Below are 461373 nucleotides of genomic sequence, written 5' to 3' on the forward strand. Positions count from 1 at the left end.
TTACGACTATCCGGGGCGCTATAAGCAAGACCCGAGCGGCAAGGCGTTCAGCGGCTACCGGCTGGATGCGCTGCGCTCAGGGGCGGTGACGAGCGAAGGGGAATCCAACTGTGCGGGGCTGATGCCGGGCAACACCTTTACGCTGACGGAGCACCCGAATGCGGCACTGAATACGGTATGGCAGACGGTGAGCGTGACGCACGTCGGACAACAGCCGCAGGCGCTGGAAGAGGAAAGCGGCGGCGAACCGACGACCATGAGCAACAGTTTTGCCGTGGTGAAAGGCACGACGACGTGGCGTGCTGGCATGCCCTACAAACCGATGGTGGACGGCCCGCAAATCGCTACCGTCGTCGGCCCAACGGGGGAAGAGATTTACTGTGACCCGTATGGTCGGGTGAAACTGCAATTCCCGTGGGATCGCTACGGCCTGAGCAATGACCAGAGTTCCTGCTGGGTGCGCGTCAGCCAGGGCTGGGCGGGCGGCCAGTACGGCATGATTGCCATCCCGCGTATCGGCCATGAAGTGATCGTCAGTTTCCTTGAAGGCGATCCGGACCAGCCGATTGTCACCGGGCGTACTTTCCACGCCACCAATCCCTCGCCGTATCCGCTGCCTGCTAACAAAACGCGTACCACGCTTCGCTCCAAAACCCATAAAGGCAAAGGTTTTAACGAACTCAGCTTTGAGGATGCGACCGATAACGAAGAGATCTTCCTTCACGCCCAGAAGAATATGGCGGTGCGGGTGCTCAATGCTAAAGATGAGCGCGTGGACTATAACCGCACAACGAGTATCGGACATGATGAAGAACTGGTGGTCGCCAACAATCGTAAAGTCACGGTGGAAGGCAGTCAGGATCACAAAACCACAGGCCATCATTTATCGCTGACCGAAGGCGATCAGGGTATACAGGTTAAGGGCGATCTGACGCAGAAAATCAACGGCGTATTCAGCGTGGACAGCAATGGCGATCTGACGCTGCAAAGCGGCAGCAAACTGACACTCAGAGTCGGGGGCAGTTTTGTGGTCATCCACGCTGGCGGGGTGGACATCAAAGGACCGGCGATTAACCTGAATTCAGGTGGCAGCCCGGGCGATGTTACACTCCCTGCCGATCCGGCGATATTGAAAGCGGCCGCCGCCGCAGGGACGATGTTTGTAGCGCACTGTCCGGTAAAGGAGAAAGAAAACAGTGAGTGAAATCGTACAATATGCCGTTATCGACGGTTCCATTGAAGAGGGACTACTGGATTTTTTGGCTGAATACGATCCGCCGCATTGTTGCTTATATGCAGAGCCATTACAGCAGGAGTTAGTCCCGTTGGCTCCCTATTTAGTTGAAGTCACGCATGAGGTTTCATCCTGGTTGGTGAATAAAACTTCTCCGTGGGGAATATATTTATTTACGTCGGTGAGTATGAAGGATTTACGCCAACATTTGCGTAAATATTTACAGGTACTTCTTCCCTCAGAAGATAAACCCGTGTTTTTCCGCTTTTATGATCCACGAAATATTTGGGATTTATGCCATGTTCTGAGTGAATGGGAATTGCATTGTTTTATGGGCCCGATTGAAAAAATGATGACTGTCCATAATGAAATAATCCGGGAAGAGCATTTCCAGCCCATCCGTGCCCAGTTTCCGCCAACGGCTAAAAGCCGAATGAAGTTGCTCAGAATCAGCCAGCCACAACTTGATTTACTGAATCACTGTGCTGAAATGAAATACATCGGGGGGTTAACGACTAAAACGATTACTCAATACGCAGAAAAAATACAATATGTTGTACCGCATACTCCCGAATGGAAAATGAGCCAGACGGATGAGAGCTATCATGACTCACGAGATGAGCCAGAGCGCTTCACAGTCAAAGAGGCTGTGAGCGAGTGTTATCATTTTTGTAAGGCAAAAGGCATTGAAGACGATCGCGCTATTCGCGGATTACTGCATTTGTTAATAGAAAAAGAGATGTATTCAATAAAAAAACTCCCTGCGGTATGGCAGGACTTATTAAGTAATGAAAGCTTTCCCGGCCATTACCGGGTTGAACGTTTGCTTAAAGATACATTGGGATATATTCCCCGCTAAAGGAAAAGCGTATGTCTGAAGGAAAAGTCTCACTTGCGGCGGGCAGTGCCTGCGCAAATTGCAATAATCCCGATCCCTGTACTTATGAGATAACGCTCGATGCATTCGATGAGAAAACGCATGCCTGGCCTGTGGAGCAGAACATTCATCTCAAAGTTCTGGATGATGGAACCGGCAGTCAGGGAACGATAAAAATAGAAGGGAAGTGCGAGAAGCCAACTTGTCCGCAGGCCACGTTGGAAAGTGGAAATGAGAAAATTGCGTTAAAGAACGGAACGCCAAACCCCATCACGCTCTATTACAAGAAACCTGCTGATAGTGAGCAGGATGATCCGCCCGTCGATCCGATATGGTCCTATTTCAATCGTATTCATTTGCCCTCTGATGCCATTGCCGCTCCCCATCGTTATCAGTTGATTACGCAGGGCTGTACGGGGAAAGCGAGTTATGCACAAATAGATGTTTATCCTGAAGTGGAGCTACGGGCTATTATTGGTTTCAGCTATGAACTAATGGGAAAAGAACGCACCTGGAAAGAGCGGCGGGATGAACAGGCGGCGGCCAGAAAAAAGATGGAGAATACCCAGCCTAAAAACGGCAATAAACTGCGGAGTGGCTGGACATTGCAGACCGATCAGTTTCAAATCACGCAGGAGCAGAAGCTGAATATTGAGTACGGGCTGAAAATCGGTGGTACGGAATATTCGGCTAAGTTTGCTGAGATGACGCGTAATAAAGTCAAAACGGTCAAGACACTGGAACAGATTGGCAAAGTAGAGCGCTTTTTATCGAATATCAACAAATATCTCCTGCCTGAGCCCGACCCCGAAAAAAAGGGAACGCGCGAGTATCGCCTGTTTGATTTCTCCGTTGAGCCAATTAATCTGGGGGTATCCTACGCGTATCAGTGCAAAGACCGTGTTGATGATGCCACGCATTTTATGGGGCTTTACGCGGCACCCTTCCTTAGCATGAGTATGAAAATAGACCTGATACAGCTTCTGGCGGCCTACTGTAAAGTAGAACGTATTGCCGCGAAGTGCCGGGAATATATCGCGAAGGGCGGCAGTTCCCTCGAGTGTTATATAAAATTGACGGCAGAGCTGCATTTTTCTGTCGGCGCGGCCTATAAGCAAGCACAATGGACCTTCGCGCCAGAGGACGACAACAATAAGCTGGCTTTTGTTCTAGAAGGGGTTGTCAGCCAATCATTTGAAACAAAAGTGCTATTTTTAGAAATTGCGCTAAAGGCCCTAGGCGTACTCAAAACAGAAGCCGGAATGAAGCTTGATCCGCATGATGATGGTATCGATTTGGTGGGGTACCACGATGGTATTACGGCTGAAGTAGCATTAATGGCTGATTTTAAATCATCACCAGACCGTGGTATGAAAGGCAGTACGGACGATGAATATTCATACAAATCAACAACCGAACTGGCTGGGCCACTAAAAGCGGATGAGTCTGCGATGAGAATTAATTTGTTTGGTAAAGAGAGAGTCATTACTAAGCCGGAAGTGATACCTGCCCAGCCGTGGGCAATGGGATCGAATCCCAAATATAATGCAGTGCAAAAAACGAGTCAGGAACCCTGGGCCATGGGATCCAATCCAAAACGCTAGGAATACAAGGAAAGCGCATGATGGGGAAGTTTTTTCAATGGAAATGCCTAATACTGTCAGGAGTGATGATGTCTACCGCCAACGCAGCTAATGAACCGTTAAGAATCCGTAGTGTATTCGATATTAACTCGGCATTCTGCGCCATCAAGACTAACGGTGTGCTGGGGATGGATAACCGAGATTCAGCGGTGGCTGGGAGAGGGTTTGGTACATCCAGCACTAACGCATTGCTTGCGCTGGAAAATGGCGAAAATGAGATTACGGTTGAAATAGGAGCGCTGGGCTGGTTCTCACAGGAAAATATTAGTGATGATAATGGACGCAAGGCATTTAAGTCGGATGCAGGGTGTAAAGTGGCCCTCACTGCGTTTAAAGGTGAACAGTCGAAGATATTGAGCCAGCTCGCAATCGCTATCGGTAAAGACGGTATTCCTTATGCGCAATCAGGCGGGGAAGTGGACAGTGCTAAACCTGAAAAAGTGATGGTAAAGAAAATCACAGCACAGCAGGTTGAAATGGGACATCTCTCCTCGGATTATCTGATCGATAACTATTTCCCTGCTGGTATGGAGCTCTATCAGTTTACTAAAAAAGTCCATCTTAAGAATATCCCTGAGTGGAAATGGACAAAAGCAACCCCGTTCACGGGCAAGCCAGAACAGATTCAGGCGCTAAAGATTGCTTATCTCGATCTCTGGCACCTTTTAGCAGAAAAGAATGATATAAAAATAAAGAGATATCTTAATGAGTCTTTGAAAGCATGGGCAATGACTACTGGGGATAATATTGATGATGTTTACAAGAGTAATACATTTGTAGATGATTTAAAAAGTAATAATTTTAAAATGATTAACATCAACTGGAATGATTATGAAGTTGAGGTGATGAATAATCATAGAATGGTTCGTTTTATAAATAAATCTGATCCAAGTTTCTCTCCATTAAGTTATTTTATAGTAAATGAAAATGGCAGTAAGCGGCTTAGAGGATATTCACCAATTTTTTCCTTCATTGATGGTAAGTTTATTCCTGTTATCTAATTTTAGGGAAGGTTAAATTCGCTAATATCTGGAGTGAGTGAATAACTTACTCCAGTGATTCATGTTATTAATCTAAGTAATGGAAAAGTCAGTGATGAGTATCCTTAACGATTGGCAGAATAATTTTTATCAATATTTTACTTTATTACTAATGTGTGTGATAGCTTATAAAAATTCGGTAAATCAGGCTACCAATTCTGAACGCGGTATAGAGAAAAAGTCGGGAGAAATCATGAGGGGAAAATGGCGTAAATGTATGCACGTGGTTTTTGTGGGGCTAATCATGATGTCTACCGCTAATGCTACTGAGGAACCGTTACGAATTCGCAGCGTATTTGATATTAACTCGGCGTTTTGCGCCATCAAGACCAACGGTGTACTGGGGATGGATAACCGAGATTCAGCGGTGGCCGGGAGAGGGTTTGGCACTTCCAGCACCAATGCGTTGTTATTTCTGGAAAATGGCGAAAATGAGATTACGGTTGAAATAGGTGCGCTGGGCTGGTTCTCAAAAGAGGCTATCGATAATGAAACCCGCAAGGTGTTTAAACCGGATGCAAGATGTAAAGTGGCTTTAACCGCGTTTAAAGGCGAGCAGTCCAAGGTATTGAGTCAGTTTACTATCGCTATCGGTCAAGATGGTCTTCCTTACGTATCATCTGGAGGAGAAACGGACAGCGCTAAAACTGAAAAAGTTACCGTAAAAAAAGTCACTGCGCAGCAGGTTGAGATGGGGCATTTTCCTTCGAATTATCTGATCGATAACTATTTCCCTGCTGGTATGGAACTCTATCAGTTTACTAAAAAAGTCCATCTTAAGAATATCCCTGAGTGGAAATGGACAAAAGCCACACCTTTCACCGGAAAAAACCGAGCAGATTCAGGCGTTAAAAATTGCCTATCTCGATCTCTGGCATCTGTTGGCTGAAAAAAATGATGTGGAAATAAAAAAATATCTTAATGAATCTTTACAAACATGGGCAATGACAACGGGCAGTTCCATTGATGAAATATATAATGACCGAAATTTCATAGATGATTTTAAAAGTAAATCATTTAAAATGATCCCCATAAACTGGAACGATTATGAAATTGAAGTTATAAATAAAAATAGAATGGTTCTTTTTATTAATAAATCAGATCCCACTATATCCCCTCTTTCTTATTCAGTCAAAGATGAGGATGGGGATGATAGTTTGGGATACTACTCCCCAATATTTGCTTTTGTTGATGGAAAAGTAATTCCAGTCATATGAAATTAAATGCCAGAAAATGTTGAAGTAATAAATTGGTTTGCTCCAACATTTAAATTGACTGACTAAAAAGATCTTATTCAAGAACGACTCGCACACTCTATGAGAGATCGTTTTGGATAATGTTGCTGAAGCAAATAGCTTGCTGATGCCGATATTGTAACGGATGTATTAACAAGGGATAAAAATGGGTAACGCAGTTAAATTAGGCGATAGCGATACCGGTCACGGTAGTCATCCGCCGACGCCCGTCGCGGTGGGGTCATCGACGGTTAAGGTTGATGGTATGCCGTTGGCTCGACAAGGCGATCCTTTGGTTCCCCACGGTCATGCTCGGAGCATTAGCGGTGGTTCATCGAGTGTATTTATTGACGGTAAACCCGCGGCACGAACGGGGGATGGTGTGAGTTGTGGTGGCGTGGTGATTGGTGGGGGAACGGTCACCATTGGGTGATGACTTATTCACATTCACGCCTGACGTCTATCGAACTGAACTAAAAAAGCCAGCACAGGTTTCCCTGGCTGGCTTTTCCCCGGTGCGGTAATGGCGCACGTATTACAGTTGACGCACCGCAATAAAACGATCGGCGATCAGGCGGGCGACCCAGAACGAGGTCTGCGCCACGTCGCTGTGTAGCCCGTTTTTCGTATGGATGTCGGCCTGATGTAGAAAATCCTGCTCCAGCGAATCCACAAACGCATCGAACTCGAACTCACCCCGTCGCAGCGATCCTGACTGGCTGAGTACCGTGTTCAACTGTGTTCTCACCAGATGGATAGCCTGCGTGAACGATTCACGTTGTGCCGGCGTAATGTATCCACCTTGTCTGGCAAGATCCGCCCAGCGTGTCGGTGCGGGAGATGTCATTGTGGTTGGCATCTTACTTCACCTGTAAGTTGGCGGAATCTGGCACTTTGTAGTGATTATTGACGTTCGTCAGGTTGATGTTGCTGCCTTTGACGTTCAACCCTTCACTGTCGCTTTTCACGAACGAGAACTTGCCGTTTTCTGCATCAATGTTGCTCAGATTCAAGTTCCAGTTACCTTGTTGCCCACCGTTGGTGCGGACAAACGTACCGAAATCTTTCGCTTTGAAATTATCGATGGTCAGGTTGGCATCCGCGTTCAATTGGAAAATCTTATCGGAAGCGCCCTGAGCGCTACTGTCGGTGATTTCAACGTTGGCTGGCTTACCGTTATTCGATTTTACCGTCAGCGCATCTTCACCCACGTTGGTCCAGTGTACGTTATCAATTTTGGCATCGCCGCGAACGTGTACGCCATCCGCCGCATTATCACCAAACACCACGTTTTTCAGCGTTGCGCCTGGAGCCAGTTCAAAGACCGGTTTCTGGCCTTCAGCCTGACCACCGTCGCCTAACTTGCTACCGGCAGTGAAGGTTTTTCCACCGCCATCAAAGACTTCGCCGGGGCCGACTTTGATGGTGTCATTGACCACGGTGGCATCACCGCTGGCTTTCGGGAAGGCAACTGGACCAGCACCTGCTGTTGACGTTGTCGGCGATGCTGCCGAACCGCCATCAACACCGATTGGTGCGGCTGTTAGTGGAGCAGATGCGCCGCCGCCGTTACCACCAACGGGTGAAGACGACGCTGATGGTGCAGCAGGTGAACCACCACCACCGGCAGAAGGTGCAGACAGCGCGGCAGGCGATCCACCGCCACCGCCGGAGGAAGCCTGCGGCGCACCCACCGATGGCGATCCGCCACCTTGTGACTGTCCTTTTTCTTGCGGCTGACCGAATTCACCTTTCTGTGAATCCATCAGATTGCCGATCAATTCCATCAGCGCTTTCAACAGGGCGTTGCCACTCAGTTGGCCACCGCCGTCTGCGGTTGGGCTGATGGCGTTATCTAATGCGCTGCCTGCCGAATCTTGCAGGAGAGAACGGCTTAAATTTTCTGGATTTTGCGCACCGCCTGCGCCACCCATGCCGGATGGGCCCGCCATCGGTGAGGCACCGCCACTGCCGCCTGCCGCGCCTGACGAACCGGAAGAGAGTGGGTTCCCCGCTTCCTGCCCATTTTTGCCCGGAATCAGCGTTTCCAACAGTTTCATCAGCATATCGGCAGGGTTGCCATTTTGTCCTAATGGCGAGCTACCACCGTTGCCTGAGCCAGTCTGGCCCAGTGGACTGCCATCGGTTGATGACGGCGTATTGCCCTGCACATTAGGCAAGAGCGCGCTAAGTAAGGTGCCCAGCACCTCCATGAGCTGGCTATCTTGCTGTGCAGAGCGTGGCGATGCCCCGCCGTTGCTGCCTGACAGCGGGGAATTCAGACCTGTTGATGACAGGCCTGCGCCGGGTTGTATGCTGAGCGTGATCGTCATATCAGCCATAACATCTCCTTGAAAGTGAATAATGTAGGTCATTAACAGGCTTACGTCTGTTGCGTATTAAGTGAGGGAAGGTGTGATGCGGTTCCCGTTCAGGGAAGAGAAAGATGTCGGGAACCGGAAGGCGAAACTGACCACTTAACCGATACGATCACTTCATCACTCTTGGAACCTGTTATGCAGAAAATCCAGCATGTTCAGCCCGGTCTATCCGTGTCGGAAATTGCGCCCGCTACGCTAGCTAACACATCGCTATCGCAGGGCAGTAGCACCAGCGCGAGCCAAAAAGGCGCGCAATCCCTGATTCAGCAAGGTTTGCATGATAAAAACAAACCGCCCGAACTGGAGCAGGGAAGCGGCAGTTCAGTGAAGAGTCAGGATTCGCGCTCGACGACCTTGCGCGAACTATTTTCAGCGGAAGGCGTGAGTCAGAGCGTAGCGCGCGCGCCGCGTGATTCGCTGGCATCGGGTGGGCCGATCCAGAGCCTGCCGCGTTTTGCCTCCACCGAAGCGGCTGAGATCAAAATAAGTGGCAGTCATACCGCTACACCTGTCGCGAAACCCGATATCGCGCTGGACAGCCACGGTAAGCTTCAGTTTGGGAAAGGTTTGCCGGAGGCGCTGAGCACGCTGTTACAACAGACCATCGGGAAGAATAGCCAGCCGTTCGTGGCTCATCATGAAAATCAGGATGCACAGCAGCACGCGCTAGCCGACAAATCAGGGCGGCTGTTCGTGATTCAAAGCGATGACAATCAGCATATTGCGCTTCACAGCAGCGGCCGCAGCGCGATGCCAGCGGGCAAGCTGAGCGCGAGTAACGTACAGCTGGGCTCCACGCCGGAACGTATTTCTCTGAAAGCAACCTCGGGCGAATCTACGAGCGTGCCGCTCTCTGGACGCATGAACCACGAGCTGTTAACCGGTGTCCACCGACAGCCCGATTCAGCTTCAGGCGCGGGTGAGCAACTGCGCCTTCATGACGGCAAGCTCTTTGCACTGAATACCGAGTTTGGCGTCTGGCAGCAAAGCAGCGATGTCGCCCACAGCCAGTTATCCCGGCAGGGCGATGGTCAACTGTATGCGGTCAAAGATGACCACACGCTGAGCAATTTGTCGTCAGGCACGGAGTCATCAGCCTTCGGCGATAAAATTACGGCGTTTTCCGCCAATCAAAACGGGCAATCTGCCGTGCTGACCGAGCAGGATCACCTTACGCAGTTGCATCTGATGAGCACGTTGGATGCTGCGCCGCAGCCGGTGGATCTCAAGCTTGACAATGGCGAACCGGTGTATGCGAAAGCAGTGGGGTTAACCGCAGAACACCTGCTGATTGCCGACAATGACGGAAAACTTTACCACGCACCGCTGCCCGAGGCGGGGGCGTCGCACGCCACATTAACCCCGGTCAGCACGCCGGAACTGAATGCGGTGCTGGGTGACGACCATCGTATTACCGGATTTGCCCACGATGAACACGGCCAGACGCAGGCTCTCGCCACCGATCGTCAGGGACAAAAGCACGTCGCGCCTCTGGGGCAGAATGGGTTGTCCCCCACGCCGGGGTGGAACCTGAGCGACAGTCTGGTGGTGGATAATAAGCTGGGTCTGACCACGGCAGCACCCGAGGCGAAAGACACCTTAGATCTGGGACGATTGGGGCAAGTTGGTCTACAGGAAGGCAAAGTTCATTTTTACAACGGCAATACCAAAAGCTGGGAGGCATCCAGCGTTGAAGCTAGCCAGCTCAAGCGCGGGCTGGACAATCAGGCTTACACGCTAAAAGACGGTGAAATCAAGCCGCTGTCCATTAACCAGAAATCAGACTCGTTTACGCACGGTGACAATACCGTGTTTACGCTGCCGCAGGTGCGTATGACGCCGTCTGCGGGCACCGCACTCCCGGGAATTGCCAAGGACGATGACGTTTCGTCGATGGCGGTGATCAACCGTAATAAATTTATTGCCGTCGATAAGCAGGGCGATCTGCATTTCCACCAAATCAAGCCGGGCACAGATAAGCTCGCTGCGCCGCCGCTGGCGCTGCCTAAAAATGGCTTGTCCGGTGAGATACAGGACATCGCGCTGGATCACCAGCAGACGCTCTTTGCCCTGAATAAAGACGGGCAGCTTTTCCAACTGCCGAAAGCCGACTGGCAAAATTCGGCGAATCACGACAGCGCACACTGGCAGCCGGTGAAGACGCCGGCAGAGGGCAAAGTGAATTCACTGGGCACGAATGCGCAGCATCATGTGCAGGTGGCGCATGACGAGCATGAACTCCATACCCTGCAAGGGAGCGCGTGGAAAACGACGGTGCCAAAAGGGGAAGCGCCGTTACCCGCAGAGCCACGTGCCGCAGAAACGGTGTTTGGTCGGCTGGATGTGGCGACCAAAGGGGGAAAAATACCGTTAACCGGGGTTACATTTAAAGCCGATGTTCAGGTTCTCGGTAAAACGGGCGAAGAGTCGCAGCAGGTGAAAAGCAAACTGTCAGATCTGCTGCGAGCCCATCTGGTCTCATTCACCCTGGACGTGCCGCGGCCGTTAAAAACCTTTGCCGACCATGTGCAGCATCAGGTCAGCGGACGTGAAGGCCTGAAGCCTGTGTATGACATGCAAACCGAATTGCTGAAAAAGCTGGATGCCACAACGGGTCAACCGCAGGGTGCGGCGATGGATCTGGCAAGTAAGCTAGACAAGCTGGATCTGGGGGAAAAAGGGAAACCACTGGTGAACCTGCTAAAACAGTTCCATACCGAACTGGAAAGCAGCTCGGCCAAAGCGGCGCTGCTGATCGGCAGGCAGCAGGGCGTGGTGAACGATAACGGAGTCATGAACACGGAAGGCAAGCCCGCCAGCCTGCATGGCAGAGAAAAAGATCTGGCCCCGGTGCTGCTGGCTGCGATGGAAAGTCATCCGTCATCGAAAACGAGTACGGCTGGTACGTTGATCAAAGCCTTTGTCGACAGCAAAACGCCGATAGCCCAAAAGCCGAATAGCGAATCATTTGGGCAGCAGCGAGATACCAGCGATGCACTGTCACTGGCGAAAACGCGGCTGGTGCTGGATACCCTGGTGCTGGGAGACTTGCATAAGCTGACCGATCGCATCGATACGCTATCCGGCACGTCACCGGGTGAGGCGGAACTGGCCTCGATGATGAAGGAGCTTAACGCGCTGCGACAGGGAGATTACGGCGAAAACCCGGTGAAGAAGATGACTGATATGGGGTTCACCAATCATAAGTCGCTGGAGGCGGATTACGATTCGGTTAAAACCTTTATGAAGGCGTTCAGGAAAGAGGACAACGCCATCAGCGTCACCTCGAAAACCGTGATGCAGGCGGCCAGCCAGACGGACATGATCGATAAAATGAAGGCGACCGTCCTGTCATTGGACAGCAACGAAAGCATCGCGTTTAACCGGACCTATGGCGGCGGGGCATCTATGTCGTTTGTGGTCAGCGGCACGCCATTACCTTTCCCTCCGGTGCCGGGCGGCGGCGTCAGCGGCGAGCGCAATTACAATCTGAGCTTTTCTCGCGGTGAAAATGGCATCAACGTTGCCTTCGAGCGTTCAGGCGGAATTACTGGGAAAGTGAGTTACTCCGGCGGGTATGACGTCAGCCAGTATCTGACAGGAAAAACGTCGGCGCAGATGACGCAAAACATCAACAGCAAGCACAGCTTCACACCGGACGTTCGTGCCTCCTTCGGCGTATCCGCCAGCCTGCAAATGGCGCAGCAAAACGCCTTGAACTTTACCCTCAGCGAAGAAGAACTGCCCGGCTTTATTGACGGCCTGTCGAGCGGCACGATCAACCCACTTGCCCTGCTGGATAAAGGGGAACAGCACAGCGTGAAGGCGGGGAAAACGGTCAGTTTTAATCTGGATGGCAATGCAGCGCTGGAGCTGCGTGGCGGAATCAACCTGACGGAAAAAGGTGCGGCGCCAACCAGCGCGACGCTGCGCGGGTCGCTTGGCGTGACGGCGAGCGCTAATGTGTTGTCTGGCACCAGTTCATCCAGTGTTTCACAAGGGGAGAAATCCACCACCTATACGGAATCCGACAACCGTCTGCGCTTTATGAATCAGGCCACTGCGGGGCTCAATGCCACTATCAGTGCCGGGGCGGCCAGAACGACACCGGATGGTACTGTCCCGTTCTTCACTGCGGCCAGCGTTGGGGTGAATGTGGCGACCGATTCGCGTACTAACCAGTCAATTAGTCTGGGCATGAAAAAGGCTGAACCGCTGGAGAACAAAGACATTGAAGCGGTGACCAAGACGCTGGCTTCCGCCTTTAGCGATCCGGCCAGTCAGTTGTTGATCGACAGCGTGAAAGGCATGGCGGAACCGGGCGATCAACTGGCTATCCTGAATGCGCATTTTGCGGATAAACCGGCAAAAACCGACGATCAGCATCAGGGATTAATGAGTTTGAAAAAGCTGAACGTGCAGCAGGATGTTGCACAGCGCGACGGGGCAACGCTGGATAGCGTCAAGCACACGACGTCCTATACCAACCTCAGCAAATTGACGGAAAACGGGCTGTTTCAGGTGATCGGCAACCATTTGTTTTCTTCGCTGCCGCCGAGCAATGCCGATCGCATCAATCAACTGATCGCGGACAATCCGGCGCTGAAGGATATCGTGAGCCGCTTGCAGGATAACGACAGAGCGTCGGTGACGGTCTCGTTGGAACTGAAAGACGATGTGCGGGAAAAGATCGAGAAGGGCATTCAGAACAAGACGCACGGCAAGGATGACGTCATCGCGCTATTTAAAGACGGCAATAATTTGCGTCTCGCCAGCATTGAAGTCTCGAAGGCGGTGAAGAAGAGCGAAGGGTTCAATACCCCAGCGGTCATCATCAATGCGTCAAGCAGCGCGGGCGTTAGCATGAATAAACTGCTCGGCAACGTCAGCTTTAGCTACGGGCAGGATCAAACCGTACCGCAAAGTTACAAACTGAGCGGCGAGATTGCAAAAGCCAATCCCGCGACCGCCAATGCGTTGCAGCAGCTCCAGCAGGAAGGCTTGCAGCTAAACAGCTAATCGTAAATATCATGCGGTGATTACAGGAGAACAGAATGACACCCACACAACAGCATATTACTCGGTTATTACGTCATTACGGCGCGCTCAGCCGTACCCAACTGGGCTTGCAGGACGGTATCTGTGCACTACGCGAACCTGACGGTCAGGAGGCGGTGGTGTTGGAAGTCCCCGCCAGCAGCGGCGTACTGCTATTACACAGCGATGTGATGCGATTTCAGGGGGATGTTAGCACGGCGGTGTATCAGTTCATGCTGATGCTTAACTTTGAAATGGCGGCGATGAAAGGCTGCTGGCTGGCGCTGGATGAGAATACGACGCTGCGTTTGTGCACTCAGCACACCGTTGAATCGCTCGATGAACCCAGCTTTACCGCGCTGCTGCCCGCGTTTATCAGTCAGGCAAAAGAAACCCGACTGCTGATTCGAGGCTTGTTGCCACGACTCATGGCGGCGTAGCGCGGTTGAGCCACGTCATGCTATTGATCGATGGCAATAAAGGCCAGCATCGTTTCACTGCCGTCCAGAATATCGGATTGGATGGCCTGTCGAGCGGCGCTGGCATCGCGCTGCTGTAGTGCCGCGAAGACCTCTTCGTGATGTTCGATCGCCATTTGCACGGAAAAATGCGCATAGGCCTGCGCAATTAGCGGGCCGGTGCGCATCCACAGGCTACCGATAAACTGCGTCAGCAGCGGCATACGCGCCGCCTGCGCCAGAAACAGGTGAAATTCGCTATTTAACCGCAGCGCTTCGCGTAGATTTTTCTCGTCAATCGCCAGACGATTCTGGCGAATATTCTCTTCAATCTGCGCCAGCATCTTCGGCGTAATGTGCGCAGCAGCCTGCTCGGCTCCCGTGCCTTCCAGCGCCAGCCGCAATGTGCGGATCTCGATAAACTGGGCCTCGGTCAATTGAGGGACGCGGATATCGCGCGGCGTCTTGAGCACCAGCGCCTGTTCTTTCGCCAGTTGCAGGATCGCATCTCGCACCGGCGTGACGCTGGTACCAACCTGTGCGGCGAGTTCCCGTATTCTCAGGCGATCGTCCGGTTTGAGTTGGCCGGTAATTAATGCCTCACGCAGCATGGTATAAACGCTGGAACCCAGATAGCTGTGATTGATCTGCCCAATTGGATAATTCACTGTTCCCCCAGAGAGAAGCGCCACGCAACGTGATGAGATAAACATGAGTTCGCACCGCAACGGCTCGCGGCGATGAGGCGTTAATATACAATATGATGCATCAACGAGGCTATGGGGTGAGAGATCGCACGGGTGAAGAATCGACAAGAAAAGGTCATGAAATGCGCAGTAGGGTATGACGAGGTGTAACCAACCTAAAATTATTGGTTAAGGAAGTATTTTATCGCGACTTAACGCAAACCCATTGTCATAAAATTATATATTACCTGACATATTGAGCTTGGTAATTAACGGTTCTACTATGCCAAAAAAATTATTATCAGGGATGAAGCCATGCGTGGTTTTTTCAGGCTGATTTTTATCATGCCTGCGCTATTTTCTTATACCGTATTTTCCGCGTCGCTTAATCCGGCAGACCGAAATGACATTCAGCAGCGGCAGGCCGAAGTGATCGACCAGTCTCGGCAGCAGCGCGATGCCTTATTACAATTAAATCAACCTCAAACGACGATAAATCCCAATGACAGAAGCGATGCCGGGCACTGCTTTTTCATTAAGGATATTACTTATCACAATAGCTCCCTGCTGCGTGAAAAAGATAAAAATAGGTTAAATAAAGATTATATTAATCGTTGTCTCAATGTTAATGATATAAATCAGCTGATTCATGACGTCAGTAATTGGTATATCGAACGGGGTTATATCACCAGTCGCGCCTTTATTGCTGAGCAAGATCTTTCTGGCGGCGTATTACAGATCGATATTCTGGAAGGCCGTCTCGAATCTATTAATCTTAATAACCAATCAACGTGGGCATTAAAACAGGTTTTTCCGGGGCTGGAAGGCAAAATTCTCAATCTCCGGGATATCGAACAGGGCATGGAACAGCTCAACCGCATGCCGACGCAGCAGGTGAGCATCGAAATTCAGCCTGGCAGCCAGCCCGGCTATTCCATCGTCAACCTGACCAGTAAGAAACAGATTCCGCTGACGGCAAACATCGGTTTTGATAATAGCGGGCAGAAAAGCACCGGAGAGCGGCAGCTAAGCGGCGGTCTGTGGGCGGATAACGTGCTGGGGCTGGCCGACCAGTGGTTTGTCAACGGCGGGCACAGCAGCGAGTTTCGCGATAGCCGCAATGTCGAGAGCTTACAGGCGGGCGTGTCGTTGCCCTATGGTTACTGGACGCTCAGCTACGACTACTCGCAAAGCCGCTATCGCAATGACTTCATCAACCGGGATTTTCTCTGGCATTCAACCGGCGACAGTCAGACGCACCGCGCCACGCTGTCACGCGTGGTGTTTCGCAACGGCGACATGAAAACCAGCCTCTCGGCGGGCCTGTCGCACCGTATCGGAAAGAATTACCTGAACGATGTATTACTGCAAATCAGCAGCCGTAAACTCAGCAGTGCGATTATTGGCATCAATCATAGCCAGAAGCTGTGGGGCGGGCTGGCGACGCTGAATCCGGCTTATAGCCGGGGAACGCGCTGGTTCGGTGCAGAAAGCGATGAAGGGAAATCTGACGATGCGTTCCGCGCTGAGTTCAACAAGGTAACGCTGGCGGCCAGTTATTACTACCCGATCGCAGACAACCTCCATTACCTCACCAACCTCTATGGCCAGTACTCACCGCAGCGCCTGTATGGCAGCGAACAGGTCACGCTGGGCGGGGAAACCTCCGTACGGGGTTTCAAGGAACAGTATATCTCAGGCAATCGCGGTGGTTACTGGCGCAACGAACTCAACTGGCGGGCGGCGCAGCTGCCGCTGTTGGGCAGCGTCACCCTGACGGCGGCGGTGGACGGTGGGCATCTTTTCTCACATCAGGCCGAAAGCGAATCGGCGGGCACTCTGTGGGGCGCGGCGGTAGGGGCAGGTGTCGCGAATCAATATCTATCACAACAAATCACGGTTGGCTGGCCATTGGCACATCCTGACTGGCTAAAACCGGATAGTGCCGTGGTGTATTACCGCGTTGGGCTGTCTTTTTAACTATTTTTCATTTTTCGTTGTTAATTGTTGAGACCGGGGATCAGGGATGAAACCAATAAAAATCACACAGCGCCTGCTGGCGTATACGCTGATCCACCTGATTGCATTTCAGCCGCTGCTGCCAGCCATGGCGGCGGGGGTGCAGGTGGCGACGGGCAATACCGCGCTGGATCAGGCCGGCAACGGCGTCCCGGTCATCAATATCGCCACGCCAAACAGCGCGGGGATCTCCCACAACCAGTACCGCGATTTTAACGTCGACAAGCCCGGTCTGATCCTGAATAACGGCACAGAACAGCTCAATCCCACGCAGCTCGGCGGGCTGATCCAGAACAACCCTAACCTGAAGGGCAAGGCCGCCGACGCCATCATCAACGAAGTGGTGTCCACCAACCGCAGTACGCTGGCGGGCTATCTGGAAGTCGGTGGCAAGCAGGCCAGCGTGATTGTTGCCAACCCGAACGGCATTACCTGCGACGGCTGCGGCTTTATCAATGCCCCGCAGGTGACGCTGACCACCGGTAAACCGCAGCTGGACGCGCAGGGAAATCTGCAACATATCGACGTGAAGCGTGGCGATATCACGCTGACCGGGCAGGGGCTGGATGCGAGCAAGAGTGACTACCTCAGCCTGATTGCCCGTACCGCGCAGATTGATGCCGGGCTGAATGCCAACGATACCCGGATTGTGCTGGGGGCTAATCAGGTCGATGCCAATGGCACGGTCACCGCGCAGGCGGCGGACAGCGACGTGGCTGGTAGTAATGTAAAAGTCGCGCTGGATACGGGCGCGCTGGGCGGAATGTACACCAACCGCATCAAACTGGTTTCCAGCGATAAGGGTGTGGGCGTTAACGTCGGCAATCTGAGCGCGCGCAGCGGGGATATCACACTGTCGGCCAACGGCAAGCTCAGCCTCGGCGATGCGGTGGGGAAAGGGAATATTCAGGCGGATGCGGACGCGCTGGCATTGCGGGGCAAGCAGCAGGCGGGTGATGCGCTCACGCTGAACGCGAAGCAGGACATCACGGTGCAGGACGCCACGCTGCGAGCAGGGAAGGATATCGCTCTCCGGTCAGACGGGACGCTGAACGCACAAAACAGTCTCATCAGTGCCGGTGTGGATGCACAGGGCACGGTCAACTCTGCCAATCAACTCTCTCTCAAAGGTGACAATGTCACTCTTAACGCGACCCAGCTTGCCGCCGGCAAGGTGGCGGTCGAGGCGGGGCAATCGCTGCAGCAGGATGCGCAAAGCGGCATCAAGGCAGAATCGGCGCTTGAGATGCGCGGCGACACGGTGTCGCTGGCGGGCAGCGCGGGCGCGGAAAACGTGCGACTGGAAGCAAAGACCCTTAACGGTGCCGGCAGCGCCCAGCTTCAGGCGAAGAACAACGCCATGGTGCGCGTCACGCAGCAGGGCGACTGGCAGGGGAATGTAACTGCGGGCAATACGCTGAGTGTTGAGGGCGGACGTCTGGTACAGCGAGGTACGCTGGCGGGGAAAACCCTCACGCTGACGTTAGATACGCTGGATAATCAGGGCGATATCGCTGCGCGGCAGGCGCTGACGTTCAGCGGCGGTGACATAACGAACCGCGGCACATTAGCGGCGGCCGAGCGATTGACGGTTAACGCGCAGCGCCTGGACAACCGCGGATTGCTCAGCGCCCGGTACGAGGTAAAACTTGAACTGCAGGCGGTGCTGAACAATCAGGGCAACATTCTGACCGATAATCAGCTGTTTTTGCTGGCCGACAGCATCACCAATGGCGGCACGCTGCAGGCCGCCACGCTGACCGCACAGGCTGACAGCTTCACCAGTCAGGGCGAGGTGACCGCAAACGCACTTGACCTGACCAGCCAGACGAGCGAAAACCACGGCGTTATCAACGCCCGGCAGATGCTGGCGCTGCACGGCGGCAGTCTGGTGAACCGCGGCACGCTCAGCGCGGGTGAAAAACTGGCGCTGACGCTGGGTGACTCACTGGATAACCGCAGCCTGATACAGGCGGGCAACACCCTGCAGATAACCGCTGACCGTCTCAGCAATGATGGCACGCTCACCGCCCCTGACTTACAGCTGCACACCGACACGCTCGCCAATCAGGGCACGTTGCAGGCTGACAACGCACTGCAGCTGGACGCCACGCGTTCACTGACGCAGTCCGCCCGCGGTACGCTGCTGGCGGGCACCGACCTGACGATAAACGCGGGACAGGCGGAGACCGACGGTGCGATTCAGGCGCAGCAGTTCCTGCTGAATGCCGAACGCTGGCTCAATACGGGAAAAACCAGTCTTACCGGCGACGGACAGATTACCGCCGGGCAACTGGACAACCGCGGCAGCCTGTTGACGGCAGGCAACTGGACCATTCACAGCGATGTCGCCAGCAATGCGGGTGCGTTGCTGGGCAATGCCCTGACGATTCAGGCCAATACCCTCACGAATAGCGGACAGGCACAGGCGAAGGGGGCGGTGAACCTGACCGTCGCCGATACCTTTACCAATCGCGGCGACTGGCTCAGCGGGGAGACGCTGCGTCTTCAGGCGGCGAAGACCGAGAACCGGGGCACGCTGCAGGCGTTAACCGTGACGACAGAGGGCGCGTCTTTCGACAACCGCGGTACGGTCAGCGGTATCAATAGTCTGTCGCTCTTCCTGACCGGCCATCTGGATAACGCCGGTACGCTACAGGGTAATGCGCTTCATGTGGACGCGGCACAGCTCGATAATCAGGGCACGCTGCGGGGCACGGATGCGTTGACGCTGGCGATAACCGGCAACCTGTCCAGTCAGGGCGAGCTGCTGAGCGAGGGTGACAGCACCACGTCAGCGCAACGATTTATCAATCACGGTACCTTGCAGGCGAAAAACGTCACGCTGCAGGTGGATGAACTCGACAACGCGGGAAACATCCTCGGCGTGTCCTCGCTGACGCTGACGGCGGCCAACGGGCTCACCAACCGGCAGACGGGCAAGCTGCTGTCTCAGGGAACGGCGACGCTCACCGCAGCAGAGGTCGTCAATGCCGGAGACTGGCAGGCGAAAACGCTGACGCTGATGGCGAATAATCTCACCAATGACGGCCAGATCCAGGGCGATGACGCCTTATCCCTGACGCTGCCCGCGACAGATGGCAAAGGGACGTTAATCAACCGCGGCACGCTGACCTCGGGCGGGGATGCCACGCTGTTCGCACGCCTGATGGAGAATCAGGGCACGCTCTCCAGTCTAGGGCGTACTGAGCTGACCGGTGTGTCGTTGATGAACGACGGGCGAGTGGTGGCGGCGACGGGGCTGTCGCTGCGCGGCGACTATCAGGGCCGCGGCCTGCTGAACACGGCGGGCACACTGACGCTGCACGGCGACACGCTGGTTAACGGCGGGCACTGGGAAAGCCGGGCGCTGTCCCTGCAAGGGAAGCACTTGACCAATCAGGGCACGGTGCTGGGGAACACGGTCGCGCTGTCTCTGGAACAACTGACAAACCACGGCGACATCACCGGTGTCGACACGCTAACGCTGTCGCTCGGCGACAGCCTGAATAATATCGGCACGTTGCGCAGCGACAGCCTGTCGGTTGCGGCGGCAGAGGTGAATAACCGCGGCGACATGCAGGGCATCAATACTCTGCAACTGAACACCACCGGGCTGCTGGATAACGCGGGCGTCATCAGCGGCAGCCAGTCTGTGGCGGTGGCAGCCGGTGACGTCAAACAGCGCGGCACGCTGGAAGGAAAAACCGTCACGCTGGACGTCGCCTCGCTGGCCAATCAGGGCAAGATACTGGGCGTGGATGCGCTGACGCTCGCCATCGTGGGCACGGTCACAAACAGTGGGAATGTGCTGACGCAGGGCAACGGTTCTGTTGCCGCTCAGCAGGTGGACAATAGCGGGCTGATGCAGGCGGGGAGTCTGACGCTGCAGGCCGACGATATCGTGAATGCCGGGCAACTGCTGGGGATTGACGCGCTGTCCATCACCGCACAGCACGGGCTGACCAACCAGCAAACCGGCACACTGCTGACGCAGGGCGCGGCGGTGTTACAGGCTGCGCAGGCAGCGAACCACGGCGAGTGGCGGGCAGATAGCCTGTCGCTGCGGGCTGCTCGCTTCACCAACGCAGGACGGGTTCAGACCGAAGGTAATATGGACATCGCCATAGAACCCGTGGGTGCCCCTCATCAACGTTCATTCCTGCCAATGGCGCTGTCGCTGGCGGCGGATATCCAGCAACTCAACGCGCAGCCTTCCCCTCAGAATGCATTCCCCGCCGCCGGCAAACTGGACAACCGCGGCACGCTGGTCTCCGGGGGCGACATCCAGCTGCGCGCCACGCAACTGGCCAATCAGGGCTCCCTCGCCAGCAACGGCACGGCAACCCTTATCGGGGAGACGGTGGAGAATGACGGCGATATCGTGGCCGTCACCGGACTGTCACTTGCGGGCCATTATCAGGGCCGCGGGTCGCTGCAGACTGACGGCCTGCTGGACTGGTCCGGCACCACGCTCACCAACCGCGGGCGCTGGCAGGCGAATGCCATTCAGTTGCAGGGACACGCGCTGGACAATCAGGGCACGCTGCTGGGGCAGCGCACCGACATCACGGTCGATAGCCTGTTTAACGGCGGCGAAATCGCCGGGGTTGAGGCACTGCAACTGACTGTTGCCGATAGCCTGACCAATCAGGGGCAGATCTATGGGGCGACGCTGGGGCTGTCGGCGACAGACCTGTTCAATCAGGGGGAGCTCTCCGGTGATACGTTGCACCTGACGCTGCAGGAGACGGCTCGCAATAGCGGCCTGATTAGCGGCAGCCAGCGGGTACAACTGGAGGCGAGTCAGGTCGACCAGTTGGGTTCACTGGAAAGCCGCCAGTTGCAGGTGCAGGCGAACGCACTGGACAATCAGGGCACGATGCTGGGTGTCGATGCGCTGACGCTGGCGATTAACACCACGGCGCGCAACAGCGGAAAATGGCTGAGTCAGGGCGACAGTACGCTGACCGCCAGCCGACTGGAAAACCGTGGGCAATGGCAGGCGAAGACGCTGACGCTGACGGCCGATGAGGTCGGGAATGCCGGCCAGCTGTTGGGACTGTCGGCGCTGACGCTGACGGCGAAAAACCGTCTGGACAATGCGAAAACCGGCCAACTGCTCACTCAGGGGCTGGCAGTGCTGAACGCGGCCGAGGCGAGCAATGACGGTGAATGGCAGGCAGACAGCCTGACGCTCGACGCGCAGAACCTGATTAACCGCGGGCACCTTCAGGGCGACCAGTCACTGAAGCTGACGCTGGCAAACGGTGATGTAGACAATAAAGGTACGTTGTGGAGCAAGTACGCCGATATTGCCGCCCGCACGCTGACCAACGCGGGTGAGGTGACCGGCGTTAACGGTCTGCAACTGACACTGGATGACGCCTTAACCAATCAGGGTACGCTGAGCAGCTATCACCTGACCGCGCAGGCCAACAAACTGGACAACCGCGGGAAAATCAACGGCCTTGACCGGCTTGAACTGACCGTTGGCAATAGCCTTGATAATCAGGGCTCGCTGTACGGCGCGGCGCTGGCGCTGAACGCAAACGACCTGACCAACAGCGGTACGATGACGGGCGTGAACGGGCTGACGCTGGAGCTCGGCAATCAGCTGGATAATCAGGGGGCGCTGAACAGCCAGGCACTTGCCATTGCCGCCCGCGACGTGACCAACGGCGGACTGCTTAATGGCACGCGCGACCTGCAACTGACGCTGGACGGCACCCTGACGAACACCGGTGACCTCACCAGCCAGCGCATCGATATTACCGCGAAGGACGTGCTCAACCACGGGCAGGTGCTGGGCGCGGACAATCTGCAACTCGATCTGCGTAATACACTGGATAACCGCGGTTTAATCAGCGGCAGCACCACATTGGGTATCGTTGCGAACCATATCGACCAGCAGGGGACGCTGGAAGCCCGCGCGCTGACGGTGGACGCACAGACGCTGGATAACCACGGAAAAATGCTGGGCGTGGATGCGCTGACGCTGGCGATTACGGGGACGGCACGCAATCAGGGCAAATGGCTGAGTCAGGGTACCAGCACGCTGACGGCGGATCGGGTTGACAATCACGGTCAGTGGCAGGCGGGTGACCTCACGCTGCAGGCCAGCGAGCTGACCAACCGTGGACAGATTTTTGGTATTGATGCGTTGTCGCTGAGCGCCGACAACGGCCTGACGAATCAGCAAAACGGGAAACTCCTGTCGCAGGGCATCGCGGTACTGCGCGCGGCGAGCGTGACAAACGACGGCGACGCACAGGCAGACCGCCTGACGTTTGAGGCACAGCAGTTGACCAACCGCGGGCGAATGCAGGGGGACAACGGGTTAGCCGTTACGCTGGACCGCGCTAATCCGGCCAGCCGGTTAACCAATCAGGGCACGCTGCTCTCCGGCGGCGACAGCTGGCTGAGCGCCAGCCTGCTCGACAATCAGGGCAGCGTATCCGGCGTGGGTACGCTGACGCTCGACAGCGGTGCGATAAATAACGCGGGTAATGTTATCGCCGACGGGGCGCTGTCGCTCACTGGCGACTATCAGGGCGCTGGCCTGCTGCATACCGCCGACACGCTGACGCTGCGCGGCAATCAGTTCAACAACAGCGGACGCTGGGAAAGCCGGGCGCTGGCGCTGAACGGGGGGGCGTTCAACAACGCTGGCTCGGTTATCGGTGAGCGCGGTATCACGCTAGAACTGCGTGACGGCCTGACGGTCGGCAGCTCCGGCCAGTTGCTGACCAACGGGGCCCTGCAGGCGCAGGCGGGCACGGTCATGAACGACGGGCGCTGGCAGGGCAACACGCTGACGCTGACGGCCGATGACGTCGGGAATGTCGGCCAGCTGCTGGGGCTGTCGGCGCTGACGCTGACGGCGAAAAACCGTCTGGACAATGCGAAAACCGGCCAACTGCTCACTCAGGGGCTGGCTGTGCTGAACGCGGCCGAGGCAAGCAACGAGGGTGAATGGCAGGCGGACAGCCTGACGCTGGACGCGCAGCAACTGACCAACACCGGTCATATTCAGGGCGACCACTCACTGAAGCTGACGCTGGCAAACGGTGATGTCGCTAATCAGGGCACACTGTGGAGCACGCTCGCTACGATTGCTGCCCACACGCTGACCAACGCGGGCAACATCACCGGCGTTGACGGTCTGCAACTGACGCTGGATGACGCCTTAACCAATCAGGGGGCGTTGAGCAGTTATCACCTGACCGCGCAGGCCGACAGGCTGGACAACCGCGGGAAAATCAACGGCCTCGACCAGCTCGAACTGACCGTTGGCAATAACCTTGATAATCAGGGCTCGTTGTACGGGGCGGTCCTGGCGTTGAACGCGACCGACCTGACCAACAGCGGTACGATGACGGGCGTGGACAGCCTGGCTTTCAACCTAAACGGAACGCTGAATAACACGCGTGACATCAGCAGCAATGCGCTGACGCTCAAAGCCAATGACGTATTCAACCACGGTACTCTGACGGGCGTGAACGGGCTGACGCTAGAGCTTGGCAATCAGCTGGATAATCAGGGCGCGCTGAACAGCCAGGCGCTTGCCATTGCCGCCCGCGACGTGACCAACGGCGGACTGCTTAATGGCACGAGTAGTTTGCAACTGACGCTGGACGGCACCCTGACCAACACCGGTGACCTCTCCAGCCAGCGCATCGGTATCACCGCGAAGGACGTGCTCAACCACGGACAGGTGCTGGGCTCGGACGATCTGCAACTCGATCTGCGTAATACACTGGATAACCGCGGTTTAATCAGCGGCAGCACCACATTGGGTATCGTCGCGAATCATATCGACCAGCAGGGGACGCTGGAAGCGCGCACGCTGACGGTGGACGCGCAGACGCTGGATAACCACGGAAAGATGCTGGGTGTCGATGCGCTGACGCTGGCGATTGCGGGGACGGCACGCAATCAGGGCAACTGGCTGAGTCAGGGTACCAGCACGCTGACGGCGGATCGGGTCGATAATCACGGTCAGTGGCAGGCGGGCGACCTCACGCTGCAGGCCAGCGAGCTGACTAACAGCGGACAGATTTTTGGTATTGATGCGTTGTCGCTGAGCGCCGACAACGGCCTGACGAATCAGCAAAACGGGAAACTCCTGTCGCAGGGCATCGCGGTACTGCGCGCGGCGGCGGTGGCAAACGATGGCGACGCACAGGCAGACCGCCTGACGGTTGACGCCCAGCAACTGACCAACCGCGGGCGGATGCAGGGGGATAACGGGTTAGCCATCACGCTGGACCGTACCCATCCGACCAGCCGATTAACCAATCAGGGCACACTGCTCTCCGGCGGTGACGGCTGGCTGAGTGCCAGCCAGCTCGACAATCAGGGCACCGTGTCCGGCGTGGGTACGCTGACGCTTGACAGCGGTGCGATAAACAACACTGGCAGCGTGATTGCCGACGGGGCGCTGACGCTCACTGGCGACTATCAGGGCGCAGGCCTGCTGCATACCGCCGATACGCTGACGCTGCGCGGTAATCAGTTCAACAACAGCGGACGCTGGGAAAGCCGGGCACTGGCGCTGAACGGGGGGGCATTCAGCAACACCGGCACGGTTATCGGTGAGCGCGGTATCACGCTAGAGCTGCGTGACGGCCTGACGGTTGGCAGTACCGGTCAGTTGCTGACCAACGGGGCCCTGCAGGCGCAGGCGGGTGCGGTCATTAACGACGGGTTCTGGCAGGGCAAGACGCTGGAACTGTCCGCAAACGACCTGACAAACGGCGGCACGCTGCTCGGTCAGGACGGGCTGCGTCTTGATTTGCCGGGCACTTATCAGGGGAATGCACGATCTCGTTTGCTGAGCGACGGTGAGGCCGTTATCACGGCTGGCCGTCTGACGCAGAGCGGTGAGATAGCCGCGGGCACGCTGAATCTGAGCACGGGGACGCTGGATAACGGCGGACGCGTGCTGGGCAGCAGCGGCCTGACGGTCACCAACCGTGATGAACTGATTAACCACGCCGGTGGGGAATTGCTGACCAACGGCGCAGGCCGCCTCGACAGCGGTTCGCTGCGCAATGCCGGTACGCTGCAGGCGAACGACCTGCAACTGCGCGCGGGTGAAATCGACAATCAGGGTCGTATTCAGGGCACCGATGCGCTGCGTCTGCTCGACGTACTGCGCTATGTCGGCGATAAAAGCAGTCAGTTGCTCAGCAAGGGTGCGGCCACGCTCCAGGCTAAACAGGCGGACAACGCCGGGTTATGGCAGGCGGGCACGCTGACGCTGGACGGTGACACGTTCCGCAATAGCGGCACGGTGGCGGGGCTGAACGGTCTGTCGCTCAACGGCGACGCACTCAACAATCAGGGCGAACTGTTCTCGCAGGGGGCGGTGACGTTAACCGGCACGACGCTGGAGAACGGCGGCACGCTGACGGGCGTCGGCGGCTTTACGCTGCAGCTCACCGACCGCGTGGATAACCTGGCAACGGGACGATTGCTGAGCGGCGGTACCGGGGAACTGACGACGGATGTGCTGAACAATCAGGGGCTGTGGCAGTCGGACGCGTTACACCTGACCGCCCGTGACCTGGAACAGCAGGGCAATCTGCTGGGCGTACAGCGCGGGACGCTGCAGCTGAGCGGGACCTATCAGGGCGCGCAGGGCAGTCAGCTGGTCAGCGGCGGTGACCTGAGTCTGACGGCGCATGACATCCTCAATCGCGGGCAGATACAGGGCAGCACACTGACGCTAGGGGCGGAGACGCTCGACAATCACGGCTCCCTGCGCGGCGACCGTGCGCTTAATGCCACCGTTGTCGGCCAGTTCAGCAATGCGCCGCAGGCGCGTTTAAGCAGCGACGGCACGCTGAGCGTGCAGGCGGCGACGCTGGCTAATCAGGGCGACATCAAAGCCACCACCACCACGCTGACGGGGAATACCATCACCAACGGCGGCACGGTGCAGGGCATCGCGGCATTGCAACTGGACGCGACAGACCGCATCGTCAACCAGCAGGGCGGACAGCTGTTATCCGACGGCACCACGACGCTCAACGCGGCGGCGGTCGAGAACCTCGGCTGGCTGCAGGGGCGCGGGCTGGCGGTGAACACCGCGCAGTTGACCCAGCAGGGCAGCCTGATGGCGCAGGATAAACTGACGCTGAAAATTCCGCAGTGGGTGAATAACGGACTGGTGCAGGCGGGCGAACTGGAGATTATCGCCGATGAACTGGACAACCACGGCACGCTGCTGGGCCTGACACAGCTGGCGCTGCAGACGCAGCGGCTGATTAACCGGCAAGGGGCGAAGCTCTACAGCGCACAGGATTTGCGCCTGAAAACGCAAGAGCTGCAGCAGGACGGACAACTGGTGGCTCTGGGTAACCTGAGTGCCGACATTACCGGGCCGCTGACCTTTACCCAGAGCATGGCCGCCGGGAAACAGCTGACGCTGAACGTGGCGGGCGACCTCGACCAGCGCGGCACCCTGCAGGGGCAATCCGTCCAGCTGACCAGTACCGGTACGCTGACCCATCAGGGCAATATTCTGGCGGGTGGCGGGGAGTCGCGTATCAGCGCGAAAGACATCGTGCAACTGGAGGCGGGCAGCATTCAGGCGGGTGGTAATCTGACGCTGGTGAGCGACAATACGCTAAATAACAAGGGACTGATTGGCACCACGGGTGACCTGCTGGTGCAGGCCGGCGGCGTGTTACACAACAGCAGTATGCTGTATGCGGGCGGCAATATGCGTCTGCTGTCCGACTCGCTGACCAACGTGTTCGGCACTATTCTGGCGGGCAATAATCTGTGGGTGCAGCGCGATGCGCAGGGCAATGCCAGTACCTCGCTGCTCAACAGCTCCGGCACTATTGAAACGCAATCCGGGGATATCACTATTAACACCGGTACGCTGACCAATCAGCGTGAGGGACTGGTTGTGACGGAGAGTGAATCAAGACCCGTTGATTTACCTAGCGGTGTCGGTGGTTCTTCTATTTTTGAATATATTGATGTCTATAACATAGATGAAAATAAATTCGGATATTATTACACCCATGAATATTTCCCAGGTCATGCTGATGAGACATCTTGGGACGAATATACTTTGCATTATGCTCCTTATAATACATATTCTTTGAAAAAATTCATTGTTAACCAAAAGGAAGTGGCGATCGGTGGTGTTGTAAATACTCAGTCAGTTATCTCTTCGGGCAAAGCAGCGTATATAAAATCTGACTATTTTAATAATATATCATCCAATGTTATTTCAACCGATGACCTACTTCTGATAGGCAGTGTATTAAATAATAAATCTTATCAAACGGGAAAGGTAACTGAGTATTTAACCTATAGCTACAAAGGGCCTGCACCTGTCATCTCTATAAAAGGTGGGGATCAGGATAGAGAGCAATATGGGAATGTTTTTTACGCTACCAATTATCATATAGCATATACGCTAGACGGCACCCCAACCACTGAAAAAACCGTTGGTGAAAGCTATAACGCGTTAATTCAGGCGGGCGGCACCATTACCGCCGATTTCAAACAGGATATCAGTAATACCACGCTGCAGCCGGGCAGCGGCGGGTTTATGCCTGCGTCCACCAAACCGGTGCTGGATGCCATTACCACGTTGTCACCGTTGCAGAAACAGACCACGCGCCAGCTGGTCAGTCAGGATTCGTCGTTTAACGCGGGCGCGGTCGACGTCACCAAAGCAGGGAACGGACCGGCGACGCTGGCGGGCAATGCCGCAGGCGTGGCGGCGACGGGCAAAACCGTGACGCTGACGCAGCAGGCGGGTACCGCGCTGCAAGCGGGGGCACAGGCGGACAACATCACGGCGGCCATCGCGGCGCCGACTGCCGCAGGGCCGCTGACGCTGAACACCGGCGACGCGGTGGTGTTATCGCCTTCTGCTTCCGGTCATATCAGCAACCCCGATGCGGTCACGCTGACGCCACAGTCTGGTACTGCGCTGCAAACCGGCGCGCAGGCGGACAACATCACGGCGACTATTACGACACCGAATGCCGCTGGGCCGCTGACGCTGAACGCCGGCGACGCGGTGGTGTTACAGCCTTCAACCTCCGGCCATGTCAGCAACCCCGATGCCGTTGTGCTGACGTCAACAGGCCAGCGGCCTGATGCGGGCAAGAGCCTGACGCCGGTTAACGTGGACAATACCGAAACGGGTGTAACGATAGCAGGCACGGTAGGTACTCCCGCCACATTGACTACACCGGGCATGGCCGCGATTGATGCACCGAAGCCGACGGTCAGTGCAGACACCCCGCCGGGCGGAACTGCGCCTTCTGCGCCACCACTGCTTTCTGCCGCAGACTTGCTGAGCGCCATCGGCAACGGCCTGCAAAACCTGAGCACCAACCCGCTTGCCGAGTACCCGCTGCCGACCGGCAATAACGGGCTGCTGGTTGTCGACCCGAATGCCGACAGCCGCTACCTGATCCACACCAACCCGAAACTGGAACAGCTGGGACAGGTCGACAATGCGCTGTTCAGCGATCTGCAGACGCTGCTGGGGCAACAGCCGTCAACGGTGGTGCCGGTTGAGACGCGCTCGCAGTGGACGCAGGCTGACCGGGTGCTGGGCTCGTCCTATCTGCTCGATAAGCTGAATCTGGATGCGGATCACGATTACCGCTTCCTCGGGGATGCGGAGTTTGATACCCGCTACATCAGCCAGGCGGTATTGAAACAGAGCGGGCAGCGTTACCTGAACGGCACCGGCTCCGATCTGCAACAAATGCAGACGCTGCTGGATAACGCGGCGGCGGCGCAGAAAGGCATGAACCTGCAACTGGGCGTCAGTCTGACGCCGGATCAGGTCGCAAATCTCAGCCAGAGCCTGGTCTGGTGGGAAAATATCGAGGTCAACGGGCAGACCGTACTGGCACCGAAGCTGTATCTGGCGCAGGCGGATAAAAGCAACCTGCAGGGCAGCGTGATTGTCGCGAACAAGGTCGAACTGAACGCCGGCGGCAGCGTCACCAACAGCGGCACGCTCAGAGCGGTCGACGTGCTGGCGATCGCCAGCGGCGACAGGATTGATAACCACGAAGGCGGCCTGATCAAGTCAGACGGCGGCCTGAATCTGGTGGCGCTCAACAATATCACCAACAGCGGCAGCCGGATTGAGGGCAATACGCTGCAGCTCGCCAGCATCAACGGCGACATCATCAACCGCACCGAAAGCCGCAACTTCCAGACCGCGCAGCCGACCTCATCGCGCAGCGGCACCGGCTCGCTGGTCTTCACCGAACTGGGCAAAACCGCCGAAATCGTCGCGGGCAACAGCCTGACGCTCAGTGCGGGCAAGGATATCCGCAACGTGGCGGCCACGCTCAACGCCGGGCAGGACATGGCACTGAACGCCAAAGGCAATGTGGCGATGGAGGCGCTGACGCTGACTAATAATCGCGTCGATATCGGCTGGGGCAGCAGCAACACTGCGCTGAATACGGTCGTACAGGGCAGCACCGTCACGGCGGGCGGTACGCTGAAAGCCGTCGCGGGTCAGGATATTCAGATTGATGCCAGCGCGCTTTCCGGTGGCACGGCGCTGACGCTGGCAGCGGGTAATGATATTCGCCTGACGGCACAGGATACGCTGAAAGAGACGCTGTATCAGGGTGGCAGCACCGCACAGCGTCGCACGCAGGAGGTGGCAAACAGCCAGCTTCTGACCGGCGGCGATCTGAATCTGGTGGCGGGACGGGATGTGTTGTCCGAAGCCGCCAGCCTGAACGCCAAAGGCACTGCGACACTGGCCGCCGGACGCGATCTCAACCTGCTGTCTCAAGAGGAAGAGACCTACAGCGGCAACTGGTGGAACCGCCACGCCGACTGGCAGCAAAACATCACCCAGCAGAGTACTGAATTAACGACGGGCAAGGGCCTGAACCTGCAGGCGGGCAGAGATATCAACCTGCAGGCGGCACAGGGTGTGGCGAGCGGCGCGGTGACGGCACAGGCGGGCAACAACATCAACCTGCTGTCGGCCACCGAAACGCAGCACACCTTCTTTGAAGAAACGAAGGTCAAGAAAAAGGCCTTCTCGAAGACGGTGACGCATACGCTGCAGGAAACGTTGCAGACCAACGAGAAAGGCAGTCTGCTGTCGGGTGACAGTGTCACCATGGCGGCCAATCAGGATATCAACCTGCAAGGCTCCTCCGTGGTCGGTGACAAACAGGTCACGCTGCTGGCGAATAATGACGTCAACACCGCTGCCAGCATCGAGAACTACCAGAACTATGAAGAGTACAGCAAGAAAAAAAGCGGTCTGTTCAGCGGCGGCGGCATTGGTTTTACCATCGGTTCAACCTCGACGAGCCAGAAACTGCGCGATCAGGCCGCGACACAAAGCCAGAGCATCAGCACCCTCGGCAGTACGACCGACTCGGTGACGGTGAAGGCCGGGAACGATGTCACGATCAGCGGTACCGATATGGTGGCCGGAAAAGACATCTTCCTGCAAGGCAACAATGTCACAATCGATCCGGGCTATGACACGCGCAAACAGCAGCAGGAGTTTCAGCAGAAAACCGCGGGTCTGACCGTGGCGCTGTCCGGCGTGGTGGGCTCGGCGCTTAACAGCGCGGTGCAGAGCCTTCAGGCGGCGAAAAGTGAAAGCGATGGCCGGCTGGCGCTGCTTCAGGGCATGAAGGCCGGGCTGTCCGGGTATCAGGCCTATCAGGGTAGCCAGTCCGAGCTGAACAACAAAGGGGAAGCGGCTTTTGTCGGCGTCAGTATCTCTCTCGGGGCGCAAAACTCACGCTCCAGCCAGACCAGCGAGCAGAAGCAGAGCTTTGGCTCGACGCTCAATGCGGCGGGGGATATTGGCATTGAATCACGCACCGGGGATATCACGGTCGCGGGCAGCCAGCTTAAGGCGGGCGGTGATGTCCTGATGAACGCGGCGCAGGACATCCACCTGCTCTCGGCGCGTAACAGCGAGGACATCAGTGGTAAAAACAGCAGCAGCGGCGGAAATATCGGCATCAGCCTGGGCTTAAGCAACGGGAGCGCGGGGCTCAGTATTTTCGCCAACGTTAATGCGGCGAAAGGGCGCGAAACCGGGACGGGCAATAGCTGGTCAGAAACGACGGTGGATGCGGGTAACCACGTTACGCTGAAAAGCGAGCGCGACACGCGGCTGACTGGGGCGCAGGTGAACGGCGAGCGCATTGATGTTGATGCCGGGCGTCATCTGCTGCTGCAAAGTCAGCAGGACAGCGAACGTTATGATTCCAAACAGACCAGCGTGGCCGCCGGCGGCAGCTTCACCTGGGGATCGATGAGTGGCAGTGGTTACCTCAGTGCCAGCAAAGACAAGATCCACAGCAACTATGACAGCGTGCAGCAGCAGACCGGGTTCTTTGCCGGTAAAGACGGATTTGGTATAAAAACCGGTGAGCACACCCAGCTTGACGCCGCAGTGATTGGCTCCACCGCCAGCGCAGAGAAAAACCGGCTGGAAACGGGGACGCTCGGCTGGAGCGGGCTCAACAACAAAGCCGAGTTCAAGGTCGAGCACAGTGGCATCGGCCTCAGCGCCAGCCCCTCGATGAGTGGCAGTATGCTCTCGACGCTGGCGATGACGGTCCCGTCGGCGCTGATGTCGCTGGGTAACAGCGGCAGTGCCGCCAGCACCACCTATGCGGCGGTGAGCGATGGCACCTTGTTGTTGCGGGATACGGCGAAGCAGGTGCAGGATATCGCTACGCTGAGCCGTGACGTTGAGCACGCGAACAACGCGCTCAGCCCGATCTTTAACAAAGAGAAAGAGCAGAAACGCCTGAAACAGGCGCAGCTGATTGGTGAAATCGGCGCGCAGGTGATGGATATCGTGCGCACGGAAGGCGAACTGAAAGCGCAGAAAGCGGCGGAAGCCAAGGGCGACGCCAAAGTCAAACGTCCGCAAGACGGTGACTCGGCCAAGGAATGGGAGGTCTATAAAAAGGCGCTGACGGAATCGCCGACCTATAAAGCCGAGATGCAGAAATACGGTACAGGCAGTGATTTCCAGCGTGCGGCGCAGGCGGCCACGGCGGCGATCCAGGCACTGGCCGGCGGGGACATTCAGAAAGCGATTGCCAGCGGTGCATCACCGTATCTGGCGCAACTGGTGAAAGACGTCACGATACCGAAGGACGAAAGCAAAATCACGGCGTCGGATATCGCGGCCAACGCGATGGCGCACGCGGTGGTGGGTGCAGTAGTCGCGCAGCTGTCGGGACAGGATGCGGCCGCGGGGGCGATTGGTGCCTCCAGCGGCGAACTGGCCGCCCGTGCGATTATGACCGCGCAATACCCCGGCAAGACGGCGAACGACCTGACGGAAGAGGAAAAGCAGTCAGTCAGCGCGCTTTCCACGCTGGCCTCCGGGCTGGTATCCGGTCTGGCGAGCAACAGCACTGCTTCCGCCGCCAGCGGCGCGCAGTCTGGGCGCAATGCGGTTGAGAATAACTCGCTGGCGATAAGCTGTGCGCATGAGCCGATGGCTTGTGCGAAGAATCCGTGGCTGGAAGGGGGCGCAGGCCCCGGAGGTCTGGCAGGCGGAGTGTCAGCGGCGGGAGCCGGTGCGGTTATAGGTGAAGCCCTGAACGGTGACAAGGATAAATCCGAACAGGATAGTGACCAGCCGAATGTGGGTAAAAACCTGAGTGAAGGTGAGAAAGCTGAACTGGGTGGCACAGGCTCCGGTACGCCGGACGGCTGGGGGCCGGAGGACGAAGAGAATGCACGGAGGAATGATGATGTATCTTCAAATATTCCATCGAGAGATAAGCTTAACCAAGCAGCTTCAGCTTCTAATCGAAATGGCATGACGGATGCTGGTCGAGCATTACAGAAGCATGGTGGCAGAGAGGGGTCTGTATATTCATACTCCAGCCAAAAAGCTTCAGTTTTAAACCAAGAGGCTCAGACAGTAGTTAACGAAATCCTGAATAATACAAATACTAAGATTGAGTCCAGAGTTGTTTTTGAAAATAAGCAGAAAATTACTGTGGTTGAAGCAACAGCTCCTGATGGGCGTGCTTTGAGATTTAATGCAGATGGAACTCGATTGATTGGATTCCGTGAGCCACCCAGCAAATAAGTGAGAATGATATGTTGGAATATAGTGTAGGTAGCTCTTTTGAACGTGAAGATCTCTATGCTGAGTTATCTTTTAATCGAGTTCAATGGGGTGAAATATCGTTATCTGAGGATAAAAAATCAGTGAATATTATTATTTATCCTGATGAAAATAGTGTTCTTGAGTTTAAGTATGATGATTTTTTAGATGTGATAGAAAAAGCGAAGGTTCACCTTCTTAATCTGGAGCATTTGTCGAAATAAAGTTAATCCCGGCCCTAAACAGGCCGGGATTTTTTGTTGCCAGTCATTCAGCCACAATTCGTATCAGCAACTGGCCGTGCTCAACGGTGATAGTGACCGGTGTATCCGTCCCAGCCCCCGCGGCTTCCTGCCAGTTCCCCTAGAGGTGCAGGCTGGGGCTGCGGCGGTAATAGCGCGTCATATCGTTGCGGTCTGCATGGCGATGGCACCTTGTTGTTGCGGGATACGGCGAAGCAGGTGCAGGATATCGCTACGCTGAGCCGTGACGTTGAGCACGCGAACAACGCGCTCAGCCCGATCTTTAACAAAGAGAAAGAGCAGAAACGCCTGAAACAGGCGCAGCTGATTGGTGAAATCGGCGCGCAGGTGATGGATATCGTGCGCACGGAAGGCGAACTGAAAGCGCAGAAAGCGGCGGAAGCTAAGGGCGACGCCAAAGTCAAACGTCCGCAAGACGGTGATTCGGCGCAGGAATGGGAAGTCTATAAAAAGGCGCTGACGGAATCGCCGACCTACAAGGCCGAGATGCAGAAATACGGCACAGGCAGTGATTTCCAGCGTGCGGCACAGGCAGCCACGGCGGCGATCCAGGCACTGGCGGGCGGGGACATTCAGAAAGCGATTGCCAGCGGTGCATCACCGTATCTGGCGCAACTGGTGAAAGACGTCACGATACCGAAGGACGAAAGCAAAATCACGGCGTCGGATATCGCGGCCAACGCGATGGCGCACGCGGTGGTGGGTGCAGTAGTCGCGCAGCTGTCAGGTCAGGATGCGGCAGCGGGGGCGATTGGTGCCTCCAGCGGCGAACTGGCCGCCCGTGCGATTATGGCCGCACAATATCCCGGCAAGACGGCGAACGACCTGACGGAAGCGGAAAAGCAGTCAGTCAGCGCGCTTTCCACGCTGGCCTCCGGGCTGGTATCCGGTCTGGCCGGCGACAGCACCGCTTCCGCCGCCAGCGGCGCGCAGTCCGGGCGCAACGCGGTGGAGAATAACTATCTGAGTGATAAGGACATCACGACCTTCACTGAGAAATATGCGAATGCGAAGACAGATGAGGAAAGAGATCAACTTAAAGCTGAACTTAGCCAGTTAGATAAAGATAAACAGCATCAAGCCTTATCGACCGGTATCCCGTTGAAGGAACAAAAAGCAGAACTGGAAAAACTGAAGTTGCTTGCTGTTTCAGCGGATTGTGTCGGTCAATGTCAGGAGTTAGTAAGTTACTCGATTTCCCAGCTCGAACCAGTGGTTAACAACCCTCAATTGCATCAGGATAATATTAACAAAGGAATATTGGCTGCAGTTATATCTGGTCTGACGCTCGAAAGACCTATCGGCGGAAGCTCTAATGCATCGCCGCTGACAAGAGAGCAACAGGAATTAATCAGAAAGGCTGAGTCTATATCAACAGCAAAGGGGATACAGAATCCGTTCCCGAGGGATCTGAATGAGCAAGTATTATGGAATCAAATTAAGAAAAGTCCTTCGAGTGGCGAAATGCTTCAAGGTATGAATAAAGACCCTCGATTTCCTAAAACTGCTGGCTTTCAGAAAATGCAAGTTATCCAAAAACTTTCTGATGGCACAAGCATAACTGTTCACTACCAGTATAATTCATATACTGGTAAAGCATACGATATGAAAATTACAACACCGCAGAGATTTTCAACAGATCCATCCAAAGTCATTGATTCAATAAAGGATAAAGTAAAATGATAATAAAAGATCAATATGAAATAATTGAAGTTTTTGCTATTTATTGGATGGGCGATAAAACCTATTTTTACGGTTTTTCTAAGAGTTATAATGGGCTGGTTGCTTACGATTCTAAAAAAGTAAAGGTGATTGAATCAACGCTTTGTGGTGATTTTGTCTTTTTTGAAGATGGTGTTTTTTTCAAACCTCTAATAGAAGAAAAATTGCTTGATGATTTAGTTGAGGGTGATGAAAAGGCTTATAAACGTTTTCTTGAGATATTGAAAAGTGAAGAGCGAATAGATCCGGATTTTTATTAAAACTAAATCCTGGCCCTAAAAAGGCCGGGATTTTTATATCTGCCTGTCAGAACCGGAGTTCTGTCTCAATGAGTTGTTTACCGCGTTCGACGGTGACGACAACGGACTGTCCGGTGTTGAAGCCAAGGCCTTCCAGCCACTTGCTGCTGAGTTTAGGAATACTATCGGTCGTGGGCTACGCGATTAAATGGAGAAAAGGCTGATGGTAGTCGTAAGTATTGGAACCATATGAAGGAAATGAAAGACACTCTTAATGGTCTTAAAATCATTCTAATACACTAAAATGTTAATAATCCTGAGGCGCAGGCAGCTTACGGCGGAGCAACTGATGCTATTAATAAACTTGAATTAGCGGTAAAAGGACACGGAATATGACAACATTTAGAGAGTTATTACTGATTAGTAATAGCAATTATGAACCAAATGAAAATTCATCTTTGGATAAATGGTTTAGTAGTATTATAGATGTTTCTCTTGATGAATTAGATGTTGGTGATATTGCTCGCGCAATAAGGCAAGATCTGTTTTTAGTCGATGTCTTGCCAAAAGCTGAAACTATTTTAAAGCAAGACCCTCTGGCTGGAGAGGATTATGATGGGCAATTAATATCGTCTATATCCTCTTTAAATAGTGATGCGATAAAAGTTGCATTACCTTGTTTTCGGAGAATTGGTTTTTTCTTAAATCAACTGGATAAAAATGATATTGATAGTCAGATAATTATGGACATAGAGAAAATAGAAAAATTATCCAACTCTTAAATGATGTAATCCCGGCCCCTAAAACAAGTCGGGAGTTTTTTTCTGTCATTCAGACATATGCAGATCAGCAGTTGGCCGTGCTCAACGGTGATGACGACTGATATATCTGTGTCAAACTCGGCGACTTCCAACCAGTTACCTTAAAGGTGAGTAGTAATGGAAAAATATATTAATGAATACCTTAGTGTTTTCACCCAGAAATCAGAGTACATAAAAAATGAAGTAAATAAGGGTGTCAAATATTGGCTTCCAGATAACTCCCCGACTATTTTATTGTTCTCATTGGTGGGTAAGACATTAGTAAACCAATTGGATTTTTTAAGAGAATCAGATAAGTTAGAGTTTTTCCAGCATATCGAAACTGGAATGCTTTCAGAAAATGCTGATTTATCAACTGCGGTGGCAAGTGGACTTATTGAAGCATTAGTTACAGCTTCTGATGAAGACGAGTCTATGTGGAAAAAAATTGAAAGTTATCTCCATACTGAATCAAAAAAGCATGCATTATCGTGGAAATTTTTTGGGGATAAATAACATCATGATTTTATCACAAATAATTTCTTTTAAATATAACTAATGATGTTTTTGGTTTTATAAATTCATGTGATTTTTCTTTATTTTATAGGTAAATAAAATTAGGATGTAAAATGACAAGCTCACCTCATATAAATCATGTCATTGAATTATCGCTTGCTGAGGGTAACTCAGTAAAGGAGATATCAGATGGATGGTCTAACATGGATCAAGTGATATACCTTTCTAAGGAAATGTCACAAGAATTACAACTGAAAATAAAGAAAGAAGAGCCTAAATTGAGATATTTTTCAACGGATAGAACCCCTCACAATAAAGCAGATGAGGGATTTATCTGTGATGAATATAAGATCGCAATCTCATATCCAAAATAAATTCAACGATCACTGCTCCCTAAAAATGCCGGGATTTTTTTCGGTCATTCAGCCACGACACGGATCAGCAGTTGACCGTGCTCAACGGTAATGGTGACTTGTGTATCGGTATTAAACCCCGCAACTGCCAGTCCGTTGCCTTCATGTAATAGCGCTTCATATCATGACGATTGGCATGGCGGCGGCAGTCTGTTGTTGCGGGATACGGTGAAGCAGGGATCGACGCAAATCAATTTTGATTGCTTGGAGGACAGACATTTGATGGTATTTCTGAATCTGTAGTGGATTTCTCACATAAATCAAAGGTCCAGCTTATTGATTTAAATAAATATAATGATGGTAGTGAATTAACGATATGAGTAAATATTATACAGAGAAACTATTTTCATATCCCGACAACGCGCCACTGGGAGATGATGAATTCTCAACCGCTGATTGGTGGAGAGTCAAAAAATTAAATGAACATCAATATATTTTTTCCTGTTTGTCAGGAGCTCAGGGAGTTGGAGAACAGAAAGTGAAAATTATAGAGAGTGAATATAATCAGTTGGTTAATGGTGAGTTAACAGCAAATGACATCTGTATGAAATATAAAATTGGCTAAGCTAATGTGTGTGACAGTAAGAATCCTGTTTGTGGTTATTACATCTAAGTTCTAAATTTTCAAATTTTCCTGCTCAGTGGCCGGTAATGTGCAGGATATCACCACGCTGAGCCGTGAAGTTGAGCACGTGAAAAACGTGTTTTAACAAAGAGAAAGAGCAAAAACGCCTGAACAGGCACATCGGTGCGCAGGTGATGAATGTCGTGCGTACAGAAGGTTAACCTTGTCTCAGGCAGATAAGGCAAAGATTGTTATCTTGAGGTAAAAATGGCTGGATTTTTGTATTTTTCAAAAAATAACGGTGTGTCATTGGGGTCTTCAGCAATTGATGTTATTGCTGAATATTTACGCTCCTACATCAGCCAGATAAGCAAAGAGATTATGGAGGAAATCTATGAAACATATGATTTATACGATCAAACCTTAGATTTCTCTAAACTATCGAAACCTGACTATATGCAATGCTATAGGAATATAGAAAAAGCAATAGAAATCGATCTTAAGGCCAATCCTGTGATAAATAATCGTCCACAAGACTGGATTTTTAAGGCTTGGCATGAAGAAATCAAGCCCAAAATGCAGGCATCACCTTTGTATGATCCTGAAATATTGGATAAGTAATTCTATATATAAAAAGGTCATTCGCTAAAAATGGCTAAAATATCCTAATTGGCCATCATTTTTATAGTTTTCTATAGGTATGGTTCTCTTCAGTCGAAGGATGGAAATAATATGATCCCCATCGGATATTTAGCTAAAAGAGTCGCGTTAAAACCGGACTGGCTTAACGCCGATCAGGTAAAGGACATTTACTCGGTGAGCTGCTGTGTCTCTGATGCCTTTTGTGAATATATTCAGTTTTGGCGTCATAACGGCTACTGGCTGTTTGATTCGCCGGAGGTGATTTGTTCTCTGGCGAAAGAAGAAGGAATTGATCTGGCCGATACTACGATGTTTTATTATGAGGCATACGAGTATCAGTATGATGAAGATACAGTAGAATGGAGCCTGTTTGAGCCGGAAGCATCTTTTGATACCGATGTGAAGATACCACAGCAAAAAGTGTTGCAGGGTTTTGATATTGTCTCTTTCCACCTTGAGCAATCACCAGAGTGTTCCTATTTATCCTGCAACCATATGGCGCAAGAGTTGGATGTTAATGCGCATTGCCTGCTAGCGTCTTTTGATGAAGCGAAAAAACATCTGGAAAGTGGCGTTTTCCACGGCTGCGAGCCGGGGCCATGCAGAATATTTGCAGTGTATTCGGTGCCGTACGCGCAATAAGTTGATATAGAATATGTGGCGAAAATCAGACAGATTAGGGATGTGCATTATATGAATAGGGGATTGGTTCAGCAGGCATTTAACGCTTTTTTTAATCGAGCTGCCTGTGCCACCGTGGCTGATTTTGATCTGTTTCAGCATTATTTATCTGAGCTTCGAACCTATATCGCCGAGCTTGAACTGGCTTACGATCCCGTCGATCAATGGTCGTTAGCGGAACTGGAAAAAACGGCGGAGTTTTTACGGTATAATCAGCAGTGGATTGCCGGTGCAGAACAAATAAAAGCGCCGTTGCAGCAAGCGTTCGCAATTATTGCACAGCATCGGGTGTTTCTGGATGAATATGGTCTTCTCCCGGATTATCTTGACGTTATGCCAGAAAATGTATTCTCCGGTGATGTTTTTCCCTCTGTGTAAAAATAAATTTCAACCCTAATGTTTCCATATCGATATGGTATTAATTAATATCATTTAAATTGTAATTATTTTATTATATAAATAATTCAATTCTATATTTTTATATTGCATCTATCCCCACCTGAAAGTGTCATATCATTTTAGCTGTTCAATATTTTTAACTATATTGTTCGCTTTTTCTTCGTATGTGTTTTTATTTAATCCTGTAAACTCAAGGCTAAATACCCCAATGGAAACGGGGAGATGATCCTCGGATGGGAGATATATAAATGAAGGACTATGCGCTTTCTATTCTGATTTATTTTTGACGATCCTCTAACGTCGATCCAATCCTGCGCGTCGCTGACCCGCGATTCGCTGGCTACACCGTTGCCGTTTTAACGGCTGCTATCTGTCGTTTGTCGGTACGGGTTTTATTCATTAAGTGAAGGAAATCACAATGCAATACACTGGGAAGTACCTGAAGAAAACAGTGCTGATGCTAGCCATGATGGCCGGTCTCAGCGTCGGACAAAGTCAGGCGGGCGTCGAAATTGAGACGCGTTCGCTGGATCAAATCTATCAGAGTGCGTTGAGAGAAGGCGGTACGGTCACCGTATATGCCGGTGGCGATGTGCAGTCACAGCAGGCTGGCTTCAAGCGGGCATTTGAGACGCGTTTTCCTGGCATGAAACTGAATGTGATTGTCGATTACAGCAAATACCATGATGCCCGTATCGATAACCAACTGGCGACCGGCACACTGATTCCTGATGTGGTGCAACTGCAAACGGTGCAGAATTTCCCGCGCTGGAAAAAAGAAGGCGTGCTGCTGAACTACAAAGCGCGTGGCTGGGACAAAATCTACCCGGAATTTCGTGATGCAGATGGTGCCTGGACTGGTGCCTATGTCATCGCATTCAGTAATTTGGTCAACACCCAGCTTCTCGATGAAAAATCCTGGCCGCGTGAGGTTAATGATTACCTTCGTCCCAATCTGAGAGGTAATTTGATTCTGGCCTATCCGAACGACGACGATGCGGTGCTGTTCTGGTACAAGCTGGCCGTGGATAAATATGGCTGGGATTTTGTTAAAAAATTGCAGGAGCAGGATCCCGTCTACGTGCGCGGCACCAACGTACCCGGTGCTGAGATCGCGACAGGAAAATATAGCGCGACGTTTACCAGTTCCGGTGCGCTCGTTCCGGCAGCCGATGCTGTGACTCGCTTTGTTCTGCCGAAGTCCGATCCTTTTGTCTCCTGGGCGCAACGTGCCGCTATCTTCAAACAGGCTAAACACCCGGAAAGTGCCAAGCTGTACCTAAGCTGGGTGCTGGATCCACAAACGCAAACTCAGGTCTCACGTATGTGGTCGGTGCGTACTGACGTTGAGCCGCCAGTGGGCTACAAACATATCTGGGAATACCGTAATACCCGTCCTCAGGCGTTTGCTGATTTCATGTACGATCGTGGGGCAGTAGAACGTTTTCGCGCACAGCTGAGTTTGTATGTGGGGGAAGCGAAAGGCGAACCGACTCCGGGATGGCTCGGCGTGCACCCAGAAGTCCCTCTGGTTAACTAACGCTTAAAATTATTGCGTTACTTCATGCTGGTCACGTTCATCGTGGCCGGCATTACGTTCTGTAAGCTCCACATGTTAAGCAGCATATGATTAAAAAATCACACCTGATAATGACGATCTTGTTCGGTGAATAATTGAGCAGGATAACAAGAGGGGATTGCCAATGGCAGCGAACCACCATTGGCATGTTGAGGGTTAACGCTTACTTCTTGTTGTTGGGTTTCAAGGTTTCGCCAACGTTCAACAGGAAGATCTCGTTATCGCGAGTGGACACGCGGGTTGAGCCATCTTCCATGCGGTAGCCGCCTTCGGTGAAGCCCGCACCATTCAGGAACGGTGCAACGGACTGTGGCTTATTGCGTACCGCCGCTTCCAGCGCTAACAAAGCGTAAGGCTCGATGGTATCGACATCGGCATATTGTCGGTTGGGATCGGCCATGAAGAAACCGTTTTGATAACGCGTACTGATAATGTTATCGCCCACTTTTTCCGCCAGCGACAAATAGTCTTTCACTTTACTCGCCTGATACAGATCCAGCAGCGCGAACAGGGCGTAAGGATCGTTGTTCTTGGTAGCGAGATCCACTTTGACATCTTTACCCGGCGCTGAACCTAACTCACCCAGCCCCTGTGCGCGAGCGATGCCGCGTGCGACACGCCACAGCTCGGCGTCCGGTAAAACGGTATAGGCACGAGAATACGAAAGCAGGAATGAATTATCCGCAGGATAAGGCTTGATCACGGTGCCTTTTTTGCCGTAGTAGCCATCACGTGGCAGAACGTAATTGGAAAGATCTTTGCCGTTAGCGAGCATCGGGCGGAACGTGTTATCGGACTCGTTGTAGGCATACTTGGCAAAGGCTTTCAGGCCATCGGTTGTCCACGTCAGAAGTTCCTTGCCTTCCGCACCTAAATCTTTACCCAACTGGAGTTGCATGAGCGCATTTTCGGAATAGATCGTACTGGTGCGTCCTTTCAGCATCATATTGCCTTCCAGCGCGGTAGGACCGAATTCCGGGCCGAACTGACGCTGGGCGCGATCGCCATATTTGGAATGCGTATCAGCATCGTCGGTGGTTTCATCGCGCTTCAGCGCCTGCGTAAACTGATACACGCCGAGTCCAGTCGCTTTATCCCGCGGCAGCACATACTGCTGTGCCAGACGTTTTGCCCAGACCAGCGCGCCGTCTTCTTTATTGTATTTGTACAGCAGCGAGGCGGAATAGATCAGATCGTTACCCGCATTCAGGAAGCTGAGGCCTTTGGTGGCGAAGAAGGGCGGCTGTTGCTCAAACGGGCTTTGCCAGAGCGCACCCATTTTTTGTCCGTATTTACCGTGGCGACTGGTTTCCATGATCTTCCAGTCATAAACGTGCGCATTCCAGAAACCGCGAATAAAGCGTGCGGTTGCATCTTTATCGACGCTGAACATCAAATCGTAGTAGGGATAGGCATTTTTCAGTTCATGCACCATCTCTTTTTCGCTCGGACCTTCCGGCTGTAGCGTTTTTAGATCCACAAAACGGTGGCCGCCCCAAATCAGCAGGCCGCTCTCATCTTGATAGTGCTGAAAGTGATACTTCACTATCGCTTCGGCACGCTGCTTATAGCTAGGGTTGCCGCTCAGGTTGCTGAGCCCGACCAGTACGCGCATCAGGTTCTGTTGTGCGGAGAAGTTGGAGAGCACGGCCTGACGACCATCAGGGAAAATCCACTCCATCTGTTTGCCCGTACGCGGATCGACACCATCCGCAAGTAATGGCGTCGGCGACTGACCGTGATAGTGGTCGCCAGCTTTGGTCAGCACGTTATCAACATACTGATTGACGATGGTGAGACGGTCAGGCGTAGCGGCGCTGGCCTGTAAAGCGACCAGACCCGCAAGGAGCGACAGCGCAAATCTTTTCATGTTATCTACCTGTAACGATGATTCATCCAGAGCTGTAATAAAGGGATCCCACTTGATGAACAGGATCCCCGAGAAAGATGGCATAGCAGTAAGCTGTTGTTAGAAAGGTAAGCCGTGGTTAGAACGTATAGGTGAAGCCGACTTTTCCTTTCCCTTCACGCGATTTCACATCGCGTCCGCTGGCGACATCTTCAACGCCAACGTGTGCAGTCCAGTTGTCGTTGATGGTGTAAGACACGTCGAAATCCTGTTGATAGTCATGCTTTTTGTTGTTTTGCAGCACGTAATCCGCGTGATAGTAATAAGCGGTGTACGCCAGCGTGAAATTGTCGAAACCTTTGTAGGCCACGCCCGCTTCATAGCGGTGACGGTGAGTGTCATCATCCGTGCTGGTACGTTTGCTGCGGGTGATTTTTCTGAGGTCATAGCGATATTGCGCATGAAGATCCGTCTTATCAGTCACAGCCCAGGTCAATTTCAAACCTGGCGTATAGCGTGCGCCGGAACTCTGGCTAGCGCCGATATCACCCACGGTGCCTTCGCCGCTGGTGCCGCCAGAATAGAAGCGCGCTTCCAGATTCGGCGTCAGGGTTAACTCAGGCGTTAAGTTGTAGGCATAGCCAGTATAAAAAGCATAAGAATTTGAGACGACATCATCGATGGTCAGATCTTTATTCTTATTATAAAAATTCAGCTCAACGCCAACGTACAGGCCATTATCCATAAAATGCCGCATACCGATTTCATCACCGTGATAGCGATTCATTGTTCCCCAGCTATGTTCATAGCTGAGTTTGGTATCAGAGGCAGACGCGGAAATAGCATAAATTTGGGCAAAGAGAATACCGGCCACAAGGTAGCGTTTTTTCATTATGGGCACCATTAATATTGTTCGTTAATTATGAAAATTGTGCGCTGATAGACAAAATTCATTCATGAATTCATTTTCTTCATCAACACGGCACGAAATACGGTGTATTTCCTTTATAAAATTCTGTGTTTGTTAGAAAACGTAGTTGAAACCAACTTTGATTTTCCCCTGACGGCTTGATGATGTGCTGGATTGGCTAATATCATCATACTCAATGTAAGGAGTTAGCTGTTTGTTTAACTTATATTGAACTTTGAACTGATGTTCATAATCTGTTTTCCCATTATCGTAAACCGCGTATTCTCTTTCCGTGAATTCACCCTTGCTGTATTTATACGATTTTGTGGTGTTATCACCGATGTAGTAGTTAAAGACGTAAGTCAGATTAATTTTATCCAAACCTGAATACGTTACCCCCGCATCCAGGCGATGACGTCCGGTGTCCGATTTTGACAAATAAGATTCCCCTGCGTAACCATATTTGTCAGATGCGGAAATGGTCGAATAACGCGAACTGCGAGAGGGCTTTTTATATTCATAGCGGTAGCGGCCATAAGTGGACCAGTCGCTGTTAATTCGGTAGTTATATTTCAGCCCCGGCTGGTACATCATGGTTGAATTGCCGATGGAGAATTCGAAGCTCGGCGTTAAGGTGGCGGCCTTGCTTAACTTGAAGTCTTTGCCGATCACCATGCCGCCAGAGCCGCCCTGCATATCGTCATAGGCAACGTCGTAGTTGCTGTTCCCGCCCGCTGACGTACTGAATTTGACTTCGTACGACCAGCCGTTAGTTTTCTTATGAATCAGCTTGATAGAGTCTGAGTGGCGGCGGTCTTCCGTCTTCCAGTTGTGTTCATACTGGAAGGTGGTTTTGCCGTCGGTTTCTGCCTGGACGAGGAACGGCGTGAATCCGGCACAAACGATGAGTAGGTTACGTGTGTATATTTTCATTCTGTCTTTCTCTTTTTTGATGAATAAATAATATTATTGGCGAGCGCAGTCTCTATCTTTAAAACCAGACAGTTGATGTCATTTTTTGGGCGTAAAAATAGAATCACCAGGAATGATGATGACGCCATTTATAATGTCAGACAGGGCTTTCTCCCTGGTAAATCAGGTTGCTATCAATGCATTGATGACTCCTTATATACGACGTAGCTTATGCGTATTTCAATCAGCGAAATGGCTTATGCTGATGAGTGAATGTTGATAATTCCCACCGTTTACCGGTTAGTCTAATTATCAGCAGACTTGATAATTAGGGTGAGTGGCATTATGGTGAAAAGGAAACGTTGTTTCATTTATGTGGATCACACATTTAGTTACTCTTTGAAATTTTTTGTAATCATTTAGTCTGGTTATTGTAAGCGTCAGGAATAGACGTAACGGAGAAAATGGTTGTCAGAGAAGAAGAGGTGTCTCTTGAATGTTAATGATGATAGTGATATGTAATTGAACAACACTTAACCTGTGAACTGCCTTATTTCCCCGCCATCATTCCGAGAATATTCTGTGGAAAGCGATTTCCATAAAAATGAATAAGCGATCAATAGCCATCAAATGCTCCTAAATATCGTCAGGAACTTATCGTAGTTTTATGCCACTCAACGCTTAGTTATCTCCGTCATGCTGCGATCGGCACGTTTGCAGGCCTTTCTGTGTTTGCATGATGCGGGAGATCCGTTTGTTAATCCTGACGACAGCAGAATGGGGACGTGAATGATCAATCGTATTGAGGGTGGAAGCCGTTGGGAAAGTGCCGCGCCTTTGCCTGCGCAACATAATACAGAGGCTAGCAGTCTGGGTGGACAGCAGGCAGCATCGCCAGCTATGCGGTCGGGTTCACGTTCAATCGATTTTGGCGACGCGTCGCCGAACATACCGCGGGTTCCCTCTGATTTGAGAACGATGGCACCCACGCGCGCGCTGCCAACCATGCAGATTGCAGACAGTTCGCTGATTGCGGAGCCGAAACCGATCGTCGATCTTCAGGCGATAGATAGCTCGGAATACAGTAACGCGAAGGCATTGGAAAAGTGGTCGGCGCTTCTGAGCGATCTGCCAGAAAATGAACGCGAGAAGGCGGCAAAGGCGCTGAATCGCCCGTTGGCGGCGGCGAAAATGCTACAGGATGGCGGGACGAACGCGGAAAAAGCGCTTGTCTATCTGCGCGAAAATCCTGCGATCTATACGGCAATGGATACGGCAAAAGATGGCGGCAGGGCCGACGGACATATCTCGAATCGCGATACCAAATCCTTTATTAAAAATATGGAGCGGCGCGCCAACGATGCCAGCCACGCCGTGAAGGACTATAGGGAGAAAAATCCGGCAGCCGATGCACAGTCGCTGCGGTTAGTGCAATCATCCGCGCTGTTGCTGGCTAACGAGCCGCTGCTGAATGCCGCCGATGCCAAAAAATCCTATACGCATTCTCCGCCGCAAAAGAACGATCGCACCAGCACCCTGGCCGATCTAAACGCGATCGTCACCGATAACCCGACGCTAGCGCCCCAGCTAAAAGCGGCTGCGAGGATCTGGTCGCATCCTGGATTATTTGGGATTCTGGAACATGCGGATGTCAAAGGGGAGAAGCTGGCACGAGTCCCGCATGATGGCAAACTGATGATGAAAGATATGAAAAGTTGGATTCGCGAGCAGGCACCGGCGAACAGCCAGGACGCGGCGGATACGCTACATAACGCGGCGTCATTGGGGCTGGCGGCAAAAACCGATATCAGCAAGCTGAATGACGCGGTTTTTACTCAACCGCAGCAGTACAGCGGGGCGCAAAAATCGGCGGCGCTGGTCAAACTGCAACAGACGTTGGAGCAGGTGGTCGCGGGGCGTGAGTATCGGAATACCGAAGAAACGGAAAAGGTGCTGAATCAACGTATTGAAACGCTACAGAAAGACGGAGATGTGATTCAGCATTTTGAGCAGGCGGTACCGCGCGAGATCAACACCATTTTGCTGTCCGATCCGTCGCTGGCGCAGGCTGCGATGAGCCAACGTTTCTCTACGGCGTCACCGGCCACACCGCGGTCTGTTGGGCTGGATGCCTCGCCCTCGGCTGCAACACCTTCGGGAGTCGGAGCAAAAAGCGATGCACAAGCGGTGAAAGAGGCCGGACGCAGCGTAATGAATTTTGCTAAATCGTCGCTACACGCAGAGGATTTAACCAAGGCGGCGGGGAGCAAAACGGCCATTGGGCTGGCTGGCAAAGCGGGCGCAGCGATTGCCGGAAAGGTGGTGGGTGCCATTGCGGGTGAAGCCGCCGGTGCGGCTGCTGCCTCTGCCGTTGGTGCGGCCGCAGGTCCGGTGGGTTGGGCGGTCAGTGGGGCGCTCAGCATAGGTATGGGGATTGCGGAGCTGGTGAATTTCTTCAATGCCAAAAGCAAGCTCCAGAACCGACGGGAAGATTTTGCCAAAACGGTGAATCCCGCGCTGGAACAGTTCAACATTCCCAAGCCGCGCTAATACGCCTGCTTAAATTTTAAATCTCGAAGACTTAAATTTCGAAAGCTTAAATTTCAAAACCCGGGGCGACTTCTTTCACTGGTTTTTTACACTCTTCGGGCTTGGGTTGATTCGCCGGGAGGTTTTTACAGTCAGGTGCAAAAGGATTCAGCGCATCGCGATTTAGATAGAGTACAAACAGGATCAGAATGATGAGAGGGATCAGAATACGTTTTCTTTTCATGATTATCTTTAGTTGCGTTGCGGAAAATGTGGATATGTTAAAAAAACAGGAAAAATTCTAACGCGTTGCGCGGCTTTTGTCTTTAGCCCGCTCGGTTTCCGCCTTATTGTAGTGGCTCGGCATGACGATATCGGCAGAGGTGGAGATGAAAAAGATTCGATTTGCGGCGATTGGGTTAGCGCACAACCACATTTATGACATGTGTCGGCAACTGGTTGCTGCGGGCGCGGAACTGGTCGGCGTGTTCGAGTCCGATCTAAATAATCGGGAAAAATTCATCTCACTGTTCCCCGCCGTTCCTTTTGCTGATTCTGCGGAACAGCTGATTGCCGACGTATCTATCGATCTTATTGCCTGTGCGGTGGTTCCCTGTGACCGAGCCGAACTGGCGCTGCGCACGCTGGATGCCGGTAAAGATTTCTTCACCGCCAAACCGCCGCTGACCACGCTGGAGCAGTTGGATGCCGTCCAGCGTCGGGTGGCCGAAACCGGCCGCAAGTTTGCCGTGTACTTTAATGAGCGAATCAATGTGGATAGCGCACTGTTTGCCGGTGAACTTGTGCAACGGGGTGAGATCGGCCGAGTGATTCAGACGATCGGCGTTGGTCCCCATCGTGAACGCGGCGCGCGGCCCGACTGGTTTTATCAAAAGCGTCAGTACGGCGGGATCCTCTGCGATATCGGCATCCACCAGATCGAACAGTTTCTCTATTTTACCGGCAATACCAACGCGCGAGTGGTGACCAGCCAGACGGCGAATTATCACCACCCGCACCAGCCAGAGTTTGAGGATTTTGGCGATGCCATGCTGCTGGGCGACAATGGGGCAACCGGCTATTTCCGCTGTGACTGGTTTACGCCGGATGGGCTGAGCGTTTGGGGCGATGGTCGCCTGACGATACTGGGAACGGAAGGCTATATCGAAATCAGGAAATATGTCGATCTGACGCGCGGCGAAAGCAACGTTGTTTATCTGGTGAATGGCGAGGGCGAACAGCGCTTTACTCCCGCAGGCAGCGTCGAACGCATCTTTTTCCCGGATTTCCTTCGTGACTGTCGTGAACGCACCGAAAGCGCGATGTCGCAAGCGCATATCTTCAAAGCGACGGAATTGTCGATTCTGGTGCAGCAGGCTGCGAAGAAGATCGTTTAAGCGAACGCTTTCCCTGCGCATTAACCACAGCAACCGTGCTCCGCGATGGCGCACGGTTGTTCCTTTTTTGTGCATGGAAATTGATCGCCCCAATCTAATTTCATAAAAATCAATAGGGTAAAAGCTGGCATGGTTTTCGCTTTAGTGAATTCAATCTTGTATACCAGATGGGATTCACATCATGCCAAGAATGACAGGGCTCACGCTTCAGGAATGGAAACAGCATTATCAACAGCAGGCCGATCGCGTTGCTGAAACGCTAGGCGCGCTGCTCGCCAGCTTGTCGCCGGACGATCCGGCGTGGATCGCGTTAGCGACACCTGAACTGCTTCAGGCTCAGATTGCGGCGCTATTGCCTCGGTACCGTGACAATCCAGACGCACTGCCGCTGTTCGGCATTCCTTTTGCCGTAAAAGATAATATTGATGTTGCGGGCTTTCCAACAAGTGCGGCTTGTCCGGCATTTACCTATCTGGCTGATAAGGACGCGACTGCCGTTGCCAAACTGAAAGCGGCGGGGGCAATTGCCATTGGCAAAACCAACCTCGATCAGTTTGCGACCGGTCTGGTCGGCACGCGCTCACCGTTCGGTACGGTGCCAAACACCTTTAATGCGGAATACATCAGCGGCGGTTCCAGTTCAGGTTCGGCTTCGGTACTGGCGCGCGGGCTGGTTGCTTTCGCACTGGGAACCGATACCGCCGGGTCGGGGCGCGTTCCTGCCGGGTTTAACAATATTGTCGGCCTGAAGCCGACGAAAGGGTGGCTATCGGCAAGCGGTGTCGTACCGGCCTGTCGCCTGAATGATACGATTTCCGTGTTTGCGCTGACCGTCGACGATGCATTTACCGTTGCTGAACTAGCTGGCGGGTACGATGCAACGGATGCCTATTCGCGTAACCATCCCGCCAGTACACCTGCGGCGCTGCCAGCGAATCCGCGCTTTGCTATTCCCAGCGATCCCACTTTCTTTTCTGATGCTGTCGCGCAGGCGGCATGGCAGCACGCGCTGGTGGAATTGGAAGCAGCGGGCGCGACGCTGCACCCGATCGATTTCAGTATCTTCACGCAGCTAGCCGATCAACTTTATCAGGGCCCCTGGGTGGCGGAACGCACGGTCGCGGTGGGTGACATGCTGCAACAGCCAGAAAATATGGATCCGGTGGTTCACGGTATTGTGGCGAACGGTGAGCGCTTCAGCGCGGTAGAGGCCTTTAAAGCTGAGTACCTGCGTGCCGAACTGGCGCGTCAGATTCAGCAGACGCTGGCGTCGTTCGATGCATTAGTCGTACCGACCTCACCGACGATCCACACGCGTGAGGCGATGAAGCAAGAGCCGGTGCGCTACAACTCTCAGTTGGGCACTTACACCAACTTTACCAATCTGGCCGATCTCTCGGCGCTGGCGCTACCGGCACCTTTCCGCACCGATGGTTTACCGGCGGGTATCACGCTGATTGCGCCCGCCTGGCACGACCGTGCATTGGCGAGCTTCGGCCTGCGCTGGCAGGCACAGCTGGCGCTCACGCTGGGAGCAACAGGAAAAACGCTGCCTGTGGGACCGGCCACCTTGCCGCCTTCGGCATTGCACGTTCGCCTCGCCGTTGTTGGCGCACACCTGACGGGTATGCCGCTCAATCACCAACTGACCAGCCGCGATGCCGTGCGGGTAGAAGAGACGCGCACAGCGGAGAACTATCGCCTTTATGCGCTGGCGAACACGCAACCGGCCAAGCCCGGTTTAGCGAAAAGCACCGACGGCGCGGCGATTATCGTCGAGCTGTGGGACATCCCGCTGGCACGCTTTGGTGAGTTTGTCGCAGAAATTCCCGCGCCGTTAGGCATTGGTACGCTGACGTTAATCGACGGGCGACAGGTTAAAGGCTTTATCTGCGAACCGGCTGCGCTGAGCGATGCCGTGGATATCACCGAATTTGGCGGCTGGCGTCACTGGCTTGCCCGTCAGGAGGCGTCCCATGTTTAAGACGGTATTGATCGCTAACCGCGGTGAAATTGCCTGTCGCGCCATACGCACGCTGAAACGTCTGGGAATAACCAGCGTGGCGGTTTATTCCGATGCGGATAAAAACGCGCAGCATGTGAAAGACGCAGATATTGCCGTACCGATTGGCGGCGAGAAGGCCAGCGACAGCTATCTGTGTATCGATAAGGTACTGGCTGCCGCACAGCAGACAGGGGCCGAGGCTGTCTGGCCGGGCTACGGTTTTCTGTCAGAGAGCCTGCCGTTTGCCGCTGCGTGTGAAAAGGCCGGCATCGCGTTTGTCGGGCCAACCGCGCAGCAAATTGGCGAGTTTGGCCTGAAACACCGCGCCCGTGAATTGGCCGCTGCCGCTGGTGTGCCGATGACGCCGGGGACGCCGCTGCTGGCCTCGCTGGAGGACGCGCTGGTCGCCGCCGAAGACATCGGCTATCCGGTGATGCTGAAAAGTACCGCGGGGGGCGGCGGTATTGGCCTGACGCGCTGCGCGGATGCAGAAGCGCTACAGGCTGCGTGGGAAAGCGTGCGCCGGTTGGGCGAACAGTTCTTTAGCGATGCAGGCGTTTTTCTCGAACGCTGCATCGATCGGGCGCGTCACGTCGAAGTACAGATTTTTGGCGATGGCAAAGGCCGCGTAGTCGCGCTGGGCGAACGCGATTGTTCACTGCAACGCCGTAACCAGAAAGTCGTGGAAGAAACCCCAGCACCGCATTTGCCGGATGCCACGCGCGCGGCGCTGCTAGCCTCAGCGGTGAAACTGGGCGAGTTGGTTAACTACCGCAGTGCGGGAACGGTGGAGTTTATCTACGACGCCGAGCGCGATGCGTTTTTTTTCCTCGAAGTGAATACCCGTTTGCAGGTTGAACATCCGGTGACGGAGTGCGTCACCGGGCTGGATTTGGTCGAATGCATGCTGCACGTCGCGGCGGATGAACCATTGGACTGGGCGCAACTGATGCAGGCTCCGCGTGGCGCCGCGATTGAGGTGCGTATTTATGCGGAAGATCCGCTGAAAAACTTCCAGCCTAGCCCCGGCGTGCTGACCGAAGTAGCTTTTCCCGATGACGTGCGGGTTGACGGCTGGGTGAGCACTGGCACCGAGGTATCGGCGTATTACGATCCGATGATCGCCAAGCTGATCGTTCACGCGGAAACCCGTGAACTGGCGCTGGAGAAGATGCAACAGGCGCTGAATGCCACGCGTTTGCACGGTATTGCCACTAACCTCGATTACCTGCGTCAGATTGTCGCTACCGACGCATTCCGTAATGGAACCGTGTGGACGCGGATGCTCGACAGCTTTACACCATCTGCCTCGGTGATTGAAGTGATTCAACCCGGTACCTGGAGCAGCGTGCAGGACTATCCCGGACGCCTTGGCTATTGGGATATCGGCGTGCCGCCGTCTGGCCCGATGGACGACTTCGCGTTCCGGCTGGCGAACCGTATTGTCGGTAACGATGAAGCCGCGGCAGGGCTGGAGTTTACGCTGCAAGGCCCGACGCTGCGTTTTCACCGCGAGGCGGTGATTGCGCTGACGGGAGCAGACTGTCCGGCGACGCTGGATGGCGAAACGGTGCCGTATTGGCAACCGGTGACGGTAACGGCCGGGAAAACGCTGACGCTGGGGCGCGCGCAGTCCGGCTGTCGCACCTATCTGGCGGTACGCAACGGCATCGATGTGCCGCAATATCTCGGCAGCCGCTCGACGTTCGCGCTGGGGGAGTTTGGTGGTCACGCCGGAAGAACGCTGCGCGTGGCGGATATGCTGGCGATTTCTCAACCCGACTTGCCCGCCTGCACCACGCCCGCGCCGGTGAGCGCCCCGCAGGCTGTAGATGCTGCACTGATTCCGCAGTACGGCGATGAGTGGCGCATTGGCGTGCTCTATGGTCCGCACGGCGCACCGGATTTCTTTACCCACGCGGCGATTGATGAATTCTTCGCAGCGGAATGGCAGGTGCACTACAACTCGAACCGGCTGGGCGTGCGTCTGGTCGGGCCGAAACCCACCTGGACACGGGCTAACGGTGGCGAGGCTGGTCTGCATCCTTCCAACGTTCACGACTGTGAATACGCCATTGGCGCCGTAAATTTTACCGGCGATTTCCCGGTGATCCTCACGCGGGACGGGCCGAGTCTGGGCGGATTTGTCTGTCCGGTCACCATCGCCAAAGCGGAACTGTGGAAAGTCGGTCAGGTTAAGCCGGGCGACCGTATCCGTTTCCATCCCATTAGCGCGGACGAAGCGCTGGCGCTGGAACAGGCGCAGTCTACCTGCGTGTCCACGCTGGGTACGGCGCATTCGCCCACGTTCGATGTGCCTTCGTTGGCGACAACGGAATACGGCTCCGCCACGGTGCTGGCTGCGGTATCCGCTACGGCGACGACACCCGCTGCCGTGTATCGTCAGGCGGGGGATAACTACGTTCTGATCGAATACGGCGAGAACGTGCTCGATCTGGCACTGCGGCTGCGCGTTCACCTGCTAATGGTAGCGATCCGTGCCTCAGAAACGGCGGGGATCGAAGAACTGTCGCCCGGCGTGCGGTCGCTACAGGTGCGCTACGACAGCCGAATTATCCGTCAGCGTGCGCTGCTGGACGTGTTACTGCATCTGGAAAGTCAGCTTGGCGACGTGAGCCAGATGACAGTGCCGTCACGTATTGTCTATTTGCCGATGGCGTTTGAAGACAGCGCTACGCTCGGCGCGGTGGAACGCTACCGTGAAACCGTACGCGCCAGCGCACCCTGGCTGCCGAATAACGTCGATTTCATTCAGCGCATTAACGGCTTGCCGAGCCGTGATGATGTGCGCGACATCATTTTCGATGCCAGCTACCTGATTCTGGGGCTGGGTGACGTTTATCTCGGTGCCCCCTGTGCGGTGCCGGTCGATCCGCGCCACCGTTTGCTGAGTTCCAAATACAATCCGGCGCGTACTTTCACCGCCGAAGGCACCGTCGGTATCGGCGGGATGTACATGTGCATCTATGGCATGGATTCGCCGGGTGGCTATCAACTGGTGGGGCGCACGCTGCCTATCTGGAACAAATTCCTCAAAAACGATCAATTCATTGCGGGTGAACCGTGGCTGCTGCGTTTCTTCGATCAGGTGCGGTTTTATCCGGTCAGCGAAGCCGAACTCACGGCGCTGCGTGATGACTTCCGCGAAGGACGCGCGGCGATCCGCATCGAAGAAACCCAATTTGATTTTGCTGAACACTCGCGCTTCCTGACGACGCAGGCCGACGATATTGCCGCGTTCCGCCAGCGTCAGGCCACGGCGTTTGAAACGGAAGTGGCGCTGTGGCAGCAGGAGGATGACAGCACGCCGCAGGACGTGGTTTCGGCCGCTCCCGTGGAGAACGACGAGAGCGCGTTTCAGGTCAGCGCGGATATGAACGGCAACATCTGGAAAGTGTTGGTGAACGTGGGGGATGTCATCGAAGCCGGACAGCCGCTGATTATCGTCGAAGCGATGAAGATGGAGCTGACGATTAGCGCGCCGCAGTCTGGTCGGGTGAAACGCATTGGTTGCCAGCCGGGACGACCAGTCAGCCCCGGTGATGCCTTGCTGTGGCTGGAGTAAGAACCGATTGAAACGAAAGTGAAAGCCTGAATAAACGGACCAACGGTAATAAACGGCGAGGCGGAGAACACGATGCGAGCAGGCACACAAAAGAGCAGTAAAGATCGCCCGGAAGCGCTGGCGGAGCGGGTCTATCAAACGCTGAAAAACGACATTTTCGACTTTCGTCTGATGCCGGGTGACCGCTTTAGTGAAAATGAAATTGCCGAGCGGATGTCGGTCAGCCGCACGCCGGTGCGTCAGGCGCTGTTCTGGCTGGAGCGGGAAGGCTATGTCGAAGTCTATTTCCGCAGCGGCTGGCAGGTTCGCCCGTTTGATTTCGAATATTTCGAAGAACTGTATGACTTCCGCATTGTGCTGGAGCGCGAAGCCATTCGGCGGCTGTGCGGGATGCCGCCGGGGCGCTGCACCGAGCTATTGGCGGACCTGAAACGCTTCTGGATTGAGGATCCGCGTCTGGACGACGGCAAGATCGTCTCCCGCTACGACGAGGGGTTTCACCGTGGGCTGGTGACAGCGGCGGGCAACAGCGAAATGGCGCGGGTTCACGGCGAACTGACGGAGAAAATCCGCATTATTCGCCGTCTCGATTTCACCCGCGAGGATCGTATCGACGCGACCTATAAAGAACATGCCCGCATTCTGCTGGCGATATTGCAACAGCACACCGAGGAGGCGCAGCGCATTCTGACCGACCACATCGCCGTCAGTAAGGCCGAAGTCAGGAAGATCACCTTACACATGTTACAGCAGGCGCGGCCTCAATCTGTTTCAGCGCAATCCGTATCAACGGAAGTGGTTCCACCTGACGCCTCACACGATTCCATTCTCACTCAACACGACTTAAGGGCTAATAAATGAAAAGACGTTCATTGCTAAAAGTTTTTGCGCTTTCTGCGACAGTGGTTGGTATGGGGTTGACCTGGAGCGTGCAGGCGGCGGACACCATCAAGGTCGGCATTATGCATTCGCTGTCCGGCACGATGGCGATTTCGGAAACGCCGCTGAAGGATGTGGCGCTGATGACCATTGATGAAATCAACGCCAAAGGCGGCGTGTTGGGTAAAAAACTGGAGCCGGTGGTGGTCGATCCGGCGTCAAACTGGCCGCTGTTTGCTGAAAAAGCGCGTCAACTGCTGACGCAGGACAAAGCGGCGGTGGTGTTCGGCTGCTGGACATCGGTGTCGCGCAAGTCGGTCCTGCCGGTGTTTGAGGAACTGAACGGGCTGCTGTTCTACCCGGTACAGTATGAAGGCGAAGAGATGTCGCCGAACGTGTTCTACACCGGCGCGGCACCGAATCAACAGGCTATCCCAGCGGTGGAATACCTGATGAGTGAAGACGGCGGGGCGGCGAAGCGTTTCTTCCTGTTGGGTACGGACTATGTGTATCCGCGTACCACCAACAAGATCCTGCGTGCGTTCCTGCATTCCAAAGGCGTGCAGGATAAAGATATTGAGGAAGTGTATACGCCGTTTGGCCACAGCGATTATCAGACCATCGTTTCCAACATCAAGAAGTTCTCGACGGGCGGTAAGACCGCAGTGGTTTCCACCATCAACGGTGATTCCAACGTGCCGTTCTATAAAGAGCTGGCGAATCAGGGCATCAAAGCCACCGATGTGCCGGTTGTCGCGTTCTCTGTCGGTGAAGAAGAACTACGCGGGATCGACACCAAACCGCTGGTCGGCCACTTAGCCGCGTGGAACTACTTTGAGTCGGTCGATAACCCAACCAATGCTGACTTCGTGGAAGCCTATAAAGCCTATGCCAAAGCGAAAAACCTGCCGAACGCGGGCACGGTGGTGACTAACGATCCGATGGAAGCCACGTACGTCGGCATTCATATGTGGGCGCAGGCGGTAGAGAAAGCGGGTACTACGGACGTAGATAAAGTCCGTGCCGCGATGGCCGGACAGACCTTTGCTGCACCGGATGGTTTTACGCTGACGATGGACAAGACCAACCACCATCTGCACAAGCCGGTGATGATTGGTGAGATTGAGGAAAACGGTCAGTTCAACGTGGTCTGGCAAACCGATCAGCCGGTCCGTGCCCAGCCGTGGAGCCCGTACATCGCCGGCAATGATAAGAAACCCGATCATCCAATCAAAGCCGCACAGTAAGTATCGGTCCTATACGCCCCGTCCAGTATGTCGGACGGGGATATTCCCTCTCTTATATGGCGGACATTGCGATGATGAGTCATCGATTATCTACGTTTGTGCTGTCGCTGTGTCTGATGTTTCCCCTGTTCGCGCAGGCCGGACCTGCGGCCGATTTCGCCGCCGCCAGCCGCACGCAGCAGGCCGAACTGTTGCAACAATGGGCCGCTGCGCCGGAACCTGCACGCTTGCCGTTGTTACAGGCGTTGCGCGACGAGTCGGTCGTGCTTGATCGGAACCAGCAACCGTTTATGGACGTGCAGGGCACGTTAACCCCGCTGGAAGGGAGCGCGGAACCAGTGGGCGCGACCAAAAAATTGTTTATGAATAACCGCCTGCGCGGGCTGGTTGCTACCGCGCTGGCTTCGCATCAACTCGTCAGCGATGATGCCGCAACGCGCCTGAATGCCGTACGACAGCTACAGAGCGACAGCAGTGCGGAACAACTGCCGCTGTTGGTACAACGTCTTGGGGTAGAAAAAGATGCGCAGGTACATGACGCGCTGAATACCGCTATTGCGACTCGGCAATTAAGCGATCCCAATCCGTTGGTACGCCTTGAGGCGGTCAAACGCTTAGGGCAGACCGGCGACCCGCAGATGCAGGCGCGCTTACAGCCGTTGACGCAGGTGCAGAACGAGCCGGATACCGGCGTGCGGGCGGCGGCGCAGGAGAGTCTGGATCAGATTAAGCAAAGTTTGATCGTGGGCGATCTGCTGGGGCAGGCGTTTACCGGGCTATCGCTCGGCTCTATCCTGCTGCTGGCGGCGCTGGGACTGGCGATCACATACGGGCTACTGGGCGTTATCAACATGGCGCACGGCGAAATGCTGATGCTGGGCGCGTACGCGACCTGGCTGGTGCAGTCGCTGTGTCAGCAGTTTGCGCCGAGCTGGCTGGCGTATTACCCGCTGCTGGCGCTGCCTGTTGCCTTCTTTATCACCGCTGGCGTCGGTATGGTTCTGGAGCGTACGGTGATTCGTCATCTTTATGGTCGACCGCTGGAAACGCTGCTGGCGACCTGGGGGATTAGCCTAATGCTGATCCAACTGGTGCGGATGCTGTTTGGCACGCAAAATCTGGAAGTCGCGAATCCCGCGTGGCTGTCTGGCGGGCTGCGCCTGCTGCCGAATCTGGTGCTGCCGTATAACCGCATCGCGGTGATCTTGTTTGTCCTCGGCGTGCTGTTGCTTACCTGGCTATTACTCAATAAAACACGGCTCGGCATGAATGTGCGGGCGGTGACGCAAAACCGGGCGATGGCGGACTGCTGCGGCGTGCCGACCGGGCGTGTCGATATGCTGGCTTTTGGTCTCGGCTCGGGCATCGCAGGTCTTGGCGGTGTGGCGTTGTCGCAATTGGGCAACGTCGGGCCGGAATTGGGACAAGGTTACATCATCGATTCCTTCCTCGTCGTCGTGCTGGGCGGCGTTGGGCAACTGGCGGGGACGGTGGTCGCCGCCTTTAGCCTCGGCATTCTCAACAAAGTGCTCGAACCGCAGATTGGTGCCGTGCTGGGAAAAATCGTCATTCTGATATTGATCGTGCTGTTTATTCAGAAACGGCCACAGGGGCTGTTTGCATTCAAAGGACGGGTGATTGACTGATGACGCAACCTATTACGCAATCTATTAAACAGCCCATGACAATAACCCTGACGCAGCGCGCGCCGCGGCTCATGCTTGGGCTTGGTTCGATCGCTTTCCTGGCTTTGCTGGTCCTGCCGTTTCTCGCGCTATTGCCAGCAGAGAATCCGCTAGCGATCTCGACCTATACGCTGACGCTGATCGGCAAAATTCTGTGCTATGCGATTGTCGCCGTCGCGCTGGATCTGGTGTGGGGCTACGCCGGTCTGCTGTCGCTCGGTCACGGCCTGTTTTTCGCGTTGGGTGGCTACGCGATGGGCATGTACCTGATGCGGCAGGCGGCGGGTGAAGGAATGCCTGCGTTTATGTCATTTCTGTCGTGGACGGAACTACCGTGGTTCTGGGCCGGAACCCAGCATTTCGTCTGGGCGCTGTGCCTGATTGTGCTGGTGCCGGGCATACTGGCGTTTGTGTTCGGCTGGTTTGCGTTCCGCTCCAAAATCAAAGGCGTGTATTTCTCAATCATGACGCAGGCGCTGACCTACGCTGGCATGCTGCTGTTCTTCCGTAACGAAACCGGCTTTGGCGGTAATAACGGATTTACCGGTTTTACGACGCTGCTCGGTTTCCCCATTACGGCCACCGGCACGCGCATTGGGCTGTTTGTCGCTACCGTGCTGCTGTTGATTGCCAGCCTGCTGGTGGGATTTGCGCTGGCGCGCAGTAAATTTGGCCGCGTACTCACGGCGGTGCGTGATGCGGAAAATCGTCTGATGTTCTGCGGCTACGATCCGAAAGGCTTCAAGTTGTTTGTCTGGACACTTTCCGCCGTGCTGTGTGGGCTGGCGGGCGCACTCTATGTGCCGCAGGTCGGCATTATCAATCCTGGTGAAATGTCGCCGACCAACTCCATCGAAGCCGCCATTTGGGTGGCGCTGGGTGGGCGCGGCACGCTGATTGGGCCGCTGCTCGGCGCGGGCATCGTCAACGGGGCGAAAAGCTGGTTTACCGTCGCCTTTCCCGAATACTGGCTGTTCTTTTTGGGGCTGATGTTTATTCTCGTCACGCTGTTTTTGCCACGCGGCGTGATTGGATTGCTGACGAGGAAGAAACATGACTGAGTCTTTATCTGTGCCATCGGTTCCAGCACAAGCTATGTCTTCACAAACGGTTGCGGCTCAGCCCGCATTGATGGAGCCAAAGTTCGCGCAGCCGCATCCGTCGGATCGCCATCGGCATCAGACCGATCCGGTGCTGCAACTCGACAAGATTAACGTGAGTTTTGACGGCTTCCGTGCGCTTACCGATCTGTCGTTGAAGATTGGTGTAGGGGAACTGCGCTGCATCATCGGTCCAAACGGCGCGGGAAAAACGACGTTGATGGATGTCATCACCGGTAAAACGCGACCGGATAACGGCAAGGCATTTTACGATCAATACACCGATCTGACGACTCTGTCGCCGGTAGATATCGCCCGTGCGGGAATTGGCCGGAAATTCCAAAAACCGACGGTATTTGAAGCGCTGACGGTGTTTGAAAACCTCGATATCGCGCTGAAAACCGACAAATCGGTGTGGGCGAGTCTGCGTGCCAGACTGAACAGCGAGCAGCGTGACCGGATTGATGAAACGCTGGCGCTGCTGCGGCTCGGTCACGAACGTCAGCGACCTGCTGGGCTGTTGTCGCACGGGCAAAAGCAGTTTCTGGAGATTGGCATGCTGCTGGTACAAGAGCCGCATTTACTGCTGCTTGATGAACCTGCGGCGGGGATGACGGACGCCGAAACGGCCTATACCGCCGAGCTATTTCGCAGTCTGGCGGGCAAACACTCGCTGATGGTGGTGGAACACGATATGGGCTTTGTCGAGAGCATCGCTGACCGCGTGACCGTGCTGCATCAAGGGCAGGTGCTGGCGGAGGGATCGTTGCGCGAGGTGCAGGCGAATGAGCAGGTGATTGACGTTTATCTGGGGCGCTAACATGTTAGAGATTGCTGAACTGAATCAATATTACGGCGGCAGCCACATCCTGCGCGGCCTGTCGTTTGAGGTAAAACCCGGCGAAATTACCTGCCTGTTAGGGCGCAACGGCGTGGGGAAAACCACGTTGCTGAAATGCCTGATGGGGTTGATTCCGGCGAAGTCCGGCACAATTCGCTGGCAGGGTGAAGCAATTAACTCGCGTAAACCCTATCAGCGCGTGCAGTCTGGCATTGCCTATGTACCGCAGGGACGGGAGATTTTTCCTCGGCTAACGGTGGAAGAGAACCTGCTGATGGGGCTGTCACGCTTTCCGGGCAAACAGGCGCGGCAGGTGCCGGATGAAATCTATCAACTTTTTCCTGTGCTGGATGAAATGAAGCAGCGGCGCGGCGGCGATTTGTCCGGTGGACAACAGCAACAGCTGGCGATTGGACGTGCGCTGGCCTGTAAACCGCAGTTGTTGATTCTGGATGAGCCGACGGAAGGCATACAGCCATCGGTGATCAAAGAGATCGGCGCAGTCATCCGCCAACTGGCGCAGCGTGGTGACATGGCGATTCTGCTGGTCGAGCAATTTTACGACTTCGCCGCCGAACTGGCCGACAGCTATCTGGTGATGTCACGCGGGGAAATCATACAGCGCGGGCGAGGCGAAACGATGGAACAGGACGGCGTGCGGGGGCTGGTCGCAATTTAATACGCGTTGCTTATTATTTTGTATAGAATGAGGGATAGGCTGCGTCTATATATTCCAAATATTACGGAATGGAGAGAGACAGCCTAATTTTATTTAGTAGAGTGTTCGCTAACAGGCTAACTGTTTTCGTTATTCGAAACGTTAACGTATTGTCCATCATTTCGAATTATTTAGGATGTAAAGTTATCAATTTTTCTTGATGTTTAAAATTAAATCCAAATCCGAAAATCAAGTTAATTGGAAGCGAATTATTCTGCTTTTTGTATTAATAATGTTGCCTTGCCGATATTATCATAACAATTATCGTCACTGACATAGGCGATAAAAGGCGATCCTGTGGTATCCACAACCGTTGGCGTGCTGGTGACGACGCCTCCCCATCGAGTGGTTTTAAATCCACCTTGTAACAGAACACTATCGATAATGCATTTATTAGGAGTGGCATCACAATTCATGCTATTAGAAACGAGAGAAAAAACATACCGCCCTTGTTCTAACGTGAATTTGACTGGTGTGCCTGCCAGGGTATCCGTTATCGCTGCACTCACACAATTCTTCTGAGGATCGATAGCTATGCTCGTTGCTGCGTCTGCGGCGAAGGAAAAAAGAGCCAGCATGAACATGCTGATGGATGTATTGCGCATGAGTAAATCTCCTGAAAAAGTAATTTATTGGTAAATTAATACAATTTTGCAGTGCATGTAATAGTCAATAAATCGATCCATTAAAAACCGCTATTATCTTAAGGCATAACACTAAAGGAATAGTCAATGTTTTAACCTATTAATTAATTGTTTTTCTCCAATATAATTTGTCGACTATTGGTTGTTTATAATTTCCTAAAGTTTGCTTTTTTGCATTAATTATTCAACAGATTGAGACTGTATTACACTTAATGCCCGCGTTAAAAAGTTGCTGATTTGGGATGAACCAACAGAAGGAATATAGCCGTCAGTCATTAAAGAGTTCGGCTTGGCGATTCGCCAACAGGCGAAGGGTAGTGATATGGCGATTCTACTGCTTGAATAAATTGTGTAAAATACGACCTTAAGAGGATAGCTCATTGTTTATCTTCAGCTAAAAAGGAAAGGGAACTTAAGGATGAGTAAACCGCTGAAGATTTTTGCTGTTATCGGCATCATCGTTGCTGCTTCTGTGATCGGTACGATATGGCCTTATATCAAAATGGATTTTGCCAGCAGTGCACATTATACCGAACAGGATGAAAGGGAATATGCGTTCTATACCCCCGATATTCTGAAAAATATGCCGCGCATTACCGCTCGCTATGACTTCAATTTTTCGAACGTAACCGGCCCGGAAGCTAAAGTATGGACAGTGAACTTCTATGGCACTGAAGATACCAGCAAGGTTCACACTTATCTGACGTCGATGGGTTATAAGAAGCAGGATCGTTGCGATGTTGAGGCTGAATGTTGGCGAGCGGCGGGTACTCATGACGTTGTGACAGTTGCGACGTTTGATACGGACAAAAGCGTGATGGTTCAGGTTTACAGCAGTCCGTATGCTGAGCCATTGCCACTAAAAACGGTGTCCAGCTATTAAATAGTCCGCTGTACTTAATGAAACAACCGAATCCTCCCAATATTATCCTGAGTTGTGTGATTTTTATCATTTACCGTTCTTACTCAACGCCATCGATTCACGAGCGCTGTCGCGCTATGTATACCGCTAACATGATAGTTTTAAATTGAACACTGAAAATCAGTGGTGTATAAATCACGACGCAGCACGCTGTTGATTGCTTGGGGTGGGGTTGTATAGTAGTAAATAAAGTTAAAATTAGTATAAAATATTATTAGGAGTCTAATTATTATGTCTTCCATGGTGTTTTGCCGAGGATGCGGTAAGCAAATCCATAGCACAGCGAAAGCGTGCCCGCAGTGTGGTGCCACGCAAGCTAGCGGTAAAGGCGAGAAAAACAGAATCTCTGCCGCACTATTTGCTGCTTTCCTCGGCGGTTTTGGTGCCCATAAATTCTATTTAGGAAAAGTCGGACAAGGGATTTTATATTTACTTTTTTTCTGGACGTTTATCCCAACGCTTATTGCGCTTGTGGAATTTATTATTTACCTGTGCGATTCTGATGAAGAATTCGCCAGAAAATATGGTTGAAACGTAATCCATGCATCATCTAATCAGGCTCACTACGGTGGGCCTGATTAATATTCAATCGATAACTCACCTTCTCTTTTCCTCACAGCACCTTATTCAAAAAGTTGATTGTCCGCGGGTGGCGAGGGTGGTTCAGCACCTGCCAGGAATCGCCGCTTTCGACAATTTTCCCGTCTACCATGAACACCACACGGTCAGCGACTTCGCGCGCAAAGCCGATTTCATGTGTGACGACAACCAGCGTTACGCCGGATCGGGCGAGTGATTTGATGACATCCAACACTTCCCCAACCAGCTCGGGATCGAGCGCGGACGTCGGTTCATCAAACAGCATCACTTTCGGCTTAAGTGCCAGCGCGCGGGCGATAGCGACGCGCTGCTGCTGGCCGCCAGACAGGTGACGGGGATAAGACTGTGCTTTATGGCGCAGGCCGACGCTTTCCAGCAGGGTAAAGGCGATGTCTTCGGCTTCCTGACGCGAATACAGCTTATGCGCCAACGGGGCTTCAATGATGTTTTCCAATACGGAAAGGTGCGGGAACAGATTGAAATTCTGGAACACATACCCAACGTTGATGCGCTGGCGTAGTACTTCCTTTTCTTTCAATTCATAGAGCGTATTCCCTTTGCGCCGATAGCCGATGTAGTCGCCGTCGATGCGGATAAAACCTTCATCCACGCGTTCAAGGTGATTAATGGTACGCAGCAGCGTGGATTTTCCCGAACCGGACGGCCCTAGGATCACCGTGACAGAACCGGGTGCCAGCGTCAGATTGATATCCTCCAGCGCTTTGTGCTGACCAAAATGTTTCGCCACGTTGCGGATCTCAATCAGCCCACGAGCGCTTTCTGCCTGTGGCTCTGCGGTGGTGCGCGCGTGAGCAAAGTAGTCGATAGCTTCAGACATAGTGACTCTCCAGAATCGGGTAGATTAACGTGCGAGCTTGCGCGTGAGGAAACGGATGAGCCTCTGGCGCGGTGTTGGCGGCATTTCACGCACGGCACCGCGGGACACATAGCGTTCCACGTAGTATTGGACGACGGATAGCACCGTGGTGATCAGCAGATACCAGATGGTGGCGACCATAAGCAGCGGAATAACCTGCTGCGTACGGTTGTAGATAACCTGCACGGTGTAAAACAGCTCTGGCAGCGCCAGTACGTAAACGATCGACGTGCCTTTTGCCAGACTGATGATCTCATTGAAACCGGTCGGCAGAATCGAACGCAGTGCCTGTGGCAGAATGATGCGCACCGTACGGCGACTGCCGGGCAGACCAAGTGCTGCGGAGGCTTCAAACTGGCCAGCATCGACGCCAAGAATACCGCCGCGAATAATCTCTGCCGTATAGGCGGACTGCACCAGCGTCAGGCCGAGTACCGCGACGGAAAACTGATCCAGTAAATCGATTGTCGGATAGCGCAGGAAGACCACGGAGGTAAACGGAATTCCCAGCGCCAGCTCGTCATAGAGATACGAGAAATTGTAGAGAATGATCAGCACCAGAATCAGCGGCAGCGATCGGAATAGCCAGATATAGAGCCATGATAGCGTGGACAGCAGATAAGACGGCGAAAGCCGAGCCAGCGCCAAAGCGGTGCCGAAAATAATGCTGAATAATGTGCCAAGCGCAGTCAACAGCAGCGTTTGCCCCAGACCGGCGAGAATGACGGGATTGAAAAACCACTCGGCAAAGACCGCCCATTCCCAGCGCGGGTTCAGCGCGATTGACTGAATAACCCCGGCAAAAATAAACAGGGAGAATAGTGCCCCTACAACACGAAAGGGATAACGCGCGGGCACAACGTGCAACGGCGGTTCCTGCGTCTGACCTAGCGGCGCTTGCTGAGAAGACGAGTGTAGAGATTGCGTCATAATCGATACCCTTTGAAGGTGATTCTGAAAAACGTCCTTTTGCTTTTAATCACCGCACAGGGTGAGTCTCGGTGTGCTGGGGTCAACACACTTTCAAATGGCGAGCGATAAGCTCGACTTCCGTTTGGCGGGCAGCCTGAGGCGCAGCTACGTCAAACAGCGTTTTCTTAAACGGCAACCGTCCATCGTAAGGCGGAATACTGTAAGTTGCGGGATCGACGCGGATATCGAACTGAGGCGTATAGCCGTGGCTCAGATAGAGGTTCACCGCTTCTGGCTGGCGGAAACCGGTCGTCAGGAAAAAGTGCTGATAGCCTAACCGACGGGCGTGCTGCTCCAGCTCCAGCATCACTTTCCCCGCCAGCCCCTGACGACGCAGTGAGTTATCCGTCCATACCCGTTTAATTTCAGCGGTGGTGCTGTCGTAGCGTTTAAACGCGCCGGTGGCAATCGGTACGCCCCGACGCAGCAGCGCAATAAAAATGCCGTGTGGCTGCTGGTAGATTCCCGGTGGATCGCTTTCCCGCTCACCAAAAAAGTCGCCATAGCGCTGTTCATATTCCGCGAACAGGCCGTCGATAATGGGGGCCACGATAGGGTCCTCGGGCTGGGTCACAATGAAGATGTCGTCGGACATGGGATGCTCCTGATTCGTTAACATACTTGAGCTATCGGTAGCTATTGTGCGTCGAGCGTGGCGTCCCGATAGCCATTGGCGATATTAATCGCCCAGTCCTGGCGGATTGATTTCTGAACGGTCAATACGTTCGATGCTTTCTCCCCAGCGGTTCAGCACCTTGTCGTACTCACCGCTTTTAATTACGCCGTTCAGCGCGGTATTAATCGGCTGCACCAACCCGCTGCCTTTGCGCGTGGTGACCGCGATATGTGCGACGTTGGGGTAGCCACCGTTGACCGTACCGACATGTTTAACCTTGCCGGTCAGCTCCGCTTTGTAGGCACCGATCACGTTGGGGCCGAAATAGGCATCGGAACGACCGGATTGCAGACTCAGGTTGGCGGCCGCATCGTCCGTGACATAAATCGGCTGAAAAGCGGGCAGGCCGTTAGCGCGATTCTGCTTATCCCACGCCAGCAGCACCGCTTCCTGATTGGTGCCGGAGCCGACAATAATCTTCAGTCCAGCGATGTCCTTCGCTTCCTTAATGGACTGAATCTTACTGGTGGATTTCACATAGAAGCCGAGTGAGTCGATGCGGTAGGTGGCGAAATCGAACTTTTCCTTGCGCGCTTTGGTGACGGTGATGTTGATGATGGCGGCGTCATACTTACCGGAAGCGACGCCGAGTGGCCAGTCTTCCCATGAGGTGGGGACGATATTCAGTTCTAACCCGAGGCTATCGGCCACCAGTCGGGCGATATCTGGCTCGCTGCCTACTACGGTTTTGTTGTCGTCGGCCAGAAACGCCAGCGGCGGTGACGATCCCAGCGCGGCAATCGCGACAGTGAATTTACCCGGTGTGACGAAGGTAAAGTCAGCCGGAATCTGTGCGATAGCGTCTGCATTTTTCGGGGCATGGATCGGCTGCTGATTGGCTTTCAGGTCGATAGCCGCCTGTGCTGTCGTGACGGAAAATGTGCCGAGCAGCAGCGATCCCGTCAGTAACCTTGTCAACAGCCATGGGCGTACGCGATGCGTCTTGGATGAATAGGCGATCTCTTTTTGCATTTGTCTTTCCCTTGCAGGTGAGTTGTTATAATTGTGACAGTGTCACTTTGTGGCGTGCCATTTTACTTAATCGCCGATACCCGGCGGGTTCACGACGGACTGTGTAATTTTTTCATCGTCTTCGCCCCAGCGATCCAGCACTTGTGCATAGCTGCCGTTGTGGATTGCGCCATTGATGGCGGTGCTGATGGGCTGCGCCAGACCGTTACCTTTCTGCGTGGTGACCGCGACATAAGCAACCGTCGGGCCTTTGCCTACCATGCGTGTCTTGCCTGTCAGCGCCGCTTTATAGGCTCCGATAGAATGGGGACCGAAAAACGCATCGACGCGTCCGGACTGAATGCTCAGGTTGGCGGCAGCATCATCGGTGACGTAGACAGGCTGTACGGGAGGAAGGCCGTTGGCGCGGTTTTGACGATCCCAGCCCAGCAGAATGTTTTCCTGATTGGTGCCGGAACCGACAATCACTTTCAGACCCGCCACGTCCTCTGGTTTGTTAATCGACGTAATCTTGCTGGTCGATTTCACGTAGAAACCCAGCGTATCAATGCGATACGTGGCGAAGTCGAACTTCTCTTTGCGGAGCTTTGTCACCGCGATATTAAAAATGGCGGCGTCATATTTCCCCGCGGTGATGCCCAGCGGCCAATCTTCCCAAGAGGCGGGCACCAGTTTCAGCTCCAGCCCGAGGCCGTCGGCAACCAGTCGTGCGATATCGGCATCGCTGCCGATAAGCGTTTTGTTATCATCAGCCAGCAGCGACAGCGGCGGTGAACTGAGCGCCGAGACGGCAATCGTCAGCTTACCCGGCGTCACGAATTTGAAATGAGCCGGGATCTGCGCGATAGCCTCAGCGTTTTTCTCAGTACGAATAGGCGTTTGGTTGGCTTTCAGGTCGATACGGCTAACGAATCCCGCATCTTGCGCCTGCGCATGGGCTACCAGCGTGGCGCTCAATAATGTCGCCAGACCGGTCACGCTGATAAAAGAGGAACGCTTCACGGTGAATCTCCTGTTGCGCGAATTAACGCGTGAATTGATTCACCGGATAATCCAGCGCCAGATTTTCCCGCAGCGTGTAGCCGGGATACTCCTGACGGAACAGGCCGCGCTGTTGCAGCAGGGGAACGACCCGATCGACAAAGTGGTTGAGCGTATCCGGCGTGCCGCCCTGAATGATGAAACCGTCAGCGGCTCCGTTTTCAAACCAGAGTTGTAAGCCATCCGCCACCTGTTCGGGCGTACCGCTGAAGACGGGGCGCGGCGATGCGGCTTCCAGCGCGACCTGCCGCAGCGTTAAGCCTTTTTCCTGCGCGTTGCGTTTGATTTCATCGGTGGTGCTGCGGAAGCTGTTTTTCCCCAGATCGCCGATATCGGGGAACGGTTCATCCAGCGGATGCTGTGAGAAGTCGTAGTGCTCAAAGTAGCGTCCCAGATAATTGAGGGCATCCTCAATGGTGACCAGCTGTGCGGTTTCCTGATACTGACGCTCGACGTCATCCGCGTCGTTGCCAACAATCACGCTGACGCCCTGAAAAACATGCAGTTGATCGGCCCGGCGACCGTTTTCTTCCAGCTTCTGTTTTACCTCGCGGTAATAACGTTGCGATTCTTCCAGCGTGTGTTGATGGGTGAAGATGGCATCGGCGTGTTTGGCGGCTAATTTTTGGCCGTCTTCAGACGCACCGGCCTGAAACACAATAGGGCGACCCTGCGCGGATCGGCCAATATTCAGCGGCCCCTGTACCGAGAAGAATTCCCCTTTATGGTTCAGCGTGTGCAGCTTTTCGGGATCGAAAAACTGTCCGCTGGCTTTGTCACGAATAAAGGCATCGTCTTCCCAGGAATCCCACAGGCCTTTCGCTACCTGAAGGAATTCATCGGCAATGCGGTAGCGCAGCGCGTGTTCCGGATGCTGCGCACGGGAAAAGTTTTTCGCCGATCCTTCCAGCGGCGATGTCACCACGTTCCAGCCTGCGCGACCGTTGCTCAGGTGGTCAAGGCTGGCGAACTGCCGGGCGGTGGTGAAAGGCTCGGAATACGACGTCGAGAGCGTACCGACCAGACCAATATGGGTGGTGACGGTAGCCAGCGCAGACAGTAATGTCAGCGGTTCAAAGCGATTGAGAAAGTGGGGGATCGATTTTTCATTGATATACAGGCCGTCGGCCACGAAGACAAAATCAAATTTCCCTTGTTCGGCTTTTTTTACCGCATCCAGAACAAAACCAAAATTAATGCTGGCGTCGGGTACGACGTTTTTATGTCGCCACGCGGACATATTTCCTGCTGCACCTTGTAATATTAAACCCAGTCTTAATTGTCGGTTTGAAGATGTTTGTTGTTTACTCATTATCAGGAACCTTTTATTAATTTAATGTGCTTGTTATGAGTTGAATATGTTTATTCTTAATTGGTCGTACTTCCATGAAAGTGAAAACAGTCCGTCAATAAACCGGCTATCAATCAACAAGCCATCAATAGGCATTCACGTATTCAATGAAAGGTTAATAGGACGTTAATGGCGTGTTTTCACTATTGATGAGGCGCGACGTGATGTAAAACAACAAAAATGGATAATGAAATTCGAAAATTTCAGATGATGACGCGGCTTATTTTGTTAGTATAATGTTAATGATCGTGTCTCTCGCCGTATTTAAAGGAAGCATTTAATGTCTGATCTTGTTGCTGAACGACTCGTTACCGCGAATGACGCGGCTCTCTCTGCGGCGGTTGCCAGCGTTGACCAGCAGGCGTTTCGCGATGCGATGGCAAAGCTGAGCGCGGCGGTCAATGTCGTTACGACGGATGGCCCGGCAGGTAAGGCCGGATTTACGGCATCCGCCGTGTCCAGCGTCAGCGATTCGCCCGGTACGTTGCTGGTGTGTCTGAATCGCGGGTCGTCGGTATATCCCACGTTTCAGGCGAATACGCATTTGTGTATCAATACGCTGACCGCTCATCATGAAGCGCTGTCGTCGCTGTTTGGCAGTCGCTCGTCTACCGAAGAACGCTTTGCGGCGGCGGAGTGGGACGTGTTACATACGGGCTCGCCGGTGTTGCGGGATGCGTTAGTGGCGTTTGACTGCGTGGTTGAAGAGGTGGTGAGCGCGGCGACGCACGATATTTTCATTTGCCGGGTGTTAGCGATTAAGCAGGGCGAAAGCACCGATGGTCTGGTGTATTTCTCCCGCCGTTATCATGCGGTTCGGGGTTAATATTTATAACTTTCTCACCTAATGCCCTCATCGTAATTAATTGATTTATAAAAATTGCTGCCTCCGTCAGGTCAATCTGGCGGAGGTGATGAGTTGATTACGTCAGTCCGATATTAGGAGAGACACGGGGATGAGGTTCCCGCAGGGACGCCTCACCCCGTGGTTGCTCCGGGTATCTCGCTCGTCAAACGATCGGCATTACCGCCTGTGGTGGGGTAACTTTCGTGGTGCGCAGGCGATGCAGTGCGGCTTCCGCCAATTGAGCAAAATAGCGTGAGGCTTGCGCAATCGCGCTTTCATCCGGATTGAACTGAGGGTGATGCAAGCCAAATTCGCTGTTTGAGCCAATGCTGACGAACGTGCCCGGCACGTCCTGAAGATACAGGGCAAAATCCTCGCCGCTCATTTGCAGTTCGGCGTTTTCTACCTGATAGCCCGCGTCTCTGGCAATGTGCTTGCTGAAATCCGCCCATTCGCTGGTGTTCACAACCGCAGGCGGGCCGGGATACCATTTCAGCTCCGCTTTTGCGCCGAGCGCAAGGGCAATGCCGCCGATCAGTTGCTCTATTCGCTCTGGGATTTCCGCGCGAATTGCGGCATTGTAAGTGCGTACCGTGCCTTCCAATTCTACCGTTTGCGGCAGGACGTTCCAGGTGTTGCCGCCCTGAATGCGCGTGACGCTGATGACCAGCGACTCCAGCGAACTGAAGCTGCGGCTGGGCAGCGTTTGCAGCGCATTGACGATATTGCAGGCGGTGACGATGCTGTCGATGCCCTGTTCGGGTTTGGCCGCGTGTGCGCCTTTGCCCGTAATATGAATAGCGAAGCGATCCACGTTGGCATAAAACGGGCCGCTGCGTGTCGCGAAGGTGCCAGCGGGAAGCTCAGGGGCGTTGTGCAGGCCGAAAACGGCGGCGACATCGGCGAGTGCGCCGGCGCGGATGAGTTGTTTAGCGCCGGTAGAAACTTCTTCTGCGGGTTGGAAAAACAGCCTGATTTTACCCGGTAAGACAGATTCGCGTTTTTTCAGCAAACAGGCAGCACCCAACATCACGGCGGTGTGGAAATCGTGTCCGCAGGCATGCATGACGCCAGCGTGCTGAGAGCGAAATGGCACATCGACTAACTCTTCAATCGGTAGCGCATCAATATCGGCCCGCAGCGCAATCGTTGGACCGCTGCCGTGACCGATCTCGGCAACGACGCCCGTGGTTAAGGCAAGGGGCAACAGGCGGATGTCTTTCTCTTGTAGCCAGCGGGTAATGTGCGCGGTGGTTTGGTGTTCCTGATTGGACAGTTCTGGATACTGATGCAAGTGCCGTCGCCAGTTAATTAACTGCTGCTCGAATGACGTATCACAACAGGGGATAGATTCAGCCATATCAATACACCTCCTTAACAAAACTTAAACACGATAAAGGTAGCCGATAGCTACTCTACGGATAAATACCGTCTGGTTATATTTCATGCCTTTTTATCCCGTCATATTTCAAACGTCCCGTATTGTTACTTTTACGTTACTGGGTTAGCCGTGACGTCGCCAGCAGGGGACGCGAATGACGTAGTGATGTCATTTATTTTATCCCGTGATGTTAATTTCGTCTTTATTAAAATATCTGCTAATAAAATCCATTATTGATATTTATATTTCACACTATTATGCAACATTCTTCTTATTCTGCTTTTGCACTTGCTGATTTTTATTGCCCCGTTTATTTAAACGACGTTTTGAAATGACGGGTTTTTACATGCATAGCCTTGCAATAAATAGCGCTAACGGATAGTCGCTGAAAATAAGGAAACATCGTGGGATATACGCTCAGTTTATTAGATCAAAGTCCGATCGCCGAAGGAATGAATGCGGCACAGGCGTTGGCGCAAACCGTGGCGCTGGCGAAAGTGGCAGAAGCGCTTGGCTATTACCGCTTTTGGGTTTCCGAGCACCATAATTCCGATGAATTAGCGGGATCGTCTCCCGAGGTCTTGATCACCTGGTTGTTGGCACATACGACAACGCTGCGCATTGGCTCCGGCGGCGTGATGTTGCAGCACTACAGCCCGTATAAGGTCGCGGAGAATTTTCATGTGATCAGCGCTCTGGCGGGCGGGCGTGTGGATTTGGGGATCGGCAAAGCGCCAGGCGGATTGCCGCTGGCGACGCGGGCGCTACAGCAGGAGATCGGTGAGACGCAGCGGGTTGCCTTTACGGAGAAGCTACATCAGCTAAACCGCTTTCTCGACAGCCATGACGAGACGGTCGAGCGCCTGAATGCGACGCCATTACCTGAACATACGCCGCAGCGCTTTCTGTTGGGTGCCAGTCAGGAGAGTGCGCGGTTAGCTGCCTCGCTGGGCTGGAGTTTTGTCTTCGCCGGTTTCATCAATGCCAGTGAAACGCTGCTGACGGAATCTCTCTTGAGTTATCGGGAGTTGAAACCGGCCAACGCCCAGACGCTGCTGTCGCTGTCGGTGATTGCCGCCGAACGTCATGAGGATGCGGAGGCGCTGGCCAGCACGCAGCATAACTATAAAGTTTACATTGAGAACAAACCGCCGCTGACGGTAGGCAGTCAGGAACAGGCTGATAACTTCGTTCAGCAAGCGGGCGCGACGGATTTCCGTATTGTGCAGGAGCCGCGCAATGTGCTTTACGGTACGCCAGAGCACATTCATCAGCGTCTGGAAAGTTACCATCAGCGTTTTGGCGTGGATGAGTTCATCATCCATACGCCCGTGACATCTCCCCGCGAGCGTGAGGCGTCGATTCGGCTGCTGGCGCAGCGTTGAAAACGTGAGCGATGACAAAGCGGTATAGCCATTTGAGCAGTAACCTGATTTTGTCTATATCAACATAATCGGGGAAAATAATGGCAGTACCGGAAAGCAAGGAAGCCTTGATTAAGGCAATCAACAGTCAGTTTGCGCTGTTAATGAAGCGAATCGAGGCCGTTCCCGCCGATCGCGCATTCTCGCCGGAAATGGCAGGGCATGCGCAGGGAACGCAGATGAGCGCGGCAAATCTGGTGGCGTATTTGCTGGGCTGGGGCAATCTGGTGCTGAAATGGCATCAGCAGGAAGAGCAGGGTAAAGCCATCGATTTTCCAGAAACGGGCTATCAATGGAATCAGCTTGGTTTACTGGCGCAAAAATTCTATCAGGACTTCGCCCACATTACCGATTGGTCTGAACTGGTCGCTCGGCTTGTCGCGAATAAACTGGCGCTTATCGCGCTGGTGGAGCGCTATACCGATGCACAGCTCTATGCCGAATGCTGGTACGGTAAGTGGACGCGTGGTCGGATGATTCAGTTCAATACCGCCTCGCCTTATAAAAATGCAGCTGGGCGGCTACGTGCGTGGGAGAAGAACGCATAACCCACTGATAGAAAATAAAAAACAGTGCTGATTCTTTGTCTTCTCTTTCCCTTCGTCAGTGGCGCACTAGCGGTGTTTTTTCAGACAAAACCTTACATATTCCCCCTGCTTGATTGTTCTATACTCAGTAGTAAGCAAGATAAGTTTTACTGGCAGATGAGATAAATAGGGGGAAGAAAAATGCTTGGTCTTAACCTAGTTTCTCCAGTGTCATATAGCACCATGCCTGACAAACCTGATCATGTTCAGGGCATTTCCCGCTCGTCGCAGCTGTCTGGTTACCCTAATCAGGACGCGTCTACCCGAACCCGGACGACGTACGACAATAGCGCGTCGGTCTTTAAGCCACCGATAGCCGATGGGGTTAATCGCCCAACGGAAAATAACCAGCTTAACGTTTACGTTTAAGATGGTATCAGACGGATAAAATGGGCAATCACGTGCTGTAAATGATCGTTTTCAGTGCGTGGGTTGCCTTCTTTTTTTCATTAAAGCCTCTTCATCAGAGTATCCTCACCAAACCCGTCGCGTTTCCATTCTTTTTCTTCCCTGTTAGCCACTTACCGTCTCCCGATGTCATACATGCTTAACCCTATGATTAATCAGAAATACACACTCACAAGCACTTGCTTTCATATTGTTGCTTATTGACATATTTCATCACATTTTCTTCTATGCCATAGCATTGGAATGAATATTGCTGCTATTTTCCTTTCTTTAACAAAGACATGACCTGGATAAGGTTCCTCTGGTGCCGTTGTTAAGAATGATAAATGGCGAGAATGACCAATGTTAATAATGAGAAAAGGGAGTGGTGTGCATGTTTAAGCAAGTGGCAGTGGCGGTAGGGATGGCGTGTTTATGTGTGCCGGCCTGGGCTTATGATTACGGCGATTATGCGAAAGAGACCGTGGATACGCTCATTAATGATTATCCGGGCCGCTATCGCGGTACGGCAAATTTTGCTGGTGCGGCGGATTGGATGACACAGCGTATGGCACCCGGTTACACCACCGTCAGGCAGGATTTCTCCTGGACGGCAGGCGGTACGACGCGTTCGTCACAGAATGTGCTTGCCTCTAATGTCGGGCTGAGCAGCGAATACATTATCACTGGCGCGCACTTTGATACTTTCTTCGGGCGGCCAACGCTACAAGGACTGGATGACAACGCGTCCGGCGCCTCGATCCTGACGGAAGTCGCGCGTAATTTTAGCGGTATTCAGACCGAAAAAACGCTGGTCTTTGCAGCGTTTGGCGCAGAAGAAGAAGGATTGCGCGGTTCGCGTGCGATGGTGAACGAACTGATTGCACAGGGAACTGCGGGCGACCTTAAGGCCATGATTAATATGGACAGTATGATCACTGGCGACAAACTCTACGCTCACGCTGGCGATAACAGCGTGGCGAATCCTGAACTAGCAAGTCTGCGTGAACAGACGCTGCGTATTGCGAATGAACTGGGCATCGAACTGTTGACCAACCCGGGATTGAATGCGGGATATCCGGCGGGAACGGGCTGTTGCAGCGATGGTGATAGCTTCAATGCGGCGTTTGATATTCCCGTGCTCTATATGGAGGCGACCAACTGGGATATCGGCGATCAGGACGGCTATACGCAAACCACAAATCCTGCGGTGCCGGGTGGTGCGACATGGCATGACCCCACGGTTGATAACGAAGCCTTTCTGACCAGCGCACTGGGGCAGGAACGTGTCGAGCAGCGCCTGCGTGACGTTTCGCGAGTAGTGACACGACTGCTGCTGGAAATCTCCAATACCGATTTATTGCATTCGGCGTATTCCGCCGCCGCGATGCAACAGGCGATGGAAGAAAGCCTGAAGCGTCAGCGCCAGTCGCTGAGCGATTTGCACAATCAGCGCTGGCTGCTGCTGCAAAATACCACTCGCAGCGCGGGTACGTTGGATACCGCGATTGGGATTGAGGGCGATGTGATTCCGTCAAAGGGCTTTGACCGCGCGCCGTCGCAGCGTTCCCGTCAGGCGATGGCTTACGCATTGGTGGATTATCAATTACGTGACGGTGTCACTATTGGTGGCAGTCTGAGCCTGCTGCGCAGCAAAGATAAACGTGAACGCAATGGGCATATTGAAAGCGATACCTGGCAAGCTGGCATCTATGGTTTGTTGAATCAGGGCGGGCCAGCCTGGTTGGGCAGCGAAATGACGGTAGGGCGAGCGGCTATTGAATCCCGCCGTTCGGTGTATCTGCAATCTGCGGGCGGTCCGGTTCTGTTGGACAACACGCTGGATGGCAACACCGAAGCGCAGTTCATCGGTGCCCGCATCACGGGCGGTTATGACTTCCCGCTGGGCAGTCTGCGCACCGGGCCAGTTGTCGGGCTGGATTATGCACGTTATCGCATCAATGCGTTTGATGATAAAGGAAATCTGCGGACTGGCGTACGGTATGAAAAACAGGATGTCGACTCGCTGGAAGCCAGTCTGGGTTGGCGTGTGCGCGGCAACATGGTATTCAGCAATAAAATGTCGTTGCAGCCTTATGCCACGGTGGCGTGGGTGCGTGAATTGGCCGACGGGCTTGATTCCAGCTTTACGGTGAAAGATCGCGTCGATGGTGCAAATCGCCGCATTGCGGTAGGGAAACAGGATAAGAACTTTGGTCAGGCGACGGTCGGTGTACAGTGGCTTGCGGCAGAGAACCTGAATCTGTATTCCGAAATCGGTAGCCGTTTCGGTCATCGGGATGGCGATCAAACGCGCTATAGCGTGGGTGTACAGTGGCAATTCTAAGTTTGTTGCCGTGAAAAACGGGGTCTGAAATGACCCCGTAGCGGACTCAAACGGGCTGATTACTGTACGGCCCGTTCTGAATGGAATCTCTGACCTGTAGCTCCGACAAGAATAGATTGTCTTTTGATAAATAGCCGCCATCCAGCATCGCGATCAGGCGGTTAATCACTTCGTTGATCATATCGCTCACCGGATCTTTGACGCTGGAGAGTGACGGCTTCAAAAACGGGGCGGTGGGAATATCGTCGAACCCGACGACAGAAACGTCGTGCGGCACGGCAACGCCAGCGTCATCCAGCGCTTTTATTGCGCCAATCGCCATATCGTCATTGCTGGCGAGAACGGCGCTGAACGAGACCCGGTTATCGCGTAGGGCGTTAATGGCAAGCGACCCGCTGCGCGGCGTCCATTTTCCTTTCACAATCAATTCATCCCGTACCGCGATATTGGCCGCCGTCAGGGCGTCTTTATAGCCGGAAAGGCGTTCGATAGCGGTCGGCGAATCCAGCGAACCGGTGATAAACGCGATATCTCTATGGCCGCGCGCAATCAGATGCTGCGTGGCGTTATAGCTGGAACCCTTGTGATCGCAACAGATGCAGTGGCTCTGGTGTTTCCGCAGTTTACGGTTAACCACCATGATCGGCTGTTTGTGCTTCTCGATGATGTCGTCCATTTCATCCACGGTGAGAAAACGGGGATAGATGATGATCGCATCACAGCGTAACCCCAACAGGAATTGAATTGCGGCGCGCTCTTCATCGGCGCTGTGTTTGCCATCGACCAGAATTAGCTGGCGCCCGTTGTCTTCCAGTTTCTTGGCGGCCTGTGACAGCAGCTCGTTAAAATAGCTGCCGTTATAGAGCGTGTTGGTTACCACCAAACCAATACAGGCGGATTTGCTGGTCGCCAGATTCCGCGCCAGTAAATTTGGCCGATATCCCGTCTCCTCAATGGCCTGATAGACCAGCGTTTTGGTTTCTTCACTGGTATAGCCTTTGCCCGATAGCACGCGCGACACCGTCGCTTTCGATACGCCTGCTTTCTTCGCCACTTCCTGCATTGTCGACATGGGACATCCTGAGACGTTGAGTACTCCCGTCATTTTACACACTTTATATCCGTCATACTTCAAGTTGCATGTGCGTTGGCTGCGCTTAGTCACCCGAATCACTTACCTGAGTAAGCTCATCGGGATGCCTTCGCTTGCCGCCTGCCTGAAACTCGAATTATTTAGGATATGGATCGGTAGCAGGATGATGAGTGCAGAACCGAAGCGATCGAGGGGAGTAACACGCTATTCATGACGATCGCGATCACATAAGAAAAATATTCATAACAAAATTATTGAAATTTCATTCATATATAAACACTATCATGTGGAACCGGTTACCCATCGGCGTTTCATCACGTTGCATGGAGCAGGGATACCGGCATGAATACTTTCATAACTGTATGAAATTGAATAATAAATGTGCGTGCATCAAGTGATATTGCCGTTTTGGACGTGTTGAATTGGGTGTAGCGTGCGCGATTACGAGAGATTGTCTATCCATGTCAAAGAATTATGCGGCTGTATCCCGTTCGATCGTCGATGCCATCGGTGGTGCTGATAACATCGCTGCCGTGACGCACTGTATGACCCGTTTGCGCTTTGTGCTGAAAGATAATGATGCGGCGAATGTGGCCGAATTGAAGGCGATAAGCGGCGTGTTGGGCGTCGTGAAAAATGATAACCAGTGTCAGGTTATCATCGGCAACACCGTTTCTCAGGCGTACGCCGAGGTGGTGAAGCTGCTGCCAGAAGGTGCTGGGGCTGAAAAAACCGTACCGGTGAACAATAAAATTACGCTGCGACGCATCGGCGCGGGCATCCTGGATGCGCTGATTGGCACGATGTCACCGCTCATTCCAGCGATTATCGGCGGCTCGATGGTGAAACTGCTTGCCATGATCCTCGACATGACCGGGCTGTTTGAGAAGGGTGCATCGACGATAACAATTCTGAACGTGATTGGTGATGGCGCGTTCTTCTTCCTGCCAATCATGGTGGCGGCGTCTGCAGCGGTAAAATTCAAAACCAATATGTCGCTGGCGATTGCTATCGCCGGGGTACTGGTTCATCCGACGTTTATCGATCTGATGGCAAAAGCGGCGCAGGGTCAGCAGGTAGTGTTTATGGGGCTAACCGTCACGGCGGTGAAGTATACCTACACCGTGATTCCGGCGCTGTGTATGACCTGGATTCTGTCTTACATTGAAAAATGGGTAGACCGCATCACGCCAGCGGTGACCAAAAACTTCCTGAAACCGATGTTAATCGTGCTGATTGCCTCTCCGATTGCCATTATGCTGATCGGCCCGATTGGGATCTGGATCGGTAGCGGTATTTCTGCGGTAGTGTATACCGTGCATGACTATCTGGGCTGGCTGTCCGTTGCCATCATGGGCGCTATTTGGCCGCTGCTGGTAATGACCGGTATGCACCGCGTGTTTACCCCGACTATCATTCAAACCATCGCTGAAACGGGTAAAGAAGGCATGGTAATGCCGTCTGAAATCGGCGCAAACCTGTCGCTTGGCGGTTCTTCACTGGCGGTAGCCTGGCGCACCAAAAACCCGGAACTGCGCCAGACGGCGCTGGCGGCCGCCGCCTCGGCCATTGTTGCCGGGATCTCTGAACCGGCGCTGTACGGTGTGGCTTTGCGTCTGAAGCGTCCGTTGATCGCCTGTTTAATTACTGGTTTTATCTGTGGTGCCGTTGCGGGTATCGGCGGGCTGGCAAGCCATTCAATGGCGTCGCCGGGGCTGTTTACCAGCGTGCAATTCTTCGATCCGACCAACCCGATGAGCATTGCCTGGGTATTCGGTGTCATGCTTCTGTCCGTCGTGATTTCTTTCTTCGTCACCTTGCTGTTGGGCTTTGAAGACATCCCAGTCGAAGAAAAACCGGAAGAGAAACGCGTACAGGGCGATGAGGTTTCCGCGCCGCAGCACGCAGTGAACACGAATTAAATTAAGCACTAATTAGCTGAAGTACGAAGGAGAAGAGCGTATGTCTGCATCAACATTTCCCAATGGGTTCTTATGGGGGGGCGCGATTGCGGCCAATCAGGCAGAAGGCGCGTACCTTGAAGGCGGTAAAGGGCTGACGACGGTAGATATGATTCCCCACGGCGTGAATCGTCTGCCGGTGAAACTGGGGCAAGAGCCGCGTTTCGCGCTGCGCGAGGATGAGTTTTATCCCAGCCATCAGGCGATCGATTTCTATCATCGCTATAAAGAAGATATCGCGCTGATGGCGGAAATGGGGTTCACGGTGTTCCGTACCTCCATCGCCTGGAGTCGACTCTATCCGAACGGCGATGAGCTGACGCCCAACGCGGACGGCATCGCCTTTTATCGTGATGTGTTTGCCGAGTGCAAGAAGTACAACATCGAGCCGCTGGTGACGCTGTGCCATTTCGATGTGCCGATGCATCTGGTCACCGAGTACGGTTCATGGCGTAACCGGAAAATGGTGGAGTTCTTCGCCCGCTATGCTCGTACCTGTTTTGAAGCCTTTGACGGGCTGGTGAAATACTGGCTGACGTTCAATGAAATCAATATTTTGCTGCATAGCCCGTTTTCTGGCGCGGGGCTGGTCTTTGCCGAAGGGGAAAATCAGGAGCAGGTGAAATACCAGGCGGCGCACCATGAACTGGTGGCGAGCGCGCTGGCAACGAAGATTGCGCATGAAGTTAACCCAGAAAATCAGGTCGGCTGTATGCTGGCCGGTGGTAATTTCTATCCGTGGTCGTGCAAACCGGAAGATGTCTGGGCGGCGCTGAATAAAGATCGGGAAAACCTGTTCTTTATCGACGTGCAGGCACGCGGCACCTATCCGGCGTATACCGGCCGTCTGTTTAAAGAGAAGGGCATCACGATTGCCTCTGAGCCGGGCGATGATGAGATTCTCAAGAACACGGTAGACTTTGTGTCCTTCAGCTATTACGCCTCCCGCTGCGCCTCGGCGGATATGAACGAGCACAACAGCAGCGCGGCGAACATCGTGAAGTCGTTAAAGAACCCGCACATCAAGGCGAGTGAATGGGGCTGGGGAATCGACCCGCTGGGCCTGCGCATCACCATGAACATGATGTATGACCGCTATCAGAAGCCGCTGTTTTTGGTAGAGAACGGGCTGGGTGCGAAGGACGAGATTAACGCACAGGGCGAGATTGATGATGACTATCGCATCAGCTATCTGCGCGAGCACATCAGCGCGATGGCGGACGCCATCGGCGACGGTATTCCGGTCATCGGCTATACCTCATGGGGCTGTATCGATCTGGTCTCTGCCTCCACCGGCGAAATGAGCAAACGCTACGGCTTTATCTATGTCGATCGCGATGACCGAGGTGAAGGCACATTAGCCAGAAAGAAAAAGAAATCGTTCTACTGGTATAAGAAGGTGATTGCCAGCAACGGTGCTGACCTGAGCTAAAGGTAATAAGGTTACTCAGCGATTCCTGCTATAGCCCCCTGACGGAGACGTCTGGGGGCTATTTTTTTACAAAAATGCGAAGAACGTGAATTGTGGTGGTCTGCTTCTTTGTGCATAATCGAGCGAGTTAATTATGCAAAATAGCGCATAATCGAGCTATAGTGAGCATTGCGGTATATCACCGTCAGTACTCAACAACGCCGTTATGCCAACGCGATAGGAAGGTAAAACACCATGAGTCAGTCGCTTCCCGATATTACCTTTTTTCATGAACTCGCCACGCTGGCGAGTCAGGAAACGTTACCGCGTTTTCGTTCCCTTACCGCCAACCAAATCGATACGAAGCCAAAAGAGGGCTTTCGCTTTGATCCGGTCACGGAAGCCGACCGGGAGGCTGAGCGGGTCATCCGTGAGCACATCACGTGCTATTACCCCGATCACGCGATCATGGGCGAAGAATTTGGCCTGAGCGGGGAAGGTCCGGTGCGTTGGGTTTTAGATCCCGTCGATGGAACCCGGCCTTTCTTATGTGGACTACCCGTGTGGGGAACGCTGATTGGCCTGTTGCACCATGAACGCGCCGTGATGGGGATGATGAGCCAGCCGTTTAGCGGAGAGCGCTTCTGGGCCGATGGTTCACAGGCGTGGCGCAGCGATTGGCATGGGGAAATGCGTTTAAGCACGCGCAAAGGCGTGTCGCTCGAACAGGCGATTCTTCACACCACCGCGCCGGAAGCGCTGGCTATGCACCCCGCGGTTCGCTTCGCAGATCTGGCAGAGAGCACGCTCATGACGCGCTACGGCGGTGAGTGTTACGCGATGGCGATGCTGGCGGCAGGCCAGATTGATATCTGTGTGGAATTTGCATTGCAGCCCTACGACATTGTTGCGCTGATCCCGATTATTGAGCAGGCGGGCGGCATCATTACCGATCTCAACGGACAACGAGCGGAAGCGGGCGGCACGGTAGTCGCGACTGGTAACCCCGAGCTACACCAACAGGTGTTAGCCATTCTGAATAGAACGCGGTCATAACCGCTTGTTTGTAAAACCAGCAAAAGACAACGGCTAATAAGGAATCATGATGAAAGTAGCACACGTGGCGTTATGGACCGCCGATCTGGCCGCGCAGGCGGCATTTTGGCAAGAATTCTTCTCCGCTCAGGTGGGGGAAAAGTATGTGAGCCGGAATCGCCCCGGTTTTGAATCACATTTTGTTCAACTGAGTGAAGGTGCATCTATTGAGCTGATGACGCTGCCGGTGCTGGCAGAAGCGCTAACCAATAAAGAAGGCTGCGGCTGGGCGCACGTCGCGATTTCGGTCGGGAGCAAAGCGGATGTGGAAGCGTTAGCCAGCAAAGCGGCGGAACGCGGCATTCTGGTTGCCCAACCGCGAATGACGGGAGACGGATTTTACGAAGCGATCGTCAGCGACCCAGATGGTAATCTGATTGAGATAACCTCAGACTGATTCGGCACGTTTTCGTATGCTGCATAAACTGCCTTCATTCCTCTGGCGTTGGGTCAGAAGGCATAGCCTGAAACGGACCATTGCCTTCTGATAAGGGATTCAACGTCTGTTAATGATGCAGCAGCTCATCAACAACCTGATCGCTGGTGAGCTGATAGGGGTAATACGTTGGCCAGTTGTCCATTTCTTTGAGAATCTCTTCTTGCGACGTATTGCCCATAAAAATATGGAAATGGGCGGATTTACGCGGCGCAATGGTGTGATCGCTGAACTGAACGTATTTCGGTGCTTTTGACTGGGCATCTTTACATTCAAACAGATAGCGAACGCCTTTTTTACCCGATACATAGGTCAGGATCTTATGCCCAGAATAGTCGTAATGGCATGAGGTCACTTCGCCATCTTTGTAGAACGTCATTACGCCATTGTCGATTTTTATTTCTGAAACATTGGTGGCGTAACCTTTGCGGTAATAATCTTTAACCTGTTCAAATGTTTTGCTTTTATCATTTTCCGCTTTCTTTTTGAACACGGGATCCATCTCACCCGATAGCATAATCGGGTAGACCGATTGCCACATTCCTTCCCAGTCGGTAAGCGCTCTGTCTTTTACATCGCTGTCATTGAAAACGCCATTGGATGCTTTCTTTTCAATGTCGCTCATGGGCGCACCATGTGAATGAGCGTGAGTATGACCATGAGAATGGTTATGCGAATGATCGCCATGCGCGGCGACCTGACCGGTTACGAAGAGCGCCCCCAAGGCGAGTACAAGTTTCTTAATATTATTAGACAAAATCAAACCCTCAATGATTTTCCATGATTGAATTGTTATGTTATAACATATCAAATAACGCATAGAAAGATTATCGCAATGCGTGTTTAAAAGCGAAACATTCGTGGTGATGAATCATTCCGAAGCAGAAAAGTAACAATGCAAATCATTAGAGAGTGTGAAATATGGCTGACGTTGTAGCTCGACAGAAAGCAGATGCAAGACTACCTGTGACCGTACTATCCGGTTTTCTCGGCGCCGGAAAGACCACGTTACTTAACCATATTCTGAATAATCGTGCTGGCCGCCGCGTCGCGGTGATCGTCAACGACATGTCAGAAGTGAATATTGATGCTGCACTAGTGAGAGAGGGTGGCGCTGAGCTTTCACGGACGGACGAAAAGCTGGTTGAAATGAGTAACGGCTGTATCTGTTGCACGTTGCGTGAAGATCTCCTGATCGAAGTTAATCGGCTGGCGAAAGAAGGGCGTTTTGATCAGTTGGTCATTGAATCAACCGGTATTGCGGAACCACTTCCGGTCGCGGAGACATTCACGTTTGCGGGTGACGATGGGGAAAGCCTCTCTGAAGTGGCTCGGCTGGATACGATGGTGACCGTTGTCGACGGATATAACTTCTTAAAAGATTACACGTCGGTTGACAGCATCCATTCACGCGGAGAATCGCTAGGAGAAGGTGACGAGCGCAGCGTTGTGGATTTGCTGATCGACCAGATCGAGTTCTGCAATGTCATTATCCTCAACAAAACCGACCTGATTGATGCGGCGCAACAGCAGAAGCTGGTTGCGATTATCCGCTCACTGAATCCGGGAGCAAAAATACTTCATGCACAATTTGGCGCTGTGCCGCTGAACGAGGTGCTCGACACGGGATTGTTTGATTTCGACAAGGCGGCGCAGGCTCCCGGATGGTTGAAAGAGCTACGCGGCGAGCATACGCCTGAAACGGAGGAATATGGCATCACCAGTTTTGTTTTCCGCGCGCGTCGGCCGTTTCATCCTGCCCGTTTCGCGCAGGTTATGGAAAATTCGCTCACCGGGGTTGTCAGATCTAAAGGCTATTTTTGGTTGGCAAGCCGTCCGGAATATGCCGGATCGTGGTCTCAGGCTGGTGGCGTAGCGCGTCAAGGACTGGCTGGTTCATGGTGGGTCAGTGCGCCAAAAGAAAGGTGGCCAACAGATAGCGAGTCGCTGGATTACATTCGTTCCATTTGGGTGGATGGCGTGGGCGATGCGCGGCAGGAACTGGTGTTTATCGGTATCGATATGGATGAACAGGCGCTGCGAGCCCGCCTGGATGCTGCACTGCTGACGGACAAAGAAATGACCGAAGGTCTGGCGATGTGGGTATCTTATCCTGATCCGATAGAGCCATGGTTTGCGTCATAAACGTGTGGGGAAGGTAAAAAGGGCCTGATTCTTCAGGTGGTGGAAGATTTATCGTCCCCGTGTGTGTCGAGGACGATAAATTTTTCGATGAAAAAACCGCAGTTTGGTGCAGAAAAAACGATATCACAGAATACGAGATATCGTTTACCGCGCTGCGGCTGTGCCAGAGTAACCCTTCTTCACAACGAGTAAGGTGCATTCCAGATTGAATTCGGAAGAAAATAGTCGTTTTATTTTCTTAATAATGAAGTCACTTATTACATTTACCGCTGAATAATAAAAATCATTGTTTTTATTATTAGTTCAGTCTGTATAACGATTATTTAAAAATAAAACTATCGCCTTCGTGCACGGCGAACGATACGAGAACGCCACCTCATCATTGAAATACGGAAATGATTGCAGTGATTATTAGCCAATTGCCCAAGCCATATCCCATTTCTACCAAGGATAGTCATTACATACGCAAGCGGTAGCACGGTGAATGCCATAAAACACGATGCATTGGATAGCAATCTAATGAAATGCTTCTGCAACAATATGAAGAAATAGGGGATATCTATTTTTAGTGATGTTCGCCACATAATAATAAGTTATATCGCGAAATATTATGGCGCACTCTTGCCTCACGAATATACTGGTGAATGACCTCCAGTGAATCAGCATAATGGTTTTGGCAACGCGTTAATAGCGGTAGCCAGTGTGGTCATTGATGACAATACAATTAAAAAATGGAGAGAATATTACATGAAGTATCCTACTTTATTTGGAGCATTAGCCCTGAGTGTTTTCGTTAATGCCTACGCAGCAGGCGGTAATGGGGATTCCTCGACAGTGAGTTATTCCAATTCGCAATCTAGCGTGAGCGCCACTAAACCAAGCAATCAAAAAGCCGTCACGATCCATATGCTTGGTGACTCAACAATGACACACTATACGGATGCCCGTAGACCGCAGATGGGATGGGGTGAAGCGATGCCCCAATTCTTCAATTCAAACGTCACCGTTAAAAACTGGGCGCTTGGCGGGCGTAGTTCGCGCAGTTTCTTTTACGAAGCCACACGTTGGCCAGAGATCTTGCCTCAAATTAAGGCTGGCGATTATGTCATTATACAGTTTGGGCACAATGACCAAAAAACGGACGCTAGCTATGCAGCATACGGTACTTATGCATATTGTAGCGATGGAACAACCGATGGTGAGAAGTGTTCAGGCGCGCCGGATGCGATTGATCCGACAGTAGATAAATCGGAGCACTCGTACTATCAATTTTTGAAAAGGTATATCACTGCGGTTAAAGCGAAAGGCGCATACCCTATTCTGATGACGCCGATTGTACGCAAATACTTTGCAGGCACGACGATCAAGCCAGAAGGCCTCCACAATGTGGGTGTCAAGAATGGCGAGATCTATGAACGTGGCAATTACCCGGCAGCGATGAAAAAGGTTGCCGCTAAATACAATGTGCCGCTCGTCGACCTCACGACGGAAACCAAAACTATCGTAGAGGCTTACGGTGATGCTGCCGCCAAGGCAAATTTATATATTGCGGCGGATAGTACACACCCACAAATTCTGTTCGCCAATTTGATTGCCAAGCGCGCCGTCGAGGGAATGTCCAGGTTGGGCATTTTGAAGAATTACATGGTGTCTGTTACTTCGCTGATCGCCAGCCCGAACCCTCTTGCATGGGGTACGCGCTACACTGGGGTTGCGACGACTAAGGAGATGACGGTTTCCGCCTTCGATCTGAACCCGGATGTGGGCACGGTGACGGTTCAGTCTCCTTCTAAGAATTTTGAACTGTCGTTCGATCAAACGGCGTGGAAGTCGTCACTCAACCTTCCATACACGAATGGTTCTTTTACAAAAACCGTGTATGTCCGTTTCAAGCCGTCCGATGCCGTAGATTACAACAAGGTCATCTCGTTTACTCTTGGTTCGTCTACCATCGGTTCTCTAGCCGTATCGGGCAAGGGAGTACCGGCGGGAGCAGGTCTTGATTCTTACGCGTCCTGGCTTAGCTCGGGTTCATCGCTGGCACCTACCACAGATGGAATACTGACAGCAACGGATGCCACAGTAAGCAATCTAACGACCACAGCGGCCAAGGTGATGGCAGTCGATGGTCAGGATACGAGCGTAGTTCGCTATGTCGTGGATACTTGGACATCGCGTGACAATACAAAATATCTGCAATTCATGGCGACACCGACAGGTTCGTTGAACGCGAACAAAATATCAATGTATTACGCGACAAGCGGCGGTTCGACAGTGCAAGCCGATATGGAGTACTCGACCGATAACATCAAGTGGACGCGCCTCAATGGGAGCAAACCCTTGTCTTCAGCGAAAGATGTGATGACATACGTCGAGTATGACAACCTTGCCATCCAGGTGCCGTCAGGCAAATCCTTGTATATCCGGATCTATCCGTGGAACACTGCGGGCACAGCGGGTAAATCCCTCGCGTTGTATGGCGTGAAGGTGACAGGTAAAGTCTCTAAGTAAGAAAACGTGATGAAAAGGTCGTAGCCATGCGGCAACCTTTCAGAACGGTGACAACGTCTAAAGCCCGCATATTTCGCGGGCTTTCTTCATGGTGTCTAGAAACTCCCAGCTTAGCTGGGGGGCCGTCTAAGTCTTAATGCTGATGGGAATGGCCATGCTCATGGTCGTGGGAGTGACCGTGTTCATGCACTTTGCCTGAACCGCCAACGGCAACAATATTGAAAGGATGTCCCTGTACTGTAATCGCACGGGTTTCTTTCAAATCCACCGCGTTCAGCACGTGAATTTTGCTCTTCAGAGGGTCGGTAATATAGATATTGTCAGCCGCAACCGCGATACGTGGACGCGGGTCGTTCCAGTGACCGTCCATAGAGTATGGCTCCGTGACGCGCACTGATTTGGTAATTTCCCCCTTCAGCACATCAACCTGATTTAACTTGCCATCTTCCGTAAAGACGTAGGCGAATTTCGGACGTACCGGGTCGACGGCAAAATGTACGCGGCGGGTCGGTAGTTGCACCAGGCGGAAACTTTGGGCTTCGGTTGGGTCGATAAGCACAATGCGATCTGGACCATAGTTACCGATGAAATACTGCATACCTTTGCCACCGATAAGCGTGGAGACGCTGCCTTTCGGTAATGTGCTGGAGTAAGGCAGATGGCGTATTTCAGGCGTATCACCTTTCTGAGTGATCAGCAGCAGACCGGTTTCGCAGGACAGGGCGTAAGTGTCACCGGAACCGGCAGAACCATGCAGACCTGGGCAGGCCACATTGTCGCCGACAGTTTTACTATCCAGGCTAATCACTCGGGCACCAATCGGACGTTTGGACGCGTCTTCTGGATTCGGGACAGAGACAACGGCATGGTTGTCATATGGCACGGCAACACCATGATGCGGGGCGCTGACGAACACGCGTTTCGCATCATTGACGCCATCCAGCGCGGCGGCTTCGCTATAGACCATCGTGTAGCGTTCGCCGTCAAACCACTGAGCAACCTTACCCTGACGCTCAACGAAGTGACCCGGTTTGCCGCCAGTTAGCTGAGTTTTCAGTAGGTTGGGTTCATCGATGTCAATATCAGCGTGATCGCCGTGATCGTGAAACGAGATCCCAGAGCCGATCATCGATACGGAGCCTGCGCTGCCCTGAACGGCATATACCGTAGCCCCACTTTCACTGCGATAGAGCGCCGCGGGCCCTTTCAGATCGAAGGACGTCAGTTTGTCGCCATCAAGGGCGTCAATCACATTCACCACAGGCTTATCGTGATCGGCAACGAACAAACGCCAGGCGGTAACGTCCTCTTCTGCTGCCATTGCCGAGCCAACTGAGCCCAGCAAAAGCGCTGAAATGGACAGCGGTAATAAACGCTTTTTCATGTAGTTCTCCATTATAAAATAGTCCGAATTTGGATGAGGTTAGGGGACGTGTTTGCCGTCCGTCAGCGCAGACACGATGGTGTTGACGTTGTGCTGCATCATGTCGATATAGGTCGGGGCTGGGCCAGAAGGGCCGGAGAGTGCGTCGGAATAGAGCACACCCGCGACGGATAAACCGACTTCGGAGGCAATTTGCTCCACCAGACGTGGGTTTGAGATATTCTCCGCGAAGACCGCAGCGGCATGATTTTTCTTTATCTCGCGCAGAATACCGGCGACATCTGCGGCAGAGGCTTCAGACTCGGTCGATACTCCCTGAGGGGATAAAAAGTGAATGCCGTGCTCGTGTTCGAAATAGCGAAAGGCATTGTGACCGACCACGACGGTACGACGTGATTCCGGGATACGGGCTAGCGCGTTATTAATATTTACGCTAAGTTTGGTCAGTTTTTCCTCATAGGTTTTAGCATTCGCCTGATAAGTTTCGCAGCCGCTTTTATCCGCTGCGCAAAACGCGGCGGTAATGTTTTTCACGTAGATATGCGCATTGGGCAACGACTGCCAGGCGTGGGGATCGAAAGGTGCGGCGTGAAACACGGCTTTGCCATTGTAGAAATGGTAATGACCACCGGCAGGGTCGCGAATAATTTCCGCACCGTTTGTCGCTTCAATGACCGGCGCTTTACTCTCACTGGCCTGAATGAGCCGGTTGATAAAGCCCTCGAACTGTAATCCGTTGATTAAGATCACGTCAGCTTTGGCCATGGCAATCGCATCCGCTGGGGATGGCTCATAGACGTGCGCATCGCTGTCGGGGCCGACGAGGGTACGCAGTTCAATACGATCCTGACCGATATTCTTCGCCATATCGCCAAGGATGGAGAAGCTGGCGATGACGTTAAGCCTGGCGCTAGCCTGTAGCGGCAACGACAGCGAAAGCAGAACGGCGACGCCAAGCGTCGTGATAATTCTCATGATGATTTACTCCGTGCGGGAAGGGCGCGTGTTAGCTAAGGAAGCGTGAGGATGGCGTCGGGCGTTTTTCATCATCGCTACGCCGGTTGAGGCCAGATAGAAAACGCCGTTGGCGAGAATAATGGCTGGGCCTGATGGCAGCGAATAATGGTAGGAGAACAGCAGGCCGGAAATGCAGGCCACCATGCCAATCAACACCGAAACCAGACAAAGTGTGATGACGCGCCGAGTCCAGAAGCGAGCGGTGACGGCAGGGAGGATCATCAAACCTACCGACAGCAGCGTGCCCAGCGCCTGATAGCCTGCCACGAGGTTTATCACCACCAGCGTGAGAAATAGAAAATGAACCGGTGAGCCGAGTCGGGACACGGCGCGTAGGAACAGCGGGTCCAGGCACTCGGCAATGAGCGCACGCCACAGCAGCGTCAGTGCCAGCAAAGAAACAGCAGACACCGAGGCGATCAGAATCAACGCCTCCGCATTCAGCGCCAAAACGGAACCAAACAGAACATGCATCAAGTCAACGCTCGATCCACGTAGCGAGACGATAAGTACCCCGAGCGCCAGCGAAATAAGGTAAAACGCCGCCATAGAGGCATCTTCCTTTTGTACCGTCAGCCGCGATACCACTCCGGCACCTATTGCTACCACTAATCCGGCGACCATGCCGCCGAGTGTCATCGGAATGATTTCCAGTCCGTAGAGCAGAAAACCAATAGCGGCACCGGGCAGCACCGCGTGGGACATGGCATCCCCCACCAGGCTCATACGACGTAGGGTTAGGAATACGCCCACCGGACACGCGCTGAGCGACAGTAATAGCGCGCCCACTAACGCTCGGCGCATGAAGCCGAATTCAACAAACGGATTAATAAGCAGGTCGTAAAGCCAGAGCATTATCGACCTCCTGCCGCGTACCGTGCGGTATTATGCTGACAGAAGACGGGTGAGTGCAGGCTATGCTTCATCACCTCTTCGGTTTTTCCCCAGGCGACCACCGTGCCGTTGACCATCAATGTCTCAGGAAAATGGCGAAGTACCAGTTCAGGATCGTGGATCACCACGATGACCGTACGTTGTTGGGCGTGCCAGCTTTTAATCAGCGCCAGCATCTCTTGTGTGGTCGCGGTATCAATCGCATTAAAGGGCTCGTCGAGCAAAATGATACTGGCATTCTGGACGATCACCCGCGCAAACAGAGCACGCTGAAACTGCCCCCCGGACAGGGCGCTGAGTGGCTTATTATCAAAACCGGCCAGCCCGACGGCGGCAAGCGCTTGGGATATACGCACTCGATCGTCACGGCGATGCCAGCGTAGCAAACCTCGATCTTGCCAGAGTCCCAGCGATACCAGATCGCGGACGCTGGCAGGAAAGCTACGATCCAGTTCCGACAGCTGTGGCAGATAAGCGATGCGTGCACCCGAAGCGATACGGCAGAAGCCCGATAGGGGTTGTAGTATTCCGGCAATCCCTTTCAGGAGTGTTGATTTACCTGAACCGTTTGGTCCGACGACCGCCGTCAGGGAGCCAGTGTGTACCGAACCGCTGACAGCGCTCAATGCTGGATTTCCATCGTAACCGAGGGCTAGTTCTTCGAGCCGTACTGCAAAATCCGTCATCTCAGTAATGTTCCATTTCAGCGTCAACAATTGAAATGTTATAACGTTACATTAATGAATGTAAATATCTACGACGCCTTTTACTGCAAAAGCTGAGTACGGTATGAAAATCAACCCAATAAAAACCTACTGAGCGCAGGAAAAATCCCTGCCGATGTTTTTGATTACATCGAAATGTTTTATAACAGTAAATGTCGACATGGCTTGCGTCGCCAGATGCCACTGACTGAATATGAGCAACCGTATTATTAATGACTCGACGTTGCCTGAATTGGGATAGGGGAATGCATAGTATGCTGCACAAACTGCCTTCATTTGATCGGCAACATACCGCGATGCTGATTTACGCTGGTGAAATTCGGTTCGGTCCGCCTTATTTTTCGCTCTCCATCGACGGGAAAGCACTGGACGATCGTGTTTTCGGCAAGGACATGCTGTGGTCGCCGGATTCGCGTTATCTTGCGGTGCAAGAATGGCTCTCTACGGCGGAACGCGACGGCCCGCAAACGGCTTTACTCTGTGTTGATGTACTCGAAGAAAGGCAATGTCAGGTTTCTCAGGCTGCAGGGGGATTTATCGTCCCCATGCGCTTCGAGGACGATAAACTGATCTATGAAAAACAGTATTTTGGTGCAGAAATAAACGGTGCTACGGAATACGAGATCCCATTTACCGCGCTTTCGCGCTGGAGTACGTTGCGGCTGCGTTAGCTTTCATAGCTAACCGCATGCGCTTCTGTCGGTGCGGGAAGCTCCCATTTCGTCAGCATACCTTGCAGCGTTTTATTGCTCAATGTGGTGTCCCGTTTCCCGTTGCGGCGCAGTAATTCCTGACGCGGGCGCTCCAGATAGACAATCTCCACTTCTGCGCCGTAGGCGTAGCACAGATCCAACGTGCGGGTACGCATTTGCTGGCTCAGATGCGTGGCGTTCCACACGAACGATTCATGCGTTCGCAGCAGTGAGCGTGCTTTGTCGGTCGCCCAATGCACCGCTTTTCCTTCGTTTTCGCCGTGTTTCAATCCCAACTCGGTTCGCGCATCGTCGAAAGAAACTACGGGTAAATCGTGCCGATGCGTCCGCACCCAGGTGTCCTTTCCCGATGCGGGCAAACCGCACATCACGGTGACTTTCGAACCCGGCTCCTGAAACAGTGGATAATCTGGATGCACATCGGCTCCGCGAAAATAGCTCAGGCGCGTGTGAGCATCGACAAACGATCTCGGTTGGCCGTAACAGCCTTCTTCCCGCGCCAGCTCGCAAAACAGCTCGATACTGTCGAGCACGCGCGCTTGATCCTGACAGATGCGACCACGCATATCGGCTTCCGCCAGCGTTGCCAGCAGCGGAATGCTCAACTGCCAAGAGAGTTCGCGAATCGTAAAGATCGGCGACATCCGACGGCGTTCATCCTCAAGGCAGTAAAACGGCACCTGATGCACCGAAATTAATCGGCAAATCGTTTCCCGAATCGCAAACGGAACGCCTGCATCCCACAGCAGCACCCGGGCGTCGATAGCACCTTTGCGCGAGTGTCCCGGCTGACCTATCTGGCCCGTTATCGGGTCAATCACCGTCGTGCGGTATTTTGCAACGTCATGCAGCAACGCGGCAAAAAACAAGATTTCCTGCTGTTCGCGCGTGGCTGTCTGGTAATCAGGAAGCTGCAAGAGCGACTCGACCACCATGATGGTGTGTGTCCAGACATCACCTTCACCGTGATAACGCGGTTCCTGCGGCGTCTCTTTAGCGCGTTGAAGTACTGGAAACGCGTCCAGACAATCAGCAAAATCTGGCTGTGCGCCAGAGGCGGGGACCAACCCCCTGATGGTATTCCAATCCATGATAATCATACTCCTTACTTATCGGGCATCGCGGCGACGAGCGCGTCTAAAGAACGCAGCGTATTCAGCCCCAGCATTTCCCAAGATACGGTTGGACAGGGCGCGTACAGATCAACGCCGTCAGCCAGTTGGTTCGGCAAAATCGGGCGCCGGGAATGATGCGAGCCGCTGTCCAAAATGGTCTGGATGAAGTCATGGCGTACCAGCTTGTAACGTGCCAGTACCTGTTCATCATCTTCAACTTTTAAATAAAGGCCTTCCGAACGGTCCGATTTATCGGTTTGCTGCCAGCACAGCGCGAGCGGCAAACCTTCACGCTGCACGGTGGATTCAAACGCGGTCTTCCAGTTCTGGCTTTTCGCCAGCGAACGGAACACCAGCTTCCACAGCAATGCCGGATTTGTTGGCATCTCCCCAGCGTAAAGCACCGGAACGGACAACACGGGTGAACCGGCCAGCATTGCGTGCCGGCGCGCCGTCGATAAAAAAATGCCGTCACGACGATCGTAAATATCAAATTCGTGAAAGTAGTGCGGCAACCGGTCGTAAAACACGGAATGCTTGCTGTACGCCCATTCGCCGTACATCACGAAACGGTCTTCCAGCAGCTCAAGAAAACGCATTTCGTGCGCAGTAGCCCAGAGCTTGAACTGGTTGAACTGCCGTTCCCGTGAGCCACCAGCCAGATAGTGGCCGCGCGACTGGAGCAGGAGTTCCGCCGTTTCATTGAAAGACACGCCGCTGTTCGCGCCGTCGATCTTTTCTTCGATCACGACGTAACGGCCTGCCAGCGCTTTCAGTGCAATTTGGTCCGACGCATCATCGCCAGACTGTAAACGCGAACCTTCCAGATGCGGGGTACGTGGATACTTTAATAATGGTATTGAATGTAAATACATGTTTTTCGCCTGCTGCGTTATTGGCACAGCCAGGCCCATCTACGGTAAAAAAGAGGGCCGACGAACGTGTTCTGGCGCGAGTCAATAGACTGTCCACTGACATTCCAGAGGTCAGAGTCGCGGGGGAGGAAGCGGGAGGTTCGTTTTCTGCTCCGCACAATAGCGGGGAAAACAGGGAACTCGTACCGCAGCCAACGCTGGCGCAGACTGCGCCGAATCGAGGCTGCTTAATGCAGTCGTCGGCGGTTAGTGGGGGGCTGACGTACAGGGCACTTTAGGGCTCCAAATGACACATTGGGGGTGAGTAAACGGCGCGATTCTAGCGAAGGAATTCTCCGACAACAAGTTTTTGTATAAAAAATGCTATTCTTTCCTGTAGTTGTAGAATGCGTTGTCGCGTGTAAACGTGGTAAAAAGGCCAGAGGCTATCGACGTTAGCGTGATAAGAATAGCGAGTGGTGGGATAGGGGAATGCATACAATGAATAGCAGGGGAATATGATGAAAATCAGTGTGATAAAAAAAGGGATTGTGGGTCTGTTACTGGTGCTGCCGCTGTACGGTGTCGCAGAGACAAAAGATCCAGATTTGTTCGTTGGCTATACCACGCAGGATCTTACCGACGCATTACCTGCGGAGCTATTGAATATGATTCAGCGGGACAAAGTGGTCGATGCGGCAAACCACATGGTGCAGACCGAGTATGTTGACCCTACGACAGGCAATAAGGCGTTGGTTTCATTGTTCATGCTGCCGCCTGATAAAGATGGGAATGTCCCTATTGCCTCCAAGCCCAGCGATCTGGATGCAGTGATTGCCAGTACCGAAAAAGAGATGCTGCGCCAGCGCATTAAACCCGACCAGCGTGCAGGAAAAATTGATGATGCGACGCCTTTTCGCTGCTTACAAACGATTCTGAATAACAAGGTTCTGCATTCACTGTGCTCGACGCTGATTAAAGGGCGCGTACTGGAAGTGCAGGCAATCAATACAGTTGAAAATATTCAGGATGAAGCCGGGCTGAATAAGGTCATCGGGCAACAAAATGAATTTGTTATCGGGATGGGAAAAACGCTGCTGGCGCTTAAAAAGTAATCCGTACTGACGCCGCAGGCAAACGTCAGCGGTGACAGGCCGCCACGGTTTCTCATCAACATTCCTGAGCGAAGGCGAATACCTTCGCTTTTTTTGCACCAAAAATCCCCCGGTTCTCCCTTGCCAGATTCTCAGCGTTCGTGCATAACTGCCGATGCCAAAGGGTCGATGCCTGAAATCAGGTATGGCGAAATGACATTCATCACGAAATATATTCATCACGAAACGACACCGGATAAACGCTATGCTTTTGTTACTCGTTTTGGCTGTGATTGTAGTCGCCGTTTACGGCTGGTTAAAACAGCCGCAGTATGTATCACCAGAGGTCAAGCCCCAGCCGGAAAACCCACTCTTTCGCGATGGCGCGTTTCATAACCCAGTGGCTCGCCCGACGGTCGATAGCCAGAACCGATTCGCGCTGCTGTACCGCTTTCTTTTCGAGAAGGACGCTGGCGCGTTGCCAGATACCCGTTTGCCGTCGGAAAAAACCGATCTGCACCAGTTGAGTAAAACGGATAACGTTATCATCTGGATGGGCCATTCCAGCTATTTCATTCAACTGGAAGGGAAAACGTTCCTGCTGGATCCGGTATTTAGCGACAACGCTTCGCCGGTGCCACGCACCAACGTCGCCTTCAAAGGCAGCAATGTGTATTCATCGGATGACGTTCCCCCCATCGACTATCTGCTGATCACTCACGATCATTGGGATCATCTGGATTATCCCACGCTGAATGCGTTACGCGGGAAAATCCGCCGCATCATTACGCCAACGGGCGTGGGGTCCTATTTTGTAAAATGGGGTTTCCCGCAGAAAGACATTACGGAAGGCGGCTGGTTCAGTTGTCTGAAAGAGAACGGCGTCGACATCCATGTGCTTCCGACACAGCATTTTTCAGGCCGACTCCTCAAGCATAATCAAACGCTGTGGGGTTCGTTTGCGCTGATTACGGAACAACATCGTCTGTATCTCGGCGGGGACAGCGGCTATGGTGCGCATTACAAAGCGATCGCTGAGCGCCTGGGCGGATTCGATATCGCGATACTGGAATGCGGACAATACGATCGGGACTGGCCCCACGTTCATATGACGCCGGAAGAGAGCGCGCAGGCGGCCAGTGATTTGCAGGCTAAAGCGGTTCTACCGAGCCATAACAGCAAATTTAAGCTGGCGCACCACCGTTGGAACGATCCGCTGGAGCGTATTTCTCAGGCGAGTGAAAATCAAGACTGGCGACTGATGACGCCCCGCATTGGCGAACGCGTTCAGGTCGATAACCCGCAGCAGACGTTTAGTCAGTGGTGGAATGCCTAAATGGCATGAGGGGACCCCAAGCGTCAGGGACAGAAAACATTTCCTGTCCCTGATAGGTTCCTCTGCACAGAGCCGGGGAACCTATATCATTACGGTGTTGTAGGATTAACTGAGGCGTTTTTTGATTTTTTCTACCATCGCCGCAGTGGAAATACCATAGCGATCGTGCAGGGTTGGTAGTGCACCCGCATGCAAGAACTCGTCGGGCAATGCGATGACATCCAGTTCACAGTGCACGCCTTTGCGCATAAGCAGGGCGGCAACGGCTTCGCTTAACCCACCTACACAAGTGTGGTTTTCGGCGATGATGACCAACCGTCCGGGCTTAGCGGCTTGAGCAAGAATCGTCTTCTCATCCAACGGTTTGATCGTGGGAACGTGGAGTACCGCCGCGCTGACGTTGTCTTTACGTAGCTTTTCAGCTGTCTCCAGCGCGCGCATTGTCATCAGTCCTGAAGAGATAATCAGCACATCATTACCGTCCTCCAGAAGCTTTGCTTTACCCAGCTCAAACGTGTAGTCGTATTTGTCCAGTACAAGTGGAACTTTTCCGCGCAGTAAGCGCATGTAGACTGGGCCTTGATGTTCTGCGATTGCTGGAACGGCCTGCTCAAGCTCTAACGCATCGCACGGATCAATGATCGTCATCCCCGGAATACCGCGCATGATTGCCAGATCTTCAGTAGCCTGATGGCTCGGGCCGTATCCGGTTGTCAAGCCTGGCAGGGCGGCACAAATCTTCACATTCAGATTTTCTTCTGCAATGACCTGATGGATAAAATCATAAGCACGACGCGTCGCAAAGACCGCATAGGTGGTCACAAATGGAATGAATCCTTCTTTTGCCATTCCGCCAGCCGCCCCCATTAGCAGCTGTTCTGCCATCCCCATCTGAAAGAAGCGCTCTGGGAATGCGTTAGCAAAAATATGTAGATCGGTGTATTTGGACAAATCGGCCGTCATGCCAACGATTTCGCGTCGTTCTGCCGCGAGTTTTGACAGTGCGACACCGAAGGGGGCCGCTACCGTTTCCTGACCTTCATCGGCAATGGAGGCAATCATGGCGGATGTCGTTAAACGAGGTTTGACCTGCGCTGTCTGGCTCATTACAACACTCCTTCAGGTTTGTTTTCGTCAAGTACTGAGAGCGCTTTCTGCCATTCGTCAGCATCAACGCGAATGAAATGGTTTTTATCTCGCGTTTCCAGGAACGGTACGCCTTTACCCATCAGTGTGTCGCAGAGGATGACCCGTGGTTTGTTTTCAGGGTGACTCTTCGCATTATCAAACGCCTTAATCACAGCAGCGAGATCGTTTCCGTCAATACGCTGAACATACCAACCGAAGGAAGACCATTTGTCTTCTAGTGGCTCAAAGCCCAGTATTTTCCGGGAATCGCCGTCAGCCTGTTGTTTGTTAACATCCACGACATTGATGAGATTGGACAGGCCGTAGTGGGCAGCAGACATGGCCGCTTCCCAGGTTGAGCCTTCATCCAGTTCGCCATCGGACATCGAGTTGATGACCAGCGCTGAATTTTGCTTCTGCTTAAGGCCCAGCGCCATGCCGACAGCAATGCTCAGTCCTTGCCCCAACGACCCGCCTGAAATCTCCATCCCCGGGGTATACGTTGCCATCCCCGACATCGGTAAACGGCTATCGTCAGAACCGTAAGTCTCCAGTTCTTCCCGAGGAATAATGCCAGCTTCAATCAGTGCCGCGTAATAAGCGATAGCGTAATGGCCGTGTGAGAGCAGAAAACGGTCGCGCTCTTCCCATTCTGGTTCGTCTGGGCGGTAATTCATGATATGGGCGAATGCGGTGGCGAGGACATCGGCATACCCCAATGCTTGTCCGATATAACCCTGGCCTTGTACTTCCCCCATCAAGAGGGCGTAACGGCGGATACGCCAGGCGGCAGCCGCCACTTTTTGAAAATCGGTTTTTGACATTTATCTGTCCTCACATTAATGGATGAGCATGCCGCCATTGACATCAAGCGTAATACCGGTGGAATAGGAGGAAAGATCGCTTGCCAGGAATAATGCGGCCTGTGCAATATCAATCGCGTCGCCGAGTCGGTTAAGTGGAATCCCGGCCAGAATAGAGGTTTTCATTTCATCGGTTAATTTCCCGGCAGTAATATCCGTTTGAATCAGGCCGGGGGTGATGGCGTTCACGCGAATATTATCAGGCCCGAACTCACGAGCCATTGCTTTAGCCAGGCCAAGAACGCCTGCTTTTGCTGCGCTGTAGTGTGGACCGCCAAAAATGCCACCGCCACGTTGTGCCGAGACGGAAGAAATACAAACGATGCTGCCTTTATTTTGTGCCCGCATAGCAGGGATCACGGCCTGTGACATCAATAAAGTGCCGCGCAGGCTAACATCTAAAACTGCATCATAATTGTCACGCTTAATATCGAGCGTCTTAATCGGCTGTGTAATGCCAGCGTTGTTTACTAAAATGTCTATACGTCCAAACTTAGCAATGATTTGTTCAATCGCTGCATGTACCTGCTGCTCATCAGACACGTTAGCTTTCAAACCTAAATGTTTGTCGCCAAGGGACGTTGCTGCTTTTTCACTTGCCGCTTCATCGAGGTCAATAATGACAACATGGGCACCATTCTCTGCAAATAATTTTGCGGTAGCGAAGCCCAAACCACGTGGGGAGGCTGCCCCTGTAATAACAGCGACTTTATTCTTTAATAACATTATTTACTCCATTTTTCGTTGAGATAATCAGAAGGTTATTTAGGTTCGTCGATCATTAATATAAAAACCAAACCCAGTGCGGCGCAAATTCCAAAATAAGAGAATACGGTATTAAAATTTCCCGTTGAGTCCAGGATAAATCCTGCGAGCATAGGAGAAACAAATCCTCCGAGGTTACCACCAGTATTAATGATGGAGGCGGCGATGGGATAGATTTTGGTATCAGATACGGCCATTCCGTAGGCTGTAAATGCAGGCCATCCAATATTCAAGGAGAGACCGACAAAAAATAAACCTGTGCATACCGCTAAAGTATTGCTCGGTATGTTCAGCATGATGACCATCATAATCACCGTGCTTATCGCGGTAAATATCATGGTGGGTTTTCTGCGGCGACCTAATATTTTATCCGAAACGTATCCGCCAAAGATGGCCCCGATAAATCCGCCGATACAGGGCATGGCTGCGACAAACCCCATGCTCATAAAATCAAACCCTTTTTCTTTCACAAGATAAAGCGGTATCCAGGTCAATAACCCGTATAACACACTGACCATCATAAAATAGGCCAGAGAATCTCCAATTATATTTTTTGAGGTCAAAAGGCCTTTTACTGTCGAAACAGGTTCCAGCGCTTTTACGCGGATTATTTTATCCAACGTTGTGAATTTTTTATCAGGAACAATATTGCTTTCCCGATGTGAGGTTTCCTGTTTATCTGAATTGATATAATCGAGCTCGGCTTCTGAGACAAAACGACTCTCGGACGGTTTCGATTTCACCAGCAAATACCAGGCGATTGCCGCAATGACGCCTGGAATGGCGAATGAGAAGAATACCCAGCGCCAGCCCCATGTGACAGCGATCCATACCGCTAATGGCGGAACCAGTATTGGCGCGAACATGGTTGCAGCAATATAGACGCCCGTTGCCGTTGCTTTTTCCTTTTTAGGGAACCAACTGTTGATTGTCGACGCCAGCCCAACAGGACATGGGCCTTCTGTAAGCCCGAGCCCCAGACGTATGAATTTAAGCCCGAGGATCGACGTTGCCGTTCCCATCAACCAGGTAAAGGCTGAGAACCCGAAAATGGATACAGAGATGAGCCCGCGAGTTCCCCGTTTGGCGATAAAGAAACCTGCTGGGATCTGGCTAAGTGCATAACCCAGGAAAAACATACTGGCTATGGCACCGGCTTCAAAGTTACTAATGTGAAACTCTTGGATAATAAAAGGAAGTACAGCCCCAATGTTTGTACGATCGGCATAATTTATTGTATAGACAATGAAAATCAATGCCAGTACCACAAAGCGGTAGTTGGTTTTCTTTATTTCTGAGTAGGGTACGCTTTGTTCTATACGAGACATTTTTTACCTCATGGTATGAACAACTATTTTTATTAGGACCACTAAGTGGGTTCACCGCTGACTATAACGACAGGATGAAAAAATGGAATTAAATAAAACTCATTTGTAGTTGAGAAAAATTTTTATCATGAATTGGATCATAAAAATGGCTCTGTTTAGCCGCAATAAAACACATGGAAAGGATAAATTGTGATATCCATCACAAAGCTATGGCTAAAGAAATTCGCCATTTATAAAAAATAGGTACTATTGCTGTTTATTACTTCAAATAAAAACCAGTTATCACCATGAAAAAAGAGAATAACGAGAACCTGCCCATTCCCTCTTTGAGGAATATTCAATCTTTCCTTCAGGTTGCCAATTGCAACAGTATAAATACTGCCGCAGAACAGCTTAACATCACGCCATCGGCCGTTAGTCATCAAATATCAACGCTTGAGCGATTTATCGGGAAGAAATTATTTATTCGCAATGGCAAGGGCGTTAAATTGACGTTAACCGGTGAGAAATATTTGCGTGATGTATCGGGCGCGATAAGCGAAATAGGGCGGGCAACAGATCAAATCATTAATGAAGGCGGGAAGGAAATCCTTCGCGTTCACTCCTCGCCAACGTTTGGATTAACCTGGCTCATGAGGCGGTTAGGTTATTTTAGAGATCAATATCCTGATATTACGCTAAATTTGACATGTTCTTATGAGAATCTTCAGTTCTCCCGTGACAATATCGACATTGATATCAGGCATGGTATAGCCGATTGGGATGCCTATAAGGTATTGACGATAAAGAAAGACACGATGATTGTTATGGCATCCCCTGCATATTTAAAACAGCATCCGGTGATAAACCCGGAGGATTTGTTGACCTATGAACTCATTAGCTCAACAAGCACGCTGATTAATTGGGATAAATGGTTTTCTTACCATAATTTATCCAAATCACATATCAATCACAGCCTCAGCTTTGACCGTTCATTTATGAGTTTTGAAGCCGCAAAAATGGGATTGGGTTTTATTCTGGAAAGTAAAATGTTAGGCACGGATTTCCTTCGCGAAGGTTCCCTGGTTCCTGTCCTTCCTGAAGATTATGCCATTCCTGTTAATGCACATCATATCGTCATGCCGCATGTGAATGAACGAACGCCAAAGATAAAGGCTTTCACTGACTGGGTGCGCAAAGAACTCCAGACTAATGGGTTTTCTATCTGACTGACGCCCTCACCATCAACCTGTACGTATTGGCAGGGATCGCTGCACTGACAGCCTGCCCGGTATTCGTTTTGCTGCGTGAACGGCCAGCAGGTGCGAGTACCAGGCAGCGGACTAATGTGAGGTTTCACCATTCAGCGGTATTCATGACAGAGTCCGTGCTGTTTTTGGTAGGCCATCAAGAAAGCATTAGCCAGCCAGCAATCATCGCGAAAAAAAGTGCGGGTATCGAAAATAGATGAAATTGCCACCAAATGCGGCGATCGTTTGCCATACGCAACGCAATAAGGTTAGCCATTGAACCTTGAAGTAATCCAAAACCACCGATATTCACAGCCCATGTCAGTAGAACCGATGAAGGGACGGCATGAAGCAGAAATATGGTCGCAGGTACGTTACTGATGACTTGCGAAAGGCCTATCGCCAGCAGAAAATGCGCACCATCACTCCAATGCGGTATTAATGCAATGAGGTTGCTAAGGGCCGGCAATTTCGTCAGGAGGAATACATCAATAAACATCAAAACAAACACGGCCAGTAAGCCCCAGTCAAGCTGTAGCAGTACACGTCGCGCGCACAACAGATAAAACAGCGGGACAAGAATCAGTATCGGTAGAGTTCTGTCCAACTCAAGTGCCACGATAAACAGCACGTACAACACCAGCGTACCTAAAAGCAGGCCATGACGATAATCTCCCCCGAGAGAGTTATCCGGTATCGCGATCTCCTTATTACTGAAACTACAGGCGGTTAAAGCCAGTAATGCAATAAACAGCAGAGCGCTCAGGGGGAGCATTGTCATCACAAACTCCATAAAACTTAATCCGCTCTTACTCCAGAGAAGAATGTTTTGTGGATTGCCAATAGGCGTGAGTAAAGAGCCTGCATTAACGGCGAGGGCTTCAAAGATAATTAATCGTCCAACGGGAAACTCAGAGGATTTAGATAACGACAGCGTGAGTGGCACCGTAATGAACAGCGCAACATCATTCGTGAGGAACGTTGATAATAACGCTGCTAACGTCACGATAAATAATGCCAGCGTTTTCTGTTTCCTGAACTTATTCACCAGTTTCAAACCCATCTTGTCAAAATACCCACTGAGTTCAATACCTTTGGTGAGCATAAGTAATGTTGTCAGCGTCAGAATGGTTTTCCAGTCAACAGAAGCGGTGAGTTCGTCTGTTTTAAATACAGCAAAGAAACTGAGTATGATCCCCAGTACCACAAGAGCGTGAAGAAACTTGTCACGCATAAATGGAGTCAGCAATTCGCGCATTATATCTCTCTGGAATAAATATTAAGATGGAAGCCGATGTGGCTGTTTTTAATTTTTTATCATCAACGGGTGACGGATGAATCTATCGACCGATTTGCCTGCCACCAGATGAACGAAGCAAGGAGGGCAATAGCACCGAGCGCTGAGAAGGCTGTGCTATATGAATACTTCCCTACCACAATACCGGTAAGCGCCGGACTGGCTGAGGCTCCAACGCCTTGCATAAACATAACGATACCCTGTCCTGCGTTGATATGGCCGCTTCCTTGTAGTTCCTTCACGATATAGCCAGGAACCGCGACGCCAAGAATACCCGCAGAGACGCCATCCAGGATTTGAACCGGCATGATGGAATAGGGTGACGTGAAGGTGGCAGCCAACGCGGCACGGATGGGAAGTATCAGTAATGCGATCATAATCAGTTGGCGGTAGCTTAATCTTTCTGCGCGACTGGCCGTCCAAAGCGCAACGGGGATCATGACGGCCTGAGAGATAATCACTGTCGCTGCTGCATAGAGACCAGGATTCACTGAGCTGGGTTCTGAAGCGACACGTATACTGAGCATGGGTAGCAACGCCGCATTCCCAAGATGAAAAAGAAGTAAAGTGACGCCGATTGTCATAAGAGACGAATGACTTATCAATAGGGATGACCATGAAATCGGTTTTCTTGTGACATTGGAATCAATACCACGGGCCGCGTTATGGTTTATGTCGTTTTCACGGATACCCATTATCGCTAACGCTGACAGGAAAGCCATTGCTGTCATAAGAATGAATACTGCACCCATGCCCCAGTACCATACGGAAACCCCTGCAATAACTGCGGCAGCCATGTTCCCTGCGTGATTAAAGGCTTCATTTTTCCCCATCTGCTGTTTAAAACCGTTTTGCCCGGTAAGACCCAACGTTAAGCCAGTCAAAATCGGCCCGATAAAAGCCCCAGAAATACCGTTCGTTATCTGAGATAGGCCTGTAGCCCAGGGCTTTTGATTGAACCACAAGAGTAAAGTGGCCGATGTGATCATCACACATCCAATCAACAGCATCTGTCGTTTATGGTGAGATGAATCCGTGATCAACCCCGCGGGAATCGTAGCCAGTAGTCCTGCAACGCCTCCTAATGTCATGACAAGACCGATTTCCCCCGGGAGCCAGTGCTGCTGTGCAAGAAAAATACCGAGAAAAGGGCCAAGTCCGTCACGCACGTCGGCCATAAAAAAATTTAGCAGGCAAAGCGCTTGCAGTGAACGTAGAGGCATTCTATTCCCTTCCTGTCTGGAGATTTTATGTCGTGGCTAAGACACATTCAGGCCCAGAGGATCGAATGATTTAATGCTCTCAACGATATGATCTTTAACAATCGGGTCAACAATCTGATTGTAATGATTCTTAACCAGCGGAAATCCGCAGATACTCCACCGCTTCGAGCTTCTGCACCGGCCTCAGAACTTTTTTCGGATGACGTCTGTCCAGGCTGAGGTCGGCGACCAGCCGCTTCAGGCGGTGGTTCTCTTCCTCCAGTTGGCGCAGACGGCGCAGTTCCGTCACGCCCATACCGCCAAATTTCTTCTTCCAGTTGTAAAACGTGGCTTCAGAAATCCCCATCTTTCTGCAGACTTCCTCCACCCGTGTGCCGGTTTCGGCCTGCTTCAGGGCAAACGCAATCTGCTCTTCGGTATAATGTGTCTTTTTCATGCCGGATGACCTCTTTTTGATGGAGAAGAAAGGCCGAAAACTCTACTTTACGCCGGTACTGAACAAAGGGAAGAGATCAATGAAATCAATAGGCTAGGGGGCATCAGCCTTGGTGGTAACTGTTACGAAACTGCGGTTGCAGAAAGCTTTTTCCTGATACTGAAATGGGAGAGGAAGCCGCTGCGGTTCATTTTTCTGATGATATCGCCTTCAAATTGCGTAATAATTTTGTCATTAAAAATAATAAATAAGCGCCTAAAACGGGTATGCTTACAGTTACTCAGGATTGAGCTTGTTGTGCAGTACTTGAGGGCGCATACCGAATTTTACCGCCAGTTCAGCCAGGTTGTGCTTTGTAGTGAAATTACGACAGATATCTTCATAGTGGGGCTGTTTAGAAACTTGATAATCAAACATAGTTGCTCACCTTTTAACTTGCATAATCAAGTTATCGTTTGATGTAGCGATATTTGACGACATGCTGGCGATGCTTTTCACGCCATACAGCAACGTTAATCAATGTGGCATCATGTTTTTCCATCATGTATTTACGTGATTTTCCGGTCTCCTCACAGGCAACTGCTCTTGTGACTGTAGAGGTTGGTGTTGGCGCAAGAAGCACCACGCTATTTGCAATCCACTTTTTGAGTACAGAACTACTGATACCATTGGCAGCGCGGAAGTTTTCTTTGGGCATTGTAGGGAAGTTAGCAGGCGCGGCTGCTTTTTCCAGAGTCTGATCAAGAGCAGTATTGATGACCGGAACTAATTGAGCAGCGATGTTTGCAATGAAGTCAGGGTAGGTCAGCATCTGTGATGTGAGCTGAGAGTTTACATTTTCAGTATGTATAACGCAGTATTTCCGTATTAATGGTTGTGCTCTGTGGTATTACATGTGGTGTGAGACATTACAGATCAACAAATGAATCTATGTAAAAAAAACAACTGTTTATTTATTTGGTGGTTTATGGATTTTAGCGAAGGTACTGCCTTAGAAATTGTCGAGCGTCTATGCTTTGCGTATGGGGTTACAACACAGAAAGCATTGGTGTTCCAGCCGTTAACGTCAGTAATTGGGGACATCAAGATAGCGTTCCGGGCAGCGCCTTTGTGAAATGCGCACTTGATACCGGTAGTGCTCTCTATTGGCTTACTACTGGTAAATTTGCAAATGCAAATTTGAAAGAGAAAAGTGTATTAAGCCAAGTTAAGGCTCTATACGATGAGATCTTGTCCAGCGGGGGTAAGCCAGTATTACGCCGCATAATGGACGCATACGGTTTTACACTTCAAAAGCAGCTTTGCGACTTACTGGGTATCTCATCAGGTACAGTTAGTAAATGGGTGCGGCGCGATTACTTTCCTGGAGATGTAGTTGTTACCTGTGCTTTAGATACAGGTGTATCATTCGAATGGATTACCATAGGTAAGGGAACATCATCGGGGGATGCTGCTCAAAGCAAATCGGCTAGTTATTCAGAGCTCAAAAAGTACAATATTGGTTCAGACGTTTTAGAGGAAAGCGGGGAATGGATTTGTGATAAGTCGATAATCAATTCTCTACCAGAAAACTGTGGCTTTGTTGAAAAAGCAATAAATCTTGGATTGTATATTTTGAACAAAAAAACTAAGGAAGTGAACGCTGGTTAATAGATGTCGATGGTGTTTGTGATGTATATGAACTTGCAAGAATATCTGGTAATAAACTTGAGATAAGTTATAAATGGTCTCATTTACAATGTCTTGTTTCGGATGTGGTATATGTATAGGTCTTATCAGAAAGATAATTGCAAATAGCTAGCAATATTTTAAATTTCGAGTAATGGAATTTGAGTTTAAATTAGGAATGGATATAAATTAAATGAATGATATAATTGACATTGCAATCATGGAAATTGATGGATTGGTTTATCAAGTCTCATCGGCAATTCCTCTTTTGATTGAGCCTGATGAGAGTGCATGCAAAGATTTAAAACGACTTTTGCAGAAGACAAAAGCTTCTCTTTATCAATTTAATAATATAATTAAAAAAAATAGCGATAAGAAAGTAGATATTATTAGGGATAAGGCTGGCTTGTCATCTCATCTCCATGATTTTATTAGCTATACTCAACAGGCGAGTAAGGCTCATGGCCGTGAGGGGGTAGGTTATGTTGAGAATTATTTAGAAATTCTAAAAAGGTTTAAAAAAATTTTGACTCTTATCAAAGAGATGCTATTGATTATTTGAATGACTATAAAATTCATGAGGGTTTAAATTTTAATGCCAATGGATTTATGATTAAAGAATATATCGATGATTTGAAACATACTTACGTAAATGCAAAAAAACTCGTTGATGATATATATAATGAATACAATTCATTAGAAACAAATTTATCCAAGTTAAATCTCCAGCAAGAAAAAATAGAAACACTTGAAATTAATTATCGGAAAGCACTTTCCAAATTTACGGTAGGGAGTGAGGAGTATAAAAATAAACTTGCTGAGCTGGATGTTGGACATGCAAAGGCAACAGAGTTTTTGACGATGTATCAAAATGTTAATACTGATTTGTCTGATCTTAGAAAAGAAGTTTCAAAAACTGTAAGTGATGTGAAAACGTTAACTTTATTTGTACAGAAGCATAATGATATTTATAAGAAAAATAATGATGATTTAAGTGGTTTAATTGCAACAGTAAAAGGAATTGTTGGAAATGCGACTGCAGCAGCAGTTGGGCAGCATTTTAAAATTCAATATGACCGTTCAAAGCGCTACATCATTTTGTGGCCATCACTGGGAGCTTTATTTCTCTTGAGCGCAATAGCAATATGTTTGCTGACTGTTTTTCCTGAAATTTATGTTGGGATTTTTGGCGGTGAGGTGAGTGCTCATAAGTTTAATGGCGATAATGTGCCATACATTATTTCTAGAATTTTGGTGGCTCCACTATTTTTGGTCGGCGCATGGTTTTGTGCGAGTCAATATATCAAACAGAAAAATATTATCGAAGATTATGCGTATAAAAAAGTTTTATCTTTATCGTTAATGTCAATTAAGAGTGAAATTGAAAAAACGGGCGAAAAAAACACATCCGCATTCATAAAGGCAGTTCAGAAAGAAATATTAAAATCTCCACTTGATTCGCTTGATAGAAAACATTTTGGTAAAGAAGTGAAATTATTAGGTGAAGTTCAAAGTCAAATACTGACTAATTTAGCGGATCAATTAACTAATAAAGATAAAAAAAATGAGAAGAAAAAAGTTGAAGACTGAGATGAATGGTAGCCTTTCTATATTTTTATTTTATCTTCTTCCATTTAATGGGGGTTTTGTGGTAGGTGATTTGTAGTTGGGCGTATTGTAAGTTACTGAAATAAAAGACCGAAAACCGTATTCGGTCTTTTTTCATTTTACCGGGATGCTTACAAAGACACGTATTTATCTGTTACAGTTCAGAAAATTATCATGCCTATCTATGAAATCATCTTTGACTGTGTTGCCACTATATCACGTGAGACGCGACGAAAAGAAAATCCACGCAAATGCGTGGATTTTATGGGATTTGTTGATCTTCAAGAGATACGGTGAGATCGCATGAGACAACAAAATCAAATTACACGTTGAACAGGAAGTTCATCACATCGCCATCTTTAACGATGTATTCTTTGCCTTCTGAGCGCATTTTTCCGGCTTCTTTCGCGCCTTGTTCACCCTTGTAGGTGATGAAGTCTTCATAGGCGATAGTCTGGGCGCGGATGAAGCCTTTTTCGAAGTCGGTGTGAATCTTACCGGCGGCCTGCGGGGCGGTAGCGCCGACAGGGATGGTCCAGGCACGAACTTCTTTCACGCCAGCAGTGAAGTAAGTTTGCAGATTCAGCAGCTCATAGCCCGCACGGATTACGCGGTTCAGACCCGGTTCTTCTAACCCTAACTCAGCCATGAATTCTTCACGGTCAGCATCGTCCAGCTCGGCAATATCCGATTCAACGGCGGCGCAGACGGCCACAACGACAGAACCTTCAGCGGCCGCGATTTCACGCACTTTATCGAGGTATGGATTGTTTTCGAAACCGTCTTCGTTGACGTTGGCGATGTACATCGTTGGTTTCAGCGTCAGGAAGCTCAGGTAGCGGATGGCTGCTTTATCTTCATCGCTTAAATCCAGCGAGCGCAGCATGCCAGCGTTTTCCAACTGCGGTAAACATTTCTCCAGCGCGGCCAGCTCAGCTTTAGCATCTTTATCGCCGCCTTTGGCTCTCTTCTGCACGCGATGAATGGCGCGTTCACAGGTGTCGAGGTCAGACAGTGCTAATTCAGTGTTGATGACTTCGATATCATCAGATGGATCAACTTTGTTGTTGACGTGGATGATGTTGTCGTTTTCGAAGCAGCGTACAACGTGGCCGATGGCTTCCGTTTCACGAATGTTGGTCAGGAACTGGTTACCCAAACCTTCACCTTTGGATGCGCCTTTTACCAGACCGGCGATATCAACAAATTCCATGGTGGTAGGGAGGATACGCTGTGGCTTAACGATTTCAGCCAGCTTGTCCAGACGTGGATCGGGCATCGGTACTACGCCAGTGTTCGGCTCGATGGTACAAAACGGGAAGTTGGCCGCTTCGATGCCGGCTTTGGTCAGCGCATTGAACAGAGTGGATTTACCGACGTTAGGCAGCCCAACGATACCGCATTTGAATCCCATGTTTATATCACCTTAAATAACTTATTAATCAGGCAATTACTATCTCTTGCCTGTCAGAATGGAAATATTTCGGCCGATTATACACGGAATGGCGATTTATCTCGATCTGCCATCCGCATTCTGACCAGATTATGCCGCTTTGAAGGCATGCAAGCGGTTCATCGCTTTGATCATGTCTTCTTTCATCAGGATTTCTGTGCAGCGTACGGCTTCGTCAATGGCATCGTCGATCAGCGTCTGTTCGCTCGTCGGCGGTTTGCCCAGCACAAAACCGGTCACTTTGCTTTTATCACCCGGATGGCCGATACCGATGCGTAAACGATGGAAGTTTGGGTTGTTCCCCAATTTACTGATGATGTCTTTCAGACCGTTATGGCCGCCGTGTCCGCCGCCCAGCTTAAGTTTGGCAATTCCCGGTAATAAATCCAGTTCATCGTGTGCAACCAGAATTTCATCAGGCTGGATGCGGTAGAAGGTGGCCATTGCCGCGACGGCTTTGCCGCTCAGGTTCATGAACGTGGTGGGAACCAGCAGACGTACATCTTGCCCAGCCAGATTCAGGCGGGAGGTGTAACCAAAAAATTTGCTTTCTTCTTTCAGCGGCTGACGGTAAGCGTCCGCCAGACGATCGACAAACCAGGCACCCGCATTATGGCGGGTGGCGGCGTATTCAGCGCCGGGATTCGCCAGGCCGACAATTAATTTAATGCTGCTCACGGTATATTCCAAATTACGTGCTTAAACTGACGCAGGGTAGCGTGATAAACGAAAGCGTTAGTTTACACACCGCATGAGGTATAGCCAAATATCGGTGTTGGAATGTAAAAATAATGTTATTTGTTTAGTGGTGTGATTATTCGGATTTTTGTCTATTTATTTGTTTAAACGTAAAAAAATATTAATCATTCCCCTTATCTGTGATCCCTCCCGCAATCATCTAAGTACGTTATTGTCTATAATTACATCAATAATAAGACAGTAAACAGTAATGGCACTCCGATTCATCCACAGAATTAATCTGGAGGTGGCAGATGAAACGCAAGAACGTGACAGTACTAGGTAATGTATTGATGGGTATCGGGATGATCATGATGATCGGCGGCATCGGTTTTTCTATCGCCAGCCAGTTCCCGAAACTGAATGTTCCTGAATATATGACTTACATTGATCTGGTCAGTATTTTTTCTGGCGCAATATTTTGGTTGGCGGGGGCGCGTATTAGCGGGCGTGAAGAAGTCGCGGATCGTTACTGGTGGGTTAAACACTTTGATAAGCGTTGTCGCCGCCAGCGCCATCAATAACCGTTAATTACCCTACGCTATAAGCATTAATGAAAATGAACAATAGAGCCGCTGTAGCCTCGCTATGGCGGTTTTTTGTTTTTTATCACGTATACACTAAATAATTCGAGTTTCAGGCAGGCGGCAAGGGAAGGAATCCCGAATCACTTACTTAAGTAAGTGATTCGGGTGACAAATCTGCCGGGAGCAGATTTGAACGCTGCTTGCAGCGGCCCTTCAGGGCGAGGCCCACGACGGGCCGAGTATTTGAACGAAGCCAACGCACATGCAACTTGAAGTATGACGTGTAGAGAAATAAGAAAGCCACCTTGTTACAGGTGGCTCCCTCATTATCGTTTTTGATCGATTACTCGATCAGCGGCGATTAATGTTCAAACATTGCAGAAATGGATTCTTCGTTGCTGATACGACGAATCGCTTCGGCCAACATACCGGACAGCGTCAACGTACGAACATTCGGCAGTGAACGAATGTTTTCCGCCAGCGGAATGGTATCGCAGACAATCACTTCATCAATTACAGAGTTCTTGATGTTCTCGTAAGCATTGCCTGAGAAGATCGGGTGTGTGGCATAAGCGAATACACGTTTAGCCCCACGTTCCTTCAGCGCTTCCGCCGCTTTGCACAGTGTGCCGCCGGTGTCGATCATATCGTCAACCAGCACACAGTCACGGCCAGCGACGTCACCGATGATGTGCATCACCTGAGAAACGTTGGCACGCGGACGGCGCTTGTCGATGATCGCCATGTCGGTATCGTTCAGCAGTTTAGCGATTGCGCGGGCACGCACAACGCCACCGATATCTGGAGAAACCACGATCGGGTTTTCCAGATTCTGTTGCAACATGTCTTCCAGCAGGATCGGGCTACCGAATACGTTATCTACCGGGACATCGAAGAAACCCTGAATCTGCTCAGCGTGCAGATCCACAGTCAGAACACGGTCAACACCCACGCTGGACAGGAAGTCAGCAACGACTTTCGCGGTGATTGGCACACGTGCGGAACGCACGCGACGATCCTGACGGGCATAGCCGAAGTAGGGGATAACGGCGGTAATACGTCCCGCGGAAGCGCGACGCAGAGCATCGACCATCACAACCAGTTCCATCAGGTTGTCATTGGTGGGTGCACAGGTGGACTGGATGATGAAAATATCACCACCGCGTACATTTTCATTGATTTGCACGCTGACTTCGCCATCGCTAAAACGACCGACAGCGGCGTCGCCAAGGCTAGTGTACAAACGGTTGGCAATACGTTGTGCTAGTTCCGGGATGGCGTTACCAGCAAAAAGCTTCATATCAGGCACGAGAAGAACCTCAGGCTTGCGTCCAGAGAAATATTGCACCTGCCAAGCAAGGAAGAACAACAGGTACAACATGCATACGGGTGTATGAATTAAGTTTGCTACAGACTGGCCGCATGGCAGCCGGTGTGTGGCAAAACCTAACGTTGCCCAGAAAGCGTACGGTGTAGCGGAGAGATATTAACACCTCTCGCGACGAAACCGTTTAACCATTCCGGGGCCTGGTCAAGCACCTGACGGGCTGCGAACTCGGTGTCAAACTCTGCAAACACACAAGCCCCCGTTCCAGTCAGGCGCGCCGGGGCATATTCTAGCAGCCATGAAAGTAGCTGTTCAACCTCACGAAAACGTTTTCTTGCGATAGCTTCACAATCATTGACGAAGGTCTGGTTTAATAAAGTTTCTAAATCACGAATTGGCGAATTCCGCGTCAACTCAGGATCGCCGAAAATCAACGGCGTGGCAATACTCACGCCAGGGTGAGCGACCAGATACCATTTTTCTGGCGGATTTGCGGGGGTTAACTGCTCGCCAATGCCTTCGGCAAAGGCAGAATGCCCACGAACAAAGACGGGAACATCTGCACCCAATTGCAGCCCCAGTTCGGCCAACGTATCCACGCTCAGCCCGCTTTGCCACAAATGGTTAAGGGCGACCAACACGGTCGCTGCGTTGGATGAACCACCGCCCAGCCCGCCGCCCATCGGAAGACATTTCTCAATACTGATGTCTGCGCCGAACTGATCAGGGCGAATATCGTAGCGTTCGCAGTGCTGTTGTAATAAGCGTGCGGCGCGGACGATCAGGTTTTGCTCGTTCTCTACACCGTCGACAGGGGTAAGCAGATTAATCTGCTCGTCATCACGCGGCCGAATCGTCAAGGTGTCACCGTAATCCAGAAACTGGAATAGCGTTTGCAGCAGGTGATACCCGTCTTTTCTCTGGCCGGTAATATAAAGAAACAGGTTCAGTTTGGCGGGGGCTGGCCATGTCTCGATAACCGTCGGTTGCATCGCTTATTTAACCATCCAGTTATTCATCTTCAGCTTAATACGCTGTTCACCCTGAACCAGCTCCAGACTGGTTGGCAGCGGAGGCGTTAACTCGGTGTTGTAGCTCTGATAGCTGACGTTCCAGTTTTGATTGCCCTGACGATAGGTGATGGTTTTCAGCAGATAGCGTTCATCCAGCGTGAATTCGGTGGCGTCACCTGGGATGCCGAGGATCCACTGGCGCAGATTATTCAGCGGGATCGCCATGCCGGTCAGTTGCTGAATCATGTATTCGGCATCTTTACCCACGTAACGCTTACCCTGATTGTCGGTGATTTGCACGCCGTCAGGCTGAGCACGCAGTTCTAATTCGGTGCTGCCGAGCGGGTTGGTCAGCAGCAGTCGATAACGCTGCGGCGGTGTGTCCTGCCAGAAGAAATTGGCTGATACTCTTTTACTATCGGAGATATAGGCAAAAGCGCCGCGCGTCTGATATTGGCTGAGCTGCTGGACCTTTTGCTGATGCTGTTGCCACTCTGGCGAGGTGGGGCTTTTACCCGTTTGGGTCGGTTGATTAATGCTACAGGCGGCAAGCAATACGCTGGCTAAAGGCAGTAAACGCAGGCATCGGACGGTTTTGGTTGGCATGTCGGTCGTATCCTGTAAATGAACGAAGTCCGTGAAATACGTCACGCTAACGGGCTTACCGCTCAGCGTCAATGATTGTTATTCGTTAATGGCGTTTATTGTTTTTTGTCAAAAAGTGACTACCTCAGACGAGGTGTATCGCGTGCTGTCGCTTTTCTTGCACTCCTGCATCAAGTAGAATGCGATTCAAACGAAATCCATACTAAGACCGGTATTACTCAGAAACAGCCTAATGACCCTGCTTGCGCTTGGTATTAATCACAAAACCGCACCGGTTTCTCTGCGTGAACGTGTTGTGTTCTCACCAGATAAACTCGGGGTGGCCCTCGACAGTCTGCTACAGCAACCGCTGGTGCAGGGCGGCGTTGTGCTGTCTACCTGCAATCGCACGGAACTCTATCTTAGCGTTGACGAACAGGAAAACCAGCGTGAGCAACTGATTCGCTGGCTGTGTGAATATCATCAACTGCGCCCGGAAGAGGTCAACGGCAGCCTGTACTGGCATCAGGATAACGCGGCAGTTAGCCATTTGATGCGTGTTGCCAGCGGTCTGGATTCTCTGGTGTTAGGCGAACCGCAGATTTTGGGGCAGGTGAAGAAGGCGTTTGCCGAATCACAGCGTGGTCATTCCTTGTCCAGCGAGCTGGAGCGCCTGTTCCAGAAATCTTTTACCGTGGCCAAACGTGTTCGTACGGAAACGGATATCGGTGCCAGCGCGGTGTCGGTGGCATTTGCCGCCTGTACGCTGGCGCGGCAGATTTTTGAATCACTGTCGGATGTCACGGTGCTGCTGGTTGGTGCCGGAGAAACCATTGAACTGGTCGCCCGCTATCTTCGCGAGCACAAAGTACAGAAAATGGTGATTGCGAACCGCACCCGAGAACGCGCGCAGGCGCTGGCAGCGGAAGTGGGCGCAGAAGTCATCACGCTGGCAGAGCTGGACGAACAGCTCGTTCAGGCCGATATCGTGATCAGTTCAACGGCAAGTACGTTGCCGATTATCGGAAAAGGGATGATGGAACGGACGCTGAAGGCGAGACGGAATCAGCCAATGCTGATGGTGGATATTGCGGTTCCGCGCGATATTGAGCCGGAAGTCGGCAAATTGCCGAACGTTTATCTCTACAGTGTGGACGATCTGCACGCCATCATTCAGCATAACCTTGCGCAGCGCAAAGCAGCGGCGGTTCAGGCTGAATCTATCGTGCAGCAGGAAAGCTCTGACTTCATGGCGTGGCTGCGTGCGCAGTCCGCGGTGGAGACCATTCGCGATTATCGTGCTCAAGCCGATGAATTACGTGCGGAAATGACGGCCAAGGCGCTGGCTGCCATCCAACAAGGCAATGACGTTGAAGCGGTGATTCAGGAACTAACACACCGTTTAACCAACCGTCTGATTCACGCGCCGACCAAATCCCTTCAGCAAGCCGCTCGTGATGGCGACCAACACCGGTTACAAATTTTACGTGACAGCCTTGGGCTGGACTAGCATTCATCTCTATTACAGGATTTAACCGCCCGCATGAAGCCTTCTATTGTTGCTAAACTGGAAGCGTTACAAGAACGCCATGAAGAAGTCCAGGCGTTACTCGGTGAGCCCAGCGTCATCGCTGATATGGATCGCTTTCGCACGTTGTCGCGAGAATATGCGCAGCTCACTGATATTACCCGCTGTTTCCAGCAATGGCAGCAGGCGCAAGAGGATCAGCAAACCGCAGAAATGATGCTGGACGATCCTGAAATGCGCGATATGGCGCAGGAAGAGTTGAAAGAAAGCAAAGCGACAATTGAAGCACTGGAGCAGCAGCTTCAGGTGCTGTTGTTGCCGAAAGATCCCGACGATGAGCGCGGCTGTTTTCTGGAAGTGCGCGCCGGAACGGGCGGTGACGAAGCGGCGATCTTTGCCGGTGACCTGTTCCGTATGTACAGTCGTTATGCTGAATCACGCCGCTGGCGCGTTGAGGTGGTAAGCGCCAGCGATGGTGAACATGGCGGCTATAAAGAAGTTATCGCCAAAATCTCCGGTGACGGTGTGTACGGTCAGCTCAAATTTGAATCCGGCGGTCATCGCGTTCAGCGCGTTCCCGCAACGGAATCTCAAGGACGCATTCATACCTCGGCCTGTACGGTCGCCGTGATGGCGGAAGTGCCGGAAGCGGAGATGCCGGACATCAACCCGGCGGATTTACGCATCGATACCTTCCGCTCTTCTGGCGCGGGCGGTCAGCACGTTAACACCACCGATTCCGCTATCCGTATTACCCACTTGCCAACCGGTATTGTCGTGGAGTGTCAGGACGAGCGTTCACAGCACAAAAACAAAGCCAAAGCGCTGTCGGTGCTGGGGGCGCGTATTCGTGCCGCAGAAGTGCAGAAACGTCAGCAGGAAGAAGCGTCAACTCGTCGTAACCTGCTCGGCAGCGGCGATCGTTCTGACCGTATCCGGACCTACAACTTCCCACAGGGAAGGGTGACCGATCACCGCATTAACCTGACGCTGTACCGGCTGGATGAAGTCATGGAAGGGAAGCTGGACACGCTAATTCAACCAGTTGTGCAGGAATACCAGGCCGATCAGCTTGCTGCGTTGTCCGAGCAGGAATAATGACGTATCAGGATTGGTTAATCTCTGCCGCGGCGCAGCTCGCGGCGGGAGAAAGTCCGAAGCGAGATGCGGAAATTTTGCTGGGATTTGTGACTGGCAAGTCCCGCACGTTCCTGCTGGCGTTTGGTGAAACTGAGCTGAACGCGGCTGAACAGCAGCAGTTAACTGAGTTGCTGCTGCGTCGTGAACAGGGGGAACCTATCGCCTATTTGATCGGCGTGCGCGAGTTCTGGTCACTGCCGCTGGCCGTTTCACCCGCCACGCTGATTCCTCGTCCCGATACCGAATGTCTGGTTGAACAAGCCTTGCTACGCCTACCTCAAACGCCGTGTGCTGTGCTGGATCTGGGCACGGGAACCGGCGCGATTGCGCTGGCGCTGGCGAGTGAACGGCGTGATTGCCGGGTGACTGGCGTCGATGTCCAACCCGATGCCGTTGCGTTAGCGACAAAAAACGCCCAGCAATTGGGGCTCGACAACGCCCATTTCTTATCCGGAAGCTGGTATTCACCGCTTGATCATACGCGCTTTGCGCTTATCGCCAGTAATCCCCCGTATATTGATGCCGATGATGTGCATCTGTCGCAGGGCGATGTCCGTTTTGAACCTGCCAGCGCGCTGATTGCCGCCGACAACGGACTGGCGGATTTACGCACCATTATTGAATCTGCGCCGCATTATTTGGACGACGGTGGCTGGCTGCTGCTGGAACATGGCTGGCAGCAGGCTGATGCGGTGCGTCAGCTATTGCAGGCCCGAGGATTTACACAAATAGAAACCTGTCAGGACTATGGTGGCAATGACCGTGTGTCGTTAGGACGCTGGTCGGATACCCCAATTTATTAGGAGCAATGGACGTGATAACTCTTTATCCAGCCACGATATATCTGCATCTGGCAACGGTTGGCATTAGTATCTCCCTGTTTGTGATTCGTTTTTTTTGGCTGTGCCGACAATCCGCTATGCTGCAACAGCGCTGGGTGAAAATCCTGCCGCATATTAACGACACCTTGTTATTAATCAGCGGTATTGGTTTAATCACGCTTAGCCATACGTATCCGTTTACTCCCGAGCAAAGCTGGCTGACGGAAAAACTGTTTGGCGTTATCATTTATATCCTTCTTGGCGCTATCGCCTTGGGGAAACGCCCCCGTAGCCAGAACGTTCGCTGGTTGGCGTTTGTATCTGCTTTAATATGCTTTGGTGTGGTCGTGCTGCTGGCACTGACGCAGTCACCGTTGCTGATGGAATAATTATGAGTGCTATTGCTGATTTTGAATTCAACCAGTCACTGCTAAGTGATGGTGTCGTGTTGGTTTCACAGGCGATTCGCCGCGACTTTCCCGCTCAGGATGTGCGGCAAAATCTGCAACAGCTGGTTGAGAACGCTCGGGCTGCTATTCCTGACGACCTTGAGCAAGATCTTCAGCTTGAAAAGCTGATTGAGCTGTTTTATCACACTTGGGGATTCGGCGGTGCGGGCGGTGTTTATCGTCTTTCTGATGCGCTGTGGCTGGATCAGGTGCTTGAATCTCGTCAGGGTATGCCTGTATCGCTTGGCGTTATCTTTCTGCATATCGCCAATGAGCTTGGCCTGCCGCTGATGCCGGTGATTTTCCCGACGCAGCTGATTCTGCGCGCCGACTGGCTCGACGAAGAGATGTGGCTGATCAATCCGCTAAATGGCGATACGTTAAGCGAGCATGTGCTGGAAGTCTGGCTGAAAGGTAATATCGGTCCGTCAACCCGCCTGCTCGATGAAGATCTGGATGAAGCTGAAAACGTTCTGATCGTACGTAAAATGCTCGACACGCTGAAAGTCGCTCTGATGGAAGAAAAGCAGATGGAGCTGGCGTTGAGAGCCAGCGAAGCGGTGTTGCAGTTTGACCCGGACGATCCCTATGAAATCCGCGATCGCGGCCTGATTTATGCTCAACTGGACTGCGACCATATTGCGCTGTCCGATCTCAACTATTTCGTTGAACAGTGCCCGGAAGATCCGGTGAGTGAAATGATAAAAGTGCAGATTCACTCGATAGAGCAGAAACAGATTGTCTTGCATTAAAAAAACAGTCTTACATTAAGAACCCGTTTTGCAGTAATGCTACGTTAATTTATTTCCCGACATGAAGGTAAAAGTATGACGAATAAAGTGGTCAAGATAGGGGATATCCCCGTCGCCAACGATCTGCCTTTTGTGCTGTTTGGCGGCATGAATGTTCTTGAATCACGCGATCTGGCGATGCGCATTTGTGAGCATTACGTCACGGTCACGCAGAAGTTGGGCATTCCATACGTGTTCAAGGCGTCATTCGATAAGGCTAATCGTTCCTCTATTCACTCTTACCGTGGTCCTGGTCTGGAAGAAGGGATGAAAATCTTCCAGGAACTGAAACAGACCTTTGGCGTAAAAATTATCACTGACGTGCATGAATCGCATCAGGCTCAGCCCGTTGCCGATGTTGTTGATGTGATCCAGCTTCCTGCGTTTTTGGCGCGCCAAACCGATCTGGTGGAAGCGATGGCGAAAACCGGTGCGGTGATCAACGTGAAAAAACCGCAATTCGTCAGCCCGGGTCAAATGGGTAACATCGTCGATAAATTCATCGAAGGTGGCAACGATCAGGTGATTCTGTGCGATCGCGGCAGCAACTTCGGTTACGACAATCTGGTTGTCGATATGCTGGGCTTCAATGTCATGAAGCAGGCTTCCAACGGTGCGCCGGTGATTTTTGACGTTACACATGCGCTACAGTGCCGCGACCCGTTTGGTGCGGCGTCCGGTGGCCGTCGTGGACAGGTAACTGAGCTGGCGCGTGCCGGTATGGCCGTCGGTCTGGCAGGGCTATTTATTGAAGCTCACCCGGATCCTGCGAATGCGAAATGTGATGGTCCGTCTGCGCTGCCGCTGGATAAACTGGAGCCGTTCCTGCAACAGATCAAAGCGATTGACGATCTGGTGAAAAGCTTCCCAGAACTGGATACCAGCAAGTAATCTTACTCAAACAAAAAACCCGCAATATCGCGGGTTTTTGTGTTTATAACGTTCGTCGTTTTCTACGACACAGCGCGATGGCTGTTATTTATAAAGGTCGGCGCTGATCGTGAGGTTGTTGCCTTTACCTTCCCACTGTCTGGTAATGTGGTAGTACTTAGCACCTTTCTCGCCTGCGCGTTTAGCAACGGCTTCAGACACCTGCGTCATGTTGGTGTAGTTGCCGCGGAATTTAATCGAATCGAAAGGCACCATCTGCGCTGCCGTGGCATTGTTCAGTTCCTGAATTTTGGAACCATCCGCTAGCGTTACCGTGTAACGTCCGCCTTTTGACGATTGTGTTTCGAAGAAATTACCTACGTTGCGGCTAGGGCTGCCAGAGCTGGCAACACCAGGGATTTCCACCTTGGCGGCTTCTGCACCACCTGCAGCCAGCGCCGCACGGCCTGCATCAGAATCCGCAGGGATGACGTCGGTGCTCTGGGTCTGGCGCTTCGGTGCGTCGGCTTTATAAATGTAGGCAGTAATTTTTTGGTTACCGCTATTCGAGTTCACATCAACCTGACGAACGATGTAGAACGAATCGGCATTTTTCTCTTTTGCTGCTTTCGCAATGGCGTCGTTCACGTCCGGTTGGCTGCGGAAGAATCCGCCAACGGTGACGGTGTCATAGGGTTCTAACCCGTACGCCACATCTTTCGGCAGCTCTTTCACACCGTAGAAGGTGCGGAATTGGACATCCTGATTCGCCTTTGGCGCATCTTTGCGATACAGGTCGACCGTGACATTCCAGTTGCCGCTCGAATTAGCGTCATCCATCGCTTGTACATAAAATGACTCTGCGCCCAACTTGTCGGCGCGTTTTGAGGCTGCGGCTACCGCTTCATTGATCGCGTTAAAACGTCCTTTAAACGTAATTCGTTCAAAGGGTTGCAGGGATTCTGCCTGCTCAGGCGTCAGTTCCTGTGCAGCCTGCGCTGAAAATGCCGAGAGTGATAACAACAATGTAGATGCAATAACAGTAGTCTTCAGCTTCATAAAAAATCCTTTCGCCTTCCTGCCACTCGAATTATTTAAGGTATAGCAATCAACCTGTAACGGAATAGGGCTGATTATCGCACGGAATAAATTCTTGTGCTTTAGCATTTTCAGCGGGCTGAAAAGCCATGATACTTCGGCTCGCAACAAGAAAAGTGCTAATAATAACGGTTAATGATTGTTTTGACATCATAAGGGATATTTATACAATTTATCGCATTAACAACCTTGTAACACATCGTTTTTGTGAAACAGCCCAGAAAAATACTTCTGTAATAATGCTACAAAAGGCAGAGAAGAGCATGATTTTCGACCAAGAAAGGCTGACAGAACCTGTGATAACTCGGCTTTTCTGTGAAATTCATTTTATTTATGGATCATCGATCACATTTTCAGTACGTTATAAATGAATTCGCCTACAGTGAGGCGCCTCAAAAAACGAGTGGTAAGAAGATGATAAGACCCTCTTCCTACCGCGTGAATGCGGGATATAGGGTGCAGTAGGTCTCGGCGAATTCGTATAACAGAATAGGGTGAGAATAATAACCTTCGTTAAAATAAGCGAAAAGGGTATCAGCATGCGTATTGGTGTACCAAGAGAGCGGTTGGCCAATGAAGCCCGTGTAGCAGCGACGCCGAAAACGGTTGAACAGCTGCTGAAACTGGGCTTTACGGTCTCGATAGAACGTGAAGCGGGAAAACTGGCAAGTTTTGACGATGCGGCATACGAAGAAGCCGGTGCGTCGATTGTTGACAGTTCGGAAGTCTGGCAAGCCGATATCGTCCTGAAGGTGAATGCGCCGCAGGATGATGAAATCGAACTGACCCGAGCGGGCAGTACGGTTGTCAGCTTTATCTGGCCAGCGCAGAACCCAGAGCTGCTGGCGAAGCTGGCTGCCCGTCAGGTGACGGTGATGGCGATGGATTCCGTGCCGCGTATTTCGCGCGCGCAGTCACTGGATGCGCTCAGCTCGATGGCTAACATCGCGGGCTATCGTGCCATCGTTGAAGCTGCTCACGAGTTTGGCCGCTTCTTTACCGGGCAGATTACCGCCGCAGGTAAGGTTCCGCCTGCTAAGGTTATGATTATCGGGGCTGGCGTGGCCGGTTTGGCTGCGATCGGTGCCGCAGGTAGCTTAGGTGCTATCGTTCGTGCTTTTGATACCCGCCCTGAAGTAAAAGAGCAGGTTAAGAGCATGGGTGCTGAGTTCCTCGAACTCGACTTTGAAGAAGAAGCAGGCAGCGGCGACGGCTACGCCAAAGTCATGTCTGAAGCCTTTATCAAAGCCGAAATGGAACTGTTTGCCGCTCAGGCAAAAGAAGTCGATATTATCGTCACTACCGCACTGATCCCTGGAAAACCGGCACCGCGCCTGATCACCAAAGAAATGGTGCTCAGCATGAAGCCCGGTAGCGTGATTGTCGATTTAGCGGCACAAACGGGCGGGAACTGTGAATTGACCGTAGCCGATCGCGTCACCGTGACGGAAAACGGCGTCAAAATTATCGGTTACACCGATTTACCTAGCCGTCTGCCGACGCAATCCTCACAGCTTTACGGTACGAACCTGGTTAACCTGCTGAAATTACTCTGCAAAGAGAAAGACGGCGAGATCGACGTCGATTTTGACGATACCGTGATTCGTGGCGTGACCGTCATTAAAGAAGGTGAGATCACCTGGCCGGCACCGCCTATTCAGGTTTCCGCACAGCCACAGCAGGCAAAACCTGCCGCTGCAATGGTGAAGGAAGAAGCCAAACCGACGTCGCCGTGGAAGAAATATGCGTTCCTCGTGATCGCCATCCTGCTGTTTGGCTGGCTGGCCGATGTTGCGCCTAAAGAGTTCTTGTCTCACTTCACCGTTTTTGCGCTGTCCTGCGTGGTGGGTTATTACGTTGTCTGGAATGTCAGCCACGCCTTGCACACGCCATTGATGTCAGTCACTAACGCCATATCAGGCATTATCGTTGTCGGAGCATTGTTGCAGATCGGCCACGGCGGATGGGTGTCGTTCTTCTCATTCATTGCCGTATTGATCGCCAGCATCAATATTTTCGGTGGTTTCACCGTGACTCAGCGCATGCTGAAAATGTTCCGTAAAAACTAAGGGGTAACACATGTCTGGTGGATTAGTAACTGCTGCATACATTGTTGCCGCAATTCTCTTTATTTTCAGTTTGGCTGGGTTGTCCAAGCACGAAACGTCGCAACAAGGGAACATCTTTGGTATCAGCGGGATGGCGCTTGCGTTGATCGCGACGATTCTGGGGCCGGATTCTGGCAACGTGGGTTGGATCATCGTCGCCATGGCGATCGGTGGATCAATCGGTATTTATCTGGCGCGTAAGGTCGAAATGACCGAAATGCCCGAGCTGGTCGCGATTCTCCACAGCTTTGTGGGCTTGGCTGCGGTACTGGTTGGCTTTAACAGCTTCCTCGATCACGGTGAAATTACCGATCCGGTGATGGTCAATATCCATTTGACGGAAGTCTTTCTGGGTATCTTCATCGGTGCTGTGACTTTCACGGGGTCCGTTGTTGCTTTCGGTAAGCTGCGCGGCAAGATCTCTTCTAAGCCGTTGATGCTGCCTCATCGCCATAAAATGAATCTGGCGGCGATGGTTGTGTCCTTCCTGCTGCTGCTGGTTTTCGTCAATACGGGCAGTGTAGCGCTGCAGGTGCTGGCGCTGATCCTGATGACGGCGATTGCACTGGTATTTGGCTGGCATCTGGTTGCATCGATTGGCGGTGCGGACATGCCGGTCGTCGTTTCTATGCTGAACTCCTACTCCGGTTGGGCGGCAGCGGCAGCGGGCTTCATGCTGAGCAATGACCTGCTGATCGTGACCGGTGCTCTGGTAGGTTCTTCGGGTGCGATTCTGTCTTACATCATGTGTAAAGCGATGAACCGTTCCTTTATCAGCGTGATTGCCGGTGGTTTTGGTACGGATGGTGTGTCCTCTGGTGAGAGTGAAGAAGTGGGTGAATACCGCGAGGCTTCAGCAGAAGACGTGGCTGATTTACTCAAGAACTCCACTTCCGTCATCATCACACCGGGATACGGTATGGCCGTCGCGCAGGCGCAGTATCCTGTGCATGACATCACAGCAAAACTGCGCGCACGTGGCATTAACGTTCGCTTTGGTATTCACCCAGTTGCAGGGCGTCTGCCTGGTCACATGAACGTGCTGTTGGCTGAAGCAAAAGTACCTTACGACATCGTATTGGAAATGGATGAAATTAATGATGATTTCACCGATACCGATACTGTACTGGTCATTGGCGCGAATGACACCGTTAACCCGGCGGCGCAAGAAGATCCACATAGCCCAATCGCTGGCATGCCAGTGCTGGAAGTGTGGAAAGCGCAGAATGTTATCGTGTTCAAGCGCTCCATGAATACCGGTTACGCTGGCGTACAGAATCCGCTGTTCTTTAAAGAGAACACGCAGATGCTGTTTGGCGATGCCAAAGACAGCGTTGAGGCGATTCTGAAAGCGCTGTAAGCGTGACGAGAAGTAGATAACGAAAGGGGCGAAGTCGCCCCTTTTTTACGTCTCAAATATAGTGATGCGCAGCATCGCCAAAAAATAATGCCAGCACTGAGGCTGGCATTATTTGATGTTGAGCGTGATGACACGAGCAATCAGCTGTTATCACCGTCTTCGAGCGTAATCGGTGACACGAAGTCATCGGGTTTGATAGCAAGTAAATCGCACTTCAAGTGATCGATAACATGCTCGACGGTGTTACCGATAAAGGCAGCGGACAGGCCGGTTCTGCCCAGCGACCCTAACACCACGACGCCCGCTTGCAGATGCTCCGCCAGATCGGGTATCACTTCTTCCGGCAACCCTTTTTCCACGTGCGTTACGCGTTCATCCAGGCCGAATTTCTGCCGTAGCGACTTCATGGCGATAAGGTGCTGCCCTCGAATTGCATCGTTGTAGACGCTGGGATCGAAATCAGGCAGTTCAATGGCGATATTGATGGGGGTAACAGGGTAGGCACCGACCAGATGGACCTCAGTCTGATCAACATGCTGTGCCAGCTCCAGCGTTTCCGATACCAGTTTGATATTGAGCGGATCGTGATATGGGTCTTCGCTAGCCAGATTGACGGCAACTAACGCGCGACCTTCGACTGGCCAAGGCTGGTCTTTTACCATCCACACGGGGCAAGGGCATTTACGCAGTAACTGCCAGTCGGTTGGCGTAAAGATAACGGCTTCCAGACGATCGTGCTGATGCGCCATCTTCAACAACAGGTCGTGCTGACCGGAAATCACTTCCCGGATAATGGCTTCAAAGGGCTTGTTGTGCCACACCACTTTGATTTCTATCGAAACGCCCGCTTCGATGTAGTATTTGCACTGTTCCGCAATCCACTCGGTTCGTTGCTGAATAACGCCCTGACGCATTTCAACCCGTTCATCGGGAGAAAGCAGGGTTGTCATTTCATAAGAGAAATCATAAATCGGCAGAAATGCCTTGATACGGCCGCCAAGTCGCTGAACCAGGTAAACCGCCCGACGCAGCGCTGGTTGGTCATCCTGATTTGGGTCAATAGCTACCAGTAAGTTCTGATACTTTGCCATAGCTCCTCCAAACAGCTGTTACTCCACAGCCTGTCATTCAAGAGTACCGCAATGGAATCGTTTTGGACAACAGAGATAAGCCGCAGAATAACAAAATAGGAAATATCACGGATGGGGAGGAAAAGAGGAGGGTAACATTGACGTTGCTACAGTAAAAATGCGGCAACGTCAAATAGTTAGGCTGGAAAGATTACTTGCGTGAAGAGCCTGCTAATTCGGAAAGCGCATCCAGATTCTCGATCGTGATGTATTTTCCTTTTACCGCCAGCGTACCACTTTTCTGGAAACGCCCCAGCAGACGGCTGATGGTTTCAACGGTCAGCCCCAGATAGTTGCCGATATCACCGCGCGTCATGGTCAGACGGAACTCACGCGGCGAGAAACCACGTTGAGCGAAACGGCGGGAAAGGTTGTAGACAAACGCCGCCAGACGCTCTTCAGCATTCTTCTTCGACAGCAGCAGAATCATGTCCTGATCGCCACGGATTTCGCCGCTCATCAGGCGCATCATCTGTTGGCGCAGGTTAGGCATTTTCCCTGAGAGATCGTCCAGCGTCTCGAAAGGAATTTCGCAAACCATTGAGGTTTCCAGTGCCTGTGCGAAGCTCGGGTGTTGGGCTGTACCGATAGCATCAAAGCCCACCAGGTCACCCGCCAGATGAAAACCGGTAATCTGCTCGTCACCTTGCTCCGTGATGGTATAGCTTTTTATCGTACCGGAGCGGATAGCGTACAGCGACCTCAGTTCATCGCCAGCCTTAAACAGCGCCTGCCCCTTCTGGATAGGCTTCTTCCTTTCAATGATGTTGTCGAGCTGATCGAGCTCGTGTTCATTCAGGGTGAAAGGAATGCATAGCTGACTGATACTGCAATCCTGACAGTGGATTGCACAACCGCCAGACTGGATGCGTCGGATAATTCGCTTTTCCGGGATCATAGGCTTTGCTCAGGCAATAATTGATATTGGTCAATTTTAACAGCTTTTATCGGCTCTGATAAGACCGGCAATCACCGGAATAGACCAATAAATAGTGAACTAACTATAATTTTTCGATTTTTCTGGGAAATATTCCGATATATAAGATCCGTGCGGAGGTAATATTTTTGTCTATTACGTTACAGTACGGTTAACACATTGATTAATCCGAATCGCTTACGATGATAAGCAATTCGGAGGACATGTTCGCGTGTCGCGAAGCGTAAAATTATAACGGCAAACTATTCAATCTAGGTAAATAGTTGTCGAGGTAAATAACCTTCGTGAGCGAGCAGCCACTGTTTACGGTGAATGCCACCCGCATAGCCCGTCAGCGCACCGCCTGTACCGATGACGCGATGGCACGGAACCACGATGCTGACAGGGTTGGAGCCATTTGCCATGCCAACCGCACGCGCTGCACCGGTGCGTCCCAGTAGCGTTGCGAGTTCGCCGTACGTGGTAATTTCTCCACAGGGGATTCGACGTAATTCCTTCCAGACCTGCTGTTGGAATTCGGTCCCTACAGAAGCAACGGGCAGCGTATCAATAATCGCTAATTCACCATCAAAATAGCGTTGCAGGCTTTCTGTCAGGCCACCGGGATTATGACGCGGCTGTAACGAAAAGGGATCATTTCGATAACTGCGATTGAGCAGGCGAAATAAATCATCTTCATACTCGCGCCACTCGACGGCACGCAAATGATTATTTTCATCCGCAATAATCAATAACTCCCCAAGCGGAGTTGCCATAGTGTCCTGAAAAAAAATCTGCATAGTGATTCCTTACGCGCTTATCGCTTTCTTGCTTCTCTCATAAGTTACGTGCTGATTATCCGGCATCCTCCGACGGATTGAAAATAAAATGCGAGATATGTCACGCGGTAAGGTGAAAAAAGAGAAAACCGTCACGCTCGTCACTCGTGTTGGGTCACGCTACGTGAGAGCGAATCCCGTTGACGTACGAACACGTAAGAGAGGCAACGCACATCCAACATAAGGCATGGGGATACACTTCTTCTAACATTGCCAATAAAATCAATCGTTAATGTAGGAAATGCTCAATTTGTATTTATGAGAGATGGAACATGTCAATCTTCATCCTAGTGCCAGACAACATCACTACATGGCAATAATATGAAGGTGAACGATGTTGGGATGCTCTATTTTTTTATGGCAAAGGCATAAGCGTGTGGGTATGGCTTGTCATAATGAAAATCACTCAGCCAGCCCCTTGCCAGTCAATCCGGTAAACGTTTTAGCGTCCTGTTTTGATGTACGAATAGCTATGTGTCCTACGTTATTTGGAGGAAATGCGCAGAATGAAAAAAAAATATGCCGTAGTGGGAACGGGAGGCCGAGCGGGCCTTTATCTGGAGTCGATCGCCAGGGATTATCAGGATCAGGGACAGTTTGTTGCTTTTTGCGATACAAACCAGACGCGAATGAATTACGCCAACCAGATTGTCCATAAATATGGACACGATAATGTGCCAACGTACCGCGCCGAACAGTTTGAACAGATGATCGCGGAAACCAAGCCGGATGTGGTTATTGTGACGTCTCTGGATCGGACGCATCATCACTATATTATCCGGGCAATGGAATTGGGCTGTGATGTCATCAGTGAAAAACCGATGACGATTGATGAAGAGAAATGCCAGGCGATTATCGATGCGATTAACCGTACTGGCCGTAAATTGCGCGTGACCTTTAATTACCGCTACGCCCCGCATCACAGTAAAGTCCGTGAATTAATTGCCGCTGGGGTGATTGGCGAAGTCTATTCTGTTCACTTTGAGTGGCTGCTAAATACCGAGCACGGAGCGGATTATTTCCGTCGCTGGCACCGTGACAAACGCAATAGTGGCGGGTTGTTGGTACACAAATCCACGCACCATTTTGATCTGGTGAATTTCTGGCTGAATAGCGAGCCGGAAACGGTCTATGCGCAGGGGGATTTACGTTTTTACGGTAAAGCGAATGCCGAAGCGCGCGGTGTCACAGAATTTTATTCCCGTTCACATAATAGCGCGGCGGCAGAAAACGACCCGTTTGCGCTGCACATGAATAAAAGCGAACAGCTAACCGCCTTATATTTAGACGCCGAACATGAAGACGGCTATTACCGTGATAAAAGCGTGTTCGATGACGGTATTAATATTGAAGATGTACTGGGTGTGATGGTGCGCTATAAGAGCAAAGCTATCATGACGTACTCATTAAACGCCTATTTACCCTGGGAAGGGCTGAACGTGGTGTTTAATGGCAGCAAGGGCCGGTTAGAAATGAAACTGGTAGAAAAATCTTATGTAAACGGAGGCGGACAAAAAGAGGATGAAGGTGCGCTGAATGAATGTGAAATAAAGATCTATCCGATGTTTGACGAGCCTTATGTCGTACCGGTTGAATTTAAAGCGGGCGGACACGGCGGCGGCGATCAGGTCATGTTGAACGATCTGTTTGGGACACCGGAACCCGATCCATTACATCGCGCAGCAGATTATCGTGATGGGGCCATGTCTATTTTAACTGGCATCGCTGCCAATCGATCATTACGCACCGAACTGCCAGTGAAAATAAGCGAACTGGCCGTTAACCTGAAAAGAGGGAATTAATCAGAGTTCCTGCCATTTCAGGCAGAACATGCTTCCGCATCCGTAGTACCTGTCTGTCCGCATACTGGCAGACAGGTGGAAACCTCCGAATACTATTATAAGGGTTCTATTATGGCGAAAACACGGAACAAATTATCTCACCTACTCCTGCTCTGTGCTGCGCTGCCCGTGGGCGCGGCATTTTCTCACTCCGCTGACGCCGCCGAGATCCGTATCTCCTGGTGGGGGGGCAATCAGCGGCATGAGGCGACACTCGCGGCAATTAACGCGTTCCAAAAAGCTAACCCGACGATTACCGTCAAAGCCGAATATGCTGGCTGGGATGGCTACCTTTCCCGTCTGTCAACCCAGATGGCAGGGGGGCAAGAACCTGATGTGATTCGTATCGACTGGAACTGGCTGCCGCAGTTTTCCCGCAATGGCGACGGCTTTTATGATTTGAATAAGCAAAAAGATATTCTGGGGCTGGGAGATTTTCCGCCTAACGCCCTGAAAACGGCAGACGTAAAAGGGAAGCTACAAGGTCTCCCGATTTCGATGACGTCCCGCAGCATGATTTACAATAAAACCACCTGGGATAAAGCAGGCATCGCCTATCCGCAAACCTGGGATGAGCTGTTTGCCGCTGGTCCGGTGTTTAAACAAAAACTAGGCGACAATTATTACCCACTTGGCGTTGCTCAAGGTTCAAGCGATGTGCTGGATATTCTGACGCTCGGCCGTAGTTACATGGCACAGAAATACGGCATTGATATGATCGATGAGAAGAAGCAGAGCATTGCCTATAGCCGCGATCAGGTACGGGAACTCTTCGGCTTCTATAAAAAGCTGGTTGATTCCCACGTGATACCCGATCAGCGCTATTTCTCCTCATTCGGCCGTACCAACGTCTATGAAATTCGCCCCTGGATTAACGGTGAATTAGCCGGGATGTATTTATGGGATTCGGCCATCTATACCTACTCCAGCAATATGCCGAAGGATGCAGTGCTGGAAACCGGGCCGTTCCTCACCATGCCCAATGCCAAAGATTCGGGGCTGATCTCCAAACCGTCTTCACTGTTCGCCATCAGCAAGAACAGTAAGCATCCTAAAGAGGCGGCGATGCTGATGAGTTTCATGCTGAGTAACCCGGAGGGCGTGAAGGCATTAGGATTGCAAAACGGGATGCCTGCTAACCCGAAAGCGCAAAAACTGCTGGAGGATATCGGCGTGATCAACCCTGGTAACCTGTTAGCGAATGCCTATCGGGCGGCAGCGGAGCAGCCTGCGACTAAGGTACCTGTTTCACCGTTTATGGAAAATCAGGAATTGGTTCAGCTGTGGACGAGCAGTCTGCAAAAACTGGATTACGGTAACGGAGAGGTGAATAAGGTTGCCGATGATTTCCTGAACAGCGCTAACCGTATATTAAAACGTGCTATCCGCTAACCACTGCTGTTAATGTGCGATGCCATGTCGAAACGAGATGGCATCGCACGTCTTAAACGTTACGCCTTACTTAATCACACCACACGCCATTCTGGCTCCGCCACCGCCCAGTTTTGCTGGCGTGTCCGCGTAGTTATCACCGCCAACGTGAACCATCAACGCATGGTTTTTCACCTCAGACAGTGATTTTATCCGGGGAGCCAGAATCGGATAGGTTGACGTGCCATCTGCATTCACGACCAGACCGGGCAGGTCGCCCAAATGTCCCTGATCGTTATAAGGGCCAAGGTGTTTGCCGGTTTTTTTCGGATCGAGATGACCACCTGCCGCCAGAGCGGGAACCGGTTTGCCGTCTTGCTCGGCAGGTTCACAGCTGGCATTTTCATGCACATGGAACCCATGAATACCTGCTTCTAATCCCTTCAGATTCGGCGTGAAAAGCAGGCCGTACGGCGTTTCCGCAATGGATACCTCACCGATACTTCCACCCGTGCCCGTTGGCAGTGCTTCATTCAGCGTCACCGTGGTGCTTGCCGCGAAGGTGGAACAGGAAAAGAACACGCCTGTCAGGATAAGTGCCTTCAGTTTCATTGTCTTTTGCCTCTTAGGGTTGAGTGTAGAGAATCAGTCGCGATGCTTTGTGCTCATGGTCTTTCTGCGGTGAGCTGTACCGTGCTAATAGTGCGTGCGCGAAAGCCCGCCTCACAATAGCAAAGGTAAAACACCCACAGGCGTTGGAACGTTTCATCAAAGCCCTGATCACTCAGCATATGCCACTGCTGATAAAAGCGTTGCCGCCATTCGCTGAGGGTGCGGGCATAGTCCTGACCGATATCAAACAGGTCGCGGGTGATAAAGTCGGTATGCCGCGTCATGGTGGTGGTCATCGCAGTAATCGAGGGCAGAAAACCGCCGGGGAAAATATAACGCTGGATAAAATCGACATTGCGGCTGTAGTGACGGTAGCGCTGATCGGCAATCGTGATCGCCTGAAGCACCATGCGGCCTTGTGGACGCAACAGTTGCTGGCAGCGCTTGAAGAAGGTGGGCAAATAAGCCTTTCCGACCGCCTCAATCATTTCGACCGACACCAGTTTGTCATACTGACCAGTTAAGGCGCGGTAATCCTGCAGCAGAACTGTGACTTTATGGCTCAGTCCCGCGTGTTGAATGCGCTCAACCGCGTAGTCATACTGCTGTTGCGACAGCGTGGTGGTGGTGACATGGCAGCCATATTCACGCGCGGCCAGCTCGGCTAATCCTCCCCAGCCCGTGCCAATTTCCAGTAAGTGATCCGCTTCACAGAGCACCAACTGTTCGCAGAGGCGACACAGCTTGGCGCGCTGTGCGTCTTCCAGCGTCATGTCGGGGTGCTGATACCAGGCGCTGGAGTAGAGCATCTCGCTATCGAGAAAGCTGCGGTAAAAATGGTTGCCCAGATCGTAATGGGCGGCAATATTTTTCTGTGCCTGCTGCGGACGATTACGACGACACCAGTGGATGACACGATGAAATGGCCCCATCAACCAGCCAAAGCGCGTTTCAAGCGTATCGACTAGCGCCTGATTCTGCGCCAAAAGCTGGAGAACGAGTGTGAGGTTGCTTGAGCTCCAGTCGCCATCGATATAGCTTTCACCCGCAGCGATGCTGCCACCCAGCAAGACACGGCGATAAACACGGTGGTTATGTATCGTGATTTCACCTTGCAGTGCCGCGTGCCGATCCCCGAATAACGTTTCATTGCCTTCTGGTTCGTGAAGGCGCAACCCTCCGCCTTCGATTCGACTAAGCAGAAGAAAGACCACTTTTTTGGCCCGCGTATAGCGAGCGGTATTGCTCGGATGACGTACCAGCTGTGTTTCCGTTGAACTCATGGGCTGTCCTTCTTTCCAGACTGCGGATGGGGATAAATGGGTGAGCGTTTAATCCACAGTTTCAAAGCCTGCCAATATATGGTGCAGGCGGTTTTCATCGTCATTAACGGCAGAGACCAAAGCTGAGCGCGCAGGGCGGTACGAGTGAGTGGCTGACGATGCAGCACCAGCGTCGCGTCAAACTCGCGTCCTTGTCTGTGGTTCTCGATGTGGATCCGCAGACGCGCATCGGGCGGCGTGAGTCGCCAGTGATACACCATATCCATCGGATTAAAAGGCGACACATGAAACGCTTTGGAAACCGGCGTAGAACCATCGGGAACGACGGCGTAAGTATGGCGTTCGTTCCAGGGCGTATTACGCACTTCTGCCAATAACCAGCGTAGCTCGTTATGCTCATCGTACAAATAATAGAAATTGACCGGGTTGAAATAGCAGCCCAGATACCGTAGCTGGCACAGCAATAGCACCTTCCCCGTGAGGCGTTCTCCGGTCAGTTCTGCAATCCGATCCTGCGCTTTGGTTTTGATATCGCCGCCACCGAGGTAATCACCACGACAAAATGACGCAGGGGAAAAGCGCTCCAGCGCAATACCGACATGCGGCAAAGCGGGAATCTCATCTAAATCGATTAACGTCATGAATAACGCATAGTCGAAACGATGCGTGACGGGCGTGAAGCGTCGATGACGAACCTTGCCAACATATAAGGCGCTATTCATCTTGCACGCTCTGATGGAGGTGGCTGGCGCCATTTTTGTGAAAACTTTTGTACCCATAGGCACCACAAAACCCGTTGCGGTTGTGCCCATTACTACGTTCACGCTGCTGCTGGTGCTGTTTCATGTCTGAATTCTTGATTTCAGGTAGCGGATAAGCGAACCAAGCAGGGGAACATGCTGATAAAGCATCTCGCCCATATCGTAATAGTCACGGTGGTAGATCACTTTGTTGTCGGCGAAGAGCAGGTGGCTACAGCCTGCTAATGTCAGCGGCGCGTTACGCTTTAACGACGGGTGCGCATAGTGCATCGTCCAGAACATCGTTGCACCACCGCGGAAGGTGTGGATATCGGTAATCTCTAACTGGCAATAACTCAGATGTTTCAGGGCATGGGAAAAATAGCGATGTAACGCATTCAACCCATTGTGACTGGAAACGGGATCGATAAAGTGAATATCCTGATGATAGATATCCCCCAGATCGGTTAATCCCTCACGTGTTAACGAACGATAAAACGTTTTTATTTTCAGTAGAATAGAGTCGTACTCACTACTTTCTAACGAAATGTCATCTTCCTCACTTGTTTGCTCTGTCATCATGATCACTCCTGTTAAGGTTGCCAATTTTCGCGCAGGGAAAATGGCGTACAACCAGAGGGACGCCCATGCTTATTGATTGAAAGATATCAACTTAGGTATAGATTGAATCCACCGTTCGTCAATAAGATTTTTCAGAACGATAGGGGGCGGTAAAGGCACGTAGAGGGAAGGTATTACAGAGAAAAAGAAAACATGGCGTAAAATTTAGTGACAATGTCACGCCATGTTTCTTTGGTCGACAACGGTAGACTGAACGCTATTTCTCAGCAGGCTTAATCAACGCCAGAATCGTGCCCAACTGCTCACGCTGTTCATCGCTGACTTCTCGCGCAGCGGAATAGCCCGCATTCTGGATGATCATCTCATTCAGACCCACCAGCCAGTCATAGATATAAAACGCGGTATTGTTGGTCGGCGTGAGCGACAACTTGGTTAAGCGCTGTGAGGCACCAAAACTGACGGCCTGCTTTTCGGGTTTAGCGAAAATTTTATGACCACGATTGATCCGGCTGGCAGGGCGCAAGGATTCATCGAGCTGCTGGAAGCCGAGCCAGGCAACGAAGTCACCAAGAATGGTCAGCACGCGTGAAACCTGACGGTCAGCTTTATTCTCGCGGTTGATGCCCAACTGCTCGCCGTCGACCAGCATATCGACCAGCGCCTCTTCTATCCGCAAACGGATACTGCCAGTAATCAATTCTTCAACCAGCATTTCGATCGTCGCTTTCGGCACGTTCAGCAAATCGAGAAGCGGGGCATTTTCCGGCAGGCCACGTAGATAGTTAATCCAGTAGCGATAAACGCTGTGCGCGTAGTCTGCCTCATAACCGTGGTCGATCGTCAAAATCGGCGGTGCTGGCTGATCGATAGCGATCGGTTCATCAGCGAACAGATCGATTTCGATCCCGACACCAAACGGATCGCTATGCGCTGACGGGGCGGAAAGGTCTTCTGCATCAGCGTGGAAACCGCCATAGCTTGCCCCTTTCTGCTGCAGGTACAGACGGCGCAGCTCATCACGTGAAGGCAGCAACCGTTCCAGCAGTTCACCGTGCACGCCGGTGCGGGTTTGGAGCGATTTGAGCAAGGTTTCTGCGATGCGCTGTTTTTCCGCCGGATCGTCAACATCAACGGGCAGATACCAATTACCCAGCAGGTTATCGCTGAGTTCTCGTTGGAGTTCGCTCAGCTGTTCGCTGATGCGCCCTAGTTTTACATCCCGGTGAACTTCCGCGCCCAGCCACGTTGCCATCCGCGCCACGCCGCGTTTATCCATCGTCAGCATCGTTCCCCAGGCGTCGCCTGGGTTACCGACATAGCGCTGTACCGCGGCATCATAGTTTTGCCCGTGCGTAATACGGCGATCGTGACGGGTGACCGCCCAAATCAGCCCCGGTTTACGGTGGCTACGAACCTGTGCGTTTTCGCCTTGCGTCTGTTTAACCCAGTGGTCCAGCGCCTTGCCGACCACTTTAACGTCAGCGCGGTTGCCCGCGGCGCTGCATACCATCAGTACGTTCATTTCCTGATTATCGGTATAGCGCTCCAGCAGATAGGCGCGTTTCGCTCGCAATAGCGTGTGCGCCAGTGGATGCTGTGTGCTTTGCTGTCTTGCTGGTGGCTCGTTCCGCGCCTCGCGGATCTCACCAAAGCCAGGGAAGTCCAGCACATCAACCTGCTCGAACAGCGCTTCTTTAGGCGGCAAGTGCAGTGGGATAAGCAGCTCCGCCGTCAGCATCGTTAATTCAGCCAGCGAAAGCTCTGTCGTTTTCCCCGCACGGCCATTCTGAACCGGCCGCACTAACACGCCGGGATCGTCGGCACTGTGCAAACGTTCCAGCGCAGAACCGTCTATCAGACCGTCTGCCGGATTTAACTCATCATCCACCAGTATCCGCAGCGGCGCTAACAGCTTGCGCGTACCGGACAGGTGTTGCAGCGTGTGGCTGAAATGACGATATGCGGTGGTCAGTGAATTCAGCTCGCCCCACAGTACGGAGAAGAGCTGGGCGCGATCGTCAACGGTGAGGTAAGGCGCTAATTCAATCGCAACCGGCCAGAAGTGGGCTTCCAGCTGTTTTTGCCGTTTAACATCGTGACGCGCGAGATAATCCCAGAGTTCGACGACTTCATCGCGGCTCATCCCCTCAACGGGTTCTGGCTGACGGTGCATCAACAGCGTTTTAATGTGTTCGGCAATATGGCGCTCGTCCAACTCTTCAAACGTGGTCTCTTGATTGAGATCGTTTAAAAACGCGTTGGCCATGATCTTACCGATATCCAGTTCGCTGAGCAGTTGCAGCTGAACGGGAAACGACTTGTTCTTCACGCCCGACTGTCGGCTAAAGCGCGTGACGAGCGCGGTTGCGCGGTCGGACGGATTAATGTGATCGATAAAATCCAGCTGTTGCCCTTCAAAAGCGGTTTCCAGCTTGCCGTTTTCGCCCCCGGCCAGCGACGCGATCAGGTAAGATTTTCCCGCCTGAGACAGGCCAAAAAAGCCGATGGCGATCTCTTTCTGCGCCACGTCGGACAGGTGTTGCGCTTTATTGTGATTACGGCGCAGTTTGACGATCAGACGGTCGGCTTCGATATCCAGACGCGGGGCGTTCTGGCGTGTGCTTTCAACCCAGTCGATGGCCTGTTCAACACCTTGCGCGACGGCCTGTAGCTGGCCGTGAAGTCGGGTAGAGAGCTGTTTTGGCGTTAATCGTTTCATTTTTTAAATACACTCCCACTATCGATCCAATAATGGGTCGCACCTGAGCCGTTAGCGGATAATGTGTTCAATTTGAGTCGTAAATGCTGTGGTGGAACGCGGGTGCCGTCTTCCAGCACCGCATCGGCAATCTCAAAGCGTTCGGGGCTATCTTGATCGTCGCCTTTCGTTACGGCCAGTCGGACACGCAGCTTACTATCGCCGACGACCTTACGCGCCAAATCCTGATCGACGATTGAGAGCATATAAAGTGAGGACGCAGGCCAGCGCTCGTTGTCCAACTGGCGGAAGCCGAGGCAGAGTGAGCCACGCACCTGAAAACTGAGTTTCGAGTCAAGTTCGAAATCCGGCGCATCCAGATCGATATCGCTGTAGTAAACGTTATCCAGCGTCAGTGCATTGCTGCTGTCCATCATGCCGAGATAGCGCACTGTAGAATAAGGCTGGAAATCACCGACCTTAAAGTAAAAGCCCGGCAGGCGCAGATCGAGCGCCAGCAGGCACAGCATCGCGCCGACGGCGGCGGTGGATTTCGGGTTATCGATACGCCCACGTTTGTTAAACGGATACCAGTCATTGGTGTGATAGCCATCCAGCGACAGCATCCGGTTAATCGGCAGCGGTTGCAGGTGGCGGAACAGCGCCTGAATTCCTGGGAAGCGCGAAGGGCGACCGGTCAGCAGCAGCACATCGCACGAATAGAGCGACACCACTTCAGACATCAGGCGCAGATTCTGCGTGATGTTCATCTTGTTAGACAGGAATTCGCCGTGCAGCTTGCTCAGTTTGAGAATCAGCGGCACCTGCAAAATATCGAAGACCTTGTCGCTGACTGGCAGCTCGCGTTGCACTTCTGTATTGATGTATTCCAGCACTTTTTCCGTTGGTGCCTGTTCTAGCAATTCGCCGAAGGTGGATTCGATCTCGGCGCTGGTGTCCAGCGGATCAAAGCGCTCATAGGCTTCAAGAATCGCGCGGCCGATCGGGATGAAGACCTGCAACGTCACCTGCTGGCGCAGCGTGAGCTGTGCGTCCATACGACCTTCATTGCCAAACAGCTTCGCCATCAGCGCATCCGGGCTGGCCATTCCGGCGGTTTTCAGCGCAGCCTGTAGCGCGGGGAGGATATAAAGCTGAATCACATCCAGCAGAATATCGTCGCCAGCGACCTTAAAGCCTTCACGGAACAGCAGGCGGGGAATGATTTTAACGTTGTTGCCGACGCCGTCATCGAGCAGATATTGCGTAATGGCGAGGTCGGTGGTGCCGCCGCCGATGTCGATTGAGGCAATGCGCAGCGTTTTTCCCGCGGGTTCGCCCTCATCAAGCTCCTTATCAGGGCGCGCCATACTGGCGAAGAAATCTTCCGCACGGCCGCCAAAGTTCACCTGCGCTTCGTTATACAGGTAAACCATCTGTCCGCAGGTGGCTTCATCCCACTCGATTTGCACGTCAGGCACCGGAACTCGGCTCTGCTGCTTGTCGGCTGGTGTAGTGAAATCCTCATCCATCGGATGCCAGTCCATCGCTTTCCAGACCAGCGCGATGGCTTCATGCATACGGCGACGGAAAATTTCACGCTCGGGTTTCGGCATCGCGGAAGGCAGCGTCAGAATAATATTTCGCAACTGGCGCGGCGCGCTGCTGTGGATCATCTTCAAGCGCTGAGCGGCGCTGTTCATCTGCATCAGCGCCTGTGCCAGCAATTCGGAGAGCATGAAGGTCATGATCGAACTGCGGCTGTAGTGCGGTGAAAACACCGGTAAACGCTCTTCCAGCGGCTGGTTGTAGAGCGGCTGACCTTCATCATTCAGCATGATGGTCAACGGCATGGCTGTCGCTAACGGTTCGGTCTGCGAATGCGCGTCGGTCTGGCTGAAACGCCAGCCTGGCGCATAGCTTTCTTCGTCCCACAGATAGCGACGCGGGCTGGAAATACCGCTCGATCCTTCCGTTCCCTGACGCAGTAGCGCCATGTGGCTGGCTTCGCGTCCGACGCGAGTGATTGACGGCCAAATAAAGGCGTCATCACGGCCGCTTTCTACCGAGAAGTTTTCTTTACCGAACTTCGCCTGTGAAAACTCAACGCGACTCTCGAACAGTTCGTTGTACAGATAATGCGGCTCACTCAGATCGCGCAATTGCAGCTCATAGGTCTGCTTCAGACCGTTGCTTTCGTCTGCATGATCCTCAACCAGAATGCCGCAGGTATGCGAGTTACCGACGTCCAAAATCAGGTCAACGTTGACCGCCGGTTCCTGCAGCGTGCTGGTATTGATGCGGATTTCCGGTATTTCGAGTTGATTTCCCAGCATATCCAACACATTCAGGTAATGTGCCTGATATTCAAACCCTCTGAGCGCCACTTTTACATCGTGGCTATCGCGGTTTTCCAGCGCTTTAACCCGCTGAGTAAAGACTTCGCGCAGCCAGCCGTCGACCCAGGTTTCATCAAGGAATTCACCCAGTTCGTCGCTGTGATAAGCCAGCGCGAAACTCCCGCCAGTTTTGATGTCATTGGCATTAGGTGCCAGCGACTCGTACTCGTGGCCTTCCGGATAAGTTTTGGTATCGAACGCCAGACAAATACGGTGCGTGTTGCCGTCCTGATCGGGCTTATCCAACGCAAGAATCTGCATTCGTGCCCAGTTATCCGGCCCGCCCATGAAGGTGCGCGGCGGATTAAAGCGGAAGAAAGGCAGCGGCAGCCAGATGTTTTCCAGCAGCTTCAGCGATTGTTCAAGCGAAATACTCAGTTCAGGCTTCACTACCTCCGGCGGCATCCCGGTGGCAGAAGGCAGCAGGAATTTGTCCGAGTGTTCATCGTACAGCAGGTGCAGCAGAGGGCCGTTGGCACTTTTACGCACATAGCGGTTAGGATGCTCAGCCGAAAACTGCGGCTTTAAGGCAAAATCCAAAAACTGAATTCCGCTGTCCTGAATCAACGTAATGCGTTGTTTATAATCGGTAATCGTCGCCAGCATGATTATTTACTCTCGCGCTTTATCGTCATCGGGAAAACGGTGTCTGCGTCGTAACGACCGATACACTCCGCAGCGGCGCCGGAAGCACCTTGTTTACAGACCAGTTCTGGCATTTGGAAACGAGAATTATCGGAACAGCGGGCACCGGAACGGCTGTTGATGATCAGATTGCCAGAGCTCATTAATCCTGCCTCAACGTTAGCTCGACACGTGACGCCGTCACCATGAGTGATACGTGCCGTGCCTTTTCCATTTTGAATCTGGTAGCGCAGGCTAGGCGGCCTGCCGGTAATCGGCGCTTTGCCATCAACAATGACGCGCCAGTTGCCGTTCAGGAATTTGATGGAGCCGATTTTCACCGCGTCGGCTGGCATGACGAGATCGTCTTTGCCCGCAGGAATCGCTGGCACTTGCTCAACAACGGGCTCAACTGGCGGCGCAACAGGTTCTTTTGGTTCCGTGGCCGCAGGCGCTTCCGGTTTGACCGCTTCTGCTACAGGTGCAGCAACAACCGGTGCCGCAGCGACTGATGGCTCAGCGGCTTTCACGACCTCTTTTTCTGCGACAGGTGGAACAGGAGGGCTCTCTTGCTGCGGCGCAGGTTCAGCCGGAGTAGAAGATGGCAGGGCGCGTTTTTCTGGCTTGACCGTCGCGGCTAAATCAGATGCTGGCTTGTCGTCTTGTCCTGACACGCAGCCACGTATCTGCAATGACAAAATCGCTAACAGCGCGGCGGCAGGTAACAGCCACCACAGGCGGAAGAACGGCGGGCGGGCTGGTGCCGCCGCGGCGACGGCTGGCGCTGGCTCGACGGGTTCCGGTGGGCTGACCGGCTGTGGCTCAGGTTCAGGCTCGGAAACGGGTTCAACCAGCGGCAGTGTGGGTGTGCTTGCTGCGGGAGCGGGAGCAACAAAAAGCGGTTCCGCTTCCTTGATGACAGGTCGCAGGCAGTCTAACGCATCAAGACGAGATTTTTTATCGAGATTGACGAAGCCCCAGAACGTTAAGACGGGCTTGCCATCAACCAGATAGACGTGGTTCGCACCAGGGAACTGTATCGCTTTTGCCAGCAGGACACCGAAAAGTTTCTGTCCGGCTTTTTCTGCATTTTGCGCACGTTGGCTGATGTCGGCAACAGCAGCTTGATAGGTTTCCAGTAACGCCAGCGCTTTTTCTCGTTCTTCTTCGCTCGCGGCAATCCAGGAGGTGACTTTACCGTCAACCGGCGAATACCAGTCAATGCGGTCGCCATGCTCGTTGGGTTGGGGAATCGCCAGGCAATCGGCAATCTGCTGTTGTTTTCTGAGACGTAACGTTTCCCGCAATTGAAGTGCTGATGCGTAAACTGGCTGCCCGTTCTCACCCAGCGCCAGAAAATCATCCAAACTTCCACTACGTAAAAATAATTTTGCCACGCAAAAGAGACCTTTTTTAATGATGCCTAAAGCAGAAAATAGAGTGTAATCTGCGACAGGGTATACTGTAGTGCGAATGATGGCGAATCAAACGCTTAAAGAAGTGATAAAACTAACAAATATTTGAGCAATAGAAAAAGTGGGAAACGGGAAGTGTACGCACGTGCAGCCGACCACGTCTAGATAATATGATGAAAACGCTGATAAAAACGATGCATTCTCTTTCAGTTGTGATTTGCGGAAACGAGGGACGCTGCGCGACGTCAGCCTCCCTCAAGGTCGTGAGAATTAAAGCTGGACGTTACCCGTGATCAGGTAAGCGGATGAGGTGCTTTGTGACATCGGCGGCAGCGTATCGCTGAGGACATTACCTTTTACGTCGGTAAATTCAATGGGAATATCGTTCATTCCAACGTGCTCAACAATAAAGTGGTTATAATCGGTTTTCTGTGCAGCAATCCATTGGTTATTGCGCATATATTTCATTTCAATAACGGGATATTTTACATTCCTGAATTGCACCGCTGCCCAATAAGGATTTGAACCTTCCTTTATACGATAAATAACGTTGCCATTTACTGGCGCTTCGATCAGCGTCCAGTCGATATTAATTTTCCCATCTCGCAGATCGCCTATTTTCTCAAAAGCGTTAAACGATAAATCCAGTGCACAATCGCCACCTTCGGGATAGAGGTCAGTGACATAAACCACCGTACTACCTTTTGGGCCATTTACTTTCAGGTAGGCCCCAGCCAGCGACGCCTTCACGCCACGGTAATCCAGTTGATTCCGGTTTAACGCCGTGATCTCCATATTCTGTGGGATCGGATCCAGCAACAGAGCTCCGCCCTGATAGCCAGAGCCTGTTGCGGTGGCGTAGCCGTAACAGATATCGTCCAGCTCCCACTGGGCGTGAGCGGTATTAATTAGGGGAATAACGCATAATGCAGACAAGGCTAATGAGGTTATTTTATTCATGTTTCACATCCAATATGATTCAAGATTAATAACATAGGTGAGTAGTAAAAATAAACACGCCAAAACGGAAATCCATTTTTTGGCACCTGAATAATCGGTCTTTTGTATAAAAAGGTAAATCGGTTTTATCTTAAAAAAGTAAAGCAGTGAATATATCACTGGGTTTATTTCTATAGAGTGAAATAATTATGTGCATGAATAATTGATTTGGATTTATTCAGAATGTGTTCTACGGTTTAAAGGGTAGGCCGATAATATTATTTCGCCTCAGCGCGGATAACGGCGAATGGCTAATTTATTATGATGAAGAGGAGACAGCATGACCATTCATAAGAAAGGGCAAGCGCATTGGGAAGGGGATATCAAGCAGGGAAAAGGTACCGTCTCAACGGAAAGTGGTGCATTGCAACAGCAGCCTTACGGCTTCAATACCCGTTTTGAGGGTAAGCCCGGTACAAACCCGGAAGAACTGATTGGTGCGGCGCATGCGGCCTGTTTCTCTATGGCGCTCTCGCTGATGTTAGGCGAAGAAGGACATAAACCTGAGTCGATAGATACCACGGCGGATGTGTCGCTGGATAAAGTCGATGGCGGGTTCGCCATCACCAAAATCGCACTGCACAGTACGGTGAAATTACCGGGTATTGATGAAGCGACGTTTGATAGCATCATCCAAAAAGCGAAAGCGGGCTGCCCGGTATCCAAAGTGCTCAAGGCCGAGATTACGCTGGCCTATCAGTTGAATTAAGTACGAGTAGTTGGACTAAGAACACGCTGCTGAGCCAGGCTGTTCCGATAAAAATTGTGCTGATAAAAAGGCTTACCGGCGTCGTGCCGGTAAGCCTTTTTACATTTGTACAATTAAAAACAACGAAACGATTAAAAATAATTTAACATCTTTACGATAATAACCATAAAATTAGCATTGTCATCGCTGCGTGATACGGGCTATGGCGTAGGACGCAATATAACAAGAGCAATATTGGGCTGACCGGTTTGTGGTGGTCAGATTTTCTGTGTATGTCGTGCTGTGGAACACAAGCGAGAGTTCAAGATGAATAAAATGACCAAGATCTGTTTTTCTGTGCTGTTGGCCGGTAGTTTGCTGACTCCTGTTTTGGCAAACGCCACCACGTCGGAAGACATGCGTGGTATGCAGAAAAGTTATACCGCCGCCACTAAAGCGGACGATGCCGCTGCGCTGAAAACCGCGCTGAGCACATTCCGTGAGCACGTCGAGCACGCTAAAACGCAGGTGCCGCCTGATTTCGCCAAACAGCCTGCCGATGGCCCAGACAGAAAAGCCTATGTGGAAGGTTTGGATAAGATTTTGCAAAAAGTGGACAGCGCACAGGCTCTGGCGGATGCCGGTAAATTGAGCGAAGCCAAAGCGATATTAGCTGAAATCAACACGTTGAAAGGCGAATACCACAGTAAATTGAGAGGCTAAGTCGCTTTTCGTTTACCATAAAGCCGCCAGTGGGATCGCATTCACTGGCGGCTTTTTTTATTATAAACGTTATGACAGTCAGGATTGCCAGCTAAGGGGAAACAGGATGACGTCACCATCACACGATGCAACGCATGACGGCAAAGATACACAAAGCAGAATTCTTGAAGCTGCGTTGGAAGTCATACTGGATCACGGCGTGAGAGGGGCAACCTACCGAAAAATAGCGCAGCAGGCCGGATTGTCTCCGGGGACGCTAACCTACCGCTACAGCAGTATCGAATTGCTGTTGAGCAGCGCGTTCATCTATATGGTCGATGGTATCTCACATGCATTCCGTGTCCGCCTCAAGCAGGCAAAGGATATTGACAGCGCGCGTGAAGCCGTGGTTGACCTGATCTGTGGAGACATCTGGGCAACGCCGCGTCACCTGACGTTAAGTTTTGAACTGTACGCGCTGGCATCGCGAAAAGAAGAGTATCGGCTGATATTGCAGGAGTGGATGACGCGCAGCAGAAAATCGCTTCACCTCCATTTCAGCATTGCAACCGCGTGTTCACTGGATGCGATGATTGAAGGATATACGATCCATAACTATCTCAATAATGAAGCTGTCAGCCGTGAAGACATCCTCAATACGGTAATTAAACTGACCTCCTGATTCCGCCTGGCGCGATCTTGTCAGGCATTTCCGATTAAAAAAAGAACCTAATGAAACAGATGCAAAACGGTGTATATTCGTGCGATAGTTATTCGTACATATGTACGAACTCATTTAAATAAAGACGACGAGAGCTATGACCACAAAACCCGCTATCAATAAATTTGCACTGTTCGGGCTGATGTTCATTCCCGGTTTTACGTGGGCAACCTGGGTGACCAGAACCCCTGTGATGCGTGACGTTCTGAATGCCTCAACGGAAACGATGGGCATGATTCTGTTTGGTTTTTCATGTGGTTCCATGCTCGGCGTATTGGGGGCAGGTAAAGTCATTAATGTCCTCGGCATCCGTAAAACCATGGCCGGAGGATTCCTGCTGCTGCTTCTTGGGCTACTTATGCTTGCTGCGTCGCTGTCGATTCAAAGCACGCTCAGCGCCTTTATGGGATTGTTGATTTTCGGCGCGGGCGTCGGCCTGGTTGATATTGCTATCAACATTGAAGGGGCGGCGTTTGAACAGCATCTGAATAAAAGCCTGATGACCACGCTGCACGGTTTTTTTAGTCTGGGAACGCTGGTCGGCGCGCTGACAGGGATGGCGATGACGGCGTTCGGCATCAATACTACGCTGCATTTTGTGGTGGCCGTCGCACTGTCGATACTTACCGCGATTGTGCTGATGCGTCAAATGCCGTGGCTGAGCGATTTGGCGCGTTCTGAGCAAGAGGAAAAGGGCGACTACAAGACGCAGGTCTTCAACGAACTTAAAGACAGCCGTTTGCTGATTCTTGGCGTGGTTATTCTTGCGATGGCGCTTGCCGAAGGTTCTGCCAACGACTGGTTGCCACTATTGATGATCGATGGTCACAACTTTGGTCACACGTCAGGGACGCTGGTTTATGTCGGCTTCACTGCCGGTATGACGCTGGGGCGCTTTGCCGGCGGGTACTTTGTCGATCGCTTCGGCAAGGTCAATGTGCTCCGTTTCAGCGCCGCTTCCGCCGCACTTGGGCTGACGCTGGTCATTTTCTCCAATGCGCCGCTGTTGGCCGCCGCTGCGGTTATCTTCTGGGGTATCGGTGCATCGCTCGGCTTCCCACTCACCATTTCTGCCGCAGGAAGCGGAGAAAACAGTGCCGTTCGCGTCACGATTGCGGCAACGCTGGGCTACTTTGCTTTCCTCGTCGGCCCGCCTGCACTGGGCTTCCTTGGCGAGGTTGCGGGGTTACGCATCGCCATGCTGCCGGTACTTGTCATGGTGATTTTGGCATTTATCTGTTCGTCTTCCGCCCGTGAACGTTCGGCAAGAACGGCATCTGACACCCCATCCTGACGTTTCTGCGCGGTTCCGTTTCGTGTTATCGGAACCGCGCAATTTGTTCCACGCTATTGATTACGTTGATCATCAGTGATGTGATAAATCACGGTTGCGAGACTGGTCGTTACTCTGAACTGGGAAAGTGAACACAATGGTAAATTTAACGGATATGGTTGAGGGGGATTACCCCGAATATCGCCAGTTTTTTATTCTTGAATATGCTCAGGATCTACAAGAATCCCGGGGATATGACGCGGAAAAGGCGAGGGCGATCGCCACGCAATCGATCGATATTGCGCTACCGCAGGGCGTTCACACGAGAGCCAATAAGTTATGGTGCATTCATTCCTCAGAGAATTCAGGCGTCATCATTGGCTACTTGTGGGTAGTTCTGAAAGAACACGCAGCCTGGGTCTCTGATTTTTGCCTTCTGCCCGCGTGGCGGGGCCGTGGTTTCGGTAAAGCCTCGCTTGCCGCGATGGACGTCGCGCTCACGGCATTAGGTATTGGCGAAATCGGGCTAAGAGTGGCTGCACATAATCCGGTTGCCAAGGCGTTATATGAAAAAAATGGCTTCCAAATCACCGGTTTTAACATGCACAAAAACCTGGAGCCGCCCCCTCATCAGACCGCAATTAACCCGATGAAATAGGGCAAGTACACCTCAACGACCACAGGCCCCCAATGCCACTATTTTGTTTACATCTGTGTAACTAAAGTTCAAAAAAAAGACGCCGATAAACAAATAGTAGGAGCTCATTGCAACGGAATGTTGATTACGATAAGTATCAACTCTAGGGGAGCCATAATGGCCAAACAATTAATACAAAAAAAAACAATGAGTACCCGCGCTCAAGTGCTGCTAACTGGCGCATTAACTATCGCACTCGGTTTCGCTGTCACCATAGGGGTGCTCAGCTGGCAGTCTAGTAAGGAACAAAAATCTCTGGCCGAACGCTATTTACAGCAGATAGCCCAAAGCGAAGCATTAAGAATTCAACAGGAACTCAACTACGCTCGGGATGTGGCGCATAACCTCGGACAAGGGCTGGCTGCGTTGCCCGCTGCAGGCATTAAAGACCGCGCGGTGGTCGATAAAATGATGGAATATGCCCTGAGGGATAACCCAGAATACCTCTCGATCTCAGTCATTTTTGAAGAGAATGTGTTTGACGGTCGTGACGCCGAGTTTGCCGATCAGCCGGGTCAGGCACCTAAAGGCCGCTACGCCTGGTTTGTCGACCGCGATCAGGCTGGCAATTACAAGATGCACCCTCTGCAGTCCTATCTGACTCCCGGCCAGGGCGATTACTATCTGTTGCCGCAAAAGAGCCAGAAAGATACGCTCATCGAACCCTACTCCTATGCTTACAACGGCGTACCTACGCTACTGACGTCAGTCGCCGCACCGATTGTCAGCCAGGGTAAACTGTGGGGCGTCGTTACGTCAGACATCTCCCTTGCGTCATTACAGCAAAAAGTTAACCAGATTAAGCCTTGGGAAGGCGGCGGCTACGCGATGCTGCTATCCAGTGAGAGTAAAGTCATCTCTTATCCGGATAAATCCCAGACGAGCAAAGCCTGGCAAGGGCCGACGGACAACTTCACGTCCTCAGTGATACAACACGACGATGCCATTTTGGGTGAAGAAGCGCTGGTTACCTGGCAACCCATTGCTATCGGCAACAGCACAGATAAATGGCATTTGGCCATTGTTGTCCCTGTGAGCCAGGTGATGGCGGCATCTGAACGTCAGTTAATGAATGCCGTCATCATGATGGTGATCAGTATCCTGTTGGTGAGCGCGCTGCTGGGCTGGGTATTCAGCCGTAAAGTGCTTAAACCACTGGGTGGCGAACCACGCGAAGCGGCCACCATTGCGCTGGCTGTTGCAGAAGGTCGACTGAGTAATGTGATTGACGTGCAACCCAACGATCGTAACAGCCTGTTCTTCGCGCTGAGTACGATGCAGTCACAGCTGCGTCAGGTGGTCGGACAGATCAAAGACGCCAGTGATTCCGTGCGACAAGGCGCGGCGGAAATTGCCAGCGGTAACCTCAACCTGGCATCGCGTACGGAGCAGCAGGCTGCTGCGCTGGAACAAACCGCGGCGAGTATGGAAGAGATCACCGCAACGGTGAAACACAATGCCAACAATGCTCATCAGGCCACGACGCTGACGGAGAATGCCACGAAGATTGCTCAGCGCGGCGAATCGCTGGTCAGTCAGGTGGTTCAGACGATGGCGCAGATTGATGAGAGTGCGAAGAAGATTGGTGATATTACCGCTATGATTAACAGCATCGCTTTCCAGACCAACATTCTGGCGCTGAACGCCGCGGTAGAAGCGGCGCGAGCGGGCGAGCAGGGAAGAGGATTCGCCGTTGTGGCATCGGAAGTTCGCAGCCTGGCACAGCGCAGCGCCAGCGCGGTGAAAGAGATTGCCGCACTGATTGAGGAATCCAGCCAGCGCGTTGAAAGCGGCGTTAAACTGGTGAACGATGCCGGTAAAACCATGCAGGATATGACACACGCCGTCAGCTCGGTACAAAGTATCATCGGTGAGATTGTCACGGCATCGGATGAGCAGGCGAAAGGCATTAGCCAGGTCACGATTGCCGTCAATGAAATGGATGGCGTCACGCAGCAAAACTCCGCGCTGGTACAGCAAATGTCGGCTGCGGCCAGTTCGCTGGAAGATCAGTCCATGTCGTTAGCCCAGGCGATAGAGCATTTTCGTTTAGAACAGCAGCACGTGTCACCTCGTGCGTTGTTAAAATAAAAGTGACGCCGTCACTCGGCAGCCTAACGGTTGCCGGGTGACATCTTCAATCCTTCCGTAACGTCACTCGGCAGCCTAACGGTTGCCGGGTGACATCTTCAATCCTTCCGTAATTTTTGCTCCACATCCCCCTGAGTTTTCTTCAACATCGCATATGGCATTCGTCACGCTGCGAAAGTTGTATCGAACCTTTAATTAAGGCAGATTAAATCATCCTGATATTGTTAAGAAAAAATAACCATGCACCTGAATTACCCCTGTTTGAGAGCGTTCATGGAGATTGTCCGTAGCGGCAGCTTTGAAGTTGCGGCTCGTAAACTCCACGTCACACCGTCTGCTATCAGCCAGCGTATCAAGCAGTTAGAAGATCAGCTTGGTCAGGTACTGATCGTAAGGGGCAATCCGTGTCGAGCAACGCTGACGGGACAAGCGTTACTTCGACACGCAGAACAGATAGATATGTTGGAGAGTGAGCTTTTCAGCACGCTTGAAATGCCGGCCAGACAGAGCCTTTCAGTGGCGGTGAATGCGGATTCAATAGACGGATGGTTTCTGGATGCGATGGACGATGCCTGTCACCAATCCAGTATTTTGCTCGATATCCTCGTCGAGGATCAGGAGCACTCGGCAACCTTGCTACGTGAAGGTCGCGTCATGGCGGCAGTTAGCGCTAGCCCGGAACCGATTCAAGGCTGTGGCGTAGAATATTTAGGAACGATGCGTTACCGCGCGTATTGCTCACAGATTTTTCACGAGACGTACTTTACGGATGGCATCAATGCGGACAGTTTGCAAAACGCGCCGCTCCTGATATTTAACAATAAGGACAGATTACAGTCCTTATTTATAGCATCGCTGGTTCCGGCAACGATTGAACCGCCGCAGCAATTCGTTCCTTCAACGGCAGCTTTTGTCGGCGCCATACTCAGAGGGCTAGGGTGGGGGATGATCCCAGAACATATGGCATCATCTCATACGGAAAAAGGCGAATTAGTGCCGTTTCAAGCCGGAAATCCTATCGATATTCGTCTGTACTGGCACCGTTGGAATATCCGTTCTGCATCGCTGGACGCGTTAAGCCAGAGCGTGCGAACTGCGGCTGCTCGGCATCTTTTTCGGTAAATGGTGTCAAGTCTGGGACACCGCGACCATTGACGTAAATGCTAGCGGCGGCCCCGTAGGTTTGTACTGGCTGACCATTCGTATGTTGCTGAGGCATCAGGTTTAAACTTATTTTTCTTCTTCTCAGCCTTCGCCTGTTTTGCTACGGTTTCACGTTCCTTCATAAGCTTATCGATGTAATCATCTTTAATATGATTACTCTCAGAATTGGTCAGCGTACGGCCCTGTTTTTTTCGTGCCTGATCGAGTAACGTCTTAAGCTGACGTTGTTCACTTTCGGTCATGTCTTTCTGAGTCAATCTTTGCATGGGAATGAACCTGATAAGCGGGCTGGAAAGTACATTGTAGAGGAAAACGCTCTGAGGCCCAGATAAATCGTACCGCGAGCCTTCCTGATTTCTTGATAATTGGCACACAATTTATTTATTCGGACACAGTAGAAAAACACATAGTAGGGAGAAAACATGTCACCAGAATCGGCCGTAGCGGCACAGTTTAAGGCTTATAACGAACATGATATCGATGCATTCGTGTCATGTTTTGCACCTGATTTCAAAGCGTACCGTATGCCAGCAGAAACGCCGTCGATGGTAGGAAAAGAGGCGTTAAGAGAGTTTTACGTGAATAACCGGTTCAACAACCCAAAACTGAGAGCGGAATTGGTATCTCGTACCGTGTTAGGCAATAAGGTATTTGACCATGAATTGATACATGGGCTTGCGGCAGAACCTATAGAAAGTGTTGCCGTCTTTGAGGTAGATAACGGGCTTATTAATACAGCTTGGTTTTTCTTTTCTTAGTTTTTTGATGCCGGAAAGTGTTTTGCGGATGCGGGGATTTGCTCAGTTGAACGGCCAGTTCCCGCGAACGTCTCTATGGGTTCGCATAATGTGATCCGGGATTATGTAAAAAATGGCCCTGCGAAACTGAAAAATCCGCAGGGTCATCTTTTGCATAATCCCCATTATGCGAAACCATTATCTGGAGGATTCATTTTTTTGGTCAATTTTTTTCGGGGACGTTTTGCGGTCGAAAATATTTTTTGCTTACTTTTTGTGCGGAGTGACAATGAGCAATCTAAAAAGTGTTTTAGATTCCTGTGATATTTTTATTTCAGGGAGTTTTGTGGATCTGCGGAAAAATGATTTTTGGTTGCGAGGAAAACTATTCAGTTCTGGTTGCCGCCGCCGATTGGGGATATGTTACGAATTTGAATTTTGTTTCTGGTGAGGTGATTTGTGTTCCAGTTTTTATTGATTTCGATTTTGATATTAATTGCCCACTGATTTGGTTGTCTGATAGATGCGGAATAACGAAAAAATAGCCCCTTCCACCGCTGACTGAATTCAGAGTTTTATCGTTTTTTTACCATTCTAATTGTAATTTTTCTGTTAAATCTCTTATAGGCAAAACATATCTGATGACAGCATAAAATATCGCGATATCATTATGTTTTTAAATGATAAATTACGATATTTTTCTGGCAGAACCTATTCAATTTCATCTCTAAAATGGCCTGTTTGCCATGCCCGTTATTTTTTGATCAAATTGCCTCAGAGAATTTTCGTGGGGCCATTATGCATATATACGACACCGAAAACCCCCGTGCCAGTAGTACGGGGGTAATTCCAGACGATACCGCCGCTGAATATTTCTCGGTCGGTTTTGACCTGATTATAGAATCGTTCGATGGTGAGGGATTTCACCTAAAAATCGGTGATTTTTATTATTGCTGTAAAAACACAGACGAATTACAAAATTTTTGTTTTAATTTTTTCATGGGTGAATTCGATGCCTCAGACAATTATTGACACGTTGTCATTTTCTGCGCCAATTTCATCGCTGAAATTTATGGATGGGTATTTTTTTGGCGAAATCTGCCCGTGGTCAGAATTCCCCAAAATGCCGGAATCTGGCGATTTACATTTCTTTCAGATGCAAAAAACCGAGGCGTTGGAGCAACGCCTGACAGGATTAGTAAATAAATTTTTGGGTCTGCATCTCTCGCCTGCGACTGGCCGTGGCTATCAGGGTTATCTCGAACATCACGCTATTCTCGACTCCTCTGGCGAGCAGAATTGCGGCGTTTTGGCTCACGGGGGCAACGAAAATACGTTCTACCTCTATCTGAATGGTCACGGGTGCAAATTATTTTTTGAGAACCGGACTGCTGGGGATTTGCATAAATTTCTCACTGAGGTTTTACAGGTCTATCGGTTAAATAGGATCGACATTGCCTATGACGATTATTCCGGTTCGACAGACGTTCAGTCGGTAGTCGATGCCTACGATGCTGGGGCGTTCTATGCCGGTCGGGGTGTTGCTCCTCAAATCCAAATCATTACGACCCGACGAGAGCAAAAATCCCTCGGCGAGACGGTCTACGTTGGGTCCCGTACGTCGCAGGTCTACTGGCGCACCTACGATAAGAACGCAGAACAAAAAATCCTCAATCCGACCACTCCGTGGATTCGCCACGAGGCGGAGTTGAAAAAAATTTCCGTTGACCTGTTGTTGGATATCGATGCTGCGTTTGCTGGCTGCAACGCATTTGCGGCCGCATTGGTTGCAACCGAGCCAGTCGTTGTCCGTACACGGGTGGAAAAAGCCGCCGTTTCGTTGGAGTCGAAAATTGGTTGGGCTCGGCGAGCAGTCGGAAAAACGCTCCGGAGTCTGATCGATGCGTTTGATGCTCCGACCGCGCTAGCCCTGCTAACGGCTGGGGAGGGGGGGAAATTGCATTTAACACCAGGGGAAATTTCGGTTTATCGCGAGGCGCTGCGAATTTGAGGGATTAAATGATTGATTCAGATTGTGTTTTTTTTGATTTCGATTTTTGGGTTGATGGGCTGTATCTGGGCTGTCGGCCAGGCGGGGGCGGGTTGGTTGAGGTCGGGATTGGTTCAGAAAACGGTCTGGAATTGTCCGTTTTTTGTCCCGAATTCGCATTTCAGAATTTCCCGCAGGCGTTGCTACAGGGGCAACGAGCTCGATTTCCAGTTTTTTTATGGCCGACATCAGGGGAAATGGTTGTCTGGCTTCGTTCAATAGATGTACAAATTCTATAGAGGTATTTATATGTCATTGTTATTGAAGGGTAATTTTCTAGGAGCACGCAATCGTGAGTTTACTAATAGTTCCGGTTCGTACAGTTTTTACGAGCTCGGTGTGGAAAATCTCCGCCCTGATGGTTGGGGCGGTCAGCAGTCGGTTCAGACCGCCGTCCGAATCCCGAAAAAATTCATTGATGCCGGAATTCTCGATAAATTTCAGCGGCTTGTCGGGAAAAACGTGCTCGTGCCGGTTTGGGTCGACGCCTACAGCGGTAAAAACGGGGCTGCTGTGCAAATTACGCTCGAATCGGATCAAATCGATGTTTTGCCCGACCAGAGCCAGAAATAAAAACTGTTTTAGGGATGTGACAGATGATAGACGCGATTTTTTGTTCCGTGATTTTCGGTGCGGCCATCTACAAAACCTGTCGTTTTTTTAGGAGTTTTTTTATCGCGGTTCTCACTGATTATCGGGGGGATTAGGTGGCTGAATTATGGGCGCAAAATAACGATTTTTTCCTTTTTGCGTTCAATTCCGTTGTTGGTTTGTGGTTGGTTGCCCACTGCTGTGGGTTGCTGCTGCGCCTAGTTAGGTTTGGCTAAAAAGCCAAAAAAATGTTTTTTATCAATCAATTAATCTGGGGGATCATTATGAAACTGAAAAATATTTTTGTATCTGCTGCTGCTGCGTCTGCTTCAATTCTGGCTCCTGCGGTGGTTCTGGCCGCTGAGGGGGCGTCAGCAGCCCTTGATTTTTCCGGCGTCACCGAGGGGTTTTCTGTAACCGCTGTGGTTACTGCGGTGATGGCGATTGCCGCCGGATTGATGGGGTTATATCTGGCCATCAAAGGCGTGCGAACGATTATGGGGCTCGTTCGCGGCGGATAATTCTGTTACTGGGAGGGGGAACCCCTCCCATTTTTTTATTATTTTTCATTAGGTTGTCGTATGGACTGGCAAATGATTTTTTTTATTTGGGGTCTGGTTAGTGCGTGGGCGGTGATTTGCGGATTGAGGGGATTTTAATGTGCGAGATGATTTTTACTGAGCCCGGACAAAAAGCTGTTGTTCTGCTGGCCGGAATTTTTTTCATGTTCCTGTTTTTTGTTCTGATTTCATTCAAACTATGAAAAAAATTGTTTTACTGGCAGTGGGGGCTGCGTTGTTCTGCGCCGCCGCTAACGCGATCATCCCCGCGCTGGTTGTTGGGGCAGAAACGATCGGCGGTTTTGCGCTGAGGTCGGCGATTTCGCGGGGAGCTGCCCAGATGGCTGTCTCAGCAGCGGAACGTCAAGTTTTGGTTAACGGAACAAAAACCGCGTTAAATCAGTCTGTTGCAAGGCTCGCCACAGGACATGCAAATCCCACCCGGCTCCAGCTCGCTAACGGTGTTTTTTCCTGGGCGTTCATAGGGGATTCACTACTAAAAATTGGCGACGAAATTTTCGGTTCCGACCCAAATGCGGGGATTTCGTCCGCACCCACGAGCTCGAGTGTCGATAACGGGCGAAAATTTTATATCGGTGCTGGAAAGGGCGGCAGCGCCCCATTTTTGTCTGGGGATTTTCACGAAAATCTCGTCCTTTCCGCCTACAAATTTCGGGCAGATAATGGGATTTTGTATTGTCCGGCTGGCGCAAAATGCACATATAGTTCGGGAATTTCGATTGCATCTAGTTCGGTTTCTGGCGGTGGTCGGTTAACCCGTTATGAGGCGCGCTACAATTTTTCCTATCCACAGGCGTCCGGCGCGATAAAAACAGATTCTCTGAATGAGATTTTCTCTGTTCAGCAAAATGATAATTACAGTTCAACAATCACCCCATCAGCCCCCGATATTACTACCGAACAGCAGGAAACAGTTAAAAAAACTCCGTTAAATGCACAACAAATGGCGGACGTTCTGAATGCGTTATTGTTGGATGCCGCCAGTCAGCCTGATTATCAGGGAGTCCAGATCTCCAGCGGTCAGCCGTTGGTCACGGCGCAGGATATTCGCGATGCCGCTGCCGCCGTTGGTCGGCCCAATCCATCTCAGGCGGAATGGGCCAGTCCGTGGACTGACCTGCAACCAGAAACTCAGCCGCAACCCGAGCCGAATCCTGAACCCAACCCGCAGCCGGAACCGCCCGCCGTTCAGCCGGCATTAGATAGCCCGCCAGATGGAAAAACTGTTTTGGCTCCGATAATTGGTGCGTTTTCTGAATGGGAAAATTTTTCGATTGGATCGCGTTCAGCTCAGTGCCCGACGGCTGAATTTTCCGTCTGGGATAAAAATTTCATTGTCGATTCCCACTGTGGGTTGATTGAAAAAAACCGCGAGCTCATAAAATTGTTTTGCCTGATTTGCTGGGGATTTTCATCATTCAGGCGCGTCATGTCGGCCTAATATAATAGAGGTAATAACATGTTAGCTGCATTATACACAGCGCTCTCATTCCTGCTGCGCTCGGTCGTGATGAAATTTGGAATTATGTTCGCCCTATTTTTTGTTGTGCAGGAATTTTTTCCGGTTCTGATGTCATTGGTAAATGTTTCTCCACTGCCACTGGTTGAGTTATTTGATCAACTACCTGATTCGGTTTGGTATTTTTTAAATATATTTCAGGTCCCGACTGGCATCGCGATGATGGTTTCAGCAATTATCACGCGATTTATTATTCGCCGAATTCCATTAATAGGATAAATATCAGTGGCAATTTCAGCGTATGTCGGCGTGCCGGGTAGTGGGAAAAGTTTTGAGGTTGTCCGGTCTGTGATAATTCCCGCAGTGGCTCAGGGTAGGCGAGTTGTATCAAATATTTATGGCCTGAATCCTGAAAAAATATATGAGTTTGTTAGGCGAAATAATAAAACCGAAAATATAGGTGAGGTTATTTCAGTCACTAACGAGCAGGTGCAGGATGAATATTTTTTTCCCTATAAAAATGCTTTAACAGATGGGAAAAATACATTTTGTCAGGCAGGGGATCTAATTTGTGTTGATGAAGCATGGAGAATTTGGGGCTCCGATTCAACTGTCCCTCAAAATCATCGCTCATTCATTGCCGAGCACCGACATTTTTCCCACCCTGAAACAGGCGTAACCTGTGATTTAGTGGTTATAAATCAATCGATTAGCAACCTTCCCAGATTTATTCGTGACCGAACCGAAACCAGTTACAGGATGACAAAATTAAAATCTCTGGGTCTCAGTTCCATGTATCGGGTTGAGGTTTTTGGGAGCTCAAAACTCACTAAAAATGAACGGATTTCAGTCAAAAATTACCGTTACGACAAGAGGATTTTTCCATTATATCAATCATATGACGGCAACGGCTTTGAACAGATTGTCGATAAACGCCAGAGTGTTTTTTCAAATGCGACCCTTTTACTGACTATCGCGGCGTTAGTCATTTTAGTGTCAGCAGGAGGCTGGTATCTGTGGGGATTTTTTCACCCAGAGAATAAAAAAACACCCGTTCACCAAAATCAGCCTGCGGGAGCGGTCAGCCAGTCCCAGCAAAATCCCGCCGTTCCTGCGCCGGTTGCCTCCCCGAAAATCTCATCGCAATGGAGGGTTAGTGGAATGATTCATGATAAAAACGGCCGGTTTGTCGTGCTCTCTGGTGCTGATGGCCGTCAGCGGGTCGAACCGGCAGCAGGTTTTGTTGTGAGCGGCGCGATAATGTCAGGGGTGTTAGATGGTGAAATTGTAACCACATGGTCAGGGGGTGCTAAATGAGAATGAAAAAAATTGTTTTGTCGATGCTGTTGGCGTTTGCATCCCCATGTTTTGCGGCTGGGTCTGGGGTCGATTTCGAACTGAAGAGCGTTACCGTGCCAGATGCATTGTCTATTTTTTACACGCAGATACTAAAAAAGCCATTCAAGCTGTCGCCGGATGTGGTTGGAATGCCCGAAAAAATCTCGTTCCGGTTAATGCCAGAGCAGGATGCTCGCGCGTTCCTAGTCGAATACATGGCCGACATTGGCGTGTCGGTGAAATCGAAAAATGGCACTGATTTTTTCTACAAACCTCCGCAACTGGTTGAGAAAAAAACACCTCAATTTTCGTATGTGTATCGTCCATCATATCGCTCGCCAGAATATCTGGCCGCACAGCTGAAAACTCTGGTTGATGATGCCGCTAGATTTGCACAGGGTGAGGGAACCAATTCTGATTCGTTGGTTTTTTATGGATCGCGCGCTGACATCAACCGTGTCTCTGAGGCGCTGCCTCAGTTGGATACTCAGGCCGATGAGGTTCTGGTAGCTGGATATGTCTATGAGGTTCAGAATACTGCGCGTGATGGTTCAGGGCTACAACTAGCAGCCAACCTACTGAATACCAAATTAAATTTCCAGATAGGGGGAAAATCGCGGGGATATGATAATTTTCTGAAAATTTCGACTGGCTCTATGAGTGCGCTCGTTGAGTTGTTTAAAACTGACAACCGGTTTAATGTTGTTTCATCCCCAACGCTACGCGCCCGCTCTGGTGCTGATGCGCGATTTTCCGTTGGCTCATCCACGCCTACGCTGGGGAATGTCTCGTATCAGGGGCAGTCCGCCGTCCAGTCAGTCGTGTACCGCGATTCGGGGATAATTTTTTCTGTTAGCCCCATGGTTAGAAAAAGCGTGATCGACCTAAAGATTTCTCAGGAGATGAGCAATTTCACCGCGACTGACAACGGTGTCAATTCGTCACCGACGCTAATAAAAAGGGAAATCTCCACCGACATCTCATTGCAGGATGGTGAAATTATCCTGTTGGGGGGGCTGGCTGAACAAAAAAACACTGATTCCAAAACGGGATTTAGTCTGTTGCCATTATTCACTAGTCAGGGGTCAGACAGTTCAAAAACTGACGTCGTCGTCGTTCTACAGGTCAGAAAAATCCGCTGACCGCTCACCGCAGCGTCCAGCGAGGAGGGCGGTTAGTGGTTTTTTCCCGCTGTAGCACATCGTTGAATTTAGTGTATTTTTGTACTGAAATTCGTCTGATTTATTTTTAGTTATTTGAATTTAAATGATTTTATTTTCCTATTATGCACAGCATCAGGGGATTTTATTGTATGTGCTGTAGCGGGAGGTCTCGTGTCTCTAGATTCTATGAGCAGGCTGGAGAGATATCGCTCCAGCCAGGCTGAACGTATTGCAACTATGGTTCGAGCTATAGATGAGGGGAAAACCACCGTTGTGCCATCGCACACGCCGTCACTGAAAATTATTCGATGTGTTGCAGCGGGAGGTCTTTTATCGGAACGCCGGACGGCGCAAAAATTTATTTTTGGGCTGTACGGGGTTGGCCGCAGGCAGCGTTTTTGAGCATTTTCCCGTACTGAATCCATTTTCATTTAATTGATATATAGGCGGTTTGCATGAAACCTTCAGGGCGAAATCCCGCAACACACGATGTTGCCAGCCTGAAACAGATGAGTTCACTGGAGCGAAAAACCTGCGATATGGCGCAGCTAAAAAACTCATTTGATGCCGCATCTAAAGACGGGACATTGCGAGTGGCATCTGTATCAGAACGAGTTGTGGAACTATTCGAGGGTGACGCTGGTCTGGCTGAGCGCTGGCTATCGGAGCCGAATCGCGCACTGGAATGGAAAACACCAAATGAAATGCTGTCCAGCCAGTCGGGAATTGACGAGGTTCTCCGACTGATAAAACAGTTACAGCATGGTGTGTATCGATAAAACAGTTTTGAGCAATTAGGCAAAATTGCCTAATCGGAAAAAGTGTTTTCTGGATGCGGGGATTTGCTCAGCGAAACGGCCAGTTCCCACCTGTTTATCTATAGGTTCGCATAATGTATATTATGTTAAATAAGATAAATGCGCATCACAAGAACCAAACCCGACCTATCCACGACATGGATGGGTCGTATCAATCTGGTGCGTGTTCTCAAAAAATCCTGGCGGAATAACATGAGGTTTTTCGTAAGGAGTCCATCATGTTTACTGCAAGAAAATCTACGGCATCAATGCTTCTAGCTAGTTCGTTACTGTTCTACCCTGCTCTTCAGTCTCTGGCCAACGTGCCTCAACATACCGTTCAACAGCAAGCCGGCGGCTATCGTGTTCAGGTAGGCAAAATTCTTGTCACATCATTCACCGATGGCAGCGTCGCGCAAGATCTTCATAACCTGCTGCGGCGTACGACAACGCAGAACACCGATGCATTACTGGCTAAAAATTTTCAGGCCAATCCGGTTGAAGCCTCTATTAATGTATTTCTGATTACCTTACCCGGGCGAAAAATACTGGTTGATACAGGATCTGGGCAATTATTTGGCCCTGGTAATGGTGGTCAGTTGATTGATAGTCTGGCGGCGCAAGGGATTCATCCGCAAGATATTACTGATATTTTACTGACACATGCGCATTCCGATCATTCAGGCGGAATGGTCAAGGATGGTCGACGTGTATTTGTTAATGCGCGCGTATTCGTGGGAAAACCTGACATTGATTTTTTCTTTAATAATGCCAATCAGCAAAAAACGGGCTACGACCAGAGTTATTTCGATATCGCCCAAAAAACCTTGAAGCCCTATCTGGATGCCGGAAAAATCGTGCCATTTTCAGGTTCTACCGAATTGATACCTGGCATTACCGGTACGGTACATCCCGGGCATACACCAGGATCGGCGTTCTATACGTTGGTAAGCGAAGGCGAAAAAATGACCTTTGTCGGTGATATCATCCACGTTGCTGCGGTGCAGTTCCCACAGCCCAATGTTACTATCGCGTACGATGAGGATCAGGATGGCGCTGCGCGAGTACGCAACCATGCGTTTGAAAATTTTGCGAAAAACAAAGACCTTATCGCGGCACCACATCTGCCGTTCCCCGGCATCGGCTATGTCGCCCGACACGAACATGGCGGCTATGCATGGGTGCCCATCACCTATAACAATCGAGCCGCCTCTGGCACAGAGTAAACGGATAACAAAATGACGCCATTTTCAGACATCGATATCGACCTGATGCTGACGTTAGATGCATTGCTAAAAGATCAGAACATCACGCATGCTGCCGCACGGCTGGGGATTAGCCAACCGGCAATGTCGGCACGACTATCGCGTTTGCGGACGATCTTTGGCGAGCAACTGTTTATTCCTTCCCCACACGGACGTGGGGTTTTGCCCACGCCAAGAGCCGAGTCACTGCGGCCACTGGTCGCGAACGTTCTGCGAGGCATATCGGCAATGCTCGAACCGATGCATTTCGATGTGGCGAACAGCAGCCGGACGTTTGTGGTTGCCCTGCATGAAAATCCCGCCCTAATGCTGGGTGCAGACTTGTTTAACCAGCTTAATGCTGCCGCTCCGGGTATTCGACTACGTTTCGCTCTGCCGGAGATCGCTCATTTGCCTGAACAGTTGGAGAATGGGGAAATTGATATCTACATTGGTATAAATGCCGGAGCGCACGATGGTTGGATCAGACGCAAGATTTTCGACGATGAATTTGCGACCGCTCAGCGTAAAGGTCACCCGAGAGGGACAGATCACCTTGATCTAAAAGGCTATTGTGCCCTTCCTCATTTGGTTGTTTCTTCGGAAGGGGATCCGTTTACCGGCTTTGTCGATCAAACACTGGCCGGTCTGGGATATCAGCGCAGCGTGATGATGTCCACACAAAGCTATGCGATGGCGCCACCAATTGTAGCGGGTACGGATCTGCTTTGTACGTTGCCCAAACGAATGCTACAACGTTTTACCCAGACGCTCGACATTTTCCCCCCACCAGTGTCGCTACAGCCGATTGCCATCAGCATGTACTGGCACCCGAAAAATAGTCACGATCCGGCCAACGCCTGGTTACGCACACAACTGCTTAATGCCGCAGGCCTTCAGCCGTAATAATAACGTTTCGGTGGTCTGCATCAGGCAATAGCATTGCTGGCCGCCCCGCTTTCTTGTAACCTTCCCTTGCTACAAGCCTAATCCTGAACACAAAAACCTGAAACTACTGGACGTTACATGACTGCTCATACTTCTAAAGATCCTTTGCATGGCGTCACGCTTGAAATGCAAGTCAATGCACTGGTTGCCCGTTTTGGCTGGGCTGAGTTGGGTAAACGGATCAACATCAATTGCTTTAAAAGCGATCCAAGCGTTAAATCCAGTTTAAAGTTTCTGCGTCGGACACCCTGGGCGCGTGCGGAAGTTGAAGCACTGTACCTTGATTCTCTGGACGGCTCCGCTCCCGTAAAACCAGATGATAGCGCTGTTGATCCCTGGGCTAATAGTCGCAGAAATAAGAGCTAACCAACGTGAAAAAGCCAGTCGTACTGATTGCCGCTGCGCTTCTACTTGTCAGTTGCGCGTCTAAACCACCGAGTTCGCTTGTCACCCCCCTTCCTCCGGTTAAACAGCCGCTTCCGGCGAAATCTCAGCAGAATAAGGAACCCATGCGCGGTGTTTGGCTGGCGACCGTTTCCCGCTTGGATTGGCCGCCGGTAGCATCCGTCAATGCCAGCAGCCCTGCGCTCCGTATTACTCAGCAGCAGGAAGCGCTGACAGGTAAGCTGGATAAATTGAAAAGCCTCGGTATCAATACCGTATTTTTTCAGGTTAAGCCTGATGGTACCGCGCTCTGGCCTTCTAAGATATTGCCCTGGTCAGATATGCTAACGGGCAAGATTGGTGAAGATCCGGGCTACGATCCGCTACAGTTCATGCTGGATGAGGCGCACAAGCGCGGTATGAAAGTCCATGCCTGGTTTAATCCCTATCGCGTCACCGTTAACACTAAGCCGTCAACTGTGACGGAGCTAAATCGCACCTTGTCGCAAAATCCGGCCAGCGTATTTGTGTTGCACCGTGACTGGATCCGCACGGCAGGCGATCGCTTTGTGCTCGACCCGGGCATTCCGGAAGCACGGAACTGGATCACCAGTATCGTGGCCGAAGTCGTTGCGCGTTATCCGATTGACGGTGTGCAGTTTGATGATTACTTCTATGCCGAATCATCCGGCTCGATGCTTAACGATAGTGAAACCTTTAAAAAACAGGGTCAGGGATTTGGCTCAAAGGCAGACTGGCGGCGGCACAATACGCAGCTGTTGATTGAGCAGGTGTCGCGCACGATCAAGCAGTTGAAACCCGAGGTTGAATTTGGCGTCAGCCCAGCAGGCGTATGGCGCAACCGGTCACACGATGCGGCAGGTTCCGACACGCGAGGCGCGGCCGCCTACGATGAAGCTTATGCTGATACCCGCCTGTGGGTGCAACAAGGGCTACTGGATTACATTGCCCCGCAGATCTACTGGCCTTTCGCACGTGACGCTGCACGTTATGATGTCTTGGCAAAATGGTGGGCGGGTGTGGTGAAGCCCACAAACACACGCCTTTATATTGGCGTTGCGCTGTATAAAGTGGGTGAACCTTCAAAAAATGAGCCTGACTGGACGATAAATGGCGGCGTGCCGGAGCTGAAAAAGCAGCTCGACTTAAACGAGTCTATGCCGCAAATCAACGGGACGATTCTGTTCAGAGAGAACTATCTCAATCAACCACAGACCCAGGAAGCGGTTAATTACCTCAGAAACCGTTGGAATCCAATTTAACGGACTGCAGAGGCTTCAAAACCTCTGCTCTTTCCTCTGGGTGCTGATTCACGCTTGAATCAAGCGCTTAAATAATGATTGCTGAATATCTTGTCGGTGAGCAAGAAGAGCATGGACGGTAACCAGATTATTTTCGATTGAATAGAGGACTCTGTATCCTCCCGAAGAATTATATTCTCTGTATTTCCCACACCCAATTTTCAACAGCTCTGGGCAGAGCTGACAGCTCAAAGGAAACTGCCGGATTTTACTCTCAAATTGATCCAGAATTTCATGGATCACCGGGCCGGGTTCTACGTCAACACGACGGAGATGGCTGACAATATCACTGATACAGACTCTGACCGTTGAGGTGTATTCTATCGTTACTCTCGGTTCTTCCATTTAGCGTCCTTTCCTGATGACATCGTCAGTTCAGAATTCCAGCCCATCCAGCAATTGCTCCCTGCTGAATACTTTCCCTTCAGACTTGTCTTTCTCAGACAGCGTCAGAAGCTTCAGCAATGCAATGGCGTTTTCCCGTTCCTGTTGTTGATCGTAGGATTCAATAACGTAGGCAGGAACGCCATTCTGAGTCACCAGAATGGGTTCAGCGAGGTCAAGCGTGGCTGCATTTTTCTTTATATAGCTAATCGTCTCGATCTTCATGATGCTTCCCTCCCGACATCGATTTCAGTCTTAATTTAGTCTTTATATAGACTGAAAGCAATGTGTAAAGCCTCATCACGCCTCCCTCTCTTGTGGTTTTCTCTCTGAACGCTATAGCTAAACGTGCTGTCTTCCCCTCTTATTACCGCTTTTTCGGTTCAAGAATTCTGCGGTCGGCGGATTTTTTTTGCTTATTTAATAAGCATGTAAAATAGCCATGGCATCATGATTCGTAGAAATGCAATCAACCGTTTGATTTTTATGTGAAAAAATAAAAGTTTCGAAACGAAATAAATCATTGAGTCGGTGACTGAAAAAACCTATATTGGCCGCGTTTTTCTTATAGTCGTTACGTGTTTAATTCATTTATTCAACTGTGGTTGCCTGTGAGCTCACGGTTGTAGGAGAGATATGATGACGGATAAAGTCCGTATTGACAGTTTAGGTGCGAATTCATTAAACGGAAACAATGAAACCTATTTGGCAAGACAAGCTGAATTTGAATCGAACGTGAGGAGTTATCCACGCAAATTGCCTCTGGCAATTGCGAAAGCCGAAGGCGTGTGGATCACCGATGTTGAGAATAATCAATATCTTGATTGTCTGGCCGGGGCGGGAACGCTGGCGCTTGGACATAACCATCCTGACGTGCTGCAAAGCATCCAACGTGTCATTACTAGCGGCTTGCCGTTACATACACTTGATCTGACAACGCCGTTGAAAGATCAGTTCTCCGAGTATCTGCTTTCCTTACTGCCTGGCCAGGGCAAAGAGTACTGCCTCCAGTTTACGGGCCCTTCTGGTGCCGATGCTGTTGAAGCTGCACTGAAACTGGCAAAAAAATACACCGGTCGTGCTGGTGTGATCAGTTTCTCCGGTGGCTACCACGGCATGACGCATGGCGCGCTGTCGGTAACGGGTAACCTGTCACCGAAAGAAGCGGTCGACGGCATGATGCCAGAAGTCCAGTTTATGCCTTATCCGCATCAGTACCGCTGCCCGCTGGGTATTGGCGGTGAAGCTGGCGTTAAAGCATTGACCTACTACTTTGAAAACCTGATCAACGACGTTGAGAGTGGCGTACGTAAACCGGCGGCGGTCATTCTGGAAGCCGTTCAGGGCGAAGGCGGCGTTAACCCGGCACCTGTCGAGTGGCTGCAGCGCATCCGTAAAGTAACGCAGGAACACGGTATTCTGCTGATCATCGACGAAGTTCAGGCTGGTTTTGCTCGTACGGGTAAATTCTTTGCCTTTGAACACGCTGGCATTGAGCCAGATATCATCGTGATGTCTAAAGCAGTAGGTGGCGGCTTGCCATTAGCTGTGCTGGGTATCAAGAAGCAGTTCGATGCCTGGTCACCGGGCCACCATACCGGTACCTTCCGTGGTAACCAACTGGCGATGGCAACCGGTCTGACGACGTTGAAGCACCTCAAAGACAATCAGGTTGCAAACAAAGTCGCTGAGCAAGGTGAATGGCTGAAAGCCAAACTGGCTGAACTGCAAAAACGTTATCCGGTGATCGGTCACATTCGCGGTCTGGGATTAATGATCGGGATTGAGATTGTTAAGCCTAACGAAGCGCAGGATCACATGGGTTGCTACCCGGCTGACGGCGAGCTGTCTGCCCTGTTGCAGAAAAAATGCTTTGAAACGGGTCTGATTCTGGAGCGCGGTGGCCGTCATGGTTGCGTTTTGCGTCTGCTGCCTTCCCTGCTGATCAGCAATGCTGAATTGGAAATCTTCCTGGATAAATTTGAAAACGCGCTGCTGTCTGCTGGCGTGAAGCCAGTCTGAGTGGAGCGAATGACCACGATGTCCAAGCAAGTTGAAACAGAACTAAACCCGATTTTGGCCTCTTCTGCACAAAGTATCGAAGCCTATCAGGAAGCGATTACGCAGAGTAGCCAAGCTGTTATGCAGTGGCTGCAACAGCCTGAAATGTATCAGGGCAAAACCGTTGCTGAACTGCGTGAGCGCATCACGCTGGATTTTAATCCGCAGGGCCTGGGTAACCAGGTCGCTATCGAGCGTGCGATTGAGTACTTTTTGAAAGACAGCCTGTCGGTGCATCACCCACAGTGTGTCGCTCACCTGCACTGCCCGAGTCTGGTGGTCAGTCAGGCGGCGGAAGTCTTGATTAACGCCACGAACCAGAGCATGGACTCTTGGGATCAAAGCCCGTCAGCCACCATCATCGAGATGAAGCTGATTGAATGGCTGCGTACTCAGGTTGGCTATCAGTCTGGCGATGCGGGCGTGTTCACCAGTGGTGGCACCCAGAGTAACCTGATGGGCTTGATGCTGGCGCGTGATGCCTTCTTTGCCCGTCAGGGACATTCGATCCAGCAAGATGGATTGGTTGGTAACCTGAAGAAAATTAAAGTGTTCTGTTCTGAAAATGCCCATTTCTCGGTGCAAAAGAACATGGCTTTACTGGGCCTGGGTTATCAATGCGTTACGCTGGTGAAAACCGATCGCTTCGCGCGGATGGACCTGAACGATTTAGCGGAGAAAGTGGCGCTGGCCAAGGCTAACGGCGAACAGATTCTGGCGATTGTGGCAACGGCCGGTACCACTGACGCGGGTGCGATTGATCCTTTACGTGCGATTGCAACACTGGCGGCAGAGCATCAGATTTGGGTACACGTTGATGCAGCCTGGGGCGGCGCACTGCTGCTGTCCGAGAAGTATCGCGATTATCTGGACGGCATTGAATTGGTGGATTCCATTACGTTGGATTTCCACAAACAATTCTTCCAGACCATCAGCTGCGGCGCTTTCTTGCTGAAAGAAGCGCGTCACTATGAGCTGATGCGCTATCAGGCGGCTTACCTGAACTCTGAGTTCGATGAAGCACAGGGCGTCCCTAATCTGGTGTCGAAATCATTGCAGACGACGCGTCGTTTTGATGCGCTGAAACTGTGGATGGGTCTGGAAGCATTGGGCCAACAGCAGTATGCGGCAATCATCGATCACGGCGTTACGCTGGCGCAGCAGGTTGCACAATATGTGGATGAACATGCTCCGCTGGAATTGGTGATGCAGCCACAGCTGGCAAGCGTTCTGTTCCGTTTCCGTCCGCAACAGCTGGCGACAGCGGATGACGCGACTATCGCATTGCTTAACCAACGTATTGGCGATGCATTGCTGGAATCAGGTCGTGCCAACGTAGGTGTCACCGAATTTAACGGTGTTACCTGCCTGAAACTGACGTTGCTGAACCCAACGGTCAGCCTGGACGATGTCAAAGTTCTGCTGGATCTGGTTGAAAGCACGGCACAGCCTCTGCTGACCGCGTAATTCCCCTGCTTTACTGCATCGTGAAAAGCCGATAACAATAATAGGTTATCGGCTTTTTTATTACTGAGTTTTCTGACCGTATTATTGCACTGGCACACGGATACCGTAATTCCGGAATAAGGAGTTACGAAATAAATAGCTACGGAATAAATAGAAACGCTGGGATAGATGAATAAATGACATCACAAAAAGCAACACTCATTGGGTTAACCGCAGTCGTGCTTTGGAGTGCCATTGTCGGGCTGATTCGAAGCGTGAGCGAAGGATTTGGGGCGGTTGGCGGTGCGGCGATGATCTATACGTTAAGCTCAGTGATGCTATTAATGACGGTGGGTTTTCCTAAGATAAAAACCTTCCCGGTATCCTACCTCATCACCGGCAGTATTCTGTTTGTTTGCTATGAACTGTGTCTCTCCCTCTCTCTCGGCTATGCCAACAACAGCACGCAGGCAATAGAAGTCGGCATGGTTAATTACCTCTGGCCGAGCCTGACGATCCTTTTATCCGTATTGGTTAATCGGCAAAAAACCAGTTTGGTTACGCGGCGTGGAATATCGGTATTCTGCACGGTAATGTCACCGTTCTGGCGACCGCGTCTTATTTCATTCCCGTCATTTCCGCTGCGCTTGCGGCATTTATTCTCAACTCGACGTTAACCGTGGCCTTCTGGCAAGGTGCGGCAATGGTTAGTCTGGGATCGCTGCTGTGTTGGTGGTCAACCCGCTCCGCTACAGTGAAAAACGTCTCAGAGCAGGCCAATTAATGCGCCCGGATGCGGGGAAAATTAATACGAATATCCCGGCTTTTTCGGCAACGTGTCCAACTGTGGTTTAATGAACGGGTCGTAAACGTCATCTTTCCAGCGCTCCGGCTGGATTTCGTTCAACGCGACAGAAAGCGACTCGTCGGAAGAACCGAAATGCTTCTTCAGGACCGCAGCAAGATCTTCCGCGACGGCTTTCTTCTCTTCTTCAGACAGATTCCTTGGGAAGTGTTTGACATCGATATGGGGCATGGAATGGTCCTTTTCATTGATGAAACAGCACGTTGGTTAAGCTAGCCAGTTAGTTAAGATAGCTAGTGTGCATGAAGACGGCAATAGGATAGTTCGCCCGATGATAAACAATCCGCTGAGACAAATTGGCCTAAACTCATCGAAGTGTGTCATTCAGGCCACTGTTAGCGATCTGCCGGATTCTTATACTGCTCCTGTTTGGCGCGTAACAGCGCTACCAGTTAACCGGATATGGGAGCAATAAGATGAAAATAACGCAGATTCGCAATGCGACATTACGACTGGAATTTGGTGGGAAAACGTTTCTTATTGACCCGATGCTGGCACCAAAGGCGACCTATCCCGGTTTCCCGGGAACGGCAAATGCACATCTGCGTAATCCACTGGTCGATCTTCCTCTGCCTATGGCGGCAATTCTGGATGTTGATGCCGTGATTGTGACGCATACGCACCTCGACCATTGGGATGATGCAGCCATCGACGCTATCCCAAAAACGATACCGATCTTCAGCCAAAATACGCAGGATGCTGACATCATTCGGCAAGCGGGGTTTACCTCCGTACGTGTATTGGGTGAGCAGACGGAATACGACGGCATAACGCTGATCAAAACATCCGGCCAACACGGTTCTGATGAAACCTATGCTAATCCACAGATGGCGGAACGACTGGGTGATGTCTGCGGGATTGTCTTTCGACATGCTCATGAGAAATCGTTTTATCTGGCGGGCGATACCGTCTGGAATCAGCATGTTATTGCTGCACTGACACATCACACGCCCGATGTGGTGGCGCTGAATATCGGCAATGCGGTTATTCCCGGCTTCGGTTCTATTATCATGGGAAAAGAAGATGTACGACGTGTGCATCAGCTTGTACCCAATGCAGCGATAGTCGCAACGCATATGGAAGCGGTGAACCATTGCCTTCTGAGTCGTGTTGAACTGCGTGACTATTTGCACGAAGAAAAACTTCAGTCCGTCGCGCACGTACCGAACGATGGCGAAAGCGTACAATTCTGAACTGGGTAATAACCAGAACCTATTGATGATTTAATGAGGGCTATTATGGCTGTGCTAACCGTTGCGGTGGTTGTCTCCGAGAATTTTAGCCCGTTTCATTTATCCATACCGAGCATGGTTTTCAGCGACATGCTCTATGAAGAAAAACAATTTGAGCTCTTTTTCTGTGCAGAAAAACCGGGCATGGTGGCATCAGAACACGGATTTTCTATCAACGTTGAGCACGGATTTTCCGCGTTGGAAAAAGCCGACCTTATCGTAGTCCCGCACTGGAGCCATCCAGAAACGCGCCCTTCTGCACCGCTTCTGGATGCGTTACGCATTGCCGAAGCCCGCAAAGCACAGATCGCAGGATTATGCTTGGGGACTTATGTTCTGGCTTATGCCGGGTTGCTAGATGGCCGCCGCGCCTCGACACATTGGGCGTTTGAGCAGGATTTTATCGCCCGCTTTCTTCATGTACAGTTGGATACCAACGCGCTCTATGTCGAAGACGAACATCTGATTACGTCTGCGGGCACGGTAGCGGCCATAGACTGCTGCCTTTATCTGGTTCGTCAACATTGCGGCAGCGCTATCGCTAACCGCGCCGCCCGCCGTCTGGTGATCCCGCCTTACCGTGAAGGTGGGCAGGCTCAGTTTATTGAACATCCGGTGCCGGAAAATACGCGGGATAGTAAAATCAATCAGTTGCTGGACTATCTGCGCAGCCATCTCCGTTCGCCCCACTCTTTGGATACGCTGGCAAGCCGTGTGCAGATGAGTCGCAGGACATTTACCCGACATTTCTTCCGAGCCACAGGCATGACGGTTAGCGACTGGTTAACGGCGGAACGGCTCCATCATAGCCAGGCATTGCTGGAATCGACCTCTCACTCCATCGAAGCGATTGCGGATAATGTGGGTTTTCAGTCAGTAGTAACCTTTCGACAGCAGTTCAAACAGCGTTTTAGCGTTAGCCCGACCGACTGGCGTAAAACGTTTCAGGATAAAAGCAGCGCCCGCTGATGCTCATCAGCCTGCCGAAAAATAGCCAGATCATTATATTATTGGTGAAGATACGGATTGCCTCCTATCCTTAAAGTGTGATTAAGGTCACAGCCATTAATACCACGAACACAACACCTCACTGACAAACACTCGTCCTTTCTGACTAACGTTAATCGTTCATCGTTACTCTCTGTTTATCCACGATAAAACATGGAGAACCCATGCAAACGCGTAATACGAAGCTGATTATTTTCAGCGATCTCGACGGATCGTTGCTCGATCATGAGACTTATCGGTGGGATGCCGCGCAACCGTGGCTGACGCGGCTGGCGAATGAAGGAATCCCACTGATTATCACCACCAGTAAAACGGCGGCTGAAGTTGAGCCCTTACGGCGGGCGCTCGGGCTGGAACCGTATCCCTATATTGCGGAAAACGGCGCCATTGCCGTGCTGCCGAAGACATGGCAATCACATCCTGATTATCCAAGGAAGAGGATTGGTGCAGGGTATTCCGTTATCCGCACTCAGTTGGAATCGCTGCGCGCATCCGGTTTCCGTTTCAAAGGCTTTGGCGATATGAGCAGTACGGAAATAGCAGAGATGACGGGATTAGCTGCGCAAGAGGCCCAGAGGGCGCAACAGCGAGAAGCCACTGAACCGCTGCTGTGGCTAGACGAGCAAAATGCCCTACCGCGTTTTTGCCAGTTATTGGCAGAGGCGGGTCTGGCTCTGACTCAAGGTGGTCGCTTTTATCACACCATGAGTGCCCAAACGAGTAAGGGATTTATGGCTAACTGGATAAAAACACAGTATATCGAGAAATACGGTACTGACGTCAAAACGCTTGGGCTGGGCGACGGTCCGAACGATATATCGCTGTTATGCGCGGTGGACTACGCCGTATTAATTAAAGGAAATGTAAATCAAATAGTTAACCTACCTGAATCGTACAACGGCGAGCAATATTGCACGCAGAAGTCAGGGCCTCAAGGCTGGAGTGAAGGACTGGATCATTTTATCGGCAACGAGTATTTCTCGGCACGACATAGCCGCAAGAGAGTATGGGGAGCATAGGATGAGCGAATTTTATCAAGATGGCATCATTACCAATTTTCACAATCTCACTCAGAGAAGCACGGAAGAGCTGGAGTCTGAACTTCAGGTATTTTCCGGGCAAAACAGTATGGGGCTGATTCTGCCATCGCTGTACTCTGAGCTGGAAGGCCCCGCGCTGAGCCACATTATCGATCAACTGTCTCAGGTTTCTTACCTTGGCGAAATTGTGATTGGGTTGGATCGCGCCGATCGGGAACAGTTTCTTTACGCCCGAAAATTCTTCTCTCGCCTGCCGCACCGACATCGCATTCTATGGAATGATGGCCCGCGCCTGAAAGCGCTCAGCGACGAGCTGGCAGAAAAGTCACTGGCACCGGAGGAACCCGGCAAGGGGCGGAATGTCTGGTTTTGTGTCGGTTACACGCTGGCATCGCGTCGTTCTGATTGTGTCGCGCTACACGATTGTGACATTGTCACCTATGACCGTGCGATGCTGGCTCGCCTACTCTATCCCGTGGCGAATCCACACTTCAATTACGACTTCTGCAAAGGTTATTACGCCCGTGTTGCAGAGGGAAAACTGAATGGCCGCGTGGGACGTCTGCTGGTCTATCCGTTACTGAAATCGCTGCAAAAGGTCTACGGCAATTCCGACTATCTGGATTACATGCGCAGTTACCGCTATCCGCTTTCCGGTGAGTTTGCGATGCGCACCACCATTCTGAACAACCTGCGTATTCCTGGCGATTGGGGACTGGAAATTGGCGTGCTGTCAGAAATTTATCGTGGAACCGCCACCCGCCGCATTTGTCAGGTGGATATCGCCGATCGCTACGACCATAAACATCAGCCGATGTCTGAAGACGATCCTAACGCGGGGTTGCAGCGCATGGCGGCGGACATCACAAAAGCGCTGTATCGCAAGCTGGCGATTCTCGGCGTCAATATCACAACGGACTCTTTTCGCGTCCTGCGGGCGACCTACTATCGTACCGCGCTTGATATGATCGATGCTTTCGAGCATGACGCACGTATGAACGGCCTGAGTTTCGACCGTCATAAAGAGGAGTCGGCGGTGGAGTTATTTTCTGATGTCATCACCTTTGCTAGTCATGCCTATAGCGATGTCCTGGGTGATAAACCGTTTGTGCCGAGCTGGAACCGCGTGCAGTCCGCGTTTCCCGATATCCTTGAGCGGTTGTATGCGGCGGTAGAAGCCGACAATCAGGAAACGTGATGCCTTCCGCTATGTACTCGCTATCTCATAGAGCAAACGCATCATGATGCATCATTGCTTGCGTCATGATGGATCTCTTGCATAAGCAATTCATATCATTAGATTTAATCACTCAGTGAATCAACCAATTTTTCTTACCTTTAATCGACACGTCAGAAAGTGCAGCATTTCCCGCCAGACGGGCATGTTTGTCGTAAGAAAATATTATTTCACCTATTTGACAAGGTATTAGCGTTCAATCGATTAATGAAGTTGGCGCGCTTTATGCTTTAGCTCTCCTGTCATTATGTAACTAAGGAGAGTGTTTTGATGAATTTTTTAATCAATGAAAGCGACGTGTTAAACCCAAAACGCAGAGCATTATTAAAACTTTCGGGCGCCCTGCTGGGAACGGCGGCGGTAACAACAGGGTTAAGCTCGCGGGTTTTTGCCGAGACTCAGCCCGAGAACGCTGCATTTACCGCACCGTCGGCCACTAACCCAATCCGTATTAACTTCAATGAAAATCCTCTCGGTATGTCGCCCAAAGCGCAAGCCGCCGCGCGCGAGGCTGTCGTGAAAGCCAACCGCTATGCAAAGAATGAAATTTTACTGCTTGGCAATAAGCTGGCGGCACATCATCAGGTCGAGGCTCCTTCCATCTTGCTGACGGCCGGATCGTCCGAGGGTATTCGAGCAGCAATCGAAGCCTACGCGTCGCTGGATGCACAGCTGGTGATTCCTGAACTAACCTATGGCGACGGCGAGCACTTCGCCAAAATTGCCGGAATCAAGGTGACGAAAGTCAAGATGCTCGATGGCTGGGCATTCGATATTGAAGGACTAAAAGCAGCTGTGGCAGGTTACAGCGGCCCTTCCATCGTTTATCTGGTCAATCCGAATAACCCAACGGGAACAATCACGCCAGCGGATTTCATCGAACCGTGGATTGCCAGCAAGCCAGCCAATACGATGTTTATCGTCGATGAGGCTTATGCCGAGTTCGTCAATGATCCGCGCTTTCGCTCAATTTCACCGATGATCACGCAGGGTGCAGAGAACATTATCTTGCTCAAAACGTTCTCCAAAATACACGCTATGGCCGGTATGCGCGTTGGGTATGCCGTCGCCCATCCCAACGTCATTGCGTTGATGGGGCGGTATGTTGCGGGCGAAAAAATCAACTTTAGCGGCGTGGATGCCGCATTAGCCTCCATGGACGATGCGGCATTCATTACTTACAGCAAAAAGAGTAATGATGTGTCACGTCAAATCCTGCTGAAAGCGCTGGATGACCTGAAACTGCCTTACTTACCGTCAGAGGGAAATTTTGTTTTCCATCAGTTGGTCGTGCCGCTGAAGGATTACCAGAAGCATATGGCAGACGCGGGCGTGTTGATTGGTCGCGCGTTTCCTCCGGCGGATAACTGGTGTCGTATCTCGTTAGGGACACCGCAGGAAATGCAGTGGGTCGCGGATACCATGCGCGAATTCCGTAACAAGAACTGGATTTAATCCTTCGTCATACCCACCTTGCCGCATCGCAGTGGCCGACATTCGCCTCTCGTTCTGGGGGGCGATTATTCCTGAACCGTATCGTTGAAACCGGAGTAACGCTTGACCCACGGGGAATTGCGCGGCTAAATGATCGTATGCCTTTCATTATTTATATTGATATCAGGCACAAGCAACATATGAAAACAGTCAGGGAGAAATAAGAGCATGATTATTTTTGTTACCGGTGCAACGGCTGGGTTTGGTGAGTCAATTACGCGTAAATTCATTAGTGCAGGCCATAAAGTGATCGCGACCGGCCGCCGTCAGGAACGTCTGGATGCGCTAAAGGCGGAGCTGGGCGATGCGCTGTATCCGTTAAAACTGGATGTGCGTGACCGTCAGGCGATTGAACAAGCCGTTGTTGCCCTGCCAGCCGAATGGCGGACAATTGATGTGCTGGTGAACAACGCCGGACTGGCGCTGGGTCTGGAGCCTGCGCATAAAGCATCGGTAGACGATTGGGAAAATATGATCGATACCAACAACAAAGGGCTGGTGTTCATGACGCGCGCGCTGCTGCCCGCCATGGTGGAACGTAATATCGGTCACGTCATCAATATCGGTTCTACCGCAGGAAACTGGCCATATGCCGGCGGTAACGTGTACGGTGCCAGCAAAGCGTTCGTGCAGCAGTTTAGCCTGGGACTACGTGCCGATCTGTCTGGTACCCGAATCCGCGTAACGAATATCGAGCCGGGTTTGGTCGGTGGAACTGAATTCTCGGCCGTGCGTTTCAAAGGTAACGATGACAAAGTCAGTAAAACCTACGACAACACGACGCCGCTGACCGCCGAAGATGTATCCGAAGCCGTTTTCTGGGTTGCCACCCTGCCAGCACACGTCAATATCAATACGCTGGAAATGATGCCAGTCAGCCAGTCTTTTGCTGGGTTAAGCGTACACCGCGAAGGCTAATCATTACTGAAACACAAGAATTAAGGGCATGAACACGGTTTCATGCCCTTTTCTATGGGTCACACACTGGAGTTTGCCAGATACTGCGTGGTTCCAGATACTGAGCGGTTATAGTGCCGTTGAAGCGAAGGATGTATACTTCTTGATATAGGTAACCTTCCTTTTTGCACAATGCGCGGAGGTTACAGGGAACGGCGGTCGTCTTTTGTTGTCTATCGCTTGCCGTGCGCTTTATCGTTCCGCGGCACCGGCGTTTGTTTTTATCATTCGTTCTGTCAAGGTGAAACATGAACCACTACTCTTTTTCTTCTCTGATTCGGGCTCTCATCCCGCTTTCTTTGGTTATCGTTTCCGCTGCCTGGCAGCCTGCCGCACTGGCAGATACGCGCCACATCATTGTTGATTCCGGCGACAGCGCGTTGTCGAAAGAAGCGGCGCGTCAAAGTAAAGAGCAATGGGACTCAACCCGTTCGCTGCGTAATAAAGTGAATAACCGCGTTGAGAAAGAATTCGATAAAACGGAAAAAGCGATTGATGGGCGTGAAAAATGCAACGCCAGCTATAACGTCAATGCTTACTGGGAAAGCACGACAGAACGCTGTCTCGACCGCCGCAGTGGCCGCCCCGTTACCCCCTGATTTTTCACCCACGCCTTCTGGCGTGGGTTTCCCCTTTTCTCTTTGTAGTACAGCAAATAAGTGCAGCACATTCACCCGATCATCAAAAGATGACATTCCCTTTCAATTCAACGATTATCGTTCTGTAACGTTGCAACATGGGTTTTATCCAGAAAACGGAGTGCATCAGGATGAATATGGATTTAGCACGATTATTTCCACGCGCTTTTCACCTCAAGCTGTGGGGCGTGTTTATCATGTGTCTCTTGGTCAGTTCGTGTGCAAGCACCTATCCGAAGACGGATAACATCACGGCTATCACCAATAACAATGGGACGCTTATCGCTGAGTCTGCTGGCTACATTTATAAATTCTCCGACGCCCGCGCGCAAAAAGAGTATCAGGACTATTACGCGTTTTATCGTGATTACAAAGACATCATCACCGGCGTGAGGGTCGATTTCTCTCTCCGTAATGGTCAGGTCTATGCGAAGTACAAAAACGTGATTGATACTCGCCGATTGACCAAAGAGCAGGAGGTTGATTTACGCGAACTCTTCGCGGCGAACATTCCCACGACAATGGGGAAAGGTGAAGTCACCTTTAGCGCAAATGGCACATTCAGTAAGAAAGAAGGTTCACTGGTCAGCTCGACCCAAAATGGGCGTCTGCCGCAGCCTATTCCAGTGGTCATCAACAGCAGTGATAACTCCGGCAAAGAAGTGCTGCTTGCTCCCCTCATGATTCCAGCCGTTGTTCTTTTCCCGCTATTTATGATGTATGGCTGCGCTACCGGGCCTTGCGTTTAACCTTCTCCGGGCCATCATGGATGGCCTGATTTCGCGGCTTTTTCGCGTTATCGTCATCGTTTGATATACTCAAAGGGACTTTTTTCAGAGAAAAGGATCAAAAGATGAAAAAAACCGTCATTTTTGGTGCCGCGTTATTCCTGGTTGCTCCGTTGGCTGCACAGGCATCTTGCGAGAGCGTGAAAGCAGATATTGCCCAGAAAATCATCGCCAATGGTGTACCAGAATCCGGTTTTACGCTGGATATCGTCCCGAACGATCAGGTGAATCAGGCCGGTGGTCAGGTGGTTGGTCACTGCGAGAGTGATACTCACAAGATTGTTTACACCCGCCATGCTGAAGGCGACGCCAATACAGAAAGTGCGCCAGCGCCAGCAGAAGGTCAACCGACGACCACACCGTAACCCTTCCTCTGGATGTTCAAAATAAATGTTCAAAAGGCGCTTTCGCGCCTTTTCTTTTGCCTTATTTTTGTCTGGTTTCAATCTGCCCTGGTCGCTGGCTCGCGGGGATCATTCTGGCGGAAAGCAGCGTGATAGCCGCGATGAGTGCAGAAACGATAAATACACCGTGGATAGACGAGGCGACTTGCGATGCCAGCGTATCGAGCTGGTTTACGCTCAGCAGGATGCGCTTGGCCGGATCCATCAGCGTCTGGAGTGGATCGCTCACTTCCGGTAATCGCCAATGCAGACTGATGTTCAGCGTCGCGCCAAGGATTGCCGTTCCCAGTGCGGAACCCAGCATGCGGGTAAACATGGCAGAGGCCGTTGCAATGCCGCGGATGGAGTAGTCCACCGAGTTTTGTATCGATACCAGAAACGTGGTGCTACTTAGCCCCATTCCTGAACCGATCAGAAATGCCGCGAGCCGCGCCCACATCAGGTTGCTGTCCGGTTGAACGGTTAGCAGCGTCAGACTGCCGATAATCAGCACAATACCGCCGAGCATTGCCGTAAACCGGTAAGACGTCCACAGCATTAAGCGCCCGCTCAGCGTGCTGGCCAACGGCCAGCCAATCGACATCATCGCCAGTATACTGCCGGCTTCCAGCGGCGTTTTCCCCATAACGCCTTGAATAAACGTCGGCAAAAAGGCGCTCACACCCATCATGGCGGCCCCGACGACCAAGCCACCGAGATTACCGGCGATAATGACCCGATTGCGCCACAGCGCCAGTGGAAACAGCGGCTCCGGCGTACGCTTTTCCTGTCGAACTAACAGAATGCTGCCGACAGCAGAGATCGCAAGCAGCGGGATCACCCAGTAGCCAAACACCTCAGCCTGTAGCAGCGCCATCAGCAAACTGGCGACGGACACAATCAGATAGAACGCCCCCATCCAGTCCAACTGATGCTGGCGCACGGTATTCATCGTCGGCAGATAGCGAGCCAGCAGGAAGATGGAGAACAGCCCAATCGGCACGTTGACCCAGAAGACCAGCGCCCAGTTGAAGTGTTGCACGATAAACGCACCCAGCAGCGGGCCAATAATCGCGGAAAAGCCCCACACGCTGGACAAATAGCCCTGTATTTTCGGACGCTCGGTTGAGCTATACACATCTGCAACAATGGTGAAGGCAATCGGCGTAATCGCGCCCGCGCCCAGCCCTTGCAAGGTGCGGAAGACGATCAGCCAGCCCATCTGCGTCGAGAATCCGCACAGAATCGACCCTAACAGGAACACGATCATGCCGAAGAAGAATATCTTTTTGCGGCCATACAGATCGGCCAATCGGCCATAAATTGGAATACTGATCGACTGCGTCAGCAAATAACCCGCAAAGACCCAGCCCAATAGGGAAAATCCGCCTAAGTCGGCGATGATGGTCGGCAGCGCGGTGGCGACAATCGTCACTTCAATCGCGGCCGTGAACATAGCCAACATACAGGCAATTAAAATCCAATGGCGATGTGGGACAGGTGTTTGCTGCTGGTTATTCTCTGTTTTCATTATATTTTCAGGATAAGAAGAAAAACTGCCTGTGAGTATAACAGGTGGCGTGGCGGAGAAAATTTATTCCCGCAGAGAAGCGGGAATAGAAGACGAAAGAAATTAGTAACTGACGGCAGAAAGATCGATATAAGACGAGAGATCCCGCTGTTCGGCGCGTGGCAAGTAAGGCAGTTCACCCAGCTGTGGTGCCGGAATTTTTTTCCGCAGAACGTGAATGATTTCTGCGTAATTCGCCAGTCCGGGGTTAATACGGTTAGCGACCCAGCCGACCAGCGGTAAACCATCGTTGATGATCGCCTGCGCCGTCAGCAGCGCATGGCTGATACAGCCCAGTTTGATGCCAACAACCAGCACGACGGGCAGTTGTTCCTGCACCACCCATTCGGAATACGGACGCAGATCGTTCATGACGGTTCGCCATCCGCCTGTCCCTTCAACCACCACGATATCCGCCGTCTCACCCATATGGCGCAGGCCTTGCGTCATCGTGCAGTAATCAATGGTTCCTTCACTTGCGCTGATTTCATCTTCCCGCAGTGCGATAGGGTTAACCATGTTATAGGGCAATTCGAGCGTCGAGGCCGCCTGTAGCAACAGTGCGTCTTTATTACGCAGGCCCGCTTCCGTCTCTTCGCACCCTTTTGCTATCGGTTTGTAGCCCGCAACCGATTTGCCTGCCAGCGCCAGTTTTTGCAATAGCGCCTTGGATACCACCGTTTTGCCAACGGCGGTATCAGTACCAGTGACAAAAATACGTTTCAACATGGGATAACTCCAGACCACCTGAATACCAAAAAACAAGCACAGCCAAAATGCTTTCCAAGCGTGAAAGTCTAGGCTATGCCTCATTCGGGCGGTTTGCGTTAGCGCAATGTTTTGTTGCTCTACGCCTTTATGGTTATCCCTGTAGCAATTTAACCAGCAGCGATCCGTTATAGAGCGCGTCTTTTACCAGTGCCGCTCCGGGCATCGTGCCCTGATTGTAGAACTGGGTCGCTTCCACCTGGATGTTGTGGCTATAGGGCGGGAATGATTGCTGTTGAATACAGCCTAAAATGGCGGGGTGTAAAATACTGGCCGCTTTATTCAGGGGGGAGCCCACCAGAATTTTATCGGGATTAAAGAGATTCACCATGATGGCGACAATGCGGCCGACGTTATGGCCGACATCGTTAATGATATCTTTGGCTAACTGATCGCCTTTGAGCGCGGCGTCACACAGGTTCTCAACGCTAAGCGGTGAACCGTGCAGGAGCGAACTCATGGAGGTATTCATGCGCTGTTGCGCCAGCTCCAGCATATTTTCCGTGCTGGCGACGGTTTCCAGACAGCCGTGATTGCCGCAATAGCAACGTTTGCCATAAGGATCGACCTGCGTGTGCCCGATTTCGACCAGATTTCGACTCCCTGCGTGCAGGATACGGCCACCAGTAATTACGCCCGCGCCGACGTTATGGTCGATCACCACCTGAATCACATTTTGGCAATCACGCGATGCGCCGTATAGCGCTTCGGCCATCGTCCAGGCGCAGATATCGTGTTGCAAATACACAGGCAACCCCGTGCGCTGTTCCAGCGCTGGGCCAATCGCCATTTCCTCAACGTCATAAAACGGCATCCGGTGAATGATGCCCTTGCTGGCATCAATCATGCCCGGCGCAGTAATGGCGATTGCTGTGAGTCGCTCCAGCCGCTTTTGATGACGAATAAAAAACTGGTCGATCTCATTCAGAATACGCTCAAGCAGCGGCTGCGATGACGTAGCGGGAAGCGGGATTTCCTCTTCCACAACCAGCTTGCTGCTGAGATCGCGCAGCGCCAGTAACAAAGTATTGTGGCTGATACGTGCGGAAAGATAGTGCCAGGCTTCGGTATCCAGAATCAGGCCAATTGCGGGACGCCCCCTGCTGCCCACATCCTGGTATTCGGTTTCCTGCACCAGATGGGCTTCCAGCAGTTCGCGGACGATTTTGGTAATACTGGCGGGCGCGAGCTGAGCGCGTTTGGACAGTTCGATACGTGATATCGGGCCGTACTTATCGATCAACCGATACACTGCACCGGCATTCATTTGTTTGATTTGATCGATGTGTCCTGGTTGACCGTCGGTTATCACAAACCTGGCTCCTACTGATTCGTATTATTGCTGGCACTGCTGTTGAAAAATTTATCTTTATTATTGCGGCATGACTATTTTTCACGCTGCAAAATAAAAAAACTGCGGGTATGGTGGGGCTTTTCACTAAACTCGTCAAATATTTGATTCGTTATGTGATTTAGCGCGCATATTTTAACGATTATCCGCCCAGCATCAGCGACATCAGCACTTTCGCAGCAGCGCTTTGCGGCTGATGTCGTGCCGTCACCAGCCAGACTTCTGTTGTGGCGTCCTCTTCTTCCAGCAGCAAATATTTCACGCCATCGACCCGAATACGCAAAAACGACGCTGGCAAGATGGACACGCCCAATCCCGCGGATACCAGCCCGACGATGGTCATCGCCTCGCCCACTTCCTGCGTAATGTAGGGGCTGATGCCATAGCGTTTCAGGAGCGTTAGCGTATCGTCATACAGCGCCGTTCCAACCGCGCGCGAGAAGAAAACGAATGGCTCATTTGCCAGCTGTGTGATGTTGATTGCTCGCCCTGCGTCCTGTTGTGCTAACGGATGGGACTCCTGCACGACAGCGATCAGCGGTTCACGCAGCAGCAACTGATGATCCAGCGCGTCCGGCAACGGATTATTGCGCATAATGCCGATATCAAGCTTACCGTTCAGCAGCGGTTCAATTTGCTGCTTGGTATTAAGCTCCATCATCTGAATATGCACTTCCGGGTATGTTTGGCGAAAACACAGCAGGCTGCTGGAGATCTTTTTGATAAACGGTGCGGACGAGGTAAAGCCGATCGTTAATTCCCCAATTTCACCGCGTTGAATGCGGGACGCCCGTTCCGCAGCCTGATCAACCTGACTGATAATCGACCAGGCCTCTTTCAGGAACATCTCGCCTGCTGGCGTGAGCTGGACATTCCGGTTGTTGCGCGCCAACAATTTCGCCCCCACCTGCTCCTCCAGAATCTGAATCTGTTGGCTTAGTGGCGGCTGTGAAATGCGTAATCGCTCTGCGGCTCGGCCAAAATGCAGCTCTTCCGCGACCGCGATAAAATAGCGAAGGTGACGTAGTTCGATATTCATACTTTAAAAATATCAATCATGATTATTAATATATTATACAAAATAATATCACTCTTCTATGATCCTCTCATTGTTGTTTTACGCCTGATTTACCCTTTCCGGTAAGGAATTATTGTGAGTAACCTGCCATCTTCTGCATCGAACGAGTGGCCTCTTTCTACGGTCGACGATGCGGATGATATTGTCCCGAAACATTCCGGTAAAACGTCTTATATCACGCGTGGTACGCCACAATTTATGCGCGTCACGCTGGCGCTGTTTTCTGCCGGGTTAGCAACGTTTGCCCTTCTGTATTGTGTTCAGCCGCTGCTGCCGGTGCTCTCTCAGGATTTCGGTATTTCTCCGGCGACCAGCAGTCTGTCGCTTTCCGTCTCAACGGTGATGCTGGCGTTTGGGCTGCTGTTTACCGGACCACTCTCCGACACCATCGGTCGTAAGAATGTGATGGTCGTGTCCTTGATGCTGGCCGCGATCTGTACCGTGATTTGCGCGTTTATGACAAGCTGGAACGGCGTATTGATCATGCGGGCAATGATGGGCCTGTCGCTAAGCGGCGTCGCGGCCGTCGCCATGAGCTACCTGAGTGAGGAAATTCACCCCAGCGTGCTGGCATTTTCGATGGGGTTATATATCAGCGGTAACTCCATTGGCGGCATGAGCGGACGTTTGGTCAGCGGGGTCTTAACGGACTATTTCCCGTGGCGAGTCGCCATCGGTACGATCGGCGTACTAGCTCTCATTGCTGCGATAACATTCTGGCGTATTCTGCCCGACTCACGCCATTTCCGACCCGGCTCGCTGCGTCCAAAAACGCTGCTGCTGAATAGCAAACTGCACTGGCGCGATGCGGGCTTGCCGCTGCTGTTTCTTGAGGGATTTTTGCTGATGGGCGCGTTCGTTACCCTGTTTAACTACATTGGGTATCGGTTGCTGGCTCCGCCTTATTTACTCAGTCAGGCGGTGGTTGGCTTACTTTCCGTGGTTTATCTCACCGGAAGTTACAGCTCACCAAAAGCCGGAGCATTAACGGCCCGCTACGGACGCGGCCCGGTGCTAAGCATTGCGATCCTCCTGATGCTAACAGGACTGGGAATGACGGCACTGAGCCCGCTCTTCGCGATCTTTGGCGGGATGATGCTTTTTACCGCTGGCTTCTTTGCCGCCCACTCGGTAGCCAGCAGTTGGATTGGCCAACGGGCGCGGCGCGCGAAAGGTCAGGCGTCATCCATGTATCTCTTTTCTTACTATCTGGGCTCCAGTCTGGCCGGTACGCTGGGGGGATTCTTCTGGCATTTATTTGGCTGGATGGGGATCACCGCGTTCCTGAGCGCGCTATTACTTCTCGCGCTGGTAGTTAGCCTGGTTCTCAAGCATCGCCTTTAAACGCCTTTCTTACCGGAGTTTGCCTGAATCAGGTAAACTCCGCACTGTTTCCACTCTCTCCCTCTATGCCCCGTCAACCCTGCTTGAAATAATACCGATCACGATTGCTGAAGTGTTCATTTATCAGTATAAAGATAGGTATGTTGTAACTAAATTGAGTTTTACTATGAACCGCTATACGCTAATCGATCGCATGAACCACTGCTTCCAGACGTTAGAGAAGAAACTTGCGCTGATGCAGCAACAGTTTGCCGAGTATCGGCTTCTGGCCGGGCGCGTCTATTCCCTTCCCCATGTGGAAAAAGGAACGGAGCACGATCCTATCGAGCATATCGCCGTCACGCAGTACGTTGGACAAGAGGCGCGTGATAAAGGGCTAGTGCATTTTCAGCGACTGTTCATTCACCACTACCCGGAAACACTCAGCAGTAAAAGCGCTATACGCTTGCCGGGCGCACTCTGTTTTTCCGTCAATGCAGCTCAGTATCAGCAAGCACAGTTGCTCATTGCGGAAATTAACGCACTGAAAAAAGAGCTGGAGCAGATTATTACCGTCGAATCCGGGCTAGAGCCGGAACAGCGCTTTGAGTTCGTCCACACGCATTTGAAAGGATTGATCACGCTTAGCGCTTACCGTTCGCTGACGCTCATAACGAATCCGGCGTCAGTCCGTTTTGGCTGGGCGAATAAGCATGTCATCAAAAATATGACGCGTGTGGAGCTGCTGGATAAACTCACCAAGAGCCTGAATGCGGCAAAGCATACGACGCCGTATACCAAAGCGCAGTGGATTGAACATATAGAGCAAGAAATTGACGCGGTCTTGTCGCTGCAGGAAGACGCTATTTTGAAAATTAAACGCCCGGTCAAAGTCCAGCCTATCGCCCGCGTGTGGTATCCCGAACAGCAAAAACAGGTTCAGCATCCCTGCCCGTCTCCCCTGCTTGTGCTTTGTCAGCAGGAATCCGGCGGCGAGATCCCCATTATCGGTGAACTCAATCCTTATGACGCCAACAACATCAAGCATAAACACAAACCGAAAGCGGCCGAACTTCGCCTGCTCATCCCTCGTTTACACCTGTATACCGATGCACCGGAATGAAAAAGAAAAAGCCTGCGGGTAAACACCGGCAGGCTACGGGATAAAGCGCTGACTATCGCGCCATTACTTTTTCAGGCTACCGACCATCTCTTCCGGTCGAACCCACTCATCAAACTGTGCTTCGGTTAGGTAGTTCAGTTTGAGCGCGGCTGCCTTCAGCGTCAGCCCTTCTTTATGCGCTTTTTTGGCAATTTCTGCCGCTTTGTCATAGCCAATATGTGTGTTGAGCGCCGTCACCAGCATCAGCGATTCGTTCAGCAGCTGATTGATGCGATCGCGATTCGGCTCGATTCCCACCGCACAGTGCTCATCGAAGCTCTTCATGCCATCAGCCAGCAGGCGAATCGACTGCAGGAAGTTATGAATCACCATGGGACGATAGACGTTCAGCTCAAAATTACCGGACGCCCCGCCGATATTCACGGCGACATCGTTGCCCATCACCTGGCAGCACAGCATCGTCAGCGCTTCACACTGGGTCGGGTTGACCTTGCCTGGCATGATGGAGCTACCCGGCTCGTTTTCAGGAATGCTCAGTTCGCCGATACCACAGCGCGGGCCGGACGCCAGCCAGCGCACATCGTTGGCAATCTTCATTAACGATGCAGCCAGCCCCTTCAAGGCACCGTGCCCGTGAACCAACGCATCACAGGTCGCCAGCGCTTCGAATTTATTCGGCGAGGTCACAAACGGTTGACCGGTCAGTTTCGCCAGTTCTGCTGCCACGCGCACCGCGTATTCGGGATGCGTGTTTAGCCCTGTTCCGACCGCAGTACCGCCCAGTGCCAGCTCACAAATGTGCGGCACGCTGTTTTCGATATGCTTCAGATTATGCTGCAACATCGCGGCCCAGCCGGAGATTTCCTGCCCCAGCGTCAACGGCGTGGCATCCTGTAAATGCGTACGGCCGATCTTGACGATATCCTTAAACTGCTCGGCCTTGGACGCCAGCGTGGCGTGTAACGCTTTCAATTCAGGAATCAGGTGTTCGTTGATCGCGACAACAGCGGCGACATGCATCGCCGTCGGGAAGACGTCGTTGGAACTCTGACTTTTGTTGACATCATCATTCGGATGAACCAGACGATTGTTGCCCCGCTCTCCCCCCAGCAGTTCACTGGCGCGGTTAGCCAATACCTCGTTCATATTCATGTTACTTTGCGTACCAGACCCCGTCTGCCAGATCGCTAACGGGAATTCCCCGGCATGCTGACCAGCCAACACTTCATCCGCTGCCTGAATAATCGCATTTCCCCGTTCGGCAGGCAGAAGCGTGAGATCCATGTTGACGCGGGCTGCCGCGCGCTTGGTTTGCGCCAGTGCATAAATCAGCGCGCGGGGCATTTTCTCTTCAGAAATACGGAAGTGTTCCAGCGATCGCTGTGTCTGTGCGCCCCATAACCGTTCAGCAGGAACATCAATCGGTCCCATTGAGTCTTTTTCACTACGCGTCGTGCTCATTACCTTTCCTCCTTAAACACACATTCAAATAGTAGAAGACATCGAATCACATCGCCGGGCCTATTCTGATAACACTCACTGGCCTTATCACGCTTATTGGTCGACTAACACTGTCTGGCATCGCGCTACATAAAACATTACCATGAAGCGAAGAAGATGCAGTGTATTCATAATCACTCAAGTAATTAACAGCCAGCATCACAGAAATTAACAATTAATGTAATAGCAGGGAGCCGACATGCAAAAAATGCTCAATTGCGTCCAGCACTACGCCTGGGGCAGCAAACACGCCTTAACTGAGCTATATGGCATTGATAACCCTAACGATTTACCGATGGCGGAACTTTGGATGGGTGCCCATCCTAAAAGCAGTTCGGCGATTATTGATGAAAAAGGCAACACCCGCAGCCTGCGAGAAGTGATTGCCGAAGACTCGACTGCCCATCTTGGCGCAACGATCGCACAACGTTTTGGCGAATTGCCCTTTTTGTTTAAGGTATTGTGCGCGGAACAGCCACTTTCCATTCAGGTTCATCCCAGTAAATCATCGGCAGAACAAGGCTTTGCGAAAGAAAATGCCGCAGGTATCCCGCTAGATGCGGCCGAAAGAAACTACAAAGATGCCAATCACAAACCGGAATTGGTCTACGCATTAACGCCCTTTCAGGCCATGAATGGGTTCCGAGAATTATCTGAAATTGTGCAGTTGTTGGAGCCAGTTGCCAGCGCACATCCGTCCATCTCCGCGTTTTTACAACAGCCCGATGCGAAGAATCTCGCCATGCTGTTCACCAACCTGCTGAGTATGGAAGGTGAGCAAAAATCGCGTGCGCTCGGCGTCTTGAAGGCCGCGCTAAATAGTCAAAATGACGAACCGTGGGCGACCATCCGCGCGATCACACAATACTATTCCGACGACAGCGGATTGTTCTCCCCGCTGCTGCTGAACGTCATTACGCTCCAACCCGGCGAAGCCATGTTCCTGTTTGCGCAAACGCCGCATGCTTATCTGAAAGGCGTGGCATTAGAAGTCATGGCGAACTCAGACAACGTGCTGCGCGCTGGGCTAACGCCGAAATATATTGATATTCCAGAACTGCTGGATAATGTCGTATTTGAAGCCAAACCTGCAAACCAGTTGCTGACGACGCCACACCGACAGGGCAATGAACTCAGCTTCCCGATTCCTGTTGAAGATTTTGCTTTTTCGCTGCACGAACTGAGCCAGAGCCCGCAGACGCTCAGTCAGAATAGTGCCGCCATTGTATTTTGTATTGACGGCCACGCCGTCCTGCAAAAAAATGAGCAGCGGCTCTCGCTACGTCCGGGAGAATCCTGCTTCATTTCCGCCAGTGAATCACCGATAACGGTTGAGGGACAGGGGCGTCTCGCTCGCGTATTTAACCGATAACTTGTTCCATACGCTGCGGTTACCTACGGGTAAGTTGCCAGCGTTTCGCGTTGAAAACGCGCATTTTTTTACTAAAGGATGAATAAAAATGAAGAAGTCGTTAGTCGCCGTAGGCGTTATTGTTGCTCTGGGTGCCGTCTGGACCGGCGCATCCTGGTACACCGGCAAGCAGATGGCTCAGCAAATTGATGGCTTTACCGATACGCTGAATACCAAACTCAAGCAAGCCTACCCGAACGCTGGCCTGAAAGTCGTCTATCGCGACTATAAGGGCGGCGTATTCAGCAGCACGCTATCCTATGTGCTGCAAGCGGATGGTTCGATAGGCACAGCAGAAGGCGCGAAGATCCTTGCGCCCGGTGAAGAGCTCGTCTTCAACGAAACCGTGTCTCACGGGCCATTCCCGCTGGCACAGCTTAAGAAGTTCAACCTCATCCCTGCAATGGCGTCTATCCATACCGAGTTAGCTAACACACCCGCCGTCAAAGCCTGGTTTGAGCTGACGAAAGATAAGCCGTTCTTTACGGCCGAAACTCGCGTCGCTTACAGCGGTGATACACAGTCACTCGTTACGCTGGCCCCTATCGACCATCAGTCGCCAGAACAGAAATTTTCCTTCAGCGGCGCAGAAGCCTTGGTGGATATTGGGCACGATCTGCGCAGCAGCAAGCTGGATACCACCATCAGCAGCGTGAAGATGGAAAGGAAAAATGCCTGGGGTCAAACAGAGAACGTCGATCTCACCGATTTCTCGATCAAGGGAACCAATCAAAAAGGCAAATTCGATCTTGATATAGGTGATGGCAACCTGTCCTTTAAAGCGATGACGTTTACTGTAGAAGGCGGAGAACCGGTTACCTTGAACGACTTCTCTTTGCAAAGCAGCGCAACGGAAGATGACAAAAATCTGGCAGGCAAACTGGCCGTGACGCTGGGCTCGTTAGTTATCGGCGACCGCAACCTGGGATCGGGCAACGTGAATATGTCTATCTCACAGCTTGACGGTGCAGGTACCAAACAGTTCGTCACCGCCTATCAGGAAAGAGTGCAGAAACTGTTGCAGGATCCAGCCGTAATGGATCCCGATACTTATCAGCACGAAGTCGCCATGTCTGTTCTGCAATACCTGCCGCAGCTGTTGAAAGGCAACCCAAGCATTGCTATTTCACCGATCAGTTGGAAAAACAGCAAAGGTGAAGGCACGTTCACGCTGGCGCTGGATTTAACCGATCCGTTGCAGAGCACGGATAAAGCGAACGATGCCACCCTGTCAGATGAAGAAAAAATCATTCGTCAGTCGGTGAAAAAACTCGATGCCAAGCTCAATGTACCGCTGGATATGCTGGCAGAATTAATGGTGCAGGCGGGGCCGAAACCGGCCAACGATGAAGAGCAAAAGCAGGCGACAGAAATGGCGCAGCAGCAAGCGAAGATGATGGCGGGCATCGGCCAGATGAATCAGTTGAGCGTCACGAAAGACAACGCGATTACCAGCTCGCTGCACTATGCTGATGGCCAAATTGATTTCAACGGCAACAAAATATCGCTAGCCGATTTCATCGCGCCGTATTTCTCCGTTCCAACGGAAGAAGGTGAAGAGTCTCTGCCTGGTGCACAGGAAGAACCCGTCACACCACCGGCGCAGTAAGCCAACACATCGTAATATTAGGTGCTAAAACACACGGTGGCCGCATTTGCAGCCGCCGTTTTTTCTGCCCTACACTTTCTGCTTCATATTGAGATGACACCATGTCCGCGTTGAAACCCTTCATGGAAGCCCATCAGGCTGCGATCTATTTTGTTGCTGTGATAGCGGCAGTGGCAACCGCCTTGGTGCTGCCGGGAACGGAGCAACTCGATATCGTGATTAATCCGGCGCTGGCGCTGATGCTTTTTGTCACGTTCCTGCAAGTGCCGCTGACCACGATCGGAAAGAGCCTCACTCAGGTCAGATTCATCGGCGCGTTGCTTGCTGCCAACTTCATCGTGATTCCTTTACTGGTCGCGGCGCTGTTGCCCTTTCTCCCCGCCGAACCGCTGGTGAAGCTAGGCATTATATTGGTGCTACTCGCCCCCTGTATTGACTACGTGGTGACATTCGCGCATCTAGGACGCGCAGATGCCGCCCGCCTGTTGGCTGCAACGCCTATTTTATTGATACTGCAAATGTTGGCGTTGCCCTTCTACCTGACGTTATTTCTCGGTCAGGACGCCTCTGGACTTATCGTCTTCGCACCCTTTATCGACGCGTTTATCTGGTTGATTGCCGTGCCTTTAGCGCTGGCCGCGCTTCTGCAATGGCTAGCGGCGCGACAGCGCACGATGGCAACCTTTTCGGATGCATTGAGCTATCTTCCCGTTCCGGCTACCGCTCTGGTGCTATTTATCGTCGTTGCGGCGGTCATTCCCCAACTGCGCACCACCTGGGCGTCGGTATTACTCGCGGTACCATTTTATGTGCTCTTCGCGCTGTTGGCCCCGCTGCTCGGCTGGTTCACTAGCCAACTGTTCCGGTTGGATTCGGCTGGCGGGCGCGCTGTGGCCTTTAGCGCCAGCACGAGAAATTCTCTGGTTATTCTGCCGCTGGCGTTGGCAATACCCGGCGCACTGCCGCTACTTCCGGCCGCGATCGTCAGCCAAACGTTAGTAGAATTACTCAGCGAGCTCATTTATATCCGAGCTATTCCTAAGTTGAACGCCCGTTCTACGGGTCAGGAAAAGCAGTAACAGGTTGTTTTTGCTTAATGATTGTTCAGAATAGTGGAGTTTTGGCGCTAACTGTTGGCTATTTACCTCGATTTCTTTTTATACTTTGTCGTATGAAAAACAGTAATCAGACAATAACATTATGATTGATTCACTCCTGCCGTTGACGGATATCCACCGCCATTTAGATGGTAATATCCGCGCCCAGACTATTCTGGATCTAGGTCACCAGTACAATATCGCGTTACCCGCCAACGATCTTGACGCGCTCCGTCCTCACGTTCAGGTCACCAAAAACGAACCTGACTTACTGAGCTTTTTACAAAAGCTCGACTGGGGCGTGGCCGTACTTGGTTCACTGGATGCCTGCCGCCGCGTGGCTTACGAGAACGTTGAAGATGCCGTGAAAGCCGGGTTGGATTACGCAGAACTGCGTTTCTCTCCCTACTATATGGCGATGAATCATAAACTACCGATTGCTGGCGTTGTTGAGGCAGTGATCGACGGCATTACCGCAGGCTGCCGTGATTTCGATACCGATATCCGTCTGATTGGCATCATGAGTCGGACCTTCGGCACCGAGGCCTGCCAGCAAGAGCTGGACGCCCTGCTGTCCCAGCGCGATCGCATCGTCGCGCTCGATCTGGCCGGTGATGAATTGGGTTACCCAGGTGCGCAGTTTACTTCTCATTTCCGACAAGCTCGCGATGCTGGCTGGCACATCACGGTTCACGCGGGTGAAGCGGCCGGGCCGGAAAGTATCTGGCAGGCGATTAACCATCTGGGTGCAGAGCGCATCGGGCATGGCGTAACCGCGATTATCGATCCGCGTCTGATGACGCACATGGCGGAGCATGGCATCGGCATCGAATCCTGTCTGACTTCTAACATTCAAACCAGCACCGTGGAATCACTGGATAAACATCCGCTGATCCACTTCCTACGCTATGAAATCCCCGCCACCATCAACACGGACGATCCTGCGGTTCAGGGCATAGAGATCCGTCACGAATATGAGGTCGCGGCCCCACTTGCTGGCCTGACGGCGGTAGAAACCCGCAAAGCACAGGAAAACGGCCTGAATATTGCGTTTATCAGCGAGCAGGAAAAGCAGCTGTTACGTGAAAAGGTTCTGCGTAAGCGCGGTGCAATTCAATAATTTGGGTCAGCCGCTCACGAAAAACGGCTAACTTTCGTTAGCCGTTTGACACAAGTTTATTACCGATAAATTACAGAGATCAACTGGCCGGGTTTGCCGAGGAATGGTGCGTGGTAATCAACCACTGCTTCTGTTTAGCGTTCCAGGCATAAGTGTAGGTATAGCGAGCCTTGGCTACGCTACCATCACCGAATGTGAAGGTGTAGGTTCCGGTATCAACAGCCTTATTACAGCCGATGCGGATCGTGCTGGTATCAATCTTACCAACCGGCTTTTTCTCCAGGAAATGTTCGAAGTAATCAATACGCTCGGCGTCAGTCGTACGCGGTTGATCGGACAGCGTCGGCAGGAGCACGGCATCCGACGCATAGTTTCTATTCACCTTCTTCGCATCCCCTGTTTGCAGCGATGCGTTCCAACGGTCAAATAACGACGCAATTTCTTTTTGGCTGGTTTTCACACATTCCATACTCTGCGCAGCCTGCACAGATGCGGAAGCCAACGTCCCTAACATCGCTAAAGTTAACACCGTTTTTTTAAACATATTTCCCTCGTTCTCAAATAATAATTATCATCAACTGTGTCTTGCTCTATCGACAATTCCTCTCGATGAGCGACTATTGTTATAACGTAACGCAACAAAAAAGTAACACCGTAATGAAACTATCACTGTAATAGATTATTTCTTGTGTTTCCGTATAGTTACAGTGTTTGTTACAAATGACAACGCCCTCGGCCTGTGTAAGACCGAGGGCGTTTTGCATGATGCGAGGGACCGATAATCGCTTACTGACGAGGCGTATCCTGTTCCTTATTTATCCGCTTGGCATAGCGCTGAGCCAGCGCAGCGCAGACCATCAGCTGAATTTGGTGGAAAATCATTAGCGGCAGCACCATCGCACCGACAGCGGCGGCAGGAAATAGCACGTTTGCCATCGGGATCCCATTCGCCAGGCTCTTCTTCGAACCGCAGAATACGATGGTGATTTCATCGGCGGTATTAAAGCCCATCTTCCGAGCAACCAGCGTATTCACCACCAGCACAACCGCTAGCAGCACGATCGAACAACCGACGACGGCCAGCAATGACCAGACGTTGATCTGTCCCCAAATCCCCTGCACAACCGCCTCGCTGAAAGCGACATACACCACCAGAAGAATTGATGACCGGTCAGTAATATTAATCAGCTTACGGTTACGTTCAACCCACTTGGCAATCAGCGGGCGAGACAGGTGACCAATCACGAAAGGCACCATTAACTGCATGATAATAGAGCCAATCGCGTGCAGCGTATCCGTTTCTCCCCCTTGCGTGTGCATCAGCAAACCGACCAGAATCGGCGAGAGAAACACGCCCAAAATACTGGATGCCGAGGCGCTACAAATCGCCGCGGCGACGTTACCACCGGCCATTGAGGTATAAGCAATCGCCGACTGCACTGTCGCCGGTAGCGCACACAGATAGAGGAAACCCAGATACAAGGTCGGCGTCAGTACCACTGGCGACAGCAGGCTCATACCGATTCCCAGCAGTGGGAACAGAATAAACGTGCTGGCAAACACCACCAGATGCAAACGCCAGTGTCCCATACCCGCACTAATCGCTTCACGCGATAGCTTCGCGCCGTGCATAAAGAACAGCAGAGCAATCGCCGCCGTAGTCAGGCGCTCAAAGAAAACCTTCACGGAGCCTTCAGCAGGAAGAACCGACGCCGTCACCACCACCAAAATCAGAACCAATAAGAATTTATCAATGCGTAACCGTTGTAACCACCCCATGCCCGACACCTTTCCCCTAGCCTGTTATCCGCCGAATGAACACTCTAACAAGACGGGCGATCCGAGGATCGCCCAAAGTTATCTATGACTAAATGTGAATCTAGAAATCTGAGTCGATAAATCTGTTTACAGACAGAAAACGGTGGTAATGAGATAAAGGCATCAGAAGCGCCTTCGAACACCGTAAATCGAGCGTGAAAGACGCATGTACCGCATTTTTACCCTCGACCATTATCACCGTTCGATTGATTTTCTCAGCAGTCTAGCGCGATCCTAAGACCGCCTGTTTAAACGAACCATTAACTATCTGGAATAAAACGCGGTAAATCTAGCTATTTTTCACCGTGACGGCTTTTTTCTGCTCGTGGGAAAGCAGTCCTAGCTCGATCAGCTCCATCACCTGAATCGCCTGATGCACGCTAACGGGGTTTTCGCCTTTACCCGTCAGCGCATCGCGCACTGCCGCATAGTAAGCCGGATAATTACCCGGAATCGTGGCGATCGTTTGCTCCGCCGTTATGCCATCGCGAGACAGCGTCAGCACGCCATCGTGTTTATCCTGACCCCAGTCGGCCAGCGGTGGACGTTCACCCGCTTTCAGGCGATCTTCCTGTGGGTCAAGACCGTATTTTACAAAGCTGCCGCGTGTGCCATGCACGATATAGCGGGCAGAGGCCGCCGCCACCAGCATGCTGGCGTGCAGCACAACCCGGCGTTGTGGGTAAATCAGCGTCGCGTGGAAATAATCAATCGCCTTACTGCCAGGCCTCAACCGTGCCATATCTACCTGAATCGCCACCGGCAAGCCAAACAGCTCCAGCGCTTGATCCAGCAAGTGCGGCCCAAGATCGTACCAAATCCCGCTGCCTTCGCTGCCGTCTTCACGCCAGCGCTGGCGCACTTCGGGGCGGAAGCGATCGAAATGCGATTCCATATACACCACATTTCCTAACGTTCCCGCCGCCAGCAGCTGTTTCAGCGTCAGAAAATCGCTGTCCCAACGGCGGTTATGGAAAACAGAAAGCATTTTTCCGACACGGTCGGCTATAGCGCCCAAATCGTATGCTTGTGACAACGTCACCGTAAACGGTTTATCGACAACGACATGCTTGCCCGCTTCCAGCGCCTGTTTTGCCAGCGGGAAGTGCGTGTCATTGGGGGTAGGAATAACAATGAGGTCAATATCGGGATCGTTAAATAACGCCTGAGGGTCTTTCTCTACTCGCAGATTTGCCCAATCTGCATGCACTTTTTCAGCACTGCTGCTGGACACGGCCACCAGCTCCATACCCGTCGTACCTGCAATCAACGGCGCGTGGAATGTCTTACTGGCATAGCCATAGCCCAGCAGCCCAACACGAACGGTCTCACTCATGACGATTCCCCTTAGCTTATTTTGACTTTGTGATTTCTCACTCAGTATATACCCGTCATCCGCCAGATTGCAGAGAGGGATAATAACCAGGGGAATCGGATTCGTTTTCGTTCGCTAGCCGCTCACGGCGCTGGGCATCCGCTCTCCCCATGCCACGGGCAGCGTTTTGGCTGCCGGATAGTTGATTTCACTGCTGCGGCGACGGAAATCGCTGGGGCTGACGCCGACCCGCTTACGGAACACGCGTGAGAAATACAGCTGATCGTCATACCCCACCACGCGACCGATGTTGGCGATAGATTCCTGCGTCGTCTGCAATAACAGCTTGGCGCGAATCACGCGCTGATCTTCACGCCAGCGCAAAATATTAATGCCCACCTGTTCACGGAACAGATGCGCCAGCCGCGACGGTGACAGACAAACATGCCGCGCAACTTCGTCAATACGCAGCTCTCCAGCCAGATTACTGGTAATAAACTGGCAGGCTTCTATCACACGCGGATCCATGATTTTCTGCGGGCTCTGTGGATCTTCTTCCATCGCGCGGAGCAGCAGCCGCTCCAGCAGATTCATACCCAGCTCTTCCGAAAAACGACGCCCAGAACGCTGTGTCTGTTCGATATTGGCAAACAGCCTGTCGAATTCCAGCAGCAGTTGGTTATTCGGCAGGCTCATGCGACCAATGCCGCTGCTTTTGGTATGCCATTCCAGCCAGTCGGCCCAGTAGGCGCGCGGGCGAAAATAGACCCAGCGGTGATACCAGCAGTCGCTGCTCGGCGAACGGCCATAAAAATGCTTCGATTTCGGCGGGAACAACAGCAGGTCACCGGGATTACAGAAAAAGGTCTCATCGCCATCAAAGACCTGACCCTGTCCTTTCATGGTGAGGTTAATGATGTAGCCTTTCATTCCATCGGGACGATCGATAAAGAAGTCGAGCGGCCCTTCTGCCAGAATCGGCGTCAGGCCGGCCACAAGATAAGCGTTGAACGAATATCCCGGCAGCAGCGGATTAGGCTGAGATTCATGCGCCATACGGTGATACATCGAGCCTCCGGTACACGCTAGTAAGAGAGAAAGCGGCAGGCTCTTACCTGCCGCACGGGCATTTATACCGTTTTCTTCGCCAGCTGTTTGTAGCGGTCGAAGATAACCGCCGCCAGCAGAATCAGGCCGCGCACCACATACTGGGCAAACGGAGAGATGTTCAGCAGGTTCATCGCATTCTCCACCGTCCCCAAAATCAGCACGCCGGCCACCACGTAAGAAATTTTACCGATCCCGCCTTTCAGCGACACACCGCCCAGCACACAGGCAGAAATCACGATCAGCTCATACCCGATGGAGGTCATCGGCTGGCCGCTGGTCATACGCGATGCCAGAATGATCCCTGCCGCCGCCGATACCAGACCGGACAAGGCGAAAATGATAATCTTGGTACGTACAACCGGTACCCCGGCCAGACGCGCCGCCTCTTCATTGCCGCCAATCGCCAGCGTATTGCGGCCAAAGGTGGTTTTATTCAACAGCAGACCAAACAGAATCATACAGCCGATGGTGATCCAGATAGGCGCAGGCAAGCCCAGCCAGTTGGCATAGCCCAGTTCGAAGAAACGCTCATCTTCAATCCCTACCGCTTTACCATCGGAAATGATGTACGCCAGACCGCGCGCAATCTGCATCGTCGCCAGCGTGGTGATCAGCGCATTGATCTTCAAACGGGCAATCACAAATCCGTTGAGTAAACCGAACGCTACGCCCAGCAGTAGCCCGGCGCTGACCCCGATCCACAGGCTTTCACTGATATTGATCACCACCGCCGTCGCCACACCAGCACAGGCGATGATAGACGCGACCGACAGGTCAAAATCACCGGAAGCCAGACAGAACAGCATCCCGCAGGCCACCATACCGGACATGGAGATTGCCAACCCCAGCCCTTTCATGTTGATAAATGAAGCGAAATTCGGGACGAAAATCGCACAGCCAAGAAACAGCACGGCAAACACCACCAGCATGCCGTAGTTATCCCAAATGCGGGACAATCCCATACCGCTTTTCTTCTTTTCTGAGGTTGTAGACGTAACCGTTGACATTATTTTGCTCCTTCGCGGTCAGGCAACCGCAGATTCGATATCAGGGGTTCGTAACATAGCCAGACTGAGCACCTTCTGCTCTGTGGCATCGGTATGCAGCAGTTCGCCAGAGACGGCACCTTCGCGCATGACGATAATCCGGTCGGCCAGCCCAAGCACTTCTGGTAAATCGCTGGAGGCAAACAGCACCGCGATCCCCTGATTCGCGAGTTCATAGATGACATGATAAATTTCGTGCTTCGCGCCGACGTCGATACCGCGCGTGGGTTCATCGAGCAAAATGACCTTCATCTCTTCGGACAGCCAGCGGCCAAGAATGGCTTTCTGCTGGTTTCCCCCGGAAAGATTCATAATCAGCTGTTCATCGGACGGCGTTTTGATGTTCAACGCCGCAATGCGCTTCGAAGCGTTATCCGCTTCCCACTGATTATTAATAATAAAACCGGCTTTCAGGCTCTTACGCCTTGCGCTGATATTGATGTTGTCGCGTACCGAGTGCACTGGAATGATGCCGTCCGCCTTGCGATCTTCCGGGCAGAGCATCACGCCCTGACGAATCGCATCGATGGGAGAATTCACCACCAGCGGTTTGCCATCCAGCAACACCTGACCACTGGTGATTTTGGTCGCGCCAAACAGCCCTTTCATCAGTTCGCTGCGACCAGCCCCCACCAGACCAAATAGCCCGACAATTTCCCCCTGCTTCACATTCAGGGAAACCGTGGATTTCACGCCCGGCGCTTTTACGTCTTTCAGCGTCAGACGTTCTTCGCCGTGCGGACGCGGCGTATAGCCATAGATATCCCCCAGGTTACGCCCTACCATCGCCTGTACCAGCGACTCATGGTTCACCTGCTGCATATCGTCGAACGTGCGCACGTAGCGGCCATCTTTAAACACGGTAATGGCATCGCTCAGCGCAAAAATTTCTTCCATCCGGTGCGAAACGTACAAAATGACCCGGCCTTCACTGCGCAATTCCGTAATCACACGGAAAAGCTGCTCGATTTCACGGGCAGACAGCGAACTGGTCGGTTCATCAAAAGCAATAATCTTGGCGTTACGGGCCAGCGCCTTGGCAATTTCCACCATCTGCCACTGCCCGATAGAGAGGTATTTCAGCGGGGTATCAGGATCGATATCCAGTCCCAAATGCTGCAACTGAAGTTTGGCTTCATAGCGCAGCAGCGAATAGTTCACCATGCCGTATTTATGCGGCAGCTGACCTAAGTAAATGTTCTCGGCGACGGTCATTTCCGGCACCAGATGCAGTTCCTGATAAATGATGGCAACGCCCGCATTCAGGGCATCCATCGTGTTGTTGAACTGCACAGGTTTACCCTGAATATGGATCTCACCCGCTGACGGTGAATAGTTACCGCTCAGGATCTTTAACAGCGTCGACTTGCCCGCCCCGTTTTCCCCCATCAATGCATGGATCTGGCCGGCATGGCAGGAAAAACTGATATCCGAAAGCGCCTTAACACCGGGAAATTCTTTACCAATCCCATGAAACGACAAATAGGGTGACTGTGCTGTCATGTCTGTTTCCTCATAACGATGCAGGGTCAAAAGCGGACAACCTCGACCAGCGTCATGCTGACCGGCGTTATCCGCGTCTTTACGAAATCAGGCGTGATTACATCAGGCCTTTTTTCTCCAGTTCGACCTTAAAGTTGTCACGAGTGATCAGCACCACGTCGGTCACTTCGGTGAATTTCTCCGGCTCAACGCCTTTGGTCACCCAGTCATTCAGCATCTGGATACTCTTGTAACCGTGGATATCCGGGCTCGGCAGCAGTGAACCATAGAAGCCCGTTGCCTGACCTTTAGACAGCTCGCTCACCGCATCCACGCCGTTGATACCGATACCAATGACGTTTTCAGCTTTAAAGCCCTGACCTTCCGTTGCACGCACGCCACCCAGTACGGTGTTGTCGTTCATGCCGATAATCAGCCAGTTTTTCACGCCCGGATGCTGAACCAGCATGGAGTTAGCGGCGTCAAATGCACCGGGGATATCGTTAGATTTGGTTGGCACTTTGTAGATCTGTTTTTCCGGGAACCCTGCGGTTTTCAGCGCGTCCATGGAGCCAGTCGTGCGGCGACGTGCGGTATCCAGCTCATCAGCGGTAATCGCCATCACGGCGGTTTCCTCTACTTTCCAGCCGCGTTTGGTCATCTCTTTATACAACTCCTGACCCTGACGCTCGCCAATTTTGGTGGCCGCCATCATCACCAATGGCACGGTATCCATCGGTTGACCTTTGGCATTCACGAACTGGTCATCAACCGCGATCACTTTCAGATCGTAGCTGCGTGCTTTCGCCATAATGGCTGGCCCCAACTTCGGATCCGGCGTACAGATAACGAAGCCTTTCGCTCCACTGGCTGCCAGACTGTCGATCGCGTTCAGGGTCTTTTCACCATCGGGAACCGCAATTTTTATCACATCAAAACCAAGGTCTTTTCCTGCTTTATCAGCGAACTTCCATTCCGTCTGGAACCACGGTTCTTCCGGCTGTTTAACCAGAAAGCCCAGCTTTAAGTTCTCTGCCATAGCTGATTGTGACATAACAGCAGCCAACCCGATTGCTGCCAGCGCCTTAGTGAATTTATGCATGATGTTCTCCGGTGTAATTATCTTTTCATTCGTCAGCAACGCTGAAACGAGTTCGAGTTCCTGGTAGGGTATTTCCGGTCTGGATAAAGGAAAAACACAGACTTAGCACGATTCCTTTACTCAGTAGCATTCAGACGCTTTATGTTTTAGTCGTTATTCCCGGTAAGAATGTAGAGCTTTATCACAGTCCGGAACAATGACAGGTTTGTGCATACATTTAGCGAATTTAACCAATCATTAACCTTTGACCCGCTTCACAAAATGGCTGCTGGCGACAGAAAAATACATACTTCCAGCTAACCGCTCCTCACCGCCTCTCGTTATCCCTGCCATCGTAAACACCAACGATCTGGGATTAATGAGGAGCAAAGCATGAGTGCGGGCGCTATTACGATTGGTCTCGACTTCGGCAGTGATTCGGTGCGCGCCTTAGCCGTTGACTGCCAAAGCGGGCAAGAGCTGGAAACAGAAGTGGTCTACTACCCCCGCTGGCGCGAGGGGAAATATTGTCAGCCTGCCAACAACCAGTTCCGACATCATCCACTGGATTATATTGAATCGCTGGAACAGGCGGTTAAGGTCGTCGTTTCACGCCTGACGAACGAACAACGACAGAACATCATCGGTATCGGCGTGGATTCCACCGGGTCAACCCCCGCACCGATTGATGAGCAAGGTCAGATCCTCGCCCTACGCCCCGAATTTGCCGACAACCCCAATGCCATGTTCGTGCTGTGGAAAGACCACACCGCAATAGAAGAAGCGGAAGCCATCAACGCGCTGTGCCGGAGCGGTCAATTCCCGGATTACACCCGCTACATCGGCGGCGTTTATTCGTCCGAGTGGTTCTGGGCCAAAATCCTGCATGTTTCCCGCGCCGACGCAGCGGTGCGTCAGGCCGCCGTTTCCTGGATCGAACTGTGCGATTGGGTGCCCGCCCTGCTTTCCGGTACGCAAGCACCTGCCGATATTCGCCGCGGACGGTGCAGCGCCGGGCACAAATCACTCTGGCATCCGAGCTGGGGCGGACTGCCGCCGAAAGACTTCTTGCACGCGCTCGATCCCTGCCTGACTGAGACATTACAGTACCCGCTGTTTACCGATACCTGGACCGCCGAACAGCCGGTCGGCACCATCACCGCCGAATGGGCACAGCGGCTCGGCATCCCCGAAACAGTCATCCTCTCGGGCGGCGCGTTTGACTGCCACGTCGGCACCGTCGGCGCAGGCGCACAGCCGTATACGCTGGTCAAAGTGATTGGCACGTCCACCTGCGACATTCTGATCGCCGACGACGCACGCATTGCCGATCGCACCATCGCGGGTATCTGCGGGCAGGTCGACGGCAGCGTGGTTCCCGGCTATATCGGCCTCGAAGCCGGGCAGTCCGCCTTCGGCGACATGTACGCCTGGTTCGGGCGACTACTGGGCTGGTCGTTACAGGAAGCCGCGAAAGATCATCCTGAACTCAAAACGTCATTACAGGCGATGGAAGGCAAACTGCTGGAGCGACTCACGCACAGCTGGGCGGAGAACCCGACGCTGGATCACCTGCCTGTCGTGCTGGACTGGTTCAACGGCCGCCGAACGCCATTCGCCAATCAGCGCCTGAAAGGCGTGATTACCGATCTCAATCTGGGCACCGATGCCCCTACGCTGTTCGGCGGTTTCATTGCTGCCACGGCCTTTGGCGCGCGCGCGATTATGGAATGCTTTGAAGATCAGGGCGTTCCCGTCGAGAACGTGCTGGCACTGGGCGGCATAGCAAGGAAATCCCCCGTCATCATGCAGGTGTGTACCGACGTGATGAATCGTCCTTTGCAGATCGTCGCTTCCGATCAGTGCTGTGCGCTCGGCGCGGCGATCTTTGCCGCCGTCGCCGCTGGCGTTCACGGCGATATCCCAACGGCACAGCAGCATATGGCCAGCGGCATAGAACGCACGTTAATACCGGACAGCCAGCGCGTCGCCCGTTATCAGCAGCTTTATGAGCGCTATCAGCAGTGGTGCCGCCTCGCGGAACCCGCCTATAGCCCAACGTCTACGGCAAAAAACTAATTTTTATCCCTCTGGGGATCACGTTACAGGAGTCATCATGGATCATTTTAAGCAGCTTGAAGTCTGGTTCGTCATCGGTAGCCAACACCTCTACGGGCCGGAAACGTTACGTCAGGTAAAAGAGAACGCGGAAAAAGTCGTCGCCGGATTGAATCAACAGGCCAACCTGCCCGTTAAGCTGGTACTGAAACCGCTGGTGAAAACGCCGGACGAAATTCTGGCACTGTGTCGCGATGCCAACTATCAGGATAACTGTATCGGCCTGCTGACCTGGCTGCATACCTTCTCTCCGGCCAAAATGTGGATTGGCGGCCTGAGCGTACTCACTAAACCACTGCTGCAATTCCACACCCAGTTCAATGCCGAAGTGCCGTGGGACACCATGGACATGGATTTCATGAACCTGAACCAAACCGCGCACGGTGGACGTGAATTTGGCTTCATCGGTGCCCGGATGCGGCAGGCGCATCAGGTTGTCGTCGGCCACTGGCAGGATAAGAACGCCCATGCCCGTATCGGCAAATGGATGCGGGTTGCCGCCGCCATTCAGGAAAGTAAACAGCTGAAGGTTGCGCGCTTTGGTGACAACATGCGTGAAGTCGCCGTCACCGAAGGCGATAAAGTCGGCGCGCAGATCCAATTCGGCTACTCCGTCAGCGCCTGGGGTCTGGGCGATTTAACCGCCGTGGTTGATGCCGTATCCAAAGGCGATATCGATGCGCTGGTCGAAGAGTACGAAGCCAGCTACCAGCTAACAGACGCGGTGAAACTCAACGGTGCGAACCGTCAGAACCTGCTGGATGCGGCACAGATTGAACTCGGGATGAAACGCTTTCTGGAACAAGGCGGCTATCACGCGTTCACCACCGATTTTGAAAACCTGTACGGTCTGAAACAGCTGCCGGGGCTGGCGGTACAGCGTCTGATGCAGCAAGGCTACGGCTTCGGTGGCGAAGGCGACTGGAAAACCGCCGCGCTGCTGCGCATCATGAAAGTGATGGCCGGCGGGTTGTCAGGCGGGACGTCCTTCATGGAGGACTACACCTATAACTTCCAGAACGGTAACGATCTGGTCGTCGGCTCCCACATGCTGGAAGTCTGCCCGACGATTGCGAAAGAACAGAAACCGATTCTGGATGCGCAATACCTTGGTATTGGCGGCAAAGCCGACCCTGCTCGTTTGATTTTCTCAACGCCGGCTGGGCCGTCCCTCAACGCCAGCGTGATCGACATGGGCGACCGTTTCAGAATGCTGGTTAATCTGGTCGATACCATCGAACAGCCGCGCCCGCTGCCGAAACTGCCGGTTGCTCGTGCCATCTGGAAAGCCCAACCGTCGCTGGAAGTAGCGGCCGAAGCCTGGATTCTGGCTGGCGGTGCACACCACACCGTCTTTAGTCAGGCGTTGGATCTCGAACACATGCGGCTCTACGCCGAGATGCAGAACATTGAACTGCTGGTGATCGACAACGAAACCCGACTCCACGAATTCAAAGATGCGCTGCGCTGGAACGAGGTGTATTACAAACTTTGTAGCCGCTAAGCCCACACTCAGGGGCCGGTTGTCTATGGATACGTGTCCGTGAACAATCTGCCCCTTTATCGGTACTTTTTACCTATAAGCCTTTTCCATCTCACGCTCTGATTTTCCATCGCCCTGTCGCCCGACATTGTACGAAACGCCATAACCTTTTTCTGTCAATCCGTTATTTTTCATTTTCATTTGTTTGTTATTGAAAAATAAGCGTACTTTATTACATCGCCCTCTAGACAGGCCTTCTTGCTTGAATATACTTAGTCATCTCAACCACATAACTATTAGACCAATCACCATGACCGTTCATGACTATTTGCTCAAATTCAGGAAAGTCAGCTCAACAGAAAGTCTGGAAAAACTCTTTGATCACCTCAATTATTCTCTGACAGACAGTCAGGAAATCATCAACATGTATCGTGCTGCGGACCATCGGAGGGCTGAGTTGGCATCCGGCGGGCGCTTGTTCGATCTTGGCTGCGTGCCAAAATCCGTCTGGCATCACGTTCTGTAGTTGTTAGCAACAAAAAGAATAGTTATGCAATAATTTCCTTCCGGGATATTACGCAGAACGCTCAGCTCGTTACTGTATAATAGCCCGGCGCTTCTGTTATTAAGCGACTCTGACCTTCCGCCCCTTGAAGGGGACGGCGATAACCCTACTTTGGGTATGTTGTCGAAAACCCAACAATGCCTGATAATAGTCCGGTTTTGTTTTCTAGGCACCGTAATGACCGAATACGCATTGCTCTTTGTTAGCATCCTTCTGGTAAATAATTTCGTCTTAGTGAAGTTTCTTGGGCTGTGCCCCTTTATGGGCGTGTCCAAAAAGCTCGAGACGGCAATTGGCATGGGCATGGCGACCACGTTCGTCATGACTGTCGGTTCAATGTTTTCCTGGCTGGTCAACGAATTTATTCTCGTTCCGCTCGATATTCTCTATTTGCGCACCATGGCCTTTATTCTGGTGCTCGCCGTGGTGGTGCAGTTTTCCGAGATGTTCGTGCGCAAAGTCAGCCCTGAGCTGTACCGCCTGCTGGGGATCTTCCTGCCGCTGATTACCACCAACTGCGCGGTGCTTGGCGTTGTTCTGCTCAACATCAACCTGTCGCACGGTTTCCTGCAATCGACGATTTATGGTTTCGGCGGCGCGGCCGGTTTCTCGCTGGTGATGGTGCTTTTTGCCGCCATTCGTGAGCGTCTCGCCGTGTCGGATATTCCCGCACCGTTCCGCGGTTCTTCTATCGCGCTGATCACCGCAGGCCTCATGTCACTGGCGTTTATGGGCTTTACCGGACTGGTGAAATTCTGATGACCGCTATCTGGATTGCCATTGCGGCATTAAGCGCCCTCGCGCTGGCATTCGGTCTGGTGCTCGGCTACGCCTCCCGTCGGTTTGAAGTTGAAAACGATCCGATTGTGGAAGAAGTGGAAGCCATGCTCCCACAAAGCCAGTGCGGCCAGTGCGGCTACCCCGGCTGTCGGCCCTACGCCGAAGCGGTCGCGCTGAATGGTGAAAGTATTAATAAATGCGGCCCCGGCGGCGAAGCGATGATGCTGAAGCTGGCTGAAAAGCTCAACGTCGATCCGCAACCACTGGAAGGTGACGCCGACGTTCAAGCTCCCGCACGCCAGGTTGCCTGGATCGATGAAAGCAACTGCATCGGCTGTACCAAGTGCATTCAGGCCTGTCCGGTTGATGCCATCATCGGCAGTACCAAAGCGGTACACACCGTCGTCAGCGATTTGTGCACCGGCTGCGATCTCTGCGTCTCCCCTTGCCCGACGGACTGTATCGAATTACGTCCTATCGCGCCGACTCCCGCTAACTGGAAATGGGATCTCGATACGATTCCAGTACGCGTTATTCAAGTAGAACGACATGCTTAAGCTGTTTTCCGCCTTTAAAAAAGACAGGATCTGGGATTTCGACGGAGGCATTCATCCGCCGGAAATGAAGACGCAGTCCAGCCAGACGCCGCTGCGCCAGATCCCGCTGCCAGAACAGTTCATTATTCCGCTCAAGCAGCATCTTGGGCCGGAAGGCGAGATCTGCGTCAGCGTCGGCGATAAAGTCCTGCGCGGTCAACCGCTAACGCGGGGAAAAGGCCGCACGCTGCCCGTTCATGCACCGACGTCAGGAACGGTGAACGCGATTCGTCAACACACGACGGCACATCCGTCTGGCTTGTCCGAACTCAGCATCATCATCGTGCCGGATGGCGAAGATCGCTGGTGCGAACGCCAGACTTTTACAGATTACCGTGAACATAGCGTCGATACCCTGCTTGCCCATCTGCATCAGGCTGGCATTGCGGGCCTGGGCGGCGCAGGCTTCCCTACCGCGGCCAAGTTACAAGGCGGGATGCGTGGGATTGAAACCCTGATTATCAACGGCGCAGAGTGTGAACCCTATATCACCGCCGACGATCGACTCATGCAGGAGTGCGCCGAGGAGATTATTCAGGGCGTCGAGATTCTGTCATTCCTGTTGCAGCCGAAACGCATTCTGATTGGGATCGAAGATAACAAACCGGAAGCTATCAGCGCCCTGCGGCTGGCCCTGGGTAAACGCAGCGACATGCAGCTGCGCGTCATCCCAACCAAGTATCCGTCAGGCGGTGCCAAGCAGCTCACCAAGATTCTGACTGGCAAGGAAGTCCCGTTCGGTAAACACTCCGCCGCCATTGGCGTACTGATGCAGAACGTCGGAACGGCTTTTGCCATCAAACGTGCCGTGATCGACGGCGAGCCGCTCACCGAACGCGTGGTGACGCTGACCGGTGAAGCCTTGCGCCAGCCCGGCAACGTCTGGGCACGACTGGGGACACCGGTACGCCACCTGCTCAAACAGGGTGGCTTCCACGTCAATAAGCAACCGATGGTGGTGATGGGCGGTCCGCTGATGGGCTTTACCCTGCCGTCGCTGGATGTCCCTATCGTTAAAATCAGCAACTGCCTGCTCGCGCCGTCACATACGGAAATGGAGCCGGTTGCTGAAGAACAATCCTGCATTCGCTGTAGCAAATGTGCCGATGCCTGTCCGGCAGGCCTTTTACCGCAGCAGCTTTACTGGTTCAGTCGCGGGCAGGAACACGAAAAAGCCCGCAACCACCATCTGTTTGACTGCATCGAATGCGGTGCCTGTGCTTACGTCTGCCCCAGCAATATTCCGCTAGTGCAGTACTACCGTCAGGAAAAGGCCGAAATTCGGGCCATCGACGAAGAGGCACAGCGTGCCGCACAGGCCAAAGTGCGCTTTGATGCTAAACAGGCTCGTCTGGCGCGAGAAAAAGCCGCACGCGAACTGCGCCACAAACAGGCAGCGGCTGGCGTATCCACCACGGATAAAGATGCCGTTCAGGCTGCATTGGAGCGCGTACGCCGTAAGCAAACCGCCGCAACAGAAGTCGGTTCGCCTATCGCCGTCATCCCCGATGCAGAGCCGGATAACAGCGCCGCCATCGCCGCGCGGGCTGCCCGCAAGGCACAGGCACGTGAACAACAGTTACGTGAAGAACAAGCACGTGAAAAACAGTTACGTGAAGAACGGTCACGTGAACAACAGGCACAGCAGGAAGCGCCTACGGTCGAGGTTCCCTCTGCCGAGCTTGACGATCCACGCAAAGCAGCCGTGGCCGCCGCCCTTGCACGTGTTAAAGCGCGTAAGGCTGCACAGCAGTCTGAGGCAGTAAGCCCAGAAAGTACGGAAGAAGCGGCGACTCCCGCAGTTTCCAACGTGGCGGCAGAACCGGTTGCCATTGTTGAAGTACAAGAGCCGGAAGATCCGCGTAAAGCTGCCGTTGCTGCCGCTATCGCGCGCGTTAAAGCCCGTAAAGCCGCACAGCAGCCTGCAACAAACACGGAAGAGCCGGTTCCGTCGGCTGCTGCTGACGTAGTAGCAGAGCCGATTGCCGTTGTTGAAGTACAAGAGCCAGAAGATCCGCGCAAAGCAGCCGTTGCCGCAGCTATCGCGCGCGTTAAAGCCCGTAAAGCCGCGCAGCAATCTGCAACAAGCGTGGAAGAACCTGTTCCGTCGGCAGCTCCTGACGTGGTGACAGAGCCGATTGCCGTTGTTGAAGCACAAGAGCCGGAAGATCCACGTAAGGCTGCCGTTGCTGCCGCTATCGCGCGCGTTAAAGCTCGTAAAGCCGCGCAACAATCTGCAACAAACACGGAAGAACCTGTTCCGTCGGCAGCTCCTGATGTGGTGGCAGAGCCGATTGCCATTGTTGAAGTACAAGAGCCAGAAGATCCACGTAAGGCTGCCGTTGCTGCCGCTATCGCGCGCGTTAAAGCCCGTAAAGCCGCGCAGGCATCGTCATATCAAGAGGAATAAATGGCTTTTAGAATTGCGAGTTCACCGTTCACACATAACCAGCAGCGCACACAGCGCATCATGCTGCTGGTCATTTTGGCCTGTCTGCCGGGTATGCTGGCGCAGTATTACTTCTTTGGCTACGGTAACCTGATTCAGGTTGGGCTGGCGTCCGCTACCGCGCTTATCGCAGAAGGTGTGACACTGTCACTGAGAAAGTTCGCCGTACGTACCACGCTGTCTGATAATTCCGCACTATTGACCGCCGTGCTGCTCGGTATCAGTCTGCCACCGCTTGCCCCCTGGTGGATGGTGGTCATGGCAACCGTCTTCGCTATCATTATCGCCAAGCAGTTGTATGGCGGCTTGGGGCAAAACCCTTTTAACCCCGCGATGATTGGCTATGTGGTGCTGCTGATCTCTTTCCCAGTCCAGATGACAAGCTGGCTGCCGCCCGCGCCGCTGCAAACCATTCCCGTCGGTTTCCATGATGCATTAGTTATCATCTTTACCGGACACACGCCTGACGGGTACACCATGCAGCAGCTGATGCACAACGTTGATGGCGTCAGTCAGGCAACCCCACTGGATACGTTTAAAACCAGCCTACGCTCTGGCCAAACGCCGCAGGACATTCTGCAACAGCCGATGTTTGCCCAATCGCTGTCTGGCATTGGCTGGCAGTGGGTGAATATCGGTTTTCTTATCGGCGGGCTGTTTTTGCTGATGCGCGGCACCATTCGCTGGCATATTCCGGTCAGTTTCCTGCTGTCGCTGCTGTTCTGCGCCTCGCTAAGCTGGATCATTTCGCCGGAGAAATTCGCGCCACCGATGCTACATCTGCTGTCCGGGGCTACCATGCTCGGCGCATTTTTCATTGCGACCGATCCCGTTACCGCATCAACCACCAACCGGGGACGTCTGATTTTCGGGGCACTGATTGGGTTACTGGTCTGGCTGATTCGTACCTACGGTGGCTACCCGGACGGCGTCGCGTTTGCCGTTCTGCTGGCAAATATCACCGTGCCGCTGATTGACTATTACACCAAGCCACGCGCTTACGGCCACCATCGCTGAGGAGACGCCCATGATGACGACAATGCGCCGCCACGCGACAACACTGGCCCTGTTTGCTGCTGGCACTACCGCATTAACTGCGGTAGTGAACATGTTAACGGAACCGACGATCTCGCATCAGGCGATGCTGCAACAAAAGATACTGTTGGATCAGGTGGTTCCCGCCGAATTATACAATAGTGATATTCAAAAAGAGTGTTACGTTGTCACCGACCCGGCATTAGGTTCGTCAGCGCCACACCGCGTGTTCATCGCCCGCCAGAACGGTGAGCCGATTGCCGCGGCACTGGAAAGTACCGCACCGGATGGCTATTCTGGTGCTATTCGACTGCTGGTTGGTGCCGATTTTCACGGTAAGGTGCTCGGCGTTCGCGTCACCGAGCATCATGAAACGCCGGGACTGGGTGATAAAATCGAAGTACGAATTTCTGACTGGATCACCCGATTCAGCGGACAAACGGTACAGGGTGAGCAGGATGCCCGCTGGGCTGTGAAGAAAGAAGGCGGCATGTTTGATCAATTTACCGGCGCCACCATTACGCCGCGCGCCGTCATTAACAGCGTAAAACGCAGCGCCCTTTACCTGCAAACGCTGCCGCCACAAATCAACACGCTGTCCGCCTGTGGAGAGAACCAATGAGTCAAACCAAAGCACTTTTCGTTGAAGGGTTATGGAAGAACAACTCGGCACTGGTTCAATTGTTGGGCCTTTGCCCCTTGCTGGCCGTGTCATCCACCGCGACTAACGCGCTGGGATTAGGGCTGGCAACCACGCTGGTTCTTACCTGTACCAACATGGCCGTCTCCGCGTTGCGTCGCTGGGTGCCAGCGGAAATCCGTATTCCCATTTACGTCATGATCATCGCCTCGGTGGTCAGCACCGTGCAGATGTTGATCAACGCCTATGCCTATGGCCTATATCAATCGCTGGGGATTTTTATTCCGCTGATCGTGACGAACTGTATCGTTATCGGTCGCGCCGAAGCCTTCGCCTCCAAGAATGCGGTTTTCCCTTCCGCCATTGACGGTCTGGCTATGGGGTTAGGAGCAACCAGCGCACTGGTGGTGCTCGGTTCTCTACGTGAAATTCTGGGTAACGGCACGTTATTCGACGGCGCGGATTTGCTGCTGGGCAGTTGGGCTAAAGCGCTGCGCATTGAGGTGGTTCACCTCGATTCCCCTTTCCTACTGGCGATGCTGCCACCGGGTGCATTTATCGGTCTGGGATTGCTCCTAGCTGTGAAATATTTGATCGATGAGAAAATGAAACAACGTCGAGCTCGCGCGGCTTCTGCCGAAGGAAAAACGGCACCGGCAACCAGCACCGTAGGGGAATCGCTGTGAATAAGGCTAAGCGGATTGAGATCTTAACGCGTTTACGCGACAACAATCCCCATCCGACCACTGAATTGCAGTTCAGTACGCCGTTTGAACTGCTGATCGCCGTGCTGCTTTCCGCACAGGCAACCGATGTCAGCGTGAACAAGGCAACGGCAAAACTCTACCCTGTCGCCAACACGCCCGAAGCCCTGCTTGAGCTCGGCGTAGACGGCGTGAAAGACTACATCAAGACGATCGGCCTGTTTAACAGCAAAGCGGAAAACGTCATCAAAACCTGCCGTTTGTTGCTGGAAAAGCATCAGGGACAGGTTCCCGAAGATCGTGCCGCGCTGGAAGCCTTACCCGGCGTAGGACGAAAAACGGCAAACGTCGTCCTGAACACCGCGTTTGGCTGGCCAACGATTGCCGTTGATACGCACATATTTCGCGTCAGTAACCGGACAGGATTCGCTCCGGGTAAAAATGTCGAACAGGTAGAGGAAAAGCTGCTAAAAGTGGTTCCGGCAGAATTTAAAGTCGACTGCCATCACTGGCTAATCCTGCATGGTCGTTACACCTGTATTGCCCGTAAACCGCGCTGTGGTTCCTGCCTGATTGAAGATTTATGTGAATTTGGCGAAAAGGTCGACGCCTAATCTGCTGTGGTCTGGTGGAATCCCCTCTCGCCAGACCTTCTCTCCGTCACTCCACACTCCGCCTCGTCATTCGTTCTCTCACTAGCAAAGCGAGCCGCGTGTTCTCTGCATCTTACGGCTCAGACAACCATGTATCTCAGGCGGTTTATTCGGTGCACTGCAGCGTATTCCTCTATCAAAAAGCCTGTATAGAAGTACAAGTAACCACTATTTAAGGCTAATAAGTTATTTTTAATAGAAAATTTAGTGATTGAAAGTCACTTTGAGTGACTATATCGATATTTATCTTATCGCCTGCTATTGATGAATTTTTATACTCACTGCATATTTAGTGATATGCAAAACATTAAACCGCATATTCATTCATAGTTAATGATATTGTCTTGATTTTAAGTAAAAGGCAGATTATATCCCTTTTATAAAAAATAAATAGGTTAAACCAATATAATCATTTGAAGCAAAAGAAAGTTATGAAATTAAACTCTGCATAACATTTAATTTCTAGTTTTATCCAACAACTAAAACCACTTGTAACAAAACATGTCAAATGACTTGCCTGTCCGTAAAATCACGTCAATATAGCGCCGTTTTTCCTCCCCATAACTAGTCAAAAGAGGTGGCAGTTTCACTGTTTCACTCTTGTTATTTTCTCGTTAAAAAAACGAGATAGGTAAAATCAGAGGTCTTTGTGTCAACAGCAAACAACAACAACGAATCCCCTGAAAGCGTCAGCATGAACGCTTTCAAACAACCAAAAGCGTTTTATCTCATCTTCAGCATCGAGCTGTGGGAGCGTTTTGGTTACTACGGTCTGCAAGGCATTATGGCGGTTTATCTGGTCAAAATGCTGGGCATGTCCGAAACCGACTCCATTACCCTTTTCTCCTCATTCAGTGCACTGGTATACGGTTTCGTCGCCATTGGCGGCTGGCTGGGTGATAAAGTCCTCGGCACTAAACGTGTGATCGTGCTGGGTGCCATCGTGTTGGCGATCGGTTACACCATGATTGCCTACTCAGGCCACAGCGTGACGTGGGTGTATATCGGCATGGCGACTATTGCCGTCGGTAACGGATTGTTTAAAGCCAACCCGTCAGCCCTGCTGTCTACCAGCTATGCGAAAGACGATCCGCGCCTGGACGGTGCTTTCACCATGTACTACATGGCGGTGAACATCGGCTCCTTCTTTTCTATGCTGGCTACACCGGTACTGGCCGCGAACTATGGCTGGAGCGTGGCCTTCTCCCTGAGCGTCGTGGGTATGATTCTGACGCTGGTTAACTTTATGTTCTGCCGCAAGTGGGTCAGCACACAAGGTTCTCAGCCAGATTTCCAACCGATCAATCTGCAGAAGCTCGCAGTCACGCTCGCAGGTATTGTCGCGCTGGTCGCACTTTCCACCTGGCTGCTGCACAACCAGAGCATCGCACGTTGGATTCTGACGCTTATTTCACTGGCCGTTGTTGCTATCTTTATCAAAGAGATGCTGGCGGTGACTGGAGCAGAACGCCGGAAAATGATTGTCGCGCTTCTGCTGATGCTGGAAGCAGTGGTCTTCTTTGTGCTGTACAACCAGATGCCAACCTCACTGAACTTCTTTGCTATTCGCAACGTTGAGCACTCGATTTTAGGCTTTACCTTTGAGCCAGAGCAGTATCAGGCGCTCAACCCGTTCTGGATTATGGTTGCCAGCCCGATTCTGGCTGCGGTTTACAACAAAATGGGCGACCAACTGCCGATGGCGCATAAATTTGCGGTGGGTATGGTGCTGTGCTCTGGCGCGTTTCTAGTGCTGCCGTGGGGTGCCAGCATGGCAAACGAACAAGGTATTGTGTCCGTCAACTGGCTGATCCTCTGCTATGGCTTGCAAAGTATCGGAGAGTTGATGATTTCCGGTCTGGGTCTGGCGATGGTCGCTCAACTGGTACCACAGCGCCTGATGGGCTTCATTATGGGTGCCTGGTTCCTGACATCAGCCGGTGCCGCCATTATCGCAGGCTACGTTGCTAATATGATGGCCGTGCCTGAGAACGTCATAGACCCTCACGCGTCTCTTGAGATTTATAGCAATGTCTTCATGCAGATTGGTATCGTCACCGGCATCATCGCCGTTCTGATGCTGCTGACTGCGCCGAAACTGACGCGTATGACGCAGGATGTCACCGACGCCCCTGCAGAGGCCGTCACGACGACAGCCTCTGCCTGATAACCTGCTGGAACACGTCACGCCAATGACGGTATGACGTGTTACTGGTGAAGCGTTAGAGATAGTCAGATGATAAAAAGCCAGACAGTGTCTGGCTTTTTTACGCGGGTTGATCCGTACTGAATGACGTTTACTTCACAGGCAACGTCACATCTTTGAACATCGCTTCAATTTCATCATTCGAACGCAGCGCAACGGCAGAATCGACGACATCACGCGTTAAGTGCGGCGCAAAGCGCTGGATGAAATCGTACATGTAGCTGCGCAGGAATGTGCTGCGGCGGAAGCCAATTTTCGTCGTGCTGTAGCTGAATATGCTGTTCGCGTTGATGGTCACCAGATCGGTTTCCGTCTGCGGATCGACCGCCATATTCGCAATAACCCCGACACCCAATCCTAAACGCACGTAGGTCTTAATCACATCGGCATCCGTTGCGGTAAAGACGATACGCGGCGTGAGGCCAGCGCGGTTAAACGCGGTATCCAGCTCGGAGCGTCCGGTAAAACCAAAGGTATAGGTGACGATAGGATAAGCGGCCAGTTCTTCAATGGTGATATCGGTCTTAGACGCCAGCGGGTGATCCGGTTTTACCACCACCGCGCGATTCCAGTGGTAGCACGGCAGCATGATCAGATCGTCGTACAAATGCAGCGCTTCGGTCGCAATAGCAAAATCCGCAGAGCCTTTCGCAACGGCCTCAGCAATCTGCGTCGGCGAGCCCTGATGCATGTGCAGCGACACGCGAGGATAGCGATCAATGAAACCTTTAATGACGCTTGGCAGCGCGTAGCGCGCCTGCGTGTGCGTGGTCGCGACATACAACGACCCTTTATCGGGATAGGTGTGCTCTCCGGCAACCGCTTTGATGGCATCGACTTTCGACAACACTTCACGCGCGATGCGGATGACTTCCTGTCCGGCTGGTGTCACCTGTGTCAGGTGTTTTCCACTACGGGCAAAAATCTGAATGCCCAACTCATCCTCCAGCATGCGGACCTGTTTACTGATCCCCGGCTGGGAGGTGTACAACCCTTCTGCGGTAGAAGACACATTCAGGTTGTGATTAACAACTTCAACAATATAACGAAGCTGTTGTAGTTTCATAATTTATCCCATTCCCAATTGAAGTGTGCGCGTGGCATCTCACAACGTTCTGACGACGTTCCGTTTTATTGATTTTGATTGCGTCTTAACCATCTGGCGCATATTTCCATCAATTAATGTCATTTAATCATAAAAACTATTTTTATATAACCATTTCTGCATGGCGACAGCGATAAAGAACGCGGTGCATGCGATTATCACCGAGGTAAACCGCATCATTCTCTATCACGGATCAACAATCGTCATGCTACCGCAGGACAATCTTCATGCATCTGTTTTATCGAGATATTTTCTGCGATCAAAAAAGCCAGCCTTGCGGCTGGCTTGATTTAGCGATGTTTTACACATAACTCAGTTATGCGCGGGGTAACTGAAAGAGGTTACTTCTTCCCTTCAACCCATTTTCCATCGATGTAAAACGCTGACCAGCCTGTTGCCTTGCCGTCTTTCTCTGACGAGACATATTGCTGTTTGGTCTTGCGGCTGAAACGCACCTGCGTTTTGTTGCCGTCTTTATCGACCACTGGCGCTTCCGCCAGATAGCGCAGTTTCTCCGGTAAACGCTCTTTGAATCGCACCAGTTCTTCTACCAGCGGTGCCCGCGTTTCTCGAGATTTCGGGAACGTATTGGCCGCAAGGAAGACACCTGCTGCGCCATCACGCAAGACGAAATAGGCATCAGACTTCTCGCAAGGCAGCTCAGGCAACGGCACCGGATCTTCTTTCGGTGGCGCAACATCGCCATTACGCAGGATCTTACGCGTGTTACTACAGGTCTCGCTGGTACACGCCATGTACTTACCGAAACGTCCCATTTTGAGGTGCATTTCGGAACCACACTTCTCGCACTCAACAATCGGGCCATCATAGCCCTTGATGCGGAACTCACCGGCTTCTATCTCATACCCGTCACAGGCTGGGTTATTCCCGCACACGTGCAGCTTGCGCTGATTATCAATCAGGTAGCTGTCCATTGCCGTACCACATTTTTCGCAGCGACGGCGGGCACGCAACGCGTTGGTTTCGGCATCGTCGCCTTCCAACACGTTCAGTACTTCAGTTTCCGGTATCAGGTTGATCGTGGTCTTACAGCGCTCTTTCGGCGACAGTGCATAGCCGGAGCAGCCCAGGAACACCCCGGTACTGGCAGTACGGATACCCATTTGACGAGAGCAGGTTGGGCAATCAATGCTGGTTAACACCATCGCATTGGGGCGCATACCGCCTTCTTCAGGATCCTGTTCAGCCTTTTCCAACTGCTGGCTGAATTCGTTGAAGAATTCATCCAGTACCGCTTTCCATTCCGCCTGATTATTGGCGACCTGATCGAGGCGGCTTTCCATCCGTGCGGTGAAATCGTAATTCATCAGTTCGCGGAAGTTTTCTTCCAGTCGATCGGTAACGATTTCACCCATTTTCTCGGCATAGAAACGGCGGTTTTCCACTCGAACGTAGCCGCGATCCTGAATGGTGGAAATAATAGACGCATAGGTAGACGGACGGCCAATCCCACGTTTTTCCAGCTCTTTAACCAGAGAAGCATCGCTGTAACGAGCAGGTGGTTTAGTGAAGTGTTGCCCTGGCAGCAGCTTCTGCAGCGACAGAGGTTCGCCCACTGCCACGGTCGGCAACGTGCGATCTTCATCATTTTTACGCAGCGCAGGCATGACTTTCGTCCAGCCATCGAAACGCAGCGTACGACCCTTGGCACGCAGTTGATAATCGGCAGCTTCGACGATTAGCGTGGTGGAATCGTATTGCGCAGGCGTCATTTGGCAGGCGACGAACTGACGCCAAATCAGCTGATACAGCTTCTGCGCATCGGCTTCCATATCTTTCAGGTTGTCAGCCAGCACGCCGACATCAGAAGGACGAATCGCTTCGTGCGCTTCCTGCGAGTTTTCTTTGCTGCTGTAAAGGTTCGCTGACTCCGGCAGATAGCGCTTGCCGAATTCTTCGCCAATATAGCCACGCACCATCGTCAAGGCATCCTGACTCAGGTTCGTTGAGTCGGTACGCATGTAGGTAATGTAACCCGCTTCGTACAGACGCTGCGCCATCATCATGGTCTTTTTCACGCCGAAGCCAAGGCGCGTACTGGCAGCCTGTTGCAGCGTGGAGGTGATGAACGGCGCGCCCGGTTTGCTGCTGGTCGGCTTGTCTTCACGATCGGCAACCACATAACGCGCGTGCTCAAGCAGGCTGACCGCCGCATGCGTTTGTTCTTTATTAACCGGTTTAAACGGCTTGCCGTTGTGGTGCGTCACCTGCATTTGCAGTTGAATATCGCTGCCTGCCAGCAAATCAGCGTGCAGTTCCCAATATTCTTCCGGCACGAACGCTTTGATTTCGCGCTCACGATCGACAATCAGGCGCACTGCAACCGACTGTACGCGCCCAGCGGACAGGCCACGGGCAATTTTTTTCCACAGCAGCGGGGAAACCATGTAACCCACCACGCGATCCATAAACCGGCGCGCCTGCTGGGCATTCACGCGGTCAATATTCAACGTATCGGGTTTTTCAAACGCCTGTTTAATGGCATTTTTCGTGATTTCGTTAAACACCACGCGGCTGAAACGCTGATCGTCACCACCAATGATTTCCCGCAGGTGCCAGGCAATGGCTTCCCCTTCGCGGTCAAGGTCGGTTGCGAGATAGATGTGGTCGGCATTTTCCGCCAGCGTTTTTAATTCGGAGACAACCTTCTCCTTACCCGGCAGTATTTCGTAGTTGGCTTTCCAACCATGATAAGGGTCGACGCCCATACGATTAACTAGCGCGGATTTCTCATCCTTTTTGACTTTCTTTTTCGTTTTATCTTTAGTCGTTGAGTCCGCGCTCTTTTTACTGACTGAGCCACTCGTCGGCAGATCGCGCACATGACCGACGCTGGATTTCACCACGTAGTCATTGCCTAAATACTTATTGATCGTTTTGGCTTTTGCCGGGGACTCGACGATAACGAGAGCTTTACCCATATGTACTATTACCTGCTGAATTCTTCTGAAAATCAGATATTTTTCGGGGCATCCAGAGCGGATTCTACTGACTGCGCAAAATCCCACACTCTACCTGATAAATATTGCCACGCAACCTAATTAGCATGGAAACCCTGTTTTATCCGCTTCCTGCCACACTGAATATCGGCAGGTAAGCGCCTAAAATGTAGTCCATTTGTATCATAATCTACACTTTACGCTGAAACCGTATCGCAGTACCCTTCCTCTTGATGCGACTTTTGAAATAACCGCATTGCATGTTGAAATCGCGGTATTGATTTTAGAAATAGCCTTGTTGATATAGTGCAACGCCCCCCTTTTTCAAGGGTGAGTACAGGAGTAACAATCATGTCACCTGAACATCAGGTTAACGAAGAAAAGCGTCCTATTGACCGCCAGAGCTTATTAATTGAAGCCAATGACATCATTAAACATCACGATGATTATTTGCATGGCATGGTCGCTGATAGCGTAGAACAAAAAAACGACGTACTGGTTTTTCGCGGCGAATTTTTTCTCGATGAGAATGGAATTCCGACCTTAAAAAGCACCGCGGTATTTAACATGTTCAAGCACCTTGCGCATGTTTTATCCGAAAAATATTATTTGATCGATTAAATACCTTGATGGATTAAATGCAAATGCCCGCAAATTCGCGGGCATTTGATTGTGTACGGCTTACTATTTTATTAATTACAGTAGAGGCTTTGAACCACGTTGCCACCAGCGCAGCATCAGTCGTTCTGCAGTATCGCCAGCGCTGCCCGTCAGACGATCCAGCAGGCGTTTACGCCGCGTATAGCGAACACTTAGCACTTCATGGTTAGCCATTTCAGCAATCAGCAGATCGTCACTGGTACCGATAGCGTCAATCAACCCCAGATCTTTCGCCTGAGTACCAAACCAGTGCTCTCCCGTCGCCACCGAATCAATATCCAGCGAAGGACGCATCTGCTGTACAAAATCCTTAAACAGCGTGTGCGTGACATTCAGATCTTCACGGAATTTCTCACGACCTTGTTCGGTGTTCTCACCAAACAGCGTCAGCGTACGCTTGAATTCGCCCGCCGTGTGCAGCTCAACATCGATGTCTTTGTTTTTCAGCAAACGGTGGAAGTTGGGGATTTGTGCCACAACGCCAATAGACCCTACAATCGCAAACGGTGCCGCTACGATGCGGTCAGCCACGCAGGCCATCATATATCCGCCACTGGCAGCCACTTTATCCACGGAGACCGTCAAACGCACGCCGCCCTGGCGTAAACGCTGCAATTGCGAGGCCGCCAATCCATAACCGTGCACTACACCACCAGGGCTTTCCAGACGCAGCAAGACCTCATCTTTCGGTTTCGCCACAGCGAGCACGGCGGAGATCTCTTCACGCAACGAACTGACTTCGCCCGCATCCATACTGCCGTTGAAATCGAGCACGTACAGACACGGTTTAACACTCTTCTCTTCGCCACGTTTGGCGCGCTGTTTATCTTGCTTCGCGGTTTCTTTTTCTTTCTTCTTTTCTTGTTTAGATAACAGCTTACGTTCGGTGTCGCTCATACAAGCGGTCTGCATTTCACGCTGCATTTCCTGATATTGTTCACCCAGATTCGTGACCTGCAACTCACCTTTATGCGGGCGCTTACGCTGCGTCATCCCGAATGCCAGAACGACTAACGCACCAATCGCCACCACGATGGTGAGTACCTTAGCCAGGAATAAACCGTACAGAGAAAGTAATTCCACAAACACCGTCCTCATTGACTGCGTATTAATTAATGTTGGTTTACTCACCAACCATGGCGTTGACGTCGTGCGCCATTCCCTTCCTATAACCTAACTGATGGCACGCAATATGGCGATGTTATTCCTGCGGTTTTTACGCCTGTTGCTGCTTTTTACAACAGCACAGGGATAAATAGAGGCAGTCTCATTGAAAACAGTCGACATTTGAGGCATAACACCCCCATTCACCCTGCCCGGATGCGCCGTTATCTGACGTTCCGAGCGGCACGACCGACGCATCTCGCCGTGCCGATACGCGATGGCAGGTCTATTATCTGAAGCGTGGCTGTTTTGGGCCACGGCAAGAGGAATTCATTGTGCATTACCAACCTAAAATCGATTTACTGCAAAACCGCATCATTCTGGTCACCGGTGCTGGCGACGGCATTGGCCGGGAAGCCGCGCTGACCTACGCTCGCTACGGCGCACACGTCATCTTATTAGGGCGGACAGAAAGTAAACTTCAATCGGTTAAACAGCAGATCGAGCAGGAACACGGTACGCCAGCGCACGTGGTTGTCTGCGATATGCTGGCCTTATCCTCCGCGCAGTGCTTTCAACTGGCTGACGAACTGGCACAGGTTGTGCCGCACCTGGATGGGGTTCTTCACAACGCCGGATTGCTCGGGGAAATCACCCCTATCACACAGCAAACGCCTGAGATCTGGCATCAGGTTATGCAGGTCAACGTCAACGCGACCTTTATGCTGACACAGGCGCTGCTGCCTCTATTATTGAAATCGCCTTGCTCTTCTCTGGTTTTCACCAGTTCCAGCGTGGGCCGAGAAGGTCGGGCCGGCTGGGGAGCCTATTCCGTATCCAAATTTGCGACAGAAGGCCTGATGCAAGTGCTGGCCGAAGAGTATCGTTCACACAATCTGCGCGTGAACTGTATTAATCCTGGCGGAACGCGTACAGGAATGCGTGCGTCAGCCTTCCCCAACGAAGATCCAATGAGACTGAAAACGCCAGCAGATATTATGCCGCTGTATCTCTACCTGATGGGCGATGACAGCCGACGTAAGACGGGGATGAGTTTTGACGCACAGCCGGGCAGAAAAGCCGGTCCAGCCGAACAATAGGGAAGAGCATGCACGATGAGCGATGAACGCCACCAGCAACGCCAACAGCGCCTGAAAGAAAAGGTCGACGCCCGCATTGCCGCCGCGAATGAAACACGCGGTATCCTGATCGTCTTCACCGGTAACGGGAAAGGAAAAACCACGGCCGCCTTTGGCACCGTCACGCGAGCGATAGGCCACGGGTTACGGGCGGGTGTGATCCAGTTTATTAAAGGCGAATGGCCTAACGGTGAGAAGAATCTGCTGCAACAGCACGGCGTGGAATTTCAGGTCATGGCGACGGGTTTTACTTGGGATACGCAGAATCGCCAGACGGATACCGAAGCGGCACAGCACGTCTGGCAGCATGGCAAACGCATGCTGGCCGATCCACAGCTCGATCTCGTCGTGTTGGACGAACTGACGTATATGATTAGCTATGATTATTTAGATTTAAGTGACATTGTCACTGCACTGAAGCAGCGCCCTGCCGGACAGACGGTCATTATTACCGGCCGCGGTTGCCACCGTGACTTACTGGAAATGGCCGATACCGTGACGGAAATGCGCCCGGTAAAACATGCGTTTGATAGCGGAATTCAGGCCCAGCAAGGCATTGACTGGTAGCCGTTAGCCTTCATTAGTGATAAGCCGAGCGCAATGAAAACGGGCAGCGAAAGCTGCCCGTGAAGCGTATAGAGAGAAGATTACCCGTTGCGCTTAGGTTTTGGCGAGGTACGGCGCGCCGGAGCTGAGTTGATCTGGCTGTGACGTTTTACCGCACGGCGGATCTGGTTCGCCTTCACTCGGCGGCGCTCGCGCTCAACCGGCAGTTTCGATACCGTTTCTGCCGGAAGCTGCACTAATTCACGCAAATAGTTCAGCTGTTCCAGCGGCATTTCTGTCCAGCCACCGCGTGGAATACCTTTCGGCAGCGTAATGTCACCGTAGCGCACGCGAATCAGGCGGCTAACCTGCACGCCAACTGCTTCCCACAGACGGCGAACTTCACGGTTGCGCCCTTCGGTCAGCGTCACGTTATACCACTGGTTCAACCCTTCACCGCCCTGATAGCGAATGGTGCGGAATGATGCCGGGCCGTCATCCAGCTGTACGCCTTTGCTCAGCTGTTTGATCTTTTCGTCGTCAACTTCACCGAAAACACGCACGGCGTATTCACGCTCAACCTCACGGCTGGGGTGCATCAAACGGTTGGCTAACTCACCGTCGGTCGTGAACAGCAGCAGGCCGGAGGTGTTCACGTCCAGACGCCCTACTGCCACCCAGCGAGAACCCTGAATTTTTGGCAGACGGTCAAATACTGTCGGGCGGCCATCAGGATCGTTACGGGTGCACAACTCACCTTCCGGTTTGTAGTACATCAGTACGCGGCACACGGACTCTTCGGTTTCCTTAACGGTAACCACATGACCATCGATACGGATTTTGGTGGCTTTCGTCACTTCAACGCGATCGCCCAGAGTGGCAATCTTACCGTCAACGCTGACGCGTCCAGCCTGAATGATAACTTCAATTTCGCGGCGTGAGCCATGTCCGGCGCGCGCCAGAACTTTTTGTAACTTTTCGCTCATTGAGCAACCTCTAGTGTCGCCTTCCCAGGCGTCGGGGGGAGTCATAACTGCTGATAAAATTCAGCCGTTACGTAAAAATTGAATGTACGTAAAAATAGTGTGTACGTAAAAATCGTTCGTCATATTAAAAACTGGCGCGATTATACCGATCTTCGCGCCATTTGTATTCCCATTGTTACCGCTCGTCGCTGCACTTATAAGAACGGTGTGACATCACCGGTGCCTTCACGCGCGACGCGTGGCACGGACTCGGTCAAATCGATAACCGTCGTCGGTTGTTGACCCAGCGAGCCGCCATGAATAATCAAATCCACCTGTTTTCCCAATCTGTCCTGAATTTCTTCTGGATCGGATTCGGCGAAATCATTTCCCGGCAGCATCAGCGTTGTCGACATCAGCGGCTCATTCAGCGCAGCCAGCAGCTCCAGTGCGATAGGATTGGACGGCACGCGCAGGCCGATGGTTTTACGCTTTTCATTCATTAAGCGGCGAGGAACCTCTTTCGTCGCTTTCAGAATAAACGTGTAATTACCGGGTGTGTTATTTTTAATCAACCGAAAAGCCGAGTTATCAACATGGGCATACGTCGACAGTTCGGACAAATCGCGACACATCAGCGTGAAGTTATGATCGCTCCCCAGATCGCGAATCCGGCAGATGCGTTCCAGCGCGTTCTTTTCGCCCAACATACAGCCCAACGCGTAACCGGAATCCGTTGGATAAACAATCACCCCACCTTTATGCAAAAATTCCACCGACTGATTGATCAATCGCGGCTGCGGATTCTGCGGGTGAATATAGAAAAACTGGCTCATAACCCTACCTCATACGTCTGACATTTCGCGGCGCTGTTCATTCCAACCCGCTTCATCGTGCAATAAGGATGATTATAGAACGTGTTGGCGGTAAAAGATTGTTATTCCATGAATTTGCTATTTCAAAAGAGCGTCATGGCATCAACGTGGTATCGGTTGATCGATAATTATGCGCTGCCAGCCTCCACCAATAGCGGATGGTGCCAAACGGGTTCGACATCGGCAGGTAGCCACAGCTTGCGGCCTAGCTCAATCCAGGCACACGGCAGGTGGAAATCCGATCCTTGTGACGCCATCAGGTTGAAATTCCGCGCATAGCGTCCCAACTGCGTCCGTTCATCCGGTGCCTGTTGGCATTGCGCCACTTCCATCGCGATCCCGCCGCTTTCTGCGAAGGTAGCTAACAGACGCTTTAGCCATTTGGCCGTCAAATCGTAGCGCCCCGGATGCGCCAACACTGATACACCGCCGGATTGATGAATCGCCTCGATCGCTTGCGGTATCGTGCACCACTGCGGTGGCACGTAACCGATTTTGCCTTTCGCCAGATATTTTTTGAACACCTGATTCATATTCGCCGCGATGCCCAGTTCGATCAGATAACGTGCAAAATGCGCGCGTGTAATCTGTCCGCCCGTCGCCAGACGCTGTGCGCCAGCCAGCGCATCCGGAATGCGGTTTTTTTCCAGACGAGCCGCGATCTGTTCCGCCCGACTCTGCCGGCACTCCGCCTGCTGTTGCAACAGCCTCGTCAACGCTGGGTGTGCACTATCCATCCCCAGTCCGACAATATGGATCTCATGGTTTTCCCACAGCGTGGAGATCTCCACACCGGGAATCAATCTCAGCGGCAGATCCTGTTGTGCAATCGCATCCTGCGCTTCGTCAAGCCCAGCCGTCGTGTCGTGATCGGTAATCGCCAGCACGCTCACCCGCATGTCTACCGCGCGACTGACCAGCGCCGTCGGCGTTAAAAGGCCATCAGATGCCGTGGTATGGCTATGCAAATCATAAAGTGGGAACGACGATATCGGTTGAGAATCTTCTGGCACAAGCCTATCCATTAACAAGAATAATGCGAAGAGCGCATGATGCCATCAATAGGGCGTAAATGGTAATGCCCGCCGTTTCCCTGAGTAATAAAATAATCCTATTGAAGGTGTTGACATTTTATCGCCGAACCAGTTAACTAGTACACAAGCGCGGTGCGCAGACGGTAATTAGTATACAAACAGTGAGATGATGATAATGGCAACGCAGAAAATGATGAAGCATGGTTGGTGGCGCTCTTCCCTCTCGCGGGTGGACTAATCACGCATCGCTGTTATCACACATGCAGATATTCCCAGGCCCGCTTAACCAAGCGGGCTTTTTATTTGATGGGCACAACATTAAACGGGTAGCAAGAATGCAAACAACACAACCTAAACTGGAACTGCTGCGTATTGAGGCCGTTTACCGTAACGACCCCAGCGCTATCTTCCATCAGCTCTGCGGTGCCAGACCGGCAACGCTGTTGTTAGAGTCGGCTGAAATCGACAGCAAGGAAAACCTGAAAAGCCTGTTGATCGTAGATAGCGCACTGCGCATCACCGCACTGGGTCAGCACGTTTCCATTCAGGCACTGACGGCAAACGGCGCCAGCCTCCTGCCGCTTCTGGATGCCGCGCTGCCAGTAGAGATTATCAACCAACCGCGTCCGAACGGCCGTGAACTCACGTTCCCACTGGCAGACGCCATGCAGGACGAAGATGCTCGCCTGCGTTCGCTGTCCGTGTTTGATGCCTTACGTCAGATTCTAACTCTGGTCGCCTGCCCGACAGACGAGCGTGAAGCCATGTTTCTCGGCGGCTTGTTCGCCTACGATTTGGTCGCAGGGTTTGAAGAATTACCCGCGCTGAGCCAGCAGCAGCGTTGCCCAGATTTTTGCTTCTATCTTGCAGAAACGCTGCTGGTGCTTGACCACCAAAAACGTGTAACCGCGCTACAAGCCAGCCTGTTTACACCAAACCATAGCGAAAAGCAGCGTCTGCAACAGCGTCTGGAACAGCTACAGCTTCAGCTCACCCAGCCAGCGCCTGCGCTGCCACGTCAGTCCATCGAAGATATGACGCTGAGCTGCAACCAGAGCGATGAAGCCTTCGGGGAAGTCGTCAGTCAGATGCAAGAAGCTATTCGCATCGGTGAAATTTTCCAGGTCGTGCCGTCGCGCCGTTTCTCTCTGCCGTGTCCTTCACCGCTGGCCGCCTACCAAACGCTGAAGGATAACAATCCCAGCCCTTACATGTTTTACATGCAGGATCAGGACTTCACGTTGTTCGGTGCTTCGCCGGAAAGCTCGCTGAAATACGATGCCGACAGCCGTCAAATCGAAATCTATCCCATTGCCGGAACTCGCCCGCGCGGTCGCCGTTCCGATGGCTCGCTGGATCGCGATCTCGATAGCCGTATTGAGTTAGAAATGCGTACCGACCATAAAGAGCTGGCTGAGCATTTGATGCTGGTAGATTTAGCGCGTAACGATCTGGCGCGCATCTGTCAGCCGGGTAGCCGTTACGTTGCTGACTTGACCAAAGTTGACCGCTATTCCTTTGTGATGCATCTGGTCTCCCGCGTAGTAGGTACGCTGCGTGAAGATCTGGATGTGCTGCACGCCTACCGCGCCTGCATGAATATGGGCACGCTGAGCGGCGCACCGAAAGTCCGGGCCATGCAGCTGATTGCCGAAAGTGAGAAAACCCGACGCGGCAGCTACGGCGGCGCGGTGGGCTACTTCACCGCTCACGGCGATCTGGACACCTGCATCGTTATCCGCTCCGCCTATGTCGAAGACGGTATTGCCACCGTTCAGGCCGGAGCAGGCGTGGTGCTGGATTCTAACCCTCAGGCCGAAGCCGACGAAACACGTAATAAAGCCCGGGCCGTACTGCGAGCCATTGCCAGCGCGCACCATGCAAAGGAGATTTTCTGATGGCCGACATCTTACTGCTCGATAACATCGATTCATTCACCTACAACCTGGTGGATCAGCTGCGTGCCAGCGGTCATCAGGTCGTGATTTACCGTAACCATCTGCCTGCCGACGTCATCATCGCGCGGTTACAGCAAATGGAAAAACCGATCCTGATGCTCTCCCCCGGCCCCGGCACGCCAACCGAAGCGGGTTGTATGCCGGAACTGCTGCAGCGCCTGCGCGGTCAGTTGCCGATTATCGGCATTTGCCTCGGCCATCAGGCCATCGTGGAAGCCTATGGCGGTCATGTTGGTCAGGCGGGTGAAATCCTGCACGGCAAAGCGTCTGCCATCGACCACGATGCCAGCGGCATGTTTAGCGGTTTACCACATCCATTGCCCGTCGCTCGCTACCACTCGCTGGTCGGCAGCAACATTCCATCGACGCTGACCGTCAACGCACACTTCAACACGATGGTCATGGCCGTGCGGAACGATGCCGATCGCGTCTGCGGTTTTCAATTCCACCCTGAGTCGATCCTGACCACGCACGGCGCTCGACTGCTGGAACAAACGCTGGACTGGGCGCTGGCTTAACGAGGGATACGATTATGCAACTGTCTTCTACACAACAGTCTTCTAAGACCCGGGAACCGTCTACTGCTCAGGATGTTATTACCATGCAACACATACTGGAAAAATTATACGGCGCGAACCCTATCAGCCGTCAGGAAAGTCAGGCGCTGTTTGGTGCCATTATTCGCGGTGAACTGGAAGCCAGCCAGCTGGCAGCGGCGTTGATTAGTATGAAAGTACGCGGCGAACATCCCGATGAGATCGCCGGTGCTGCCACGGCTCTGCTGGCCGATGCGCAGCCGTTCCCGCGCCCTGACTATTTATTTGCCGATATCGTCGGCACAGGCGGTGACGGCACCAACAGTATCAACATTTCGACGGCCAGTGCCTTCGTTGCCGCCAGCTGTGGTCTGAAAATCGCCAAGCACGGCAACCGCAGCGTATCCAGCCGCTCCGGTTCCTCCGACCTGCTCTCCGCTTTCGGCATTAAGCTGGATATGAGCGCGCAGGATTCCCGTCAGGCGCTGGACGACCTGGGCGTGTGTTTCCTGTTTGCTCCGCAATACCATCTGGGCTTCCGTCATGCCATGCCGGTTCGTCAGCAGCTTAAAACCCGCACCGTCTTCAACGTGCTGGGGCCGTTGGTCAACCCCGCTCGTCCACCGCTGGCGCTGATTGGCGTGTATAGCCCTGAATTGGTTCGCCCTATCGCCGAAACGCTGAAAGTGCTGGGCTACCAGCGTGCCGCCGTTGTACACGGTGGTGGAATGGATGAAGTCGCGATTCATGCACCGACGCAGGTTGCCGAGTTGAACCATGGCGAGATCGCAACCTACGAACTGACGCACCGCGATTTCGGGCTGGATGCGTATCCGCTATCGGCATTACAAGGCGGTACGCCAGAAGAAAATCGTGACATTCTCGCGTCACTGCTACAAGGTAAAGGTGAACGCGCACACGCCGCCGCGGTTGCCGCCAACGTTGCGCTGCTCCTGAGATTATTTGGACAAGAAGATCTGCGCCAAAATGCGCAACAGGCGCTTGAAGTCATTCATAGTGGACAGGCTTATCAGCGCGTTATCGCCCTGTCCGCCAGAGGATAATGGAACCATGCAGGAAACCGTATTACATAAAATTGTGCGCGATAAAGCGCTCTGGGTTGCGGAACGAGAAAAAGTACAGCCGCTGGCCTCTTTTCAGCATGAGATCGTTCCCAGCCAGCGTGATTTTTATCAGGCGCTGAAACAAGACAAGCCCGCCTTTATTCTTGAATGCAAAAAGGCGTCCCCGTCGAAGGGATTGATTCGCGATGATTTCGACCCGGTAGCGATAGCTCAGGTCTATAAAGATTACGCGTCTGCTATTTCCGTTTTGACTGACGAAAAGTACTTTCAGGGCGATTTTGCCTTTCTGCCGCAGGTTAGCGCGGCAGTACATCAGCCGGTGTTGTGCAAAGACTTTATTATTTCGCCCTACCAGATCTATCTGGCACGCTACTATCAGGCCGATGCCATTCTGCTGATGCTATCCGTGCTGGACGACGAACAGTATCAGCAACTGGCCGACGTCGCGCACAGTCTGAAGCTGGGCGTGTTGACAGAAGTCAGTAATGAAGAAGAGCTGCTGCGGGCCATTCAGCTCGAAGCACGCGTCGTTGGGATCAACAACCGCGATCTGCGCGATCTCTCCATTGACCTCAACCGTACCCGGACGCTCGCACCGCGTCTGCCTGCTGGCGTCACCGTAATCAGTGAATCCGGTATCAACTGTCAGGCACAGATTCGTGAACTCGGCGCCTTTGCGCAGGGCTTCCTGATCGGCAGTTCACTGATGTCTGAACCGGATCTGAACGGCGCGGTACGTCGCGTTATTCTGGGTGAGAACGCTATTTTGGGAGAAAACAAGGTCTGCGGCCTGACGCGCGCAGCTGATGCACAGGCCGCCTATCAAGCGGGTGCGCTCTACGGCGGTTTAATCTTCGTCGCCAGTTCTCCACGCTATGTTGACGCCAAACAAGCCGCCGACGTGATGGCGGGTGCCCCACTGCGCTATGTCGGTGTTTTCCGCAATGCGCCCGTCGAACACATCGTTGCGATCACAACGCAGTTGGGGTTAGCAGCCGTTCAACTGCACGGTGATGAAGATCAACAGACGATCGACAAGCTACGCCAGCAATTACCTGCGACCTGCCAGATTTGGAAAGCGCTGAGCATCGCGGACACCCTGCCAGAACGCAATCTCACCCACGTCGATCGCTACCTGTTTGACAACGGTCAGGGTGGCAGCGGGAAAACCTTCAACTGGTCGCTGCTGGCGAATCAGTCATTGGATAACGTGCTGTTGGCCGGCGGTCTGAATAGCGATAACTGCGCTCTGGCGGCCCAGCAAGGTTGCGCAGGACTGGATTTCAATTCCGGGGTAGAAAGCGAACCGGGAAAAAAAGACTCACATAAAATTGCTGCGGTTTTTGCGACATTACGTCAGCCGCAGCACTAAAACAGACGGGAAAATTATGACATTACTCAACCCTTACTTCGGTGAATTCGGCGGGCAGTTTGTTCCGCAGATCCTCATCCCGGCGTTACGCCAGCTGGAAGAGGCTTTCGTCAGTGCACAAAAAGATCCTGAATTTCAGGCCGAATTTACCGACCTGCTGAAAAACTACGCGGGTCGTCCGACCGCGTTAACCCTGTGTCAAAACCTGACTGCTGGGACCAAAACCAAGCTGTACCTGAAACGCGAAGATCTGCTGCACGGCGGTGCGCACAAAACCAATCAGGTACTCGGACAAGCCCTGCTGGCTAAGCGCATGGGTAAAAGTGAAATCATCGCCGAAACCGGTGCGGGCCAACACGGCGTCGCAACGGCGTTGGCTTGCGCCCTGCTCGGCCTGAAATGCCGCGTTTATATGGGAGCAAAAGACGTTGAGCGCCAGTCGCCGAACGTGTTCCGCATGCGTTTGATGGGGGCGGAAGTAATTCCGGTTCACAGCGGTTCTTCCACGCTGAAAGATGCCTGCAACGAAGCGCTACGTGACTGGTCTGGCAGCTATGAAACGGCACATTATCTGCTGGGAACGGCTGCTGGCCCGCATCCTTATCCGACTATCGTGCGCGAGTTCCAACGCATGATTGGTGAAGAAACCAAAGCGCAGATTCTGGAAAAAGAAGGTCGCTTGCCGGATGCAGTACTGGCCTGTGTTGGCGGTGGTTCTAACGCGATTGGGATGTTCGCTGATTTCATCGACGATACTACCGTCCGTCTGATCGGCGTCGAACCTGGCGGCTTGGGCATTGAATCCGGGCAGCACGGCGCACCGTTAAAACACGGTCGCGTTGGTATTTATTTCGGCATGAAGTCCCCGATGATGCAAACGTCCGACGGACAAATTGAAGAGTCTTACTCGATTTCTGCCGGGTTGGATTTCCCGTCCGTAGGGCCGCAGCACGCCTATCTGAACAGTATTGGTCGTGCCGACTATGTCTCGATTACCGATGATGAAGCGTTGGATGCTTTCAAAGCGCTCTGCCGCGGTGAAGGGATTATTCCCGCGCTGGAATCCTCCCACGCGCTGGCGCACGCCTTGAAGATGATCAAAGCGGAGCCAGAGAAGGAGCAACTGCTGGTGGTTAACCTGTCCGGCCGTGGTGATAAAGACATCTTTACCGTGCACGATATTTTGAAAGATCGGGGAGAAATCTAATGGAACGCTATCAACAGTTATTTAACCGCCTGTCAGAGAAAAAGGAAGGCGCATTCGTTCCGTTTGTTACGCTGGGCGATCCCTCTCCCGAGCAGTCCCTGAAAATTATCGACACGCTGATTGCGGCCGGTGCCGATGCGTTGGAGCTGGGCGTACCCTTCTCTGACCCGTTGGCGGATGGACCGACCATTCAGGATGCCAATCTGCGCGCGTTTGCCGCAGGCGTCACACCAGACCAATGCTTCGAAATGCTGGCGACCATACGCCAGAAATACCCGGAAATCCCGATTGGCCTGCTGATGTATGCCAATCTGGTCTTCAGCAACGGCATTGATGAATTTTATCAGCGCTGCGCGCAGGTTGGCGTCGATTCGGTGTTAGTCGCGGATGTCCCGGTAGTAGAATCTGCACCTTTCCGTGCGGCTGCGCTGCGACACGGCATCGCCCCCATTTTTATCTGTCCGCCTAATGCTGACGATGAACTGCTGCGCGAGATCGCCTCTTATGGTCGCGGCTATACCTATTTAGTGTCACGTGCGGGCGTGACTGGGGCAGAAAAGCGCGCGCAACTGCCGCTGCATCATCTGGTTGCCAAACTGAACGCGTATCATGCTGCCCCGCCGTTACAAGGATTTGGCATTTCCGATCCCGCTCAAGTACGGGAAACGTTAGCCTCAGGCGCAGCGGGTGCCATTTCTGGCTCCGCGATCGTACGGATTATCGAAAAAAATCTGAACCAGCCTGACGTTATGCTGTCCGAGTTACACGCCTTTGTGAGTGAAATGAAAGCCGCTACGCGTTCATAGCACTTTTCAGGCGCGCGATTTGTGCTTCATACAAGTCCTATCGCGCGCCGAATAATGTTTCAAATTATTTCTTATTTAATTAACGCGAAACATCTCCAATTAGTATTTAGTTTCCACTTCATTATAATTGTAAGAAATGTTTTCAAATTGAAATAATTATTTAATTCCACGCCGACAAAATAAGTTAATTACCTCTTAATTTTGAAACCGCATAAATCCCACAAATAAAATACGAAGAAAATCACAGAATTGAGATCATTTAAAATTATCTCTTTTTAACGATCTTGTTCACATTACTGTAAGAAATAATAAATAGAATGGAACCGCTGAACAAAAGTGGCAGCGCGTTTTTAAATAATAATTCTCTTTGACTTGGGATAATAAAATGAAAGTTAAAATATTGACGATGGTGGTAACCTCCTTAATCAGCTTAAGCTCCATGGCAGTGACGATTGACTATCGTCATGAAATGCAGGATACGGCAAAGAACGATCATAAAGATCGCCTGCTGATGTCCCACCGTTTTGACAACGGTTTTGGCCTGTCACTGGAAGGCAAATGGGGCCAATCAAAAAATGATACCACCCCAAATAAACCGTATAACGAAACGGTCAGCAACGGTACTGAAGTGACCGCCAGCTACCTGTACAAATTCGATAAAACTTTTGGACTGGAAACCGGCCTAAACATGGTTACCACTTCAGACGATAACAACTACCGTCCTTACATCAAAGGTACGGCCAACATTACCGATTCCTTATACTATGGTCTGCGCTACCGTGCATCCTACCTGCGTAAAAGTAACAACATCGGTAATACCAGCACAGCTGCGAACCCTACCGATATTAAAGGCTATACCATCACCAGTACGCTGGGTTATAAACTGCCTGCGAACTTTGTGGTTGAATACGAATTTGAATACGATAAGAAAACTAAAGCAGGCGCTCCTGGTTACATCGCCGACAACGACAACTATGGCCTGACTCACAACGTTAAATTAGCGTATAAATATGACAAAAACTGGACGCCTTACGCTGAAGTCGGCAACGTTGTTGGCAGCAAAAACACTGACGAGCGTCAAACTCGCTACCGTGTTGGTGTACAGTACAATTTCTAATGGCTAACGCCATCTAGATAATTGCTGTAATAAAAATAGCGTTCTCTTTATTGGTTTGTTATTTCCTGTCTATAAAAACGGCGACGTTATTTACGTCGCCGTTTTTTTATGGCGTGCCATCCTTGGCCGCCCCCCCTTCCGGGCCGTTGCTGATGCAACGTTAAACATTTCTCCCGGAAGTTTTTTATTCTTCACATCAAACTACATTAACAATCAGAAGCGATAGCCTACGCCAAACATAAAGGCCCAGGGATCAAGTTTGGTATGGATGCTTTGCTGATTATTACCGGCTTTAAATTTCACATCGGTATCAATATCCATCCACCACACAGACATATTAAGCAGCCAGTTTTTATCCAGGTTGTAATCCAACCCTGCCTGCGCAGCAAGGCCCCAGGAATTCTTCAGACTCAGATCGCTCAGGCCCGCCCCCGTCCCCTTGTCATTAAATTTCTCATCGAAGAACATCGTGTAATTCAAACCAACGCCCAAATAAGGACGTAATTTATCTTGAGTATCACCAAAATAGTACTGCGCGACCAGTGAAGGCGGCAGGTGCTTAACTTCCGCAATAGTCCCCGTTCCCGGTGTGCCGACTTTATGTTTGAACGGCGTGGCGGCGAGTAATTCAACCCCAATATTGTCCGTCACCATGTAGCTAAAAGTCAGACCCAGTTGCGTATTGTTATTAACCTGAAACTCACCTAAACCCAGTACGTTGTCCGAACTTTCAGCAGGTCGCACGGTTGCTGAACCTGCCCGAACAATGAAATCACCCGCTTGATGAGCCTGTGCCAATGCAGGCATGAGCGCCGCTGCCAACAATAAGAAAGATGTCTTTTTCATTACCCACTCCATTTATAGGGTTTAAATTTCGAGCGAAATATACCCCTAAGTAGGTATTCTTGTTTTAAGACAGATCACATCTTTTAAAGATTTTACGTCCAAATTGAACTGAATCATTTATCGCTAACTCATTAGAATTCATGAAATTGATCCAGATCAATAGTGGTATGAGGATATCGAATACGCCGCAGGTGACGATAAGCGCCACGATGAGTAGCCATACCACACTGACCTCATAGTGAGGCGAAAAGCAGCATTGCGTCGTTGACGGGGTGCCACAGCGTGAATTAACAGGTTACAATTGGGAGTTAAGTTCTCTCTGTCGATTTATCTTTTTTCAAGGAGCCTGCATGCCTATCACGGCTAACACGTTGTACCGTGACACGATGAATTTCACCCGTAACCAGTTCATCAGCATCTTAATGATGTCACTGTTGACGGCATTCATTACTGTCATACTGAATCATGCGCTATCGCCTTCTGGAGACGAGTTACAGATTCTGAGCAGTTCCAGCAGCGATCTGTCATCTTCTGTCGAAGCTGGCTTGATGGATATGATTCAGCAGATGACGCCGGAACAACAAACCGTGTTACTGAAAATGTCGGCAGCAGGCACCTTTGCTGCGTTAGTGGGCAATGCGCTGCTGACGGGCGGGGTTCTGATGCTGATCCAGCTGGTTTCTGACGGACAGCGCACCAGCGCACTGCGCGCGATTGGCGCCTCTGCACCTTTTTTACTGCGTCTGCTTATCCTGATCCTGCTGTGCACCCTGCTCATCCAGCTTGGCATGATGCTTCTGGTCATTCCTGGCGTGCTGCTCGCTATTGCGCTGAGTTTGTCACCCGTGATTGTCGTCACGGAAAAAAGCGGGATTTTCAACGCCATAAAAGTGAGTACCAAACTGGCTTACGGTAACCTGCGTGCAACCGCGCCTGCCATCGTGATGTGGCTACTGGCTAAAATCGCTATTTTGCTGATCGTGTCGAAGTTACCGATTTCCTCACCGACCGTGCTCGGCGTGGTTCTGAATGGCTTGGGCAACCTGATCTCCGCGATCCTGCTCATTTATCTGTTCCGCCTTTATATGCTGCTGCGCGCTTAACTGCCGCTCTCTGCCTATGCCATCGCTCTGGTGGCATAGGTTCTGCCAAATCTCCGTTCGCTATCTACCCAATCGTAATTTTCTGCAAATTATTACAATATCTCGGGAATGGTGTTCCACAATAAAGGATAATGGCATGAGCTATCGGATAACTCTCGCGGGTTATGATTACGACACTGTTGAGTGATGGATTGACATAATGAAGCAACTTCTTGATTTTATACCGTTGGTCGTTTTTTTTGCGGCCTATAAACTTTATGACATCTATATCGCATCGGGTGCACTGATTGCCGCAACGGCGCTGTCACTCGTGGTCACCTGGGTGATGTATCGTAAAATAGAGAAAATGACGCTGGTCACCTTTGCCATGGTCGTCGTTTTCGGTTCGCTAACGCTGGTGTTCCATAACGATCTGTTTATCAAGTGGAAAGTCACCATTATCTATGCGTTATTTGCCGCCGCTCTGCTGGTTAGCCAGTTTGTGATGAAACAGACCCTGATTCAGAAAATGCTGGGTAAAGAGTTAACCCTTCCGCAGCCCGTCTGGGGGAAACTGAATTTCGCCTGGGCCATGTTCTTTCTGGTGTGTGGACTGGTTAACATCTATATTGCTTTCTGGTTACCGCAAAACGTTTGGGTTAATTTCAAAGTCTTTGGTCTGACCGGTGTGACGCTGCTGTTTACGCTGATTTGTGGCGTTTATATCTATCGTCACTTGCCTAACGATCAGGAAAAGTCAGAAGAAGAAAAAAGCGAGCAACAGCAATAGCCAAAGCGAGATAGACACAATGAGCACACAAAACGTGTTACCACAGGGCGAACTGGTTCTCCGCACGCTGGCAATGCCAGCCGATACCAATGCGAACGGAGATATTTTTGGCGGCTGGCTGATGTCGCAAATGGACATCGGCGGCGCGATTCTGGCGAAAGAAATTGCCGAAGGACGTGTCGTTACCGTACGGGTTGATGGGATGTCATTCTTAAAACCTGTCGCCGTCGGCGATGTGGTTTGCTGCTATGCGCGTTGTTTACGTACTGGCCGTAGCTCTATCAACGTCAACGTCGAAGTGTGGGTGAAGAAAGTCTCCTCTGAGCCGATTGGTCAGCGTTATCGGGCTACCGAAGCGTTATTCACCTACGTTGCCGTAGATGAAGAAGGCCATCCGCGCGAACTGCCTGCGGGTAAAAGCAACTTCACGCCAAGCGAGTAACGTTTAGCGTTCATCGGCGTAAGCTGCCTTGAATAGCGATCGATACGAAAACGGGACGTCCTCTGCTAAAGATGACGTCCCGTTTCTTTGTACTGGCATGAATTATTCGACTGCCGCCCCGCCGTCAATTTTAAAGACGATGGTCACAACCAAATCTTTGCCCGGTTTACCCGCTTCATAACGCCATTTACGCATGGCCTGTTTGATATCACGTTCGAACATATTACGTGGCTCAGCAGAAAGCACGCGCACGTTGTCAACACGTCCTGACTCGTCCACATCAAACTGCATCTTCACCCGCCCTTCAACACGCAGAGAAAACGCGCGAGCCGGATACTGAGGCTGTGCGCGGCTCAACGGACGTGGCCCGCTTGACTGCGTGCTTGCTGCAGGTGCCGGTGCCTGCTTCACTGGCGCATTAGTCACATTGCGCGTTGGTTCTGTGCTGGTAAACGGCGAAGGCGGCTGTTTTTCAACCGTCGGTTCACGTTTAACCGGCTTCGGTTGCTCAACCTTCTTCACCGGCTTAGGCTCCGGTTTAGGTTTCGGCGGCTTGGGCTTTGGTTCAGGTAATGGCATAGGAACCGGCTGCGGCAATGGCTCCGGTTCTGGAATGGGTTCCGGCTCAGGTTCGGGCTGCTTAACCGGCTCTGGCTCCGGGGCAGATTTCGCAGCAGGTGCCGCTTCATAGGCCGCAGGGTTCACCATCACCACGCTGATGGGCTTAGATTCCTGCGGTAATTCGATTGAATTATTAAATGATGCGTACAGCAAACCTGCAATCAGTGAACCGTGAAAACCGGCTGAAAGTATGAATGGCCATGAGTAACGGCGGGTCAAAAAAAACTTTTTTTGCGGCATAGTCTGTCTTTATCCTCTTATGCCGCCCAAGTTTAAATGCAAATAGCAATCATATTCAATAACAACCCGTGGAATTGTTAAAAAAACCGAAATCGCGGGGGGATTACTCTGGCAAATCAACCTATTGTCCTCGCACTATTGTCTTCAAACAACATCACGTATGATGATAGAAACTCGTTTCTCTTACCCGATAGCGTTTGACCGCTGGGGTCTCAAACCCGGCACCCCAAACGATGAAGGGTACCTTCCCACCTGTGAGGTCGCTATGCTCTACGTCATTTATGCTGAAGATAATGTTGATTCATTAGCAAAACGCCTGTCGGTCAGACCAGACCATCTTGCCCGTTTACAGGCATTGCGCGATCAAGGTCGACTGATTACCGCTGGCCCTTTGCCTGCAATCGACAGCGAGGATCCCGGTCAGGCTGGCTTTAGCGGCTCCGTGATTATCGCCGAATTCACATCGCTGGATGAGGCAACAGCATGGGCCAACGCCGACCCTTACCTCGCAGCAGGCGTCTATAAACACGTCAGCGTGAAGCCATTCAAAAAAGTGTTTTAAACATCCAATTGATACAGGTCATGGTTGCATGAAAAAGCCATGGCCCTTTTCGCTCCCGCCAAAAGCTGAAATATTTTAGTCATTTAACAGTGATAGTTTGACCGCTATTCATCTATAGAGGGTCAACAATCATGTTAATGCCTGCGATTTTGCGAAACGGAGTTGCACGTATCCGCCGCCGTCATCGCCTCAGTATTCTCTCCGGATTGTTATTGATCATTGGGTTATTTTCTTTATTGCAATTGGTGTCCGTCGGCGTCATTTCTCAAACGATGACTCAGGTTCGGCAGGATATTTCCGCTAACGAGAGCCTTCGTCAGCAACAAGCGTTAATGGATAAAGCACGGATGGAAGTGATGAATGCCAGCGACAAGCTCAACCGCGCGGGCATTTATTTGTTGGTAGACAAAGAAACGGGGTCTGAAGGTAGCTGGCACAGCCTGATGGATGAAGCGGAAGTGTCTCTCAAACAGGCGCAGGAGCACTACCAATTACTGGGGACGGCCACGACGGCTGAAGCAGACACCGCGGCGTTTATCGATTTGAAAAAGAGCTATAGCCAGCTTTATTCCGGGCTTGTCGAGCTGGCCGAAGGAATAAAGACCACTAATCAGATCGATATTTTCTTTGCCGTTCCGGTACAGGCTTATCAAAGCGATTTTACCCAGAAGTATTCACACTATCTGCAAGATACCGATGCGCTGCAAAAGCAGCATGGCCAACAATTTTTATCCTCTCTCGATAACGCAAAAACGATCTTCATTACGGTTCTGGGGCTCTTGCTGGCAATCGCCATCGCCGTGTGGATTGGCGTGAGTCGGATCATTATTCGTCCGCTGACGCACATTATTGCCCATTTAAAACTGATCGCGGCGGGCGACCTTTCGCATGCGGTCAATACAAAGACGCGCGGTACACGCGAAGTTGAACAGCTTAATACCAGCGTCATTCAAATGCAGGAAGGTCTGGTGAACCTGGTCAATCAGGTTCGTCAGGGCGTTGACCACATGGTGACGCAGGTCGATCGGGTTGCGGCAGATAACCATCGGCTTTCCGAACAGGCGAACCGCCAATCCCACGAACTCAAAGTCACCACAGAACATATTATTCAGCTTAGCCAGCATCTGGAACAAAATACCCAGCATACCCAACAGGCTAATTTGCACGCGGAAGATACCAGCAAGATCGCCGCACAGGGTGAGACGATGATGAATGACGTCAAGGTGGCGATGTCAGACATTGCAGGCAGAACGCGTGAGATGACAGAAGCCATTGGGATGATAGAGAACGTGGCGTTTCAGACGCACATTCTGTCTTTGAACGCCGCCATTGAAGCCGCACGAGCTGGAACGATGGGACGAGGTTTTGCCGTTGTCGCGCGGGAAGTCGGCACGCTGGCTTCGCAAAGCAGCCATTCTGCACAAAATATTAATGTGCTGATTCGTGATTCAGATAACAGCGTAACCGCAGGAACACGTCTGGTGAACAAACTGAATGACAGCCTGCAACACATCATTCAGACCGCGAAAGACACAGGCACGTTTCTGAGCGAGATTTCGGAGATATCGCACCAGCAGAACGAGAGCATCCATGAAGTCACCGCCCGCCTCAGCACGCTGAACGACACCGTAAGGGAAAATGCGGGACAGGTTGAAGCCTCCGCACACACCTTCACCTCACTGCTGGAGCAAACGGAGCGTTTAAATACGTCGGTATCGCTGTTTATCCTGCCATCGACGGAGGATGACATTAACCCGATGATCGATCAGAGCGCAATGGCGCAGCGCATTCCGGTGATGGGATGAGCCGATGAGGGAATAAACCCCGCGAATGGTAAATCGTGTGATAAAAAAATAGCGACCAGGCATCGGGTCGCTATTTTCCTCACTGGTTTACCAGTCGTAGGTTACCGCATAGAGCAATGCTCGTCGTTGCTGCTTTTGTTGCAGATAACGGGCAGAGCGAATATGACGATACGTACGTGATTGAGCCTCCAACCAGCGACTTCTTCTGCGCTGGACCTGACGTAACATCCGCCAGCGACCCACTTCATTCCGACTGCGTTTCATTATGCGACTCTTGTTAATACACTCGCGCTGGGCATTATACCCCCCTAATTCACGGCGACAATCAGTGAATCCCTTTCTCAACTATTATCTTCTTGCTCATCACTTTTATTCAGAGGAAAGGCATTTCCCCTTTTATAAATCTATGCGTACACTTTGTTAATTCTTTGCAGAAGGGAACTGTGCTGCTTTTATGTCGACATTTTATACCGTAATAAGTTGGTTACTGGTTTTTAGCTACTGGTTGCTGATTGCAGGTGTGACCCTGCGTATTCTGATGAAACGTCGGGCGGTGCCTTCTGCGATGGCTTGGCTGTTGGTAATTTATATTCTGCCACTTGTCGGTATTGTCGCTTATCTTTCGTTTGGCGAGCTCCATCTCGGCAAACGCCGAGCCGAACGTGCCAGCAAAATGTGGCCATCAACGGCAAAATGGCTACGCGAATTAAAAGAATATCGCCGTATTTTTGCGACGGAAAACAGTGAGGTCGCCAGCGCGTTATTTCAGCTGTGTGAGAGACGGCAAGGGGTTGGTGGCGTTAAAGGCAACCAGTTGCAGTTGATGACCACGTTTGATGACACCATTAAAGCGCTATTGCGTGATATTGAACTCGCACGCAGCAACATCGAAATGGTGTTCTACATCTGGCAACCCGGCGGCCTGGTCGAACAAGTCTCCTCTTCCCTTATCGCCGCGGCACGCCGCGGGGTACACTGCCGTATTCTGTTGGACTCTGCCGGCAGCGTACAATTTTTCCGCCAGCATCACCCCGAGTTGATGCGTACTGCCGGGATCGAAGTGGTCGAAGCCCTGAAAGTTAATCTGTTCCGTGCTTTCCTTCGCCGCATGGATTTGCGCCAGCACCGTAAAATCATCCTCATCGACAACCGTATTGCCTATACCGGCAGCATGAATATGGTCGACCCCCGTTTGTTCAAGCAAGATGCCGGCGTTGGGCAATGGATCGACCTGATGGCGCGTATTGAAGGCCCGGTGGCGACCACGCTGGGGATTATTTACTGCTGCGACTGGGAAATGGAGACAGGCAAGCGCCTGCTTCCGCCGCCGCCGGATGTTAACGTTATGCCGTTCGAACAGGAGAGCGGCCACACCATTCAGGTTATTGCCTCCGGCCCCGGTTACCCGGAAGAAATGATTCATCAGGCGCTGCTGACGTCCGTCTATTCGGCACGTAAGCAATTGATCATGACGACGCCCTACTTCGTACCCAGCGACGATTTGCTGCACGCCATCTGTACCGCCGCTCAGCGTGGAGTCGATGTCAGCATTATTGTGCCGCACAAAAATGACTCCGTGCTGGTCGGCTGGGCCAGTCGCGCGTTCTTCACGGAACTGCTGGCCGCTGGCGTAAAAATTTATCAGTTCAAGGACGGCCTGCTGCACACCAAAAGCGTACTGGTTGATGGACAGCTCAGTCTGGTTGGCACGGTAAATTTGGATATGCGCAGTCTGTGGCTGAATTTTGAAATTACGCTGGTGATTGACGATGCCGGATTCGGCAGCGATTTAGCCTGCGTTCAGGAAGATTATATCGCCCGCTCACGCCTGTTAAACGCGACACAGTGGCAAAACCGCCCTTACTGGCAACGTATCGTCGAGCGGCTGTTCTACTTTTTCAGCCCCCTGCTATAAATATCCCCGTCATACTTCAAGCTGCATGTGCGTTGGCTTTCCTCGCTCACCCCAGTCACTTACTTATGTAAGCTCCTGGGGACTCACTGCGTCGCCGCCTGCCTGCACTCGAATTATTTAGGGCATACTCCGTTTTCCCGTGTTCTAATAAGGCTATTGGGAATTAACAGGAATTACGTTATGGATTTGAATAATCGCCTGACCGAAGACGAAGCATTGGAACAGGCCTACGACATCTTTTTGGAACTCGCGGCTGATAACCTCGATCCGGCAGATATTCTGCTGTTTAACCTGCAATTCGAAGAGCGCGGCGGCGCAGAGTTATTCGATCCTGCTGAAGACTGGGCCGATCACGTTGATTTCGACCTGAATCCTGACTTTTTTGCCGAAGTCGTTATTGGGCTGGCCAAAGAAGACGGTGAAGAGATCACGGATATTTTTGCCCGCGTGCTGATTTGCCGGGAAAAAGACCACAAACTTTGCCACATTTTGTGGAAAGAATAATTTCTCTTGCTTAAACGTAAGGCGTCTCCCGCAGGAGACGCCTTTTTTACATCAGTAGCCGATAAAACGGATTACTGTGATTCAGCTTCTGCCACCGGTAACAGCGCCTGCGGATCGACCTTCAAACACGAAACTGCGTGCGTAAAGCTCCCTTCCAGCAATGGCCGGGTTTTCGAGCACTCAGGGCCGACAACCGGACAGCGCGTGCAGAACACACAGCCCGATGGGGGATTGATTGGTGAAGGCAAATCCCCTTCCAGCAACTGTATCTTCTTGTTCCGTTCCTGATCGGGATCGGGAATCGGCACGGCAGACATCAGCGCACGCGTGTACGGGTGCTGCGGGTTTTGGTAGACCTGATCGTACGTTCCCAGCTCTACGGCATGACCCAGATACATCACCAGTACACGATCGGAAATGTGCTTCACGACCGACAGGTCATGGGCGATAAAAATCAGCGACAGGCGCATTTCACGCTGTAACTGACGCAGCAGGTTAACCACCTGTGCCTGAATCGACACGTCCAGCGCGGAAACCGGTTCGTCACAGATAATCAGCTTCGGCTCCAGAATCAGCGCACGCGCGATGCCGATACGCTGACACTGCCCGCCTGAGAACTCATGCGGATAGCGGTTGATCAGGTTCGGCAGCAGCCCAACCTTCAGCATCATCGCTTTCACACGATCTTTCACCGTCTGTCGATCCAGCTCTGGATGATAAACCTTTAACGGCTCGGCAATAATCTCACCGATGGTCATACGCGGGTTCAGCGACGCCAGTGGATCCTGGAATATCATCTGAATGTCACTCCGCGCGGCGCGCCATTCATCGGCGCTCATACCCAGCAGATCTTTTCCCAGCCAGGTAACGCGTCCGTCAGTCGCTTTTACCAGCCCGATAATGGCACGCGCCAGCGTAGACTTGCCGCAGCCGGATTCCCCCACCACGCCCAGCGTTTCGCCTTCATATAAACGCAGTGTCACACCATCGACCGCTTTCAATTTTTTCGGTGGCTGCCAGAACCACTGCTTATCATCTCTGACATCAAAGTGGACTTTCAACTCGTCCACTTCTAACAACACCTTCTTCTCGTCTGCGTTGTTCATACCACCTCCTCAATCGCTCTAAAGCAGGCGCGCAAGCGGCCATCACCAAAAGATTCCAGCGCCGGTGCGCTATGGCAAACATCCATCGCATACGGGCAGCGTGGCTGGAACGGACACCCTTTCGGCAAACGTAATAAGTTAGGCGGATTACCCGGAATGGTCGCCAACACTTCATCTTCCGCATCCAGACGCGGCACGGCATTGAGCAGGCCAACGGAATACGGGTGGCTCGGATGATAAAAGACATCGCGTGCAACGCCGTATTCCATCGTGCGCCCGGCGTACATCACCAGCACTTTGTCACAAATACCGGCAACAACCCCCAGGTCATGGGTAATCATGATGATGGCGGTATTAAACTCGCGTTTCAGCTCGTTCAGCAACGTCATAATCTGCGCCTGAACCGTCACATCCAGTGCCGTTGTCGGTTCATCGGCAATCAGCAGCTTCGGACGGCACAGCAGCGCCATTGCGATCATCACACGCTGACGCATCCCGCCGGAAAACTCATGCGGATACATCTTCATACGCTTGCGCGCTTCCGGCATTTTGACCGCATCCAACATTTTGACGGACTCTTCAAACGCTTCGCTTTTGCTCAAGCGTTTGTGCAACATCAGCACTTCCATCAGCTGTTCGCCGACGCGCATGTAAGGGTTCAGCGACGTCATCGGGTCCTGGAAGATCATACTGATTTCTTCAGCACGTAGCTTATTCAGCTGGTTTTCAGGCAAATTGAGAATTTCTTTGCCACGAAAACGAGCCGAGCCACCGATACGACCATTGCGAGCCAGCAACCCCATCAACGCAAACGCAGTTTGTGATTTACCAGAGCCGGATTCACCGACAATCCCCAGCGTTTCACCCGCGTTAAGCGTGAAGTTCAGGTCGTTAACCGCCGTCACGTCGCCATCCTGCGTTTTGAACGTTACCCGGAGATCCTGAACATGTAGCAGCGCGTCGTGCGCGCCAGTTAACTCAATCTTGCTCATGTCGATATTCCTCAGCGATCTTTCGGGTCGAGGGCATCACGCAGGCCATCGCCGATAAAGTTAAAACAAAACAGCGTGACAACCAGAAACGCCGCCGGATAGAACAGTAACCACGGCGACACTTCCATCGAGTTCGCACCATCATTCAGCAAGGCGCCCCAGCTGCTTAACGGTTCCTGCGTTCCCAGACCCAGGAAGCTCAGGAAGGATTCGAACAGGATCATACTTGGCACCAGCAGAGAGGCGTAAACGACCACCACGCCCAGCACGTTAGGCACAACGTGGCGTAATACGATACCGCGCGTGGATACACCGGAAACCATCGCCGCTTCAATGAACTCTTTACGTTTCAGGCTCAGCGTCTGGCCACGCACGATACGCGCCATATCCAGCCAGGACACCATGCCAATAGCCACGAAGATCAGCAGCATGTTCTGCCCGAAGAACGTCACCAGCAGAATAACGAAGAACATGAACGGGAATGAGTTGAGGATTTCCAGCAGGCGCATCATCACCGAATCCACTTTCCCGCCCAGATAACCGGACATCGCGCCATACAGCGTTCCAACGATCACCGCAACCAGCGCCGCCGCAACGCCAACCATCAGCGAGACGCGGCCCCCGATGGCAACACGGACCAGCAGATCACGACCGGAGGAATCCGTACCAAAATAGTGTCCAGACGTCATATCCGGCGCGGCTGACATCATTCCCCAGTCCGTATCCGCGTAGTCAAATGCAGACAGCATCGGGGCGAAGATCACGAACACGGTAATCACGGCTAAAACAAGCAGACTGGCCAGAGCAGCACGGTTGTGGATAAAGCGCAGACGCGCATCCTGCCACAAACTACGTCCTTCAATCTCAGCCTGCTCGGTGAAGTTCTCTAACGCTTCAACGTTTTTTCGATTCCAAAACATAACGCCCCCAATTAATAGCGAATTTTCGGATCGATAACAGCGTAGAGCACGTCAATGATCGCATTAAATAAAATGGTTAAGCCGCCGACCAGAATCGTCAGGCTCAGTACTAGTGAGTAGTCGCGGTTCAGTGCACCGTTTACGAACAGTTGCCCAATACCGGGTAAACCAAAAATGGTTTCAATGACCATCGAACCGGTAATAATCCCCACAAACGCTGGCCCCATATAAGAGAGCACAGGCAGCAGCGCAGGCTTTAACGCATGGCGCAGGACGATGCGACGCATCGGCAGCCCTTTGGCGCGCGCGGTGCGAATAAAGTTAGAGTGTAAAACCTCGATCATCGATCCTCGGGTAATACGCGCGATGCTGGCGATATAAGACAAAGACAGTGCCACCATCGGTAAAATCATGTATTTGGGTGCCCCGCCGTTCCACCCACCGCCGGGCAGCCACCGCAGCGTAATGGCGAAAATCAGCACCAGCAACGGCGCGACGACAAAGCTGGGTATCACCACCCCCGTCATGGCAAAGCCCATCACGGTATAGTCCCATTTCGTATTCTGATTCAGCGCGGCGATCACGCCGGCACTCACACCAAAAACGACGGCCAGAACGAATGCCGCGGCCCCCAGTTTTGCAGAAACAGGGAAAGACGTCGCGACCAGATCGTTCACGGAATAGTCTTTGTATTTAAACGAAGGACCGAAATCACCCTGCACCAATTGCAGCAAGTAGTTACCGTACTGCGTCATAATGGGGTCGTTCAGATGGTATTTGGCTTCAATATTCGCCATCACTTCCGGCGGTAAATTACGTTCACCGGTAAAAGGGCTGCCGGGCGCCAATCGCATCATGAAAAACGAGATGGTGATCAGGATGAATAGTGTCGGAATCGCCTCTAAACAGCGGCGAAGAATAAATTTTAACATTGCTCGTACCTATAAAAGGCTGGCAGCACAACAGCGTGCGCCAGCCATTATTATTAGTGCTTGATGATATAAAGATCTTTCACGTAAACATTATCCTGCGGATCGTTGCCCGTTAATCCACCAACATAAGGTTTCACCAGTCGGGTATTCGCATAGTAATAGACCGGTATGGTGACAGCGTCTTTATCCAGCTGCGATTCCGCCTGCTGGTAAACCGCAGCGCGCTCCTCATCGGTTTTCACCTGCAAGGATTTCGCCACCAGTGCATCAAACTCTTTGCTCTTATAGTGCGAGGTGTTACTGCTGCTGTCTGACAGCATGCTGTTCAGGAAGGTTGAAGGTTCGTTATAGTCGGCACACCATCCGGCGCGTGCAACATCATAGGTTCCCTGATGACGCGTACTGAGGAAGGTTTTCCATTCCTGGTTTTCCAGCTTAACGTCCACACCGATATTCTGTTTCCAGATAGAAGCCGCTGCGATCGCCATTTTCTTGTGCAGATCGGAGGTGTTGTACAGCAGGTTCAGCGTCAGCGGTTTGTCTGCGGTATAGCCCGCTTCTGCCAGCAGTTTCTTCGCTTCTTCATTACGTTTCGCCTGTGGCCAGGTGAACCACTCTGGAACTGATGCTTTCAGCCCATCGATATACGGTGGAACAAAACCATAGGCAGGAATATCGCCCTGATTTTTCACCTTGTTGGTCAGAATATCCTGGCTCAGACCCAGACGCAGCGCGGTACGAACGCGTACATCGTTAAACGGCGGCTTCTGGTTGTTAACTTCGTAGTAATAGGTACACAGGTACGGGTTAACCTTCACTTCATCCGGGATCTCTTTCTTCAGCTTTTGGAAGAGTTCGATTGGCAGGTTGTTGTACGTCATGTCGATTTCACCGCTGCGGTAGCGGTTAACGTCCGTCACTTCAGACGCAATCGGCAGATACGTCACCTGATTAATCACGGTGTGGGCGTTATCCCAATATTGTGGGTTACGCTCCAGCACCATTTTTTCGTTCACAACCCAGCTTTTCAGCTTGTAGGCACCGTTGCCGACCCAGTTTTGCGGCTGCGTCCATTTTTCACCGAATTTTTCGATTGCCGCTTTATTCACCGGTGACATGGCTACGTAAACAGGCAGCTTATAGAAGTAAGGCACCGCTTCGGAAAGCGTAACCTCAAAAGTATGATCGTCGATCGCTTTCACGCCCAGCGTATCCGGAGATTTTTTGCCGGCGATGATGTCATCGATATTCAGCAGATGACCATATTGCAGATAGCTGGCGTAAGGCGATGCTGTCTTTGGATCGGCCAGACGCTGCCAGCTATAGACGAAATCTTGTGCGGTAACCGGCTCACCGTTGGACCATTTGGCATCTTTACGCAGGTGGAATGTCCACACTTTAAAATCTTTGTTATCCCAGCTTTCTGCTACGCCGGGACTGGTTTTGCCGTTAACGTCGGAAATAACCAACCCTTCCAGCAGATCGCGCGACACGTTGGATTCCGGTACGCCTTCGATTTTATGCGGGTCAAGGGAGGAAACTTCAGCACCGTTGTTACGAACCAATTCCTGTTTTTCTGCTAACTGAACGCCTGCGGGAACGGTCGCGGCGAAGGCGGAAACAGCCATCGTGCTACTTAATGCCGCGATAATAGCGGCAGCTACTCTTTTTTTAGTTGTGATGTGTGTCATTATTTTCTCCTGTAATGTTGTCGTGCTAGTTATCCCAGCACGATTCCTGAATTAGAGCCCGGTGAGAAAACGATTAATCGATTCGACTCACGACCCATTCCCACATGGCAGGAATGGGTAACCAGAGATTAAACACCAAATTAATCACTGCTTGCTCACTTCATTTGCATCAAACCGTAAACAGCTGCGGATTAATGCTTAATGATATAGAGATCCTTCACCCGTATATTATCCAACGGATCCTTGCCAGTAATGCCACCGACATAAGGTTTTATCAGTCTGGCGTTCGCGTAGTAATAGACCGGTACAATGGCCGCGTCTTTATCCAGCTGCGATTCTGCCTGCTGATAAACTTGCGCACGTTCATCGTCCGTTTTCGCCTGAACCGCCTGTGCCATCAGCTTGTCGAACGCCGCGCTCTTATAATGCGCCGTGTTGTTGCTACTGTCTGACAACATGCTGTTCAGGAACGATGTCGGTTCGTTATAGTCCGCACACCACCCGGCACGCGCAACGTCATAATTGCCTTGATGACGCGTGCTGAGATAGGTTTTCCATTCCTGGTTTTCCAACTTCGCGTCAACGCCCAGATTCTGTCTCCAGATCGATGCCGCTGCGATCGCCATTTTTTTATGCAAATCTGACGAGTTATAGAGCAAATTAAATGTCAGCGGTTTCTCTGCGGTATAGCCCGCTTCTGCCAGCAGTTTTTTTGCTTCTTCATTACGTTTCGCCTGTGGCCAGGTAAACCACTCTGGCGTATGTGCTTTCAAGCCGTCCGTAAACGGAGGAATATAGCCATAGGCAGGAATATCGCCCTGATTTTTAACTTTATTGGTCAATATGTCTTGATCCAGCCCCATGCGCAGAGCGGTACGGACCCGGACATCATTAAACGGCGGTTTCTGATTATTGATTTCGTAATAATAGGTGCAGAGATAGGGATTGATGTTAACTTCTTGTGGGATTTCTTTTTTTAGCTTCTGAAATAGCTCGATAGGTAATTTGTTATTGGTAACATCAATTTCACCCGCACGATAGCGGTTAACATCCGTCACTTCAGACGCAATCGGCAGATAGGTGACCTGATTAATCACGGTCTTGGCGTTATCCCAATATTGGGTATTACGCTCCAGCACAAGCCGCTCATTCACGACCCAGGATTTAAGACGGTAAGCACCATTTCCTACCCAGTTTTCCGGCTGAGTCCATTTATCACCAAATTTCTCCACCGTCGCTTTATTGACCGGGGACATCGATGAGTGATTCAGTAATTTATAAAAGTACGGGATTGGTTCGCTTAATGTCACTTCCAGCGTATGGTCGTCGAGCGCTTTTACGCCTAACGTATCAGGAGATTTCTTGCTGGCGATAATGTCATCAATATTCAGCAGATGACCATATTGTAAATAGCTGGCGTAAGGAGAAACGGTTTTCGGATCGGCCAGACGCTGCCAGCTATAAACGAAATCTTGCGCAGTAACCGGTTCGCCATTTGACCACTTGGCGTCTTTGCGTAAATGGAATGTCCAGACTTTAAAATCGCTGCTTTCCCACCGCTCAGCGACGCCAGGAATCGGATGTCCATCAGGATCGGAAATCACCAACCCTTCATATAAATCGCGCGCGACGTTAGATTCCGGCACACCTTCTATTTTATGCGGATCCAGTGATGACACCTCAGCGCCATTGTTTCTCACCAGAACCTGCTCTTTCGCCAGCTCAACACCGGCAGGTACAGTCGCCGCCTGAACATTCACGCATGACGCCATCACTGCTGCGGCAATCATACTGGTAACAAAGCATCGTTTTGTTTTGCGAGTTTTCACTTTATAAACGCCCCTGTCTTGATACAACGCCATACCGGACTCCATGCGTAAAATCGCCGTCACATAGAGCAGAAAAGATCGCCCATTATCCAAATAAATCATAAAATTAATTTATGGGTGAATAACGAATAGCAGGTCGACACTCGAAGCTATCAAAAGCAGACACATTCGCCAATATTTTTACATTGATGTTGCTTAATTTTCTTTACTACAGCCTGGTAAACGTTTTATTTCAATCATCTGATACAATCATTAACCCCATGATAAACAATGTTTTTTCTATTTATTTGCAGATATTTTTTAAATATTCAGCAATTTATATATTTTGAACAAAAAAACATCGTAGTGGGTTTTATCATTTTCACAGCACAAAAATGATGATGTATGCTTACCTGTCCGCGTCATTACCTGACCAGAATGTTATTATTTTAACAATTCCGTTACCCATCTTGCACGACAATAGCACACGATTCCCTTACTGCAGGCTGCGCGTAGAATAGCTCACTCGATTAAGATATAAGCGTCGTTTATACGAGCACGTTTTATACGAACAGGTCATTCCCACTATAGTGCACATCGTCGTGCCTGGAATGTGCCCCTAACAATGTCACACTCCGATGCTGCCCCCTCTCTTACAATCCCTTTTGGGTAGAAAAGCCGCTAATTTTGTCTGGTTAATGATAGCCGTTATCAATACCAATCTGCTGAATGGTGTCAGCTTGAAGAAAATACGATATTGATCACAAAAAAAGCACCCATAAATGGGTATGCTCATTTCATAACGTAACGGACACGCAGATATTCTTAATTTTTACGTAATTTCAAAACAATATTTTAAAAATTTACGATATCGGCGGTTACAGTATTTTAAAAAGCAACAATCGCGCCACAACGGCGGCTGACAAGCTCTTTGAGTCAATTAATGCGAAATAGGCAGAAAAGAATAGCAAGGTAACGAAAACGCCCCCCGCTCGTTTATCTATACTGTTCTATCCGGCGAACAATTGACTGAAAGAGTTTAACATTTATCAGGAGAGCATTATGGCCGTAACCAACGTTGCTGAACTTAACGCATTGGTCGAAAGAGTGAAAAAGGCACAGCAGGAATTTGCCACTTATACTCAGGAACAAGTGGACAAAATTTTCCGCGCTGCCGCACTCGCTGCATCAGATGCCCGTATCCCGCTGGCAAAAATGGCAGTTGCCGAATCTGGCATGGGGATCGTGGAAGACAAAGTCATCAAAAACCACTTCGCATCCGAGTACATTTATAACGCCTACCAGGATGAAAAAACCTGCGGCATCCTCTCTACTGATGACACTTTTGGTACCATTACGATTGCCGAGCCGATTGGCCTGATTTGCGGTATTGTTCCTACCACCAACCCCACTTCTACCGCCATTTTTAAAGCATTGATCAGCCTGAAGACCCGTAACGGGATTATCTTCTCTCCCCATCCGCGTGCAAAAAATGCGACCAATAAAGCCGCTGACATTGTGCTGCAAGCGGCAATTGCGGCAGGCGCACCGAAAGACATAATCGGCTGGATCGACCAACCGTCTGTCGATCTGTCCAACCAGCTTATGCACCACCCCGATATCAACCTGATTCTGGCGACTGGCGGTCCGGGCATGGTGAAAGCCGCATACAGCTCCGGTAAGCCGGCAATCGGCGTAGGTGCCGGTAACACGCCTGTTGTCGTTGACGAAACCGCGGATATCAAACGTGTCGTGGCGTCTATTCTGATGTCGAAAACCTTCGATAACGGCGTAATTTGTGCATCAGAACAGTCCGTCATCGTGGTAGACAGCGTCTATGATGCTGTGCGTGAACGTTTTGCCACCCACGGCGGCTACATGCTGAAAGGCAAAGAATTGCATGCCGTACAGGGTATCTTGCTGAAAAATGGTTCACTGAACGCCGACATCGTGGGCCAGCCTGCACCGAAGATCGCAGAAATGGCGGGTATCACTGTCCCTGCGAATACCAAAGTGCTGATTGGTGAAGTGACGGCCGTCGATGAATCCGAACCGTTTGCCCATGAAAAACTGTCTCCAACGCTGGCGATGTATCGTGCGAAAGACTTCAACGATGCCGTCATTAAAGCGGAAAAACTGGTCGCCATGGGTGGCATCGGTCACACATCCTGCCTATATACCGATCAGGACAATCAGCCAGAGCGTGTGAATCATTTCGGTAATATGATGAAAACGGCGCGTATCCTGATTAACACGCCAGCTTCTCAGGGTGGTATCGGCGATCTCTACAACTTCAAACTCGCTCCGTCTCTGACGCTGGGCTGTGGCTCCTGGGGCGGAAACTCCATCTCCGAAAACGTCGGTCCGAAGCACTTGATCAACAAGAAAACGGTAGCCAAGCGAGCAGAGAATATGTTGTGGCATAAACTTCCTAAATCCATTTATTTCCGTCGCGGCTCACTGCCGATTGCTCTTGAAGAAGTCGCTTCCGATGGTGCAAAACGTGCATTTATCGTGACCGACCGCTTCTTGTTCAACAATGGCTATGTCGATCAGGTGACGTCCGTCTTGAAACAGCACGGACTGGAAACCGAAGTATTCTTCGAAGTTGAAGCAGACCCTACGCTGAGCATCGTGCGTAAAGGCGCGGAACAAATGCATTCCTTCAAACCGGACGTGATTATTGCGCTGGGTGGCGGTTCTCCAATGGATGCCGCGAAGATCATGTGGGTGATGTATGAACACCCGACGACGCACTTCGAAGAGCTGGCGCTGCGCTTTATGGATATCCGTAAGCGTATCTACAAGTTCCCGAAAATGGGCGTCAAAGCCAAAATGGTGGCGATTACCACCACATCCGGTACCGGTTCTGAAGTGACGCCGTTTGCCGTAGTGACCGACGATGCCACTGGACAGAAATACCCGCTGGCGGACTATGCGCTGACGCCAGATATGGCGATTGTTGATGCCAATTTGGTCATGAATATGCCGAAATCGCTGTGTGCGTTTGGCGGGCTTGATGCCGTAACCCACTCGCTGGAAGCTTATGTTTCTGTGCTGGCAAACGAATATTCAGATGGACAGGCGTTACAAGCGCTGAAACTGCTGAAGGAAAATCTGCCAGACAGCTACCGCGACGGGGCAAAAAATCCGGTTGCCCGTGAGCGTGTGCACAATGCCGCGACGATTGCAGGGATTGCGTTTGCCAACGCCTTCCTCGGCGTTTGTCACTCCATGGCGCATAAGCTGGGCTCAGAGTTCCATATTCCGCATGGCCTGGCTAACGCCCTGCTGATCTCAAACGTGATTCGCTATAACGCGAACGACAATCCAACCAAGCAGACGACGTTCAGCCAGTATGACCGTCCGCAGGCTCGCCGTCGTTACGCTGAAATAGCCGACCACCTGCGTTTGACGGCACCAAGCGATCGTACCGCGCAGAAAATCGAGAAATTGCTGAACTGGCTGGAAGAAATGAAGACCGAGCTGGGGATCCCAACGTCAATTCGTGAAGCGGGCGTACAGGAAGCTGATTTCCTGGCTAAGGTCGATAAGCTGTCAGAAGATGCGTTCGACGACCAGTGTACTGGCGCTAACCCACGTTACCCGCTGATTTCCGAGCTGAAACAGATTCTGCTGGATACTTACTACGGTCGTAAGTTCTCTGAAGAAGAAAAAACGGGAGCGGCTGAGCCCGCAGTAAAAGGGGCTAAAACCAGCAAAAAAGCCGCACAGTAACGTGCTGACTATTCCCGCCTTAACGTAAAGGCGGTTTATCTCTTAACGATGCCCAACCCTTTTAAGGTTGGGCATTTTTATTACTCGTTCTCAGCATAGACACGCATCACTACGCCGTTTATTCATCGCCCTGCCTGTCGGATATTTAACCGACTTACTCGCTTTCTTTACGGGTTAATCCCAGCGCAATTTTATAATGCTTACGGCACACGGAAACATAGCTCTCATTGCCGCCAATAACGACCTGCTCACCTTCGTGAACAGCATTACCTTGTGCATCTAATCGCAATACACAGTTGGCTTTACGGCCGCAATGACAGACCGTTTTTAACTCAATCAGCTTATCGGCCCACGCTAATAAATAGTGACTCCCGGAAAACAAATCGCCACGAAAATCAGTACGCAACCCGTAGCACAATACCGGAATATCTAATTGGTCCACGACATCGGAAAGCTCACTCACTTGCTCACGGGTTAAAAATTGACATTCGTCAATTAATACACAATCTACGGGCTGAGCGCGGTGTTCTTTCTCCAGCAATCCAAATAACGATGTCTGCGGATTAAACAATAATGCCGGAGAAGAAAGGCCGATCCGTGAACTGACTATCCCCACGCCATGCCGATTATCTATTTCTGCAGTGAACACCAGCGTGCGCATCCCACGCTCCTGGTAGTTATATGACGACTGCAATAGCGCCGTCGATTTCCCTGCATTCATTGCAGAATAATAAAAATAAAGTTGGGCCACTCGGTTACTCCAAAAGGCAGGCTATATACTCGTAATACTTCAAGTTGCATGTGCGTTGGCGACGCTTAAATACTCAGCCCGTAGTGGACCTCGTCCTAAAGGGCCGCTGCTAGCAGCGTTCAAATCTGCTCCCGGCAGATTTGTCACCCGAATCACTTACCGGTGTAAGCGCATCGGGATTAAATGAGAGAAATCCGGTCTCTCACCGAAGGCCAGCCGTTGGCTGGTAAATTCGTTCCCGACGAATTTGTCTTTCTCTTGCCGCCTGTCTGAAACTCGAATTATTTGGAGTATATGATATTCGTGTCGTAAACACTTATTGTAACAACTCGTCTTCACGCTGCGCAATGGGCTATTCCTCGGCCACATTTTGTCCATACGTCCGCCAGCGACGGTCTGTTATGATAAAAGATATAAACGTTCCTTATAACAACGGCGCGGCATCAATAAGTCATTCTCTGCCGTTTGAGGTAGAAAAGCGGCATACCAAATGTATTTTTTTGATAACAGGAAAGTATTTATATTTATGTAACATACGATGTGAGTTCTGTTTTAAAAATGATGTTTTTTAACAAACTTACAAATTTGACTATTGCAGAAAGGAAAATAGCACTCTATTATCACACTACACGCCACCAATAATATTATTTGAGATTATCACAATGAGCGAAGCACTAAAGATTCTTAACAACATCCGTACTCTGCGTGCCCAGGCAAGAGAATGCACCCTGGATACTTTGGAAGAAATGCTGGAAAAACTGGAAGTCGTGGTTAATGAACGCCGCGAAGAAGATAGCCAGGTTCAGGCTGAAGTTGAAGAACGTGCGCGTAAATTGCAGCAATATCGCGATATGCTGATTGCAGACGGTATTGACCCTAACGAATTATTGCAGTCTTTAGGTTCAGTTAAGGTTGCAGGTAAAAGCAAGCGCGCTGCCCGCCCGGCAAAATATCAATACACTGACGAAAACGGCGAACTTAAAACCTGGACTGGCCAGGGTCGTACACCGGCAGTAATCAAGAAAGCAATCGAAGAGCAAGGTAAATCTTTAGACGATTTCCTGCTGTAATCGTTTATAAGTACTGAATACGAAAAACCCCCCGATAACTATCGGGGGTTTTTCTTTGGTAACGCATATTGCAAAGAGAAAACAGATATGTCGCCATTTTGGCTGCTCTCTGTTTTTTGTAAACAGAGAGCAATCATTACATTCTGTTATTTTTCTTCTGCTTCAATCGTTTCCTGCAGCCACTGTGCAAATTCCTGGCCTAAACCATCATGGCGTAAACCATATTCCACGAATGCCTGCATATAACCTAATTTATTACCACAGTCATGGCTCACACCTTTCAAGTGATACGCTTCTACTGTTTCTTTTTCCATCAACATCGCGATAGCATCGGTTAACTGAATTTCATTACCTGCGCCTGGCGGTGTTTTTTCCAGCAGAGACCAAATATCCGCAGAAAGGACATAACGGCCAACGACGGCTAAATTAGACGGTGCTTCGGAAGCTTTCGGTTTTTCAACCACACCCACCATAGGTGCGCTATCCCCTGCTTTTAATTCCACGCCTTTGCAATCAACCACGCCATAGCTACTTACATTTTCAACGGGCTCAACCATAATCTGGCTACGGCCCGTCGTAGAAAAGCGTTGCAGCATTTCGCTCAGGTTATCTTTCGTCAGATCGGATTCATATTCATCAATAATCACATCCGGCAGAATAACCGCGACAGGCTCATCCCCGACTAACGGATGCGCGCACAATACGGCATGGCCCAGCCCTTTGGCTAACCCCTGACGCACTTGCATAATGGTGACATGCTTAGGACAGATAGATTGAATCTCTTCCAATAGCTGACGCTTAACGCGTTTTTCCAGTATGGCTTCCAGTTCAAAACTGGTATCGAAATGGTTTTCGATAGAATTCTTAGAAGAGTGTGTAACGAGAATAATTTCATTAATCCCTGCTGCGATACACTCATTAACAACATATTGGATCAGCGGTTTATCTACCAACGGCAGCATTTCTTTAGGAATGGCTTTGGTGGCAGGCAGCATACGCGTCCCTAATCCAGCAACCGGTATGACCGCTTTTTTTACTTTTTTATTCACAATAGACATAAACAGCCTCTTATATACCGTTCAAATAATGAACTTTATTTATCTAATCAGATAACCGCAAGAGTATAACGACTTTAACAAGAGCACGCTTGTCCCAACGTTACCGTTCAATAAAAATAAGATAACTCCCTACATAGTAGGAAATAAAAAATAATACCGAAAGATAGGTATTACCTGAAACCAGTACCATCTGATGCTATCAGACTATTCTGTCGTCAACATCAGTCGTAAACGGCCGCCGCCGCCCCATATCTGGCATTGCCATGCTTCGCACTGATAATTCAGTTGGTTGAGATAAGCGCCTTCAAGCGTGCCTAAAGGGACGCCGCTATTCAACGCTATCTGCTGTTCGTTAACATTCAGCGTCGCGTTCAGCCCGGCGGAAATCAGTATCAGCTGTTTTAACTGCTGGTGGTAATACCCCACGAGCAAAGGAAAACGACCATCCAGGCTCGCCTGCCGCAACAACTGGTTTACCTGCTTTAACAGCGTCGGCAGATACGGCAAACGGTGTTGTTGATCGGCCAAATGCTCCTGAAGCACCCCATTGAACAAGGTTCGAAGCAGTAGCGCTGCCAGCGTTCCACTATTATTGACGCCCTGAGTGACATCAAGGCAATAGAACGCTAACTCAGTCTCCGAAAGCGCGGCAATATCCAGCACCAGCCCCGGTTGTTCCGCCGCCGTTAACTGACGATAGTTAACACGGCAGCGAGCAAGCGTTTGCTGAACGGGCGGCTGTAGCTGAGCAAGCAGTTTGGTGACCGCTTCAGGAGATTGATTCAGGGAGTCCATGTCCTGCATGAGTTGATCCATCTCATTCAACTGTGAGGTGAACATATCGGGATACAGACAGGACATCACGGCTTCACGTAAACGTGCATAATCACGAATCGGTTTCAGCAACACATCCTGCACACCAAGCCGTAAGACTTTGGCAATGTCCGCCATCTGGCTGGTTGCAGAAATGATCAGTATTGGCGTGTCGTTGTCTTTCAGGCGCAGACGTTCAAGGAACTCGATTCCTCCCATCGTCGGCATATTCAGATCGCAAATCATTAAATCGGGTTGGTAATGTTCAAGAGTACTCAGCGCATCTAATCCATTAATGGCTTCCTTAACTGAAGCCCCAAGAGAAGTCAGATAACCAGCGAGCACAGATCGAAAAACGGCCTCGTCATCAATGACTAAAATATGCTTACCCGCTAGTGGTTGTTCCATCAGTACCCCTTACTTCAAACACCGAATAATCACACCTGCTTTAGCGCCAGTATGCCGGATAGACGGCACACCCTGTCTTCTTCACTATGCCTCTTTCACTAGCGGCAACAATTCATCACGCATCTTTTCCACCGCCTTATAACCCGCCTCAATGGCCTCCTGCGCCCGATGAAAATCTAAGGTAGCAATCTGGGGACAATGCGGTTGCAGCAACACATCAGGCGGATCGCCTGCCATCCGCGTCATTTTCAACCGATTTTCCAGAATCTGGATCGACGTACTCATTATCTCCATCGCCGTTGGCGAACTTTCCGCTGGTTGACGGCGTCCCCGCAGTAAGCGTTCCCGAATTCTGCTACGCCAATCTTGCGGAACATTCTCCACATCAATGTCTGACGCCGTCGGTTTGATCGACAGCAAATCCTGATGATTAAGGCTCGCGTCGTGCTGGAGATCAACCGCGATCACGATATCGGCCCCCATTGCCCTCGCCAGAGACACGGGAACAGGGTTAACCACCGCGCCATCCACCAGCCAGTAATCGTTAAATCGAACGGGGGATAGCAGGCCTGGCATACTGCAAGACGCACGCATAGCCTGATGCAAGTCGCCTTCCGTCAGCCAGAGTTCGCGCCCTGTGCTGAGGTTTGTCGTCACTACGCCGTATTTGATATCACAGTCTTCAATCTGTGTTGTATGTAACAAATGTTTCACACTATTAAAAACACGATCGCCACGCAACAAACTACCGCGCTGCCAGGAGAGATCCATCAGTCGAATCACGTCCCAGTAACCAAACGCCCTCACCCAGCTATCCATCGAAGATAGATTGTTTGTGGCATACGCCGCACCAACCAGCGCACCAATAGAGCAACCCGCCACAACATCAACCTTTACGCCCATTTCGGTTAACGCATTAAACACACCAATATGCGCCCATCCTTTCGCTGCCCCTGATCCCAAGGCTATTCCAATTTTTTTCCGCTGCATGATCGATCCACCTGTCTTCATTTTAGCGCACATTGCTACACGTAGAGCTTCTTAGGTAACATATCGGCATCCTGCATAGTGATCTGTTTATTATCTATCAGTTTTTATCTTAAATTTTCTTCAGGAGACGTCGTGTCAGAATCTTGCCCCTGTTGCAGTGGATTGCAGTATAACGCATGCTGTCAACCCTACCTCACGCATGCCGCAACAGCGGCTGAGCCCGCCATATTAATGCGATCGCGCTATACCGCCTATGTCAAACACGATGTCGATTACCTTATCGCCACCTGGCATCCCGATCTTCAGCCCGAAAAATGGCGCGAGTCCCTCGCGGAAAGTTGCCAGAATTCGCAATGGCTCGGCCTTACTATACTGGCAACGTCTCCCGGAAAAACGCCCGATGAGGGCTATGTGGAATTCGCCGCACGTTATATATCTGAAAGCGACAACCAGCGAACAGAAGTGATGCGAGAGCGCTCACGCTTCCTTCGCCAGCATAATCGCTGGTACTATATAGACGGCGTTCATTTGCAGACGGGCAGAAATGAACCTTGCCCGTGTGGTTCCGGCAAAAAATACAAAAAGTGTTGCGGACAATAGAACACAGGCAGTCGCCCACGCGGCCTTATTGCTGCGTTACCATAAGATCGTTATTTTAGTTTTTGGACAGGATCCACACGCTCATGCAATCCCAAAATATACAAAGAAAAGTATTACGAACCATTTGCCCCGACGCAAAAGGGCTCATCGCGAAAATTACGAATATTTGTTATAAGCACGAACTGAACATCGTGCAAAACAATGAGTTTGTCGATCATCGCACCGGGCGCTTTTTCATGCGAACCGAGTTGGAAGGGATTTTCAACGACACCACGCTGTTAGCCGATCTGGATAGCGCGCTTCCCGAAGGTTCTTCTCGCGAATTAACCGCAGCAGGACGTCGTCGCATCGTCGTTCTGGTGACGAAAGAAGCCCACTGTCTGGGCGATCTGTTGATGAAAAGCGCCTACGGTGGTTTGGACGTAGAAATCTCCGCCGTCATCGGCAACCACGATACCTTGCAGACGCTGGTTGAGCGGTTTGATATTCCTTTCCATCTGGTCAGCCATGAAGGACTGACTCGCGAAGAGCACGATCAAAAGATGATCGCGCAGATCGATCAATACAAACCCGATTACGTCGTGCTGGCGAAATATATGCGAGTTCTGACACCGGCGTTTGTTCAGCACTACCCGAATCAGGTGATCAACATTCACCATTCGTTCTTACCCGCCTTTATCGGAGCTCGCCCCTATCATCAGGCTTATGAGCGCGGCGTAAAAATCATTGGCGCGACGGCACACTACGTCAACGATAATCTGGATGAAGGCCCGATCATCATGCAGGACGTTATTCACGTCGACCATACGTACTCAGCAGATGACATGATGCGTGCAGGCCGTGACGTTGAGAAAAATGTCCTGAGTCGTGCGCTGTATCGCGTGCTCGGACAGCGTGTTTTTGTCTACGGTAACCGCACCATTATTCTGTAATTGGTTGATCGGGCATCTTTTTTGTATAAGGATGCGCCGAACGGAATAAAAAAACGGCAACCGCATTTATTTTTGATATATACCGCTTTACAGGGGCGCGTCATTTGATATGATGCGCCCCGCTTGAAGCGAAAGCGTCTTGCAGCAAGGCCAGTGGTGGGGTTCCCGAGCGGCCAAAGGGAGCAGACTGTAAATCTGCCGTCACAGACTTCGAAGGTTCGAATCCTTCCCCCACCACCATTTCACAGCAGCACCTCTGAATTACATCCCAACGCCAAAACATCAAATTCCCGTCAGGGGAAGGTGAGAACCTTCGACCAAGGTTCGACAAAACCGGTACGGTTTTGAGCAACGCGCAGCGTTGACCCGCAGGGTGAGGTGCGAAGCACCGAGTTATCCTTCCCCCACCACCATTTCACAGCATCACTCCTGAATTACATCCCAACGCCAAAACATCAAATTCCCGTCAGGGGAAGGTGAGAACCTTCGACCAAGGTTCGACAAAACCGGTACGGTTTTGAGCAACGCGCAGCGTTGACCCGCAGGGTGAGGTGCGAAGCACCGAGTTATCCTTCCCCCACCACCATTTCACAGCATCACTCCTGAATTACATCCCAACGCCAAAACATCAAATTCCCGTCAGGGGAAGGTGAGAACCTTCGACCAAGGTTCGACAAAACCGGCACGGATTTGAGCAACGCGCAGCGTTATTTCCCCCACCGTCACCCGCACCAATATCAGCGCGCTATATAGAATGGGGGAAAATAGCCTTATGCCTTCCCTTTCCAGCGCCCAGGAACATAAGAGAACACAGGAAGCTGCCATGACCAGCGGATTGCCGCCAGACGCACGGCCAGACCAATGCTGAATGACGCCAGCAGGTTAATATCGTGATTAACGTTAAGCGACTTTAGCCCAAGATAGAGAAGTGCGACTAAAAGCGAGACGCTGGCGTACAGCTCTTTTTTCAGCACCATGGGCGTACGATTACAGAAAATATCACGCAATATCCCACCGAAAATTCCGGTTACGATACCCGCCATAACCACCACCGTCGTTGAATAATTCAGTTGCAGTGCGACGTTGCAGCCAATAACCGTAAAGGCTATCAGCCCCATCGCATCCAGCACCAGAAAGAGCCGGTGCAGATGATGCATGAAGCGTGCAATGATAATCGTGAAAAGACCTGCACCAATGGTGAGGTAGATATAGCCGGGATGCTGCGTCCAGCCGATGGGATAATTACCAAGGAGAATATCGCGAACGGTGCCACCGCCAAGCGCGGTGATGAAGGCAATCATGCCTACGCCAAAAATATCCATATTACGACGTCCAGCGGCCAGCGCCCCGGACATCCCCTCTGCCGTAATCGCGATCAGATAGATGTAAGTCAGCACACAAGTTATCCTGTGAAATGTGCCACTCCCTCTGTCCGCTTTACCTGAGAGTTTACGCAGCAGTGCTGCTTGCCCCTTCGGTGGGTTGCGTTGCAACCTCTCTCCAGTTGGCTTCAATGGAATTCGCAGTTAGGGTAGCCTGAGCGATTATGGGAGTTTGCGCCTTCGGCGGAGCGCCATAGTATTACTGATACTATACGCCCTCTCTCCTGCGAGGTGCGGAGTATAACGGTCGACAAGCCTCGTGTTCAACTGAATATAAGTGAATCTTATTTTTAACGATTCTCATCTGCGCCAACCGTCGCTGAAGCCACAGCAATAAGCCCAGCCACGCCGTTAGAAAGCGCAGCCTCACCGTGACGGCATCCCTCATTTTCTGCTACCATCTGGTCACATTTTTTAGCGAATGGCAGCGAACATGAAAGTTGTATCTTTTAATATCAATGGCCTGCGGGCGCGCCCTCATCAGTTGGCCGCCATTATCGAACAACACCAGCCGGATGTGATCGGGTTGCAGGAAACCAAAGTCCACGATGACATGTTTCCGTTAGAGGATGTCAGCCAATACGGCTACCACGTTTATTACCACGGACAAAAAGGTCACTACGGCGTCGCGCTGCTGTGTAAAACGCAGCCCATTGCGGTTCGTCGCGGTTTCCCAACGGATGAAGACGATGCGCAGCGTCGGATCATCATGGCGGATTTTGCCACCGAGCACGGCACGCTTACGGTCGTTAACGGGTATTTCCCACAGGGAGAAAGCCGCGATCATCCGGTGAAATTCCCCGCGAAGACACGCTTTTATCAGGATCTACAAACCTATCTGGAACAGCACCACAGCGCGACACAACCGCTGATTGTGATGGGTGATGTCAATATTAGCCCTACTGATCTGGACATCGGCATCGGCGAAGAGAACCGTAAGCGCTGGTTGCGTACGGGTAAATGTTCTTTCCTGCCGGAAGAGCGTGAATGGATGACGCGTTTGCAAGGCTGGGGGCTTATCGACACCTTCCGTGCCGCGAATCCAGACAGCAACGATCGTTTTTCGTGGTTTGACTACCGTTCTGCCGGGTTCGATGACAACCGCGGCCTGCGTATCGACCTGATTCTCGCCAGTACGTTCCTGGCCGAACGCTGCGTCGCTACCGGTATTGATTACGATATTCGAGGAATGGAAAAACCGTCCGACCATGCACCGATCTGGGCACAGTTTTCGCTGTAAAAGAGATCGTACGAAGTAAAAATAACATCACCGCTGTGCATCAAAGCCACAGCGGTGATTAAAATTAGCAGAAATATTAGTCGTAGTGCTTTTTAACGCACGGTTATTGCTTAACCAACTGCCATATCAGGTTATTCGTTCCCAGCGTTTGCTTGTCCCGCACGCATTGCAGAATCACCCCTTCGACCTTTAGCACCGCGCCTTCAGAATAGTTCCGGTTTTCATATACGCAGCAGCGCAGACAGCTATTATTTTGCTCCCGCACCGTCGTCCCTGCCCCCCACACTTCCGGTGGCACGGGAACCACAATGTCCGTTCCGCCACGATTAGCCTGCGCCAGCGTGGGCAGCACCAGCATCACACTCGCGAAACACAAAGACACTAACGATTTCATTGCTCCTGCTCCTTCGTTTTTTTAGTCTGAGGCTTACGCCGTTTTGAAGCACCTGACGGCGGTGCAGAAAGCCCTTTAAACGCTCTCACCGCGCCATTCTGTTTCGCTTGCTGAATCAGCTCCTGTAAGGAGTGGGTCAACGGCTGCATAAAATCCTGATAGCGACATTTCTTCTCACTGATTTGCGTCAACGTGGCTTCCCAATGTGCTGTCATGTCGGGGTGTGCCGCGCTCGCAGGCAGTGAATGAATCAACGCCCGCCCCGCTTCACTCGCGTGAATATAGCGGGCTTTCTTAAACAGAAATGTCCGTTTAAACAATAACTCGATAATACCCGCGCGCGTCGCTTCAGTTCCTAACCCATCGGTCGCCCGCAGGATTTTCTTCAGTTCTTTATCCTGCACAAAACGCGCGATACCCGTCATCGCCGATAACAGCGTGGCATCGGTAAACGGCCGCGGCGGCTGTGTTTGACGTTCAACGACCTCGCCGCGCTCACACAGTAACTCATCACCTTTTGCCACCACAGGCAACGGCATGCCTTCGTTTTCTTCGTCCCGCTCTTTGCCGCCTAACAACGTGCGCCACCCGGCTTCAGCCAGGAACCGCGCTTTGGCAATAAACTTACCCCCCGCGATATCCAGTTCAATGACGCACTTGCGAAACACGGCGTCTGGGCAGAACTGCATAATGTACTGCCGCGCGACCAGACCATACACCTTGCGCTCATTCTCCGTCAGCGAGGCACTTGCACTGCGGGCGGTGGGAATAATCGCGTGGTGAGCATCGACCTTACCATCGTCCCAGCAGCGATTACGCCGATCCACATCCATTACCGGCTGTGGCAGCAGATCGGGCTGATGTACGGATATGGCATTCAAGACGGCATGACGCCCGGCAAAATGCTCCTCTGGCAGATAGCGGCAGTCAGAACGCGGGTACGTAATCAGCTTATGGGTTTCATAGAGCTTCTGGCACACGTCCAGCACCTGCTGCGCACTCAGTCCGAAACGCTTCGCGGCTTCGATCTGTAACGTCGATAGCGAGTAAGGCAACGGCGCGGTTTCTGATTCCCGTTTATCATTATAGCTGGTAACAATCGCAGGCTGGCCTTCGATACGCTTGACGACATGTTCCGCCAACGAGCGATGCAGCAATCGTCCTTCTTCATCCTGATAAGGTTCACAGGACTCGCTGGGCTGCCATAGCGCGACAAAACGCTCATCGGCAGGCGTCACGATATGAGCTTTCACTTCAAAGTAATCTTTGGAAACGAAGTTTTCTATCTCTTCATCTCGTCGCACCACCAGCCCCAGCACCGGCGTCTGCACGCGGCCAACCGACAGCACGCCGTCATAGCCCGCATTGCGCCCTAATATCGTATAGGCACGGGTCATGTTAATGCCGTAGAGCCAATCAGCACGGGAACGCGCCAGCGCCGACACGCACAAAGGGATGAACTCTCGGTTCTCACGAAGACGAGAAACGGCACGTTCTACCGCCTGTGGATTGAGATCGTTAACCAGGCAACGACGTACCTGCTGGCGTTTTTCTTCCGGCAGAGAAAGGTATTCCAGCACCTCATCCACCAGCAGTTGTCCTTCCCGATCGGGGTCTCCCGCGTGAATCACCTCGGTGGCGTCATTCAGGAGCTTCTTTATGGTGTTGAGCTGCTTACTGACCGAGGGCCGCGGCTGCAACAGCCATTTCTGGGGAATGATAGGGAGATCGGCAAGCGACCAGCGGGCATAGCGCGCATCATAAACATCCGGCTGCGCCTGCTCCAGCAGGTGCCCCACGCACCACGTCACAACATCATTCTGGCCGCAGGCAATAAAGCCATCACCGCGTCGATGCGGTTTGGGTAACACGTCTGCAATCGCCCGCGCAAGGCTGGGCTTTTCGGCAATAAAAAGTCGCATTATTCACCATCAAGCAGACTGGGCATTTCCCGCGTAACTCGCGGGAAAGCACGCTGTAAAACGGGGTGGAAATCGATATTATTCAAGAGATGACGATCAGAAGTAATGAACAAACGCGTCGGTATCAAGCGGCGTGACCGTCGTCGACGCTTTGAGCACCGACGTCCCCAGATAGAGGAAACCGACAATTTCATCCTGTTCACGGCAGTTGAACGCTTCACGCACCAGCGAATTGTGTGTCCAGGCACCGCTACGCCAGATACCATTAAAGCCCTGCGCCAATGCCGCCATCTGCATGGCCTGAACCGCACAGCCTGCGGAGACAATTTGCTCCCAAAGCGGGACTTTCGGGTTCTCTTCGCAATGCGCAACAACGGTGATAATCAGCGGTGCGCGATAAGGTGCCTGACGCGCTTTATCGATACCGGCTTCGTCCAACCCTTCCTGCTGCGCCGCACGGGTCAGTAGCGAACTAAAACGATCCAGACCGTCATTTTCGATCATAAAAAAGCGCCACGGCTGCATGGCACCATGATCCGGCGCACGCATACCGGCGTGGATAATGTTATTCAATGCGTCACCCGTCGGTGCTGGCGCGGTCAGGCGCGAGGCCGAACGACGATTCAATAGCAATTCAAGAGCATCCATCGCACATCTCCTGTCTGGCAATATAATTTCTGCGGTACAACCCACTTCTACGGTAGAAACGACTGTACGGCAACGTTGCGCACCACGTTAGCACAAGTAGAAGTTTTGTTACAAGATAACCCCGACAGGGTGCGCTTCTGCGGCGATTTAATGCTGACTTTTTACTGTCCGCTCATTAGGATACTATCACTCCTTGTGCTTCATCACTTGCCAGAGGGCGAGTTGAAGGACGTAGGGCACACGCTGTTTACCCGTTCATGGAGATATCATGCGCACATTGTGGCGAATTTTTAGCGGATTTTTTAAGTGGACATGGCGTCTGCTTAATTTTATCAGAGAATTTATTCTCAATATTTTCCTTATTGCTCTGATTTTAGTTGGTGTTGGGATCTACTCACAGGTAAAAACGACGCCGGAAGAGGCCACGAAGGGTGCGCTGCTGGTCGATCTGACGGGCGTGGTTGTTGATCAACCCACCGTTAACAACAAACTGCGTCAATTAGGACGTGAATTCTTCGGCGCATCGAACAACCGTCGCCAGGAGAACTCACTGTTCGATATTGTCGACAGTATTCGTCAGGCAAAGAGTGACGACAACATCACGGGAATGGTGCTGGATCTCAGCGACTTTACCGGTGCCGACCAACCGTCTCTGCAATATATCGGCAAGGCGCTGCGCGAATTTCGCGATAGCGGTAAGCCTATTTATGCGGTCGGCGACAGCTACAACCAGTCTCAATACTATTTGGCCAGTTTTGCCAATACGGTGTCATTGACGCCACAAGGCAGTGTTGATCTACACGGTTTTGCGACCAACAATCTCTACTTCAAGTCCATGTTGGACAAGCTGAAAGTGACCACCAATATCTTCCGCGTGGGAACTTATAAGTCAGCTGTTGAACCGTATCTGCGTGACGATATGTCGCCTGCTGCACGCGATGCCGATGGCCGTTGGATCAATGCTCTGTGGCAGCAGTATTTAAATACCGTTTCCGCTAACCGCCAGATTACGCCTCAGCAGCTCTTCCCGGGTGCAACCAACATCATTGCAGGCTTGCAGGCCGTTCAGGGCGACACCGCACGCTATGCGCTGGATAACAAGCTGGTCGATGAAGTGGCATCACGTTCCGTAACCGAGCAATCGCTGGTTAAAGCGTTCGGCTGGAATAGCCAGAAGAACAACTTTAATTTCATCAGCATTTACGACTACACCATCAAACCACCGGTGCAAAATAACAACCAGATCGCGGTTGTATTTGCCAATGGCGCCATCATTGATGGCCCGGAAACACCGGGGATGGTCGGTGGTGATACCACGGCGGCACAAATCCGCGCCGCGCGCCTCGATCCTAAAGTCAAAGCGCTGGTACTGCGCGTCAATAGCCCTGGCGGTAGCGTCACCGCGTCGGAGCTGATTCGTTCAGAACTGATGGCGCTCCGTTTGGCGGGTAAACCGATCGTGGTCTCCATGGGCGGTATGGCGGCATCAGGCGGTTACTGGATCTCAACGCCGGCGAACGCAATCATCTCCAGCGCCAGTACGCTGACAGGTTCTATCGGTATTTTTGGCGTGATTACCACGTTCGAAGATTCGCTGGAAAACCTTGGCGTCCACACGGATGGCGTAGCGACCTCACCACTGGCCGATCTGTCGATCACGAAATCACTGCCGCCTGAATTCTCGCAGATGATGCAGTTAAGTATCGAACGCGGTTATAAGAACTTCATTGATATCGTGGCGCAGGCGCGTAAGAAAACGCCTGAGCAAATCGATCAGATCGCGCAAGGTCATGTCTGGATCGGTAGCGACGCGAAAGAAAATGGTTTGGTCGATCAGATCGGTGATTTTGATGATGCCGTGAAGAAAGCGGCTGAGCTGGCAAAACTGGGACAGTATCAGTTGAACTGGTATGCCGAACAGCCAGGTCTGCTGGACACGATGCTGAATCAGGTGAACGCCTCCGTGTACGCCCTGCTGCCCGTTGCCGTCCAGTCTATGCTGCCAGCACCGGTCGCACAGCTGGCGGAAGCCATGCGGTCACAGCCGTCCATCATGAATAACCTGAACGACCCGCAGAACCGGTACGCATTTTGCCTCACCTGCGGAGAAGTCCGGTAGCGTTTACAGTAGCCGCCAATATGTACCCTAAATAATTCGAGTTGCGTGAAGGCGGCAAGAGAAGGCATCCCGATGAGCTTACTCAGGTAAGTGATTCGGGTGACTGAACGCTGCCAACGCACAAGCAGCTTGAAGTATGACGGGTATAGCCCGGTAATAGTCATTGCTTATGATAGTATTATCGGGCTGTTTTTCCCTCTATAATTCTCGGTTTAATCCTGACTCACACCACCATGCGAAAGAAATCCATTTATGTCGCCTATACGGGCGGCACCATCGGCATGCAGCGCTCTGCTAATGGCTATGTTCCGGTATCCGGTCATTTACAACAGCAGTTGGCAAAAATGCCGGAATTCCATCGCGAAGAGATGCCGTCGTTCACGATTCATGAATACGATCCGCTGATCGACTCGTCTGATATGACACCAGCGGATTGGCAATCCATCGCGGACGATATTCAAGGCCATTACGATGACTACGATGGTTTCGTGATTCTGCATGGTACTGACACGATGGCGTTCACCGCCTCCGCGCTCTCGTTTATGCTGGAAAATCTTGCCAAGCCGGTTATCGTGACAGGGTCACAAATTCCATTAGCGGAATTGCGCTCGGACGGTCAGACCAACCTGCTGAACGCGCTGTACGTTGCGGCTAATCATCCGATTAATGAAGTCGCCCTCTTCTTCAATAACAAACTACTGCGCGGCAACCGCACCACCAAAGCTCACGCGGATGGCTTTGATGCCTTCGCCTCCCCCAACTATCCGCCGCTGCTCGAAGCCGGTATCCATATTCGTCGGCTGGCACCGACCGTGGAATGTAGCAACTGTCCGCCGCTGGAAGTGCATCACATTACGCCACAGCCTATCGGGGTAATTACGGTTTACCCCGGCATTTCTGCCGATGTCATCAGCAATTTCCTCCGTCAGCCGGTGAAAGCGCTTATCCTGCGCTCCTACGGCGTTGGCAACGCACCGCAAAGCCCCGGGCTGCTGCACGAATTACGTGAAGCCTCCGCACGCGGTATTGTGGTCGTCAACCTGACGCAGTGTATTTCCGGGCGCGTAAACATGGGCGGCTATGCGACGGGCAATGCGCTGGCGCATGCGGGCGTTATCAGTGGCTTTGATATGACCGTCGAAGCCGCATTGACCAAATTGCATTACTTACTGAGCCAGCAGGACCTAAGCGCCGATGACATTCGCCAATTGATGCAGCAAAACCTGCATGGGGAATTGAGCGATAAAGATTGAGTTAATCACGGAGTCGTAATGAAAAAAGCATTGCTATTAGTTGATCTGCAAAATGATTTTTGTCCCGACGGTGCATTGGCTGTTAACGAAGGCGACCGCGTCATTGAGGTGGCTAACCGCGCTATTGAAGCCTGCGTAGCCGCTGGCGTTCCAGTGATTGCCAGTCAGGATTGGCACCCCACTAATCACGGCAGTTTTGCTGTTAATGCGCATACCAAGATCGGAGAACTCGGTGAGTTAAACGGGTGGCCGCAGATCTGGTGGCCCGTTCACTGCGTGCAGGGAACAGCAGGCGCTGATTTTCATCCAGCACTGAATCAGTCAGCCATTCAGTGGATCGTACAAAAAGGGACTCAACCGGAGATCGATAGCTATAGCGCTTTTTTCGATAACGGACATCGGGTGAAAACCGAATTAGATGCGTGGCTACACGCCAACCACATCACCCATTTGATTATTCTAGGGCTGGCGACCGATTATTGCGTCAAGTTCAGCGTGCTGGATGCGATTGCGCTGGGCTATCACACCGAAGTCTTGGTGGATGGGTGTCGTGGCGTGAATCTTTCGCCTGATGACAGCGAATCTGCGTTACGGGAAATGGCACAGCGTGGGGCGATACTGACGGATATGACGCAGTTTCTTACTACGTTGTCAGCAGCCCACTAGCGCTACTGACAACCGGAATAGCGGCAGCCGTTGCGGCTGCCTGCTTACGTTTTACGCGTCGGGTTTTAGCGTAATAATAGCGTCAGCGATGTTAAACTCACGCTTCAGCTCCTGCTTGCTCTTCATCACGATTTCGCCATCAGTGCCAATCGTCATGTGCTCAGCCTGTTCGTTATGGCGAGCCTGCCACATCATCACCATTTGCAGGCAGTTTTCTTTCTGTTCAGCCGTCAACGCGACACCATCTGGCCATTTGCCCAACTCCACCGCCGTGACTAACCGCTGGTAAATTTCTGGCGTCATGGCGTCGATCAGATCATTGAGTTCCATATCCGGTTTCTGCTCCGAGAAAGATCAGGTTTATTCTTATTAGGTTTCTGTGCTGTGCTAACAGCGTTTTTAGTAGCTGAATCGTTTAAAGCAAGCTATCATCTCGCTTATCGCCGTCGCACCTGTCGCAAACAGATTACCCGTCAACGCGTTCGCCATCAACGTCGTCGATGAAACTCAGTGAAGCCGAATTCACGCAGTAACGTTCGCCCGTGGTTTTCGGGCCATCAGGGAAAACGTGGCCCAAGTGCGCATCACACTGCCCGCAGCGGATTTCGATACGGCGCATATTGTGTGAATCATCTTCCAGATAGCGAATCGCCTCTGAAGATACGGGCTGATCGAAGCTCGGCCAGCCACAACCGGAGTCGTATTTGCTGTCGGAATAAAACAGCGGAGCCTGGCAGCAGAGACAGTGATAAGCGCCAGTGCGCTTGTTATGCAGCAATTTGCCTGAAAACGCAGGTTCCGTACCACGTTGCTGGGTGACATAGCGCTGCATCTCTGTCAATTCAGTATTGTCGGATGGGGTACGCGAAGCAGAGTCGTTAGTCATAGGAAGTCTCACGGCGGGTGTTATCAATTCAATTAATCATTGATTATAACAAAAAATTAACAACCTAACAGGCTGTTCTGACCTAATATTAGGAATGTTATTAGCATCAATATTTAATTGTGATACACATCACATATTGAGATCACACAGGCTTTATATGATGCATTTCACCCTCATATCAGGCTTAGATGTTACTTAGTTACAGGGTCGAGCGGTTTTCGCACAAAGTTTGGTCATAGGTTTGACTTACAGCAACTATTGACACGATTCCGCTTGACGCTCAGCAAGGTTTTTGTAATTTTACAACCAACCTTTTATTCACAAACCAATAGCTGGTGGAATATATGACTATCAAAGTAGGTATCAACGGTTTTGGCCGTATCGGCCGTATTGTTTTCCGCGCTGCGCAAGAGCGTTCTGACATCGAGATCGTTGCAATCAACGACCTGTTAGATGCTGATTACATGGCGTACATGCTGAAGTACGACTCAACTCATGGTCGTTTCAACGGCACCGTTGAAGTTAAAGATGGCCACCTGGTTGTTAACGGCAAAACCATTCGTGTTACCGCAGAGCGCGATCCTGCAAACCTGAAGTGGAACGAAGTCAACGTAGACGTTGTTGCTGAAGCAACTGGCCTGTTCCTGACTGACGACACTGCACGTAAACACATCGCTGCCGGTGCGAAGAAAGTCGTTCTGACTGGTCCATCTAAAGATGACACCCCGATGTTCGTTATGGGCGTAAACCACAAAACTTACGCTGGTCAGGAAATCGTTTCTAACGCATCTTGCACCACCAACTGCCTGGCTCCACTGGCAAAAGTCATCAACGACAACTTCGGTATCGTTGAAGCACTGATGACCACTGTTCACGCAACCACTGCAACGCAGAAAACGGTTGATGGCCCGTCTCACAAAGACTGGCGCGGCGGCCGCGGCGCAGCACAGAACATCATCCCATCTTCTACCGGTGCTGCTAAAGCAGTAGGTAAAGTGATTCCTGAGCTGAACGGCAAACTGACTGGTATGGCGTTCCGCGTTCCTACCCCGAACGTTTCTGTTGTTGACCTGACTGCACGTCTGGAAAAACCTGCTTCTTACAAAGAAATTTGTGCAGCAATCAAAGCCGCTTCTGAAGGCGAGCTGAAAGGCGTTCTGGGCTACACCGAAGACGAAGTAGTTTCTACCGATTTCAACGGTGAAAAACTGACTTCCGTATTCGATGCTAAAGCGGGTATCGCTCTGAGCGACAACTTTGTGAAACTGGTTTCCTGGTACGACAACGAAACTGGTTACTCAAACAAAGTTCTGGATCTGATCGCTCACATCTCTAAATAAGCGTCAGCGATGATTCTGTGAAAAAAGGGCGACGTCATGTCGCCCTTTTTTATTGTTTATTGCAGATTTCTTTTTACCACGAAAAACAATCAAAAAAAGGCACTATCATGCATAACACAATGTTCTCACTCCCCGTCACGAAGCAAATTAGCGCCACCCTCACCCAGCGTCAGTTGGACCAATTACCTATCATTGTCGTTGATCACCCTGAAGTGCGCGCGGCAGTCGCATTACAAGGTGCGCACCTGCTCAGCTGGCAGCCAACAAACGAAGAGCCGGTGCTCTGGCTGAGCGACAATACGCCTTTTACTCATCACGTTGCTATTCGCGGCGGTGTCCCAATCTGTTTCCCTTGGTTTGGCCCTTTCGCCGATCCTAATCACGGTTTTGCCCGTCTGCTGCCGTGGGAATTTACCGCCCACAGCGAAGATGAACATGGCGTACAGCTCACGTTCACGCTGCAGGATAATGAAGAAACGCGTAAGAGCTGGCCGCATGCGTTCACGCTCATCGCCCGCTTCAAGCTGGGCAAGGAATGTGGCATTGAACTGGAAGCGCATGGTGATTACAGCATTACCAGCGCGTTGCATACCTATTTCAATATCGGCAATATCAGCGATATCCGCATTGCTGGCCTGGGTGAGTCTTTCATTGATAAGGTGGATCAGGGCAAGCTGGCAACGCAGCAAGGCGATCTGGTCTTTACCGACCGTACAGACCGCATTTATACCCAGCCGCAGGACACCAGTATGGTACATGACGCTGTGCTGAAACGTGCTATCGAAGTGCACCATACGCACCATAGCGATGTCGTGTCATGGAACCCCGGTGCTGAGCTCTCTCGTACGATTAGCGATATGACCGATGAGGGATATAAAACGTTCGTGTGTGTGGAAACTGCGCGCATTAATCAACCGTTTGTCGCATCCACCAACGCGCCAGCGCGTCTGGCAACGGTTATCCGCATCAAGAAATAATCACGCGATAGGTGTATGGCGATTTCGCCATACACCCTCTTCTGCAAATCCTTTCGCTTCTGCTACACCACATCCAGATGCTGTTTGCGCGTCGGCGGTGGAAAGGCCTGATCGAGCTGCGCGATATCGTCCTTCGATAGCACCACGTCCAGCGCTTTCGCATTTTCCTGAACATGCTTCACAGAGCTGGCTTTGGGAATCGCGATCACGCCCGGTTGACGAATTACCCACGCCAATAGCAGTTGAGCAGGCGTGATGCTATGTTCGCGTGCAATGCGGTTCACTACCGGATGCGAGAATAATCCATCACGCAAGCGCCCAGCCTGCGCGAGCGGACAATATGCCATGATGGGAAGCTGCTGTTGCTGACACCACGGCAGCAAATCAAACTCAATACCGCGCGATGCCAAATGGTAAAGCACCTGATTGGTCATACAGCGTTGTCCGCCGTTCAGAGACCAGAGCTCCTGCATGTCCTCAAGGTCAAGATTGGAGACGCCCCACTGACCGATTTTACCCGCCTGCTGCAATCGTTCCATTGCAGCGATCGTATCAATTAACGGGATGCCACCACGCCAGTGCAACAGATACAGGTCAATCCGCTCGGTTTGCAGACGCTTCAGGCTACGTTCACACGCCTGTATCGCCTTTTCGCCTCCCGCATTGTGCGGATAGACTTTCGACACCAGATAAACGCTATCGCGGCGGCCACGTATCGCTTCACCGACGACGTCCTCCGCCCTGCCTTCCGCATACATTTCGGCCGTATCAATCAGCGTTAACCCAAGATCGATACCCGTTTGCAACGCCGTCACTTCCTGCGCTTTCATTCGGGCATCTTCGCCCATGTACCACGTTCCCTGACCGATCGCCGGTACGCGGGTGTCATCTGGAAAACGAATCGCTTTTGTCACGCGTTCCTCCCTTGCCTGCCGTCAACGTAACGGGTTTGGCGTCAACCTAACATGGCGTTTGGCGCACCATAAATGTGCAAATGGGGTGATATCACCCCATTATTGTACGGCAGATGCACTATGCTTACGAAGAGCATTAAAAGCGCTCACGAAAAGCATCAGAAGCGATAGCTGACGCCTGCGCTCATTAAGATGCTGTGGTTACTATCAACAATCGGGCTGTCTTTCATTTCGTCAGACAGACGCGTGTAACGTCCCACGGCCCACGCGCTCCAGCTTTGGTTAATCTGATAACCAGCACTCAGTTCAAGATACGGAGCCCAACCATCACCAGGGCTGTATTGGTTAAAACCAGAACGCGCAGATTCTTGCGCACTCACGCCGTAGTAATACTGGTTCATGTTTTCACTAAACCAGGTCGCACCAATACCTGGGGTGATGCTCAGATCGCCCATTGAGAAACGGTAAAGGTAAGCGGTATCCCACGCGAAGCCGTTGCTGTAATCCAGCGTATCCCCTGCCAGCACGGTACGAATTTCACCCCAGTCGGCAGTATGACGATAAGCCGCACCCGCCATCAGCGTACCGCGGCGTTTGTCCAACTGCTTCATACGCAGATCGTCGCTATCTCCCGGCTTAAACCCTAAAGGCAGGTAGTAGGCCGTTAAAGAGAAACGATTTGCGCCGTCATTCCACAGGTAGTATCCACCACCCAGCCCGCGGAAATAAAAATTTTCACTTTCATAATTCAGTACAGGAAGCGGAATAACGTCATTATCAACACCACGGTACACGGACGTTGAACCCGCAGCGCCAAGGCCCAGAGAGACATCTGCGGCATAGGCTGAAGGCAGGAGCACAGCACCAGAAACCAGTGCGGCCAGCATACATAGTTGAGGTTTTTTCACAGTTTTCTATTTCCTATTACAGATAAATATCATGAAACATGATAAGCCAATTACACACGTTCGCGTTCAGGTTATATAAAAATAACATTAACGAATAACCTATATATTCGATAGGTTTTACGTGCGCTAACGTCGGTAATAGGCCGTGTCCTTAAGGCTCAACGCCCATTCTCTATAATGTTACACGGATTTTCCTGAAAGTGAGTCCTTGAAATATCTTAAAAATACGTCTGTGGAGTAGAGGAAATTTTACGGATGCAAACTACGCTTTAATACAGAAGGTGACGTCTTCCTGACCAGCAGGAATGAATAAAATCACGACGCCCTGACGCGACAAGTTGGCATAAGGGTTGCTGGACTCAGGAGATTTCTTCTTTCGGAGGGCAATACATTAATAGGCATATATTCCACACGCTCTCTTAATCTGTGCTAATCGACGAAGGACGGGCATCGCTATGAACATATTTGATCACTACCGCCAGCGCTACGACGCTGCCAAGGACGAAGAGTTCACTCTGCAGGAATTCCTTACCATCTGTCAGCAGGATCGCAATGCTTATGCGAACGCGGCTGAACGATTGTTAACGGCTATCGGTGAGCCTGTAATGGTGGATACCGCCCAAGAATCACGAATGTCGCGCCTATTCTCAAACCGGGTGATTGCTCGCTACCCTGCTTTTGAAGAATTTTACGGCATGGAAGAGGCTATCGAACAGATCGTCTCTTACCTGAAACATGCCGCGCAGGGATTAGAAGAGAAGAAACAGATTCTGTATCTGTTGGGGCCCGTCGGCGGCGGGAAATCCTCTCTTGCCGAACGCCTGAAGGCGCTAATGCAGCGCGTACCGATTTACATCCTCAGTGCCAACGGCGAACGCAGCCCGGTGAATGATCATCCGCTCTGCCTGTTCAACCCGCAGGAAGATGCCGCAATACTTGAGAAAGAGTATGCCATCCCACGGCGCTACCTCGGCACCATCATGTCACCGTGGGCGGCCAAGCGCCTTCAGGAATTTGGCGGCGACATTACCAAGTTCAAAGTCGTCAAAGTGTGGCCATCGATTCTGGCGCAAATCGGGATCGCGAAAACCGAGCCGGGTGATGAGAACAATCAGGACATTTCAGCGCTGGTCGGTAAAGTCGATATCCGCAAGCTGGAGCACTATGCTCAGAACGATCCCGATGCCTACGGCTACTCCGGCGCATTGTGCCGGGCGAACCAGGGCATTATGGAATTCGTCGAAATGTTCAAAGCGCCGATCAAGGTGCTTCACCCATTGCTGACTGCGACACAAGAAGGCAACTATAACGGGACGGAAGGCATTGCCGCCCTGCCGTTCAACGGCATTATTCTGGCGCACTCCAATGAATCCGAGTGGGTGCAGTTCCGTAACAACAAGAACAATGAAGCGTTTCTTGACCGCGTGTATATCGTGAAGGTGCCGTACTGCCTGCGCGTGTCCGAAGAGGTCAAGATCTACGACAAGCTGCTGGATCACAGCGAACTGACGCACGCCCCTTGCGCGCCCGGCACGCTGGAAACGCTGGCCCGTTTCTCCATTCTGTCACGCCTGAAAGATCCGGAAAACTCCAGCATCTACTCCAAGATGCGGGTTTACGACGGAGAAAGCCTGAAAGATACCGATCCGAAGGCGAAGTCCTATCAGGAGTATCGCGACTATGCGGGCGTGGATGAGGGAATGAACGGTCTGTCGACCCGCTTCGCGTTCAAGATTCTGTCGCGCGTCTTTAACTTCGATCATAGCGAAGTCGCGGCCAACCCAGTACACCTGTTCTACGTGCTGGAGCAGCAGATCGAGCGCGAACAGTTCCCGCAGGAGCTGGCAGAGAAGTATTTAGAGCACCTGAAAGGCTATCTGACGCCGAAATACGCCGAATTTATCGGTAAAGAGATCCAGACCGCCTATCTCGAATCCTATTCCGAATACGGCCAGAACATTTTTGACCGTTATGTTACCTATGCGGATTTCTGGATTCAGGATCAGGAGTACCGTGACCCAGATACTGGCCAGCTGTTTGACCGTGAATCGTTAAACGCCGAGCTGGAAAAGATCGAGAAGCCTGCGGGCATTAGCAACCCTAAAGACTTCCGTAACGAGATCGTCAACTTTGTCCTGCGCGCCCGTGCCAACAATAGCGGCCGGAATCCAAACTGGACCAGTTACGAGAAGCTGCGTACGGTCATTGAGAAGAAGATGTTCTCCAATACGGAAGAGCTGCTGCCTGTGATTTCGTTTAATACCAAAACCTCAACGGATGAACAGAAAAAACATGATGACTTCGTCGATCGCATGATGGAAAAAGGCTACACCCGGAAACAGGTTCGTTTGCTGTGCGAATGGTATCTGCGGGTGAGGAAGTCATCATAATGACGCACGATGCTGGCAACAGCGTTTGGGGGAAACATGGCCTATTTTATTGACCGACGGCTGAACGGCAAAAACAAAAGCACGGTGAACCGCCAACGCTTTCTGCGCCGCTATAAGTCGCAAATAAAACAGTCGATTTCCGAGGCCATTAATAAGCGTTCGGTGACCGACATCGAAAGCGGGGAGTCAGTCTCGATCCCCAATGCAGACATCAACGAACCGATGTTCCATCAAGGCCGTGGAGGACGCCGCCACCGCGTCCACCCGGGCAACGATCACTTTGTACAGAACGACAAAATCGAGCGGCCACAAGGAGGTGGCGGCGGTGGTTCCGGTCAGGGGGATGCCAGTAAAGATGGCGAAGGCGAAGATGAATTTGTCTTTCAGATCTCCAAAGACGAATATCTGGACCTGCTGTTTGAAGATCTGGCGCTGCCGAATCTGAAGAAGACCCAGCATCGGCAGATGACCGAGTACAAAACGCACCGCGCTGGGTATACCGCTAACGGCGTTCCTGCCAATATCAGCGTGGTACGTTCGCTGCAAAACTCGCTGGCACGCCGTATGGCGATGACAGCGGGTAAACGGCGTACGCTGCATGAACTGGAAGAGACGCTGGAACAGCTGGCGCATACCGAACCTGCACAATTGCTGGAAGAGGAACGGCTGCGGCAGGAAATTAACGAACTGCGCCAGAAAATCGCCCGCGTGCCGTTTATCGATACGTTTGACCTGCGCTACAGGAACTACGAGCGTCGGGCCGAACCGTCGAGCCAGGCTGTGATGTTCTGTTTGATGGACGTGTCCGGTTCGATGGATCAGGCGACGAAAGACATGGCGAAGCGCTTTTATATTCTGCTGTATCTGTTCCTCAGTCGAAATTATAAAAACGTCGACGTCGTCTACATTCGCCACCATACGCAGGCGAAAGAGGTTGATGAACAGGAGTTCTTCTACTCTCAGGAAACCGGCGGCACCATTGTCTCCAGTGCGTTAAAGCTGATGGAGGAAGTGGTTCGCGAGCGTTACGATCCGTCTCAGTGGAATATCTATGCGGCACAGGCGTCGGATGGCGATAACTGGGCTGATGACTCACCACTGTGTCACCAGATTCTGGCAAATCAACTTCTGCCGATGGTGCGTTACTATAGCTATATTGAAATCACCCGGCGTTCACACCAGACGCTCTGGCGCGAATATGAAACGCTGCGCGATACGTTCGACAATTTCGCCATGCAGCATATCCGCGATCAGGATGATATCTACCCTGTCTTCCGTGAACTCTTCCGTAAACAAACTGTAGGGCATTGACCCACCTCTCAATCAGCCAGTTATCTGTTAATGATTAATCGTTAGCTGGCTGATTTTCTCTTTCCGGGCATTTTCCTATAAACATGCATTTATAATACATGTATTATAAATAGCATTATACCTGCACAGAGAATCACTTATGAACATTGATAAATTCAAACACCAGCACAACGAAATACTCGAAAGCATTGATACCCTGCGTCGGCTATCACGAGAAGGCGTGACGGAGAACGCCACTGACATCGCCCGCTCCATCGTCGCCATGAGTTCAACCATCAAGCTGCACCTTTCCGCAGAAGATCGCGTGCTTTACCCTTCGCTTCAGCGCAGCGGTGACGAGCAGTTAACGAAGATGAGTCAGCATTATCAGAATGAAATGCAAACCATTGCCGCAGATTACGATGCGTTTTCCCGTCGCTGGAATACGGCTTCACAACTGATAGGGCACGATAGGGATTTCCGGGCTGATGCCAATAACGTGTTGCGTAAGGTCTATGAACGTATGCAGCGGGAGAATCACGATTTTTATCCCCGCATTGAAACGGTCTGAGTGGATTAAGCACGTTTGACTAAAGGGCGGAAAATCTCTGCTCCGCCCTGTTGATTAGCGCCTTCATACAACCTCGCCACGCTACTTCCCTTCACATCATCGTGACATTGTCACAAAGATAACGCTTTCTTTCCGCCAGTGTGCGCATTACCCTGTCGAACCCATAAAACATAGATTTCTGTTTTTGTTATGCAACGATTTGTTCTGATTTTACTGACTCTGGTTCTACTCGGCCCTCTGGGCATCGACATCTATTTACCGCTTATTCCTGCCATCGCCGTGGCGCTGAACAGCCCTGAATCGCTGATTCAATCCACCGTCGCACTGTTTATTCTGATCATGGGATTAGGTCAACTGCTAGCAGGGCCGCTGGTCGATAAGTACGGTCGCCGCCCTATGGCGCTGGCTGGCGTGATTATCTACCTCATCGGTGCGATCATGGCCGCGCTAGCCACCAGCGCCACGCTGTTCGTCCTCTCACGTCTTTTTCAGGGGCTGGCTGTCTGCTGTACCGCCGTCGCCATTTTCAGCAGCGTGCGTGACAAACTGAACGGCGACGATGCAGCCAGAACCTATGGCTTTCTTAACGGCACGTTGAACATTGTGCCGGCATTGGCACCGCTCTTGGGTGGGCTTTTGGCTGAAGCCTTCGGCTGGCGTGCGCCCTTCTGGTTCCTCGCGGGCTACAGCATTCTGGTACTGGCACTCGTCATCCGCTTCCTCCCTGAAACGCGCCCAGACTCAACGCTGCCCGTACACGGCTTGCCGCTGCGCCAATACGCACGTTTGTTATCCGATCGCCAGTTTCTGGGATTCGCCTCAGTCAACGCGGGTGCCATGGGGATGGCATTGACCTATGTCACCTTCTCTCCCGTGGTGCTGATGAATGAGGCCCGGCTCACGCCGCTTGAGTTTTCCATTGCCTTTGGCGTAAACGGTTTTTGGATCATGCTGGTCAGCTTCTTTGCAAATCGCATTATCCGCAAAGTCGGCCGACCGCGCTGTCTGGCTATCGGTAGCCTGCTGATGGGAACAGGGTTTCTTTCGCTGCTTGGCGGCGTCGTTCTCTTACCCGAAGCCATGCAAAACACCTGGCCAACCTACATGCTGCCTGTCGCGCTGGCCTGTGCCGGTCTGGCATTTTTGATCGGGCCGTCCACCAGCTATGCGCTGGAGCCTTATTCCAATGAGGCGGGGATTGCGTCGGCGATGGTAGGATTTGTGCAGATGGCGGGCGGCGCGGCGCTGGGCCTGATTGCTATGGCCATTCCTCTGCCGTCAAAAGTATCACTGGCGCTGGTCATGCTCTGTGCCGCTCTGCTGGCGATACGCGCCCGCCTGCTTACGCGGCACCACAAGAGCAGCATTACATCGCTGCCCCGTAATTAGTTCAAAACCAAGTAGTTAAAAACTAAGTAGTTCAAACCTAACGAGCATACCTTTCCACGGACAAATCATCGGACTCAATCTCCGGTGATTTGTTCGACAGAATATCCGCCAGCAATTTCCCCGATCCACAGGCCATCGTCCAGCCCAACGTGCCATGTCCCGTATTCAGGTACAGATTGTTTAGCGGTGAGCGCCCTACCAGCGGCGTGCCGTCTGGCGTCATCGGACGCAATCCCGTCCAGAAGGTTGCTTGCTCAATCGGGCCGCAGTGAGGATAGAGGTCGCGCACCACCATTTCCAGCGTTTCACGGCGCTTGGGATTCAGCTCGGTGTTAAAACCCACGACCTCTGCCATGCCTCCAACGCGAATGCGACGATCAAAACGAGTAATCGCTATTTTATAGGTTTCATCCAGTACGGTAGAAACCGGTGCAAAAGCGTCATCCGCCAGCGGAATCGTCAGTGAATAGCCTTTCAGCGGATAAACCGGAATATCGAACCACTGACGCAGTAATCCGGTGGAATAGGAGCCGCACGCCATCACATAGGCATCTGCCACGATCATTTCATCGTCGCACTGGACGCCCGTCACGCTTTGCCCTTCCACCCGCAACTGGCGAACGTTACGCCCCAGCTTAAAGGTGACGCCTGCATCGGCAGCCATCGCCGCCAGTTGGCGAGTGAACAGCTGACAGTCGCCGGTCTCATCATGCGGTAAACGCAGCCCGCCGGTCAGTTTTCCCGCCACATGCGCCAGCGCAGGTTCCACCGAGGCCAGCTCATGACGCGTCAGCAGTTGATACGGTACGCCAGCCTCTTCCAGCACGGCGATATCGCGTGTCGCGTTTTCATACTGCTGCTCAGTGCGGAACAGTTGCAGCGTTCCACCTTGCCGACCCTCGTATTGGATACCGGTATCTCGCCGCAGCGCTTGCAGACAGTCGCGACTGTATTCCGCCAGACGCACCATCCGCGCTTTATTCGTTTTATAGTGGCGCGCGTCACAGTTGAGCAACATTTGCCACATCCAGCACAGCTGTGCTGCCGTGAAGTCCGGCCGGATGGCCAGCGGAGCATGACGCTGAAACATCCACTTTATCGCTTTCAGCGGTATTCCCGGCGCAGCCCAAGGCGCGGCATAGCCGGGGGAAATCTGTCCGGCATTTCCGGCGCTGGTTTCCAACGCGGGCTCCGGCTGCCTGTCGATCACGGTAACATCATGCCCTGCCTGCGCAAGATACCAGGCGGTACTTACGCCAACGACGCCACTTCCCAGAATCACAACCCGCATGCTACCGCTCTCCCTTTCTCTCCGTTAAAGACCGTCTAATCTACTGGAAAAATGCTTATTTAATGGAATAAAACACTAGTTAAAAGGTAAAACTGAAGACTACTCTAGCATTTGGGAAGGAATTGTCACCAATCCCGACGATAACATTTATCTATTGTTATCTCTTCGATCCGTTGCTTCTACGTTGGGATCGTAACGAAATAACTGTGAAATCATTCACAAAATACGTATTCGTTTTTTAGCTAAAAAGCTAAATAAAAGTAAAAAAGGGGAAAATGTTAAAATCCAGGTTAATTAATAAGTTAGTTATATTGTTTATTTTTAAATTGTGACAACCATCACGCCAATAGAATAACCAACATCACTGTCAAGACACTTAGCCCCGTAATTAAATACAAATTTGCGACATTCATCAAAAAAACGCCTTATCAGTTTAATAACATTGTGTTCACACGGTGGTTATTCATATTTCCAGAGGGCGACGATGAAAATTGGATTAGTCATTAGCGGCGGCGACGTTAGCGGAATAAATAACTTCATCTTTCAGGTGAACAGAATGACTGCCTCTGACATCGTCATTTTCGATGGGGGAATTAATGGCCTTATCGATAACTGCTGTAAAGTCCTCACTCGCCGCGATTTAGTGGATTATTCCCTCTCGGCAATGCCCCTGATTACTTCAGGGAGAAAAACCGGAAAGTGTAGGAAAACAGACTATGAACAAATCGTCAAAAACATTCAAAAACAAAAACTCGACGCGCTCATTATGGCTGGCGGAGATGGCTCATTCCAGTTTTTAAAAAAACTCAGTCACTATGGCGTTCATTGCTATGGCGTAGGTATGACGATTGATAATGACATTTCAGGGAATAGCTATACGATTGGTTTTTCTACCGCCTGCGAGCAGGTAATGGGTGAAGTAGAAAAATTACGAAATACAGGCCGCGGGTTACAAGGCCGGGTATTCATGATTGAATTACTCGGTGGATATTGTGGCGAATTAACCTTGCAGGCGGCATTAAAGAGCAACGCAGATATCGCACTCATTCCAGAATCACCGTGGGATATTGATAAATTATCACAATGTATTCGGGAGAAAATCGCAGAACAAAACAGCGTGATCATTTTATGCTCTGAAGGCTATACCCATGAGTATACTCCTGGCTTTCAGGGCGCTATCGATACCATTATCAAGAAACTAGAGCATAAGATTGGCATCCGTATCCGAAAAACTATTTTGGGATATGGTTTACGAAATGGCGCGCCCACCGGGGAAGAAATTATTCAGGGCACCCTATTAGCAGAAGAAGTGGTTCGGTGTATTAACGCCGGACTAACCAATAAAATTATCATTATCAATAATAACAACAAGGCTATTCCTATCGACCTGGAGGATTCCGAACGACGTTTGGTTGATGTCGACAGTCACTTTTATAAGCTCGCGAAAGCCCATCACCTTATATGAGGCCATGATTATGTTGAAAGTACTTTGCGTTTGCGGTTGTGGATTAGGTTCCAGTTTCGCTATAGAAATGACAGCCAAATCCGTACTAAAAAAATTAGGCATTGATGCAGAAATAAATCACACCACGATTTCAGAGGCCTCAGCCTTCAATTATGACGTCATCCTAACCCAGAAAATATTTGCTGACATTCTGAATAGCGATGCCAGCGAAGATGAGAAAAAAAGAGTCATCATTCTTAATAAATTGACTGATAAAGATGAAATAGAAGAAAAAATTTTAACTTATATCCAGGCTCATCAATAGCATGAGGTGAAAAATGAACACCGTTATCAATTTCATTGTGAAAGATTTATTAGGCCAGGCATCCATATTAATCGCGCTGATCGCCATGATCGGGTTGATTCTGCAGAAGAAATCAGTAGGAAAAATTGCTGAGGGAACCTTCAAGACGCTGCTGGGTTTCCTCATCATGATGGCAGGGATTAACATCATCGTTGATACCCTGACTTATTTGAACAACATATTTACCCAAGGCTTTGGCATGAAAGGCTACATCACCGATGTCGCCGCCATCGCCGGGTTGGCAAACCGCGAACTTGGGTCAGAAGTCGCGTTGACGCTCATGGTGATCTTTGCCGTTAACATCCTTATTGCACGTATTACTCCCTTTAAATATATCTTCCTAACGGGACAGGCTCTGCTGTGGATGGCAACCATCGGCACCGTGATCGGCTATAAATCGGGCTTGACCGGCGCGACACTGATCTTAACCGGAGGCATATTTGGCGGCATTATGGCCGTGCTGATGCCTGCACTGGCGCAGCCGATTGTCCGTAAAATCACGAATTCCGATGATGTTGCACTGGGGCATTTTTGTACCATCGGGTATCTGGTGCAGGCCGCCGTCGCGCGGTTAGTCGGTAAAAATTCCAAATCCACGGAAGATTTAACGCTGCCTGATAATTTCAAATTCTTGCAGGATACCTACCTGTCGATGGCCGTGGTCATGGTGCCGATGTACCTCATCCCTGCCGTGGCGGCGGGACCGACCTACATCGCGCAGTACGCCAACGGCGTCAATTATCTGATGTATTCCTTCATGCAGTCCATGCAGTTTGTCGCAGGCGTTTTCGTTCTCTACAGCGGCGTCCGTCTGCTGCTTAATGAGCTGGTTCCCGCATTTCGAGGTATCGCCATGCGGCTGGTTCCTAACGCCAAACCCGCGTTGGATTGCCCGGTGCTCTTCCCCTATGCGCCCAACGCCGTGATTGTTGGCTTCCTCGCCACCACCGTCGGTTCTATTCTCGGGATGCTGATCTTCCCGATGTTTGGATTGGCGATGATTTTGCCAGGTTTACTGACCAACTTCTTTGCGGGCGGCACAGCCGGTATTTTCGGTAACGCCATGGGAGGACGGCGTGGCGCAGTCATCGGCGGCGTGGTTCATGGTCTTTTCATTACCTTATTGCCCGCCATTCTGGTGCCATTACTGGAAGTCTTCGGATTTACTGGCGTCACCTTCAGTGATTCCGATGTCATCGGCACTGGCCTGATATTAGGACATGCCTTCCAGCAAGACTGGTTATTTGTCGCCGCCTTTGTCGCGTTCGTTGCCTTCATTGCCTTTATTGCGAATCGTAAACTATCGCAATAGCGTATTGGCCTGCCGTCATGATGCAAATAGCTTAAGGAGTCACTATGTTTTCTCTACTCAAACGCTTTTTATCCCCGGGCCCCGCTTCCGACCCACGCGATAATAAGGATGACAATCGCATCAGGGAAATTGAGGAAGAATTAGCGGAGCTTGAGTCTCGTTTAGTTCAGGATCCGGCCCATAGTGAAACGCAAAAAGCGCTAATGATTAAATACAACCAGGCCATTCAGTTATTTTCTGTGCATCCTGACTATCGGGATCGCGTTGATCGTATTTTTATTCAGATAGATGAACTCAGAAATACCATTCGGAAAAATATATGAGGATTTATGAGCATAAAAAATTTCCTTTTGCAGCATCATTGTATTCAACTCGGCGTAATATGTGAGACATGGGAAGAGGCTATTTATTGCGCCGCGCAACCGTTAATTCGCGCAGGATGTATCACAAAGCACTATCCCATCGCGGTAATAGAAAGCACGAAGAAATACGGGCCTTATTATGTTTTTGATGAAGGTATCGCTATTCCCCATGCGCGTCCCGAGTGTGGAGTTCAGGAGAATTGTTTTAGTTTACTGACGCTCCAGACACCGCTCTCGATTCAGGGCAGTGAGCCGGTGGACATTTTAATTATGTTCGGCGGCATTAACAGCGACGCGCATATTACTGAAGGTATTGCCTCAATCATCAATCTATTGGAAAAGCACGACATGCTCTCCCGTATTCGAAATGCCACTACGGCAGATGATATTGTCGGAGTATTATGAAAAAGCTTATTTTAGTAAATGGTATTCCCGCATCAGGGAAAAGCACGGTAGCACGTATTATTGCGGATGAATTGAGCTTCCCACGGTTAAGCCTTGATGAAATAAAAGAGCCGTTCATGATGCAGTTCTGCGATGCCATTGATAGAACGTTAAACAGAAAACTGGGATATGCCGCCTATCAGGCCATGTTTAATATTGTCAGGCAGGCGCCTGAAAATAGCATTCTGATTCTCGACGCCTGGTTTGGATTTCGCGAGAGAGCCGTATTACAGGACTACCTGGCTTCATGTGGCATCCACCATACGCTTGAAATATGGAATGCCATCTCATCCGATCGGGTTGCGGCGCGATATCAAGCCAGAGTTAATGAAAGAATAAAAGGCCATCCCGGAAACGAGTATCTCCCGGAATTAATTTCACTCGCACATCAGGCGAAACCGATGTGTATTGGAAAGTGTTACACGGTTGATCAGGATAAGGAAATTAATCATCAGGAATTAATTCAATGGATCAAAACACACCTGGATTAATCGCTTATTTATATTATTTTTATGAGGGTAATTATTATGAACGCCATGACAACAGCTGAACACCGAGGATATCAATTAATTTGTAACGCAACAGGCGCTATGATGGTTATTGCCTGCGATCAACGTGGCGGTATGCGAACATTATTAGCACCGACATCAGAAGCACAGGCCGCGATTACCAATGAAACATTAGGAAAAACAAAATATGACATCACTCGCTATCTGGCGGCGGAGGCAGGTTGTGTGCTGGTTGATCCGATCTGCGCCATACCGGGCCTGATAGACGAAGACATTCTGCCCCGCGATACGGGCCTGCTCATCGGGCTTGACGCGTCAGGCTGGGAAACAACGCCAGAAGGCTACCGCATCTCCACGATGGTTGAAGGCGTAACGGCACGTAAAGTGCGTGAATGGGGTGCCACTGGCGGAAAAATCATGATCTACCTTCGCCCGGATAGACCAGACGCCAATACCCAGAACCTTGCCACACTCCGTACCGTGATTCAGGATTTTGCGCAGGAAGATTTACTGCTCGTCGTCGAATTCCTGACCTATCCTCTGGAAAATGAATCTCGCGACGCCTATACCCGCCTCCTGCCCGAACTCATTCCCGCAGGCTGTCAGGCCTGTATCGACCAAGGCGCAAAGGTCTTAAAAATCCCTTACCCTGGATCGGATGAGGCCTGTGCACACGTGACTGCACTCTGCGGTGACATTCCCTGGGCCGTCCTGTCTGCCGGCGTCGATCACGCGACGTTTCTCCCTCAGGTAGAGAGCGCGTTGAAAAATGGTGCCTCTGGCGTGATTGCCGGACGCTCTCTGTGGAAGGATTGCATCTCGCTCGATCGCAACGTTTCTAAAGAGAAGCTGTCTACCATTGCCGTTTCCCGCCTCAACGATATTCAGGCGCTGTTAAAACGGTATCAACACCGCTAGTTCAGATGGCATTTCGCGCTCTCTCCGGGGAGCGCATTTCCCTATCAATCGACAGCGTAAGACCGGTTTCTTTTTTATCCCCTCAGCGACCTTTCTCCATCAAATACGCTCAATTCGTCAATTGCCGCGTTTCCAAAGCTCAGCTATAACTAAATGAACAACGATGATTTTTTGACAGGAGCCAACGGGAAGGCGGTAAACGAGATCTCACGTACAGACTTGCTATGTTAGGGGGCGCGCTGATGGCTATATCGACGGATAATCAGGTAAAAAAAACACTTCGCCTGAGTGATGGACCGGACTGGACGTTTGAGTTATTGCAGGTTTACCTTGATGAGATTGATCGGGTGGCGAAGCTGTATCGTCTGGCAACCTACCCTCATCAGATTGAAGTCATCACTTCAGAACAAATGATGGACGCCTACTCCAGTATAGGCATGCCGATCAACTATGCCCACTGGTCGTTCGGGAAGAAATTTATCGAAACCGAACAGCGCTACAAGCACGGGCAGCAGGGGCTGGCCTACGAAATCGTCATTAACTCCGATCCCTGTATCGCGTATTTGATGGAAGAGAACACGCTGCCGATGCAGGCGCTGGTGATGGCACATGCCTGCTACGGACACAACTCGTTCTTCAAAGGCAATTACCTATTCCGCAGTTGGACCGACGCCAGTTCCATCGTCGATTACCTGCTGTTTGCCCGACAGTATATCGCGCAATGCGAAGAGCGTTATGGCGTGGACGAAGTGGAGCGCCTGTTAGATTCTTGCCATGCGCTCATGAATTACGGCGTTGACCGCTATAAGCGCCCGCAGAAGATTTCGCTCGAAGAGGAAAAGTCACGCCAGAAAAGCCGTGAAGCCTACCTGCAAAGCCAGGTTAACGATCTCTGGAAAACCTTACCGCGTCGTGAACAAGGTGCCGCACCAGAGCAAGCCCGACGTTTTCCGCAAGAACCGCAGGAAAATCTGCTCTATTTTATGGAGAAAAACGCGCCGCTGCTGGAGCCCTGGCAGCGTGAAGTTCTACGTATCGTACGAAAAGTCAGCCAGTATTTTTATCCGCAGAAGCAGACTCAGGTGATGAATGAAGGCTGGGCGACGTTCTGGCACTACACCATTCTGAACCATCTCTATGATGAAGGTCGGGTCACCGAGCGCTTCATGATGGAGTTCCTGCACAGTCATACCAACGTGATCTATCAGCCGCCGTACAATAGTCCTTATTACAACGGGATTAATCCGTATGCGCTGGGCTTCGCGATGTTTCAGGACATCAAACGTATTTGTCAGTCACCGACCGACGAAGATCGCTACTGGTTCCCCGATATCGCGGGCAAAGACTGGCTTGATACGCTGCATTTTGCGATGCAGAACTTCAAGGACGAGAGTTTCATCAGCCAGTTCCTGTCGCCTAAATTGATGCGTGATTTCCGGCTGTTTACGGTTCTGGACGACGATCGCAATAATTATCTGGAAATTGCCGCGATTCACGACGAAGAAGGCTATCGTTTGATCCGGCAGGAACTCTCCGCCCAGTACAACCTGAGCCATCTGGAACCGAACATTCAGGTCTGGAACGTGGATTTACGCGGTAATCGGGCGCTGACGCTGCGCTATGTCCCGCATAATCGCGCACCGCTGGATAAAAGTAGTCAGGAAGTGTTAAAGCACGTCCACCGCCTGTGGGGATTTGACGTCTATCTGGAGCAGGCTAACACGGATGGCAGCATCGAGTTGATTGAACGCTGCCCGCCGCGTAACGGGACGGCAGCCACATAACGAAACTCGGTTCACAGGTCAGCGATACAACGCAAGAAAAAGGAGATTCAGGCAACAACCTGAATCCCCTTTTCATATTTCACAATGACGCAGCGGTATGAGTCTTAGCGGCGTACTTCCGCGATATCCCGTGGGATCGCGCTCTGCATACTGTGCCAGATCGCCCCACTTTCTTTACCGTAATGCCTAACGACATCCATCACCTGATCGTAGAGCTCTTCGCTGCGCAACGTTTCCAACCGACCGTAAAAATTCACCGCCAGTTTGCGGGCTTCCGGATTGGAGAAATAGTAACGCCCTACGCGAATATACAGCCCTTTCAGGCCGTTCAGGATCAGACCATAAATCGGATTGCCAGAGGCAAAGGCCAAACCTCGAAACACGTTGTAGTCAAGCTGCGCAAAGGCTTCCGCGCTATCGTCTACCGCACTTGCCTGAGTTAATACATCCCGCACTTTTTCCGGATTATGGCGTAGCGCCGTCCGAATAAAAATCGCGGCAATGTTGGTGCGCACGGCCAGCAGGTTATCAATCAGTTGCGGCACGCTATCGTGATCGAGTCGCGCCAGCGTTTCCAGAATATTGAGCCCGGAGGTTTCCCAAAAGTTGTTAATCTTTGTGGGTTTCCCGTGCTGTATCGTCAGCCAGCCATCGCGGGCCAGGCGCTGAAGTACTTCACGCAGGGTAGTACGGGTCACGCCAATCAGTTCGGAAAGCTCTCTTTCCGCGGGCAAAATAGAGCCAGGAGGAAAGCGGTTATTCCATATACTTTCGATAATGTATTCTTCCGCGAATCCAGCCGGACTTTGCGCCTTTATAACCATGTGTTTGATAATCCGTAGCGGTGATTGCCGAAAAAAGCCAAGTCATAATACCAGACGAAAGAATCATGATATAGCGCCGCACTCGGGCACCGAACCATTTCAATGAAAAATTGTGACTGCAAACCGCCCTCTCGCGGCGTAAAACAGTAGACTTCTGCCCGTTTGTAAAGTTTTTACGATATGATAAAAACCATCAAACTATTCTAACGAATAAGGATTCCTCTTCCATTATGATCGGCATGCCCCTTCACAGCGCGCTGTTAAAAAATTTTCTGGGATACGCGCCAGACTGGTACAAATTAACTATTTTTTGCTTCTTGCTGATTAATCCGCTGCTGTTCTATTTTGTCAGCCCGTTTTGGGCCGGTTGGTTACTCGTCGTGGAGTTTATTTTTACGCTAGGCATGGCGCTGAAATGTTACCCGTTACAGCCTGGCGGCCTGCTGGCACTACAGGCCATTCTCATCGGTATGACCAGCCCACAGCAGGTGTGGCATGAAGTCACGGGGAATATTGAAGTCCTCATGCTGCTGGTATTTATGGTGGCAGGCATCTACTTCATGAAGCAACTGCTGCTCTTTGTGTTTACCAAACTGCTGTTGCGCATTCATTCCAAGACGCTACTCTCGCTTGCGTTCTGTATCGCCGCTGCTTTTCTTTCCGCGTTCCTTGACGCGCTGACCGTGATTGCCGTTGTTATCAGCGTCGCTATCGGGTTTTATGGTATTTATCACCGCTTCGCTTCTCAACAGGGTGGAGACGAGGCTGATATCAGCGATGACAGCGCACTAAGTAGCGAGGAGCATCGTCGTACTCTGGAGCAATTCCGGGCATTCCTGCGTAGTCTGATGATGCACGCAGGCGTCGGTACGGCTCTCGGCGGTGTGATGACGATGGTTGGTGAGCCTCAAAACCTGATTATCGCGAAAAGCGCAGGCTGGGATTTCGTCAGTTTCTTCCTGCGTATGTCACCCGTGACCGTTCCCGTCCTTATTTGCGGCACCATTACCTGTGTGCTGGTTGAACGTTTCAAGCTGTTTGGCTATGGGGCAAATCTGCCAGACAACGTGCGCCGCGTGCTTGAGGATTATGATCGGGACATGACAGAAAAGCGCACGCCGCAGGATAAAGTGCGTTTGCTCGTGCAGGCGGTGATTGGCGTCTGGCTCATCGTCGCGCTGGCGTTTCATCTGGCTGAGGTCGGGTTGATTGGCCTCTCTGTGATTATTATGGCCACAACGTTCTGTGGCGTGACCGAAGAACATGCGATCGGTAAAGCGTTTCAGGATGCCATGCCGTTTACTGCACTGCTGACGGTCTTCTTTGCCATTGTCGCCGTCATTATCGATCAGCACCTGTTCTCACCGATTATCCATTACGTCCTGCAATCCTCTGATAGCGCCCAACTGACACAGTTTTATCTGTTCAATGGCCTGCTCTCGTCGATATCGGATAATGTCTTTGTTGGCTCGGTTTATATTAACGAAGCGCGCAACGCCTTTGAAAACGGCAAAATCTCGTTACCCCAGTTTGAGTTGCTCGCTGTCGCTATCAATACCGGTACCAATCTGCCTTCCGTCGCCACGCCGAATGGGCAAGCGGCGTTTCTGTTCTTGCTGACGTCCTCTCTGGCACCGCTGATCCGTTTATCTTACGGGCGCATGGTGATCATGGCATTGCCTTATACCATTGTGATGACCCTGGTCGGGTTACTTTGCGTTGAATTGACGCTGGTACCGTTCACCGACTTTTTGATGAATAAACAATGGATTTCTTTGCCAGACTTGACCATATCGGGCAGTCACTCATAATCACGATCGTGTATAGTAATTGCGGCAGCGACAATTTCGGCCTTGATGATGTTATCAATACGATTTTCGCCGCCGTAAAATGACAGAAAAAGCATCAAATAAACATATCGTTACGTTTTGCACAGTGAAATGATGGCAGTGAAGCCAGAACGGTTTACACTGCTGCTTTAATCATGTTTAGCATGGAATATTTTTATGTTGCGATTTCTTAATCGTTGCTCACGCGGGCGTGGTGCGTGGCTGCTGCTGGCGTTTACTGCTTTAGCGTTGGAATTGACCGCGCTCTATTTTCAGCATGTGATGTTATTAAAACCGTGCGTGCTGTGTATCTATCAGCGCTGTGCGCTGTGGGGCGTGTTCGCGGCAGGTATTGTTGGTGCTATCGCGCCATCAACGGCGTTGCGTTACCCAGCCATCGCGCTATGGATATACAGTTCTTACGAAGGGGTCCGACTGGCATGGAAACACACGGATATTTTGTTAAATCCGTCGCCGTTTACCACCTGTGATTTCTTTGTCAGCTTCCCGTCATGGTTGCCTTTGGACAAATGGCTTCCGGCCATTTTCAATGCGACAGGTGATTGCTCAGTACGTCAGTGGGAATTCCTTTCCATGGAAATGCCACAATGGCTGCTTGGCATCTTTGCTGCTTATCTGTTGATTGCCGTGCTGGTCTTGATCGCTCAGCCTTTCCGCCCTAAGCGTCGCGACCTCTTCAGCCGCTAATCCATCATCTGTTAAGAACAGGCCGAAAAGCCCGACAATAGTCGGGCTTCTGGTAACTGTTTCTACACTTCACAGGCTTGTGCTACCCCTCACTGCTGTGGTCGGTAGATATCGCGATAGTGACCTAATCTTTCGTTAAAAAAAGGTCTTTTTTCCTGCGGGATTCTTCGTGATATTTCATCTGCGTCGATCTTTTTTTCCTGACTTTCCATAAAAGCAATGGTGGAGGCAGCAAAATCGGTGTACTGCTCGCTGTACTCAAGAATGATTTTCTCAAAGTTAATCACATGCTCTCCCTCCTTCTGGTTTAACTGCTTTAAAATTATACAACACGTCACGATTTGTGCCGGAGATGACAGCATGATTCGCACAATGAAAAAGAGAAATGTGAAGTGACAGGCAAAAAGCAGATGAGCGTTCCAGTTCCGGCAGTGAAGTGCGGTGTTTCACCTCAACGATATATAAACCACCAACCTCTTTCTGCGCGTTTTTTCTTCATTAACATACCCCCCAAGACTATAGTACCTACCGCAGGTCAACGATGACTTTTCACCCCATGAGGTATTTCTATCGCAATTGATTTATTCAGGAGAAACAACCATGTTAGGCAATATCAATATCTTCATCGCCGTATTGGGCGGCATTCTTTTTCTCAGTTTCCTGGCGGCGTACCTAAGCCCCAAATGGGATGATTAATGAACACTGACTCTCCCCCCGATAAAAAGCCCCTCTTCTGAGTGATTCAGCTGAGGGGCTTCTTATTTCCACTAGTAAAAAGTTCCAACCGGGCAACTAACCACGCCAAACCATCACTATCGCGCCCATTCTGGTTTATTTAAAATATGGTCCTGCCAGTCCACCACTTCACTCTCACGCACGGCGATATGGCGCACGGAGATACGCTCCCGGTGCATGGCTGTCTTGGTGCCACAGACCAGCGGATGCCACTGCGGTAAATCTTCACGCTCATGAATCAGGCGATAAGCACAGGTCGCGGGTAGCCAGTTAAACGTCAGCAGATTTTCGCGTGTCAGCTTGATGCAGTCCGGCTCGTATTCGAAGCGTTTCTCATAGTTACGGCACTGACAGCTTTTAATATTCAGTTGATTACAGGCGACGTTGGTAAAGTAGATTTCCTCCGTATCCTCATCAATCAACTTATGCAAACAGCACTGACCGCAGCCATCGCACAGCGACTCCCATTCATCGTCAGACATCTCAGACAACGTTTTTTGCTGCCAAAAAGGGCGTTCAGTCATGTCTCTTCCAGTTACCTTAGTTGTTAAATCGATAGCGTTGTAAATAAAGATGCGTGATTCTGGCGGGCGCGGCGGGGAAATGTGCTGCCCGTCTTCAACACGGGCAGCCAGGGGAGCGTTAGATAATACGCGTGCTTAACGTCCGGTCATTGACCGTAATCGTCAGCATATCGCCAGACAGGATCGGACCGACCCCTTTTGGCGTACCCGTCAAAATAATATCGCCCGCACGCAGCGTAAAGAAACGGCTCATGTAAGCAATCAGCGGCAGAATCGGCGTAATCATATCACGCGTGTTGCCCTGTTGGCGCACTTCATCATTCACTTTTACACCCAAATCGGTTTGCTGCGGATCGCCAAACTCGGCAACCGGAATAAAACCGGAGATCGGGCAGGAACCGTCAAACGCTTTGGCTTTTTCCCACGGTTGACCCGCCTTTTTAAAGTCGGACTGCAAATCACGCAGCGTCAGATCCAGTGCCACACCATAACCCGCAATCGCCCGAGCAACGCGTTCTTCATTCGCCTGCTTTAACGGCGTACCGATCAGCACAGCCAGTTCGACTTCGTGGTGAACCGAACCCAGATTTTTAGGGATGGCAACGGGCTGGCGTAAGTCACACAGTGCGGTTTCAGGCTTGATGAATAAAACGGGCTCGCTCGGGGTCGCGCTGCCCATTTCTTTGATGTGTTCTGAGTAGTTGCTCCCGACGCAAACGACTTTATTTACGGGGAAATCAAGCAGCGCGCCCTGCCAGTCTCTGTGTTGATACATGGGTATTCTCCTGCCCTGTCTGTTGGATTATCGCTGCTTTCGTGGCGCAGAACCTGCCCAAAATGAAAACAGCTATATAAAAACACGATGGTGCAAAACCATCGTTATATCATCGCAGCGGGGGTTACCCCAACAGATTTCAGGTGAGCAAGGCTGGGGAGCTTATGAGGGAGAAACGAAGCCCTATCCCATCAAAAAAGGAAACAATTAAATTGTGGCGAGGTAAAACTCAAAAAGTGAATATTTATCGCGCGGAATATCCTGCAAACGGCTGAGATATTCCACGCTAAATTATGTTTGCGGCTTTATCTGAAAGTACGCCTTGGTATTATTTTTTTACACTTATACCGGCGTGTTTAATAAGCTCTCGACCGGTGGAGGAACTTGCAGATAAAAGCCCTGTTCCTGTAGCGCAAGTTTCACTTTTTCTATATCGGCATTCGCCAGTTTTTTACGCCCATCCAGCGGTAAAACCATGGCTAACTGCGGCGTGCCGAAACTTTTCATTAATTCTTCCGGCACACGTGAGAAATCGTCTTTTTTTTCAACATAAAGATAGGTCTGATCGCGTTTAGCACTTCGATAGATCACACAAAACATTTTTTTTACTCTATTTGATGGGAATGCCATCTTGCCTGTATATAATTGTGACTATAACATGCTTACAGCGCTCTGGAATATCATGCCTTAAATGTTACTCTAGGGATTAAAAGATGCTGAAACTGAGTCAGGATAGATGTCACAAACGCCAATAGAGCTAAAAGGCAGCAGCTTTACCTTATCGGTTGTTCATTTGCATGATTCCCAACCCGAGGTAATTTACCAGGCACTACAGGAAAAAATAGAGCAAGCGCCTGCTTTCCTGAAAAATGCCCCCGTTGTCATTAATGTTGCTGCATTAACAGCGGAAACCGACTGGATAAAATTGCAGCAGGCCATTTCGTCAACCGGCCTGCATGTTGTTGGCGTCAGCGGATGTACCGACGATGCATTAAAGAAAACCATTGCGCAGGCGGGGCTTCCCCTTCTGAGCGAAGGTAAAGCACAACGCCGGGTAGTCGAACCCGTCGCCGCCGTTCCTGCTGCGGTGAAAACGAAAGTCATCAGCACCCCCGTTCGCTCCGGCCAACAGATCTACGCCCGGAACTGTGACTTAATCGTCACAAGCAGCGTTAGCGCGGGTGCTGAGGTGATTGCCGATGGCAATATTCATATTTACGGCATGATGCGCGGCCGAGCCCTCGCAGGCGTTTCTGGCGATGTTCAGAGCCAGATATTCTGTACGCATCTGGCCGCAGAACTGGTCTCGATTGCTGGCCGTTACTGGCTGAGCGATCAGATTCCTGAACCGTATTTTGGGCAGCCAGCACGGATCAATCTGAACCAGCTGGACAATGTTTTAACGATAAAACCTCTAGACTAGAATCTCCCAAGGAAACATTTATGGCACGCATCATTGTTGTTACATCGGGTAAAGGGGGCGTTGGCAAGACCACATCAAGCGCGGCCATTGCTACCGGTTTAGCCCAGAAAGGAAAAAAGACGGTTGTCATCGATTTTGACATTGGTCTGCGTAACCTCGACCTGATCATGGGATGTGAGCGTCGCGTGGTGTACGACTTCGTCAACGTTATTCAGGGTGATGCCACGCTGAATCAGGCGCTGATCAAAGATAAGAGAACGGATAATCTCTACATTCTGCCAGCGTCGCAAACGCGTGATAAAGATGCGTTAACGCATGAAGGCGTAGAGAAAGTGCTCAACGATCTGGGCGACATGGAATTTGATTTTATCGTGTGTGATTCACCCGCCGGGATTGAAACGGGTGCGTTGATGGCGCTCTATTTCGCTGACGAAGCGATTATCACCACCAACCCGGAAGTCTCTTCCGTTCGCGACTCCGACCGTATTCTGGGCATTCTGTCTTCGAAATCACGTCGTGCAGAACGTTCTGAAGATCCAATCAAAGAGCATTTGCTGTTGACGCGCTACAACCCAGGCCGGGTAAGCCGTGGCGACATGCTGAGCATGGAAGACGTTCTTGAAATTCTGCGAATTCCGCTGGTTGGCGTGATCCCAGAAGACCAATCCGTACTCCGCGCCTCTAACCAGGGCGAACCCGTCATTCTGGATGCGGAAGCCGATGCAGGTAAAGCCTACGCGGATACCGTTGAACGTCTGCTTGGTGAAGAGCGTCCTTTCCGTTTTGTTGAAGAAGAGAAGAAGGGTTTCCTTAAACGACTTTTTGGGGGATAAATTATGGCTTTACTGGACTTCTTTCTGTCCCGCAAAAAAACGACAGCCAATATTGCCAAGGAACGGCTGCAAATTATTGTCGCGGAGCGACGCCGGGGAGATAGCGAGCCCCATTATCTGCCGCAATTAAAGCGAGACATTCTTGAGGTTATCTGTAGATATGTACAGATTGATCCTGAGATGGTGACGGTTCAGCTTGAGCAAAAAGGAGATGATATTTCCGTGCTTGAGTTGAACGTTACATTACCGGAAGCGGAAGAAACGCCTAAATGATTTTTCTGCTTTAGTATCCCCTGCTTTTACGCAGGGGATATCTATTCCGCATACATTCAAATGACTGACGTCAGTAAATCATCGGTATTTCTGGATCTCTGTTCCACCTGCATAATACCCGAATGATTTACATTGAACTGTATATTTAGCCAGTCTTTTATTTCTTACTTTTGTTTTTCACCGTATTCTTATCACCCTATTTGCTGCTTTTTTTCATGATTGCATCATCACAGCAAATAAGGCGTATTGATAAGACGTGTTTATCGGTGATTAATAACCCTGCACAATTTCACGCAGTTCATCGCCATATAACTGGCCGCGCCAGCCAGACAACATTTCCGGCATTCCCGCATCTTGTCCGCTTAATTTCCAGTGCCAGTTCAGCAGACGATTAATTTGGCGACGTGAAGCCAATAGCTCGGCAGATAATCCACTCTGTTCGCTCACACGCTGCACCAGCGCTTTGATATCTTTAAACGCTTTTTTATAGCCGGGATAGTCGATCAAATTAATCACCGGCGGTGGACAATCCGCATCAGCAAGGCCCTCCGTCTGTGCAACACAGTCCAGCAGCGTTTTACCGTGGTAGCGGATTTCCGGGCCGCTCAGCCCCAGCGAGCTCAGTTCACCCAGCGAAGTCGGCAGACAACGCGCCACCTGCAACAGGTTCTCTTCGCGTACGACAAAATTCACCGCGCTGTCTCGCTCACGCGCTTTACGTAAGCGCCACTCAGCTAGACGCTGAAGGCAAGCCAGATGTCGGCCACGCAGTTGCCAGGCGTTGCCAAATTCGCGATAGGCCAGCGCCGGTGCCAAAATATCCTGTTTACGCTGACACAGCAGGAGACACTCATCCAGCGCCGCATTCATCCACCCTGCTGCTTCCGTATCCGCCACCAGTTGAATGGCCATCGGCAGCAGATAGAACACATCGGCAGCGGCGTAATCGCACTGTTTTTCGCTCAGCGGACGAGCAAGCCAGTCCGTTCTCGACTCGCTTTTATCCAGCGTCACGCCCATGTAGTCGGCCACCAGCGCAGCAAACCCATAAGAAAGCGGCTTGCCTAAAAATGCGGCCAGAATCTGTGTATCGATGAAAGGCGTCGGCAGCGTGCCAAACGCATTGAGAAACACTTCCAGATCTTCGCTGCCCGCATGCAGGAATTTAGTGACCTGTTCGTCACGCAGTAACGCCTGAAAGGGTGCCCAGTCGGTAATCGTTAACGGGTCGATAAGTGAAAGCTGTTCGCCGTCATACAATTGAATCAACCCTAATTGCGGGTAATACGTGCGGGTTCTGACGAACTCCGTGTCCAATGCCACCTGCGGAAAGCGTCGCGCCTGGGAGCAAACCTGTTGTAACCCGATGTCGGAAGTGATCAACTGATAATTCAAAACGTCATTCTCTTGGTTGTTTTTACTTTACGGTTCTGGGTCAAATCCGTATCGCCGTAAAAAATTCCCGGCGGACATTTTTAACGTCGCAAGCGACGGCCCATAGGGTGACGAGTACAAGCTCGCCATAAAAAAGAACGCCGGATAAACCGGCGTGAAAACATCATATCGCGTCCTGCCTCTCTCTGGCAGTCGTTTTCGTGGAAAATCGTCAGGCGGCAGCGTCTTTCTTCGCCTTCTTCTCGCTACGTAATTCGCGGCGCAGGATTTTCCCCACGTTAGATTTTGGCAAATCGTCGCAAAATTCGATCTCTTTCGGCACTTTGTAGCCCGTAAGATTACGGCGACAGTGGGTAGTGAGTTCCTCTTTCGTTAACGACTGATCGCGTCTGACGACAAAGGCTTTGACTGCCTCGCCGGAGATCTCATTGTCCACCCCAACCACCGCCGATTCGGATACTTTGGGATGACGGCTGATCACATCTTCAATTTCGGTCGGATAGACGTTAAAGCCGGAAACCAGAATCATGTCTTTCTTACGGTCGATGACCCGCAGGAATCCTTCATCATCAGACGTGACAATGTCACCCGTTGCCAGCCAACCGTCTTTTAACACCTCATCCGTCGCAGCAGGCTGCTGCCAGTACCCTAACATCACCTGCGGCCCACGCACCCACAGCTCGCCGGATTCTCCCGGCCCGGCGTCGTTGCCGTCATCGTCAATAATTTTGACGTCCGTTGATGACACCGGTAGCCCAATACTGCCGCTGTAATGTTTGAGATCGTAGGGGTTTACGGCCACCAGAGGTGAACTTTCCGTTAGTCCATATCCCTCAAGCAAATGTTTACCCGTTAGTTTTTCCCAACGTTCTGCCACCGCTTGCTGCACCGATGCCCCACCGCCCACCGCTAAACGCAGCGTTGAGAAATCCAGCTCGTGGAATTCTTTGTTGTTAAGCAGCGCGTTAAATAACGTATTGACGCCGGTGATAGCCGTGAACGGGTATTGTTTCAGTTCCTTCACAACCGCCGGGATATCGCGGGGGTTAGTGATGAGCAGATTCTTACCACCCAGTTCAAGGAACAAAAGGCCGTTCACCGTGAGCGCGAAAATATGGTAGAGCGGCAACGCCGTGATCACCAACTCGTTCCCTTCTTGCAGAATCGCGCCGTATGCCCCTTTACACTGTTCGAGATTTGCCAGCATATTGCGGTGCGTGAGCATGGCACCTTTAGCGACGCCCGTGGTGCCGCCGGTATATTGCAGAAATGCCAGATCGGTATTGATGATGTCGGGACGAATATACTGCTGACGCCGTCCTTCCTGCAAAACACGACGGAACGATATCGCATCAGGCAGATGGTATTTAGGCACTAGTCGCTTAATGTACTTCACCACGAAGTTGACCAGCGTCCCTTTCGCCGTGGAGAGCTGATCTCCCATGCGGGTCAGGATTACATGCTTCACCGCCGTGTTATGAACGACTTTTTCCAGCGTATGCGCAAAGTTAGACACGATAACAATCGTGCTGGCACCGCTGTCTTTTAGCTGATGTTCCAGTTCACGCGGTGTATACAATGGGTTAACGTTGACCACCACCAGACCCGCGCGCAACACGCCAAACAGTGCAACGGGATATTGAAGCAGGTTGGGCATCATCAACGCGACACGATCGCCTTTTTGCAATTTAAGCTGGTTTTGCAAATAGGCCGCAAACGCCCGACTCCGCTCTTCCAGCTTACGAAACGTCATCACTTCACCCATGTTGACAAATGCAGGTCGGTCGGCATAACGCTTCACGCTACTTTCGAACATTTCAATCAACGACGAATAGCGATCCGGATCGATTTCCGCCGGCACATCCGCCGGATAGCGTGATAACCAAATTTTTTCCAACACGTCACTCCCGAGATATTTTTTTAGTGGCATCGTCGTCGCCCTCAGAGGCTTATTGTTATTAACATTATTTTAACTCAGCCTACCAGTTAGCTAACAAACAATGTTAAGGTTGCGAGATCGATCACTAATTTATTCTTTATTCAAAAAAAATCAGGCAACCTGCGTCGCCTGATCTCAATAGTCCTGCTGAGTAGATTCTTATTCTGTCACGACATTCTCAATCCGTGCCGGACCAGACCACCCACCGTCAAATCCCCATCCGGGCCCCCAGCCGTAGCCGTAACCCGCACGCCATCCCCACGGGCCATAGCCGCCGGGTGGTACCATCAGGCGCTGCACGACATTCCAGCGTTTGTAGCCTTGCGCGTCGATCACGACATAGCGATAGGGTTTATCACCGATAGCACCCTGTTCGGTGCCGACAATCGGCCCGACAACGGTGACCAGTTGGTCTTTAAAATCGACAGGTTCCAGAAAGCGATTCACATAGGCGATAAAGCGCCCTTCTGACGGCATATCCAACAGCGGTTTCGCGCCGCTATCCAGCGGCATGCTGGCAATTTCCAACCGCGTTTTATTCGCTTCATTGCGGATGCTGACCACCCGCCCGCCAAAGCGTGATTCCTGACCGACATAAATCTGCGGCGCATTCATCACACGCACCAAATCGTCCTGCGGCGTTGGCGACGTGCCTTTAATCGCATCCGGCACCGTGACACAGCCTGACAGCAGCAGCGCTGTAGCCGCCACTATACCGAGGCGTGCTTTTTTCTGATTCAGATACAGACTTTTCATTTGCATACTTTTTATCTGTACACGCATGGCACAACCCCCTCTACCAGACATCTGATAGTTAGACTGCTCAGCGTCGAATAAGTTGCTGTTTATGACGGGCATACTTCACGCCGAATGTGCATTCTGGCTAGTCGCGGCCGGGCAGCTTTTTCCAGGTCACTTCATTGCGCAGATAGCGCGGTTGCGCATTCTCGACGCTGACTGCTTTGCCTGCCTGCCATAGCTGACAGGCCAGCGGCAACATGTCCTGCGCCTGCGGCAGCAGCACGTCGCCCTTCGCTAACACCAGCGAGGAATGACTTACCAGTTCAGGATAGGTTTCCCACCCGGTGCCTACCGTAGCCCATTCGCCTGACAACGCAGCAGTTAACGCCTGCACCTGTTCAGGTTTCAATACGGCTTCCTCGGATTCCCCCTGCCAGCCGCCGTCAACATCACGCTGATAGCAGCCCCAGTAGACTTCTCCCATCCGCGCATCAATGGCCGCCAGCACTCGCTTGGCCTGCGTCAGGCGGAAAGCGCCCTGTGCCATGGTCGCCAGTGATGAGATGCCAAGCAGCGGTAAATCCGCTCCCAGCGCTAGCCCTTGGGCAATACCAATGCCAATTCGCACGCCGGTAAAACTTCCCGGCCCCTGACCAAAGGCCAGCGCATCAAGATCCTTGAGCGTCAGGCCGCTGTCGGCCAACACCTGCTGAACCATCGGCAGAATACGTTGTGTGTGTTCACGGGGACAAATTTCGAACAGAGAATGAATTTCACCTTCATTCCAGAGTGCGACGGAACAGGCTTCCGTTGCGGTATCAAGCGCTAGAATTCGCGTAGACATGCCAACCTCAGGCAGGATAAATAAATCTTAACAACCCGTATCATAGCATAAGCCCCTGTCGTGCCGCAGCCCTTCCCGCCATCGGTCAGCCCCATGCAGCAATCACCAGGTGGGAATTATGTGTTACGCGTCAGGAAATTAATCGCCTGCCCAATATCGCGAGTACGCGGCGTCGGCGGCAGGCTGTTAAGGAATACGGCACCATACGGACGCATCACCAGTCGATTATCGCAAATCACAATCACACCGCGATCCTCAACGTCACGGATGAGGCGGCCCACGCCTTGCTTCAGGGTAATTACTGCATCAGGAACCTGCACATCGTCGAAAGGCTCACCACCGCGCAGGCGGCAGTCTTCAATACGCGCCTTAAGCAGCGGATCGTCCGGTGAGGTAAACGGCAGTTTATCGATAATGACGCAGGAGAGCGTATCGCCACGCACATCCACCCCTTCCCAGAAGCTGCTGGTCGCCACCAGCAAGGCATTACCTGCCGCCACAAACTGCGACAGCAATTGCGCCTTGCCAGTTTCACCCTGTAACAGCACCGGGAGCGTCAACGTGGCGCGGAATTCAGCCGCCAAATCACGCATCATCTGATGCGAGGTACACAGCATAAAGCAGCGTCCCTGATTCGCCTCAATCAACGGCCGCAGCATCGCCGCCAGCCTTTTCGCCGCACCGGGACGATTAGTTTCCGGTAAATGACGGGGGACGCAGAGCAGCGCCTGATTGGCATAATCAAACGGGCTGGGTAACAGGAGCGTATTCGCGTTATCCAGCCCCAGCCTATCGGTGAAGTGGAAAAGTTGATCGTTAACAGACAGGGTCGCGGAGGTAAACACCCAGGCCGCAGGCTTCTCTTTTATCAGTTCACGAAAGCGGTCGGAGACGGACAGCGGCGTCAGCGCCAACACGAAATGACGTGAATTACATTCATACCAGTAGCTGTACCCCGGTAACTGCACGTCTTTCAGCCGTTTCAGGCGGTTGCGATAGAGCGTGGCGCGCTCAAAGGCGGCATCCAGCAACGCTGAACGCCCGAGCGACAGTTTCGCGACGTCGTAACACAGCTCCAAAGCATCATCCAGCAGCACCAGCGCACGCTGAAGCGACGGCTGTTCGAGCACATCACGCAGATTACCGCGAAACCCTGGATCGCCCAGCGCCAGCCGAAAATCCTGCGTGCTTTGCGTCAGGCGATCGGCACTTTTTTGCAGTTGAGAGGCGTCGCGCACTTCGGTGCGGTAAGCAATGATGATGTCTTTCGCCAGATCCAGCAGTTGGCGACTGGAAAGCTGCTGGCCGAAATATTGACTGGCGATATCGGGAATCTGGTGGGCTTCATCGAAAATGACGACGTCGCTTTCTGGGATCAGCTCCGCAAAACCGCTCTCCTTCACCACCATATCGGCCAGATAGAGATGATGGTTAACCACCACGATATCGGCATCCATCGCTTTACGGCGTGCTTTTACCACGAAGCACTCTTTATAGTGCGGACAGTCGCTGCCCAGACAGTTATCGTTGGTGCTGGTCACTAACGGCCAGATCGCGCTGTCTTCCGCGACGCCTGAACAGGTCGTGACATCGCCTTCCGTCGTTTCCGACGACCAGCCGCGCAGCCGAACCAGTTCGCTCAGCGTTTCACCGGGTAAATCACCGCCCCCCAGCGATTGCTGTTCGAGCCGTTCCAGACAGAGGTAATTCGAGCGACCTTTCAGCAGCGCTAATTTGCCTTTGTACTTCAGCGCCTGCGCAATCGTCGGTAAATCGCGGCTATAGAGCTGATCCTGTAGCGCTTTCGAGCCGGTTGAAATGATGACTTTTTTATCTGAACGCAGGGCGGGCGCAAGGTAGGCATAGGTTTTACCGGTTCCGGTTCCCGCTTCCACCACTAGCGCTGTTTTATCGTCGATGGCCCGCATGACGGCCTGCGCCATCTGCCGCTGTGGTTCACGCGGTTTGAAGCCGGTGATCGCTTTGGCCAGCACGCCGTCATTAGCAAAATCATCAATTACACGATCGTTCGTCACGCCTGCTCTCTTGTTCAAGGGAATGCTGTATCTGTAGGCCGCTAACCGTTTCAGGTCGTGGCAAAATATCGCGCTGATTATGCCAAGAGTCACCCGACGCTACCACCTTAAATCAGGAAAGCGTGCCGCAACCTGCTGTGTTAGGCTTGGCGGCTGGTATTGATTGATGTCACTATTTTAACTATCCCCACAATTTTTAATTATCACCACAATGGAGAAACCCCACCTCATGGCGATCACACGAATTAATCCTGAAGCCCGCTGGTCAGACGCCGTCATCCACAACAACACGCTCTATTACACCAGCGTGCCGGAAAATCTGGATGATGACGCACAGGCGCAAACGGAAAACGCGCTGGCCGCGTTAGATGCGATCCTGCAACAGGCGGGAACGGATAAGAGCAAACTGTTGGACGTGACGATTTTTCTCGTCGATGCGGATGATTTTGCTGCGATGAACGCCGCGTGGGATACCTGGGTCGTGGCGGGCAGCGCGCCTGTACGCTGCACCGTGCAGGCTAAGCTGATGCACCCAAAATTCAAAGTCGAAATCAAAGCGATTGCGGCGATATAAGCTATCACCACTTTTATACCCTAAATAATTCGAGTTTCAGGAAGGCGGCAAGCGAGGGAATCCCGATGAGCTTACTCAGGTAAGTGATTCGGGTGACTGAACGCTGCCAACGCACATGCAACTTGAAGTATGACGGGTATAGAGGAAGAAAGGTTCTTACTGCTCTTCCTCTTCTTCACCATCGTCAAAATGGTGTTCTTCGTCGCTGTCATTACTGTCATTAAATGCGTCATCATCTTCGTCAAACATCACCGCGACGTTGTCACCCTGATGATTCTGACGGATCTCCGCGGCAACCTGTGCTATCGCCTGGCCGCTGCTCATGCCCTCAGACATGAGTTCCTGAATACGCTCAACGGCCTCTTGCTGCTGCTTGTGCGTCAGCGCGGGCATACCTGCAATCATGATAATTTCCTGGTTGGTAAATTCGCACGTATCATCGCATGCCCGCTTCGGCATACACCAGCATTTCTGCTTTGTGATACGCTGTGGGCAGGAAAATTGACACGCTATCAACATAGCCACACTGTAGACACAACACGAAGAACATGACTGCCGCCAATACGACTCACGTAACCGACACCAGCGATTCGACTAACGCGACGGGCTCTGCCGCTCTCTATCACTCGCTGCCTTACTACCCGACCGTACTGCTCGATCGCTTTGCGCCCTTTTCCCAACAGCCGTGGGCGATGTTGCTGCATTCTGGGTTTGCCGAACATCCGCATAATCGCTTCGATATTATGGTTGCCGATCCGCGAGTCACACTTTGCACGCGCGGAGGCAAAACGGAAATCAGGCGTGACGGTGTAACGAATATCGTAGACGGCGATCCCTTTGCTCTACTGCAAGAGCAGCTTGATTCACTCGCGTTGTCCACGGAAACACATCCTGATTTCCCTTTTCAGGGAGGCGCACTTGGCCTGTTCGGCTACGATCTGGGACGACAAATTGAAACGCTGCCCGCACAGGCCGAGCAAGATATCGATTTGCCAGATATGGCGGTGGGTCTCTACGACTGGGCACTGGTTGCCGATCACCATCGGCAGACGTTAACGCTGATCGTACATCATTCCCTTCAGGCTCGGCTCGACTGGCTCGCCAATCCGCCCATTGATACCCCGAAAACCGATTTCAGCCTCACCAGCAATTGGCAGCCGAACATGTCACGCGAGACGTACGGCGAAAAATTCCGCAAAATACAGGACTACCTTCTGGCGGGCGATTGTTATCAGGTCAATCTGGCGCAGCGCTTTTCTGCGGCTTACGATGGTGATGAATGGCAGGCATTTTTACGACTGTCAGCAGGCAATAAGGCGCCCTTTTCCGCCTTCATGCGTCTGCCAGAAAATACCGTCATCAGCGTATCGCCGGAACGTTTTCTCTGGCTGGAAAATCACCGAATTCAAACCCGCCCGATTAAAGGCACTCTGCCGCGTCTCGCAGACCCGGAGGCTGATAAACAACAGGCGGTGCGGCTCGCTCATTCGGAGAAAGATCGCTCAGAAAACCTGATGATTGTCGATCTTCTGCGTAACGACATCGGTCGCGTCGCGGTGCCGGGCAGCGTCCGTGTGCCGGAGTTGTTCGTCGTCGAACCTTTCCCCGCCGTGCACCATCTGGTCAGCACCATTGAAGCGCAGTTGCCGGAAGATTGCCCTGCAACCACGCTACTACGCGCCTGTTTCCCCGGCGGCTCGATTACCGGCGCCCCCAAAATCCGCGCGATGCAGATTATTGAAGAACTGGAACCTCAGCGCCGCAATGCTTATTGCGGCAGCGTCGGTTACATCAGCCTGTGCGGCACTATGGATACTAATATCACCATCAGGACGTTACTCACCGAGCGTGGAAGAATCTACTGCTGGGCGGGCGGTGGCATCGTCGCCGACAGTCAGGAACAGGCTGAATATCAGGAAACATTTGATAAAGTGGGTCGCATCCTTCCCCTGCTGGATGGATCACAGACAATTCAGGTACCGAATAAATGAGTGAGATCGCCTTGCCGTCAACGGCTTTTGCGCTGAACGACTTTATTACGCGCTTTCAGTTACAGCTTCCGCCATCGCTGCGGCCTGTGCACCAGCAGCGTCAGGCTGCGGTTCTGGTGCCGATTATTTGTCACCCTACGCCCACGCTGTTATTGACCCGACGTTCTGCCGAACTGCGTAAGCATGCTGGACAAGTGGCGTTCCCCGGCGGGGCGGCAGATAAAGAAGATCGTTCCATCATCGAAACGGCGCTGCGTGAAGCGCAGGAAGAAGTGGCTATCCCACCGGAAAATGTCCAGGTGCTGGGCGTACTACCGCCGCTGGACAGCGTCAGTGGATTTCAGGTCACACCGGTTGTCGGGCTGATCGCCCCACAGACTCGCTTTCATCCCAATGAAGACGAAGTCGCTGAACTGTTTGAAATGCCGCTGGACGAGGCCTTCGCGTTGACACGCTATTACCCGCTGGATATCGAGCGCAAGCAGCAGCGTCATCGAGTTTATCTTTCCTGGTATCAGCAGCAGTTTGTCTGGGGGCTAACCGCCGCCATCATCCACCAGCTCGCCTTACAGATTTCTGACAGGCCCTAAGCTCAATGCCGCGTTCAGCGGCTTTTGGCTCACCACTTCTTTTCCCTCGCCAAATATCCTTATTTAAAAAGCGGCCTTTGCGATCAAAAAGCATTCAGTTATAGCATTTACAATGACTTAACTCACATTTAGGATAAGTTAAATTATGTGATGACATAAGTTTATTTCATGCGAAAAAGAAAGCCACACAACATATTCCACACTACAATAGCGCGATTTGACGAGTTTTATTCTAATCTTTGGGTATATATCCACTAAAATTCAGGTCATGTCTCGCTGGAGCCGAAATCATCAGATAATTCGCAGCATAACTATCTGATTATGATGGAGGAACCAGATGCAGGCGATCGGATAACAAAGAGTGGGTACGACCCTGAGTCTTTGAGGAGTTTCGCGTGATAAGCGTTTTCGACATGTTTAAGATCGGTATTGGCCCCTCTAGCTCTCATACGGTTGGACCGATGAAAGCCGGTAAGCAATTTGTCGATGAATTGATCAACCAGGATCGACTGACCGCCACCACGCGCATTGCCGTCGATGTGTATGGCTCGCTGTCGCTGACGGGTAAAGGCCACCATACGGATATCGCTATCATTATGGGGCTGGCGGGCAACATGCCGGATACCGTTGATATTGATGCCATTCCCGGCTTCATCCGCGATGTTGAACAACGCGAACGCCTGCTGCTGGCTAACGGGCAACACGAGGTAGATTTCCCACGTGAAGGTGGCATGGTTTTCCGCAGTGAAAATCTGCCGCTGCACGAAAACGGCATGACCATCACCGCCTTTGCCGGCAATAAAGAAATTTATAGCAAAACCTATTACTCCATCGGCGGTGGTTTCATCGTCGATGCAGAGAATTTTGGCAAAGACAGCGCCACGGATGTATCCGTTCCCTATACGTTCAATTCCGCCAAAGAGATGCTGGATCACTGCAAACAAAGTGGCCTGTCGCTTTCTGGGATGGTGATGCGTAACGAGCTGGCACTGCATAGCCGTCAGGACATTGACGCCTACTTTGCCGATATCTGGCAGACGATGCGTGCCTGTATTGATCGCGGCATGAACACCGAAGGTGTTTTACCCGGCCCGCTGCGCGTCCCACGTCGTGCTTCCGCGCTGCGCCGTATGCTGGTGTCTTCCGATAAGCTGTCCAACGACCCGATGAACGTAGTGGATTGGGTCAATATGTTCGCACTGGCGGTGAATGAAGAGAACGCCGCAGGTGGCCGTGTGGTTACCGCGCCAACGAACGGCGCGTGCGGCATCGTCCCTGCGGTCCTCGCTTATTACGACCACTTCATCGAGCCGGTTAGCCCGACCATTTATATTCGTTACTTCCTCGCGGCAGGCGCGGTTGGCATTCTGTACAAAATGAACGCCTCTATCTCCGGTGCTGAAGTAGGCTGTCAGGGCGAAGTGGGCGTCGCCTGCTCCATGGCCGCCGCTGGACTGGCAGAGCTGATGGGTGCGAGCCCGGAACAGGTTTGCGTCGCCGCCGAGATCGGCATGGAACACAATCTGGGCTTAACCTGCGATCCGGTCGCTGGCCAAGTACAGGTTCCGTGCATCGAACGTAACGCGATTGCTTCCGTTAAGGCGATTAACGCCGCCCGCATGGCAACCCGCCGCACCAGCGAAGCACGCGTCTCGCTGGATAAGGTGATTGAAACCATGTACGAAACGGGCAAAGACATGAACGCTAAATACCGCGAAACCTCACGGGGCGGATTGGCGATTAAAGTACAGTGTGATTAAAAAGCCGTGTGACTAACCCGCACCCCACTTCGCTTTTTCTTTCCACCGATTAAAAAGCCCCGCCAATTGGCGGGGCTTCATTTTGTCATCTACTTACGCAGAACGGCTTACGCGTCTTCATCCTCTTCCCGATCGAGGATACGTTCTACACGCACCAGTTCAATACGGTATTCGGACACTTCGATGATGTGGAAGCGCAGGTTGTACAACTCGATGATGGCACCGACTTTCGGGAACTCATCACTATGCGCCAACAGCATTCCTGCCAGTGAAGCATAATCTTCTTTCGGATCAACCAGCTCGCTGCTATTCACCACCTGTTGCAACGCGTGTAGATCCGTTCCGCCTTTCACCAACCAGCCTTCGCCGTCAGGGATGATATCCAGCGTTTCGTCTTCATCCGGGAACTCGCCCGCAATCGCTTCCAGCACGTCCAGCGGCGTGACCAACCCTTGCACCACACCAAATTCGTTGGCGATGATGACCAGACTACCTTTCGCACGACGCAGAACGGGCAGCAGGTTAATCACATCCAGCGTTTCCGGCACGACGATTGGCGGGTTAGCCGCAGCAAAGCTTTCCACATCGGTCTGCGTTTCCAGCGCCACCAGCAGATCCTTGGCGCGGACGACGCCGATAAGCTCATCCAGCGAGCCACGACAGATTGGGAACAGGCTGTGAGGCGTATCCAGCAATTGCATACGGATCTGTTCGACAGAACTTGCGCTATCCACCCAGGAAATTTCAGTACGCGGCGTCATCACGCTACGCAGCGAACGCGAGGCTAACGTCAGCACGCCGCTGATCATATTGCGCTCTTCCTCAGCGAACTCCTCTGTAGTGAGTTTCTTCTGCGGTTCATCCGCATCCACATCGTCCGTGTTTTTCCGTGAGCCCATCAGGCGCAAAATAGCCTCTGCGGTACGTTCACGCAAAGGACGGTGCGACTGATGCTTCATAAAGTTATGACGGGCAATTTGGTTAAACAACTCGATCAGGATAGAGAAGCCAATCGCCGCGTACAGATAACCTTTCGGAATGTGGAAGCCAAGACCTTCCGCCATCAGGCTCAAACCAATCATCAGCAAGAAGCTGAGACACAGGACAACCACCGTTGGATGCTCATTGACGAATCGGGTCAACGGCTTAGAAGCAATCAGCATGACACCCATCGCAATGATCACCGCCGTCATCATGACGCCCAGGTGATCCACCATGCCTACCGCAGTAATCACGGCATCCAGCGAGAACACGGCATCCAGCACGACGATCTGTGCCACGACGGCCCAGAAGCTCGCATGGGCGCGATTACCGTTGCCGTCGTGCGTTTTATTCTCTAGCCGTTCATGTAGCTCCATCGTCGCTTTGAACAAGAGGAATACGCCGCCGAACAGCAAAATCAGGTCACGACCCGAGAAGCTGAAATCGCCAAGGCTAAACAGTGGACGCGTCAAGGTGACCATCCAGGAAATCAAAGACAACAGCCCCAGACGCATTAACAGCGCCAGGCTTAAACCGATAATGCGGGCTTTATCTCGCTGTTTGGGAGGTAACTTATCCGCCAAAATGGCGATAAACACCAAATTGTCGATACCCAGAACAATTTCCAGTACCACCAGCGTCAATAAGCCTGCCCAGATTGAAGGATCTAGCAAAAATTCCATGTCAGACTCCAGAAAATGAACGAGCAGATGACATCAATGCATGAGCCGCATTGAATGGTAATAAAAAGAGTTGGTGTGAATCAGAGAGATTCTGAATGTGGTCTGAGTGACCAGCTGAGTACAGAAAACCGCCAGCATTAGCGGGAAAACAGAGAACGTTTTGTCGGTGACAGTCCATGGGAAGGGCTGATGCCCGGTGCTCCTAAGCAATTTAAGGGACGTTTACTCTAACAGGTTGTTACCAATTTTCACAAAGAATTTCTTCCGGTCGACTTCGCATTGATAACGCGTCTAAATTTTCCTATTCAGCGCCCTTTTAGCCCTTGGTTTAACTGGTCAGCATTAGAGCATCATCACACTATTTATTTTTTCGATAAGTAAAATAAATCTGTCAGTCACGATTTCTAGCCTGACAACCTGGAGGAACACAGTGAATGTCATGAATCCACGGTAAAATTTTTTCTTGCAGCCATACTAATACCGCGACGGTTAACGTTCAGCTCGTGAACGCGAACCCGGTTTCCTGACACATTGACTCTTTTTTGATCGTGAACGTGAGGAGGTAGCAAGTGAGTATTGCAATCATGTTATGCACTCACGGCGCCACTGCGGGACCGCTGTTAAAGACAGCAGAAATGATTCTTGGCGAGCAAAGTAATGTCGCCTGGATTGATTTCGTTCCTGGAGAAAACGCCGAAACATTGATAGAAAAATATCAGGAAAAACTCACGCAGTTAGACACATCACAAGGCGTGCTGTTTCTCGTTGATACCTGGGGCGGCAGCCCATTCAACGCCGCCAGCCGCCTCGTCACCGACAAAGAAAACCATGATGTTATCGCCGGCGTGAATATTCCCATGCTAGCGGAAACCTTTATGGCACGGGATGATAATCCGTCCTTCTCCGATCTGGTTTCTATCGCGTTGGAAACCGGCAGAGATGGCGTAAAAGCCCTGAAACATCAGGAAAAATCCAAAGTCGCGCCCCCTTCTCCTCCACCAACACCAAAAGCCAACGCTGTACCCACACCGGCAGGACCCGGCGAACACATGAAGATTGGGCTGGCTCGTATCGACGACCGTCTGATTCATGGTCAGGTCGCCACCCGCTGGACGAAAGAAACCAATGTTTCGCGCATTATTGTTGTCAGCGATGAAGTCGCCGCCGATCACGTGCGTAAAACGTTGCTGACTCAGGTTGCGCCACCGGGCGTTACCGCGCACGTGGTGGATGTGGCAAAAGCCGTTCGTGTTTATGACAATCCGAAATATGCCGCCGACCGCGTGATGCTGCTGTTCACCAATCCGACGGATGTATTAACGCTGATCGAAAATGGTGTAAACATCACCTCGGTCAATATTGGCGGAATGGCATTCAAACAAGGGAAAACGCAGGTCAATAATGCCGTCTCTATCGATGAGAAGGATATTGCGGCGTTCCGTGAATTAGATAAACGCGGTATTGAATTGGAGGTTCGGAAAGTATCAACCGATTCCCGAATTAAAATGATGGACTTAATTAACAAAATGCCGCGTTGATACCTATCGTGCTACGACGGTTATTAACGCTAATGTCACCATCAATAATAGCTTTATAGACCTGACGATTTTCACGATATGCATTTATGTCGATATTGAAAAGCTTTATGTCGACATAGGAAATCAACGGGGATGGCGATTTATTTTTACTCAGACACATTTTATAGGAGAAGTACGATGGAGATTACCACACTTCAAATTGTGCTGATATTTCTCGTCGCGTGTGTTTCGGGGATGGGTTCGATTCTTGATGAATTCCAGTTCCACCGTCCACTCGTCGCCTGTACGCTGATTGGTGCAGTATTAGGTGATTTAAAAACGGGGATCATTATCGGCGGTACGCTGGAAATGATCGCGTTAGGCTGGATGAACATCGGTGCGGCCGTAGCACCAGATGCGGCGCTGGCGTCCATTATCTCAACCATTCTGGTCATTGCCGGCGGTCAGGGTATCGGTGCAGGGATTGCTCTGGCCATTCCGCTCGCTGCCGCTGGGCAAGTATTAACCATCATTGTTCGTACCATCACCGTTGCGTTCCAGCATGCAGCAGACAGCGCGGCAGAGCGAGGTAATCTAACGGCTATCAGTTGGATTCACGTTTCTGCCCTACTGCTACAGGCCATGCGTATCGCGATTCCTGCAGTAATCGTTGCCGTTTCCGTTGGTACCGACGCCGTTCACGCGCTGCTGAACTCCATTCCGGAAGTGGTGACCAACGGTCTGAATATCGCCGGGGGCATGATTGTCGTTGTGGGTTACGCGATGGTCATCAACATGATGCGCGCGGGCTACCTGATGCCGTTCTTCTATCTTGGCTTCGTTACCGCCGCGTTCACCCAGTTTAACCTGGTGGCGCTGGGCGTAATTGGTATTGTGATGGCGGTGCTGTATATCCAGCTCAGCCCGAAATATAACAAGGTTCAAGGCCAGCCGGTTTCATCAGGCAATAACAACCTTGATAACGAACTGGATTAACAGGAGTGAGAAAAATGGTCGAAAATACGAATGTTAAAAAACTCACTGACAGCGACATCCGCGCGGTGTTTATCCGTTCCAACCTGTTTCAAGGTTCCTGGAACTTTGAACGTATGCAGGCGCTCGGCTTCTGTTTTTCCATGGTGCCAGTGATTCGCCGTCTTTATCCTGAAAATTCGGAAGAGCGTAAACAAGCAATCAAGCGCCATCTGGAGTTCTTCAATACGCAGCCTTTTGTTGCCGCGCCGATACTCGGCGTAACCATGGCGATGGAAGAGCAACGTGCGAACGGTGCTCCTATTGACGATGCGGCAATAAACGGTCTGAAAGTCGGGCTGATGGGGCCACTAGCTGGCGTCGGCGACCCGATATTCTGGGGCACTGCACGTCCGGTATTCGCTGCGCTCGGCGCAGGGATTGCCATGAGCGGCAGCCTGTTGGGGCCAATTCTCTTCTTCGTCCTGTTTAACCTGGTTCGCCTGCTGGTGCGTTACTATGGCGTCGCCTACGGCTACCGCAAAGGGATCGATATCGTCAGCGATATGGGCGGTGGTTTCCTGCAAAAAATGACGGAGGCCGCCTCTATTCTCGGCTTGTTCGTCATGGGGGCATTGGTCAATAAATGGACTCACGTCAACATTCCGATGGTGGTGTCGACAGTGACGAATCAGAACGGGGAAACCACAGTGACCACCGTTCAATCCATCCTTGACCAGCTCATGCCGGGACTTGTTCCCCTACTGCTGACGTTCGGCTGTATGTGGCTGTTACGGCGCAAGGTCAACGCGCTGTGGCTGATTATGGGCTTCTTCGCCATTGGTATCTTCGGGTACTGGATCGGTCTGCTCGGCGTGTAATGTTCAGTGGCCGGGTGCCAATACGCCCGGCCATTTTTTATGACGGACAAGGGTAATACGGATGACAATGACAGATATCACGCTGGTTGTGTTAATTGCGTTAGCACTGGCTTATGCCATCTATGATGAGTTCATCATGGATAAACTTAAAGGCAAAACCCAGCTCCTCGTCCCGCTGAAGCGGATGAACCGGCTCGATACGCTGATTTTTATCGGCTTAGTGGGCATTCTTATTTATCAAAACGTGATGAATAATGGCGCGATTATCACTACCTATCTTTTGATTTCTCTGGCCTTCATGGCGTGCTACCTGGCCTATATTCGTCGTCCCAAACTGATGTTTAAATCAACCGGCTTCTTTTATGCGAATATATTCATTCCTTATACCAGAATTAAAAATATGAATTTATCTGAGGATGGTGTATTAGTCATCGAATTGGAGAAGCGCCGTTTATTGATACAGGTTACGCAGCTTGATGATTTAGAAAAAATATATAAATTTATGGTTGAGAATCAATAGGGTAAACTCATCAGGGAAATTATTTAAAATAAGCACGAGTATACCCCTTCTCTTTAGATGGTATTTTAACCACATTAACCTTGTCGTTATTTTGTACGATCGTTCTATTCCCGCAATTAAATGAAAATAATTATCAATTGCATTATTAACACTTAAAACTTTTAGTGTTGTTTGCATCATAAATAATATGGTAAGGTTGCGCCGTCATTGGGGAGTAGCCGATTTCTGATTAATTAACACTCACAATAATTCATCAGAAATGCTCGTATCAACATACTCGTTTTATCTCCTATCATCGGAGCATAGACGTGGTGCGGGCGGCCAAGCGTGATTGGCAGGCGAGACCATAGACACGTAGTATCGTCATCGGGTTGGGGATGATCTGCGTGTATATGGTTAATCGTCCAGCCGAGGCTATTTTACAATGAATATGTCAGCAACTCTTATCTTAGCATTTGGTATGTCAATGGATGCCTTCGCCGCGTCAATCGGTAAAGGTGCCGTACTGCATAACCCCCGTTTCCGCGATGCCATTCGCACCGGTCTCATCTTTGGTGTTATTGAAGCTATCACCCCGCTCATCGGCTGGGCACTGGGCTTTTTTGCCAGCCAATATATTCTCGAATGGGATCACTGGGTTGCCTTTACGCTGTTACTGATTCTGGGTGGTCGCATGATCGTTGAAGGCCTCAAAGGTTCTTCAGACTGCCGCTGCGAAAAAGTCAAAAATCATAGTCTGGCGCTGCTGATCTGTACTGCCGTCGCCACCAGCCTGGATGCCATGGCAATCGGCGTCGGTCTGGCCTTCCTTCAGGTCAATATTTTCCATACTGCGATGGTGATAGGCTGCGCCACCATGATTATGGTGACGCTCGGAATGATGATTGGCCGCTATATCGGCCCGATTCTCGGCAAGAAAGCAGAAGTGATGGGCGGGCTGGTTCTGATTGGTATCGGCTGTAATATCCTGTACGAGCACCTCGGCTACGCCGCCTGATAAAACACATTTCACATCAACGGGCAGCCCGACTATCGCGCTGCCCGTTTTTATTTTTCTCGATTACGCTACCGCACCGCCATCAATGCGCTGATGCAAGCGGATAATAAAGTCCGTTTCACAACTAAACGTGGCTACCGCCTGCAGCCGCTCGCTAACGTCTGGCGTTGCTCGCCAGGCAAAGGGTGTCATTTGCAATAGCGCCGCAGCCTCACTCCCGGATAACGACATTGGGTACGCAAGCGTTTGTTGATCCATAAGCTGAAAGCCTGCGAGCACTTCATCTTTGCTCGGGTGTAATAACACCTCATCGTAGACTTCTGCTTTCAGTTGATAAAGATGGCGTGGCCCCGGAGACACCGTCACCACCCAACCGCCGACCTTAACCGTGCGCTGCAATTCCGCGTCATTACACGGCGCATAGATTTTTACTACAGCATCAAGGGATTGATCCTGGAAAGGTAACCGCTGGCTGGAAGCAACGCAAAACTCAACGTTGTCATATCGCTTTGCCGCGCGCTGAATCGCCGCTTTGGAAACATCGAGCCCGTATATCGTCATCATTCTGCGCGATGTGAGACGATGGGCCAGCTCGGCAGTGTAATATCCTTCGCCACAGCCGATATCCAGCAGCGCCGCAGCGTCATCCGCCACAATACGATCAACGTGCTGCGCAACGGCGTCGCGTAGCGGTTGATAGTGACCGACTTCAAGAAAGCTGCGTCGCGCCTGCATCATTTCAGCACTGTCGCCCGGCTGTTTTGAACGCTTAAACTGTACCGGCAACAGGTTGACGTACCCTTCTTTTGCACAGTCAAAGCTATGTTTACCACACGTCCATTGCCGCGGGTGTCGCTCCAGAGGTAACTGGCATAGCGGACACTGATAACTCATCGGCACATTTTCCTCATTAAAAACGTCTTCATTTCATTACAGGTGTAGATAAAAGTATCACTGGTGCAGATAAAACGCAGACAACAAAAAACCCGCACCATGGCGGGTTTTGCAACAGAGCTGTAAAATTACAGCGCAGTGACGTTTACTGCAGAAGGACCTTTCTGGCCATCCTGAATTTCGAATTCTACGTTCTGGCCTTCAGCCAGAGTTTTGAAGCCGTTGCCTTGAATTGCAGAGAAGTGTACGAATACATCTTTGCTGCCGTCAGCAGGAGTGATGAAACCAAAGCCTTTAGACTCGTTGAACCACTTAACCTGACCTTTAATCTTTGCCATTTCAAATATTTCCTTTAATTGTTTAAACCGCCAAAAAGGCGTTATACAGACAAACCAAAGTCGTTACTGCTTGAGGCACTAAGATAAGGATCGGCAGAGAAGCAGCATGCAACACTAAAGGTTGTACTTAAGTCTTCTTTACTGAAAATGCCATTCATATACAGAACTGTACCTCGTTTTACCCAGAAGCGTTATTACACACTATGTAAACGATGGCAAGGGCTTTTTTATCAGTCGTGGACATGCCGCACAAATTCGCGTCATCCTTGATTCATTAATACACGATAATGCTCGTTGACACCTATATTCACTGGCGGCTTCTGGTGCGACACAATAAGCGTACGTCAGATTCTATTATGCAAAAAAATACGCGACAACCGTCGCATTTCTGGCACAGAGGCATCGGTAATCATAACAAAAAGCTATAATTGACGCTCTGCTATGAAAGAATATTGGCCATTAACAAAAAAGCGCGCCCGACTGCAGGCGCGCTTATATCAATGTTTAAAATCGATTGTCATTTTTATGCTATCTGTATCTTTTCCATTAATACATTACATAATAGAAATTATTTATAACCTAACATTTCGTCACGTTAGGAATTAACTGCTTTGAATCAACAGCGCTAATAATGCCACCAAAAAAGTCAATAAAACGAAACTTGCCAGCTTCCAACGTCGTTCTGATTTTGTGCTCATATCACTTACAGTCCTTTTGTATCCAATAGAGACATCTCTCACATTCTTTATGGTTTATCGGCAGTCGTCGGCATTTTCTTAAGGATGCATCAGATTTCTCTCTTCTTTTGGCGTAAATTTCACCATGCGTATAGCTATGTATAGTCGCGCGACAGTTCACTACCGTTACCGTTAGACTTTCGTTGTAACCTTAAGTACGATTCATTAAATTAAAGCAACATTTCTGTTATCAAAGGAGCATGATGCGTTCCTTACCCGCGCAAGTGCGTGCTACGTGCCTGCGAACAGTGATTTCTTGTGTCATGAGACACCCTCAAATATTCACTCCCCGCCCTTCTCTGCCTCTTGACTTAAATGATATTGATAATTATTCTCAAGTAACACTTTCACGGTTTGTAAGGATATCCGCATGATTGGTTTTCACGCTCATTTACCTGCCCTATTCCGTCGCATCGCGCTGCCGTGCGCTTTACTGCTTTTAGCCAGTACCTCCGCCCAGGCGGCTGAAAAGCTTAAAGTCATCACGACCTTTACCATCATTCAGGATATCGCACAGAATATTGCGGGCGATGCGGCGACGGTTGAATCCATCACCAAACCCGGTGCGGAGATTCATGATTATCAACCGACACCACGTGATATTGTTAAAACACAGTCTGCACAGCTGGTGCTGTGGAACGGCATGAATCTCGAACGTTGGTTTACACGCTTTTTCGAGAACGTAAAAAATGTGCCCGCTGTTGTGGTGACGGAAGGCATCACGCCGCTTCCTATCCGCGAAGGTGCCTATAATGGCAACCCAAACCCGCATGCCTGGATGTCGCCCTCCAACGCATTAATCTATATTGAAAATATCCGCAAAGGTCTGGTGCAGGCCGATCCCGCGAATGCAGAGACGTATAACCGTAATGCCAAAGCCTATGCGGAAAAAATTAAGGCTCTCGACGCGCCGCTGCGTGAACGTCTTGCCCGTATCCCAGAACAGCAGCGCTGGTTAGTCACCAGTGAAGGGGCGTTCAGCTATCTGGCAAAAGATTATCAGTTCAATGAAGTCTATCTCTGGCCAATCAATGCCGACGAACAAGGTTCACCGCAGCAGGTGCGTCGGGTTATCGATACCGTGCGTGAGAAGGCTATCCCTGTTGTATTCAGTGAAAGCACCGTTTCCGATAAGCCGGCAAAACAGGTCAGTAAAGAAACGGGGGCGAAATATGGCGGCGTGCTGTATGTTGATTCGCTCTCTACAGAGAAAGGCCCCGTGCCAACCTATATCGACCTGTTAAAAGTGACGGTGGAAACTATCGCTAAAGGATTTAATCAATGAGTAGTGATCGAGCAGTACAGTCATTAGAAGTCAATGATGTTTCGGTTACTTACAGCAACGGGCATCAGGCTATTCGCCATGCCTCTTTTTCCCTGACTGGCGGTACGATTTGCGCCTTGGTTGGCGTAAACGGCAGTGGAAAATCAACGTTGTTCAAAAGCATCATGGGGTTGGTCAAGCCAACCTCAGGGCAGGTACTGCTCAACCAGCAACCGATCTACCAGGCACTGAAGCAGAATCTGGTTGCTTATGTTCCACAAACAGAAGACGTGGACTGGAATTTCCCCGTTCTGGTTTCCGACGTGGTCATGATGGGACGCTACGGGAGAATGAATTTCCTGCGTATTCCCAGTAAACAGGACCGCGCTATTGTCGCGGAGTCGCTGGAGCGCGTCGGGTTATCAACGCTGCAACACCGCCAGATCGGTGAACTGTCCGGTGGACAGAAAAAGCGCGTCTTTCTGGCACGGGCGCTGGCTCAACAAGGCAGCGTATTGCTGCTGGATGAGCCTTTCACTGGCGTAGACGTTAAAACAGAGAACGCGATTATCGACCTGCTTCGCACCTTGCGCGATGAAGGGCATTTGATTTTGGTGGCAACCCATAACCTCGGTAGCGTTCCTGAGTTTTGTGACAACGTTATTTTGGTCAACCGCACCGTTTTAGCCGCAGGACCGACACACAGCACCTTTACCCAAAGCAATTTGGAGAAAACGTTCGGTGGCGTGCTGCGACATATCAACCTCGGGGGATCTCATCTTCACGATGATGACGATGTCCGTTCAGTGACAGTGTTAACAGACGATGAACGTCCTGCCGTGTTCTATGGATCGACCAAGAGCGATCCTCCTGCGTCACGCGTGATACCGGAGGAGAAAAAGCCCTGATGATCGATATCCTGTTGCAGCCATTCAGCTATAACTACATGGTCAAGGCGATCTGGGTCAGCGCGATTGTCGGCGGCGTGTGTGCTTTTCTTTCGGCGTACCTGATGCTGAAAGGCTGGTCGTTGATGGGCGATGCGCTCTCCCACTCCGTCGTCCCCGGTGTCGCAGGAGCCTATGCACTGGGCTTGCCCTACGCGGCAGGTGCATTTTTTACCGGCATGCTCGCCGCGCTGGCGATGACCCTGATCCGTCACATTACCCGATTACGTGAAGATGCGATTATCGGCTTTATTTTCTCAACGTTTTTCGCTGTCGGCCTGCTGATTATTTCGCTCAACCCGACATCGGTTAACGTGCAATCTATCATTTTTGGCAATATTTTGGGTATTGCTGACGAAGATATTCTGCAGGTTGAAATCATCATCGGCGTGACGTTCGTGATTCTGTGCCTGCTGTGGAAAGATCTGCTGGCCGTGTTCTTTGATGAGAACCATGCCCGTTCCATTGGCCTTTCCCCGCTGAAGCTGAAAATTCTGTTCTTTACGCTGCTGAGTGCCTGTACGGTCGCAGCGCTGCAAACTGTCGGGGCGATTTTGGTGATCGCGATGGTGATTACGCCGGGTGCCACGGCTTATCTGCTCACCGATCGATTTGGTCGTCTGGTTGTCATTTCTATTGCACTGGGTGCGATCACCAGCGCCGTCGGGGCATATCTAAGCTTCTTCCTTGATGGTGCAACCGGCGGCGTGATTGTCACGTTGCAAACCGTCGTCTTCCTGTTGGCGTTTGTCTTTGCACCCAAGCATGGGTTGCTGGCATCGCGCCGCCTGCGGTTACGCGATCAATCAGGAGATGCATTATGACGCTCATTAGCTGGCTCATCGATCCCCTGTCCTACCCGTTCATGCAGCGGGCGTTACTCGCCGCTGTCGTCACCGGTACGGTCTGCGCCGTGCTGTCGTGCTATCTGGTGCTGAAAGGCTGGTCGCTAATGGGTGATGCCATTTCCCATGCCGTGCTGCCAGGCATCGTTGTCGCGTTTTTACTGGGGATCCCATTAGTCATCGGGGCTTTCGTTTCCGGTATTTTTTGTGCGGTCGCGACGGGCTACGTGAAGGAACACAGTCGGGTCAAAGAAGATACGGTCATGGGGATCATCTTTTCCGGCATGTTTGCGCTGGGGCTCGTGATGTTTGCGCGTATCGATACCGATCAGCACCTGAACCATATTCTGTTTGGTAACGTGCTGGGCATCACTCAGCAAGAGCTGACGCAAATCTTACTGATTGCCGGGGTGACGCTGGCCATCATCTTGTTAAAGCGCCGAGATTTTATGCTGTACTGCTTCGATCCCAATCATGCCCGCGTCATTGGCCTGCCCGTTAAGCTGCTGCACTACGGATTGCTGAGCCTGCTGGCGATGACGATTGTCGCATCCTTACAGGCCGTCGGCGTTATTCTGGTGATTGCGATGCTGATTGCGCCGGGTATTATTGCCTTCATGGTCTGTAAGCGCTTCGAGCGGATGGTTCTCGTCGCCACGCTGGTTTCCGTCATTTCCTGTATTGCTGGCACCCTGATCAGTTTCTACATCGATGGCGCCACAGGCCCTTGCATCGTCATCGTTCAAGCCCTGTTCTTTACGCTAGCACTGACCTACCACCAGCTTAAACTGCGTCGTCAGGCAACCTCTCAGGCTATCACCGACGCACTGTAATCCTTTCTCTCTACAAGCCCCGTAGCATGACGTAACCGGCAAACAACCGCCGGTTACATCACTTATCCCTATTTTATTTCTTCATCCAACGGATTGAGCGCCATCCTAACTCCGTGATGTTTAATTCCGACTATACTTGTTTCGCGCTATCTCCACCGATGGTTATCACTGTGCTATATACCTGTAATACTTCAAGCTGCATGTGCGTTGGCTGCGTTCGCTCACCCGAATCACTTACTTGAGTAAGCTCATCGGGATTCCCTTTCTTGCCGCCTTCCCGCAACTCGAATTATTTGAGGTATAGATTCCATTTTTATTGCGCTCAATGGGTTACCGTAAACGAATCACCCCAGTGAACAGCAGGGTATCAGGCAACATCAACGGGAGGATGACCTTATGTGGCAAGCTATCAGCCGACTTTTGGAAGAACATCACGGTGCTGCGGATATTCAGGAGCGTCGCGAATTATCCGGCGGTGAAATACATCCAGCCTGGTACGTCCGCTACGGCGAGCATGACGTCTTCGTGAAATGCGATAGTCGTGAAATGCTGGCCAAATTCACGGCTGAAGCCGATCAACTTCATTTGCTGAGCCGCAGTAATACGGTGCGTGTACCCACCGTCTATGGTGTCGGTAGCTCACGCGATAACAGTTTCCTGCTTCTGCAATATCTTCCCGTCAAACCGTTGGATGCGCACAGCGCCTGGTGCCTGGGTGAACAGTTAGCTCGCCTGCATCAATGGAGCGACCAGCCACAATTTGGGCTGGATTTCGATAACGACCTCTCAACAACGCCTCAGCCAAACAGCTGGCAACGGCGCTGGGCGACCTTTTTTGCCGAACAGCGCATTGGCTGGCAGTTGCAGTTGGCGGCGGAAAAAGGAATGCATTTCGGTCACATTGAAACGCTGATCGCACGCGTTGAGGAACGTTTGGCAGGACATCAGCCTCAGCCGTCGCTCCTGCACGGTGACCTATGGCCAGATAACTGTGCGAATAGTCAGGATGGCGCTTATCTGTTCGATCCGGCCTGCTATTGGGGAGACAGAGAATGTGATTTAGCGATGCTGCCGCGCTATCCGGCCCTACCCCCACAGATTTATGACGGTTACCAGAGCGTGTGGCCGCTGGATAAAGGCTTTATCGATCGCCAGCCCATTTACCAGATTTATTATCTGCTTAATCGAGCCAATCTTTTTGGCGGCAAGCATATTGTTGAAGCGCAACAGCTCATTGAACGGCAGCTTTTGATCTAAAGTGGGACAGTTGCTCTAAGATGAGGTGTTTGCTCTAAAGGTGAGAAGAATACGGCGTCTGGCGCAATCATTGCGCCAGACCGTCAATCAGACTGGCAATCCTAATAAACGTAACACCAGATAGCCAATACCCGCGACAATCACCGGCAGGATATAAAGCGGAAAGAATTGCACAAAAATCGTGTGTCCAGGAACAACAACACGTGATTCCAGCGTCTCACGCGTATTCCCGCCATCAACTTTCATCTTTTCCAGAATCAGTTGATCTTCAATGCCTTCCTTAATGGCCTTCGCCTGACGCGACATACGGGCACCCGACACCTGCAAAGCCAGGCCAACAAAAATCAGGATGTAGATCAGCCAAAACATCAGCGTCGCCCCACTGAAAAAACGCGTAAAATCGGGTACTGGCGAGTTGTACCAGAAAATATTCAGGAAAGGCGTATTAAAGCGCACCATATCGACCATCAGGTGCACAAAATCCAGAAGAACAGCGTCAATACCCTGTTTTTTCTGGGTATAAGCGTAAAGATAATTAGCTAGCGAGACGAAGGTTGAAAGCAGCGCGGGGATAAAAAGGATCCATCCGGCAATGCGTTTAACGACGGCAATACGGCCAGCCTGTTGATACGTCATGAGAACCCCTTCTTAGCGACGCAACATCGGTAATGTATCGTTTTAGTACGACGGGTAGCCTACTGTAACTTTACGCGCAGTCAACACTTTATCTCCCGCACCGCCTGATCGGCCACAATAGCGATTTACTCCGTCATACATCACGCTACGTGTACGTTGAGCCCTTCCAAGGGCTATCCCTGATGCTCAGCACTGCACGTTGTTCAAAATGCTCGCGTCGTGCCCTGCAACTCAACTTATTAAGGTATAGTTTACCAGTAAATTTTCTTTTCCTTTGCTGACGGAGCCAGTGGTATGTCCTTTGATTCTTCTATACGCGCGGCGATTTTCGATATGGATGGGCTGCTGATTGATTCAGAACCGTTGTGGGACAAAGCCGAACTGGAGGTTATCGCCTCGCTTGGCGTCGATATTTCACTACGAGAATCCATGAAAGATACTCTGGGTTTACGCATCGATATGGTGGTCGAACTCTGGTATCAACGCTCCCCTTGGGCGACACCGGCCCGAGACGAGGTTGTCCGCCGTATTATCGATCGCGCCATTGAACTCGTTGCCGAACAGCGTCCCCTCCTGCCCGGCGTCGAACATGCGCTGCAACTGTGTCGCGAACAGAATCTCAAAATCGGGCTGGCTTCCGCTTCGCCGCTCCGCATGCAGCAGCAGGTACTGCGAATGTTTAATCTGGAGCACTACTTTGATGTCTTAATGTCAGCCGAGACACTGCCGTATAGCAAGCCTCATCCAGAAGTGTATTTGAATGCAGCAAACGGACTCGGCGTTCCTCCGACACAGTGTGTGACGCTGGAAGATTCGGTGAACGGCATGATCGCAACCAAGGCGGCACGTATGCGTTCAATCGTTATTCCACAGGCTGAGTTTCGCGATGACACACGCTGGGCGCTAGCCGATTATAAGCTGGATTCCCTGAATCAGCTGACTGCTGAACACTTAGTCTAGGGATTAAGAATAAAGAAGTAGAAGAATAGAAAAGCAGACATCGCGGGATATGACGAAAGCGTGATCAGTCTATTGGCTGACCACGCTTTGAAGCATTACAGGAAATCCGCTCGCTTAGGCGAGAATGCATCGATCAGGACGCTGCCGTCTTCCAGCGAGACCACGCCGTGCATCTCGTTTTTCACTGCCAGATAGGCGTCGCCGGTTTTCAGGATACGTTTCTCACCTTCGATCACGACTTCAAAGCTGCCAGCAGCAACATAAGCAATCTGATCGTGAATCTCATGGAAGTGCGGCGTACCAATCGCACCTTTATCAAAGTGCACGTAAACCATCATCAGCTCATCGCTCCAGGTCATGATTTTACGTTTAATGCCACCGCCCAGCTCTTCCCACGGCGTTTCATCATCAATAAAGTATCTTCTCATCGTCATCTCTCCTCTAACGCTTTTATTGCCCATACCTTCTATTGCGTCAACAAACCGTGTACGACAACGAGGGTATGATTATGGATTGCGACATTTTAGCCACATCAGTACCAGAAGAAACATAAAATAAGCAAAACCATGACGGCCCTCAAGAAATAAATAAAACATTATTTCATTTTTATTGAATTCACATCCCATCCAAACTATCATCCCGCATAACAAGAAAGAACCGGGCAGGTTGAGGAACAGGTGACGTTGTCACTGCCACGCGACATCATCTGTTTCGCCCGGCGCTTTCACCAGAAACAGAAAGTAATGAAACGGCAGTTTTCCACATGATGGGTCAGCAGCAGGAAGCCCGTCATAGCGTAATAAAAAACGAGCGGACGGTGGTTTCACCGATCTGGTCGATGCATTCCGGTGTTGGCACCAGACGCTACACCTTTATCTGGGGCATGGTTGGCGAGAATCACGTTTTCGGTGACATGGATCACGTCAAGGTTAGCGAGTTACGTTAATCGCTTTCGACCGGAATTACCGGTGTTCCCTACAGTAACAGCTAACGACTAAGTATTTTGTCGCTTATAGAGAGATTACAGATATGATTTTAAATTCTTTTGATTTGCAAGGTAAAGTTGCTCTGATCACGGGTTGTGATACGGGTTTGGGTCAAGGCATGGCTATCGGTCTGGCACAGGCTGGTTGTGATATCGTCGGCGTTAACATCGTTGAACCGAAAGACACTATCGAAAAAGTCACCGCATTGGGACGTCGTTTCCTCAGCCTGACCGCCGACATGAGCAATGTCTCTGGTCATGCAGAGCTGGTAGAGAAAGCTGTTGCTGAATTTGGCCACGTTGACATTCTGGTCAACAACGCCGGTATCATCCGTCGTGAAGATGCGATCGATTTCAGCGAGAAAAACTGGGACGACGTAATGAACCTGAACATTAAGAGCGTTTTCTTTATGTCTCAGACCGTTGCTCGCCAGTTCATCAAGCAAGGTAAAGGCGGTAAGATCATCAATATCGCTTCTATGCTGTCCTTCCAGGGTGGTATCCGCGTACCTTCTTATACCGCATCAAAAAGCGCCGTTATGGGCGTAACCCGTCTGATGGCGAACGAGTGGGCAAAACACGGTATCAACGTCAACGCCATTGCACCGGGGTATATGGCTACCAACAATACCCAGCAACTGCGCGCCGATGAAGAACGCAGCAAAGAAATTCTGGATCGTATCCCAGCTGGCCGTTGGGGTCTGCCACAGGATCTGATGGGTCCGTCCGTCTTCCTGGCATCCAGCGCATCTGACTACATCAATGGTTACACGATTGCCGTTGATGGTGGCTGGCTGGCTCGCTAAGCGCAATTTTTCTTAGCGGCATTTCGCCAACCTACGATAAAAAGCACAATTTCGGTTGTGCTTTTTATTTGTTTTTCAAGTTGTTATTTCGTTTTTCATGATTCTTTCTCCTGCCAAAATCCTTTCTTAAAAAAAATCAAAACAACGTTCCGACTTTGATCACACTTTCGATATTGCGTGCATGACGACAAGGTTAATAGCGCAATATAATCAATCAAAACAGTGTTTCTATTTATAAGGAACTGTTCCACGGTTCCATAAGAAGGTACTCCATGAGTATTTTTGAAAGCTTATACACCAGCAGGAAATCGCAGCTCGACGAATGGGTTGCAGCACTCGATAGCCACATTGCCTGCGTTCAGGATAAAGGCCGCAGCCAAAGTCAGCCAACCTTATTATTGGCTGACGGTTTTGATGTGGAAAATTATGCACCTGCGGTGTGGCAATTCCCAGATGGACATAGCGCACCTATTTCTAATTTTGCCAGCCAGCAAAATTGGCTAAGAACGCTGTGTGCCATGAGCGTCGTTACGGGTAATGAGAGTTACCAGCAGCACGCTATCGCACAAAGCGAATATTTCCTGGATCATTTCGTTGATGATAATAGCGGCCTGTTCTTCTGGGGCGGTCACCGCTTTATTAATCTGGATACGCTGGCAGGAGAAGGGCCAGAATCCAAAGCTCAGGTGCATGAATTAAAGCACCACCTTCCCTATTACGCGTTGTTGCACCGTGTTAATGCGGAAAAGACGCTGAATTTCTTTCAGGGTTTCTGGAACGCGCACGTTGAAGACTGGGATTCACTGGATCTGGGTCGTCATGGTGATTACAGCAAAAAGCGCGATCCAAACGTGTTCCTGCATGCCCGCCATGATGTCGTCGATCCGGCACAGTGGCCTGTTCTGCCATTAACGAAAGGACTGACTTTTGTTAATGCTGGCACAGACCTGATTTATGCCGCGTTCAAATACGCAGAATACACAGGCGATAGCCACGCCGCGGCCTGGGGTAAGCATCTTTATCGCCAATACGTTTTGGCACGCAACCCAGAAACCGGTATGCCGGTGTATCAGTTCAGTTCACCACAGCAGCGCCAGCCGGTACCAGAAGACGACAACCAGACGCAGTCCTGGTTTGGCGATCGCGCCCAACGTCAGTTTGGCCCAGAGTTCGGTGAAATCGCGCGCGAAGCCAATGTGCTGTTTCGCGACATGCGCCCACTGCTGATTGATAACCCACTGGCAATGTTGGATATTCTCCGCACGCAGCCTGATGCAGAAATGCTGAATTGGGTTATTTCAGGGTTAAAAAATTACTATCAGTACGCCTACGATGTCACCAGCAATACACTGCGCCCAATGTGGAACAACGGCCAGGACATGACTGGCTACCGTTTTAAACGCGATGGCTATTATGGTAAAGCGGGTACGGAATTAAAGCCGTTTGCATTAGAAGGTGATTATTTATTACCGCTGGTTCGTGCTTATCGCCTGAGTGGCGATGAGGACCTGTACGCGCTGGTTAACACCATGCTGACGCGGCTGAATAAAGAAGACATTCAGCACATCGCCAGCCCGTTACTCTTGTTGACCGTCATTGAACTGGCCGATCACAAACAATCAGAATCCTGGGCACATTACGCCGCGCAGTTGGCTGGCGTTCTGTTTGAACAACACTTCCATCGTGGTTTGTTCGTTCGCTCCGCACAGCATCGTTATGTTCGTCTGGATGATACCTATCCGCTGGCTTTACTGACTTTCGTTGCCGCTTGTCGCAACAAATTAAACGATATCCCGCCGTACCTGACACAAGGTGGATATGTTCACGGTGATTTTCACGTTAACGGGGAAAATAGAATTGTTTATGACGTGGAATTAATTTATCCAGAGTTATTAACAGCTTAATTTTATGTTTTTTTTAATGGTTCACAATTAATCAATAGGTAAGCATTATGAATGAAAACAGAATGCTGGGGTTAGCCTATATCTCCCCCTATATTATAGGGCTGATAGTTTTTACCGCTTTCCCCTTTGTTTCGTCATTTATCCTCAGTTTTACTGAGTATGACTTGATAAATCCGCCTGAATTTACGGGGTTAGAAAACTATCACCGTATGTTCATGGAGGATGATCTCTTTTGGAAATCCATGGGCGTCACCTTTGCCTATGTATTTCTGACCATTCCATTGAAATTAATCTTCGCACTGTTAATTGCGTTTGTACTTAATTTCAAATTACGTGGTATCGGTTTCTTCCGTACTGCTTACTATGTGCCTTCTATTCTGGGCAGCAGCGTGGCCATTGCCGTTCTGTGGCGTGCACTGTTCGCCATCGATGGCTTGTTAAACAGCTTCCTCGGCGTGTTTGGCTTTGATGCCATCAACTGGCTGGGCGAACCGTCGCTGGCACTGATGTCAGTAACGCTGTTGCGCGTATGGCAGTTCGGTTCCGCGATGGTTATCTTCCTGGCTGCATTGCAGAACGTTCCGCAATCTCAGTATGAAGCGGCAATGATCGACGGTGCATCCAAATGGCAAATGTTCCTGAAAGTAACGGTACCGCTGATTACGCCAGTTATTTTCTTTAACTTTATCATGCAGACCACTCAGGCATTCCAGGAGTTTACGGCACCTTACGTCATTACGGGCGGCGGTCCAACGCACTACACCTACCTGTTCTCGCTCTATATCTATGATACGGCGTTCAAGTATTTCGATATGGGTTACGGTGCTGCCTTGGCATGGGTTCTGTTCCTGGTTGTTGCGGTATTTGCGTCTATCTCCTTTAAGTCGTCGAAATACTGGGTGTTCTACTCCGCTGATAAAGGAGGAAAAAATGGCTGACATGCATTCAAACCTGACTACAGCACAAGAAGTTGCTGCTGCAGAAGTACGCCGCACGCTGCGTAAAGAAAAACTCAGTGCCGCCATTCGTTACGTGATACTGCTGTTCGTTGGTTTACTGATGCTTTATCCACTGGCGTGGATGTTCTCAGCGTCGTTCAAACCGAACCATGAGATTTTCACCACGTTGGGTCTGTGGCCTGCTCACGCCACCTGGGATGGTTTCGTTAACGGTTGGAAAACCGGTACGGAATACAATTTCGGTCACTACATGATTAACACTTTCCAGTACGTGATTCCGAAAGTGGTTCTGACCGTTATTTCCTCGGTGATTGTGGCTTATGGCTTCGCTCGCTTTGACATTCCGTGGAAGGGCTTCTGGTTCGCGACACTGATCACCACCATGCTGTTGCCAAGCACCGTACTGTTGATTCCTCAGTACCTCATGTTCCGCGAAATGGGCATGCTGAACAGCTATCTGCCACTGTACTTGCCGCTGGCGTTTGCAACACAAGGGTTCTTTGTGTTCATGCTGATCCAGTTCCTGCGTGGTGTACCACGTGATATGGAAGAAGCCGCTCAGATCGATGGCTGTAACTCCTTCCAGGTGCTGTGGTATGTGGTAGTGCCGATTCTGAAACCAGCCATCATCTCTGTTGCGCTGTTCCAGTTCATGTGGTCAATGAACGACTTCATCGGTCCGCTGATTTATGTCTATAGCGTGGATAAATATCCGATTGCGCTGGCGCTGAAAATGTCTATCGACGTTACTGAAGGCGCTCCGTGGAATGAAATCCTGGCCATGTCCAGCATCTCCATTCTGCCATCCATTATTGTTTTCTTCCTGGCACAGCGCTACTTCGTACAAGGCGTGACCAGCAGCGGAATTAAAGGTTAATAGAGGATTTATCATGGCTGAAGTTATTTTCAATAAACTGGAAAAAGTATACTCCAACGGTTTCAAAGCCGTTCACGGCATCGACCTGACGATTAAAGACGGTGAATTCATGGTTATCGTCGGCCCGTCTGGCTGTGCGAAATCCACTACGCTGCGTATGCTGGCGGGTCTGGAAACCATCAGCGGCGGTGAAGTACGTATCGGCGAGCGCGTTGTTAACAATTTGGCGCCGAAAGATCGCGGGATTGCCATGGTGTTCCAGAACTACGCCCTCTACCCTCACATGACGGTAAAAGAGAATCTGGCGTTTGGTCTGAAGCTGAGCAAAATGCCTAAAGATCAAATTGAAGCGCAGGTCGCCGAAGCGGCCAAAATTCTGGAGCTGGAAGATCTGCTGGATCGTCTGCCACGCCAGCTGTCTGGTGGTCAGGCACAGCGTGTGGCCGTAGGCCGCGCCATCGTTAAAAAACCAGATGTGTTCCTGTTTGACGAACCGTTGTCAAACCTGGATGCCAAACTGCGTGCATCCATGCGTATCCGTATTTCTGACCTGCATAAGCAGTTGAAGAAAAGCGGTAAAGCGGCGACAAGCGTATATGTTACCCACGACCAGACTGAAGCAATGACCATGGGTGACCGTATTTGCGTGATGAAACTCGGTCACATCATGCAGGTCGATACGCCGGATAACCTGTACCACTTCCCTGTCAATATGTTCGTTGCTGGCTTCATTGGCTCACCAGAAATGAACATTAAACCGTGCAAACTGGTCGAGAAAGACGGTCAGATTGGCGTTGTGGTTGGGAATAACGCGCTGGTGTTAAATGCTGCAAAACAAGACAAAGTCCGCAGCTATATCGGACAAGATGTCTTCTTCGGTGTTCGCCCAGACTATGTTTCCGTGTCAGATACGCCATTTGAAGGCAGCCACTCACAGGGTGAGTTGGTTCGCGTAGAAAACATGGGTCACGAATTCTTTATGTACATTAAAGTCGATGGCTTTGAATTAACCAGCCGCATTCCTTATGACGAAGGTCGGCTGATTATCGAGAAGGGACTGCATCGTCCGGTATATTTCCAGTTCGACATGGAAAAATGCCATATTTTTGATGCAAAAACAGAAAAAAATATCTCTCTTTAACAGGAGTAGTAACCGATGAAAAAAGCGATCCTACACACGTTAATAGCTTCATCTCTGGCGTCATTAGTGGCAATGCCCTCTTTAGCCGCTGATAATGTTGAATTGAGAATGTCCTGGTGGGGCGGCAACAGCCGTCACCAGCAGACGCTCAAAGCCATTGAAGAGTTCCACAAGCAGCACCCGAACATCACCGTGAAAGCGGAATATACTGGCTGGGACGGTCACCTGTCTCGTCTGACAACACAGATTGCCGGTAACACCGAGCCAGATGTGATGCAGACCAACTGGAACTGGCTGCCGATTTTCTCTAAGAACGGCACGGGTTTTTATGACCTGAACAAGGTTAAAGATTCTCTGGATCTGACCCAGTTTGAGTCAAAAGAACTGCAAAACACCACGGTCGAAGGGAAACTGAACGGTATTCCGATTTCCGTTACGGCCCGGGTCTTCTATTTCAACACCGAAAGCTGGAAAAAAGCCGGTCTGGAATATCCGAAAACGTGGGATGAGCTGCTGAACGCCGGTAAAGTGTTCAAAGAAAAACTGGGCGACCAATACTACCCTATCGTATTGGAACACCAGGATTCTCTGGCACTGCTGAACTCTTATATGGTTCAGAAGTACAACATTCCAGCGATTGATGTAAAAGGTCAGAAATTCGCCTATAGCGATGCGCAATGGGCTGAATTCTTTGGCATGTATAAGAAGTTGATCGACAGCCATGTCATGCCTGATGCGAAATACTATGCGTCTTTCGGTAAGAGCAACATGTATGAAATGAAGCCATGGATCAACGGCGAGTGGTCTGGTACTTACATGTGGAACTCCACTATCACTAAGTACTCTGACAACCTGCAACCACCAGCAAAACTGGAATTGGGTAGCTACCCAATGCTGCCAGGTGCAAAAGATGCCGGCTTGTTCTTCAAACCAGCACAGATGCTGTCTATCGGTAAGTCAACCAAGCATCCTAAAGAGTCTGCTCAGTTGATCAACTTCCTGCTGAACAGCAAAGAAGGTGCTCAGGCTCTGGGTCTGGAACGTGGTGTACCGTTGAGTAAAGCCGCTGTGGCTCAGCTGACTGCTGATGGCGTGATCAAAGATGATGCACCAGCCGTTGCCGGGTTGAAACTGGCGCTGTCTCTGCCGCATGAAGTTGCTGTTTCCCCTTATTTCGATGACCCGCAAATCGTTTCTCTGTTTGGTGATACCATCCAGTCTATCGATTACGGTCAGAAATCTGTGGAAGATGCTGCGAAATACTTCCAGCGTCAATCTGAGCGTATTCTGAAACGCGCAATGAAATAATGTTGTACCCGTTTTAGACTGTAATTCATCCCTGCCGCACTGACGGCAGGGATTTTTCATTTAAATTAAAACAACCGCGATATTCAATTCGATCTCCCTCACAATTTGAAACCCCATTTTACTTTTTGTTACCCAAGACGATCTCGATCACAGAACGTAGTTTAATAATAAATAAAATAGAACTTGTCCCAAAAAGCATAATGCGTGTTTTTTATTAGAGATATCCTAACCAATAGGGAATATAACAATGAAATTTAAATTACTAGCTCTGGCAGTTACGTCATTAATTAGTGTGAATGCAATGGCTGTGACAATCGATTACCGTCATGAAATGCAAGACACTGTCAAAAACGACCATAAAGATCGTCTTTCAATGTCCCACCGTTTCGCTAATGGTTTCGGTTTATCTGCAGAAGCTAAATGGCGTCAGTCTACTGCTGATAACACACCGAACAAACCTTTTAATGAAACCGTCAGCAACGGTACTGAAGTGGTTGCAAGCTATGTTTATAGCTTCAACAAAACCTTTTCTTTAGAACCAGGCTTCTCTTTAGATTCAAGCTCTGATTCCAACAACTACCGCCCTTATCTGCGCGGAAAAGTGAATATTACTGACGATCTGTCTACCTCTCTCCGCTATCGCCCTTACTATTTAAGAAAAAGCGGGAATACAAATAAAACAGGTGCCAGCAACTATACTCAAGAAACTGGTTACAATCTGACTGCAGTTGTTAGCTATAAATTCCTGAAAGATTACCAGATCGATTACGAACTGGACTACAAAAAAGCTAACAAAGCAGGACCGAGTGGTTTTCAAGCAGACAAAGAAAACTGGAAAATCGAACACGATGTTAAACTGGCTTATAAGTTAGACAAAAACTGGAAACCTTATATGGCTATCGGCAACGTTGTCGGTGATAAAAATACCGACGAGCGTCAGACTCGTTACCGTGTTGGTGTGCAATACAGCTTCTAATAACGGGCTTGTTATTTAAATAAGCATTATTAGTTGGCAAAAGGGATGTTAGTGTTAATTGGTTCACTCAGCTTTATCATTAACGTCCCTTTATTATTATGTCCGTCGTAGGTTAAGCAAGTTAGTTACGTTTCGTTGTTACATGTGGTGTCGTTAAATGCGTTTTAGCTGTTGAAATTGCTGTGTCTGATTTACCCTCTTCGTGTATGAATGTTATTTCTTTATTAAAGTTTGCGGTTCAGGGTAGTCATTTTTTCTCCGATGTGATGGCTACCCTATTTTTTACCATCGCCCAACGATTTTCCCCCTCCTTCCCTTTGTCAGGTGATCTATCATGATTGTTCGTTCTCTGCTTGTCGGGGCCATTATGATGTCTGTAAATGGATTAAGTTACGCTCAACCTGTTTTTCCTGTCTGGCCACACGGCGAAGCGCCGGGAGCCTCTTCTTCAACGGTACAGCCGCAAGTGGTCGAACGGAGCAAAGATCCCTCTCTTCCCGATCGGGCAGCAACCGGGATTCGCAGCCCCGAAATTACCGTTTATCCGGCAGAGAAGCCCAATGGCATGGCGTTACTCATTACGCCAGGTGGTTCTTACCAGCGCGTCGTGTTGGATAAGGAAGGTAGCGATCTGGCACCGTTCTTTAATCAACAGGGCTACACCCTTTTCGTGATGACCTATCGCATGCCCGGAGAAGGCCATAAAGAAGGCGCTGACGCCCCGTTAGCCGATGCCCAGCGAGCAATCAGAACCCTGAGGGCCAACGCCGAGAAGTGGCACATTAACCCACAGCGTATTGGTATTATGGGATTCTCCGCGGGTGGTCATGTTGCTGCCAGCCTGGGAACCCGCTTCGCCCAGTCCGTTTACCTCGCGACGGATGCCATTGACAGCGTAAGCGCACGCCCTGATTTCATGGTGCTGATGTACCCCGTCATTTCGATGCAGGCGAATATTGCGCACGCTGGTTCGCGCAAACAGTTAATCGGTGAGCAGCCGACGGAAGCACAGGTGCTGCGTTATTCTCCAGAGAAGCAGGTTACCGCTCAGACGCCACCCACGTTTCTGGTGCATGCCGTTGACGATCCGTCAGTGTCGGTTGATAACAGTCTGGTGATGTTCAGCGCGCTGCGGGAAAAACAGATCCCCGTCGAAATGCATCTGTTTGAGAAGGGGAAACACGGTTTCGGCCTGCGCGGTACCAAAGGACTTCCAGCGGCAGCCTGGCCTCAGTTGCTGGACAATTGGCTGCGAGTCTTACCTGTAAGTAACGAACCGTCGAAATAAATCGTTACGCCGTCACGGCTTCCGCAGACAGGGATAATCTCTTATACTGTATAAAATAACAGTTTTATTTGAGAAGTTTCATGACTGCGGAAGGACACCTGCTGTTTTCTGTTGCCTGCGCGATTCTGGCTAAGAAAGTTGAGCTATCGCCTGCGCTGGCTACCGGAGACTGGTGGCACATTATTCCCGGTGCACTCCTTACCGCGCTGCTGCCCGATATCGATCACCCCAAATCCGTCCTCGGGCAGCGCCTGAAGTGGCTTTCTTCGCCCATTGCCCGCCTCTTTGGTCATCGCGGGTTTACGCACAGCCTCCTTGCCATCGCCGCCGGTATTTTCTTTATTCAGACGCGCCTGCCGCCAGACTGGCCGATTCCGCCCGATGCTTACCATGCCATGATCGTCGGTTATCTGAGCCACATTCTCGCGGATATGCTGACGCCCTCTGGCGTTCCTCTGCTCTGGCCCTGTCGCTGGCGTTTCCGCTTGCCGATTTTAAACAGCCAAAAAGGCAATCAGTTGGAACGCTTTCTGTGTCTTGCCTGTATCGGCTTTTCGCTGTATCAGCCACAAAAAAATCTGGATTGCTGCACCTATGAGCAGTCATTTCGCTTTTTACAGTCCGCGCAAACCTACCTCTTTCAATACGTGAAGTAACAGCGTTACTTACCGTCAGACATATCCCTGTAACATGATGGCAAAAGACCTGCTATCCTGTGCGCGTTTGTTATTTTTCATCGCAAAAAATCACGCTACCTCCGCCGATCTCCATTACCGCACGAGATCGTGGGCAGCGTGACGCGATTCACTGATAGGGAGCAAAGCCGGATGAATTTTCCGCTACTCATAAATATTCTGCTATTTGTCGTATTACTGCTCGGATTAGGTTACGCCAGCCGTAACCCATCCTGGAGTCTGGCAAAGAAAGTGTTGCTGGGTTTGGTTGTCGGGGTGCTATTTGGTCTGGCACTGCATCTGATTTATGGTGGTGACAACCCGGTTGTTAAGCAGTCCATTTCATGGTTTAACATCGTAGGTAATGGCTATGTGCAGCTGTTACAGATGATCGTCATGCCGCTGGTCTTTATCTCCATCCTCAATTCCGTTGCCAAGCTGCATAATGCCTCATCATTAGGGAAAATAAGCGTACTGACGCTTTCTACCCTGTTGATCACCACGCTGATTTCCGCGTTGGTCGGTGTTTTTGTGACTAACCTGTTTGGCCTGACGGCGACCGGGCTGGTGCAAGGTGCACAAGAAACCGCGCGATTAACGGCGATTGAAAGCAACTATGCTGGTAAAGTCGCTGACCTTAACGTGCCTCAGCTTATCCTGTCATTTATTCCTAAAAACCCGTTTGCTGAGCTGACCGGCGCGAACCCGACGTCTATCATCAGCGTCGTCGTCTTCGCCGCGTTCCTTGGCGTTGCGGCGTTACAGCTACTGAAAGATGACGCGGTCAAAGGCGAACGCGCTTTAACCGCCATTGACACGCTGCAATCCTGGGTGATGAAGCTCGTACGTCTGGTGATGAAGTTGACCCCCTACGGCGTCATGGCGCTGATGACCAAAATGGTCGCCAGCTCTAACCTGCAAGACATCCTCAAACTGGGCAGCTTCGTTGTCGCGTCCTATCTGGGGCTGGCGATTATGTTCGGCGTTCATGCGCTGATCCTGTCGTTCACAGGCATCAATCCGGCCCGTTTTTATCGCAAAGTCTGGCCTGTCCTAACGTTCGCGTTTACCAGCCGTTCCAGCGCGGCGACGATTCCGCTCAGCATTGAAGCGCAAACGCGCCGTATTGGCGTGCCGCAATCTATCGCCAGCTTTGCAGCCTCTTTCGGCACGACAATCGGTCAGAACGGCTGTGCGGGGCTTTACCCAGCGATGCTGGCCGTGATGGTCGCGCCAACGGTCGGCATCAACCCGTTGGATCCTGTCTGGATCGCGACGCTGGTCGGTATCGTCACCATCAGTTCTGCTGGCGTAGCCGGTGTGGGCGGCGGTGCCACCTTTGCCGCGTTAATCGTTCTGCCTGCCATGGGGCTGCCGGTAACGCTTGTCGCGCTGCTCATCTCCATTGAGCCGCTGATCGACATGGGCCGTACCGCGCTTAACGTCAGCGGGTCTATGACTGCCGGTACCGTCACCAGCCAGTTGATGAAGCAGACGGACAAAACGGTTTTCAACGCACAGGATGACGCTGAGTTGACGCACCGCTAAGCCGAATTTGCTGTACAAAAGAAAACGCCGATGGCTGATGCTATCGGCGTTTTTTATGATGGGCCGTTGCTGCACAACGTTGAAAAACGGTCCCTACATTTTTTATGACACTTTTCTAATAACGATATCGTGCCATCGGGCTAGTTAGCGTTGCGGGTTAGTATCGTAGGCCTGGCAGCTCTGGAAGCCTTTATTGAGAACATGGCCCGTTTCGTTATAGCTAACGAAATAGTTCTGCGCTGTACCATCACGGTTTTTCAGCAGATAATCGCTACAGGTGCCTTTGGCATTTACCAGACGTTTTTCTACTCCGCTACCTGCAAGTTGATGAACCTGTTGCTTCGTCATTCCCACTTTCACATCTTTCACCACGGGCTCATTGACATAACTTTCTGCCTTGTTATAAGCCGAACATCCCGCCAGCATGACAGCACCAGCTGCCGCAATACATACCAGTAATCTGTTATTCTTCATCTCATCACCTCATTATTAATGGGTCACCCTAAGGCTAGTCGGCGGCGACCACTTTTTCAAATCATAACGCAGGGATGTAACATATTGGCCGATAGTCAAAAACCGGTTATCTATAGGGAAAATGACTACCTGACAGCTTGTTCTTTTTCTTCACGCCAATTCGTTTTACACTCAGGCAATCGTAATAATTCTTTTGCAGTATCAATAAGTTCAGGAGGGGATGGCATGTCATTACAAAACGACATTATCACTGCGTTGGGAGTGAAAAGCAGCATCGAACCAGCACAGGAAATCCGTGTTAGCGTTGATTTTTTAAAGAATTATCTGAATGCTCACCCGTTCGTTACGTCGTTAGTTTTGGGCATTAGCGGCGGTCAGGATTCTACGCTGACCGGCAAACTGTGCCAGACGGCTATCACGGAATTACGTAATGAGACCGGAAATTCTCGCTATCAGTTCATCGCCGTTCGACTGCCTTACGGCGTGCAGGCGGATGAAGCCGACTGTCAGGACGCCATCGCTTTTATCCAACCAGACCGCGTATTAACCGTAAATATCAAACCTGCGATAGAAGCCAGTGAAGCCACCTTACGTGCCATTGGTGTGGAGCTTTCCGATTTTGTAAAAGGCAACGAGAAAGCCAGAGAACGCATGAAAGCGCAGTACAGCATCGCGGGCATGAATGCCGGGCTTGTCGTCGGCACCGATCATGCAGCAGAGGCGGTAACGGGCTTTTTCACCAAATACGGTGATGGCGGTACCGATATCAACCCGATTTTCCGGTTGAATAAGCGTCAGGGTAAAGCGCTGCTGCGCGAACTTGGCTGCCCTTCTCATCTTTACACCAAAGCCCCTACCGCCGATCTGGAAGAAGACCGACCGTCTCTCCCCGATGAAGTCGCGCTGGGTGTAACCTATGAAAAGATCGACGATTATCTGGAAGGCAAGCAGATCGAAGCCAACGATGCAGCCATTATCGAAAACTGGTATCGCAAAACTGAACACAAGCGTCGTCCGCCGATTACCGTTTTTGATGACTTCTGGCGGTAAACCATCACAATGAGCACTACCGGATGCAGATAACGGCATCCGGTTTGATTTCTTTGGCACAGACCTCATAACCAGGTATGAATATGACGTCACAGCGCGCCACGCTCACGGGCCTACTGGCGATCGTTTTATGGAGCACATCCGTCGGGCTTATCCGTAGCCTGACAGAAGCACTCGGCCCCATCGGCGGTGCGGCGATGATTTACTCCACCAGCACGCTGTGTCTATTGGCCTTTTACGGTTTTCCCCGCATTAAGACGCTGCCCAGAGTCTATTTGTTCGCAGGCGGTACGATGTTTGTCTGCTACGAGATATTTTTGTCGCTGTCCATCGGGCTAGCAGATAGCCGCATGCAGGCGATAGAAATAGGGATGATTAACTATTTGTGGCCCAGTTTGACCGTGTTCTTTTCTCTTTTTATCAATCAGCAGAAGAGTCGTTTCCTGCTCTGGCCCGGCCTTGCGCTCTCGCTAGGCGGCATCGTGTGGATTATGAAAGGAGAAAGCGATTGGACACCAGAGTTACTGTGGAACAACATTCTGGCTAACCCGCTGGCCTACAGACTGGCGTTTTCTGCGGCCCTGACCTGGGCGCTCTACTGCAATATCACCAGGCGTTACGGACAGGGAAAAAGCGGCGTCTCGCTGTTCTTTTTCGTCGCCTCACTCCTGCTCTGGATTCAGTACGCCTTCAGTACCGAAGGGGCGATTTCATTAACCTTACCAAGTTCGCTGCAACTGCTCTTTATGGGCACATCGACCGCATTAGCCTATTCCGTCTGGAATATCGGTATTCAGCATGGCAACCTGACGTTGCTGGCAACCGCCTCTTATTTCACGCCCGTGCTTTCCACACTATTAGCCGCGCTCTGGCTCAATATCACGCCCGCTATATCATTCTGGCAAGGCGTCGTCATGGTCACTGCAGGTTCGCTACTCTGCTGGTATGCGACACGTACACCCACAAGCTGATTCGCAGCTATCCCCATGCTTTTCGGCTAAATTTTCCGTCCAATAAAAAACCCTAATCTGCTCGCGGTCACATTCTTCACGTTAACCTGTTATAGTCATCCCCACATTTCGTTACCTAAAAAATAGTCACACATGTTAAGGCGTTTCTTTTCCTACTATTCCCCTTACAAAGGGTTATTCGTCCTCGACTTCGGCTGTGCCATTATCGCTGGCCTGCTTGAATTAGGGTTTCCGATGGCGATTAAAGCGTTCATCGACAAACTATTACCCGCTCAGGACTGGTCGCTGATCCTGTTGGCGTCAGTGGCACTCTTGGCCGTATATCTGCTGAATACCGCGCTGATGGCAATCGTCAACTATTGGGGACATGCGCTGGGCGTGGGTATTGAAACCGATATGCGGCGGCAGGCCTTTGAGCATCTGCAAAATTTGCCGTTCCGTTACTACGACAATATGAAGACCGGTCATATCATCACCCACGTCACCAAAGATTTGGAAGAAGTCGGGGAAATTGCCCACCACGGCCCGGAAGACCTCTTCCTCGCGATCATGACGTTTATTGGTGCGTTCATTCTGATGGCGACGGTTCACCTGAATCTGGCGCTGCTGACGATTATTATCGTGCCTTTCATGACGTTTCTCGTCAGCCGCTATGGCGCTCGCATGACGGAGACGTGGCGTCAACTCTTCGGTCAGGTTGGCAACTTCAACGCCCGAATTGAAGAGAGCGTTGGGGGTATCCGCGTCGTTAAAGCGTTTGCTAATGAAGCGCATGAGAAGAAACTGTTCTCTAACGATAACGAAAACTACCGCCGTACCAAGTTGCAGGCCTATCGCATCATGACCGCCAGTATGACGCTCAGCTACCTCAGCACGCGCCTGATACAGCTTATCGTGATGCTGGCCGGTATTTGGTATGTCATTCAGGGCGAACTCAGCTACGGTGGTTTTATCGGCTTCCTGCTGCTGATTGAAGTGTTCTTTCGACCTGTTGCCAAAATTACCTCGGTGCTGGAGAGCTATCCCAAAGGGATTGCGGGCTTCAAACGCTTTACTCAGCTGATCGACACCGTTCCCGAGATTGCCGACGCCCCCGATTCGCATGATGCCGGGCCGCTGAAAGGCGATATCCGGTTCAATCAGGTGAGCTTTGGGTATTCTGCCGATCGTCCGATTCTGCGCAATATTGACCTGTCGATTCGCGCAGGGGAAACCGTAGCGTTTGTTGGCCCCTCCGGTGCGGGCAAAACCACGCTTTGTTCTCTGCTTCCCCGTTTCTACGATTTAACCAGCGGCGCCATCACCATTGACGGCATGGATATCCGCCAGATGACGCAGGCATCGCTACGCAGCCAAATCGGCATCGTACAGCAGGATGTCTTCCTGTTCGGCGGCACCATTCGGGAAAACATCGCTTACGGCAAACTTGATGCCAGCGATGACGAAATCATGGAAGCCGCACGACGTGCGCGGTTAGATGAGCTGATCGAAAATCTGCCTGACGGGCTGGATACCGTGGTCGGCGAGCGCGGCGTTAAATTATCGGGTGGGCAAAAGCAGCGTTTATCTATCGCGCGCATCTTCCTGAAAAACCCACCGATCCTGATTCTGGACGAAGCAACGTCCGCACTGGATACCGCGACAGAGCAGGCGATACAGCAATCGCTCAGCGAGCTTTCCGCAGGGCGTACCACGTTGATCATAGCCCACAGGTTGGCAACCATACAGAACGCGGGACGCATTGTGGTGGTAGATAACGGCAGCATTATTGAGCAAGGCAGCCATCAGGTGCTGCTGGAGCAAAGTGGCATCTATGCCAGATTACATCAGGCGCAGTTCGGTCACGCCTGATTACGACCTTCCTCGGCGAGGGTTCTCCTCGCCTTTTTCTCTCTGCTTTCCTACATAGATGTGATTTCAGTGGTTCCCCTCGCAATAAATTGCATTTAAAATACATCTATTATGATTTCATCAGGACATGACGCCATGGCGAGAAAACCCCTGGGAAAATACCGACAGCGGGAGATCCGTACCGTCGGATTGATGATCGAGCTGTATGAAAAGCATCATCCTGAAACCGGCGATAACACGCAGCATAAAGACTTATTCAACTACGCCATCAAGCGTCTGGAACGCTGTCAATTCGGTGAAGATAAACCCGCGTGTAAGCATTGCCCCATTCACTGCTATCAACCCGCCCGACGTGAGGCGATCAAAGCGATTATGCGCTGGTCGGGGCCGCGGATGTTGTTGCGCCACCCGATTCTGGCAATACGCCATTTAATTGACGATCATCGGCCAGTGCCGGACTATCCGAAAAAAGAGGCTGCGCCAAATGGACGAGCAACGCGTTTAGCCTCGCAGCATACGGCACCAGCAGATACCGAATCGACGTTGAAATAGGCAAAATGAGGCGAATAAGATAGGAAAAGGCCGCTTGCGCGGCCTTTTTGGGTGACTCTGTTACTCTTTGGGAGAGGCGTTCTCTACCCTGCTTTTTAGCTTTTGCCCCGGACGGAACGTGACCACACGGCGCGCCGTAATCGGAATATCTTCGCCAGTTTTTGGGTTACGTCCCGGACGTTGGTTCTTGTCTCTCAAATCAAAATTGCCAAAACCTGACAACTTGACCTGCTCGCCATTTTCCAAAGCGCGACGAACTTCTTCAAAAAACAGCTCGACTAGCTCTTTGGCATCCCGTTTGCTCAGCCCGAGCTTCTCAAACAGGTATTCTGACATTTCAGCTTTAGTAAGCGCCATAGGTTCAATCCCTCAAGGATGCTTGGAATCGCTGTTTTAATGCTGCTACGCATTCTGCAACGGTAGCGGCAATTTCCTCTTCTGCCAGTGTACGCGTGGTATCTTGCAGGGTCAGACTGATAGCCAGACTCTTATAACCTTCCGCTACGCCCTTCCCTCGGTACACGTCGAATAAGTTTACGCCAACTAACTGATTTGCGCCAACTTTCTTACACTCGGCCAAAATATCGCCCGCAGGGACATTTTCAGCGACCACAACGGCGATATCGCGACGGTTCGCCGGGAAGCGGGAAACCTCGTTCGCCTCAGGCAATACGCGGTCTGCAACCTTATCCCACAACAATTCGAACACCACGGTGCGCCCGTTAAGATCCAACTTGCGCTCCAGTTCTGGGTGAATAACGCCAATAAATCCAATGCGTTCTCCGCACAGATAAATAGCAGCACTTTGTCCTGGATGCAATGCCGGATTGTTTTCGGCCTTGAACTCAGCCTCAGACAACTTGCCCGTCAATGCCAGTACCGCTTCCAAATCGCCTTTTAAATCATAGAAGTCAACGGCCTGACGCGCCAGATCCCAATGCTCTTCATAACGCGTGCCAGTAATCACACCCGCCAGCATCAGATCCTGACGAATACCCAGGTCAGCACTGGTGTCAGGAACAAAACGGAGACCACTTTCAAACAGGCGCAGGCGGCTTTGTTGACGGTTTTGGTTATACACCGCCGCGCTCAGCAAGCCGCTCCACAGCGATAAACGCATCACCGACATCTCTGCGGAAATTGGGCTCGGCAGGCTCAGCGACGCTTCATTAGGGTGGATTAATCCCTGAATTTTCGGGTCAACAAAACTGTAAGTAATTGCTTCCTGGTAGCCGTGATCGACTAATAATGTCTTCACGCGCTTCAATGACAGTGACGCTTCGCGATGCGAGGTCATAATCAACGGAGCCTGAGTCGGAATATTCGGAATGTTGTTATAGCCGTAAATACGCGCGACTTCTTCAACCAAATCTTCTTCAATTTCCATGTCGAAGCGCCAGCTCGGTGCCGTCGCCTGCCAACCTGCATCGGTTTTCGCAACGTTACAGCCCAGACGCTGCAGAATATCGCCCACCTGCTCATCGGCAATCACATGGCCAATCAGGCGATCCAATTTTTCACGGCGCAGCGTAATCGTTGCGCGAGTTGGCAAATCTGCCTCGCTGGTCACATCAACGACCGGTCCCGCTTCACCACCGCAGATATCGATCAGCAGACGAGTCGCGCGCTCAATAGCTTTGTGCTGTAACGCCGGATCAACACCACGCTCGTAGCGGTGAGACGCATCGGTGTGCAAACCGTGACGACGTGCGCGTCCGGTAATCGACAGCGGATTGAAGTAAGCGCATTCCAGCAGAACGTTTTGCGTTTCTCCATTGACGCCAGAATGCTCGCCGCCAAAGATACCGCCCATCGCCAGCGCACTCTGCTGGTCAGCGATAACCAGCGTATCCGCATTCAGCTTCGCTTCGTTACCATCCAGCAGCGTCAGCGTTTCGCCTTCTGTCGCCATACGCACGATAATGCCGCCGTTGAGACGGTCGAGATCGAACGCGTGCATTGGTTGGCCGAGTTCCAGCAGAACGTAGTTCGTCACATCAACAACCGGATCGATAGAACGAATACCGCAACGGCGCAGCTTTTCGCGCATCCACAGTGGCGTTGCCGCCTTAACGTTGATGCCTTTCACCACACGGCCTAAGTAACGCGGGCATGCCTGCGGCGCATCGACCTGAATCGGGAAGGTATCCTGAATCGTCGCAGCAACGGGCTCAATAGTCGGTTCATTCAACGGCAGCTGATTCAACACGGCCACATCACGCGCCACACCGATAATGCCTAAGCAATCAGCACGGTTTGGCGTCACGCTGATTTCAATCGCGTTGTCATCCAGCTTCAGGTTCTCACGAATATCTGTGCCAATCGGCGCGTCTGCTGGCAGTTCAATGATGCCATCGTGATCCTCGGAAATACCTAACTCGGAAAATGAGCACAGCATGCCTTCAGACGGTTCACCACGCAGTTTGGCGGCTTTAATTTTGAAATCGCCCGGCAAGACGGCACCGACCGTCGCCACCGCCACTTTCAGGCCCTGACGGCAGTTCGGCGCGCCACAGACGATATCCAGCAGGCGCTCGCCGCCGACATTGACTTTCGTCACACGCAGTTTGTCTGCGTTCGGGTGCTGCCCACATTCGACCACTTCACCGACAACCACGCCGTGGAATGCGCCAGCAACAGGCTCAACGCCATCCACTTCCAGCCCTGCCATCGTGATCTGTTCAGATAGCGTTTCACTGTCAACCGCCGGGTTTACCCACTCGCGTAACCAGAGTTCACTGAATTTCATGATGTATACCCGCCTTACTTAAACTGTTTGAGGAAACGCAGATCGTTTTCGAAGAATGCACGCAGATCGGTCACGCCATAGCGCAGCATCGTCAGACGCTCCATGCCCATACCGAACGCGAAGCCGGAATACACTTCTGGGTCGATACCGACATTACGCAGGACATTCGGGTGCACCATGCCGCAGCCCAGGACTTCCAGCCATTTGCCGTTTTTACCCATCACATCTACTTCAGCAGACGGTTCGGTAAATGGGAAATAAGACGGACGGAAGCGAACCTGCAAATCTTCCTCAAAGAAATTACGCAGGAAATCATGCAACGTGCCTTTCAGGTTGGTGAAGCTGATGTCTTTATCGACGATCAACCCTTCCATCTGATGGAACATCGGCGTGTGAGTCTGATCGTAATCGTTACGATAAACGCGACCCGGCGCGATGATGCGGATAGGCGGTTGCTGCTTTTCCATGGTACGAATCTGAACGCCAGACGTCTGTGTACGCAGCAGGCGTGTAGCATCAAACCAGAACGTGTCGTGGTCAGCACGCGCAGGGTGGTGCCCTGGAATATTCAGCGCATCAAAGTTGTGATAATCGTCTTCGATTTCCGGCCCGGTTACCACGGAAAAACCCAGCTCGCCGAAGAAGGTTTCGATACGATCGATGGTACGAGTCACCGGATGCAAGCCACCATTTTCAATGGTGCGGCCCGGCAGGGAAACATCGATGGTTTCTTGCGCCAGACGCGCATTTAACTCAGCGGATTCCAGCATGTGCTTACGGGCATTCAGCGCGTCCTGAACGTCTTGCTTAGCCTGGTTAATGACAGCACCAGCAGCAGGGCGCTCTTCAGCCGGCAACTCGCGCAGCGAGGTCATCTGAAGGGTTAAGTGACCTTTTTTGCCCAGATATTCGACACGCACATTTTCCAGTGCGGCAACATCCTGAGCCTCTTCTATAGCTGTTCTGGCTTTGGCAACCAGCTCTGCGAGATGTGGCATTGTGTTCCTCTTTTTCTGCCTATGTGGCCAACGGTCATGATTGAAGAATGTCGTTTTACTCAAAACGATAAATGTTACTAAAAACAAGAGTAAAAACCGATTATTGTAAACAAAAAAGCCTCCCTATGGGGAGGCTTAAGCGCTACTTTTCGTTTCTTTTCTTACGCGCAAAGCCCCCTGAATTCAGGCGCTAAAGTAAAAAAAGAAACGGAAAATAGCAGCGTTCATACTTGCGTTACCTTTGTCTTATAAATAATAAAAACGGAAAGTGTAGAGCTCGACGAAAAGAGGGAGCCAAAGCTCCCTCTCTCAACTGACTTACGCCAGTGCTGCTTTCGCTTTTTCGACCAGCGCGCTGAACGCTAACTTATCGAATACTGCGATATCAGCCAGAATCTTACGGTCAATTTCAACAGAGGCTTTTTTCAGGCCGTTGATGAATTTGCTGTAAGACAAACCATTTTGACGAGCTGCCGCATTGATACGTGCAATCCACAGCTGACGGAATTGACGTTTACGTTGACGACGGTCGCGGTAAGCGTATTGGCCAGCTTTGATTACTGCCTGGAAGGCAACACGATAAACACGCGAACGGGCACCGTAGTAACCTTTCGCTTGTTTCAATATTTTCTTGTGACGTGCACGGGCAACTACACCACGTTTTACGCGAGCCATATGCTCTCTCCTAAAGTCTTATTCTGAATTAAAAAAAGGTTACTTATGCGTACGGCAGACATGCGATAACAAGACCCAGATCCCCTTTGGAGACCAGACCTTTTGGACGCAGGTGACGTTTACGCTTAGTTGACTTTTTGGTCAGAATATGACGCAGGTTAGCATGCTTACGCTTAAAGCCACCGCTTGCGGTTTTTTTAAAGCGTTTAGCGGCGCCACGTACTGTTTTAATCTTTGGCATTGTTATTTCCACTTCGCATTGTTAATAAAACGAATCAGATAAGGCGAACAAAGCCGTACAACACAAAGGTTGTACGGTCTTGCTACTTGAATGCCTTACTGTTTCTTCTTCGGTGCTAGCACCATGATCATCTGACGGCCTTCGATCTTCGATGGGAAGGATTCGACCACTGCCAGTTCACTCAGATCGTCACGAACGCGGTTAAGCACTTCGATACCAATCTGTTGGTGCGCCATTTCACGACCGCGGAAACGCAGTGTGATTTTAGCTTTGTCACCATCTTCAAGAAAGCGAATCAGGTTGCGTAGTTTGACCTGATAGTCGCCATCATCGGTACCAGGTCGGAATTTAATTTCCTTGACCTGAATAACTTTTTGTTTTTTCTTCTGTTCCTTTGTGGCCTTACTCTTCTCATAAAGGAACTTGCCGTAATCCATAATTCGGCAAACCGGCGGCTCGGCGTTCGGACTGATTTCAACTAAATCAACACCTGCTTCTTCGGCTTTTTCTAATGCTTCATTTAGACTTACGATGCCCAGCTGTTCGCCTTCGACGCCTGATAGGCGTACCTCATGTGCGCGAATCTCTCTGTTGATGCGATTAGGACGCGCCGGTTGAACTCGTTTTCCGCCTTTAATACCTATACCTCCAATTGATGAAGACTACGGCTGCGAATCTCTTGCTGCAGCTTACTGATGACTTCACTGACATCCATGCTCCCAAGGTCTTTACCACGACGAGTACGGACAGCAACTTTTCCTGCCTCGACCTCTTTGTCGCCACAAACCAGCATATAGGGAACACGGCGTAAAGTGTGTTCGCGGATTTTAAAGCCTATCTTCTCATTTCTCAAGTCTGCTTTTACACGAATGCCCGCTTCTTGCAGTTTTCGGGTCAATTCGTTGACATAATCAGACTGGCTATCAGTGATATTTATAATCACCGCTTGAACCGGGGCTAACCAGGTCGGGAAGAAACCAGCGAATTCTTCGGTCAGAATACCGATGAAACGCTCCATTGATCCCAAAATAGCCCGGTGAATCATAACCGGAACCTGACGCTCGTTGCTTTCGCCAACGTAAGACGCGTTCAGACGGCCCGGTAATGAAAAGTCGAGTTGCACCGTACCACACTGCCACGCACGATCCAAACAGTCATGCAGGGTAAATTCAATTTTTGGGCCGTAGAACGCCCCTTCACCCGGCTGATAGGCGAACTCGATGTTATTTTCAGTCAACGCGGCCGCCAAATCGGCTTCAGCGCGATCCCACATCTCATCGCTACCAATACGTTTTTCAGGACGAGTAGACAGTTTCACCACGATTTTTTCAAAACCGAAGGTGCTGTACATGTCATACACCATCTTGATGCAGCTGTTCACTTCATCACGAACCTGCTCTTCCGTACAGAATATGTGCGCATCATCCTGAGTGAAGCCACGCACACGCATTAAGCCATGCAGAGAGCCTGACGGTTCATTACGGTGACAGCTACCAAACTCAGCCATACGCAGCGGCAGGTCGCGGTATGATTTCAATCCCTGATTGAAAATCTGTACGTGGCCTGGGCAGTTCATTGGCTTGATGCAGTATTCACGGTTTTCTGATGACGTCGTGAACATCGCTTCTTTATAGTTTTCCCAGTGACCGGTTTTTTCCCACATCACACGGTCCATCATGAATGGACCTTTTACTTCCTGATACTGGTAAGACTTCAGCTTCATGCGTACAAACGCTTCCAGCTCGCGGAAGATCGTCCAGCCGTCGTTGTGCCAGAACACCATACCTGGCGCTTCTTCCTGCATATGGTACAGGTCAAGCTGTTTGCCGATCTTGCGGTGGTCGCGCTTAGACGCTTCTTCAAGACGTTGTAAATAAGAAGCCAGTTGCTTTTTATCTGCCCATGCGGTGCCGTAGATGCGTTGCAGCATTTTGTTTTTGCTGTCGCCACGCCAGTAAGCGCCGGACGTTTTCTGCAATTTGAAATGGTGGCAGAAACGCATATTCGGTACGTGCGGACCACGGCACATATCGATGTATTCTTCATGGTGATACAGACCCGGACGATCATCACGACTGATGTTCTCATCCAGAATCGCCATTTTGTAGGTCTCACCGCGTGCAGCGAACGCATCGCGCGCTTCTTGCCAACTGACTTTTTTCTTAATGACGTCATAGTCAGTGTCAGCAAGCTCATGCATACGCTTTTCGAGCAGCTCAATGTCTTCCTGAGTCAGGGTACGGTCGATATCAACGTCATAGTAAAAACCGTTATCGATAACAGGACCAATCGCCATTTTGGTATCTGGCCACAGTTGCTTAATCGCATGGCCCAGTAGGTGCGCACAGGAGTGGCGAATAATTTCCAGACCGGCTTCATCTTTAGCGGTGATGATGGCTAACTGCGCATCGGTATCGATCTTATCGCTGGCGTCAACCAGCTCGCCATTGACACGTCCTGCGATACAGGCTTTTGCCAGACCGGGACCAATATCAAGTGCAACATCGAGGGGAGAAACGGCGTGGTCGTAATGACGCTGACTTCCATCAGGAAGGGTGATAACTGGCATTATAATTCCCTTATTTACAGTGGTGAGCCACACGAAAGCTCACATGCAAAAAATCGTATATCAATTGAAAATCAAAAGTGTTAACCATGCTATTTCTCTTTACTCTGTGAAATATATACACATGATGCGAACACTAAAGGTGCGCATTAGCGTGACATGGATAACGTCGGGGCAATAATACACCTTATAAGTAGTGTGTTAAAGCCGGATAGTGGCCTGTTCATCTTTGCATCGTGATGAACAGGCTACGGGGAGTTACTGTGTCTGCACCGACTTCATCGCGGCATTATTTTTGCGGGAAAATCGGAAACCAAGCCAAATAACGGCAATCCAGAACGGAATTAAGATGACCGAAATGCGAATTCCTGGCGAAAGCAGCATAATCACCAGAATCCCCGCCAGAAACGTCAGGCACAGGTAGTTACCCCACGGATACCAGAAGGCTTTAAACGCAGGAACAATGCCCTTCTCTATCATCGCCTGACGGAAGCGCAGGTGCGCAAAGCAGATCATGATCCAGTTAATCACCAGCGTCGACACCACCAGCGCCATCAACAGTTCAAAGGCTTTGCCTGGCATCAGATAGTTGATCGCTACGCCGAACGATGTTGCTAAGGCTGACAACACGATAGAACGAACGGGAACACCACGCGCGTTGACCTTCGCGAGAGATTTCGGCGCATTTCCCTGTTTTGCCAAACCGTAAAGCATCCGGCTATTGCAGTATACACCGCTGTTATAAACCGATAACGCCGCCGTTAGCACGACGATATTAAGTATGTTCGCCACCATGTTGCTATTCAGCGCATGGAAAATCAGGACAAACGGACTCCCACCATCGACAACCTTTCCCCACGGATAAAGCGATAACAAAATAGACAGCGCGCCAATATAGAAAATCAGGATGCGATAAACCACCTGATTGGTCGCCTGAGGAATAGAACGCTTCGGATCGGCCGCTTCGGCAGCAGTAATACCCACCAATTCCAAACCGCCGAATGAAAACATGATCACCGCCATCGCCATGATCAATCCGCTTGCGCCATTCGGCATGAATCCGCCATGGATCCATAAGTTACGTACCGTTGCCGTTTCACCGCCATTGCCACTCAACAGCAGCCAACTGCCGAAGACAATCATCCCAACGATGGCAAGCACTTTGATCAGGGCAAACCAGAATTCCGTTTCCCCAAACATCCGCACATTAACCAGATTGATAAGGTTGATCAGCACAAAGAATATCGCGGCGGACAGCCAGGTTGGCGTTTCAGGCCACCAGTATTGAATATAAATTCCCACGGCCGTCAGTTCAGCCATCCCTACCAGAATAAACATCGCCCAGTAGTTCCAGCCGGCCAGAAAGCCGGCAAAGTCGCCCCAGTACTTATAGGCAAAATGGCTAAACGAACCCGCAACCGGCTCCTCCACCACCATCTCACCCAATTGCCGCATAATCAGAAACGCAATCATTCCGGCAATCGCATAGCCCAATAAAACGGACGGACCTGCCATTTGGATAGTCTGCGATATCCCTAAAAACAATCCGGTACCAATCGCGCCACCCAGCGCAATCAGTTGAATATGTCGATTCTTTAACCCTCGTTTTAGAACCAATTCCTGTTGATCGTTTGCTATGTTGTTTTGAGCATTTGCCATGTTGTTTTTGTGCTTCCTGTAAAGCCTTCTTCATTTTATAACAATGCCTGCTTACGCCATCAGCATGAAGGATGACGTAAGCAGGCAAAGGGATAGGTGTTTTACGCGTTACACAGTGATTGAGCCATTAACGTTCAGGGATGACACTTTTAAACGTTAACTCCACATCATCACGATCGCGCTCAGCGGCAAGCGCCTCAGGCTCACTTTTCTCTGCATTCTGGGGCAGCAATTTTTTCAATAACGCTAACTGCTGGCGTTGCTGCTCTACGATTTCCTGCAGCAATTTCACTTGCTCATTCGCTCTGACACTCGCCCGATTAACAAAAAACCAGACCAGCGCGGCCAGCAGCACAATCAGCAAGACAAAAACCACTTCTAATATGTTCACAACGACTCCACTTATAACCACTTATGACAGGTACCTGTGAGCTATCTTACCACCCTGGCATAGCCAAGTTCGATACCCAACCCTATCCGTTATTCGCATCGTGTTGATGCGCATCGCTATCGTGTTGGTATAAAAATAAAAAACGTGGGGAACGTTTTTCAACATCACTTGCGACGGCTCGCCATAAAAAAAGCCTGTCGGCAAGGACAGGCTCAGGCATTGATAGCGAATATCAGAAAGGGTAATCGTGGTAGCCCATTTGCTCAGAGATATTTCTGGCTGCGGTGTGCAGCATAGCGACATATTCGTGTTTGTTTTCTTCTGAAAAACGAATCGTTGGGAAAGAAATACTGAGGCCCGCAATCACCACGCCAAAGCGATCAAATACTGGCACGGCAATGCAACGCAGCCCTTCTTCTTGCTCTTCGTTGTCTTCTCCGTAGCCTTGCTCACGCACGACATCCAATTGGTTGAGAAGCGCTTCAGCAGAGCACAGCGTGTGTGGCGTACTGCGAGTGAATTCGACAGTCGACAGAACCTCTTCCACTTCGCTGCGATCGCGCCATGCCAACAGCACTTTACCAATTGCAGTACTGTGCAGCGGATTGCGGCGGCCAATGCGTGAATACATACGCAGGTTATACATCGAATCAATCTTGTGGATATAAACGATGCCGTCTTCATCCAACGCGCCAAGGTGGATCGTTTCCCGCGTTAGTGCAGACAACTCACGCATCTGTATATCCGCACTGCGGATCAAATCTACGTTCTGCAATGCTTTTGCCCCAAGTTCAAACAACTTGAGCGTCAGCGAATATTTCTCTGATTCACCTTCCTGCGCAACATAGCCCAGGGATTTCATCGTCTGCAAGAAGCGGTAAACGGTACTCTTGGACATCATGACTCGCTGAGAAAGCTCGGTAATACCAATTTCTCTCTCTTCACCTAATGCCTGTAAAATACCAAAAACCTTTAAAACGGACGACACGGAATCGGGTTGTTTATCTAAATCTGCACTAGCCATTTTTGTGGTTACCCTACTCAGGTTTTTTTGTTTTAAAAAAAATAGAACAATGGTTTTAGTATAAAGGGAACGCTTTGATTATGGCAATGGAGCAATAACGATAATCAAGTTAAGTTTGAGAAATAACCGCGTCAGAGACTTAATAAAATAATATGTAAGAAAATATTTTAAAATAATCCGCGCCATAAAATGTGACGCGGATTTATTAGTATTATTAGTGCCAGACTGAATCAGGAACCTTCGCCAGATACAGCGCAGGCTTTCCATCTACGTCAGAAGTAAACAGAACTTGTTTATTATCCGGCGTAAAGGAAGGATGTGGGTGAGTAACCTGACGGTCGCCTTCCAACACGTCCCAGGATGTATTGTGCTGTGCAATGCGATGTTCTTTGCCTGTTTTCAGATTGAAAACATACAGGAACGGATCGTTCTCAATTTTGTAACCGCCATCGTCTTGCACGTCGACTGGAGCATCAGAACCATCACCCACCAGCAGCGTACCATCATAGTTACTCATCAGGTGAGAACACGGCGGCATGACGCGCAGTTGGCGATCTTCCAGCGTAACCGGATCGATGCTGCGGATGTAGCGATTGGTATCGTCTTTAAGGTAAGAGACGTAAATCATCGCTGAGCCATCTGGAACCCAGAATTCGTGGGTGCAGCTCTCGCCTTCCGCATGCTCTTTCACTTTACGCATGTTGGTGCCATCTTCATTGATGAACCACATACGCGCATCAACCAGGTCATGTGGACCTTCATGGCAGAAAGCCACGGTGTTGTCGTCACCTGGACGGTAGATTGGGTGACCCAGCCACTGGTTTTCCTGAAGGATAGTCTCCGCTTCGCCCGTTATCAAATCGACGCGAATCAGACGACAGCAAGGATTGGTGAAATAGAATTCCTGGAATTTTTTCCAATCGGTCAGTGGCTTCCAGTCTTCTTTTTTGATCTCAATACCGACCATTTTGGTGCAATCGGAGTTGGCAACCCAGGTACCGTAGCCGACCCAATCGTCAGGCACCTGATAAATCGTTTTCTCTTCCAGCGTAGCCAGATCGACACGCATCAGATTACGCGTATTTTTAACGTAATACAGCGCATCGTCATTCGGAGACAGGAAGCCACCGAAGGTGTTGTCACCTTTGCCTTCCGTCAGCTGCGTGGCGCTCTGCTCTTTTAAATCCAGCAGATAGTAATTCCACGGGCCATCAAATGCAGCACCAAACAGCAGCTTGCTGCCGTCATTGAAGAAACATTTCTGGTAGAAATAGTTGCGATGGCAGATAACATCGGGCGGGGTTAAGCGCACAACTTCGGTGCCGGTTGCTGAATCCTGGTAGGTATGAAACGTTAGGGGGATCTTGTTACCTTTGGCCATCCGTAAATCCTTAGAACTTATCATGAAGAATCTGACGCCACACACGCATACTCTTCGATACCCTGACATTTCGATCGCCCGATAAATCGGTCATCCCGACACCGGTTGTTCAAAAATCAGGCCACCAATCTCACGCGAGACGCCTGTTATATCGGCATTATAGAAACAATGTTTCATTTTTCCGTGATCGTGGTTTTATTTTATAAAACATTCTTCATATTTTCACCACCTGTTTCAGATCTAATGAAAACATTCGGACGAAGAAAACGCAGGAGTGATGAACCAATAAACGCAGAAATAACAAAGGCCCGAATGGGCCTTTGGGAAGATAACGGTAGAAGATAATATCGTAAATTACTTCAGGTATTCGCCGGAGCGCAACGCTTCAATACGCTTATCCAACGGCGGGTGTGACATGAACAGTTCGCTGAAGGATTTCGATTTTCCGTTAATGCAGAAAGCCATCATGCTGCTCTCTTCCTGCGGCTCATAGCTGGTCTTCAGGCGTTGCAGTGCAGCGATCATTTTCTCACGCCCCACCAGCTTGGCTGAACCGGCATCCGCATGGAATTCACGGTAGCGTGAGAACCACATGGTGATGATACTGGCAAGAATACCAAACACCAGTTCCAGCACGGTGGCGACAGCAAAGTAAACCAGCGGGTTACCGTTACTGCTTTCACCTTCGTCACGGTTGCCGGACAGGAAACCGGAAACAACTTGCGCGATGAGACGAGAGATAAAGATAACGAAGGTGTTTACGATCCCCTGAACCAACGTCATGGTCACCATGTCACCATTCGCGATGTGGCTAATCTCATGCGCGATAACGGCTTCCGCTTCGTCACGGCTCATGTTTTGCAGCAAGCCAGTACTCACGGCCACCAGCGACGCATCACGACGGGCTCCCGTTGCGAACGCATTGATGTCCGGTGCATGGTAGATTGCCACCTGTGGCATCGCGATCCCAGCCTGCTGTGACTGTGAACGAACCGTTTCCATCAGCCAGCGTTCAGTTTCGTTACGTGGTTGTTCAATGACTTCACCGCCAACGGACCGTAACGCCATCCATTTAGACATCAGCAGTGAAACAAACGCACCGCCAAAGCCAAACAGCCCAGCCATAATCATTAAGCCCTGGACACTGCTGGACTGAATTCCCGTCAGGCTGAGTACCAGCCCGAAAACCAACATCACCGCCAGGTTGGTGATCAGGAAAAGCGCAATACGCATCATAAAGGTCTGATTTCCTCTTGCAGAAAGATAAAGTTTGCACCCATACATCGTATGGGTTGCCGTGGCATTTTCAAGCATTCTTAACTTTTCAGTTACTAAATCCACATAACTTTACACTTTTCAAAAGGAAAGCGGCATCCTGCCTGCTGTCAATCCTGATATGTCAGCGCGACAACGTTGACCGAAACTCGATAAATTCGGCAGCGTGATCCACCTGAATCGCCCCTACCCCCGCACGAATTAATGCGCCCCATACGGCGTCAGGTTCGGCTAAGGCTCGCGTGTCGCTATAGTCGAGCGAATGCGAACAATCCAGCGTGTTCACCCAAATCCGAACCCCAAGCCGTTGAAACTCGGCATACGCTTCGGTCACCGCATCAATATGATCAAAATTGGCTTCCACAATGCCGACGCCAATATCATCAATCTGTCGCAAAATATCGACGGTTTTCCCCCGTTTGAGGTGGATCATCGGCATATAAGGCACCTGGGTATCCCGCGACGGTGAGGCAATGGGAAAACGGGCAGAGGCAAGATCAACCGGACTTTTCATGATCACGCCAGCACTCAGGCCTTTATCGCGGATATCGCGGGCGATCACACCAAATTCGTGATCATGTTTGACATCCACATTGATGACAATACGTCCTCGTGCTTCTTCGAGAACTTCATACAATAACGGGACTTTTTCGTTGCTCAATGGCCATGCAGAACCGCCATCGCTCCCGCGTAGACGTGCCTGACGAATCTCCGCCAGCGTCATCTTGCCAATGCAGCCGCTCATATCGCTCGTGCGATCGAGCGTATCATCATGAATCACGACAACGTGGCTATCAGCCGTCAATTGCGCATCAATCTCCACGATATCAACGCCCAGACGAATCGCCTCACGTAGCGCCGCCAGCGAATTTTCCGGTGCCGAATCCCAAACGCCACGATGCGCTACTGCCAGAACCGTCGCGTTTTGCGCCGCAATCACGTCCTGAGTTATGCATCTATTTTGCCTTGTCATCTGTCGAAAACTCCAAATAAACGGGAAATGTCACGAGTGACGGGAAACCGACTGCGCGAAATGCTGCAACAGGAGATCGCCCCGAGAAACCACATTGTCCAGCGCCTGCTGCGGCGTTTCTTGCTCTGCCCAGACCTTCTCCAGTTCTTCATCCATGATGGTGCGAATTTGTGGCATGTTGCCCAAGCGAAACCCGCGCGTATAAGGCAGTGGCGGTTTATTAGTGAGTTGTTTCAACGCAACATCGCTGCCGGGGTATCGGGCATAAAATCCCTGATCGCGAGTGAGTTCGTAAGCGGGTTGTGTCACGGGTAAATAGCCCGTCATCTGATGCCATTCGGCGGCATTTTCCGGCAGCGTGAGGAAATGCAGGAATTCAGCGATCCCTTGATAATGCGATGCTGCTTTCCCTTTCATGACCCAAAGGCTTGCCCCTCCGATGAACGTATTCTGCGGCGCGCCTTTCGCTTCCTCGCTGTAAGGCAGCATTCCTACACCGTAGTGAAATTTGGCATAGTTCTGAATCTTGCGTAACCCGCCCGATGAGGTGGTCAATATGCCGCAGTCGCCGTTATAAAAGCGTGTGGTGCCTTCATCATTGCGGCCGAAATAGCTGAACGCCTTCTTCTTCATCATCTCCGCAAGCTGGGTGATGTGGGCGACCTGCAACGGACCGTTCACCAACAGATGCGCGTCGACACCATCGAAGCCATTGTTTTTCGTCGCAATCGGCAATCCATTCCACACGCTAAAGGCTTCCAGCAATATCCAGCCCTGCTGTCCTGCATTCGTATAACCGCATGTCATTCCACTCTCGCGCAGCCGCATCGCGTCGTACGCCAGCTCATTCCAGGTGCGTGGCGGCTTATCAGGATCGAGCCCCGCTTTAATAAACGCATCTTTGTTGTAGTAGAGAACGGGGGTGGAACTGTTAAACGGTTGGGAAATCAGGTGTCCGGTCTGACTGTCGCTGTAAAACAGTCCCACCGCTGGCAAGAAGGCTTTTTCGTCATTATCGATACCAACCTGATTGAACAGATCGAACACTGGGATAATCGCCCCGCTGTGCATCATATTCGGTGTACCGACATCATAAACCTGCAAAATATCCGGCGCGTTACCCGTGCGATAAGCGGCAATGCCAGCGGCCAGCGTCTGTTCATAGCTGCCCTTGTAGATAGGCTCAACGTGGTACACCGTCTGAGATTCGTTAAACCGGTTGACCAGCCGTATTAATTCCGTATTCAGGTTGCTGTCCATGCTATGCCAAAACGTCAGCTCAACCGCCGCCCTGGCAGACAACGGAATGAGCAAGGCCACACTTAACAGCATCAAAAAAACAGACGTGAACCTAAACCGAATCATCATGATGTTTTCTCCGGTACGATTTAAAAATCGCGTTTTTTTAGGAAAATTTCATTTTGGAAAACGTGTTTTAGGAAAAAGGCGTGCTGATAACGACGCTAGAGTTCGCCTGTGACACATAGATGACTGGGAAAGTGATGAACTGTATCGCGATATTTCAGCAGGTAAGAGAGGGGAAATCGTGTGGCAGAAAAACCTTATGTCAGAAAAGCGTTGTGGCGGACAGCCCTTCGACTGCCCGCCACGGTCTTCGGTTAGCTCTGTGCGTGTGCCATATCCGTACGCATTGAAGCAGCAACGGGTTGATGTTTCGGTGGTTTAACCCACAGAGTGATCAGCAGCGAAACGACAGACATAATGATGATGGCCATAAAGGTAGCCTGAAAGCCTCCAAGCTGAGCGGCAATAAACGAGCCAGACAATGCACCGATACCGAACCCCTGATAAATCACGCCGTAGTTTTTGCTGTGATTTTTCAGGCCGAAGAAATCGCCAACAATCGCCGGGAACACCGTGATATTACCGCCAAAACAGAAGGCAATGGCGCTGACACAGGTAAAGAACAGAAGCGGATTAAGCGGCAGGAATGTCATCACTGACACCGCCAGGATCGTCACGAACAGGGTAAAACTGATCACCCGCATACGTCCGACATTATCGGAAAGCGCGCCAAGCACAATTCGTCCAACGGTATTAAAAATCGCAATCGCAGACACGGCATTGGCCGCCATTGCCATATCCATTCCGGCCATTTGCACGCCGATATCTTTCACAATGCCAATCAAATACAGGCCGCTCATGCACGCGGTGAAGAAGATAATAAACAGCAAATACGATTCTTTGGTCGCCAACATTTCAGCTAGCGAGAAATCACGCGCCTGCCCCTGAACCGCAGCCTGTTGAACCGGTACTGCAGCAGGTTCTTTCAGCAGTGAGCTACCAACCAAAATCATCGCCATAACGATAACGCCCCAGTAGAAAAAGGCTTCTGACACACCGACTTCCGCAATCAAAAAGCTGTTTACGTATTTGAACAGCAGGCTTCCGGTACCAAAGGCGCCAACAGAAATGCCAGCAATCAACCCTTTTCGGTTAGGGAACCATTTGATCAGATTGGACAGCGTCGTGATGTATGCCGTGCCGTCCGCAAAACCCACAACAACGCCCATCAGCAGATAAATCAGCGTCAGCGACGGGCTTACTGCACTCGCCATCAGACCCGCACCCAGCGCGATACCAGCGATCATCGTTAAGCGACGCAGACCAATACGCTCCTGAAATTTACCGGCAAACAGCGTGGCAAAGGCCAGACAGAAACTGGTAATGGAAAACGTCGTCGCGACGGAGCTCAGCGTCCAGCCAAATTTGTCCACCAGCGGCTGGTTGAATAAACTCCAGGTGTAAATCGTGCCGAGTCCCATTTGGGTGATAATGGTACCGAGGACGATCAATCCCCGATTAACTGGTTTGGTATTCATGGGTTTTCCCCTACATCAAAAATTGGTCCGATTCACTCGGTACGCTAAAAAATATAAGCTGATGTGGAGAAGAGAAAATCCATCCAAACACTGTCAGCTTATGGGCTGAGGCCAGTATACAAGCGGGCTGACAGTGGTTGATCGAATGGGGAATGAGATGCCTGAAACGCGGAATGAAATGCCGTTAAAGACGCATCAATGACCTGAACGCCTTTATCTTGCTTCGGCTTACCGGGACTTCAAAATCCAGATCGTTCAATCGCAGAATATAGGTATTGTTAAACCACGGCACAATTTCACGGATTTTCGTCAGGTTGACGCAGTAAGAACGATGGCAACGGAAGAAGTACTCTTCCGGCAAGCGGCTGCAAAACTCCGTAATATTCATCGGCATGATGAATTCCTCACGCCGGGTATAAACCAGCGTGACCTTTTCCTGCGCGGCCGCATAGTAGATATTGTTAATATCCGTGACGATAATCCGTTCGTCTTTCATCAGGTTAATGGTGTGCTGCGCACTTCTCGGGGCACCAGAAGGCACGCCCGTTTCAACAGCAGGTGCCATTTGTCGCTGTTGCCAGGTCGTTTCCAGCTTACGCAGCATCGTGACGATACGCGATTCATGATACGGCTTGAGAATGTAATCGAAGGCTTCGACTTCAAACGCCTCAACCGCATGTTCTTTGTACGCAGTAATAAAAATGATGTAAGGCTTATGCGCGAATTTGCTGATATTTTGCGCCAGCCAGACGCCATCTAACGAGGGGATATTGATATCCAAAAAGATCGCATCGACGTCGTTATGTTGCAGATATTTCAGTACATCCAGCCCGTCATCAAATGTCGCATCAATCGTAATATCACTGTGCTGTTTGATGAGGTAACTCAGCTCTTGCTGCGCGAGGAACTCATCTTCAACAATAATGGCTTTCATGGGTTGCCTCCTGTTTGTTCAGCAGCAGAATATCCCGGTTGTGGCACCTGAATGGCATCCGGCAACGCCGACGGGGTTTTATCTTCTCGTGGAATGTAGAAATAAATTTCGGTCCCCGGTTCCAGGCGGCGAATATGCAGCCCATCACCATAGAGCAAGCGGACCCGGTGATGGACATTCAAAAGACCAATTCTATTCCCTGGTAATTCATTACGCGCGACGCGATCCATCGTTTCCTGACTAATACCATTACCCGTATCTTTTACCGCGACCAGTAGCTTATCGCCCTGCTCCTTCACGGACAGCACCACGGTCCCCTTGCCTCTGCAAGGCTGAATACCGTGCACAATCGCGTTTTCGACCAGCGGCTGAATTAACAAGCTGGGGATTTTGTACGCTAAATCGTCGTCGATATCGTAAATCACCGTTAGCTTGGCACCGAACCGCGCCTGCTCAATCGCGATATAATCCTGAATTTGGTAAAGCTCTTTCTTTATATCGATCAACGCATCGTCGTTAAGTTCGAGGTTATAACGCAAATAGCGGGACAGATTGATCACCAGTTGGCGAGCGGTATCGGGATTAATACGAATAGATGAGGAAATCGCATTCAGCGCATTAAAAAGAAAGTGCGGATTGATCTTACTTTGCAGCGCTCTCAGTTCCGCTTTATTTGCCATATCACGCAGTTGCTCTGTGCGGGACACTTCAATTTGCGTTGACATGATTTGCGATAAACCGACGGCCATCACACGTAATGAATAGGTAATTTTATGCGCATGGCGATAATAGATTTTCAGCGTGCCGGTTACCTGCCCGTGTTCCCACAGCGGGATGACGATCATCGAATGGATTTCCGGCGTCAGGTGCTGTTCATCATTATTCTTAATGATGATTTTCCCGTCATGAATCGCCTGCTGCGTCATTGGGCTGATAATGTCGTGGCCGATATTATACTTTTCTTCCCCAATACCCACATACGCCTGAATGTGCTGCGTGTTCGTTATTGCCACCGCATCTGCATTAATTTCAGTCCGAATGATCCTACAAATAGCCGTCAGTGAATCACTGTTGATATTGCGGAAATACGGCAGCGTCTTGTGTGCGATATCCAGCGCGAGTTTGGCCTGCCTGGCGGCAATAACCTCTTTTTCATTCGCCACGCTTTGCACTAGCAGGACGATCAGACCAATACAGACGGAACCAAGAATCATCGGCACCGCAATTTTTGAAACAATATCCAGCCCTAATTCAATCGGCGTCGCCCATGCCACAACCAGCAACATGGTTAACGACTCACACAGCATGCCGCCCAGAATCCCGATGCTCCACTGCTGTTCTTTTTTGACTTTCTTATTGATGTAGCCGGAAGTGATACCGGCGATGATGCTGGTAATCAAGCAAGGGACGGAGGTGATGCCATCGATATCAATGAGGTAACGATGCGCTCCTGCAATGATACCCGTCGCAATGCCTACCCAAGGACCGAAGAGAATACCGCCGGACATCACGGCAATAACGCGCACGTTGACGAGCGATCCTTCAACATTAATGCCGGAATACGTACCAAACAGCGCAAACAGTGAAAAGATAGCCGTCACCGTCACCCGCTCTCCTGGCGAGTGCTGCTCTTTTTGCAGTAATTGCCGGAACTGACGCGTTCTTGTCAGGAAAAACAGACAAATCAGCATCAGCGCGGCGCGGTCGAAGACCGCAAGGAGCATCTCAAATATTTCGTGCACGGGACATCCGGTACTGGGTTACGAGCCAGCACTATAGAAAAAATGTGATCCAGATTCCACTTTTTAGTCTGTGAACCGCGCGGGGAGCGCAAAGTATGAAAGCCAGCGAACGCTGGCTTTCTGGTAAGGCAGGATGGTAAAAACGCTGTTCGTCTATCTTGCTTACACGTCTATTGGCTTATTCAGTTTCAGCAACTGGGTGAATTCCTCGGCAGGCATTGGATGCCCAAACAGATATCCCTGTGCTTCCTCACACCCTTTACCCCGCAGACGCTCACTCTGCTCTAATGTTTCCACACCCTCAGCAATCACACCCAAGCCGAAACTTTTCCCGAGATACAGGATCGCCCGAACAATCGCCGCATCCGGCGGAGACTCGCACATGGTTCTGACAAAAGTTTGATCGATTTTCAGCCGAGTCACCGGGTAGTTTTTAAGCATACTGAGCGACGCATAGCCCGTTCCATAATCATCAAAGGCAATACCGATTCCCGCTTCACGCAGCGTATTTAACGGCTGTAGCATGCTTTCATCGTAACGCAGGATGATATTTTCCGTGATTTCCAGCTCCAGCGAACTGGGCTGTAAGCCGGTACGCGCAAGAATATCCATAATCTTTTGCGCCAACATACCGGTACGAAACTGTGCGCTGAAAAGATTAATGCTGATACGAAAATATCTGTCGCTCGCTTGACTCCATTCCGCCGCCTGCCTGCATGCCGTTTCGACGATCCAATCCCCGACGCGTTCTGCCCACGGGCCGTTTTCCAGTGCGGTAAGGAATGCCGCAGGGCTAAGCAGCCCTCTTTCCGGATGACGCCAGCGCAGCAGCGCCTCCGCACCAACAATCTCATTCGTCGCCAGTTTGACCTGTGGCTGGTAGAACATCTCAAACTCATGCTGCTCGTAAGCGCGCACAAATTCTAACTGGAAGGCATGCTTAGCCTGAAAGACCTCAAGCAGCTCGCGCGTAAAAAAGCGGTAGCAGTTTCGACCTTCTGATTTCGCCTGATACAGCGCGAGATCCGCGCTGGTCAACAGATCCTGCACGGTTAGCCCGTACTCTGGGTACAGCACCGCACCGATACTGGCACTAATATTGATTTGATGATCGTCAATAATCATCGCCTGAGAAATTTCATGGATGATTTGCTCGGCAATTTTGCCCGCGACCTTTTTGTCACTCAGGCCGGGAAACAGTAGTGCAAACTCATCCCCGCCCATTCGCGCGACAACATCACCGGAGCGAACCGTGGCTTTTATTTTTTTGGCAACATGCACCAGAATATTATCGCCGCTGGAATGCCCCAGACTGTCATTCACATCCTTAAACCCGTCCAGATCGACCATCATGATACAAACCGCAGGTTCATTCTTGAGTGCAGTTTCCAGATTGGATGTCAGCAGCGTGCGGTTTGCCAATCCGGTTAGTGGATCCAGATGCGCGAGTAAGAACAGCCGCTCTTCATTGCGTCGCCGTTCTGTAATGTCACGCAATATCGCGCCATAGCTAACATTGTCGTTGTCTTCCCACATCGAAACCGACAATTCGACTGGAACCAGACAACCGCTTTTGGCTTGCACGTTCAGTTCCAGCGTCACGCCTTTCATCAGCGAATCCCGATCGGTGACCAGGTGATTGAGCTGCACGACAAAGGCATCAGGGACGATGGTATTAATACTGCGGCCAATAATTTCCTCGTCAGTATATTCCAGCATATGTTCCGCTGCGGTATTCCAGAAGGTGATCATCCCCTTCTCATTAACGCACAAAATGGTATCGGGCGAGGTATTGGCAATATTTTCAAAACGCACCTGACTGGCTTTACGCGCCAGTTCCAGACGTCGCATTTCCAGCTTGTCCATGACTAATGAAGCCAGATCCTGCAAATTATGCTCATCACGTTTGGTGAATGTCGTTCTGGGTTTCAAATCGATAATGCACAAGGTGCCGATGGCATGCCCGGACGGCGTAATTAATGGAATCCCGGCATAAAAACGAATGTAGGGAACGCCCACAACCAGCGGGTTATTTTTAAAACGCGCATCCTTAAGGGCATCGGGCACTACCATGATCTTTTTCTTTAGGATCGTATGCGCGCAAAAAGAGATATCGCGAGGCGTTTCGCAAAAAGGAACGCCTACGCTAGCGGCAAACAGTTGACGTTCAGCCTCGACCAACGACACCAAAACGATAGGCACGCTGAAGATGTTAGCGGCCAGACTAATCAGGTTACTCAGACCTGGGTCGAATAATACGTTCTTAATTCCATACTCACGAAGAGCAGCAAGACGTTTGTCTTCATCTTTGCTTATTGGGGCACGACTCATGGGTTCCCCCCTCCCATCGTATTAATGTTCAGATTAGACAAAAATTTAGCTATAAATCCAAAATGTTGCAGCAATGAGCACGATAAGAACAGCAAGCCAAACGTTAGCAAACAAAGTACCCTATCTTGCCAAGATGCATGGTGGCTGAGTATGAGTATGGCAAAAGATCCAGACTCTATCACCCCTGCGAATCATTAATAATAACAAGTGGAAGCATCAATTAAGATAATAGATGAAAAGCGAAATAGAAAGATACCGACGCACTCACAACGTTGAGCAATGAGGGAAGAAAAGGAAGGGAAAGGTTGGTATATTCAAGTACTCATGACCGGATAACGACAACGTATTATCAAGTTATTAACAGAATATAACCAACCAGAGTGTCATCAGGCAGGAAAATAGGTTATTGAATGCTCAGGTGTATCGTTTTTTGCTCGGATCACGACATCCCAAATCCCGGTATAAGGCACCGTTAAATACACTTCACCTTCCGCATGACGGCAAATAGAATCCTGCGTAGCACTATTCTCTTCAGTCATGGTTTCCTGTTCGCTACTGCTCATTTGCACTTCAAATGTATTTGTACACCGAACAATTACCGTATCACCACCAAACAGACTTAAACACGTGCGAATTACAGACATACATCCTCCGCGACACGCAGTCATGCGTATGCTTAATGAAACGAATTTATTGGTTATATTTCCCACAGCGGGATTTCCATAAAAGCAAAATGCATACGGCCAGATTGTGATTTAGATCAAGTGACTCACACGTTTAAAGCAAATCAGGGGGTGGAATAAGACGATACTATGACTGACTGATACTTATTAGGGTTTTTGATAATTGAGCGATAGCGCTTAGGGATGCCGACGTTATCTCATCCAGTCATGCAGGATTAGCACCATAAACTAACAACTTAAGTCGTATATCAAGTTGTATTTATGCGCAATTATTACACGTACTAATGACACACGGCGGTGGCTTTTTTTAAACAAGATTAATACCCACTTGATAAATGACAACCTAGGTTGTACATTGAACGGATGAAAACGACACTTGCAGAACGATTAAAGACCGCCAGAACTGCACAAGGGCTTAGCCAAAAAGCACTTGGCGACATGATTGGCGTATCTCAGGCCGCCATACAGAAGATTGAGGTGGGGAAAGCGTCGCAGACAACCAAGATTGTTGAGCTTTCCAATGCACTACATGTTCGCCCTGAATGGCTGGCAAACGGCGAAGACCCAATGCGTAGCAGCGAAGTCACTCGCTCACTCCAGGAACCCAGCATTCCGCCAAAATCCGAATGGGGCACCGTATCAGCTTGGGACAGCACAACAGAACTATCAGAGGACGAGGTGGAAGTGCCCTTTTTAAAGGATATTGAGTTTGCTTGCGGCGACGGACGCATTCAAAGTGAGGATTACAACGGCTTTAAGCTCCGTTTCTCCAAAGCGACGCTGCGTAAGGTGGGTGCAAATACGGACGGTTCAGGCGTTCTTTGTTTCCCGGCAGCGGGCGACAGTATGGAACCCATCATTCCTGATGGAACCACCGTTGCGGTTGATACTAACAACAAACGCATCATTGATGGAAAGCTCTACGCCATCGCTCAGGAAGGCGGCGGCAACGAAAAACTAAAACGAATCAAACAACTTTACCGCAAGCCGGGCGGCCTTCTCGTCATCCATAGCTTCAATCGCGAGACTGACGAAGAAGCGTACGAATCTGACGTCGAGATCATTGGCCGCGTGTTCTGGTATTCGGTGCTGCTATAGCCCGATACTCGCGGTATCCCTCTCTTTTCTTCTCATCAAAGCCGGTGGACCGATACGGACACCGGTTTGTTTTATGCCGAGAAAAGGGTTGTGAGTAACCGCTTTATCAACAAACGTTTCAGCGCTAAAAAACGTTTACCCCCGCCCAAGTAACCTTACCTACGCGCAACAGTTTTATACAATCCCCGTGCTATTGTTTCACCAACCCTTGTTGATGTTGTGTTATTCACCCTGTCTATGTTGTTCCTTTCCCGCCCTGTGGCGGGATTTTTTTTGTCCCTCATCAGGCCTCTTTTGTGTGTAGCCCCTTCCGTTGTCATTTCTTTTTACAACCAAAAACAACCTAAATTAAAACTAAAGATGTTGACATAAAAACAACTATAGTTTTAAATAGACACATAACAGCAGGGAAGTCTCTGCAAAGGTAACAACCCAGTTTTCACGTCAGCAACAACACACATAACAATAGGGTGATTTATGACTGAGCCACAATTTCGCAGTAAAGGTCCTGAGCTTCTGGTCGAGCTTTCTCAACACGTTGCCGATACGGTCAAAACCGTCACGGAGTTAGATCCACAAACCGCTGAGCTGGTCGGTAATGCCGTTGCCAAACATATGATGACCGTATGGGGCGGGCAAAACGTTTATTTCCCGATGGGAATCTCCTGGCGCGCGTCTCAACGCGATCTTCAAATCTATGAAGAGTTTGACGGGCGCAATCACAGCGCTCTGGCTAAAAAATATAATGTCTCGCTGCAATGGATTTATAAAATTGTCAGAACGATGCGAAAAGAGGAACTACAGGCAAAACAGCACACTCAGGCATAATACAAAAGCCATGAATTAAAAAGCCAGGTGATAATTAAAAGAAAACAATAAAAAAGATCATTTAATAACAACTATATCTTTTGCTTTTAATAAAAAATACCCTAAGTCATGAGAATTGTACAAATGTAGCAAGGTATTCCTATACGCTGGCGCAGGACCAAACACGTAGTTTGAAACATGACAGAGATATTCAAAGATAATACCGTGTGGTAATTAATAGAATGGGTACGTTTACGTATCCATTCTTTTTTATATCTCTCATTTTTCTCTTAGAAAAAATCGCCCTTCTGCACTCTTGCCTCTCTTCTTATTCAAATCAATCAGCTAAAAAAACCACAAACATGCATTTACAATGCACAAATCAATTTTTAACCATTCCGAGCGTGATAACGTTGCCCCACGATCCCTTCGACGTATTGAAAGCGCCGAGTGAAAAAAATAAATGGGGGCAATTGAGAGCAATGAGTGAGAAAGCAAGAAAGCGGTGGCAACGCCGCCCCGGAACCACTGGCGGTAAACTTCCCTGGAATGACTGGCGCAACGCCCTGACCTGGCGCAGAGCAACGCAAATTATGCTATTGGCAATCAACGTTTATATCGGCATCACCTTCTATTTTTGGGTACGCTACTTTGAAACTGGCGGCACGAGTCTTTATATGTCGAGGCCAGGCGGCATAGAAGGTTGGCTGCCAATTGCCGGATTGATGAACGTGAAGTTCACGTGGGAAACGGGTAATTTTCCCCCTATCCACCTTGCGTCAATGCTATTACTTATCGCATTTGTCCTCACCAGCCTGTTGCTGAAGAAATCGTTCTGCTCTTGGCTGTGCCCTATCGGCACAATTTCCGAGTGGGTCGGAGCTGTGGGGAAAAAAATATTTGGCCGCCATTTCATTCTTCCTAAGTGGCTGGATATTCCACTGCGTAGCCTGAAATATTTGCTATTAGGCTTTTTCCTCTATATCGCCTTATCAATGCCAGCACAGGGCATTTATATGTTCCTGATCTCGCCCTATGGTTTGATCGCCGACGTCAAAATGCTCGGCTTCTTCCGCAATATTGGCACCATCACGTTAGTCTGCGTTTTTCTTTTTACGTTTGTCAGCCTGTTCGTCCGCCATTTTTGGTGCCGCTACCTTTGTCCCTACGGTGCACTCTTGGGGGTATTTTCGCTGCTGTCGCCCTTCAAGATCCGTCGCAACGCCACCAGCTGTATCGATTGCGGCAAGTGCGCCAAGGCCTGCCCATCTAACATTCCTGTAGATAAGCTGATTCAGGTGAGAACCGCGGAATGCACGGCCTGTATGACCTGCGTCGAATCCTGCCCGGTATCCTCAACGCTTTATTTCTCACTGACGAAACCCTCGGGTTCACAGGAAAAAAGCAGCGAAACAACCAAACCGCTATGGCGACAAACGGCATTGTCCGGTATTACGATGACGCTACTGGTGCTTGGCATCCTTTTCGGCATGATCGGCTTTGCGATGTACATCGGCGGCTGGGACAGCCCGATTCCCGAACACATGTATTTCCGGCTCATCCCCAATGCACAGAACATTGGTCATTCGTAAAGAAAAAGGGGCCAAATTGGCCCCTGATTTTCATCTGCGCTGAATAGCAGATTACATATTGTCGATGATGTCTTGCGCGAACTCGCTACATTTACGCAGCTTAGCGCCTTCCATCAGACGTTCGAAATCGTAAGTCACGGTCTTGTTCTTGATCGCGCCTTCAACGCCCTTAATAATCAGGTCAGCCGCTTCGAACCATTGAAGGTGGCGTAACATCATTTCAGCAGACAGAATAACGGAACCTGGGTTCACTTTGTCCTGACCCGCATATTTCGGTGCAGTACCGTGCGTGGCTTCAAACAGTGCACATTCGTCACCGATGTTCGCGCCCGGAGCAATACCGATACCGCCGACCTGTGCAGCCAGGGCATCAGAAATGTAGTCACCGTTCAGATTCATACAGGCAATCACATCGTATTCAGCAGGACGCAGCAGGATTTGTTGCAGGAACGCATCGGCGATCACGTCTTTTACCACGATCTCTTTGCCGGTGTTCGGGTTCTTGATTTTCACCCATGGGCCGCCATCGATCAGCTCACCGCCGAATTCTTCACGCGCCAACTGGTATCCCCAGTCTTTGAACGCGCCTTCGGTGAATTTCATGATGTTGCCTTTGTGCACCAGCGTGACGGAATCACGGTCGTTGGTGATCGCGTATTCGATAGCAGCGCGAACCAGACGTTTGGTGCCTTCTTCGGAACACGGCTTCACGCCGATACCACACTGCTCAGGGAAACGGATTTTGTTAACGCCCATTTCTTCACGCAGGAATTTGATCACTTTGTCTGCTTCAGCAGAACCCGCTTTCCACTCGATACCTGCATAGATGTCTTCGGCGTTTTCGCGGAAGATCACCATGTCGGTCAGCTCAGGCTGTTTAACCGGGCTAGGTGTACCTTCGTAGTAGCGTACCGGACGCAGGCAAACATACAGATCCAACTGTTGGCGCAGTGCAACGTTCAGAGAACGAATACCACCACCGACTGGCGTTGTCAGCGGGCCCTTAATTGCCACACGGTATTCACGGATCAAATCCAGTGTTTCTTCCGGCAGCCAAACATCTTTACCGTAGACTTGCGTGGATTTTTCACCCGTATAGATTTCCATCCAGGAAATCGCGCGCTTGCCCTGATAGGCTTTCTTCACGGCGGCGTCAACGACGTTGATCATGGCTGGCGTTACATCGATACCGATGCCGTCACCTTCGATAAACGGAATGACCGGATTGTTTGGAACAACCAGTTTGCCTTGAGCGTCAACCGTGATTTTCTGACCTTCTGTCGGTACAACTACTTTGCTTTCCATTAACCTCTCCTTCGAGCGCAATTTTGTTAATGACTTGTAAGATGCGTGTCAATACTACTTGAATATTTAGCCCGCGCCAATCGCAAACCATTTGAGTATAATGCTTTTGTTATCCGCGACTATAAAGATGATGAATAAATTCTCTGTTAAAAATCACAAAGTTAAACGATTCAGCTCACAGCCGGCAAGAAAAAGGCAGCCTGACAATGCGCCGCGCCGCATCGTTTTGTTCAATAAACCCTTCGATGTCCTGCCGCAATTCACTGATGAAGCCGGGCGCCGCACGCTGAAAGACTATATTCCGATTAGCGGTATTTATGCCGCCGGGCGTCTGGATCGCGACAGCGAAGGCCTGATGATTCTCACCAATGACGGCAAACTTCAGGCTCGACTGACCCAACCAGCGCAAAAAACGGCCAAAATTTACTATGTTCAGGTCGAAGGTATTCCTGACGACGCCGTACTGACGCGCTTTCGTACGGGTTTAGATCTGAATGACGGCAAAACACTGCCCGCCGGTGCGGAGATCGTACCGGAACCCAGCTGGTTGTGGCCGCGTAATCCCCCTATTCGCGAGCGTAAAAGCATTCCCGACTGCTGGTTAAAAATCACGCTACATGAAGGCCGTAATCGGCAAGTCCGTCGTATGACGGCAAATATCGGGTATCCTACCTTGCGTCTGATTCGATACGGCATGGCCAATCAAACCGTAGAAAACCTGTTACCCGGAGAATGGAAGGAGATAATGGATGTTTAAACCCCATGTGACAGTCGCCTGTGTGGTACAGGCCGAAAACCATTTTCTGGTCGTCGAAGAGCTAATTAACGATAAATTATTGTGGAACCAGCCCGCGGGCCATCTGGAAGCCGACGAGACGCTGATTCAGGCTGCAAGCCGTGAACTGTGGGAAGAAACGGGCATTCAGGCCACACCGCAGAGTTTCTTGCGTCTGCACCAGTGGATCGCCCCCGACAACACGCCGTTTTTACGCTTTTGCTTCGCGCTCGATCTGCCTGCGCGGGTCGACACCCAGCCGCACGACAGCGATATCGAATGCTGCCGCTGGCTGACCGCCGAGGAAATTCTGCATTCGCGCCAGCTTCGTTCACCACTGGTGGCCGAAAGTATTCGCTGCTATCAGCAGCAAGAACGCTATCCGTTATCCGTACTAGGCGCGTTCAACTGGCCTTTTTAGACAGAGGTCTGTTTATAACCCTGCCGTGAATGGCCTGACCACTACGCGGCAGGAATAGCGATGCAGCCCTCGGCTCAACATGCTAAAATATGCCGCTTGTTTTTCGCATCAATGCGTCAGTAAATTTCAGTTCGTGAGACTTCCATGTCAGATAACAGCCAGAAAAAAGTGATTGTCGGTATGTCCGGCGGTGTTGATTCCTCCGTTTCCGCTTACCTGTTACAGCAACAGGGCTATCATGTTGAAGGCCTGTTCATGAAGAACTGGGAAGAGGATGACGACACAGAGTATTGCTCAGCGGCCACCGATCTTGCCGATGCGCAGGCCGTTTGCGACAAGCTGGGTATCGAATTACATACCGTCAACTTTGCCGCTGAATATTGGGACAACGTGTTTGAACTCTTCCTTGAAGAATACAAAGCGGGCCGTACCCCCAACCCCGATATCCTGTGCAATAAAGAAATCAAATTTAAAGCCTTCCTGGAATTCGCCGCCGAGGATCTCGGGGCAGACTACATCGCGACAGGCCACTATGTCCGTCGTCACGACGTTGACGGCAAGAGCCGTTTGCTACGCGGCATGGACGGCAACAAAGACCAGAGCTATTTTCTTTATACGCTGAGCCACGAGCAGATCGCACAGAGCCTGTTCCCGGTCGGCGAGCTGGAAAAACCGCAGGTACGTAAAATTGCCGAAGAGCTGGAACTGGCAACCGCGAAGAAAAAAGACTCGACCGGCATTTGCTTCATCGGTGAGCGCAAATTTACCGATTTTCTGGCGCGCTACCTGCCCGCACAGCCGGGTCCGATTCTGTCCGTCGACGACAACAAACCGATGGGACAGCATCAAGGGCTGATGTACCACACGCTGGGACAACGCAAAGGTCTGGGTATTGGCGGCGTTAAAGACGGCGGCGAAGACCCTTGGTACGTGGTAGATAAAGATGTCGCCAACAATATTCTGTATGTCGCGCAGGGTCACGAACACCCTCGCCTGATGTCGTACGGTTTAATCGCACAGCAGTTACACTGGGTAGATCGTGAACCGCTCACCGCTGAATTACGTTGTACGGTGAAAACCCGTTATCGTCAGGCGGATATCCCCTGCACCGTCACGCCACTGGGCGACGATCGCATTACCGTGCGTTTTGATGAGCCTGTCGCAGCCGTGACTCCAGGCCAATCCGCCGTCTTTTATCTGGACGACGTTTGCCTTGGCGGCGGTATCATTGAAGAACGCTTACAGGAGTAACCGTGGCTAAGAACTATTATGAAATTACGCTGGCGCTAGCGGGCATTTGCCAATCGGCGTATGTAGTCCAGCAACTGGCCCATACCGGTAGCTGTAATAACGATGTGCTGCATACCTCGCTGAACAGCGTTTTGAATCTCAATCCGGCGTCCACGTTGGCCGTTTACGGCAATGACGAGCAAAACCTGAAAGTTGGGCTGGAAACGCTGTTAGGAATTCTGAATACCAGCAGCAACAAAGGCGCGGGCGCGGAACTCTCACGCTACGCTTTCAGCCTGATTGCGTTAGAGCGCAAACTGAATGCGAAGTCTGCCGCGCTTGACGAATTGGGCAAACGCATCGGGCAGTTGGAACGCCAACTGGAGCATTTTGACCTGCTCTCCGAAACGATTGTGAGCGCGCTGGCGGCGATTTATGTGGATGTCATCAGTACGTTGGGGCCGCGTATTCAGGTTACCGGTTCACCGGAAGTGCTGAAAAACAGCCAGGTGCAGGCTAAAGTACGCGCGGCGCTGCTGGCCGGTATCCGCTCTGCGGTGCTCTGGCAACAAATTGGCGGTGGACGCTTACAGCTGATGCTTTCACGCGGCAAGTTGGTTAAAGAAGCAAAACAGATATTGGCGCGTTGCCCATCCGTTTGATGGTATTCTTGCCGCGATGAGCGGCGCTGATGTGATTAACGCCAGCGTCGCGAAATTGATTGTTGTTAAAACTATTTGTCCTTACTGAAATTAATCGTTTTTATTGAAATTAATCGTTATTGAAACCAATCTCAGGAGTTGCTTGCGATGGAATTATCCTCACTGACCGCCGTTTCCCCTATTGATGGACGCTACGGCGATAAAGTCAGCACGTTGCGCACTATTTTCAGCGAATTCGGTTTGCTGAAATTCCGTGTGCAGGTTGAAGTACGTTGGCTGCAAAAACTGGCAGCCTGTGCAGAGATCCAGGAAGTTCCTGCATTTGACGATGACGCAAACGCTTTCCTTGATAAAATTGTCGCCGAATTCAGTGAAGAGGATGCGGCCCGCATTAAAACGATCGAGCGCACGACCAACCACGACGTGAAAGCCGTTGAGTACTTCCTGAAAGAGAAAGTTGCCGCTATTCCGGCGCTGCACGCCGTCAACGAATTCATCCACTTCGCCTGTACTTCAGAAGACATCAACAACCTGTCCCATGCGTTGATGCTGGATACCGCTCGCCGCGATGTCATCCTGCCGCACTGGCGTCAAATCATTGATGCGCTGAAAACGCTGGCACAGGAATACCGCGATATCCCGCTGCTTTCCCGTACACACGGCCAGCCCGCTACGCCGTCCACTATCGGTAAAGAGTTTGCTAACGTGGCTTACCGTATGGACCGCCAGTATCGCCAGCTGCAACAGGTTGAGATTCTGGGCAAGATTAATGGTGCTGTCGGTAACTATAACGCCCATCTGGCAGCCTACCCGGAAGTGGATTGGCACCAGTTCAGCGAAAGTTTTGTTACCTCACTGGGTATCAACTGGAACCCGTACACCACGCAGATCGAACCGCACGATTACATCGCCGAGCTGTTTGACTGCATCGCGCGTTTCAACACGATTTTGATCGACTTTGACCGTGATATTTGGGGCTACATTGCCCTAAATCACTTCAAGCAGAAGACTATTGCTGGCGAAATCGGTTCCTCCACCATGCCGCATAAAGTTAACCCGATTGACTTCGAAAACTCGGAAGGCAACCTGGGTCTGGCGAATGCCGTTCTGGGGCATCTGGCTAGCAAGTTGCCGGTTTCCCGTTGGCAGCGTGACCTCACTGACTCTACCGTGCTGCGTAATCTGGGCGTCGGCGTGGGCTATGCACTGATTGCGTATCAGGCCACGATGAAAGGCATCAGCAAACTGGAAGTGAACCGCGATCGTCTGGCTGACGAACTGGATCACAACTGGGAAGTGTTGGCTGAGCCAATCCAAACCGTGATGCGTCGCTACGGCATTGAAAAGCCATACGAGAAGCTGAAAGAGCTAACGCGTGGCAAACGCGTTGATGCTGCCGGTATTCAGGAATTTATCGATGGCCTGGCGTTGCCAGAAGCGGAAAAAACGCGCCTGAAGGCGATGACGCCAGCCAACTATATCGGCCGCGCTATCGCAATGGTTGATGACCTGAAATAACCGTTCTCAAACCCGAACGTGACCTTCTCTGGCGGGCGCTCTGCCCGCCAGATCTCTAATTAACCATACTCTAAATAATTCGAGTTTCAGGTAGGCGGCAAGCGAAGGAATCCCGATGAGCTTACTCAAGTAAGTGATTCGGGTGACTGAACGTAGCCAACACACATGCAACTCGAAGTATGACGAGTATGACCATTTCCAGCCTGTTTATACCCGGTTTATTCTCCCTGTGGATAATTTAACAAATAAAATAAATAACGTTCTCTGCGTATAATGTTGATACGCGGGGGCGACATACGTGAAAGATAGGGTGCATAAAGGTATTTTGATAAATATCATTCTATCTATTCGACAGAGGATATAGCGATGCGAATTCTGGTCGTTGAAGATAATGTATTATTGCGCCACCATTTAACCGTTCAGATGAACGAAATGGGGCATCAGGTTGACGCGGCGTCTGACGCCAAAGAAGCGGATTATTTTCTGCATGAAAATATGCCGGATATCGCCATTGTCGACCTCGGGCTACCCGATGAAGACGGCATGAGCATGATCCGTCGCTGGCGTGCCCATCAGGTCAAGCTCCCGATTCTGGTGCTGACCGCCCGTGAAGGCTGGCAGGACAAAGTTGCGGTGCTAGGGGCAGGTGCGGACGACTACGTAACCAAGCCGTTCCATATGGAAGAAGTTGTTGCGCGCTTGCAGGCGCTGATGCGGCGCAACAGCGGGCTGGCCTCGCAAATCATCAGCCTGCCGCCTTTTGAGATCGATTTATCGCGCCGCGAGCTGCTGATCCACGGCAGCCCGATCAAGCTCACCGCGTTTGAATACACGATTATCGAGACGTTGATTCGTAATAAAGGCAAAGTCGTCAGCAAAGAGTCGCTGATGTTGCAGCTGTACCCCGATGCAGAACTGCGGGAAAGTCACACCATCGACGTATTAATGGGACGGCTACGCAAGAAAATTCAGCAGGCAGAAGCGCCGGATGTGATCACCACCGTACGCGGACAAGGATATCGCTTTGATATTGATGATACCCCTTCAGGCTCAGCATGAGCGATAAGAAGCTGCCCTTCTCGCTTCGTATTCGTTTTTTACTCGCGACAGCAGCCATCGTACTAGCGCTGTCGCTCGCCTATGGCGTCGTCGCCATTATCGGTTACAGCGTCAACTTTGATAAAACCTCATTCCGTTTGCTGCGTGGTGAAAGTAACCTCTACTACAGCCTTGCGCAGTGGCGCGATAACCAGCTGAATATCGTCACGCCACCCGACGTCGATATCAACTTCCCCACGCTGGTGTTGATATACGACGAATATGGCAACATGCTCTGGCGCGAAAAACACGTTCCCGAGCTGGAAGCGCTAATCAATCCAGAATGGTTAAGCAAGACGGCCTATCACGAGCTGGATACCGACACCGATACCAGCAGCGCGGTATTAACGGGCAATACCTTACTGCTGAGCAGCCTGCGGGCGCTGAACGGGGCGCATAGCAATGCGTTAACGCACTCCATCGCCGTGAACGTTTACCCCAAGACCGAACATCTCCCTTCCATCACCATTGTCGTGGTTGACCGCATCCCGCAGGAACTCCAGCAGGAAGACGTGGTGTGGGAATGGTTCAGTTATGTGTTGATCGCCAATCTTCTGCTGGTGCTTCCCCTGCTTTGGCTGGGTGCTCACTGGAGTCTGCGTCCTATTCAGCATCTGGTAAAACAGATCGCCGAGCTGGAAAAAGGCACACGCGATCAGTTGGATGAAAATCCACCGCGCGAATTGTTCAGTCTGGTGAAAAACCTGAATATCCTGCTGAATAACGAACGTCAGCGCTACCACAAGTACCGTACAACGCTCACCGACCTTACCCACAGTTTGAAAACGCCGCTGGCGGTTTTACAGACCACGTTACGTGCGCTGCGAACCGGCAAAGAGATCACTATCGATCAGGCTGAACCTATTATGCTGTCGCAGATCAGCCGTATCTCGCAGCAGATTGGCTATTACCTGCATCGGGCCAGCGTACGCTCTGAACATAATCTGCTGATACGTGAAGTACACTCGGTTCCGGCACTACTGGATGGCCTGTGTTCCGCGTTAAATAAGGTGTATCAGCGCAAGGGCGTGGTGTTGACGCTCGATATTCCACCCGAGCTGACCTTCGTCGGTGAGAAAAATGATTTCATGGAAGTCCTGGGCAATATTCTTGATAACGCCTGTAAATACTGTCTGGAATTTGTCGAAATTAGCGTGCAATACTCCGATCACAAGTTACATCTGATTATTGATGACGACGGCCCCGGCATCCACGAGAGTAAGCGCGAAATGATTTTCCTGCGTGGGCAACGCGCCGACCGTATGCGTCCCGGACAAGGTATCGGCCTTGCCGTTGCGGTCGAAATTATCGAACAGTATCAGGGTGAGATCCTCATCAGCGACAGCGCACTGGGCGGTGCCCGAGTCGAAGCTATTTTCTCCCGCCAGAACCTGAGCCAGAATGAGGGGTGAAAGACAGTACAGCGCGCGATGCTTCCGCTATACTTATCGCCAAAATACTGATTGTTTTAAAATACTGATTATTTCACGGAAAATCATATCTTCAAGAACAGTCATTTCCTCAAAAAAACAAGTTTCTGGAAAACAGTATGGACTATCAGCTCAATCTCGACTGGCAGGATTTTTTAGCGAACTACTGGCAAAAACGTCCGCTCCTGATTAAAGGCGGCTTCACGCATTTTATCGACCCGATTTCACCCGACGAGCTCGCCGGCCTGGCGTTAGAAAACGAGGTAGATAGCCGTCTGGTGAGCCATCAGAACGGACGCTGGCAGGTAAGCCACGGTCCCTTCGAGAGCTACGATCATCTGGGGGAAAGTAACTGGTCGCTGCTGGTGCAGGCCGTCGATCACTGGCATGAGCCCTCTTCTGCCTTGATGCAGCCCTTTCGACAACTGCCGGACTGGCGCACCGATGATTTGATGATTTCATTTTCCGTTCCCGGCGGTGGCGTAGGGCCACATCTGGATCAGTATGATGTTTTCATTATTCAGGGAACGGGACGTCGCCGCTGGCGCATCGGTGAAAAAATACCGATGAAGCAGCACTGTCCGCATCCTGATCTGCTTCAGGTCGAGCCGTTTGACGCCATTATTGATGAGGAGCTGGAGCCGGGCGATATCATCTATATTCCACCGGGTTTCCCGCACGAAGGCTATTCGCTGGAAAACTCGCTGAACTACTCGGTGGGTTTCCGTGCGCCGAATGCTCGCGAGCTGGTCAGCGGCTTTGCGGATTATGTCCTTTCCCGTGAACTCGGCAGCTATCGCTACAGCGACCCTGATGTTCCATCCCGCGATCATATCGCCAGCGTACTGCCGCAAGAGCTGGATGCGCTGCAAAAAATGATGCTGGAGCTGGTGCAGCAGCCGGAGCATTTCCAGAACTGGTTTGGCGAATTTATTTCCCAGTCCCGTCACGAGCTCGATCTCTCACCACCGGAGCCACCTTATCAGGCAGGCGAAGTGTATGAATATCTGCAACAGGGTGAGCCACTGCGTCGTTTAGGCGGCCTGCGGGTCATCTGCGTTGGCGATAGCTGCTTCGTTAACGGGGAAAAAGTGAACAGTACGCACAAGGAGGCGCTGTTTGCGCTGGCTGAGCATCCTGCTATTGGTGCAGAACTGCTGGGCGACGCGCTGGAAGATCCTTCTTTCCTCGCACAGCTTACCGTTCTGATTAACAGCGGTTACTGGTATTTCGCGGATTAAGACCGATCTTGAATACGGGGTAGTACAAAGATAAGGCGGGAATGTCCCGCCTTCTTTATCTCTGCAAAATGGCAACGCTTACGGCTTCGCGCGCAGCGCCGTCAGCTCGGCAATGCGCATAATCACAGACACCGCTTTTTCCATGCCTTCCAGCGTGACAAATTCATGTTTGCCATGATAGTTGTAGCCGCCGGTAAACAAATTCGGGCACGGTAGTCCTTGAAATGACAGGTGAGCGCCGTCGGTGCCGCCGCGAATCGGCTTCATATTCGGCTCAATGTCACAATCCCGCATCGCCTGCTGCGCCAACGCAATAATGTGCGGATGCTGCTCAACCTGCTCACGCATGTTGTAATAGGTATCGGTAATCGTGACTTCAATGTAGCAATCCGGGTGCAGCCCCGCGCCGACCTTTTCCGCAATATCCAGCATCGTCTGTTTGCGCTGTTCAAAGCCGTTGCGGTCAAAATCGCGGACGATGTAATGCAAGTCTGCGCGCTCCACAGAGCCTTTCATGGTGTGAAGATGATAGAACCCCTGATAGCCGTCCGTCTGCTCCGGCGATTGACTCTCTGGCACCTGCTGGTGATAGCGAGAAGCCAACGTCAGCGCATTCACCATCACGCCTTTGGCGCTGCCGGGATGCACATTGTTGCCCACAATTTTCACCTGAACCGATGCGGCATTAAAATTCTCATACTCCAACTCGCCGACACCACCGCCGTCCACGGTATAGGCCCACTGTGCGTTAAACGCTTTGACATCAAAAAATTGCGCGCCCTTGCCAATTTCTTCATCCGGCGTAAAGGCAATACGAATATCGCCGTGCGGTAACTGGCTTGCCTTCAGACGCACCAGCGCGGTAATAATTTCCGCGATCCCCGCTTTATCATCCGCCCCCAGCAGCGTTTTACCGTCTGTGGTAATCAGCGTGTGCCCCAGTAATTGGTGTAACACCGGGAACATCACGGGTGACAGCACTTCATCCCCTACGCCCAAGGCAATATCGCCGCCGCGGTAGTTTTCCAGAATCTGCGGATTAACATTCTTGCCGCTAAAGTCCGGTGACGTATCCATATGTGAAATAAAGCCGATGGCCGGAACGGGCCAGGCAACGTTTGCAGGGAGCGTCGCCATCAGGCAGCCCTGCTTGCTCAGCGCGACTTGCTCAAACCCCAGTTCGAGCAGTTCCTGCTGCAACGCACGCGCCAGTTTCAACTGACCGTCGGTGCTCGGCACCTGCCGAACGCCGGACTTAGACTGTGTATCAAACGAAACGTAATTCAAAAATCTGTCGAGTAATTTATCCATCTTATTTATGCCCCCTGAACCCTGAAAGGCATTATGGATAGGGCTACCACGGTAAATATTGCGTCAGGTCAGTTTTTTTCCGATTTAACAAACCAGCAGACCAGAATTCAGGCCAAAAAGCGGCGACCACGTCACGAAGAATGCCCAAATCAGGTAACAATCAGGAAACATACTCCCTCATTCATTAGCTTAATTGCCATCAATCCGCAGTAAGTGGGTCACACAAGTTGGCGTCAGGCAGCGTTTCCCGTAAAATGCCGCCCTTAACTGCGCACGCTGGCTGAAAGGTGATAACCCTTGGTACGATCGCAACGGACATACCGTTAATCGGCCAAATCAGGACATAGAGCTAGACCTTAATGAAAGAAAACTCCCTGACTGTGCCGGTCGTTGAATTGCTCAACGTCCATAAAGGCTTTGATGGCAAAGACATCATTTCACATTTTAATCTCACCATTAATAACGGTGAGTTTCTGACGATCCTCGGGCCATCCGGCTGCGGCAAAACCACCGTACTACGTCTGATTGCCGGCCTGGAAACGGTCGATAGCGGCAACGTCATGCTGGAAAAGCAAGACATTACCCACCAGCCCGCCGAGCAACGGCACGTTAATACCGTATTTCAAAGTTACGCCCTGTTTCCTCATCTCAGCGTGTTTGAGAACGTGGCATTCGGCCTGCGCATGCAGAAAACGCCTGCCGCGGAGATTGCGCCACGCGTGATTGACGCGCTGAAAATGGTGCAGTTGGAGGAGCTGGCACAGCGTCGCCCGCACCAGCTTTCCGGCGGCCAGCAGCAGCGCGTAGCCATCGCCCGCGCCGTTGTCAATCAGCCAAAAGTTCTGTTGCTGGATGAATCCCTGTCCGCGCTCGATTATAAGCTGCGTAAGCAGATGCAGAACGAACTGAAGGCACTGCAACGTAAGCTGGGTATCACCTTTATTTTCGTCACACACGATCAGGAAGAAGCACTGACCATGTCTGACCGCATCGTCGTGATGCGCGATGGACGCATCGAGCAAGACGGTACGCCGCGTGAAATCTACGAAGAGCCGAAAAACCTGTTCGTCGCCAGCTTTATCGGTGAAATCAATATCTTTGATGCCGTAGTGCTGGAGCAGTTGGACGAACAGCGGGTACGCGCTCAGGTCGAAGGCCATGAATGCGTTATCACCGTCAGCTTTCCGGTCAACGTCGGCCAACATCTTAACGTACTACTGCGGCCGGAAGATTTACGCGTCGAAGAACTGGGCGACGGCATGCAGGCGGAGGGCATGGTGGGCTACGTGCGCGAGCGCAACTATAAAGGCATGACGCTGGAATCCAACATTGAGCTGGAAAACGGCAAGATGGTCATGGTCAGCGAGTTCTTTAACGAAGACGATCCCGACTTCGACCATTCACTCAACCAGAAAGTAGACGTCACCTGGGTGGAAAGTTGGGAGGTAGTCCTGCACGATGAAGAAGTCGCGTAAACGCTTTCAAAATATCATTATCACACTCATCGTTGCCTGGCTGGTGCTGTTTGTTTTCCTGCCCAACCTGATGATTATCGGAACCAGTTTTCTGACGCGCGATGACACCCATTTCGTCAGCCTGGTCTTTACGCTGGAAAACTATACGCGACTGGCCGATCCGCTTTATGCCTCTGTGCTACTGCATTCGCTGAACATGGCGGTTATCGCCACGCTCTGCTGTCTGCTGCTGGGCTATCCGTTTGCGTTTATTCTGGCGCGCTTACCGAAAAAAATTCAGCCACTGATGCTGTTTCTGCTGATTGTGCCGTTTTGGACCAACTCGCTAATCCGCATTTACGGGCTGAAAATCTTTCTGAGTACACGCGGCCATCTGAATGAATTTCTGCTCTGGACGGGCCTGATTGATACGCCGCTGCGGATTATGTACACCTCCGAAGCGGTGATTCTCGGCCTGATTTATATCCTGCTGCCGTTCATGGTGCTACCGCTCTACTCCAGCATTGAGAAGCTCGATAAATCCTACCTTGAGGCCGCCCGCGATCTGGGGGCCAATAAATGGCAAACCTTCATTCGCGTGGTGATCCCGCTGACCATGCCGGGGATTATCGCCGGCTGCCTGCTGGTGCTGCTGCCTGCTATGGGATTGTTCTTCGTTGCCGATCTGATGGGCGGTGCCAAGAATTTGCTGATCGGTAACGTCATTAAAAGCCAGTTCCTCAATATCCGCGACTGGCCGTTTGGTGCGGCCACCAGCATCTGCCTGACGCTGGTCATGGGCGTGCTGCTGTTTATCTACTACCGCACGGCCCGCCTGCTGAATAAAAAGGGAGAGCTGGAATGACCGGACGCTTAATCCGCGGTGGATTTATGTCCATCATTTACGCTTACCTGTACATCCCGATCATCATTCTGATCGTGAATTCGTTTAATCAGGCGCGTTTCGGCATCAACTGGCAGGGATTTACGCTGGACTGGTATCGTCTGCTGATCAACAACGACAGCCTGCTCCAGGCCGCGCAGCACTCACTGACGATGGCCGTTTTCTCGGCGACGTTCGCCACGCTGATTGGCTCCCTGACGGCCGTGGCACTGTATCGCTACCGCTTTCGCGGTAAGCCCTTTGTCGGCGGCATGCTGTTCGTGGTGATGATGTCGCCGGATATCGTGATGGCGATTTCGCTGCTGGTGCTCTTCATGCTGCTGGGCATCTCGCTCGGATTCTGGTCACTGCTGTTTTCCCATATCACGTTCTGCCTGCCGTTTGTGGTAGTGACCGTCTATTCGCGCCTGAAAGGCTTTGACGTGCGGATGTTGGAAGCCGCGCGCGATTTAGGTGCCAGCGAAGTGATTATTCTACGCAAAATCATTCTGCCGCTGGCCATGCCGGCAGTAGCCGCCAGTTGGCTGCTCAGCTTTACGCTGTCGATGGATGACGTGGTGGTGTCCTCGTTTGTCACCGGGCCCGCGTATGAGATTCTGCCGTTGAAGATTTACTCGATGGTGAAGGTCGGCGTTTCCCCGGAAGTTAACGCGCTGGCAACGATTTTGCTCATTCTGTCGCTGGTGCTGGTGCTCAGTAGCCAGCTGATTTTACGTGACCGCACCGGAAAATAAGGTGGCGGCAAGCACGATGAATATTGTTTTTTTCATATCTGCCTATAAGAACCTATTCCAGGCGGATATTTCCTTTGGGACCTGTAAGGAGGTAAACATAATGAAAAAGTGGCCACACCTACTGGCAGCCTGCGCAATGGCGTTCGGCATTAGCACCGCCAATGCCAGCGACAGCAAAACACTCTATTTCTATAACTGGACCGAATACGTGCCGCCGGGCCTATTGGAACAGTTCACGAAAGAAACGGGCATCAAGGTGATTTACTCCACCTATGAATCCAACGAGAGTATGTATGCCAAGTTGAAGACCTATAAGGACGGCGCTTACGATTTGGTCGTGCCTTCAACGTATTTCATCTCCAAGATGAGCAAAGAAGGCATGCTGCAAAAGATTGATACCCGCAAGCTCAGCAACTTCCATAATCTCGATCCGAATCTGCTGCACAAATCTTTCGATCCAAACAACGATTACTCCATTCCTTATATCTGGGGTGCCACGGCGATTGGTATTAATCATGAAATGATTGACCCCGCCAGCATCACCAGTTGGGCCGATCTGTGGAATACAAAGTACAAAAACAGCCTGCTGCTGACCGATGACGCGCGTGAGGTGTTCCAAATCGCTCTGCGTAAACTGGGTTACTCCGCAAATACCACCGATCCCAAAGAGATTGAAGCGGCCTATAAAGAATTGCAGGCTCTGATGCCGAACGTGCTGACGTTCAACTCAGACAACCCCGGCAACCCGTTCATCGAAGGTGAAGTCAATCTGGGTATGGTGTGGAATGGTTCTGCCTACGTGGCGCGTCAGGCAGGTACTCCGCTGGATGTTATCTGGCCCAAAGAAGGCGGCATCTTCTGGATGGACAGTCTGGCGATTCCGGCCAATGCCAAAAACGTTGACGGTGCGATGAAGCTGATCGACTTCCTGCTACGCCCAGAAGTCGCGGCACAGGTTGCGGAAACGATCGGTTATCCAACGCCGAACCTGGTGGCGAAAAAGTTACTGCCACCGGAGGTTTCAGGGGACAAAACGCTGTACCCGGATGATGAAACTATCGCGAAAGGCGAATGGCAGAACGACGTTGGCAGCGCCAGCACGCTGTATGAAACCTACTTCCAGCAGCTAAAAGCGGGTCGTTAATCGCAAGATATCGTGTCACTCGATAGCAATGCTGCTTCTTTATCCGATCGGGTAAGACGATCATTATCATAGAGACGTCCCTTTGATAGGGACGCTCATATTCACGGTATTAACCCCTTCCAGTTCAAGTAACTTAATTTTTTTTGCGATACCGCCAGCATACCCAGTCAAACTGTTATTGGTACCGATTACCCGATGGCAGGGAATGATAATAGATATTGGGTTGTGACCCACCGCCCCACCGGTAGCCTGAGCTGACATGCTGGTTTTACCCATAACGGCCGCAACATCTCTGGCTACCGTTCCGTATGTGACATATTCACCATACGGGATCTGACATAAGCGTTGCCAAACAGCCAGCCTAAAATCACTACCGCTTGGTGCCAATGGCAGAGTATCGAGGGAGGGATTCTTGCCTGAGAAATAAGCATCTAACCATCGTTTAGTGACAGAAAAAAGCGGCAGTTCGGTGCTTATCGATGGTTCGACGTGAAGGGACTCCGCATAATATTTTTGACCTACGAACCAGAGTCCGGTCAAGTTTCTCCCATCGGCTGCTACCGTAATTTCTCCCATTGGAGAATCATACTGGCTGAAAAACATAGGGTGTCCCTTTCGTTGGGTTAATCTAACAACACTTACGCATTCACCAATCATGTAAGGGCGGATCACCCTTACAATAAATGACTTATCAATATCAAGACAGGCTGTTCAGCGGTAGTTATCTTGATTTTTTACGCGTATCCGGCATCAGCAAAGTGGCTAGCCCAAGCAACGGAAGGTAACCGCAGGCATCATAGACCGACACAATTCCATAGATATCAGCCAACTTACCTAAACCTGCGGCGGCAATGCCCCCACACCAAACATGATACCGAACATAATTCTGGCAACCATCCCCGTTCTTCCTGGCACAACTTCTTGTGCATATACCACGAGTGCAGCAAACGCCGAAGACAGTACAAAACCAATTATGAGTGTTAACGTGACGGTCCAGAAAAAATTTGCATGCGGCAGGATCGGAGCGAAGGGAATAACCCCTAAAAATGATATCCAGATCACCGCCTTGCGGCCGATACGATCGCCAACCGGCCCACCAGCAAACGTTCCAATCGCTACTGCTGCAAGGAAAGCAAACAGGCAGAACTGCGCATCGCGTAAGGTAATATCAAAACGTTGAATCAGGTAAAACGTATAGTAATTGCTGATGGAGGCGATGTAGGTGAACTTCGTCAGCATCAAAACACTGACAATTGCGACGGCAAGAATCACTTTGCTTCGGGGTAATTTTTCACCACTGACGCTATCATGTTTTTTGCTCTGCGCATGCCCGTGCTCGATAGTCCAACGGCTTATACGAGTCAAAATAACAATGGCAATAAACGCGATGATCATTAACCACGCGACTGACATTTGCCCGTGGGGAAGTATCAACAGTGCGGCGATCAAAGGACCGAATGCGGTACCCGCATTTCCCCCGACCTGAAAAACCGACTGAGCGGTGCCAAACTTCCCGCCGGAAGCCATTCGGGCAACCCGTGAGGCCTCAGGGTGAAATGTGGACGACCCTACTCCAACTAACGCCGCAGAGATGAGCAACAGGGTAAAGCTGTCAGCTATTGCCAACACACCGATACCCAGAAACGTAACAGCCATCCCTGCGGGTAGAAGATAGGGTTTAGGACGTTTGTCGGTATACAAACCAACCCAGGGTTGAAGAAGGGAGGCCGTAATTTGGTAAACCAGCGCAATCATGCCAATTTGTGCGTACGACAGCGTGAAATTTTCTTTCAGCATCGGGTAAATTGATGGCAGCGTGGCCTGAATAACATCGTTGCATGCATGAGTTAACGCGATTGCTCCGACGATGTTAACCAAAAATTTTCCAGTGTCACTCCCAACATTTGCTTGTGTTGGTACTTGTTCGCTCACTTCAGTAGAAGACATATCTTATGTTTCTCATTGGCAGGTGAAAAACAACATTATCTGCATGCCAGTTTTCACCATAACTCCTTGCAGCTCGGTGCCTGACATCGACTATGTCACAGAAACAATGTCGTTTCATTCGTACATACTTGCGGAAAAAATTATGATAATGGCATCGACTGAATTTAATACGCCAATCGATACAGATGAGATGACAATAGAAATGAACAATTCCGACTGGGGATGTCTCGCCCGATCGTACGAGCGGGGTGAATTAAATCCGTCACACAGGCATAAACGGGGGCAACTGCTTTATGCTGTGAAAGGCGTGATGTTAGTCCAAACAGATAGTCGACAGTGGGTAATACCTCCTCAAAGATCACTTTGGCTACCAGCGGAGCAGTGGCATTCCTTCACCCTGCTTTCTCATACTGAATTAAGAACGTTGTACTTTACACCTTCGTTTGTGCGGAAGCCTGCGGTATGAAAACACTGGATCACATTCATGTCATCGGCATGACGCCTTTCGCACAACACCTGATATCCAGTTTGTTTGAGCAATCTTTCAACCACTCGACACAAAAGTTAATCGCCCAATTATTGCTCAGAATCGTAAATGAAACCGAAGCGCTTCCTGTGGATCTGGCCATGCCATGTGATGATAAATTGCACAAAGTGGCTCAAGATATACTCGTCAACAATAGATGGAACGTATCCCTGAGTGAATTCGCGGAGCGGGTTGCAATGTCCGAACGCACTTTTTCACGTTATTTCACAGAAGATACCGGGTGCAGTTTTCGGACCTGGAAGCAACGGGCGAGGATTTTTGTATCCATGGACCTGCTTTCTAACGGTATGCCGGTCAAAAATGTGGCCTACAAACTGGGATTTTCATGCCCCTCTTCCTTCATTGCCGCATTTCGCACAGTGACGGGCCAGACTCCTTCATGTTTTTCAGGGTTGTCTGACATTCATGATGAGTGACGTAGTCCACGTGCTAACACTTGCTGGTGGCTTGAACGCTCGTTTAGCGTATCCGAATCACCACTCGACGGGTTTGTCAGCCCCCTGCTTTTCCCTACCTGACGTCATTTCTTTAACATCATTTAGCGAGTTTGCGCGCCTAAAGCCCTCAAATTGACAGCCAAAAGCATTATCCTGACGGCATTAGGAAAATAATTACGCTCCGCTTCTTCTATAATGATTCCACCCCCACCGGAATCACGATAAGGAGCACCACCATGCTGCAACTCTCCAGCCACAGTTTTCAAGACGGCGACACTATCCCAGGCGAATTTGCGTTTGCCGTACCCGATGCAACTAGCCACATTGCCCTGTCTTCTAACCACAATCCCCACCTTGCCTGGCACGGCGCGCCCGAAGGAACACAGTCTTTCGTGTTGGTCTGCCACGACCCAGATGTACCCAGCCGCGGTGACGATGTGAATCAGGAAGGCCGCGAGGTTAGCGCCTCTCTGCCGCGTGTCGATTTCTACCATTGGCTATTGCTGGACATTCCAGCCAGCATCAATGAAATTCCTGCCGCCTCGCATTCCACTGGCATCACACCGCGTGGGAAAGCAGGCCCGAATGCACCGACCGGACTCCGGCACGGCATCAATGATTACACGGGCTGGTTCGCCACGGACGAGCAGATGAAAGGCACCTACTATGGTTATGATGGTCCTTGCCCACCGTGGAACGATGCGATCGTCCATCATTACATCTTCACACTTTACGCTCTCGCGACGCCGACTTTAACGATAGAAGGTGAACTTAACGGAGCGAATGTCCGCGCTGCGCTGGCTAACGCGCCAGTACTGGCAGAAGCGACACTCACCGGGCTGTATACGCTGAACCCCGCATTGTTGTGATAGCAATACGTTATGATCATGCCTCGTTATAAGAATGTCCGGCCATGTGCGTGACCGCTTTACGCCCCGCGGCCCCGCCTCTTAGTGCAGAGGCGGACTGGCGATTGCCATCAGGCCAGCCGCTACAGCGGTATGGCCTGTGTGCGCTAGCTCAGCCTCACTTACGCACGCCACAGCAGACAACGCGTTTTCATTTTTATGAGGCCACGCTTCTGCTGGTTCTCTCTGGCCGGTTAACCCTTCTTGAACAGAACGAAACGACGGTTGTCGATACGCCATCTCAGCTTTGTCTGATTACGCCTGATGCAAGCGCCGATCTGGCGAAAACGCCCGGCGGTCATGACTCCGCTTTCCGGTCGATCTTTCTGACGTTTTCATCCACGCTTCTGGCGCGGTTTTATCAACGCTACCCTGAGGAATTGGCCCCTGCGCATCATCCGAGTCCCTTCACTACCCTCGCGTTGGATGACGATCTCACCCACACATTGCAGTATCTGGTTGAGGGGATTACGGGCAACGCACTTAATGAATTGCGTCTCGAACTGCGGCTAATGGATATGTTGCTGGCGCTGTCGGAACGGGGATATCGTTTTGGCGCACCGCCACAGCCCGGCGTTACGGCACAACTGCGTGCGCTTATCAGTGAAGAACCGGAACGACACTGGACCGCACAGTCTGCGGGTCGCCTGCTGGCGATGAGCGAGGCTACGCTGCGTCGAAGGCTATCCGCCGAGCAGACACGCTTTGAAGTGCTGTTGCTGGAGACACGAATGCAACACGCGATGATGCTGGTACAGACGACATCATGGAGTATGCAGCGTCTGGCCGAAGCCTGCGGGTATAAATCCTCGGCGCGTTTTTCCGAACGGTTTAAAACCCGTTTTGGCTGTTCGCCAACCAAGTTTCGTTAATCGTCATCTACAGCACCGCGCTTTCATCCCAAAACGCTCAACGTAAGTTAAAAAAACGCCCTGTTGGATAAACCAGACAGGGCGTTTAATTATCGGCACGATTTTAGCGAATTACTCTTTTTGTTCCTGTGCCAAATCGTTAGCAATTTTCACTGTTTCATCCAGATAAGGATCGGGTGCCTGATAGTCTTTCGGCAGATCTTCCAGCGATTTGAGCGGTTTTTTACCTTCTCTCGCCAGTCGATCGTTAATCCGCTTCAGACGCATCGCTTCATCATCGTCATTCTCTTTCTCGCGCTGGGCAAGGTTGAGCGACACGATGTTGCGCTTATCCTTCAGCGCGTTGTAGCGAGCAATATCTTGCGCGACATACTGGAACTCAGGATCTTTGGCGATACGCTCCTGATGATGTTCATTCAGTTTGCTGATCAGTGCCTTCAGATCGCCGCTCTTCGTGTAGTTAGCCGCTTTGATGCTGTCCCACGGTAGCGCGTTATCTTCAAACTTCTCACCGGTATCTACCGTTTCCGTACCGGTTGGCATCATCACGTCAGGCGTCACGCCTTTCATCTGAGTACTGCCGCCGTCAATGCGATAGAACTTCTGAATCGTATATTGCACAGAACCCAGCGCTGGCCAGTCAGGACGCAGCATCTGATCGTAAATCCGATTCAGAGAGCGATACTGCTGTACGGTGCCTTTACCAAACGTCGGTTCACCGACGATCAAAGCACGGCCATAATCCTGCATTGCTGCCGCGAAGATCTCGGAAGCAGAAGCACTGAAACGGTCTACCAGCACCACCAGCGGGCCTTTGTAATACACAATGCCGTCGGTGTCGCTGTCTTCGCGCACTTTGCCGTTATTATCGCGTACCTGAACCACAGGGCCGCCTGGGATAAACAGACCGGAAAGCCCTACCGCTTCCGTCAGCGCACCGCCGCCGTTAGTACGTAAGTCAATCACAATGCTGCTGACGTTCTGTTTTTCCAGCTTCTGGAGCTGAACTTTCACGTCATCCGTCAGGCCGACATAGAAACCGGGGATGTCCAGCACGCCGACTTTATCCTTGCCGACCGTCTTGACGGACATTTTAACCGCGCGGTCTTCAAGGCGAATGCGTTCACGCGTCAGCGTAACAATGCGGGTTTTCGTCCCCTTGCCAGCAGGCAGAATCTCCAGACGCACCTTACTGCCTTTCGGCCCTTTAATCAGCGCAACGACATCATCCAGACGCCAGCCGATAACATCCACCATTGGCTTACCGCTTTGGCCTACGCCAACCACGCGGTCACCGACGGTAATGTTTTTGCTTTTCGCTGCCGGACCACCAGGCACCATAGAATTAATCATGGTGTAGTCGTCATCCATCTGTAACACCGCACCAATCCCTTCGAGCGACAGGCTCATTTCGGTATTGAATTGCTCGGTGTTACGCGGTGACAGGTAGCTGGTATGCGGGTCAATTTCACGCGCAAAGGCGTTCATGACGAGTTGGAAAACATCTTCGCTGTTGCTTTGCGCCAGACGGCGAATCGCAAACTGGTAACGCTTGGTCAGCGTCTCTTTGATGTCTTTATCATCTTTACCGGTCAGCTTCAGGCTGAGCCAGTCATATTTTACCTTGGCATCCCACAGGCGGTTAAGTTCACCCACGTTCTGCGGCCAAGGGGCTTTGCTGCGGTCGAGCTCAAACGTCTCATTGCCCGTCAGATCGACCGGTTTATCCAACAGCGACAGTGCATATTGAAAACGCTCAAACCGACGCTTCTGCGCCAAATTGTACAACGCGTACGGAACATCCAGTTGACCGGATTTCAGCGCGTCGCCCAACTGGGCTTTTTGCCCGGAAAATTGTACCACATCAGAGGCCAACAGCACGTTGTGGCTGTAGTCCAGCATATTGAGGTAGCGGTTAAAAATTTTCTCAGAGAACTGCGCATCCAGCATAAACTGGCGATAGTGCGAACGCAGGAAACGTGAGGCCACCCTGTCGCTAACGGTAGCGTGCTGAGGCTCCTGATGTAGCTGAGGAATCTGTTCAACACGCGTAATGTTTTCATTTGCAAAACTAGAGCCCGCCAGCAGTAAACCTGCGATGGCGGTTATTTTGACTAAGTTGTTCATGCCCAGGTTGGCCTCCGTATCAGAACTGCAAGTGTTCTGCGCGTACAATCATTGCCAGTCCAGAAGCCAATTGTACTCTGACTTCGCCTTTGGCAATTTCAAGCACGGTGGCATCCATGGCGTCTTTGCCGGCTCTGACTTTGATTTCCTGACCGATTTGCAGTTTGGAAACATCCGTAACCGCTACCCGTTGACGCTCATTGCTGGCAGGTTTTGCCTGACGAGATTGAGCATTCGCGGATTGCTGAGAAGAGGGCTGCGATTGGCCGGAAGAAGGCTGACGTGGATTACGCGGTGCACGGTTTTGAGATGCATTGTTTGAAGCATCACGGCGCGGCGCACGTTTCTGAGCAGGACGAGGAGTACGCGCTGCTTCTGCCGACTCTCCGGCTGCTTCACGTTTTTTCGCCTGTTGCTCAGCACGCTGAGCCTGAACTCGCGCTTTCGCTTCTTCCAATTGCTTACGAGCATGATCGACATGCTGCTGTTCCAACTCACCGCATGGGTTACCATCCAGATCCACACGTTGGGCACCCAATTTTACACCGTACAGATACCGCCAGCTTGAGGTGTAAAGACGCAGCGCAGAGCGTAATTGCGTCTTACTGACGTTATCGGACTCCGGAACACGCTCAACAAGATCCTGAAAAATACCGATCTTTAACGGACGAGTTTCACCTTCAGTGGTGAAACAAAGCGGGAACCGCTCTGCCAAAAAGGCAATGACTTCTTTACTACTGTTCAACTTAGGTTGATTTTCCATGAAATTTCCTGATTACAACGGGTTTGCCAACCGGCGCAGGCATGAACAGGCGTCATTATAATGACGCCATCGGCAATTGCCACGTTAACCTTGTCTCAACGTGAGAGAATTGATGAATGTCATCACATCACTCGCTTCCAGTTGAGCACAAAGTACGCTCACCACGGCCTTCAGCCCTTCTTCATCATCTGCGTCAAAACGCTGATAAAGGGTACTGTCAATATCCAGAACGCCAATCGGTTGCCCGTTAACGACAAGCGGTAGCACAATTTCAGCATTACTCGCGGCATCACAGGCGATATGACCAGGGAACGCATGGACATCATCCACGCGCTGAATGCGATTTTCAGCTATTGCCGCACCGCATACACCTTTGCCAACCGGAATACGCACACAAGCAACCTTGCCCTGAAACGGTCCCAGGAAAAGCGTGTCGTTATCCAACAGGTAAAACCCTGCCCAGTTAACCCCATCCAAACGCTCAAACAGCAACGCACTACTGTTTGATAAAATCGTAATAAAACGGTTTTCATCCGCGATAAGCGATGACATGTCGCGAATGAGATCCTGATAAAATTCTTGTTTGTTCATACTTGCTTATTCATAAAGTATATCGTTGTCTTTTCAAAACAGTGCGAACCGTTTCCACACAGACTGCATTAGCATCGGTTACAGAATGCCATAAGATTAGCGCCTTCGCGCGAAGAATCATCCACTTTACTGTACCGCTGTCGTGCATATCATGCTATTTCCACCTGTAAAATAATATCGGGCAGAGATCAGAGCCTTATTATGAATTTATCATTCAGTGAGCCTTCAGTTACACTAAATAGCTGTGAATACGTTATCTATCGTGAATATAACGGGACTTAACACCTTCTATCGGATCGCAGGAAAGATGAAAATACAGAGTATAACCAGCCCTGCCCCGTTTCCATCTCCCCGGCCGCCGTTAACCGAGGGGGCGAAAAGTGCCGTACCTGCGATCGATCGCTATCACCGCTGCCCTGAATGCGATGCCTTTTTTGCGTTGCCGCAGTTGAAACGAACTCAGACGGCGAATTGTCCACGCTGCGATGCCAAAGTCAGTTCAGGCCGAGACTGGAGTATTTCTCGTCTTGCTGCGATGGCCGTCGCCATGCTGGTACTGATGCCGTTCGCCTTCACAGAGCCGTTGATCAGTATTCGGCTGCTGGGCGTCACCATCAATGCCAGCCTGTTTGAAGGCATTTGGCAAATCACCCGTCAAGGGCACCCGCTCACGGCAAGTATGGTCGCCTTCTGTACCGTTGGCGCCCCGCTCACGCTGGTTTTTTCTCTGTTATACCTGTTCTTTGCTCCCCGAATCGGGATGAATCTGCGCCCCATCCTCCTCATGTTGCAACGGCTAAAAGAATGGATGATGCTGGATATCTATCTGGTCGGCATGGCCGTTGCCGCAATCAAAGTCCGTGAATTTGCAGATGTTCAGGCGGGAATCGGGCTGGTCGCCTTTCTGGCACTGATGACCTTAAGCCTGTTGACGCTGATTCACTTAAATACCGACCAGCTTTGGCAGCGGTTTTATCCACGTATGAGACCGTTGATTGCGCCGGATCGCTATCGAATCTGCCTTTCCTGCCACTTCACCAGTTCGCCCGACAATCGGGGGCGTTGCCCCCGGTGCCATATTCCGCTTCGCTTGCGCCAGCGGCAAAGTCTGCAAAAATCCTGGGCAGCGCTCATTGCTTCTATAATTTTACTGCTCCCCGCTAACCTGTTACCCATATCAATTATTTATGTCAACGGTGCGCGTACGGAGGACACGATTTTTTCCGGTATTCTTTCGCTTGCGTCAGGCAATGTTCCGATCGCGCTGGTGGTCTTTATCGCCAGTATTCTGGTGCCGTTTACTAAGGTTATTGTGCTGTTCGGGCTGCTGGTGAGTATCCATCTTCGCTCAGAAGGCAACATAATGATGCGCATGAAGATGCTGCGCGTTATCCGTTGGATCGGTCGCTGGTCCATGCTCGATTTATTTGTGATTGCTCTGACGATGTCGCTCGTCAACCGCGATCAATTACTCGCTTTCACCATGGGGCCTGCTGCTTTTTACTTTGGCGCAGCGGTGATTCTCACTATCCTTGCCGTTGAATGGCTGGATAGCCGACTGATGTGGGATAACACTGATGTGGAATAACAATGCAAGATAATACGCCTGGGACACCAACTGAAGCTACCGTGAAGAACAAGCGTCGCCTGTCGCCGTTTTGGCTGCTGCCGCTGATTGCGTTGATGATTGCCGGCTGGCTGATTTACACCAATCAGCAGGAGCGCGGCGCAACGGTCACCATCGATTTTGTCTCCGCTGACGGTATTGTCGCTGGGCGTACTCCCGTGCGCTATCAGGGGGTCGAAGTCGGCACCGTGCAAAATATCAAGCTGAGTGAAGACCTGCGTACCATTCAGGTCGAAGCCAGTATCAAAAGCGATATGAAGGAAGCGTTGCGCAGCGGCACGCAGTTCTGGCTGGTTACCCCGAAAGCCTCTCTCGCTGGGGTTTCAGGGCTGGATGCGCTGGTGGGCGGTAACTACATTGGCATGATGCCCGGCTCCGGCGATCCGCAAGAGCACTTTTCCGCGCTGGATACGCAGCCCAAATACCGCGTGAATACCGGGGAACTGCTGATTCATCTCCATGCCGACGATCTCGGCTCACTGAATACCGGTTCGCTGGTTTACTACCGAAAAATCCCGGTGGGGAAAGTTTACGATTACACCGTTTCCCAAGATAGCCACGGTGTGATGATTGACGTGCTGGTTGAACGCCGCTTTACCCATCTGGTGAAGAAAAATAGCCGCTTCTGGAATGTGTCTGGCTTTAATGCGGACATTAGCGTCAGCGGTGCAAAAATTGAGATGGAGAATCTGGCGGCGCTGGTTAACGGCGCGATCGCGTTCGATTCGCCGGAAGAGAGCGAGAATGCGGGTGCCGAACAATCCTATCGCCTCTATCCCGACCTGGCACAAAGCCAGCGCGGTGTGAAAATCACGCTGGATTTGCCTTCCGGCGACAGCCTATCCGAAGGGCGTACCCCGCTGATGTATCAGGGATTGGAAGTCGGCACGCTCAATAAAATCACGTTGAACCCAGACAACGGTAAGGTCAGCGGAGAGCTCATCATCGATCCTTCCGTGGTTTCGCTGATGCGGGAAGGCACGCGTATCGAACTCAGCAAGCCCCAGCTTTCACTCAGTGACCTGAATGTTTCACGTCTGCTGAGCGGCCCAACGCTGACGCTCATCCCCGGTGAAGGCGAACCGCGCCAGCATTTTGAGGTACTGGATAGCGGGCAACAGCAGCTCACCCAGCCCGGCGCGCTTTCTATTCAGCTCACGGCAGCACAAAGCTATGGCATTGATAGCGGCCAACCCGTGCTGTTGCACGGCGTGCAGGTTGGTCAGGTCGTCAAGCGTACGCTGGACGAACAAGGTGTCAGCTTCCTTTTGGTGATCGAGCCACGATATCGCCAGCTATTACACCGCGACAGCAAATTCATCGTGAACAGCCGTGTGAATGTGAAGATGGGGCTGGATGGGGTTCAAGTGCTGGGTGCCAGCGCACAAGAGTGGGTCAGCGGTGGTATTCAGGTTTTACCAGGCAGCAAAGGCGACGTTCAGACGCGTTACCCGCTGTTCAGCGATCTCGAAAAAGCCGAAGAAGGAATTCGCGGTGCCACGCCGTCCCCGACTCTCACCTTAGTGACAGACAGCCTGCCGGATATTCAGGACGGTTCCATCGTGCTGTACCGTAAATTCCAGGTAGGCGAAATCATGCGGGTGCGGCCGAAAGCGGATACTTTTGAGGTTGACGTTTATATTCGTCCCGAACACCGCAAGCTACTGACGGAAAACAGCGTGTTCTGGGCAGAAGGCGGTGCCCGTGTGCAGTTGAATACGTCAGGTCTGACCGTGCAAGCTTCTCCGCTGAACCGAGCGCTTAAAGGGGCGATCAGTTTTGATAATCTGGAGGGCGCACCGGAAATTAAAGGGGGCAAACGCGTTCTGTATAACAACGAAACGTCAGCACGCGCCGTGGGGAGCCGCATCATTCTGCGCACCTACGATGCCAGCAAACTCGCGCCGGGCATGCCGATCCGCTATCTGGGAATCGATATCGGCCAGTTGGATTCGCTGAAGCTGTCCGAGCAGCGTAATGAAGTGCTGGTGCAGGCTGTCCTCTACCCTGAATACGTGCGTAATTTCGCCCGTTCCGGGACGCGTTTTTCCGTCGTCACGCCAGAAATTTCCGCTGCCGGCGTGAATCATCTGGAGACGCTATTCCAGCCTTATATTAACGTCGAACCGGGTAACGGCAGCGTAACGCGGAGTTTTGAGCTGCAGCAGGCCACCATCTCTGATTCTCGCTATCAGGACGGCTTGAATATCAGCGTTGATGCGCCGGAAGCCGGCGCGTTGCAGGTTGGTACGCCAGTGCTGTTCCGCGGCATTGAAGTCGGTACGGTAACCGGGCTGTCGCTGGGCACGCTTTCCGACCGTATCGCCGTGTCGCTGCGTATCAGCAAACGCTATCAGCATCTGGTGCGCGATAATTCCGTCTTCTGGCTGGCTTCGGGTTACAACCTGGAATTCGGCCTGACGGGCGGCGTCATCAAGAGCGGAACCTTCCAACAGTTCATTCGCGGCGGTATCGCGTTTGCGACGCCACCCAGCACGCCACTCGCCCCCAAAGCACAGGAAGGAAAACATTTCCTGCTGAGGAACGAAGAGCCCAAAGAGTGGCGGCAATGGGGTACGGCGATTCCAACGCCCAATAATTAAACTCACCACCGGACAGGGCGACCCTATCGTCGCCCTGTCGTTTTCACGCGCCGTCTCGTCGTTTTCACATGATGTATGAAGGATCCGTGCTACACTTCGCCGCTTCTTCCCTCGTTTTACTGAATAACCTGTACGGAACCACGCCGTGGCAAAATTTACCCCAGCCAGCCTGCCTGCTGAATTTCTCGACACTATGCGGGACATCATGCCTTCATCCCTTTCGATGGAGGATTTTATTGCCGCCTGCCAGCGTCCGCTGCGTCGGAGCATCCGCGTGAATACGTTAAAAATCAGCGTCGATGCCTTTCTTGAGCTTGTACAGCCTTATGGCTGGCAGCTTGAGCCGATTCCCTGGTGTCAGGAAGGCTTCTGGCTGCTGAATGCGGAAGAAGAGAACACGCGGCTAGGCAATACGCTGGAGCACCTGAGCGGGCTGTTTTATATTCAGGAAGCCAGCTCGATGCTGCCCGTCAGCGCCCTGTTCCATCGCAACGATGCGCTGGAAACGGTTTTGGACGTCGCGGCCGCTCCGGGTTCTAAAACAACGCAGATCGCGGCCAGATTGAATAATGAAGGGGCTATCGTCGCCAATGAGTATTCAGCCAGCCGGGTAAAAGTGTTGCATGCCAACATCAGCCGCTGCGGCGTCAGCAATACCGCGATCACACACTTCGACGGGCGGGTTTTCGGCGCGGCACTGCCGGAGTATTTTGATGCGATTCTGCTGGATGCCCCGTGCTCAGGTGAAGGAGTGGTGCGTAAGGATCCCGCGGCGATGAGCCACTGGTCGCAGGAGAGCATTACCGATATTGCGGCCACACAGCGTGACCTGATTTTGAGCGCGTTCCATGCGCTGAAGCCTGGCGGCGTGATGATTTACTCCACCTGTACGCTAAATAATCAGGAAAATCAGCAGGTTTGCCATTGGTTACAGACACAGTTTCCTGATGCGTGCGAATTTGAATCGTTACACGATCTCTTCACCGACGCCGAACGCGCGACAACCGAAGAAGGCTTCCTGCACGTCTTCCCACAGATTTATGACAGCGAAGGCTTCTTTGTTGCCCGTTTGCGGAAAACTGCCAGCGTGCCGCCGCTGCCACGACCTGGCTATAAAGTGGGTAAATTCCCGTTCTCTCCGATGCTGCCCAAAGATTCTGCATTACTCAAACAGGCGGCAGGCAAACAGGGTCTTCACTGGGATGAGACGTTACTTCAGCTGTGGCAGCGTGATAGCGAAATCTGGCTCTTCCCTGCGGCGCTGACGTCTGCTTTTGGCAATATCAAATTCTCACGAATTGGCATTAAACTCGCTGAACGCTTCCCTAAAGGTTTCCGCTGGCAACATGAAGCCATTGTTGCGCTGGCCGATCCGAACGCGAAGAATGCCTACGCGCTGACCGATCGCATCGCCTGTGAGTGGTTTCAGGGGAAAGACAGCTATCCAGAACCGCTTCCTGCTGCGGATGAACTCATTTTAACCTACCAGAACACGCCTGTCGGCCTGGCCAAACGTATCAGCAGCCGGATAAAAAACAATCTGCCGCGCGACCTGGTGCGGGATGGCGCGGCATCCGCTCAGCCTCTTTCTAAAGAATAAATGCGGTTTCTACATCAGGTGGTGATAAAACCACCTGATGAACCGCCCGTTCTGCCTTTCCTCACTGATTTTCATCTACAATTATTTCGATAGGTAGAGAAAATCGCGGTAATGTCTGGAGAACGGCATGTTTGCATTAGTGATATTTGTTTGTTATCTCGGGCATGGCTGTGACGATGTGGTCGTCGGTGCCTACAACACTGAAGCGCAGTGTCTGCAAGCGATGGACGAACAGCGCTTGCGCCGCGCGGGCTGCTTCCCCATCGAAGACTATATTGACGGCTTCTGGATCCCCGCTCAGGAATACGCTGATTTCTAGTTTTCTCACCTGAGTATTTTCATCGACACACGCCAAAACCGCGCATGCCAAAGTGAAAGTGGTTCGCGTGTGCGGCGTTATATTCCGGCCCCAGCGCGTTACCGAAAAAGCGACAGCTTTCCCTGAACGTGGTACGCAAATAGCTGCCGCGTTCGTCCGTTGCCGACCACTGATTCAGGACGCTAACCTGCCGACCGTCAGAGAGACGAAACGCGGCAATATCCCACGCGTCCGCCGTTGCATGCTCGCTCAAACGCCCTTCCGGTCGATGGTAGATATTACGGCAGGCGTAGCTACCCATATGGTCGATACGCGTCAACGACGTGCCAAGTGACTGCGCCTGCGGCACCGCGACCTGTGCCACAAACATGGTGCTACTCAGCGCCAGCGGGCAACTGGCAAGAAAACTGGAACTGAGTGTGACCGCACCAAAACCTTGTATCCGGACGGGCGATGCTACCGGACATTGGCCACTAATATCATTGGCCTCGGAGAATCGCAGTCGCCCACTTTCCTGCGCCTGCTTTAATACCGCCAGACAGGCCTCAGGATCGCTGGCGACAGACTTCATTTTCAGCCGAGTAATAAACGTGGGCGGGTCATTAACGGACAGCGGAGAAAGGGGATCGTAGCCGGGCGGGAGTTGACGTTGGATCCAGGGTGCCAAAGCCACCAACATCCCAAGTATTACCACAACGATTACCCATCCCCGCATCCGTTTCGTCTCCCGATGATTGTCTTCTCCTGAATAATATTATGCTATTAACGTGAACTCGGCCGGATTCATCCCCAAAGCGATCCCTGCCTCCACGATTTTCTGCCACTCCTGATCGGACAAGTCAATACCGTCTGCACAACGCTGTGCCTGCGAAATACGCTCCGGTTCACCAGCGATTAAAATAGGCTGTGCCGGATCGGGAGCCGTTGAAGAGCGAACGTAGCCCAGCATCGCATCATATTCTTTCTGCAACCACGCCATAGACACCATACTGGCGGGATCGATAACAATCGTCGTCATGTTATTCACTATCGCCCCCTGACGCGCGTTCTCTGGTTGAATGGTTCCTCCACTAGACAACAGCCCTGCCAGCATTTCAGCGGCTAAAATCAACCCGCCGCCTTTATGCTTCGCAATGGGTTTCAGGGCACCGTGCTTTTCGCCTTCCCACATGACTTTCGGATCGTTCGTGGAAACACCATGACAATCCAGCATGACCTCTTCATCAAACGTTTTGCCCGCCAGATACGCGACGCGGGTTTTCCCCAGCGCCACCACGCTGGTGGCGAAATCCAGAACAAAGGCCGCGTTATGCTCCGTTGGCGGGAATGCAATGCAGATAGGGTTCGTCCCGAAACGGGCTTCGCTACCACACCAGGGAGCCACAATCGGGTCGAGATCGTTAACGTTGACGAAGTGTATCGACACGAGCCCGGCGTCCGCCGCCATTTCTCCATAGGTGCCGATGCGTCCCAAATGGCAGGTAGACGACAGCGTCATTAAACACACGCCCGTCGTTTTCACGCGATCAATAGCCGCCTGCATCGCTTCTCTACCCGTACGCTGACCAAAACCGCGATCGCCAGTAAATTGCAGCACCGCCCCACCGTCACGCACTAAACGCGCTGGCGTATTCGGGTGCATGATGCCTTTCTCGATGAACGCCACATAATGTGGCAACATCCCCACGCCGTGGCTGTCATGCCCTTTCAGGTTCGCGGCTACAAGGTGTTCGGTGACAATTCGAGCTTCGTTTTCTTCACATCCTGCTTTTTGCAATACGCTTTGCGTCGTCGCCATCAGACGGCTGGCTGAAATCTGCATATCCCTTCCCTTCATCGACTGATTTATGCTTCACCGATTTCATCCTACTGCGGAACTAGAACGAATAAAATATAAACAAATCAAGCGAAATACCAATCAGTGCGATTGCTTTAACCATCTGGTGAAGGATCTCCCTCAGCAGTACCATCCCCGACGTTGTAAGACGTACGCAGAGACGGCTGACATATATAGGGTTGCCTGCTTATCGGGCATAGATAATATGGATTTTATTTAAATGAAAAAGACATCGCGTTTTCTTCTGGCGCTTGCTGGATTATGGTTTTCCGTTACTGCTTATTCCGCAGCGCCTCCCTCACCTCACGCAGAGGAAACACGGATACCGGCCATCAAACTCATCAATACGCCAGATAATCACTCGGCCTTCGTAACAGGCAGCGTGCCCGCTCTGGAAAAAATCACTGCACAAAAATTTTGGCTCAGCAATTCTACGGAAGCGTGGGAGATGAACGTTCACCCGGCACCGCGCAAACAATATGTCATCACGCTGAAAGGCACGTTGAAATTTCGAGTTAGCGATGGTTCCACTTTTCTGCTTTCTCCTGGAACCGTCTTGATTGCCGCCGACACTCAGGGGGAAGGACATAGTTGGGAGATGGTTGAAGGGACTGAATGGGTTCGGATTTATATTCCAATTGTGGATGAAAGCGATTATTTCACCCCCGATGCATCGGTCACCGCCGCGCATAAAGCGCACTAACTTTTCGCTGCATATTGGCGACGGAAGCCCGTCGCCAACCTATTAAGCCTTATTCGCATCAAACGGGTCATCGACATCATCCTTGCTGTCATCACGTTTGCGCGGAATCTCTCCCTGATCTTTTGGCGCATCTTTTGCCGGATGGTCATTTTCATCCTTGTGTTTGGTGCCCGTATTTTTTTCAGTCATTGTTTCCTCCCATTACGTCGTGTTCTATAAACTTAGTCGATAGTTGCTATTACCGAGATATAAATTCGTCAATCACGTTAAAAGCCAGTAAAGAAACGCAACGTGACGAACGACGGCGCATAGAAAAGCTTAATTTTCAAACAGCCTCAATGTCGTTGTTATCACTGCTCCTACATTGATAATGAAGAATTATTAATCTTTATGCTCGTTCAAGAATGATAGGTTTCTCTTATACAACTCTTTCATGGGTATTTCGATGAAACGAAAACTCGTCGTTATTCTATTATCTACAGCATTCTCTTTTACTGTTCAGGCAGCATCGTCCCATCAATATCGTAATGATGGTGATAGTTGGAGAGCGGAAAAAATAAAGACAGAAGACCGAGAACAAAAAGAAAATCGATTTGTTTGTGACGGTAGGCAGTATTGTAGCCAGATGAACTCTAGAGAAGAGGCTTATTTTTTCATTCAAAACTGCCCTAAAACCAAAATGGATGGCGACCATGATGGAGTGCCTTGTGAACGCGACTCACGTTTTCCTCCTATTAGAGCCGATCAATATTAACGGCTTCATAGGCATATAGTGCATCATGGATGCAAAAAATCATGCAAGACTGAGATGATCGTCCAGTAATTCTGGTGAACCCTAAATATAAAAAGTCCGCTATAATTCACTATGGCATAAAAACAAAAAACCCCAGCTTTACGCTAGGGTTTTTTATTGCTTTTCTTGGCTGCTCCGGTTTACACCATCATCGCTATCGCAAGAGAAACATTAATTCAGCTTGGCTTATTAGAGCGCAGCTTTTTACAGTGCGACAACGTTGCCAGCTGCTGGGCCTTTCTGGCCGTTTTCGATGGTGAACTCAACCTTTTGGCCTTCGTCCAGCGTTTTGAAATCGTTGCTCTGAATAGCAGAGAAATGTACGAATACATCTTTGCTGCCGTTGTCAGGAGTAATGAAACCAAAACCTTTACCAGCGTCAAACCATTTTACTAAACCAGTCATTTTGTTAGACATAAATATTACCTTAATTTGTATAGTGCCTTCCGGCAAATAGGGCCTGTGCACAGAATTTAATTAGCAACGATAAGGAGGCTCAAAAGAAGGGATATCTATGGATAACACTTGGAAATGAGAACTGCTTTACTAAACTGCTTTTTAGGTCTGCGAATCAAACCGACCACTCATTAACGCATGTATAAATATCTTTAGCAAGCGTTTATTTTTAAAAACCTTTAAAAGGCCCGCAGAGACGAAACTCACCTCGTGCCGACATCTTAATTGGCAAAAATCGCCAACCGATACATCAAAAAAAAAGACTGAACACGATTCCTGTATTCAGTCTAGGGAAATGGCTCTTGGGAGAGCCGTGCGCTAAAAGTTGGCATTTATACAAGCTGTACTAGCCCTGTAGACTTAAGCTTAGCCAACTCCCTCGCGTTTTCCAGCTTTAACCTATTCGCAATCATCACAAATGGAACAGGTTTCACACTTTATCTTAACCATAAAGAAGTAATTATTTAACATTAATAAGTAAATCAATCACTTCATGGTTTAGCGTCTGGCTTACACAACTGCTCTGCACGCTCGATAAATGGTTGAAGGCTTTTTTTCTGTCCGGGATGCTTAGGATCGTCCAGCCAGATCGCGTCTATCGGCTGCGCACTCACCTGTCCGGATTTCATTTGCGCAATGGCAACATCGTTTAGCGGATATTGCATCAGCGTCCCGGTATGTAAGGCGTACAGCGCATTGCCGGGGCGGCAAATCAGTTGAACTTCTTCACGCGTGAAAGCCCAGCGATCGCCGTATTCAAACCGGCTGATATTTGCCAGTTTAGCGGCAGCAAAGGCATTCACAGAAAGTGAAGTAAGCACGATAGATAGCAAAAATTTCTTCATCATGGCATTCCCGACATGGCGTATTCAGACAATGATGTGTGTGGGTTTTGCAGCCTTATCCGAATCAGAGAAAGACAGCCTCAACCCTTATAAAACAGAATGTTGTATATCACGACTGATGCGATCATAGCGGCAGAGGAAGGTGAAGTCGAGTGTAGCGTTCAGGAATAATATCGGTAGTTTGGTACTGGCAGAAAGGGCGTTCGGGAGGGGAAAATGGCGGGATAAGGAGAACATTATCCCGCGTCATTCAACTACTTATTGGCCGACAGAAGCGCCGCTTGTCATTAGGTTGACGGGGCCGCCGCAGACATTTTTTTCAGGTCCTGATCGATGAAGAACAGGCCGCCTTCGCTGGCTTTGACTAACGCCAATTTGTCCAGAATAGAACGGAACAATTTCTCTTCTTCGTGCTGCTCTGCAACGTACCATTGCAGGAAGTTGAATGTAGAGTAATCCTGCAGCGCCATCGCCTCATGCGCCAGCTCATTAATTTTTGCGGTGATCAGCTGTTCGTGTTCATAGGTCAGTTTGAAGACATCAGCCAGTGAATCAAAATCAATCGGCGGTGCAGCAATCGCGCCTAATACAGGCAGGCTTCCGGTGTCGTCCAGATAGTCAAACAGGCGCTGCATGTGCTGCATTTCTTCCTGAGAATGCGTCTTCAGGAAACTGGATGCGCCTTCAAAACCTTTGTCACCGCACCATGCGCTCATTTGCAGATACAAATTCGCGGAATAAAACTCCAGATTAAGTTGCTCATTCAGCTTCTGAATCATTTCTTTTTTTAACATGTTAACTCCCTATTTTCCCGGCAGGTGAAATTATTCAGGGCATTATGCCTGAAAAAATAAAATAAAAAACACTTTATTAACATTGATATTCAATAAACAAAAACACCATACAAACAACAAGTTAAAATCCATGTTATTGATATTTATTATCACTTAAGTCTTAGAAAAAATATATTATTGCGAATCATTTTTATTATCAAAAATAACAACTACGAGCAATATTATGTATGGCACGTTTGTATTAAAAATGATTCCCATTTCGTAATGAGAATAATAAACATCCACATGATAAGGTGAACGCTTGCCATTTTCCTGTCACTACTTTACCGTGGCACGCATCAGTCTGTGGCCAATAGGCAGGAGAAAACGGTATGGGATACAATCTGGCAGAATTGTCCAAAGAAGAGATGGATAAAGTTAACGTAGACTTGGCGGCGTCAGGCGTGGCCTTCAAAGAACGTTACAATATGCCGGTCATTCCCGAGGTCGTTGAGAGAGAGCAACCCGAGTACTTGCGTGACTATTTTCGCGAACGCGTGATGTTTTATCGCCAGCGCTCACTGCAGTTCTCTCGCTTACCCTACGAACCGAAATCTAAGTAGGCTTATCCCTTCATTCCAACCTAGGACGACCTTGCCGTGGAAAACATCCCTTTCCACGGGTTACATTCTTACACAGCAAAAACAATTTTCTACTTGCATCTCGGCCCGCACAGGAGGTTAATGGAGTGGCAACCTACCCTTTTATCACGCGAGGCAAGATATGAGTAAAGGTCTGGATAGCAAAAAGAACAGTAAGAAGAAGCCCCTGAAAACGGCCGCTGAAAAACGGGCCGATAAAAGGGCAAAGAAACCGCAGGCTGATATTACCTGAGTCGTGATATGACCTAAGTAATGTGCCATGCCGATCGGGTAAACCCGAAAACGGGTTTACCCTCATAACCAACGCGTTATTCGTGCGCTTCCTCAACTATTTCAAGCACCATCAGCAGAAAAGCATATTCCAACGCAATATCATCGTAACGTTTAAAACGACCGGATTTTCCGCCGTGCCCGGCATCCATATCGGTGTATAGCAGCACCAGACGATCGTCCGTTTTAACTTCCCGTAATTTCGCCACCCACTTTGCAGGTTCCCAATACTGAACCTGAGAGTCGTGTAACCCAGTAGTCACCAGCAAATGCGGATAGCGTTGCGCGGTAATACCGTCATAGGGGCTATATTGCTTGATGTAGTCATAATAGATTTGTTCATTTGGATCGCCCCACTCGTCATACTCGCCGGTCGTCAACGGGATAGACTCATCCAACATTGTCGTCAGCACATCAACGAAGGGAACCTGGGCAACAACGCCCTTAAATAGATCGGGAGCCATGTTTACTACCGCGCCCATCAATAGTCCGCCCGCACTCCCCCCCATAGCAAACATGTTGTTCCTATCGCCATAACCTTTTTCTATCAATGCCTGAGACACATCGATGAAATCAGTGAAGGAATGCATTTTATTGAGCAGGCGACCATCGTCGTACCACTGCTGACCCAGCTCACCGCCACCGCGAATGTGTGTTAAGGCAAAGACGAACCCTCTGTCCAGCAGACTCAGACGGCTAACGCTAAAATCCGGATCCATGCTATGGCTATAAGCACCATAGCCGTAGACCAGTATCGGGTTCTTGCCTGGGCTGAAATGATCGCGATGATAAACGAGGGAAACAGGAACGTCGACGCCATCCCGAACCGTGATCCACAAGCGCTCGCTCCGGTAGTTGTCCGGTGAGAAATCTTTCACTTCGGCTTGTTTAAGTAACTGCTGCTCGCCTGTGTCCAGATTTAATTCATACAGCGTGCTGGGCGTTGTCATTGATGAATAGCCATACCGCATCAATGCCGTTTCTGGCGTAGGGTTGTACGACAGCCACGTCACATAGCTCGCATCATTAAAGGTGATCGCTTTTTCTTTCTGCGTCTGCCAGTGAATCTGGCGCAAGCAGGTCAAACCGCGCTCACGTTCTTCAACCACCAGCCAGTCACGGAACAGCTCAAAACCTTCCAGTACACGGTGTTCATGTGGTGCAATCAGCGTTTCCAGCGTTTGCTCATCGGGCCTATCCGAACGGTAGAGGCCAAAATTTTTCCCTTCCCGATTGGAGCGCAGGTAAAACTTATCCTGATAGTGATCGATGCCATATTCATGATCTTTTCGACGTGGAATACCGACCTGCGGCAACGCATCCGGGCGCGTCGCGTCAAGCAACAACACTTCGCTCGTCGTCGTGCTACTGAGATAAATGGTGATGTAGTGCTCTGATGTCGTTTTACTCAGGCTAACGTAATAGGTGTCGTCTTTCTCTTCATAGACCAGCTCATCCAACGCCGGATCGCTTCCCAGACGGTGGCGATAGACCTGATATGGCAACAGCGTTTGCTCATGTTTACGCACGTAATACAGAACCGTCGAATCCGCCGACCATTCCGCTCCTGCGGTCACATTTTCGATCACATCCGGTAACCACTCGCCGCTGTTGAGATCGCGAAAACGAAGCGTGTACTGCCGACGGGATAAAAAGTCTTCCGAGAGCGCCAGCAGCGTGTTGTCAGGGCTAACCTCAAGCGTGCCGAGACTGTAAAATTCATGCCCTTCCGCACGTTGATTCCCATCCAGCAGCGTTTCCCATACGTCAGTTGCCTGCTCAGGCTGGCGCAGATAGATGGCGTACTCTTTCCCCTGCTCATAGCGGCTTTGGTAGCGATAGCCTTTTCTGACATACGGCACAGACATATCCGTCGACGGAATGCGTTTAACCATTTCGTCATACAGTGCCCGCTTGCGTGCGTCATGAGGTGACATGACAGCTTCGCTGTAGGCGTTTTCCTGCTTCAGATAATCCAACACCTGTGGATCGGTACGCTGGTCATCACGCAGCCAGTAATAACTGTCGATACGCGTATCGCCATGTGTACTTAGTGCATGGGGTCTTTTTTCAGCTTGCGGTGTCTTCATGGCGTCGGATCTCGTTGTCTTGACATAAAATTTTCGCTTTGTAAGAAGAGTGGCACGATTGCCCGGCAATGCCAAGCCACGTCCTTATCTCTTGGTGCGCTTTTGCGCATCGCATTCCACCGCCGCCCTCATTAATGCGCACGCAAACGTTTTCGTTTATACTGCGGCCATTTTTCACAACCCGATCAGGTATAAGGTTATGTTAACAATTGGAACCGCCCTGCGTGCGGATGCCACACGAGTGATGCTGCTTGGCTCCGGTGAATTAGGCAAAGAAGTGGCGATTGAGTGTCAGCGCCTGGGAATCGAAGTGATTGCGGTCGATCGCTATGCCGATGCCCCCGCCATGCAGGTTGCGCATCGCAGCCACGTCATCAATATGTTGGATGGCGATGCATTAAAAGCGTTGGTTGAAGCCGAACGTCCTGATTACATCGTGCCGGAAATCGAAGCCATCGCAACTGACATGCTGGTGACGCTGGAAAAGCAGGGTCACCATGTTGTTCCTTGTGCCGAAGCGACACGCCTGACGATGAATCGCGAAGGTATCCGTCGTCTGGCTGCTGAAACGCTCGGCGTTCCCACTTCCACCTACCGTTTTGCCGACAGCGAAGAGAACTTTCGTCAGGCAGTAGAGGCGATTGGCTACCCTTGTATTGTTAAGCCGGTCATGAGTTCCTCTGGCAAAGGGCAAAGCCTGATTCGCTCTGCTGAGCAGTTAGATCAGGCGTGGCACTATGCCCAGCAGGGTGGACGAGCAGGCGGCGGACGCGTCATCGTGGAAGGACTGGTTAATTTTGATTTTGAGATCACCTTACTGACGATCCATGCGGTTGACGGCATTCATTTCTGTGCGCCAATCGGTCATCGACAGGAAGACGGCGACTACCGTGAATCCTGGCAGCCACAGCAGATGAGTGCACTGGCGCAGGAACGCGCGCAGAAGATGGCCAGCGATGTTGTGAAAGCGCTCGGCGGCTATGGCCTGTTCGGCGTGGAGCTGTTCGTCTGCGGCGATGAGGTTATTTTCAGTGAAGTCTCCCCTCGCCCGCACGATACCGGCATGGTGACGATGATTTCTCAGGATCTGTCAGAGTTTGCGCTGCACGTGCGTGCTTTCCTGGGGCTGCCCATTGGCGCAGTTCGTCAGTATGGTGCCTCAGCTTCCGCCGTGATTTTACCGGAACTGGATAGCAACAACGTGCGTTATCAGGGGCTGGAAGGCGCACTGCTGCCTCATACGCAAATTCGCCTGTTTGGTAAACCGGATATCAGCGGCAAGCGCCGTATGGGTGTCGCATTAGCCAGTGCGGAAACCACGGATGATGCGGTAGCCATCGCCAAGCGCGTTGCCGCGGGCGTAAAAGTCAGCGGCTGATACAAAAAAGGCCACTCGCAGTGAGTGGCCTTCGTCATTCAGTCACGAGCAAACTTAAGCTTTTGCACCCGCAACGGCTTCACGCGCCAGTTCAGTAATACGTGCGTAATCACCGCTTTCCAGCGCGTCATTCGGCACCAGCCATGAACCACCCACGCACAGCACGCTTTTCAGCGCCAGATAGTCGCGGTAGTTATTCGGCGTAATGCCACCCGTTGGGCAGAAACGAATCTGAGCAAACGGACCTGCGATCGCCTGAAGCGCTTTCACGCCGCCGTTAGCTTCTGCGGGGAAGAATTTGAACTCACGCAGGCCGTAATCCATACCCAGCATCAGTTCAGATACGGTGCTGATACCTGGGATCAACGGGATGTTGCCTTCCGTTGCGGCTTTCAGCAGCGGCTCGGTCAGGCCTGGGCTGATGGCAAACTGCGCACCCGCCTCAACCACCGCAGCCAGTTGCTCAGGATTTGTTACCGTACCCGCACCCACGATAGCTTCCGGTACTTCTTTGGCAATCGCGCGAATCGCTTCGATGGCACAGTCGGTACGCAATGTCAGTTCCAGAACGCGAACGCCGCCCGCGACTAACGCTTTTGCCATCGGCACCGCGTGTTCCAGTTTGTTGACCACAATCACAGGAACAACGGGACCCGTTGTCAAAATCTGTTCCGCGCTCGTTTTCCAGTTTTTCATCAAAAGTTATCTCCAGTCATGCCCGAAGGCATCATTAATTATATAGCGCGCCCCTGCCACAGGGATCTGCGTCGCCGCAGATGTCCGACCGCACCGTGAGCCATACATTAAAAACTGTGGGAGGCCGACCGTTCTCGGCCAGCCCCCCATTACTGACGTATTATCAAAAAATTACTCAAACTCATTCCAGGAACGGCCATCGCGGGTAATCATCGCCACAGATGCCACCGGCCCCCAGCTTCCTGCCTGATACGGCTTCGGTGCATCGTTGTCCATCGCCCACGCATCCATGATGGAGTCCACCCATTTCCAGGCTTCTTCAACTTCATCACGACGGACAAACAGCGCCTGAATCCCACGCATGGTTTCCAGCAGCAGACGCTCATAAGCATCGGCCAAATGCTGCTGATTAAAGGTTTCCGAGAAGCTCAGATCCAGCTTCACCGTTTGCAGGCGGTGCTTATGCTCTAACCCCGGAATTTTGTTCAGAATCTGGATTTCCACACCTTCATCCGGCTGCAAGCGAATGATCAGCTTGTTCTGCGGCAGTTGTTGGTAGGAATCATGGAACAGGTTCAGCGCAGGGTTCTTAAAGTACACCACCACTTCTGAACATTTGGTCGGCAGGCGTTTACCGGTACGCAGGTAGAACGGCACACCAGACCAGCGCCAGTCATCAATATCAACGCGAATCGAGACGAAGGTTTCCGTGCTGCTGCTTTTGTTCGCGCCCTCTTCTTCCAGATAGCCCGGCACTTTATGTCCCTGAACAAAACCAGACGTGTATTGGCCGCGAACGGTGGTTTCATGCACGTTGGAGCGATCGATACGACGCAGTGAACGCAGCACTTTCACTTTTTCATCACGGATGCGGTCGGTCGTCAAATCAGACGGCGGCGACATCGCAATCATCGTCAGAATCTGTAACAAGTGGTTCTGGATCATATCGCGCATCTGGCCGGCTTTATCGAAATAGCCCCAGCGCCCTTCAATCCCGACTTCCTCGGCTACCGTGATCTGCACATGGTCGATCGTCCGGTTGTCCCAGTTTGAGGAGAACAGCGAGTTGGCAAAACGCAGCGCCAGCAGGTTCAGAACGGTCTCTTTACCCAGATAGTGGTCGATGCGGTAAACCTGACACTCGTTAAAGAATTCCGCGACCTGATCGTTAATGACGCGAGAAGATGCCAGATCGGTACCCAGCGGTTTTTCCATTACCACGCGCGCGGGCTCTTTATTCAGCCCTGCCGTTCCCAATCCTTTGCAGATCGCACCGAATGTACTCGGCGGCATGGCAAAATAGTTGATGGTGGTACGATTTTTCTGGTCAAGCATCTTGCCCAGCTTGTTGAAAGCTTTGGTGTCTTCCACATCAAGATTGCAGAAATCCAGCCGACTGCTTAGCGTTTCCCACAACTTATCGTCGATGGCTTCTTTCATAAAGGTGTCAAGCGCTTCGCGCACGACGCGGGTATACTCCGCTTTATCCCAATCCGCACGGCCCACCCCGATAATTCGGGTGTCCGCATGGATGTGACCTGCTTTTTCCAACTGGTAAAGGGAAGGCAGCAATTTACGGCGTGCCAGATCGCCCTTAGCTCCGAAAATAACCAGATCGCACGCTTGGGCTGTTGAAGTTACCGCCATGTTCATCTCCTCGTTGCAGGATGCTGTAATTTTATTACAGCGATAATGTACTCTTTTTGACTACAGCCAGTAAACCCATCATAAAAATGCCAAATAATGGTCGGGATTGACTGAAAACCATGCATAAATCGGTCTGTGCAGTGGCTGAAGTCACTTATGCATTCGCCCTAAAACGAAATTTTTCGTCGTTTCTGACAGTCGATTACTTTTCTGAAAGTTAGACACATGTCATGTTCTGGCAAAAAAAGGACCCAACTTAGCCTGTTGCCCTCTGCCAACCACTACAGGGTCGTAGTATATTTTCACGACTTACATTTTTTCACGTAATGCATGCCAGTGTACCTTTAGTTGAAATTGGAAAAAACTTACATGGCCCTTGTCGTATGAATATGCTGGAAAAAATCCAGAGCCACCTGGAACTCTTGAGCAAATCAGAAAGAAAAGTTGCTGAAGTGATCCTGAGCACGCCACAAACAGCCATTCACTCCAGCATCGCGACCTTAGCCAAAATGGCCGATGTCAGCGAGCCAACGGTTAATCGTTTCTGTCGCCGCCTTGAAACTAAAGGTTTTCCCGATTTTAAACTACATCTGGCGCAAAGTCTGGCAAACGGTACACCGTATGTGAACCGTAACGTTGAAGAAGATGACAGCGTTGATGCCTATACCAGTAAAATTTTTGAATCCGCCATGGCTGGCCTGGAGCAGGTGAAATCCAGTCTGGATGTCGCCGCTGTCAACCGCGCCGTGGATTTGCTGACACAGGCGAAGAAAATCTCTTTCTTTGGCCTGGGCGCTTCCGCTGCTGTCGCACATGATGCGATGAACAAATTTTTCCGCTTCAATATCCCCGTCGTCTATTTCGATGACATCGTTATGCAGCGCATGAGCTGCATGAATTCCAGCGACGGCGACGTCGTGGTATTGATCTCCCATACTGGCAGAACCAAAAGTCTGGTCGAAATGGCACAGCTGGCACGCGAGAACGACGCTACCGTTATCGCCATCACCTCGGACGGCACGCCGCTGGCGCGTGAGGCGTCGTTGGCCTTGCGACTTGATGTGCCTGAAGATACCGATGTCTACATGCCCATGGTGTCCCGTATCGCTCAGTTGACGTTGATCGACGTTCTGGCGACCGGGTTCACGCTGCGCCGCGGGGAAAAATTTCGTGATAACCTGAAACGGGTCAAAGAGGCCCTGCGGGAATCTCGCTTTGATAAAGACGAGCGATTGATTAATCCCTTCAGGTGATAGATAAGTTTATGTTGTGCTTTGTTTTTGAGTTATACCTATGAAAAATGAGCGGTATCATCTACCCCTTCATCTTGATATGGTCACAGACTACAGGCATGGAAAGATGGCAGGGATTACCTGTACAGTATGATAATCAGACTCAACACGATGTTCGGATAACGCAGGTGAAATAGTTTTGTTGTAAAGTGACATTTTGCACCGTTATTCGACGCTTAATCGCAACACTACAGCTTCACAAGTGAACGGAGTTATACATGTCCAGACGGCTCAGAAGAACCAAAATTGTCACCACCCTGGGGCCCGCTACCGACCGTGATAATAATCTCGAAAAGATTATCAGTGCGGGCGCGAACGTAGTACGCATGAATTTTTCTCACGGCACACCAGAAGATCATCTATTACGTGCCAACAAAGTTCGTGAAATTGCGGCTAAATTAGGCCGCCATGTTGCCATTCTTGGCGATCTACAGGGTCCAAAAATTCGTGTTTCTACCTTCAAAGAAGGTAAAATTTTCCTGAATATCGGCGACAAATTCTTGCTGGATGCCAACTTAGCGAAAGGCGAAGGCGATAAAGAAAAAGTCGGAATCGATTACAAAGGCTTGCCGAGCGACGTGGTACCTGGCGATATCCTGTTACTGGATGATGGCCGAGTGCAGTTGAAAGTCCTTCAGGTTGAAGGCCTGAAAGTGTATACCGAAGTCACCGTTGGCGGTCCGCTGTCCAACAATAAAGGCATCAACAAACTCGGCGGCGGTCTGTCTGCCGAAGCCCTGACGGAAAAAGATAAAGCCGACATTATTACTGCCGCAAAAATTGGCGTCGACTATCTGGCCGTCTCTTTCCCTCGTACCGGTGAAGATCTCAACTACGCACGTCGCCTCGCGCGTGATGCGGGTTGTCACGCCAAGATCGTATCAAAAGTTGAACGCGCTGAAGCCGTCTGCTCAGATGCCGCAATGGATGACATTATTCTGGCTTCCGACGTGGTGATGGTGGCGAGGGGCGATCTGGGCGTTGAAATCGGCGACCCAGAGCTGGTGGGGATTCAGAAGAAATTGATCCGTCGCGCCCGTCAGTTGAACCGTGCGGTCATTACCGCTACGCAGATGATGGAATCGATGATCACCAACCCGATGCCAACGCGTGCAGAGGTGATGGACGTCGCTAACGCCGTGTTGGATGGCACCGATGCCGTGATGCTGTCGGCGGAAACCGCTGCGGGCCAATATCCGGCTGAAACCGTCGCCGCAATGGCGAAAGTGTGTTTAGGCGCGGAGAAGATCCCAAGCATCAATGTCTCCAAGCACCGCCTTGACGTACAGTTTGATAACACCGAAGAATCCATCGCGATGTCTTCCATGTACGCCGCCAACCACCTGAAAGGGGTGACGGCGCTGATCGCCATGACGGAATCGGGCCGTACCGCCCTGATGATGTCCCGTATCAGTTCCGGTCTGCCGATTTTCGCTATGTCTCGTCATGAGCACACGCTGAACCTGACCGCACTGTATCGTGGCGTTACTCCCGTGCATTTCGACAGTTACACGGACGGCGTCGCTGCCGCCAATGATGCAGTGATCCTGCTGCGCGATAAAGGGTTCCTGATGTCTGGGGATCTGGTCATCGTCACACAGGGTGACATCATGGGTACCGTGGGCACCACCAACACGATCCGCATCCTGCGCGTGGAATAATCATTGTCATAACCGTCCGCGACTGAATTAGCGGACAGTATTGTGATAGCGCGAAGTGTGAGAGTAAAAAGTGTGATAGCAAAAAGCCGGACGATTTCTCGCCCGGCTTTTTTATCTCTATGGCCTATCAGCCCACTGTTATCTACCGTATAGACTAGTCGCGGTATAAATCATCCCGACAGTACGGTTCAATTTCACCCGGCTTGCGGGTTTTCAGCAGTTTCAGAATCCAGGTGTACTGCTCGGGATTCGGTTTGACCAGAATTTCAACTTCTTCGTTCATACGCCGTGCAATGTATGCATCATCCGCGTCCGCCAAGTCGTCCATCGGCGGGCGAATAAACACATCGAGGCAGCCGTCTTTAGCGTTATATACCGGGAACAACGGCACGATGTCAGCGCGACATACTTTCATCAGTCGTCCAACGGCAGGCAGCGTTGCCTTATAGGTCGCAAAGAAGTCAACGAATTCGCTGTGCTCCGCGCCGTGATCCTGATCGGGCAGATAATAGCCCCAACACCCAGAGCGCACGGAGCTGATAAACGGTTTAATACCATCATTACGGGCATGGATGCGGCCACCAAAACGACGACGTAACCGATTCCACCAGTAGTCCACCAGCGCATTCTTCTGGTTGTGGAACATGGCCGCCATACGCTGGCCGCGCGAGGTCAGCAACATCGCAGGGATATCAACCCCCCACCCGTGCGGAACCAGAAAAATCACGTTCTTCTCTTGTTCCTTAATGCGATCCAGAATGTCTTCGCCATGCCAGCGAACGTATTTTTCGATTTTCTTCGGGTTACGAATTCCCACTTCCACCATCATGATCATCGACTGAGGAGCCGTCGCAAACATGTCATCGATGATAGCTTCGCGCTGTGCTTCCGTTAATTCCGGCATGCAATACAGCAGATTAATGCGGGCACGGCGGCGTGCGCCTTTTGATATTCTCCCAACAAAACGCCCTAACCCACCCAGCACCGGGTTTCTTAATCGCGCGGGAACATAGGCAGCGAGCGCCATCACACCAACGCCTAACCAAACGCCCCAATAGCGCGGATGAAAAAAGGCGCGTTGAAACTGGGGAACAAATTCAGCGTTCGATTTTTTTTCTTTTTCCATGCCTAAACTCTTCAGATCAATCAATAAACATAATCATAATTGCCGCTCGGCGTTTAGCAACACCGACGACAGTTACGCAAAAACACGCTTGCTCGATAATAAAAAATCAGGAACCAGTGTTCTATAAATGAAAATGCCGGCAGCAAGCCACCGGCATAACATGCAGTCAGTAGAATTAATCAAACTTAAGCTGCGGTACGACCTCTTTCACCTGCGCCAGATAATCACGACGCTCTTTACCCGCCAGCCCTTCAGAACGTGGCAGTTTAGCCGTTAACGGGTTTACTGCCTGCTGGTTGATCCAGAATTCGTAGTGCAGGTGCGGGCCGGTAGAACGACCCGTGTTACCGGACAATCCGATGCGATCGCCACGTTTCACTTTCTGCCCCGGTTTAACCAGGATGCGATGCATATGCATGTAGCGCGTGGTGTACTGACGACCATGACGGATGGCAACATAGTTTCCTGCCGCACCGCTGCGTTTCGCAATCACGACTTCTCCATCCCCCACGGCCAGAACCGGCGAACCGACCGGCATGGCAAAATCGACACCTTTATGCGGTGCGACGCGCCCTGTTACCGGATTCAGACGACGTGGATTAAAGTTGGAGGAAATACGGAATTGTTTCATGGTTGGGAAACGCATAAAGCCACGCGTCAAACCGGAACCTTCACGATCGTAGAATTTACCGTCTTCTGCTCGAATCGCGTAATAGTCTTTGCCACCGGTATTCAGACGGACACCGACCAGTTCGCTCTGCTCACTTTTACCATCGAGCATTTCGCGGGACATCAGTACAGAGAAGGTATCGTCTTTGCGTAATTTACGGAAATCCAACTGCCATTGCAGTGCTTTGATAACTTCACGCACTTCGGTGCTGGTCAAACCGGCGTTTTTTGCACTGCTAACGAAGCTACCACTGACACGGCCATTCAGAACGCTATTGCGCCACTCGCCTTTCAGCGTCTCAATACGCTCTTTAAAATCGTTACCCACGCGCTCATAAATGCGTGTTTCACGGCGGGACATCTGCCAGGTCAAACTTTGCAGGTCGCCGTTCTCTGCCAAAGCCCATGAAATTTGCTGACCGATCTTCAGGTTCCGCAAATCTTTATTCTGCTCGGCGAGCTGGGTGACATCCGCGATATCAATGCCGTACTGCGTCAAAATGCTGCTTAAGGTATCGCCCGTAGAGACCACGTACTCATGTACGCCGCCTTCATCGGCAACCTTATCATCCAGCTCATCTTGTGGAATCTCATCATCCGGCGAGGGTTGGTCTATCGGTTCACTGGCTTCAGGTGTCAGCGTACGCAGCTGGCTGGTTTCCAGATCGATATCTTTTACGATGACAGGGGCATCATCGACGTGGGGATAAACAAAAGGCCGCCAAACGGCAACGGCCAATGTCACAACGGTAAGCGACCCCAGCATGACGCGATGGGGCCGAGGTAAGCTGTTATACGCCAGAGCGATAGTTCGGACTATCTGCTGCACTTATTCGTATCCTCATGATTTTTCCTCCAGACAGCTCACATACTGGTTCGATAGCTGCAACAAGAAATCGGCATAGCTATCTCTACCCAGTGCAATATTGCTTCCCAATGGATCGAGCACACCCGAGCGCACGTCAGTTCCCTTGGCAACAGCATTAATAACGGCTGGCCTGAATTGTGGTTCAGCAAAAACGCATACGGCTTTGTGCTCAACCAACTGTGTTCGTATTTGATGTAAACGCTGTGCTCCGGGTTGGATTTCGGGGTTCACCGTGAAGTGACCCAGGGGGCTTAACCCATAGTGTTTCTCAAAATAACCATAGGCATCATGGAACACGAAATACCCTTTACCCTGCACAGGCGCTAGCATCTTAACAATTTTTTCATCTGCTTGCCCGATTTTATCCGTGAAATAAAGCAGATTCGCGTCTAGTTTGTCCTTATTCTGAGGCATAAGTTCCAATAATTTTGCATGAATGGCAATTGCCGCCTGTTTTGTCATCTCCGGCGACAGCCAAATGTGCATATTGTACTCACCATGATGGTGGCCATCGTCGCCGTCATCATGGGCGACATGGCTATGATCGTGCCCCTTTCCATGGTCATCATGCGTCTGTTCATGGTCATCTTCATGATCGTGTCCGGCCTCTTTTTCCAGCCCAGATTTAATCGCTGGCAGCGCGGAAAGCGTAATCTGCTTTTCAGGTGAAACTTTCGCTAGCGGCTTTCCGAGAAAGGCTTCCATTTCCGGCCCAACCCAAATCACCAGTTCTGCGGACTGTAAACGCTGGACATCAGACGGGCGCAAGGCATAATCGTGGGGTGACGCGCCATCAGGTAACAAAACCTCCGTTGGCGTCACGCCATCGGCAATAGCCGACGCAATGAATCCCAAAGGACGAATTGACGTAATGACCGCAGCGGATGCCGCGCTGATTGACATCCCGCTTGCGAGTAGCGCGCTGGCAACAAACACACTTTTTAACCATTTTTTTTGCTGAATAGATTGCTGCATGAAAGTCGATCCCATCGATTTTTATGACGTTGTTTGTTATATTATAACGTTACATGGGTTATGCAAACCAAATTCTATGTCCACATTGGTATCACTTAATAATATTTCAGTTACATTTGGCAGCCGAAAGGTTCTGTCAGATATCTCTCTTACCTTGCAAGCAGGTCGAATTCTGACGCTGCTCGGGCCGAATGGCGCAGGGAAATCGACGCTGGTGCGCGTGGTATTAGGTCTACTGTCCCCCACCTCCGGATCGCTGGTACGAGATCCCGCGCTGCGTATCGGCTACGTTCCGCAGAAGCTGCATCTGGATACCACCCTGCCCTTGACCGTCAGCCGTTTTATGCAACTGCGCCCCGGCGTGAAAAAGCAGGATATTTTACCGGCGCTTAAGCGAGTTCAGGCTGCACATCTGCTGGAACAGCCGATGCAGAAACTTTCCGGTGGCGAAACCCAACGTGTGCTGTTGGCACGCGCGCTGCTCAACCAGCCCCAACTACTGGTACTGGATGAGCCGACGCAGGGGGTCGACGTCAATGGGCAACTGGCGCTGTACGATCTCATTAACCAATTGCGGCAGGAATTCCACTGCGGCGTGCTGATGGTGTCACACGATCTGCATTTGGTAATGGCGAAAACCGATGAAGTCCTGTGCCTTAATCAACATGTTTGCTGCTCCGGCACGCCTGAAGTCGTTTCGCTTCATCCCGAATTTTTAGCAATGTTCGGCCACCGCGGCGCGGAGCAATTGGCGGTTTACCGCCACCATCATAATCATCGTCACGATCTGCAAGGACGTATCATTTTGAAGAGACAGGGTGGAAACGACGCATGATAGAACTGCTGTTTCCCGGTTGGCTGGCGGGGATTTTGCTGGCGATTGCGGCAGGCCCTCTCGGCTCATTCGTCGTCTGGCGACGGATGTCTTACTTCGGCGACACGCTGGCGCACGCGTCTTTACTCGGCGTCGCCTTCGGCCTGCTGCTGAACATCAACCTGTTTGCTGCCGTTATTGCCGTGACGCTCATTCTGGCGTTGGGGCTTGTCTGGCTGGAGCGACGCCCCTACCTGGCTATCGATACATTACTCGGCATCATGGCACACAGCGCGCTGTCGCTTGGATTGGTGGTCGTCAGCCTGATGAATAACGTGCGCGTGGACTTAATGGCTTATCTGTTTGGCGATTTGCTCTCTGTCACAACAGAGGATCTGTGGGTGATCGCCGCGGGTGTCATCGTTGTGGTGGCCATTATGTGCTGGCAATGGCGCGCACTACTTTCTATGACGATCAGCCCGGAGCTGGCGCACGTCGATGGCGTGAAGCTACAGCGCACCAAGCTGCTCCTAATGCTGACCACCGCGTTAACGATTGGTATCGCCATGAAATTTGTTGGTGCGCTGATCATTACGTCACTGCTGATTATTCCCGCCGCCAGCGCCAGACGCTTCGCACGGACGCCGGAACAAATGGCAAGCATAGCGATTATTGTAGGAATGATTGCCGTAACGGGCGGTTTGGCATTTTCAGCTGGCTACAATACGCCCGCGGGGCCGTCTGTGGTGCTGTGCGCATCGCTGCTGTTTATTGTCAGCCTGATTAAGCGACAACCCGCCTAGAGAATCAATAACAAAAAGCCCTTCCGAATGTGTGATTCAGAAGGGCTTTGAAGACCGCACGAACAGCGTTTATTTCCGGTTAGCCATATCTGGAATGATTAAATCGCCCCGCAAAACATACGATCCAAGCACATCCTGCGTTTTCTCATTGAGCCAGGACACGATTCTGGCCGCTATCGCATCCATCGAATATTCAATGGCCGGTATCGCTGGAATGCCAGGGATATCGAGAGATCCCGCCAGGCTGAATACCATAATGTCTTTTGGCACGGATTTGTTAAACGCCTGAAGCTGCGTAATAACCCGTTTGGCTTCCAGCTCATCCGCCACCAGAAGCGCATTGAAATTCAGCGTCGTGCTGTTATTAAGCAACACTTGCAGTGCCACCGACGACGATGAAGATGCATCCATAAAGATCAGGTTGCGGTTGAACGGTAAGAAGTTATTTTCCAGCGCCCGTTTATACCCCAAAAGCACCTGATCCGCTGAACTGCTGGCGGCGGGGTTGATCAGCGCAATTTGCCGTCTTCCTTGTCGGATCAGGTAATTACACGCGGTTTCTGTGGCGAAAGCGTGATCGAATTGCAGGCTATTCGTGGTATCCGTTTCCATGCAATCGATCAGAATAATGTTCTTATCGGCCAGATTCAGCGGAAAACGCGCGCCGATAATTAAAATGTCATCACACAGGCCGCTGGTCAGCTCATCAAGCACGTTCATCACTTCAGCCCTGCTGCTGGCAAAGCGCAACAAGAGATGCTTTTGATGTCGGCTAAAGTGTTTTTCCAGCGCATAAAGGTAGCCGGTCGTCTGGTTGATGTTGTCCTGAGCGCAAATGACGCCAATACATCCGGTTGATTGACTTAACAGCGATTGGGCGATGACATTCGGCCGATATTTAAGCTCATCAACCGCTTTTAACACCGCAAGGCGGCTTGCTTCCTTTACGCCGCGTGAACCACTCAACACACGGGAGACTGTGGCTTTAGACACCCCAGCTAAACGCGATACATCGTTGATTGTAGACATCATTTGCCCCTGGAAAACGCTAAATCTGACTCAAAACCCTGAATACCAACCGCGCATTGCGTTGCTTCGCAGTATAACCGTTTCTATCCAGCATGGAAACCGATTATCCGTTTAACATCCAATGCGCATTTCTGCCAATAAGATGTGATGTAAATCTAATTAATACCGCCAGAAATCATCACACCTTGACGGTCATCACACTTCTCTTTTCTTTGCATGGAAAACGGTTTCCATATGATATCCAATCATATTAGCAATAACTTTTTACATTGTGCGTGGCGGAAAATGCGGTCCGCAGCGGAAGAAAGATAACAGGTATAGGCTCACGTTTATAAAAGACTGCCACACGCGACATTTCCGTAAGAGATTTAGATACAATGGGTTACGGCGTACAACGTGGCGATAACATACTTGATGCCGAGCTGTCGCTGCTACAGCGACACACGAAAAAAGGTGTTCACATGAGTTCCGTATATCAATCAATCATTGCCGCTATCGAACAATCGATTACCCCGCTGGCTGGGCGTTTAGGGCAACAAAAGTATGTGATCGCTATCCGCGATGGCTTTACCGCCGCGCTACCTTTTATGATCATCGGCTCATTTATGCTGGTGTTTATTTTCCCTCCCTTTTCCGCCGATACCACTGTCGGATTCGCCCGTACCTGGCTCGATTTTTCTATCACCTATCGCGCACAGCTGATGCTGCCTTTCGAGCTGAGTATGGGGCTCATGACCTTTTTCATCTCCGTGGGTGTGGGTGCCAGTCTGGGGCGACAGCTTAATCTCGATTCTGTGATGTCCGGCCTGCTGGCGTTTATGGCTTTCCTGCTTGTCGCCGCGCCTTACGCCGATGACAAGCTTTCCACCGAGTATCTGTCAGGACAAGGGATCTTCACCGCCTTACTGACGTCTATCTATGCCACCCAAGTTTATGCGGCGCTGAAAAAGCACAATATTACTATTCGCTTACCGAAAGAAGTCCCGACGGGGGTCGCCCGCTCGTTTGAAATCCTCATTCCCGTGTTGGTGATTGTCGCAACGCTGCATCCGCTCAATCTCTTCATTGAAGCGCAAACAGGCATGATCATTCCCGAAGCGATTATGCACCTGCTGGCACCGCTGGTGTCCGCCTCAGACTCGCTGCCAGCCATTCTTCTGTCCGTGCTGCTGTGTCAGCTTTTCTGGTTTTCGGGGATCCACGGTTCGCTGATTGTCACGGGCATCATGAATCCATTCTGGATGACCAATCTGGCCGTGAATCAGGCCGCGTTGGCAGCCGGCGAAGTCTTACCACATATCTATTTACAGGGCTTTTGGGATCACTACTTGTTGATTGGCGGCGTCGGTTCGACGCTACCACTGGCATTTCTGTTGTTACGCAGCAAGGTCACGCACTTGCGCACCATCGGCAGAATGGGTGTCGTACCCAGCTTCTTTAACATCAACGAGCCGATCATGTTCGGCGCGCCCATCATCATGAATCCAATGCTGTTCCTCCCCTTTGTCTTTGTACCGATGGTTAACGCCGTGCTGGCTTACACCGCAACCAAGATGGGATGGTTGGCGCAGGTAGTGTCGTTGACGCCGTGGACAACACCGGCTCCCATTGGCGCATCGTGGGCTGCAAACTGGAGTTTCAGCCCGCTAATCATGTGCCTGCTGTGCATGGTGTTTTCCGCGCTGATGTATTTGCCGTTCCTGCGAGCTTATGAACGCACATTAATGAAAACCGAGGAACAAAAAATACAGGGCGACCTGTCACTGACAAAAACGGTGAGCAGTAATTAATGGGGTTAATAAAAACAGCAATAGATATTAAATAGAAGAAAGAAAATAAAGCGTTCAGGGTCGGGTGTTTTTATTATTCACATTCACCGACCTAGACGACATTCAAGAACGCGGCATAGAAAATACATGCTGCGAATATTCGTTCACATAAAAATAGGTCATATGATGATTACATTAGAAGATGCAGTAATGGAAATTATCGTCAATGCTGGACAATCGCGCAGCTTGTGTTTTGAGGCGCTACACGCCGCGCGTAAAGGCAACATTGATGAAGCCAAAAATCTGTTGAAGGAAGCCGATGGTTACGCGCGCAAAGCCCACCATATGCAGACCCAACTGATTGAACAAGATGCGGGAGAAGCCAGACAGCCGATGACGTTAATTATGGTGCATGCTCAAGACCATTTAATGACATCATTACTCGCTCGCGAATTATCAGAAGAAATTATTCATCTTTACCAGAGACAATAGTTCATTTTAATACCCTTATAGGGAGGGTCGATTACGTCAGTTATTTAATTAACCTGTATCTGTAAAAAATAACAATCACCTTGTTCTGAGCGCCGTGCCATTATTCACGTCAATCAGAGCGGGATGGTTATTGTCTGAAAATAACTTACCGAATTGAGATGACTATGACAAATTCCAAAAAACTGCCCGTTACGCTGGCGGTGCTGGCTGCCCTTTGCTCCGGTTCCGCATTTGCACAAGACGTTATTACTCAAGAGCAATTAGATCGTATCGTTGCTCAGGCCGTAGAAAAAGCGCTGGCTGAGCGTCAGGCAAAATTAGACGCGATTGCCAGTAAACAGGTCGACCCGCTGACCACGCCGGACGCCCCCAAGACACCTGACATGGCGATACCTTATGGCATCAACTTCACAGGCTATGCGCGTTATGGGGCGCAATTCCAGAGCGGTGACCAGAAATATGTTGCGGTTGACGGTTCCTATAACGGTGCCTCCGCGCTGGGTCGTCTGGGCAACGAAGGCAATGGCGGTGAATTCCAGCTTTCCAAGGCCTTCAAGAGTGACAACGGTGCAATCTGGGATGTCGTCGTGATGATCGACCACTGGGGCGACGAAGTTAACCTGAAAAAAGCCTATGCGGGCGTCACCAACCTTTTTGCTTCTCAGCCAAACGCTTATCTCTGGGCCGGACGTGATTTCCACCAGCGCCCACAGCAAGGTATTAACGACTACTTCTGGATGAACCATGACGGTCAGGGCGCGGGGATAAAGAACTTTGATCTCGGCGGTATTCAGTTCGATGTCGCAGCCGTCGCGGCCGTGGAATCCTGTAACCCTGAAATAATCACGAATAATGCGAACCCTTCACGCATCAGCTGTACTGGCAGTTCTGGTACGGGCGATAAAGGCAATTACGCGCTGACGTCCAAAGTGCATGGCATCAAGCTGGGGCCGTTGGATCTCGCGCTGTACGCAAACTACGGTTTTGACTCGAAAGCGGTAGATAACAATGCGCGTCTGAAAGCCTGGCAAGGCGGCGCGGTCCTGAGCCACACGGGGAAAAATAGCCTCAATCAGTTTATCACTCGCTATTCGAACAATGCGGATAACAGCGTTTACAACAAAACGGACAACCTGAAAACCTTCTATGCCAGCTTTGAAGGCAAATACAAATTCACGCCGCAAACGCAGGTCGAATACCTGCTGGCCTACCACGACTATTCGAATGACTCAGCCAGTCAGGACGATCCTCGTAACTACAATGCCATCGTTCGCCCGATGTATTTCTGGAATGATGTGCATTCCACCTGGCTTGAAGCGGGCTATCAGCATGTAGATTACGGTCAGGGAGGTGATAACAAAGGATGGAAACTGACGCTTTCCCAGAATGTCTCGATCGCCATGGGACCGGAATTCAGACCGATGCTGCGCTTCTACGTCACCGGCGGGGAAGTGGATAACAAACACACCGCGCGGACAACGACCGGCATCAACACGCAGTTGGATTCGTTCAACGTTGGGGCAATGTGGGAAGCCTGGTTCTAATCACATAAATTCAGGGAGACCCTGTGGTCTCCCTGAGTATGGAAAGTATTTCTTATGCGATACGTTTTTTCACACGTTAACTTAAATCTTCACGCGTTAAGCCAAAATGACGATAGGCATGCTGCGTCGCCATTCGACCGCGCGGCGTACGCTGAATGAACCCTTGCTGAATCAGAAACGGCTCCAGCACGTCTTCAATGGTTTCACGCTCTTCGCCAATCGCTGCCGCTAAATTGTCCAGTCCAACGGGACCGCCCATGAATTTATCGATGATCGCCAACAGCAGCTTACGGTCCATGTAGTCAAAACCTTCGGTATCCACCGCCAGCATATCCAGCGCCTGCGTCGCCACATCACCGGTAATCGCCCCTTCCGATTTAACTTCGGAGAAGTCGCGCACCCGTCGCAATAGTCGGTTGGCAATACGCGGCGTCCCCCGCGCGCGCCGCGCCACTTCAAGCGCGCCCTCGGATGTCAGATCCAGCCCTAAACACTGTGCGCTGCGGCTGACGATATACTGCAAATCCTCAACTTTATAAAACTCCAGGCGCTGCACAATGCCGAAACGATCGCGCAGCGGCGAGGTTAACGAGCCAGCACGCGTTGTTGCACCAACCAGCGTGAAAGGCGGCAAATCGAGTTTGATCGAACGGGCGGCCGGCCCTTCGCCGATCATGATATCCAACTGATAGTCTTCCATCGCCGGATACAGCACTTCTTCCACAACGGGCGACAGGCGGTGGATTTCATCGATGAACAGCACATCATGCGGTTCGAGATTAGTCAGCAGTGCGGCGAGGTCGCCGGCTTTTTCCAGCACCGGGCCCGACGTCGTGCGCATATTCACGCCCATTTCATTAGCGACAATATTCGCCAGCGTCGTTTTCCCCAGACCGGGAGGACCAAAAATGAGCAGGTGGTCCAGCGCATCCCCGCGTTTACGGGCCGCCTGAATGAAAATTTCCATCTGCTCACGCACCTGCGGCTGCCCCACATACTCGTTGAGCAATTTAGGGCGGATCGCTCGGTCGATAAATTCTTCTTCGGGAACGGCGTCAGCGGAAATTAAACGATCGGCTTCTATCATGAATACCTCACAGCGCCGCGCGCAGTGCATCCCTGATCAGGGTTTCACAGTCAGCATCGGGACGCGCAATCTTGGAAATCATGCGGCTGGCTTCCTGTGGTTTATAGCCCAGCGCAACCAGTGCCGCTGCAGCTTCTGTTTCTGGATCGCTCACACGGCTGTCTGCGGCAGCGGGTGAGGCCAGCGGAATATCGCTGACAGGATTGAACAGATCGCCGCTCAAGCCTTTGAAGCGATCCTTCATTTCAACGACCAGCCTTTCCGCCGTTTTCTTACCGACGCCCGGCAATTTAATCAACGCGCCGATTTCTTCGCGCTCAACCGCACTAACAAACTGCGTCGCGGACATCCCGGAGAGGATTGCCAGCGCCAGCTTCGGCCCGACGCCATTCACTTTGATCAGTTCACGGAACAGCGCCCTCTCCTGCTTATCATTAAAACCGAACAGCAGCTGTGCATCTTCGCGGACAACAAAATGGGTAAAGATGATCGCTTCCTGATTGAGTTCAGGGAGTTCGTAAAAGCACGTCATCGGCATATGGACTTCGTAACCCACGCCGTTAGCTTCTATCAGCACCTGCGGCGGCTGTTTTTCCAGAATAATGCCTCTGAGACGACCTATCACGTTGCGCTTCCTTTTACGTAGGGAAAGAATAGCTTGAAGTATGACGAGTATATAACATAAAAAAGGCTGGATGAATATCCAGCCTCCTGTTTCAGCGCAGTCTTCCTGCCAGCGGGTTCACTTTCACCGCCGCGGTTCACAGCAGGCTTTGGCTAAAGTGGCAGTGAGTAATGGCAATCGCCAGCGCGTCGGCGGCATCCGCCTGCGGACTGGCCGACAGTTTCAGCAGTGAGCGAACCATATGCTGCACCTGCTTTTTATCCGCCGCGCCCGTTCCAACCACGGTTTGTTTCACCAACCGCGCCGCGTATTCAAACACAGGCAGATCCTGATTCACGCCCGCGACGATAGCCACACCGCGCGCCTGTCCCAGCTTCAAGGCTGAATCCGGGTTTTTCGCCATGAAAACCTGCTCAATCGCCATACAGTCTGGACGAAATTGCGTAATGATTTCACTGACACCTGCGTAAATCAGCTTCAATCGCGTGGGCATATCGTCCACCACGGTGCGGATACAGCCGCTGCCGAGATACGTCAGATGACGACCCTGCTGGCGGATAATGCCATAACCCGTCACGCGCGAACCGGGGTCAATGCCGACTATTATTGTCATAGTGCTATGATTGCCATGGTGCTACGACTGTCATCGTGCCGCTCCGCCGATTCGCCCGTGTGGATAGCTGTTGCTACGTTGCATTACCGACCTGCCATTACAGCAGTTCAGCCACCTCATCGGAGATCTCACCGTTGTGGTAAACCTCCTGCACATCGTCGCAGTCTTCCAGCATGTCGATCAGACGCATCAGCTTCGGTGCCGTTTCTGCATCCATATCCGCTTTAGTAGACGGGATCATCGACACTTCAGCCGACTCCGCTTTCAGGCCAGCTGCGTCTAATGCGTCCTTCACATCACCGAACGTTTCCCACGGCGTGAAGACGTCAATCGCACCGTCGTCGTACGTCACGACATCATCGGCACCGGCTTCCAGCGCCGCATCCATCACCGCATCTTCATCCAAACCCGGCGCGTAAGAAATAACGCCTTTCTTGGTGAAAAGGTACGAAACGGAGCCATCAGTACCCAGGTTGCCGCCGGTTTTCGTAAACGCGTGACGCACTTCGGAAACGGTACGGTTACGGTTGTCACTCAGGCATTCCACCATGACGGCCGTGCCGCCCGGGCCGTAGCCTTCATAAATGATGGTTTCCATGTTGGCATCATCGTCACCGCCGACGCCACGGGCAATCGCACGGTTCAGCGTATCGCGCGTCATGTTGTTGGACAGAGCTTTATCGATCGCGGCGCGCAGACGTGGGTTAGAACCCGGATCGCCACCGCCCAGACGGGCTGCGGTAACCAGTTCGCGGATAATCTTGGTAAAGATTTTACCGCGTTTGGCGTCCTGTGCTGCTTTACGATGCTTTGTGTTAGCCCACTTACTATGACCTGCCATAAAAATCTCCGAAAAAAGCCTGTTCAGGCCGGATAAATAACAAATTCCTCAATCGCCTGCCGGTTGCTCCAGGACTTGGTTAGCTGTGCCGCGTGGGGCACATCCAGCCACTGGTAAGCAAGATGCTCGGATAATTGCACCTCGCGCTCAGCAGGTAACGCCAGACAAAACCAGTGTTCGGTATTGTGCGTAACCCCCGGCGCATAGCGACGTCTCAAATGAGCAAATAGCTCAAACTCAATACAGCGCTGGCAGTCAAAGAGTGATAACGCTTCCGCGGATATATCGATGTTAACTTCTTCTTTGACTTCACGCTGTGCGGCATACGACGCGCTTTCCCCTTCTTCTATGCTGCCTGTTACCGACTGCCAGAATTCAGGATCGTCACGCCGCTGCAACATCAGCACCCGCCCGGTGTCACGAGCATAAATCACCACCAGAACCGAAACGGGTCGCTTGTATACCATCTTATTCGTTCTCGGATTTTCCATCCTGAGCCGCTTTCCCTTTCACAACAACCGCAATGGCAAGCTCTTCCAGCGAAGCCGGGTTGGCGAAACTCGGCGCTTCCGTCATCAGACACGCTGCTGCCGTCGTTTTCGGGAAGGCGATAACGTCACGAATGTTATCGGTACCCGTCAGCAACATCACCAGACGGTCAAGGCCAAACGCCAGACCCGCGTGCGGCGGTGTACCGTATTTCAATGCGTCCAGCAGGAAGCCAAACTTCTCGCGCTGCTCTTGTTCGGTAATGCCCAGAATGCTGAACACGGTTTGTTGCATCTCACCACTGTGAATACGCACGGAACCGCCGCCCACTTCATAACCGTTAATGACCATGTCATACGCGTTGGCGATTGCCGAAACCGGGTTAGCAGCCAGTTCAGAAGGCAACATGTCACGCGGTGCAGTAAACGGATGGTGCATCGCAGCAAGACCGCCTTCGCCATCTTCTTCAAACATTGGGAAATCGACAACCCACAGCGGTTCCCAGCTATTGTCTTTCGTCAGGTTCAGATCGCGACCCAGCTTGAGACGCAGCGCGCCCAGCGCATCGGTCACCACTTTCGCGCTGTCCGCACCAAAGAACAGGATGTCGCCATCTTGTGCCGCAGTACGATCCAATACGGCAGACAGAACGTCTTCACTCAGGAATTTGGCTACCGGGCTTTGAACGCCTTCCAGGCCCTTGGCACGCTCGTTGACCTTGATGTAAGCCAGACCTTTCGCGCCGTAGATTTCAATAAACTTGCCGTATTCATCAATCTGCTTACGGCTCAGCTGTGCGCCGCCCGGTACGCGGATAGCGGCAACGCGGCCTTTAGCATCGTTTGCCGGGCCGGAGAAGACTTTGAATTCAATGTCTTTAACCAGATCGGCAACGTCGACCAGTTCTAACGGGTTACGCAAATCTGGCTTGTCGGAACCGAAACGGCGCATGGCTTCTGCGAACGTCATGATCGGGAAATCGCCCAGATCGACGCCTTTCACGTCCTGCCACAGTTCACGCACCAGCTTCTCCATCACTTCACGCACCTGTGGCGCGGTCATGAAAGAGGTTTCCACATCGATCTGGGTAAATTCTGGCTGTCTGTCGGCACGCAGGTCTTCGTCACGGAAGCATTTGACGATCTGATAGTATCGGTCAAAGCCGGACATCATCAGCAGCTGTTTGAATAGCTGTGGGGACTGCGGCAACGCATAAAATTTGCCTTTATGTACGCGGCTTGGCACCAGATAGTCACGCGCGCCTTCCGGCGTCGCTTTGGTCAACATCGGGGTTTCGATGTCCAGGAAGCCGTGGTCGTCCATAAAACGACGCACAAAACTGGTGATACGGGCGCGTGTTTTCAGGCGCTGCGCCATTTCAGGACGGCGCAAATCCAGATAGCGGAATTTGAGACGTGCTTCTTCGGTATTGGTCTGGTTGGAGTCCAACGGCAGCGCTTCAGAACGGTTAACGATCGTCAGTGCGGTGGCAAAAATCTCGACTTCACCCGTCGCCATATCTTTGTTGATTTGGCTTTCTGGACGGGCACGTACGACACCGGTAAGTTGGATGCAGAACTCGTTACGCAACTCGGATGCCAGTTTAAATGCGTCCTGACGATCCGGGTCAAAAAACACCTGAACCAGCCCTTCGCGGTCACGCATATCAATAAAAATCAAACCACCCAGATCGCGGCGGCGGTTAACCCAACCGCACAATGTCACTTCCTGGCCCACATGGGACGAATTCAACTGCCCGCAATAATTAGTACGCATCACGATGTCCTTTTACTCATCCGCCAGCTCACACGTTCTCACGGTAGATTACTTTTCACGGTAGATCTCACAGTGCAAAAACAGTGGCATTTTCGCTGCACGGTATGGTTTTTCTGGGTTACTGTCCGATGAAAAAAGGCGGCTATTATAAAGGATATTCGCCCGAACGATAAGCATGAAGGTAACGCTCTGCGACGCTGCCGCCTACTCTTTTTACGAAATTTCCTTTCCGGTTAACGGAATGTTCACTAATCCGCATAGAGTTGTTGCAAAACTGAACATCTATGGAAGCCCCAATCATCGGCCCAAAGACGCAGAACTCGCCGACCCACATCGCGTGAGGATTTGCGGAAACCGACCTTCTCTTTTAGTAAAACCTGCTAAAATTACCAAGTAACTGCTGATTTTTATAAAAATTTTAATAAAAAGCGCTTTCCCATTGCTGGCAAATGCGTATGGTTTACATGGAGAACAACTATGTATTCATTTGTTGCCCGTCAACCCATTTTAAATCAACACCTCCAAACCGTTGCTTACGAGCTACTTTTTCGCATGGACGTCACCAATAGATTTCCTGACGTGAGTCCTGAATTTGCAACTGCGCAGCTTATATCTGATCAGTTCTTAACCAATCCGTTGACAAGGTCCGTGGTCGAACAGCCTTACTACATTAATTTTCCCCATCAGATGCTAATCAATGGCCAGGCGGAAGTATTGCCACAGGAAAAAGTTGTTATTGAGATCCTTGAAAATTCGATCCCCAACAATGATCTCTTTGCTGCCGTAAAAAAGCTAAAAAGAAAGGGCTTCAAAATTGCGCTTGATGACTTTTCGATGGATTCAGAATGGGATCGGTTTTTGCCTTACGTTGACATCATCAAATTCGATTTAACCCTGTCGACCTTTGGTGACATCGAAAATTTCATCAAAAGAACCACGCAGCGCAAGTTAATCTATCTGGCCGAAAAGGTAGAGACGCATGAGCAGTACCTACAAAGCAAGAAGCTGGGCATCTCACTGTTTCAGGGATATTTTTTCAGTCGTCCTGAAATGATCAAATCGAAAAAATTGGTCAGTAACTCCAGCAATACCGTCAGACTGTTGAGAGAGGTCAATAAACCTGAGCTCAACTATGCCACGATCGAAGAATTGGTCTGCGCCGATCTGTCGCTTTATTATAAATTGATGCGTTACATCACCAATATCAAATACAACACCCGCTTTGGTATTACCTCGACCACAATGTCTTTCCGCGCGATGGCGATGCTGCTTGGACAACGCGAACTTAAACGTTTTGTCTCGTTAATTAGCATTACCAACAGCAATGAAAATAAACCCAGTGAGCTTTATCGCACCAGCTTAATTCGCGCCAGATTTTTTGAATTATTGCATGCCTCTTTTAATGTGAAAGACGATACCACCGAGGCGTTCCTATGCGGATTATTGTCCCTGCTTGATGCCGTATTAGATTCACCCATGCCGTTGCTGCTCTCACAAATTGCCCTATCGGAAAAAATTAACCAAAGCTTATTGGATCATACCGGTGAACTCGCGGTTTATCTGACGTTAATCACTAAATACGAACAGCAAGAATGGGAAGAGCTTGAGCAACTGTTGACCCAGTTGGATATCGATGAGGAAAACTTCTTTACGATGATCATGGAAGCAACGCAGTGGGCGGACGAGATTTTATAAACGATTTATCCCGGTTCACTCGCGCTGCCATGACAATTACGCGATAATCATCGCCATTCTGCTTGAGTTTCAATGATGTTATGGTGCGATGATGTATATCGGATTACCGCAATGGCAGCATCCCGCCTGGAGTCGGTTGGGATTAAACGATCTTGCCGACTACAGCCGCTATTTTACCTGTGTGGAAGGTAACACAACTTTTTATGCGCTGCCTTCACGCGAGGTTGTCGAGCGCTGGCGTGATATGACGCATGATGACTTCCGCTTTTGCTTCAAGTTTCCCTCAACGATCAGTCATAAAACTGCCTTGCAGAATTGTGACAGCGATGTCGGGCTTTTTTATCAATGCCTTGAGCCGATTGCCCACCGTATCGGACAGCTCTGGCTACAGCTTCCCGCCGCCTTCAGCCCCACACAGTTGCCCGTTTTATGGCGTTTTCTTGATGCCTTGCCACAGGGATTTAGCTACGGCGTGGAAGTACGTCACCCGCTGTTTTTTGCCAAAGGCGATGAAGAGCGCGCGCTGAATCAGGGGCTACAGCAGCGCGATATCAACCGCGTGATTCTCGACAGCCGCCCGGTTCACCACGCCGCGCCAGACAGTGCGGCTATGCGTGAAGCCCAGCGGAAGAAACCTCGCGTGCCGGTACATGCCGTACTGACCGCCACGCAGCCGCTGATTCGCTTTATCGGCAGTGAAAAGCAGGAAGAAAATCTTCGCTGGTTTGAGTCATGGCGTAACAAGTTGCCGCAATGGCGTGAGGCAAATCCCTTCTTCTTTATCCATACACCAGATATCGGTGATGCCCCACCGCTGGCGCAGCAGCTTTGGCCATTACTCGCCGAGATCGATCCGACCTTGCCGCCCCAGCCGGATTGGCCACAGCAGGCGACGCTCTTTTGAACCACTCAATATCCCCATGAGTTAGTTCGTTTGGTTATAAGCAATTTCGCAACGTAATCCATTTCCGCTAAAAAAATCAGCCTTTCCAGGCGACAGTTGCGTTAGGTAAAGCTATTATTCTGCAAGCCGTTTTCGGTTAGGTCACGGAGTAAAAAATGGTAAGTGCGCTCTATATCGTGCTTGGCGCAATCTTGTTGATAAAGCTGTCTATTGATGTTGTGAAACTCAGAATGCAGTATCGCGTGGCGTATGGCGACGGCGGATTTTATGAATTGCAAACGGCGATCCGGGTACATGGCAATGCAGTGGAATACATTCCGATTGCGGCAATTCTGCTAGTGCTGATGGAAATGAACGGTGCCCTTATCATCATGATCCACTTCTGCGGCATTTTATTGATTGCGGGACGTTTGGTTCACTACTACGGCCTTCGGCATCGCGAATTCCGCTGGCGGCGTTCAGGTATGGCGGCAACCTATGCCTCGCTCATTCTGATGATTGCAGCAAACCTCTATTATCTTCCTTGGGATCTGGTTTTCACGCTGTATTGATGGCGTGAGGCAAAAACTATCCCCGCCTCTCTCGGGCGCACAGACATTATGCGTCCGGGAATCAAAAACCGCATCCACACCCTACGTCTACACCACGTGAAAGGTGAAGGCTACCGTGTATTCTGCTAGAATACGCGCCTCTTTATTACTCTCAGTGCACTTTCTGCCATGCCAAACCGCGATATGCTTTTCTCTGTGCCAATTGCCAATTTAGGCGACTGGACATTCGACGAACGCGTTGCCGACGTATTCCCCGATATGATCCAACGTTCCGTGCCCGGCTATTCCAACATCATTTCGATGATTGGCATGCTGGCAGAACGCTTCGTCCGCCCGGATAGTCACGTTTACGATCTAGGGTGCTCGTTGGGCGCAGCCACGCTGTCTATGCGACGTAATATCTCTGTGCCGGGTTGCAAAATTATCGCGGTAGACAATTCTCCGGCAATGGTGAAACGCTGCCGCAGCCACATTGACGCTTTCCGTTCCGATACGCCCGTCGAGATTATAGAAGCCGATATTCTGAATATTGATATCGAAAATGCGTCTATGGTGGTGCTGAACTTTACCCTTCAGTTTCTGGAACCTTCCCAGCGTCAGGTGCTCATCAAGCGTATTTATCAGGGCTTGAATCCCGGCGGCGTGCTCGTGCTCTCAGAGAAATTCAATTTTGCGGACAAAGACGTCGGTGAATTGCTGTTCAACATGCATCTCGATTTCAAACGGGCAAATGGCTACAGCGAGTTAGAAATCAGTCAGAAACGCAGCATGCTGGAAAACGTCATGCTGACCGATTCAGTAGAAACCCATAAGGCCCGACTGGCAGATGCCGGTTTTGAGCACAGTGAAATTTGGTTTCAGTGTTTTAATTTTGGTTCGTTATTAGCCGTGAAAGCAGAGGAAAAGGCGTGATCGATTTCGGCAATTTTTATCAGCAAATCGCAAAAGGCCCGCTCAGCCACTGGCTTAACACGCTGCCTTCACAGCTCAGCAGTTGGCAGCAGGAATCCTTGCACGGCAAGTTCAAACTCTGGTTTAACTCGCTGGAACATCTTCCGTCGCTGACGCCAACCTCTCTGGATTTGAATGACAGCGTTACGGCACGCATGGAACCCGATATTTCAGTCGGTCAGCGAGAAGGCATTGAAAAGCTGTTACGTAATCTAATGCCCTGGCGTAAAGGCCCTTTTTCGCTTTACGGCGTGGATATCAATACGGAGTGGCGTTCTGACTGGAAATGGCAGCGCGTTCTGCCGCACATCAGCCCGCTGAAGAATCGCCTGATTCTGGATGTGGGCTGCGGCAGCGGCTATCACCTGTGGCGGATGGTTGGTGAAGGCGCCACGATGGCAGTCGGCATCGATCCCATGCAGCTGTTCTTATGCCAGTTTGAAGCCGTGCGTAAGTTGCTCGGTGACGATCAACGGGCGCACGTTTTACCACTCGGCATTGAGCAACTCCCCGAACTTGCCGCGTTTGACACCGTGTTTTCAATGGGCGTGCTCTACCACCGCCGTTCCCCACTCGATCACCTGTGGCAATTGAAGAATCAACTGGTGGCAGGTGGCGAACTGGTGCTGGAAACGCTGGTTATTGAAGGTGATGAAAATCAGGTGCTGGTTCCGGGAGAACGCTACGCGCAAATGCGCAATGTGTATTTCATCCCTTCTGCCGCAGCCTTGACCACATGGCTTGAGAAATGCGGATTTGTTGATGTTCGCGTCGTGGATATCTGTACCACGACAACGCAGGAACAACGGCGGACAGACTGGATGATCACGGAATCTCTGGCTGAATTCCTCGATCCTGAAGATCCGACGAAAACGGTGGAAGGCTACCCCGCTCCGGTACGTGCCGTACTGGTTGCCCGTAAACCTGGGGTCTACCAGCCCTAAACTGCCGCACTCGACAAAAAAAGCCCCAGCAACACGCTGGGGCTTGGTACTTGCCATGCACACCTGATGGTATGCGGCGCGGCAAAATTGAAGAATGCCGATGTGGTGTTTAGAACAACGCTGTCTCTCTACCGCCACGCCATTAAATGCCTGACGTCATGACACGTACTGCATTTCACGGTCCGGGCTGACTGCCCGCTTCATGGCTTCCACCACATCGCCATCCACGCAATAGTGGCTAAACTCATCTAATTCCGTATCAGAACACATCGACACGCCGATTTTGCGATAGCGCATCGGAGAAGGTGTCCACTGGCCTGCGGAACTGTGTAGTTCCCGGATACCGGCCTGCTGAAATTTGTGTACGTTAGTCAGCCGCACGCCGGAACCCGCCATAATAATTGGACCGCGACTGGCCTGTGTTAGTTCACGTAATAACCGCAGCCCATTTTCCGCCGTCTGCTGCTGCCCAGAGGTCAATATGCGCGATACGCCAAGCTCAGTGAGCTGCTCCAGTGCAATGTATGGGTTCAGACACATATCGAACGCACGATGAAAGGTCACCGCCATCCCTTGAGCCGCTGCCATGATTTCACGCATCTTGGGCAAATCAATGTGCCCTTCTTCATTAAGTGCGCCGACAACAACACCGGGAAAACCCATCTCACGAATCTGCTCAATGTCGTATTTGATGGCAGCAAATTCCGTCGCGCTGTAGCAAAAATCGCCTCCTCGCGGGCGCACAATTGGGTGGACAGGAATCGCGACCTTTTCGCGCGCGCCACGCAGCGCACCATAGGATGGCGTTAACCCGCCTTCTCGCTGTCCTGCACAGAGTTCAATCCTGTCAGCCCCAGACTGCGCTGCTGTTATCGCGCAATCAACGCTATAACAGCATACTTCCAGTTTCGTCATCGCTGCTCCTCCATGTAAACTCCCAGACCACTTTTCTTAATTATCGAAAAATCGACGAATCATCACGCCGATTAAAGTAATAACTATGGCATTCGCATTCATATCGTGAGGAGACAGGAGTCACAATGAACGCGATACATTGCCGAAATAAACATGACATAATCCACAGTTTTATTAATCTGTTCCACTGCAAAAGAAAATGGCATGAATAACATGACATGCCATTTTACCTTTCCGCCAATGTTATCTTTATGATTACACTACGTACGAGGCATACGCTATTTTTATAGCGTCGACATTTCGCTTGCGACAACATCGCGTATATCAAATGGATGAAACTTTATTGTCACTTTCCCGTTGGTTACCGCCAATGTCGGATTAGGAATTCGCTCTTTTTCGCCTTGCGGAGAACTGAATTTAAGCTTGATGCCCGGCGTACGCAGCGCATCATCCGACAAGCAGGCTAGCGCACGCTGGTGCAGCGTTTCCGCCTCCCCGAGCAGCACCAGTTCCACATGCTCCCAACCTTCATGAGGATAATGCTTTTTCCCCGGCCACGGTAGTTCAACACAGGTAATCTGCCAGGGACCTACCGTGATGGCATTGTCCAGAATAAACAAACAGATTGTGCGGCCATTGATTTGGTTTTCAGACAGCAGGTTACCGACCTTTAGCAACGCCGCTTTCCATGATTCAGCCGTCGTATTCTGATGGCAGCGCAATGAAATATGATCGGCATGAAATGCACCTAAATCCAGCTGTAACACATCGGCCAATTCCTGTAACGCTTGCTCAAAACGCGCTAAATCCGTTATCAAATCATCGGGTAACATATCGGGCAACACTCCTCGCGGCATCTCACATTATCAATCACCATTTGCGCAATGAGAATATCACACCCGTGACACATTCTAATTAAATTCTATTTTTACCCACGTACATTTATTTACACCTTCATTACGTGAAACGCATTAAATGCAAAGAAAAGGTAACCATGCTGTTTGATTAATAAACGGAAATAATTTTTACCTGGTGTAATCTACGATACTTCTCGCAATCTATTCTGGGAGGAATCTTAAATAAGAACCGCCCCATTGAACGCCGAAAAGAAAACGTATAAATTAAGAAAACAAATAATAACGCAGAGATATCATCATGGTTTTACTCATTATATCCATCGCGCTTATCGCTATTGCGGCATACGCTATTTTTCGTCATTTTAAAACCAGAGACTCACATAAAATTGGTGCGAATAGTCGGTCAAAAAAACGTTAAGATCGCGATTTGATTTATTTTTATTCTACCTAAAACTACTTTTTCTTTTTTTGTCGTGTTCTCCTTATCCATTTTTTCATCTCATCCCCCTTTCTTTTACCTCCCGCTTGCTGGGTGTTTTTTCGCCTGAACATCCCTTTGCCTCACCCCGTCTGCTGACGAGGAAAGGCAAATATGGTATAAGCAAGGCTTAATTTTTTATTTAAGGTAAACCGGTGAATATTCAGGCTCTTCTCTCCGAAAAAGTCAGCCAGGCGTTAACCGCCGCGGGCGCGCCAGCAGACAGCGAAGCTCAGATTCGTCAGTCGGCAAAAGCACAGTTTGGTGATTATCAGGCCAATGGCGTTATGGCCGTGGCAAAAAAACTGGGCATGCCGCCGCGACAATTGGCCGAAAAAGTCGTCCAACTTTTGGCGCTGGAGGGCATTGCGGAAAAAACAGAAATCGCAGGCCCGGGATTTATTAATATTTTTCTCGATAAGCAGTGGGTTGCGAGCCAGGTTGAGAACGCCCTGAATGCACCAAAACTGGGTTTAGCCCCCGTTGAGCCTCAAACGATCGTGATTGACTACTCTGCCCCTAACGTCGCGAAAGAAATGCACGTCGGCCACCTGCGCTCAACCATTATTGGTGATGCGTCAGCCCGTACGCTGGAGTTTTTAGGCCACAACGTGATTCGTGCGAACCACGTTGGTGACTGGGGTACGCAGTTCGGCATGCTGATCGCCTACCTTGAAAAAATGCAAAACGAAAGCGCCAGCGAGATGGATCTCTCCGATCTTGAAGCGTTCTATCGTGAAGCGAAGAAACACTACGATGAAGATGCAGATTTCGCCGAACGCGCACGCGCTTACGTGGTGAAATTGCAGGGTGGTGATGAGTATTGCCGTCAGATGTGGCGCAAGCTCGTCGATATCACCATGACGCAGAACCAGATCAACTATGAACGCCTCAATGTCACGTTGACCAAACAGGATGTTATGGGTGAAAGCCTGTATAACAGTATGCTGCCGGGTATTGTTGCCGACCTGAAAGCAAAAGGTCTGGCGGTTGAGAGCGAAGGCGCAACGGTCGTTTTCCTTGATGAATATAAAAACAAGGAAGGCGAACCGATGGGTGTCATCATCCAGAAAAAGGATGGCGGCTACCTCTACACCACAACGGACATCGCCTGTGCCAAATACCGTTATGAAACCCTGAACGCCGATCGCGTACTTTACTACATCGATTCCCGCCAACATCAACATTTGATGCAGGCCTGGACCATCGTGCGTAAAGCCGGTTACGTACCTGATTCTGTCAGCCTGGAACACCATATGTTCGGCATGATGCTGGGCAAAGACGGGAAACCATTCAAAACGCGTGCAGGCGGAACGATCAAGCTGTCCGAACTGTTGGATGAAGCCTACGATCGCGCATTGAAGCTCATCGCAGAGAAAAACCCACAAATGGAAAGCGATGAGTTAACCGCGCTGGCGAAAGTGGTTTCCATCGGCGCGATCAAATATGCCGATCTGTCGAAGAGCCGTACCACAGACTATGTTTTCGATTGGGACAACATGCTGGCGTTTGAAGGCAATACCGCGCCTTACATGCAATACGCCTATACGCGCGTCGCGTCTATTTTCAAGCGTGCGGGAATACAGGAAGACAGCTTAACGCAGCCGATTACGCTGAGCGATGAGCGTGAATTTGCGCTTGCCACGCGTCTGCTGCAATTTGAAGAAACCATCACCTCCGTCGCTCGTGAAGGCACGCCGCATGTGATGTGTAGCTACCTGTACGATCTGGCGGGTCTGTTCTCTGGTTTCTACGAGCACTGTCCGATTCTCAATGCCGAAAGTGACGACGTGCGTCAAAGCCGTCTGAGACTGGCACTGCTGACTGCGAAAACGTTGAAGCAGGGTCTGGATACGCTCGGTATCGAAACCGTCGAGAAGATGTAATTCTCCATCGACTGAAAATCTATTCATTGGAAACACAAACGCCATTGGTGCTGCCACCAATGGCGTTTTGCGTTACAGGTAAAGACAACCGAATAACGGTTTGGCGTTGTTACACGCTACGGCGGGCGAAATCCCGAGGACGGAACCCCAACAGCGCCAGCGTAGCAAAATAGGAACCCGCCCCCGCGACCACGACAAGCAACAAGCGCAGGATTCGCATTGTCATATTGCCGTCATCCCACGCGGGCATCCACCACAACATACCCAATAAAACCAGCGACATCACAATAACTGCCGTCAACAGGCGAACCAGAAACCCCCGCCAACCCGGCAGCGGTTGGAAAATGTCCTGCTTACGCAGTTGCCAATACAGTAAGCCTGCATTCAGGCAGGAAGCCAGCCCGATAGACAACGCCAGCCCCGCATGTTGCAGCGGGCCGATAAAGATCAGGTTCATAACTTGTGTCAGGATCAGCGTGACTATCGCTATTTTGACTGGCGTCTTGATATCCTGCCGAGAATAAAAACCGGGCACGAGTACTTTGACGACAATCAGTCCCATCAGTCCAACCGAGTAGGCAATCAGCGCTCGCTGGGTCATCAGCGCGTCAAAGGCACTAAATTTGCCGTACTGGAACAGCGACACGGTTAAAGGCTTAGCCAAAATGCCTAATGCCACCGCGCTCGGCAGCGCCAACAGGAAACACAGGCGGAGCCCCCAATCCATCAGACGGGAGTATTCGTCATGATTACCACTGGCAAAACTCTTCGCCAGCGACGGCAGTAGGATCGTCCCTAATGCCACGCCGAGAACGCCGGAAGGAAACTCCATCAGACGGTCGGCGTAATACATCCATGACACTGCCCCTTCGCTGAGGAAAGAGGCGAAAATGGTGTTGATGATGAGCGAAATCTGGCTTACCGATACACCCAGAACCGCAGGCCCCATCAGCTTCATGACGCGCCAGACGCTAGGTTCACGCCATTTCAAGCGGGGCAAGACCAGCATGCCAATCTTTTTCAAATGCGGTAACTGATAGCCGAGTTGCAGTAAACCGCCAACCAAAACCGCCCAGGCCAGCGCCATCACCGGTGGGTTAAAATACGGGGCAGCAAACAGCGAGAAACCAATCATGCTGACATTAAGCAATGTCGGAGCAAACGCGGGCACCGAAAAACGGTTCCAGGTATTGAGCACCGAACCGACCATAGAGGTCAGCGAGATCAGCAGGATGTAGGGAAACGTGACTCTTAATAGATCCGATGTGAGCTCAAATCGCTCTGGCGTCGCGGCAAAACCGGGCGCGGTCACCATGATGACCCACGGTGCGGCGACCATCCCCGCCACGGTGACTAACGCCAGAATCAGCGTCAGCATACCAGAGACATAAGCGAGGAACGTCCGCGTAGCCTCGTCGCCCTGCTGGCTTTTATATTCGGCCAGAATCGGCACAAAAGCCTGTGAAAATGCGCCTTCCGCGAAAATTCGCCGTAGCAGGTTGGGCAGCTTGAACGCCACAAAGAAGGCGTCCGTCGCCATACCGGCACCAAAAATACGGGCGACGATGGCATCGCGTACAAAGCCTAAAACGCGCGATAACATGGTCATGGAACTGACGGCAGCCAGTGATTTAAGTAGATTCATCCGATTATGTTCTGAATGGTTCAGGACCGATTATTAACCCGTTGAGGTTATCCTGATTGCGAGGTGCGACTAGTCTACGCATTGCACGTGTAATAGCTACCGCACATTGTCATAACCGTCGAACTTTTCAGCTTTTTCCCAGCAATTTTTCAATCATACGCTGGGACAGCAACGCCTGGTTACCTGATGTTTCCGCTGGTTTCCGTTGTTCAATGGCCGCGATGAAATGCTGCACCGCACCGACAAATCCGCGTTGTTCCAGCGTGGTTTGCCAGGAGGGTACTGCTGGGCGGATCGTTATTCCTTCACGATCTTCGCGCCATTCACGCATCTCATCTACCTGATAGAGTCCACCCGAGGTAACAGCCTGAACCCATTCGCGCTGGCTTCCAGCCTGACGATGCATGCTGGTCGTCACCTGACAACCGCCGCTCTGGAAATGGTGCTCGGCATACAGCAGTTGGCCGTCCGCATTCGCATGCAACACGCCATCAATCAGTTGAGCGTCGCCGCCCGCTAGCCAAAGTGCGGTGTCCACCACATGCAGATAGTCGTCCAGCAGAGTAAAACGGACATCCTGCGGACCAACACCATTAATCCGATGTTTGTCCATGCGCAGCGATGACGGTTGATCCAGCCGCTGTTTTAGCTGCTGATAACACGGTGCGAAACGACGATTAAAACCAACCATCAGAATTTTTTGTCGTTGCTCTGCCAATTCGACCAGTGCTTCCGCCTGCTCCAGCGTCTCTGCCAGCGGTTTATCTACATAGACATCGACGCCCGCGTTAAGTAGCTGGCTCACAACGGAAAAATGGCTGGCGGTGCTGCTGTGAACGAAAACCGCATCGCACTGTGCTGCCAGTTCATCCAGTGCAGAGAAACTTGTCATCCGATAGTCCTGACAAATTCGCTGCGTCTTTTGCCGATCGGGAGAAAACGCGCCAACCAGCTCCCAGCGTTCAGCCTGACTGAGAATCGGTAAATAGGCTTTCTGCGCGATAGATCCCAGCCCAACAACACCGATACGCGGACGCTGGGTCAAGCCGCTATTCTCTGGAACACTTTCCGCAGACGTAAACTGAGGCTTCATAACTGATTTTCTCCCTGAGACAGATTCATTACGCTAACAGCGCGGCAAGCTGACGTTTGAGTTCGGCGACCTCTTTTTCTAACACCTCAACACGCTCAGCTAGCGGCGAATGATCACTTTCGCTGTCTGCTTCGGGAGCAGCAGCATCACTAGCCTCGCCGCTGAAAAGGTGCTGATAGCGACTTTCCCGTTTCCCTGCTTCCCGTGCCAGTCGGACGACAAACGGCCCATCCTCACGCTGTTGCAGCTGTTCAAGGGTAGACTCAGCTTCACCGACATCAGAAAATTCATACAATCGGGCCGCACGCGTACGCAGTTCGCCCGGCGTCTGTGGACCGCGCAGAAGCAGCGTCGTCACCAGCGCGACTTCCGCAGGCGAGAGCTTCAGGTCACCAAACTCAGAATTACAAAAACGATGTTCATACTTCACGACACGATTACCAAACCCACTGAGCGTGCGCAGGAAATGCTTCTTCACGAGTAAATCCAGCGTTTGTTGGACCTCGCTTTCGCTCAGTTCCATCACAGGTTCACGGTTGGTTTTCTGATTACAGGCCGTGGTGATGCCGTTTAACGACATCGGGTATTGATCCGGCGTCGTGATCTGCTTTTCCAGCATGCAACCAATCACGCGGGCCTCACGAGCATCCAATTGGTATTTCATCATTTTTCCTTAACGCGGAGACTTCCACTCGGCGTTGGTCAGCGCGGTTAATACATGGTCCTGCCATTTGCCATCAATGAGCAGATAATTCTTCGCATAGCCTTCACGTTCAAACCCCAAACGCGTCAGTAATCCCCCACTACGCTGGTTATGCGGCATATAGTTAGCCATGATGCGATGCATATGCTGCTGACGCTGCATATAACGTATTGCCGGTTGCAGCGCTTCATACATCAGCCCCTGCCCCTGCCATTTTTGACCAAGTGAATAGCCCAGATAGCAGGCGTGAAAGGATCCCCGTAGCACGTTGCTGAAATTCGCCACGCCGTACACTTCGTTTTCATTCGGGTCCAACAGGAGGAAGTAATAGGCGCTGCCCTGCTTATGCATATCGTTAATCACGCTCAACCGCGCCTGCCAGCCTGATGGGTAGCAATGGCTCGCGTCTCTAACGGGTTCCCACGGCTTAAGAAATTCACGGTTTTCAGAATAGTATTCAGCCAGACGCCATGCATCGCGTTCATGGGCCAGACGCACCACCAGCCTGTCAGTTGTCAATTGCACTCTTGCCGGCGTTGAACGGTAGCCAAACATTTTTCCCCCTGTCTCTCCATGTTATCGATAAGTAAAATTCATCGCCGCTGAAAAAGTGACTATTTCAGCATAAGCAGAAAATATCGGTATTTCCGATAATCCTTACTATAACCACATAAATTCATAGACGTAAAATCCCCGTCGCCGAGTTATTGCGCAGTTGAATCAGGAAAGGCATTTTTTCTCGCCGAAATGCTACCAGGATAACGTTAAATCGATAAAAAAATATTATCCAACAATAGGCTATACCAAAGTCGAATTAGAGTACAAAATAGTCACGTCTGTTATTTTCCTCCTTTCTTCGTTGTGGTGAAACATGCCTCTGATGTCGCAAGCTCGGAGCTTGGGTAAATATTTTTTATTACTCGATAATATGCTGGTGGTTTTGGGATTCTTCGTTGTCTTTCCCCTTATTTCCATTCGCTTTGTCGACGATCTCGGCTGGGCCGCATTATTAGTCGGTATCGCATTGGGATTGCGCCAGTTTATTCAGCAAGGGCTCGGTATTTTCGGCGGGGCTATTGCTGACCGTTTTGGTGCCAAACCGATGATTATTACCGGGATGCTGCTACGTGCCTCCGGTTTTGTCTTCATGGCGATTGCCGATGAACCCTGGCTGCTCTGGTTGTCTTGTGCGCTATCCGGCCTTGGCGGCACGCTATTCGATCCGCCACGTACCGCGCTGGTCATCAAGCTGGTTCGTCCGCAGGAACGCGGCCGGTTCTACTCCCTGTTAATGATGCAGGATAGCGCCGGTGCCGTTATCGGTGCCCTCATCGGCAGTTGGCTGCTCCAGTACGATTTCGAGATTGTCTGCTGGGCGGGTGCGGTCATTTTTGTGCTTGCCGCTGCGCTTAATGCCTGGCTGCTGCCAGCCTACCGCATCTCAACGGTCAAGACGCCAATACGGGAAGGGCTGACGCGCGTGATTCGCGACCGCCGTTTCCTGATGTATGTGTTAACACTGACGGGCTATTACATGCTGGCCGTTCAGGTTCTGCTGATGCTACCGATTATGGTCAACGAGCTCGCCGGAACGCCGTCTGCGGTGAAATGGATGTACGCCATTGAAGCGGTGCTGTCGCTGACGCTGCTTTACCCTATCGCCCGCTGGAGCGAGAAGCATTTCCGGCTGGAACAGCGCCTGATGGCTGGGCTTTTCATCATGTCCGTCAGTATGTTCCCGATCGGGATGACGACGGAGTTACAAACCCTGCTGCTGCTGATCAGCCTGTTTTATATTGGCTCCATTATTGCCGAACCTGCGCGTGAAACCTTGAGCGCTTCGCTGGCGGACTCCAGAGCCAGAGGCAGCTATATGGGGTTCAGCCGACTTGGATTGGCACTGGGTGGCGCGATTGGTTACAGCGGCGGCGGCTGGTTATTCGATACCGGACACGCACTGAATCAACCGGAATTGCCGTGGTTCATGCTCGGCACCATCGGGTTCCTGACGTTAGCCGCATTGTATTGGCAGTTCAACCAACGCCGCATTGAGCCCGCGATGCTGGGTGGTCATTAGTCTGAATTTTACCGACGAGTTTGATCTCGTCGGTAAAGCCCTCCTATACTTTCCTAATACATTCAAACAATTGTTATCGTCGCGAGCCTTCTCGCATACTCGACTTACCTTGTTTGATGATGGGTTACACGCTTGGTCGCCCTGCGGCCTTTGTCTACAACCTGTGATTTAGGAGACGATGTATGAAGCTCTACATTTACGATCACTGCCCCTACTGCGTTAAAGCGCGCATGATCTTCGGCCTGAAAAATCTCCCTGTCGAACTGCAAATACTGGCGAACGATGACGCTGCAACGCCAGAGAGACTGATCGGCCAGAAAATGGTGCCCATTCTGCAAAAAGACGATGGCAGCTACATGCCAGAAAGCATGGACATCGTTCATTACATCGATAATTACGACCGCAAACCGCTGCTGACTGGCCCAACCAATCCGGCCATCGCCGCCTGGCTGCGTAAAGTCACCGAGTATACGCCGCGTCTCATTATCCCCCGCTTTGCTCAGGCGGCTTTTGAAGAATTTGCCTCCGCTTCCGCCCGACAATATTTCATCAATAAGAAAGAAGCCCAGCTAGGCAATTTTGCTGATCACCTGAACCACTCGCAGGGGCTGATTAAGAAATTGAACAATGATTTACAGGATCTGGATCCGCTGATTGTTCAACCGAATGCCTGTAACGGCACGTTATCAACAGACGACATCAACCTCTTCCCGCTACTCCGCTCGTTGTCCATCGTTGCGGGTGTTACGCCGCCTTCCCGTGTCGCGGACTATCGGGATAACATGGCGAAACAGACTCAGGTCACGCTACTCAGCAGCCTGGCAATCTAATCGTTTAGTATCTAATCGTTTAGTTTTACTCCGCCGCTTCGTTCTGAAGCGGCATTATCCGCCATTTCAGTGCTATCCTATTGTTTACCCTGCGCATCAGGCGCACGCTGCCCGTGCAGAATCGTGTTGATTATTCACATAAAGCGCTCGTTCATGTGAATAGAACACCGTAGGAATGAATTGTGCGCGTAAATAGCATCAAGAGGTCAGAATAATGAAAAAATCAGGATGGATGGCAGCGGCCGCAGTGCTGCTGGCTTTTACACTCAGTGGCTGTAATAAACTCACGCAATACACGCTCAGTGAGCAAGAAGTGAATGAGTACCTGCAAAAACACAATGATTATCAGAAACAGCTGGGCGTGCCTGGCGTGGTGGATGCCCATATTGTGTTAACCGAACTGTCCAGCCAGATTGGTCGGGCAGAACCGGGGAAAGTGACGCTGACGGGAAACGCGAAGGTCGATATTTCGTCCCTGTTAGGCAATCAGGCTGCCGACATGAAGCTTACGCTGAAAGCACAGCCGGTTTTTGATAAAGCGCAGGGCGCGATTTACCTGAAAGATATGGAACTGGTTGATTACACCGCACAGCCGGAAAAAATGCAGGCGGTAATGAAAACGCTGAGCCCGTATCTTAATCAATCGCTAAAAAGCTATTTTGACCAAAAACCCGCTTACGTGCTGAATGCGGATAAGAGCACAACGGAGTCGATAGCGAAGAAGATGGCAAAAGGCATCGAAATCAAACCTGGCCAGATCGTTATCCTGTTTACTGACTAATACTGACTCGCCGATAGCACACGTCATGTTTGCTATCGGCGCACTAGATTTCATACTGCTGGGTTTCATACTGCGAGGTTTCATACCGCGGTATTATTCTTCCGCTTCCGACTCGTCTTCTTCGTCGCTTTCACCCAGTTCATCCCGCATCGCTTCCAGCGCTTCACGGCACACTATCGCCAGCGTACGATAAAATGCCGTGGTGGCGTGGCTTTCTACTTTTCCGAGAAAACGATCGCTCCACGGTAAAAGATACTCATCGAACAGGGTAATCTGTGCAGCGGTTTCATCTTCTTGTGCCTGATCTTCCAGCCATGACGCGGCAAGCAACAAGCTACCAAAATGCCCAACCACACCACCGTCATTTAACGGCATGCCACGCTGCTGCAAAAAGGTACGAATTTCCGCGTCATCAGCACCGCTTTCATAAGACGAGCGCAGCGGTGACACTGAGCCATTTTCACTATCGAACAGCGCCTGATAATCCGCCGCCATTGCGGGCAAATCCAGCCCCTTTTGTAAACGCTCCAACAATGCATCCTGCTCCAGCGGCCAGTGCTGCGCCAGTTTTCCGTCTTTAATCAACGTGAATAATGGTGTCAGCAAAGGATCCTGCGGCTGGCGATAAAACAGCGTGCCCAATAGGCGGCACACAATAGAAAACTCGTTCATTCATAACCCTATTTATTGTTAAGTGACTCTGTCTTTAAGTAACGCTTTTTAAGTGACAGCGTCACAAATCAGCAAGTTCAGCGATAGCAGGCATTCCACGCTGTTCGAGGAAATCCAACACGCGCCGAGGACTTACGTTCAATATCCGATCCTGCGGGAAATTCACTTCCTGCAAAATACGTTCGCAGTGGGTAAAGTCTCCCAGAGAAAACGCAATATGGGAATCGGAACCTAAAGAAAGTAACCCACCAGCATCACGCACGGCTTCCGCAATCGCCCGACAGTTTGGCTCGCTACCCTGGCGTGAATGCATGAAAGAGGAGTTATTTAGCTCCAGCGCCACGTTGTATTTCGCCGCGGCTTCCGCAATCGCACGGATATCGACAGGAAATTTCGGGTTGCCGGGGTGGCTAATGATATGCGCGTCGCCACGTGCCATGGTCGCGATCATCGCCGTAGTATGCGTATCTTTATCCTGTGGTGGAAAAACCGGCTCATGAAAGCCTGCGATAATCACATCCACCTGATCCAACATCGGTCCGGTACAGTCGATATCACCCTCAATGTTTTTAATATTTGCTTCGATACCGCGCAGGATGCCGACGCCATCCACCAGACGCGGCCAGACGCGCATATTCATGAAGTGCCAGTAATGCGGTGCATCCGCCATATCCGGGCCATGATCGGTGATGGCAAACAGGCGGATATTCTTCTGCTGTGCTTCGACGATGTAATCGTGCAGGGTGCTGTAAGCATGTGTGCTGGCAACGGTGTGCATATGTAAATCGACGGGATACATAGGTTCTCCTGGGTCAACGTTTGCAAATCAGCATACCATTTCCAGGGCTATTCCGCAGCCAGCGAACGAAATTACAACGCATGATTAACACAACTGAAACATCTGTTTTTGGCGCATGGAGGGGGAATGCGCGAGGGCGAAAATGAAAAGCGGTGAGCAAAGCAGCAAATTGCGTTAACTTTAGCTAATTGCGCGTATTGAATGCAGAAGTTTGTTGACGCTGTTCGGCAATTTCCCTACATTAGCGCCGTCCGCTGCTATGCGATACAGCGAGGCCACGGTGAGGTGTCCGAGAGGCTGAAGGAGCACGCCTGGAAAGTGTGTATACGTGAAAACGTATCAAGGGTTCGAATCCCTTCCTCACCGCCATATAAAAGAAAACGCCCTTGACGCAAGTTAAGGGCGTTTTCTTTTATGGTGATGGGACGGATGAGAAACCTCGGCAGGGTTCGACAAAACGACAGGATTGGCGTTTTGGACCGCCAACGGCGGCCCGCAGGGCGAGCGGAAGGACGCAGCGAGTCAATCCCCCCACATACTCACCCCTATTGTTAATATCTTAAAAATCAATAGATTATAATAATTTTATTTTCCCCCTGTACCTCCCATACAGATAAAGAAAAGCTCAGGGATAGCTATCACCTTCTTCATTCTATTAACTTTGACAACATCACTGTATGGCGCATGCTCCGCTCTTTGCATAGGATTATTGACTACAATTCCCTACAGACGACATCAGGGGCGTTTTGTAGGAAAAGGTGAGCTTCTCCCCTTTTCGCCTGTAGCTCTCGACATAGCCTTTATGGTGCAGCAACAACTGAACATTTTAGAAGAACTAAAAGACCTCACCTATAACGTTAACGGTGATGATGGCTTTATCCTGACGGGTTGTTATGATGCGATGAAACCCATAGGCGAAAACACCATCAACAAAGCACTGCGCAAAATGGGCTATGACACCAAAACTGACCTGTGCGGTCATGGTTTCCGAACACTGGCGTGTAGTGCCTTGATTGAATCGGGAATCTGGCCTGAAGATGTGGTAGAACTTCAAATGAGTCACATGGAAAAGAACAATGTTCGCACGGCTTCACCCACAAGGCTAAAAGTCTTTAACAACACCGCATGATGCTACAATACGGACTGATAAAGATGGTTTACTCTCCGCCCTCTCACTCATTAATATTGGGGTTTTATATCATTGGTTAATTTATAAAAAGGAAATTACTCATGTCGTCCAACAATAACAGCGCCCCTATCTCTGTATTAAATTTTGCTGATGGTTTGTGGGATTCGATCAAAGTAGCTAAAGTTATTTACTTTACCTTATGTTTTGATGTTCTCTATTTCTGGTTAAAAGGAAATGGCTTATTCGGTATAAAGCTGGGGAAAGAATTCGATTTATCATTAGCTGATCTAGCAGGAATAACTATCGCTTTAGGAATTTTTTCATCAATTATCCTAAAGACAATATCTTTGATCTTTTCACTTGTTTTAATAAATATAAAATACAGCAGATTCCTTCAAAATGAAGAAAAACAGATATATAAAAAAATCATAGTGAAGTTTTTTCTGGCGAACTACGAGAAGATGCATTAGGTACTGGAGATGATTTGTCATTTAAAATATACATGGAAGAGAAAAACAAAATAAACACATTTGAAAAAGAGCAAAGAAATTCTGAAATTATTTCCTTTGGTGTTTTTTTAACTTTTTCTATTGAATGGTATCTATCTGCATCAGACGGTTCCAGTAAGATGTTTATTGACTGGCTTTGGGAACATCTGAAATATAGAGATCCGACTACATCTCATTTTTTCGTTGGGTTATTCATTTCATTGATATTATTTTCCTATGCAGTGATGGTATGTTGGCCAAAAGACATTGACCGTATGGTTTATTATCCTAAGCTTGCCAAAAAGCTCAGAAAAGAAGAAGATGAAAGAGAGAAGAAGCTTAATATGTGGTGATTTTATAGATTTAAAATCAACCAGTTATATGAAATAAAAGGGCCAAAAGCCCTTTTATTCTTTTTATTGTCTACTATCTAAAACCATAGAACCACCTAGCCCACACATGGTAAATAATATTGAACTATGAAGTTGTAAACATATTACCTACGTATGAATTAATCAGATTCTTCATAAAAAATAGCTTTAAAGACACAAGCTTGGATATTTATATTATTGATTTTATTGAATAACCACAGGTTTTAAGTTCTTTGCTTACACTTATTTTCCATGCACCATAATTATCTAATGGCACGTAAACAACTCCACTTATATCATTAGGTGTTTCTATATTATCCTTTACCAATGCACACACATTTTCACGGCCTAACTTTGCCATAAGATAACCATGTTCAAATACTACATTTTGTCGCGCACGAAATTGGGGGGCATTTGGTTCATCTACTCCCCTCCCTAGATCACAAGCAGTGTATAACACTAAAGCGAAATCAGCATCATTTGTGTAGCGTTCAATTTTTTCTATTATTGTCATACCAACATTAGCCTGCTCATGCAGAATAATTGGTTCAAGCCCTAAGTCACTAATAAACCGACTTACCTCTTGCTTCACTTCATTATTTCTTCCATGAACAATGAAAACCTTTCTTTTATTTCTAGTAATTGGCAAAGAGTTTAAAGTAGGATTTCTATCATTAAATCTTTGTACTGTTTGTGTGATTTGGATTGGTTGATTAAACTCTAACGCATCTAAAATAGGTGTAAATTGTTCAGAGATGAAAGTACGTCGTTCTGCATAAGTGCTGAATTTTGGCTGAATAAATGACCAAAATGAATCCAATGACCTATGCTGCCTAACAAATGCTGGAAGATACTGAGCTATATTTGAATTTTGCAACAATTGGTGCCTTAATTGCATATACTCATTATTATCCGATGCTCCACCAGTTGCTCTTGCTGTTAGCAAATTAGCCAAGTAGCTAATACGGTCAAAATCGTTTACTAAAAAATCCAAGTTTGCCACTTGATTGTCCTCAATATAAAAATTAAATTATTGAAAAGTTTATAAATCAATCCGTTCAACTCTCTGCCTTACCATTCTCATCATTGAATGATTTAGACTTCTTGACAAGCCATCCAAGTCAGGATAAATATAACGTTCATCAATTCCATAATCAGAAAGCATTTCAAGAATATCATTCTTTAAATTTTTACCCAGTATTACTTGCACTAAATTAGGCATATCTAAGGCAATTCTTCCCGGCCCAATATCTATAGTAGTATCTGGGGGATTGTGAATAGTAAAAATCCCTCCCTGATTTAAAATCCGAGGTGAAAACTGTCTTGGTCTATAAGAAATAACTTCACTACTTTCTTTTAAAGTTTCCATTGACAGATCGACTGGGGCAAAAGTTTTTTGGCAATTCAAGCATGTAAATAACTCCATCTTTATCGTGATGGGAACAACAAGAAAAATAACATGCAATAAGCGGATTAATAGTCCAATCTAGTAATCGAGTAGCCAAGCCATGATGTTGTGCAAGAGCGAGTTGCTCAATGAAATGATTCGGGACATTTTCATAAGCTATAGCTCGATCCAACCAGTCATTAAATATCCCTAGATCGCGATCATCAGGTAGAAGATATTCCTGCCTTCCAGCTTTTGGTAGCAACTTCCAATGACAATCAGCCTGACCGCGATATACAACACCAAATCCATTGTGTGGTCTATATATTCTGAAAATCGCATGGAGATGTTCAAGACTGCTAATGTTATATAATGTAGTATTCGATTCGTTTAATGACATTATTCCCTCTATTTTACTGATATAGTCAAAACCATACGAATAACAAATTTTACAACCATAATTTAAGGGTTAATCTTTGGCTCAATCCCTTGCTTTATCGGTTCCTGCCGAGCGAATTCCTTAAAGCAGCCCATATTCACAGTATCGTTATCCGACTCCTAACTTAGTTATGGAGCTATGCGATCTGAAAAGTGGGAGACTTACCTGTCGTGGATTTTTTTGTATCACGCTTAACAATTGACTAGCACTACTTCTAGCCTTAAATTGCAACCGAAAAGGTTCACGTCTGCATACAAGGCTACCTATGAACCAGCTTCGCCCCTGAAAGGTACTTGCAATACCAGACAAGGGCTAACCTCAACGTTATACGGAGTAACGCTATGGCTGTCTGTCAGTTTACCTATTCCCTTCCTGAAAATCTGCATCTGGCTACTGCTTTTTTTGCCACATCTCAACATCCAGCAACGGAGGTTTATCATGTTCGATAACACCCCACTGGAACTGGAAGAAATCATCGATCAGTGTCGGGCATTGATTTACGCCGTTGTTGAACTGGATGAACCCAAGGCAAAAGAAATTTTGATCTTCGTTCTTTGGGAACGGTTTGATCTGTTATTTCGTACTTTTCATACGCCAGAAGTGATTCCAGTAGGCTAAGGAAACAGCCATGGGGATAACGCATTAAGGCCACAATTTTAATTGTGCGGGAAGTTGAGCAGCACATACAAATTGTTGTGCTGCTATTTAATTTTTTTGATTACAGTTCGTCGTTATGATATTTTTATTTTAACAAGTAAATCATCAGACTACTTTTTAAAATCAACCTTACTGAAACAGTCTGGTGTTAATGTGATACAGGCCAGTGTCTCGCCATTATCATCACAAAATTCTATCTCATATGCAGGGGATGGCTCATTATAAATGTGAACAATAGCCCCTAGCATTCCTTTTTTCAATCCTTCCTCTGGAAGATCATTTTTTAAAGAAATAACATCAAATAAAGAATAAACCATCATTACTTACCCTTCACATAAATTGTTGCTAACCGAGGAACATCGGAACCATTGTCAAAAAACCAACCTGTCCTAACAATAGCTGAACTCCCATTTATACCTTCAATCGGTATATCAACAATAACCTGCTGTCCATAGTTAGTTGCATTACCTAATGCCGCAGGACTTGATCCTGCGCCAAGTCTAACTTGCTCAATAAGGTCGTCCACATTGGATTGATTATAACCTAACGCAGATTCAAAAACTTTAGCTTTATGTCCTCCGACTGGATGTTCAGGATTTAATGCATAACCTGTCAGTTTATTTTTATCAATGGTTGCTTTATCTGAATTTTGAAGAACACCATCTTTAGTGATATATGGTGAATTATCCTCGCTCAGATAAACATAAATCGGTGGAAACGCATTCTCAGGGAACACCAGAATGTAATCCCGAAAATCCTTCTCGTCCGGCATCGGTGTAGCGAGAATGCTGACATCATCCATCTCTGGAATTTCAAATCCCGGTATGGCTGACGGAATAACAGGCTGTTCACCGTGTGCCGTATCCGTGGGTAATTCCATACCCGGATTATCCGGCGTCCATAAAATCGTTGGTCCGGTTGCGCCTTCTTCCCAGAACTCGTAACGGTTATTGGGGAAATCATGTTTCAGTAATCTGACACGCACCTGATCGCGACCACTTTCCATACTGGTGTGGTAGCCAACCGCCTTCAGTCTGCCTGTTTCCTCATCTTCCACCCACTGATAACGAACACGGCTGGGCACCGTTCCCTGCTTCTTCGCTACCTCCAGTAGCTTTTCCTGTGTCAGCAAATCGTCTTTTTCACCTTTCAGATGTTGCTGAATCAATGCTCCCATTAGCAAAAAACTCTGCGCCATCTGCAACTGGCCTTGCCAGATTGATGGACCAGAAAATCGTTTCATCTGATGTGTCAGTGCCTTTGCTGCATCCTGATTGGCCTGCGCTACAGCGCCACCCGCAGCAGCGGTCGCCCCCGCCTGTGCTGCCGTCCCTGCCATCACCAGTTGTTGAGGTGGTGGCAACATTGCCGCATCCGCTTTACCCACTAACAAGTCAAATATCGTTTTATACCACGGCTCCATCGGGGGTATCTGAGGCTTGTTAATCGCACCGGGCGGGGTCTTGGGTAACGGTTCGTTTTTTCCGGCAAATGACTGAGGAGGAGAAACAACAGAAGACGTATTTTTCTTTTTCGCTGCCTGCGCATACTGTTTCACTTCACTCGGTTTATCATCTGGAGTGATAGGCTTACCAACAGGCTCGGCGACATAAAAACTCATGTCCCCAATATTGCCCTGTGGCTCGTCTTCCTTTCCCGCATCGGTACAACCCGCGCCACGTAAACAGGACTTGGCAAAAACAGGCTCTACAGCCAGCATCGGTGTTAATGCCAGCAATGGCGCGCGGGTTAATGCTGCCTGTTTAGCACAGTCCTGAACGGGAGAACGATGGGGTGTATCACCAATAATGACATTGCCACTGCCGGAAACAATGACACCACCGCAATTGATGCCATCCCCAATACGCGCAGCAGGCTTGCCGTTAATAATGACGGTCGATGAACCTTCGGCGATTTTTCGGGGATGAACACCATGTGGTGCATTGGGACAGGGACAACCATGAAGCAGAACGCTATCACCTTGTCGGGCAGCAGGCTGACCATTAATAATTACATCAGAACTGCCTTCGATTATCGGGGTTTCAGGGAAACAGTCATGACCACTTCCAGTGTCGTTGAGACGAGCAGCACCCGGCATTGTCATTTTCCTTTGACAGTAAAACATTCCTTTTGAAGGCTGAATGTTGGGCGCTTTTTATGGATGATTCAATACCGAAACCCGTATCAGGCATCGATACAGAGATGATGAATGAGATTTTTATTTAGAGTCAGATATTATTTCTTATTAAGTCATAAACCTGTCAAAAAAATCCCTATTCGCCCTGCTTTACTGCCGTAGTAAACAAAGGGAAAATAAAAAAACGCCCTTGACTTAAGTCAGGGGCGTTTTCTTTTATATCGTTGGAACGGGTGAGAAGCCTCGGCAGAGTTCACGCTGATATCTGAACCCTGCCGTTTGTTGCTCCTGCTATCTTGCCAGAGCCAGATAGTTGCCCGCAGACTCATCAACGCGGAATTGTTCAACGGTGCGTGACAGCTCTTGTGCCTGTTCACTCAGCGAGTGTGCCGCAGCCAATGCTTCTTCAACCAACGCCGCATTCTGTTCGGTACTCTGATCCATCTGCGATATCGCGAGATTGACCTGTTCAATACCGGAACGCTGCTCTGCACTCGCCACGCTAATCTCGCCCATCATGGACGTTACGCGGTGTACGCTTTCAACGACTTCACTCATCGTATCGCCAGCCTGCTTCACGAAATCCGTGCCCTCGCCCACCTTGGCAACCGAATCATCAATCAAGCCTTTAATTTCCCGAGCAGCGGAGGCAGAGCGCTGCGCCAGCGTGCGAACTTCACTTGCGACGACGGCGAAGCCGCGGCCTTGTTCACCGGCCCGTGCCGCCTCTACCGCCGCATTCAGCGCCAGAATATTCGTCTGGAAAGCGATGCTGTCAATCACGCCGATGATATCCACAATCTTACGCGATGATGTACTGATGGAATCCATCGTCACCACGACCCGGCTGACAACATCCCCACCACGCACCGCGACATCCGATGCCGACACCGCGAGTTCATTTGCATAGCGCGCGTTATCTGCATTCTGTTTCACCGTTGCGGTCAGCTGTTCCATTGCCGATGCCGTTTGCTCTAATGCGCTGGACTGTGATTCGGTACGGGCAGACAAATCGCCATTACCCGATGCAATCTGCGTCGAGGCTGTGGCAATGGAATTGGTACTACTGCGAACCTGATTAACCAGATGCGACAGGTTGTCGCGCATCGCACGGATAGCGTAAAGAATACTGGTTTGGTCGCCCGGCTTCGTTTCAACATCGACGCGCAAATTGCCTTCCGCAATTTCGCGCACAACCTCCACCGCATATTGCGGCTCGCCGCCAAGTTGGCGCATCAGCGTACGCAGCATATTCCATGCAAACGCGGAAATGATTAACAGCAGAACCAGCCCTAAAGACAGCAGGATCAGCGCGTTGTGCCAGAACGTTTGTTGGATATCGTCAATATAGTCACCGTAGCCAATCGTCCAATCCCAAGGCTCGAATTTAATGACGGCATAAAGCTTCTCAACTTTATTCTGCTGCCCCGGACGCGTCCCTTCCGCGATCACCGTGCCAATCGTATTGTCTTGAAGTGACGCACGGTAGCGTTCTCCCGCCTCTTTACCGCCATTGGCATCGACAATGCCAATGCGTTTAGGGTTAGGGTGAACGTAGTTCACATCATTCGTATAGCCGCGTACGAAGAAATAGCGATCGTCCTGATGGAAACTGCTAATTGCCCGTTTGGCCTCTTTCTCTGCGTCCTCACGTGACAGCTGACCGCTTTTCTCAAGCTCATATGCCTTTTGTGCTGCCGCGTGAGCCAGTTGAACCAGCGTAGAAAGCTGGCCAGTGCGTTCGCTCATCATCGTGTTATAGAGCGTATTCAGCGCCACCGCTGATAAAATTAACATCCCTAGCAAGGTCGTACCGCATAGCAGTGCAATTCTGGTTCGTAATTTCACGATATTCTTCTCTCTAACCGCTTTTCAGAAAATTCCGAACAAAAAACTACACTACATTGCCGCCTTGAGCCATACCATCCAGGTAGTAATGATAGATTTTTTAACAATAAATAATGAAAAATCACCTCATTCGCTCAATTTAAAGACAGTATCGAGCAATAACGATTAAAAAATAGAGGAAAAATGATCGAAATCGAAATTAATAGGTAAATAACGTTACAGGAATAGCGAAGCCTCGGATCATGACTCGAAGCCGGTATGTCTGTTGAACGTATCTATTGATCGTACGTATTGATCGTGACTGTCAGCGGTGAACTCGGTATCGATTGATACTGAGAGGCAGAATCAGGGCTATTAGCCCCTAAAAACAAAAGCCTCCGCAAAAGCGGAGGCGTTCCCTCTAATGACAAGGCGCGCTAAGCGGTAACAGCCCTGTCCTCCATGGCTTTTCGCCAGCCTCCCAACCAGTAAGACCGGGCATTAATTGATTGATAAGGACAAAATTCCTTTGGTCTACCGACAATACCAGCTTGATAACCACGTGAATGAGCCCGTTCCAGGCGATCGCGTTTCTGTCTCTTCATGCCTTATTTCCCTCATTATTTATCTGGTGGAAAGAAAACAATGATTACTTTGTAAGCAACCACAGACTATCAATACCGATTCTGTCGCCAAAGGTCAAGGCGCAAAATTCACGCCAGTGTCATATTTGTGATCCAAAATAAGAATTTTCCCCGTTAAAGAACCGAAAAACCTAACTAATTGAAAACAATAAAAAAACTCTAAAAACGTAATGCAATCACAGCATTACATCTTTAGAGGCCTGATTTCTTAGAACGCTGTTTGTGTCAAACCGTGACCGGATAATACCGAGTGCCTGTCATCGTTATTTCAGCGTATCCGCCTGCTGGGCAATCGACTGGGAAACCTGCTGCCAGCCTTGCGCCAACGTTTTCACTAGCGCGTCATAGCCGTCTTCCGTTTGTGGTAGCACTACGCTAAAGGGTCGCTTAACCACTTTGCTCTGATAGGTCAGCATCCACTCTCCGCGCACGATAACATTGCCATCATAACGGCCGTGAAAGCCCGTAACCGTCACGTTTAGCAGTGCCTGATCGCTTCCCTGCGGCTGCGTGGTCACGACCCAACCGGGCAGTTTATGCCCCAGGTTCGTCACCAGCGCCTGCTGCAATTGCTGATCTAACGGGCTCGCCCACAGATTGTTACTGGCAATGACATATTGCACATCGTTAGTCTGATAAACCAAGCCTGCATTGGCGAGATAATCTGCCACGCTGACATGTTCCACCCATAGCGGGTGACCCTGAGTCACCACAGCCTGTGGCGTATTGGCATCCGCGATTGTCGGCAGTTGATAGTACGTTTTCTGCGTATTGCTACTGCTGCACGCGCTCAATACCAAAGCCAGAACCAGTGTCCATGCTTTCATCATTATTTTGCCCTCTTCGGCTGAGGATCCTGACTACCCGAGGCCTCAAAGACCAACGCATTACTTTTCTCATTCAGGGTACGCAGCACAGGCTGTAGCTCCCGTAGCACCTGATCCAACCGCTGCATATCCGCCACCATCTTGTTATACGCCGGTGAGCCGGGCTGGAAGCCTTTCATACTGCGATTCAATTCAAGCAACGTTTTTTGCATATCTTCCGGCAGATCCTGCATCGCTTTGCTGGACGTCAGCTTGTTCAGCGTTGCCATCGTTTTTTGCATTTCGCGCAGCGTTGCCTGACTTTCCGTCAGCGTCTTCGTGGCTTCATTGACCATCGGGTTCAGCGGCAGGTTATTCACCTTATCCAGCACGGCCATCAGCTTCTGCTGAATCTGTGACAGGCCACCGTCAATGGTAGGCAGAACCGGGTAGCCGTCCAGAACGAACAGCTGTTTATCCACTTTCTCTTTTGGATAAAAATCGAGATCGATATAGAGCGCGCCCGTCAGAAGGTTAGCCGACTTCATCGACGCGCGCAGCCCCAGCGACTGGGCTTGCTGCAGATGCTGTTCAAAATCGAACGAGCCGCCAATCTTCTTCTCGAACCGATCGGGTTCAATACGAATCAGCACCGGAATGCGATAATCATCATCCAGATCCTGCTTCATATTTTTTGGGAAAAATGGCGCTTCGGCAACCGTGCCCAGTCGAATGCCGCGGAATTCAACTGGCGCCCCCGCCTGTAGACCACGGATCGATTCGCTGAAGAACAGCAAATACTCTTTATATTCGGTGTATAGCGAGTCCTGAATACTGCGCTGGCTATCAAACAGTCGGTACTGCGCCATTGTCTTGGCCGCATCGCCCAGTTCCCACCCGGCAGGGACATCAAAGCTCACGCCACCGCTGAATAGCGTAGTCAGCGACCCCATTTCGACACGCATGCCCTGCGCCGACATATCGAACGCGACGCCGCTGTCTTTCCAGAAACGGACGTTGGTCGTAACCAAACCGTCATACGGCGCAGAGATAAACAGCTGGTAGCGCATCTTGCGCGCTTTCGGATCGAATTCGCTGGTTTCCACCGACCCCACCCGATAGCCGCGGAACAGAACCGGATCGCCTGCATTCAACTGCCCGGATTGCTCGCTGTCCAATATCACCCTAATGCCTTTCGCATCCGGCGAGGCCAGCGGCGGCGCATCCAGCAGGGTAAACTCGCTTTTACCCTCTTTACTGGCTCCGGGCTGTAGCTCAATGTAAGCGCCGGATAAGAGCGTCCCCAAACCGGAAACGCCTTCGCGACCAATTTGCGGCTTCACCACCCAGAAAGCGGAGTCCTGCTTGAGCAGTTTATCCATACCGTCATGCAGGCGTGCTTTGATCTCCACTCGGTGGAGGTCGTCACTCAGCACGACGCTCTCTACCACCCCAACGTCTACGCTACGGCTTTTGATGGCAGTTTTTCCCGCTTCAATCCCTTCTGCGTTGCTGGTAATCAGCGTAATTTGCGGCCCCTGATGGCTGAAATGGTAAAACAGTATCCAGGCACCGATCAGTACCGTGACAATCGGTACAATCCAGACCGGAGACCAGCGTTTAATTGTTTCTACATCCGCAATGGCATGGTTATCTTTCGCCAACGGCAGGCTCCTTATGAAGAACATCATCGCGACGATCCCACAACAAACGGGGATCAAACATCATCGCGGCAAACATGGTCAGAATCACCACGGCCGCGAACAACACCGCCCCAACGGCGGGATAAATACTCATCAGGCGACCGATGCGCACCATCGCCGACAAGACGGCAATAACGAACACATCAATCATCGACCAGCGTCCAACAAACTCAACCATCTCATAGATGACATGCATGCGCTCGCTGTCTTCCGTTTTTTTGGTTTTGCCATTGGCCTGCCAGCAAAGCCAGCCTAGCGCCAGCATTTTTAGTGATGGCACCATGACGCTGGCAACAAAAATCACCAGCGCGACAGGGTAAGACCCCATTCCCCACAGCAGGATGACGCCCGACATAATCGTCGATCCCATGCGATCGCCGAAGGCTTCGGTCACCATGATCGGCATCAGATTCGAGGGGATATACAGCATGACGGAGGTAATCAGCAGTGCCAGCGTCCATTGCAGGCTGTGCTTCTTACGGGCATGCCCACGTGAGTGGCAGCGCGGGCATATTAACTGGTTGGCTGGCAGAATAGCGGTGCAGCATGAACACGAGCGCAGCCCTTGCGATAGCCCGCTTTGTCCCAGAACCGGTGGCGCAGGCAGCGCGGGCGGCGGCACGATGTCATTCCACAGCCAGCGGCGATCGAGGCTTTGGAAGGCCAGCAGCTGTAGCAAACAGAACAGGACAAAAGGCATAAAACTGGTGCCGATGCCGATGTCACCATAGGCCATGAGTTTGACAAAGCTGACCAGCACGCCAGCCAGAAAAATCTCTGCCATCCCCCAGCTTTTGAGGTGGAACAGCATTTTGCCCAAACTTTTTTTCAACGCCAGCGGTAGCGAAGCATGCAGGCAAAGCAGAATGAGCGTCGCCATACTGAAAGCCGGGACCAGTTGGACAAAAAGCATAAACAGCGTCGCGACGCTGGCATAGTTTTCCGCCACCATCACTTTAGGAATTTGTATCAGGGTAATTTCGCTGGTGATCCCCGCAACACGCATAGAAACGAAGGGGAAGAGGTTTGCCAGCAATAGCATAAATAGCGCGCTCACCGCATAGCCAACCGGCCGTTTACGCGGTTCCGTCTGGCAGCTGGTTAGTGCAGTTTTACAGCGTGGACAGGTCGCTTTCTGGCCGTGTAACAGCTCAGGTAATTCCACCAGCAGGTCGCACTGCGGGCAAAGCATATAGTCATCATGGTGATGATGTTCGTGTTCAGGGCTATGCTCATGAGCGGGATCACGTTGAAGATCGTGTTTGTCTTGATGACGCTCTTTTTGTTGAAGATCAGGGTCATGCCGATCGTGATGGGAACACACGCATTCTCTCCTTCAAAACGTCGTCAGCTTATGACTGAAAGCCCATCAATACGAGATGTTGCGCCCGTATTGATGGTGTCACACAACCACGCGTATTAGCCGTTTTTCTGTGCTTCCAGCTCTTCCCAACGTTCGAAACAGGTTTCCAGCGAGCTTTCCGCTTCCGCCAGAGCGCTTAAGACCTGCTGCGTTTCGTCATGTGGACGGCTGAAGAAATTGGCGTCGCTCATCTGTGCTTGCAACGACGCAATTTCTTGCTCCAGTTGCTCAAGACGCAGCGGCAACTGATCTAATTCGCGCTGCTGGTTATAACTTAATTTCCCCGCGCTTCGTTTAGCGGACGGTGCGGTGCTCGCCGCCGGCGCTGTTGCGGTTACTGCTGGCGCAGCCGTCGTTCGCAGTGGCGTGGCCGTGGCACGCTGCTGTTGTGCGTCGTAATACCCACCGACAAAGCGGGAAATCTTGCCGTCACCTTCAAAGATCCAGCATTCAGTCACCGAATTATCGACGAATTGACGGTCGTGGCTGACCAGCAGAACCGTTCCCTGATAGCTTTCGATTAACTCTTCCAGCAACTCCAGCGTTTCCACGTCCAGATCGTTGGTCGGTTCATCAAGAATCAACAGGTTGCTGGGCTTAAGGAACAAGCGCGCCAGTAGCAGGCGGTTACGCTCCCCACCCGAGAGTGCTTTTACTGGCGTCATGGCACGTTTCGGATGGAACAGGAAGTCCTGCAAATAGCCCAACACATGACGTGAGCGGCCGTTGACCATCACTTCCTGTTTACCTTCCGCCAGGTTGTCCATCACCGTACGTTCTGGATCGAGTTCAGCACGGTGCTGATCGAAATAGGCAACTTCCAATTTTGTGCCACAGTGCACACGACCGCTGACCGGCTCCAATCCACCCAGCATCAATTTTAGCAGCGTGGTTTTACCGCAGCCATTCGGCCCCACCAGCGCAATCTTGTCGCCACGCTGTACCTGAGCGGAGAAATTGCGCGTCAGCACTTTCTTTTCACCCAGAGAACCCTGGTCAACATGATAGTTCACGTCCTCCAGCTCAAACACAATCTTGCCGGAGCGGGCGGCTTCTTCAACCTGCATTTTCGCCGAGCCCATTACTTCACGGCGCTGCGCGCGTTCCTGACGCATGGCTTTCAGCGCCCGCACGCGACCTTCGTTACGGGTACGACGAGCTTTGATGCCCTGACGGATCCACACTTCTTCCTGCGCCAATTTGCGATCGAACTCCGCATTTTGCAGATCTTCCACCCGCAGCGCTTCTTCTTTCCCTTCCAGATATTTATCGTAGTTACCCGGCCAGGAAACCAGCTTACCGCGGTCAAGATCGACGATACGGGTTGCCATATTGCGAATAAACGAACGGTCATGGGAGATAAAGATAATGCTGCCCTGGAACGTTTTCAGGAAGGTTTCCAGCCAGTCAATGGTTTCAATATCCAAGTGGTTAGTCGGTTCATCCAGCAGCAGCACACGCGGCGAACTCACCAGCGCTCTGCCGAGTGCGGCTTTACGCAGCCAGCCACCGGAAAGCGAAGCCAGCGGCGCATCGGCGGACAGACCAAGTTGTTCCAGCACTTCGTGAATGCGGCTTTCCAGCTGCCACAGACCCTGATGCTCCAGAACGTCCTGCAACTTAGCCAATTGATTCAGGTTCTTTTCGCTCGGATCACTTTCCACCAGACGCAGCATGGCGTGATAGTTTTTCAAGTGATCCGCCTGTGCGGCGACCCCTTCAGCAACAAAATCAAAAACGCTACCAGCAACATCCCGCGGGGGATCCTGTTGCAGGCGCGCGACAATCAGATCCTGTTCATAGGTGATACGACCATCATCCAGCGGGATCTCTTTGGCCAGAATTTTCAGCAGGGTCGATTTTCCGGCACCGTTGCGGCCAACCAGACAAACGCGTTCATTCTCTTCGATATGGAGTTCGGTGTTATCCAACAGCGGCGCATCGCTGAACGACAGCCACGCACCTGAAACACTGATTAAAGACATCGGTTACTTTTCCTCACCGGCATGCGTTAGCAGCCAGCAGTTATGAATTTGACGATTACGGGCAAAATCCTGCGATTGGGTCTGCGCGGTAATTTCTTTGGCGTTCAGCCCCAGCGCGGTCAGGCCAGCGGTATCCATCTGGAAGCCGCGTTTATTATTCGAGAACATGATGGTGCCGCCACGGCGCAGCAGACGTTTGAGATCCTTCATAAGCGCCAGATGATCGCGCTGGACATCAAACGACTCTTCCATGCGTTTTGAGTTGGAGAAGGTCGGCGGGTCAATAAAGATCACATCGAACTGTTCACTGGCGTTATGTAACCATGACAGGCAATCCGCCTGAATCAGGCGATGCTGACGCCCGGTCAGGCCATTCACCCGCAGGTTTTTCTCAGCCCATTCCAGATAGGTACGTGACATATCGACGGTGGTCGTTGAACGTGCGCCGCCCAGTCCAGCGTGTACGCTAGCCGTGCCGGTGTAGGCAAACAGGTTAAGGAAATCTTTGCCACGGCTCATCTCACCCAGCATTTTGCGGGCGATACGGTGGTCGAGGAATAGACCAGTATCGAGGTAGTCGGTCAGGTTGACCCACAGCTTGGCGCCAAACTCTTCCATCAGCAGGAAATCGCCTTTCTGCGCCAGTTTCTCGTACTGGTTTTTGCCCTTCTGGCGTTCGCGCGTTTTCAGCACCAAACGGTTCGACGGTAATTCCAGCACGCTCAGCGTCGCGTTGATCACATCAAACAGGCGCTGGCGGGCTTTCTGGGCATCAATGGTTTTCGGTGGCGCATACTCTTGAACGACAACCCAACTGCCGTAGCGGTCAACCGCCACATTATATTCAGGCAGATCGGCATCGTAGAGGCGATAGCATTCAATTCCCTGCTGCTTCGCCCATTTCTCCAGCTTGCGCAGGTTTTTACGCAGACGGTTGGCAAAGTCTTCTGCGATTTGCCCCGCAGATTCACCCTGCGTTTCCGCCAGTTGATAATTTTTCTGCACGCAGTCCAGCGGGCCGTTTTTCGCTTTGAATTGGCGCTCGGCGCGCAGTTGCAGACAGCTCAGCAGCTCCGGCGATGCACTGAACAGCGAAAGCTGCCAGCCACCAAAGTCGCTTTTCATCTTACGACCCAGCATATTGTGCAGGGCAATCAGCGCGGGTTCACTTTCCAGACGCTCACCGTAAGGCGGGTTGCTGACAACCGTGCCTTTCGGGCCTTCCGGCAGTGGATTTTTTAGCTGTGCGGCATCCCTCACGTCGAAAGAAATCAGTTCGGCAACGCCTGCACGACGCGCATTGGCTTTGGCGATCTCAATCACTCGACGGTCGTTATCCGACCCGAAGAAGCGCGATGTCGTCGCCTGTAACCCCTGACGAGCGCGCTGCTGTGCTTCGGCCGTCACTTCACGCCATAGCTCAGTATCGTGTTTTAACCAGGCGTTAAACCCCCAGTGCGTACGATGCAAACCGGGCGCGCGATCGGACGCGATCATAGCGGCTTCGATCAGCAACGTACCGGAACCACACATCGGATCGACCAGCGGCGTGCCACTCTTCCAGCCAGAACGTAAAACAATCGCCGCCGCCAGATTCTCTTTTAGCGGTGCCAGCCCCGCCAGATCGCGGTAGCCGCGCTGGTGCAAGCCGTCGCCGCTTAAATCCAGCGACACGCTGGCCGTATCACGCTGCAAAAAGACATTAATGCGAATATCCGGCTGCTGTTTCGCCACGTCTGGACGCTGTCCGGTTTTGCGCGTGAAGCTATCCACAATCGCATCTTTAACTTTTAATGCGCCGTACTGACTGTTACGGATATCTTCATTGGTACCGGTAAAATGCACGGCAAAGGTTTTATCGATGCTGAAGATCGTTGACCAGTCAATCGCCTGCACGCCCAGATACAGATCCAGATCGCTGTGTACCTTGAATTCATTCAGCGGCAGCAGAATGCGCGATGCCAGACGGCTCCACAGCAGGCTCTGGTACAGCAGGCGATTGTCACCCTCAAAATGGACACCGCCCTGCACAACCGCACAGGACTGCGCACCCAATGATTCGAGTTCGCTTTTCAATAACTCTTCCAATCCCCGCGCCGTACTGGCAAACAAAGCATTCATGTCGTCACTATCACCAAAAAATAGATTCATAAAAGAAATTGAGGCGCATTATAGCTAATCCGAGACGCTTGTCATAAAGTTGCCGTTTTACTTTGGCAAGGAACAGGTCAGTGATTGGCGTAACGCGGCTTTATATTCATCCGGTAAAATCGATGCGGGGGCTACAACTGTCCCACGCGATGGCGTCTGTCAGCGGTTTGGCGAACGATCGTGCCTTCATGATTACCGAATCGGATGGCACATTTATTACTGCCCGCCAGTATCCGCAGATGGTGCTATTTACCCCCGCCTTGTTACCCGATGGACTGTTTATTGCCGCGCCGGATGGTCAAACGGCCACGATACGTTTTGCCGACTTCACCGAGGCACCTCAGCCGACAGAAGTCTGGGGAACGCACTTTACGGCGCTCGTCGCCCCTGAAGCCATCAACCTCTGGTTAAGCCACTATTTTCAGCGTGCCGTACAGCTTCGCTGGGTGGGCAATGAGCCATCGCGGCGAGTTAAGCATTATCCTGATGTTCCTCTGGCATTTGCCGATGGCTATCCGTTTCTGTTAATTAATGATGCCTCATTTCAGGCGCTGCGCCAGCGCTGCTCCGCCGGTATTAAAATCGAACAGTTTCGCCCCAATCTGGTCGTAACAGGCGCGGAAGCCTTTGCCGAAGACAGTTGGAAGACCATTCGGATTGGCGAGGTTATTTTTGACGTCGTCAAACCTTGCAGCCGCTGTATTTTCACCACCGTCAGCATCGAACGTGGCCGGAAGCAGCCGTCAGGAGAACCGCTGGCCACGCTGCAATCTTTCCGTACTGCCGAGAACGGTGACGTTGATTTCGGGCAAAACCTGGTCGCCAGAAATACGGGCATCATTCGCGTAGGCGATACGCTAGAAGTCTTAGCGACCAAGCCGCCACGTCCTTATCGTTCTGGTCAGGTGGTTGAAAGCCTTGTCGTCCCCGAAAAAAGCGAACAGGCCGTCACCATCCACTATCAGGGAAAATCATTACAAGGGAACAATCAGCAGATTTTACTGGAGCAGTTGGAGCAACAGGGTATTCGAATCCCCTATTCTTGTCGGGCAGGATTGTGCGGTTGCTGTAAATTGACGTTAGTCAGCGGAGAGGTTTCCGCACTGAAGCAAAGTGCCATCAGAGAAAACGGCGAGATTCTTACCTGTAGCTGCATTCCGCAGAGTGACGTTCAGTTGCAATAAAAAAGCATCTGCAATAGTCGAAGAAAAGCCAGCGTACATGCAGTTTGAAGTCTGACGAGTATAGCCGAGGGTTTAGACCACCTTGGCATACTCAAATGCCGACGTGCCCTCGCCCAACGTGGTTTCCCACTCAGCCCTATTCTGAACGACGGCAGGCATGAGTCTGTCGTGCATGATTTTGATGGCGTCACCCAGCCCCATGGTTTTTCCGCTTAATGACAGCTGTTCTTGTGCCAGCAGACAGAGGCAGGCTTTATCCCCTGCTTCCGCTACCAGAAAACAGGCCGTTTCATGGGTTTCAGTGAGTTGAACCTGCACAACATCACCCGCCTGCGGCGAATACGTTACGGCATCCGGCTGTTGAATGAAGTGCCAGCTTTTTGGCATAAGCGGTTTTAGGAACCGACTTGCGACCAGCGCATTAAGAACTAATTCGCCCTGGAGGTCGCGATGCAGTGCCGCTTTCTGACATTTATCGTTATAGGTAAAAAATAACGCGGCATCGTCGACACAGAATGCACATTCATTGAATGCATCCGGCGTTAGCATTTTAGACGGAAAACGAGAACGGAATAACATGCCGTTAGCCAAATCCAACATCAGGCGGTCGTGTTCGGTATCAAAATACCAGCGCCAGTTATCGTCAGGTTTTAACTTCATATTATTTACCCTTCGCCTTCATAGTAGAAATATCAGAAATGGCTGATTGTGTTTTCTCACATCACAATAATCGTTCATCGTCACAAACATTGCGGCAAGAAGATCAGTCATCCGTTGATAGATTATTTACGCAAACGGATAAAATATAGACTAGCCGGGGGGATAAATAAACCCCCAGCTAAAAATGAAAGGCATTTCGGATTAAATATGTGTAACGATATCTTTAATCAGGCGTGGACCGTGGAAAATAAAGCCTGAATATATCTGTACCAGCGACGCGCCAGCCGCCATTTTTTCGCGTGCGGCGACCAAAGAATCAATTCCGCCAACGCCAATAATCGGTAAACGTCCCGCTAATTCCTGTGACAAACGGCGGATAATTTCCGTGCTGCTTGTCTGCAACGGACGTCCACTTAATCCTCCGGTTTGCCCGCAGTGGTTTAATCCCTGAATCAGTTTTCTGTCGAGTGTCGTATTGGTGGCAATCACGCCATCGATGTTATGGCGAACCAGACTGTCGGCAATTTGGATCAATTCTTCTTCAGAAAGATCCGGCGCGATCTTTACCGCCACGGGAACATATTTCTGATGCTTATCTTTTAATTCCGCCTGCTTGTTCTTTATCGCCAGCAAAAGATCGTCCAGCGCTTCACCATATTGCAGGCTGCGTAATCCCGGCGTATTGGGCGACGAAATGTTGATCGCGATATAGCCTGCGTGAGGATAAACCTTATCCATACAGATCAAATAATCGTCTTTGCCTTGCTCAACCGGCGTATCTTTATTCTTGCCGATGTTGATCCCTAATACACCGCCAAAACGTGTTTTCTTTACATTCTCGACCAGATAATCCACGCCTTTATTATTGAAACCCATCCGGTTGATCAATCCTTCCGCTTCCACTACGCGGAATAATCTTGGTTTGTCATTACCGGATTGTGGACGCGGCGTTACCGTCCCTACTTCAATAAAACCAAATCCCATTGCGCCTAACGCATCAATACATTCGCCGTCTTTATCTAATCCCGCCGCCAGACCGAGTGGGTTTTTAAAAGATAATCCCATGCAGGTAACGGGTTTAGTCGGAACAGATTGGCGAACGAGAAATTCAAAAGGCGTGTTGGTAATACGGCGTAATTGTTGGAAGGTCAGCTCATGTGCTCGCTCTGGATCGAGCTGAAACAGGGCTTTTTTGATAACGGGATAGAACATATTGTCTCCTGAGATCCCTATCGCAAAGGTATCTTGCCTACGCTGGAAGTAAGCAATCGTGGATTACGGTTTAACTCACGGTCGGTGATGGTAATTCCATCTTTGCGGAAAGTAAAACGTTTGCGGGAACGGGGAATCGTGATGCGGAAATTATCGCCACACGCGGCAGGATACCGCGTGTGGCTGTGCTAATCGCGTGGCAGGATTAGTTTTGCAGTGCCTTGCTGATCTTCTCGAACAGATCGCCAGACAGATTTTCCAACGCCTTCAGTTGCTCCAGCGCCTGACGCATTTGCGCCTGACGTTTAGCATCATAGCGTTTCAGACGGATCAACGGTTCGATCACCCGCGCCGCGACCTGCGGATTACGGGTATTTAGATCGGCCAAAATCTCCGTCAGGAAGCGATAGCCGCTGCCGTCTTCGGCATGGAAAGCCGACGGATTCGAGGCCGCAAACGCCCCCACCAGCGAACGCAGGCGGTTAGGATTGTTCAGGCTGAATGAACGGTGTTGCAGCAGCTCGCGCACGCGGGTCAGCACATCGGCTGCCGGGCTGGTCGCTTGCAGCACAAACCATTTATCCATGACCAAGCCATCCTGATGCCAGCGGTTATCAAACTGCGTCAGCAGGTCATCACGCACCGGCAGTTGAGCCTCAACCGCCGCCGACAGCGCTGCCAGCGAATCTGTCATGTTATCCGCCTGACGGAACTGCGCCTGCACCAGTTTATCCGCCTGCGCTTCATCGCTGAATGCCAGATAATGCAAGCAGACGTTGCGCAGCGCGCGTTTGCCCATATCCGCGTGTTCGATGCGATATTGCGGCGCGTGATTCGCGTGGTATACCGCCAGCCACTCATCCGCCATCTCTTTCGCCATCGTACGCGTCATACTCTCACGCACGGCAGCGATCGCCGTCGGATCGATGATGTCAAACAGCTCGGCAATCTCGTTTTCGCTCGGCAATGTCAGAATCTGAGAAGCCAGCATCGGATCCAGTTGTTCATCCAGCAACACGCCACGGAAAGCATCGACGACGTGCATCGGTACGGAAAGCGGCTGTTTCTGCTGATAGCGGGAAACGTTCAGACGAATATAGTTGGCCAGCAGGCTCTGTGCCGCATCCCAACGCGAGAACGCATTACTGGCGTGGCGCATCAGGAACGTCAGTTGTTCATCGCTCCAGGCATAGTTCAGTTTTACCGGCGCAGAGAACTCACGTAATAAAGAAGGAATTGGTCGGCAAGGCACCTGATCGAAAATGAACGTCTGTTCGGATTCGGTCACATTAAGCACCGACGCCAACAGCTGGCCGTCTTTCTGTAGCGGAATGACCTGCCCTTGCGGATCGTACAGTTCGATATCCAACGGAATGTGCAACGGCAGCTTCGGCTGTTTGTCGGCACCGACTGGGGTCATCTGGCTCACGCTCAGCAGATATTGTTGCGTCTGCGGATCGTAATCATCACGCACAGTCAGCACCGGCGTACCCGATTGGCTGTACCAGCGGCGGAACTGCGTGAGATCGACACCGGAGGCGTCTTCCATGGCCTGCACAAAGTCATCACAGGTTGCCGCGCTGCCGTCGTGACGCTCAAAATACAGACGAATACCAGCCTGGAAGCCTTCTTCACCTAATAAGGTATGCATCATACGGATCACTTCCGATCCCTTTTCATAGACCGTCAGCGTGTAGAAATTATTCATCTCGATCACCTGATCGGGAC

At 51.1% G+C, this 461373-nt stretch carries 410 protein-coding genes, 2 tRNA genes, 2 other RNA genes, 10 pseudogenes, 1 riboswitch and 2 other annotated features (2 of these 427 running past the window's edge); of the genes and pseudogenes, 240 read left to right on the forward strand and 184 right to left on the reverse strand.

Annotated features, from left to right (window positions below):
* The 7 genes from tssI to ACIPUG_RS01290 all read left to right on the forward strand — a co-directional run.
* A protein-coding gene (tssI, locus tag ACIPUG_RS01260; RefSeq protein WP_400336980.1) for a type VI secretion system tip protein TssI/VgrG crosses the window boundary here: on the forward strand, nucleotides 1-1204 show its 3' portion. It extends 767 nt beyond the left edge of the window; the window shows 1204 of its 1971 coding nt (coding positions 768-1971); its start codon lies beyond the left edge, outside the window; the stop codon is at nucleotides 1202-1204.
* Nucleotides 1197-2093, forward strand: coding sequence for a DUF4123 domain-containing protein (locus ACIPUG_RS01265; RefSeq protein WP_400336982.1), 897 nt, complete (start codon nucleotides 1197-1199; stop codon nucleotides 2091-2093). The genes tssI and ACIPUG_RS01265 overlap by 8 nt, the downstream gene beginning before the upstream one ends.
* 11 nt (nucleotides 2094-2104) lie before the next feature.
* Nucleotides 2105-3715, forward strand: a complete 1611-nt coding sequence (locus ACIPUG_RS01270) for a hypothetical protein (RefSeq protein ID WP_400336984.1) — start codon at nucleotides 2105-2107, stop codon at nucleotides 3713-3715.
* Between the two features lie 17 nt (nucleotides 3716-3732).
* Complete coding sequence (locus ACIPUG_RS01275; RefSeq protein WP_400336986.1) at nucleotides 3733-4755, forward strand: hypothetical protein; 1023 nt, start codon at nucleotides 3733-3735, stop codon at nucleotides 4753-4755.
* Nucleotides 4756-4849: 94 nt separating this feature from the next.
* Nucleotides 4850-5683, forward strand: a complete 834-nt coding sequence (locus tag ACIPUG_RS01280; RefSeq protein WP_400336988.1) for a hypothetical protein — start codon at nucleotides 4850-4852, stop codon at nucleotides 5681-5683.
* A complete protein-coding gene (locus ACIPUG_RS01285) occupies nucleotides 5676-6011 on the forward strand; it encodes a hypothetical protein (RefSeq protein ID WP_400336990.1) in 336 nt (111 codons plus the stop codon). Before ACIPUG_RS01280 ends, ACIPUG_RS01285 begins: the two co-directional genes overlap by 8 nt.
* 184 nt (nucleotides 6012-6195) lie before the next feature.
* Nucleotides 6196-6462, forward strand: a complete 267-nt coding sequence (locus ACIPUG_RS01290) for a type VI secretion system PAAR protein (RefSeq protein WP_039280524.1) — start codon at nucleotides 6196-6198, stop codon at nucleotides 6460-6462.
* 102 nt (nucleotides 6463-6564) lie between these two features.
* On the opposite strand, the gene ACIPUG_RS01295 is transcribed toward ACIPUG_RS01290, so the two are convergent.
* A complete protein-coding gene (locus ACIPUG_RS01295; RefSeq protein WP_161509231.1) occupies nucleotides 6565-6888 on the reverse strand; it encodes a DNA-binding protein in 324 nt (107 codons plus the stop codon).
* 1 nt (nucleotide 6889) lies between these two features.
* Nucleotides 6890-8371, reverse strand: a complete 1482-nt coding sequence (locus ACIPUG_RS01300) for a pectate lyase (protein WP_400336993.1) — start codon at nucleotides 8369-8371, stop codon at nucleotides 6890-6892.
* 174 nt (nucleotides 8372-8545) lie between these two features.
* Between ACIPUG_RS01300 and ACIPUG_RS01305 the strand changes: the two genes are divergently transcribed.
* Nucleotides 8546-13429: an AvrE-family type 3 secretion system effector gene (locus ACIPUG_RS01305; RefSeq protein WP_400336995.1), complete on the forward strand. Its 4884-nt coding sequence runs from the start codon at nucleotides 8546-8548 to the stop codon at nucleotides 13427-13429.
* A 35-nt stretch (nucleotides 13430-13464) separates the two neighbouring features.
* Nucleotides 13465-13887: a type III secretion system chaperone gene (locus ACIPUG_RS01310; protein WP_320698594.1), complete on the forward strand. Its 423-nt coding sequence runs from the start codon at nucleotides 13465-13467 to the stop codon at nucleotides 13885-13887.
* 20 nt (nucleotides 13888-13907) lie between these two features.
* On the opposite strand, the gene ACIPUG_RS01315 is transcribed toward ACIPUG_RS01310, so the two are convergent.
* Complete coding sequence (locus ACIPUG_RS01315) at nucleotides 13908-14573, reverse strand: GntR family transcriptional regulator (RefSeq protein ID WP_400336997.1); 666 nt, start codon at nucleotides 14571-14573, stop codon at nucleotides 13908-13910.
* 333 nt (nucleotides 14574-14906) lie between these two features.
* On the opposite strand from ACIPUG_RS01315, the gene ACIPUG_RS01320 reads away from it, so the two are divergent.
* From ACIPUG_RS01320 to ACIPUG_RS01330, 3 genes are read left to right on the forward strand one after another with little or no spacing between them, the layout of a single operon-like run.
* Nucleotides 14907-16571, forward strand: a complete 1665-nt coding sequence (locus ACIPUG_RS01320) for a ShlB/FhaC/HecB family hemolysin secretion/activation protein (protein WP_400336999.1) — start codon at nucleotides 14907-14909, stop codon at nucleotides 16569-16571.
* A 46-nt stretch (nucleotides 16572-16617) separates the two neighbouring features.
* Complete coding sequence (locus tag ACIPUG_RS01325) at nucleotides 16618-33723, forward strand: hemagglutinin repeat-containing protein (RefSeq protein ID WP_400337001.1); 17106 nt, start codon at nucleotides 16618-16620, stop codon at nucleotides 33721-33723.
* An 11-nt stretch (nucleotides 33724-33734) separates the two neighbouring features.
* Entirely contained in the window at nucleotides 33735-33965 is a 231-nt protein-coding gene (locus ACIPUG_RS01330; RefSeq protein WP_014700153.1) for a hypothetical protein, read from the forward strand.
* A gap of 43 nt (nucleotides 33966-34008) precedes the next feature.
* On the opposite strand, the pseudogene ACIPUG_RS01335 reads toward ACIPUG_RS01330, so the two are convergent.
* Nucleotides 34009-34068: pseudogene (locus ACIPUG_RS01335) on the reverse strand (hypothetical protein); the annotation flags it as partial.
* A gap of 725 nt (nucleotides 34069-34793) precedes the next feature.
* Between ACIPUG_RS01335 and ACIPUG_RS01340 the strand changes: the two are divergent.
* Nucleotides 34794-35687, forward strand: a complete 894-nt coding sequence (locus ACIPUG_RS01340; RefSeq protein WP_400337567.1) for a VENN motif pre-toxin domain-containing protein — start codon at nucleotides 34794-34796, stop codon at nucleotides 35685-35687.
* Nucleotides 35684-35986, forward strand: a complete 303-nt coding sequence (locus tag ACIPUG_RS01345; RefSeq protein ID WP_180791778.1) for a hypothetical protein — start codon at nucleotides 35684-35686, stop codon at nucleotides 35984-35986. The genes ACIPUG_RS01340 and ACIPUG_RS01345 overlap by 4 nt, the downstream gene beginning before the upstream one ends.
* 46 nt (nucleotides 35987-36032) lie before the next feature.
* Here ACIPUG_RS01345 and ACIPUG_RS01350 read toward each other — a convergent pair whose 3' ends face one another.
* On the reverse strand, nucleotides 36033-36146 hold the full coding sequence (locus ACIPUG_RS01350) for a SymE family type I addiction module toxin (protein ID WP_180791957.1): 114 nt from the start codon (nucleotides 36144-36146) through the stop codon (nucleotides 36033-36035).
* A gap of 211 nt (nucleotides 36147-36357) precedes the next feature.
* Here ACIPUG_RS01350 and ACIPUG_RS01355 point away from each other — a divergent pair, with 211 nt between their 5' ends.
* From ACIPUG_RS01355 to ACIPUG_RS01365, 3 genes are all read left to right on the forward strand, one after another.
* Nucleotides 36358-36747, forward strand: coding sequence for a contact-dependent growth inhibition system immunity protein (locus ACIPUG_RS01355; protein WP_400337004.1), 390 nt, complete (start codon nucleotides 36358-36360; stop codon nucleotides 36745-36747).
* 156 nt (nucleotides 36748-36903) lie between these two features.
* Nucleotides 36904-37281 (forward strand): hypothetical protein, encoded by a 378-nt coding sequence (locus ACIPUG_RS01360; RefSeq protein WP_400337006.1) that lies wholly within the window; start codon nucleotides 36904-36906, stop codon nucleotides 37279-37281.
* Between the two features lie 113 nt (nucleotides 37282-37394).
* Nucleotides 37395-37655: a hypothetical protein gene (locus ACIPUG_RS01365; protein WP_400318520.1), complete on the forward strand. Its 261-nt coding sequence runs from the start codon at nucleotides 37395-37397 to the stop codon at nucleotides 37653-37655.
* A 44-nt stretch (nucleotides 37656-37699) separates the two neighbouring features.
* On the opposite strand, the gene ACIPUG_RS01370 is transcribed toward ACIPUG_RS01365, so the two are convergent.
* The gene (locus ACIPUG_RS01370; protein ID WP_338326728.1) at nucleotides 37700-37786 is read right to left on the reverse strand and encodes a hypothetical protein; all 87 of its coding nucleotides are present in this window, start codon (nucleotides 37784-37786) and stop codon (nucleotides 37700-37702) included.
* A 224-nt stretch (nucleotides 37787-38010) separates the two neighbouring features.
* Between ACIPUG_RS01370 and ACIPUG_RS01375 the strand changes: the two genes are divergently transcribed.
* From ACIPUG_RS01375 to ACIPUG_RS01395, 5 genes are all read left to right on the forward strand, one after another.
* A complete protein-coding gene (locus ACIPUG_RS01375) occupies nucleotides 38011-38259 on the forward strand; it encodes a hypothetical protein (protein ID WP_180791786.1) in 249 nt (82 codons plus the stop codon).
* Between the two features lie 267 nt (nucleotides 38260-38526).
* The gene (locus ACIPUG_RS01380; protein WP_180791788.1) at nucleotides 38527-38880 is read left to right on the forward strand and encodes a hypothetical protein; all 354 of its coding nucleotides are present in this window, start codon (nucleotides 38527-38529) and stop codon (nucleotides 38878-38880) included.
* Between the two features lie 111 nt (nucleotides 38881-38991).
* Nucleotides 38992-39543 (forward strand): hypothetical protein, encoded by a 552-nt coding sequence (locus ACIPUG_RS01385; RefSeq protein WP_400337008.1) that lies wholly within the window; start codon nucleotides 38992-38994, stop codon nucleotides 39541-39543.
* A 114-nt stretch (nucleotides 39544-39657) separates the two neighbouring features.
* The gene (locus tag ACIPUG_RS01390) at nucleotides 39658-39960 is read left to right on the forward strand and encodes a hypothetical protein (RefSeq protein ID WP_400337010.1); all 303 of its coding nucleotides are present in this window, start codon (nucleotides 39658-39660) and stop codon (nucleotides 39958-39960) included.
* 439 nt (nucleotides 39961-40399) lie between these two features.
* Nucleotides 40400-41521 (forward strand): ABC transporter substrate-binding protein, encoded by a 1122-nt coding sequence (locus ACIPUG_RS01395; protein ID WP_203449028.1) that lies wholly within the window; start codon nucleotides 40400-40402, stop codon nucleotides 41519-41521.
* Between the two features lie 202 nt (nucleotides 41522-41723).
* On the opposite strand, the gene ACIPUG_RS01400 is transcribed toward ACIPUG_RS01395, so the two are convergent.
* The 3 genes from ACIPUG_RS01400 to ACIPUG_RS01410 all read right to left on the reverse strand — a co-directional run bounded on the left by ACIPUG_RS01400 (nucleotide 41724) and on the right by ACIPUG_RS01410 (nucleotide 45252).
* Nucleotides 41724-43430, reverse strand: a complete 1707-nt coding sequence (locus tag ACIPUG_RS01400; RefSeq protein ID WP_039286332.1) for a pectate lyase — start codon at nucleotides 43428-43430, stop codon at nucleotides 41724-41726.
* Nucleotides 43431-43548: 118 nt separating this feature from the next.
* A complete protein-coding gene (locus ACIPUG_RS01405; RefSeq protein WP_039286334.1) occupies nucleotides 43549-44301 on the reverse strand; it encodes an oligogalacturonate-specific porin KdgM family protein in 753 nt (250 codons plus the stop codon).
* A 132-nt stretch (nucleotides 44302-44433) separates the two neighbouring features.
* On the reverse strand, nucleotides 44434-45252 hold the full coding sequence (locus ACIPUG_RS01410; RefSeq protein ID WP_039467361.1) for an oligogalacturonate-specific porin KdgM family protein: 819 nt from the start codon (nucleotides 45250-45252) through the stop codon (nucleotides 44434-44436).
* 768 nt (nucleotides 45253-46020) lie between these two features.
* On the opposite strand from ACIPUG_RS01410, the gene ACIPUG_RS01415 reads away from it, so the two are divergent.
* Nucleotides 46021-47781 carry a type III effector HrpK domain-containing protein gene (locus ACIPUG_RS01415; protein WP_400337012.1) on the forward strand — a complete coding sequence of 587 codons (1761 nt, stop codon included), beginning with the start codon at nucleotides 46021-46023 and terminating at the stop codon, nucleotides 47779-47781.
* Between the two features lie 46 nt (nucleotides 47782-47827).
* Here ACIPUG_RS01415 and ACIPUG_RS01420 read toward each other — a convergent pair whose 3' ends face one another.
* Complete coding sequence (locus tag ACIPUG_RS01420; protein WP_010285665.1) at nucleotides 47828-48004, reverse strand: hypothetical protein; 177 nt, start codon at nucleotides 48002-48004, stop codon at nucleotides 47828-47830.
* A 145-nt stretch (nucleotides 48005-48149) separates the two neighbouring features.
* Here ACIPUG_RS01420 and ACIPUG_RS01425 point away from each other — a divergent pair, with 145 nt between their 5' ends.
* The 9 genes from ACIPUG_RS01425 (at nucleotide 48150) to urtE (ending at nucleotide 61179) form a co-directional block, all read left to right on the forward strand.
* Nucleotides 48150-49157, forward strand: coding sequence for a Gfo/Idh/MocA family protein (locus ACIPUG_RS01425; RefSeq protein ID WP_400337014.1), 1008 nt, complete (start codon nucleotides 48150-48152; stop codon nucleotides 49155-49157).
* 181 nt (nucleotides 49158-49338) lie between these two features.
* Nucleotides 49339-51141, forward strand: coding sequence for an allophanate hydrolase (atzF, locus tag ACIPUG_RS01430; protein ID WP_400337016.1), 1803 nt, complete (start codon nucleotides 49339-49341; stop codon nucleotides 51139-51141).
* Complete coding sequence (gene uca / locus ACIPUG_RS01435) at nucleotides 51134-54748, forward strand: urea carboxylase (RefSeq protein ID WP_400337018.1); 3615 nt, start codon at nucleotides 51134-51136, stop codon at nucleotides 54746-54748. Before atzF ends, uca begins: the two co-directional genes overlap by 8 nt.
* 72 nt (nucleotides 54749-54820) lie before the next feature.
* Complete coding sequence (locus tag ACIPUG_RS01440; RefSeq protein ID WP_119871315.1) at nucleotides 54821-55609, forward strand: GntR family transcriptional regulator; 789 nt, start codon at nucleotides 54821-54823, stop codon at nucleotides 55607-55609.
* Nucleotides 55606-56874 (forward strand): urea ABC transporter substrate-binding protein, encoded by a 1269-nt coding sequence (gene urtA, locus ACIPUG_RS01445; RefSeq protein WP_039286352.1) that lies wholly within the window; start codon nucleotides 55606-55608, stop codon nucleotides 56872-56874. The genes ACIPUG_RS01440 and urtA overlap by 4 nt, the downstream gene beginning before the upstream one ends.
* A 56-nt stretch (nucleotides 56875-56930) precedes the next feature.
* Complete coding sequence (gene urtB, locus ACIPUG_RS01450) at nucleotides 56931-58520, forward strand: urea ABC transporter permease subunit UrtB (RefSeq protein WP_400337020.1); 1590 nt, start codon at nucleotides 56931-56933, stop codon at nucleotides 58518-58520.
* Between the two features lie 23 nt (nucleotides 58521-58543).
* On the forward strand, nucleotides 58544-59620 hold the full coding sequence (urtC, locus tag ACIPUG_RS01455; protein WP_205561025.1) for an urea ABC transporter permease subunit UrtC: 1077 nt from the start codon (nucleotides 58544-58546) through the stop codon (nucleotides 59618-59620).
* Between the two features lie 70 nt (nucleotides 59621-59690).
* Nucleotides 59691-60479, forward strand: a complete 789-nt coding sequence (urtD, locus tag ACIPUG_RS01460) for an urea ABC transporter ATP-binding protein UrtD (RefSeq protein ID WP_400337570.1) — start codon at nucleotides 59691-59693, stop codon at nucleotides 60477-60479.
* 1 nt (nucleotide 60480) lies between these two features.
* Nucleotides 60481-61179 (forward strand): urea ABC transporter ATP-binding subunit UrtE, encoded by a 699-nt coding sequence (urtE, locus tag ACIPUG_RS01465; RefSeq protein ID WP_010295596.1) that lies wholly within the window; start codon nucleotides 60481-60483, stop codon nucleotides 61177-61179.
* A gap of 248 nt (nucleotides 61180-61427) precedes the next feature.
* Here the strand turns inward: urtE and ACIPUG_RS01470 are convergent, their stop codons facing one another.
* Entirely contained in the window at nucleotides 61428-61823 is a 396-nt protein-coding gene (locus tag ACIPUG_RS01470) for a hypothetical protein (protein ID WP_119871313.1), read from the reverse strand.
* Nucleotides 61824-62088: 265 nt separating this feature from the next.
* Between ACIPUG_RS01470 and ACIPUG_RS01475 the strand changes: the two are divergent.
* The 3 genes and pseudogenes from ACIPUG_RS01475 to ACIPUG_RS01485 form a co-directional block, all read left to right on the forward strand.
* Nucleotides 62089-62205 (forward strand): annotated as a pseudogene (locus ACIPUG_RS01475) (ABC transporter ATP-binding protein); the annotation flags it as partial.
* Nucleotides 62206-62280: 75 nt separating this feature from the next.
* The gene (locus ACIPUG_RS01480) at nucleotides 62281-62745 is read left to right on the forward strand and encodes a hypothetical protein (protein WP_400337022.1); all 465 of its coding nucleotides are present in this window, start codon (nucleotides 62281-62283) and stop codon (nucleotides 62743-62745) included.
* A 270-nt stretch (nucleotides 62746-63015) separates the two neighbouring features.
* A complete protein-coding gene (locus tag ACIPUG_RS01485) occupies nucleotides 63016-63315 on the forward strand; it encodes a TM2 domain-containing protein (RefSeq protein ID WP_039467335.1) in 300 nt (99 codons plus the stop codon).
* 82 nt (nucleotides 63316-63397) lie between these two features.
* Here ACIPUG_RS01485 and ACIPUG_RS01490 read toward each other — a convergent pair whose 3' ends face one another.
* From ACIPUG_RS01490 to ACIPUG_RS01515, 6 genes are all read right to left on the reverse strand, one after another.
* Nucleotides 63398-64222 (reverse strand): amino acid ABC transporter ATP-binding protein, encoded by an 825-nt coding sequence (locus ACIPUG_RS01490; RefSeq protein ID WP_400337024.1) that lies wholly within the window; start codon nucleotides 64220-64222, stop codon nucleotides 63398-63400.
* Nucleotides 64223-64246: 24 nt separating this feature from the next.
* Nucleotides 64247-65191: an amino acid ABC transporter permease gene (locus tag ACIPUG_RS01495; protein ID WP_400337026.1), complete on the reverse strand. Its 945-nt coding sequence runs from the start codon at nucleotides 65189-65191 to the stop codon at nucleotides 64247-64249.
* Nucleotides 65192-65273: 82 nt separating this feature from the next.
* Nucleotides 65274-65828: a GNAT family N-acetyltransferase gene (locus ACIPUG_RS01500; RefSeq protein ID WP_400337028.1), complete on the reverse strand. Its 555-nt coding sequence runs from the start codon at nucleotides 65826-65828 to the stop codon at nucleotides 65274-65276.
* Nucleotides 65829-65912: 84 nt separating this feature from the next.
* Nucleotides 65913-66881: an ABC transporter substrate-binding protein gene (locus ACIPUG_RS01505; protein ID WP_039553468.1), complete on the reverse strand. Its 969-nt coding sequence runs from the start codon at nucleotides 66879-66881 to the stop codon at nucleotides 65913-65915.
* Between the two features lie 66 nt (nucleotides 66882-66947).
* On the reverse strand, nucleotides 66948-67883 hold the full coding sequence (locus ACIPUG_RS01510; protein ID WP_039553465.1) for an ABC transporter substrate-binding protein: 936 nt from the start codon (nucleotides 67881-67883) through the stop codon (nucleotides 66948-66950).
* Between the two features lie 22 nt (nucleotides 67884-67905).
* A complete protein-coding gene (locus ACIPUG_RS01515) occupies nucleotides 67906-69234 on the reverse strand; it encodes an LLM class flavin-dependent oxidoreductase (protein WP_039558440.1) in 1329 nt (442 codons plus the stop codon).
* A 319-nt stretch (nucleotides 69235-69553) separates the two neighbouring features.
* On the opposite strand from ACIPUG_RS01515, the gene ACIPUG_RS01520 reads away from it, so the two are divergent.
* Nucleotides 69554-70099 (forward strand): flavin reductase, encoded by a 546-nt coding sequence (locus tag ACIPUG_RS01520; RefSeq protein ID WP_039550518.1) that lies wholly within the window; start codon nucleotides 69554-69556, stop codon nucleotides 70097-70099.
* 184 nt (nucleotides 70100-70283) lie between these two features.
* On the opposite strand, the gene ACIPUG_RS01525 is transcribed toward ACIPUG_RS01520, so the two are convergent.
* A complete protein-coding gene (locus ACIPUG_RS01525; protein ID WP_400337031.1) occupies nucleotides 70284-71480 on the reverse strand; it encodes a M20 peptidase aminoacylase family protein in 1197 nt (398 codons plus the stop codon).
* Nucleotides 71481-71905: 425 nt separating this feature from the next.
* Here ACIPUG_RS01525 and ACIPUG_RS01530 point away from each other — a divergent pair, with 425 nt between their 5' ends.
* The 4 genes from ACIPUG_RS01530 to ACIPUG_RS01545 all read left to right on the forward strand — a co-directional run bounded on the left by ACIPUG_RS01530 (nucleotide 71906) and on the right by ACIPUG_RS01545 (nucleotide 76246).
* Nucleotides 71906-72886: an LLM class flavin-dependent oxidoreductase gene (locus ACIPUG_RS01530; protein WP_400337033.1), complete on the forward strand. Its 981-nt coding sequence runs from the start codon at nucleotides 71906-71908 to the stop codon at nucleotides 72884-72886.
* Nucleotides 72887-72966: 80 nt separating this feature from the next.
* The gene (locus ACIPUG_RS01535; protein ID WP_320696696.1) at nucleotides 72967-73473 is read left to right on the forward strand and encodes a ClbS/DfsB family four-helix bundle protein; all 507 of its coding nucleotides are present in this window, start codon (nucleotides 72967-72969) and stop codon (nucleotides 73471-73473) included.
* 222 nt (nucleotides 73474-73695) lie between these two features.
* Nucleotides 73696-73881, forward strand: a complete 186-nt coding sequence (locus tag ACIPUG_RS01540; protein ID WP_226300792.1) for a hypothetical protein — start codon at nucleotides 73696-73698, stop codon at nucleotides 73879-73881.
* A 412-nt stretch (nucleotides 73882-74293) separates the two neighbouring features.
* Nucleotides 74294-76246, forward strand: a complete 1953-nt coding sequence (locus ACIPUG_RS01545) for an autotransporter domain-containing protein (RefSeq protein WP_400337035.1) — start codon at nucleotides 74294-74296, stop codon at nucleotides 76244-76246.
* Between the two features lie 46 nt (nucleotides 76247-76292).
* Here ACIPUG_RS01545 and ACIPUG_RS01550 read toward each other — a convergent pair whose 3' ends face one another.
* Nucleotides 76293-77318: a LacI family DNA-binding transcriptional regulator gene (locus ACIPUG_RS01550; protein WP_349906214.1), complete on the reverse strand. Its 1026-nt coding sequence runs from the start codon at nucleotides 77316-77318 to the stop codon at nucleotides 76293-76295.
* Between the two features lie 482 nt (nucleotides 77319-77800).
* Here ACIPUG_RS01550 and ascF point away from each other — a divergent pair, with 482 nt between their 5' ends.
* The 4 genes from ascF (at nucleotide 77801) to ACIPUG_RS01570 (ending at nucleotide 82203) form a co-directional block, all read left to right on the forward strand.
* Nucleotides 77801-79261, forward strand: a complete 1461-nt coding sequence (gene ascF, locus ACIPUG_RS01555; RefSeq protein ID WP_039467309.1) for a PTS cellobiose/arbutin/salicin transporter subunit IIBC — start codon at nucleotides 77801-77803, stop codon at nucleotides 79259-79261.
* Between the two features lie 40 nt (nucleotides 79262-79301).
* A complete protein-coding gene (locus tag ACIPUG_RS01560) occupies nucleotides 79302-80732 on the forward strand; it encodes a 6-phospho-beta-glucosidase (protein WP_039529257.1) in 1431 nt (476 codons plus the stop codon).
* A 234-nt stretch (nucleotides 80733-80966) separates the two neighbouring features.
* Entirely contained in the window at nucleotides 80967-81767 is an 801-nt protein-coding gene (gene hisN / locus ACIPUG_RS01565) for a histidinol-phosphatase (protein ID WP_400337038.1), read from the forward strand.
* Between the two features lie 49 nt (nucleotides 81768-81816).
* Nucleotides 81817-82203 carry a VOC family protein gene (locus ACIPUG_RS01570; RefSeq protein ID WP_014915486.1) on the forward strand — a complete coding sequence of 129 codons (387 nt, stop codon included), beginning with the start codon at nucleotides 81817-81819 and terminating at the stop codon, nucleotides 82201-82203.
* Nucleotides 82204-82312: 109 nt separating this feature from the next.
* Here ACIPUG_RS01570 and zinT read toward each other — a convergent pair whose 3' ends face one another.
* Complete coding sequence (zinT, locus tag ACIPUG_RS01575) at nucleotides 82313-82966, reverse strand: metal-binding protein ZinT (RefSeq protein WP_268198872.1); 654 nt, start codon at nucleotides 82964-82966, stop codon at nucleotides 82313-82315.
* A gap of 197 nt (nucleotides 82967-83163) precedes the next feature.
* Here zinT and zigA point away from each other — a divergent pair, with 197 nt between their 5' ends.
* Nucleotides 83164-84387 carry a zinc metallochaperone GTPase ZigA gene (zigA, locus tag ACIPUG_RS01580; protein WP_400337041.1) on the forward strand — a complete coding sequence of 408 codons (1224 nt, stop codon included), beginning with the start codon at nucleotides 83164-83166 and terminating at the stop codon, nucleotides 84385-84387.
* Nucleotides 84388-85041: 654 nt separating this feature from the next.
* Nucleotides 85042-86898, forward strand: coding sequence for a rhamnogalacturonan acetylesterase (locus ACIPUG_RS01585; RefSeq protein WP_400337043.1), 1857 nt, complete (start codon nucleotides 85042-85044; stop codon nucleotides 86896-86898).
* Nucleotides 86899-87031: 133 nt separating this feature from the next.
* On the opposite strand, the gene aztD is transcribed toward ACIPUG_RS01585, so the two are convergent.
* The 4 genes from aztD to aztA are packed head-to-tail and all read right to left on the reverse strand — an operon-like array spanning nucleotide 87032 to nucleotide 90879.
* Entirely contained in the window at nucleotides 87032-88282 is a 1251-nt protein-coding gene (gene aztD, locus ACIPUG_RS01590) for a zinc metallochaperone AztD (protein ID WP_400337045.1), read from the reverse strand.
* A gap of 39 nt (nucleotides 88283-88321) precedes the next feature.
* Nucleotides 88322-89257, reverse strand: a complete 936-nt coding sequence (gene aztC, locus ACIPUG_RS01595; protein ID WP_268198831.1) for a zinc ABC transporter substrate-binding protein AztC — start codon at nucleotides 89255-89257, stop codon at nucleotides 88322-88324.
* Between the two features lie 6 nt (nucleotides 89258-89263).
* Nucleotides 89264-90154: a zinc ABC transporter permease AztB gene (gene aztB, locus ACIPUG_RS01600; protein ID WP_040032089.1), complete on the reverse strand. Its 891-nt coding sequence runs from the start codon at nucleotides 90152-90154 to the stop codon at nucleotides 89264-89266.
* Nucleotides 90154-90879: a zinc ABC transporter ATP-binding protein AztA gene (aztA, locus tag ACIPUG_RS01605; protein ID WP_400337048.1), complete on the reverse strand. Its 726-nt coding sequence runs from the start codon at nucleotides 90877-90879 to the stop codon at nucleotides 90154-90156. The genes aztB and aztA overlap by 1 nt, the downstream gene beginning before the upstream one ends.
* Before the next feature lie 293 nt (nucleotides 90880-91172).
* Here aztA and ACIPUG_RS01610 point away from each other — a divergent pair, with 293 nt between their 5' ends.
* Nucleotides 91173-91589 carry a hypothetical protein gene (locus tag ACIPUG_RS01610; RefSeq protein ID WP_400337050.1) on the forward strand — a complete coding sequence of 139 codons (417 nt, stop codon included), beginning with the start codon at nucleotides 91173-91175 and terminating at the stop codon, nucleotides 91587-91589.
* On the opposite strand, the gene ACIPUG_RS01615 is transcribed toward ACIPUG_RS01610, so the two are convergent.
* Both ACIPUG_RS01615 and ACIPUG_RS01620 read right to left on the reverse strand, forming a co-directional pair.
* Nucleotides 91586-92731, reverse strand: coding sequence for an AAA family ATPase (locus ACIPUG_RS01615; RefSeq protein WP_400337052.1), 1146 nt, complete (start codon nucleotides 92729-92731; stop codon nucleotides 91586-91588). The two genes, ACIPUG_RS01610 and ACIPUG_RS01615, sit on opposite strands and share 4 nt — an antisense overlap.
* Nucleotides 92732-92736: 5 nt before the next feature.
* Nucleotides 92737-93621: an RNA ligase family protein gene (locus ACIPUG_RS01620; protein ID WP_014915472.1), complete on the reverse strand. Its 885-nt coding sequence runs from the start codon at nucleotides 93619-93621 to the stop codon at nucleotides 92737-92739.
* Between the two features lie 500 nt (nucleotides 93622-94121).
* On the opposite strand from ACIPUG_RS01620, the gene ACIPUG_RS01625 reads away from it, so the two are divergent.
* Nucleotides 94122-94715: a hypothetical protein gene (locus ACIPUG_RS01625; RefSeq protein ID WP_400337572.1), complete on the forward strand. Its 594-nt coding sequence runs from the start codon at nucleotides 94122-94124 to the stop codon at nucleotides 94713-94715.
* A 244-nt stretch (nucleotides 94716-94959) separates the two neighbouring features.
* Complete coding sequence (locus tag ACIPUG_RS01630) at nucleotides 94960-96030, forward strand: MBL fold metallo-hydrolase (protein ID WP_400337054.1); 1071 nt, start codon at nucleotides 94960-94962, stop codon at nucleotides 96028-96030.
* 105 nt (nucleotides 96031-96135) lie between these two features.
* On the opposite strand, the gene ACIPUG_RS01635 is transcribed toward ACIPUG_RS01630, so the two are convergent.
* From ACIPUG_RS01635 to ACIPUG_RS01650, 4 genes are read right to left on the reverse strand one after another with little or no spacing between them, the layout of a single operon-like run.
* Nucleotides 96136-97137, reverse strand: a complete 1002-nt coding sequence (locus tag ACIPUG_RS01635) for a transketolase family protein (protein WP_039519625.1) — start codon at nucleotides 97135-97137, stop codon at nucleotides 96136-96138.
* Nucleotides 97137-97982, reverse strand: coding sequence for a transketolase (locus ACIPUG_RS01640; RefSeq protein ID WP_400337056.1), 846 nt, complete (start codon nucleotides 97980-97982; stop codon nucleotides 97137-97139). Before ACIPUG_RS01640 ends, ACIPUG_RS01635 begins: the two co-directional genes overlap by 1 nt.
* 15 nt (nucleotides 97983-97997) lie before the next feature.
* Nucleotides 97998-98747, reverse strand: coding sequence for an SDR family NAD(P)-dependent oxidoreductase (locus tag ACIPUG_RS01645; protein ID WP_205591366.1), 750 nt, complete (start codon nucleotides 98745-98747; stop codon nucleotides 97998-98000).
* A gap of 35 nt (nucleotides 98748-98782) precedes the next feature.
* Entirely contained in the window at nucleotides 98783-100114 is a 1332-nt protein-coding gene (locus tag ACIPUG_RS01650) for an MFS transporter (RefSeq protein WP_039519614.1), read from the reverse strand.
* A gap of 287 nt (nucleotides 100115-100401) precedes the next feature.
* Between ACIPUG_RS01650 and ACIPUG_RS01655 the strand changes: the two genes are divergently transcribed.
* A complete protein-coding gene (locus ACIPUG_RS01655; protein WP_104209339.1) occupies nucleotides 100402-101322 on the forward strand; it encodes a LysR substrate-binding domain-containing protein in 921 nt (306 codons plus the stop codon).
* Between the two features lie 178 nt (nucleotides 101323-101500).
* Here the strand turns inward: ACIPUG_RS01655 and ACIPUG_RS01660 are convergent, their stop codons facing one another.
* The 5 genes and pseudogenes from ACIPUG_RS01660 to ACIPUG_RS01680 form a co-directional block, all read right to left on the reverse strand.
* On the reverse strand, nucleotides 101501-102601 hold the full coding sequence (locus ACIPUG_RS01660; RefSeq protein WP_203448993.1) for an SLC13 family permease: 1101 nt from the start codon (nucleotides 102599-102601) through the stop codon (nucleotides 101501-101503).
* 62 nt (nucleotides 102602-102663) lie between these two features.
* Nucleotides 102664-103863 (reverse strand): MFS transporter, encoded by a 1200-nt coding sequence (locus tag ACIPUG_RS01665; protein ID WP_400337059.1) that lies wholly within the window; start codon nucleotides 103861-103863, stop codon nucleotides 102664-102666.
* A 148-nt stretch (nucleotides 103864-104011) separates the two neighbouring features.
* Nucleotides 104012-104299, reverse strand: a pseudogene (locus ACIPUG_RS01670) (transposase); the annotation flags it as partial.
* 276 nt (nucleotides 104300-104575) lie between these two features.
* On the reverse strand, nucleotides 104576-104716 hold the full coding sequence (locus tag ACIPUG_RS01675; RefSeq protein ID WP_400337061.1) for a phage regulatory CII family protein: 141 nt from the start codon (nucleotides 104714-104716) through the stop codon (nucleotides 104576-104578).
* 31 nt (nucleotides 104717-104747) lie between these two features.
* Nucleotides 104748-105110, reverse strand: coding sequence for a hypothetical protein (locus tag ACIPUG_RS01680; protein ID WP_400337063.1), 363 nt, complete (start codon nucleotides 105108-105110; stop codon nucleotides 104748-104750).
* A 200-nt stretch (nucleotides 105111-105310) separates the two neighbouring features.
* Between ACIPUG_RS01680 and ACIPUG_RS01685 the strand changes: the two genes are divergently transcribed.
* The 3 genes from ACIPUG_RS01685 (at nucleotide 105311) to ACIPUG_RS01695 (ending at nucleotide 107557) form a co-directional block, all read left to right on the forward strand.
* Nucleotides 105311-105949 (forward strand): helix-turn-helix domain-containing protein, encoded by a 639-nt coding sequence (locus ACIPUG_RS01685; RefSeq protein WP_400337065.1) that lies wholly within the window; start codon nucleotides 105311-105313, stop codon nucleotides 105947-105949.
* Between the two features lie 211 nt (nucleotides 105950-106160).
* On the forward strand, nucleotides 106161-106529 hold the full coding sequence (locus ACIPUG_RS01690; protein WP_400337067.1) for a hypothetical protein: 369 nt from the start codon (nucleotides 106161-106163) through the stop codon (nucleotides 106527-106529).
* Entirely contained in the window at nucleotides 106526-107557 is a 1032-nt protein-coding gene (locus ACIPUG_RS01695; RefSeq protein ID WP_400337069.1) for a hypothetical protein, read from the forward strand. Before ACIPUG_RS01690 ends, ACIPUG_RS01695 begins: the two co-directional genes overlap by 4 nt.
* Before the next feature lie 340 nt (nucleotides 107558-107897).
* Here ACIPUG_RS01695 and ychF read toward each other — a convergent pair whose 3' ends face one another.
* Both ychF and pth read right to left on the reverse strand, forming a co-directional pair.
* Nucleotides 107898-108989 (reverse strand): redox-regulated ATPase YchF, encoded by a 1092-nt coding sequence (gene ychF, locus ACIPUG_RS01700; protein WP_039529179.1) that lies wholly within the window; start codon nucleotides 108987-108989, stop codon nucleotides 107898-107900.
* 129 nt (nucleotides 108990-109118) lie between these two features.
* A complete protein-coding gene (pth, locus tag ACIPUG_RS01705) occupies nucleotides 109119-109706 on the reverse strand; it encodes an aminoacyl-tRNA hydrolase (protein ID WP_010274897.1) in 588 nt (195 codons plus the stop codon).
* A 314-nt stretch (nucleotides 109707-110020) separates the two neighbouring features.
* Between pth and ychH the strand changes: the two genes are divergently transcribed.
* A complete protein-coding gene (gene ychH / locus ACIPUG_RS01710; protein WP_014915433.1) occupies nucleotides 110021-110290 on the forward strand; it encodes a stress-induced protein YchH in 270 nt (89 codons plus the stop codon).
* Between the two features lie 364 nt (nucleotides 110291-110654).
* Here ychH and prs read toward each other — a convergent pair whose 3' ends face one another.
* The 3 genes from prs to lolB all read right to left on the reverse strand — a co-directional run bounded on the left by prs (nucleotide 110655) and on the right by lolB (nucleotide 113239).
* Nucleotides 110655-111602, reverse strand: coding sequence for a ribose-phosphate diphosphokinase (gene prs / locus ACIPUG_RS01715; RefSeq protein ID WP_010274915.1), 948 nt, complete (start codon nucleotides 111600-111602; stop codon nucleotides 110655-110657).
* A gap of 137 nt (nucleotides 111603-111739) precedes the next feature.
* Nucleotides 111740-112612: a 4-(cytidine 5'-diphospho)-2-C-methyl-D-erythritol kinase gene (gene ispE / locus ACIPUG_RS01720; RefSeq protein WP_400337072.1), complete on the reverse strand. Its 873-nt coding sequence runs from the start codon at nucleotides 112610-112612 to the stop codon at nucleotides 111740-111742.
* A gap of 3 nt (nucleotides 112613-112615) precedes the next feature.
* A complete protein-coding gene (lolB, locus tag ACIPUG_RS01725; protein ID WP_039288033.1) occupies nucleotides 112616-113239 on the reverse strand; it encodes a lipoprotein insertase outer membrane protein LolB in 624 nt (207 codons plus the stop codon).
* 232 nt (nucleotides 113240-113471) lie between these two features.
* Here lolB and hemA point away from each other — a divergent pair, with 232 nt between their 5' ends.
* From hemA to kdsA, 6 genes are all read left to right on the forward strand, one after another.
* Complete coding sequence (gene hemA, locus ACIPUG_RS01730) at nucleotides 113472-114728, forward strand: glutamyl-tRNA reductase (RefSeq protein ID WP_205591354.1); 1257 nt, start codon at nucleotides 113472-113474, stop codon at nucleotides 114726-114728.
* Nucleotides 114729-114761: 33 nt separating this feature from the next.
* Nucleotides 114762-115844, forward strand: coding sequence for a peptide chain release factor 1 (prfA, locus tag ACIPUG_RS01735; protein WP_014915429.1), 1083 nt, complete (start codon nucleotides 114762-114764; stop codon nucleotides 115842-115844).
* Nucleotides 115844-116689 carry a peptide chain release factor N(5)-glutamine methyltransferase gene (gene prmC / locus ACIPUG_RS01740; RefSeq protein ID WP_119871743.1) on the forward strand — a complete coding sequence of 282 codons (846 nt, stop codon included), beginning with the start codon at nucleotides 115844-115846 and terminating at the stop codon, nucleotides 116687-116689. The genes prfA and prmC overlap by 1 nt, the downstream gene beginning before the upstream one ends.
* 5 nt (nucleotides 116690-116694) lie before the next feature.
* Nucleotides 116695-117096, forward strand: a complete 402-nt coding sequence (locus ACIPUG_RS01745) for a SirB2 family protein (protein ID WP_010274936.1) — start codon at nucleotides 116695-116697, stop codon at nucleotides 117094-117096.
* Nucleotides 117097-117098: 2 nt separating this feature from the next.
* The gene (gene sirB1 / locus ACIPUG_RS01750; protein WP_010274939.1) at nucleotides 117099-117908 is read left to right on the forward strand and encodes an invasion regulator SirB1; all 810 of its coding nucleotides are present in this window, start codon (nucleotides 117099-117101) and stop codon (nucleotides 117906-117908) included.
* A gap of 75 nt (nucleotides 117909-117983) precedes the next feature.
* Nucleotides 117984-118838 (forward strand): 3-deoxy-8-phosphooctulonate synthase, encoded by an 855-nt coding sequence (gene kdsA / locus ACIPUG_RS01755; protein WP_014915425.1) that lies wholly within the window; start codon nucleotides 117984-117986, stop codon nucleotides 118836-118838.
* A gap of 84 nt (nucleotides 118839-118922) precedes the next feature.
* Here the strand turns inward: kdsA and ydgH are convergent, their stop codons facing one another.
* On the reverse strand, nucleotides 118923-119876 hold the full coding sequence (gene ydgH, locus ACIPUG_RS01760) for a DUF1471 family protein YdgH (protein ID WP_039275051.1): 954 nt from the start codon (nucleotides 119874-119876) through the stop codon (nucleotides 118923-118925).
* Between the two features lie 578 nt (nucleotides 119877-120454).
* On the opposite strand from ydgH, the gene pntA reads away from it, so the two are divergent.
* Together pntA and pntB are read left to right on the forward strand one after the other, a co-directional pair.
* Nucleotides 120455-121984 (forward strand): Re/Si-specific NAD(P)(+) transhydrogenase subunit alpha, encoded by a 1530-nt coding sequence (pntA, locus tag ACIPUG_RS01765; protein WP_039501008.1) that lies wholly within the window; start codon nucleotides 120455-120457, stop codon nucleotides 121982-121984.
* 10 nt (nucleotides 121985-121994) lie between these two features.
* The gene (gene pntB / locus ACIPUG_RS01770; protein ID WP_014915422.1) at nucleotides 121995-123383 is read left to right on the forward strand and encodes a Re/Si-specific NAD(P)(+) transhydrogenase subunit beta; all 1389 of its coding nucleotides are present in this window, start codon (nucleotides 121995-121997) and stop codon (nucleotides 123381-123383) included.
* Between the two features lie 140 nt (nucleotides 123384-123523).
* Here the strand turns inward: pntB and uspE are convergent, their stop codons facing one another.
* From uspE to ogt, 3 genes are all read right to left on the reverse strand, one after another.
* Entirely contained in the window at nucleotides 123524-124474 is a 951-nt protein-coding gene (gene uspE / locus ACIPUG_RS01775; RefSeq protein WP_014915421.1) for a universal stress protein UspE, read from the reverse strand.
* A gap of 190 nt (nucleotides 124475-124664) precedes the next feature.
* Nucleotides 124665-125411 (reverse strand): fumarate/nitrate reduction transcriptional regulator Fnr, encoded by a 747-nt coding sequence (gene fnr, locus ACIPUG_RS01780; RefSeq protein WP_010274971.1) that lies wholly within the window; start codon nucleotides 125409-125411, stop codon nucleotides 124665-124667.
* Nucleotides 125412-125701: 290 nt separating this feature from the next.
* Nucleotides 125702-126229, reverse strand: coding sequence for a methylated-DNA--[protein]-cysteine S-methyltransferase (gene ogt, locus ACIPUG_RS01785; RefSeq protein WP_014915420.1), 528 nt, complete (start codon nucleotides 126227-126229; stop codon nucleotides 125702-125704).
* Nucleotides 126230-126774: 545 nt separating this feature from the next.
* Here ogt and ACIPUG_RS01790 point away from each other — a divergent pair.
* Together ACIPUG_RS01790 and ACIPUG_RS01795 are read left to right on the forward strand one after the other, a co-directional pair.
* Nucleotides 126775-128070, forward strand: a complete 1296-nt coding sequence (locus ACIPUG_RS01790; RefSeq protein WP_010274975.1) for a Gfo/Idh/MocA family oxidoreductase — start codon at nucleotides 126775-126777, stop codon at nucleotides 128068-128070.
* A 111-nt stretch (nucleotides 128071-128181) separates the two neighbouring features.
* Complete coding sequence (locus ACIPUG_RS01795) at nucleotides 128182-129501, forward strand: ABC transporter substrate-binding protein (RefSeq protein ID WP_039463913.1); 1320 nt, start codon at nucleotides 128182-128184, stop codon at nucleotides 129499-129501.
* 66 nt (nucleotides 129502-129567) lie between these two features.
* On the opposite strand, the gene sodC is transcribed toward ACIPUG_RS01795, so the two are convergent.
* The 8 genes from sodC to ACIPUG_RS01835 all read right to left on the reverse strand — a co-directional run bounded on the left by sodC (nucleotide 129568) and on the right by ACIPUG_RS01835 (nucleotide 140793).
* Nucleotides 129568-130092: a superoxide dismutase family protein gene (gene sodC / locus ACIPUG_RS01800; protein ID WP_014915417.1), complete on the reverse strand. Its 525-nt coding sequence runs from the start codon at nucleotides 130090-130092 to the stop codon at nucleotides 129568-129570.
* Nucleotides 130093-130145: 53 nt separating this feature from the next.
* Nucleotides 130146-131375 (reverse strand): class I SAM-dependent methyltransferase, encoded by a 1230-nt coding sequence (locus ACIPUG_RS01805; protein ID WP_400337075.1) that lies wholly within the window; start codon nucleotides 131373-131375, stop codon nucleotides 130146-130148.
* Entirely contained in the window at nucleotides 131372-132097 is a 726-nt protein-coding gene (locus ACIPUG_RS01810; protein ID WP_205595152.1) for a DUF1365 domain-containing protein, read from the reverse strand. The genes ACIPUG_RS01805 and ACIPUG_RS01810 overlap by 4 nt, the downstream gene beginning before the upstream one ends.
* A gap of 120 nt (nucleotides 132098-132217) precedes the next feature.
* Nucleotides 132218-132697, reverse strand: coding sequence for a nuclear transport factor 2 family protein (locus ACIPUG_RS01815; RefSeq protein ID WP_320722208.1), 480 nt, complete (start codon nucleotides 132695-132697; stop codon nucleotides 132218-132220).
* A gap of 256 nt (nucleotides 132698-132953) precedes the next feature.
* Nucleotides 132954-135416: a putative virulence factor gene (locus ACIPUG_RS01820; RefSeq protein ID WP_400337078.1), complete on the reverse strand. Its 2463-nt coding sequence runs from the start codon at nucleotides 135414-135416 to the stop codon at nucleotides 132954-132956.
* A complete protein-coding gene (locus tag ACIPUG_RS01825) occupies nucleotides 135413-138400 on the reverse strand; it encodes a virulence factor SrfB (protein WP_400337080.1) in 2988 nt (995 codons plus the stop codon). Before ACIPUG_RS01825 ends, ACIPUG_RS01820 begins: the two co-directional genes overlap by 4 nt.
* A gap of 2 nt (nucleotides 138401-138402) precedes the next feature.
* Nucleotides 138403-139815 (reverse strand): SrfA family protein, encoded by a 1413-nt coding sequence (locus ACIPUG_RS01830; RefSeq protein ID WP_039519551.1) that lies wholly within the window; start codon nucleotides 139813-139815, stop codon nucleotides 138403-138405.
* Between the two features lie 288 nt (nucleotides 139816-140103).
* Complete coding sequence (locus ACIPUG_RS01835; protein WP_010275007.1) at nucleotides 140104-140793, reverse strand: expansin EXLX1 family cellulose-binding protein; 690 nt, start codon at nucleotides 140791-140793, stop codon at nucleotides 140104-140106.
* A gap of 319 nt (nucleotides 140794-141112) precedes the next feature.
* Here ACIPUG_RS01835 and ACIPUG_RS01840 point away from each other — a divergent pair, with 319 nt between their 5' ends.
* From ACIPUG_RS01840 to ACIPUG_RS01870, 7 genes are all read left to right on the forward strand, one after another.
* Nucleotides 141113-141541 (forward strand): OsmC family protein, encoded by a 429-nt coding sequence (locus tag ACIPUG_RS01840; protein ID WP_010275011.1) that lies wholly within the window; start codon nucleotides 141113-141115, stop codon nucleotides 141539-141541.
* Between the two features lie 306 nt (nucleotides 141542-141847).
* Nucleotides 141848-142243, forward strand: a complete 396-nt coding sequence (locus ACIPUG_RS01845; RefSeq protein WP_039463934.1) for a cytochrome b562 — start codon at nucleotides 141848-141850, stop codon at nucleotides 142241-142243.
* Between the two features lie 106 nt (nucleotides 142244-142349).
* Nucleotides 142350-142904, forward strand: a complete 555-nt coding sequence (locus ACIPUG_RS01850; protein WP_039275029.1) for a TetR/AcrR family transcriptional regulator — start codon at nucleotides 142350-142352, stop codon at nucleotides 142902-142904.
* Nucleotides 142905-143040: 136 nt separating this feature from the next.
* A complete protein-coding gene (locus ACIPUG_RS01855; protein ID WP_400337083.1) occupies nucleotides 143041-144237 on the forward strand; it encodes an MFS transporter in 1197 nt (398 codons plus the stop codon).
* Between the two features lie 136 nt (nucleotides 144238-144373).
* Nucleotides 144374-144874 (forward strand): GNAT family N-acetyltransferase, encoded by a 501-nt coding sequence (locus tag ACIPUG_RS01860; protein WP_400337085.1) that lies wholly within the window; start codon nucleotides 144374-144376, stop codon nucleotides 144872-144874.
* A 156-nt stretch (nucleotides 144875-145030) separates the two neighbouring features.
* A complete protein-coding gene (locus tag ACIPUG_RS01865; RefSeq protein WP_400337086.1) occupies nucleotides 145031-147004 on the forward strand; it encodes a methyl-accepting chemotaxis protein in 1974 nt (657 codons plus the stop codon).
* A 240-nt stretch (nucleotides 147005-147244) separates the two neighbouring features.
* On the forward strand, nucleotides 147245-148126 hold the full coding sequence (locus ACIPUG_RS01870) for an HTH-type transcriptional regulator ArgP (RefSeq protein WP_400337088.1): 882 nt from the start codon (nucleotides 147245-147247) through the stop codon (nucleotides 148124-148126).
* A 41-nt stretch (nucleotides 148127-148167) separates the two neighbouring features.
* Here ACIPUG_RS01870 and ACIPUG_RS01875 read toward each other — a convergent pair whose 3' ends face one another.
* Nucleotides 148168-148434: a DUF3811 domain-containing protein gene (locus ACIPUG_RS01875; protein WP_039555029.1), complete on the reverse strand. Its 267-nt coding sequence runs from the start codon at nucleotides 148432-148434 to the stop codon at nucleotides 148168-148170.
* A 156-nt stretch (nucleotides 148435-148590) separates the two neighbouring features.
* Here ACIPUG_RS01875 and ACIPUG_RS01880 point away from each other — a divergent pair, with 156 nt between their 5' ends.
* The 14 genes from ACIPUG_RS01880 to ACIPUG_RS01945 all read left to right on the forward strand — a co-directional run bounded on the left by ACIPUG_RS01880 (nucleotide 148591) and on the right by ACIPUG_RS01945 (nucleotide 160743).
* Nucleotides 148591-148926, forward strand: coding sequence for a nuclear transport factor 2 family protein (locus tag ACIPUG_RS01880; protein WP_014915402.1), 336 nt, complete (start codon nucleotides 148591-148593; stop codon nucleotides 148924-148926).
* A gap of 991 nt (nucleotides 148927-149917) precedes the next feature.
* Nucleotides 149918-150916, forward strand: a complete 999-nt coding sequence (locus ACIPUG_RS01885; protein WP_400337091.1) for a replication initiation factor domain-containing protein — start codon at nucleotides 149918-149920, stop codon at nucleotides 150914-150916.
* A gap of 8 nt (nucleotides 150917-150924) precedes the next feature.
* Nucleotides 150925-151194 carry a hypothetical protein gene (locus tag ACIPUG_RS01890; RefSeq protein ID WP_400337092.1) on the forward strand — a complete coding sequence of 90 codons (270 nt, stop codon included), beginning with the start codon at nucleotides 150925-150927 and terminating at the stop codon, nucleotides 151192-151194.
* Nucleotides 151195-151204: 10 nt separating this feature from the next.
* A complete protein-coding gene (locus tag ACIPUG_RS01895; protein WP_400337094.1) occupies nucleotides 151205-151528 on the forward strand; it encodes a DNA-binding protein in 324 nt (107 codons plus the stop codon).
* A gap of 302 nt (nucleotides 151529-151830) precedes the next feature.
* On the forward strand, nucleotides 151831-152067 hold the full coding sequence (locus ACIPUG_RS01900; protein ID WP_400337096.1) for a hypothetical protein: 237 nt from the start codon (nucleotides 151831-151833) through the stop codon (nucleotides 152065-152067).
* Nucleotides 152068-152305: 238 nt separating this feature from the next.
* Complete coding sequence (locus ACIPUG_RS01905) at nucleotides 152306-153568, forward strand: hypothetical protein (RefSeq protein ID WP_400337098.1); 1263 nt, start codon at nucleotides 152306-152308, stop codon at nucleotides 153566-153568.
* Nucleotides 153569-153586: 18 nt separating this feature from the next.
* A complete protein-coding gene (locus ACIPUG_RS01910; RefSeq protein WP_400337099.1) occupies nucleotides 153587-153865 on the forward strand; it encodes a DUF2523 family protein in 279 nt (92 codons plus the stop codon).
* 6 nt (nucleotides 153866-153871) lie between these two features.
* Entirely contained in the window at nucleotides 153872-154903 is a 1032-nt protein-coding gene (locus tag ACIPUG_RS01915) for a zonular occludens toxin family protein (protein WP_400337102.1), read from the forward strand.
* Nucleotides 154900-156066 (forward strand): type II secretion system protein GspD, encoded by a 1167-nt coding sequence (locus tag ACIPUG_RS01920; RefSeq protein ID WP_400337105.1) that lies wholly within the window; start codon nucleotides 154900-154902, stop codon nucleotides 156064-156066. Before ACIPUG_RS01915 ends, ACIPUG_RS01920 begins: the two co-directional genes overlap by 4 nt.
* Before the next feature lie 476 nt (nucleotides 156067-156542).
* Nucleotides 156543-156866, forward strand: coding sequence for an antitoxin Xre/MbcA/ParS toxin-binding domain-containing protein (locus ACIPUG_RS01925; RefSeq protein WP_400337115.1), 324 nt, complete (start codon nucleotides 156543-156545; stop codon nucleotides 156864-156866).
* A gap of 257 nt (nucleotides 156867-157123) precedes the next feature.
* Nucleotides 157124-158110, forward strand: coding sequence for an MBL fold metallo-hydrolase (locus ACIPUG_RS01930; RefSeq protein WP_400337116.1), 987 nt, complete (start codon nucleotides 157124-157126; stop codon nucleotides 158108-158110).
* A 12-nt stretch (nucleotides 158111-158122) separates the two neighbouring features.
* The gene (locus ACIPUG_RS01935; RefSeq protein ID WP_205595139.1) at nucleotides 158123-159034 is read left to right on the forward strand and encodes a LysR family transcriptional regulator; all 912 of its coding nucleotides are present in this window, start codon (nucleotides 158123-158125) and stop codon (nucleotides 159032-159034) included.
* Nucleotides 159035-159154: 120 nt separating this feature from the next.
* Nucleotides 159155-159442, forward strand: coding sequence for a VF530 family DNA-binding protein (locus ACIPUG_RS01940; protein WP_014915398.1), 288 nt, complete (start codon nucleotides 159155-159157; stop codon nucleotides 159440-159442).
* A 5-nt stretch (nucleotides 159443-159447) separates the two neighbouring features.
* Nucleotides 159448-160743: a glycoside hydrolase family 10 protein gene (locus ACIPUG_RS01945; protein WP_400337119.1), complete on the forward strand. Its 1296-nt coding sequence runs from the start codon at nucleotides 159448-159450 to the stop codon at nucleotides 160741-160743.
* A 48-nt stretch (nucleotides 160744-160791) separates the two neighbouring features.
* On the opposite strand, the gene ACIPUG_RS01950 is transcribed toward ACIPUG_RS01945, so the two are convergent.
* Together ACIPUG_RS01950 and ACIPUG_RS01955 are read right to left on the reverse strand one after the other, a co-directional pair.
* On the reverse strand, nucleotides 160792-161127 hold the full coding sequence (locus tag ACIPUG_RS01950) for a type II toxin-antitoxin system RelE/ParE family toxin (RefSeq protein WP_400337121.1): 336 nt from the start codon (nucleotides 161125-161127) through the stop codon (nucleotides 160792-160794).
* A gap of 30 nt (nucleotides 161128-161157) precedes the next feature.
* A complete protein-coding gene (locus ACIPUG_RS01955) occupies nucleotides 161158-161391 on the reverse strand; it encodes a type II toxin-antitoxin system Phd/YefM family antitoxin (protein WP_011093800.1) in 234 nt (77 codons plus the stop codon).
* A gap of 411 nt (nucleotides 161392-161802) precedes the next feature.
* On the opposite strand from ACIPUG_RS01955, the gene ACIPUG_RS01960 reads away from it, so the two are divergent.
* The 3 genes and pseudogenes from ACIPUG_RS01960 to ACIPUG_RS01970 all read left to right on the forward strand — a co-directional run bounded on the left by ACIPUG_RS01960 (nucleotide 161803) and on the right by ACIPUG_RS01970 (nucleotide 165457).
* Nucleotides 161803-163188: a diaminobutyrate--2-oxoglutarate transaminase gene (locus tag ACIPUG_RS01960; protein WP_104212098.1), complete on the forward strand. Its 1386-nt coding sequence runs from the start codon at nucleotides 161803-161805 to the stop codon at nucleotides 163186-163188.
* Nucleotides 163189-163197: 9 nt separating this feature from the next.
* Nucleotides 163198-164694 (forward strand): pyridoxal phosphate-dependent decarboxylase family protein, encoded by a 1497-nt coding sequence (locus tag ACIPUG_RS01965; protein WP_400337123.1) that lies wholly within the window; start codon nucleotides 163198-163200, stop codon nucleotides 164692-164694.
* Nucleotides 164695-164870: 176 nt separating this feature from the next.
* Nucleotides 164871-165457 (forward strand): annotated as a pseudogene (locus ACIPUG_RS01970) (hypothetical protein).
* Between the two features lie 21 nt (nucleotides 165458-165478).
* Here ACIPUG_RS01970 and pptA read toward each other — a convergent pair.
* Nucleotides 165479-165709, reverse strand: a complete 231-nt coding sequence (gene pptA / locus ACIPUG_RS01975; protein ID WP_014915392.1) for a tautomerase PptA — start codon at nucleotides 165707-165709, stop codon at nucleotides 165479-165481.
* Nucleotides 165710-165954: 245 nt separating this feature from the next.
* On the opposite strand from pptA, the gene ACIPUG_RS01980 reads away from it, so the two are divergent.
* The 9 genes from ACIPUG_RS01980 (at nucleotide 165955) to ACIPUG_RS02020 (ending at nucleotide 174297) form a co-directional block, all read left to right on the forward strand.
* Entirely contained in the window at nucleotides 165955-166731 is a 777-nt protein-coding gene (locus ACIPUG_RS01980; RefSeq protein ID WP_400337125.1) for an MBL fold metallo-hydrolase, read from the forward strand.
* A gap of 45 nt (nucleotides 166732-166776) precedes the next feature.
* Nucleotides 166777-167739 carry a GlxA family transcriptional regulator gene (locus ACIPUG_RS01985; protein ID WP_040038197.1) on the forward strand — a complete coding sequence of 321 codons (963 nt, stop codon included), beginning with the start codon at nucleotides 166777-166779 and terminating at the stop codon, nucleotides 167737-167739.
* A 203-nt stretch (nucleotides 167740-167942) separates the two neighbouring features.
* On the forward strand, nucleotides 167943-168797 hold the full coding sequence (locus tag ACIPUG_RS01990) for a mannosyl-3-phosphoglycerate phosphatase-related protein (RefSeq protein WP_400337128.1): 855 nt from the start codon (nucleotides 167943-167945) through the stop codon (nucleotides 168795-168797).
* A 1-nt stretch (nucleotide 168798) separates the two neighbouring features.
* Nucleotides 168799-170016 (forward strand): glycosyl transferase, encoded by a 1218-nt coding sequence (locus ACIPUG_RS01995; RefSeq protein WP_400337130.1) that lies wholly within the window; start codon nucleotides 168799-168801, stop codon nucleotides 170014-170016.
* Nucleotides 170017-170325: 309 nt separating this feature from the next.
* Nucleotides 170326-171510: a histidinol-phosphate transaminase gene (locus ACIPUG_RS02000; RefSeq protein ID WP_039463981.1), complete on the forward strand. Its 1185-nt coding sequence runs from the start codon at nucleotides 170326-170328 to the stop codon at nucleotides 171508-171510.
* A 207-nt stretch (nucleotides 171511-171717) separates the two neighbouring features.
* Nucleotides 171718-172467, forward strand: coding sequence for a bifunctional NADP-dependent 3-hydroxy acid dehydrogenase/3-hydroxypropionate dehydrogenase YdfG (gene ydfG, locus ACIPUG_RS02005; protein WP_094371247.1), 750 nt, complete (start codon nucleotides 171718-171720; stop codon nucleotides 172465-172467).
* A 287-nt stretch (nucleotides 172468-172754) separates the two neighbouring features.
* Nucleotides 172755-173105 carry a DUF1283 family protein gene (locus tag ACIPUG_RS02010; RefSeq protein ID WP_014915381.1) on the forward strand — a complete coding sequence of 117 codons (351 nt, stop codon included), beginning with the start codon at nucleotides 172755-172757 and terminating at the stop codon, nucleotides 173103-173105.
* A 170-nt stretch (nucleotides 173106-173275) separates the two neighbouring features.
* A complete protein-coding gene (locus tag ACIPUG_RS02015) occupies nucleotides 173276-173893 on the forward strand; it encodes a hypothetical protein (RefSeq protein WP_400337132.1) in 618 nt (205 codons plus the stop codon).
* A gap of 104 nt (nucleotides 173894-173997) precedes the next feature.
* Nucleotides 173998-174297 carry a DUF1161 domain-containing protein gene (locus ACIPUG_RS02020; protein ID WP_014915379.1) on the forward strand — a complete coding sequence of 100 codons (300 nt, stop codon included), beginning with the start codon at nucleotides 173998-174000 and terminating at the stop codon, nucleotides 174295-174297.
* A gap of 61 nt (nucleotides 174298-174358) precedes the next feature.
* Here ACIPUG_RS02020 and ACIPUG_RS02025 read toward each other — a convergent pair whose 3' ends face one another.
* The 4 genes from ACIPUG_RS02025 to ACIPUG_RS02040 all read right to left on the reverse strand — a co-directional run bounded on the left by ACIPUG_RS02025 (nucleotide 174359) and on the right by ACIPUG_RS02040 (nucleotide 179043).
* Entirely contained in the window at nucleotides 174359-175846 is a 1488-nt protein-coding gene (locus ACIPUG_RS02025) for an MDR family MFS transporter (protein ID WP_400337134.1), read from the reverse strand.
* Nucleotides 175847-175948: 102 nt separating this feature from the next.
* The gene (gene bioD / locus ACIPUG_RS02030) at nucleotides 175949-176614 is read right to left on the reverse strand and encodes a dethiobiotin synthase (RefSeq protein ID WP_010296067.1); all 666 of its coding nucleotides are present in this window, start codon (nucleotides 176612-176614) and stop codon (nucleotides 175949-175951) included.
* A gap of 133 nt (nucleotides 176615-176747) precedes the next feature.
* Complete coding sequence (locus ACIPUG_RS02035) at nucleotides 176748-177965, reverse strand: ROK family transcriptional regulator (RefSeq protein ID WP_039463990.1); 1218 nt, start codon at nucleotides 177963-177965, stop codon at nucleotides 176748-176750.
* 181 nt (nucleotides 177966-178146) lie between these two features.
* Nucleotides 178147-179043: a LysR family transcriptional regulator gene (locus ACIPUG_RS02040; RefSeq protein WP_400337136.1), complete on the reverse strand. Its 897-nt coding sequence runs from the start codon at nucleotides 179041-179043 to the stop codon at nucleotides 178147-178149.
* Between the two features lie 114 nt (nucleotides 179044-179157).
* On the opposite strand from ACIPUG_RS02040, the gene ACIPUG_RS02045 reads away from it, so the two are divergent.
* Nucleotides 179158-180426: an MFS transporter gene (locus ACIPUG_RS02045; RefSeq protein ID WP_400337138.1), complete on the forward strand. Its 1269-nt coding sequence runs from the start codon at nucleotides 179158-179160 to the stop codon at nucleotides 180424-180426.
* 166 nt (nucleotides 180427-180592) lie between these two features.
* Nucleotides 180593-181528 carry a DNA replication terminus site-binding protein gene (gene tus / locus ACIPUG_RS02050; RefSeq protein ID WP_400337140.1) on the forward strand — a complete coding sequence of 312 codons (936 nt, stop codon included), beginning with the start codon at nucleotides 180593-180595 and terminating at the stop codon, nucleotides 181526-181528.
* A 63-nt stretch (nucleotides 181529-181591) separates the two neighbouring features.
* Here the strand turns inward: tus and fumC are convergent, their stop codons facing one another.
* Nucleotides 181592-182989 (reverse strand): class II fumarate hydratase, encoded by a 1398-nt coding sequence (gene fumC / locus ACIPUG_RS02055; protein ID WP_205604866.1) that lies wholly within the window; start codon nucleotides 182987-182989, stop codon nucleotides 181592-181594.
* Nucleotides 182990-183227: 238 nt separating this feature from the next.
* Between fumC and manA the strand changes: the two genes are divergently transcribed.
* From manA to add, 4 genes are all read left to right on the forward strand, one after another.
* Entirely contained in the window at nucleotides 183228-184400 is a 1173-nt protein-coding gene (gene manA, locus ACIPUG_RS02060; RefSeq protein WP_400337142.1) for a mannose-6-phosphate isomerase, read from the forward strand.
* Between the two features lie 88 nt (nucleotides 184401-184488).
* Complete coding sequence (locus tag ACIPUG_RS02065) at nucleotides 184489-186048, forward strand: YdgA family protein (protein WP_400337144.1); 1560 nt, start codon at nucleotides 184489-184491, stop codon at nucleotides 186046-186048.
* A gap of 101 nt (nucleotides 186049-186149) precedes the next feature.
* Entirely contained in the window at nucleotides 186150-187127 is a 978-nt protein-coding gene (locus ACIPUG_RS02070) for an arsenic resistance protein (RefSeq protein ID WP_400337146.1), read from the forward strand.
* A 121-nt stretch (nucleotides 187128-187248) separates the two neighbouring features.
* Nucleotides 187249-188265, forward strand: coding sequence for an adenosine deaminase (gene add, locus ACIPUG_RS02075; RefSeq protein ID WP_400337148.1), 1017 nt, complete (start codon nucleotides 187249-187251; stop codon nucleotides 188263-188265).
* 79 nt (nucleotides 188266-188344) lie between these two features.
* On the opposite strand, the gene ACIPUG_RS02080 is transcribed toward add, so the two are convergent.
* From ACIPUG_RS02080 to ACIPUG_RS02110, 7 genes are all read right to left on the reverse strand, one after another.
* A complete protein-coding gene (locus ACIPUG_RS02080) occupies nucleotides 188345-188809 on the reverse strand; it encodes an SgcJ/EcaC family oxidoreductase (protein WP_014915370.1) in 465 nt (154 codons plus the stop codon).
* 242 nt (nucleotides 188810-189051) lie between these two features.
* A complete protein-coding gene (locus tag ACIPUG_RS02085; protein WP_180774178.1) occupies nucleotides 189052-190044 on the reverse strand; it encodes a bile acid:sodium symporter family protein in 993 nt (330 codons plus the stop codon).
* Between the two features lie 328 nt (nucleotides 190045-190372).
* On the reverse strand, nucleotides 190373-191419 hold the full coding sequence (locus tag ACIPUG_RS02090; protein WP_014915368.1) for an oxidoreductase: 1047 nt from the start codon (nucleotides 191417-191419) through the stop codon (nucleotides 190373-190375).
* Between the two features lie 114 nt (nucleotides 191420-191533).
* Complete coding sequence (araC, locus tag ACIPUG_RS02095) at nucleotides 191534-192466, reverse strand: arabinose operon transcriptional regulator AraC (protein ID WP_010275170.1); 933 nt, start codon at nucleotides 192464-192466, stop codon at nucleotides 191534-191536.
* A gap of 62 nt (nucleotides 192467-192528) precedes the next feature.
* The gene (gene araH / locus ACIPUG_RS02100; RefSeq protein ID WP_400337150.1) at nucleotides 192529-193515 is read right to left on the reverse strand and encodes an L-arabinose ABC transporter permease AraH; all 987 of its coding nucleotides are present in this window, start codon (nucleotides 193513-193515) and stop codon (nucleotides 192529-192531) included.
* Between the two features lie 18 nt (nucleotides 193516-193533).
* Nucleotides 193534-195057: an L-arabinose ABC transporter ATP-binding protein AraG gene (araG, locus tag ACIPUG_RS02105; RefSeq protein ID WP_014915366.1), complete on the reverse strand. Its 1524-nt coding sequence runs from the start codon at nucleotides 195055-195057 to the stop codon at nucleotides 193534-193536.
* Between the two features lie 97 nt (nucleotides 195058-195154).
* Nucleotides 195155-196138 (reverse strand): arabinose ABC transporter substrate-binding protein, encoded by a 984-nt coding sequence (locus tag ACIPUG_RS02110; protein WP_014915365.1) that lies wholly within the window; start codon nucleotides 196136-196138, stop codon nucleotides 195155-195157.
* 372 nt (nucleotides 196139-196510) lie between these two features.
* Between ACIPUG_RS02110 and ACIPUG_RS02115 the strand changes: the two genes are divergently transcribed.
* From ACIPUG_RS02115 to dtpA, 11 genes are all read left to right on the forward strand, one after another.
* Entirely contained in the window at nucleotides 196511-198196 is a 1686-nt protein-coding gene (locus ACIPUG_RS02115; protein ID WP_400337152.1) for a ribulokinase, read from the forward strand.
* Between the two features lie 37 nt (nucleotides 198197-198233).
* The gene (araA, locus tag ACIPUG_RS02120; RefSeq protein WP_014915363.1) at nucleotides 198234-199739 is read left to right on the forward strand and encodes an L-arabinose isomerase; all 1506 of its coding nucleotides are present in this window, start codon (nucleotides 198234-198236) and stop codon (nucleotides 199737-199739) included.
* Nucleotides 199740-200028: 289 nt separating this feature from the next.
* Nucleotides 200029-200244, forward strand: coding sequence for a transcription modulator YdgT (gene ydgT / locus ACIPUG_RS02125; RefSeq protein WP_010275188.1), 216 nt, complete (start codon nucleotides 200029-200031; stop codon nucleotides 200242-200244).
* A 216-nt stretch (nucleotides 200245-200460) separates the two neighbouring features.
* Nucleotides 200461-201042, forward strand: coding sequence for an electron transport complex subunit RsxA (gene rsxA, locus ACIPUG_RS02130; RefSeq protein WP_010296121.1), 582 nt, complete (start codon nucleotides 200461-200463; stop codon nucleotides 201040-201042).
* Nucleotides 201042-201620: an electron transport complex subunit RsxB gene (gene rsxB, locus ACIPUG_RS02135; RefSeq protein WP_014915362.1), complete on the forward strand. Its 579-nt coding sequence runs from the start codon at nucleotides 201042-201044 to the stop codon at nucleotides 201618-201620. The genes rsxA and rsxB overlap by 1 nt, the downstream gene beginning before the upstream one ends.
* Entirely contained in the window at nucleotides 201613-204069 is a 2457-nt protein-coding gene (gene rsxC / locus ACIPUG_RS02140) for an electron transport complex subunit RsxC (protein WP_400337154.1), read from the forward strand. Before rsxB ends, rsxC begins: the two co-directional genes overlap by 8 nt.
* Nucleotides 204070-205125, forward strand: a complete 1056-nt coding sequence (gene rsxD, locus ACIPUG_RS02145; RefSeq protein ID WP_039500938.1) for an electron transport complex subunit RsxD — start codon at nucleotides 204070-204072, stop codon at nucleotides 205123-205125. It begins immediately after the preceding gene.
* 10 nt (nucleotides 205126-205135) lie between these two features.
* Entirely contained in the window at nucleotides 205136-205765 is a 630-nt protein-coding gene (gene rsxG, locus ACIPUG_RS02150) for an electron transport complex subunit RsxG (RefSeq protein ID WP_400337156.1), read from the forward strand.
* Nucleotides 205762-206469, forward strand: coding sequence for an electron transport complex subunit E (locus ACIPUG_RS02155; RefSeq protein WP_010275205.1), 708 nt, complete (start codon nucleotides 205762-205764; stop codon nucleotides 206467-206469). The genes rsxG and ACIPUG_RS02155 overlap by 4 nt, the downstream gene beginning before the upstream one ends.
* Nucleotides 206466-207101, forward strand: coding sequence for an endonuclease III (nth, locus tag ACIPUG_RS02160; protein ID WP_010275207.1), 636 nt, complete (start codon nucleotides 206466-206468; stop codon nucleotides 207099-207101). The genes ACIPUG_RS02155 and nth overlap by 4 nt, the downstream gene beginning before the upstream one ends.
* Nucleotides 207102-207789: 688 nt before the next feature.
* On the forward strand, nucleotides 207790-209307 hold the full coding sequence (gene dtpA / locus ACIPUG_RS02165; RefSeq protein WP_400337159.1) for a dipeptide/tripeptide permease DtpA: 1518 nt from the start codon (nucleotides 207790-207792) through the stop codon (nucleotides 209305-209307).
* Between the two features lie 130 nt (nucleotides 209308-209437).
* Here dtpA and cysB read toward each other — a convergent pair whose 3' ends face one another.
* Nucleotides 209438-210412: an HTH-type transcriptional regulator CysB gene (cysB, locus tag ACIPUG_RS02170; RefSeq protein WP_005968651.1), complete on the reverse strand. Its 975-nt coding sequence runs from the start codon at nucleotides 210410-210412 to the stop codon at nucleotides 209438-209440.
* A 380-nt stretch (nucleotides 210413-210792) separates the two neighbouring features.
* Nucleotides 210793-213393 (reverse strand): type I DNA topoisomerase, encoded by a 2601-nt coding sequence (gene topA / locus ACIPUG_RS02175; RefSeq protein ID WP_400337161.1) that lies wholly within the window; start codon nucleotides 213391-213393, stop codon nucleotides 210793-210795.
* A gap of 369 nt (nucleotides 213394-213762) precedes the next feature.
* On the opposite strand from topA, the gene ACIPUG_RS02180 reads away from it, so the two are divergent.
* A complete protein-coding gene (locus tag ACIPUG_RS02180) occupies nucleotides 213763-214032 on the forward strand; it encodes a YciN family protein (protein WP_039286554.1) in 270 nt (89 codons plus the stop codon).
* Between the two features lie 75 nt (nucleotides 214033-214107).
* On the opposite strand, the gene sohB is transcribed toward ACIPUG_RS02180, so the two are convergent.
* Nucleotides 214108-215154, reverse strand: coding sequence for a protease SohB (gene sohB / locus ACIPUG_RS02185; RefSeq protein WP_014915355.1), 1047 nt, complete (start codon nucleotides 215152-215154; stop codon nucleotides 214108-214110).
* A 356-nt stretch (nucleotides 215155-215510) separates the two neighbouring features.
* Here sohB and ACIPUG_RS02190 point away from each other — a divergent pair, with 356 nt between their 5' ends.
* Together ACIPUG_RS02190 and cobO are read left to right on the forward strand one after the other, a co-directional pair.
* Nucleotides 215511-216275, forward strand: coding sequence for a YciK family oxidoreductase (locus ACIPUG_RS02190; RefSeq protein ID WP_400337163.1), 765 nt, complete (start codon nucleotides 215511-215513; stop codon nucleotides 216273-216275).
* A 15-nt stretch (nucleotides 216276-216290) separates the two neighbouring features.
* Nucleotides 216291-216881: a cob(I)yrinic acid a,c-diamide adenosyltransferase gene (gene cobO / locus ACIPUG_RS02195; RefSeq protein WP_104212073.1), complete on the forward strand. Its 591-nt coding sequence runs from the start codon at nucleotides 216291-216293 to the stop codon at nucleotides 216879-216881.
* A gap of 80 nt (nucleotides 216882-216961) precedes the next feature.
* Here the strand turns inward: cobO and rluB are convergent, their stop codons facing one another.
* The 3 genes from rluB to ACIPUG_RS02210 form a co-directional block, all read right to left on the reverse strand.
* Nucleotides 216962-217846, reverse strand: coding sequence for a 23S rRNA pseudouridine(2605) synthase RluB (rluB, locus tag ACIPUG_RS02200; protein ID WP_014915352.1), 885 nt, complete (start codon nucleotides 217844-217846; stop codon nucleotides 216962-216964).
* Between the two features lie 194 nt (nucleotides 217847-218040).
* The gene (locus ACIPUG_RS02205; protein ID WP_014915351.1) at nucleotides 218041-218661 is read right to left on the reverse strand and encodes an L-threonylcarbamoyladenylate synthase; all 621 of its coding nucleotides are present in this window, start codon (nucleotides 218659-218661) and stop codon (nucleotides 218041-218043) included.
* Between the two features lie 167 nt (nucleotides 218662-218828).
* Nucleotides 218829-219725, reverse strand: a complete 897-nt coding sequence (locus tag ACIPUG_RS02210; RefSeq protein ID WP_400337166.1) for a PHP domain-containing protein — start codon at nucleotides 219723-219725, stop codon at nucleotides 218829-218831.
* A gap of 208 nt (nucleotides 219726-219933) precedes the next feature.
* Nucleotides 219934-220038: a sequence feature (Trp leader region), on the forward strand.
* A 31-nt stretch (nucleotides 220039-220069) separates the two neighbouring features.
* Here ACIPUG_RS02210 and ACIPUG_RS02215 point away from each other — a divergent pair.
* The 7 genes from ACIPUG_RS02215 (at nucleotide 220070) to ACIPUG_RS02245 (ending at nucleotide 227815) form a co-directional block, all read left to right on the forward strand.
* A complete protein-coding gene (locus ACIPUG_RS02215; protein WP_400337168.1) occupies nucleotides 220070-221632 on the forward strand; it encodes an anthranilate synthase component 1 in 1563 nt (520 codons plus the stop codon).
* Nucleotides 221632-222210, forward strand: a complete 579-nt coding sequence (locus ACIPUG_RS02220; protein WP_039529023.1) for a glutamine amidotransferase-related protein — start codon at nucleotides 221632-221634, stop codon at nucleotides 222208-222210. Before ACIPUG_RS02215 ends, ACIPUG_RS02220 begins: the two co-directional genes overlap by 1 nt.
* 83 nt (nucleotides 222211-222293) lie before the next feature.
* Nucleotides 222294-223292, forward strand: coding sequence for an anthranilate phosphoribosyltransferase (gene trpD, locus ACIPUG_RS02225; protein WP_010275263.1), 999 nt, complete (start codon nucleotides 222294-222296; stop codon nucleotides 223290-223292).
* 7 nt (nucleotides 223293-223299) lie between these two features.
* On the forward strand, nucleotides 223300-224685 hold the full coding sequence (trpCF, locus tag ACIPUG_RS02230; RefSeq protein ID WP_400337170.1) for a bifunctional indole-3-glycerol-phosphate synthase TrpC/phosphoribosylanthranilate isomerase TrpF: 1386 nt from the start codon (nucleotides 223300-223302) through the stop codon (nucleotides 224683-224685).
* Nucleotides 224686-224698: 13 nt separating this feature from the next.
* A complete protein-coding gene (trpB, locus tag ACIPUG_RS02235) occupies nucleotides 224699-225892 on the forward strand; it encodes a tryptophan synthase subunit beta (RefSeq protein ID WP_174435753.1) in 1194 nt (397 codons plus the stop codon).
* Nucleotides 225892-226698: a tryptophan synthase subunit alpha gene (gene trpA, locus ACIPUG_RS02240; RefSeq protein WP_039549541.1), complete on the forward strand. Its 807-nt coding sequence runs from the start codon at nucleotides 225892-225894 to the stop codon at nucleotides 226696-226698. Before trpB ends, trpA begins: the two co-directional genes overlap by 1 nt.
* Before the next feature lie 385 nt (nucleotides 226699-227083).
* Entirely contained in the window at nucleotides 227084-227815 is a 732-nt protein-coding gene (locus ACIPUG_RS02245; protein WP_039514932.1) for an oligogalacturonate-specific porin KdgM family protein, read from the forward strand.
* Between the two features lie 213 nt (nucleotides 227816-228028).
* On the opposite strand, the gene ompW is transcribed toward ACIPUG_RS02245, so the two are convergent.
* Entirely contained in the window at nucleotides 228029-228661 is a 633-nt protein-coding gene (gene ompW, locus ACIPUG_RS02250) for an outer membrane protein OmpW (RefSeq protein WP_039496158.1), read from the reverse strand.
* A gap of 350 nt (nucleotides 228662-229011) precedes the next feature.
* On the opposite strand from ompW, the gene ACIPUG_RS02255 reads away from it, so the two are divergent.
* The 3 genes from ACIPUG_RS02255 to yciA all read left to right on the forward strand — a co-directional run bounded on the left by ACIPUG_RS02255 (nucleotide 229012) and on the right by yciA (nucleotide 230975).
* Nucleotides 229012-229764 carry a YciC family protein gene (locus ACIPUG_RS02255; protein ID WP_010275282.1) on the forward strand — a complete coding sequence of 251 codons (753 nt, stop codon included), beginning with the start codon at nucleotides 229012-229014 and terminating at the stop codon, nucleotides 229762-229764.
* A gap of 199 nt (nucleotides 229765-229963) precedes the next feature.
* Nucleotides 229964-230533: a septation protein A gene (locus tag ACIPUG_RS02260; RefSeq protein ID WP_010275285.1), complete on the forward strand. Its 570-nt coding sequence runs from the start codon at nucleotides 229964-229966 to the stop codon at nucleotides 230531-230533.
* A 19-nt stretch (nucleotides 230534-230552) separates the two neighbouring features.
* The gene (yciA, locus tag ACIPUG_RS02265) at nucleotides 230553-230975 is read left to right on the forward strand and encodes an acyl-CoA thioester hydrolase YciA (protein WP_010275288.1); all 423 of its coding nucleotides are present in this window, start codon (nucleotides 230553-230555) and stop codon (nucleotides 230973-230975) included.
* A gap of 102 nt (nucleotides 230976-231077) precedes the next feature.
* On the opposite strand, the gene tonB is transcribed toward yciA, so the two are convergent.
* Nucleotides 231078-231836 carry a TonB system transport protein TonB gene (tonB, locus tag ACIPUG_RS02270; RefSeq protein WP_014915342.1) on the reverse strand — a complete coding sequence of 253 codons (759 nt, stop codon included), beginning with the start codon at nucleotides 231834-231836 and terminating at the stop codon, nucleotides 231078-231080.
* A 265-nt stretch (nucleotides 231837-232101) separates the two neighbouring features.
* Between tonB and ACIPUG_RS02275 the strand changes: the two genes are divergently transcribed.
* Entirely contained in the window at nucleotides 232102-232398 is a 297-nt protein-coding gene (locus tag ACIPUG_RS02275) for a YciI family protein (protein WP_014915341.1), read from the forward strand.
* 131 nt (nucleotides 232399-232529) lie between these two features.
* The gene (locus tag ACIPUG_RS02280) at nucleotides 232530-234203 is read left to right on the forward strand and encodes a Tar ligand binding domain-containing protein (RefSeq protein WP_400337173.1); all 1674 of its coding nucleotides are present in this window, start codon (nucleotides 232530-232532) and stop codon (nucleotides 234201-234203) included.
* 87 nt (nucleotides 234204-234290) lie between these two features.
* Here ACIPUG_RS02280 and ACIPUG_RS02285 read toward each other — a convergent pair whose 3' ends face one another.
* Nucleotides 234291-234467: a YciY family protein gene (locus ACIPUG_RS02285; RefSeq protein WP_085996914.1), complete on the reverse strand. Its 177-nt coding sequence runs from the start codon at nucleotides 234465-234467 to the stop codon at nucleotides 234291-234293.
* Between the two features lie 190 nt (nucleotides 234468-234657).
* Here ACIPUG_RS02285 and cls point away from each other — a divergent pair, with 190 nt between their 5' ends.
* Together cls and ACIPUG_RS02295 are read left to right on the forward strand one after the other, a co-directional pair.
* On the forward strand, nucleotides 234658-236118 hold the full coding sequence (cls, locus tag ACIPUG_RS02290; RefSeq protein WP_010275301.1) for a cardiolipin synthase: 1461 nt from the start codon (nucleotides 234658-234660) through the stop codon (nucleotides 236116-236118).
* Nucleotides 236119-236298: 180 nt separating this feature from the next.
* Entirely contained in the window at nucleotides 236299-236622 is a 324-nt protein-coding gene (locus ACIPUG_RS02295; RefSeq protein WP_400337175.1) for an HI1450 family dsDNA-mimic protein, read from the forward strand.
* Nucleotides 236623-236693: 71 nt separating this feature from the next.
* On the opposite strand, the gene oppF is transcribed toward ACIPUG_RS02295, so the two are convergent.
* The 6 genes from oppF to oppA (ACIPUG_RS02325) form a co-directional block, all read right to left on the reverse strand.
* A complete protein-coding gene (oppF, locus tag ACIPUG_RS02300) occupies nucleotides 236694-237728 on the reverse strand; it encodes a murein tripeptide/oligopeptide ABC transporter ATP binding protein OppF (RefSeq protein ID WP_039286581.1) in 1035 nt (344 codons plus the stop codon).
* Nucleotides 237725-238720, reverse strand: a complete 996-nt coding sequence (locus tag ACIPUG_RS02305) for an ABC transporter ATP-binding protein (RefSeq protein WP_039286583.1) — start codon at nucleotides 238718-238720, stop codon at nucleotides 237725-237727. Before ACIPUG_RS02305 ends, oppF begins: the two co-directional genes overlap by 4 nt.
* An 11-nt stretch (nucleotides 238721-238731) precedes the next feature.
* A complete protein-coding gene (oppC, locus tag ACIPUG_RS02310; RefSeq protein WP_039286585.1) occupies nucleotides 238732-239640 on the reverse strand; it encodes an oligopeptide ABC transporter permease OppC in 909 nt (302 codons plus the stop codon).
* Between the two features lie 11 nt (nucleotides 239641-239651).
* Nucleotides 239652-240572, reverse strand: a complete 921-nt coding sequence (gene oppB / locus ACIPUG_RS02315; protein ID WP_010275310.1) for an oligopeptide ABC transporter permease OppB — start codon at nucleotides 240570-240572, stop codon at nucleotides 239652-239654.
* Between the two features lie 53 nt (nucleotides 240573-240625).
* Complete coding sequence (gene oppA / locus ACIPUG_RS02320) at nucleotides 240626-242263, reverse strand: oligopeptide ABC transporter substrate-binding protein OppA (RefSeq protein ID WP_014915336.1); 1638 nt, start codon at nucleotides 242261-242263, stop codon at nucleotides 240626-240628.
* 191 nt (nucleotides 242264-242454) lie between these two features.
* Entirely contained in the window at nucleotides 242455-244125 is a 1671-nt protein-coding gene (gene oppA, locus ACIPUG_RS02325; protein ID WP_051906080.1) for an oligopeptide ABC transporter substrate-binding protein OppA, read from the reverse strand.
* A 1008-nt stretch (nucleotides 244126-245133) separates the two neighbouring features.
* On the opposite strand from oppA (ACIPUG_RS02325), the gene adhE reads away from it, so the two are divergent.
* Complete coding sequence (gene adhE / locus ACIPUG_RS02330) at nucleotides 245134-247809, forward strand: bifunctional acetaldehyde-CoA/alcohol dehydrogenase (protein ID WP_400337177.1); 2676 nt, start codon at nucleotides 245134-245136, stop codon at nucleotides 247807-247809.
* 154 nt (nucleotides 247810-247963) lie between these two features.
* Here adhE and ACIPUG_RS02335 read toward each other — a convergent pair whose 3' ends face one another.
* On the reverse strand, nucleotides 247964-248560 hold the full coding sequence (locus tag ACIPUG_RS02335; protein ID WP_015840216.1) for a thymidine kinase: 597 nt from the start codon (nucleotides 248558-248560) through the stop codon (nucleotides 247964-247966).
* Between the two features lie 662 nt (nucleotides 248561-249222).
* On the opposite strand from ACIPUG_RS02335, the gene hns reads away from it, so the two are divergent.
* Complete coding sequence (gene hns / locus ACIPUG_RS02340) at nucleotides 249223-249630, forward strand: histone-like nucleoid-structuring protein H-NS (RefSeq protein WP_010275331.1); 408 nt, start codon at nucleotides 249223-249225, stop codon at nucleotides 249628-249630.
* A gap of 146 nt (nucleotides 249631-249776) precedes the next feature.
* Here hns and galU read toward each other — a convergent pair whose 3' ends face one another.
* The 3 genes from galU to rssA all read right to left on the reverse strand — a co-directional run bounded on the left by galU (nucleotide 249777) and on the right by rssA (nucleotide 252899).
* Nucleotides 249777-250688 (reverse strand): UTP--glucose-1-phosphate uridylyltransferase GalU, encoded by a 912-nt coding sequence (gene galU, locus ACIPUG_RS02345; RefSeq protein ID WP_014915333.1) that lies wholly within the window; start codon nucleotides 250686-250688, stop codon nucleotides 249777-249779.
* Nucleotides 250689-250892: 204 nt separating this feature from the next.
* The gene (rssB, locus tag ACIPUG_RS02350; RefSeq protein ID WP_014915332.1) at nucleotides 250893-251909 is read right to left on the reverse strand and encodes a two-component system response regulator RssB; all 1017 of its coding nucleotides are present in this window, start codon (nucleotides 251907-251909) and stop codon (nucleotides 250893-250895) included.
* Between the two features lie 84 nt (nucleotides 251910-251993).
* Nucleotides 251994-252899, reverse strand: coding sequence for a patatin-like phospholipase RssA (gene rssA, locus ACIPUG_RS02355; protein ID WP_400337179.1), 906 nt, complete (start codon nucleotides 252897-252899; stop codon nucleotides 251994-251996).
* A gap of 132 nt (nucleotides 252900-253031) precedes the next feature.
* On the opposite strand from rssA, the gene ACIPUG_RS02360 reads away from it, so the two are divergent.
* The 5 genes from ACIPUG_RS02360 to ACIPUG_RS02380 all read left to right on the forward strand — a co-directional run bounded on the left by ACIPUG_RS02360 (nucleotide 253032) and on the right by ACIPUG_RS02380 (nucleotide 255017).
* Entirely contained in the window at nucleotides 253032-253499 is a 468-nt protein-coding gene (locus ACIPUG_RS02360) for a YchJ family protein (protein ID WP_180774146.1), read from the forward strand.
* A gap of 83 nt (nucleotides 253500-253582) precedes the next feature.
* A complete protein-coding gene (gene purU, locus ACIPUG_RS02365) occupies nucleotides 253583-254431 on the forward strand; it encodes a formyltetrahydrofolate deformylase (RefSeq protein WP_010275347.1) in 849 nt (282 codons plus the stop codon).
* Between the two features lie 155 nt (nucleotides 254432-254586).
* Nucleotides 254587-254671 (forward strand) — tRNA-Tyr (locus ACIPUG_RS02370).
* A gap of 43 nt (nucleotides 254672-254714) precedes the next feature.
* A non-coding RNA gene (locus ACIPUG_RS02375) (RtT sRNA) lies at nucleotides 254715-254844 on the forward strand.
* Nucleotides 254845-254887: 43 nt separating this feature from the next.
* Nucleotides 254888-255017, forward strand: a non-coding RNA gene (locus ACIPUG_RS02380) — RtT sRNA.
* 184 nt (nucleotides 255018-255201) lie between these two features.
* Here ACIPUG_RS02380 and ACIPUG_RS02385 read toward each other — a convergent pair.
* Nucleotides 255202-255828 (reverse strand): trimeric intracellular cation channel family protein, encoded by a 627-nt coding sequence (locus tag ACIPUG_RS02385; protein WP_039277547.1) that lies wholly within the window; start codon nucleotides 255826-255828, stop codon nucleotides 255202-255204.
* A gap of 21 nt (nucleotides 255829-255849) precedes the next feature.
* Nucleotides 255850-255945, reverse strand: a riboswitch (glycine riboswitch).
* A 301-nt stretch (nucleotides 255946-256246) separates the two neighbouring features.
* Here ACIPUG_RS02385 and xthA point away from each other — a divergent pair.
* The gene (xthA, locus tag ACIPUG_RS02390; protein WP_400337181.1) at nucleotides 256247-257053 is read left to right on the forward strand and encodes an exodeoxyribonuclease III; all 807 of its coding nucleotides are present in this window, start codon (nucleotides 256247-256249) and stop codon (nucleotides 257051-257053) included.
* Between the two features lie 103 nt (nucleotides 257054-257156).
* On the opposite strand, the gene ACIPUG_RS02395 is transcribed toward xthA, so the two are convergent.
* The 3 genes from ACIPUG_RS02395 to ACIPUG_RS02405 all read right to left on the reverse strand — a co-directional run bounded on the left by ACIPUG_RS02395 (nucleotide 257157) and on the right by ACIPUG_RS02405 (nucleotide 260017).
* Nucleotides 257157-257447, reverse strand: a complete 291-nt coding sequence (locus ACIPUG_RS02395) for a YnjH family protein (protein WP_014915328.1) — start codon at nucleotides 257445-257447, stop codon at nucleotides 257157-257159.
* The gene (locus ACIPUG_RS02400) at nucleotides 257444-259369 is read right to left on the reverse strand and encodes a DNA topoisomerase III (RefSeq protein WP_039464120.1); all 1926 of its coding nucleotides are present in this window, start codon (nucleotides 259367-259369) and stop codon (nucleotides 257444-257446) included. Before ACIPUG_RS02400 ends, ACIPUG_RS02395 begins: the two co-directional genes overlap by 4 nt.
* A gap of 96 nt (nucleotides 259370-259465) precedes the next feature.
* Nucleotides 259466-260017, reverse strand: a complete 552-nt coding sequence (locus tag ACIPUG_RS02405) for an NAD(P)H nitroreductase (protein ID WP_400337183.1) — start codon at nucleotides 260015-260017, stop codon at nucleotides 259466-259468.
* Nucleotides 260018-260285: 268 nt separating this feature from the next.
* Between ACIPUG_RS02405 and sppA the strand changes: the two genes are divergently transcribed.
* The 3 genes from sppA (at nucleotide 260286) to pncA (ending at nucleotide 264055) form a co-directional block, all read left to right on the forward strand.
* Entirely contained in the window at nucleotides 260286-262136 is a 1851-nt protein-coding gene (sppA, locus tag ACIPUG_RS02410) for a signal peptide peptidase SppA (RefSeq protein ID WP_039286598.1), read from the forward strand.
* Between the two features lie 233 nt (nucleotides 262137-262369).
* Nucleotides 262370-263389: an asparaginase gene (gene ansA, locus ACIPUG_RS02415; RefSeq protein WP_400337185.1), complete on the forward strand. Its 1020-nt coding sequence runs from the start codon at nucleotides 262370-262372 to the stop codon at nucleotides 263387-263389.
* Nucleotides 263390-263407: 18 nt separating this feature from the next.
* On the forward strand, nucleotides 263408-264055 hold the full coding sequence (gene pncA / locus ACIPUG_RS02420; protein ID WP_400337187.1) for a bifunctional nicotinamidase/pyrazinamidase: 648 nt from the start codon (nucleotides 263408-263410) through the stop codon (nucleotides 264053-264055).
* Nucleotides 264056-264106: 51 nt separating this feature from the next.
* Here pncA and ACIPUG_RS02425 read toward each other — a convergent pair whose 3' ends face one another.
* Nucleotides 264107-264385, reverse strand: a complete 279-nt coding sequence (locus ACIPUG_RS02425) for a YeaC family protein (RefSeq protein WP_010275380.1) — start codon at nucleotides 264383-264385, stop codon at nucleotides 264107-264109.
* A 136-nt stretch (nucleotides 264386-264521) separates the two neighbouring features.
* Nucleotides 264522-264941: a peptide-methionine (R)-S-oxide reductase MsrB gene (gene msrB / locus ACIPUG_RS02430; RefSeq protein WP_029367374.1), complete on the reverse strand. Its 420-nt coding sequence runs from the start codon at nucleotides 264939-264941 to the stop codon at nucleotides 264522-264524.
* 344 nt (nucleotides 264942-265285) lie between these two features.
* Here msrB and gapA point away from each other — a divergent pair, with 344 nt between their 5' ends.
* Nucleotides 265286-266281, forward strand: coding sequence for a glyceraldehyde-3-phosphate dehydrogenase (gene gapA / locus ACIPUG_RS02435; RefSeq protein WP_010295247.1), 996 nt, complete (start codon nucleotides 265286-265288; stop codon nucleotides 266279-266281).
* 107 nt (nucleotides 266282-266388) lie between these two features.
* The gene (locus ACIPUG_RS02440) at nucleotides 266389-267258 is read left to right on the forward strand and encodes a D-hexose-6-phosphate mutarotase (protein ID WP_400337189.1); all 870 of its coding nucleotides are present in this window, start codon (nucleotides 266389-266391) and stop codon (nucleotides 267256-267258) included.
* Nucleotides 267259-267320: 62 nt separating this feature from the next.
* Here ACIPUG_RS02440 and ACIPUG_RS02445 read toward each other — a convergent pair whose 3' ends face one another.
* Both ACIPUG_RS02445 and ACIPUG_RS02450 read right to left on the reverse strand, forming a co-directional pair.
* Complete coding sequence (locus ACIPUG_RS02445; RefSeq protein WP_400337191.1) at nucleotides 267321-268172, reverse strand: aldo/keto reductase; 852 nt, start codon at nucleotides 268170-268172, stop codon at nucleotides 267321-267323.
* 158 nt (nucleotides 268173-268330) lie between these two features.
* Nucleotides 268331-269080, reverse strand: a complete 750-nt coding sequence (locus ACIPUG_RS02450) for a MipA/OmpV family protein (RefSeq protein WP_039500882.1) — start codon at nucleotides 269078-269080, stop codon at nucleotides 268331-268333.
* Between the two features lie 455 nt (nucleotides 269081-269535).
* Between ACIPUG_RS02450 and yeaG the strand changes: the two genes are divergently transcribed.
* The 4 genes from yeaG to ACIPUG_RS02470 all read left to right on the forward strand — a co-directional run bounded on the left by yeaG (nucleotide 269536) and on the right by ACIPUG_RS02470 (nucleotide 274720).
* Nucleotides 269536-271470 (forward strand): protein kinase YeaG, encoded by a 1935-nt coding sequence (yeaG, locus tag ACIPUG_RS02455; protein WP_010275400.1) that lies wholly within the window; start codon nucleotides 269536-269538, stop codon nucleotides 271468-271470.
* A 36-nt stretch (nucleotides 271471-271506) separates the two neighbouring features.
* Nucleotides 271507-272781, forward strand: a complete 1275-nt coding sequence (locus tag ACIPUG_RS02460; RefSeq protein ID WP_010275403.1) for a YeaH/YhbH family protein — start codon at nucleotides 271507-271509, stop codon at nucleotides 272779-272781.
* Between the two features lie 139 nt (nucleotides 272782-272920).
* Complete coding sequence (locus ACIPUG_RS02465; RefSeq protein WP_400337193.1) at nucleotides 272921-273331, forward strand: hemerythrin domain-containing protein; 411 nt, start codon at nucleotides 272921-272923, stop codon at nucleotides 273329-273331.
* A gap of 189 nt (nucleotides 273332-273520) precedes the next feature.
* The gene (locus tag ACIPUG_RS02470) at nucleotides 273521-274720 is read left to right on the forward strand and encodes a multidrug effflux MFS transporter (protein ID WP_400337195.1); all 1200 of its coding nucleotides are present in this window, start codon (nucleotides 273521-273523) and stop codon (nucleotides 274718-274720) included.
* A gap of 37 nt (nucleotides 274721-274757) precedes the next feature.
* Here the strand turns inward: ACIPUG_RS02470 and ACIPUG_RS02475 are convergent, their stop codons facing one another.
* Nucleotides 274758-276011, reverse strand: a complete 1254-nt coding sequence (locus ACIPUG_RS02475) for a D-amino acid dehydrogenase (protein ID WP_180791915.1) — start codon at nucleotides 276009-276011, stop codon at nucleotides 274758-274760.
* A gap of 484 nt (nucleotides 276012-276495) precedes the next feature.
* Here ACIPUG_RS02475 and ACIPUG_RS02480 point away from each other — a divergent pair, with 484 nt between their 5' ends.
* From ACIPUG_RS02480 to ACIPUG_RS02515, 8 genes are all read left to right on the forward strand, one after another.
* Nucleotides 276496-277476, forward strand: a complete 981-nt coding sequence (locus ACIPUG_RS02480) for a 6-phosphofructokinase (RefSeq protein WP_400337197.1) — start codon at nucleotides 276496-276498, stop codon at nucleotides 277474-277476.
* A 10-nt stretch (nucleotides 277477-277486) separates the two neighbouring features.
* A complete protein-coding gene (locus tag ACIPUG_RS02485) occupies nucleotides 277487-277780 on the forward strand; it encodes a PTS sugar transporter subunit IIB (protein WP_039288047.1) in 294 nt (97 codons plus the stop codon).
* A 13-nt stretch (nucleotides 277781-277793) separates the two neighbouring features.
* On the forward strand, nucleotides 277794-279131 hold the full coding sequence (locus ACIPUG_RS02490; protein ID WP_014915314.1) for a PTS sugar transporter subunit IIC: 1338 nt from the start codon (nucleotides 277794-277796) through the stop codon (nucleotides 279129-279131).
* 44 nt (nucleotides 279132-279175) lie between these two features.
* Complete coding sequence (locus tag ACIPUG_RS02495; RefSeq protein ID WP_039464155.1) at nucleotides 279176-279454, forward strand: hypothetical protein; 279 nt, start codon at nucleotides 279176-279178, stop codon at nucleotides 279452-279454.
* Between the two features lie 6 nt (nucleotides 279455-279460).
* Nucleotides 279461-279898 (forward strand): PTS sugar transporter subunit IIA, encoded by a 438-nt coding sequence (locus tag ACIPUG_RS02500; RefSeq protein WP_039464157.1) that lies wholly within the window; start codon nucleotides 279461-279463, stop codon nucleotides 279896-279898.
* Nucleotides 279895-280428 carry an AAA family ATPase gene (locus tag ACIPUG_RS02505; RefSeq protein WP_039464159.1) on the forward strand — a complete coding sequence of 178 codons (534 nt, stop codon included), beginning with the start codon at nucleotides 279895-279897 and terminating at the stop codon, nucleotides 280426-280428. The genes ACIPUG_RS02500 and ACIPUG_RS02505 overlap by 4 nt, the downstream gene beginning before the upstream one ends.
* A gap of 36 nt (nucleotides 280429-280464) precedes the next feature.
* Entirely contained in the window at nucleotides 280465-281364 is a 900-nt protein-coding gene (locus tag ACIPUG_RS02510) for a tagatose-bisphosphate aldolase (RefSeq protein ID WP_203450443.1), read from the forward strand.
* 242 nt (nucleotides 281365-281606) lie between these two features.
* Entirely contained in the window at nucleotides 281607-283148 is a 1542-nt protein-coding gene (locus ACIPUG_RS02515) for a SpoVR family protein (protein ID WP_039279593.1), read from the forward strand.
* Nucleotides 283149-283252: 104 nt separating this feature from the next.
* On the opposite strand, the gene fadR is transcribed toward ACIPUG_RS02515, so the two are convergent.
* Nucleotides 283253-283972 (reverse strand): fatty acid metabolism transcriptional regulator FadR, encoded by a 720-nt coding sequence (gene fadR, locus ACIPUG_RS02520; RefSeq protein ID WP_010275449.1) that lies wholly within the window; start codon nucleotides 283970-283972, stop codon nucleotides 283253-283255.
* 230 nt (nucleotides 283973-284202) lie between these two features.
* On the opposite strand from fadR, the gene nhaB reads away from it, so the two are divergent.
* Complete coding sequence (nhaB, locus tag ACIPUG_RS02525) at nucleotides 284203-285783, forward strand: sodium/proton antiporter NhaB (RefSeq protein WP_400337201.1); 1581 nt, start codon at nucleotides 284203-284205, stop codon at nucleotides 285781-285783.
* A gap of 195 nt (nucleotides 285784-285978) precedes the next feature.
* Nucleotides 285979-286509, forward strand: coding sequence for a disulfide bond formation protein DsbB (gene dsbB / locus ACIPUG_RS02530; RefSeq protein WP_039286627.1), 531 nt, complete (start codon nucleotides 285979-285981; stop codon nucleotides 286507-286509).
* Between the two features lie 89 nt (nucleotides 286510-286598).
* On the opposite strand, the gene ACIPUG_RS02535 is transcribed toward dsbB, so the two are convergent.
* On the reverse strand, nucleotides 286599-286796 hold the full coding sequence (locus ACIPUG_RS02535) for a DNA polymerase III subunit theta (RefSeq protein WP_010275471.1): 198 nt from the start codon (nucleotides 286794-286796) through the stop codon (nucleotides 286599-286601).
* A 313-nt stretch (nucleotides 286797-287109) separates the two neighbouring features.
* On the opposite strand from ACIPUG_RS02535, the gene mgtS reads away from it, so the two are divergent.
* Nucleotides 287110-287205 (forward strand): protein MgtS, encoded by a 96-nt coding sequence (gene mgtS / locus ACIPUG_RS02540; protein ID WP_005968788.1) that lies wholly within the window; start codon nucleotides 287110-287112, stop codon nucleotides 287203-287205.
* 116 nt (nucleotides 287206-287321) lie between these two features.
* Here mgtS and ACIPUG_RS02545 read toward each other — a convergent pair whose 3' ends face one another.
* The 3 genes from ACIPUG_RS02545 to ACIPUG_RS02555 form a co-directional block, all read right to left on the reverse strand.
* Nucleotides 287322-287768, reverse strand: a complete 447-nt coding sequence (locus tag ACIPUG_RS02545; RefSeq protein WP_010275477.1) for a YcgN family cysteine cluster protein — start codon at nucleotides 287766-287768, stop codon at nucleotides 287322-287324.
* Nucleotides 287769-287886: 118 nt separating this feature from the next.
* Entirely contained in the window at nucleotides 287887-288543 is a 657-nt protein-coding gene (locus ACIPUG_RS02550) for a fumarylacetoacetate hydrolase family protein (RefSeq protein WP_010275479.1), read from the reverse strand.
* 342 nt (nucleotides 288544-288885) lie between these two features.
* A complete protein-coding gene (locus tag ACIPUG_RS02555; RefSeq protein ID WP_039315168.1) occupies nucleotides 288886-289143 on the reverse strand; it encodes a YcgL domain-containing protein in 258 nt (85 codons plus the stop codon).
* A 136-nt stretch (nucleotides 289144-289279) separates the two neighbouring features.
* On the opposite strand from ACIPUG_RS02555, the gene minC reads away from it, so the two are divergent.
* From minC to minE, 3 genes are read left to right on the forward strand one after another with little or no spacing between them, the layout of a single operon-like run.
* Nucleotides 289280-289966: a septum site-determining protein MinC gene (gene minC / locus ACIPUG_RS02560; RefSeq protein ID WP_014915304.1), complete on the forward strand. Its 687-nt coding sequence runs from the start codon at nucleotides 289280-289282 to the stop codon at nucleotides 289964-289966.
* A 20-nt stretch (nucleotides 289967-289986) separates the two neighbouring features.
* Entirely contained in the window at nucleotides 289987-290799 is an 813-nt protein-coding gene (gene minD / locus ACIPUG_RS02565) for a septum site-determining protein MinD (protein ID WP_010299911.1), read from the forward strand.
* A gap of 3 nt (nucleotides 290800-290802) precedes the next feature.
* On the forward strand, nucleotides 290803-291072 hold the full coding sequence (gene minE / locus ACIPUG_RS02570) for a cell division topological specificity factor MinE (RefSeq protein WP_005968801.1): 270 nt from the start codon (nucleotides 290803-290805) through the stop codon (nucleotides 291070-291072).
* Between the two features lie 270 nt (nucleotides 291073-291342).
* Here minE and rnd read toward each other — a convergent pair whose 3' ends face one another.
* From rnd to ACIPUG_RS02595, 5 genes are all read right to left on the reverse strand, one after another.
* The gene (rnd, locus tag ACIPUG_RS02575; RefSeq protein WP_075278098.1) at nucleotides 291343-292467 is read right to left on the reverse strand and encodes a ribonuclease D; all 1125 of its coding nucleotides are present in this window, start codon (nucleotides 292465-292467) and stop codon (nucleotides 291343-291345) included.
* A 211-nt stretch (nucleotides 292468-292678) separates the two neighbouring features.
* Nucleotides 292679-294364, reverse strand: a complete 1686-nt coding sequence (gene fadD, locus ACIPUG_RS02580; RefSeq protein WP_400337575.1) for a long-chain-fatty-acid--CoA ligase FadD — start codon at nucleotides 294362-294364, stop codon at nucleotides 292679-292681.
* Nucleotides 294365-294565: 201 nt separating this feature from the next.
* Nucleotides 294566-295189 (reverse strand): Slp family lipoprotein, encoded by a 624-nt coding sequence (locus ACIPUG_RS02585; protein WP_010275504.1) that lies wholly within the window; start codon nucleotides 295187-295189, stop codon nucleotides 294566-294568.
* Nucleotides 295190-295289: 100 nt separating this feature from the next.
* Nucleotides 295290-295991 (reverse strand): tRNA (adenosine(37)-N6)-threonylcarbamoyltransferase complex dimerization subunit type 1 TsaB, encoded by a 702-nt coding sequence (gene tsaB / locus ACIPUG_RS02590; RefSeq protein ID WP_400337204.1) that lies wholly within the window; start codon nucleotides 295989-295991, stop codon nucleotides 295290-295292.
* Nucleotides 295992-296107: 116 nt separating this feature from the next.
* Nucleotides 296108-298027, reverse strand: a complete 1920-nt coding sequence (locus ACIPUG_RS02595) for an ATP-dependent DNA helicase (protein WP_039496115.1) — start codon at nucleotides 298025-298027, stop codon at nucleotides 296108-296110.
* Nucleotides 298028-298256: 229 nt separating this feature from the next.
* Here ACIPUG_RS02595 and ACIPUG_RS02600 point away from each other — a divergent pair, with 229 nt between their 5' ends.
* Nucleotides 298257-298601 carry a RidA family protein gene (locus ACIPUG_RS02600; protein ID WP_039496113.1) on the forward strand — a complete coding sequence of 115 codons (345 nt, stop codon included), beginning with the start codon at nucleotides 298257-298259 and terminating at the stop codon, nucleotides 298599-298601.
* Nucleotides 298602-298757: 156 nt separating this feature from the next.
* On the opposite strand, the gene ACIPUG_RS02605 is transcribed toward ACIPUG_RS02600, so the two are convergent.
* A complete protein-coding gene (locus ACIPUG_RS02605; RefSeq protein WP_039286642.1) occupies nucleotides 298758-299006 on the reverse strand; it encodes a YoaH family protein in 249 nt (82 codons plus the stop codon).
* Between the two features lie 143 nt (nucleotides 299007-299149).
* On the opposite strand from ACIPUG_RS02605, the gene pabB reads away from it, so the two are divergent.
* The 3 genes from pabB to sdaA all read left to right on the forward strand — a co-directional run bounded on the left by pabB (nucleotide 299150) and on the right by sdaA (nucleotide 302942).
* Nucleotides 299150-300592: an aminodeoxychorismate synthase component 1 gene (gene pabB / locus ACIPUG_RS02610; RefSeq protein WP_400337206.1), complete on the forward strand. Its 1443-nt coding sequence runs from the start codon at nucleotides 299150-299152 to the stop codon at nucleotides 300590-300592.
* Nucleotides 300589-301182, forward strand: coding sequence for a CoA pyrophosphatase (locus ACIPUG_RS02615; protein ID WP_119871675.1), 594 nt, complete (start codon nucleotides 300589-300591; stop codon nucleotides 301180-301182). Before pabB ends, ACIPUG_RS02615 begins: the two co-directional genes overlap by 4 nt.
* A gap of 395 nt (nucleotides 301183-301577) precedes the next feature.
* Nucleotides 301578-302942, forward strand: a complete 1365-nt coding sequence (gene sdaA / locus ACIPUG_RS02620; protein WP_010275532.1) for an L-serine ammonia-lyase — start codon at nucleotides 301578-301580, stop codon at nucleotides 302940-302942.
* Nucleotides 302943-303049: 107 nt separating this feature from the next.
* Here the strand turns inward: sdaA and ACIPUG_RS02625 are convergent, their stop codons facing one another.
* Entirely contained in the window at nucleotides 303050-304606 is a 1557-nt protein-coding gene (locus tag ACIPUG_RS02625; protein ID WP_320741969.1) for a TerC family protein, read from the reverse strand.
* Nucleotides 304607-305175: 569 nt separating this feature from the next.
* Between ACIPUG_RS02625 and manX the strand changes: the two genes are divergently transcribed.
* The 5 genes from manX to mntP all read left to right on the forward strand — a co-directional run bounded on the left by manX (nucleotide 305176) and on the right by mntP (nucleotide 309493).
* Nucleotides 305176-306144, forward strand: coding sequence for a PTS mannose transporter subunit IIAB (gene manX, locus ACIPUG_RS02630; RefSeq protein ID WP_039464203.1), 969 nt, complete (start codon nucleotides 305176-305178; stop codon nucleotides 306142-306144).
* 177 nt (nucleotides 306145-306321) lie between these two features.
* Nucleotides 306322-307119 carry a PTS mannose/fructose/sorbose transporter subunit IIC gene (locus tag ACIPUG_RS02635; RefSeq protein ID WP_014915288.1) on the forward strand — a complete coding sequence of 266 codons (798 nt, stop codon included), beginning with the start codon at nucleotides 306322-306324 and terminating at the stop codon, nucleotides 307117-307119.
* A gap of 14 nt (nucleotides 307120-307133) precedes the next feature.
* Nucleotides 307134-307976, forward strand: coding sequence for a PTS mannose transporter subunit IID (locus tag ACIPUG_RS02640; protein WP_014915287.1), 843 nt, complete (start codon nucleotides 307134-307136; stop codon nucleotides 307974-307976).
* Nucleotides 307977-308037: 61 nt separating this feature from the next.
* Nucleotides 308038-308496, forward strand: coding sequence for a DUF986 family protein (locus ACIPUG_RS02645; protein ID WP_039500856.1), 459 nt, complete (start codon nucleotides 308038-308040; stop codon nucleotides 308494-308496).
* A 424-nt stretch (nucleotides 308497-308920) separates the two neighbouring features.
* The gene (mntP, locus tag ACIPUG_RS02650) at nucleotides 308921-309493 is read left to right on the forward strand and encodes a manganese efflux pump MntP (RefSeq protein WP_010275549.1); all 573 of its coding nucleotides are present in this window, start codon (nucleotides 308921-308923) and stop codon (nucleotides 309491-309493) included.
* Nucleotides 309494-309556: 63 nt separating this feature from the next.
* Here the strand turns inward: mntP and rlmA are convergent, their stop codons facing one another.
* The 3 genes from rlmA to ACIPUG_RS02665 form a co-directional block, all read right to left on the reverse strand.
* Nucleotides 309557-310387 carry a 23S rRNA (guanine(745)-N(1))-methyltransferase gene (gene rlmA / locus ACIPUG_RS02655; protein WP_039519396.1) on the reverse strand — a complete coding sequence of 277 codons (831 nt, stop codon included), beginning with the start codon at nucleotides 310385-310387 and terminating at the stop codon, nucleotides 309557-309559.
* Between the two features lie 128 nt (nucleotides 310388-310515).
* Nucleotides 310516-310725 (reverse strand): transcription antiterminator/RNA stability regulator CspE, encoded by a 210-nt coding sequence (gene cspE, locus ACIPUG_RS02660; protein WP_005968829.1) that lies wholly within the window; start codon nucleotides 310723-310725, stop codon nucleotides 310516-310518.
* Nucleotides 310726-310766: 41 nt separating this feature from the next.
* Nucleotides 310767-310883, reverse strand: coding sequence for a DUF2627 domain-containing protein (locus ACIPUG_RS02665; protein WP_085996916.1), 117 nt, complete (start codon nucleotides 310881-310883; stop codon nucleotides 310767-310769).
* A 949-nt stretch (nucleotides 310884-311832) separates the two neighbouring features.
* On the opposite strand from ACIPUG_RS02665, the gene ACIPUG_RS02670 reads away from it, so the two are divergent.
* The 5 genes from ACIPUG_RS02670 (at nucleotide 311833) to ACIPUG_RS02690 (ending at nucleotide 316608) form a co-directional block, all read left to right on the forward strand.
* Nucleotides 311833-312747 (forward strand): metal ABC transporter substrate-binding protein, encoded by a 915-nt coding sequence (locus ACIPUG_RS02670; protein WP_039469270.1) that lies wholly within the window; start codon nucleotides 311833-311835, stop codon nucleotides 312745-312747.
* Complete coding sequence (locus ACIPUG_RS02675) at nucleotides 312744-313634, forward strand: manganese/iron ABC transporter ATP-binding protein (protein ID WP_039315210.1); 891 nt, start codon at nucleotides 312744-312746, stop codon at nucleotides 313632-313634. Before ACIPUG_RS02670 ends, ACIPUG_RS02675 begins: the two co-directional genes overlap by 4 nt.
* Nucleotides 313634-314497: a metal ABC transporter permease gene (locus ACIPUG_RS02680; RefSeq protein ID WP_010275570.1), complete on the forward strand. Its 864-nt coding sequence runs from the start codon at nucleotides 313634-313636 to the stop codon at nucleotides 314495-314497. Before ACIPUG_RS02675 ends, ACIPUG_RS02680 begins: the two co-directional genes overlap by 1 nt.
* Nucleotides 314494-315351: a metal ABC transporter permease gene (locus ACIPUG_RS02685; RefSeq protein ID WP_014915282.1), complete on the forward strand. Its 858-nt coding sequence runs from the start codon at nucleotides 314494-314496 to the stop codon at nucleotides 315349-315351. Before ACIPUG_RS02680 ends, ACIPUG_RS02685 begins: the two co-directional genes overlap by 4 nt.
* A gap of 396 nt (nucleotides 315352-315747) precedes the next feature.
* Complete coding sequence (locus ACIPUG_RS02690) at nucleotides 315748-316608, forward strand: fructosamine kinase family protein (RefSeq protein ID WP_014915281.1); 861 nt, start codon at nucleotides 315748-315750, stop codon at nucleotides 316606-316608.
* Nucleotides 316609-316695: 87 nt separating this feature from the next.
* Here ACIPUG_RS02690 and ACIPUG_RS02695 read toward each other — a convergent pair whose 3' ends face one another.
* Nucleotides 316696-317244, reverse strand: a complete 549-nt coding sequence (locus ACIPUG_RS02695; RefSeq protein ID WP_014915280.1) for a YniB family protein — start codon at nucleotides 317242-317244, stop codon at nucleotides 316696-316698.
* A gap of 294 nt (nucleotides 317245-317538) precedes the next feature.
* On the opposite strand from ACIPUG_RS02695, the gene hxpB reads away from it, so the two are divergent.
* Nucleotides 317539-318204 (forward strand): hexitol phosphatase HxpB, encoded by a 666-nt coding sequence (gene hxpB / locus ACIPUG_RS02700; RefSeq protein ID WP_205546412.1) that lies wholly within the window; start codon nucleotides 317539-317541, stop codon nucleotides 318202-318204.
* A 95-nt stretch (nucleotides 318205-318299) separates the two neighbouring features.
* On the opposite strand, the gene ACIPUG_RS02705 is transcribed toward hxpB, so the two are convergent.
* A complete protein-coding gene (locus tag ACIPUG_RS02705; RefSeq protein WP_010275594.1) occupies nucleotides 318300-318632 on the reverse strand; it encodes a cupin domain-containing protein in 333 nt (110 codons plus the stop codon).
* A gap of 317 nt (nucleotides 318633-318949) precedes the next feature.
* Between ACIPUG_RS02705 and ACIPUG_RS02710 the strand changes: the two are divergent.
* From ACIPUG_RS02710 to ACIPUG_RS02760, 11 genes and pseudogenes are all read left to right on the forward strand, one after another.
* Nucleotides 318950-319150 (forward strand): annotated as a pseudogene (locus ACIPUG_RS02710) (5-dehydro-4-deoxy-D-glucuronate isomerase); the annotation flags it as partial.
* Between the two features lie 83 nt (nucleotides 319151-319233).
* Nucleotides 319234-319995 carry a 2-dehydro-3-deoxy-D-gluconate 5-dehydrogenase KduD gene (gene kduD / locus ACIPUG_RS02715; protein ID WP_010299965.1) on the forward strand — a complete coding sequence of 254 codons (762 nt, stop codon included), beginning with the start codon at nucleotides 319234-319236 and terminating at the stop codon, nucleotides 319993-319995.
* A 272-nt stretch (nucleotides 319996-320267) separates the two neighbouring features.
* A complete protein-coding gene (gene pelW, locus ACIPUG_RS02720) occupies nucleotides 320268-321899 on the forward strand; it encodes a pectate disaccharide-lyase PelW (RefSeq protein ID WP_039556843.1) in 1632 nt (543 codons plus the stop codon).
* A gap of 47 nt (nucleotides 321900-321946) precedes the next feature.
* Nucleotides 321947-322837 carry a carbohydrate ABC transporter permease gene (locus ACIPUG_RS02725; protein ID WP_039286676.1) on the forward strand — a complete coding sequence of 297 codons (891 nt, stop codon included), beginning with the start codon at nucleotides 321947-321949 and terminating at the stop codon, nucleotides 322835-322837.
* Nucleotides 322830-323735, forward strand: a complete 906-nt coding sequence (locus tag ACIPUG_RS02730; protein WP_010275614.1) for a carbohydrate ABC transporter permease — start codon at nucleotides 322830-322832, stop codon at nucleotides 323733-323735. Before ACIPUG_RS02725 ends, ACIPUG_RS02730 begins: the two co-directional genes overlap by 8 nt.
* Before the next feature lie 13 nt (nucleotides 323736-323748).
* Complete coding sequence (locus ACIPUG_RS02735) at nucleotides 323749-324876, forward strand: ABC transporter ATP-binding protein (RefSeq protein ID WP_010275619.1); 1128 nt, start codon at nucleotides 323749-323751, stop codon at nucleotides 324874-324876.
* 15 nt (nucleotides 324877-324891) lie between these two features.
* Entirely contained in the window at nucleotides 324892-326184 is a 1293-nt protein-coding gene (locus tag ACIPUG_RS02740; protein ID WP_014915274.1) for an ABC transporter substrate-binding protein, read from the forward strand.
* 247 nt (nucleotides 326185-326431) lie between these two features.
* On the forward strand, nucleotides 326432-327160 hold the full coding sequence (locus ACIPUG_RS02745) for an oligogalacturonate-specific porin KdgM family protein (RefSeq protein ID WP_336845215.1): 729 nt from the start codon (nucleotides 326432-326434) through the stop codon (nucleotides 327158-327160).
* Nucleotides 327161-327494: 334 nt separating this feature from the next.
* Entirely contained in the window at nucleotides 327495-328448 is a 954-nt protein-coding gene (gene paeX, locus ACIPUG_RS02750) for a pectin acetylesterase PaeX (protein WP_400337210.1), read from the forward strand.
* 80 nt (nucleotides 328449-328528) lie between these two features.
* Nucleotides 328529-329035, forward strand: a pseudogene (locus ACIPUG_RS02755) (metal-dependent hydrolase); the annotation flags it as partial.
* A 240-nt stretch (nucleotides 329036-329275) separates the two neighbouring features.
* Entirely contained in the window at nucleotides 329276-330670 is a 1395-nt protein-coding gene (locus ACIPUG_RS02760) for an L-cystine transporter (RefSeq protein WP_400337212.1), read from the forward strand.
* Nucleotides 330671-330814: 144 nt separating this feature from the next.
* On the opposite strand, the gene osmE is transcribed toward ACIPUG_RS02760, so the two are convergent.
* Nucleotides 330815-331144, reverse strand: a complete 330-nt coding sequence (gene osmE, locus ACIPUG_RS02765; RefSeq protein WP_039275129.1) for an osmotically-inducible lipoprotein OsmE — start codon at nucleotides 331142-331144, stop codon at nucleotides 330815-330817.
* A 225-nt stretch (nucleotides 331145-331369) separates the two neighbouring features.
* Here osmE and nadE point away from each other — a divergent pair, with 225 nt between their 5' ends.
* From nadE to ACIPUG_RS02785, 4 genes are all read left to right on the forward strand, one after another.
* On the forward strand, nucleotides 331370-332194 hold the full coding sequence (nadE, locus tag ACIPUG_RS02770; RefSeq protein ID WP_010297831.1) for an ammonia-dependent NAD(+) synthetase: 825 nt from the start codon (nucleotides 331370-331372) through the stop codon (nucleotides 332192-332194).
* Nucleotides 332195-332277: 83 nt separating this feature from the next.
* Complete coding sequence (yddG, locus tag ACIPUG_RS02775; protein WP_400337214.1) at nucleotides 332278-333165, forward strand: aromatic amino acid DMT transporter YddG; 888 nt, start codon at nucleotides 332278-332280, stop codon at nucleotides 333163-333165.
* Between the two features lie 132 nt (nucleotides 333166-333297).
* Complete coding sequence (locus tag ACIPUG_RS02780) at nucleotides 333298-335016, forward strand: ABC transporter ATP-binding protein (protein ID WP_400337216.1); 1719 nt, start codon at nucleotides 333298-333300, stop codon at nucleotides 335014-335016.
* Between the two features lie 135 nt (nucleotides 335017-335151).
* The gene (locus tag ACIPUG_RS02785; RefSeq protein ID WP_039275136.1) at nucleotides 335152-335568 is read left to right on the forward strand and encodes a nitrous oxide-stimulated promoter family protein; all 417 of its coding nucleotides are present in this window, start codon (nucleotides 335152-335154) and stop codon (nucleotides 335566-335568) included.
* Nucleotides 335569-335628: 60 nt separating this feature from the next.
* On the opposite strand, the gene ihfA is transcribed toward ACIPUG_RS02785, so the two are convergent.
* From ihfA to ACIPUG_RS02885, 20 genes are all read right to left on the reverse strand, one after another.
* Nucleotides 335629-335925 (reverse strand): integration host factor subunit alpha, encoded by a 297-nt coding sequence (gene ihfA, locus ACIPUG_RS02790; protein WP_009112984.1) that lies wholly within the window; start codon nucleotides 335923-335925, stop codon nucleotides 335629-335631.
* A gap of 4 nt (nucleotides 335926-335929) precedes the next feature.
* Complete coding sequence (gene pheT / locus ACIPUG_RS02795) at nucleotides 335930-338317, reverse strand: phenylalanine--tRNA ligase subunit beta (RefSeq protein ID WP_400337218.1); 2388 nt, start codon at nucleotides 338315-338317, stop codon at nucleotides 335930-335932.
* Between the two features lie 14 nt (nucleotides 338318-338331).
* Nucleotides 338332-339315 (reverse strand): phenylalanine--tRNA ligase subunit alpha, encoded by a 984-nt coding sequence (gene pheS, locus ACIPUG_RS02800; RefSeq protein ID WP_014915263.1) that lies wholly within the window; start codon nucleotides 339313-339315, stop codon nucleotides 338332-338334.
* A gap of 108 nt (nucleotides 339316-339423) precedes the next feature.
* Nucleotides 339424-339549, reverse strand: a sequence feature (Phe leader region).
* Nucleotides 339499-339543: a pheST operon leader peptide PheM gene (pheM, locus tag ACIPUG_RS02805; protein WP_106120997.1), complete on the reverse strand. Its 45-nt coding sequence runs from the start codon at nucleotides 339541-339543 to the stop codon at nucleotides 339499-339501. Its footprint overlaps the feature before it by 45 nt.
* A gap of 84 nt (nucleotides 339550-339633) precedes the next feature.
* Complete coding sequence (gene rplT, locus ACIPUG_RS02810) at nucleotides 339634-339990, reverse strand: 50S ribosomal protein L20 (RefSeq protein WP_005968887.1); 357 nt, start codon at nucleotides 339988-339990, stop codon at nucleotides 339634-339636.
* Between the two features lie 43 nt (nucleotides 339991-340033).
* Complete coding sequence (gene rpmI / locus ACIPUG_RS02815) at nucleotides 340034-340231, reverse strand: 50S ribosomal protein L35 (RefSeq protein ID WP_010275699.1); 198 nt, start codon at nucleotides 340229-340231, stop codon at nucleotides 340034-340036.
* A 95-nt stretch (nucleotides 340232-340326) separates the two neighbouring features.
* Nucleotides 340327-340869, reverse strand: a complete 543-nt coding sequence (infC, locus tag ACIPUG_RS02820; protein WP_071822580.1) for a translation initiation factor IF-3 — start codon at nucleotides 340867-340869, stop codon at nucleotides 340327-340329.
* A gap of 2 nt (nucleotides 340870-340871) precedes the next feature.
* Entirely contained in the window at nucleotides 340872-342800 is a 1929-nt protein-coding gene (thrS, locus tag ACIPUG_RS02825) for a threonine--tRNA ligase (RefSeq protein WP_014915262.1), read from the reverse strand.
* Nucleotides 342801-343055: 255 nt separating this feature from the next.
* Nucleotides 343056-344456 (reverse strand): amino acid permease, encoded by a 1401-nt coding sequence (locus tag ACIPUG_RS02830; protein WP_014915261.1) that lies wholly within the window; start codon nucleotides 344454-344456, stop codon nucleotides 343056-343058.
* A gap of 127 nt (nucleotides 344457-344583) precedes the next feature.
* Nucleotides 344584-344847 carry a YebO family protein gene (locus ACIPUG_RS02835; protein ID WP_010275709.1) on the reverse strand — a complete coding sequence of 88 codons (264 nt, stop codon included), beginning with the start codon at nucleotides 344845-344847 and terminating at the stop codon, nucleotides 344584-344586.
* Between the two features lie 232 nt (nucleotides 344848-345079).
* Nucleotides 345080-345871 (reverse strand): DNA-binding transcriptional regulator KdgR, encoded by a 792-nt coding sequence (kdgR, locus tag ACIPUG_RS02840; protein WP_039275156.1) that lies wholly within the window; start codon nucleotides 345869-345871, stop codon nucleotides 345080-345082.
* Nucleotides 345872-346085: 214 nt separating this feature from the next.
* Nucleotides 346086-347252: an oligogalacturonate lyase gene (ogl, locus tag ACIPUG_RS02845; protein ID WP_010275714.1), complete on the reverse strand. Its 1167-nt coding sequence runs from the start codon at nucleotides 347250-347252 to the stop codon at nucleotides 346086-346088.
* Between the two features lie 354 nt (nucleotides 347253-347606).
* A complete protein-coding gene (gene htpX / locus ACIPUG_RS02850; RefSeq protein ID WP_010297866.1) occupies nucleotides 347607-348488 on the reverse strand; it encodes a protease HtpX in 882 nt (293 codons plus the stop codon).
* Between the two features lie 163 nt (nucleotides 348489-348651).
* Nucleotides 348652-349500, reverse strand: coding sequence for a glycerophosphodiester phosphodiesterase family protein (locus tag ACIPUG_RS02855; RefSeq protein ID WP_400337221.1), 849 nt, complete (start codon nucleotides 349498-349500; stop codon nucleotides 348652-348654).
* 30 nt (nucleotides 349501-349530) lie between these two features.
* Nucleotides 349531-350865: a sn-glycerol-3-phosphate ABC transporter substrate-binding protein UgpB gene (gene ugpB, locus ACIPUG_RS02860; RefSeq protein WP_240352803.1), complete on the reverse strand. Its 1335-nt coding sequence runs from the start codon at nucleotides 350863-350865 to the stop codon at nucleotides 349531-349533.
* Nucleotides 350866-351119: 254 nt separating this feature from the next.
* Complete coding sequence (locus ACIPUG_RS02865; protein WP_400337223.1) at nucleotides 351120-352343, reverse strand: OFA family MFS transporter; 1224 nt, start codon at nucleotides 352341-352343, stop codon at nucleotides 351120-351122.
* Nucleotides 352344-352527: 184 nt separating this feature from the next.
* Complete coding sequence (locus ACIPUG_RS02870; protein ID WP_400337225.1) at nucleotides 352528-353277, reverse strand: LytR/AlgR family response regulator transcription factor; 750 nt, start codon at nucleotides 353275-353277, stop codon at nucleotides 352528-352530.
* Complete coding sequence (locus ACIPUG_RS02875; RefSeq protein WP_039286725.1) at nucleotides 353274-355019, reverse strand: sensor histidine kinase; 1746 nt, start codon at nucleotides 355017-355019, stop codon at nucleotides 353274-353276. Before ACIPUG_RS02875 ends, ACIPUG_RS02870 begins: the two co-directional genes overlap by 4 nt.
* Nucleotides 355020-355181: 162 nt before the next feature.
* On the reverse strand, nucleotides 355182-357350 hold the full coding sequence (locus ACIPUG_RS02880; protein ID WP_227528167.1) for an EAL domain-containing protein: 2169 nt from the start codon (nucleotides 357348-357350) through the stop codon (nucleotides 355182-355184).
* A 386-nt stretch (nucleotides 357351-357736) separates the two neighbouring features.
* A complete protein-coding gene (locus tag ACIPUG_RS02885; protein ID WP_039514724.1) occupies nucleotides 357737-357994 on the reverse strand; it encodes a hypothetical protein in 258 nt (85 codons plus the stop codon).
* A 402-nt stretch (nucleotides 357995-358396) separates the two neighbouring features.
* Here ACIPUG_RS02885 and ACIPUG_RS02890 point away from each other — a divergent pair, with 402 nt between their 5' ends.
* The 3 genes from ACIPUG_RS02890 (at nucleotide 358397) to ACIPUG_RS02900 (ending at nucleotide 361530) form a co-directional block, all read left to right on the forward strand.
* On the forward strand, nucleotides 358397-359131 hold the full coding sequence (locus ACIPUG_RS02890; protein ID WP_039273354.1) for a helix-turn-helix transcriptional regulator: 735 nt from the start codon (nucleotides 358397-358399) through the stop codon (nucleotides 359129-359131).
* A gap of 477 nt (nucleotides 359132-359608) precedes the next feature.
* A complete protein-coding gene (locus ACIPUG_RS02895) occupies nucleotides 359609-359959 on the forward strand; it encodes a Mor transcription activator family protein (protein WP_010275738.1) in 351 nt (116 codons plus the stop codon).
* A 461-nt stretch (nucleotides 359960-360420) separates the two neighbouring features.
* Nucleotides 360421-361530 carry a 4Fe-4S binding protein gene (locus ACIPUG_RS02900; RefSeq protein ID WP_400337577.1) on the forward strand — a complete coding sequence of 370 codons (1110 nt, stop codon included), beginning with the start codon at nucleotides 360421-360423 and terminating at the stop codon, nucleotides 361528-361530.
* A gap of 51 nt (nucleotides 361531-361581) precedes the next feature.
* Here the strand turns inward: ACIPUG_RS02900 and icd are convergent, their stop codons facing one another.
* Complete coding sequence (gene icd, locus ACIPUG_RS02905; protein ID WP_400337228.1) at nucleotides 361582-362835, reverse strand: NADP-dependent isocitrate dehydrogenase; 1254 nt, start codon at nucleotides 362833-362835, stop codon at nucleotides 361582-361584.
* A gap of 130 nt (nucleotides 362836-362965) precedes the next feature.
* Here icd and rluE point away from each other — a divergent pair, with 130 nt between their 5' ends.
* The 8 genes from rluE to ACIPUG_RS02945 all read left to right on the forward strand — a co-directional run bounded on the left by rluE (nucleotide 362966) and on the right by ACIPUG_RS02945 (nucleotide 371210).
* On the forward strand, nucleotides 362966-363592 hold the full coding sequence (gene rluE / locus ACIPUG_RS02910; RefSeq protein WP_400337579.1) for a 23S rRNA pseudouridine(2457) synthase RluE: 627 nt from the start codon (nucleotides 362966-362968) through the stop codon (nucleotides 363590-363592).
* Complete coding sequence (locus ACIPUG_RS02915) at nucleotides 363585-364031, forward strand: NUDIX hydrolase (RefSeq protein ID WP_014915249.1); 447 nt, start codon at nucleotides 363585-363587, stop codon at nucleotides 364029-364031. Before rluE ends, ACIPUG_RS02915 begins: the two co-directional genes overlap by 8 nt.
* A gap of 144 nt (nucleotides 364032-364175) precedes the next feature.
* On the forward strand, nucleotides 364176-365282 hold the full coding sequence (mnmA, locus tag ACIPUG_RS02920; protein WP_014915248.1) for a tRNA 2-thiouridine(34) synthase MnmA: 1107 nt from the start codon (nucleotides 364176-364178) through the stop codon (nucleotides 365280-365282).
* Nucleotides 365283-365284: 2 nt separating this feature from the next.
* Entirely contained in the window at nucleotides 365285-365923 is a 639-nt protein-coding gene (gene hflD / locus ACIPUG_RS02925; protein ID WP_039286741.1) for a high frequency lysogenization protein HflD, read from the forward strand.
* A 147-nt stretch (nucleotides 365924-366070) separates the two neighbouring features.
* Nucleotides 366071-367441 (forward strand): adenylosuccinate lyase, encoded by a 1371-nt coding sequence (gene purB / locus ACIPUG_RS02930; protein WP_400337231.1) that lies wholly within the window; start codon nucleotides 366071-366073, stop codon nucleotides 367439-367441.
* A gap of 366 nt (nucleotides 367442-367807) precedes the next feature.
* Complete coding sequence (phoP, locus tag ACIPUG_RS02935) at nucleotides 367808-368500, forward strand: two-component system response regulator PhoP (RefSeq protein ID WP_014915246.1); 693 nt, start codon at nucleotides 367808-367810, stop codon at nucleotides 368498-368500.
* Nucleotides 368497-369951 (forward strand): two-component system sensor histidine kinase PhoQ, encoded by a 1455-nt coding sequence (gene phoQ / locus ACIPUG_RS02940; RefSeq protein WP_039469185.1) that lies wholly within the window; start codon nucleotides 368497-368499, stop codon nucleotides 369949-369951. The genes phoP and phoQ overlap by 4 nt, the downstream gene beginning before the upstream one ends.
* A 137-nt stretch (nucleotides 369952-370088) precedes the next feature.
* Nucleotides 370089-371210 (forward strand): JmjC domain-containing protein, encoded by a 1122-nt coding sequence (locus ACIPUG_RS02945; RefSeq protein ID WP_400337234.1) that lies wholly within the window; start codon nucleotides 370089-370091, stop codon nucleotides 371208-371210.
* A gap of 78 nt (nucleotides 371211-371288) precedes the next feature.
* Here ACIPUG_RS02945 and pepT read toward each other — a convergent pair whose 3' ends face one another.
* Nucleotides 371289-372521: a peptidase T gene (gene pepT / locus ACIPUG_RS02950; protein WP_040031989.1), complete on the reverse strand. Its 1233-nt coding sequence runs from the start codon at nucleotides 372519-372521 to the stop codon at nucleotides 371289-371291.
* 359 nt (nucleotides 372522-372880) lie between these two features.
* On the opposite strand from pepT, the gene potA reads away from it, so the two are divergent.
* The 4 genes from potA to potD all read left to right on the forward strand — a co-directional run bounded on the left by potA (nucleotide 372881) and on the right by potD (nucleotide 376757).
* The gene (gene potA, locus ACIPUG_RS02955; RefSeq protein ID WP_110162979.1) at nucleotides 372881-373996 is read left to right on the forward strand and encodes a spermidine/putrescine ABC transporter ATP-binding protein PotA; all 1116 of its coding nucleotides are present in this window, start codon (nucleotides 372881-372883) and stop codon (nucleotides 373994-373996) included.
* Complete coding sequence (gene potB, locus ACIPUG_RS02960) at nucleotides 373980-374840, forward strand: spermidine/putrescine ABC transporter permease PotB (RefSeq protein ID WP_014915241.1); 861 nt, start codon at nucleotides 373980-373982, stop codon at nucleotides 374838-374840. Before potA ends, potB begins: the two co-directional genes overlap by 17 nt.
* Complete coding sequence (gene potC / locus ACIPUG_RS02965; RefSeq protein ID WP_039277487.1) at nucleotides 374837-375613, forward strand: spermidine/putrescine ABC transporter permease PotC; 777 nt, start codon at nucleotides 374837-374839, stop codon at nucleotides 375611-375613. Before potB ends, potC begins: the two co-directional genes overlap by 4 nt.
* Before the next feature lie 100 nt (nucleotides 375614-375713).
* Nucleotides 375714-376757, forward strand: a complete 1044-nt coding sequence (gene potD, locus ACIPUG_RS02970; RefSeq protein ID WP_400337237.1) for a spermidine/putrescine ABC transporter substrate-binding protein PotD — start codon at nucleotides 375714-375716, stop codon at nucleotides 376755-376757.
* Nucleotides 376758-376823: 66 nt separating this feature from the next.
* On the opposite strand, the gene ACIPUG_RS02975 is transcribed toward potD, so the two are convergent.
* The gene (locus ACIPUG_RS02975) at nucleotides 376824-377360 is read right to left on the reverse strand and encodes a methylated-DNA--[protein]-cysteine S-methyltransferase (protein ID WP_400337239.1); all 537 of its coding nucleotides are present in this window, start codon (nucleotides 377358-377360) and stop codon (nucleotides 376824-376826) included.
* 118 nt (nucleotides 377361-377478) lie between these two features.
* Nucleotides 377479-378704 (reverse strand): annotated as a pseudogene (locus ACIPUG_RS02980) (MFS transporter).
* 142 nt (nucleotides 378705-378846) lie between these two features.
* Here ACIPUG_RS02980 and ACIPUG_RS02985 point away from each other — a divergent pair.
* The 3 genes and pseudogenes from ACIPUG_RS02985 to ACIPUG_RS02995 all read left to right on the forward strand — a co-directional run bounded on the left by ACIPUG_RS02985 (nucleotide 378847) and on the right by ACIPUG_RS02995 (nucleotide 381468).
* Nucleotides 378847-379667: pseudogene (locus ACIPUG_RS02985) on the forward strand (AraC family transcriptional regulator).
* Nucleotides 379668-379924: 257 nt separating this feature from the next.
* Complete coding sequence (locus ACIPUG_RS02990) at nucleotides 379925-380557, forward strand: YbhB/YbcL family Raf kinase inhibitor-like protein (protein ID WP_205563558.1); 633 nt, start codon at nucleotides 379925-379927, stop codon at nucleotides 380555-380557.
* 44 nt (nucleotides 380558-380601) lie between these two features.
* Nucleotides 380602-381468, forward strand: a complete 867-nt coding sequence (locus ACIPUG_RS02995; protein WP_400337241.1) for a helix-turn-helix transcriptional regulator — start codon at nucleotides 380602-380604, stop codon at nucleotides 381466-381468.
* Nucleotides 381469-381579: 111 nt separating this feature from the next.
* On the opposite strand, the gene prc is transcribed toward ACIPUG_RS02995, so the two are convergent.
* The 3 genes from prc to ACIPUG_RS03010 form a co-directional block, all read right to left on the reverse strand.
* On the reverse strand, nucleotides 381580-383595 hold the full coding sequence (prc, locus tag ACIPUG_RS03000; protein ID WP_400337243.1) for a carboxy terminal-processing peptidase: 2016 nt from the start codon (nucleotides 383593-383595) through the stop codon (nucleotides 381580-381582).
* Between the two features lie 19 nt (nucleotides 383596-383614).
* On the reverse strand, nucleotides 383615-384358 hold the full coding sequence (gene proQ, locus ACIPUG_RS03005) for an RNA chaperone ProQ (RefSeq protein ID WP_014915232.1): 744 nt from the start codon (nucleotides 384356-384358) through the stop codon (nucleotides 383615-383617).
* 84 nt (nucleotides 384359-384442) lie between these two features.
* Nucleotides 384443-384949 carry a GAF domain-containing protein gene (locus tag ACIPUG_RS03010; RefSeq protein WP_010275800.1) on the reverse strand — a complete coding sequence of 169 codons (507 nt, stop codon included), beginning with the start codon at nucleotides 384947-384949 and terminating at the stop codon, nucleotides 384443-384445.
* Between the two features lie 307 nt (nucleotides 384950-385256).
* Between ACIPUG_RS03010 and yebS the strand changes: the two genes are divergently transcribed.
* The 4 genes from yebS (at nucleotide 385257) to ACIPUG_RS03030 (ending at nucleotide 391098) form a co-directional block, all read left to right on the forward strand.
* Nucleotides 385257-386537, forward strand: coding sequence for a membrane integrity lipid transport subunit YebS (yebS, locus tag ACIPUG_RS03015; RefSeq protein WP_014915231.1), 1281 nt, complete (start codon nucleotides 385257-385259; stop codon nucleotides 386535-386537).
* A gap of 2 nt (nucleotides 386538-386539) precedes the next feature.
* Nucleotides 386540-389179 carry an MlaD family protein gene (locus tag ACIPUG_RS03020; RefSeq protein ID WP_400337245.1) on the forward strand — a complete coding sequence of 880 codons (2640 nt, stop codon included), beginning with the start codon at nucleotides 386540-386542 and terminating at the stop codon, nucleotides 389177-389179.
* 145 nt (nucleotides 389180-389324) lie between these two features.
* Nucleotides 389325-390779, forward strand: coding sequence for a 16S rRNA (cytosine(1407)-C(5))-methyltransferase RsmF (gene rsmF, locus ACIPUG_RS03025; RefSeq protein WP_400337247.1), 1455 nt, complete (start codon nucleotides 389325-389327; stop codon nucleotides 390777-390779).
* A 127-nt stretch (nucleotides 390780-390906) separates the two neighbouring features.
* The gene (locus ACIPUG_RS03030) at nucleotides 390907-391098 is read left to right on the forward strand and encodes a YebW family protein (RefSeq protein WP_010275816.1); all 192 of its coding nucleotides are present in this window, start codon (nucleotides 390907-390909) and stop codon (nucleotides 391096-391098) included.
* A 19-nt stretch (nucleotides 391099-391117) separates the two neighbouring features.
* On the opposite strand, the gene ACIPUG_RS03035 is transcribed toward ACIPUG_RS03030, so the two are convergent.
* A complete protein-coding gene (locus ACIPUG_RS03035; RefSeq protein WP_400337249.1) occupies nucleotides 391118-391813 on the reverse strand; it encodes an extensin family protein in 696 nt (231 codons plus the stop codon).
* A gap of 39 nt (nucleotides 391814-391852) precedes the next feature.
* Nucleotides 391853-392920, reverse strand: coding sequence for a malate/lactate/ureidoglycolate dehydrogenase (locus ACIPUG_RS03040; protein WP_400337251.1), 1068 nt, complete (start codon nucleotides 392918-392920; stop codon nucleotides 391853-391855).
* Nucleotides 392921-393155: 235 nt separating this feature from the next.
* Between ACIPUG_RS03040 and ACIPUG_RS03045 the strand changes: the two genes are divergently transcribed.
* The gene (locus ACIPUG_RS03045) at nucleotides 393156-393638 is read left to right on the forward strand and encodes a hypothetical protein (protein WP_014915225.1); all 483 of its coding nucleotides are present in this window, start codon (nucleotides 393156-393158) and stop codon (nucleotides 393636-393638) included.
* A 42-nt stretch (nucleotides 393639-393680) separates the two neighbouring features.
* On the opposite strand, the gene ACIPUG_RS03050 is transcribed toward ACIPUG_RS03045, so the two are convergent.
* Nucleotides 393681-393827 (reverse strand): hypothetical protein, encoded by a 147-nt coding sequence (locus ACIPUG_RS03050; protein ID WP_010275828.1) that lies wholly within the window; start codon nucleotides 393825-393827, stop codon nucleotides 393681-393683.
* A gap of 256 nt (nucleotides 393828-394083) precedes the next feature.
* Here ACIPUG_RS03050 and ACIPUG_RS03055 point away from each other — a divergent pair, with 256 nt between their 5' ends.
* Complete coding sequence (locus ACIPUG_RS03055) at nucleotides 394084-394392, forward strand: excalibur calcium-binding domain-containing protein (protein ID WP_203450408.1); 309 nt, start codon at nucleotides 394084-394086, stop codon at nucleotides 394390-394392.
* A 243-nt stretch (nucleotides 394393-394635) separates the two neighbouring features.
* On the opposite strand, the gene cspG is transcribed toward ACIPUG_RS03055, so the two are convergent.
* From cspG to ftnA, 3 genes are all read right to left on the reverse strand, one after another.
* Nucleotides 394636-394848, reverse strand: a complete 213-nt coding sequence (gene cspG, locus ACIPUG_RS03060; protein WP_010275831.1) for a cold shock protein CspG — start codon at nucleotides 394846-394848, stop codon at nucleotides 394636-394638.
* A gap of 530 nt (nucleotides 394849-395378) precedes the next feature.
* Nucleotides 395379-395735 carry a YebY family protein gene (locus tag ACIPUG_RS03065; protein ID WP_080718583.1) on the reverse strand — a complete coding sequence of 119 codons (357 nt, stop codon included), beginning with the start codon at nucleotides 395733-395735 and terminating at the stop codon, nucleotides 395379-395381.
* A gap of 284 nt (nucleotides 395736-396019) precedes the next feature.
* A complete protein-coding gene (ftnA, locus tag ACIPUG_RS03070; RefSeq protein WP_010275837.1) occupies nucleotides 396020-396526 on the reverse strand; it encodes a non-heme ferritin in 507 nt (168 codons plus the stop codon).
* A gap of 371 nt (nucleotides 396527-396897) precedes the next feature.
* On the opposite strand from ftnA, the gene ACIPUG_RS03075 reads away from it, so the two are divergent.
* Complete coding sequence (locus tag ACIPUG_RS03075; RefSeq protein ID WP_010275841.1) at nucleotides 396898-397128, forward strand: DNA polymerase III subunit theta; 231 nt, start codon at nucleotides 396898-396900, stop codon at nucleotides 397126-397128.
* A 347-nt stretch (nucleotides 397129-397475) separates the two neighbouring features.
* Here the strand turns inward: ACIPUG_RS03075 and ACIPUG_RS03080 are convergent, their stop codons facing one another.
* Nucleotides 397476-399527, reverse strand: a complete 2052-nt coding sequence (locus ACIPUG_RS03080) for a S9 family peptidase (RefSeq protein WP_400337254.1) — start codon at nucleotides 399525-399527, stop codon at nucleotides 397476-397478.
* Nucleotides 399528-399726: 199 nt separating this feature from the next.
* On the opposite strand from ACIPUG_RS03080, the gene purT reads away from it, so the two are divergent.
* Complete coding sequence (gene purT / locus ACIPUG_RS03085) at nucleotides 399727-400905, forward strand: formate-dependent phosphoribosylglycinamide formyltransferase (RefSeq protein ID WP_039527709.1); 1179 nt, start codon at nucleotides 399727-399729, stop codon at nucleotides 400903-400905.
* Nucleotides 400906-400959: 54 nt separating this feature from the next.
* On the opposite strand, the gene ACIPUG_RS03090 is transcribed toward purT, so the two are convergent.
* Both ACIPUG_RS03090 and zwf read right to left on the reverse strand, forming a co-directional pair.
* Entirely contained in the window at nucleotides 400960-401601 is a 642-nt protein-coding gene (locus ACIPUG_RS03090) for a bifunctional 4-hydroxy-2-oxoglutarate aldolase/2-dehydro-3-deoxy-phosphogluconate aldolase (RefSeq protein ID WP_010275853.1), read from the reverse strand.
* A gap of 171 nt (nucleotides 401602-401772) precedes the next feature.
* Nucleotides 401773-403248, reverse strand: coding sequence for a glucose-6-phosphate dehydrogenase (gene zwf, locus ACIPUG_RS03095; protein WP_014915165.1), 1476 nt, complete (start codon nucleotides 403246-403248; stop codon nucleotides 401773-401775).
* A gap of 383 nt (nucleotides 403249-403631) precedes the next feature.
* Between zwf and ACIPUG_RS03100 the strand changes: the two genes are divergently transcribed.
* Nucleotides 403632-404501 (forward strand): MurR/RpiR family transcriptional regulator, encoded by an 870-nt coding sequence (locus ACIPUG_RS03100; protein WP_039286791.1) that lies wholly within the window; start codon nucleotides 403632-403634, stop codon nucleotides 404499-404501.
* Nucleotides 404502-404758: 257 nt separating this feature from the next.
* A complete protein-coding gene (gene pyk / locus ACIPUG_RS03105; RefSeq protein WP_014915164.1) occupies nucleotides 404759-406201 on the forward strand; it encodes a pyruvate kinase in 1443 nt (480 codons plus the stop codon).
* 154 nt (nucleotides 406202-406355) lie between these two features.
* Here the strand turns inward: pyk and lpxM are convergent, their stop codons facing one another.
* The 3 genes from lpxM to znuA form a co-directional block, all read right to left on the reverse strand.
* On the reverse strand, nucleotides 406356-407327 hold the full coding sequence (gene lpxM, locus ACIPUG_RS03110; protein ID WP_039500796.1) for a lauroyl-Kdo(2)-lipid IV(A) myristoyltransferase: 972 nt from the start codon (nucleotides 407325-407327) through the stop codon (nucleotides 406356-406358).
* A 175-nt stretch (nucleotides 407328-407502) separates the two neighbouring features.
* Nucleotides 407503-408825 (reverse strand): murein DD-endopeptidase MepM, encoded by a 1323-nt coding sequence (gene mepM / locus ACIPUG_RS03115; RefSeq protein ID WP_014915162.1) that lies wholly within the window; start codon nucleotides 408823-408825, stop codon nucleotides 407503-407505.
* A gap of 12 nt (nucleotides 408826-408837) precedes the next feature.
* Complete coding sequence (gene znuA / locus ACIPUG_RS03120) at nucleotides 408838-409839, reverse strand: zinc ABC transporter substrate-binding protein ZnuA (protein WP_400337257.1); 1002 nt, start codon at nucleotides 409837-409839, stop codon at nucleotides 408838-408840.
* A 76-nt stretch (nucleotides 409840-409915) separates the two neighbouring features.
* On the opposite strand from znuA, the gene znuC reads away from it, so the two are divergent.
* Both znuC and znuB read left to right on the forward strand, forming a co-directional pair.
* Nucleotides 409916-410674, forward strand: coding sequence for a zinc ABC transporter ATP-binding protein ZnuC (gene znuC / locus ACIPUG_RS03125; protein WP_039273309.1), 759 nt, complete (start codon nucleotides 409916-409918; stop codon nucleotides 410672-410674).
* Nucleotides 410671-411456, forward strand: coding sequence for a zinc ABC transporter permease subunit ZnuB (gene znuB / locus ACIPUG_RS03130; RefSeq protein WP_014915159.1), 786 nt, complete (start codon nucleotides 410671-410673; stop codon nucleotides 411454-411456). Before znuC ends, znuB begins: the two co-directional genes overlap by 4 nt.
* A 69-nt stretch (nucleotides 411457-411525) precedes the next feature.
* Here znuB and ACIPUG_RS03135 read toward each other — a convergent pair whose 3' ends face one another.
* Nucleotides 411526-412485, reverse strand: a complete 960-nt coding sequence (locus tag ACIPUG_RS03135) for a LacI family DNA-binding transcriptional regulator (RefSeq protein ID WP_039273303.1) — start codon at nucleotides 412483-412485, stop codon at nucleotides 411526-411528.
* Nucleotides 412486-412946: 461 nt separating this feature from the next.
* Here ACIPUG_RS03135 and ACIPUG_RS03140 point away from each other — a divergent pair, with 461 nt between their 5' ends.
* The 3 genes from ACIPUG_RS03140 to ACIPUG_RS03150 all read left to right on the forward strand — a co-directional run bounded on the left by ACIPUG_RS03140 (nucleotide 412947) and on the right by ACIPUG_RS03150 (nucleotide 416290).
* Nucleotides 412947-414275, forward strand: coding sequence for a PTS sugar transporter subunit IIC (locus ACIPUG_RS03140; RefSeq protein WP_039501341.1), 1329 nt, complete (start codon nucleotides 412947-412949; stop codon nucleotides 414273-414275).
* 165 nt (nucleotides 414276-414440) lie between these two features.
* Nucleotides 414441-414746, forward strand: a complete 306-nt coding sequence (locus ACIPUG_RS03145; protein ID WP_005967750.1) for a PTS lactose/cellobiose transporter subunit IIA — start codon at nucleotides 414441-414443, stop codon at nucleotides 414744-414746.
* Nucleotides 414747-414910: 164 nt separating this feature from the next.
* On the forward strand, nucleotides 414911-416290 hold the full coding sequence (locus ACIPUG_RS03150; RefSeq protein ID WP_400337259.1) for a carbohydrate porin: 1380 nt from the start codon (nucleotides 414911-414913) through the stop codon (nucleotides 416288-416290).
* A gap of 76 nt (nucleotides 416291-416366) precedes the next feature.
* On the opposite strand, the gene ruvB is transcribed toward ACIPUG_RS03150, so the two are convergent.
* From ruvB to aspS, 6 genes are all read right to left on the reverse strand, one after another.
* Entirely contained in the window at nucleotides 416367-417377 is a 1011-nt protein-coding gene (gene ruvB, locus ACIPUG_RS03155; protein ID WP_039315500.1) for a Holliday junction branch migration DNA helicase RuvB, read from the reverse strand.
* A gap of 7 nt (nucleotides 417378-417384) precedes the next feature.
* Complete coding sequence (gene ruvA / locus ACIPUG_RS03160; RefSeq protein ID WP_010275892.1) at nucleotides 417385-418002, reverse strand: Holliday junction branch migration protein RuvA; 618 nt, start codon at nucleotides 418000-418002, stop codon at nucleotides 417385-417387.
* Nucleotides 418003-418138: 136 nt separating this feature from the next.
* The gene (gene ruvC, locus ACIPUG_RS03165) at nucleotides 418139-418615 is read right to left on the reverse strand and encodes a crossover junction endodeoxyribonuclease RuvC (RefSeq protein WP_400337261.1); all 477 of its coding nucleotides are present in this window, start codon (nucleotides 418613-418615) and stop codon (nucleotides 418139-418141) included.
* Nucleotides 418616-418712: 97 nt separating this feature from the next.
* Nucleotides 418713-419456 (reverse strand): YebC/PmpR family DNA-binding transcriptional regulator, encoded by a 744-nt coding sequence (locus tag ACIPUG_RS03170; RefSeq protein WP_010275900.1) that lies wholly within the window; start codon nucleotides 419454-419456, stop codon nucleotides 418713-418715.
* A gap of 23 nt (nucleotides 419457-419479) precedes the next feature.
* On the reverse strand, nucleotides 419480-419923 hold the full coding sequence (gene nudB / locus ACIPUG_RS03175) for a dihydroneopterin triphosphate diphosphatase (RefSeq protein ID WP_039273284.1): 444 nt from the start codon (nucleotides 419921-419923) through the stop codon (nucleotides 419480-419482).
* Nucleotide 419924: 1 nt separating this feature from the next.
* Nucleotides 419925-421721, reverse strand: a complete 1797-nt coding sequence (gene aspS / locus ACIPUG_RS03180; protein WP_039527691.1) for an aspartate--tRNA ligase — start codon at nucleotides 421719-421721, stop codon at nucleotides 419925-419927.
* Between the two features lie 477 nt (nucleotides 421722-422198).
* Between aspS and ACIPUG_RS03185 the strand changes: the two genes are divergently transcribed.
* From ACIPUG_RS03185 to cmoB, 5 genes are all read left to right on the forward strand, one after another.
* Nucleotides 422199-423416, forward strand: a complete 1218-nt coding sequence (locus ACIPUG_RS03185) for an EAL and HDOD domain-containing protein (protein ID WP_180774069.1) — start codon at nucleotides 422199-422201, stop codon at nucleotides 423414-423416.
* Nucleotides 423417-423507: 91 nt separating this feature from the next.
* On the forward strand, nucleotides 423508-424320 hold the full coding sequence (locus tag ACIPUG_RS03190) for a DUF72 domain-containing protein (RefSeq protein WP_080762771.1): 813 nt from the start codon (nucleotides 423508-423510) through the stop codon (nucleotides 424318-424320).
* A 155-nt stretch (nucleotides 424321-424475) separates the two neighbouring features.
* Nucleotides 424476-424871: an MAPEG family protein gene (locus ACIPUG_RS03195; RefSeq protein WP_010275916.1), complete on the forward strand. Its 396-nt coding sequence runs from the start codon at nucleotides 424476-424478 to the stop codon at nucleotides 424869-424871.
* Between the two features lie 168 nt (nucleotides 424872-425039).
* Nucleotides 425040-425783 carry a carboxy-S-adenosyl-L-methionine synthase CmoA gene (gene cmoA / locus ACIPUG_RS03200; protein ID WP_039273264.1) on the forward strand — a complete coding sequence of 248 codons (744 nt, stop codon included), beginning with the start codon at nucleotides 425040-425042 and terminating at the stop codon, nucleotides 425781-425783.
* Nucleotides 425780-426766 (forward strand): tRNA 5-methoxyuridine(34)/uridine 5-oxyacetic acid(34) synthase CmoB, encoded by a 987-nt coding sequence (cmoB, locus tag ACIPUG_RS03205; protein WP_010275923.1) that lies wholly within the window; start codon nucleotides 425780-425782, stop codon nucleotides 426764-426766. The genes cmoA and cmoB overlap by 4 nt, the downstream gene beginning before the upstream one ends.
* Before the next feature lie 156 nt (nucleotides 426767-426922).
* Here the strand turns inward: cmoB and cutC are convergent, their stop codons facing one another.
* Together cutC and ACIPUG_RS03215 are read right to left on the reverse strand one after the other, a co-directional pair.
* Nucleotides 426923-427681 carry a copper homeostasis protein CutC gene (cutC, locus tag ACIPUG_RS03210; RefSeq protein WP_039469109.1) on the reverse strand — a complete coding sequence of 253 codons (759 nt, stop codon included), beginning with the start codon at nucleotides 427679-427681 and terminating at the stop codon, nucleotides 426923-426925.
* Between the two features lie 284 nt (nucleotides 427682-427965).
* Entirely contained in the window at nucleotides 427966-428514 is a 549-nt protein-coding gene (locus ACIPUG_RS03215; protein WP_400337263.1) for a VOC family protein, read from the reverse strand.
* Between the two features lie 657 nt (nucleotides 428515-429171).
* Here ACIPUG_RS03215 and argS point away from each other — a divergent pair.
* Nucleotides 429172-430902 (forward strand): arginine--tRNA ligase, encoded by a 1731-nt coding sequence (gene argS / locus ACIPUG_RS03220; RefSeq protein WP_336853388.1) that lies wholly within the window; start codon nucleotides 429172-429174, stop codon nucleotides 430900-430902.
* A gap of 109 nt (nucleotides 430903-431011) precedes the next feature.
* On the opposite strand, the gene murJ is transcribed toward argS, so the two are convergent.
* The 4 genes from murJ to rimJ all read right to left on the reverse strand — a co-directional run bounded on the left by murJ (nucleotide 431012) and on the right by rimJ (nucleotide 434898).
* The gene (gene murJ, locus ACIPUG_RS03225; protein ID WP_205541593.1) at nucleotides 431012-432547 is read right to left on the reverse strand and encodes a murein biosynthesis integral membrane protein MurJ; all 1536 of its coding nucleotides are present in this window, start codon (nucleotides 432545-432547) and stop codon (nucleotides 431012-431014) included.
* Nucleotides 432548-432674: 127 nt separating this feature from the next.
* Nucleotides 432675-433640, reverse strand: a complete 966-nt coding sequence (locus tag ACIPUG_RS03230) for a Gfo/Idh/MocA family protein (RefSeq protein WP_205546386.1) — start codon at nucleotides 433638-433640, stop codon at nucleotides 432675-432677.
* A gap of 28 nt (nucleotides 433641-433668) precedes the next feature.
* Nucleotides 433669-434304: a YceH family protein gene (locus ACIPUG_RS03235; RefSeq protein WP_320696899.1), complete on the reverse strand. Its 636-nt coding sequence runs from the start codon at nucleotides 434302-434304 to the stop codon at nucleotides 433669-433671.
* A 9-nt stretch (nucleotides 434305-434313) separates the two neighbouring features.
* Nucleotides 434314-434898, reverse strand: a complete 585-nt coding sequence (gene rimJ / locus ACIPUG_RS03240; protein ID WP_014915138.1) for a ribosomal protein S5-alanine N-acetyltransferase — start codon at nucleotides 434896-434898, stop codon at nucleotides 434314-434316.
* 316 nt (nucleotides 434899-435214) lie between these two features.
* Here rimJ and mdtH point away from each other — a divergent pair, with 316 nt between their 5' ends.
* From mdtH to ACIPUG_RS03255, 3 genes are all read left to right on the forward strand, one after another.
* Nucleotides 435215-436420, forward strand: a complete 1206-nt coding sequence (gene mdtH / locus ACIPUG_RS03245; RefSeq protein WP_010275951.1) for a multidrug efflux MFS transporter MdtH — start codon at nucleotides 435215-435217, stop codon at nucleotides 436418-436420.
* A 182-nt stretch (nucleotides 436421-436602) separates the two neighbouring features.
* The gene (gene grxB / locus ACIPUG_RS03250) at nucleotides 436603-437250 is read left to right on the forward strand and encodes a glutaredoxin 2 (RefSeq protein WP_039273247.1); all 648 of its coding nucleotides are present in this window, start codon (nucleotides 436603-436605) and stop codon (nucleotides 437248-437250) included.
* A 214-nt stretch (nucleotides 437251-437464) separates the two neighbouring features.
* Nucleotides 437465-438031 carry a lipoprotein gene (locus tag ACIPUG_RS03255; protein ID WP_400337266.1) on the forward strand — a complete coding sequence of 189 codons (567 nt, stop codon included), beginning with the start codon at nucleotides 437465-437467 and terminating at the stop codon, nucleotides 438029-438031.
* Nucleotides 438032-438124: 93 nt separating this feature from the next.
* On the opposite strand, the gene ACIPUG_RS03260 is transcribed toward ACIPUG_RS03255, so the two are convergent.
* Together ACIPUG_RS03260 and ACIPUG_RS03265 are read right to left on the reverse strand one after the other, a co-directional pair.
* Nucleotides 438125-438703 (reverse strand): molecular chaperone, encoded by a 579-nt coding sequence (locus ACIPUG_RS03260; protein ID WP_039469090.1) that lies wholly within the window; start codon nucleotides 438701-438703, stop codon nucleotides 438125-438127.
* 61 nt (nucleotides 438704-438764) lie between these two features.
* A complete protein-coding gene (locus ACIPUG_RS03265; protein WP_039500776.1) occupies nucleotides 438765-439502 on the reverse strand; it encodes a phosphatase in 738 nt (245 codons plus the stop codon).
* 279 nt (nucleotides 439503-439781) lie between these two features.
* Here ACIPUG_RS03265 and ACIPUG_RS03270 point away from each other — a divergent pair.
* From ACIPUG_RS03270 to ACIPUG_RS03285, 4 genes and pseudogenes are all read left to right on the forward strand, one after another.
* Nucleotides 439782-439871 (forward strand) — tRNA-Ser (locus ACIPUG_RS03270).
* Nucleotides 439872-440313: 442 nt separating this feature from the next.
* Nucleotides 440314-440615, forward strand: a pseudogene (locus ACIPUG_RS03275) (tyrosine-type recombinase/integrase); the annotation flags it as partial.
* Nucleotides 440616-440732: 117 nt separating this feature from the next.
* The gene (locus ACIPUG_RS03280) at nucleotides 440733-441101 is read left to right on the forward strand and encodes a hypothetical protein (protein ID WP_400337269.1); all 369 of its coding nucleotides are present in this window, start codon (nucleotides 440733-440735) and stop codon (nucleotides 441099-441101) included.
* A gap of 14 nt (nucleotides 441102-441115) precedes the next feature.
* A complete protein-coding gene (locus ACIPUG_RS03285; RefSeq protein ID WP_400337271.1) occupies nucleotides 441116-441472 on the forward strand; it encodes a hypothetical protein in 357 nt (118 codons plus the stop codon).
* Between the two features lie 208 nt (nucleotides 441473-441680).
* Here the strand turns inward: ACIPUG_RS03285 and ACIPUG_RS03290 are convergent, their stop codons facing one another.
* Genes ACIPUG_RS03290 through ACIPUG_RS03300 form a run of 3 tightly spaced genes read right to left on the reverse strand, consistent with a single transcriptional unit; the run spans nucleotide 441681 to nucleotide 443277 of the window.
* On the reverse strand, nucleotides 441681-442493 hold the full coding sequence (locus ACIPUG_RS03290) for a TIR domain-containing protein (RefSeq protein WP_400337273.1): 813 nt from the start codon (nucleotides 442491-442493) through the stop codon (nucleotides 441681-441683).
* A gap of 39 nt (nucleotides 442494-442532) precedes the next feature.
* Nucleotides 442533-442859, reverse strand: coding sequence for a hypothetical protein (locus tag ACIPUG_RS03295; protein WP_400337275.1), 327 nt, complete (start codon nucleotides 442857-442859; stop codon nucleotides 442533-442535).
* On the reverse strand, nucleotides 442837-443277 hold the full coding sequence (locus ACIPUG_RS03300) for an FRG domain-containing protein (protein WP_400337277.1): 441 nt from the start codon (nucleotides 443275-443277) through the stop codon (nucleotides 442837-442839). Before ACIPUG_RS03300 ends, ACIPUG_RS03295 begins: the two co-directional genes overlap by 23 nt.
* 477 nt (nucleotides 443278-443754) lie before the next feature.
* Here ACIPUG_RS03300 and ACIPUG_RS03305 point away from each other — a divergent pair, with 477 nt between their 5' ends.
* Nucleotides 443755-443934: a hypothetical protein gene (locus tag ACIPUG_RS03305; RefSeq protein WP_100016978.1), complete on the forward strand. Its 180-nt coding sequence runs from the start codon at nucleotides 443755-443757 to the stop codon at nucleotides 443932-443934.
* Between the two features lie 149 nt (nucleotides 443935-444083).
* Here ACIPUG_RS03305 and ACIPUG_RS03310 read toward each other — a convergent pair whose 3' ends face one another.
* The 10 genes and pseudogenes from ACIPUG_RS03310 to rlmKL form a co-directional block, all read right to left on the reverse strand.
* Nucleotides 444084-444293, reverse strand: coding sequence for a DUF4926 domain-containing protein (locus tag ACIPUG_RS03310; protein ID WP_081377796.1), 210 nt, complete (start codon nucleotides 444291-444293; stop codon nucleotides 444084-444086).
* Complete coding sequence (locus ACIPUG_RS03315) at nucleotides 444293-444682, reverse strand: DUF6883 domain-containing protein (protein WP_400337582.1); 390 nt, start codon at nucleotides 444680-444682, stop codon at nucleotides 444293-444295. Before ACIPUG_RS03315 ends, ACIPUG_RS03310 begins: the two co-directional genes overlap by 1 nt.
* Nucleotides 444662-446071, reverse strand: a pseudogene (locus ACIPUG_RS03320) (type VI secretion system PAAR protein); the annotation flags it as partial. The gene ACIPUG_RS03315 and the pseudogene ACIPUG_RS03320, both read right to left, overlap by 21 nt.
* 330 nt (nucleotides 446072-446401) lie before the next feature.
* Nucleotides 446402-447958 carry a methyl-accepting chemotaxis protein gene (locus tag ACIPUG_RS03325; RefSeq protein ID WP_400337279.1) on the reverse strand — a complete coding sequence of 519 codons (1557 nt, stop codon included), beginning with the start codon at nucleotides 447956-447958 and terminating at the stop codon, nucleotides 446402-446404.
* Nucleotides 447959-448374: 416 nt separating this feature from the next.
* On the reverse strand, nucleotides 448375-448542 hold the full coding sequence (gene rmf, locus ACIPUG_RS03330; protein WP_010276992.1) for a ribosome modulation factor: 168 nt from the start codon (nucleotides 448540-448542) through the stop codon (nucleotides 448375-448377).
* Nucleotides 448543-448844: 302 nt separating this feature from the next.
* Nucleotides 448845-449411 carry a membrane integrity-associated transporter subunit PqiC gene (pqiC, locus tag ACIPUG_RS03335; RefSeq protein WP_400337281.1) on the reverse strand — a complete coding sequence of 189 codons (567 nt, stop codon included), beginning with the start codon at nucleotides 449409-449411 and terminating at the stop codon, nucleotides 448845-448847.
* Nucleotides 449411-451078 (reverse strand): intermembrane transport protein PqiB, encoded by a 1668-nt coding sequence (gene pqiB / locus ACIPUG_RS03340; RefSeq protein WP_400337283.1) that lies wholly within the window; start codon nucleotides 451076-451078, stop codon nucleotides 449411-449413. Before pqiB ends, pqiC begins: the two co-directional genes overlap by 1 nt.
* Nucleotides 451038-452414 carry a membrane integrity-associated transporter subunit PqiA gene (gene pqiA, locus ACIPUG_RS03345; RefSeq protein WP_400337285.1) on the reverse strand — a complete coding sequence of 459 codons (1377 nt, stop codon included), beginning with the start codon at nucleotides 452412-452414 and terminating at the stop codon, nucleotides 451038-451040. Before pqiA ends, pqiB begins: the two co-directional genes overlap by 41 nt.
* Before the next feature lie 95 nt (nucleotides 452415-452509).
* A complete protein-coding gene (locus tag ACIPUG_RS03350; RefSeq protein ID WP_400337287.1) occupies nucleotides 452510-454438 on the reverse strand; it encodes an ABC transporter ATP-binding protein in 1929 nt (642 codons plus the stop codon).
* A 3-nt stretch (nucleotides 454439-454441) separates the two neighbouring features.
* Nucleotides 454442-456559: a bifunctional 23S rRNA (guanine(2069)-N(7))-methyltransferase RlmK/23S rRNA (guanine(2445)-N(2))-methyltransferase RlmL gene (rlmKL, locus tag ACIPUG_RS03355; RefSeq protein ID WP_400337289.1), complete on the reverse strand. Its 2118-nt coding sequence runs from the start codon at nucleotides 456557-456559 to the stop codon at nucleotides 454442-454444.
* Between the two features lie 110 nt (nucleotides 456560-456669).
* Here rlmKL and ACIPUG_RS03360 point away from each other — a divergent pair, with 110 nt between their 5' ends.
* The gene (locus ACIPUG_RS03360) at nucleotides 456670-457773 is read left to right on the forward strand and encodes a YcbX family protein (protein WP_400337291.1); all 1104 of its coding nucleotides are present in this window, start codon (nucleotides 456670-456672) and stop codon (nucleotides 457771-457773) included.
* A gap of 72 nt (nucleotides 457774-457845) precedes the next feature.
* Here ACIPUG_RS03360 and ACIPUG_RS03365 read toward each other — a convergent pair whose 3' ends face one another.
* The 3 genes from ACIPUG_RS03365 to pepN all read right to left on the reverse strand — a co-directional run.
* Nucleotides 457846-458433 carry a cell division protein ZapC gene (locus ACIPUG_RS03365; protein ID WP_014915124.1) on the reverse strand — a complete coding sequence of 196 codons (588 nt, stop codon included), beginning with the start codon at nucleotides 458431-458433 and terminating at the stop codon, nucleotides 457846-457848.
* Nucleotides 458434-458634: 201 nt separating this feature from the next.
* On the reverse strand, nucleotides 458635-459645 hold the full coding sequence (gene pyrD, locus ACIPUG_RS03370) for a quinone-dependent dihydroorotate dehydrogenase (protein WP_039495995.1): 1011 nt from the start codon (nucleotides 459643-459645) through the stop codon (nucleotides 458635-458637).
* A gap of 205 nt (nucleotides 459646-459850) precedes the next feature.
* Nucleotides 459851-461373 carry the 3' portion of an aminopeptidase N gene (gene pepN / locus ACIPUG_RS03375; RefSeq protein WP_400337293.1) on the reverse strand. 1093 nt of this gene lie beyond the right edge of the window, so the window shows 1523 of its 2616 coding nt (coding positions 1094-2616); the start codon falls outside the window, past its right edge — the gene reads right to left on this strand; it ends in the stop codon at nucleotides 459851-459853.

The organism is Pectobacterium sp. CHL-2024 (assembly GCF_044751765.1).
Taxonomy (GTDB): Bacteria; Pseudomonadota; Gammaproteobacteria; order Enterobacterales; family Enterobacteriaceae; genus Pectobacterium; species Pectobacterium brasiliense.

What these genes read in the sequence shown, in the direction of transcription:
- ACIPUG_RS01270 (WP_400336984.1), top strand. Translation starts at nt 2,105, where the DNA reads ATGTCTGAAGGAAAAGTCTCACTTGCGGCGGGCAGTGCCTGCGCAAAT.
- ACIPUG_RS01275 (WP_400336986.1), top strand. Translation starts at nt 3,733, where the DNA reads ATGATGGGGAAGTTTTTTCAATGGAAATGCCTAATACTGTCAGGAGTG.
- ACIPUG_RS01280 (WP_400336988.1), top strand. Translation starts at nt 4,850, where the DNA reads ATGAGTATCCTTAACGATTGGCAGAATAATTTTTATCAATATTTTACT.
- ACIPUG_RS01290 (WP_039280524.1), top strand. Translation starts at nt 6,196, where the DNA reads ATGGGTAACGCAGTTAAATTAGGCGATAGCGATACCGGTCACGGTAGT.
- ACIPUG_RS01295 (WP_161509231.1), bottom strand. Translation starts at nt 6,888, where the DNA reads ATGCCAACCACAATGACATCTCCCGCACCGACACGCTGGGCGGATCTT.
- ACIPUG_RS01300 (WP_400336993.1), bottom strand. Translation starts at nt 8,371, where the DNA reads ATGGCTGATATGACGATCACGCTCAGCATACAACCCGGCGCAGGCCTG.
- ACIPUG_RS01305 (WP_400336995.1), top strand. Translation starts at nt 8,546, where the DNA reads ATGCAGAAAATCCAGCATGTTCAGCCCGGTCTATCCGTGTCGGAAATT.
- ACIPUG_RS01310 (WP_320698594.1), top strand. Translation starts at nt 13,465, where the DNA reads ATGACACCCACACAACAGCATATTACTCGGTTATTACGTCATTACGGC.
- ACIPUG_RS01320 (WP_400336999.1), top strand. Translation starts at nt 14,907, where the DNA reads ATGCGTGGTTTTTTCAGGCTGATTTTTATCATGCCTGCGCTATTTTCT.
- ACIPUG_RS01325 (WP_400337001.1), top strand. Translation starts at nt 16,618, where the DNA reads ATGAAACCAATAAAAATCACACAGCGCCTGCTGGCGTATACGCTGATC.
- ACIPUG_RS01330 (WP_014700153.1), top strand. Translation starts at nt 33,735, where the DNA reads ATGTTGGAATATAGTGTAGGTAGCTCTTTTGAACGTGAAGATCTCTAT.
- ACIPUG_RS01340 (WP_400337567.1), top strand. Translation starts at nt 34,794, where the DNA reads ATGGCCGCACAATATCCCGGCAAGACGGCGAACGACCTGACGGAAGCG.
- ACIPUG_RS01345 (WP_180791778.1), top strand. Translation starts at nt 35,684, where the DNA reads ATGATAATAAAAGATCAATATGAAATAATTGAAGTTTTTGCTATTTAT.
- ACIPUG_RS01355 (WP_400337004.1), top strand. Translation starts at nt 36,358, where the DNA reads ATGACAACATTTAGAGAGTTATTACTGATTAGTAATAGCAATTATGAA.
- ACIPUG_RS01360 (WP_400337006.1), top strand. Translation starts at nt 36,904, where the DNA reads ATGGAAAAATATATTAATGAATACCTTAGTGTTTTCACCCAGAAATCA.
- ACIPUG_RS01365 (WP_400318520.1), top strand. Translation starts at nt 37,395, where the DNA reads ATGACAAGCTCACCTCATATAAATCATGTCATTGAATTATCGCTTGCT.
- ACIPUG_RS01375 (WP_180791786.1), top strand. Translation starts at nt 38,011, where the DNA reads ATGAGTAAATATTATACAGAGAAACTATTTTCATATCCCGACAACGCG.
- ACIPUG_RS01380 (WP_180791788.1), top strand. Translation starts at nt 38,527, where the DNA reads ATGGCTGGATTTTTGTATTTTTCAAAAAATAACGGTGTGTCATTGGGG.
- ACIPUG_RS01385 (WP_400337008.1), top strand. Translation starts at nt 38,992, where the DNA reads ATGATCCCCATCGGATATTTAGCTAAAAGAGTCGCGTTAAAACCGGAC.
- ACIPUG_RS01395 (WP_203449028.1), top strand. Translation starts at nt 40,400, where the DNA reads ATGCAATACACTGGGAAGTACCTGAAGAAAACAGTGCTGATGCTAGCC.
- ACIPUG_RS01400 (WP_039286332.1), bottom strand. Translation starts at nt 43,430, where the DNA reads ATGAAAAGATTTGCGCTGTCGCTCCTTGCGGGTCTGGTCGCTTTACAG.
- ACIPUG_RS01405 (WP_039286334.1), bottom strand. Translation starts at nt 44,301, where the DNA reads ATGAAAAAACGCTACCTTGTGGCCGGTATTCTCTTTGCCCAAATTTAT.
- ACIPUG_RS01410 (WP_039467361.1), bottom strand. Translation starts at nt 45,252, where the DNA reads ATGAAAATATACACACGTAACCTACTCATCGTTTGTGCCGGATTCACG.
- ACIPUG_RS01415 (WP_400337012.1), top strand. Translation starts at nt 46,021, where the DNA reads ATGATCAATCGTATTGAGGGTGGAAGCCGTTGGGAAAGTGCCGCGCCT.
- ACIPUG_RS01420 (WP_010285665.1), bottom strand. Translation starts at nt 48,004, where the DNA reads ATGAAAAGAAAACGTATTCTGATCCCTCTCATCATTCTGATCCTGTTT.
- ACIPUG_RS01425 (WP_400337014.1), top strand. Translation starts at nt 48,150, where the DNA reads ATGAAAAAGATTCGATTTGCGGCGATTGGGTTAGCGCACAACCACATT.
- atzF (WP_400337016.1), top strand. Translation starts at nt 49,339, where the DNA reads ATGCCAAGAATGACAGGGCTCACGCTTCAGGAATGGAAACAGCATTAT.
- uca (WP_400337018.1), top strand. Translation starts at nt 51,134, where the DNA reads ATGTTTAAGACGGTATTGATCGCTAACCGCGGTGAAATTGCCTGTCGC.
- ACIPUG_RS01440 (WP_119871315.1), top strand. Translation starts at nt 54,821, where the DNA reads ATGCGAGCAGGCACACAAAAGAGCAGTAAAGATCGCCCGGAAGCGCTG.
- urtA (WP_039286352.1), top strand. Translation starts at nt 55,606, where the DNA reads ATGAAAAGACGTTCATTGCTAAAAGTTTTTGCGCTTTCTGCGACAGTG.
- urtB (WP_400337020.1), top strand. Translation starts at nt 56,931, where the DNA reads ATGGCGGACATTGCGATGATGAGTCATCGATTATCTACGTTTGTGCTG.
- urtD (WP_400337570.1), top strand. Translation starts at nt 59,691, where the DNA reads ATGGAGCCAAAGTTCGCGCAGCCGCATCCGTCGGATCGCCATCGGCAT.
- urtE (WP_010295596.1), top strand. Translation starts at nt 60,481, where the DNA reads ATGTTAGAGATTGCTGAACTGAATCAATATTACGGCGGCAGCCACATC.
- ACIPUG_RS01470 (WP_119871313.1), bottom strand. Translation starts at nt 61,823, where the DNA reads ATGCGCAATACATCCATCAGCATGTTCATGCTGGCTCTTTTTTCCTTC.
- ACIPUG_RS01480 (WP_400337022.1), top strand. Translation starts at nt 62,281, where the DNA reads ATGAGTAAACCGCTGAAGATTTTTGCTGTTATCGGCATCATCGTTGCT.
- ACIPUG_RS01485 (WP_039467335.1), top strand. Translation starts at nt 63,016, where the DNA reads ATGTCTTCCATGGTGTTTTGCCGAGGATGCGGTAAGCAAATCCATAGC.
- ACIPUG_RS01490 (WP_400337024.1), bottom strand. Translation starts at nt 64,222, where the DNA reads ATGTCTGAAGCTATCGACTACTTTGCTCACGCGCGCACCACCGCAGAG.
- ACIPUG_RS01495 (WP_400337026.1), bottom strand. Translation starts at nt 65,191, where the DNA reads ATGACGCAATCTCTACACTCGTCTTCTCAGCAAGCGCCGCTAGGTCAG.
- ACIPUG_RS01500 (WP_400337028.1), bottom strand. Translation starts at nt 65,828, where the DNA reads ATGTCCGACGACATCTTCATTGTGACCCAGCCCGAGGACCCTATCGTG.
- ACIPUG_RS01505 (WP_039553468.1), bottom strand. Translation starts at nt 66,881, where the DNA reads ATGCAAAAAGAGATCGCCTATTCATCCAAGACGCATCGCGTACGCCCA.
- ACIPUG_RS01515 (WP_039558440.1), bottom strand. Translation starts at nt 69,234, where the DNA reads ATGAGTAAACAACAAACATCTTCAAACCGACAATTAAGACTGGGTTTA.
- ACIPUG_RS01520 (WP_039550518.1), top strand. Translation starts at nt 69,554, where the DNA reads ATGTCTGATCTTGTTGCTGAACGACTCGTTACCGCGAATGACGCGGCT.
- ACIPUG_RS01525 (WP_400337031.1), bottom strand. Translation starts at nt 71,480, where the DNA reads ATGGCTGAATCTATCCCCTGTTGTGATACGTCATTCGAGCAGCAGTTA.
- ACIPUG_RS01535 (WP_320696696.1), top strand. Translation starts at nt 72,967, where the DNA reads ATGGCAGTACCGGAAAGCAAGGAAGCCTTGATTAAGGCAATCAACAGT.
- ACIPUG_RS01540 (WP_226300792.1), top strand. Translation starts at nt 73,696, where the DNA reads ATGCCTGACAAACCTGATCATGTTCAGGGCATTTCCCGCTCGTCGCAG.
- ACIPUG_RS01545 (WP_400337035.1), top strand. Translation starts at nt 74,294, where the DNA reads ATGTTTAAGCAAGTGGCAGTGGCGGTAGGGATGGCGTGTTTATGTGTG.
- ACIPUG_RS01550 (WP_349906214.1), bottom strand. Translation starts at nt 77,318, where the DNA reads ATGTCGACAATGCAGGAAGTGGCGAAGAAAGCAGGCGTATCGAAAGCG.
- ascF (WP_039467309.1), top strand. Translation starts at nt 77,801, where the DNA reads ATGTCAAAGAATTATGCGGCTGTATCCCGTTCGATCGTCGATGCCATC.
- ACIPUG_RS01560 (WP_039529257.1), top strand. Translation starts at nt 79,302, where the DNA reads ATGTCTGCATCAACATTTCCCAATGGGTTCTTATGGGGGGGCGCGATT.
- hisN (WP_400337038.1), top strand. Translation starts at nt 80,967, where the DNA reads ATGAGTCAGTCGCTTCCCGATATTACCTTTTTTCATGAACTCGCCACG.
- ACIPUG_RS01570 (WP_014915486.1), top strand. Translation starts at nt 81,817, where the DNA reads ATGAAAGTAGCACACGTGGCGTTATGGACCGCCGATCTGGCCGCGCAG.
- zigA (WP_400337041.1), top strand. Translation starts at nt 83,164, where the DNA reads ATGGCTGACGTTGTAGCTCGACAGAAAGCAGATGCAAGACTACCTGTG.
- aztD (WP_400337045.1), bottom strand. Translation starts at nt 88,282, where the DNA reads ATGAAAAAGCGTTTATTACCGCTGTCCATTTCAGCGCTTTTGCTGGGC.
- aztC (WP_268198831.1), bottom strand. Translation starts at nt 89,257, where the DNA reads ATGAGAATTATCACGACGCTTGGCGTCGCCGTTCTGCTTTCGCTGTCG.
- aztB (WP_040032089.1), bottom strand. Translation starts at nt 90,154, where the DNA reads ATGCTCTGGCTTTACGACCTGCTTATTAATCCGTTTGTTGAATTCGGC.
- aztA (WP_400337048.1), bottom strand. Translation starts at nt 90,879, where the DNA reads ATGACGGATTTTGCAGTACGGCTCGAAGAACTAGCCCTCGGTTACGAT.
- ACIPUG_RS01610 (WP_400337050.1), top strand. Translation starts at nt 91,173, where the DNA reads ATGCTGCACAAACTGCCTTCATTTGATCGGCAACATACCGCGATGCTG.
- ACIPUG_RS01615 (WP_400337052.1), bottom strand. Translation starts at nt 92,731, where the DNA reads ATGATTATCATGGATTGGAATACCATCAGGGGGTTGGTCCCCGCCTCT.
- ACIPUG_RS01620 (WP_014915472.1), bottom strand. Translation starts at nt 93,621, where the DNA reads ATGTATTTACATTCAATACCATTATTAAAGTATCCACGTACCCCGCAT.
- ACIPUG_RS01625 (WP_400337572.1), top strand. Translation starts at nt 94,122, where the DNA reads ATGAAAATCAGTGTGATAAAAAAAGGGATTGTGGGTCTGTTACTGGTG.
- ACIPUG_RS01630 (WP_400337054.1), top strand. Translation starts at nt 94,960, where the DNA reads ATGCTTTTGTTACTCGTTTTGGCTGTGATTGTAGTCGCCGTTTACGGC.
- ACIPUG_RS01635 (WP_039519625.1), bottom strand. Translation starts at nt 97,137, where the DNA reads ATGAGCCAGACAGCGCAGGTCAAACCTCGTTTAACGACATCCGCCATG.
- ACIPUG_RS01640 (WP_400337056.1), bottom strand. Translation starts at nt 97,982, where the DNA reads ATGTCAAAAACCGATTTTCAAAAAGTGGCGGCTGCCGCCTGGCGTATC.
- ACIPUG_RS01645 (WP_205591366.1), bottom strand. Translation starts at nt 98,747, where the DNA reads ATGTTATTAAAGAATAAAGTCGCTGTTATTACAGGGGCAGCCTCCCCA.
- ACIPUG_RS01650 (WP_039519614.1), bottom strand. Translation starts at nt 100,114, where the DNA reads ATGTCTCGTATAGAACAAAGCGTACCCTACTCAGAAATAAAGAAAACC.
- ACIPUG_RS01655 (WP_104209339.1), top strand. Translation starts at nt 100,402, where the DNA reads ATGAAAAAAGAGAATAACGAGAACCTGCCCATTCCCTCTTTGAGGAAT.
- ACIPUG_RS01660 (WP_203448993.1), bottom strand. Translation starts at nt 102,601, where the DNA reads ATGCGCGAATTGCTGACTCCATTTATGCGTGACAAGTTTCTTCACGCT.
- ACIPUG_RS01665 (WP_400337059.1), bottom strand. Translation starts at nt 103,863, where the DNA reads ATGCCTCTACGTTCACTGCAAGCGCTTTGCCTGCTAAATTTTTTTATG.
- ACIPUG_RS01675 (WP_400337061.1), bottom strand. Translation starts at nt 104,716, where the DNA reads ATGTTTGATTATCAAGTTTCTAAACAGCCCCACTATGAAGATATCTGT.
- ACIPUG_RS01680 (WP_400337063.1), bottom strand. Translation starts at nt 105,110, where the DNA reads ATGCTGACCTACCCTGACTTCATTGCAAACATCGCTGCTCAATTAGTT.
- ACIPUG_RS01685 (WP_400337065.1), top strand. Translation starts at nt 105,311, where the DNA reads ATGCTTTGCGTATGGGGTTACAACACAGAAAGCATTGGTGTTCCAGCC.
- ACIPUG_RS01690 (WP_400337067.1), top strand. Translation starts at nt 106,161, where the DNA reads ATGAATGATATAATTGACATTGCAATCATGGAAATTGATGGATTGGTT.
- ychF (WP_039529179.1), bottom strand. Translation starts at nt 108,989, where the DNA reads ATGGGATTCAAATGCGGTATCGTTGGGCTGCCTAACGTCGGTAAATCC.
- ychH (WP_014915433.1), top strand. Translation starts at nt 110,021, where the DNA reads ATGAAACGCAAGAACGTGACAGTACTAGGTAATGTATTGATGGGTATC.
- ispE (WP_400337072.1), bottom strand. Translation starts at nt 112,612, where the DNA reads ATGCAACCGACGGTTATCGAGACATGGCCAGCCCCCGCCAAACTGAAC.
- lolB (WP_039288033.1), bottom strand. Translation starts at nt 113,239, where the DNA reads ATGCCAACCAAAACCGTCCGATGCCTGCGTTTACTGCCTTTAGCCAGC.
- hemA (WP_205591354.1), top strand. Translation starts at nt 113,472, where the DNA reads ATGACCCTGCTTGCGCTTGGTATTAATCACAAAACCGCACCGGTTTCT.
- prfA (WP_014915429.1), top strand. Translation starts at nt 114,762, where the DNA reads ATGAAGCCTTCTATTGTTGCTAAACTGGAAGCGTTACAAGAACGCCAT.
- prmC (WP_119871743.1), top strand. Translation starts at nt 115,844, where the DNA reads ATGACGTATCAGGATTGGTTAATCTCTGCCGCGGCGCAGCTCGCGGCG.
- ACIPUG_RS01745 (WP_010274936.1), top strand. Translation starts at nt 116,695, where the DNA reads ATGGACGTGATAACTCTTTATCCAGCCACGATATATCTGCATCTGGCA.
- sirB1 (WP_010274939.1), top strand. Translation starts at nt 117,099, where the DNA reads ATGAGTGCTATTGCTGATTTTGAATTCAACCAGTCACTGCTAAGTGAT.
- kdsA (WP_014915425.1), top strand. Translation starts at nt 117,984, where the DNA reads ATGACGAATAAAGTGGTCAAGATAGGGGATATCCCCGTCGCCAACGAT.
- ydgH (WP_039275051.1), bottom strand. Translation starts at nt 119,876, where the DNA reads ATGAAGCTGAAGACTACTGTTATTGCATCTACATTGTTGTTATCACTC.
- pntA (WP_039501008.1), top strand. Translation starts at nt 120,455, where the DNA reads ATGCGTATTGGTGTACCAAGAGAGCGGTTGGCCAATGAAGCCCGTGTA.
- pntB (WP_014915422.1), top strand. Translation starts at nt 121,995, where the DNA reads ATGTCTGGTGGATTAGTAACTGCTGCATACATTGTTGCCGCAATTCTC.
- uspE (WP_014915421.1), bottom strand. Translation starts at nt 124,474, where the DNA reads ATGGCAAAGTATCAGAACTTACTGGTAGCTATTGACCCAAATCAGGAT.
- fnr (WP_010274971.1), bottom strand. Translation starts at nt 125,411, where the DNA reads ATGATCCCGGAAAAGCGAATTATCCGACGCATCCAGTCTGGCGGTTGT.
- ogt (WP_014915420.1), bottom strand. Translation starts at nt 126,229, where the DNA reads ATGCAGATTTTTTTTCAGGACACTATGGCAACTCCGCTTGGGGAGTTA.
- ACIPUG_RS01790 (WP_010274975.1), top strand. Translation starts at nt 126,775, where the DNA reads ATGAAAAAAAAATATGCCGTAGTGGGAACGGGAGGCCGAGCGGGCCTT.
- ACIPUG_RS01795 (WP_039463913.1), top strand. Translation starts at nt 128,182, where the DNA reads ATGGCGAAAACACGGAACAAATTATCTCACCTACTCCTGCTCTGTGCT.
- sodC (WP_014915417.1), bottom strand. Translation starts at nt 130,092, where the DNA reads ATGAAACTGAAGGCACTTATCCTGACAGGCGTGTTCTTTTCCTGTTCC.
- ACIPUG_RS01805 (WP_400337075.1), bottom strand. Translation starts at nt 131,375, where the DNA reads ATGAGTTCAACGGAAACACAGCTGGTACGTCATCCGAGCAATACCGCT.
- ACIPUG_RS01810 (WP_205595152.1), bottom strand. Translation starts at nt 132,097, where the DNA reads ATGAATAGCGCCTTATATGTTGGCAAGGTTCGTCATCGACGCTTCACG.
- ACIPUG_RS01815 (WP_320722208.1), bottom strand. Translation starts at nt 132,697, where the DNA reads ATGATGACAGAGCAAACAAGTGAGGAAGATGACATTTCGTTAGAAAGT.
- ACIPUG_RS01820 (WP_400337078.1), bottom strand. Translation starts at nt 135,416, where the DNA reads ATGAAACGATTAACGCCAAAACAGCTCTCTACCCGACTTCACGGCCAG.
- ACIPUG_RS01825 (WP_400337080.1), bottom strand. Translation starts at nt 138,400, where the DNA reads ATGCTGGCGACGATTACCGATTATAAACAACGCATTACGTTGATTCAG.
- ACIPUG_RS01835 (WP_010275007.1), bottom strand. Translation starts at nt 140,793, where the DNA reads ATGAATAAAATAACCTCATTAGCCTTGTCTGCATTATGCGTTATTCCC.
- ACIPUG_RS01840 (WP_010275011.1), top strand. Translation starts at nt 141,113, where the DNA reads ATGACCATTCATAAGAAAGGGCAAGCGCATTGGGAAGGGGATATCAAG.
- ACIPUG_RS01845 (WP_039463934.1), top strand. Translation starts at nt 141,848, where the DNA reads ATGAATAAAATGACCAAGATCTGTTTTTCTGTGCTGTTGGCCGGTAGT.
- ACIPUG_RS01850 (WP_039275029.1), top strand. Translation starts at nt 142,350, where the DNA reads ATGACGTCACCATCACACGATGCAACGCATGACGGCAAAGATACACAA.
- ACIPUG_RS01855 (WP_400337083.1), top strand. Translation starts at nt 143,041, where the DNA reads ATGACCACAAAACCCGCTATCAATAAATTTGCACTGTTCGGGCTGATG.
- ACIPUG_RS01860 (WP_400337085.1), top strand. Translation starts at nt 144,374, where the DNA reads ATGGTAAATTTAACGGATATGGTTGAGGGGGATTACCCCGAATATCGC.
- ACIPUG_RS01865 (WP_400337086.1), top strand. Translation starts at nt 145,031, where the DNA reads ATGGCCAAACAATTAATACAAAAAAAAACAATGAGTACCCGCGCTCAA.
- ACIPUG_RS01870 (WP_400337088.1), top strand. Translation starts at nt 147,245, where the DNA reads ATGCACCTGAATTACCCCTGTTTGAGAGCGTTCATGGAGATTGTCCGT.
- ACIPUG_RS01875 (WP_039555029.1), bottom strand. Translation starts at nt 148,434, where the DNA reads ATGCAAAGATTGACTCAGAAAGACATGACCGAAAGTGAACAACGTCAG.
- ACIPUG_RS01880 (WP_014915402.1), top strand. Translation starts at nt 148,591, where the DNA reads ATGTCACCAGAATCGGCCGTAGCGGCACAGTTTAAGGCTTATAACGAA.
- ACIPUG_RS01885 (WP_400337091.1), top strand. Translation starts at nt 149,918, where the DNA reads ATGCCTCAGACAATTATTGACACGTTGTCATTTTCTGCGCCAATTTCA.
- ACIPUG_RS01890 (WP_400337092.1), top strand. Translation starts at nt 150,925, where the DNA reads ATGATTGATTCAGATTGTGTTTTTTTTGATTTCGATTTTTGGGTTGAT.
- ACIPUG_RS01895 (WP_400337094.1), top strand. Translation starts at nt 151,205, where the DNA reads ATGTCATTGTTATTGAAGGGTAATTTTCTAGGAGCACGCAATCGTGAG.
- ACIPUG_RS01900 (WP_400337096.1), top strand. Translation starts at nt 151,831, where the DNA reads ATGAAACTGAAAAATATTTTTGTATCTGCTGCTGCTGCGTCTGCTTCA.
- ACIPUG_RS01905 (WP_400337098.1), top strand. Translation starts at nt 152,306, where the DNA reads ATGAAAAAAATTGTTTTACTGGCAGTGGGGGCTGCGTTGTTCTGCGCC.
- ACIPUG_RS01910 (WP_400337099.1), top strand. Translation starts at nt 153,587, where the DNA reads ATGTTAGCTGCATTATACACAGCGCTCTCATTCCTGCTGCGCTCGGTC.
- ACIPUG_RS01920 (WP_400337105.1), top strand. Translation starts at nt 154,900, where the DNA reads ATGAGAATGAAAAAAATTGTTTTGTCGATGCTGTTGGCGTTTGCATCC.
- ACIPUG_RS01925 (WP_400337115.1), top strand. Translation starts at nt 156,543, where the DNA reads ATGAAACCTTCAGGGCGAAATCCCGCAACACACGATGTTGCCAGCCTG.
- ACIPUG_RS01930 (WP_400337116.1), top strand. Translation starts at nt 157,124, where the DNA reads ATGTTTACTGCAAGAAAATCTACGGCATCAATGCTTCTAGCTAGTTCG.
- ACIPUG_RS01935 (WP_205595139.1), top strand. Translation starts at nt 158,123, where the DNA reads ATGACGCCATTTTCAGACATCGATATCGACCTGATGCTGACGTTAGAT.
- ACIPUG_RS01940 (WP_014915398.1), top strand. Translation starts at nt 159,155, where the DNA reads ATGACTGCTCATACTTCTAAAGATCCTTTGCATGGCGTCACGCTTGAA.
- ACIPUG_RS01950 (WP_400337121.1), bottom strand. Translation starts at nt 161,127, where the DNA reads ATGGAAGAACCGAGAGTAACGATAGAATACACCTCAACGGTCAGAGTC.
- ACIPUG_RS01955 (WP_011093800.1), bottom strand. Translation starts at nt 161,391, where the DNA reads ATGAAGATCGAGACGATTAGCTATATAAAGAAAAATGCAGCCACGCTT.
- ACIPUG_RS01960 (WP_104212098.1), top strand. Translation starts at nt 161,803, where the DNA reads ATGATGACGGATAAAGTCCGTATTGACAGTTTAGGTGCGAATTCATTA.
- ACIPUG_RS01965 (WP_400337123.1), top strand. Translation starts at nt 163,198, where the DNA reads ATGACCACGATGTCCAAGCAAGTTGAAACAGAACTAAACCCGATTTTG.
- pptA (WP_014915392.1), bottom strand. Translation starts at nt 165,709, where the DNA reads ATGCCCCATATCGATGTCAAACACTTCCCAAGGAATCTGTCTGAAGAA.
- ACIPUG_RS01980 (WP_400337125.1), top strand. Translation starts at nt 165,955, where the DNA reads ATGAAAATAACGCAGATTCGCAATGCGACATTACGACTGGAATTTGGT.
- ACIPUG_RS01985 (WP_040038197.1), top strand. Translation starts at nt 166,777, where the DNA reads ATGGCTGTGCTAACCGTTGCGGTGGTTGTCTCCGAGAATTTTAGCCCG.
- ACIPUG_RS01990 (WP_400337128.1), top strand. Translation starts at nt 167,943, where the DNA reads ATGCAAACGCGTAATACGAAGCTGATTATTTTCAGCGATCTCGACGGA.
- ACIPUG_RS01995 (WP_400337130.1), top strand. Translation starts at nt 168,799, where the DNA reads ATGAGCGAATTTTATCAAGATGGCATCATTACCAATTTTCACAATCTC.
- ACIPUG_RS02000 (WP_039463981.1), top strand. Translation starts at nt 170,326, where the DNA reads ATGAATTTTTTAATCAATGAAAGCGACGTGTTAAACCCAAAACGCAGA.
- ydfG (WP_094371247.1), top strand. Translation starts at nt 171,718, where the DNA reads ATGATTATTTTTGTTACCGGTGCAACGGCTGGGTTTGGTGAGTCAATT.
- ACIPUG_RS02010 (WP_014915381.1), top strand. Translation starts at nt 172,755, where the DNA reads ATGAACCACTACTCTTTTTCTTCTCTGATTCGGGCTCTCATCCCGCTT.
- ACIPUG_RS02015 (WP_400337132.1), top strand. Translation starts at nt 173,276, where the DNA reads ATGAATATGGATTTAGCACGATTATTTCCACGCGCTTTTCACCTCAAG.
- ACIPUG_RS02020 (WP_014915379.1), top strand. Translation starts at nt 173,998, where the DNA reads ATGAAAAAAACCGTCATTTTTGGTGCCGCGTTATTCCTGGTTGCTCCG.
- ACIPUG_RS02025 (WP_400337134.1), bottom strand. Translation starts at nt 175,846, where the DNA reads ATGAAAACAGAGAATAACCAGCAGCAAACACCTGTCCCACATCGCCAT.
- bioD (WP_010296067.1), bottom strand. Translation starts at nt 176,614, where the DNA reads ATGTTGAAACGTATTTTTGTCACTGGTACTGATACCGCCGTTGGCAAA.
- ACIPUG_RS02040 (WP_400337136.1), bottom strand. Translation starts at nt 179,043, where the DNA reads ATGAATATCGAACTACGTCACCTTCGCTATTTTATCGCGGTCGCGGAA.
- tus (WP_400337140.1), top strand. Translation starts at nt 180,593, where the DNA reads ATGAACCGCTATACGCTAATCGATCGCATGAACCACTGCTTCCAGACG.
- fumC (WP_205604866.1), bottom strand. Translation starts at nt 182,989, where the DNA reads ATGAGCACGACGCGTAGTGAAAAAGACTCAATGGGACCGATTGATGTT.
- manA (WP_400337142.1), top strand. Translation starts at nt 183,228, where the DNA reads ATGCAAAAAATGCTCAATTGCGTCCAGCACTACGCCTGGGGCAGCAAA.
- ACIPUG_RS02065 (WP_400337144.1), top strand. Translation starts at nt 184,489, where the DNA reads ATGAAGAAGTCGTTAGTCGCCGTAGGCGTTATTGTTGCTCTGGGTGCC.
- ACIPUG_RS02070 (WP_400337146.1), top strand. Translation starts at nt 186,150, where the DNA reads ATGTCCGCGTTGAAACCCTTCATGGAAGCCCATCAGGCTGCGATCTAT.
- add (WP_400337148.1), top strand. Translation starts at nt 187,249, where the DNA reads ATGATTGATTCACTCCTGCCGTTGACGGATATCCACCGCCATTTAGAT.
- ACIPUG_RS02080 (WP_014915370.1), bottom strand. Translation starts at nt 188,809, where the DNA reads ATGTTTAAAAAAACGGTGTTAACTTTAGCGATGTTAGGGACGTTGGCT.
- ACIPUG_RS02085 (WP_180774178.1), bottom strand. Translation starts at nt 190,044, where the DNA reads ATGGGGTGGTTACAACGGTTACGCATTGATAAATTCTTATTGGTTCTG.
- ACIPUG_RS02090 (WP_014915368.1), bottom strand. Translation starts at nt 191,419, where the DNA reads ATGAGTGAGACCGTTCGTGTTGGGCTGCTGGGCTATGGCTATGCCAGT.
- araC (WP_010275170.1), bottom strand. Translation starts at nt 192,466, where the DNA reads ATGTATCACCGTATGGCGCATGAATCTCAGCCTAATCCGCTGCTGCCG.
- araH (WP_400337150.1), bottom strand. Translation starts at nt 193,515, where the DNA reads ATGTCAACGGTTACGTCTACAACCTCAGAAAAGAAGAAAAGCGGTATG.
- araG (WP_014915366.1), bottom strand. Translation starts at nt 195,057, where the DNA reads ATGACAGCACAGTCACCCTATTTGTCGTTTCATGGGATTGGTAAAGAA.
- ACIPUG_RS02110 (WP_014915365.1), bottom strand. Translation starts at nt 196,138, where the DNA reads ATGCATAAATTCACTAAGGCGCTGGCAGCAATCGGGTTGGCTGCTGTT.
- ACIPUG_RS02115 (WP_400337152.1), top strand. Translation starts at nt 196,511, where the DNA reads ATGAGTGCGGGCGCTATTACGATTGGTCTCGACTTCGGCAGTGATTCG.
- araA (WP_014915363.1), top strand. Translation starts at nt 198,234, where the DNA reads ATGGATCATTTTAAGCAGCTTGAAGTCTGGTTCGTCATCGGTAGCCAA.
- ydgT (WP_010275188.1), top strand. Translation starts at nt 200,029, where the DNA reads ATGACCGTTCATGACTATTTGCTCAAATTCAGGAAAGTCAGCTCAACA.
- rsxA (WP_010296121.1), top strand. Translation starts at nt 200,461, where the DNA reads ATGACCGAATACGCATTGCTCTTTGTTAGCATCCTTCTGGTAAATAAT.
- rsxB (WP_014915362.1), top strand. Translation starts at nt 201,042, where the DNA reads ATGACCGCTATCTGGATTGCCATTGCGGCATTAAGCGCCCTCGCGCTG.
- rsxC (WP_400337154.1), top strand. Translation starts at nt 201,613, where the DNA reads ATGCTTAAGCTGTTTTCCGCCTTTAAAAAAGACAGGATCTGGGATTTC.
- rsxD (WP_039500938.1), top strand. Translation starts at nt 204,070, where the DNA reads ATGGCTTTTAGAATTGCGAGTTCACCGTTCACACATAACCAGCAGCGC.
- rsxG (WP_400337156.1), top strand. Translation starts at nt 205,136, where the DNA reads ATGATGACGACAATGCGCCGCCACGCGACAACACTGGCCCTGTTTGCT.
- ACIPUG_RS02155 (WP_010275205.1), top strand. Translation starts at nt 205,762, where the DNA reads ATGAGTCAAACCAAAGCACTTTTCGTTGAAGGGTTATGGAAGAACAAC.
- cysB (WP_005968651.1), bottom strand. Translation starts at nt 210,412, where the DNA reads ATGAAACTACAACAGCTTCGTTATATTGTTGAAGTTGTTAATCACAAC.
- topA (WP_400337161.1), bottom strand. Translation starts at nt 213,393, where the DNA reads ATGGGTAAAGCTCTCGTTATCGTCGAGTCCCCGGCAAAAGCCAAAACG.
- ACIPUG_RS02180 (WP_039286554.1), top strand. Translation starts at nt 213,763, where the DNA reads ATGTCACCTGAACATCAGGTTAACGAAGAAAAGCGTCCTATTGACCGC.
- cobO (WP_104212073.1), top strand. Translation starts at nt 216,291, where the DNA reads ATGAGCGATGAACGCCACCAGCAACGCCAACAGCGCCTGAAAGAAAAG.
- rluB (WP_014915352.1), bottom strand. Translation starts at nt 217,846, where the DNA reads ATGAGCGAAAAGTTACAAAAAGTTCTGGCGCGCGCCGGACATGGCTCA.
- ACIPUG_RS02205 (WP_014915351.1), bottom strand. Translation starts at nt 218,661, where the DNA reads ATGAGCCAGTTTTTCTATATTCACCCGCAGAATCCGCAGCCGCGATTG.
- ACIPUG_RS02210 (WP_400337166.1), bottom strand. Translation starts at nt 219,725, where the DNA reads ATGGATAGGCTTGTGCCAGAAGATTCTCAACCGATATCGTCGTTCCCA.
- ACIPUG_RS02215 (WP_400337168.1), top strand. Translation starts at nt 220,070, where the DNA reads ATGCAAACAACACAACCTAAACTGGAACTGCTGCGTATTGAGGCCGTT.
- ACIPUG_RS02220 (WP_039529023.1), top strand. Translation starts at nt 221,632, where the DNA reads ATGGCCGACATCTTACTGCTCGATAACATCGATTCATTCACCTACAAC.
- trpD (WP_010275263.1), top strand. Translation starts at nt 222,294, where the DNA reads ATGCAACACATACTGGAAAAATTATACGGCGCGAACCCTATCAGCCGT.
- trpCF (WP_400337170.1), top strand. Translation starts at nt 223,300, where the DNA reads ATGCAGGAAACCGTATTACATAAAATTGTGCGCGATAAAGCGCTCTGG.
- trpA (WP_039549541.1), top strand. Translation starts at nt 225,892, where the DNA reads ATGGAACGCTATCAACAGTTATTTAACCGCCTGTCAGAGAAAAAGGAA.
- ACIPUG_RS02245 (WP_039514932.1), top strand. Translation starts at nt 227,084, where the DNA reads ATGAAAGTTAAAATATTGACGATGGTGGTAACCTCCTTAATCAGCTTA.
- ompW (WP_039496158.1), bottom strand. Translation starts at nt 228,661, where the DNA reads ATGAAAAAGACATCTTTCTTATTGTTGGCAGCGGCGCTCATGCCTGCA.
- ACIPUG_RS02255 (WP_010275282.1), top strand. Translation starts at nt 229,012, where the DNA reads ATGCCTATCACGGCTAACACGTTGTACCGTGACACGATGAATTTCACC.
- ACIPUG_RS02260 (WP_010275285.1), top strand. Translation starts at nt 229,964, where the DNA reads ATGAAGCAACTTCTTGATTTTATACCGTTGGTCGTTTTTTTTGCGGCC.
- yciA (WP_010275288.1), top strand. Translation starts at nt 230,553, where the DNA reads ATGAGCACACAAAACGTGTTACCACAGGGCGAACTGGTTCTCCGCACG.
- tonB (WP_014915342.1), bottom strand. Translation starts at nt 231,836, where the DNA reads ATGCCGCAAAAAAAGTTTTTTTTGACCCGCCGTTACTCATGGCCATTC.
- ACIPUG_RS02275 (WP_014915341.1), top strand. Translation starts at nt 232,102, where the DNA reads ATGCTCTACGTCATTTATGCTGAAGATAATGTTGATTCATTAGCAAAA.
- ACIPUG_RS02280 (WP_400337173.1), top strand. Translation starts at nt 232,530, where the DNA reads ATGTTAATGCCTGCGATTTTGCGAAACGGAGTTGCACGTATCCGCCGC.
- ACIPUG_RS02285 (WP_085996914.1), bottom strand. Translation starts at nt 234,467, where the DNA reads ATGAAACGCAGTCGGAATGAAGTGGGTCGCTGGCGGATGTTACGTCAG.
- cls (WP_010275301.1), top strand. Translation starts at nt 234,658, where the DNA reads ATGTCGACATTTTATACCGTAATAAGTTGGTTACTGGTTTTTAGCTAC.
- ACIPUG_RS02295 (WP_400337175.1), top strand. Translation starts at nt 236,299, where the DNA reads ATGGATTTGAATAATCGCCTGACCGAAGACGAAGCATTGGAACAGGCC.
- oppF (WP_039286581.1), bottom strand. Translation starts at nt 237,728, where the DNA reads ATGAACAACGCAGACGAGAAGAAGGTGTTGTTAGAAGTGGACGAGTTG.
- ACIPUG_RS02305 (WP_039286583.1), bottom strand. Translation starts at nt 238,720, where the DNA reads ATGAGCAAGATTGAGTTAACTGGCGCGCACGACGCGCTGCTACATGTT.
- oppC (WP_039286585.1), bottom strand. Translation starts at nt 239,640, where the DNA reads ATGTTTTGGAATCGAAAAAACGTTGAAGCGTTAGAGAACTTCACCGAG.
- oppB (WP_010275310.1), bottom strand. Translation starts at nt 240,572, where the DNA reads ATGTTAAAATTTATTCTTCGCCGCTGTTTAGAGGCGATTCCGACACTA.
- oppA (WP_014915336.1), bottom strand. Translation starts at nt 242,263, where the DNA reads ATGACACACATCACAACTAAAAAAAGAGTAGCTGCCGCTATTATCGCG.
- oppA (WP_051906080.1), bottom strand. Translation starts at nt 244,125, where the DNA reads ATGGCGTTGTATCAAGACAGGGGCGTTTATAAAGTGAAAACTCGCAAA.
- adhE (WP_400337177.1), top strand. Translation starts at nt 245,134, where the DNA reads ATGGCCGTAACCAACGTTGCTGAACTTAACGCATTGGTCGAAAGAGTG.
- hns (WP_010275331.1), top strand. Translation starts at nt 249,223, where the DNA reads ATGAGCGAAGCACTAAAGATTCTTAACAACATCCGTACTCTGCGTGCC.
- galU (WP_014915333.1), bottom strand. Translation starts at nt 250,688, where the DNA reads ATGTCTATTGTGAATAAAAAAGTAAAAAAAGCGGTCATACCGGTTGCT.
- rssB (WP_014915332.1), bottom strand. Translation starts at nt 251,909, where the DNA reads ATGGAACAACCACTAGCGGGTAAGCATATTTTAGTCATTGATGACGAG.
- rssA (WP_400337179.1), bottom strand. Translation starts at nt 252,899, where the DNA reads ATGCAGCGGAAAAAAATTGGAATAGCCTTGGGATCAGGGGCAGCGAAA.
- purU (WP_010275347.1), top strand. Translation starts at nt 253,583, where the DNA reads ATGCAATCCCAAAATATACAAAGAAAAGTATTACGAACCATTTGCCCC.
- xthA (WP_400337181.1), top strand. Translation starts at nt 256,247, where the DNA reads ATGAAAGTTGTATCTTTTAATATCAATGGCCTGCGGGCGCGCCCTCAT.
- ACIPUG_RS02395 (WP_014915328.1), bottom strand. Translation starts at nt 257,447, where the DNA reads ATGAAATCGTTAGTGTCTTTGTGTTTCGCGAGTGTGATGCTGGTGCTG.
- ACIPUG_RS02400 (WP_039464120.1), bottom strand. Translation starts at nt 259,369, where the DNA reads ATGCGACTTTTTATTGCCGAAAAGCCCAGCCTTGCGCGGGCGATTGCA.
- ACIPUG_RS02405 (WP_400337183.1), bottom strand. Translation starts at nt 260,017, where the DNA reads ATGGATGCTCTTGAATTGCTATTGAATCGTCGTTCGGCCTCGCGCCTG.
- sppA (WP_039286598.1), top strand. Translation starts at nt 260,286, where the DNA reads ATGCGCACATTGTGGCGAATTTTTAGCGGATTTTTTAAGTGGACATGG.
- ansA (WP_400337185.1), top strand. Translation starts at nt 262,370, where the DNA reads ATGCGAAAGAAATCCATTTATGTCGCCTATACGGGCGGCACCATCGGC.
- pncA (WP_400337187.1), top strand. Translation starts at nt 263,408, where the DNA reads ATGAAAAAAGCATTGCTATTAGTTGATCTGCAAAATGATTTTTGTCCC.
- ACIPUG_RS02425 (WP_010275380.1), bottom strand. Translation starts at nt 264,385, where the DNA reads ATGGAACTCAATGATCTGATCGACGCCATGACGCCAGAAATTTACCAG.
- msrB (WP_029367374.1), bottom strand. Translation starts at nt 264,941, where the DNA reads ATGACTAACGACTCTGCTTCGCGTACCCCATCCGACAATACTGAATTG.
- gapA (WP_010295247.1), top strand. Translation starts at nt 265,286, where the DNA reads ATGACTATCAAAGTAGGTATCAACGGTTTTGGCCGTATCGGCCGTATT.
- ACIPUG_RS02440 (WP_400337189.1), top strand. Translation starts at nt 266,389, where the DNA reads ATGCATAACACAATGTTCTCACTCCCCGTCACGAAGCAAATTAGCGCC.
- yeaG (WP_010275400.1), top strand. Translation starts at nt 269,536, where the DNA reads ATGAACATATTTGATCACTACCGCCAGCGCTACGACGCTGCCAAGGAC.
- ACIPUG_RS02460 (WP_010275403.1), top strand. Translation starts at nt 271,507, where the DNA reads ATGGCCTATTTTATTGACCGACGGCTGAACGGCAAAAACAAAAGCACG.
- ACIPUG_RS02465 (WP_400337193.1), top strand. Translation starts at nt 272,921, where the DNA reads ATGAACATTGATAAATTCAAACACCAGCACAACGAAATACTCGAAAGC.
- ACIPUG_RS02470 (WP_400337195.1), top strand. Translation starts at nt 273,521, where the DNA reads ATGCAACGATTTGTTCTGATTTTACTGACTCTGGTTCTACTCGGCCCT.
- ACIPUG_RS02475 (WP_180791915.1), bottom strand. Translation starts at nt 276,011, where the DNA reads ATGCGGGTTGTGATTCTGGGAAGTGGCGTCGTTGGCGTAAGTACCGCC.
- ACIPUG_RS02480 (WP_400337197.1), top strand. Translation starts at nt 276,496, where the DNA reads ATGAAAATTGGATTAGTCATTAGCGGCGGCGACGTTAGCGGAATAAAT.
- ACIPUG_RS02485 (WP_039288047.1), top strand. Translation starts at nt 277,487, where the DNA reads ATGTTGAAAGTACTTTGCGTTTGCGGTTGTGGATTAGGTTCCAGTTTC.
- ACIPUG_RS02490 (WP_014915314.1), top strand. Translation starts at nt 277,794, where the DNA reads ATGAACACCGTTATCAATTTCATTGTGAAAGATTTATTAGGCCAGGCA.
- ACIPUG_RS02495 (WP_039464155.1), top strand. Translation starts at nt 279,176, where the DNA reads ATGTTTTCTCTACTCAAACGCTTTTTATCCCCGGGCCCCGCTTCCGAC.
- ACIPUG_RS02500 (WP_039464157.1), top strand. Translation starts at nt 279,461, where the DNA reads ATGAGCATAAAAAATTTCCTTTTGCAGCATCATTGTATTCAACTCGGC.
- ACIPUG_RS02505 (WP_039464159.1), top strand. Translation starts at nt 279,895, where the DNA reads ATGAAAAAGCTTATTTTAGTAAATGGTATTCCCGCATCAGGGAAAAGC.
- ACIPUG_RS02510 (WP_203450443.1), top strand. Translation starts at nt 280,465, where the DNA reads ATGAACGCCATGACAACAGCTGAACACCGAGGATATCAATTAATTTGT.
- ACIPUG_RS02515 (WP_039279593.1), top strand. Translation starts at nt 281,607, where the DNA reads ATGGCTATATCGACGGATAATCAGGTAAAAAAAACACTTCGCCTGAGT.
- fadR (WP_010275449.1), bottom strand. Translation starts at nt 283,972, where the DNA reads ATGGTTATAAAGGCGCAAAGTCCGGCTGGATTCGCGGAAGAATACATT.
- nhaB (WP_400337201.1), top strand. Translation starts at nt 284,203, where the DNA reads ATGATCGGCATGCCCCTTCACAGCGCGCTGTTAAAAAATTTTCTGGGA.
- dsbB (WP_039286627.1), top strand. Translation starts at nt 285,979, where the DNA reads ATGTTGCGATTTCTTAATCGTTGCTCACGCGGGCGTGGTGCGTGGCTG.
- mgtS (WP_005968788.1), top strand. Translation starts at nt 287,110, where the DNA reads ATGTTAGGCAATATCAATATCTTCATCGCCGTATTGGGCGGCATTCTT.
- ACIPUG_RS02545 (WP_010275477.1), bottom strand. Translation starts at nt 287,768, where the DNA reads ATGACTGAACGCCCTTTTTGGCAGCAAAAAACGTTGTCTGAGATGTCT.
- ACIPUG_RS02550 (WP_010275479.1), bottom strand. Translation starts at nt 288,543, where the DNA reads ATGTATCAACACAGAGACTGGCAGGGCGCGCTGCTTGATTTCCCCGTA.
- ACIPUG_RS02555 (WP_039315168.1), bottom strand. Translation starts at nt 289,143, where the DNA reads ATGTTTTGTGTGATCTATCGAAGTGCTAAACGCGATCAGACCTATCTT.
- minC (WP_014915304.1), top strand. Translation starts at nt 289,280, where the DNA reads ATGTCACAAACGCCAATAGAGCTAAAAGGCAGCAGCTTTACCTTATCG.
- minD (WP_010299911.1), top strand. Translation starts at nt 289,987, where the DNA reads ATGGCACGCATCATTGTTGTTACATCGGGTAAAGGGGGCGTTGGCAAG.
- minE (WP_005968801.1), top strand. Translation starts at nt 290,803, where the DNA reads ATGGCTTTACTGGACTTCTTTCTGTCCCGCAAAAAAACGACAGCCAAT.
- ACIPUG_RS02585 (WP_010275504.1), bottom strand. Translation starts at nt 295,189, where the DNA reads ATGCGTGTACAGATAAAAAGTATGCAAATGAAAAGTCTGTATCTGAAT.
- tsaB (WP_400337204.1), bottom strand. Translation starts at nt 295,991, where the DNA reads ATGTCTACGCGAATTCTAGCGCTTGATACCGCAACGGAAGCCTGTTCC.
- ACIPUG_RS02600 (WP_039496113.1), top strand. Translation starts at nt 298,257, where the DNA reads ATGGCGATCACACGAATTAATCCTGAAGCCCGCTGGTCAGACGCCGTC.
- ACIPUG_RS02605 (WP_039286642.1), bottom strand. Translation starts at nt 299,006, where the DNA reads ATGATTGCAGGTATGCCCGCGCTGACGCACAAGCAGCAGCAAGAGGCC.
- pabB (WP_400337206.1), top strand. Translation starts at nt 299,150, where the DNA reads ATGACTGCCGCCAATACGACTCACGTAACCGACACCAGCGATTCGACT.
- ACIPUG_RS02615 (WP_119871675.1), top strand. Translation starts at nt 300,589, where the DNA reads ATGAGTGAGATCGCCTTGCCGTCAACGGCTTTTGCGCTGAACGACTTT.
- ACIPUG_RS02625 (WP_320741969.1), bottom strand. Translation starts at nt 304,606, where the DNA reads ATGGAATTTTTGCTAGATCCTTCAATCTGGGCAGGCTTATTGACGCTG.
- ACIPUG_RS02635 (WP_014915288.1), top strand. Translation starts at nt 306,322, where the DNA reads ATGGAGATTACCACACTTCAAATTGTGCTGATATTTCTCGTCGCGTGT.
- ACIPUG_RS02640 (WP_014915287.1), top strand. Translation starts at nt 307,134, where the DNA reads ATGGTCGAAAATACGAATGTTAAAAAACTCACTGACAGCGACATCCGC.
- ACIPUG_RS02645 (WP_039500856.1), top strand. Translation starts at nt 308,038, where the DNA reads ATGACAATGACAGATATCACGCTGGTTGTGTTAATTGCGTTAGCACTG.
- mntP (WP_010275549.1), top strand. Translation starts at nt 308,921, where the DNA reads ATGAATATGTCAGCAACTCTTATCTTAGCATTTGGTATGTCAATGGAT.
- rlmA (WP_039519396.1), bottom strand. Translation starts at nt 310,387, where the DNA reads ATGAGTTATCAGTGTCCGCTATGCCAGTTACCTCTGGAGCGACACCCG.
- cspE (WP_005968829.1), bottom strand. Translation starts at nt 310,725, where the DNA reads ATGGCAAAGATTAAAGGTCAGGTTAAGTGGTTCAACGAGTCTAAAGGC.
- ACIPUG_RS02665 (WP_085996916.1), bottom strand. Translation starts at nt 310,883, where the DNA reads ATGAATGGCATTTTCAGTAAAGAAGACTTAAGTACAACCTTTAGTGTT.
- ACIPUG_RS02670 (WP_039469270.1), top strand. Translation starts at nt 311,833, where the DNA reads ATGATTGGTTTTCACGCTCATTTACCTGCCCTATTCCGTCGCATCGCG.
- ACIPUG_RS02675 (WP_039315210.1), top strand. Translation starts at nt 312,744, where the DNA reads ATGAGTAGTGATCGAGCAGTACAGTCATTAGAAGTCAATGATGTTTCG.
- ACIPUG_RS02680 (WP_010275570.1), top strand. Translation starts at nt 313,634, where the DNA reads ATGATCGATATCCTGTTGCAGCCATTCAGCTATAACTACATGGTCAAG.
- ACIPUG_RS02685 (WP_014915282.1), top strand. Translation starts at nt 314,494, where the DNA reads ATGACGCTCATTAGCTGGCTCATCGATCCCCTGTCCTACCCGTTCATG.
- ACIPUG_RS02690 (WP_014915281.1), top strand. Translation starts at nt 315,748, where the DNA reads ATGTGGCAAGCTATCAGCCGACTTTTGGAAGAACATCACGGTGCTGCG.
- ACIPUG_RS02695 (WP_014915280.1), bottom strand. Translation starts at nt 317,244, where the DNA reads ATGACGTATCAACAGGCTGGCCGTATTGCCGTCGTTAAACGCATTGCC.
- hxpB (WP_205546412.1), top strand. Translation starts at nt 317,539, where the DNA reads ATGTCCTTTGATTCTTCTATACGCGCGGCGATTTTCGATATGGATGGG.
- ACIPUG_RS02705 (WP_010275594.1), bottom strand. Translation starts at nt 318,632, where the DNA reads ATGAGAAGATACTTTATTGATGATGAAACGCCGTGGGAAGAGCTGGGC.
- kduD (WP_010299965.1), top strand. Translation starts at nt 319,234, where the DNA reads ATGATTTTAAATTCTTTTGATTTGCAAGGTAAAGTTGCTCTGATCACG.
- pelW (WP_039556843.1), top strand. Translation starts at nt 320,268, where the DNA reads ATGAGTATTTTTGAAAGCTTATACACCAGCAGGAAATCGCAGCTCGAC.
- ACIPUG_RS02725 (WP_039286676.1), top strand. Translation starts at nt 321,947, where the DNA reads ATGAATGAAAACAGAATGCTGGGGTTAGCCTATATCTCCCCCTATATT.
- ACIPUG_RS02730 (WP_010275614.1), top strand. Translation starts at nt 322,830, where the DNA reads ATGGCTGACATGCATTCAAACCTGACTACAGCACAAGAAGTTGCTGCT.
- ACIPUG_RS02735 (WP_010275619.1), top strand. Translation starts at nt 323,749, where the DNA reads ATGGCTGAAGTTATTTTCAATAAACTGGAAAAAGTATACTCCAACGGT.
- ACIPUG_RS02740 (WP_014915274.1), top strand. Translation starts at nt 324,892, where the DNA reads ATGAAAAAAGCGATCCTACACACGTTAATAGCTTCATCTCTGGCGTCA.
- ACIPUG_RS02745 (WP_336845215.1), top strand. Translation starts at nt 326,432, where the DNA reads ATGAAATTTAAATTACTAGCTCTGGCAGTTACGTCATTAATTAGTGTG.
- paeX (WP_400337210.1), top strand. Translation starts at nt 327,495, where the DNA reads ATGATTGTTCGTTCTCTGCTTGTCGGGGCCATTATGATGTCTGTAAAT.
- ACIPUG_RS02760 (WP_400337212.1), top strand. Translation starts at nt 329,276, where the DNA reads ATGAATTTTCCGCTACTCATAAATATTCTGCTATTTGTCGTATTACTG.
- osmE (WP_039275129.1), bottom strand. Translation starts at nt 331,144, where the DNA reads ATGAAGAATAACAGATTACTGGTATGTATTGCGGCAGCTGGTGCTGTC.
- nadE (WP_010297831.1), top strand. Translation starts at nt 331,370, where the DNA reads ATGTCATTACAAAACGACATTATCACTGCGTTGGGAGTGAAAAGCAGC.
- yddG (WP_400337214.1), top strand. Translation starts at nt 332,278, where the DNA reads ATGACGTCACAGCGCGCCACGCTCACGGGCCTACTGGCGATCGTTTTA.
- ACIPUG_RS02780 (WP_400337216.1), top strand. Translation starts at nt 333,298, where the DNA reads ATGTTAAGGCGTTTCTTTTCCTACTATTCCCCTTACAAAGGGTTATTC.
- ACIPUG_RS02785 (WP_039275136.1), top strand. Translation starts at nt 335,152, where the DNA reads ATGGCGAGAAAACCCCTGGGAAAATACCGACAGCGGGAGATCCGTACC.
- ihfA (WP_009112984.1), bottom strand. Translation starts at nt 335,925, where the DNA reads ATGGCGCTTACTAAAGCTGAAATGTCAGAATACCTGTTTGAGAAGCTC.
- pheT (WP_400337218.1), bottom strand. Translation starts at nt 338,317, where the DNA reads ATGAAATTCAGTGAACTCTGGTTACGCGAGTGGGTAAACCCGGCGGTT.
- pheS (WP_014915263.1), bottom strand. Translation starts at nt 339,315, where the DNA reads ATGCCACATCTCGCAGAGCTGGTTGCCAAAGCCAGAACAGCTATAGAA.
- rplT (WP_005968887.1), bottom strand. Translation starts at nt 339,990, where the DNA reads ATGGCTCGCGTAAAACGTGGTGTAGTTGCCCGTGCACGTCACAAGAAA.
- rpmI (WP_010275699.1), bottom strand. Translation starts at nt 340,231, where the DNA reads ATGCCAAAGATTAAAACAGTACGTGGCGCCGCTAAACGCTTTAAAAAA.
- thrS (WP_014915262.1), bottom strand. Translation starts at nt 342,800, where the DNA reads ATGCCAGTTATCACCCTTCCTGATGGAAGTCAGCGTCATTACGACCAC.
- ACIPUG_RS02830 (WP_014915261.1), bottom strand. Translation starts at nt 344,456, where the DNA reads ATGGCAAATGCTCAAAACAACATAGCAAACGATCAACAGGAATTGGTT.
- kdgR (WP_039275156.1), bottom strand. Translation starts at nt 345,871, where the DNA reads ATGGCTAGTGCAGATTTAGATAAACAACCCGATTCCGTGTCGTCCGTT.
- ogl (WP_010275714.1), bottom strand. Translation starts at nt 347,252, where the DNA reads ATGGCCAAAGGTAACAAGATCCCCCTAACGTTTCATACCTACCAGGAT.
- htpX (WP_010297866.1), bottom strand. Translation starts at nt 348,488, where the DNA reads ATGATGCGTATTGCGCTTTTCCTGATCACCAACCTGGCGGTGATGTTG.
- ACIPUG_RS02855 (WP_400337221.1), bottom strand. Translation starts at nt 349,500, where the DNA reads ATGACAAGGCAAAATAGATGCATAACTCAGGACGTGATTGCGGCGCAA.
- ugpB (WP_240352803.1), bottom strand. Translation starts at nt 350,865, where the DNA reads ATGATTCGGTTTAGGTTCACGTCTGTTTTTTTGATGCTGTTAAGTGTG.
- ACIPUG_RS02865 (WP_400337223.1), bottom strand. Translation starts at nt 352,343, where the DNA reads ATGAATACCAAACCAGTTAATCGGGGATTGATCGTCCTCGGTACCATT.
- ACIPUG_RS02870 (WP_400337225.1), bottom strand. Translation starts at nt 353,277, where the DNA reads ATGAAAGCCATTATTGTTGAAGATGAGTTCCTCGCGCAGCAAGAGCTG.
- ACIPUG_RS02880 (WP_227528167.1), bottom strand. Translation starts at nt 357,350, where the DNA reads ATGAGTCGTGCCCCAATAAGCAAAGATGAAGACAAACGTCTTGCTGCT.
- ACIPUG_RS02885 (WP_039514724.1), bottom strand. Translation starts at nt 357,994, where the DNA reads ATGTCTGTAATTCGCACGTGTTTAAGTCTGTTTGGTGGTGATACGGTA.
- ACIPUG_RS02890 (WP_039273354.1), top strand. Translation starts at nt 358,397, where the DNA reads ATGAAAACGACACTTGCAGAACGATTAAAGACCGCCAGAACTGCACAA.
- ACIPUG_RS02895 (WP_010275738.1), top strand. Translation starts at nt 359,609, where the DNA reads ATGACTGAGCCACAATTTCGCAGTAAAGGTCCTGAGCTTCTGGTCGAG.
- ACIPUG_RS02900 (WP_400337577.1), top strand. Translation starts at nt 360,421, where the DNA reads ATGAGTGAGAAAGCAAGAAAGCGGTGGCAACGCCGCCCCGGAACCACT.
- icd (WP_400337228.1), bottom strand. Translation starts at nt 362,835, where the DNA reads ATGGAAAGCAAAGTAGTTGTACCGACAGAAGGTCAGAAAATCACGGTT.
- rluE (WP_400337579.1), top strand. Translation starts at nt 362,966, where the DNA reads ATGAATAAATTCTCTGTTAAAAATCACAAAGTTAAACGATTCAGCTCA.
- ACIPUG_RS02915 (WP_014915249.1), top strand. Translation starts at nt 363,585, where the DNA reads ATGTTTAAACCCCATGTGACAGTCGCCTGTGTGGTACAGGCCGAAAAC.
- mnmA (WP_014915248.1), top strand. Translation starts at nt 364,176, where the DNA reads ATGTCAGATAACAGCCAGAAAAAAGTGATTGTCGGTATGTCCGGCGGT.
- purB (WP_400337231.1), top strand. Translation starts at nt 366,071, where the DNA reads ATGGAATTATCCTCACTGACCGCCGTTTCCCCTATTGATGGACGCTAC.
- phoP (WP_014915246.1), top strand. Translation starts at nt 367,808, where the DNA reads ATGCGAATTCTGGTCGTTGAAGATAATGTATTATTGCGCCACCATTTA.
- phoQ (WP_039469185.1), top strand. Translation starts at nt 368,497, where the DNA reads ATGAGCGATAAGAAGCTGCCCTTCTCGCTTCGTATTCGTTTTTTACTC.
- ACIPUG_RS02945 (WP_400337234.1), top strand. Translation starts at nt 370,089, where the DNA reads ATGGACTATCAGCTCAATCTCGACTGGCAGGATTTTTTAGCGAACTAC.
- pepT (WP_040031989.1), bottom strand. Translation starts at nt 372,521, where the DNA reads ATGGATAAATTACTCGACAGATTTTTGAATTACGTTTCGTTTGATACA.
- potA (WP_110162979.1), top strand. Translation starts at nt 372,881, where the DNA reads ATGAAAGAAAACTCCCTGACTGTGCCGGTCGTTGAATTGCTCAACGTC.
- potB (WP_014915241.1), top strand. Translation starts at nt 373,980, where the DNA reads ATGAAGAAGTCGCGTAAACGCTTTCAAAATATCATTATCACACTCATC.
- potC (WP_039277487.1), top strand. Translation starts at nt 374,837, where the DNA reads ATGACCGGACGCTTAATCCGCGGTGGATTTATGTCCATCATTTACGCT.
- potD (WP_400337237.1), top strand. Translation starts at nt 375,714, where the DNA reads ATGAAAAAGTGGCCACACCTACTGGCAGCCTGCGCAATGGCGTTCGGC.
- ACIPUG_RS02975 (WP_400337239.1), bottom strand. Translation starts at nt 377,360, where the DNA reads ATGTTTTTCAGCCAGTATGATTCTCCAATGGGAGAAATTACGGTAGCA.
- ACIPUG_RS02990 (WP_205563558.1), top strand. Translation starts at nt 379,925, where the DNA reads ATGCTGCAACTCTCCAGCCACAGTTTTCAAGACGGCGACACTATCCCA.
- ACIPUG_RS02995 (WP_400337241.1), top strand. Translation starts at nt 380,602, where the DNA reads ATGTGCGTGACCGCTTTACGCCCCGCGGCCCCGCCTCTTAGTGCAGAG.
- prc (WP_400337243.1), bottom strand. Translation starts at nt 383,595, where the DNA reads ATGAACAACTTAGTCAAAATAACCGCCATCGCAGGTTTACTGCTGGCG.
- proQ (WP_014915232.1), bottom strand. Translation starts at nt 384,358, where the DNA reads ATGGAAAATCAACCTAAGTTGAACAGTAGTAAAGAAGTCATTGCCTTT.
- ACIPUG_RS03010 (WP_010275800.1), bottom strand. Translation starts at nt 384,949, where the DNA reads ATGAACAAACAAGAATTTTATCAGGATCTCATTCGCGACATGTCATCG.
- yebS (WP_014915231.1), top strand. Translation starts at nt 385,257, where the DNA reads ATGAAAATACAGAGTATAACCAGCCCTGCCCCGTTTCCATCTCCCCGG.
- ACIPUG_RS03020 (WP_400337245.1), top strand. Translation starts at nt 386,540, where the DNA reads ATGCAAGATAATACGCCTGGGACACCAACTGAAGCTACCGTGAAGAAC.
- ACIPUG_RS03030 (WP_010275816.1), top strand. Translation starts at nt 390,907, where the DNA reads ATGTTTGCATTAGTGATATTTGTTTGTTATCTCGGGCATGGCTGTGAC.
- ACIPUG_RS03035 (WP_400337249.1), bottom strand. Translation starts at nt 391,813, where the DNA reads ATGCGGGGATGGGTAATCGTTGTGGTAATACTTGGGATGTTGGTGGCT.
- ACIPUG_RS03040 (WP_400337251.1), bottom strand. Translation starts at nt 392,920, where the DNA reads ATGCAGATTTCAGCCAGCCGTCTGATGGCGACGACGCAAAGCGTATTG.
- ACIPUG_RS03045 (WP_014915225.1), top strand. Translation starts at nt 393,156, where the DNA reads ATGAAAAAGACATCGCGTTTTCTTCTGGCGCTTGCTGGATTATGGTTT.
- ACIPUG_RS03050 (WP_010275828.1), bottom strand. Translation starts at nt 393,827, where the DNA reads ATGACTGAAAAAAATACGGGCACCAAACACAAGGATGAAAATGACCAT.
- ACIPUG_RS03055 (WP_203450408.1), top strand. Translation starts at nt 394,084, where the DNA reads ATGAAACGAAAACTCGTCGTTATTCTATTATCTACAGCATTCTCTTTT.
- cspG (WP_010275831.1), bottom strand. Translation starts at nt 394,848, where the DNA reads ATGTCTAACAAAATGACTGGTTTAGTAAAATGGTTTGACGCTGGTAAA.
- ACIPUG_RS03065 (WP_080718583.1), bottom strand. Translation starts at nt 395,735, where the DNA reads ATGATGAAGAAATTTTTGCTATCTATCGTGCTTACTTCACTTTCTGTG.
- ftnA (WP_010275837.1), bottom strand. Translation starts at nt 396,526, where the DNA reads ATGTTAAAAAAAGAAATGATTCAGAAGCTGAATGAGCAACTTAATCTG.
- ACIPUG_RS03075 (WP_010275841.1), top strand. Translation starts at nt 396,898, where the DNA reads ATGGGATACAATCTGGCAGAATTGTCCAAAGAAGAGATGGATAAAGTT.
- ACIPUG_RS03080 (WP_400337254.1), bottom strand. Translation starts at nt 399,527, where the DNA reads ATGAAGACACCGCAAGCTGAAAAAAGACCCCATGCACTAAGTACACAT.
- purT (WP_039527709.1), top strand. Translation starts at nt 399,727, where the DNA reads ATGTTAACAATTGGAACCGCCCTGCGTGCGGATGCCACACGAGTGATG.
- ACIPUG_RS03090 (WP_010275853.1), bottom strand. Translation starts at nt 401,601, where the DNA reads ATGAAAAACTGGAAAACGAGCGCGGAACAGATTTTGACAACGGGTCCC.
- zwf (WP_014915165.1), bottom strand. Translation starts at nt 403,248, where the DNA reads ATGGCGGTAACTTCAACAGCCCAAGCGTGCGATCTGGTTATTTTCGGA.
- ACIPUG_RS03100 (WP_039286791.1), top strand. Translation starts at nt 403,632, where the DNA reads ATGAATATGCTGGAAAAAATCCAGAGCCACCTGGAACTCTTGAGCAAA.
- pyk (WP_014915164.1), top strand. Translation starts at nt 404,759, where the DNA reads ATGTCCAGACGGCTCAGAAGAACCAAAATTGTCACCACCCTGGGGCCC.
- lpxM (WP_039500796.1), bottom strand. Translation starts at nt 407,327, where the DNA reads ATGGAAAAAGAAAAAAAATCGAACGCTGAATTTGTTCCCCAGTTTCAA.
- znuA (WP_400337257.1), bottom strand. Translation starts at nt 409,839, where the DNA reads ATGCAGCAATCTATTCAGCAAAAAAAATGGTTAAAAAGTGTGTTTGTT.
- znuC (WP_039273309.1), top strand. Translation starts at nt 409,916, where the DNA reads ATGTCCACATTGGTATCACTTAATAATATTTCAGTTACATTTGGCAGC.
- znuB (WP_014915159.1), top strand. Translation starts at nt 410,671, where the DNA reads ATGATAGAACTGCTGTTTCCCGGTTGGCTGGCGGGGATTTTGCTGGCG.
- ACIPUG_RS03135 (WP_039273303.1), bottom strand. Translation starts at nt 412,485, where the DNA reads ATGTCTACAATCAACGATGTATCGCGTTTAGCTGGGGTGTCTAAAGCC.
- ACIPUG_RS03140 (WP_039501341.1), top strand. Translation starts at nt 412,947, where the DNA reads ATGAGTTCCGTATATCAATCAATCATTGCCGCTATCGAACAATCGATT.
- ACIPUG_RS03145 (WP_005967750.1), top strand. Translation starts at nt 414,441, where the DNA reads ATGATTACATTAGAAGATGCAGTAATGGAAATTATCGTCAATGCTGGA.
- ACIPUG_RS03150 (WP_400337259.1), top strand. Translation starts at nt 414,911, where the DNA reads ATGACAAATTCCAAAAAACTGCCCGTTACGCTGGCGGTGCTGGCTGCC.
- ruvB (WP_039315500.1), bottom strand. Translation starts at nt 417,377, where the DNA reads ATGATAGAAGCCGATCGTTTAATTTCCGCTGACGCCGTTCCCGAAGAA.
- ruvC (WP_400337261.1), bottom strand. Translation starts at nt 418,615, where the DNA reads ATGACAATAATAGTCGGCATTGACCCCGGTTCGCGCGTGACGGGTTAT.
- ACIPUG_RS03170 (WP_010275900.1), bottom strand. Translation starts at nt 419,456, where the DNA reads ATGGCAGGTCATAGTAAGTGGGCTAACACAAAGCATCGTAAAGCAGCA.
- nudB (WP_039273284.1), bottom strand. Translation starts at nt 419,923, where the DNA reads ATGGTATACAAGCGACCCGTTTCGGTTCTGGTGGTGATTTATGCTCGT.
- aspS (WP_039527691.1), bottom strand. Translation starts at nt 421,721, where the DNA reads ATGCGTACTAATTATTGCGGGCAGTTGAATTCGTCCCATGTGGGCCAG.
- ACIPUG_RS03185 (WP_180774069.1), top strand. Translation starts at nt 422,199, where the DNA reads ATGTATTCATTTGTTGCCCGTCAACCCATTTTAAATCAACACCTCCAA.
- ACIPUG_RS03190 (WP_080762771.1), top strand. Translation starts at nt 423,508, where the DNA reads ATGTATATCGGATTACCGCAATGGCAGCATCCCGCCTGGAGTCGGTTG.
- ACIPUG_RS03195 (WP_010275916.1), top strand. Translation starts at nt 424,476, where the DNA reads ATGGTAAGTGCGCTCTATATCGTGCTTGGCGCAATCTTGTTGATAAAG.
- cmoA (WP_039273264.1), top strand. Translation starts at nt 425,040, where the DNA reads ATGCCAAACCGCGATATGCTTTTCTCTGTGCCAATTGCCAATTTAGGC.
- cutC (WP_039469109.1), bottom strand. Translation starts at nt 427,681, where the DNA reads ATGACGAAACTGGAAGTATGCTGTTATAGCGTTGATTGCGCGATAACA.
- ACIPUG_RS03215 (WP_400337263.1), bottom strand. Translation starts at nt 428,514, where the DNA reads ATGTTACCCGATGATTTGATAACGGATTTAGCGCGTTTTGAGCAAGCG.
- murJ (WP_205541593.1), bottom strand. Translation starts at nt 432,547, where the DNA reads ATGAATCTACTTAAATCACTGGCTGCCGTCAGTTCCATGACCATGTTA.
- ACIPUG_RS03230 (WP_205546386.1), bottom strand. Translation starts at nt 433,640, where the DNA reads ATGAAGCCTCAGTTTACGTCTGCGGAAAGTGTTCCAGAGAATAGCGGC.
- ACIPUG_RS03235 (WP_320696899.1), bottom strand. Translation starts at nt 434,304, where the DNA reads ATGAAATACCAATTGGATGCTCGTGAGGCCCGCGTGATTGGTTGCATG.
- rimJ (WP_014915138.1), bottom strand. Translation starts at nt 434,898, where the DNA reads ATGTTTGGCTACCGTTCAACGCCGGCAAGAGTGCAATTGACAACTGAC.
- mdtH (WP_010275951.1), top strand. Translation starts at nt 435,215, where the DNA reads ATGCCTCTGATGTCGCAAGCTCGGAGCTTGGGTAAATATTTTTTATTA.
- grxB (WP_039273247.1), top strand. Translation starts at nt 436,603, where the DNA reads ATGAAGCTCTACATTTACGATCACTGCCCCTACTGCGTTAAAGCGCGC.
- ACIPUG_RS03255 (WP_400337266.1), top strand. Translation starts at nt 437,465, where the DNA reads ATGAAAAAATCAGGATGGATGGCAGCGGCCGCAGTGCTGCTGGCTTTT.
- ACIPUG_RS03260 (WP_039469090.1), bottom strand. Translation starts at nt 438,703, where the DNA reads ATGAACGAGTTTTCTATTGTGTGCCGCCTATTGGGCACGCTGTTTTAT.
- ACIPUG_RS03265 (WP_039500776.1), bottom strand. Translation starts at nt 439,502, where the DNA reads ATGTATCCCGTCGATTTACATATGCACACCGTTGCCAGCACACATGCT.
- ACIPUG_RS03280 (WP_400337269.1), top strand. Translation starts at nt 440,733, where the DNA reads ATGTCGTCCAACAATAACAGCGCCCCTATCTCTGTATTAAATTTTGCT.
- ACIPUG_RS03295 (WP_400337275.1), bottom strand. Translation starts at nt 442,859, where the DNA reads ATGGAAACTTTAAAAGAAAGTAGTGAAGTTATTTCTTATAGACCAAGA.
- ACIPUG_RS03300 (WP_400337277.1), bottom strand. Translation starts at nt 443,277, where the DNA reads ATGTCATTAAACGAATCGAATACTACATTATATAACATTAGCAGTCTT.
- ACIPUG_RS03305 (WP_100016978.1), top strand. Translation starts at nt 443,755, where the DNA reads ATGTTCGATAACACCCCACTGGAACTGGAAGAAATCATCGATCAGTGT.
- ACIPUG_RS03310 (WP_081377796.1), bottom strand. Translation starts at nt 444,293, where the DNA reads ATGATGGTTTATTCTTTATTTGATGTTATTTCTTTAAAAAATGATCTT.
- rmf (WP_010276992.1), bottom strand. Translation starts at nt 448,542, where the DNA reads ATGAAGAGACAGAAACGCGATCGCCTGGAACGGGCTCATTCACGTGGT.
- pqiC (WP_400337281.1), bottom strand. Translation starts at nt 449,411, where the DNA reads ATGATGAAAGCATGGACACTGGTTCTGGCTTTGGTATTGAGCGCGTGC.
- pqiB (WP_400337283.1), bottom strand. Translation starts at nt 451,078, where the DNA reads ATGATGTTCTTCATAAGGAGCCTGCCGTTGGCGAAAGATAACCATGCC.
- ACIPUG_RS03350 (WP_400337287.1), bottom strand. Translation starts at nt 454,438, where the DNA reads ATGTCTTTAATCAGTGTTTCAGGTGCGTGGCTGTCGTTCAGCGATGCG.
- rlmKL (WP_400337289.1), bottom strand. Translation starts at nt 456,559, where the DNA reads ATGAATGCTTTGTTTGCCAGTACGGCGCGGGGATTGGAAGAGTTATTG.
- ACIPUG_RS03365 (WP_014915124.1), bottom strand. Translation starts at nt 458,433, where the DNA reads ATGAAGTTAAAACCTGACGATAACTGGCGCTGGTATTTTGATACCGAA.
- pyrD (WP_039495995.1), bottom strand. Translation starts at nt 459,645, where the DNA reads ATGTTCTATCCCGTTATCAAAAAAGCCCTGTTTCAGCTCGATCCAGAG.